This is a genomic window from Mesorhizobium sp. M7D.F.Ca.US.005.01.1.1, assembly GCF_003952545.1.
GTDB classification, from domain to species: domain Bacteria; phylum Pseudomonadota; class Alphaproteobacteria; order Rhizobiales; family Rhizobiaceae; genus Mesorhizobium; species Mesorhizobium loti.
Genome location: NZ_CP034453.1, coordinates 2,707,013 through 3,168,385 on the forward strand (window position 1 = coordinate 2,707,013; position 461,373 = coordinate 3,168,385).

A 461,373-nucleotide genomic window follows, 5' to 3' on the forward strand; every position below is an offset into this window, starting at 1 on the left:
GACGAACCCGGGTTTGTGGATCAGCCAGCCGACGCTCGACAACTATCTGGAGGTCCTGACGCAGACCAGCCGCTTCAACATCTATGCCTATCTGCTAAACAGCACCGTGGCAGCGCTGATCGGAACCGGCCTTGCGATCGTGCTCGCGTTCCCGGCTGCCTATGCGATCGCGCGCAGCGAATCGGGAAAGCGCTTGGTCCTGCCGATCGTCATCAACCTTCGCGCCGTGCCGCTGATCATCTTCGCAATTCCGCTTTACATGATGTACCAATGGCTGGGCCTGCTCGATACGCGGCTCGGGCTTGGACTTATCCTGACGATCGTCAACGCGCCGCTTGCGCTTGTCATCCTCGTGAACGCGATTTCCGATGTGCCGGTCGAACTCGACGAGGCCGCGAAAGTCGATGGCGCAAGCTCCTTGCAGGTGATGATGATGATCGTCCGGCCGGTCATCCGCCCGGCGCTCGTCACAACCTTCATCTTCGGCTTCATCACCGCCTGGAACGAATTCCTCTTCGGCCTCATGCTGACAACCAGTCGTGCCGTCCCGATGACGGTCGGCGCCTCCTTCTTTTTCGCCGCAAGCGGCGGCGGCGTAAAATGGGGAACCGCTTCCGCGGTCATGATGCTGGGCGCCTTGCCGCCGGCCTTGCTGGGTCTTGTGATGTATCGGCAGATATCAGGATCGATGACCGCTGGAGCGGTCAAAGGCTAACTCGGTGGCACCAGGGTTGCCGCGATCCCAACCGATGCCGTAGACAGCGACCGTGGTTGGCGTTTGAAATTGGCGGAGAGAAGCACATGTCAGAACAGATGAAGGTCATCTCCGCTGCCAAGTCGCATGGCGGCGTGCAGGGCGTCTATTCCCATGCTTCGGAGGCCTGCGCCTGCGACATGAATTTTGCCGTTTTCGTGCCGCCGCAGGCCCGTGAAACACCTTGCCCGGTTGTGTGGTACCTCTCTGGTCTCACTTGCACCCATGCGAATGTGATGGACAAGGGCGAGTACAGGCGGATGGCCGCGGAGCTTGGCCTGATCGTCGTCTGTCCCGACACCAGTCCCCGCGGCACCGATATTCCTGACGAGAAGGACAATTGGCAGTTTGGCGGCGGCGCCGGCTTCTACCTCGATGCGACTCAGGCACCTTACGCGAAGAACTATCGCATGTACTCCTATATCACCGAGGAGCTGCCGGCCTTGATTGCGCAGGAGTTTCCGACCGACATGAGGCGTCAGGCAATCTTCGGCCATTCGATGGGTGGCCACGGTGCGCTGACGATTGCGCTGAAAAATCCGGAACGCTTCAAAAGCTGTTCGGCGTTTGCGCCGATCGTGCAGCCAGCCACCGCCGGCTGGTCGAGGCCGGCCTTCGAAAAATATGTCGGCAAGGACGAGGCCTCGTGGCGCAGCTACGACGCCACCTCGCTCATCGAGGATGGACACCGTTTTCCAGAGTTTTTCATCGATCAGGGCAGCTCGGACGGATTTCTCAATGATGGGCTGAGGCCCTGGCTTCTGGAAGCAGCCTGCGCCAAGGCCGGCATTCCGCTGACACTGCGAATGCAGGACGGCTACGATCACTCGTATTTCTTCATTTCGACATTCATGGACGACCATCTGAGATGGCACGCCAAAAGATTGTCTGATGCAAAAGCCGGCGCATAGCCTGGTCGCGCGCCACGCTGTCCATTTCGTCTCGTCGCCTGAGGACGGACAATCTCGGTGGCTCAGTTCGTCTTCAGCTTGCCGACGCGGTTTTCGGCGATCCAGCGGGCGGCGAGCACCAAGGCTCCCATGCTGAAATCCTTGCCATGCTTGGCAACCATTTCTTCCGACAATTTGGCGAGTCGTTCGAAAAACTCGTCCTTGCTCTCGTCTTCGGCGGTGAGTTCGGTCTGCATTTCATCCTCCTGTTTCATGCGGACTGCGTCCGTTATTTGAACATCTGCGCTGGAAAGGTGACGATCGCGGCGCTGCCGTCGACGGCGCCCACCGCCAGATGTCGTCCGTCGCCGGACCAGGCAAGCGCGGTGACCGCGCTGCCCAAAGGCCTGACAAGGAGTTCGTCGCGGGCGCCGATCTGGGCGACGGTGATACGGCCGTTGGCGTAACCGGCCGCAATCAGTTTCTTCTGCGGATGCGCCGCCACCGTTTCGACCAGAACCAGTCCCGTGCGACCCGTCTCGAGCGCGCCGGAGGTTTCGCCGCCAACCGGCGGCGCGGTCATCGACCAGCCGGCGATCCGGAAGGCGCCCGAGGCAAACAGCGCATTCGCCGGCTGGCTCCAGCACACGGTCCGCACCGGCGATGGAAATCCCGCGACGATGTCAGCGCGGCCATCGGCCACGCTGACCAGAGCAAGGCCTCCGGTTTCGAGCCCGCAGGCCAGCCAGGTGCCGTCCCTGCTCCAGCGGATCGACACCGGGCGCGCTGGAAAAGAGACATCGCGTATCAAGGCGGGGTCACCTTCGACAGACCAGATCGATAGTCCCTCATCCAGACCGCAGGCGAGGCGACGCCCGCCAGGTGAGAAAGCAAGGGCGTCCATGGACGATGTCACGGCATGTTTCAGTTGCACTGCGCCGCCTTGGCCGCGCGACAGGAAGACATCATGCCCATTGCTGATGGCCGTCATGTCCGTCCTGGCGCTGTGGTCGATGGCCACGATCGGTCCGTCGATCCTGACTAAGGGGGCCGCTGCTTCACCGTCGGCGGCCAGATGCAGCACATCGCCGCTGGCCGCTCCGACCAGAAAGCCGGAATGCGCATCGGCGGTGATCGGGACATCGCCATCTCCGAATCCCGCTGTTGCGATCAGCGGGACGGGTGGCTTTTCCCTTGGGCGGATCGTCGTCTGCCCGAGATCGTTGCTCACCCTGATCCGCGTTTCCGGCGGCTCGTGATCCGCGACCGTGGCAATGGCGATCGTTCCATCCACGCAGGTGAAGGCAACAGCCGAGCCATCGGTGCTGAAGCGCAGATCGGCGATCGCCGACGGGCGACGCCAGCTCCGCGCCAGAAGGTCGAACAAAGTCAGGTTCTGCATCGTCTGCTGGTTCATGCCGTCTCTCCCGTCAATCCTTGTTCGCCGTTGCGGCCAGCTGGCGATCGACGTCCTCGACATCGCCTTCCGCCGCGACGATGCGGTCCTCGCACGCCGCGCACGCCTGCATGACCGCCGCCGCGCTCTGCTCTGCCTCAAGCAAGTCTCGCACCAGTTGCTCGCTGGCGCCGTTTCTGCCGATTTCCAGCTCGAGGCGCAGCACATCCATCTCGATGCCGGCGCGTTTCTGATTGAGCCGCAGCGCCTCGGCGGTAAGCGCGGAGACATTGGCGACCAGATCGAGCCGGCGGGCGAGCAGCGCGTCACGCCTGGCGATATCGGATCCTCCTGTCATTTCTTGCTCCCCAAAGGCCCGGGTGGCTTTTCGAAGGCCGACAGCAATTTTGGCAACGTGCCGGCCTGCGACTGGAACTGTTTTTCGGCCGTCTCGATGTGGCTCTTGAGCTGATCCCAGATGTCGACGCGGATCATCGATGTCGTGTCGCCGGTGAGGCGCTCGATCTCGTCGACGCGGAACTGGCGCGTCAGCGAAACGCCGGAAAACACGAAGTCCCGCAACAGGATCGCGTGGTTTTCGATGAACAGATGGATCATCGGATGCGTTTCCGTGGTGACGCCGCCGGCGGCAAGCTCGGCCCGGATGAAGTCCTGGAAGTGGCTCTGCAGGCGATGTTGGCTCTCACCCATGAAGCGCATGACAAAGACCAGATCGCGGGGCATCAGCCTGACAAGATCGCCGGTGACGCCATCGGCCTGGCTGGACATTGGCTCGGGCGGCCCCCGACTGTCTCTATCGCTCGGCATTGTCTCTCTCCAGCGCGAGGCCCGTCCATGGGCGTCGCCTTCAAATAGTAGAGAAAGACGTAGAATTGAATAGATGATTTTTGTTTTCGTATTTGCTGCGAGTGCTAACTAAACATATTGCGATTGCGAATAGACGATAAATATTACAGGCGTACGTTACGACTGTAAAAGAACGTTACAGTTGGCCGTATTCTCATGTGTTGTAAGATCAGCGATTTTGTTTTGAGCCCCGGCCATGGGTGCTATTTTCAAATTGGCACGCCGCTTGCTTTGTACCTTTTCACAAGAAGCCCATCGCGCTTTTGACGCGGTGCCAAAAGAACGAAGGAACGGAGGAAGCAGAGACCGCTTCGATACGCCCATCGCACATGCGGTTGGCGCCGCGGGTCTCTGCCAAAACACCTCGAAAACCTTTGCCGCGATCCACTTGAACGGCCGGACCATGAGTCGCGCCTCGATGCGCAACCCTTTGTCGTGCCGCTCGCACTCTCACTGGCGGTGCTGTGTGCCGCTTCATGCCGGGGTCAAGGGACCTGCGGCTCAAACCTGGTGGAGGCTTATGACCATGACGTCTCTGACGCTCAACAAGATTACCTCGCAACGCGGAATCTCCGTCGGCGAGGCGACCAAGAAGATTGCCGATCTCGGCTGGAATCCTTCCTACGTCCAGGAAGCGATGACGTTTCCGACCGACTACAAGATCAACAAGACGCCGCGCGACCCGATGAAGCAGGTTCTGCGGTCGTATTTCCCGATGCAGGAAGAAAAGGACAACCGCGTCTACGGCGCGCTCGATGCGGCATTGCGCGGCGACATGTTCCGCAACGTCGAGCCGCGTTGGGTCGAGTGGATGAAGCTCTTCCTGGCCATCATTCCCTTCCCGGAAATCTCGGCTGCCCGCTCGATGGCGATGGTTGCCCGCATCGCGCCCGGTGAGGAACTCAGAACCGGCTTCACCATGCAGATGATCGACGAGTTTCGTCACTCGACGATCCAGATGAATTTGAAGAAATGGTACATGGAGAACTACATTGATCCGGCCGGCTTCGACATCACCGAGGAAGCCTTCGGAAAATGCTACGCCACCACCATCGGCCGGCAGTTCGCCGAGGGCTTCATCACCGGCGACACGATGACCGCCGCCTGCATGTACCTGACCGTGGTGGCCGAGACCGCCTTCACCAACACGCTGTTCGTCGCCATGCCTTCGGAAGCCGCCCGCAACGGTGACTACGCGCTGCCGACCGTGTTCCTGTCGGTGCAGTCTGACGAAAGCCGGCATATCGGCAATGGCCACTCGCTGCTGATGGCAGCACTCAAGGAGCCAGAGAACCACCTCTTGCTCGAGCGCGACCTGCGCTACGCCTTCTGGCAGAACCACGCCATCGTCGATGCCGCCATCGGCACCTTCATCGAATACGGCACCACCAACCGCGACAAGAACAAGGAGTCCTACGCGGAAATGTGGCACCGCTGGATCTATGAAGACTACTATCGCACCTACATGCTGCCGCTTGAGAAATACGGCATCAAGGTTCATCACGACGACGTCCAGGCGGCATGGGAGCGCATCACCAAGAAGAACTACGTCCACAAGGTCGGGCAGTTCTTCGCGGTCGGCTGGCCAGTCAACTTCTGGCGCATCGAAGCCCAGACCGACAAGGACTTCGAGTGGTTCGAGCACAAATATCCAGGCTGGTACGCCGAGTTCGGCGATTTCTGGAAATGGTATGCCAAGCTAAGCCACAAGGGCGAGAAGGTACTGCTGTTCAACAGCGACGTCGGCTACGTCTACCCGCACCGCTGCTGGTCCTGCCTCGTTCCCTGCCTGATCCGCGAGGACATGGTGGTCGGCGAGATCGACGGCCAGCTCCATACCTTCGCCCACGAACTCGACAAGTGGACCGCAACGGTTGCCTTCGCCGACGAGTATCAGGGCCGGCCGACGCCCGCGATGGGCCGCTTCAGCGGCAAGCGCGAGTGGGAGACGCTCTATGACGGCTGGGATCTGGCCGATGCGATCAAGGACCTGAATTTCGTCCGTTCCGACGGCAAGACGCTGGTTCCGCAGCCGCATCTGCGCTTCGACGACAAGGAGATGTGGACGCTCGACGATGTGCGCGGCAACACGCTCGGATCGCCGCTCAATGCGCTGCGTGCCATGTCGCCCGCGGACCGCGAGAAGCACCTGGCGGAGTACGCCAAGGGCTTCACCATCAACCCCTGCAACTGATCAGGCCAAAGGGGGGCGGGTTCGTTCCGCCCCTTCCTTTCACTGGAGGTCCGTATGTCGGAAACCCACACGGTCAGGCTCAGCCCGGTCGGCGTCGAATTCGACGTCGAGCATGGCGAAACGGTGCTTAACGCCGCGTTCCGCCAAGGCATCGCCCTGCCGCACGGCTGCAAGGAAGGGCAATGCTCGGCCTGCAAAAGCGTGTTGCTCGAAGGCGAAGTCGACATGCTGAAATACTCGACCTTCGCGCTGAACGACATGGAGAAGGAAAGCGGCCACGTGCTGTTGTGCCGCTGCATCGCCTTCTCCGACCTGGAAGTCGAGCTTCTCAACTACGACGAGGAGATTCTGGCGAAAGCGATCGCCGTGAAGACGTACAAGGGCCGGATTGCTCGCATCGAGCAGCTGACCCACGACATTCGCGGCATCGAGATCGAACTCGGCTCCCCAATGAAGTTCTGGGCGGGGCAATATGTCGACATCACGGTTACCACGCAAAAAGGGGAGACGATTACGCGCTCGTTCTCCATGGCAAATACGCCGGACCAAACCGAAAAACTCTCCTTCATCATCAAAAAATACCCTGAGGGAAAGTTCTCGGGAGAACTCGATTCCGGAGGAATCAGGGCCGGAGCCGAAGTCACCGTCGTCGGACCCTACGGGACCTGCTTCCGTCGCGACGAACGGCAAGGACCCCTGATCCTTGTCGGCGCCGGCTCAGGCATGTCGCCGATCTGGTCGATCCTCAACGATCACCTGAAGAGCGGCGAGAAACGTCCGGTCTATTTCTTCTACGGCGCCCGCACCCGCAACGACCTGTTCTATCTCGACAGGATCGCCGAGCTGGTCGGCAATCATTCCGACGTCACCTTTATTCCCGTGCTGTCGCACGCGAACGACGACGCCGAATGGCAAGGCGAACGTGGCTTCGTGCACCAGAGTGTCGACGCCGTGCTCAAGCAACTGGCGGTCGACGGGCAGGGCGATGTCCATGCCTGTGGCCCGCCGCCGATGATCGATGCGCTGCAGCCGGTCCTGTTCATGAACGGCTTCGAAACGGAGCGGATCTTCTTCGACAAGTTCACCACATCGGCAGGTGCAACGCCGGCCCATTGAGGGCGGCCACGCACAGCCAACCACAACTGCAACAAGGGAGAGAGACTATGCCTGCAACCTCGAGTTCAGTCGGATCAGGAGCCGCCGGCGCGGCAATCTTCGCCGACTCCGACAGCCGGAAATACCGGTATTTCGACCCGAAAGGCCAGCGCGCCACTCACTACGAGGACATGACGGTCGACGTCCAGCCCGACCCGGAACGCTACCTGATCCAGGACTGGATCATCTCCTTTGCCGACGGCAAGGGCGCCTATGTCAAGCAGAACACCGCCGCGCAGAGCTCCAACTGGCATGCCTTCCGCGCTCCCGACCAGGAGTGGGAGCGTACGCACTACCAGCGCCAGTCGAAGATCGAGACGATGGTGCAGAGCGTCATCAACAACGCGCGCAAGTCGGGCACCCCGAAGACCTTCGACAAGGCCTGGGTCAAGATCCTGCAGACGCAGCTCGGCGCCTGGAAACACGCCGAATTCGGACTCGGCACCTCGCTGATGCAGGCGCAGCGTTACGGCTACACCCAGATGATCAACAACGCGACGCTGACCAATTCGTCCTACAAGCTGCGGCTTGCCCAGGACATCACGCTCTACCTTGCCGAGATCGGCATGGACCTTCCCGACTGGGACGACGAGCTCGGCAAGAAGGCCTGGCTCGAGGACAAGAACTGGCAAGGCACGCGCGAAGCGGTCGAGACCATCATGGGCGCGACCGACTATCTCGAGCAATACTTCGCCATCAACATCGTCTTCGAGCCGCTGGTGGGCGAAGTGTTCCGCTCCGGCTTCCTGATGCAGATCGCCGCCGCCAACCATGACTTCATCACCCCGGCGGTGATTTCGGCGGCCGAGGCCGACTATGAGCGCAACCTCGCCAACACGATCGACCTCATGCATCTCCTCGCCAATGACGAGAAGCATGGCGCCGCCAACAAGAAGCTCTTCCAGGGCTGGGTCAAGAAGCACGGCGCGCTCGCCGACAAGGCAGCCACAGGCCTGCAGCCGATCTGGTCGATGCCGCATTCCAAGCCGGTCGCCTTCGCCGATGTCCGCGCCAAATCCGAAGAGCGGATTGGCCAGATCCTCGGCGAACTCGGCCTCAAGCGCTGAAACAGGAGAAATCGTCATGTCATTATCAGCACGCGACGCAACGCATTCCAACATCTTCAAGGCGATGAAGGACATCACCTTCGAGCAGACGATTTCGCACCAGTGCGGCGTCACCATGAACGACTCGGTCGAGGCCAGGGCCATCGCCGAATTCATGGGCCTTAAGCCGAACGTAACCGTCACCTACCAACCGGCGATGATCCGCATCGATGGCACCGGCAAGCTGATCTTCAAGATGGACGAGATCAGCGAATATCTCGGCCGCGAGATGACGGCGGAAACCTTTGAGGTGAACAGCTCCACCCACTACGGGCGGATGGTGCGCATCGACGACAACACCGTGATCCTGTTCGGCAACATGGACGAGATGTTCGAATACATCGAATAGGCGCCCCAAAAATCCGGCGCGCCGCTGGGTGCGGGGCGCCGAACCGATCAACGCGATTGCTGCGGAGGCAACCATGTACAGAACACCGGAAGGCAAGGACATTTTCGTGGTCGACGGCCACACCCATTTCTGGGACGGCAGCCCGGAAAACCAGAAGAACATCCACGGCAAGCAGTTCATTGAGTGCTTCTATGCCTATCACACGGGCTTGAGCCCGAAGGACCAGCTGTGGGAGAAGAGCAAGTTCGAGAAATACAGCGCCGACGACCTCTATCGCGACCTGTTCATTGACGGGCCCGATGATGTGGCGATCGTCCAGTCGACCTATCTGAAGGACTTCTACAAGAACGGCTTCAACACGATCGAGCGCAACGCCGAGGTGGCCAAGCGCTATCCGGAGCGGTTCATCGTCAACGGCGCCTTCGATCCGCGCGACGGCGAGAAGGCGCTTGAATACATCCACTTCCTCAAGGAGACCTACGACGTCAAGGGCGTGAAGATGTATACGGCCGAATGGAACGGCGCTTCCAAGGGTTGGAAGCTCACCGATCCCGATGCCTACAAGTGCTTCGAACTCTGCGACAAGCTCGGCATCCGGAACATCCACGTCCACAAGGGCCCGACCATCCTGCCGCTCAGCAAGGATGCGTTCGACGTTCATGACGTCGACCACGCGGCGACGGATTTCCAGGGCCTGAACTGGATCATCGAGCATTGCGGCCTGCCGCGCCTCGACGATTTCTGCTGGATCGCGACGCAGGAAACCAATGTCTATGGCGGCTTGGCGGTGGCACTGCCCTTCATCCACGCGCGGCCGCGCTATTTCGGCGAGGTCATCGCCGAGCTGCTGTTCTGGCTTGGGCCGGAGAAGATCCTGTTCGGCTCCGACTACGCGATCTGGACGCCGCGCTGGCTGGTCGAGAAATTCTGGGCCTATCAGATCCCAGAGGACATCGCCGCCGAGCGGGGTGTGCAGCTGACCGACGAGATCAAGGAGAAGATCCTCGGCCTCAACGCCGCGCGTCTCTACAACATCGACATCGAAGCCAAGAAGAAGGCGCTTGCCAGCTCGCCCTTCAGCATCGCGGCGGAGTAGGAGCCATGGCAACCGCCAATGTTTCCGGCGGCCGCGAGAAGGAACTCTGGCGGCGCCTTGGTGAGGTCAACGATCCGGAACTCGACGAACCCGTCACCGAGATGGGCTTCATCGAGCGGGCGCAGGTGACAGGCGATGGCAGCGTGGAGATCGACTTCCGCCTGCCGACTTACTGGTGCTCACCCAACTTCGCGTTCCTGATGCTGGACGGCGTCCGCAAGGCGCTCGACCAGCTCTCCTGGAAGCCTGCCTATCGCGTCAAGCTGCACGACCACATGTTCGCCGAAGAGGTTAATCGCGGCATGGCAGAGGGCAAAAGTTTCGGCGATATCTTCGCCTTGCTTGCCGAGGATCAGGATCTCGGCGGCTTGCGCGAAACCTTCGCGATGAAGGCCTTCAAGCGGCGCCAGGAGGCAGTCTTGCGCGGCCTGCGGCAGCACGGTCTGACCGATCGGGAAATCCTCGGCATGGACCTGCCGGCATACGACGTCGCGCGGTTCGAACCGGGCGAGGCGGCCAAACAGAAGTCGCGATATCGTGCGGCTCTGCTCGAGCGGTTTCCCGACCGCCGGGCCGACGATCCTGTGTTCATGACTTGGGAAGGACAGAAAATCCCGTCGACCGCACTCAGTGCCCACCTCGCCGAGTTGCGCGGTGTGCGCATCAACATGGAGTTCAACGGCGCGCTGTGCCGGGGGCTCAAGCAGACCCGATACAAGGAACTGGATGTGGTCGACGGCGAACCGACGCTGGTCGATTTCATCATGGATCGCGTGCCGGCACGAACCGCGCCGACCGCCTGAAGCAGAGCCGACAACAACGGCCTCCCCCGCACGAGGCCCCTAACCAACAACCCGCCCGTAAGGCGGAAGGAGGAATCATGCCCAAGATAATGCTTCACAATTCCGAGGCCCGCCGGGCTCTCGCCCGGGGTGTCTTCCGGCTTGCAGCCGCCGTCGAGCCGACGCTCGGCCCCAAAGGCATGAACGCCATGATCGACCGTCCGATCGGCACGCCGATGGTGACCCGCGACGGCGTCAGCATCGCCTCCGAGATCGAACTGCACGACCGTTTCGAAAACATGGGCGCGCAAGTCGTCCGTGAAGTGTCGATGCAGACCAACGAGATTGCCGGCGACGGCACCACGACGGCCATCGTGCTCGCCAACGCGCTCATCCAGGGCGGCGTCGAGGCGAATGAGCGCGGCGTGAAGTCCGTCGATCTCTGCAAAGGCATCGACCTCGCCGTGGCGGCGGTGGTGGCGGCACTCAAGGCTTCGGCCAAGCCCGCCAAGGGCAACGGCATTCTGGCGTCGGTCGCCAACATCGCGGCGACCAACACCAAGCTTGGCGCGCTGGTGGCGGAAGCCCATCAGCGGGTGGGTGCCGAAGGCGTCATCACTACCGACTTCAGCGTCACCACCGAGACCACGCTCGATGTCGTCGAGGGCATGTCCTTCGAACGCGGCTACCTCTCTCATCACATGGTGACCGATCAGGAGAAGATGGAGGCTGTTCTCGAACGGCCCTACATCCTGATGACCGACCTCAAGATCAAGGAACCCGGGCAGCTCGATGCGGTTCGCCGCATCGCCGACGAGGATGGCCGGCCGCTGCTGATCGTGTCCGAAGAAATGTCGCCGGAAGTGGTGGTGACGCTGCTTGGCAAACAGGGACCGGGACGATATCTCGTCGTCCACCCGCCGGAATATGGCCACTGGCGCAAGGCGATGATGGAGGATCTGGCCATCATCACCGGCGGCAAGGTGATCGCGCGCGATCTCGGCGGCCGGCTGGAGGATGTCACCGCAGAGGATCTCGGCACGGCCGACCGGGTGAAGACCAGTTCGTCCTACACCTCGATCATTCGTGGCGGCGGCGACCATGCCGCAATCGCCTCGCGCCGCGCCCAGGTGCAGCGGCAGTATGAAGCCTCGCCGCCCAACATCGACCAGGACAAGCTGCGCGAACGACTGGCCAAGCTCTCCGGCGGCACCGCGATCCTCTATGCCGGCGGCGTCACGCCGGTCGAGCAGAAGCGGACCATCCAGCTGATCGAGGATTCCTTGAACGCGGTGCGAGCCGCGTCCGAGGAGGGCGTGGTCGCCGGCGGCGGCTCGGCGCTCGCCCAGATCGCGCCGCTGCTCGACAAGGTGGCGGCCAGCGTCGACGGCGATGTCGCCGAGGGCGTGCGCCTGGTGCGCTCGGTTCTGTCGCGGCCGCTGTGGCGCATCGCCGCCAATGCCGGCGCCGATCCTGAGGCGGTGGTGACCGAGGTCACCCGCATCAATGGCGGCTACGGCTACAACGCATCAACCGGCGCATACCAGAACATGTTCGAGGCAGGCATCATCGACCCCGTCCGCGTCACCTACACGGCGCTTGCCAACGCGGCTTCGGTGGCGACCCTGATCCTGACCACCGAAACGCTGATTGGCGATCTTGCCGAGGACGAGGATCCGACGGCCGGACCGGCACGTGGCGGCGGCTCTGAAAAACTCGGCCGCGCCTGAGGCGACAATTCCGACGGAACGATTTCGACGTTGAAAGGACACAGCCATGAAAGCTGCCAGACTCTACGAGTACGACCCGAAGATGAACGTCCAGCTCAAGATCGAGGAGGTCAAGGCGCCGACAATCACCGCTCCCGACGAGGTGATCGTGCGGGTGGGTGCCGCCGGCCTCTGCCGCACCGACCTGCACATCATCGAGGGTGTGTGGAAGCCGACCATGGATCCAGAAGGTACGCTGTTGCCTTACATCATGGGCCACGAGAATGCCGGTTGGGTCGAGGAAGTCGGCAGCGGCGTCAAATCGGTCAAGCGCGGCGACGCCGTGATCTGCCATCCCTTCCGCTCATGCGGCATCTGCCTCAACTGTCGCCATGGCGAGGATATGTATTGCGACAACGGCCAATTCCCCGGCCTTGGCATGAATGGTGGCTTCGCCGAGTATTTCATCACCAGCGAACGCTCGCTGATCAAGTTGAACGCCAACATCACGCCGATCGAGGTGGCGCCGCTGGCCGATGCCGGCATCACCGCCTACCGTGCGGCCAAACGCGCCGCCAAGCTGTTGCGGCCAGGCAGCTATTGCGTGTTGCTCGGCATAGGCGGGCTTGGCCATATCGCTCTGCAATCGCTGCATGCGATCTCGGGCTGCCGCATCATCGCCGTCGATCGCGAGCCGGCGGCGCAAGTTCTGGCCAGGGATCTGGGCGCCGACTTCGTGCTCGACGGGGGGCCGAACGTTGTCGAGGAGGTCGCCCAGATCACTGGCGGCGGTGCGCATGTGGTGATCGACTTCGTCGGCGAACTCGGCGTCGAGAACATCTGCTGGAAGATGGTGCGCAAGGGCGGGCAACTGTTCGTCGTCGGCTATGGCGGCAACATAAACGTGCCGACCGCACATCTCGTCATCGAGGAGATCAACATCGGCGGCAGCCTGGTAGGCAATTTCACCGAGCTTGTCGAACTGATGGAGCTCAACGCCGACGGCAAGGTGAAGATGCACTACACCGAATATAATCTCGCCAGCATCAACACCGCCCTCGACGATTTCAAGAACCGTCGGTTCACCGGGCGTGGCGTCATCGTGCCCTGAGGCATCCGGCCGGATTGCGCGTGGAAGCAGGCCAGCAGACTGATCTTATCGGCCACAACTCCCCAACCCATGGCTCAAATGCCATGGGTTCTTTTGTGCCGCGTGTCAGATGAAACCGCGCCGGATGCCGTATTGGCCGAGCTTGCGATAGAGCGTCGGCCGCGAAATGCCGAGTCTGAGCGCAACCTTGCTGAGATTTCCGCTCTCCGCGGTGAGCGCATTCTTGATCGCCTGGCGTTCCGCATCCTCGAATGTACATACGGGCGCTTCGAGCATGGCCGTGGGATGGTCGCCATGCATGGCCATGGTGTTGCGATTGCCCGCACTGATTTCGCCAGGAAGATCCTGCAGTTCGATCGTGTTGCCGCGCGTCAGTATGTGCAGGCGCTCGACCAGGTTCTTCAGTTCACGCACATTTCCTGGCCAGCGATAGGCAAGCAGCGCATCGAGCGCGCCGTTTGAAAACTCCAGCGGATCATTGCCTGCCAACTTCGCGATCTGACGATTGAAATGCTCGATCAGCAACAACACGTCGTCGCCGCGATCGCGCAAAGCCGGGACATGAATCGAGACCGCGCCGATGCGGTAGTAGAGATCGCTGCGGAAGCGCCCGGCCGCGACTTCCTGCTTGAGGTCGCGATTGGTCGAGGCGACCAGCCGCACGTCCACCGGCCGGCCTCTGGAGTCGCCGATGCGGTGGACCACGCGCTCCTCGAGGACACGCAACAGGAAGGGCTGGATTTCGAGCGGCAACTCGCCGATTTCGTCTAGGCTGAGCACGCCGCCATTGGCGAGTTCGAAGATGCCCGGCTTGCCGTCACGCGAAGCGCCGGTGAAGGCGCCGGCGACATGGCCAAACAATTCGCTGCCGAACAGTTCTTTGGTGATTGCACCGCAGTTCATGGCGATGAACGGATCGTTTTCGGTGCGCCGGCTGCCGGCATGGACAAGCCGTGCAAACAGCTCTTTTCCGACACCCGTTTCGCCTTCGATCAGCAACGAGGTGACACCCTTCGACCCGGCCACCCGGGAGGCGACATCGACGGCAGCCAGCAATTTTTCGCTTTCGCCGACGATCATCGCCGCGGCTGTCCGCAGGTGCTTGTTCTCCTCCCGGCGGATCACCGTCATGCTCGAGACGGCCGGCACCGAGGGAAACACCAGAGCCGCGCCACGAAGATCGCCATCAAGCTTCAGCGGCGTGACATGGCAGGATCGCAGATGCGCCGGCAGTGCGTTGGTGAGATCGGTGTCGGAGCCGGAGGCCGGCAGGTTCATCAGCCAGCGACCACGCCCTGGTTCCATCGGGCCGTCCATCATCTCGGTCGTGTCGCCATTGGGTACATTGTTGCAGAAGATCGCGCGGCCACGATGATCGACGATCACCAACCCGTCTTTCCGGCGGTAGCTGGGTGCCGAGGAAATGAAGGCTTCGAGCAGACGCGTGCGCTGCTCCTGCTGTTGTTCGGCGAGTGCCTTTTCAATTTGCCTGGCGGTGGCGGCGACGAGCGCCGTGTTGTGCGGCCGGAAGATCGGCGAATAGCCTGACAGGTCGACAACGCCGATGATCTTGCCGTCCAGGGGATCGCGGATCGGTGCACCGGCGCAGGTCCAGGATTTGATGCCGGCGCAGAAATGTTCGGCGGCGTGCACGAAAATCGGTTCGCCGGTCCACAATGCCGTGCCGATGCCGTTGGTTCCAACGGCGTCCTCATTCCATTTGCCGCCGATACCCAGATGAATATCCATGCCGTCATGCAAGGTCTTCTTGTCGCCAATCGCGTCGATCAGCACGCCATCGCTGTCGGCAAGCACCAGCATTGCTCCCGTCCCTTCCAGCAACTGGCCAAGGGACGCAAACGATCGCCGCGCCGCCGAAAGCAGCTCGGCGTTGGCACGGGTCAGATATTCGATTTCGTCACGATCGCTGCTCAGCGGCGCTTCGATGCCTTGCGCGTTGATGCCGCCGGTGGCGCTGCGATACCAGGAATCGTGGATCAGCGAGCGGACATGGACCGGATCGCGGGCGCATTTCGGCTCGTCGGCCAGAAAACTTTCCCAAGCGCGCATGGTGGCGCGCTCGTCATAGTCGATGTTGTCCAGAACCAATTGTCCGGCGGCCATCGACGCACGCGCCGGAAGAGCATTGGTCTTCATCTGATCAGGGCCGTTCGCGTGTCTCATTCAGTCATCACAGTACCTTTGAGGTATGCCATTTCTGTATGCTGTCGCGGATTGGGCGTGCTCAGCGACGCCCAGTGCCGGGGTCAGTCGATGCCGAGTTTCGCGCCGATGTCGGCGGCAAGCTGTTCTTCGCCATAGGTGGCAGTCAGGCGGGCTCCGTCCAGTTCGGCAAGTGCCTCGGCGACGGTTTCGTCGACCGGTGAGAAAAAGCCGTTCTGCTTAGTTGCCAGGACGAAGATCTGTTCCCCATTCCGGTCGCGGACATCGCCGATATGATGAAGCTGGCGGCCGGTGTTCTGATCCTTGGAGATCACGCGGCCGTTCATGGTGACGCGGATGGAGGGGCTCGCTTCGGCCACGCTTGCCGCGCTGCCGCCAACGTGGATGATCAGGCCTTCCGCCTTGGGTTGCTGGCGTGGCTTCCTGGAAGCCGAATAGCCGCCACCGCTGATTTGGTCGGCAAGGCGAACGATGGTCGCGCGGTTCTGCTCGATCAGTCTTTTGACCTGCATGTCCTCGCGCCGCGGGCCATCCCGCTTGGAGATGATTTCGACCATGAATCCTCCCAGATTCGCTTGGCGCCGTGAGTTCGGCTCAGTTCTTCTTGCTGCGAACCCTACACCGTCCCTGTGAGGTTCGCCATTCACATCAGGTAGCACTAAGATTTGTACAGATGGTAGCAACTGGCTGCTACACGGGGTTCGAGTGAACGCCACCGAGGTCGCCTCTGGATCCTCGTTTCATTCTTTGGCGGCACCGACGCTGGATTGAGGCCTGGCGGGTGCGTCAGATCCAGACAGCCACGCCGGTGCAGTTTGACACTCATTGCGGATGGGTCGGCTCTGAGGTAATTTAGACCCCAATCGGATGGGGAAAGTGCCTGCTGTCGCGACGGTTTTTCTTTTTGTTCCTGTCTCGGCGGATTGTGAGCTCTTTAACAGACCTTGATACCGCAACCTGGGAGCTTGTGGTCATCAGGTAGCGACGGTTGAAACAGTTGCCATGCTCCGACTTTGCGGATTCATCGCGGTCTTCCTCGTAGTGGCCTTTACGACCTTCGATGCGTCGGCCGATCGAAGGGTCGCCCTGGTGATCGGCAATTCTCAGTACCGCGAAATCCCCGCTCTCAAGAATCCTGACAAGGATGCCGAGGACGTATCCAAGACGTTTCGGTTGGCTGGTTTCGAAGTGTTCGTCGCCAAGGATCTCACAAAGCTGCAGTTCGAGGAACAGTTCCGCAACTACCTCGCGGCGGCGGACGGTGCCGATCTGTCCGTCGTCTACTATTCAGGTCACGGCTTCCAGATCGGTGGCGAGAATTTCCTGATCCCGGTGGATGCCTCGCTGAAGAATGCGGCCGACATAGAGGTCCAGGCGGTCAAGCTGGACGATGTCCTCCAGCAGTTGCGCGCGAAATCGAAGATCCAGGTGATCATTCTCGATGCCTGTCGCAACAATCCGTTTCCGCGCAAGGATTATTGGCTAAGGGACCAGTTGATCACGGCGGGTAACACCGGCCTTGCGCAGGTCAAAAGCTCCTTGAACACGCTGATCGCCTTTGCCACCGAGCCAGGAGCGGTCGCCTATGATGGAGCGGGAGACCTCAGCCCGTTTTCATCCGCATTCTCTCGTCGCGCGCTGGCGCCGAACCAGGAGATACGCACGGTCATGGCCGCGGTGCGCCGCGATGTGGTCGAGGCCACTGACGGCAAGCAGGTTCCGTGGGAAAACTCCTCGCTCATCGACGAGGTGGTCCTGATGCGCCGCACCAGCCGGCCTTCATTGCCGCCGGTTCTGGAGAAGGTCGTGCCGTCGGGTGTCGGGCCTGTTGCCCTGGACTTGCCGGAACCGGTCGACGTCGATGGCGGATCAATCACCGTCAGCATCGAAAGGCCGCCTGCGCTCGGACGCCTGCTGCTGGACGGCAAGGCTGTCGCGGTGGGCGAGCAGATCCAGGGCAAGGACCTGCCGCGCCTGAAGCTGGATGTGCCCAAGGGGGCCGGTGCGACGGAAGAGGTGGACATGCTGGCCTACGCCACGCACGACAATTGGGGTGGCGAAGCCCAGGGCATCATGGTGTTCCGTGTCAAGAGCGGCCAGGGCGCCGAGGGCGAACAGATTGTGGCCTCGCTCGAAACCGAGCAGAAACAGCAGGTGCTGGAGCGGGGCATCCACATCACCGGCGCCGCCGAGGCGATCGAAAACCGGCAGATCAGCGTCCCGGTCGGTGTCGGTCCGGTTCCGCTGAAGCTGGACTTCCCGACCAAGGATCCCGCGGTCAGCTTGAAACTCGCGAGCTATCCGGCAACCGGAACGCTGTCCCTGCCGGATCGCGCCCTGGCGCCGGAGTCGAGCCTGATGGCGGATGAGGTCGACAACTTGCGCTATGAACCCCAGATCGGGGCCGCCGAACCGGTCGAGGTCGGCTTTGAAATCCGCGCGGACAGCAGTTCCTCCAAGCCCGCCACCATGAAGCTGTCGCCAAGCGTCGATCCTTGCGACCAGGCCGCAGGCGAACCTCTCGATCTGCAAGGCGTTGTCCCCGGCCTGCTGCCGAATGAAATCGGCGCCGAGGCCGCGAAGGCCTGCGAGGCGGCGGTGAAGGCCTATCCCGATGTCGCCCGCTTCCGTTACGAACTGGGCCGAGCACTGCTGGCGGCCGGCAAGGTCGATCAGGCGAAGAAAGCCATTCAGGAGGCGGCCGACAAGGGCCACGTCCGCGCCGTGTTCGAACTCGGCTACCTCAACGCGACGGGAACGGGAATGCCCGTCGACCGCAAGCGAGCCAACGCCTTCTACGCGGCGGCATCCGACAAGGGCGATCCCTACGGGATGACGTCATGGGGTCGTGCCTTGTTCAATGGTTACGGGGTCGAACGCGACACCGGCAAGGGCCTGGACCTGCTGCTCAAGGGGGCGGCGATGGGGCATACCTATGCCATGAACGATCTCGCCGCGATCTTCACGGAAGGCCGCAACGGCGTGCCCGCCGATCCGGCCCGCGCCGTTGCTTTTTTGAAGGCAGGCGTGGAGCGGCAGGACATGTATTCGATGAACCTGCTCGGCCGCAATTACCTGGCTGGTGTGGGCGTCGAGAAGAATCCCGGGCAAGCGCAAGGGCTTTTCCAGAAGGCTATGGATCTAGGCCAGCCCTACGCGCCGGCCAGCCTTGCGCGCATGTACCGGGACGGCGTTGGTGTAGAGCAAAACCTCGACGAAGCGCAAAGACTGTTCGAGCTGGCCACGGCACGCGGCGATCAGTCCGGCGCATATGATCGCGCAGCGCTCGAAATGCAGAAGGGCGACAAGGCCGACCAGACGACAGCGGTGCGCTATCTGGCCTTCACGGTCGCGCTTGATCTTCGCAAGGAACTGCCGGGCGCCCAGACGGCGCTGACGAAATTCGCAGTGAAGACGAAAACGGCGGCGCTCAAGCAATTGCGCGACGAACTCAAGTCGAAGATCCCGGCGAAGGGCTCGCTTGACGACCAACTGGTCAACGCGGCCAGAGCGGTCTGGGAGCAAGCCAATCCGCGTCGGGACTTGTTTTGATCAATGAGGAGGCAATCGTGGGCAGGGCAGTGAAGCAGGCATTGATCGCCACAGTTCTATCCGGCGCTCTGGCGGGACTAACGGGCTGCATGTCCGTCGCGCCCAAGGCCGAACCGACGGTGACGACGACAAAGCACCGTCCGAAGCTGGTTCGCACCACGAACACGCCAAGGATCAGCCAGAAAAAGATCACCGCCAAGAAAGTGGTCAAGCCGGCTGAGGAAGCCGCTGTTCCCCTGCCTGTCGTTCCTGCCACAAGTGGAGGCGGTGGCGGGAGCGGCGGAGGCAGCAGCGGCGGAGGCTGGGGAGGTTGACCAAGCATCGAGAGGGTCGGCGGTAGCTACGACTGTGTTCGGGTCGTAGCAGAACTGACTTCTTCACCGTTTTTCACAAAGGCATTGGTTTCGGTGCGATTGAGAATAGTGCCCGAATGGGCAGCACCGGTTATTCGCTGATTATCCAGCATTCTCGGGATTTCCGGGAGTTGCTCGCCAACCAGTCGCAAGTGCTCTATGCTCCCGCCAGGTGTCGTGTCGATACGGTGGTCCTGGGCAGGGGCGTTCCATGTTCGAAGTCGTCGCATTCTGGTGGAAGACGAGGCTGAAAGGCCCCGCCGCACGAGGTCTAGGCCTGATCGTCGCGCTTTCCGGCTTGCTGCTGCTCGGATCGCAAGCCGCCAACGCCGCGCCGAACTGGACGCTTGATCCCACAGCTTCAGTCATCACCTACCAGTCGGTGAAGAAGAACACGATCGTCGAGACAAACAAGATCAGGAACATCACCGGCACGCTCAGCTCGGCGGGTGATGCCAAGGTCACCTTCGACCTCAATTCGGTCGATACCGGCGTCGACCTGCGCAACGTCCGCATGCGCTTCCTGTTCTTCGAGACATTCAAGTACCCGACGGCCGAGCTGACGGCCAAGGTGGATCCCGCCGCTTTCGCTGATCTCGCGACAAAGCGCAGGGTGAAGTCGGCGCTGCCTTTCCGTCTCAATCTGCACGGTGTCGACAAGGACCTCGAGGCCAGCATCGTCGTCACCATGATCAGCGACACCATGGTGTCGGTCGCCTCGGAGGCTCCGGTGGCTGTCCATGTCGAGGATTTCGGCCTGCTGCCGAACGTCGACAAACTCCAGCAGGCGGCCAATGTGACCAACATCGTGCCCACCGCGTCGGTGTCGTTCGATTTCGTCTTCACCGCCGACGGCAGCAAGCCAGCCGCCACCCAGACCGCCGCGGCGAGTCCGGCCGATGTAGGCCCCGTTGCCACCGACGCCGCCAAGGCGAACTTCAGCGATGAGGAATGCCTGAACAGGTTTGCCGTGCTGTCACGCACCGGCGCCATCTACTTCCGGCCGGCCAGCGCGCGGCTCGATGCGAAGAGCCGTCCGTTGCTGACGGAGGTCGAAGGTGTCGTCGGCAAATGCCCAAGTCTGAAGGTCGAGGTCTCCGGCTATACCGATTCCGATGGATCGCCGGAGGCGAATAAGCAGCTGTCGGAGCGGCGGGCCCAGGCGGTTGCCGACGCCATTGTTGCCGCGGGCATTCCTCGCACGCAGATCACAGCGACCGGCTACGGCGAGGAGCGGCCGGTTGCCGCCAACGATACGCCCAAGAACAAGGCGCTCAATCGACGGATCGAGTTTTCCGCCACCAAGCTCTGAGGTTCCGGTGAGGTGCGATCTGATTGCCCGTTGCGGTGGCCTCTTTCGCGTCGCTGGGTTTGTGGCGCTCGCCTTGCTTTTGACGTTGACGGCCGCCAGTGCCGAGCGCCGCGTAGCACTTGTCCTCGGCAACTCCCAGTACCAGCACGCGGCGCCGCTCGCCAATCCGGTGCGCGACGCCCAGGCCATCGCCGAGCGCTTGACGAAGCTCGACTTCGAGGTGGTTTCAGGCTTCGATCTGACCAAGCCGCAGACGCAGGCGACGATCACGCAGTTCGCAAAACAGGTGCGCGGTGCCGACATCGCGCTGTTCTTCTACGCCGGCCACGGCTTGCAGGTTTCGGGTAAGAACTACCTGGTTCCGGTCGATGCCGCGCTGGAGGACGAAACCTCCCTCGACGTCGAGGCCGTGTCGGTTGATTTCGTTCTGCGCCAGATGTCGCGGGAGACCAGCATCAGGCTGGTGTTTCTCGACGCTTGCCGTGACAATCCCCTCGCCGAGGTGCTGGCCAAGACCGCGGGCGTCAACGGCGCTAGCGGCGGCCTTGCAGAGATCCCGATAAAGAACGGTGGCGCCGGCACGCTCGTCGCTTTCGCCGCCAGTCCCAATCAACTCGCCTATGACGGGTCGGGCGAACATTCGCCTTTCACCTCGGCGCTCCTCCAGCATATCGGCGAATCCAACGTCTCAATCACCGAGGCCATGAACAGGGTCACCAGCGATGTCTTCAAGGCAACCGCCGGCAAGCAGCGTCCCTGGATCAACGTTTCGCTGACCACGGAGGTCGTTCTGCACAAGGTCGATCTCAATGCGCCGTTGATCGTGGGCGAGGCGAGCGCACCCCCGACCGAAGGCGGCTCCGGCGCAAGCAACACCGGCGCTGCAGGCGCATCGGGCCAAAGTGACGATCAGCTTGCGCTCGATGTGCTGCGTCAGAAGATCCCTAGGTTGGCGTCGGACGCCCCGATCTTTTTCGACCATCCGATCGATTTTGGCGATCCGGCAATCGACGGCAAGAGCATCGCTGAGTTGATTAGAAGCAAGCCCCTGTTCAGCCCGGTGGAGGGATTGGACAAGTCGGTATGGGAGGGCAAGCACTGCGACGGCTGCCATGAATGGGACGAGGCACGGCTGTGCGAGCAGGCGAAAAATTTCGCCACCAACGATGTCTCTGTTTTGCGCCTGCAACATCCGCTGGGAACACGCTTCAAGGTGGCGCTTGCCAAATGGGCTCAAGGTGGCTGCAAGTAAGCATCCGCCGATTGGCGCAACGCCTCGACCTCGGCCATCTGGATGCCCATTTCGACAAACGCGGAAAGAACGGCAAAGCGGTCCGCAAGTGCGACACGCGCCAGCCCGGCCAGGACACCGGCATTGACTGCATGGGCGGCAGGAAACGGCTGCAAGGCCGATGGTGCTTCTGCGCCGGCAACAGATCCGCCGGCAACAGAACCATTGTCACGCCATCCCGCCGCCAGGGCAATCCAGGCGCCCGGCGTTGTCGGCGGCGCTGCCTCTGCCTGGCTCACCGCAGCGCGATGGCGGGGGCTGTCCGGTTCACCGACCCAGTCGCGAACATAGGCGAGCAACTCGTGATCGGTCCCATCGAGCAGCTCGCTCAGATGGCTCAGGCATTCATGCGCCCACCAGACCGCGGCCCGATCGGGAAGCAGGTAGGCACAGAACGTGATCGCCTCCTCGGGAACGCGCCCGGCGAGGAGGCCGCGACAAAACTCGATCGACGGCTGTTCGGTTGGAAGGGTTCTCATGTCCCGGGCAATAGCGGGACAAGCCATGAAGAGATCCCGTGCCGTTTTTAATCGAAGCCCGTTGGCCATGACCGCCACGCTTTCATCGAGGAGCTTTAGCCAATCAAGCCCCAGGCGCGGCGCGGGTCAAGTCTCAACCGGTGACGCTGCAACAACTGCCGGCACCGCCGTATCCCTGGCGTTTATCGACAGACAATTGCCCCGGAGTTTGGTATGATCACGCCCGTCGAAATCGGATGCTCAAGCAGGAGTAACCGCTATGCAGTGGGGCAGTTTAACCTTTGTGTTGGCGGTCGTGTTTTTCTCGACCCACGCTTTCGCCGACCCTGTTCAGAAATCAGAAGACATCGTGAAGTTTTTTGCCGGGGCGGCCGACCTCGGCAAGTCGCGAGGGATTTGTGTCGGCACCGAGGAGGAGTGCAAAAGCAAGAGCAAGGCGAAGGACGCGCCGGGAGAAAAATCCAGCCTCGATATGCTGATCAATTTCGGGTTGGATTCGGCCGAACTCGACACCACTGCGCGCGCTGAACTCGGCGAGTTCGCCAAGGCGCTGAAGGACAGCCGGCTGAGCACGTTCAACTTCGTCGTCGAAGGTTTCACCGACGCCACCGGCACGGTGCACTACAATGAAGGCCTGTCGCAACGGCGGGCGCAATCGGTTGCAGCCTTCCTGACGGCCAGCGGTGTCGAGCCTGCCCGTATCAACGCGATCGGCATGGGCGAAAAGAATCCGCGCAGCCCCAACCCGTACGATCCGGTCAACCGCCGCGTGGAAATGCGGATAAAGACGCAATAGCGCGCAGCTGTCACTACTTGAGCACGCCGCCCACGGCCACACCGGCGCCGAAGATCAGTGCTTTGGCGAGGAAGTCGTTATTGTATCGGCGTGGCGGAGGATCATCCTGCCGCACTAGGATCTCGCGGTTGCGCCACTTCTGAACGGCCTGCTGTTGTTTGCGGGGGTTCCGTGCCACCGGTCTCTGCGTGCGGACCTTCTGTACCATTTGCTTTTTCGGCTGCGTCGCACGGGCCTGATCGGCAGCATATCTGGCGCGCACGGCTTCCATCATCGGATCTGTCTGGATCACGAGGAATGCAAGCTGCTCGCGTGTCAGATAGCTGGTCTGCGGCAGGCCGTTCTTCGCTTGCCAGATACCGATCGCCTGACGGGTCTGTGGGCCCATGTTTCCGTCGACGCGGCCAAGCTCGTTGCCCAATGCTTCGATGCGCAATTGCAGGTCGATGCGACCCTGGCGGTCGAGGCCAATGGCACTTTCCGTCAACTCGGTGCCCGGTGTTTGCTTCACCTCGTCCAGGACGCCGACCGAGGTGCGCACGGCAGAGCCGGAACTGGCGTTCGCCTGGTCCGCATCGAGTGCCGCGACCTGCCGGTTTTGAGCTTTCGGGTCGTTCAATTCGTCGACGTTCAGCCGCGCCATCGTGGCGAAGCGACCGTTCGGAAACTGGTCGAGATAGGCTTGGTAGAACGGAATGGAATTGTGCTTCGAAGCCTCATCCCAAAGACGTTGCTCGACTTCCCACGAAGGCGGATCACTGGCAACGGGGGCAGGAGAGGATGTCGCTGGGGCGCTCGATGCGTCGGCCACGGGATTTGCAGCAGGCGCTGCTGCCGCGACTGGTTTTCCCAGGAAAACCTCGCGTCCCAGCGATGCGTTGTGCCAGGGCCTCTGGCGACCTTGCGTGGTTTCGGTCACTTCGCCGCGCACGCGCGTCAGCGCGCTCTGGATTTCGACGCCGGGTTCGGTCAGGTGCCTGGCCAGCGCTGTTGAGTAAGGACTGTCGACCCCGTTGCCGTCGAAGGCGATGGCGCCGGGATCCGTTGCATAGGCAATCAGGAGGCCGCCGGTGCCGACGCCGTCCGATATTGCTTCGACCGGCGCCAGACCTGTGCCCAGCGAGGTGGAGCGGCTTTTCGGCAGCGAGGCCGCCAGCGTCCTTGCCAGCGGATTGTCGCGGCAGGCATCGAGAATGATGACGCCAATCGCCGGGTCGGGCGGCAGCGCAGCCATGAAGTCGTCGATCTGAATGGTACGGGTCTTGAGATAGGCCGGCGACGTCAATTCGGCGTCGACCGGTATCAGGTAGTTCTTGCCGTCGACCTGCATGCCATGACCGGCATAGAAAATGACCGCGACGTCCGCGTCGTAGGATTGCTCGGTAAACCGGCTGATGAGGCTGTGCATGCCTGCATTGTCCTGGTCGACCCCTTCGATCACCTCGAAGCCGGCATTGCGCAGCGTCGATGCGATGAGGTGGGCATCGTTGGCGGGGTTGGGCAAGGTAACCGCATGGACATAGTTGCTGTTGCCGATCACCAGCGCGACGCGCTTGGCGTCAGGCGCGGCAGCGTGGGCGCCGAGAGCGGCAAGGAAAACCAGGATAATCCCGCTCAGAAAGACCGTGAACGCTTTCATGGACCAGCCCTCTACCCATCAGGGTGCACTGTTGATGTCTACGCATGCTTGATTTCGTCGGCGACTGGGTCGCTTGTGCCAAAATGGCTCCTGAGCGTATGTGGTCTTGACCACAGTTTTGGTTCACAAAGGGCCTGAAAAAAGGTGCCTCGTGGCGCCCATGGTCTGAGCGACCATGCCGTGAAGGCAGGTTCAAAGCGTATTCTGAATCGAGCCTATGACGGCCGTGACGGCTTGCTTGTATTTTTCGAACTCCGGTGATGTCTGGCGGATCTCCGTCGTGCTGGTTGTCTGCTGGCCGGCGTCGGTCGCGACGCGAGCAACCTTCTGGCCCATCTTTCTTTCTGCCCAATCCACGACATAGCCGGCCGTCTTGCCCGTGAGAAAGGGGTTGGCTTGAATGACGGCGGACCCGAGCACGGCACTCAATTGCGCCGAACCCGACGCCGACAGCACCTGATGCGCGCCTTCCATGCCCAGGAAATGGCAGAGATAGAGCCGGCCGGCTGTGATTTGATGGCCGCGTGCCCGAAGATAGGCTTCGCCTTCCCGCGCCAGATTTCGCACCATCTCGCGCGAGATCGTGGCGTCGTAGCGCAGAGCGAGCAGGTCGGCCGTCGACAGCGTTCGTGCAAGTTCGGGGCGATAGGTGTTCATCATCCGGATCCAGGTCTTTGTGATGAACTGGCCAGCGCCGGTTGCTGATGAATTTGGGTTCTTGGCACGGGCGCTGCCACCACTTTCGACATGAACGATACGCTCGGTCAGCGTTTCGACGGCAACATCGCCGGAATTGCCGGAATTGCCAGTATCATAGGTGGCGACCGCGGCGGTCACCGTGCCCAGCGGATCGATCGCCTCGCCATTCTGATAGAGTTCGAAATGCAGATGCGGTCCGGTCGACAGACCGGTGGTGCCAATATAGCCAATGATGTCACCGGCCTTCACCTTTGTGCCGACCCCGCTTGCGATTGCGAATTTCTGCATATGTGCGTAGCGCGTCTCGCGTCCGTTGGGATGTGCAATCTTCACCAGGTTGCCGTAACTGCCGCCGTCGCCCTGGAAGGTGATCTCGCCGTCGAAGGCGGCTGCGATCGGCGTACCCACGGGGGCTGCCCAATCGACGCCCTTGTGGATGCGAACCACGCCCAGAATTGGGTGCTTGCGTGGGCCGAAGGTGGACGTCATGACCCCGTTGACCGGCGTGACCATCCCGTTGGTGACCGTCAGCGAACGAACCTGGTCATCGCCGGTAACGCACGCAAACTGACCGTCGCTCTGCTGGAAGACGAAGCATTCGAGGCTCTTTTCAGTACCCTGTACACCGACATACAGCACGCGTCCGTCGGTCTCGCTCTTGCCGCGCGGCGTTTGCGAATAGATCAGGACAAGGCGCTGGTCCTCGCTGGCGAAGGCGTCCAGATCCTGTCCTCTCGACAGGTACATGATCGCTTCGCCGATCACGCCTGTCGGAACTTTGTTGCGCGCCGCCGTCGAATAGATTGCGTCGAGCAGGCGATACTGCCGCTTGTGCGTGCCTTCCTCCGGTGCGCCCGAATAGTTGAACAGATCTTCGCGGACCCAGGGATCGACACCCGATACGAATGCGCCCGCGGCGTTGCGCGTCAGCGTGCCGACAAAGACGTTCTTAGCGTAGATCGACACCTGCATGAGCGACATTGTCGTCGTCTCGCGCGTCGGCCTGAAACCGCGCATGGCCACGACATAACCGGGTTCCAGGCCTTCCCGGTTGAAAAGCGCCTTCAGGGCTTCGCCCGCCAGCTTGGCGTCCTCGGCGGAGAAATGGGCATCGAGTGCAACACTGTCCAAACTGCGGTCATTGAGGATTTTCACGAACGTGTCTTCGGTCGCCTCGAACCGCTGATACTCATTCGTGACGGTTGCGACACTCGTGTTGTTCTCGATCTGCGTCTTCTGGAATGCGGGGAGGGCTGCCTCGCCTGCATCGATTGTTTCACCCCAGCCGGCTTCGGGATCGTCGGTGCCCATCTGCTGTCCCGCGGCAGCCGGAGCCTCGTTGGCGGCAGGCGAGGGCTGAAGATCGTTCTGCAGATCCCCCGCAGGTGGCTGAAGATCGTCCTGCAGATCGTTGGACGGTGGCGGGGCGGTCTGCCGTTGCGCCTGGAAGAATGCGAAGTCCTCCTGCGTCGACGGTATCGTCGTCATGAATTTTTCGCTGGCGCTGAGCATCACATCCGACAGGATTTCGATCTGCGCAGAAACCCCGGCCTGATCGAGATCCGTCGGCCTTGCGATCAAATGGCCCTTCGACGTGGCGGCGTCGGGGGCAAGGGTAATCCACATCGGGTCCCCGGCAAGGTCTATGATGGCAGGCACATAGACCGATGCATCGGCCGGCACGTCGTCCACCCCTTCGACCGCGTGAAGTTCTTCGTCTTCGTCGCCGAACGACCAATAGTCCGCCGTGAGGTAGAAGCCCACGGCGATCGACGCCATGACAATCGCAGCAAGACCGGCAAGCAGCCGGCGCCAGAGCTTGCGTCTGCGAAGCGCAAGGCGCGCCTCCTTCTTCTGCCTGAAGCTCGTGTCGATACTGTGCGTCACGGGCGACTTCCGGTCAGGAAGAACGTCCATCGCACCTGTTCAAGCGTATCGACTTCGAGAAATTGCGCCGCAATATGGCCGCGCTGCCAGCATTCGTCGATGCCGCGGATCGAGAAACGTCGTCGCTCGATACACATCTCCGTCGATCCGGTGAGGATCGCATGGCCAAACACGTCCGTGGCATAGATGTAGATGTAGCGATTCGTCAGCTCCTCGCGGATGACGTTCACGCATTGATTTGCGCCGATGGTCCACCAGCCATCGGTCTGGTCAGCATTGTCGATCTTCTGGCCGACCGCGAGATTGACGACGTCGAGTGTCTGATTGCAGACCGTGAACTCGGCGCGTGCTTCGCCGGATGACAGCACGGCCAGCAAAGCGGCACCCGAGATCACCGTGAGCTTCATGCGCCCCGTCAGGGCAAGCACGGCTCGAACCGGATCACGCTGCTTTATGGGCAGGTCGTCGGACGAGTGGGGCAAACACGAGCAGCTTTCCATCGGGCGCCCATGCTATCCGCCGAGCCGGAAATACTTGGCAGTGGCTGAAAACTGAAATCCGTCGGTCTCGATTTCCTCGAGAATCTTGGGCAGCAGCACCGAGGCTGGCGTCGGCGTGGAGAACGCAGCCGCCTGAATATCCTGGGGCCCCGTGATCACCATTATGATCTGTGGCACAGCCTTTCCGGCGGCCTTGTCAGCGGCGCCGAGGCCAATCGGGATGCTGAAGGTAGCCTTGTCCGATTGTGCGACGATGCGGTCGTCGAGATTGAACACCATGCCTTTGTGATCGATCAGCAGCACGCTGGAAATGAGCCCGCCACGCGTCACCAGCGTGCCGCTGATCGGCGTACCGTTCGGCACCGATGTCCGGTCGAGAACAAGCTGCGGTTTGTCGGCCGCAGTCTGCTCCAGGAAGCGCAGAAAATTGGTGACTTCGCATTGGCTCGGCTCAATGAGGCGGACGCTGATGTCCGGCTCGACATGGAATTTTGCCTGGAAATCGCCCAGCATCCGTTCGAATGGCTGAACCGCCATTCCAAATCCTTCGATCGCGGCGGCCGTGTCGGTTGACGAATTCATGGTCGCATAGAAACAGTCGCCGCCGCCGAAGTCGCGAACCCAGGAGATTCGTTGCGCGATGTCGTCGACGGCCGGGGGAACCGCTGGTTTGGGCACGTTCAACGCGACGACAGGTTGGTCCGGCTGTTTGGTTGCCGGTGGCACGGTCTTTTGGCTCTCGGCGTTCGCGACATCCGTCTGGCTTGCAGTGGGTTTGGGCGCCGGCGCGGCCACCTTGGGCGCTGCCGGCTGGCTGATCTGCGGTTCGGGCTTTGGGCTCTCCACAACCGCTGGCTCGGCCGGCAGTGTCTTTTCGGACGGCTGCGCGTCCGTTGCCGATGACTTCGGAGGTTCCTCGGTTTGCGCGGCGGGCTTGGCCGGCTCCGGCGTTTGCACTGCCTTGGCATCAGCCTGGCTTGCAGCCGGCGGCGGCCTCACTTCTGTTTGCGCTTGCGCTCCCGTTGCCGGTGGCTTTGCGGGTTCCTCGGTCTGCGAAGGGAGTTCGGCGGGCTTGGACGGCGGCTGCGGCTTTTGAGTCGCCGCCGCTTCTGGCTGGTTTTCAGCCGGCGGTACGCTGGCCTCCGGCTGCGTAGGCGGAACTGGCTTTGCCGGCTCAGGGGCGTTCGCGACTTTGTTCGTGGAAGTCGGCTTTGGCGTTTCCGGTACAGGCTTTGATGGTTCGGGCGGGGAAAGCGATGTCTTGCCGGCAGTCGGCGTCACCGGCGTCATGAAGCCGCTCAGATACAGGCCCGCGCCTGAGGCGATAGCCAGCGTCGCCAAGGCAGCGATCGCGATGGTTCGGGGCTTTGTGGATTTTCCAGCCACATCCGACGTGACCGCGCGTGGCGGGCCGGCGACCGGCGAAGGCCGCGGTTCGGACAAATGCGCGGGCCGGACATGCGGGACGAAGCGCTGCTCGCCCGGGTCTGTTGCCGTCGGCACGTTGTGTCCCGCTACATTGGACGGCTGGGGCTGGCCCTTGGGATCAGGGGCAAGGGTTTGCCCGGCCGGTGGCAAAGCCGGCCGGTTGCGCGGTGTGATCGACGTCGGCGGCGTTGTTCCTTCGTCTTCGCCACGTGTCATCCTGGCGATATCAGCCATGCTGACCGGCCGGTCTTGCGGATCCGGTTGCAGCATGGCTTCGACAATGTCACGAAAATCGTCGTCGATGTCGGAGAGATCAGGCACGGCCCGGCGCTTTTCGATGATCTCGAACTGCGATCCGCTCATGTCGATCGGTTTCCCGCGCAGAGCGGCAGCCAGCACCAGGCCAAGGCTGTAGATGTCGGATTGTTCGCTGACGTCGCCGCTGTACAGCCCGAGCTGTTCGGGCGAAACGTAGTTGTACTTTCCCGCGAACTTTCCGCCGATCAGCGTCTCCCCGCCTACGGTCGCTGATCGCGCTATACCGAAATCGATGATCTTTGCGCGGTCGACCCGGCCCCCTGGCAGGATAATATTGTCCGGCGAGAGGTCGCGATGGATTGCTCCCGCTTGATGCACGGCGCTCAGGCCAGATGCGAGGCGATGGCAGAGCTTGCGCACCTCTTCCGTCGGCATCGGGCCACGTCGCATGATGTCGTACAGCGACTCGCCGTCGACGAATTCCATGGCCAGATAGGGACGGCCGATCCCGGGATCGATGGTGAAGACGTGGTATCGCACAACCGCGTCATGCGACAAATGGTTGAGGATCGAGGCCTCCTTGCGGAACAAGGACAAGATCGTCTGGTCACGGGCAAACTCGGGCAGGACGATCTTGATCGCGACATGGTCTCCGGTCTGGATGTTGTGACCACGGTAGACCTCGCCCATGCCGCCGAATGCGATCCGCTCGTCAAGTTCATAGATGCCGCTGAGTTGCGTGCCTACGGCGGTATTGGCCACCTGCGGCGATATTCGCGTCTTGTCGTCGGCGCTCATCGGCCTCGGCCCTCCGCTCCGGACAAATCAGGGTGGAGCGATTGTCCGTTGCGCCCTTTTCCGATCTTCACCAGCACGATGGTGACATTGTCTGTTCCGCCCCGCGTCAGCACCATTTCCAGCAGATTTTCGCACGCCGCCTGAGGTGTCGCCGATACGACGGCGGCCTCGATCTCCGCGTCGGTGACATGCGCCGTCAGCCCATCGGTGCTCAACACAAAAATGTCCCCCGGCATCAGTTCGCCTTGTTGGAAATCGATGACGAATTCGTCGCTGACGCCGACCGCATGCGTGATGACATTGCGGCGTGGCCAGGTGAGCGCCTCGGCCGCACTGATCATGCCTCGATCGAGGAGTTCCTGCACTTCGGTGTGGTCCTTCGAAATCTGCGAGATCGAGGCGTTGCGGATCAGATAAATGCGGCTATCGCCCGCCCACAGGCAGGCAAACCGCCCGTCCATCGCCAACAGGGCGGCGACCGTGGAACCGATGGTTATGCCGCGAGATTCCGATATGCCGCGGATCTCGGCATTGGCTCGGCTCAGCCTGTCCTCGAAGCGCGCCCGCAGATCCGGCGCGGAGCTTGCGATGCCGATCGTGGCCAGATGGTCGACAATGCTGGCCGAAGCGACCTCTCCGGCTTCATGCCCGCCCATTCCGTCGGCCACCGCCCAAAGACCGGTTCGTGGCTCGAGCAGATAGCTGTCCTCATTGTGGTCGCGGACACAGCCTTTGTGGCTCACGCCGAAGCTCTCGAAGGGAAGGGCGACATCGTTCAATTTGCCACCAAGCGCTTCTCAAGCGCCCTCTGCGGCGCACCGTCAGGCGCCCGCTCGAGCCACTTTGCCACAGGCTCGAACATTAGAGTATCGAAATTAAGGTCCTCGCGCCTGAGGCTCATGCAGGGTGTTACCGCATTGAAAAGCTCGAAGCCCATCTCAAAACGCCTTCGGACAGCTGAATCCGGAAAGTGCGGAAAGGAAGAAGGGGCTGGGGCCTGAACCGGTCTGGATCGTATAGGTGACGTCGCGGCCGCCGATCACGAAGCGCGCTTCGACATTGCTGTCGCTGCCGGTGACGGTCGCCTTGTCCAGCAGCCGCTTCAGCGCCCACGGCCCTTCGAACTTGATGGTGGATTCGCGGCCTGGCATTTCCGGCGTCAGGCTCAGGCTGGCGGACCCGGAGGCTGTGCCGCTCGGCCAGCTCACGGTGCTTGGCGCGTTGCCCGCCTGGTTGCTCTGGACGGTCTGGCCGTCGACATCGAGCACCGCCGCATCGGCATCGCCATGCAGGGAGAACGGCGTGAAGGTCACGCTGACCGAGGGCACCGAACCACCCTGGGGGAAAAAGGCGCTGCGGATTTCGGCCGCCAGCTGGAAGTTTTTCAGCGTCGACTTCGACAGGTCTCGCCCGAAGCGCGCATCCTGTTTCCAGCTCCAGTCCTGACCGGTCATGTCGATCAGCGATGCGAGGTTCTGTGCAAAGAACCGGTCCATCAGCCCGCCCGGAGCGAACAATCTGGCAAAATCCGCCATCGCGATGTCCTCGGTACCATTGCCGGCGAAAGGATAACGGCCGTTGACCGCCGCCTCGCAGGGCTGTGTGACCGTCTGGTCGAGCATCTGGTTCAAATTCGCTACCGAGGTCTCGGTGACGTTGCCTTCAAACTCATCCGCCGTCGCGTTGACCATCCGGCCGAGTTGCTTGGGCAGTCGCGAAACGTTGGCGCGAAGGGTGGCTATCTGAAGCTGCAGGTTTGCGTTGACACGTTCCGTCTGGGAGGGAACGTCGGTCGCCAGTTGCAGGCTCTGGTAGATATCGCGGAAATTCTGGGTCAAGGCATCGATCGGGCGGTGTCCGGCAGGACCGCTCACCAGAGCCTGGAACGACCTGAATTGTGCTTCGATATTGGCGCCTGGATTCTGGTTTTCCGCGTTTGCGGATCCCGTGCCGGCACGGCTTTGCGATTTTCCGGTGGCGATTTGGATGCCGATGCGAGCCAGACCCTTGGCCATGTTCGCGGCGTCCTGTGGCTGGCCTTGAACCGTGCCGCCTTCAACCCCGGTGCCTGAGTCCTTGCCCGAAGCAGCGTCCCGCGTCAGAGCCGTTTCGTCGGCGATCGCCGTAAACAGCTGTTCGATCGGCGAGGTTGGCGAGGCGACGGCGGAAAGCGCGATAAAATGCGGCTTGTCCTTCAGCATCGCTTTGAACTTCAAGCTGTCGAGAACGCTGTTCCAGGCCGTTGCGAACTCCTTCCCATAGCGATCGAGAAGTTCGGGGCCGAGCCTGGGCAACTCCTGATCGATGCCGCCTTGCTCGCCGCCGCCACCGAGGACCCACTGGTCGTCGACGAGCGTCTGGGCAATGCGGGAGAGTTGCCCGAGATAGAAGGTGTTGAAGCCGGCATAGGTATAGATGCCGGGAACACGAAGGCCCGACAGATCGCCGCCATCGACGCGCTCGAACAGCAGCTGCGCCTCCGGGCCGCTTTTCAGGGGAACAGAAAAATCATCCAGTGCTGCCGCGTACACTGCGGATTTGACCAAAGCGGAGGCACGGTCGGCAAGGCTCATGCGCCCGAGCGACCGTTGAGCGGCTTCGACGAGCGGCTGGTTGAGTTGGAAGACCGGATCGTAGGCATCATCCAACGCAAGCATGGCGCGCAGGTGCTTTTCGAGCTGCTCGCGTCCTTCGCGGTTGTTTTCACCTGGATACCGGTTCTGTTCCCAATCCTGCTTCATCCAGGAAACGATCAACGCGTCGTCGACTTTCGGCGCCTTGCCGCCAAGCATCAGATAGATTTTCAACGGCTCGTAGAGCGCGGCGGGATCGGCCATCCTGGCCTGGATCGTCCGCTCGGCCTGGATCAGCAGGCGCGATCGCAACATTCGTTCCAGCGCTTGCCGGTAAGCGGTCTTGGATGCCGAAAGAAGTCTCTCCCGCTGGCTGAGGCCGAATGTCTCCTCGATCGGTGTCGGCACGTCACTGGTTTCGAACCCAGTCGGCAGATCGCGCAGCTGGTCGAGCGGGCCAATGACGTTTTCGAGGTCGACATCGGTGACCTCGGTGCTTTTGAGCAGCGCGCCCGCCGTCGCGCGATACTGGCTCATGGCCTGCGTGGTGGAGGCGATCAGCGACCTGTTGGCTGTGAAGCTCAGGGCCAGGGTGCCGAGGGCGGCCGCCGCGATCAGCGCGATGGCGCCAAGGCCGGCGAATCTGGCGATCGCCGCACGTCTTACGGCTGATTTGTCGTACGAAACCCATCCGGATTCGGCAAAAATGACGTCCGTCAGCAGATCGTGCAAAAAGAAGCTTTTGCCGGTTCCGGAAAGATGGGCGCGGGGGTTGCTGCCGAAATTACGGCCGATCGCGCCCAACACCTGATCGATTGGCGTTCCCTCTTGCGTGCCTGAAGAGAAATAGAGTCCACGCAGGCTGACATTCACCTGGCTGCGGGTCGGGTCGAACAGGCCGGCGATGAAATTCGCAATTCGCTCCTTCAGCGCGCCAAACTGCGCCGGAAAGCCAAAGGCGGATATGCGCGCTACCGGATCAGCCTCTTCCTGGAGGCGGTCAGGCATCTCCTCTGCCAGGCGTCTTGCCAGTGCATCGAATTCCGCTGGAGCCTCGGCGGCCATATTCTTGTTGCGATCCGTCGTCTGGAATGTCGCGCCCCAGACCTTGCGCCGGCGTGGCTCGTCGAAGCCGCCGAAGTAATCCATGAACCCGGAAACCAGGTCGGCCTTGGTGAACAGCAGATACACCGGAAACTGGATTTTCAGCGTCTCGTGGATTTCCCGCAGACGACTGCGTATCTCGACGACGTGAGCGGCAAGCTGCTGATCGTCGAGGCTGATGAGATCGGCAAGGCTGATGGCCAGGATAACGCCATTTATCGGTTGCCGTGTGCGGGCTCTCTTGAGCAGCGACAAGAAGGCGAGCCAGCTCTTCTTGTCGCTCTCGGCATAGGAATCCTGCGTCGTGTAGCGTCCGGCGGTGTCGATCAGGACGGCCTGGTCGGTAAACCACCAGTCACAGGAGCGTGTTCCGCCAACGCCCGCGACTGGCTGGGCATCACCCGAACCGGCCAGCGGAAAATTCAGACCCGAATTGACCAGCGCCGTTGTCTTGCCGGCGCCGGGCGGGCCTATGACGACGTACCAGGGGATCTCATAGAGGAAATTGCGCGTGCCGCTCGACCGCTTGAGCGCCGCCACGGCCTCATTCATGCGGGCTTCGAGCACCCGCGAGTCGTCATCGCGGTCGTCATTGTGTGCGACCGCAGTTTCGAGCTCTTTTTGCGCTTTTCTGGCTCGCCAGAAACGCAGGCCGTAGAAAAGCGCGAGCGCTGCCACGATCACACCGATGATAGTGGCGCGCGGCCAGGCAGGTCCGAGAGGACGGGTATCGGCGAAGCGGATCAAGGGTCCGGCAAACCACACTGCCGCCGCGAAACCGGCCAGCGCGACCATGCTGAATATCCGCAGCAGCCAACGCGTCATGGCTGCTTCCGGCTTGCCGTGCTCACAATGCTTCCTCCTTGGCGATCATCACATCGACACGGCGGTTCTTGGCGCGGCCTTCCGGCGTCGCATTGTCGGCGATGGGCTCGTCCTCGCCCTTGCCGTCGACCGTCAGTCGCGAAGGATCGCTGAACTTCGGTGCCATCATTGTTTCGACAGCCTTCGCCCTGGCGACGGAAAGATCGAAGTTGGACTTGAACGGGCTCGATTTTCGCGGCTTCACATTGTCCGTATGGCCGACGATCCTGATTGGTCCGCGCTCGGGTTCCAGGGCCGCGGCGATATCGGCGGCAATGGGCTGGAACTCCGGCTTCGCCTCGGCCCTGCCGGACTGGAACAGCAGGAGATTGTTGATTTCGACCACGATGAAGTCGCCCTTCGTGCCGATGGTCAGCCCGCCGCCTTCGATTTCCTTGGCCAGTGCCGAACGGATGCGATCGATCTGCGTGGTTGTGGCTGCGGGTGGGGAGACTTTCACCGGTTCGGCCAACGGGGCTACGCTGGCCCGTTCGATGGCGATCGGCGTCGATGGGGTGAGAGCCAGCAATTCACCGGCGGCGGCATCGCCTTCATTGGTGATGAAGACCCGCAGCGCGAAGAATGCAGCAGTCAGCAGCGCCGACGCAGCTGCCGCGACGACCCAGAGCGGCACGCGTGTCGACGATTGCGTCATGGTCGACGCCAAGCCCTGCCAGCGGGGCGAGATGTCGGCGTCCGCGCGTGCCCTGAAGTAGCGAAGCGTTTCGTAAACGTCGCGCCGAACGCGTTCGAGATTGCTGTCTTCGCGCGTCAGGCCCCGGTACTGGCCCTCGAACCCCAGCGACAGGCAGACATGCATCAGTTCGAGCAGATCGTAGTGTGCCTCGGGACTGGCCAGGATCTTGTTCAGCGCTTCGAAGAAGCCTGTGCCGCTGGGCTCGACGTGAAAGAACTGCGACAGCATGCTGTGCTGCGCCCAAGCGTCTTTCTGTGGCCAAGGCAGGTTGCCGATGAGATCGTCGGCGGTTTCGCAGAGGACGAATTTCGCAATCCGCGCATCCTCTTCGGCAACACCTGATTTCTCCAGTGTCCTGTCGAATCTATCAATCGCCGCGGTGACATGTTCGGCCAACGGCCCGGCTTGTCTCTCGATGGCGATAAGCCTGAGTTGGCCGAACAGCATCAGCAACGGTGCGGCCGCGGCAAGGATCGGGTTTGTTGCGGAATATCTGACACTGTCCGTGACGTTGAGCAGGGTCTCCTGCCGTAGAGCCGGCGCCGCCGCGGAAGCGACGCCTCCTGCCGCTCCGGAAGGAGCTCCTTGATAAATCACGGTCCCGGATGTCCAGCCCGGCGGTGCATGCCGGCCGACGCCGGGATCGAACACTGTCGAATCCTTGATCTGCGAGGCTTGCCCGCCATCCGCGACGGGCTCCTGAGGGACTGGCACCGGTTTTCGCTCACGCCGTGGAGGGGCGCGAATGACGGTCTTGCCTGCCGGGCCGAAAGGATCGTCTTTCGAACTCATGGCCGATCGTCCGTGCAGGCGGCGTGCCCGCGACTGGGCGACACAGGCGCAAAACGGTTTCTCGTCAGGTGAAGAAAATGCAACCCCTGCCGACCCTGGCAGTGTCCGGCGAAAGGTCGGCTATATCTTACTATCCCGCCGAAAGATGACATTTGCCGCAGACCCCCCAGGTCGATCAGCCTTACCCGCTTAGCGAAGTGTCGTATGTGATCGTAATCTCAGAAACTCTCTATTGGAACCGGATGCCGCGCACCGAAGAGGTTTTCTTCGTCGACTTCAGCCTCGCATCCCCTTTGGGCCGGTCTATTTTTGCTTGTCGGCCTTGGCATAGGCTTCGCTGAAATAGGCCAGGAATATGTCCAGCATGCCGTTCTCATGGGCCTCCTCCATGGTTCGCCAGGTCGCGACAAAAGCGTCCCAGGCCTGGCTTTTCTTCGACGAGAACGACGTAGGGGGGAGTTTCCTTCCGATCGCCTCGGGCGACAGGTCATCAAGCAGCCGCGATAGCGCAGCCTGCATGGCGGCATAGGTGGCGAATTCGTGCGTCTTGAGATCGCGGAATGCATCTTCGATGCTGCGCCTGGCATCAAGATAGCCGACCCTGCGGCGGGCGAACATGATTTCGAGGATGTCGTCGGTTCCCGGGACGAACTTCAGGGGATTGTTGTCGGCGGCGCTGATCATCGTTCGTTGTGTGCTCTTGGCCAGCATTTTCGCGGCCGCGCGCGCTTTCAAAAGCATGGCCAGCTCCTCGACCACTGTCCGCAGGACCGTGCCGATTTCGGCGGCAACTTCATGCGGATCGCGCGATTGAAGCAATTCCGGCGAGATGCCGGCCGCGATCGCGATTTCCCGCAGGACTTCGTCTCTGGTCGAGGGCAGTGGCGCTTGCGACGAGAACGCCGGAGCCGGAACCCGCTGCCCGGACTGTTGCTCCGGTGGAGTGAAGAACGGCTCGGCGGCGAATTCCAGCGGCCGGCCTGTCGCGGCCGGCATTTCTCGTTGTGTCGAACTGTGGCTGGGATGACCTGTCGTGACGCGCTCGTCGTCGATCGATACGAAGATGACATAGCGGCCGATCAGCATCCGGTCGCCATGGCTCAGCCGATGCGGGCCGGTCATACGCTGGCTCGATCCGTTGATGTAGGTTCCGTTACGCGAGACATCGTGCAACCAGAACGCGCCTGCCTCGTATCGGACCTCGCAGTGCCGACCGGAGATGAACTTGTCCGGGTCCGGCAAGGTCCAGTCACAAGCCTCGCGTCCGATTTCGAAGCCGCGATCACGCGCCGCGTAGCCGGTCGGGATATCAGCGGGCAAGGAGTCGATACTGTTGATTTGCAGACTGATGTACATCCAGGATCGCCGTCGAACGCTGACCGATACTCCACATACTAGCAGTTTGCGCGCACAACAGGACAGTAGCGTTTCGAGCTGATGCATTGACAGGGCAGGGTTCAGTCGCCCCCCGTCCCTTTGGTCTGCTGGACAACATGTGGTAGGCTCAACATGGCCTTGTGCGGCGGATCGAAAAGTTTCTGAGCGTGATCTTGTTAATAGAGCGGGAACTTTAAATCCACCACGCTGGCGGCCGCGTCCAGGAGGGGCACGACCCATGCCGAACGAACGTGCCACGGTTGTGCAGACACCTGTTGGCGCCGAGCTGTTGACCTTCACGCATCTTGTCGGGCGCGATGAGATCAGCCGTTGTTTGGCCTATACGGTAGGGTTCGTCAGCCCCAGCCCCGATATCGATCCGCTGAAGATGCTGGGGGGTGTCGTTTCGGTCGAAGGTGAATCCGATCCGAAACGGTGGTTCAGCGGCCTCGTGTCCGAGTTTCGGCTGACCCGCATCGAAGACCGGCTGGCCTACTACGAAGCAGTCGTCAGGCCATGGCTCTGGTTCCTCGGCAACACCACCGATTGCCGTATTTTCCAGAACAAGAGCGTCGTCGACATCGTCAAGGACGTCTTCAAGAAATACAGCACGGCGGAATTCGATCTGCGTCTGCAGGGATCCTACCCTCCGCGCGAATACTGCGTGCAGTATGACGAGACCGACCTGGATTTCGTCCAGCGACTGCTCGAGCATGAAGGCATCCTGTATTTTTTCGAGCATGACGAGGGCAAACACACGCTTGTCCTGACCGATGCGATGAGCAAGCTGAAGCCAGCGCCGGGCTACGAGAAAGTGCCCTATCATTTTGAAGGGCAGGGCTCCCGGCGCGATGTCGAGTACATCACCGAATGGATACCGGGCAGTTCGGTGCGCCCGGGCGCCTATGCCCACACCGATTATGATTTCAAGAAGCCGGGCGCCGACCTTATGGCCAAGTCGGCCCAGCCGTTCAGTCACAAACTGGCCGCCGGCGAAAACTATCGCCAGCCCGGCGCGCATCTCGAAGTCGGCCGGGGCGACAACCTCGCTGCGATCCGGCGCGAGGAAATCCAGGCCGTCCACCAGCGCATCGCCGCGGTCGGCACTGTCCGCGGCCTTTTTTCGGGCTGCACGTTCAAGCTGGATGGCTTTCCGCGCGAGGACCAGAACCAGGAGTATCTGGTGGTCAGTGCCGAATACAGGCTGTTCGATCCGGGATACAGAAGCCATGCCGACGTCGACAGCGAGAACTTCAAGGTGATCCTCGGCGTAGCGCCGACCGCCTTACCCTATCGTCCGCCGCGCATCACGCCCCGGCCGATCATGCGTGGGCCCCAGACGGCAACGGTTGTCGGCCCGTCGGGCCAGGAGATATTCACCGACAAATACGCCCGGGTGAAGGTGCAGTTCCACTGGGATCGCCTGGGCAAGAAGGACGAGAACAGCTCCTGTTTCGTGCGGGTCTCGCAGACCTGGGCCGGCAGCGGCTGGGGCTTTATCCAGATACCGCGCATTGGCCAGGAGGTGATCGTCGACTTCATTGAAGGCGACCCTGATCTGCCGATCATCACCGGCCGGGTCTACAATGCCTCGCAGATGCCGCCCTATGGGCTGCCGGCGAATGCCACGCAATCCGGCTGGAAGTCGAACTCCTCGCTCGGCGGCGGCGGCTACAACGAACTGATGTTCGAGGACAAGGCCGGCTCCGAACTGGTCAATTTCCAGGCGCAGAAGGATCACAACCTTCTGATCAAGCATGACCGAACCAAGCTGGTGCAGCACGATCAGTCGGACCGCATCGACCACGACGCCAAGCATTCCATCGGCCACAACCTCGACGAGGACGTCGGCAACAACAAGACGGTCAAAGTCGGCGTCGACCAGACCACCAATATCGGCAGCAACGACACCGAGACGGTGGGCAAGAACCGGTCGCTGACGGTCATGGCCAACGAGACGATTCATGTCGTGTCGAACTCGACGGAGAATATCGACGCCAATCATTCGCAGACCGTGGGCCTGGTTCAGACAGTCACCGTTGGCGCGGCTCGCATCGACACCGTCGGTGCCGCGGAGACGAGGACCGTTGGAGCGATGCAGACCAACACCATCGGGGCGACGCGCTCGGTGAGCGTGGGCATCAGCCAGACGCACAGCATAGGGACGAGCGACACCTGGACCATCGGCGCCGATCAGAGCATCAGCATAGGCGCCGGGCAGACCGTCGCCATCGCCGCGTCGCAGGCGACCGATGTAGGCGCCTCACGCATAGCCAACATCAAATCCAACGACAGCACTGACGTCGGCGGCGGGCACATGCTCAAGATCGCCAAAGGCAGCAAGATCGACGTCGGCGAAAGCGGAGTCATCGACGTTGGCAAGAACTTCACGCTCGACGCCAAGGAGTCCATCACGCTGAAGTCCGGAAGCGCGCAGATCGTGATGAAGAAAGACGGCACGATCATCATCGAGGGCAAGGATATTACCGTGAAGGGCTCGGGCACGATCAATATCAAGGCGTCGAGCGATGTGATCATCAAAGGCTCGAAGATCAACGAGAATTGAGGGCGACGATGAGCAAGGTCAGGGACAAGATCGACGGCGTGGTGATCGGCGCCTTCCTGGGATTCGGGGAGGAGTCCCCGTTGGTCGTTTTTCCCGGCAATCCGGAGAAGACGGCGTTGCCAGCGCGCAGCCTGTGCGAGTTGTCGTCGGACATGATCGGCTGCGAGGTGGCCTTGCTGTTTCAGGAAGGTGACCCGCGCCGGCCTCTGATTGTCGGCCGGATCGTCGAGCCCAACCGCCCCAAAGCGACTCCACACGTGATCCGGGATGAACAGCGTGTGCAGATCACCGCCGAGGATCGCCTGGAATTGCGATGCGGCAAGGCGACGATCCTGATGGAGGCAGACGGCCGCATCACCATTCGTGGCGCTCACATCACCAGTCATGCCAGTGGTGCGCAACGCATTCGCGGCGGCTCGATCAACCTGAACTGATGCGAACGTCGTCGAAGGCAGAAGGGGAACGCCCGGTTCGCATCGCGACGGAGGTCGTGCGCCAACATGCGGAACTCGTCGCCTTCCTGTGGGCGCAGCGTGACAGCTGGTCCGCCGAGGATCCGCCCGACGCCAAGGTCATCGCCCAGATCGACGAGCGGCTGGAGACAAACCTCGACGGCCTGCGCATCGCGGGCACTGCTACATGGCCATTTCTGATCGCGCAGCACGAGAATTTTCCGGAGAAAGGCGAGCTGTTCGCCTTCGCTTGGATGGCACTGGAACTGGCTGATGGCGGGAAGGTGGCACAAGCGGTCGAGTTCGGGAGCCTGACGGCCGATGATGCCAAAGGCTTGGTCGGCGCGCTTGCGTGGCACAAGCCGGCGGCGATCGGGCCTTTTGTGCGCGAGTGGATCGGTAGCCAGGATTCCTTCACCCGCTTCCTCGGCGTCTCGTCATGCATTGTGCACAATGTCGACCCGGGCGCGACTTTGGCCCGGCTGGTCAAAGACAACGATTCAAGGGTGCGGGCTGCCGCCTTGCGTCTCGCAGGTCAACTTCGACGTTTCGATCTGGGGCGGGATGTCCAATCTGCGCTGGAACACGGGGATGAACGCGTCCGCCTATGGGCCTCATGGGCACTCGTCGAACTGGGGTCCGGCGATCTTACGCGCCAGGAACTCAGGAAAATCGCAACCGCCGCCGGACCCCACGCCATGGTTGCGATGCGTGCGCTGGTCAAAGCCGGGCCGGACAAGGACATCCGCGCGTGGATGGGCGGGCTGATGAGGACATTACCGACGGCGCCGCTTGCGGTGCGTGGCATCGGTATGCTGGGCGATAGGTCCGTTCTGGCCTGGCTCATCGAGCGTATGCGCGAGCCCGATGTGGCGGTAGCGGCCTGCACGGCGTTTTTGGAGCTTTATCCCGAAGCCAGGGAAGAGACGAAGTTGTTCACCGTCGATCCGATGGAACTGGGATCGGCCTTCGCGAAGCACTTCGAGGATGACGTGGTACGGCTCGCATTGCCGGATAAGGTGAAGACGTGGCTGGCGCAGACCGCCACCACACGATCATGAAGGTGGGATCTGCGAACGCGACTGCAGACGTAGGACACCGCAAGGAAAGTGCAGTGCCTAGCTTGGGATCGGGTAATTGAAAAAGTAACGTTGCCCAACCTGATACTTGTTCAGATCTTCACGATCGAAGAAGCCTTCGAGAACAGCGCTTGCCTGGATGCGCCTTAATCGGCCGAGTTCGTCAAAAAAACCGGAGCAATCAGTGCCAGTCGCTGCCTCGAAAATCATCTTTCCACGAAAGAAGCGCTCCCCGTATTCCGGTTCCGCCTCGATCTGCTCAAGCAGCCTTCGTGCTGTGGCAATGACGCTATAAATCTGCCCCTCGAACACAGGCGGGCGGGAATCGGGCAGTGTTGCAAGAACGGCATCGCGACGTTTGCGAACCACCTGCGAGTAGCGCTCCCTCCCATCCCTGGAGGGCATGTCATCGCCATCGCCGTCATCATCGATCCCGTCGAACACTTCTCCGTTCGTGGGTTCAAGCAGCGAAGAAAGGTCCGCACGGATCTGGTTCAGCGTGTCGAGTTCCTTTGTAGTCATGTAGATGTGGAGCAGTTTGTCCACCGCTCGCAAGTCACAGGACGTGCCAAACAAGACTGCAATGAAGTGGGCGTTCTCCGCTTCACCGCCATTGGCGCTCAGATGTTGGGAAAGATTGACAACGGACTCCCAGGTGCCGGCGTATCCAACGATGTTGATGCACGCACTCCAGAGGAGGTAACCGTCGTTCCTCTGCATGACTTTATGTACGTCCTTGAGGAATTCGAAGTTGCCTTCCCGGCAGGCCAGTATGATCCCCGCGACGACGCTCCAGTCGGACTTGCTGCGGATCAACTCGCGATAATCGAGACTGCCGAGGTCGACGTCCGGCAAATGGAACCCGAGAGCCAGGTCGCTAAGATTCATGGCTTTAGACTCAAGTGAGGAGACTCAAGTGAGGCCAAGGGACTGCTCCACTCTGCTCATTTCGGTCTCGAAGGTGGTCTGAGCGGTCTCGATATCGGCGCACTCTGGCCCACCCATCGCGCTCTCCGGAACAGTGTTTTTAGGGCTGCTGCATCCCCCACCAAATTTCGGGGTTTTGTGGTTGATTTTTTCTTTCTTGCCAAATTTGACATGCTGGTCGGGCGGCTTCCCGGCGTTCAACTTTCCCTCCCAGTATCGCATCGTTTGCTTGCGCTTGGCTTCCCTGAAATTTTCGGAGCACTTCTGTGCTGGTGTCTTGCCCTTGCCGCCCGGGGTCGCCGGCGGATATCTGGTGCCCGCGGGGATATCGCAATACAGGGCGCAGGGGTCGGTTCGCTCGGGATGGACGTTGTTGCAGGCAGCCGCCGGGTTGGCTTTGGCTGCGGCCCTGGCGGCAGCCTTCTTTGCGAGCAGGTCGTTGGCGGCATTCACCAACGCCCCTTTCATGGAACTGGAATCGGGAATTGCGCCCACTCTCTTGCTCAAGAACCGGTCTTCAGTAACGAGTTTAAACATTCCCCCCTTAGGGTCTTTTTGCCATTCGTGGGCTGCTTCATCGCAACAAGGACAAATACCCGAATCAAGCTTCTGCTGAAATACAGTGATGGCCATCATCTCAAGCGATGTAAGCGGCGCCGTCGTCGTTCCGCCCGAGGCGTGGTTGCTGGTGGTGATGTCGAAGTGCCGGCAAACGTTCTTGCCCTCGAACTTCACGTCCATGCACCAGGCCTGGAAGTAGGTCTTGCCGGTGATCTGATGTGTGACGACATTCGCGCCGAAGGTGCGCGTCGCCGCCTCGTCGCCTAGCACAGACTCCTGGTAATACGACTCCTGCGCCAGCGCCGCGCCCTTGCCGCCGATCTTCACCGTGGAAGAGCCGCTCTTCAGATTGTTCGAGAACGACGTATCGGGATAAGGAATCGGGATCGGCCCCGCTGGCGGCGATGGTGGTGACATGCATACGTCCGGAAACCGCGCGATCGACTTGTTCATCCCGTTCTCGGCGGCGATCTCCCACTTTCCGGCAAAGACGTTTTTCGTCATCGTCGCTCCGTTACGCCGAAACCACGGCGGCGGCTCGGCCGCCGAACGCCATCGAACTGCCGTGCAGCGCCGCGAATTCGCCGGGAGCATAGCCGCGCTTGAATGCTTGCTCCGCCCAGGCAAATTGAAGCGGGCCAGCCGCCGCTCCACAATCGCCTATGCAGTCGGCGGCATGCCATACAGGCTGTCCTGGACGCGTCTTGCGCATGTTTCGCATCTGCGCCAGCACGAGCTCCTCGAATGCGTAAGATTCGCCTCCGACGTCGCTGAGGCGGAACGCAATTTCGTGCATCTGCACACCTGCCTCGCCAAGTGCGGCTTTCAATGCCGCGCTGAGGCCATCGGCCCGGAACGGTTCCTCGTTGCTGGCTGTTGCCTTTTCGATGGCCAGGCCCAGCCCTCGCAACCGCAAAGAACCGGCAACGATCGGACGTTTGCTGATGACCAGAATGCAGGCCGCCTCACCGGGGATGAGGCCATCCGTCACTTCGCTCGTCTTCAGTCGCATTTGGCTGTCCAGCCAGCTGAGTGAGCGCGCGTCGATCAGGCTGTCGATCGCCATGATGAGGCAGGCTTCCACCTTGCGCTCATTCAGCAGCTTGCGCGCCTGTTCGATCGCGACGAAAGCCGAGATTTGCCCATGTGTGATATGCGAGGAGCGCTCGCCAGCCAGCGGCGCACCGTTTGGCGCCGTCAGTCCGGCCAGGATGCCGTTGATGCGCGCGCCGGGCATATCGGCGTCGCGTGTGCACAGGAGAAACGGCATCTCGCCCCAAGGGAGCAGGGCGGCGGCATTCGCATCGATATGGTCGACGGCCAGTCGAGCCAGTGCCGCAAGACGGCTCCGGCCACGCGTCTCACGCCGAACAGCCTCAACCCTGGCTCCGCGAAGCGGCTGACCGCCGCTGCCCCGATACGACAACTCCTCGAATACCGAGATGCTCGCCCGCATGGCGGCAGCAGCACTTGCCGGCGTGTAGCCGACAGGGCAGACGAGGCTGATGCAGGAAATAGCGGTCATTTCTTTCTACGCATTCCGGCCAACGCCGCCACAGCCTCCTTCAACCCGGCGTAGTGCGGCTTGCCACTGATCGGCTCTGGCTCCTTCCCCACCTGGACCTGTTGCAGTTTCACAAATTTCCGGGGCAGCTTCGTGCTTACCCGTCCGACCAGAACGATCCTCGCCTCGTGCGGCAGGATGGTCAGGGTATCTGGCGCCACCAGCTTGTGCTCGGTCCTGTCGTCGAACATGAACCGCACCGGAACCGACATCGCCGGTAGCTTCACCTTGAACTTGCCGCTCTCGTTCATGCCCAGGCAGCCGAAGATCATGCCTTCGGAAAGCTTGTCGAGCCACTGATCCGGGGGGGCTGCCTGGAAGTAGCGGTCGTCGAAATCCTGCGGCAACAACGGCAAGACGTTTTCCATCCAATGCTTGTCATAGGTGCCGGCATAGCGCGCCCGTTCCTTGGCAAAGCGTGGCACTGGACCAAAGCCGACCGGGTTGGGCCGGTCGTTCCAGATAGCCATGCGCGATTGCGGATGCTCGACACAGGGCAGCGGTGTGCCGTCAATGTTGCCCTGGCCGACAAGGTAACCGCTTCCGATCGGGTTGACGGCGTCACCGCGATGCTTGGTTGGATCAGGATCGGTTCGGTCGGTGCCGCCGAATGCGAGGTGCCATGCCAGCGGCATTGAGATGAAGGGGTGCGGCCGTGATGCCTGGATGCCGAGCCCACCTCTGAACCAGCGTCTTTGGCCGGTGACCACCGCGCGCTTGTCCAATCCCGGCCCAACCAGGCGCACTTCGATCGCTTCCGCCTGCCTCCCTTTCGGAGCGACCGCCATGGCGTCGAGCAGAACCTCGCATTTCGGTTTGACAGGGGCAAAGTCGGTCTCGACGCGAATGGAGGTGATTTCCGGATCGCCATAATGGGTGTCGGCGTAGACGAAAGGCGACTGCTTCTTGCTGGGCGTGCAGTTGCCGTGTTCATCGACGTCGTACGTCGCCCGGATCACGGCAACACAAAACTTCACGCAATGCTTGTCCTGATAAGGAAAAGTCTCGGCGAGAAACGGTGTCGTGTTCTGGCTGACGAACATCAGATTTGCCCCTGCATCGACCGGGCCTCCCAACTTGCAGTGAGAACTTGTTCCAGCGTCATTTGCGGCGATTGCGGATCGATGTCGAAAATGTCCGAACGGGCCGTCCACATCACCATATCGCTGATGACCTCTTCGCCTGGCTCGACAAGCGGCACCGGCTGTCCGGCGAGCGCGGCATCCAGTTCGTCGGGCGTCAATTCGCCGTTCTGGGCTGCGATGGCCGCCTCTTCGATACTGGAAAACCATGCCTCGGCATCAGCTAGCCCAACGGAAGCTTCAGAAAGCTGGGCGACGATGCTCAAGGGGAATTGCCTGCCGACCCGGTCGGCGCTTTGCACAATGATGCCCGCCGATGCGCCGAAGCAAGCCGGGCCAGCCAGGAAGCGCAGCGCGGTTGTGCTTGGCCAAAATTCCGAGCCGAACAGCGGGACGAGATGCTGCGCCAGCCAGCGGTCCCAGCCGCGAACGAAGTCGCCCGTCAGCCGCCGCGTCACGAAATCGCCGGTGGCGGGCATTTTGCCGTAGAAGCCGGGCAAGGTCATATCTGCGGCGGACATGAGAATTTCTTGAACATCTGGAGGTTGTAGGGGTTTTCGACGCTGGCGGCCTTGAGTTCGAAATCGGCCCACATTCCCTTCGTTCCCAGGCGCAGGCTGTAGACATCGGACAGTGACGTGCCGGCGAAACGGCCGTTGCGTAGCATCCTCAGCCACGCCCAGCTGCCGGTCTCGTTAAGCATGATCTCGGGCGAACCGTCGATGGGCTGGAAGGCGAGCGAGATGACTCCCGTGCCGTCCTTGCCGGGCCAGGTCATCGGTTGCGGCCGTGTCGCGTTGTTGAAATAGACGAGGGTCTGGCCATCGAGATTGAGCGTCACGCGCGTGACGTTCGGAGACAGATCTTTCGGTTCGAGCGTGAAGCTCATCACCGGTCCCGTACCACCGGGAAACAGATCGTCGCGGATATGCCTGGCCTGCTCGAACGCCGCCAGCGCCGAAGCATCGAGGCCGAAATCGGCGCGCCATTTCCATGGCTGGCTGGTCGTGTCGACATAGTTGATCAGGTGGTCATTGATGAAACCGTCGATCAGCCCGGCCGGTCCGAACAGCCTGGCGAAATCACGCACATTGACGTCCACCGCGCTGTCGGCGCTGAATGGATAGCGGTCGTTCAGCGCAGCCTGGCAGAAAGGCAGTATGTCAGCCCGCCAGATGGCGTTGAGCTCCGAAGTGACCGCCTTCTGAGTCAAATTGCTGGTGTCGCCGGCAATCCCGCCCAGCCAGTTGTTGATCGGGTCGGGCAGGATCTGTGCCTGCCTGGCCACCGCACCCGTCAGTTCGGCAAGGCCACCCTGCTTCTTGATGGCATCCTGCGGATTGGGGTTCGCGGTGACCGTCTGCAGGACGTTCGAAAGCGCGGTCAGCGCGACAACGGCGGCATCCAATGCCGGCGGCTGGCCGTCGACCTCGGCAATGGTGCTCTTGAGCGGTTTGAAATGTTCGGCCACCAGATTGCCGGTCAGGTCCACCTCGCTGGCCGACCCGGCGCGGGGAAGCAGTTTCGCACCGCTTGTCGCCAGCTTGCCGAGCTTGCCAAGCTTGCCGAGCAGTTTGGAGGCGCCCTTGGCTGCCGCCTTGTCGTCGGCGGGCGCCTCGTCGGAGCGCGTCAGTTCGGTCTCCTGGACGACCGCCGTAAGCAGCCGCTTCAGGGCTGAATCGGCACTCGAGAGATCCTTCAGATTTTCGCTGGCGACATTGAGATCGGTCAATGGCGCGAGCCGCATGTCGCGCAGGAAGCTATCCCATTGCGCGATGTAGTCGTCATAGTAGAGCTTCAGAATATCCTCGGACAGCGCCGAGACCGAGGTTTCGGAATTTTCCGAGCAGCCGCCGGCGAAAACCGCACGATCGAGCGCAGCCTGTGCGGCGACATCGTCGATGCGGTCGAGAATGGCGTCGTGGAAGCCGGAATAGGTGAATGCTCCGGAAATGCCGACCCGAAGTGTCTTGTCGGAACGCCGCGCAAACACCTTGCCCCCGTTGGGGCCAGCGAAATTGGCCGGGATCCATTCCTTGAGACCGGCCACCTCCGGATCGGCCAGCAACTGCTTGTAGGCGCGCGCCGGCAATGAAATCGTGCACACCGTTTTCAACGCTTCGGCAACCAGGGCCTGGTCGGGCTCGATATAGCTTTCGTCGACCGTCATCCGGCGGATGGCGGCAAGCTGATGCTCTTCGGCGTCGGCCGTTGGAAATGGTGCCGCGGCCGCGAATTCGGGCAGGCTGTTCACCCACCAGTTCTGGGCGAAGTCGGGATCCATCTGCGACAGGCCCGTCATCATCCGATAGGTCTTGAGGGCGCCGAGCATGAAATCCGGATCGCGGATTTGCCGCCACATGGTGGCCTCGAGAAGGGCCACCATGCGCGGCTCGAGCACGTTGCGCAGGGCGTGATCGTAGGTGTCGGTCTGAGCCCGCACCAGTTCCGCCGAGGCCGATGGCCCCAGCAGATCCTGGGCAGCGCCCGGCGGTGCTGTCCGGGCATTTGCGACCGCGTCCATCGCTTCGAGCGCGCTGTCGATGGCGGGCTGCTGCACCGATGCCGGATTTGCGGCAACGGAGGTCAGCGGTGTCTGCAGCGCTTCGAACTGGCTTGCCTGGGCCGAGATCGCATTGCGGTTGTCGTAGTAGGACCAGGCAAACACGGCACTGGCCAACAAGCCTGCTGCCGCACAGGCAGCCGCAGCACCGCGCCAGATCCAGGCCCGGCGGCGTTGCGCCAGCGGGTCGAATGTACCGAGGCCTGCTTCCTTGAAGATGATTTCGGTGAGCAGGTTCTTCAGGAAGAAGCTGCGTTTCTCGACCCTTGGTGCGGGCAGGGCCCGCCGTGGCGGAAGACCGAAGGACGACGACAGCGCCGCGGTCAGCCGGTCGATGGGGGCGCCTTCCTGGGTCGCCGATGTCAGATAGAGGCCGCGCAGCCATGCAGCCTCTTCATACCGGCTTTCGCCGAACATCGCCTCGACCAGCACCTGGATCGGTTCGGACAGGCTTGCCAGTTGGGCGGGAAACCGGAAGATCTCGGCACGGGCGGCGAGTTTTTCCTCATCCTCCAGGCGCGGCACCAGCCGCCGCTCGAGTTCCGTCGCCAGTGTCGAAATTTCTCGTTCGATGGTCTTGGCATCCACGCGCGCATCCAGCGCGAAGGTCGTTCCCCATACCTGCTCGCGCGAGGCGGTGGACAAGCCGCCGAAGAAGGCCTCGAAACCCTTGATCAGATCGGCCTTGGTCAGCATCAGATAGACCGGAAGGCGGATTTCGAGCCGGTCGTTGAGCTCGGCCAACCGGCGGCGGATCTTGCGGCCGTGCGCCTTGATGGCCTCGTCGCCCTCCGAAAGCACGTCGATCGACAGCGCGACGATCACGCCGTTGAGCGCGCGGCGGCCGCGATGCTTCTTCAAAAGGTCGAGGAAGCCCAGCCATTCCGCCGCGTCGACATCGGGCTGGCTCTCCTGCTGGACATAGCGGCCGGCGGTGTCGATCAGAACCGCGTTCTCGGAAAAGAACCAGTCGCAGTTGCGCGTGCCGCCGACCCCCTGCAGGTCGTCCGTGAGGTCGATCGGAAAATTCAGTCCGGACTGCCGCAAGGCCGTGGTCTTGCCGGTGGCCGGCGGCCCGACGATCACATACCAGGGCATCTCGCGCAGAAACTTGCGTCCGCCGAGCTTCCGGCGCTTCAGTTCGGCCATCACCTCGCCGAATTTGGCACCCACGGCAGCGACGTTTTCTTCGCCGGGGCTCAGCGGCTTTTCCACCGCAGGCGCCGCAATCTCCGCGACGAACATGCGGTTGGCGCGGATCGCCCGGCGCTGGGCGACGATCAGCCAGATCAGCCAGAAGATGACCAGCAGCGCGATGATGACGATGCGCACATTTTCAGAGGCGAACGGTTCGTAGGGACCGACCCTGACGATCGGACCGAACACCCAGATAACCAGGGAAAGCAGCGTGATGCCGACTAGCGTCCACAGCCAGCGCGATGTCAGAACCGCCCAGAAGAAGCGCAGGATGAACATCTCACAGCCTCTTTTCGACAAGCACCTCGACGCGGCGGTTCAAGGCTCGCCCCTGGCGCGTGCTGTCGCTGGCCACTGGATCGGTGGCGGCGCGGCCCTCGGAATGGACGCGGTCCCGTGGCACTCCGTTCTGGACCAGCATGTCGGCAATCGTCTGGGCGCGAGCCTCGGACAGTCGCTGGTTGGTCGACAGCGGATTGGTCTTTTGCAGAGGAACGCCGTCCGTATGACCGATCACCGTGATGTTCCCGATCAGCTCCTGATTGGCAAGGATCACCTTGGCGATCGAACCGATCAGGGGCTCGAAGCCTTCGGTCAGTTGTGGCCGCGACGACTGGAACAGTTCGGGGTTGGAGGCCTGGATGATCAGCTTGGCCAGCGAGACGCTCTCGGTGCCGCTAAGGGCGGATCTGAGGTCGGCCGGCGCTCCGGCCTGAAATTCCGGCAACAGCGCAAAATCCACTTTCTCCGGTGGCGGGGCCTCGATCTTGGGCGACGTACGGCTGATGTCGCCGCGTGCAGGCGGCGGCAACGCGCGCACAAGTGCGGAAAGCTCGACTGCCTGGCTGCTCAGTCCCATCGAGAGCCCGATATGGATGGCAGTGGCGACAACCGCGGCACCGAGCGCCATGACCCAGATCGGAACGATGAAGCGCTGCGGCTCGTCGGATGCGATCACGCCCTTCCAGTTTGGCGACAGTGGCGCGCCTTCGGCGTCGGCATCGCGCAGGAAGCGTGCCGCAGCCACGCGAACGGCGTTCAGCGAGCGGTCGCCTGACCGCCCGGGCACGCGATATTTGCCGCGGAAGCCGAGCGCCATGCAATCATACTGCAGCTCCAGCAATTCGCGATCGCGGTTGGGATGGCGTTCCAGTTCGTCGAGACGCGTGAAGAACTGCGTGCCGGCATCGACATCGCCGCGCAGCATGACCACAAGCGGCTGCCGCGGCCAGGCGCTGGGCCCGCCCCATGGCGTGTTCAGAGCCAGATCGTCGAGCAACGCCGCCACCACCCAGGCTGCCTGGTCGGCCCTCTCCATCGAGGACCCCGTCGACATTGCCATGTCGCGTGCCCGAACCAGTTCTTCGAGCAGCCGGGTGCGCAACGCTTCCGGATTCTCCGGCGGCAGCGCACTTTCAAGCTCGGGAGCGAACTCGAGCAAGGGGGCGAATGCGTTGACAAGCGCGTTCGGATGCGTGCGAGACCGCTTCACCACCGCGCCCGGCAACAGTGGCGCCATGGGTCGCGGCATCGGCGCGCCGGTCAATCGTATGCGAGTGCGTTCGCGATCCTCCGACAGTCCGAACGGATCATCGCGGCTCATGATCTCACCTGTTCACCGAATAGCAGTCCACCTGCGGCTCGCTCGGCAACACGCCCGAAACGCCGATGACGAAGCCGGGAGCCTCGAGCAGCGACGCCCAGTGCTCGCTTTTCTGGTCCAGCTCGAGGCATAGCCGATCACCGTCGTAGGGGATTTCGCGCGGCTGGGAGTGAAGCGGTTTCAGCGGAATGCCAGGCAAACGCGATTTCCAAAGGCCCTCGAACTGGTCGGCCGAGCCGACAGTCGCCTGATTGACGAAGATCTTGCGCAGCGCGTCCTCCGACAGCTCCGAACCGACCCGGATGACGATCCGGCTGGCCACCAACAGCTTCGGGTTGTCGATGCGGATTTTCCAGACATTGGTCGAATGTCGCATGACCGGCAGTGCCCGCGATTTCGGCTCGATGTAACGCAGGCTGAGGATGAGCGAGCGCAACGCGTCCGCCAGCGCCGAATAGGCGGGGCCTGGCGCCATGTGATCGTAGGCGGGCAACTCGCCCAGCCGACGCGCGCTCGATCCGTAGGTCGCCATCGAACCGGCGAGCCCGGCAAGCTCCAGGTAGAGCTCGGCCGGATGGAAGACATCCTGCGCCAGCATGTGGGCCAGCCGCGGACGCGCCGCGTTGGCGAGATTGAGCATCAGCAGATCTTCGACGCTGCGCCCAGGCCCGCCCATGACCATCTTGCCATGCGCCTCGGCGATCTGGTCGAGGCCCGTGACAACTTCCAGAAGCAATTGCCGATACCAGGCCACCGCGCCGGTAATCAGTGCCGGCGGCAGGAAAGCCTCGTCCACGGAGACGCCACCATCGGCTCGAACCCCCTTGAGGTCGGCTATCGGCAAGGCTGTGTAGCCACCGACTGACTTGCCGGGTGCAAGCAGCAGCGCCTGTGGACGGGCGATCTCGATTTCCTCAGGGTCTGAACCGCCCTGGACGGCGTCACGCACCGAAACGATCCGCCCGTGATAGCGGGCTCCCGAGGCGGCGGCGTGTGCCGGATCGAAGCCGACACCACCGGGAGGCTCCAGCGGCAAGGCGACCAGCACCGGCCCGGCGCCCGTGTCCGGGGTGACCAGCAGTGGTCGCGGCGCGTCCATCATGTCTGGAATGGAGAAAGGCGTCCCGTCCGGAAAGATACCTCGTGCGGACAGGATCGAGATCTGGCCGGCCTCCAGCAATGGCTGATCCAGCGTCAGCTGCTGAAAGCCGAACGTATGCAACTGCCCGGCCTGCAACGCGCCGCGCACCGTCGCCTCGAAAAAACGATCCTGCTGCTGGAAATGCTGGGTCCGGAGAAACAGACCTTCGGACCACAACACCCTGTTTGCATCGCTCATGCCGCTACTCTCTGCATTGAGCTCCCCTTGCCCTGGCCGCTAGGCGGAAATGCCGCCGCTGCCAAGCGTGACATTGATTGTGAACTTTGATCCCGATGACACTGACTTGGTCGTCCGCCAGTTCCTGCCAGTAGGCTCGCGGATCAGTGCAACGAAGCCCAGCGCCGTCGCATCCGGCTCGACGGTGATGGTCTTGGAGGCGGATTTTCCCGGCCCGACGGCAATCTGGTCGGATCCGATAAGATCGCCTGCCAGCGCGGAGCCGGCGTCCCCCTGCAGGGCAAAGTAGTCGGCGGAATTGAATTTTCCGGTGCTGCGCAGCCGCATCACGAGGACCGTCACCGGCCGGTCGCCGCCGCCTGGTCCGGGGTTCATGCCGGCCCCTCCAGTCACGTTGATGGTGATTACCGATGGTTTTGGCGGGCCGCTCTGGCAAGCCGTAAGCAGCCCGGTTGCGCTCAGGGCGACGATGAATTCGCGTCGATCGATCATGTCTCACTCCTCCTCATATGCATCCCGAAAATCAGCGCCGATTTCACCGAGGAAGCTTTTTTCCGCGCTCTCGGCGATGTCACGGTGGCGTTTCCGGTAAAGCTCCCACAGCCTGGCGCCGCGCCCGCCCGAAAGCAGCGTGCCGATCGCGGAATTCGATTTCAGCTCTTCCTCGATCGCTGCCGGGTCAAAACGGTCAATCATCCGCCGCAAGGCGCCCTGTACGCCGCGCCAGGCGCGCACATGATGTTGGGCGAGATCGCGAACCGCATCCGCGATTGCCGCTTCGCCGGCGAGAAATCCGGGGCTGCGCTCGGCGAGAAGCGTGACGATGGCGTCGTCGACCGTCGGCAGAAACTTGAGCGGGTTGACTTCGGAAGCCCCGACCATGGTCTGGGCGACGCGAGCGTTTCCCTTTTCCTCGGCCCGCTTGCGCAGAAGCTGCATCAGCCCTTCCATCATCAGCCGATATTCGCGGCCAAACTTCTCCATTTCCGCAATGCTGTCGCGCCCGGGGAAATCGGCCTCCTCGACACCCATGCCATGCAGGAATGCGGAGCGAAGCGCCATGTCCCCCAGCTGCGGCGCTGCCGGCAGGCGGGCGGGTTTGGCAGCAGCATCGGTCCGCACTGGAGGCGGGACGTCAGCAGCTTGCGCGGGCAAATCCCAGGGATTGGCGGATTGTGGTCGTTGGGCGACGCGCTGTCCGGCCGAGCCGGTGCCGTTTGCCGAACCGGGCGCGGCGGCTGATCCGAAACCAAAGTCATCATTGAAATCGGACGGCTTTCCATGAGCGCGTTCGGCTCCCCGGCTGGGAGACGGCACGGGGTCGAGACCGAAGGGGTCCGCCTGGTTCGCCGCACCGCCCGGTTCGCGGTAAGGGGCGGCATTTCTCGACACAGGCGTAGAAACCGGATCGAGGCTGAACGGGTCATCGAAAGCAGGCGAGCTGCGCCCGCCGGAGCTGGCACGCTCGAACGCACCCGGAACCGGCTGCTCGAACGGGTTCGGCAGATCCGCCGGGCGTGGCCGTCGCGGCTCTTCTTCGACCGTAGCGGAAAAGAAGTCGTCGCGGCCGATGCTCACCGGCGCCCGGGATGCCGGCGGCAGGCGTTCCGGGGCCGGCTGGCCGGTTGCGGGTGCCTGGGCGGTTGGCGTCTGCAGATCGACATGGACGACGTAGTCGCCAAGCCTTAGCCGCATGCCGCTTTGAAGGCGCGTGGACTTGCCGGCGCCGAGCGGGCTGTCGGAGTCGTTTATGAACAATCCGCTGCTTGACGTATCGGTGACGAAATATCCATCCCGCCCGCCCGAGATCCTGCAATGGGCCCGGGAAACGAACATGTCGGGATCGTCGATCTGCCAGCCTGCGTCCGCGCTGCGGCCGATCACCAGCTCGCCCTCGTCCAGCCGGGTCTGCCGTACCGCCTGGGTGCGTGGCCCTTGCTCCAGCGTCAGCAGCAGGCTCATGCCGCGACCCCCGCCATTTCCGGCCGCCATCCGACGATCGTCCGCAGCCGCAGATCGTCAGCATCGCCCCTTTCAAAGGGCCGCGCAAGCCAGGCGGTCCGGCCAAGCTGGACCGCACCGAGACGGAGCGGCGGCACGGCTTCGCGCGCCAGCACGATGCGCAGATCGACGTCGAGCGATTCCCCGACCATGTCGCAAACGGCTTGCTTGAACAGTTTGAGCCGCTGGCCGCCGGGCAGGAACGCCTTGAAGTCCTCGTACCCCAGCGGGCCGACACGCAGTTCGATCCGGCTTTGGCGGTTGAAAACGCGCGGGCCTATCGTCGCCCCTCGGCCGAGCCCTGCATAGGCTTTTGCAAGGCGGGTCTGGAGGCCGGTTGGGATGGTTATCCAGGCGGCGATGAACTCCTTGATCTGAACCGGCACCTTGAACGCTTCCGCCAGGAACAGCGTCAGCCGTTCCGGGCCGTCAACCTGGTTGGCGAGCGAAGCTGCCTGGCGAAGCTTCACCGTATCGAGTTCGGTGTTCTGGGTGCCGGGAAGCCCGATTCCCGCCATGGCTTCAAGCATGGCGCGAACGCGCCCGCCGACCGCGCGTTCGACCTGTACGGCCGGATGCGCATCCGCCCATGCCCGGTAATACAGGGCGATCATGCGGTGCTGCAGAATGTTGACGAAGTCGACGAATGTCGTGTCGCTGGTTTGCTGGGCATCGGCGCCGGTGAACCAGCGCTGCGACAGACGATCGAGCACCCAGCGTGTCAAATGCAGGGGCAGCGGGCCTTCGGGTCCCATCAGGCCGAGATTTGCGACGGTGACCCTGGCCGGAGCTTTGTCCTTCGCTTCGCTAAATTCAACCACGTCCCTGGCCGAAAAGCTGAGACGTACATGCTGTCCGAGTCTCGCGGGCTCGCGCTCCGGCGAGCCGGAATAGCCGAACAGCCCGCCCCTCCGTTCGAGCCGGCGCAACAGCTCGAAGAAGTCGAACGTCTCCGACAGCGCCTCGGCCTGGTTCGGGTCGACTGTGTCTAGATCAGGTAGCGATTGCCGGGCGTCATCGGCCATGGCACATCCTCCTGCTTCTGCAGCAGCCGCGTGCGGGTTCGCACGAAGCCGTTTATTCCGGCATGACGGGCAAAAAGCCGCGCCAGCAAGGCCGAAAGCAGCAATGTGCTTTGCCCTGCCAGGACTGACTGGTCGACATGCAATGTTACTTCCGTGCCGCGTCCGAAGCACATCGGCCCGTCGATCTGCAGCCGTTCGATGACCGAGCGCGAGTCGATGCGCACGATCGAATGCACGTTGCGGGCGAGGCTCGGATCTCCCCGGTCGGCGTAAAGATCGAGCAGCGCATGCAGCGGATCGACGCCGCGACCTTCCTTGGCAAGGCTGAGAAAATTGAGCGCCAGTTGCGCCACCAGCCGCCAGGCGAGATTGTCGGCGCGGGATTCGCCCGCCGCGCCCATCGGCAGCGCGGCGGGAATGGCCGGGCGAGGCGGACGCAGCGCGCCGAGAAGCCGCACCGTTTCGACCGGGTCGCCGGCCTCCAGCGTCAAGGTGGGATTGTCATCGAGGATCGGCAGATCGCGATTGGTACAAAGCGCCACGATGTCGACACGCTTCAGCGGCCGGTTCGCCGGGCTTTCCACTGGACGTGAAATTGCCAGGAAAACATCGTCCCCTGCGTAGGAGGTGCGGGTCAGCCCGTCGCGTCGCTCGTCTTCAGTGGCGCGACGGGGGCGCCGCTCGGTGGAGTAGACCCAGCCACTGCCGCGATTCTGACCCAGGCTGAAGAGCTCCGGAATTTCGGCATCGCTGCCCCCGGTGTCGGCGTCCTCGACGCGGATGACCCGATAGACTTCGAAGTCGCGCGCCCGCGTTCGGTCGGCATGGAGCACCTGGCGCGTCCTGCGCGGATCAAGCTCGATGACGTTGCACTCACGCTCGAAGAGATTGATGATCGGCGTTGCGAAAAGTTCGAAATCGGCCGGTGTCAAGTCGGCAAGCTCGGGCACTGGACGCCTGAACATGAAGATGATCTCAAGCCCGGCTGTGCATCGGCGCATGACGGGCTGTAGCCCGGAAACCCGCGCATAGTGAAAGCGCTCGGGCATCATGAAGTATTCGCGCAGCAGACGGTACCCCTCGAATGTCGGACGGGTCCGAGGCATCAGGGCTTCTTCGTCGCTGATGCCGATCATTTCAGGTTCCGGCAAGGGCAATAGGGGATTGGTCTTGCCTTCCGCGCGTGCGCCAACGGCCGAGCAAGCGCCGAAAATCGCGTCGAAGAGCAGGGGGGCCTTGGTGCGTCCGGCAAAGTAGAGATCAAGCCGGTCGAGCGACAGTTCGTCGAGCCTGCCTTTTCCGGTCCGGGCGAGCACGATGCGTAGCGCTGCCTCGCCGGCCACACCGCCGATCGGCGCTATTCCCGCCGCCGCCAGTGCACTGCGATCTTGAAAATAGCTGACCGAAGTGACCGCTATCGGCCACAGCGTGACGTCCTGGGCGGTGGTGAAGGTGCAGCGCGTCGAAAGGCCGGGCTGCAGGCCCGAGACCAGCCGGGTGTTGCGCTTGACGACATGGCCGGCAACCATCGTCTGGACCTGCTGGCCGGGTTTCAGCACCACCATCGCCGTTGCCGGCGCGGGCGTCACCAGATCGGGATAGAGGACATCCAGCACGCTGCGTGAAAACCTCGAGCGCTCGGCATCGACTTTCAGCCGGGTGCGCGCCGCCAGGAAAGCGACGCCGTCAAGCAACCGCTCGACATACGGATCCGGACACGGCACCGTGTCGAGCGACAGATTGCGCGCCACCGCCGGATGCAGGTCGGCAAATTCCGCCGCCAGCGCACGGATATGGGTCAGTTCCTCCTCGTAATATTCTACGAAGACCCGATCCATCTCAGGCCTCCCTAAATTCGGTCCGCGCCAAGCCGTTGTCGAGATTGATCGTGGTGCGCAGGCGCATGCGTTCCGGCGTCGGCGTCATGATCAGCACCGCGTCAATCTCGATCTTCAAACCCACGCTCTTGTCGCCAAGCGTCACCGTGACCTTCGTCGTACTTTCCTTGAGGCGTGGCTCGAACGTTGCAAGCACCGAGCGGATCTCGCGCGCCAGCGCCTCGCGATCAAAGTCGCGGGAGGAACGGCCCGAGAAGGAGGGCACGCCGTAGTTGATCACGCTTCGGCGCACCTCCGGAAAATCGGCGAGTGACGGCGGGTTGTCCGCTGCCTGCTCGCTTTCGAGATCGGAAAGAAGCGGAACAGCCTCGAAGCGCTCGGTGTTGAACAGGGCCTCGATATCGCGCCGCACGGCCTCCCGGAGCACGCGGGCCGAAACGACCACGCCGCGGCTTTCCATCTCCACGCGGTGCTGGGTCTGAAATGCCAGGCGGTGCAGACGCCGCTTCTGATCGGCCGTCAACTCCGCATCGGCATCGATGAGCCGCGCGCTGCCCGCAACCAGGCTCTCCAGCCGGTCCGCGCCGAGCTCGTCCTGCAAGGCCTTGCGCAGCCCGTCTATTTCGGAGGTCATGCCTGGCAGGTCGTTTACGAGGCGGTCCCAGAGAGAGGGCTGGACCGCTTCGCGTTTTGCTCGCGAACCAGCGGTAACCTGCAGCTTGTCCGCGTCGGGCCGCCGGCCCTCACTTGCCGACATAGACATCCATTTCGATTTCGTCATTGCCGTCATAGACGAACTTGATCTTCTTGTAGGCGAAGCTGACCTCTTCCTCGATCAGGTCTTCCTCATCCTCGGCCTGCGACATGTCGTATTCCATGATCGAGGCATCGGTGAGCGTGACGACCAGGTAATCCTTGGTCTCGCCATCGATGGTCCGGCGTGCCGAGAACACCACTTCGTCCAGCGCTTTGTTCTCGAACAGTGCCTTCTTCAGATAGGGCGAGGATTTGTCATAGTGCTTGGTGAACTTGATCATGCCCAAGGAAACGCGGCCGCGGCGCGAGAGCGAATTCGGATCGTATGGCGCGACTATCTTGTAATCGACCCCGTGGATTTCGATTTCATCCTCGTGGCCGTCTCGAGCGCTTGGGCCTTTGATATCAGGAACTTTCAGAAAGCCATCAATCTTCGTACCTGTGGGCATTGTCTTTCTCCACCGCTTTCAAAAAACCAAGATGGTGTTGCTGCAAATCAAGTCTTTACGGACGGCAGTTCCGAGACCAGTCGGAGCGAGGCATTGATGCCCTCGAGCTGGTAATGCGGGCGCAGATAGAAGCGGGCGTTGTAATAGCCCGGCCGCCCCTCGACGCTGTCGACTTGAACCTCGGCCGCGGCAAGTGGGCGCTTGGCGCGCGCCTTGTCGTCGGCAAAGGCCGGGTTGGCCAGCACGTATCGGTTGATCCATTCGGTCAGCCAGATCTGCATGTCGGAGCGCTCTTTGAACGAGCCGACCTTGTCGCGCGCAATGGCCTTGAGGTAATGCGCAAAGCGCGAGACTGGGAAGAGATAGGGCAGGTTGGCGCTCAGCCGCTCATTGGACTGCGCGTCGGGGTCGACCAGCCGTCCCGCCCGCGTCTCGTCGTCCTGCAGTGAGTGTGCGCCGATGAAGGCCGCGAGATCGGTATTCTTTCGATGCAGGATCGGCATCAGACCAAGCTTGGCCAGTTCCGCTTCGCGTCGGTCGTCGATGGCGACTTCCGTCGGACATTTCATCGCGATCGACCCGTCGTCGGTCGGGAAGCTGTGCACCGGCAGGTTGAGGACCGTGCCGCCATTCTCCACACCGCGGATCTGCGTGCCCCAGCCATAGAGCTTGTGGCTGCGGTTTATGTTCACGCCCATCGGGAAGGCGGCGTTCATCCAGACATATTTGTTGTGGTCGCCCTGCACCTCTTCCTCGAAGGTGAAGCCCTTCACCGGAACGGTATCCGTGCCATAGGGCAGCCGCGCCAGAACGCGTGGCATGGTCAGGCCGATATAGCGCGCGTCCTCGCTCTCGCGCAGCGACTGCCACGAGGCATAGGCCGGGTTGGAGACGATCTGCTGCAGATCTTGCGGGTTCGGCAATTCCTGCCAGCTGTCCATGCGGAACAGGCGCGGCGAGGCGGCTGCGATAAACGGCGTGTGCGCCGAAGCACAGATGCCGGAGATGTTGCGCAGCAGACCGACGTCGCGCGGGTGGTTCGAGAATTCGTAGGCGCCAATCACGCAGCCGATCGGCTCGCCGCCAAGCATCGAATACTCGTCCGTATAGACTTTCTTGAAGATCGGGCTCTGGTCCCACATCTGGCCTTCATAGTCTTCAAGCGTGTCGGCCAGTTGCTCCTTGGAGATGTTCATCACCCGGATCTTCAGCTTCTGATCCGTCTCGGTGTTGTTGATGAGATACCAGAGGCCGCGCCATGTGCCTTCCATCTCACGCACTTCGGGCGCGTGCAGGATCTCGTTGACCTGTGTCGTCAGCATCTTGTCGATGCCCGCGATCAGCGACTTGATCGACTTGATCGCATTGGACGAGATGGTGGTGGTATCGGAACGGGACTGCGCCGCGAGCGCGAGATTGCGCACGAGTTGCTGCAGCTTCTCGCTGTCGTCCTTCTTGACCTTGAAATCCTTCTCGAGGAGTCCGCTGAATTCTCCAAGGTCTATGGCTTCGGCCTCGGCGGCGACGGCGGCGGTCTTTTGCTGTTCGGCCATGATTTACTCCCCAACCTTGTCGTCGTCAGCCAGCGCCTGGCTGGCGATCTTGCCAAGAAGCGGTTCGTTGTTCAGAAGCTGCGCGATACGTTTTTCGGCGTCGACGCGGCCATCCATGAAGCCAAGCAGCTCCTCGAGCTGGCGACGCATCTTGAGGATCTCGGCCAGTTGCGGAACTTGCTCTGCAATCTTGTCCGGGGCGAAATCGCCCATTCTGGAAAACGTAAGATCGAGCGCCAGTTCCTCGTCCCGCTCGGCGCCCTCAGCCTGCGGCAGCATATTCTTCACGCGGGCCTTTACCCGCGGTCCGAGCGCCTCCATGAACTTGGGGAAGCGGTTCGCGTCGGTCTCGACAAAGGAGCGGTCCAGCACCGACTTTGACGCTTCCTTGGTCTGCGAAGCACCGGAAAGGTCGGCCATCACACCCATGACGAACGGCAGTTCGATCGTCGTCGGGCTACCGTAGGTTTCCACATCGTAGGCGATCTGCACCCGCGGCGCGCGGTTTCGTTCGATGACCTTCGCTTTGCTTTCGGCTGGCATGTGTTATTACCTTTCATCCTTCTGAGCCGTCTTCTTGGCATCGGGAACACCGGCAAGGAGTCGGAATTCCTTCAGACCCGACGGGGCGAGATCTTCCATCAGTTCAACGAAATCCATATGCACCATCCGGCGCACACGCCGCGCCAGGTGCGGTATTGGGCTCGATGGTTCGGTGCGGTCATAGAAGGCGACGACGAGGTCGAGGCATTTCACCACGTCGTCACGTGAGGAAATCCGGTCGGGAAGTCCCGTGCTCGAGTCCGTGTAGCTTGCCGCACTTGCCATAGTATCGGCTCCATGACCGTTTCGAGCAGGCGTTGTCGGTTCTGCCGGCGTGAGCGGCTTGGCCGCGCCATTCGCCACGGCGCCGGCTTTCGAATTTCGTTCGAGGGTCGTCAGCAGACGCTGCAGAAACCGTTTCAATTCCGGAACAGGAGCAGCACCGCCCTCGAGCCGCGCGTTGAGAGCGGTCTCGACCGCATCAAGGGCCGCGATCGCTGCCCTTGCGTCGGCGACGAGCAAGACCATCTCTGCGTTGGCTTGATCCATCTGTGCCGCACATCCGGTACGCACCCGGTTCAACAATTGTCCGTGCGCACTGACCAGTGCGGCCTTTTCTGCCGCATTCAATCCCGAGGCGGCTTCCTGGAGCATGACACGGTCGTCGAGCGCACCTTTTTCCAGATCCTTGCCCTGAATCGGGCCGATTGCACGCGGCGCAAAGAACGTCATTTGCCGCAGGTTCGCCAACAACCCCTCCTGACCATTCTGGAGGTCGAGCAGAGCGTTGATACGGCGCAAGGCGGCATCGCGTGGAGGAGCGTTGGGCCGCAGTGCCGGATGCATGGTTTCCCAATGCTGGTCGAAGGTCTGCGCAATAAGGGTCAGCCCCTGCGCGAGACCGGCCAGTCCTTCTTCATTGGCCAGCGCGCGCGTGACGACGACGAGCAAGCGCAGGTCCCGGCCATGCGCGCGCAATTCCTCCGCCTTGGCCAGAACCGCAGGCCAGTCGACCGGGATGGTGCTTTGCGAGGCGGGTTTGTTTTGGCCGTCGTGGACGACCTTGATCTCGGGTTCCGTCAGGCGCTCCAGCTCATGAAAAGCCGGGTCGTTGCGCAAATCCTCCCCTGACGGATTTTCACCGTCGAGCGGAGCAAGCCAGAGTGCGACATCAATCACACCAACCCCCAGCGATCGGCCCTCAAACCGTATGTGACCCTACGGTATCACACGGTTGTACTTTACCACAATTCAAGCACTGCTCAAAAAATTAACGAAAGCTGACCAGGCCGCGTCTTGGGTGCCGAAACCCTTGGCCAGATTGCCGACCCTGTATGTGAAGTGCGTTACACGGAGGCGGACAATTCCGTGGTTGTTTGCAGCCGATGGTGCAGCACTCTCCACAATTGGAAGGGGCGCTGTCCACCACGCGCTTTGTCAAGTGACGGCTTATGTGGCAGGTTATCGACTGGCAGATTGCAGGAGCACGTTCGATGGAACAGCGCCGGTCATCGCAGACCTTCAAACGCAAGGAACTGGTCGGCAAGCTCAATCCTGTGGGTGTCCGCGCCTTCAAGGCTGCCGCCGACACCGCCAAACTGCGCGGCAATCCTTACGTCGAACTCGTCCACTTCATCGAGCAACTGCTGCTTTCCGACCGTTCGGATGTGCAAATGATAATCGCCGATGCGGGCATGGATGCGAGCCGGCTCACGGCCGATATGACCCGCGCCGTCGACAAGCTGCCTTACGGCGCAACGTCGATCGAGGAATTTTCCGACCATATCTTCCATGCCATCCAGGAAGCCTGGAACCTGGCAACGCTCGAGTTCGGCGTCGAGGAAGTCCGCAGCGCCCATATTCTCCTCGCCTGCCTGAAGACGCCGGTGCTGGAAGGCCTGCTGTCGAAGATCAGCGGCGAGTTCGACAAGATCGACGCCGCCTCGGTCATCGCGCGGTTCGCCGACGTCATGGAGGGCTCACTCGAAGCCGGCGCGGGCATAGCGGTTCCGGCAGCCGAAACGCCGAAGCGGGCTCCGGGCGGGGATTCGGCGCTGGCGAAATACGCCACCGACCTGACCCAGCGCGCCCGAGACGGCAAGATCGATCCGGTCGTCGGCCGCGATCCGGAGATCAGGCAAATCGTCGATATCCTGATGCGACGTCGGCAAAACAACCCGATCCTGACCGGTGAGGCCGGGGTCGGCAAGACCGCGGTCGTCGAGGGCTTTGCCTTGCGTATCGCCGCGGACGACGTGCCGCCCACGCTGCAAGGCGTCAGTGTGCGCATGCTCGATGTCGGATTGATGCAGGCGGGTGCAAGCGTGAAGGGCGAGTTCGAAAAACGGCTGAAGGCGGTCATCGATGAGGTGCAGTCTTCCGAAACGCCGGTCATCCTGTTCATCGATGAGGCCCACACCTTGATTGGCGCAGGCGGCGCGGCTGGAACCGGCGACGCGGCCAATCTGCTGAAGCCGGCGCTGGCGCGCGGCGAACTTCGTACCATCGCGGCAACGACCTGGGCCGAGTACAAGCAGCACATCGAGAAAGACCCGGCACTGACCCGCCGCTTCCAGGTGGTCAAGATCGACGAGCCATCGGAAGCGGTGGCCGTTCTCATGTTGCGCGGTGTGGCCGGCGTTCTGGAGCAGCACCATAAGGTACAGATCCTGGATGAGGCGATCGAGGCGGCGGTCGGCCTCTCGCATCGCTACATCCCGGCGCGGCAATTGCCGGACAAGGCGGTGAGCCTTCTCGACACCGCTTGCGCCCGTGTCGCCATATCGCAGCACGCCACGCCGGCCGAAGTCGAAGATATCATGCGTCGCCGCCAGGCGCTGGAGGTCGAGCGCGGCATCATCGGTCGCGAGGCTGCGATCGGCATCGAGGTGAACGACCGGCAGGCACGGGTCGACACCGGGTTAGCGGAAACCGAAGTCACGCTGGCCGCCGCGCAGGAGCGTTGGGATCGGGAAAAGGCGCTTGTTGCCGAAATACTCGAATTGCGCGCCAGGCTACGCGGCGAAGGTGTCCCGCTCGATGCGGTGGAGACGCCGGAGACCAATGGCGAAACGGCAGGCGTGGGCGCGGCTGAGACTCAGCCGCCCAAGAGCGAAACGCCCAAGGCCAAATCGGCGAAGAACAAGACAGCCAGGACCGATGTGGAGGCACCGGCGCCTCCACCCGATCCGGCCGCCGATCTCGCCCGGTTGCGCGAACTGATGGCCGAGCTGGCCGAGGCACAAGGCGAGACGCCGCTGATCCTGCCGTCGGTCGACCGCAACGCCGTGGCGGCGGTCGTTCAGGACTGGACCGGCATCCCGACGGGGCGGATGCTGTCGAGCCAGACCGAAAAGGCGCTGCGGCTGGCCAGCACTCTGTCCGAACGTGTGGTCGGCCAGGATCACGCCATGGAGATGATCGCCAGGCGTGTGCAGACCAGCCGCGCCGGGCTCGGTGCGCCGGAAAAGCCGGTGGGCGTGTTCCTGCTTTGCGGCCCCTCGGGCGTCGGCAAGACCGAAACCGCATTGGCCCTGGCCGAGACGCTCTACGGCGGCGAGCAGAACCTGATCTCGATCAACATGTCCGAGTTCCAGGAGGCGCACACGGTCTCGACCTTGAAGGGGGCGCCGCCCGGATATGTCGGCTACGGCAAGGGCGGCATCCTGACCGAGGCGGTCCGTCGCAAGCCTTATTCGGTGATCCTGCTCGACGAGGTCGAGAAGGCGCATCCTGACGTGCACGAGATCTTCTTCCAGGTCTTCGACAAGGGGATGATGGACGACAGCGAGGGCCGGCGCATCGATTTCAAGAACACGCTGATCCTGCTCACCTCGAATGTCGGCTCCGAAGTCATCATGGATCGAACCAGGAATGGCACGCTGCGGGCTGGGCTCGACGATCTGGACACCGCGCTGCGCAGCCCGTTGCTGAAGGTCTTCCCCGCGGCCTTCCTCGGCCGGGTGGTGACCATTCCTTATTACCCGCTCTCGGATTCGATGATCGAAGCGATCACCCGCCACCAGTTTGCCAAGATCGCTCGGCGGCTGCGTGCGACCAACGACGCGGAATTGGTGATCGGCGATGGCGTCATGGACTTGGTCAAGGCCCGCTGCACCGAGATCGAATCCGGCGGACGGATGATCGATGCGATCCTGACCAACACGCTTCTGCCGGAATTGAGCCGCGGCGTGCTGAACCGGTCGCTCGAGGGCGAAAAGATGACGAAGGTGACGGTCGGCGCCTCCAAGGAGGGCTTCACCTATTCCTTCGAGTAGCTTCAGGCGAATGTTGATGAAGCATCGGCAACCGAGGCTTGCCAGGGTGCGCAGCGTCTTCTTGCCTCCCAGCCCGAGGCGCACTGCCCAGGAGGTGGACGTCTCGGCGAACCAAGCCGATCTACGGCGCTAGTCGGCCGATTTTAACGATCTAGGTGGGATATTTCGGCGGAAAAAAATTGAACAAAATCAGTTTGTTTTGCGATATATCGACGCTGAAGATGTCAGATATCGGCTGGCATCAATATCATTGTCGCACATATTGACGTTAAATTAACAGCGAGATATGGTTCGTTTGATCCGCAAGGTACCACTGCTTTTGTATCACCGTTGCTCGTCGATCGTCGCTATGTCTGTCACCCTTGCCCCAGCCTGCAGGATTGCCTTGCAGTGCGCATCGCCAGTTGCTGAAAGAGGCGGTGACCATGCCCAGTCTGCTCGGAATCGATAACGGTCTCACTGTCACCAAAGCGGTGATCTTCGATGCCGATGGCACGCAGTTGTCCGTGGCGCGTCGACGGGTTCCGCAGTCGATGCCCTATGCGCGCTGGGTGGAGCGCGACATGGCCGGCCTCTGGCAAGCGACCGCCGATGCAATCAAGGAGGCGATCGCCCTGTCCGGCCGCCTGGCAGGCGACATCAGAGCGGTGGCGGCAACCGCGCATGGCGACGGTCTATATTTGCTCGACAAGGATCGTCGGCCGCTAGGCCCCGGGATTCTTTCGCTCGACAGCCGCGCCGGCGAGATTGTCGAACGATGGTCGGCGGACCGGGTCTTCGAAGACGCGTTGGCGCGCACCGGCCAGGCGCCGCACGTCTCGGCGCCATCGGCGCTGCTGGCCTGGATCAGGAAGAACCAACCCGACCGCTATGGGCGCATCGGGCATATACTGGCCTGCAAGGACTGGCTGCGCTTTTGCCTGTCGGGCACGATCGGCACCGACCGTACCGAGGCCAGCACCTCATTCACGGATTTCCGCACGCAAGCCTTCGCGCCGGACGCGATGCGCATCTTCGGACTGGACGATCTTTTCGATGCGCTGCCGCTGATGGCGCACTCTGCCGAGATCGTCGGGCATGTCACTGCCGAAGCCGCCGAAATGACCGGCCTTCGCAAGGGAACACCGGTGGCGTGCGGACTGCATGACGTGACCGCCTCGGCGCTTGGCATGGGCGGTCACGAGGAGGGCGTGCTTGCCATCGTCGCCGGGACCTATTCCATCAACGAAGTCGTCTCCACGGAACCACGCGTCGATCCGCGTTGGCTTTGCCGCAACGCCATCGACGCTGGCCGCTGGAACAACATGGCGATCTCGCCCGCCTCGACCGCAAACTACGACTGGTTTCTCGACACGTTCTGCCGCTCGGAGCAGGACAAGACAGGTGCCGATGGAGGCTCCATTCACAACTTGCTGGCGGCGGAGATCGACGCGGCGCTGAAGAAGTCCTCAACCATCCTGTTTCACCCCTATCTGTTCGGCTCCCCCTTTGGCGATGTCGCCAGCGGCAGCTTTGTCGGCCTGCATGGCTGGCACAATCGCGGCGATATGCTGAAGGCGGTTCTGGAGGGCATTGCTTTCAATCATCGCACCCATGTCGAAGCCTTGCGCGAGGGCTTTGCTATCAGCGAAATCCGCCTGACCGGCGGCGGCTCGCGCAATCCGGCCTTCGTCCAGATGTTTGCCGATGTGCTGAACGCCCCGGTCATCGTCACCTCGACCGACGAGGCCGCGGCCTTTGGCGCTGCCCTTTGCGCGGGTGCCGCGGTCGGCATCTTCGCGACGCCGCAACAGGGCGCCAGGCAGGTCGGCATGACGGCGCGCCAATACGAGCCTGTGCCGGCCTCAAGTGCTGTGTTCAACGAGCGCTTTTCCCTCTATGGCCGCATAGCCGGTGCGCTCGAACCGCATTGGCCGGAGATCGAGAAGCTGGCGCGGCAAGACACTGGGGGAGGCGCATGATCAAGGCCGACGAACGACGCGAAGAGATCGCCGACTATGTGATCAAGCTCGGCCAGGTGCGCATCGACGATCTCGTCGAGCATTTCGGCGTATCGCGCATGACCATCCACCGGCACATCGATCGGCTGGCGCAGCAGGGCGTGCTGCGCAAGCTGCACGGTGCCGTGACGGTTCAGCCTTCCGGTCTCTACGAAAGCGCCTTCCGCTACCGGGTGACGGTCAACCGGGCCGAGAAGGATGCGCTGGCGCGGGCAGCACTCGACTATGTCGAAGCCGGCCAGGTGGTGATGCTGGACGATTCCTCGACGGCAAACGCCGTCGCGACATTGCTGCCCGACGTCAAGCCGCTGACCGTCATCACCAACTCCGTGGCGACGGCGTCGCTGCTGACCAATGTCGACGAACTCGACTTCATCTGTCTCGGCGGCCAGTACCACAACACCTACAATGCCTATATCGGCATCGTTTGCGAGAACGCTGTGGCGCAGTTGCGCGCCAATGTGCTGATCTGTTCGGCTTCGGCCATCACCGGAACCACGGCCTTCATCCAGGACCCCAATGTTGTGCGGGTCAAGCAGGCGATGATGGCGGCGTCGGTCAAGCGCATCCTTCTGATTGACCATGCCAAGTTCGACAGGATCGCACTGCATGTCTTCGACGATCTGACCAGCTTCGACGTCGTGCTGGCGACCGAAGGCCTGGGCGATGCGCGGGCGCAAGCCCTCGAGCGGGCCGGCGTAAAGCTGCGCATCGTCAAGACGAAAGTGCCATGAGCCCAGCCGAAGGAACACATACGGAAAATCCCGCCGGGCGTTTGGCTGCCATGGCCGGGACCGGCGAGGTCGACGTCGTCATTCTTGGCGCCGGCATCAACGGAGCAGGGCTGTTTCGCGACCTATGCGCGCAAGGCGTCAGCTGCCTGATCGTCGACAAGGCGGATTTCGGCTCCGGCACCAGTGCCGCGCCATCGCGGCTCATTCATGGTGGCTTGAAATATCTAGAAACCGGCGAGTTCGGGCTGGTGGCGCAGTCGACGCTCGAACGCAATTTGCTTTTGAAGAACGCGCCGCATTATGTCAGCCCGCTGCCGACCATCATCCCGATCTTTTCCTGGAGCAAGGGCATTCTGGCGGCGCTGCGGACGCTGTTCGGCTCGACCAGCGCACCGCGCAGCCGCGGTGCCATCCTGATCAAGATCGGCTTGATGATCTATGATTTCTATGGCTCGCGAAACCAGGTCATGCCGCGCCACCGCATGGTCGGGCGGCGCCAGGCGCTTAGCGAGATGCCGGCGCTCAACCCCTCGATCGTCGCCACCGGCACCTATTACGACGCCAAGATAAGCCACCCCGAAAGGCTGGTGCTCGAACTGATCCTCGATGGGCTGCAGGCAAACCCGGCCTCGGCCAGCGCGAACTACACGACGCTGGCGAAGTCCGCCAATGGCGTGCTGACCTTCCAGCCGGAAAACGGCGCGACCTTTTCGGTGCGTCCGAAGCTGGTGGTCAATGCCGCCGGTCCGTGGATCGACGATGTCAACGATCTGCTTGGCGCGCCGTCGAAGATGATCGGCGGCACCAAGGGCTCGCACATCCTGCTGAAGCATGACGAACTGGTCAAAAGCCTGGCCGGGCGCATGCTGTATTTCGAAGCCGATGACGGCCGTATCTGCCTTGTCTACGACTATCTCGGCCTGGCGCTGGTCGGCTCCACCGACATCAAGGCCGACAATCCCGACGAGGTGCGCTGCGAGCCTGACGAAGTCGAATACCTGCTCGACAGCGTACGGACGCTGCTGCCGGGGATGGCGTTCGAGCGCGACCAGATCGTCTATGCCTATAGCGGCATCAGGCCGCTGCCGGCCTCGGATGTATCGCTGCCCGGGTTAATCAGCCGTGACCACTCGGCGCCGGTCGCCGAGCCGGACCGGAACAGACCCTTCGCGGTCATCTCGCTGGTCGGCGGCAAATGGACGACCTTTCGCGGCTTCGCCGAGGAAGTCGCCGACACCGTGCTCGATCGCCTGCAGCGCAGCCGCAAGGTGACGACGCAAGCCATGCCGATCGGCGGCGGCAAGGATTTTCCGGCCAATGCCGCAGCGCGAGCAAGTTGGCTGGCTCTGGTGCACTCGGAGACGGGCGCTGAGGAACGGCGTCTCGATGAACTGTTGTCGCGATATGGCACCAGAGCCACGCAAATCGCCACGCATGGGTCGGGTGATGAGGGTCGGCTGCCGGATTCAGAGAGCTACAGCCGGTCGGAAATTGACTACATCGTCCGCAACGAGTTCGTCGAACATCTGGCCGATATCGTCATGCGCCGCAGCACCCTGGCGATATCAGGTTCGCTGACAGGCCGGGACCTGCAGGAGATTGCGGCGATTGCCGGACGGGCGCTGGGCTGGAGCGCTGGGCGCTTCGCAGAGGAAGTCGAGGCCGCAATCGTGGAGCTCGAGGGCCGGAACCTGATGCGGCTAGGGTGATCACCCCGTCGCCGATGCTCTTCCCAAGGCAATCCGATCGGTTTGCCCATGGATGCGCCGCATCCGCAAATCGCCCAACTCACAGACGGGTTGGGATTTTGCTGCTATCGAATATTATTCATTAAAAACAAATAGTTGATGAAAAATAGGATAGCCAATGGCTGTGCAATCCTGCTGGTCTCGGCAGGAAATAACACAGATTGACGTTAAATTAACATCATCATATGATCGAATAACATGCTTGCCTCCTAATAGGTCGATGTTGCCTGCCGAAACGCTGGCAGACCGGCGTTTTGGGAAGGGGCGAGAGCTGTGAATTCCCCGCGGGCGTATGCACCAAATCCGGCGAGGGATTGACAGCGATGCAGGGATGTGAAAATTTTTGCACACAAAGATAATAATATCATCTCAGGGAGGAGATGGCTTGAAATCCGGCGGAACCGCTAACCGCGACCATGAATCCAGCCTCGCCACGCGCGCGGCCTGGCTTCACTATGCCGGGGGTCTCACGCAGGCCCAGGTGGCCAAGCGGCTCGGCCTGACCAGCCTCAAGGCGCATCGGCTCATCACCCGGGCTACCCAGGACGGCCTTGTCAGGGTGATCATCGACGGCGACGTCGGCGAATGCATCGACCTCGAGCAGCAGCTGATCGATGCTTACGGGCTCGATTACTGCGAGGTCGTTCCTGATCTCGATCAGGACGAATTGCCGTTGAAGGCGCTTGGCATCGCCGGCGCGCAGTTTCTGAAGCGCGAGATCGATCGCGGCGAGGATATGCTGATCGGCGTCGGCCACGGCCGCACCCTAGCGGCAAGCGTCGAATATCTGACGCGCACTGCCGCCGCCCATATCCGTTTCGTCTCGCTGCTTGGCGGTGTGACGCGCAAATTCGCAGCCAACCCGCACGACGTCATGCATCGACTGGCCGAGCGGACCGGCGCGCAGGCCTATGTGATGCCCGTGCCCTTCGTCGCCAACACCGCCGAGGACCGTGAGGTGCTGCTTGGCCAGCGCGGCATCAGCGATGTCTTCGACCTCGCAGGCCGGTCCGACCTGATGTTCGTCGGCATAGGCACCGCCGAGCGGGAAGCCTCGCTGGTGGCTACCGGCATGATCGAACATTCCGAAATCGATGAGGTCAAACGCGATGGCGGCGTCGGCGAGCTGCTCGCCCACTTCTTCGACGACAAGGGACGCCCGGTGGAAACGGCGCTGTCAGAAAGAATCCTGGCGCTTCCGCGAGACCAGTTGAAAGGCCGCCGGATCGTCGCCGTCGCCGGCGGCAAGATCAAAGTACGCGCGATCAAGGCGGTGCTCGAAAGCCGTTATCTGAGCGGCCTGATCACCGACGAGTCCACCGCCCGTGCCCTTGTCGAACAGAACCAATCCAATGGTGCGAAACGCCATGTGAACGGAGGATCGTCAAATGCGTGACAACGGCAGATCTGCCTTGCTGGCGGTTGCGTCATGAGCGCGAAGGCCGCCACCGCATCGACCAGGCCGGCCTCGCCCGGCTTGCGTCGGGCACTTGCCGGCGCCGCGGTTGTCGTCCTGCTCGGCGCCATGGCGCTCGACACCAAGGTGGTCAGGATCGGCTCCGCCGGCGACGTTCGCAGTGCCGTGTTTTCCGCCACTGACTACGGCAAGTCGGAATTTCCCAAGGTGCAGGCCGATGTCGAGGCACGCGCCGCCGACGCGGTGACGGTGGCGACGGCGATCGCCAAGGACAGAGCGACGGCGGAAAAGGAATACGGCGTGCCTGCGGGTGTCGGACCGGTCATCTCGGTCAAGTTCAGCGGAGTCGTCGGCGAAGGAAAATCGGGCATCTACAAGGTCGCCGTCGACGGCGTGCCGGATACGTTGATGATCCGCGTGCAGACCGGGCCGGCGATCAACGGAACGGAACTACGCGACGCCACCGGCAAGATTACATTCGGCCAGTTCACCAACCAGATCGAATACCAGGATGCCGGTTCGGCGCTGAACAACGAGATGAAGAAGGAAGTCCTGGCAAAGCTCGACACTAACGCCTTGACCGGCAAGACCATATCGGTGGTCGGCGCGTTCAAGCTGGTCAACCCGAAGAGTTGGCTCGTCACTCCCGTGAGCTTGGAAGTCAAATGAAACCGGCTGCCGACACCGGATCCGTGAATGGCGACGCCGTGCTTTCGGCGCGCAACATCGTCATGTCGTATGGCGGCGTCCATGCGCTCAAGGGCGTCAATTTCGACATCCATCGCGGCAAGGTCACCACGCTGTTTGGAGAGAATGGCGCCGGCAAGTCGACGCTGATGAAGATTCTGTCCGGCGTGGTCACGCCGACATCCGGCGACATCGTGCTCGACGGCAACCTCGTCAGTTTTTCCTCATCCTCGGACGCGCGCGATCGCGGCATCTCGATCATCCACCAGGAACTCAGCCTGGCGCCGAACCTCAGCGTTCGCGACAACATCTTCATGGGCCGCGAACTGCGCACCAGGACCGGCCTCGACTTCGCCGAGGAGCAGCGCCAGGCGCGCGCGCTGATGGCTGATCTCGAAGAGGACATCGACCCGATGACCCTGGTCGAGGATCTGCGCCTGGGGCAACAGCAGATCGTCGAGATCGCACGGGCACTGTCGGTCGATTCGCGCATCCTGATCATGGACGAACCGACCTCGGCACTCAGCGCAACCGAGGTGGAAGTGCTGTTCAAGGTGATCCGCGATTTGACCAGCCGCGGCGTCTCCATCGTCTACATTTCACATCACCTCGAAGAGGCGTTGCAGATCACCGACTACGCCGTTGTCCTGCGCGACGGCGCGATAACGGCGACGGCCGAGGCCAGGGACATCGACCTCGAGTGGATCGTGCGCAACATGGTCGGCGAGAATTTCGATCTCGGCTCGCCGCCGACCGGCCATGCGTTCGGCGAGGTCGCCTTGTCGATCGAGGATGTCAGCGTCGTCGACACTTCGGGCTCAGGCTATTCCGTCGTCGATCACCTGTCGCTGGATGTCAGGGCCGGCGAGATCATCTGCATCTATGGGCTGATGGGCGCCGGGCGCACGGAACTCCTGGAAGCCGTCGCCGGACGGGTGCCGATGGCGGGCGGCCGCGCGCTTCTGGAAGGCGAGGACGTTTCGGGGCTGAGCATTGCCCAGCGCATCTCCAGAGGTCTTGTGCTCGTCCCCGAGGATCGCCAGCGCGACGGGCTGGTTCAAACGATGACCGTCGGCCGCAATCTCTCGCTTGCCAGCATCGAAGCGTTCGCCAAGGGGCTGTTTCTGTCCCGCTCCAGGGAGCGTGGGTTGGTCGAGGATTCGATCCGCAAGGTGACCATCAAGACCGCCGGCGGCAACGCCATGATCGGATCGCTGTCGGGCGGCAATCAGCAGAAGGTCGTCATCGGCAAGATGCTGACGACCAACCCAAAAGTTATCCTCCTCGACGAGCCGAGCCGCGGCATCGATGTCGGCGCCAAGGCCGAAGTCTTTCGCTTGCTGAGCGAACGCGCCGCGCAGGGCCTTGCCGTCGTCTTCTCGACCTCGGAGGTCAACGAGTGCCTCAGCATTGCGCACCGCATCGTCGTCATGCGCCGGGGCAGGATTTCAGCCGAATTCGGCGCCAACGCCACCAAAGAGCAGATCATGGCCGCCTCCGGCGAAGCCGTGGTCGCCTGATCACCAGAATTTCGGAGCCCAGACCCATGACCGATGTCAGCCAGGCCAGAAAACAGTCCAGTCCGAGCGCAAGCGAAGGTTTCGATCTCGCCAAGCTGCTGCTCGAGGGTCGCGCTTTCTTTGCCCTGATTGTCATCATCGTCGTCTTTTCGATCCTGTCGCCCTATTACCTCTCGGTGGCGAACTTCCTGACCATGGCCTCGCATGTCGCCATCTTCGGAATTCTTGCGGTCGGCATGCTGCTCGTCATCCTCAATGGCGGCATCGACCTGTCTGTGGGGTCGACGCTGGGCTTGGCCGGCGTCGTTGCCGGCTTCCTGATGCAAGGCGTGACGCTGACCTGGCTGGGCGTCGTTCTCTACCCGCCGGTCTGGGTGGTCGCGGTGATTGCCTGCATGCTGGGCGCCAGCGTCGGGCTGATCAACGGTGTGCTCATCGCGCGCTTCAAGGTTCCGGCGTTCGTCGCCACGCTCGGCGTCATGTACATGGCGCGCGGCCTGGCGCTGCTTATGACCAGCGGTCTGACCTACAACAATCTCGGCGGCAAACCAGAGCTTGGAAACACCGGCTTCGATGCGCTTGGCTTCAACCGCCTGTTTGGCGTGCCGACCGGTGTCGTGGTTCTCGTGGTCATCGCGCTCATCGGCAGCATCGTCCTGAACCGCACCGCTTTCGGGCGCTGGCTCTACGCCTCGGGCGGCAATGAGCGCGCGGCCGAACTGTCCGGCGTCCCGGTCAAGACGGTGCAGATTTCCGTCTATGTGCTTTCAGGCATCTGTGCCGCCATTGCCGGCCTGATCCTGTCCTCGCAGCTGACGTCGGCGGGGCCGACCGCTGGCACCACCTACGAACTGACGGCCATCGCGGCCGTCGTCATCGGCGGCGCGGCGTTGACCGGCGGCCGCGGCAACATCCGCGGAACCCTGCTCGGGGCCTTCGTCATCGGCTTCCTGTCCGACGGTCTGGTGATCATCGGCATCTCATCCTACTGGCAGACAGTGTTCACCGGTGCCGTCATCGTGCTCGCCGTGCTCCTCAATGCCGTTCAGTATCGCCGCCGCAGCAAGCTCCCAAGCGCGACAGGTGGCCAACCGACTTCTCAGAAACGGGGGAAGGCCGAAGCGGCCAATCCTGCCCAAGGGAAGACTGCCAGGTGAACTGGCAGCAACACCGCGTAATCATTGGAGGAATGTACATGAGAACCATGCTGAAAAGTCTGCTTGCCGCCGCGATGGTCGTCGGGTTCACGGCCGCCGCGTCGGCCGCGGGCCTGATCTCGATCATCGTCAACGATCCGGCCAACCCCTACTGGCTGACCGAGGGCAACGTCGCCAAGGCCGAGGCCGAGAAGCTCGGCTACACGGCCAATGTCGGCGCCCACAAGGGCGATACCAACACGGAAAGCAACCTGATCGACACCGCCATCACCAACAAGTCGGTGGCGATCATCCTTGACCCGGCCAACGCCGACGGCTCTGTCGGTGCGGTGAAGAAGGCGATTGCCGCCAACATCCCGGTCTTCCTCGTCAATGCGGAAATCAACCAGGAAGGCCTCGCCAAGGGACAGCTCGTGTCCAACAACGCGCAGGGTGCTGCTCTCGGTGCCCAGCAGTGGGTGCAGGCTGTCGGTGAAAAGGGCAAATATGTCGAACTGCTCGGTGCCCCGTCGGACAACAATGCGGCCACGCGCTCGAACGGTTACGCGACCGTGCTGAGCCAGTATCCGGATCTCGAAAAGGCCGCTTCGCAGGTCGCCAACTGGGATCGCACCCAGGGCCACGACAAGATGCAGAGCATGCTGCAGGCCAATCCCGACATCATCGCCGTGATCAGCGGCAATGACGAAATGGCTCTCGGCGCGGTTGCGGCACTGAAGGAAGCCGGCAAGCTGGCTGGCATCAAGGTCGGCGGCTTCGACGGTTCCCCGGACGCGGTTGCGGCGATCAAGTCCGGCGAACTGCAGTACACCGTGCTTCAGCCGGTCGCCATCTTCTCGGCCAAGGCCGTGCAGCAGGCGGACTCGTTTATCAAGACGGGTGCCACCGGTGCGGCGACCGAGAAGCAGCTGTTCGATTGCCTTCTCATCACCAAGGACAATGTCGACAAGTACACCGCACCCTTCGTGCTGTCGGAATGAAAACCTGCACAGGGGGTGTCCTTGCGGACACTCCCTGCCTCTTCTACGAGATGACAAAGACTGGCCTCTTGAACTGCCTTCATAATCAACCGGAATTTGCGTCATGAAAGACCTGCTGATCGGCATCGACGCGGGAACGTCGGTGATCAAATCGGTCGCTTTCGATTTGTCCGGACGGCAGCTCGCCATGACGTCGGTACCCAACAGCTTCGTCACGCTGGAAGGTGGCGGCGCCGAGCAGGACCTCGATCAGACATGGCGCGATATGGCGCAGACCGTTCGCGATCTCACGGCCAAAATCCCTAACCTCGCGCAACGAACCGCGGCGGTTGCCATCACCGGGCAGGGCGACGGAACCTGGCTGATCGACGGCGACGGCTCGCCTGTCTCGCGCGCCTGGCTATGGCTCGACGCTCGCGCCGGACATTTGGTGGACGAGATGCGCGCCGATCCCCGGGATCGCAGGCGGTTCGAGCTGACCGGCACGGGGCTAAATTCCTGTCAGCAGGGTGCCCAGCTTGCCTTCATGAAAAAGAACAATCCGGACCTGCTGGAGCGGGCGGCGACCGCCCTGCATTGCAAGGATTGGCTCTACTTCAAGATGACAGGCGAACGCGCCACGGATCCGTCCGAAGGAACCTTCACCTTCGGCGATTTTCGCTCGCGTACCTATTCCGACGAAGCCCTCGACATCCTGGATCTGACGACGCATCGCCGCCTGTTGCCTCCCATGCTCGAAGGCACCACCGACCATCATCCGCTGTCGCGATCGGCGGCGGCAGAGACTGGCCTGCTCGAAGGCACGCCGGTGGTGCTGGGTTACGTCGATATGGTCATGACGGCTCTCGGAGCCGGCCTCTATGATCCCTCAGGCAATGTCGGCTGCACCGTCATCGGCTCGACCGGCATACACACGCGCTTCGCCGCCACTCCCGACGATGTCGTGCTGAACGGCGATGGCTCCGGTTACACGATCGCCATGCCTGTTCCGGGTGGCTATGCGCAATTGCAGTCCAATATGGCGGCGACGCTCAACATCGACTGGCTGCTTGGCCTTGCGCGCGACGTGCTCGCCACGGCTGGCGGCAAACCTTCTCATGACGAGTTGCTGAAAGCACTCGATGTCTGGGTGGAGGCATCGGAGCCGGGATCGCTGATTTACCAGCCTTATATATCGCTGGCCGGCGAGAGAGGGCCGTTCGTCGACCCTGACGCGCGCGCGGGTTTCATCGGCCTTTCGGTCAAGCATGGCTTTGGCGATCTGGCACGCGCTGTCCTCGAAGGGTTGGCCTTCGCCGCACGCGATTGCTACCAGGCGATGGGCGCCGTGCCGAGCGAGATCCGCCTGTCGGGCGGCGCCGCGCGCAGCCCGTCGCTACGCCGCATCATCGCGGCGGCGACCCGGGCGCAGGTGCGCACCAGCAGCCGCCAGGAAGCCGGCGCTGCAGGCGCCGCGATGATGGCCGCGGTCGGTCTCGGGGTCTATGGCTCCATGGAAGACTGCGCCGCCGAGTGGGTGACGCCGCTTCTCGGCGACTGCGATGCCTATGACGAGGCGCTTTCGCAAACCTACGATGCGCTCTTCCCTTCCTTCGTTTCGGCGCACCGGGCGCTTCGACCGGTGTGGAAGGGCATGGCGCACCGCACAGGAGCAAGATCTTGAGCAATACAACAGATGTCGTCGATCTCTTCGTGATCGGCGGCGGCGTCAATGGGGCCGGCATAGCGCGTGACGCGGCAGGGCGCGGGCTGTCGGTCATCCTGTGCGAAAAGGACGATCTCGCCCAAGGCACCAGCTCGCGCTCCGGCAAGCTGGTGCATGGCGGCCTGCGCTACCTCGAATATTATGAATTCCGGCTGGTTCGCGAAGCGCTGATCGAACGCGAGGTGCTGCTCGAGGCGGCGCCGCACATCATCTGGCCGATGCGCTTCGTTCTGCCGCACAGCCCGCAGGACAGGCCGGCATGGCTGGTCCGGCTCGGGCTGTTTCTCTACGACCACCTTGGCGGTCGCAAGCGGTTACCGGGGACAAGAACGCTGAACCTCAGGACTGCGCCCGAAGGCGCGCCGATCAAGGACGAATTCAAGCGCGGTTTCGAATATTCCGATTGCTGGGTCGACGATGCGCGCCTGGTGCTGCTCAACGCGCTTGACGCCAGGCAGCGCGGCGCAAGGGTACTCACGCGCACGGCTTGTGTCGCGGCGCGCCGCGAAGACGGACTGTGGTCGATCGACATGCAGGACGGCCGCACGGGCGCCGTCACGAAAGTCCGCGCGCGGGCGCTGATCAACGCGGCAGGCCCTTGGGTCAACGACATTGTCAGCCGCGTCGCCGGGCAGAATTCCACCCGCAATGTTCGTCTGGTGAAAGGCAGCCATATCGTCGTGCCCAAATTCTGGGAGGGGCGGCAGGCCTATCTCATTCAGAACAACGACAAGCGGGTGATCTTCGTCAATCCCTATGAGAACGATCTGGCGCTGATCGGTACGACCGATATTCCCTACGAAGGCAGGCCCGAAGAAGTGGCCGCCGAGGCAAGCGAAGTCGACTATCTGATCAAGGTGGTCAATCGCTACTTCAAGCGACAGCTGACAGCGCAGGACGTGGTCTACAGTTTCTCGGGCGTGCGTCCGCTCTATGATGACAATGCCGACAATCCAAGCGCGGTGACGCGCGACTATATTTTCGAGCTCGACGCCTCCAATGGCAACGCGCCGCTGCTTTCAGTATTCGGCGGCAAGATCACCACCTTCCGCAAGCTGTCCGAACATGCGCTGGAAAAGATCCAGCCGTTCTTTCCAACGATGAAGAAAGCGTGGACCGCCAAAATTCCCTTGCCGGGAGGCGACCTTCCCAATGCGGACTTCGAGCAGTTCCTGAGCGACTTGCATGCCGAGTTTTCGTGGCTCAGCCCCTCGCTGGTGAAGCACTACGCCCGAAGCTACGGCACCCGCGCCAGAAAATTGCTCGCCGGCGCGCATGGCGAAGCGGACCTCGGCCGCCGCTTCGGGCCCGATCTGTATGAACGGGAGGCAAGGTTCCTGGCCGAGACCGAATGGGCCGGCACATCAGCCGATGTCCTGGAACGCCGCACCAAACATGGCCTGCATATCGATGCAGCCGAGCGGAAAGCATTCGAAGACTGGTTCGGTAACATCATGGCGGCGGCAGACTGATGGCCTTCACGCTTTCCCTCAACACCAATCCACTGGTCAATCGCTTTGCCGATCCAGACGATTTGATCGACGCGATCGCCTATGGCATCGGCATCCGCGACGTGCAGCTGACGCATGAATTCGTCAATCCGGGCTGGCCGGCAGCGACGATTGCCAAATTCCTGCGCCGGTTCAACAGCGCCTTGGCGCGGACCGGTGTCAGGATCACCTCCGGCATGACGGGGCCTTATGGCCGGCTCAACCATTTCGGCCACCCTGATGCCGATGTCCGGCGCTATTATGTCGACTGGTTCAAGACGTTCGCCGACATTTCCGCAGAACTCGGCGCATCAGGCATGGGCACGCAGTTCGCCATCTTCACCTACAAGGATTTTGACGATCCGCAACGGCGGGCGGCACTGCTCGACATCGCGCTCGAATGCTGGCGCGAGGTGGCTGAACACGCCAAGGCGGCGGGCCTGACCTACCTATTCTGGGAGCCGATGTCGGTCGGCCGCGAGTTCGGCCACACGATCGAAAGCTGCATCACGCTGCAAGGCGCCATCGACGCGGCGAAGCTGCCTATCCCGATGAAGATGATGGTCGACATCGACCATGGCGACGTGACCTCTCCCGATCCCGCCGACACCGATCCCTATGCTTGGGCGAAAGCGTTTCCAATGCAATCGCCGATCATCCACATCAAGCAGTCGTCCATGAACAAGGGTGGGCACTGGCCGTTCACGGCCGCCTACAACAAGGACGGCCGCATAGTTCCGCAAAAGCTGCTGGATGCGGTTCGGCAAGGCGGCGGAACCGACAATGAAATTTGCCTTGAACTTTCCTTCAGGGAGAGGGAACCAGTCGATCATCAGGTTATCGAGATGATCCGCGAGTCGGTGGATTTCTGGGCGCCTTACGTCGACAGTGGTCGCGACAGTCTCAAGCCTCGGGCCTGAGCGAACACGTCGCCCGAAAGCCGGCGCCGATGTCGGCCCGCAAAAAGTATCGAAGGAGAAGAAGAATGGCCCCATATTGGGTCGGCACGAGCTGGAAGATGAACAAGACGCTGTCGGAGGCATTGCGGTTCGCCGATGCGCTGGCGGCCTTCGTGCCGGGTTTCGATCCGGCGATACAGCCTTTCGTCATTCCGCCATTCACCGCAGCGCGCCAGGTCAAGGCGGCGCTGGCCAACACCCGTGTGAAGGTCGGTGCCCAGAACATGCATTGGGCAGACGCCGGCGCCTGGACGGGCGAAGTCTCGCCAGTGATGTTGAAAGACTGCGCGCTGGATGTGATCGAACTCGGCCATAGCGAGCGTCGCGAGCATTTCGGCGAAACGGATGCGACTGTCGGGCTGAAGACGGCGGCCGCAGTCAGGCACGGTTTTGTGCCGTTGATCTGCGTCGGCGAGACATTGGCCGAGCGTGAATCCGGTCGCGCCGAGGCGGTGTTGACGGCACAGGTTCTCGGTGCGCTGCAGGAGCTGAGCGGCGATCAACTGAAGGCAGAAATCCTCTTTGCCTACGAGCCTGTCTGGGCAATCGGCGAGAAGGGCATTCCGGCCAGCGCCGACTATGCCGACAAACAGCAGGCGCTGATCAAGCAGGTTGCCGCCGACCGGCTGCCGATTGCCCCGCCTGTGCTCTACGGCGGCAGCGTCAATCCCGGCAACGCGGCCGAATTGATCGGACAGCCGCATGTCGACGGCCTGTTCATCGGCCGCTCGGCGTGGCGAGCGGAAGGCTATATCGACATTCTGAAAAAGGCGTCGGCCGCCATCGCGCGTTGACTGCTATGACACGAAAGCAAAGGAGTTCATCGTCATGAAGATCGCACTCGGAGCCGACAGTGCCGGCAAGCCGCTGCTCGATGTCATCGCCAAGCATCTCGCCACCAAGCCGGAGCTGCAGGTCGTTGACCTCAGCCAGGCCGGGTTCTACGCCGATATCGCCGCCAAGGTCGGCCACGAAATCCTGGACGGCAACTACGACCGGGCCATCCTGTTCTGCGGCACCGGCATTGGCGTCAGCATCTCCGCCAACAAGGTGCCGGGTATTCGTGCCGCATTGACCCACGATACGTATTCGGCAGAGCGCGCCGCCAAGTCCAACAATGCCCAGATCATCACCATGGGCGCCCGCGTCATCGGTCCCGAATTGGCGAAATCGATCGCCGACGCGTGGCTGGCCTCGGAGTTCGATCCGAACGGCCCCTCCGCCGCAAACGTGCAGGCCGTCGACAAGCTCGACGCCAAGCGCTGAAAGACGCGGCGGGTCCGCTGCTGATCAGTCGGTCAAGGTGACCCGTATCGCCTCGATCACGGTCACGGCCGAAGCGGCGCCCGGGTCCATATGGCCAAGCGAGCGTTCGCCGAGGCGGGAGGCCCGGCCCTTGGTGGCGATCATCGCCTTGGTCGCTTCCGCGCCTGCTTTTGCCGCCTGCGCCGCAGCCTCGAGACTGCCCGCAAGACTCTTGCCGGAGGCCAGCGCTTCGCCCGCCGCTTGTGCTGCCGGCGCCCATGCATCGATCATGGTTTTCTCGCCTGGCTCGGCCTTGCCGCGATCCTGAATGCCCTTCGCCATGGCCTGGAACAGGGCGACCACGTCCGCGTCATCAAGCGTTGTCTTGCCCTTGACGGCTGCCGCGCCGCGCATGAAAGCAGTGGCATAGAGCGGACCCGAGGAGGCGCCGACGGCATTCAGGAACGACTTTGCCGCCGTGTTGAGCAAAGTGGTCGGATCGGTCGCTCCGGTGTCCAGTGCGGCAACCGCATCGCGCGCCGCGGAAAATCCAAGCTCCATCGCAATGCCGTGGTCGGCATCGCCGATAACCCCGTCAAGCGCGCACAGCCGGTCTCTGTCGGCTGACATGGCGGTTGCGATCGTTGCGAACATCGCAACAAGGCGGGCGGTGTCGATTGTCGTCATATCTTTGTCCTTGACGAGGAGCAGGTTCAGCCGGCGCGAAACATGGCGCAGTCGCAAGGGTGGTCCAGCATCGTCTGCAACTCGCCGTCCAGTCGATGCAGAGTGATCGAGGCCCCGGCCATTTCGAGCGAGGTGCAGTAATTGCCGACCCAGCTTGCGTGGATAGACACACCGATGTCGTCGAGCCTCTGCTTCACGCGCCGGTTCATGATGTAGAGTTCCATCAGCGGCGTCGAGCCGAGCGAGTTGACGAGCACCGCGACCTTGTCGCCCCGCGTCGGCGCCATTTCGTCGAGGATCCTGTCCAGCATCTCGTCGGTGATCTCGTCGGCTGTTTTCAACTTTTCGCGCGCGATGCCGGGCTCGCCATGGATGCCCATGCCGATCTCCATCTCGTACGGACCGATCTCGAAATTCGGCCGGCGGGTCTGTGGCAGAGAGCAGGGCGACAGCGCCACGCCCATGGTGAAAGTATGGTCGTTGGCCTTGCCGGCGATACGCTCGCATTCGTCGAAGGACAGCATCCGGTCGCAGGCGGCACCCGCCGCCTTGAAGATGAAGAAATTGCCGGCGACGCCGCGGCGCTTGTGTCTATCGCCAAGGGGCGCCGAGGCGACGTCGTCGGTGCTCAGCACCGTGCGCACCTCGATGTCGTCCATGGCAGCCATCTCGGCGGCCATGTCGAAATTCATCACGTCGCCGGCATAGTTGCCGTACATGAAGAGCACGCCGGCGCCACCGCTGATCGCCTTGGCGCATTCGAGGATCGGGTCTGGCGGCGGCGACGCGAAGACATTGCCGATGGCCGCCGCGTCAGCCAACCCCTTGCCGACGAAGCCGAGAAAGCTAGGCTCATGGCCAGAGCCACCGCCAATCACGAGGCCTACCTTGCCCTGGCGTGGTCCGTCGCGAGCAATGATGGAGCGTGGGCTGCCGTCCACGCTTTTGAGATGACGGGGATGCGCGGCGAGAATGCCTTCCAGCATCTCGTCGACGGCGCGGTTGCCGTCGTTGATGATCTTCTTGGTCTGCACCCGCATCCTCCCGATTTCGGTATTTTCGCAGATACTACCGGGTGTTACCGGGATTTCCACCCGGCAAGGAGCATTTCGTGCCTAGAGGCCGGCACCTGGACGCAGCGTCGGCCGTTTCAATCGCCGAGGCCGTCGCGAATGGCTGAGAAATAGCGATCGGTTCCGACCTGGCCGCCCTTGAGCGCAACCTCCAGTCCGTCGATCGCCTTGACGCGTGAATGGGCAACGCAAAGCGGGGACCCCGGCGAAGCGGGCAGCGGCATGCGAATTGTCAGGGCATCGACACCCATCTCGCCGAGTGCGTGGCTCGACGTGTCGCCGCCGGCAATGACCACGCGCCGCAGGCTCTGTTCGATCGTCAGGCTGCGAAGGATTTCTCCGAGGCCGCGGCCAAGCTTGTGGCGGGCGCCTTCTTGCCGGTCGATTTCGGCGCCCCTGTCGGCAGTGGGGCCAAGCGCGGTGTAGAGGATGACACTGCGCCCGGCTTGCAGACTGGCACGGCCGCTTGCCGTTGCGCGTGCGATCGCCTTCTCCGACGCCTGCGAAACCAGCTCGACAGGGTCAACCTCGATGCCGTCGAAGCCGTCGGTCAGGGCATGCCGGATCTGCCGTTCGGTGGTCGGCGAGCAGCTGCCCGACACGACGGCTATCCGCTCGGCTGTGCCCGGCGGCGTGAAGCCTTGCCCCGCGCTGACGATGCCATTCGACGTCCATTCGGCCAGCAACGCATACTCGACTCCCGACGAGCCGACGACAAAAGAACCGCCCGGCTTGCGAACGCGCCACAGCTCCTTGCCGGCCAGAGCCTGCGTTTCCAGATTGTCGACATCGACAAGCACGATGGCGGTGCCGTTTCCGGTCAGGCGATCGAACGCCGCCGACCGCGATGCGGACTGCAGCGTCGCAAGATCGACCAGCCCGGAACTCAGCGCCGTCTGCCGCGACAGATGGATCAGCAGATCGGACTCATCCATCGGCGTCGTCGGATGGCGGCTCATCACCGGGTGGCGGTCGATGCGAAAATATTGGTCGCGGTAGGCGGCGAACAGATGGCCGAAGGCGGTGTAGCGCTTGAGCTGCGGCGCGCCGACCAGCAGCGGCACGCTGGCTTGTGCGAACACCGAGCGGCCGATCTCGATGGCCCTGCCAATACTGCCGATCGTCGGGCTGGAATCGAAGGTCGAACAGACCTTGTAATGGCAGATCGCGGCGTTGAGCGTCTTCTGCCAGGCGAAGGCTTCGCGCAGATGCGTGTCCATCCACTGTGGCGTCTCGCTGCGGCTGGTGCCGGCGAGGCCAATGGCGCGGCAATGCGCAAATCGCGAAAGCAGTGCCTCGTCCGGCTGGCGCATGAACAGCACGGTCGGCACGCCGCCGAGCTCGAGCGCCTCCATGACATCGGTCGAGCCGGTCAGGTCGTCGCCATAATAGCTGAGAAGCAGGTCTTGCATGGCCTCAGGCTGCCTTGCCGTCGCCGAATTTTTCGATCGACCGCGCCAGTTCGGGATGGCTCAAGGCGAAGTCCGCCAGCGGAATGCCGTCGACCGCCGCTTGCCAGGCCTGCTGGACGGCCCGCACGCCGGCGCCCGGCCCGTCCGGATGGCTGACGATGCCGCCGCCGCAGAGATAGAGAAGATCGACCGTGCGTCCGGTCCGCGCATATGTCTCGGGCGCCTGGCCGCCCCACTGGCCAGAGCCCGCCACCGGCAAGGCGCAGTCCTCGGGCGAGAAGATCGGTGTCGTCACTGCCTTGAACGACTCGACGAAAGAGTCATCCGGCTCCCAGTATTTTGAGGCGATGCCGTTGATCTGGAATTGGTCGACGCCAAGCAGCCGCCAGAACTGCTGCCAGACCTTGAAGTCCATGCCAAGGCTCGGGTGGCGGGTGAGGATGTCCCAGCCGTTGCGGTGAGCATGCAGCACCAGGCGGGAGCGTTTTCTCAGGAACGCCATGCCGCCAAAACCGATGGAATTGATGTTGACAACAGCGCAATTGCCGCCGGCCTTCGCCACCAGATCGTGGTTGCGCATCATCTCGTCCGGGTCGGCATGCGAGATGCCGAAGGCATACATCACTTTCTTGCCGGTCTTCTGCTCATGATCGAGCACGAGGGGCATGATCGCCTTCACCCGTTCCGACAGGGGCGAATAGGCGGGGCTCATCAGCTTTTCATCATCCTTGATGAAATCGACGCCGGCGGCGATCAGTTCCGCCACCATTGCCGCCGTCTCGTGCGGCCTCAGGCCGAGCGCCGGCTTGACGATGGTGCCGATGATCGGGCGGTCCGTCACACCGGTCAGCCGGCGGCTGCCGGCGACACCGAACTGTGGGCCGGGATGCGCGCCGCGAAAATCCTCCGGCAGCTTCATGTCGACGACGCGGATGCCTGTGAGGCCCTTGATCGAATAGGTGCCGCCGACGGCGATCGTCATCAATGCCGAAAGGTCGGTGCCGATGGCATCGAACGGAAAGCCGATATCGACGTCGGCGCGTTTGAACGGCCCGCTACCGTCATCGGGAAGCGACGGCCGCTCGGCATTGGGCAAGTGCCGGATCGCCAGCACGCGCGCCGCCACCCGGGCCTTCAGCTCCTCGGTCTCGCCGGGCAACGCGACGAAGGTGCCGGTCGACTGGTCGCTGGCGATCTTGGCCGCCAGCGCTTCGATGCTTCCAGGCGTTTCGATGCGATAGGTGAGGGTGATCATGGTCTGCTGTCTCAGGCCGAGGCGTTCGAAAAAGGTTCACGGTGTTTTAAATCTGGTATAATGAGTACATAAGTATTGCAAGGCATATCCGGCTGGAAGTTTTAGGCAGGTCGTCAGATGGCAATTTCCAGGAAATGTGGCGGCAGTGTTAGATAGGGCCGGGTCAAGGGAGTGATTCGCGACGATGAACCGTTCGGAACCGATTGTCCGGCGCAAGCTTTCCGACGAGGTCTTCTTGAGGCTGAAGCGGCTGATCACCAGCGGCGAGCTGATGCCGGGCGACGACATGCCGTCGGAGCGCGAACTGATGGAGCGCTTCGAGGTCGGCAGGCCCGCGATCCGCGAGGCGATGCAGGCGCTGAGCAATATGGGCCTTGTCGCGATCTCGCATGGCGAACGCGCCAAGGTGCTGCAGCTCACCGCAAAGTCGATCATCAAGCAGGTCGATGGCGCCGCCAAGATCATCCTGTCGTCATCGAAAGACACGCTGGAGCACCTGAAGACCGCGCGCATCTTCTTCGAGCGCGGCATGGTCAGGGAAGCCGCCGAAAAGGCCACCGCCGAGGATGTGCAGCGGCTCAGGGCAACCGTTGCCGAACAGCGCGGCTTTCGGGGCGACTCCGAAGCCTTCATATCCGCCGACATGAAGTTCCATACCCAGATTGCCGCGATCTCCGGCAACCCGATCTATGTCGCCGTCAGCGAGGCGATGTTGGGCTGGCTGAAGGAGTATCACACCGAAATGCTGATCTGGACCGGCAAGGAACAGTTCACGCTGACCGAGCATGAAGAGATCATCGGCCGCATCGAGAAGATGGATGCGGACGGCGCCGAAAAGGCGATGATCAAGCACCTGGAGCGCTCGCGCGCCCTCTATGTGATGAACTCCGAAAAGTAGCTTCAGCCGAGCCGGGTGATCGCGTAAGGCGTCATCACGAGATGGCCTCGGCCAAAAGACGAAATGTCGACCGGCACGTCGTCCGCCGTCAGGTTCGCCAGCCACACGACCGTCTTGCCCGAGAGAGAACGACCGGCCAGCGCCAGCACTCTGGTCTCATCGCTCGTCCTTGCCGCCACATGCGCAAGGCCGGCCAGTTCGCAAAGCCCCTTGATAGCCCTGAAGAGCGGCCGGGGTGATCCTTCCGCGACGGGTTCTCCGGATGACGCCAGCACGCCGAACGGTCCGGTGAAGCTGGAGAGCGTCAGCATCTCCAATCCGGCAGGCGCGACACGTGCGGCATAGCCGATCGTCCACGCCGCAGCGAACAGGCCGGTATGGCGAGGATCGCTGTCGGCCATGGCGATGCGCTGTCTCCCGGGATTGGGCTTGGCCGCGCCGCCATAGGGGTTCTGCCGCATGGCGATGGTCGATGGTCCGATCCGGTGTGGCTTAGCCCCGAAGATCGCCCGTGCGGATTGGGTGATGAAAGGCAGCGCCTCCAGCGACTGCATGATGCTGAGATCGTCGGCGGCATGCACGATCGGACAGGTGCAATGGGTGACGAAATCGAGCTGGTCTGCCGGCACGCGCTTGCGGTTGAGTTCGGTGAAATAGCTGAACATGCCGCCACCGAGGCGGATATCGGGGAAGGCGCATCGCGCCGCCGCGTAGACCTCTTCGAGCGGCGGGCAGTCCGGCCACGCGCTGCCCGGCGGCGTCGACTGCCGGTCGACCGAAGGCGACACCGCAATGGCCGAGAGTTTCAGCCCGGCCTCGCGTACGAGCCCGGCGACGCCTGACAATTCGGCGTCAAGATCGCCAGCGCAGGCAACAACGCATTCGAGGGACGTTTCAGCTGGGTAGGCATTTGCGAGCCGGGCGAAAGCGCGCAAAGCATCGAGCCCGTGGCCGCGCGTCGGATCGTAGTGAAACAGCAGTTGTTGTGGGCCGAGTGTCGACAACGTGGAAAGGTTCGCCAGTGCCGTCTCGACATCCTCGGGATAGATGACCACGCCGACATCAGGCAGCCGTGGTCCGGCCTCGCCGAGCTCGACGCGGACCGCTTCGCTGGCCACGGCGGCAGCCAGTGCTTTGCCTTCACCTGCGATGCGCAGGCTGATCGTTTGGCGCAGGGGCAGGCCGGCAGGCAGCAGATAGGGCCATGGCAGCGCCAGCGGCCGCACATAGGTCTTGTAGGAGGCGTCGGACCAGTTGCGCTGGTCCTCCATTTCGAAAGTATCGCCTTCCATCCGGCATTCGGCGGTGACGCCAGGCCGAACCTGATGGGTGATGGCGCGGATATCCTTGAAAGGCTGCCAGGGGTCGATCAGTTCGGGAAGCTTTGTCGCCACCATGCTGCCGTCCGTATGCTCGACCGTGACCGGGCTGCCGGCCAGCCCGGCGATCGGGTGCAGGATGCAGAAGCCGCAGCGGTTGGTTTCGAAATCGCTTTCGGGTAGGGCGCTGACGTCGAAGACCAGACGGCCATCGGCGGAGCCTTTGATGGTGGCGCGGAAGCCGAGCCGGCTTCCATCGAGGGCCACACAGCTTGCCGAATAGCTGACTGAAAAAGCGTTGGCACCCTGGTCGATGATAAGGTCCGTCAACGCTGGCTCATAAGTGCCCCAGTCGCGGTCGCGGACGATATAGGCGATGGCGCGCAGCACTTCGGTGCCGTCATGGCGGATGGTACGCAGATTGCCGTTGACGAAGTCCGCGCTGAGCGCGCCTGCGCTGAGCTTGACCGGCTCGGCCTCGACCATACGCGTGCCGTAGAGGAGGAAGGCGTCGGCGGTCATTTCAGCAAGGCGTCGAGTTGCACCGGTTGACGGCTCGCAGCCCCGGCATAGGCGGCCTCGACCAGCGCGAACGTCTTGAGATTGTCGGTGCCCGAGGTCGCCGGCTCGATCCCCTTTGCCAGGCAGTCGACCCAGTGCTGCTGGATGGCGACGACGCTTTCCTGGATGTTGTGCCATGGCCGCGACGCCCAAGGCAGCAGCGGCGGCGAGACGTCGGTAACGGCCGTGCCGTTCTTGCCGGTGACGGTCAGCCCGTATCCCTGCGCCAGCCGGATCGTGCCGTCGCTGCCGTCGATCTCGATCAGCGTCTCGGGAAACGGCTCCGTGGCAAGCTTCGTCGCGTAGCTGCAGTCGACCACCGAGGTGGCGCCGCTCTCATGATCCATCAGCATCGTCGCCACGTCCTCGCCTGATATGCCAGGGTTGATGCGCACCGTTCGCGTCGTGACGACAGACACGTCGCCCAGCAGGAAACGGGCGATGTCGAGGATATGGATGCCGAGGTCCTCGATGATGAAGCGCTCTCCCGTCGCCAGATAGGGCTGGCCGGAAAACACGTCATAGGCGGAGCGGAAGGAGATGCGCCCGAAGAAAGGCGTGCCGATCTCGCCGCTGTCGAGCACGGCGCGCACCGCCTGGATCGGCGACTGCCAGCGAAAATTCTCATGCACCATCAGCGGCACGCCGGCTTGCGCGCATGCCCTGACCATCGCCTTGGCGTCGGCAAGCGTCGGCGCGAACGGCTTTTGGCAGATCACCGGAACGCGATGGGTGGCCGCCATTTCGACAAGCGGGCGATGGCTGGGCGCGGTGGTGGCGATATCGACGAAGTCGAGGCTTTCGCCGGCAAAAAGTTCCGCCGCATCGGTATAGCGCTTTGCAATGCCGAACTGGTCGCCGACGATCTTGAGCCGTTCCGGATCACGGTCGCAGATGGCGGCGATCGCGGCGCCCGCTATGTCGCGCCAGGCATGCATCTGGTTGACGGCAAAGAAGCCGCAGCCGATCAGTGCTCCCCGCAACTCCGCCATGCTCAGCCCGCCTTTGCCATCTGCATCAGCGTGACCCGGCTCTGCAGCCGGCGCTGTGCCTGGTCGACGACGACGGCGACGATGATGACGAGGCCCTTGATCACCATCTGCCAGAACGAACTCACACCCATCATCACCAATCCGTCCGAAAGAATGCCGATGACGAAGGCGCCGACGATGGTGCCGCCGATCGTGCCGCGGCCGCCCGACATCGAGGTGCCGCCGAGCACCGCCGCCGCAATCGCGTTCAGCTCGAAACTCTCGCCCGTTGCCGGATGCGAGGCCATCAGCTCGGACGAGATGATCAGGCCGACGATCGCCGCGCAGAGACCCGAGAACATATAGACGAACATCTTCACCATGTTGACACGGACGCCCGAAATCCGCGACGCTCGTTCATTGCCGCCAACGGCGAAGATGTGGCGGCCGAGCGGCGTGTACTTGGCGAGATAGGCCGCTCCCAGCGCAACGACGATCAGGATCCAGATCGCCACCGGCAGGCCAAGCAGCCGGCCGGCACCGAGGAACCCAAAGCCGGTGGTGCCAAGCTCCGGCTTGCCGACGAGGTTGGGGAAGGTGCGGCCGTCCGACGACAGCAGCGCCAGGCCGCGCGCGACATAGAGCACGCCGAGCGTGGCGATGAACGGCGCGACGTTCAGCCTGGTGATCAGCAATCCGTTGACGGCGCCGATCAATATGCCGACCGCCAGCGTGATCAGCGCGATCTCGAAGACGTTGAAATAGATCGTGTAGCCAATCTGCAGGTCGATGCCGTTGAGCACAAGATAGCCGGCCACCATGCCGCACAGGCCGACGATCGAGCCGACCGAAAGGTCGATGCCGCCGGTGATGATGACGAAGGTCATGCCCATCGCCAGGAACGCGTTCAGGGCCACGTGTTTCGACATCAGGATCAGATTGGCAGTCGACAGGAAATTCGGCGCCGCGATCGAAAAGAAGATCAGGACGGCGATCAGCGCGATGAAGGTCCTGAGCTTCATCAGCGTCAACAGCATGGAGCCGCTGGAAGCGGAGGGAGCGGCCGTCTTGGCTGGGATGTCAGTCATGGGCGGTGCTCTCCATCTGTCGAACCGGTCCGTGGCCAAGCGCCGAGGCAGCGACGAGTGCCGCCTCCGTCGCCTCGGCGCGGTCGAACATGCCGGTCAGTTTTCCGTTGCTCATCACCGCGATGCGGTCGGACAGCGCCATCACCTCGTCGAGATCCGAGGTCGCAAAAAGAATCCCCAAACCGTCACGGGACAGTTTGCGCATGGTGCGGAAGACGTCTGCCTTGGCGCCGACATCGATGCCGCGGCTGGGCTCGTCCATCAGGAGCACCTTGGGTTCAGTCAGCAGCGCCTTGCCGATCACCACCTTCTGCTGGTTGCCACCCGACAGCGACGACACTTCCTGCGCCGGGTCGGTGACCTTGATGGCCAGTTCCCGCACCATCTGTGTCACCGCCTGCCTTTCGTCGGCGCCATGGATATGGAACAGGCGGGCAAATCGCGACAGGCTGGCCAGCGTCAGATTGCTGGCGACCGAGACGATCGACACCAGCCCTTCGCGTTGGCGATCCTCGGGGATCAGCGCCAGCCCGCGGCGGATGCGCCGCGTCGTGTCGCGCTCCTTGACCTTTATGCCGCCAATGAAGATCGCGCCCGTCGAATGGCCGTGGCGACCCATGATGCAATCGAACAATTCGCTGCGCCCGGCGCCCATCAGGCCGTATATGCCGAGGATCTCGCCGGCGCGCAGCGACAGCGAGACATGGTCGACGGCAAGCCCGCCGGTGGCGCGCGGCAGGCAGATGTCCTCGGCGCGGAAGATTTCCTCGCCCGGAAGATGGCCGTCGGCCTTGGCGAAATCCTTTGCGTCGGAGCCGATCATCTGACGAACGATCCACTGCGTGTCGACGTTCTTCATCTCCTCCTGGCCGGTGATGCGGCCATCGCGCAGCACGGTGATGTAGTCGCCGATGCGGATCAGCTCTTCCAGCCGGTGCGAGATGTAGACGATGGCCACACCGCGCGCCTTGAGGTCGGCGATCACCTTGAACAGGATCTCGACTTCCGCCGCGCTCAGCGCCGAGGTCGGCTCGTCCATGATCAGGATGCGCGCGTCGAGCGAAACCGCCTTGGCGATCTCGACCAGTTGCTGCTGGCCGATGCGCAGATCCTCGACCAGCATGTCGGGCCGTATGCCGGCTTGCAGGCGTTCCAGAAATTCCGCCGCGCGGGTTTCCTGTTCCTTGCGGTCGATCTTGCCGAAGCGGTTGGTGATCTCTCGGGTGGCGAAAATGTTCTCGGCGACGCTCATGTTGCCGAACAGGTTCAGCTCTTGGAACACCATGCCGATGCCACGGTTCACCGCATCGCTGGACGAGGAGAAGGAAACCTCTTCGCCCTCCAGCAGAATGCGGCCGGCCGTCGGCCGTTCGACACCGGCGATGATCTTCATCAGCGTCGACTTGCCGGCGCCGTTTTCGCCGACCAGCACGTTGACCGCGCCCTTGCGCACCTCGAAATTGGCGCGCTTGACCGCGACGGTGCCGGAATAGACCTTGGAGACGTCCTCCAGCTTCAGGATGATGTCGCGCTCTGCGATCACGCTCATGGCTTCGGCCCGATCTCTGCCTCCGCCGGCGTCACCAGCGGCAGGTCCTGGCCGCTGCCCAGCGTATAGGCGCCCAGCACCTTGGCGCTGCGGCCTTCCAGTGCTTCGCGCGGCAGCTTGGACAGCATTGTCTTGTCGGCGTAGCTGTTGAACGCCTTGCCGAACTGGGCGAAGTCGATCTGGTTGGTGAAGTCGTTGAACTGGATGAAGTCCAGGCTGTCGCGCAGCGCGGTGCCGCGCACCGCCGGTCCGATCTGTACCCGCGCATCGGCCTTACCATCGCCGTCGACATCGACATCGATCGTCGCCGCGCGGGACTGCGTATTGGCCGCGACGATCTTGCCTTCCAGCCGAACCGCGAAAGTCCACGGCGAGTTCGCCTGCTTGTTCGGATTACCATATTTGGCGCCGGCCGCCGCCGCATCGGTTGTCGCCAGGGTGTGAACCTGCGCAAACGGTCCGGCTTTCTGCTGGAGGTAGGGCACGACCTTCGCTGCCCAGATCTCTTCGACCATCTTGTCCGGATTGAAGGCGGGAGCGTTGTCGCCGTCTGCCGATTTCGTCGGCAGGATCTTGCAGGCGGTCAGGCTGATGCCGATCATCACGGCAAGGATCGGCCAGTTCGGCTTGGTGTTCAGCATGGCGGCCTGTTGTTCAGCATCGTGGGCGACCCACGGAAAATAGCGGCGGGGGGCGAACCGAAATTCGCCCCTCACTATTCAAGTCACGCTGGCTCAGTTCGTCAGCGCGAAGGTTTCCAGCTTGGCGGCATTGTCGCCATTGACCAGGACGCAGTCCATCAATTGCTTTTCCTTGGCCGGCGACTTCTTGTTCTTGATGAAGTCGTTGGCCTGCTCGACCGCCATCTGCGCCTGCGCGAAGGCCGGCTGCAGCACGGTTGCCTTGATGCCGCCCGAGGTGATGGAGTCACGCACGTCGTTCGATCCGTCGAAGCCGACGACGATGACATCCTTGCGGTTCGCCGCGGCAAGTGCCGCATAGGCGCCCATCGCCATCGTATCGTTGCCGGAGATCACGCCCTTGATGTCGGGGTTGGCCTGAAGGATCGATTCCATCTTGGAATAGGCTTCAGTCTGGCTCCAGTTGGCCGACTGCTGGGCGACCATCTTCAGATCCGGATAGTCGTCGATGACGTCGTGATACCCCTTGGAGCGAATGCCGGCATTGGTGTCGGATTCCTTGCCGACCAGCTCGACGAAATTGCCCTTCTCGCCCATCAGCTTGACGAATTCCTGCGCGCCGAGCTGGGCGCCCTGGTAGTTGTTGGAGACGATCTGCGCCACGGCGACGCCGGTGGCGTTGATCTCGCGGTCGATCAGGAAGGATGGAATGCCTGCGTCCTTGGCCTTCTGCACGGCGGCGACGGTGGCGTCGGCGCCGGCATTGTCGAGGATGATCGCCTTGGCGCCGCGGCCGATCGCGGTGTCGATCAGCTCGGACTGCTTGTTGGCGTCGTCGTCATGGACCAGCACCAGCGCCTCGTAGCCGAGTTCCTTGGCCTTGGCTTCCGCGCCGACGGCTTCCGCCTTGAAGAACGGATTGTCGTGCGAGGGCGTGATGATCGCGATGAGATCCGCCGCGTAGGCGGGAACGGCCGTACCAAGCGCCAGCATGCCGGCGAAAGCCGCAAACGTCATTCTGCGTGTGAGTTTCATGAAGTCCTCCCGTTTGAAAAATTGCCTTGGTCAACCAAGGCCTCTGTCGGCATGCGAATTCGTCAGGCAGCGCGGGCGGTGGATCGCTTTCGGGCTAAAGGGCCGTTTGCCGGCTTTCCTCCACGGATCGTTGCTCCCCAGCCATCCCCCATTCGCCCAGGCTTCGAAATCCCTGCGAAACCCTGTCGATCCGAGCCATGAACAGCTAAGCCAACTGGTATGATGAGTCAACCACAAATTCAGGTGATATGTACCTGATGAGCGGCGAAAACCGAGCGTCGGCAACGATACGCCGACGCATCGAGGCGCTGCGGCAAGCGCGCCTGTCCTCTTTCAGGTGATGCGCTGAATGCTGGCGGCGATCTCTTCCGGCTCGAACACGCGTTTCCAGTCGTCACGCATCAGCACCGGCTTGCCGAATTCGATCGCCTTGTTGCAGGCGTCCGAGAAAACGCCCTTGGTCTCGCCGAAGATGACGGCGCCGAGCACGTTCATATGGCCGAGCAGGAAGTCGAGCGCCGCCTGCTTGTCGACGCCGCGTGCCACGACCTCGTCGACGGCTTCCTTCATGACAACCAGCAGCGAGGCGCACACCGTCTCCGAAAGGCCGGGCTCCAGCAGCGCCATCTGTTCGACGGTGACACGGTGTGAACGCATGACCGGCGCCCAGATGATTTTCGCGATCGCCTCGCCCTTGGCGTAATCTTCTTCCGGTCCCTGCATTAGCGCACTGACCATATGCTGCTTGGCCTTGACGCCGCCGAAATAGTCCTTTTTGGCCGCCATGTCTGTTTCGTCGTTGAAGATCGGCGGATGGCAGGGGTGGGTGACGAAATAGGTGAGGTCCGGTCGGTTGGGCAGATGGCCGGCGAAGGGTGCCGCCGCGTCGAGCACCACCACCATCGTGCCTGATACCAGCTTGCTCTCGATGTTGGTCGCCACCTTGCCGATATGCGTGTCCGGAACGGCCAGGATCACCACATCGGCACCCTTGAGCGCCTCGTCGGCGCTGACCGTATCGAAACCCAGTCCGGTCTTCAGCCGTTCGCGGCCGGCATCGCTGACCTCGACATGGCGTATCGTGTAGGGCGATCCGCGAAAATTGGTCGACAGGCGGTAGCCCATTTTTCCGCCGGCACCGAACAGCGCAATCGTTGTCATCTGGTCACTACTCCTGATCTCAGCCGACGGTATCGCCCGTCGTCAACTTATCAACTGGTATAATCACGCTACCAGATTTTGGCAATCCGATAATGGTGAATGCGATGCAGGTCACGACTGCCGGTCTCCCGCCGACATTGCGGCGTCGCCGTCTGTCGGCTCAACCGGCGCTCGCCGCGTCATCGCTTGTCGTCCGGCAAGCGCGAGCACGAAGATGACAACGACGCCCTGCACGATATCCTGGGCGCCCGGAGGCAGGCCGATGATCTGCATCGTTGTGACGATCAGGATCAAAAGGATGCTGGCGAACAAGGTGCCGACGGCGGTTGCCGAGCCGCCAAAGATCAGCGTTCCGCCGAGGACCACCGCAGCGATCGACTGCAACAGGTAGGGCTGGCCCATTTCGAGGAAGGCGCCGCCGATATAGGCGCCAAGCAGCAGCCCGTTGAGCGACGCCAGCACCGACGAGATGATGAAGGCCGATGCGATCACCGGGCCGGTCCTGATGGCGGCGAGCCGAGCTGCAGTGCGGTTCTGGCCGACCGCCGACAACAACTGGCCGAACACAGTGTAGCGCAGCACGAAGGAGGTTGCCGCGACGCCTGATATGGCGATAACGGCCATGATCGGCACTCCGGAAATACGGCCCGATGCCAGGTATTTCAGCGCCGGGCTGACAGCGAAGCCCGAGATCGCCCGGTTCGACAGCAGCGTTGCGGTGGCCAGCACGTAGCCGGTCGCCAGCGTGGCGATGATGGCCGGGATGCCGAGCCCCACGACAAGCAGCGAATTGAGCGCGCCGACGGCAAGGCCGAGCAGGATCGCGGCGGCAACGCCGATGGCGAGATTGGCATCCTGGCCCTTGATGGTGAGCAGCGCGACGAAGGCACTGAGCGTGATCACCGAGGCAACCGAGAGGTCGATGTTGCCGCGCCCGGTCGTCACCACGAACATCTGGCCGATGCCGACGATCGTCAGGAAGGATGCCGACAAGATGATGCCCGACAGGCTGGACAGGCTGAAGCGGTTTGTGACGATCGATAGCACCAGCCACAGAAGCAGCACGCCCATCGCCGCCCAGATCCAGCGGTTTCTCTGCGTCCAGAGGCTGAAGGCGGTCAGAGCGTTCATTGTTCGCTCCTGCGGTCGGCGGTTAGGCTGCGCAGCGTCAAAAGAGCGATCAGGATCAGGCCTTGCGTCGCGGCGTTGAAATCGCTGCTGACGTTCAGCGTGCCGAGCAACGCGCCGATCAGCGACAGCGTCACCGCCCCAGCGACGGCGCCGACCGGCGAGATGATACCGCCCAGCAGCGAGCAGCCGCCCATCACCACGGCGGCGACGCTGAGCAGCGTGAACGAATTGCCGGAGTTGATGTCGCTCGCCGTGTTGATCGCCGTCAGCGACAGGCCGGCTGCACCCGCAAACAGCCCGGCAATGAGATAGCGCACCAGCGCATAGCGCGTCGGCGACCATCCCGAACGGATCATCGCTGTCGGGTTGTTGCCGAAGCCGCGCAGCACCACGCCGAGCGGCAGCCGGTCGATGACGAAGACGATCAGCGCGACGGCTGCGATGAGGATGATGGAGGTGGGCACGAAGCCAAGCGACCAGCTGAAGAGCGCCGACAGCCATTCCGGGCTGGCGCCGCCGGGCGTCGGCTGCAGTGCATAGCCCAGTCCGACCCAGATGAAGGAGGCGCCGAGCGTGACGACGATGGCCGGAATCTTGCGCGCCTGGATCACCCCGCCAAGCCCGGCATAGGCGGCGAGCGCTCCCGCCAGCGCCAGCGCGCCGAGCCATGGTTGGTCGTAAAGCAGCGTGGCGCTGAGCACGCTGACGAGGCCGGCGAAGGCGCCGACACCGAGGTCAATCTCGCTGCCGCCGACAATGAACATCTGTGCGGCCGTCACCAGCACCAGCGACAGCGCCGGCATCAGCAGCAGATCGAGGCCGAAGATCGAGGCTACGGCTGGATTGGCTGAGACCATCACGGCCAGCACGGCGGCAAGCCCGATGAAGGGCGCCGCATCCACCAGCCTGCGGCCAAGCCTTGTCGTTGGCGCATCCTTGTCTCGGGCAGCCGCAAGCCTGTCAGCCGGCTGGGCGAAGGATGCGCCGACGACAGCCGATTCCGTGATCGCGTCACCGGTGAGTTCCCTGACGATCCGTCCGCCGGCAAAGACCAGAACGCGATCGCAGGCGAGCAGTTCGGCATCCTCGGTCGTATGCCAGACCAGTGCGCGGCCGCTGCGCGCAATCTCGTTGCACAGCCGGTAGAAATCCTGCTTGGTGGCGATGTCGACGCCGCGCGTCGGGTCGTCGAGCAGGATGATCGGCGTGTCGGCGACTAGCGCTCGCGCGACCAGCGCCTTTTGCTGATTGCCGCCGCTGAGCTCGGTGATGTTGGACTGGAAGCGGCTGTCGTCCAGCCGCAGTTTGCCGGCGGCACCGGCGGCCATCTCGCGATTGGCGCGATCGGAAACCAGGCCCAGCGCCGGGCGGCGGGCCAGTGCGCCGATGCTGATGTTTCCCAGCACGCTCCACAGCGGGAACACGCCTTCCTTCTGCCGGTCTCCGGCGATGAAGCCTGCCTGCGCATGTCGTGTGACCGCGCTATTCTGCTTGCGGTCGGGGCTGAAGATCCTATGCAGCAGCTCCTTCTGGCCGCTGCCTTCGAGGCCGGCCAACCCGACGATCTCGCCGCGCACGATCTCGATGTCGCGGCCGAGTTCTGATGTCAGCGGGCCGGAGAGCCGCACCAGCACGTCCTGGGCGGAGGCGGCGGAGACGGCGTGCTGATGCACCGGATTGGCATCGCCGCCCATTAGCTGCACCAGCCTGCCGATCGAGGCGTCCGCGACCTGGCCCTGCCACGCCGTGCGGCCGTTGCGCAGCACCACGATCTCGGTGGCGATGTCGATGATCTCCTGCAGCTTGTGGCTGATGAAGATGAAGGCAAGGCCGGCCTTTGCCCGCTCGCGAATGAAGGCTCGCAGCTGTTTGGAGCGGTCGAGATCGAGCGACGAGGTCGGCTCGTCGAGCACGATCAGCCTGACGCCGGGCGTTGCCGCGGCACGCGCGATCTCCACCATCTGCCGTTCGGCGATGGAGAGGTGGCCGACTTCGGCGTCGGCATCGATGCCGTTGCCTGGAAAGACAGCGTCGAGCGCTGCGCGAGCCCGAGCCTTGTAAACCGTTCTCCACCCCGGTCGGTTCGCCGCATCCTGAGGTGTCTCCAGAAAAAAATTCTCGGCGACCGACAGGTTGGCGCAGAGCGAAAGCTCCTGATGCACCATGCGGATGCCTCGCCGCTGCGCCTCGGCGGTGCCGTAGTCGGCGAAGTTCACATGTTCGCCGGCAAAGGAAATCGAGCCCAGCGTAGGCCACATCGCGCCGCACAGGATACGCATCAGCGTCGATTTTCCAGCACCATTGCCACCGACCAGCCCGATCACGTCGCCGGCACCGACGCAGAGGTCGATCCCCGTGTTGGCGAGCGTTGGTCCAAAGCTCTTGGTGATCCCGGTGAGCGAAACGACACTTTGCCCGATTGGTGCGGCAGGCGCCTTGGCGGCGGCTCTGTCCTGATCGGCGACGGCAGACTGGGACATTCGTCCTCCGTTTCTTCGACAGCGACGATCGGGCGGTGCTCCGGCACCGCCCGATCCGGTAGCGCTGGATCGCGTTACTTGCTCAGTAGGTTCTGCTTGACCCAGTCCAGCGAATAGCTTGGGCTGATGATCTGGCCGCCTGGCAGCTTGGCGTATTCCTTGAGGTTGCCGGCATCGACCGTCGCCACCGGCATGATCATCAGCTTGGGCGCCTGGGCACCCTTCAGCAGCGACAGGCCGAGCCAGAAGGCAGCCCCTCCGATGCCTGGCGTGGTGTTCATGGACACCGTTTGATAGCCATTCTTGGCGTTCTCCTCGGCCCACCATTTGACGAAGTCGGTGCCGCCGCCACCCTCGATGATCGGCATCTTGCCGGTGTAGTCGCCGCCATACTGGACGAAGGCCTGCGCGATGCCGACATCGTCGCTGCCACCTTGGCCGAGCACCGCGTCGACATGCGGAAGGCTGGGCAGCACATTGGCGATCGCCGCCTGCGCCACCGAGGCGGTCGCCTGACCATAGACGGTCGCCACCACCTTGATGTCGGGATATTTGGCCAGCACCGACTGCTGCGCATTGAACATGTCGTTGTCGGGCGCCGATCCCTTCACACCGCGCACCTGCAGGACGTTGCCCTTGCCGCCAAGCATCTTGAAGACCGCCTCGGCCTGGGTCGCCTTGTAGCCCTTGAAGTCGAAATTGAGCTGGTAGTTGCAGGGCGCCGAGGCAACCGAATCGAAAGAGATGACGATGATGCCGGCTTTGCAGGCTTTTTCGATGATGCCATTGACCGCCGTTTCCGAGGCGGCGTCGACGGCGAGCACGTCGACCTTCTTCAGGATCAGCTCGGCGATCTGGCTGTTTTGCTGCGCCACCGAGCCATCGCCGTTCATGACGATATAGTCGGCGATCTGACCAGCGGCCTTGGCTTCCTTGGCAGAGGCTTCGAACGCTTCCACCATCTGGTGCCGCCAAGTGTTGCCGTAATAGGCGTTGGCGAGCGCGATGACCGGCGCGTCCTGTGATGCCATTGCCGGCAACACAGCAGCGCCCACCATTGCGGCGCCGGCGAGCGCCGCCACAGTTACAAATCTCATGGTATTTCCTCCCAAAAACACGATCGGCTTGGCTTGCCACACGAGCACAGCGTAACCTCAGGGGACACGCTATGTCAGGTACATATTATACCAGCATACCAAATAGGCAAGCGTCAGCAATGACACTGCTGCGCATCGCCTGTTGTTGCGGCCGCTACCTTGATGGAACGGTAATTCGTGATCGCTTTCTGCGGCGGCTCGCAAGCCGCTCTTTGGACAGAAGCCATGAGACCGGGGTGTTCGGGCGCTACTTCAAAAGATCGACCAGCACGTCGAAAGCGGCGTCGATGTCGGCGCGGACCGCGGCCCTGACGGCTTCCGCGTCCCGGTTTCTCAATGCCGCGAACATCTCCTGATGGTGTTCATTGGCGGTCGAGTAGTTTCCTGAATCGTGCAGCATGTTGAAGTAGGGGCTGATCTGCAGCCAAAGGTTCTCGATGATGTTGAGCATGTTCTCGGAACCGGCCGCCCGATAGATCGAGAAATGAAAGGCGTAGTTGGCGCGCAGATAGGATTTGACGTCGCCGGCGGCATTGGCCTGTTCCAGCGCATCCAGATGCTGGCGCAACTGCGCCACGGCCTGGTCGTCCATGCGCTCCGCAGCCCATGCAGCCGCGATCGCCTCGATCTCGAACCGGACATTCCTAAGGTCGATGAGGCGTGCGCGGCTTAATGCCGGAATGCCGATCGACCGGCCTGAAACCACCATCAGTGCGTTGGCCGCCGTCAGGCGCCTTAGTGCTTCCCTGACCGGCATCGGGCTGACGCCGAAAGCATCGGCAAGGCTCTGAACCGTGACCATCTCGCCCGGCACGATGCTGCCGTCGAGGATCAGTTCGGTGACATGGCGATAGACCCTGTCCTGCAGGGTTTCCCTGGACAGGGGTGTGATCTCGACCCCCGGCTTTTTGTACGCCGATCCAGCCATCTCCCGTCAACCTTCCCGCCCAAGGGCGACGCTACCGCCAGAGCAATTCCAGGAAAAGTGAGAAACGGTTTTCCGTCCGGAATAGCGCCAAAGCAAAGAGGTGGAATGCAAGGTTCAAGGTGCCGCGTCAAGCGCTCACGACTCCCCGGTTTTGATATTAAGCGATTTCATCATTGATCTTTGATCAAATCATGTTACGGTCGCCAGCATCGAATGACAAGGGTTACGTTCGTGCCCTTGGGAGGCATTCGGTCGTTCGGATCGGGAGGAGTTTCATATGGGTATCGGATTGAAAGTCCGGCGGCTCGCGCTGCTGGCCGGCATGGCTGTATGCGCCCTTGGGCTGCCCGGCGCGCAGGCAGCCGAGAAGCACAAGATCTTTCTCAGCATGAGCTACATCGGCAATGATTGGCAGGCGGAGGCGGCCAACATGGTCAAGGCCATGGCCGCTCACAAGAGCCTGGCCGACAAGGTCGACCTGCAGGTCCAGGTCGCCGGCCCTAACGCGCAACGCCAAATTCAGCAGATCAATGCAATGGTGCAAAGCGGCGCCGAGGCGATCATCGTGTACCCGATCTCGCCGACTGCGCTCAATCAGGTCGTCAAGAATGCCTGCGACAAGGGTGTGAAGGTCTTTGCCTACGACGCCGAGATCACCGAGCCTTGTGCCTACAATGTCCACATCGACCAGCTGGAAGCGGGCAGGGTGACCGCCGAATGGCTGGTCAAGAAGCTCAATGGCAAGGGCAACATCATCGCCATCACGGGTGTTCCGGGAACATCCGTCGACGACCAGCGGACAAAGGCCGCCAAGGAAGTCTTCGCCAAGTATCCTGACATCAAGATCGTCGGCGAGGCTGTCGGCATGTGGAGCCAGGCTGTCGCCCGCACCGAGCTTTCGAAGATCCTGGCTACCCGCAATTGGGACGACATCAACGGGCTGTGGATGCAGGTCGGCTGCTTCACCGCCAACTCGATGCAGCTCGAGGCCGGCAAGAAGACCAGCGAACTCCTGCCTTGCGCCGGTGAAGGCTCCAATGGCGGCCGCATCCAGATGCTGCCGGAGGGCACCGAAGTCGAAGGCGCGGCGCCGCCCTATGCACCGGCGGGCGCGCAACGCATTTCCTATGCGTCGCCGCCCTATTCCGGTGCGCTGGCGCTGAAGCTCGCCGTCGAGGCGATCGAAGGCAAGGACGTGCCGAAGACCACCATCCTGCCACTGCCGGTCGTCACCAATGAGACGATCAAGCTGTGCGACGAAGGCACATGGGCGGAGATGAAGGCAGGCTGCAACGCCTTCAAGCCGTCGCTGGTCTCCAATCCCGGCTGGTTTGCCTCGATCTTTTCGGACCAGACGCCCGAGGTCGGCCTAGCCGCTGCCCTCGTTGGACAACCGGAGAACTGAGCCTCCCAAGGCAAATCGCGACGATGTACGGATGTCTTGTCCGTGCATCGTCGATCCGCGCTCATGCGTGGCGTCCCAAAATGCGCAGCCTGCGATCGAGGATATGACAGAACATACCGCGCTCCCCGCCATCGAGATCGACGGCATCAGCAAGGCGTTCGGCCCCACCGTCGCCCTGGACGGCGTGTCATTCCGGATCGCGCCCGGCAGCGTCCATGCACTGCTCGGTGAAAACGGAGCCGGCAAGTCGACGCTGGTGAAACTGCTGTCCGGGCTGGTCCGGCCAAGCGAAGGTCATGTCCGTGTCTTTGGCAAGGAGATCGCTTACGGCGCACCACGCGCAGCACATGCGCTGGGCATGCAGACGGCGTTCCAGGAGATGACCCTGGTGCGCGATCTCTCCGTTCTCGACAACATGCTGCTGCCCTACGCCCCCGTCGGCGTCTCCGGCCTGATCCGGCGCAGCGCTGCCCGCAAGGCTGTCCGCCGCCACATCGACGATCTCGGTTTTTCCGTCGATCTCGACGCGGAGGTGAGCGAGCTCGAGCTTTCGGTGCGCCAGAAGATCGAAATCGCGCGTGCCGTCTATCGCAAGCCGCGCATCCTGCTGCTCGACGAACCGACCTCGACACTCGCGGGCCGCGACGTCGACTGGCTGGGCGATATCATCTCCAGGCTGAAGGCGGCGGGCACCACGATCGTCTTCATCACCCATCGGATGCGCGAGGTCCGCGCCTTTTGCGAGACGCTGACGATCCTGAGAAACGGCCGCCACATCGTCACCGCGCCGGTTGCCGACGTCTCGGACGCGGATGTCATCGAAAAGATCATCGGCCGCAGCATCGAGCAGACCTTTCCGCCCAAGCCCGACAGCGCCCAGGCCTTCGGTCCGCCGGTTCTGGGCGTGCGCGACCTCAAGGTCGGGCGCAAGCTCGACGGCGCCGGCTTCGACCTGCGTAAAGGCGAGATCCTCGGCGTCGCCGGATTGCAGGGCATGGGCCAGCAGGATCTGTTCCTGGCCTGCTTCGGCATGGCCGAAATCACCCGCGGCCACATCCTCGTCGATGGCCGCAAGGTCTGGCTCGGTTCGCCCGCGGATGCCTTGCTGCCCAACATGGCGATCGGCTTGGTGCCGGAGGATCGCAAATCCGAAGGCCTGTTCCTGAAACTGTCGGGCAGCCAGAACGCCACGCTTCCCGTGATATCGCGCTTCACCCGTTTCGGCCTTGTCGACGCGCAAGCCGAGACCCGCTCCGTCGAGGCGGCGTTCGCCACTGTCGAAGTCGACCGCCGCGCGCTGTGGACGCGGGCCGGCGCGTTTTCCGGCGGCAACCAGCAGAAAATCGCCATCGCCAAATGGCTGGTGGCGCAGAGCCGCATCCTGCTTTTGTTCGATCCCACCCGCGGCATCGACGTCGGCACCAAGCACGAGCTTTATGTGATGATGCGAAACTACGTGGCCGCTGGCGGCTCCATCCTGCTGCACTCGACCGAAATCCCCGAACTCGTCCACCAATGCGACCGGGTCCTGGTTCTCTATGACGGGCGCATCGCGGCCGAGCTCGAAGGCGACGCCATCACCGAGCCGGCCATCATGCGCCCGGCGCTCGGCCATGCCGGGGAAGCCGCCGCATGAGCAGCGCAAGCCTTTCATCACCTGGTTCCGGTGGCTTGGGGCTGCGTCGCGCGCTGATGCGCAACCGCGGCGCGCTGATCGCCGCGGCCGTCCTGGCGATCCTGCTTTTCATCGTCGACTGGATCAGCGCCGGGCCGCTCACCTATTTCGATGTGTCGTTCCTGTCGAGCGGCGGCGCGACTTCGGCGCTCGCGGCGATAGGCCAGACCATCGTCATCCTGTCGGGCGGCTTCGACCTGTCCGCCGGCGCGGTAATATCGCTGGTCAATGCCGTGCTGGCATCGAGCATGGACCCGATGGCGCCAGGCGCCAGCATCATCTTGTGGACCGCCGTCGGCATCGGCGTCGGCATGGCCGTGGGTGCCTTCAACGGCTTCTTCATCGCGGTGCTGCGCATGCAGCCCATCGTGGTGACGCTGTCCACCATGTTCATCCTGCAAGGCGTGACGCTGCTGGTGATGGACAAGCCCGGCGGCTTCGTGTCGCCCGATCTCGGCACCTTCTACCTCGGCGACGCGATCACCGGCTGGCTGCCGATGCCGCTGGTGGTGATCGGCGTCGTCCTGCTCGCCTGGTTCTGGCTGAAGGGAACCCGCTTCGGCACAGCACTTTATGCGGTCGGCAGCGATCCGGAGTCGGCCGCTTCCGTCGGCATCAATGTCGTGCTGGTGCGCTTTGCTGTCTATGTCATCGCCGGCGGCTGCTATGGCCTTGCCGGCGTGTTCATCAGCGCCCAGACCGGCAGCGGCGATCCGCTGGTCGGCAATCCGCTGCTTTTGTCGATGTTCGCGGCGGTCGTCGTCGGCGGCACGCGTCTCGGTGGCGGGCAGGGCGGCCCGGTGGGCTCCGTCTTCGGCGCCTTTATCCTGATGATCGTGGTGAACATCCTGCTGGTGCTCAATGTGTCGGCCTATTATGCGACCATCGCCGAAGGCACCATTCTGGTGCTGGCAGCACTTGCCGGCTCCATTTCCCACGCATCGGTTCTTGCCGTGCAATTGCGGGCCGCACGCGCCCGGCTTGCCGCCTGGCGCGCCGGCATATTGCCCTCGCAGCTCGAGCGCGTGGACCGGCGCCTCAAGGTCGCCGAACCATCGCCTGGCCAGCGCGGTCCGGCATCGCCGCGCCCTGCCTTCCATCTGCGCAATGCGGAGACGCTGCGCTATGCGCTGCCGGCCTATGTCTGCCTGCTGGTCATCGTGGTCGTCACGCAGATCTGGCTCGGCCGCGCCATCCTCAATCCGGGCTACTGGAATTCGCTGCTGGTGTTGTCGTCCTTCCTCGCTGTCCTGGCGCTCGGGCAGGGAACCGTCATTCTGACCGGCGGCCTCGATCTCTCCGTGCCGTGGACGATCGGCATTTCCGGCATCATTCTGGCCGGCATGGTCAACGGCTCCGACGCGGCTCTTGTCTACGCCTTGCCGGTCGTATTGTTGATGGCCTGCGTGATCGGCTTCGCCAATGGCTTCGGGATCGTCTATCTCGGCATCTCGCCGATCGTCATGACGCTCGCCACCAACGGCATCCTGCAAGGCTGCGCGCTGCTTTATTCGCAGGGAACGCCGGCCGGCTTTTCCTCGCCGATGCTGCGCTGGGTCATGACGGCCAGGCTCGCCGGCCTGCTGACGCCGATCGTGCTGCTGATGGTCGTCTTTGTCGTGGCGGCGGTGCTGCTGCTCGGGCGCACGCCGTTCGGACGCCGGGTCTACGGCATCGGTAACGGGCTGCGCGCGGCGCGATTGTCGGGCATCGGCGTCGAGCGCACGCTGATCCTGGTCTACATGCTGTCGGCCGTCTGCGCGGCTGTTGTCGGCATCATGCTGACCGGCTTTTCGGGGCAGGCGAGCCTTGGCATGGGCGACGACTATCTGTTGCCGTCGATCGCCGTGGTGGTGGTCGGCGGTGCGCTGATCACCGGCGGCCGCGGCCACTATCTCGGCATGCTCGGTGGCGTGTTGCTGCTGACGGCGCTGCAGATGCTGCTGGCCGGCACCACGCTTCCCTACGCCACAAGGGCAATTCTTTACGGACTGGTCGTTCTGGGCGCCGTCATGGCGCTGCGTGAGCGGCGGCTGCATTGAGAAGGACAGGACGATGAGCACAAGGGCGCCGGTTTCGGCGGAAGACTTTCTGATTGGGCTGAAAGGCCAGCGCGTGCTGGTGACGGCAGGGGCGGGCGGCATCGGTTTTGCCATAGCCGACACGCTGTCACGCCTCGGCGCTCGCATCGTCGTCTGCGATGTTTCCGACGAGGCGCTGGCTGCCGCTCCCGGCAAGATCGACCTCGTCGCCGCGGTCAAGGCCGATGTCTCGCGCGACGAGGACGTCGACCGCCTGTTCGAGGCGGTCGAGAAAAAACTCGGCGGGCTCGATGCGTTGATCAACAATGCCGGCATTGCCGGGCCGACCGGCGGTGTCGACGAGATCGACCCTTCCGATTGGCGGCGCTGTATCGACATCTGCCTGACCGGCCAGTTCCTGTGCGCCCGTCGCGCCGTGCCGCTGATCAAGGCGGCGGGCGGCGGCTCGATCGTCTCGATGTCGTCGGCGGCGGGCCGCCATGGCTACGCTTTCCGCACGCCCTATTCGGCGGCCAAGTTCGGCGTCATCGGTTTTACGCAGAGCCTCGCCAAGGAGCTTGGACCGCATGGCATCAGGGTCAACGCCATCCTGCCCGGCATCATCGAGGGACCGCGCATCGAAGGTGTCATCTCGGCGCGCGCCAAGCAGGTCGGCATCAGCCACGAGGAGATGACCGGGCGCTATCTGCAGAACATCTCGCTGCGCCGCATGACCAGTCCCTATGATGTCGCTGCGATGGTCGCCTTCCTGCTCTCCGATGCGGGCATCAACATTTCGGGCCAGTCGCTCGGCGTAGACGGCAACGTCGAAACACTTTGAGGAACAATCCATGGCCAATGTCGCGATCGTCGGAAGCGGGTTCATCGGCCGGGCCTGGGCGATCAGCTTCGCCCGGGCCGGCCATGATGTGCGGATGTGGGACCAGTCGCCCGCTGCCACAGGCGGCGCCCGCGACTACATTGCCGGCGTGCTTGGCGATCTTGCCGCAAACGACCTGCTGCGAGGACAGGCGATCGACGCCGTGCTTAGCCGGATCACCATTGTCGCCGAGCTGGCAGAGGCGCTGGCTGGTGCGGTCCACGTGCAGGAGAACACGCCTGAAAACCTCGAGGTGAAACGGGAGGTGTTCTCCCTGTTCGACAGGCTTGCCGATCCGCAAACAGTCATCGCCAGCTCTACCTCGGCGCTGTTGCCGTCGAAATTCACCGATCATCTGCAAGGACGGCACCGCTGTCTGGTCGTGCATCCGATCAATCCGCCCTATCTCATTCCGGCAGCCGAAATCGTGCCGGCGCCGTGGACCTCTGCCGAGACGGTCGAGAGAACCCGCGCTTTCCTCATCGACGCCGGTCACGCGCCGCTGGTGATGAAGCGCGAGCTCGACGGCTTCATCATGAACCGCTTGCAAGGGGCGTTGCTGGAGGAGGCTTTCAGGCTTGTCGCCGACGGGTACGCCAGCGTCGAGGATGTCGACATCGGCATCCGTGACGGGCTGGCGCTGCGCTGGTCGTTCATGGGCCCGTTCGAGACCATCGATCTCAATGCGCCAGGCGGCGTGCGCGACTATGTCGAGCGCTATCAGTCGATCTATTCGAACATTTTCCCGCAGATGCTGCGCCGCGTCGACTGGGCGGGCGAGGTGATGAAAACCGTCGAAGCCGACCGCCGCGAACGCCTGCCGCGCGCGAGCCTCGGCGAACGGCAGGTGTGGCGCGACCGCCGGCTGATGGCGCTGGCGGCGCACAAGAAAAAATCGGACCAGGAGTACGGACAATGAGCGAAACGAGCCGCAAGACCGGCGCCACGGCAACCAGGGGCAAGGTCATCATCACCTGCGCGGTGACGGGGGCCATCCACACGCCGACCATGTCGCCCTATCTGCCGATCACGCCCGACCAGATCGCCTCGGAGGCGATCGCCGCAGCGGAGGCCGGTGCCGCGATCCTGCATCTGCACGCCCGCGACCCAGAAACAGGCAAGCCCGACCAGACGCCCGAGGCCTTCGCCCGCTTCTTGCCGCGCGTCAAGCAAGGCACCAACGCCGCCATCAACATCACCACCGGCGGCAGCCCGTACATGAAGGTCGAGGAGCGCGTGCGCCCGGCTGCCCAGTTCAAACCGGAAGTCGCCTCGCTCAACATGGGTTCGATCAATTTCGGCCTCTATCACCTGGCCGACAAATACGAGACCTTCAAGTTCGACTGGGAAAAGCCGCATCTGGAAGCGACGCGCGACCTCGTCTTCCGCAACTCGTTCAAGGACATCGAGTACATTCTGGCGACCTGCTACGACAATGGCACGCGCTTCGAGTTCGAGTGCTACGACATCGCCCATCTCTACAACCTTTCCCACTTTGCCGACCGCGGGCTGGTGAAGCCGCCTTTCTTCGTGCAGTCGGTGTTCGGGCTGCTGGGCGGCATCGGCACGCATCCCGAAGACGTCGCCCATATGAAGCGCACCGCCGACCGGCTGTTCGGCGACCAGTTCCGCTGGTCGGTGCTCGGCGCCGGCGCCAGCCAGCTTCGCATCGCCGCGCAATCGGCGGCGCTTGGCGGCAACATCCGCGTCGGGCTGGAGGACAGTCTGTGGGCGGGCAAGGGCAAGCTTGCCAAATCGAACGCCGAGCAGGTCTTACTGGCCCGCAAGATCATCGAGGGGCTCGGCATGGAAGTGGCGACGCCCGACGAGGCGCGCGAGATCTTGTCATTGAAAGGCGGCGACAAGGTCGCTTTCTGACGCGGCCTGACCAATCGCTGCGTGGCGCCAAATATCGAGGAGGACAGCATGAAGATCGAAGTCGTGGTGGATGTGAAGACCACATTGGGCGAAGGACCGCTGTGGGACGTCGAACAGGAGCGCCTGTACTGGATCGACAGTTTCGACGGACGGGTGTTCCGGGCGACCGCCGACGGTCGCGAGATCCGGTCCTGGGACGTGCCGATGAAGATCGGCTCGATGGCGCTGCGCAAGGACGGCAGCGGCGCGGTGGTGTCGCTGCAACGCGGCTTCCATCTGCTCGATTTCGCCACCGGCGATGTGACCTTGATCCACGACCCGGAGCCGGACAAGCCGATGAACCGGCTCAACGACGGCAAGGCCGACCGGCGCGGCCGCTTCTTCGCCGGCTCCATGGATACAATGGAAGAGGGGCCGTCCGGCGGTCTCTACAGGCTCGATCCGGATTTCTCCGTCACCCGGATCGATTCTGGCATCATCTGTTCCAACGGCCCATGCTGGAGCCCCGACGACCGCACCTTCTATTTCGCCGACACCTGGACCGGCGAGATCTGGGCCTACGACTATGATATCGCCACCGGCGCCGCCACCAACCGGCGCACTTTCGTGCGCGTCGACACCAGCCGGGGTGGTGCGGCTGACGGCTCGACCGTCGATGCCGAGGGCTATTTGTGGAACGCGCTGGTCTATGATGGAAAGCTGGTGCGCTACGCGCTGGATGGCAGCGTCGATCGCATCATCGACATGCCGGTCAAGAAGATCACCAGCGTCATGTTCGGTGGACCGAAGCTCGATATCCTCTACGTGACCTCGATGGCCAAGCCGCCGCTGCCGCGTTTTCCCGGAGACGGCGTCTTGCGCGGCAGCCTGTTTGCCATCACCGGCCTTGGCATCAAGGGCGTCGCGGAACCGCGCTTCGGCGGCTGACGGGAGGAAAATGGATTCATGAGGATGCCCCCTGTACATGCGAGACATAGATGGGGAAGAAAACGGCCTCTCACTCGACACGTTCTTTCACGAAATCGGGATGGGCGCGCGCTGAACGCAAATGCACCTTCAGGCGACGGGAGTTCGGACGCCGATCGCCGCTGACTTTGCCGATCTCCTCTCCATCGGACTGGCAGTCAAAATTTGTTGACTTCCATCGCAGAGGAAATGACTACCGCTTGCCTATTTGTCGGACCATAAGACAGGCCGTGTGATCAGGCCTCGGCTGGCTTGCCGCACACAAGGCAATCTTGCCTTTGAACGCGGATACGCCACCTTGGCTAGAGCATTTAAGCCGCCTGCATGACGGAATCGGCCACAGCATTGGAACAGCCTCAATTTGCCACCGAGCGCGACCCGAGGCTGAGACTGATTATTCCGATCATCGTCGCCATCGCCTTTCTGATGGAGCAGCTCGATTCCACGATCATCACCACCGCGATCCCAGCTATCGCGCGCAGCCTCGACACGACGCCGGTCAGGCTGAACCTGGCGATCACCACCTACATTCTGACGCTGGCCGTGTTCATTCCCGTCAGCGGCTGGTTCGCCGACAGGTTCGGCGCACGAAGAGTGTTCGCGCTGGCACTTTTCACTTTCACCCTTGGTTCGGCGCTTTGCGGCATGGCCAACAGTTTCGGCATGCTGCTGGCGATGCGCGCTTTGCAAGGGCTGGGCGGCGCCATGATGACGCCGGTCGGCCGGCTGATCCTGCTGCGCAGCTTTCCGCGCAGCGGGCTGATCACCGCCATGACCTACATGACCTTGCCCGCCATCATGGGGCCTGTGATCGGGCCGCTGCTTGGTGGCCTGCTGACCACCTATGCGTCGTGGCGCTGGATATTCTATGTCAACGTGCCTTTCGGCTGCCTTGGCATTCTGGCGGCGCTGCGCTTCGTCGACGATTTTCGCGAGGAGGCGGTGCAACGCTTCGACTTCGCCGGGTTCCTGATGGTGGGCTGCGGCGTGGCCCTGCTGCAGTTCGGACTGGAGAGCATCGGCCGGCCGATCGTCCCTATTTCGGCGACACTGCTGGTGCTGGCCGCGGCGATCCTGCTGCTGCTCGCCTTCGGGCGCTATGCACGCCGCGTCGTCGCGCCGGCCGTCGATCTGACGTTGTTTCGATTTCGCTCGTTCTGGGTCGGCACGCTGGCAGGCGGTCTGTGCCGCGTTGGCCTCAACGGCGTGCCTTTCCTGTTGCCGCTGATGCTGCAGGTCGGCTTCGGCATGAGCCCGGTCACATCAGGCTCGCTGACATTCGTCGGCAGCTTCGGCGCCTTGCTCATCCGGCCGCTGCTGTCGCCGCTGTTGCGGCGCTTCGGCTTCAATGTCGTGCTGATCGGCAGCGCGGTGATCGGCTCAGCCGCGGTGGCGGGCTTCGCCTCGATCGAGGCCGATACGCCGCACTGGATGATCGGCCTCTACGTCTTTGTCTTCGGGATCATCCGGTCGGCGCAATTCATGACCTCCAACACACTGTCCTATGCCGACCTGCCGGCCGACAAGCTCAGCCGCGCCACCAGCCTCGGCGGCGTCCTGCAGCAGCTTAGCGTTTCCCTCGGCGTTTCGATCGCCGCCATGGTGCTGGGTCTGGTCGCAGGAGAAACCCACATCGTGACACCGGAACGCTTTCACCAGGTGTTCCTGCTGACCGCGGTCATCCCGCTGCTGTCCATCCCCGGCTTCCTGTATTTGCGTGCCGAGGACGGCGTGCAGGTCAGTGGCCATGTTCGGGCAGGAAATTCTCGCAAATGATGCCGGATGTATACGGGCATACTTATATCCACAAAGGCGGTTTTCCATTAGGCTGGTACCACGTGAATGGGAGCATCGATTGCGAGGATTTGCGGAAAGCGTGATGCAGGGGCCGCGGACCGTGGCCGAGCAGGTCGCGAATGTCCTGCGCGAAGCGATTGCCAATGGAACCATCAAGGCAGGCACGCCGCTGCGCCAGGACGAGCTGGCCGAGCAGTTCGGCTTCAGCCGGATGCCCATTCGGGATGCCCTTCGCCAATTGGAGGCCGAGGGCATTGTTTCCATCCACCCGACCAAGGGCGCGCAGGTCGCCCGGATGGACAGCGCCGAGATCAGCGAAATCTATGCGCTGCGCGAGCTGCTCGAAAGCGAGGCGCTCCGGCTCTCGGTACCCGGCCTTGCCGGCGCGAAGCTCGACGATGCGGAACAGGTGCTCGATCAGATCGACGCCGAGCGCAATGTCGGCCGATGGGGGGCACTGAACCGCGCCTTTCATCTGGCTCTCTACGATGCCTGCGGCAACCATCGATTGCTCGGCCTGATCGAGGCGCACCACAATGCGGTCGATCGCTACGTCCGCATCCTGCTGTCGAACCTGGACTATCGCAACCGCTCGCAGACTGAGCACCGCGACCTGCTGGCCGCCTGCCGGCGGCGCGACGGCGACAAGGCCATAAGCATTCTGAGGCAGCATCTTCGCGAAGGAAGCGAGACGCTGGTCAGCGCGATCAGGGAAGATGGCCTGTCGCGAAAATCCTAGGTCGGCTCATAGGCATTGCGATGGCTTCAGCCCTGCGCCGGCCTGCGATCGACGATGTAGATGTGGTCGGCCACGAGCACCACTTCGCCGCGCTGGTTGATCACCTCGCAGCGCTCGATCACCCGCCCTGAACCCGGCCGCTTAGGATCGTCCTCCTTGGCCGCGATGGTGGTGCGCGTGCGGATCGTGTCGCCGATGAACACCGGCTTGATGAAACGCAGCCGGTCATAGCCGTAGGAAAAGGCGACGGGATTGACGATGGTTGCCGTCAGGCCGATGCCGACCGAGAACACCAGCGTGCCGTGGGCAATGCGCTGGCCGAACGGCGTCGTCTTCATGAATTCGGCGTCCATGTGATGCGGGAAGAAATCGCCGGTATGGCCGGCATGGACGATGAAGTCGGTCTCGGTGATGGTGCGGCCGCTGGTCAGACGCGAAGAGCCGATCTCGTAATCCTCGAAATACTGGATCTGTTCCATCATGGCCTTTCCGCGATCGACGTTGCCGGCGCCGCACTCGATTTATAGGCGGCCTCGACCAGCGCCATCGTGCTCCACGCATCCTCGACCGGACTGATCAGCGTAGCATCTTCTCCGGCTGCAAACCGCTGGACATTGGCCATGCGGCCGACGAAGGCGTCGGGAAACCACTCGCCGGCCAAGGGCACCGCGATCCAGTCCGTCCCGCCTTTCGGATGGATCTCCAGAATATCCGGTTCGCCTGTGGGATAGTCGAGATTGAGACCCAGCTTGAGATAGGCGGCGCCCTCGGTGCCGCAGATGCGGAACTCGCAGGCCTGATGCCGGCGGCCGAACTTGTGGTCGTGATTGATCGACAGTGCGCAGCGCACGGTGTCGCCATAGTCGAGAATGGCGCTGGTGCGCGTCTGCGCCACCGCGTGGCTGGGGTGGCCGAGCGTCTTGGCGTGCACGCCCTTGGGGTCGCCGAGCAACTGCCGGATCAGGTCGAGATAGTGGATCGAATGCATGGCGATCTCGACGCGTGGCGCCTTGAGCAGGAACTCCCACAGCTCCCACGGCGTCGCCAGCGCCAGCCAGGCGTCGAAGTCGACGATCTCGCCGAGCCAGCCCTTGGCGATCGCGTCCTTGAGCGCCAGCATCATCGGCGCGAAGCGCAACTGGAAGTTGACCGCCGCGTGCAGCTTCCTGGCACGGCAGATCTCGAGGATCGTGGTCGCCTCGGCAAGGTTGCTGCCCATCGGTTTCTGGATCAGCGCCACCGCGCTGTCCGGCAGTGCCTTCAGCACATCGGCATGGCGCGACGGCGGCGTCGCGAGGTCGAAGATCGCACCCTCGACGTCAGTCGCTTCCTCAACTGAGCGAAAGGCTGTCACACCCCATTGGTTGGCCAGTTTTTCAGCCCGAGCATGATCCGGATCGTAGAGGCCGGCGACCGGAAAGCCCGCCTTCCGGTAGGCCGGGAAATGCGCGTCGCCGACAATCGATCCCGCGCCGAAGGTGACGATCGGTCGGGGCTTCGAGGGTAGGGGCCAGGACTGGACGAGCAAGGCAGGGTCGAAACCGCCTTCAGTCATGATGGAAGACCTCGTCCATCTCAGCCCACCATTCGCCTTCTTTGCGCGTCGCCAACGGCTCCTGGCACGGCATGCAGACAGCCCACCATTCCTGCGTCTTCGGGTCGGCCGCCATCTTGGCCATATCTGCCACGTAGTCGCTGCCGTGGTATTCGAAGGTGCTGAACAGCAGGTTCTCCGGTCGCTTCAGGTAGATGGAATAGTTCTTGATGTTGCAGGCCGAGATCATGGTCAGCACGTCAGGCCAGACGGCGGCATGCAGGCGCACATACTCCTCGACCTTTTCCGGCTTCAACCCCAGAACCATCCCCATCCGCTGCATATCAGTCTCCTATCTGGTGATCGCCGTGGTGAATTCGGCGATGCTCATGGCCTTGACCGCGTCCCAGTCCCAGTCGATGCCGATGCCCGGTTCGTCTGGCGCCAGCGCCTGGCCATCCTCGATGCGCATATGCTTGCCGGTCAACTGGTCGAGTTGCGGAATGTACTCGACATATCGGCCGTTCTGAACAGCGCAGGTCAGGCTGACATGCAGTTCCATCAGGAAATGCGGGCAGACCGGAATGTCGAAGGCCTCGGCCGCATGCGCAATCTTGAGCCAGGGCGTGATGCCGCCGATGCGGCCGACATCGACCTGCACGATCGAGCAGGCGCCTTTCTGCATATATTCGCGGAAATGGCGGATGGAGTAGAGCGACTCGCCGATGGCAATCGGCGTCGGCGTCGAGTTCGACAATCGCACATGACCGTCAATGTCGTCGGCCGGCAGCGGCTCCTCGATCCAGGCGAGGTCGAGCTCGCGCAGCCTTGCGGCGCGCCGGATCGCCTCGTCGACCGAAAATCCCTGGTTGGCGTCGGTCATGATCTCGTAGCCATCGCCGACCGCCTTGCGCACCGCCGACAGGCGGGCAAGGTCTTCCGAGCCGTGTGGCCTGCCGATCTTCACTTTCGAGCCGCGAAAGCCCTTGGCCTTGGCGGCCAGCGCGTCGTCGACCAGCGCCTGCGTCTCGATGTGCAGCCACCCGCCTTCGGTCGTGTAGAGCGGGCAGCGGTCCTTGGCGCCGCCAGCGAGTTTCCACAATGGCAGACCCTGCTTCTTCGCCCGCAGGTCCCAAAGTGCGGTATCGATCGCGGCGATCGCGATGGCCGTGATCGCGCCGATCGTCGTGGCATGGGTGGCGAATTCGAGATCGTGCCAGATCGCCTCGATCATGTCGGGGTCGCGGCCGATCAGCCGCGGCACCAGATGATCCGAGAGAAGCCGCATCACCGACGAACCGCCGGTGCCGATCGTGTAGCTGTAACCGGTGCCGACCGCGCCGTCGGAATCGGTGATGGTGACGATCGGCGTTTCCTGGCTGACGAAGCTCTGGATCGCGTCGGTGCGCTTGACCTTGGGCACAAGGTCCACCATCCGCAGCTCGACTTTCTCGATTCTGGTCATGCCGATCAGCTCCGCAATGTCTTTCCGGTCTCAGTGGCGAACAGATGCGCCTGCGACATGTCGAGGCTCATGGCGACTCGCTCGCCCGGCCTCAATGGCCTCGGATTCAGCATGCGCGTCACCCAATCCGTGCCGTTGAATTCGACGAATACCAGCGTCTCGTTGCCGAGCGGCTCGGTGACCGTGATCGGCAGTTCGATCTGATGGACATCCGCAGCACCCCCGGAGCTGATGCCATGGCCGGTCGGATAGATGTCGTCCGGCCTCAGCCCGAACACGACTTTGTCGCCGGTGGCGACATTGGCCTTGAACTGGCCGGGCAGCGGCAGTCTTTCGCCGCTGGCGAAAACCATCTGGCCGTCATCGATCGTCGCCTCGTGCAGGTTCATCGGCGGCGAGCCGATGAAGCCGGCAACGAAGCGCGTCGCCGGCCGCCGAAAAACCTCGTCGGGCGTGCCGACCTGTTCGATATGGCCGTCGCGCATGATGACGATGCGGTCGGCAAGCGTCATCGCTTCGACTTGGTCATGGGTGACGTAGATCACCGTCGACTGAACCTTGGCATGCAGCTTCTTGATCTCGGTGCGCATCTGCGTGCGCAATTTGGCGTCGAGGTTGGAAAGCGGCTCGTCGAACAGGAACACGTCCGGGTCGCGCACGATGGCGCGGCCCATGGCGACGCGCTGGCGCTGGCCGCCCGACAGTTGCGACGGACGACGGTCGAGCAGCGTGTCGAGGCCGAGGATGGCCGAGGCCTCGGCAACACGGCGCTCCATGTCTTCCTTGGCAGCACCCGCGATCTTCAGGGAGAAGCCGAGATTCTCGCGCACCGTCATGTGTGGGTAGAGTGCGTAGGACTGGAACACCATCGAGATGTTGCGCGAGCGTGGCGGCAGGTCGTTGACGACGCGCCCGCCGATCTCGATCGAGCCGGCGCTGATCTCTTCCAGCCCGGCGATCATGCGCAGCGTCGTCGACTTGCCGCAGCCGGATGGGCCGACCAGCGCAATGAACTCGCGGTCAGCAATGTCGAGATCGATGCCGTGTACGATCCCGACAGTGCCGTAGCGCTTGGTCAGCTTGGTGAGGGTAACGGTTGCCATTGGATCAGCCTTTCACCGCGCCGGAGGTCAGGCCGCCGACAAGGTGTTTCTGGACGATGTAGGTGAGGGTGAGCGCCGGAATGATCATCACCACGGCGAGCGCGCACATGCCGCGCCAGTCGATGGTGAACTCGGCGGTGTAGTCGAGCAGGCCGACCGGCAGCGTCTTGGCGCTCACCGAGCGGGTCAGTTGCGAGGCCAGCGCGAATTCGTTCCAGCAGGTCAGGAAGGCAAAGATCGCTGCGGAAGCGATGCCCGGCCCGGCAAGCGGGAACTCGACCTGCCAGAACGCCTGCCAGCGCGTGCAGCCGTCGATCTGCGCCGCTTCCGCGAGGTCCTTGGGCACCTGGCGGAAGAAGCCGTCGATCAGCCAGATCGTGAACGGCACGTTGAGCGCGACATAGGCAAGGATCAGTCCGAAATGCGTGTCGATGATGCCGAGCCGCACATAGAGGAAGAACAGCGGCAGCGAGAGCGCAATGCCGGGCACCGTGCGCGTCAGCATCAGGCCAAGGAACACGCTCGACTTGCCGCGGAAGCGGTAGCGCGCGAAGGCATAGCCGCCGGCCATGCCGATGGCCACCGCAATGACCGTCGAGGTCACCGAGATGATCAGCGAGTTGCGGAAGTATTCGATCACCGGGATGCCGCCCTTGCCGATACCGCTGAACATCGCGACATAGGCGTCGAACGAAATCTCCTGCGGGATCCACACCGGCGGCTTGGCCATGATCTCGACCGTCGGCCGCAGCGACGAGATGACGATCCACAGACCCGGCAGGCAGATCGTCAGCATCGCCAGGAACAGGCCGATGCGATAGACGACGCCCAACAGCCGGCGCTTCAGGCGGGCGGAAGAATTCTCGTCCATCTTCACCACTCCGCGCCGATCTGCGTGCGCGCCGCGGCGAGCTTGTTGAAGAAGTAGACCGTGAAGGCGATCGACAGCAGGATCGAGAAATAGGCCATGGCGTTGGCCATGCCCATGCGCCCGTCGCTGTAGGCGGTGCGCGCTACCAGGGTCCAAAGCAGTTCGGTGCGGCCCGCCGGTCCGCCATCGGTCATGATCTTGACGATGTCATAGGCGCGCGCCACGTCGAGCGAACGGATGGTCATGGCGATGTAGGCGAAGGGCATGACGAACGGCCACGTCACATAGCGGAACGTTTGCCACGGCGTGCAGCCGTCGACGCGCGCCGCCTCGATCGGCTCCTTGGGCATGGCGAGCAGACCGGCGAGGATCAGGATGGCGAAGATCGCGGTCGACGACCAGATCTCGGCGATCGAAATGGCGATGAAGGCAAGATGGCCCTCGATCAGCCACGGTATGGCATCCCTGGTGATGCCGAGTGATTGCAGCGCATTGTTCACCAGGCCGATATTGTCGTTGAACATGAACTTGAATTGGAAGCCGACCAGGATCGGCGAGAACATCATCGGAAACATCATCAGCGTGCGCAGGATGCGCTGGCCGCGCGTCGCCTTCTCGACCAGCATGGCGAGGCCAAGGCCAAGCAGCATTTCGAGATTGAGGGCAATGGTCAGCAGCAGCACCGTGCGGCCGAAGGCCCACCAGAAATCGGTGTTGGACAGGATCGAAAGATAGTTCCGGATGCCGATGAAGACGTAGAATGTCTCGGGCTTGGTCAGGCGGAAAGGCGTGAAGCTGGAGTAAAGGGACAACAGCAACGGCACAACGACAACCGCTGCCAGCACGATCATGGCCGGAAGCAGCAGCAGGAATGGCGCGGATGGCTTGAAGCCCTTCATCAGAATCCTTGAGGTGTTTGCATTTGGATGGCGGTGCTTGGGCCGGGGGCGAAGGATTAGCGTAAACCGCTGGCATCCCGCGAAACGCGATCGCCTCCCCCATTGCTGATGGGGGAGGCAGCTCCTTGAGAGCCGTTGCTAGAGCTTGCCGGCGTCCTGGAGGATTTGCGTCGCCTTGGCGGCTGCTTCATCCAGTGCCTGCTTCGACGTCTTGTCGCCGAGGATCGCCGCCTGCAATTCGGGATAGACGGCGTTCGATATCTCGATCCATTCAGGCGTCTGCGGCACGGCAAAGGCGTGCTTGGCCTCTTCCTGGAAGGCGGTAAGAACCTCCTTCTTGTAGGGATCGTTTTCGGCCTGCTTCAGGTCCCAGTCCCAGACCGCGGTGCGGGTTGGCAGCGGACCTGCGGCGGCCTCGAGCTTCTGGCTGTCTTCGTTGGTCAGCCACCACACCAGGGAAGCCGCGGCCTCCTTGTTGGGGCAGTTCTCGGTCACCGAGAAGCCATGGAAACCGGACCAGCCGGTGCGCTTGCCGGACGAGCCCTTCGGCGCGACCTTGACGCCGACATTGCCTGCGACCTTCGACGACTTCGGATCGTTGAAGAAGCCTGCCCAGCCCGGCCAGTCGAGATTGATGGCGACGGTACCCGAAGCAAAGCCCTGGCCGAGATCGTCCCAGAGGTAGTTGGTGGTGCCGGCCGGCACGGCCTTGGCCTTGTAGAGGTTGACGAACCAGTCAAGCGCCCGGATGCCAGCCTCGGAATTGAAGACCGGCTTGCCGTCCTTGTCGAGGTACTCGCCGCCTTCGGCGACGACCATCTCGTAGAAGCGGCCGTTGATCGCCTCTTCCTTGCCGGCGAATTGCGTGCCGTAGAAATTGGGCGGGTTGGCGAAGAACTCGGCCTGGTCGGTGACTTCCTTCCAGGTGTCCGGCGGCACCAGGTCATAGCCGTATTTCGCCTTGAACTTGGTCTTGTTGTCGGCGTTCTCGTACAGGCTCTTCTGGTAGTAGAGCGCCGAAACGTCGAACTGGGCGCGCGGCAGCATCTCCAGCTTGCCGTCGATCGTTGCCGACTTGATGGTCGACGGCACAAAGGCGTCGATCTCTGCCTTGGGCAGCAATTTGCTGAGATCGGTGTAGAGGCCCGTATATTGCGGCGCGAACGACGAATGGTTCCAGCCGACGCACCAGTTGGTGCTGCCCGAGGCGATGTCGGACTTCAGCTCCTTGTCGATGTCGAAGCCGTTCTTCTTGGTCAGGATGTTGACCTTGGCGCCGGTCGCCTTTTCCCATTCGGGAATGCGCTCGTAGAGTTTTTCATATTGCTGGCCGCCGATCAGCTTCACGTCGACGGTCACGCCTTCGAACTTGCCGGGCAGGTCGCCGGCAAGGGCAGCGCCTGCGCCTGACGCAAGCAACAATGCACCGGCGCACACGCCGGAAAGCAGTCTGTTCATTGGTATCCTCCCTTGGTGCGCCTCAGCGGCGACCGCAACTCGTCTGATGACAAGAAGTGCTACATTCATATACAAACAAAACATTCACGGATACGTCAAGGCGAAATTTGTTTCCGCCAGGCGTGTTCCTGCGTATATGAAGGCTGAAATTCACTGGAGGGATGAGCCATGGACGACAGCGAAGACGAGCGCTATCGCGCGCCGGCGCTCGACAAGGGGCTCGACATCCTTGAACTGCTGGCGGGCGTTGACGGTGGTCTGACGCAGGCCGAAATTGCCAAGAAACTCGACCGCAGCCCCAACGAATTCTACCGCATGCTCGACCGGCTGGTGCGGCGCGGCTACGTCACAAGGCTCGACGGCGACCGCTATTCGCTGACGCTCAAGCTGTTCGGCCTGGCGCAGTTGCATGCGCCGGTGCGGCGGCTGGTTTCCTACGCCACGCCGCTGATGCGCGAACTGGCCGAGACCTCGCAACAGGCCAACCAACTCGTTGTGTTTGATCGTGGTTCTGCCGTTGTCATCGGTCAGCAGGAGGCACCGAACTATTGGGGCATATCGATCCGGGTCGGCTCGCACATCAGCCTGTTCGACACCGGTTCGGGGCATGTTCTGCTCGCCTTCCGCTCGCCGGAAGAGCGGCAGATGATGATATCGGAACACGTCCGCAGCACCGACAAGACGGCGCAATCGGCCGAGTTCTTCACCCGTCTCGATCAGATCCGCGACCGCGGCTACGAGATGATGGCTTCGATGCAGACCGCCGGCGTCTTCAACCTCTCCGCCCCGGTGCGCAGTTCCGACGGCAAGGCGATCGCCGCGCTGTCGATTCCCTATATCACCGTCGTCAACGCGCCTTCCGCGCCCGACATCACAAGGACGATCGAACTGCTGCTGGTCACGGCTGAGAAGCTGTCGCACCTCGCCGGCTCTGCAGTCGGCTCATCGGCATAAATTCTTATTTGAATGAAGAATTCCTCCGTGAGATGATTTGAAAAGCCCGGAGGAGGAAGCCAGCCATGATCATCGACACCCATCTGCATCTCATCGATCGCTCGGCCCTGCGCTACCCCTGGCTCGCCGGCGTGCCGTCGCTCAACCGTGATTTCTCCTATGAGGACTACGCCGTGGAGGCGCAGCGTGTCGGCGTCGAGCGCGTGCTGCATATGGAAGTCGATGTCGATCCGGCAGACATCGAGGCCGAGACCGCTCGTGTCGAAGGACTGTCACGGCAGCCTGGCAGCATGCTGGCCGGGGTGATCGCATCCTGCCGGCCGGAAGAGGCCGACTTTCCGGCCTATCTCGAAAGGCAGCGAGCAAACCCATTCGTCAAAGGCTTTCGCCGCGTCCTCCATGTCGTGCCCGACGAGCTTTCGGAAGGCGCACTGTTTCGCGACAACATCAAGCGGCTTGGCGGCACCGACCTGACCTTCGATCTCGTCGTGCTGCCGCACCAGATTCCAAAGGCAATTGCGCTGGCCGATCTGGCGCCCGATGTGCAGTTCGTCCTCGACCATTGCGGCGTCCCCGACATCAAGGGTGGCGCCGAGCATCCGTGGCGCGAACACATGAGCGAGATCGCCCGCCGCCCGAATGTGGTGGCCAAGATTTCCGGTGTCGTCGCCTATGCCGATGCCGGCAGCTGGACGGCCGAGACGCTGCGGCCCTATGTCGAGCACACAATCGGTGCGTTCGGCTGGGACCGCCTTGTCTGGGGCAGCGACTGGCCGGTCTGCACGCTTGGCGGCGGCCTGTCGACCTGGGTGGCGGCGACCCATGCGCTGGTTTCGGGCTGCAGCATTGCGGAACGTGACAGGCTGTTGGCCGGGAATGCCCGCAAGCTGTGGCGGCTTGACTAGCCGGGTTCGCTCACGCCTTGCAGGCAGCGCCGGGCGCAGGGGAACTTTCCCGAAACAGGCGATTGAGATCGGCAACAACCACGGCGGCTTTGTGCCGGGAGGTCATGCCGGAAAGGATGCGGTCGGACGCCGCCTGCTGGAACGCCATGTAGCCGTCATGGCGCGGCCGCACCCATGCGCCCTCCAGAGTCGCGCGCGTATCCCGATAGAAATTGCCGGCCGCCGCATTGACGGCCTGGTCCTCCCAGGCGGCGGCATGGCCGGGCTGGCCACCGGCAGCGGCATAGGCGCCGCGCTGTACGTCGCCGCTGGCGACCCAGTAGGCGAAATCGATCGCCGCATCCCTGGCTTTGGAAAACGCTGAAACAGCTATGCCGGTGCCGCCGAGCGCCGAACCGATCGGGCCGCCGGAACCGATCACCGGAATGTCGGCAAAGGCCAGGCGGTTCGACCGAAACCCGGCCATCGCATAGGAGACATAACCATAGATGAGCGGCGCGCAGACGATCCGGGAATCAGCCTCTGCCATGCGCTCCGAAACGGCGATCGGATCCATCTCGAAACACGCCGGTTCGACCAGCGCCGCAATCTCGCGCATCGTCTCGACAACTTGGCTACCAGCCTCGATATCGATGAGATCGTGGGATGGATCGGTGCCACAGGGATGGCCGAGATTGCCGGCAAGCGTGTAGAACACCATCAGCACATGCGGCGGCCGCAGTGGCAACAGCACGCGGCCCTGCCGGGCGAGGTCGAGCACCTCGCTCCACCGCGCGGGTGGTGCATCGAGCGCATCCGGCCGCCATGCCTGGACTTGTGTCGCCGCATCGATCGGGAACGCCCATTGCCGTCCCTGCCAGTTGTAGCTCGGATAGGATTGGCCGACGCTGCCCGAGGCAAGTGCGGCACGCTCCGCCTCGCGGCCGGCGACATCCAGCGGCGCGATGCAGCGCTCCGCCGTGATCTGGCCGACATGCGGGTGGTCGATGACGATGAGGTCATAGGCGCGCGCCAGCTCTTCGACCGGGAAGGATTCGAAATCCTGCAGCGAGCGCTTGTCCCATTCGACGGCAATGCCGGTCTTCTGCTCCCAGAGAGACGAGCAGGCGACCATCGGATCGTAGCCGCGCGGATGGCTCCAGGCCATGCCCTTGAGCGTGGGCAGGCTCACAGGCCGAACTCCTCGCGGATCGCTGCACTGTGCTCGCCGATGCGCGGTGCTGCCCGATCGACCTTGGCTCTGATACCATCGACCCTGAGCGGCGAACTGGTGGTGAGGATCGACACGTCATCCTCGCGCGTCACCGTCTGCAGCATGTCGAGTGACTGGAACCCTTCGCTCGCCAGCATTTCCGGCCAGGTTAGCACCTTGGCGCACCAGATGTCGGCGGGCTCCAGGATGGCAAGCCATTCGTCGATGGTCTTGGTGGCGATCCTTTGTGCGATGATCGCCTTGATGTCGTCGCGCGCGGTGAACCACGACGCAGGCTTGTCGCGATAGGGTGCGAGTTCGCCGAGTGACAGCAGATCGGCCAGTTTGGGGATCGGCGTCATGGCGATGGCGAGATAACCATCCTTGGCCGGGTAGACACCGTAAGGCGCCGACAGATAGGCATGCGCGCTGCGGAAGCTCGAGCGCTTGGGCAGGCGGCGGCCGTCATTGAGATGCGTGGTCAGCACCTCGAATTGGAAATCGACCAGCGCTTCCAGCAGGCTGGTTTCGATATGGCTGCCCTGACCGGTGATGCCACGCCGCACCAGTGCGGCCAGTATGCCTTGCGCGCAGGCGGCACCCGCCAGCATGTCGCCGATGGCAAGGCCGAACGGCACCGGCCCCTGGCCCTCATCGCCGTTCAGCCACATCACGCCTGAGCGCGACTGTGCCAGCAGGTCCTGGCCCGGACGTTTGACCCACGGACCATCCTCGCCATAGCCGCTGATCGAGGCATAGACCAGCCGTGGGTTGATCTTGCGGACGGCCTTGTAGTCCAAGCCGAGCCGTTCGATGACGCCCGGCCGGAAATTCTGGATCAGCACGTCGGCCTTGGCCAGCAGGCCGCGCAGCACCTTGAGATCCGCCTCGTTCTTGAGGTCTATGGCGAGGCTTTCCTTGGCCCGGTTGATCGCATGGAAGATGGTGGAATCGCCGCCGATCTCGGTGTCGCTGAGATAGAGCCGACGCGACAGGTCGCCGCCATCAGGACGTTCGATCTTGATGACGCGGGCGCCGAGATCGAGCAGCCTGAGCGAGCAATAGGGCCCGGACAGGAACTGGCTCATGTCGACGACGAGGAGACCGGCGAGCGGCAATTCGGCTGCTGCCGGCATGCTATTTCTCCGTCTTGCCGACGAAGTCGGCCGGGTTGCGGTACTTCACCGTCTGCAGGTGCTCGCAATAGAGAACGAGCTCGCCTTCGCCCTTGAACACCTCATAGCTGGCGCGGATCAGCCCCATCTCCTTGTAGCGGGGCTTTTTGTCGAGGTTGGAGCGGATCGAATAGATCGTGTCGCCAATGAAGACAGGTTTTATGAAGCGGAGCTTGTCGTAGCCATAGGAAAAGGCGTTAACGCAATTGGTGGCGACCAGCCCCAGCCCAGCCGAGAAGACGAAGGCGCCGGCAATCAGCCGCTTGCCGAAAATGCCTTCGCTCTCGGCAAACATCTGATCCTGCACGTAAGGGTGGATATCGAGCACCAGCGTGTTGAAAAGGTGGCTGTCGCCCTCGGCCATCGTGCGCCGCAATGAACGGATTTTCTGGCCGACCGGCCAGTCCTCGTAGAACCAGTTTTCGGCGTTCCACACCGGCAGCGCGGCGTGTTCTTCGGGCATGTTTTTTGGGTGCGTCGAGGCGACGCCGACGGTGGGCGCAAAATCGTTCATGGCTGGCTCCGCCAGCTCTGCGTTGAGCACGTCACAGCTGTCGGAAAACGCATCAAAGCGTCGAAATGCAAGACGTTTCCTCCCATCAATCTTCTTTTGTAAATAGTATTTTCACATATGGGGTTGCGTTGCAAGCGTGAACAGGCGAAATTTTGGCTGCTCCCGCGCGCCGAAGCGCTGGCGGGCAGGGAGGAAATCATGCGCAAGGATTGTCAGGTCTTTGTCGGCAGCCTGAACCGGGAAGCGCCGTATTTTCAGGGCGCACGGGGCGTCGGTCTCGGCGTCTACAGCTTTGACGGGACGACGCTGGAAACACGAAAACTGGCCGAGACCAATGACGTCGACAACCCGACCTTCCTGTCGGTGACGCCGGACGGCTCGCATATCTACGCCAATTCGGAAGTGTTCACCTGGCGTGAGGGCACCGTCTCAGCCTACAGCTTCGATCGTGCCTCGGGTGCGCTCACTTACCTGAACAAGCAGCCTTCGCTCGGCAGCATCACCGCCCACAACACCATCACTCGCGATGCGACGAAGCTGCTGGTTGCGAACTACGGCATGGGTGAGGGTGGCCCGGATCGCGCTGTGGCGGTCTATGGCTTCGAGGAGAATGGTGCGTTGTCAGCGCCACTGGCCAGCGTTTCGCATAAGGGCAGCGGCCCGAATGCGGCGCGTCAGGGGCGCTCGCATGCCCACAGCGTCACCGAAACCATCACCGGGGGAACGGCTATCGTCGCTGACCTCGGCATCGACCGGCTGGTGTCCTACCGAATCGAGCGCGGTGGCAATCTGGTCAAGCTCGCCGAATCCGCTTTGCCGCCCGGCGCCGGCCCACGCCATCTCGCTTTGCATCCGAACGGCCGCTTTGTCTTCGTCATGAACGAACTGGATTCGACCATCGTGTCGATGGCGCTGGACGAATCCTCCGGCAAGCTCACTCTCATCGACACCAAGCCGGCGGTGCCAGCCGAGGCGCGCGACAGCAACCACTGCGCCGATATCCAGATCGCGCCGGATGGCCGTTTTGTCTACGGCTCCAACCGTGGCCACGACAGCGTCGTCGTCATGGCGGTCGACCAGAACACCGGCGCGCTGAGCCTTGTCGGCTATGTCCCTTGCGGGGGTGCGACGCCGCGCAACCTGGCGCTGACGCCGTCAGGCGGCCATCTGTTCTCGGCCAACCAGAATGCCGACCGCATCTCGATCTTTGCCCGCGACGCCGATAGCGGCATGCTGACCGACACCGGGCGCGCCATCGAGATCGGCACGCCGATGTGCGTCAAGATCGTGCGCTGAACGACCGCAACCACATCCGCATCGAAGCCTCGGGCAAAATCGGCCGGGCTCAAGCCTGTTGTATTGCCGACAGCTTCCAGTTCGAGCCATTCTCACGCACGAATGTCCACAACTCTGTCGTCTCTGTCGGATGATCCTCGCCGCCTGCGACGACCTTGCCGCTGGTCCGTTCGCGCGTCACGTCACGAGACTCGTAGCGCAATGCGGCCGTGGCGTAGTCGCGGTCATCTTCGCGCCAGCTTTCCGCGACGTCGGCCTGCAGCAAGGTGATGTCCGTAACCTCGTTCCTGAGGCCTTTCTGGGCATTATCGGCCAGCTCTTCGGACAGGTAGGACACCATTTCGGGCGTCGTCGCCCGGCGCATAGCGGCATGGTCTTCGCGTCCGAATGCCTCCTGGACATCAGTCAACAGCTGCTGGAATGCGTCCAGGTCGGTCTGAGCCAGCGTGATCTCCTCAGAGGCGGCGGCCGGAGAGCCTCCGCTTGAACCGCCGCCAAAGCCGGGAATTGTGAAGGAGCCTGCAGTCTGCTGCTGTGCCGTTGAGCGGTTCTCAAATCGCGAAGCCTGGGCATTGCCGGCACCGGCGAGCGCAGGCGCAGGGCCTCGCGCAGATTGCGACCGGAAGAACCTGATAGCCAGCATGATTGCGCCACCGATGAGCAGCGCCTGAAGCACGAAGCCGAACATGCCGGCCAGGCCGCCGAAGCCCTGGCCCACAAGCAGGCCGATCAGGCCGCCGAGCAGCAGGCCGCGCATCATTGTTCCACCGAAGCCACTCATGAATCCGGGCCTCTGCAGGCCGGCCTGCGGCTGCCGGGCCGCGGTGTTCACACCGGTGTTGGGCGTCATCGAACGCTCGACCGGGGCGGTCGGCGCTGGCGCTGTTCTGGTCGGCGGTGCCGATTGGAACGTACGCATGCCGCGACTGCCGAAACTGCCGCCGCGACGAGCCTCGGCATGATCCATCGCGACCATCGAGAATGCCAGGAACAGTCCGGCAAAGAGGGCGGCAAATAGGCTGGTGCGAGACATCATCGGGGATGACCTTTATCGATGTGGTTTTCGGGAATTTTCAGCAAACGCCGGCACGGGTACCGGGCGTTATGCGGTCAATCGAACAACTCTTCGAAGAACGATTTCTTCCGCTTCGGATAGCGGTGGCCCTGCGAGCGAGAATAATCGTCATCGCGACCCTGGCCATGGTGCGGGGAGAATGCCGCCGGTTGTGGCTGTGGCGCGGGCGCCGCTTCCCTGCCGGAACGCTCGATGATCTTGTCGAGTTCGCCTCGATCAAGCCAGACGCCGCGGCACTGCGGACAGTAGTCGATTTCGATACCCTGGCGTTCGCTCATCACGAGAGCGACGCGGCAGGAGGGGCAAGTCATACCGAGGAGAGAAGATGTCATACGGGGCTCCAAACCGAAAGGAATGAGCCCGCTTGACCGAAAGAATGGAAACGGGCCCGTTAAAGCGGTCCGACATCACAATCGCCAAAAGCGACAGTCAGAGGGGCCCGGCCCGCACGAGACAGTTAGGAATGCAGCGCCGCGCCTTCAAGAGCGATATTGCCCGCGAGAATGATTTGTTCGCCATCGCGGGCTTTGATCGCCAGCCCCGCTGCCGCTCTCAGTTGAGGTCGCGCGGATACTCCCTGACCTCGGCACGGTCGACGACCACCTCATCGCCATCATGGGCCGTGATGTGGGTCTCGATCCGCCAGACATCGCGCAGCGCGCGCACCGTCGCCTTTACCGAAAGCCGCGCCTGCCAGTCGCCGCGGCCATAGGACTTGTCCCAGGTGCAGGTACCAACCGCCGAATTCGGATCGTCCGGGTGGATGGTGAACCGGTCGACATGCCTCGCCGAAAGGACCATTCCGGTATGCGGATGCAGCACCGTGCCGCCATCATTGACCACTTGATAGACGGTTTCGCCAGTGACCTGGTCCGTCGACACCGAGCGCTGGAAGCCGTCGCCCTTGGCCAACACCTCTTGCTCCATCGGCGTGGCGCTTTCCGCGCCCAGGAAGGTCCCCAGCGTGTCGTCCAGCGGCTGCGGCTGGCGTACTGGCAGGATCAGCCGGCTGTCGCCGCAATGGATCGACAACGTCGCTTGCTCTGCGGTCGGGAAGACGATCGGCCAGTGCGACGTCGCCAGTGCCAGCCGGATACGCTCGCCAACCTCAAAGCGCTGCCCGCAGCAGCGCAGCTTGACGCGCACCGTTTCCGCCTGGCCCGGCACCATCGGCTCGATGTCCAGATCATCGTTGCGATGGCTCAGGTTGAGGATGCCGTAGCTGACGCGCGAGGCAGCACCTTCGGGGAACACTTGCGACAGGGTGGTGGACAGAAGTGCGACGGGCTTGTCGGAGGAGAGCCTGACCTCGAATTCGGGGAAACCGAGGATCTCGACCGCTTCGGTCAACGGCGCGGTTTCGAAGACCAGGGCATTGCCTTCTTCCATGCGCTGGTCGACCGGCAAGGTCGGCATCACGCCATAGCCGCACCAGGCGCCGGAAGACAGGCCGGCCGTCTGTGGCGACGAAATCTCGAGGATCGCATCTTCGCCCCTGGCCTCGCTCAGCGCATGCGGCGCAAGGTTCAACACCTTTTCGCCGACGCCGGGTCCCGGCCACGACGGCTCCGCCACCCAGCGGCCGGGCCGCTCGTCATAGATCGCCGCCGGCCGTGCGGGATCCTGAATCCAGGCGCGCAGCATCGGCTCGTCGGCGATGCCGGTGTCGATGCCCTTGAGATACTGATCCCACCAGCGCAGGCACTCCTGCAGGAAGCCGATGCGCGGCCCGGGCATGGCGAAATGGGGATATTTGTGGCCCCAGGGTCCGATCAGCCCTTTGCGGGGACCGCTGAGCTTTTCCAGCATCCGGAAGATCGGATTGGGATAGCCGTCGGCCCAGCCGCCCACGGCATAGACCGGGATTTCGACATCGGAATAATCCTCGCAGATCGAACCGTGCTTGTAGAAATCGTCGCGGCGCTGGTGTTCGAACCAGTCCTGCATCCAGATGCCATTGCCGTTCAGCCGTTGCTCCCAAAGATCACGCCAGCGGTCGCCGACAATGAGCGGGTCCGGCGGCGTCATGGCGATCGCCCAGGCGGTGGTTCCCCACATCAGATTGTCGCACATCATGGCACCGCCGAGATAGTGCACGTCGTCGTTGTAGCGGTCGTCGGTCGAGCACAGCGAGACGACGGCTTTCAGCGCCGGCGGCCGGCGGGCAGCGACCTGCAGCCCGTTGAAACCGCCCCAGCTGATGCCGATCATGCCGACGCTTCCCGAGCACCAGGATTGCCGGGCCAACCATTCGATCACCGCCAGGCAGTCATCCTGCTCCTGCTTCAGATATTCGCCCTTGCACAGCCCCTCGCTGTCGCCCGAACCGCGCATGTCGACCCTCACGCCGGCATAGCCGTGACCGGCGAAATAGGGATGCGTCAGCGCATCGCGCTCCACCGTTCCGTCACGCTTGCGATAGGGCAAATATTCGAGGATCGCCGGCACCGGATCGGCCTCCGCGTCTTCCGGCAGCCAGACACGCGCCGCCAGCTTGATGCCGTCAGGCATCGGAATCCACAGGTTCTCGATCTCGCGGATTTTTCGCGGGAAATCGGTGACGACGCGGATATCTTGCATGGCGGCTCCTCTCAACGCCCCGGCCGACACTTGCGCCGGTGACGATCCTTATGTGTTCAACGGGAAATGGCAGGTCAGGCGGCTGTCGCCGACCGCGACCGGGGCAGGGACATCCACCGCGCAACGGCCCTGGGCCTGCGGGCAACGTGTGTGAAATTCGCAACCTGAAGGGCGCGCCAGCAAGGACGGAACGTCAGCCGGCAGCGTGATGCGCTGATGAACCCGATCTGGGTCCGGCTCGGGATTGGCGGACAGAAGCGCTGCCGTATAGGGATGGTGCGGGGCGCGGAAGATCGCCTCGGTTTCGCCCTGCTCGACGAAGCGTCCGAGATACATCACCGCCATGCGATCGGCGATCTGGCGCACGACATGCAGATTGTGGGTGATGATCAGCATCGACAGGCCCATGCGGTCGCGCAAATCGTTGAGCAGGTTCAGCACCTCTCCCTGCACGGAGACGTCGAGGCCAGCGGTCGGCTCGTCGGCGACGACCAGCACGGGGTCCAGCGCGATCGCCCGCGCCACGCCGACGCGGCGCGCCTGGCCGCCGGAAAGCTGGTGCGGGTAACGGTCGGCGAAATCACGCGGCAGCCCGACCAGTGCAAGAAGCCGTGTGACTTCAGCGTTCAGATCGCGATCCGACAAGCCGTGAATGACGAAAGGCTCCGACAGCAGCGACCGCACGCTGAGCCGCGGCGACAGCGATCCGACCGGATCCTGGAACATCATCGGCATGCGCCGCCGCACCGGCTTCAGGGCGGCGTTGGACAGGCCTTGCAGTTCCTGCCCTTCAAACAGGATCGTGCCCGCTCTCACGGGCTGCAGACCGTTGAGCGTGCGCGCCAGCGTCGTTTTGCCCGAGCCGGATTCGCCGACCAGCGCGAAGGTGCTGCCTCGTTGAAGGGTGAAGCTGACGCCGGAGACCGCTTCGATTTCGGTGGCCCGCCCCGCGAGCCTGGCGGACAGGCCGCCGACCCGGAACGAGACGCGCAGATCGCTGACACGGAGCAGGTCTTCGCTCATGCGCTCATCGCCCCCGGGGAAACGTCCGCGTGCCAGCAATGGGCGATATGAGATCCGCCGATAGGGGCGTTGGGAGGCGTCGTCAGGCATTGGGCGTCGGCACGGTCGCAGCGTGGCTGGAAGACGCAGCCGCTTGGCCGGCGGCGCAGGTCCGGCAAGGTCCCGGCGATGGTCGGCAGGCGGGCAACACGCTGCGACAGCCGCGCGGGGTCGCAGGCCAGCAGCTTCTGCGTGTAGGGATGGCGCGCATCGTGGAAGATCTCGCGGGTCGTGCCGCTCTCCACCACTTCGCCGGCATACATCACGATCATCTCGTCGCAGAGTTCGGCGATCACACCCAGATGATGCGAGATGAACAGCACCGAGCAGCCGATGTCGCGCTGCAGATCCTTGAGCAGTTCGATGGTCGCCACCTCCAGCGTCGCGTCGAGCGCCGTGGTCGGTTCGTCCGCGATCAGCAGCGCCGGCTCCATCATCAGCGCCATGGCGATGGCGATGCGCTGCTTCATGCCGCCCGAGAATTCATGCGGAAACTGCGTCAGCCGGCTTTCCGGATCGGGAATGCGCACCTTGCGCAGCATGGCGACGGAGCGTGCATCCTTGTCCCGCTTTGACAGACCCGAGCGATACTGGATGTCGCGCATCTGGCGCCCCACCGACAGCACCGGGTTGAGCGCGCCCATCGGATCCTGGAAGACGGTGGCGATGCTTTGGCCGCGCAGACCACGCATCGCCGTGGGGCCGAGCCGGGCCAGGTCCTGGTCGCCCTCGAAGATGATCTCGCCCGATGTGATTTCGCCATTGTCGGCAAGCAGGCCGAGAATGGCGTTGATGAGCGTCGATTTCCCGCAGCCGGATTCGCCGACCACGCCGACGCTGCGGTTGGCCGGCACGGAAAAACTTACCTGCTTCAGCGCTTCCAGCCTTCCGCTCTCGGTGTGGAAGGCGACGTTCAGATTCTTGACCTCGAGAACCGTCATGAGCGTCCCTTCAGCCGGGGGTCGAAGAGGTCGCGCAGCGTCTCGCCGAAGAAGGTGAAGCCGAGCGTCGTCAGCACGATCGGCAGGCCGCCGGCAATCACGATCCAGTAGGAATCGCGGATGTTGGCGAAGCCGTCATTGAGGATCGCGCCCCAGCTCGGTGTCGGCGGCCGCACGCCGAGCCCGAGGAAGCTCATTCCGGCCTCGATCGCCACCACCACGGGAATGTCCATCGATATCAGGATCAGGATCGGGCCGATGATGTTGGGCAGGATATGGACACGCAGGATGCGGCCCGCACTTGCGCCCATCGAGCGCGCCGCCATGACATGTTCGGCTGACTTCAGCACCAGCGTCTGGGTTCGGATGATGCGGGCATAACCCGGTACGTTGACCAGCATCACCACCAGCACCACCGCGTAGAGGGAGGGGCCGAACAGGGTGACCAGCGTCAGCGCCAGCATGACGGTTGGAAAGCTCTTCACCGCGTCGAAGATCAGCAGCAGCACATTGTCGAGCCAGCGCGGCCCATAGCCGGCGATCAGTCCGAGCACGACGCCGACAACCAGCGACACCGCCGTCGCGCCGAGCGCAATCAAAAGCGCGACGCGTCCGCCGTACAGCACGCGGGTCAGAAGGTCACGGCCGAGATGGTCGGTGCCGAGCAGATGCAGGAGGCTTGGTGAAGCGAAGCGTTCGGCTGGCGATATCTTGCTCGGCGCATAGCTGGTCAAGGCGCTGGCAAACACCGCCGACAGCACCACCACCGTCACCAGCGTCAGGCCGATGGCGCCCAGCGGCTCGCGCATGATGCGGCGCACGGTGCGCCATATCATGCCAGGACGGAAGCTGCGGGATGGCAGCTCAGTTGAAACTTGATCTGACACGGGGATCCAATAGGCCGACCAGGATGTCGGCCGCTACGTTGACGAGGACGAAGAAGACCGTGGTGACCAGCACGGCTCCGGAAACGATCGGGTAGTTGCGCACCGAAATCGCCTCATAGACCAGCTTGCCGATGCCGGGTCGGGCGAAGACGATTTCGGCGAAAACGGAAGACGACAGCATGTGGCCGATGCCGACGCCGAGCAGGGTGATCGTCGGCAGCACGGCGATGCGCAGCGCGTAGGTGTAGACGATCCTGTTTTCGGTCAGGCCGAAAGCGCGCGCCGTGCGGATATGGCTGGCCTCCAGCGTCTCCAGCATCGAGGCGCGCACCATGCGCGAGATGTAGCCGATCCAGCCAAGCCCGACCGCCAGCGACGGCAAGATGAGGTGCTGGAGCCGGCTGGCGAGGTCGCCCGGTTCGCCGGCGCCGATCGCCGGCAGCCATTGCAAGGCGACCGCACACACCAGCAGCGAATAGATGGCGACGACGAAGGACGGCACCGCGATCATCGCCACCGACAGCACCCCGATCACCTGATCGACAAAGCCGCCGCGCCGCACCGCCGCGATGCAGCCAAGCGGGATGCCGAGCGCCACCGACCAGGTGATGCCGCCGACCACCAGCGCCAGCGTGAACGGAAGCTGTTCCATCACCACGTCCAGCACCGGCCGGTTCGACAGCACCTCGGTGCCCAGGTCGCCGCGCAGGACCGATCCGTAAAAGTGCAGGAACTGCCGCCACACCGGCTGGTCGAGGCCCATGCGCACGCGCAGCGCCTCCATCATCTCCGGCGTTGCGCGCGGCCCCAGCGCGACGGAGGCCGGGTCGCCGGGAATGAGGTAAACCATGGCGAACATCATCATCATGGCGACGCTGATGATGATGGCGCCAAGCCACAGACGCTTGAGGGCGTAGCGGATCATTTTCGGTACCTGTCGGACGGTCTTTGGCGGGGACGAGCCCTGCCCGCCGATATCATGCCGGTTTGAAATCGGTGAACACGGGTTCGCCATTCGGCTTCAGGCCGGCCACAAGCGTGTCTCGATTCATGATGCCGGTGACCTCATGCGTCAGGAAAACGTAATTGCCGTTCTCCTCCATCAGGTCCTGCAGCTTCTTGTAGATGACATCGCGTTTCGCCGGATCGAGCTCGACCATGCCTTCGGCATTGAGCTTGTCGAACTCCTCGCTGGAAAAACGCTCCCAGTTCCAGACGCCGATCTGGTCGCGGGTGAACCAGGCGGTCGCCCAGCTCGGATCCGGCTGCATGGAGAAGCGGCTGACGATCATCTGCAGCTTCTTCCAGTAGTCGCCTTCCTTGGCGCCAAGCGTCCAGAAGGTGCCGCTGTCGTTCTGCTTGATCTCCACGGTGAGGCCGACATCCTGCAGGTTCGACTGCACGACCTGGGCTGCGGTCAGGCGCTCGGTCTTGTTGAGAATGTCGAGCGTGATCGTCGTGCCGGCCAGCCCCTCCTTGGCGATCATGTCGCGGGCGCGGTCCGGATCGAAATCGAAAAGGTTCTTCTCACGATGGCCGGGTAGGCCGGGCGCGATGATGCCGGTGGCGGTGGCGGCCGCACCGAAATAGGCAGCGTCGACCACCGCCTTGCGATCCACCGCGTACTGAACCGCGCGGCGCATGTTGGGATTGTTGAAAGGCGCGACATCCTGGTTCATGCCGAGCCAGACAAAGGCCAGCGAAGGCTTCTCCACCACTGTCGTCTTCGGCGGCGGCGTCTGCTTCAGCCGCGAGATGGAGGACACCGCGGTCCAGGTGTAGTCGAGGTCGCCGGCTTCGTAGCCGAGTTCGGCCGTCTTCTCGTCCTCGATCGGATGGATGTGGATTTCCGCGAAGGCGCCTTGCTCGTACTTCCAGTCGGGATTGCGCACCAGCACCGTGCGCTGCTTGGGCAGCCATTCCTTCAGGATGTAGGGGCCTGACTGGGCCACCGGCTTGACGCCCATCTTGCCACCGAGTTCGGTGATGGCACGCTTCGACAGGATGGTGCCGGACGGCGTCGGCAAGGTCGACGTCCACAGCGGTGCGAAGGCCTGCTTCAGGTGGATCAGGCCAGACAGTTTGTCCTTGACCTCGACCTCCTTGAGCGTTGCCCAGTCGCCGGAATAGGGGCTCTTGTTGGCGGGTTCGGCGATGCGTTCGATCGAAAACTTGACGTCTTCGGCCGTCATCTGGCCGTAGCCATCGGTGAAGCCGATATTGTCGCGCAGCTGGAAGGCCACGGTCAGCGGATCGAGCTGCTTGATCGTTTCCGCCGCCATCGGCCGCCAGCCCCAACTGTCGCCCGGCGTGGTGACGACGAGGCCGGCGAAGATGACGCTGGTGATGTCGCCTTCAGGCGCTGCCAGCCGGAAGCAGGGGTCGAGCGTCTGGATGTCGGCATAGGAGCGCACCTTCAGGATCGGACCGTCGCTCGACCAGGAAACCCGTGGATTGACCATTGAGGCGAGACCAAAGGCGCCGGCTCCGGCAAGCAGGCTGCGGCGGGAAACCCTAGTGTCGGCTAGATTGGACATGCTCTACCCCTCTGCTGTTTTTCGTAGTCTTGTTTTTCAGGCCGCTGGCCATTCTCCAAGCCGGGCCGAATGTGTCGTTCGGCTAAAACTGCTAATAATAGACACACATGTCTAGCGAAAATTTTGCCGGCACGTCCGAATCTTGGATACGGACGATCTTGCGGAAAATCTCGATATCTGTTCCGACCCCGCCGGCGCGTCGACTTTGGCAGGCGGGCGGGCGAAATGTGATCGCCCACATGGCGCGGCCTGGCCCGCCATTCGGTGGGACCTGGATCAAGTGCTGAGGCGGAGATGCGCCTCTCCGCCGCCGGTCACTTCCAGATTTCAGCCGCCAGGCGCATGAAATTGCCGCCCAGGACGTCGCGCACGGTCTGCTCGGACTGGCCACGGCGGAGAAGAACCTCGGTCAGTTCGCGCATCTGACCTGGAGCCGAGTAGCTTGTCGCCCCCTCCGGATATTCGCTCTTGGGCCAGAATTGCGGGTTGTCGGAAATGATGCGGTCAATGCCTTTGAAGTCTACCGGAAAGGCGTAGTCCAGTCCGATGCCGACATGATTTGGACCAACCAGATCGACGAGATATTCGATGTGGTCAGCCAGCCTGTCCGAGTCCGTCCGTCCTTCTCCCAGGAAACGATTGAGCCCGACGATCGCGACGATGCCGCCGGTGCGCGCGCAGGCCTTGATCTGCTCGTCGGTGATGTTGCGGCCATGGCCGCACAAGGCCTTGGCGTTAGAGTGCGAGAAGATGACCGGCCTGTTGGAGTATTCCATCACCTCCATCGAGGTGCGGTAGCCGGTGTGGGTGACGTCGACAAACATGCCGAGACGGTTCATCTCGTCGATGACCTGGCGGCCGAACGCCGTCAGGCTGGTCTCGACATCGTGGCAGCCACCGCCGGCGAGGTTGTTCCTGTTGTAGGCAAACAGGATCTGGCGGACGCCCAGATGGTGATAGAACTCCACCATCTCGATGCGGCCGTCGAGCGCGTTCATGCCCTCGATATCGAAGGTGATCGCCAGTTTGCCTTCAAGCTTGGCCTTGCGGATTTCCGCCACGGAGGAGACCAGCGTGTAGTGCTCAGGATTGGCAAGGATCCAGTGGCGGAAATTCGCCAAGGTCCGCACTGTCTGCTCCCAGGGCAACAGGTCGAAGCCGACATCGATCGACAGATAGTTGATGCCGGCGTCACGCCAGATCTGCAGATTGTTCAGGTCCGCGGCCGGGTCCGGCATGAAGCCGGAATGCGCATCCCATATGATTTCACTGTCGAAAATGGCCTTGGCGGCAGTCGAAACGCTCACTTTTCCTCGCTCTCTCGGCAACACCAACACGACGGAAGGCCGGATCAAGCGGCGTTCCGGACGTGCGATTCAGATGCAGTGCGCATCAAGTATCAGGCCACAGACACATGTGTCTAGACAGTCCGGAATGAGCCTGTATGGTCGCCGTCGCTGCCATTTGGACAATGCGGCGTGGCTCCAGCGAATGGATGCGCGACGGGTCCTGAACGCATCCTAGTGAGGGTATTCGATGCAACGGGATTTTCGCTCGTCAGTGGAATTCGAAGCCGTCCACAGGTTCTACAGCGATCTTCTGGGCGCACCCGGACATGTTTTCGGCGGCCGCTCGCTGTGTGGTCATCAGGGTGCCGGACAGCTTTACTTTATCGGCCAGAGTTTCGAAGGACCGATCGAGGGCGGAACCAGCAGCAGGCTCTACCAGGTCGAGCGCGGCAGTGGCGCGATCAAGCGCCTCAGCGACAGGGAAGCGCGTCAGATCCGCTTGTCGCCCGACGGCAGACTGCTGGCATTCGCCTGCCAGGGTGAAGGTCCTGCGACGGACCTGATCGAGACGAGATCAGGCGGCGCCGTTGTCGCGAGCGTCGCCTTGCGTGGGCGCATCGAGCAGATTGACTGGTCGCCGGACGGCAAAAGGCTTCTTCTCGTGGTTGCCGGCGCCGCCGCGGACCTTGCCGGCATCCATGGCGGCTACGCCCAGAAGCAGCCCGCTGAAGCCGAGGCCTGGCTGCCCGAGGTGCGGCTCGGCGAAGGCGAGGATTTGTGGCGCACCCTGTGGATATGGGATCTTGAGGGCGCTGCGCGCCAGCTCACGGCACCGCCGTTGAATGTCTGGGAAGCAAGCTGGTCCGGCAAGGACAGCATCGCGGCACTGGTCAGTGACGATCACAGCGAAGGCAGCTGGTACAGGGCGCGGCTGGCACTGGTCGACGCCGGCTCGGGTGAGGCACGGATCGTTCACACGCCGCGGGACCAGATCGGCTGCGTCAGAGGCAATCCGAGCGGCGACAAGGTCGCGTTCGTGCAGGCCTTCTGCAGCGATCGCGGACTGGTTTCAGGCTTGCTTTCCATTCTCGACGTGACGACGGGCGACGTTGCAACGGCGGACACGCTGGGCATCGATGTGACGTCGATCGAATGGCGCTCGACGACGATGATCCATTTCGCCGGCGCGCGCGGTCCCGAAACGGCAAGCGGAGATTTCTCGCTCGAGCGGTCGGTTGCCACGCAACATTGGGCGTCGCGTAAACTCACCCATGGTGAGTGGGTGCCCGCGTCCAGTCCGATCGGTGACAAGGGCTCGCTGTTCATCGCCGAATCCTGGTCGCGCGCCCCGTTCCTGGCCGAAGAGACCAACGGCACAATTGTCGAACTGGCCTCGCTGGCGGCACAAGGTGAAGCCGGCGCCACAGCACCGTGCGGCACGATCGAGCCGTTCGAATGGACAGCGCCGGACGGGCTGAAGATCCAGGGCTGGCTGGTGCGGCCACAGGCGGTCACCGGCCCGACGCCGCTGTTGGTCGACGTCCATGGCGGCCCGGTCTCCGCGCACCGCAATCGCTGGCTTGCCCGGTCACGCGCCGGCGCCATTCTCGCCAGCCGCGGCTGGACGGTCCTCTTCCCCAACCCCAGGGGCAGCACCGGACGCGGCGACGACTTTGCCCGCGCGGTGAAGGGCGACATGGGCGGCGCCGACGCGCAGGATATCATCTGCGGCGTCGACGCGTTGATCGAGCGGGGCCTGGTGGATACCGCGCGCGTCGCCGTGACGGGTACCAGCTATGGCGGCTTCATGTCGGCATGGCTGCCTTCGCAAACCGGCCGTTTCGCAGCGGCGATACCGATCTCTCCGGTCGGCGACTGGTACAGCCAGCACCGGACATCGCAGATCCCCGAATTCGACGAGATCATGCTGACGACGTCGCCATGGGAATCCGGTGGCGACTATTTTTCGCGAAGCCCTGCCTTCCACAAACAGAAGAAGATCGTGCCGACATTGATCATGGCCGGCGCTATCGACAAGAGCACACCGCCCGGCCAGGCCGAAGAATGCCATTTCGCGGCGCTCAGATCGGGGGCGCCGAGCGCGCTCGTCATCTATCCGAATGCCGGACACAGCCTGCGCGGCTATCCCGAATACATCGATAGCGCCGCCCGCATTCTGTGGTGGCTGGAAAGACATGTCGGTCCAGCCAACGGCACCGGACCATCAGCAAAGGGAGACCAGGGATGAGTTCAAACGGCAGCCATGGCGGAGGCGATAACAGCCATATCGCGGTGATCGGCGGCGGCATCATCGGCTGCAGCGCGGCTTTTCATCTGCTGCGGTCCGGCGTGCGCCAGGTGACGGTCATCGATGCGGGCCAGCCGGGTGCCGCAACCACCAGTGCCGGCGCAGGATTCGTCTCCCATTGGTCCGCCGGCATGATCCCGCTCGGCGAAGAGGGTTTTCAGCTGCAGCAATATGGCCTCGATTTCTATCGCCGGCTGCATGAGGTCGGTGTCGAGATCGGCTATCGGCCGAACGGCACTTTGATCATGGCGCTGACCGAGGACGGGCGCGAACGTTTTGTCCGCCCGGTGCTGGACTCTCCCTATGCGCCGCCGGAAATGCAGGACCTGAACGCCGCGCAGATCGGGCAGAAGATGCAAGGTCTCATCGATCCGGCGCGGGTCCATTCGGCAGCCTACAATCCGCATGGCATCCAGCTCGACACCAAGCTGGCGATGGGTGTGCTGACCGGCCAGATCAGCGAGCTCGGCGGCATTTTCCGCAGCAAGACACGTGTCACAGCCGTCCATGACGCCGGCGACCGGGTGACGATCGAGACCGATCAGGGCAGCCTTGAGGCCGACGGCGTGATCGTTGCCGCCGGCGCCTGGAACAACCAGGTCATATCAGGCCTTGGCTGGCAATTGCCGCTGCTGCGGGTCGTCGCGACGCGCATCGTCGCCGACGAGCGTGGGCTGCCATCGACCATTCCCACCGTCCAGTGCCGTGAATTGCGGCTGTGGTTGCGCGAAACATTCGGCGCCGTCATGTGGGGAACCGGCCGGCACTACAAACCTCTGTACAAGACGAACGACAGCGAAATCGAACCCGGCCAGCCACACAATATGGAACTGATGCAGCAGACCTCCGAGCAGGAGCTTGCCGAGCTGCAGACGGTGTTCCCGCCGCTGCGCGGTTCGACAATCGCGAGCTGGGCGCAAGGCGTGCCGTGCTACACGCCTGACAACGGCCTCATCGTCGGCAAGGTGCCCGGCAGCGACAACGTCGTGGTTGTCGGCGGCGACAACGAGAGCGGCGTCACCCATGGACCAGGTCTTGGTCGGCTCTCCTGCGAACTGGTCCTCGGGCAGACCCCGTTCGTTTCCGCCGAGCGGTTCCGTGTCGATCGCTACGCCTCCGACGCCTTCAAGTCGGAAGCCGAGATCGAAGCCGCCATGCCGGTCTGGGGCGCGCGTCATGAAGCGTCGCGGTTTGGTCGCGAGGCCTGATCGTCAACTGTCGCCGACGCTGGCCAGCAGCGCCTGCGCCACCGCCCTGACCACCGGGCCGGCATTCTTCCTCATGACGATGTGGAAGGAGCCGGCGTGGCGACGCGAGGTCTTCGTCAGCCGGACGAGCTGGCCGCGACGCAGATGCTCGTCGGCGAATCCCGCCCAGGCGAGTGCCGCGCCGCGCCCGGCGATGGTTTCGTGTATCATCGACATGTAGCCGGTGAACCGAGGTCCATCGAGTTTTCGGTCGGTTCCGATCCACGATTGCCAACTGTCGATCGCGCCCGGCGGCGTCACCTGATGCAGCAGCGGCACCGCCATGAAAGCCTCGGGCTCTTCCGAGGCGAGCGCCGGATAACGCGCCAGGAACGCCGGCGCGCAAACCGGGAACCATTCACCGTCGAGCAGTTTTTCGGTCAAGAATTCGGGCCATTGCCCGGCTTCGCCGAAACGGATCGACAATGCCACTTCAGGCTGGTCGAAATCCCTGTAGTCGGTGGATGTCTGCAAAAGCACCCGGCCATCTGCCACCCGCGAGGTGATGAGGTCAAAGCGCGGCATCAGCCATGCCTGCGCGAGGTCGTGGCTGCAGCCGACCACGAATGTATCGCTGTCGTGCGCGGTCAAATCCTCGACCGCTTGCCTGATGGTGCTGAGACCCTCGCGGATCGCTTCGGCCAGCGTGTCGCCGGCCCCGGTGACAGCGACGCGATTGCCTCTGCGCGTGAACAGCTCGACCGATAGCTGGCGCTCGAGATTGGCGACATGCCTGCTGACCGCCGATTGTGCGATGTTGAGCTCCTGCGCGGCTAGCGTCAGCCCGCCATGCCTGGCGGCAGCCTCGAAGACGACCATGGCGTTCAGCAGGGGAAGCGATGTCTTGAGGGTTTTCATCATCCAAACCTGCGTTCATGCCTTTTCGATATGAAGGTCTATCATATCTGTATTTGCTGCAAGCCTTTCCGCATCGCACACTCTATCGAAACATCATCCTAACGCCAGCGAGCAGAAAGGTGTTTGCCGTGCAGGCCTACACATCGAACAGCCAGCCTATCGACAGAAGCGAGACCGTCAGGCTGATCGACCGGCAACGTCCGGACTGGTCGCTGGAACAGGCCTTCTATGCGGATCCGGCGATCTTCGCGTTGGAACGGGACTTGTGGTTTCCGCGCCAATGGATGCTTGTCGCCCATGCCAGCGAGGTCCCCGAAAAGGGCCGCTACATCGTGCGCCAGCTTTTTGACGAGGAGATCATCGTCGTGCGCTTCGGCGACGGCGAGGAGGACATCGCGGCCTACTACAATGTCTGCACCCATCGCGGCTCGCGGCTCTGCGCCAAGGACGGTCGCGGCAAGCTTCTGGTCTGCCCCTATCATGCCTGGTCGTTCAGGCTGACCGGCGAACTGAAGTCACGGCAGGATCTACCGGCAAGCGTCGATCCGGAAGCGCTGGGACTGCACCGCGTGCCCTGCAAGCATTTCGGCGGCCTCGTGTTCTGCGGCCTCGATGCCAATTCGTTGCCCGATATCCAGCCTGTCGCGGACGGGCTGACGGGCGGCTTGCGCGAAAACGGCCTCGACCGTGCACGCATCGTCGCGCGCAAGAATTATCTGACCAAGGCGAACTGGAAGCTGGTGCTCGAGAACTTCCTCGAATGCTATCACTGCCGGCCGGCTCATCCCGAATATTACCGCGTCAACGGCCATGTCAAAGTGACCGCGACCCGCGACGCCGACAAGGCGGTCGAGTGGCAGAACGAAATCGAGGCCTGGCACAGCGTCATCGGCGATGCCGAGTTCCACAAGGGCGCATGGCAGGCCGGCGACCTCGACACGATGCCGTTTGCCATGCACCGCAAGCCGATCGGCTCCGGCCGCAACACGCTGTCCAATACCGGCCAAGCGGTGTCACGCCTGATGGGCGGCCGTCACGCCTATGATGGCGGCGAAAGCGGCTTCCGCCTCGGGCGCCTGTCGTTTGCAAGTGCTGCCAATGACTATGTCACGCTGTTCCAGATGATACCGCGCAGCGCCACGGAAACCGACGTCATCCTGACCTGGCTTGTCGACAGGGATGCCGATGGCGACGTCGACGCCGATGCGATCAGCTGGATGTGGGACGTCACCACGGTGCAGGACAAGAAGATCACCGAGGACAATGCCGACGGCATCATGTCGCGCGCCTACCGGCCGGGTCCCTACACGCCGCTGGAAAGCCAGACCTCGTTCTTCGTGCAGACCTATCTGTCGGAGCTGCGTTCGCTGATCACCGGCACGCGCGGCGCACCGCTCAGCCAGTGGCCCGCGCCGAAGGAGCTTTTCGCGTCGCCGAAAGCGGCGAGCTGCAATACGCGGCTCTGACCTGCGGCTGAAAACGCCTCTTTGAGGCGTCGCATTCCGATGCCATATGAAGGTGGCCGACGGAATGTTGCGGGAGAGGTGGTCATGACCAAAGGTTCGGATCTGTTCGTCGCGGCCCTCGAGAACGAAGGGGTCGAACGGATTTTCGGCATTCCGGGCGAAGAAAATCTCGACATCGTCGAATCGATCCGCCGCTCGTCGATCCAGCTGATCCTGACCCGCCACGAGCAGGCAGCCGCCTTCATGGCCGCCACCTATGGCCGGCTCACCGGCAAGGCAGGCGTCTGCATCACCACGCTTGGCCCCGGCGCGCTCAATCTGACGACCGGCTCGGCCTATGCGCTGCTCGGCGCGATGCCGATGATCATGATCACCGGCCAGAAGGGCATCCTGTCATCCCGGCAGGCTCGCTTCCAGATCGTCGACATCGTCGCGGCGATGAAGCCGCTGACCAAGCTGTCGCGCCAGATCGTCTCACCGAAGATGATCCCCTCGCTGGTGCGCGAAGCTTTTCGCGTCGCCCAGGAAGAGCGTCCCGGCCCCGTGCATCTGGAACTGCCGGAAGATATTGCGGCTGCGGAGTGCGAGCCGATCGCACTGGTGCCGACGCACCCGGTCGAACTGCCGCTGGCCAGCCCGGGCGCGCTTGATCGCGCCGCCCGTATGATCATGGAAGCCGAGCGTCCGCTGTTGATGTTCGGCGCGGCGGCGTCGCGGCCGCGCGTGACCCCCGATGTCGCCCAGTTCGTGCTGCGCACGCAAATTCCCTATTTCACCACGCAGATGGGCAAGGGCACCGTGCCCGGCGGCACCGAGCTCTACATGGGAACGGCAGCCCTTTCGGAGCGCGACTATGTGCACGAGGCCATAGAGCAGGCCGATTTGATCATCACCATCGGCCACGACACGGTCGAGAAACCGCCCTTCATCATGGGCGCCAAGGGGCCTGAAGTCATCCATGTCGGCTATCAGTCCGCGGATGTCGAGCAGGTCTATTTCCCGCAAGCGGAGATTGTCGGCGACCTCGGCCCTTCGCTCAAGCTGCTGGCGGACCGCATCGAGGGCAACATCCCCAACGCGCAGGCTTTGCTGCCGCTGCGTGAAGGTATTTTGAGTCGGATCGCCGCGCGCGCCACCGAAGATCGCTTCACGCCGCAGCGCATCGTGCATGACGTGCGCGCCGTGATGCCGGCCGACGGGATCCTCGCCCTCGACAACGGCATGTACAAGATCTGGTTCGCGCGCAACTACCGGACGCGCATGGCAAACACGATCCTGCTCGACAATGCACTGGCCACCATGGGCGCAGGCTTGCCGTCGGCGATGATGGCGGCACTGCTCTATCCGCAGCGCCGTGTCATGGCCATCTGCGGCGATGGCGGCTTCATGATGAACAGCCAGGAATTGGAGACCGCCGTCAGGCTCAAGCTCAACCTCGTCGTCCTGCTGCTCGAGGACCACGCCTACGGCATGATACGCTGGAAGCAGGCGGTCGACGAGTTTCCGGATTTCGGCATGACCTTCGGCAATCCCGACTTCGTGAAATACGCCGAGGCCTATGGCGCCAAGGGGACCAGAGTTGGCGCGATCGCCGAATTGCGGCCCGCGCTGGAACAGGCCTTCACCGGCGGCGGCGTGCATCTCGTCGTCGTGCCCATCGATTATTCCGAGAACATCAGGGTGCTTGTCGACGAGTTGCGCGAGCGGCTCCCAGCGCCCCAAGCATCCTGATGGCGGCAACAATGCCGCCGTCAGGATTGCCTGGAACTGGTGCCGAAGCGCCTAGACCTTGCAATAAGGCGTTACCGGCGCGATGGTGCCGAAATCCTTGACGATCTCGTAGCTGATGCCGTCGCCCGCCGCCTTGCCGACATAGGAATGGCAGAGCGTGTGGTTGTTGGTGGCGTCGACGCGGATCTTGCCTTGCGGCGCGTCGAACTCGATCGACGGGAGCGCCTTAAGTACATCGTCGTCCTTCAGCGATCCGGCCTTCTCGGCGGCCAGCGCGTAGAGATGCAGGCCGTTGTAGCCGGCTTCGCCGATGCCGTTGACCATCTTTTCCTGGCCGAACTTTTCGCGGAAGCTCGAGATGAACTTCTTGTTGACCGGGTTGTCGAGCGCCATCCAGTAGGGTTGCGGCGCGTAGGTGCCGGCCGCCACGCCGGGCGGCAGTGCGTCCTTGTTGAAGACCTCGTCGAGCGGCGCGATCAGCGGCTGCTTGATGTCGAAGCTGCGATACTGCTTGAGCTGGGTGACGGCGTCGTTGCCGACCACCATCGACCAGACGACATCGGGCTTCAGCGACTTGATCTTCTGGAAGGCCGGGCCGAAATCGGTGGTGCCGAACGGATAGTAGTCGGCACCGATGATCTTGCCGCCAGCCTTTTCATAGGCCGCCGTGATCGCCTCGGTCATCTTCTGCGGCCAGGCATAGTCCGAGGCCATGACATAGATGGTCTTGCCCAGGTTCTCGGCCACCCACGGCATCATCGGATCGACCTGCTGCATCGGGATCGGGCCGGTGGCGACGAAGTAGCGGTTGCATTCGCCGCCTTCGAAATTGGTCGGATAGAAGAACAGCTTCTTGGCCTTTGAGGTGACCGAGAGCGTCGCGCTGCGCTCGGGCGAAATGATCGTGCCCATGATTACGTCGGCCTTGTCTTCGTTGATGAGCTTGCGCGCCTTGTCGATGGAGCCCTTGGTGGTGGTCTGGTTGTCTTCGATGATGAGCTCGACCTGGCGCCCGCCAATACCGTTGGCGGCGTTGAGTTCGGCGGCGGCGAGCTTGTAGCAATTGAGCAGCGTCTCGCCGAGGATCGCCTGCAGCCCGGTGATCGGGATCGACAGGCCGACCTTGACAGTGTCTGCGGCGCGCAGGATTGACGGCGCGCCGACCATGGCAAAGGCGGCCGCGGCGCCGCCGGATTTCAAGACAGTTCTTCTGCTTATCATTGTTGTGTTCCCTTCTAGTCCCAGGCGCGCCCCATGCACGCCTTACAAAGCCAACAGGTCCTTCAGCAGGGTCTCGTCGGCGAACGCCTCCGGCGCGCCTTCATGGACGATCCTGCCCTTCTCCATCACCAGACAGCGGTCCGATGCCTTGAGAACGAGATCGAGATTCTGCTCGACCAGAACGATCGCGATGCCGCGTTCGCGGGCGATGCGCGGCACCAGCTCGGCGATCGACTGCACGATGTTCGGCTGAATGCCTTCCGAGGGCTCGTCGAGCAGCAGCACCGACGGCAGGCCGCACAAGGCGCGGCCGATCGCCAGCATCTGCTGCTGGCCGCCCGAAAGCGTGCCGGCGACCTGCGCTTCGCGTTCGCGCAGGATCGGAAAATAGCCGAAGATGTCGGCCGGAATGCCGTCGTCGCCACGGTCCTTGGCGGCGCGGGTGCCAACTTCCAGGTTTTGCCGCACCGTCAACTGATTGAAGATGCCGCGGCCCTGCGGCACATGCGCGATGCCCGCCCGCGCGCGGCGGAAGGCGGGTGCGTTCGTGAGGTCCTGGTCGCCGAGAACCACCGCACCGCCGCTCGCCCGCAAGCCGCCGGCGATGACGCGCAGCAGCGTCGTCTTGCCGGCGCCGTTGCGGCCGAGCAGGCCGACGACTTCGCCGGGCGCGACCCTGAGATCGATGCCGTTCAGCACTGGGAGCAGGCCGTAGCCGGCCGAAATCGCTAATGTCCGCAGCATGGTCAGCGCCTCCCCAGATAGACGTCGCGGACCATCTCGTCGGCCTCGATGTCGTGGAAAGGACCACTGCGCAGCCGGCGTCCCTGATGCAGCACCAGCGTCTCGCAATTCAGCGCCCGCACGAAACGGATGTCGTGTTCGACCGCGACGATCGAGAATTCGCCCTTCAGCCGCAGCAGCATCTCGGCCGTTGCCAGCGTCTCCTGCGGCGTCATGCCGGCGGTCGGCTCGTCGAGCAGCAGCAGCCGTGGCTCGATCGCCAGCGCCATGCCGATCTCCAGCCATTGCTTCTGGCCATGCGCGAGTTCGCCAGCCAGCGTCGCGGCACGGTTGGTCAGCGCGACCAGTTCCAGCAGTTCGCCAACCGGGCGCACAGGCGAGGGCGCGCCCCACCGAGCGACTTTCAGATTGTCTTCCACCGAGAGGCTCGGGAAGACGGACGGGATCTGGAATTTTCGCGCGATACCGAGCCGGGCGATGCGATGCAGCGGCAAGCCGGCGATGTCGCGGCCGAGGAAGCGCACGCTGCCGCTGGTCGGGCGCAGCGTGCCGGTCAGCACGTTGAGGAAGGTGCTCTTGCCTGCGCCGTTCGGCCCGATGATGCAGCAAAGCTCCTTGTCGTGCACGGTGAGATCGAGCGCCTCCAGCGCCTGAAGTCCGCCAAAGCGGATGCCGACATTCTTGGCCTGGAGCAGGACGTCGCTCATTGCGCGCGCCTCCCGCCTTTGAACAGGCCTTTCAGCCGCGCGTAGATCGACAGGATGCCGTCCGGCAGGACGAAGACGATGATGACGAAGACGCAGCCGAGCAATAGCGGCCACAGGCTTGGGTTGAAGCTGCTGATCGTCTGCTGTGCTCGTTGGATGAAGATGGCGCCTAGCACCGGCCCAAGCAGCGTGCCGCGCCCGCCGACAGCCACCCAGACGATGACTTCCGTCGACAGAAGCAGCCCGGAAAGGTCGGGCGCCACCAGCCCTGCCATGCAGACATAAAGGGCGCCGGCAAGTCCGGCGATCGCCGCTGACAGGACGAAGGTCACGAGCAACCGCAACGGCGCATTGTGGCCGAGCGCTGCTGCCCTGACTTCATTGTCCTGGATGGCGGTGAGCACCGTGCCCCAGCGGCCACGACTGATCGACCACAGCGCCAGCACGGCCACTGCGACGATGGCCGAGACGAAGATATAGGAGGGTAGGTCTTGGCTCAGATCGACATGCAGGCCGCCAAGATCGAACTCGATCGGCGGGATGCCGATCAAGCCGCTGTCGCCGCCGGTGACAGAGCTCCACGAGACCGCGGCCTGCTGGCAGATGACACCCATGGCCAGCGTGACGATGGTGAAATAGCTGCCACGAATGCCGCCGAAGAACAGGAAGTAGCCGATGATGGCGGCGACGAAGGCTGCTCCCGCCACCGCACCGATGATGCCGAGCAGGCTTCCGAAGGGGATGGCGTCATTGAGCGTGACCAGCGCCATGATGTAGCCGCCAATGCCGAAAAAGGCGGCGTGGCCGAAACACAGGATGCCGGTGCGGCCCCAGAAGAAGTCGAGGCTCGCCGCGAACAGGCCGAAGATCAGAGCGTCGCGGATCACCGTCAGCTGATAGCCATCGGCAAAGAGGGGATAGACGACCGCGAGCGCCACGCAGACGGCGAAGATCAGCAGCCAGTTGCGGTCACGGGCGATCATCGCGATGCCCGTTGAACAGGCCGTTGGGCCGCAGACACGACGATGGCCGCCAGCAGCACGATCGCCTGCGCCAGTGACGGCGAGATCTGGTAGTTGAGGACGCTGGTCAGCCCGCCGACAAAGACGCTGCCGGCGACGAGGCCGCCGATCGAGCCGACGCCGCCGACAATGACGACGAAGAACGCGTTGGCGAGATAGTTCACCCCCATCTGCGGCAGCACGATCGCCAGCGGTGCGACCAGCCCGCCAGCGAGGCCGGCGATGGCCGCACCGAAGGTGAAGGCAATAGCGTAGGTGCGCCTTGTGTTGATGCCGACGCCCTCGGCCATCTCGCGATTCTGGATAACGGTGCGGATGTCGAGACCGAAGGACGTGCGGCTGATCAGCAGGATGACGCCGAGCAGGGTCAGCATGGCGATGCCGATCAGGATCAGCCGGTAGGCTGGGTAGACGGTGAAGAAGAGGTCGAGCGTGCCCTCGATCGGCGGCGTCACCGGCTTGGCGCCGAGGCCGAAGGTCAGTTCCAGCCCTTGCTGCAGGATCAGGCTGACGCCCCAGGTGGCAAGCACCGTCGAGACCGGCCGCGAATAGAGGTGGCGGATGATGGCGAATTCGAGGATACAGCCGACCACCGCGCCGGCGATGGGCGCCGCGGCCAATCCCAGCCAGAACGAGCCGCCCATGCTCTGCACGAAATAGACCGCGAAGGCGCCGACGGTGACGAACTCGCCATGCGCCAGGTTGGTCACGTTCATCAGCCCGAAGCTGATCGCCAGCCCGAGCCCGACCAGCATCAGGATGCTGATCAGCGTCAGCGCATTGAGAAGCGTGGTGATGAGAAAATCCATCGCGTCAGGCCGCGCTGGCGAGGCGTTGGCGCAGGCCGGCGAGCAGGGCTTCGGCGGCATCGATCACCGCTGCCTGGTGCGGCTGCAGATCCTGCCCGGCCCATTCGTCGATATGGTCCGACAGCGGGTCGACCACCTCGGTGCGGTGATTGGCCAGCGTCTCGATAACGGCATGGCCGCAGAACGGCACATAGCCTTCCGAATAGCCGCCTTCATGGGTCATGATCAGGCGCCCTTGCGAGGTCTCGGCAGCCAGCGCCACCATCCGCGCGGCGAGCCGCCGGAAGCATTCGCTGTTGAGCATCATGCGGCCGAGCGGATCGAAGCCTGACGCGTCGAAGCCGGAGGCGACGATGACGAGATCCGGTCTGTAGGCGCGCAGCGCCGGGGCGACGACGCGGTCGAAGGTTGCTTCATAGGCGCCGGTACCGCTGCCGGCCGGCAGCGGGATGTTGATGTTGTAGCCTTCGCCAGCATCTTTCCCGTTGTCGGCCAGCGCACCGCGCCCGGTCGGGTAGAGATTGTCCTGATGCAGGGAAATGGTCAGCACCGACGGGTCGGAATAGAACACCGTCTCGGTGCCGTTGCCGTGATGCACATCCCAGTCGACTATCGCCGCGCGGCCGAGCAAGCCTTCATGCTGCAGCCGGCGGACAGCGACGCCGATGTTGGAGAACAGGCAGTTGCCCATCGCCTGGTCGGGTTCGGCATGGTGTCCCGGCGGTCGCGCCAGCGCATAGGCGTTGTCGACGCGGCCGGTCAGCACGGCGCGCATGGCGGCATAGGTGGTGCCGGCCGACAGCAGCGCGATGTCGAAACTGTTGAGACCGATCGGCGCCTGCGGCCCGGCGAAACCGGAGCCGCGCTCACTGAGCATACGGATATCGTCGACATGGCGTTGCGTGTGCACGCGCAGCAGGTCCTCGACCGAGACCGGCTCGGGGATGATCGGCACCAGGTGGCGCGACAGGCCGCTGACCTGGATGAGGTTGTTGAGCCGGCGCTTCGAGCCGGGGGATTCCAGATGGCGGCCGGGTTCCACGAAACGGCCGGGAGGCATCATGTCGGCGCTGGAGCCGGTGTCATGCCACATCAGCTGTTCGTGAAAAACGTAGCCTGTCGCCATCCGCAGCGTCCTCTAAAAACCAGGTGACGCTAGCAGGCTAACGATCATGTGGCCCGACCCGAAAGAGGGGTTGTGCCTGTTATCTATGCCCCTCCTTTCGGAGGGGTATGGGCGCCTGCGGACCCTTGCGCGGCGCGCACAGCCTGGACCCGGTTGGTCACCGCCAGCTTGCCGAAAATGTTCTTCAGATGCCATTTCACCGTGGTTTCGCTCACCGACAACGCAAGGGCGATATCGCGGTTGGACATACCCTCGGCGAGATAGCGCAGCAGTTCGGCCTCGCGCTGGGTGAGCTGTTCCTTCTCAGCGGCTGGTGCGGCCAGCTTGCGCGTCGCCACGGGCATTGTCTGCGCGGCGTCGATGATGCGCGTCGCATAGGCTGACAGCGCGGGATCGGTCTTTGCCTGAGCCGCACGCAGCCGCATCAACCCTTCGACGATTGGCCGTCCTTCGTCGACGAAGGAGCGGATGAAGCCAGAGGGTTGTGCGAGTCGCAGCGCGTCGAGCAGAGTGCGGTCGGCCTCGCGCGGATCGTGGGCGGCGCTGGCCGCCTTGGCGCGCAGGATCAGTGCTAATATATGGCGGCGCATGCGCCCGCTGGTTTTCGTGCGCTCCAGAAGCGCATCGAAAACCCCCGCTGCATCGGCATAGGATTTCTCGGCCGTCAGCAGGCGGCCCTCTGCGAAGAATTCGAACTCGTTGGCGGTGGTGATGACCATCGACGCCTCGGTCTCTTCGCCGCGATGCTCGGTCAGCAGCGCGCGCGCCTCGGTATTGCGGTTCTGGTCGAGCAGCACGCGTATGCGGTCATGCATGATCATCGATGCCAGGCGGCGATACACTGTGCCGTGCACGCGTTGATAGACGCGCTCCAGCATGTCCAGTGCCGCTTCGGTGCGACCGGTCAGCTGCAGCACGCGGGCATAGGTCGGCACGCTGGCCAGGGGATAGACGATGACCGCCGCACCCTCGATCTGCGGTCCTAGATTCTCGACCAGGGTCAGCGCTTCGCTCGACGCATTGGTCTCGTAGGCGAGTTCGGCAAGCAGCGTTCCGGCCAGGGCCTCGGCATAGGAATTAGCACCGATCCGCGCCCTGGCCTCGATGATGGCGTTGCGCAGCAGCCGCTCGGCGGCCGGCAAGCGGCCCGCCGAACGCTCGACGACGGCCATGTAGCAATTGGCAATGGTGACGCCGAGCAGGCTGCCGCTGCGCTCATGCGCTCGTCGCGCCGCATCGATGGCGGCGCGCGCGCCTTCGAGGTCACCTAGCGCATAAAGATTGTAGCCAATGACATTGGCGGTCGCGCCCTCCATGAACCAGGCATCGGGCGCGATGACGCGCAGGGCCGCAAGTGCCGTGTCGCGCGCCTGATCGAACTGCTCCAGCGTGCTGTGGACGGCAGCGGCAAGGACCACCAGCTCGGCCTCGATGGTTGTGCCGGTCATGGTGCCCGGGTCATTGCTGTCAGTCGGTCCGGTCTCGACCAGCTTGCGCGCATTGCTCAGCGTCTGTTGAGCAATCTCGGGCTGGCTGCTGTGCACCGCCAGCCACAGCACCACGAGCTGCAGCCGGATGCGCTGGTCGATCAGCTTCCTCGGCAGAAGTGCCAGTAACTGGCGCACGTAAAGAAGCTGGCATTGGGCGATGAGGTCGAGCGCGTTGTTCTCGACGAACACCGCCGCGCGGGCCTGGTCGCCGGCGGCCAGCGCGTGCCCGATCGCCTCTCTCAGCATCTTGCGCTCGCCGAACCATTCGGCGGCCGCCAGATGCAGCGGCGCGATCATCTCCGGTTCGCGCCGTTCCATTTCGCGGCTGAGGAAATCGCGGAACAGATGATGGTAGCGGAACCAGCGCCGCTCTTCGTCGAGCGGGACGAGGAACAGGTTGCGCGTTTCGATTTCGGTGATCGCCGCCTCTGCATCCGCCGCGCGCATCACCGCCCGGCAGGCTTCGGCGCTGAAGCGTTCGAAGATCGAACTGTAGAGCAGGAACTTCGCGATTGCCGGCGGCAGTTCCAGGAACACTTCCCCCATCAGGAAGTCGGCGACGTTGCGGTTGGCGCCAGTGAAATTGCCGATGACGGTTTCTGGTGCATGCGCGGCACTCAGCGAGAGCGAGGCCAGTTGCAGGCCGGCGGCCCATCCTTCGGTGCGCGAGCACAAGGTCTCCACCGTGCCGCTGCTGACGCTCAGGCCCAGCTTCTCATTGAAGAAGGCTTCGGCCTCGGACGAAGCGAAACGCAGATCGTCGGGGCCGATTTCGAAGACGTCGCCAAGCACCCTGAGCTTGCCAAGCTGCAGGTCTGGAAGGCTGCGCGAGCCGATGACGAAGGCAACATTTGCCGGCGCCTGCCGGGTCAGGCGCTCCATAAACCGCTTCACTGCCGTCGCCTCGATGGCGTGGTAGTCGTCGAAGAATAGTGTGATGTCAGCCTCGCGCGCCGCCAGACCCGCCACAAGTGCTGCGAGCACGACGTCGAGCTGCGGGATCGGGCTCGACTGGAAGGCAAGGTCGAGTTCCGCCGGGCTCTGGACCAGATGGCGCAGCGCGCCCACCAGATGCGACAGGAAGGCACCTTCGTCATTGTCCGTTGCCTCGCAGGACAGCCATGCTGTCAGCCGGCCGTGGCGCGCGACTTCCGCAGCCCATTGCGCCATCGTCGTCGACTTGCCGAAGCCGGCCGGCGCGGCGAACAGCACGATGCGCGTATCGATATGGCGCTCCAGCGTCGACAGAATGGTCTCGCGGCGCACCCATCGGCGATGGTGCGGCGACGCTTGGCTGACAGATTGCGGAGCTGTTCTCATCTAGGCCGCGCAACCTGCCGGCTCTTCGGGGAGGACGAGGCTCCCTTGCCATTGCTGCAGTCGCTCCACTCCGCTTCGATCAGCGGAATCTGCGGCGCGGCATCGCGCGGCAAAGTACCTTTGATCCGGGGATCGTCGACGATTTCAAATCCTGTCGCGAAGGGCACAAATCCGCAGGCGCTGTAGAAACCGATGACGCTGTGATGATCGAAGCTGCTTGTGTGCAGCCAGATACGGTTAGGGTTGAGGCGCCATGCGAGATCCAGTGCGCCGGCCATCAGCCGCTTGCCGAACCCTCGGCCGGTCAAGGACGGAAACAGGCCGAAATAGGTGATCTCGATCTCGCAGCCGTCGGCGACGAAGAGTTCGACCATGCCGAGATGCGCGCCGCTTTCATCGTAGCCGTAGTAGAGATGCTGGCGCGGGTCGGCGAAATGCGCAGCGATCTCGGCGTCGGACATTTCGGAGGCGCGATCCCACAGCCAGGGCGCGCCGATCTCGAGGAAGACCGCCCGATACGAAGCGCAGTCGGGCATGGTGATCCGGGTCATCGCCAGAGGTTGCGCGAGATCGGGCTGCGGGGCGCGCGCCTCCATCCACGTCACCGCATTGGCGAGCTTGCCCGCCGGCAGGCGCCGGTAGCCAATGGCGAGATCGGTGATTTCGGCCGGCATCGTGTCTTCGCTGATCAACGCATTCCCCGTCATGTCTTCCAGACAGCAGTATCGGCTTGCTGCATCCGATGCCAACTCCCCAGCGGCGTGGCGGCATCGAACGGCAAGCTCTGGCCTGACGTTTCGGCCCGTATGCCTCTTGCATTTCACAGAAATGGCATATGAGATATGATACACCATCCAGATGAAAGCGGAATATGATGCCTGAGCGGATTGCGGACGAGGCCATTCTCAGCGCGGTCGATGACGGCTTCGCGCGACAGGTCGCGTTTCTGCAAGACCTCGTGCGCTTTCCCTCTCAACGCGGCGAAGAACATGCCGCACAATCGTTCATGGCGGTTGCCTACGAGGCTGACGGCTATGCAGTCGACATGTGGCGCGTCGATGTCGATGCGATTCGCGATCTGCCCGGTTTTTCACCCGTGGCGGTCTCCTATGACGACGCCTTCAATGTCGTTGCCACCCACACGCCGCGAAACGCGACCGGCCGCTCGCTGATCCTCAACGGCCATATCGATGTCGTGCCGACAGGACCGCTCGACCGCTGGGTGCGCGATCCCTATGATCCTGCGATCGAGGATGGCTGGATGCATGGCCGCGGCGCCGGCGACATGAAGGCCGGCCTGTCCGCCTGCCTCTATGCGCTGACCGCCTTGCGCAGCCTCGGCTATCAGCCGGCCGCGAACGTTTACCTCCAGTCGGTGGTCGAGGAAGAGTGCACCGGCAACGGCGCGCTCGCCTGCCTGCAGCGCGGTTACCGCGCCGACGCCGCCTTCATTCCCGAACCGCTGGAGCCGAGATTGATGCGGGCACAGGTCGGGCCGATCTGGTTCCGGGTCGAGGTCGACGGCGATCCGCAGCATGCGTCGGGTGCATTCTCGGCCGGCGCCAATGCCATCGAAAAGGCCTTCGTCATCATCCAGGCACTGAAGCAGCTCGAAATCGTCTGGAACGCGCGCAAGGTCGACGACAAGCATTTCCACGATCACCCGCACCCGATCCGCTTCAACCTCGGCAAGATCGAAGGCGGCGAGTGGACATCGAGCGTTCCGGCGCGCTGTGTCTTCGAGATGCGCGTCGCCACCTATCCCGGCCAGAGGCTCGAAGACGCCAAGGCCGAGCTTAAAGCCTGCATCGCCGATGCGGCGCGCGCGGACCCGTTCCTGGCCAACCGCCCGCCGAGCCTCACCTACAATGGCTTCATGGCCGAGGGCTATGTGCTGGAGGGCGCCGACGAGATGGAAGCGGTGCTGCGCCGCAGCCATACCGCCGTCTGGGGCGAGCCGCTGACGGAACACGTCACGTCGGCGACGACGGATGCGCGCTTTTTCGGCCTCTATGCCGACACGCCGGCGATCGTCTACGGCCCGATCTGCCGCATGCCGCATGGCTATGACGAGGCCGTCGATCTCGACTCGGTGCGCAAGGTCACACAGACCATTGCGCTGTTCATTGCCGACTGGTGCGGGCTCGAGCCTATCGAGGCTAGGCCATGAATGCGGCCGTGCCAGACGCCTTCGGCGAAACGCTCGCCGAGGACGCGCCTGATGTCTCCACGGCCGACGCGCTCGCCATCCTTCGCCGGCACTACGGGCTCACCGGCACCGCGCGTCCGCTGCCTGGCGAACGTGACCACAACTTCCATGTCCAGACCGACGGCGAGGGCGAGTTCGTCCTCAAGATTTCGCACCCGGCGGAAGAGGCCGGCTTCACCGATTTTCAGAACAAGGCGCTCGACCACATCCTTGCGGTCGACCCAACCTTGCCGGTTCCCTCGGTGCGCAAAAGCCTTGAGGGCGAGGCGCAGTTTGCGATCAGCGTCGCCGGATCGGCGACGCGCATCATCCGGCTGGTCACTTATCTGCCAGGCCAGCTGCTGTCGCGCTCGCCGACTTCTGAGGCGCAGGATCGCAATCTCGGCATCTTCCTCGCCCGCCTCGGCCGGGCGTTGCGCGGATTCTTCCACCCGGCCGCCGGCAGTGACCTGCTCTGGGATATCCGCAAGGTCGCCAAGACACGGCCGATGATGGCGCACATCACCGATCCGAGCCGGAGGGCGATGGTCGAGCGCGCGATCGACTGCTTCGAGGAGCATGCGGCGCCGGTCATCCCGAAACTGCGGGCCCAGATCGTCCACAACGACATGAATTCCTACAATGTGGTGATGGATGCTTCGCGGCCGGAGGTCGTGAGCGGCATTCTCGATTTCGGCGACATGATCCATTCGCCGCTGATCTGCGACCTCGCCATCGGCGCCGTCTACCGCTGGCCGGCTGAAGACCATCCACTGGCGCCGGCCGCGCGCTTCGTCGCCGGCTATCAAGCGGTGCAGCCGCTTGAGGCGGAAGAGATCGGCATCCTCTTCGATCTGATCCGCGCTCGCCTCGCGCTCATCGCCAACATCGCCAGTTGGCAGGCCGAGCGGTTCCCGGCCAAGCGCGACTATGTGCTGCGCCTCATCACCGAGGTGTGGGCTTCGCTCGAACGGCTGGACGGGCTGTCGTCCGCGGATGCCCGCCGCTATTTTCTCGACCATTCCAATCCGGAGTAGATGCTCGTGTCCCAGTCCTCGCCGTACCCTGCAAATGCCGATGCGGCATCGGAGCGCGCGTTGCTTGAACGCCGCGCCAGGCTGCTCGGGCCGACCTACCGCGCCTTCTACCGCAACCCGATCCATCTGGTGCGCGGCAGCGGTGTGTGGCTCTACGACGCCCAGGGCCGCAAATTCCTCGACGCCTACAACAACGTCGCCTCGGTCGGCCACTGCCATCCGCGCGTGGTCGAGGCGCTGTCGGGGCAGGCCGCGACGCTCAACACGCATACGCGCTACCTCAGCGAGATCATCCTCGACTACGCGGAGAAACTCCTAGGCACCGTTCCGGCCTATCTCGGCCATGCCATGTTCACCTGCACCGGCAGCGAGGCCAACGATCTCGCCATTCGCATCGCCCAGCATTCCAGCGGCGGCACCGGGGTAATCATCACCGATTTCGCCTATCACGGCGCCACGATCGCGACGGCGCAACTGTCACCGGCGGCGGTCGGAGCAAAGGGCGTCCCCGCGCAGCATCGCACCGTGGCAGCGCCGGACACGTTCCGCGACCATGGCCGTGCCGTGCATGATTTCGCAAAAAATGTTGCCGCCGCCATCGCGGACATGCGCGCAAAAAATATCCGGCCGGCAGCGCTGCTTCTCGACTCGGCCTTTTCCAGCGACGGTATTTTCTTTCCCGATGCGAAGGTGATGCGCGAGGCGGCGGATCACGTCAGAAAGGTCGGCGGCATTGTCATCGCCGATGAGGTTCAATCCGGCTTCGGAAGACTTGGCCAGGGCATGTGGGGCTTCGCCAATTATGGCATCGAGCCTGATATCGTCACGATGGGCAAACCGATCGGCGACGGGCATCCGATGGGCGCGGTGCTGGTGCGGCCGCAGCTTGTCGCATCCTTCGGTTCGAACACCGGCTACTTCAACACATTCGGCGGCAATCCGGTCGCGGCCGCCGTCGGCATCGCCGTTCTGGAGGTGATCGAAGGCGAAGGACTGATCGAGAATGCCCGCAACGTCGGCGCCTATACGAGTGAACTGCTGCGCGCCCTGCAGAGCCGGCATGGCGCGGTCGCCGATATCAGGCACAACGGCCTTTATTTCGGTGTCGAGCTGACGGCGGACGGCGACGAGGCTCTGGCCGCTACCAAGACATCGGCGGTCGTCGATGCCATGCGCGAGGACGGCGTTCTGATCTCGTCCTGCGGTCCGCGCGGCAATGTGCTGAAGATCAGGCCGCCACTGCCGTTTGCCAGGGACAATGCCGAGCAACTGGCCGAGACGCTCGATCGCGCGCTGTCGAACTGGTGATCGGAGCGGGCCGCGCATGCTGAAGCTCGAACATCAAACCCTGAATGACCGCGCCTATGGCGCGCTCAAGCAGGAGTTGATTTCAGGCGGCTTCAGCCCGGGCCAGACGCTGGTCATCCGCAAGCTCGCCGAGACGTTCGGCATCTCGACGACGCCGATCCGCGAGGCGCTGCAGCGGCTGGTCGCCGAACGGCTGCTCGAAATGCAGAACAACCGCTCGGTCATCGTGCCGTTGCTGTCCGCGCCTGCCTTCGAGGAACTGACGCGCATCCGCATCGCCGTCGAGGGACTGGCGGGCGAGATGGCGGCGACCAGGATGAGCGAAAGCGGGTTGGCTAACATACAGGCGACCCTCGCCGGCATGCAGCGTGCCATCGAGGCCTGCGACGCCCGGGCCTATCTGACGCTGAACGAGGCCTTCCACTTCGCCATCTATCAGCACGCCGGCGCGCCGATCCTGCTCAACATGATCCGCGATCTCTGGGGTCGGGTCGGGCCCTATCTCAAGCTGCTGATGCAGGCCGATCGCTACATCCCGCAGTCGAACGACGCACATCGCAGGATCGTCGCCGCGCTGGAGCAGCGCAGTGGTCCCACTGTGCGGATTTTCATAGAAGAGGATATCGCCGTGGCGGCCGCGGTTCTGTCGACAACCTTGGCAAAGTGAAGTGACTGTCTAGCTCGTCTCGTCCAGCCGATCGCGCAGCATGCTCCAGCCAAGCAGCATGTTGGGCGCATGCCGCAGCAAGGCATGGAACGGGATTGGCGCCGGCGGCGCAAAGGGCAGCGGCAAATCACGCGCCTCGGTTCCGGCGGCCCAGTCCGCCAGCACCTTGCCCATCGCCGTGGTCATGGCGATGCCGCGGCCGTTGCAGGCGCGACCGGCGATCAGCCCTGGCCCAAGGTCCAGGAGATGCGGCAGGAAATCCGGTTCGACCGCTGCCATTCCCGACCAGCTATAGGCAAGCGGCGGCAATTCGGGCAGGCCGAGATGCCGGGCGAGCCGCTGCCAGATCGTCTGCGGTACGCGCGTATCGGCGCCGGCACCAAGAATATGCATGCCGCCGCTGATCAGCCGGTTATCCGCGTCGAAGCGGAAGGTGAAGAGATTGCGCCTGGTGTCGCCGACACCTTGCCCGCCGGGAAGCAACCGGCTGCGCACGTCACGAGGCAGTGGCGCTGTCGCGATCTGAAAAACTTTCAGCGGGAAATAGGTTCGCTGCAATGTTGGATTGAGGGACCAGCCATAGGCGTTGGTGGCGATCAGCACCTTGCCGGCGCGTACCGATCCCGTCGGCGTTTTCAGCATCCAACCATCGGCTATGCGATCAACCGAGGTGACGCGCGTCTGCTCGAATATCTTCGCGCCGGCCTTCTCCGCCGCATCGGCGAGCCCGCGCGCGTAGGTGACTGGATTGAGCACGCCGCCGGAACGATCCATCCAGCCGCCGATATACCCTGGCACGCCCGTCAGGGCTTCGATTTCCTGCCGATCCAATGTGACTGCTGGCCTGCCGCGCTGCGCCCATTGCCCCGCGCGTGACTTGACCTTCTCGAAGGCGGCAGGCGAATGCGCCGGCTGGATCCACCCGTTCGGCACGGCGTCGCAGTCGATGCCATGCTGCCGGATCAGGCGGAAAACCAGGTCGGCGCTGCCGGCGGCGAAATCGATCAGCCTTTCGCCGCGCGAAGGTCCCAGGTGGGCCAGTATGTCGACCGGGTCCATCTTGGCGAAGTTCGGTACGACGAAGCCCGCATTCCTGCCGGTCGCGCCCCAGGCGATGAATTCGGCTTCGAGAACGGCGACGGAAATGCCTTTCCCGGCGGCGTGCAGCGCGGTTGAAAGGCCGGAAAAGCCGCCGCCGACGATGGCCAGGTCGACATCGATCCCGCCTTGCAGCGCTGGCCGCTCGCGCCGGTTGCGGCTGACGGCATGCCACAGCGAAGCGCCTTGTGCCTCCTGCCGGATCACGGCATTCATGAGCCGGAACTGCTCTCGCCCGCAGCGATCTTCGCCCGCTTGCTGAAGCGAGGCCGCCGAGGTCTGTCGCCGAACAGGCCGTTCGGCCGGATCAGCAGGATGACGCAGAGCATGACGCCGATGGCGGCGATCTGCAGCGCGGCGGCGCGCGCCTGCTGTTCGGGCGGGAACAGGATGCTGGTCAGCGTGCCCGATCCGGCCCATATCGCCCAGACCAGGATGCTGCCGATGACAGCGCCCAGATTGCTGCCAGAGCCGCCGACGATCAGCATCACCCAGACCTGGAAGGTCAGGATCGGCAGATAATTGTCCGGCGCGATGAAGCCGGTGAAATGCGCCTGCAGCGCGCCGGCCAGCGCCATGATAGCGCCGCCGACGGCAAAGGCCTGGACGCGATAGAAACGCGCGCTCTTGCCCAGCGATATCGCCGCCCGCTCATCCTCGCGCAGCGCCTTCAAGACACGTCCCCACGGGCTGCGCGACAGATGCTCCAAAGCGAGATAGGCGATCAGCGTGACGACCGAGACCACGGCAAGGTTGGACAGGTTGAACAGCAGCGGCGTCTCGGCAAGGCCGCCAAAGGGGCGCGGGATGAAGCCGATGCCGAACGGTCCGCCGGTCAACCTTTGCGCGTTGAGCGCGACCAGTTGCACGACGACGGCGACGCCGAAGGTGGTGATCGCCAGATAGTCGGATCGCAGCCGCAGCGTAGCCATGCCGGTAAGGGCAGCGGCGATGCCGCCGACGACCATGGCGCCGAGCCAGCCGACAAGGATCGGCAGGCCGAAGCCGCCCAGCCGCGCGGCATCGTCCGGTGTCGTCAGCAGCGCGGAGGTGTAGGCGCCGATGGCGACGAAGCCGGCGAGGCCGACATTGAACAGCCCGGTCAGGCCCCATTGCAAATTGAGCCCCAGCGTGACCAGCGAGAAGATCAGCGCGGTGGTCAGGAAGAAGGCGCCGTAGCCGAGCAGGTCCATCAGCGTTCCCTCACACCAAACAGGCCGATCGGCCGCACGAACAGAACCGCCATCAGGATGATGAAGGAGACGGCGGCGCGCCATTCGGCGCCGATCAATTGCACGGCACCCGCTTCGGCGAGCCCGATGATCAGGCCGCCGAGCACCGCACCGGGGATGCTGCCGATGCCGCCGAGAATGGCGGCGGCAAACATCGGCAACAGCATGTCGAAGCCCATGAACGGGCGGATCTGCACCAGAATGCCGATCATCACGCCGGCCACGCAGGCGAGCGCCCCGCCGATGACCCAGGTGACGCGCACCACGCTGGCGACGTCGATGCCGACGATGCGGGCCAATGCCGCGTTCTGGCTCAGGGCCTGCATCGAGCGGCCGGTTTGCGTGCGCGTCATCAACAGATGCACGCCGAACACCAGCACCGCTGTCAGCAGCAAAAGCGCGATCTGGTCGGGCGTGATGCGGATGCCGAAGCCGACCGGCATGGCGATCTGGATCGCCCGGCTGAAATAGGTCGGCCGCGAGGTGAAGGTGAATTCGAGCAGGCTTCTCAGCGCCATCGAGGCGCCGAAGCTCGCCATCACCACGATGATCGCCTGGCCTTGCGAGCGAAGCCGCGCGAACAGCACTTTGTCGAGCAGCAACGCCAAGAGGGCGGTGAAGGCCATGCCGACGATCAGTGCCACAATCAGCGGCCAGCCGAAGGAGAGGGAACCAATGGGTGCCACCTTGCCGAATGTCGCGCCGATGGCGCTGACGACGGCCAGCGTCGCATAGGTGCCCCAGGCCATGAAGTCGCCATGGGCAAAGTTCGAGAAGCGCAGGATCGAATAGGTGAGCGTCACCCCGATCGCGCCAAGGCCGATCATCGACCCCGTCAGCAGCCCGTCGACGACAAATTGCAGGCTCATGCCGCGCTTCCTCCTTCGGACCGGAGGGGGCGCTGGCCGAGATAGAGTTCAGCGACCACCGGGTCGTTCCACAGTTCGGAGGCGATGCCCTCGTGCCGGTCCTTGCCTTCGACCAGCACATAGGCGCGGTCGCCGATGGCCAGCGCTGCCTTGGCGTTTTGTTCGACCAGCAGGATGGTGACGCCGGACTTACGGATGCCGGCCAGCATCTCGAACACCATCGAGACGAATTTCGGCGACAGGCCGGCCGACGGTTCGTCCAGCACCAGCACCTTGGGGTGGACGATTAGGGCCCGCGCGACGGCGAGCATCTGCCGTTGTCCGCCCGACAGGTTGCCGGCGGCGGTGCGACGCTGGCGGACGAGGTCGGGGAAGGCTGCATACATTTCCTCGATGCGCGCAGGAATCTCGCGCCGTTCGAGGATGCCGCAGGCAACCCTGAGATTGTCCTCGACCGACATCAGCGGGAAGATGTTTTCGGTCTGCGGTACGAAGGCTAGCCCAAGCCGCACCATGGTGTGCGCGGGGGCGGCCGTGATGTCCTTGCCGTCCAGAAACACCGTGCCGCCGGTGATCGGGACGAGGCCGGCGATCGCCTTGATGAAGCTAGACTTGCCGGCGCCGTTGGGGCCTAGCACGACGACGATCTCGCCCTTGGCGACGGTGATCGAAGCGCCGCGCACGATCGGCACGCCGGGCTCGTAGCCGGCTTCGAGATCGCGGACATCGAGGACGGTCTCGCTCATGCCGTGCCTCCGAGATAGGCCTCGATGACGCGCGGGTCGCGCGCGACCTGTTCCGCCGTGCCTTCGCTGAGCAACTGGCCGCTGGCCATGACGAGGACGCGATGGCAGAGCCGCGTCACCATGTCGATGTTGTGCTCGATCAGCAGGAAGGTGATGCCGCGCGCGTTGATGTCGCGGATGCGGTCGATGATGACTTCGAGCAGCGTCGCGTTGACGCCGGCCGCCGGTTCGTCGAGCAGGATGATTGCCGGATCGGCCATCATGACGCGGGCGAGTTCGAGCAGCTTGCGCTGGCCGCCGGAAAGCACACGCGCCGGCTCGTGCGCGAGGTGGGTGAGGGTGACCAGTTCCAGCAGTTCGAGCGCCTTTGTCCTGGCGGCTCTTTCCTGCGCCGCCACCCGCCATGGCGTGACGAAATTGGCGAGCAGCTTTTCGCCGGCCTGGCCCTGTGCCGCCAGCATGATGTTTTCGATGAGCGTCAGATTGGGCAGCGGCCGCGGGATCTGGAAGGTGCGGCCAAGGCCACGGCCGATGCGCAGATGTGCGGCTTCGCCCGAGACAGGCGTGCCGTTGAGAAGGATCTCGCCGCTGGTTGGCAGGATGCTGCCGGCGAGCAGGTCGAACATGGTCGTCTTGCCGGCGCCGTTGGGTCCGATCAGGCCGAGGATTTCTCCCGCTTTGACGTCAAACGAGACGTCGTTGACCGCGACAAGGCCGCCGAACCGCCTGACGACATTCCTTGCCGTCAGAACCGGCGCGCGGGTTTCCCCTTGCCGTTTGGTTGCCTCGCTCATCAAACCCTCTGGCCGAAGACGATCGTTGTCGCCTCCTGATTATGATTTGTGATCACACTTGCTTTGATCACGCTATTCGGCTTTAATTTCATCCGCAAGCCGAAAACCGGCCAAGAACGGAATTCCATGCAAAAGGCTGCCATCGAAAAGAACAACGAGGCGATCGCTGCCCAGCTTGCGCCGGTCGGCCGCGAAACCGTGCAGGACCGTGTCTACTCCGAACTGCGCCGCGCCTTGATTGGCGGCCTGTTCGAGCCGAGCCAGGTGCTGACCATCCGTGGCCTTGCCGATGCGCTGGTCACCTCGACCATGCCGGTGCGCGAGGCACTCGGCCGGCTGATCACGGAAAAGGCGCTGGAGGCGCTGCCCAATCGTTCGGTGCGCGTGCCGCCGATCACGCTGGAACGCCTCGACGATCTCCTGCGTGCCCGCATCCTGATCGAAGGCGAGGCAATCGCACTGGCCGCCGCCCGCATGGGGCCGCGCCAGATCGCTACCATCGAAACCATTCTTGCCGAATGGGACGAAATGCGGGCGTTGAAGCACAAGAAGGACGTCGATCGCGAAGTGACGCTCAACCAGAGCTTTCATTTCGAGATTTATCGTTCCTGCGGCTCGGCCGTGCTGATCCCGATGATCGAGAGCCTGTGGCTGCAATCGGGTCCCTGCATCCGCGTCGCCATCTATGCCTTCTCGGAAGCTGGCGAGGTCGACACCGCCCAGTATCACCGCCGCATCGTCACGGCGCTGTCCACGCAGGATGCGCAGGCCGCGCGTGAATCACTGGTCGCCGACATCAGCCGACCCTTCACCTTCCTGCGCAGCAAGCTGCAGGCCGCCGCCGCGAAAGACCAGACATGACCGCCATCAGGATCACCGAGCCGCGTTCGCAGCTTTCCGTCACGGCATTGTTGCTGCCCGAGAAGGCACCGGAAAACGCTGCCTTCCTCTTGGCCTATCTCGGCACGCCACGCGTCGTCCCGGGCATCCATGCGATGTGGACAGGGCCGGAAATCTCATGTCCGGTTCCATCAGCCGATCTTGAGGGCCAGGCCTATGCCAGGCCGTTGCCGGCCGAGAACGCGACGCTGACGCCGCAGCCGGGCGACATCGTGCTATCCTATGTGCCGCCACACATGTGGGGTGGCAACCCCAATGCGATCTTCGACATCGGCCTCTATTACGGGCAGGGGGCGCGGCTGCTGTTCCCGATCGGCTGGCTGGCCGGCAGCGTGGTGGCGCAGGTGCGTGCCGGGGAGCGCGATCAATTCGCCGCCGCTTGCGGTGTCATCCGCCGCAACGGCGCCTGCGATGTCACCTTCAGTCTGGTGGAGGCTTGACATGACCGACGACAGTTTCGAGCTGTTCGATCTGCGCGTCGAGGCGATCATCCCGAAGGGCAAACCGATCTATTGCGGCGCCAAGGCCGGCGACTATTTCGAGCTCAAGGGCGAGATGCTGTCGATGCCGGCAGGGCAGGGCTTTTCGATCTATTCGCTCGCCGCCGTGTTGCCGCTGCTGGCGGCCAAGCAGCGCCTGACCCACCCGAACGATTGGATGACCTCGGACGCCGAGATCGCTTGTCCCGATCCCAATTGCGCCAGCCGGCTCCGGATCGTCAGGGTGGCCAAGCGGCGGTTCAGCCACGCCGAGACCACGGCGGTGCCGCTGCCGAAAGAGGATGACCTGACATGACCGCCAAGACCTTCGAACTCGGCCCCGGCTACACCATCTCGCGCGTCATTCGCGGCGGCTGGCAGCTGGCCGGTGGCCACGGCGCCATCGACCGCAGCCAAGCGGTTGCCGATCTGATCGCCACTTTCGATGCCGGCATCTGGACCTATGATTGCGCCGATATCTATACCGGCGTCGAGGAACTCATCGGCGCCGCGCGCCTGCGGCTGGCCAGCGAGCGCGGCCTCGACGTTGCGGCCCGGATGAAGGTGCACACCAAGCTGGTGCCCGACCTCGAACGGCTGGCCAGCATCAGCCGCGATTACATCAGGGGCATTGTCGACCAGTCGCTGCGGCGGCTGAAGACCGAGCGGCTCGATCTCGTGCAGTTCCACTGGTGGGACTATGATCAGCCTCGCTATGTCGAGGCGATGGGCTGGCTCGACGAACTTCGGCTGGAAGGCAAGGTGCGCAATCTCGGCACCACCAATTTCGACACGCCGCGGCTTGCCGAAATCCTCGCCGCCGGCATTCCGCTGGTCAGCCAGCAACTGCAATATTCGGTGCTCGACCAGCGGCCTGGCAACAGCCTGGCGGCACTCGCAAAACAGAACGGCGTCAGCTTCCTCTGTTACGGCTCGGTTGCCGGCGGCTTTCTCAGCGACAAATGGCTCGGCGTGGCCGAACCGGTCACGCCGCTCGAAAACCGTTCGCTGGTCAAATACAAGCTGATCATCGATGATTTCGGCGGCTGGGACCTGTTCCAGCAATTGCTTCAGGCACTGAAGGCCGTTGGCGACCGCCATGGCGTCGACATTGCCACCATCGCCAGCGCCTGGGTGCTGGAGCAGCCGCAAGTGGCGGCCGTCATCGTCGGCGCCCGCAACCAGGCGCACGCCATTGCCAATGCGAAAACCATGGACGTTGCGCTCGACGCCGAGGACCGGGCGCAGATAGCGGCCATCATCGCGCAGGGCACCGGCCTCGAGGGTGACGTCTACACGCTGGAGCGCGACCGCCACGGCCGCCACGGTTCGATCATGCATTACAACCTCAATGCGGGGAAGAAATGAGCGGCGAACCCTCCCTGTTTTCACGCGCCAGCGCCGAACTCATCGATCTGCATCGCTTCTTCGTCGACTGGTTCGTCGCCGCGCGAGCCAACACGGTGGACTTCGGCCGCTTCGAACGCGCCATGGGCGAAGACCTCAGCATGGTGGCGCCGGACGGGCAGGTCCTCGATCGCGAAGCGGTCGTCGATCATGTCCGCTCAAGCCGCGCCTCTTGCGACGACGGTTTTGCCATTTCGATCGAGGACATCCGGCCCGGCTGGCAGGACGCCGATACCATCGTCGTCCTTTATGTCGAAGCGCAGCTACGCGCGGGCAAGCACAGCCGTCGCCAGTCGAGCGCCGTCTTCACCACCAGTTCATCGGCGCCCAACGGCGTCGAATGGCGACATCTGCATGAAACCTGGCTGCAGGTGCCGGAACGCTGAAACAGGCTCCAGAGATCAAATACAGTTGAGTAACGAAAGGGGAACAACAATGGCAAAGACGATACTCCAACTCACAACCGCGCTCGCTCTTGTGACGATGGCGGGTGCGGCACAGGCCGCCGATTGCAAGATCACCGTCGGCCTCGTCATGGAACTGACCGGCCCGGCGGGCGAATACGGCCAGGCCGGCGCCAAGTCGGTCGAGATGGCCTTCCGCGACATCAACGCCGCCGGCGGCGTACGCGGCTGCGATCTCATCACCGACACGCGCGACAGCCAGAGCCAGGGCAACATCGCGGTCGACGCCGCCACCCAGCTGGTTCAGGTCAAGAAGGTGCCGGTCATCATCGGCGGCATCATCTCGTCGGTGTCGATCCCGATCCTGACCTCGGTCACCGCACCGGCCAAGATCGTTCAGGTCTCGCCGGCGTCGTCCTCGCCGACGCTGACCGCACTCGGCCGCGACGGCAAGACCAACGGCATCTTCTTCCGCACCATCACCTCGGACGCGCTGCAGGGCGTCGCCGCCGCCAAATATGCCGTCGACAAGGGCTTCAAGAAGCTGTCGATCATCCACGTCAACAACGACTTCGGCGTCAACATGGTGGCCGAATTCTCGCGCGCCTACAAAGCGCTCGGCGGCACCATCGTGTCCGACACGCCTTACAATGAGAAGCAGTCGAGCTATGCATCGGAAGTCACGGCGGCGATGGCCGGCGAACCGGACGGGCTCTATCTCGTCAGCACGCCGGTCGACGGCGCCACGGTTGCCCGCACCTGGATCTCGCAGGGCGGCGTGCAGAAATTCCTGCTCAATGACGGCATGAACAGCCCGGACTTCATTGAATCTGTCGGAGCCGATTATCTGAAGGAAGCCTACGGCACGTCGTCCGGCACCAGCCCGACGGCCTCGACGGAGTATTTCACCAAGAACTACAAGGAATTCTCCGGCATCGAACCGACCAATCCAGCGGCCGACCGTTCCTATGACGCCGGCGCGATTGTTGGTCTCGCCATCGCCATTGCCGGTTCGGAGGATCCGGCCAAGATCAAGGACGCCATGTACAAGGCGGTCGATCCGGCCGGCACGCCGATCTTTGCTGGCAAGGAAGAGTTCGCCAAAGCGCTCGGCCTGATCAAGGACGGCAAGCCGATCCGCTACGAAGGCGTCATCGGCCCGGTCGCCTTCGACAAATATGGCGACATCACCGGCCCCTTCCGCCTGTGGAAGATCGTCGACGGCAAGGTGGCGACCGACGGCGAAATGACCACCGACGACGTCAACGCCCTGCAAGCGAAGCTTCAGTAAAACGACTTGTCGTCCGGCGTCGATCCGATCTCATCGCGATCGATGCCGGACGTCGGCCAGCCCCGCATTGTCACGACCGATCATGCGGCGTTTGCACCGATCAGAGTTTGACCAGAAGCCGATCATGAATAGGATTGGCCGATGTCACCCGAAACACAACAACTTCTATCTGCTCTCGACAGTCGGCTGGGCGCCGGCGGCTTGCTCGCCGGTCCGGAGGTGGACCAGCGCTATCGCGACGATCCCGGCGGCAAGCTCGGCGCGCTTCCCGAAGCGGTGCTGCGCCCGCGTGATACAGAAGGTGTCGCGGCAGCACTTGCCGCATGCAACGATCTCGGTCAGCCAATTGTCGTCCAGGGTGGACGCACCAGCCTGGCAGGCGCCGCGCGTGCGCAGCCGGGTGAGGTGGTGCTGTCGCTGGAGCGCATGACCGGCCTTGATACACCGGATCGCCAGGCTGGCAGCATCGTTTCCGAAGCGGGCGCGACGCTGCAGGCGGTGCAGGAGGCAGCCGACAGCGCCGGGCTGATGTTCGGCGTCGATATCGGCGCACGCGGTTCGGCCACGATCGGCGGCAATGTCGCCACCAACGCCGGCGGCATCCGCGTGCTGCGCTACGGCATGTACCGGGCGCAGGTTCTGGGGCTGGAAGCCGTGCTTGCCGATGGCAGCGTGCTGACTTCGCTCAAGGGCCTGCCCAAGGACAATTCCGGCTACGACCTCAGCCAGCTCTTCATCGGCACGGAAGGAACCCTCGGTGTCGTCACCCGCGCCGCGCTCAGGCTGCATCCCAAGCCGGCGTCCGAGGTCAACGCTTTCTGCGCACTGTCCTCGCTCGATGCGGCAATCGCGCTGCTTGGGCTGCTGCGGCAAAAGCTCGGCCCGTTGTTGTCCGCCTATGAGGTCAACTTCGCACCGCTCTATGACCTCATGGTCGCCAGCATGGCAATGCCGGCGCCGCTGCCGGCGGGCTCGCCCGTCTATGTGCTGGCCGAGATCCAGGGCAACGAGCCGGAACGCGACGGCGAGCGCTTCGCAGAGGTGTTGATGCAGGCGGTCGAGGATGGTGTCATCGACGATGTGGTGGTCTCGCAGTCGCCGCGCGAATTCCGTGCCCTCTGGGACGTGCGGGAGGACGCCAATCGCGTCCTGTTTTCGATCAAGGGTCTGATCGGCGTCGACATCAGCATTTCGCTGGCGCGCATGGGAACGTTCCTGGAAGAGGCGGACGCTGCCATCCATGCCATCGACCCTGGCGCCGACATCTATGTCTTCGGCCATCTCGGCGATGGCAATCTGCACTATCAGGTCCTGACGGTCGATCCGGCGGCGGCCTATGACATCGTCTATCGCGGCGTGGCGGCGGCCGGAGGTGGTGTTTCGGCCGAACATGGTATCGGCCTCGACAAGAAGAAGTGGCTGCATCTGGTGCGCAGCGATGCCGAGATCGCCACCATGCGGCGGCTGAAGGCAGCCCTTGACCCCAGGAACATCCTCAATAGGGGACGGGTCTTCGACCTCGGTCCATCAGCCTTGCCTCGATGATATCTGCCTGCACTCAAGTCCGTTCGATCGCGACTTGCCTGGGGATGAGAAACCGGGCGGCGAGCACGCAGAGCAGCACGGTGAACATCAGGATCAGTGCCACCAGCGCATTGATGTCGGGTGAGAAGCCAAGCCGCATCATCGCCCACAGCCTGACCGGCAGCGTACTCTGGGTGCCGGTGACCAGGATGGTGATCATCGTCTCGTCGAACGACAGCGCGAAGGCCAGGATGGCGCCGCCAACCATGGCGCTCGACAGGTTCGGCAGGATGATGCGCCAGAACGTCTGCCAGCCCGTGGCGCCGAGATCGTAGGACGCTTCGACCAGCGTGCGGCTCATCGACTGCAGCCGCATCAGCACCGTGCGATAGACGATCGCCAGCACAAAGACCGTGTGGCCGATGACGACCGTCAGCAGCGAGCGTTCGAGGCCGATTTCGCGGAAGAAGATCAGCAGCGCCAGGCCGCTGATGATCGGCGGCATCAGGAACGGCAGGAAGATGATGAACTGCAGGAGCGAACGCCCGGAACGCCGGCTGTGATAGTAGAGTGCCAGCAGCGTTCCGCTGACCACGGACAGGACGACGGTGCAGACGCCAACGATCAGCGTGGTACGCAAGGCGGCCAGTATGTCGTGATTTTCGGTCAGCGCGACATAGGTTGCAAGGGTCGGCGACGACCAGTCGACATTGCCATGCGAAATGGTGAAGAACGACGACACGATCGGTACGAACAGCGGGCTGTAGAGCAGCACCGCGACCAGTGTCGTGATCGCGGCCAGAAAGATGGTGGACAGTCGGGGCAGGGCGCTCATACCGAAATCCCCCGGTTGCGCCCGAAGCGTTCGCCGATGAGGATTGCCGCTATCACCACGACGGCCAGCGCCACCGACAGCGCTGCGCCGAAGGGCCAGTTATAGGCCGTGCCGAACTGGCTGTAGAGGATGCGGCCGAAGGTGAAGCCGCTGATCCCGCCGACCATTTGCGGCGTCAGGAAATCGCCGATCGCCAGCACGAAGACGAAGCTCGCCGCCGAAGCGACGCCGGGCAGGCTGAGCGGCAAGGTGATGCGCAGGAAGGTCTGCAAGCCGCTCGCGCCGAGATCGTCCGAGGCGCGCAGCAGCACCTGCGGAATCCGCTCCAGCGACAGGAAGATCGGCAGGACGGCGAAGGGGATCAAGAGCAGGGTCAGTGTCAGCAGGATGGCGTTCATGTTGAACACGAAAAGCGTCGACGGTTCCTGCAGGATACCGAGCGCCACCAGTGCCTTGTTCAGGAAGCCGTTGAGGCCGAGGATACTGCGGATCGCATAGATCTTGATGACGTAGCTCATCAACAGCGGCACCAAGAGCAGCATCAGCAAGGCGTAGCGCCAGCGGCCTTTCAGCGTCGTCAGGAAATAGGCGGCGGGATAGGCAAGCAGGATGCAGATGATGGCCACCGAGACGCACAGCACGATGGTGTTCCAGAACACCGGGAGAAAGACCGGATCGGTGAAGAATCTGACATAGTTGCCCAGTGACAACCCGTAGACGATCGTGCCCTGGTCGACGCTGAAGAAGCTGTAACCGAGGAAGATCGCCAGCGGCACCAGGACAAAGATCACCGGCAAGGCAAACGCCAGTACTGTCACCAGCAGCGACAGTCGTCTTTCCGCAGGCAGCGTCGAGTCGGCTTTGCTCATGCCAGCACCAGATGGCCTTCATGCGGCGCAAACGAAAGCGATACAGCCTCGCCGGATTTGAGCGCGCTGCCGTCGACCCGGCTCGGCACGCGCAGCCGCAAGCGTTGCGCGGCATTGTCGGCGCCAGCCGTGATGGTGGCGACGGTCGATGAGCCGGCAAAGGCCATGTCGGAGATCGTACCGGGAAAGCGGTTGTCGGTGTCCTTTGCATCCGCAAGATGCAAGGCCTCGGGGCGGAATGCAGCGTAGGCGCTGGCGCCATCCGTCGCGGCTTTCAAATGCGGCTGGTTGCTGATCGAGCAGACCAGGCGCCCGAGCGCCGTCTCGATCGATCGCAGCTCGCCCTGGATCGGTCCGAGTTTCCCGGCCACCAGATTGTTCTCGCCGAAGAAGCGCGCGACGAACTCGCAATTCGGCTTGTAGTAGAGGTCGTGCGGCGTGCCGAGCTGGCGGATATGGCCGGCCTCCATGACGCAGATCCGATCGGCCATGCCGATGGCTTCTTCCTGGTCATGGGTGACGAACAGGAAGGTGGTCTTGATTTCGCGCTGGATAGATTTCAGGAAGACTTGCATCTGCCGGCGCAGTTCGAGGTCGAGTGCCGCCAGCGGCTCGTCGAGCAGGATCAGGCGCGGCTGGCAGATCAGCGCACGGGCGAGTGCGACGCGCTGGCGTTGGCCGCCGGAGAGCTGCGCGGGAAAGCGGTCGGCGAAACGCCCGAGCTGGACCAGGTCGAGGGCCTCCGCGACACGGCGCGCGATTTCCTTGCGCTGGATATGGCGAACCGAAAGCCCATAGCCGACATTGCCGGAAACGGTCAGATGTGGAAACAGCGCATAATCCTGGAACACGGTGTTGAACGGCCGTCGGTTGATCGGCATGCGGCTGATGTCCTGGCCGTCCAGCCGGATCTCGCCTGAGGTCAGCGGCTCCAGCCCGCCGATCAGCCGCAGGACCGTGGTCTTGCCGGAGCCCGAAGGCCCGAGCACGGTGAGGAACTCACCGTCCCGGATCGACAGGTCGATGTCGTGCAGCACGGGAACCGTGCCGTAGGATTTCGAGACGGACCGCAGCGTCAGCAGGTCGGTGTTCTGGTTCATGAAATACTCTCGCATACGCTTCGGCGGTCCGGAACCTCCGGACCGCCGGGTCCTTCGAAGGCATAGAACGGAAAGGTCAGGGCGTGGCCTTGACCTCGTTCCACATGTCCGAACGCTTGAGCGGGTCCTCGACATTGTTGAGCCAGACCAGCTTGTCGTTGCCGCCGGCGCTGCTCGACTCGACCACGGTGTTGCCGAAGCCGGTGCGTTCGGAAAGCGCGCCGCTGACCTTCTTGCTCAGCATGAAGTCGATCCACTTCTCGGCCGCCGCATTGTCGCGGACACCCTTGGAAATGACCCAGTTGTCGAGCCAGGCAAGCGCACCCTCGCTTGGATTGACGTAGGCGACATGAGCGCCGATCTTCTGCAGCGCCTTGACCTGCTGCTGGCCGTAATTGGCCCAGATCAGGGCCACATCATTGTTCTGGTAGATCTGCTGCGCCTCGTCGGCGGTGGTGTAGAAGCTCAGCACGTTGCGCTTGAGTTCGACCAGCTTGGCCTTGACCGCCGCCATCTGCTCTTCGTTGAGGTTGAACGGATCCTTGTAGCCGAGCGTCAGTGCGGTGAACGAGAAATTGTGCTCGCCATTGTCGTAGGCCAGAACCTTGCCCTTGTATGCCGGGTCCCACAGAACCGACATCGAGGTCGGCGCCGGCTTGACCTTGTCGGTGTCGTAGATCAGGCCGATGGAGTCGAAGCAGAACGGAATGCCGTAGACCTTGCCGTCCTTGGTGACGCCGCTCACCGCCGCCAGATCACGAAAGCGCGGCAGCACTTCCTTCTGGTTGGCGAGCTTCGTGACGTCGATCGGCGACACCAGGTCGGCCTTGATGTAGCGCTGCAGCTGGGCGGTGTTGACGGCGAAGACGTCGAAGTCCTGGCCTTCGCTGCCCTTGATCTTGGCCCAGATCTCGTCGTCGCTGCCGATGAACACGACATCGACGCCGATGCCTGTTGCAGCGGTGAAGTCCTTGACCCAGTCGGCATCGGCGTAGCCGTCCCAGGCCAGAACCCGCAGGTTCGCGGCGAGCGCCGCCGATGTCATCAGGCCGACGCCGAGCCCGATCGTTGCCATTCTTAGAAACAGTTTTTTCAGTCCCATTTTCAATCTCCCATTGTCATTCTGGTGGACCGCAGTTTCCGGACCTTCGCCGTCACAGCTGGGTGACAGCGACCAGTCCCTCGTCCGGCACCGACACCATCCGGTTGCGCAGTGGCTTGCCGAATGTCTGTGCCTGGATTTCATACTCGTCGCCGGAAGCCGTCTTGACGCCGGAGGCGTAGCTCATCACCGCGGCGCCGAAGAAATAGGCATGCAGGTCGCCCGCCCTGCGGTGCATCGGGTAGCGGAAATGGAAGTGTTCGAGATTGCCGATCGAGTGCGACATGTGCGCTTCGCCCGACAGGAATTCCTGCTCCCAGATGACAGCGCCGTCGCGCAGGATGCGCGAATGGCCGCGCACTTCTTCGGGCAGGTCGCCGATCAGCAGTTCCGGACCGATCGAGCAGGAGCGAAGCTTGGAATGGGCGAGATAGAGGTAGTTCTCGCCCTCCGTCACGTGGTCGGAATATTCGTTTCCGAGCGCATAGCCGATGCGATAGGGATGGCCGTCAGGCCCATTGACATAAAGCCCGACGATCTCGGCTTCCTCTGCACCTGCTTTCGCGAATGCCGGCATCGGCAGCGGCGCGCCGGGCGGCACAACGCAGGTGCCGACACCCTTGAAGAACCACTCCGGCTGGATGCCGATCTTGCCAGCGCCAGGCTTGCCGCCCTCCAGCCCCATGCGGAAGATTTTCAAGGAATCGGATTCGTCGGCACCTTCGCCATGGGTCAGAATATGCATCTGGTTGCGCGCAGCGGCACTTCCCGTATGGGTCAGGCCCGTGCCTGTGACCAGGAAGCGCGCCGGTTCCGGATGGTCGACCGGAGCGAGCACGCGGCCGTCGCGCAACAGCTGGTCGTAGTCGATCGTCGCGGTGCTCGTCCGCTTCTCGACCAGTGCCGCGACGGAGGCGCCTTGGGCGATTGCCGCCTCGGCGAGTTCCAGCACGGAGCTGGTCTTGTCGAGCGGGTGCAGGTGGTTGCCATCATCCGACACACGGCCAACCCGTCTGCTGCCGTCGGCCATTCTGAACTGAACAAGACGCATGAACTAACCTTCTTCCTTTGAAACCGTACGGTCACACCCAGCCCGCATCGACGATGAACTGCTGACTCGTGCACATGCGGCTGTCGTCGGCAGCGAGGAACAGCGCCATGCGCGCGATATCGGAGGGTTGCAGCCGGTCGGGCAGGCACTGCCTTTCCGCGATCTGGCGTTCGCCGGCCGGGTTCAGCCACAGGCGCATCTGGCGCTCGGTCATCACCCAGCCCGGCACCATGCAGTTGACGCGGATCCGTTCGGGGCCAAGTTCGCGGGCCAGCGCCCGTGTCATGCCGTAGACAGCGGCTTTCGCGGTGACATAGGCCGGGCAATCCGGATCGCCGACCATCCAGGTGATGGAGCCGAAATTGATGATCGAGCCGCCGCCCAACGTGCTCATCTGCGGACGCACCGCCTGCGCGGCGAAGAACTGGTGGCGCAGATTGACCGCCATGCGGTCGTCCCAGTAGGCAACCGTCACGTCCTTGGTCTGGTGGCGGTCGTCATTGCCGGCATTGTTGCACAGCGCCTGGATTGGGCCATTGTGCTGCTTCGCCTGCACGGTTGCCGCCTGCAACTCTTCCACGTTGCGCAGGTCGCAGGGAATGAAGAGCGGTGCGGCATGTCCCTCGGCCGCGATCGCGTCGACCAGGCGTTGGGATGGTTCTACGGCCATGTCGACGAAGGCGACACGGCTGCCTTGCGCGCAGAAATGGCGCACCAGGCTTTCGCCGATGCCGCTGCCGCCACCGGTGATGAACACGCTGCGGCCCTTGAGGCTTGGGTAGATGGCGTAGCTGCCGATTTCATCCGTCATCGCGCGCCCCTCTAGTGCGAATGCCGAGGAATGCCGGCATCGCGCCGGCCGACGAGAAAGTCGAAATCGCAGCCCTTGTCGGCCTGCAGAACGCGCTCGACATAGAGGCTCTGGTAGCCGCCTTCCGGTGGCGCCGGCGGCTTCCAGTCACGCCGGCGGATGGCGAGCTCTTCGTCCGACACCAGGAGTTCCAGCCTGCGGCCGGCGACGTCGAGCTCGATGAGGTCACCGTCGCGCACCAGCGCAAGCGCGCCACCTGCGGCTGCTTCCGGCGCCACATGCAGCACCACTGTGCCGTAGGCCGTGCCGCTCATGCGCGCGTCCGAAATGCGCACCATGTCGGAGACGCCTTGCTTCAGCAGTTTCGCCGGCAGCGGCATGTTGCCGACCTCGGCCATTCCAGGATAGCCGCGCGGCCCGCAGTTCTTCAGCACCATCACCGAGGAGGCGTCGATATCCAGCTCCGGATCGTCGATACGGGCGTAGTAGTGCTCGATGTTCTCGAACACCACCGCCTTGCCGCGATGCTGCATCAGTTCGGGCGTTGCCGCCGACGGTTTGATGACCGCCCCGTCAGGCGCCAGATTGCCGCGCAGGATCGAGATGCCGCCTTCCTTGGTCAGCGGCTGGCTCAGCGGGCGGATCACCTCGCTGTTGTAGTTGGGCGCGCCGTTGATCAATTCACCGATGGTCTTGGCGCTGACGGTCATGGCGTCGCGATGAAGAAGCCCCACTTCATCAAGCGACGCCATGACCGCAGCTAGCCCCCCGGCGTAGTAGAAATCTTCCATCAGGAACCGGCCCGACGGCATCAAATCGACAATGGTTGGAACGTCGCGGCCCAGTCGGTCCCAGTCGTCCAGGCTGAGATCGACACCGACCCGGTTGGCGATGGCGATCAGATGCAGCACCGCATTGGTCGAGCCGCCGATCGCGCCGTTGACGCGAATGGCGTTCTCGAACGCTTGCCTGGTGAGGATCTGCGCGATCGTCACGTCCCTGCGCACGAGATCGACGATCTGGCGTCCGGCCATCTGCGCGAGCACGCCACGGCGTGAATCCACAGCCGGGATCGCGGCATTGTCCGGCATGCCGATGCCGAGCGCTTCGACCATGCTGGCCATGGTCGAAGCCGTCCCCATCGTCATGCAGCTGCCCGCCGATCGGCTCTGGCCCTGCTCTGCGGCGAGGAAGTCGGCGACCGGCATGCGACCGGCCTTCACTTCCTCGGCGAATTTCCAGACATGGGTGCCCGAACCGATATCCTGTCCGCGGAACTTGCCGTTGAGCATCGGTCCGCCGGAAACAGCGATGGTCGGCAGATTGCACGACGCAGCCCCCATCAGCAGCGCCGGCGTGGTCTTGTCGCAACCGACCAGCAGGATGACGCCGTCGATCGGATTGCCACGGATGGACTCTTCGACATCCATGCTGACCAGATTGCGAAACAGCATGGCGGTGGGGCGCATGTTGCTCTCGCCCAGCGACATCACCGGGAATTCGAGCGGCAGGCCGCCGGCTTCATAGACGCCGCGTTTGACGTGATCGGCCAGCGCGCGCAGATGGGCATTGCATGGGGTCAGTTCCGACCAGGTGTTGCAGATGCCGATCACCGGGCGGCCGTCGAAAGCGTCGGCGGGAATGCCCTGGTTCTTCATCCAGCTGCGGTGCATGAAGGCGTTCTTGCCCTCGCCGCCGAACCAGGCCTCGGACCGCAGTTTGCGTTTGGTGTCGGTCACGATGTCTGTTCCCGATCCTGGCGGCGCTTGTTGCGGTTTTCGACGCTGCGGCGCACGTCTTCCTCGGCATTGTCGATGAGCACCAGCAATGCCTTTTGCGCGCCGGCCGCGTCGCCGGATGCAATCTTCTCGGCTACTTCCCGATGCAGCGGCAAAGAATGGCGCTGCCCGTCCGGATTGTCGTTGGAGAGGCGAAAGCTCATCACCAATGCGGTTTCGACCAGTGCCGCCAGCGAGCCGATCAGCTCATTGCCGGTCATGCGCAGAATGGTCTGGTGGAACAAAAGGTCAGGCTTGGCGAAGCGATCGCCGTCGTCGACAACGGCTTCCATTTCAGCCAGCGCGGCATTGATCTCGGCAATCTGTGCCGGTGTGGCGCGCTTGGCGGCGAGCGCGGCCGACATCGGCTCGATGGCCCGGCGCAGCTCGAACAGCGCCCGGACATCGTCGGCGCTGACACCGCTGGCGTAGCGCCACGACAGGACGTCCGGATCGAGGAAATTCCAGTCGGAGCGGGGACGCACCCTTGTGCCGGTCTTCGGCCGCGATTCGACAAGCCCCTTGCCGGCCAGAACCTTGATCGCCTCGCGCAGCACCGTGCGGCTGACCCCCAGCATCTCGCTGGAATCGTCGGCATTGGGCAGTGCCTCGCCCGGCAGGAAATCGCCTTGCACGATGCGCAACCCGATCTGCTCGACGACGGTCGCATGCAGAGCGGTGGAGCCGCTGGCGACCGCCACCGCAATCCTCGACGTTCGCGCCGTGCTGAAAGATTTCTTATTCTTCATACTATTCATATGATATGTCTTATAGGCGTGGCGATTGGAGTCAAGGGATGGGGAGTGCCGATGACAAAGAATTCCGCTGCCGTTGCCGAGCAGCACCAAGAGCTGGTCTCGATCAGCGATGGCATTGCGACAGTTGAGATTGCCCCTGCCGCCGGCGGCGCCGTGGCGTCGTATCGCTGGCGGCAAAACGGATCCGTCGTGGATTGGCTGCGCCCTGCGGATCAGGCGGCGATCGACAGCCGCGATGCCGGCGCCATGGCCTGCTTCCCGCTGGTTCCCTATTCCAATCGCATAAGGGGCGGCCGCTTCGCATTCGCCGGCCGCGCCGTCGAACTGCCGACAGGGCCTGATGATCCGCACTATGAGCACGGCCATGGCTGGCGTCGGCCATGGACAATCGTGCGGCACCAAGCCAGCACCACCGTCCTATCCTATCGTCATGCCGCCGATTCCTGGCCGTGGAGCTATGAAGCAAGGCAAGCGATCTCGCTGGTCGATGGCGGGCTGGTCATTGCCCTCTCGCTGCGCAACCTCTCGGACACGCCGATGCCGGCAGGCTTCGGGCTGCATCCCTATTTCCCGTCGACACCGTGGACGCATGTCCAGGCGCGGGTGTCCGGCATGTGGGAGACCGATGCGGAAATCCTGCCCACCCGGCACGTCCTGCCACCCGCTGGCGCCAACCCGACTATGGGCTTCGACGTGTCGGAGACGGACTTCGACACGGTCTTCACCGGATGGGCGCGCCGCGCGCGGATCTCCTGGCCGGAGCATGGACGGCAGCTGGACATCGAGGCCGAGGCGCCGCTCGATTTCCTTGTCCTTTACACGCCGCCCGGTGAGCCGTTCTTCTGCGCCGAGCCGGTCAGCAACATCACCGATGCCTTCAATCGCAGGAGTGACGCGGGCATCGACACCGGCTGCATCGTACTGGCGCGCGGGCAGATGCGATCCGCAAGCGTTCGCTTCACGCCTTCGCAGGCGATCTGATCGCCCAAGTCGAACCGCCCAATGCTGGGCCGGGTCAGAACGGATAATGCTGGCCCGGATCCTCGATCGTCACCCAGCGCAAATCGGTGAACTCGGCGATCGAGGCCTTGCCGCCGAAGCGGCCATAGCCTGAGCCCTTGACGCCGCCGAACGGCATCTGCGCTTCGTCGCCGACGGTCGGGCCGTTGATGTGGCAGATGCCGGCCTCGATGCGCGCGGCGACGGCAAACGCGCGCTTGATGTCGCGGCTGAACACGGCTGACGACAGGCCGTATTCGGTGTCGTTGGCGACACGCACGGCCTCGTCTTCGCCCTTGACGCGGATGATCGGCTTGACCGGCCCGAAGGACTCTTCGGCGTAGACGCGCATCGCCGGCGTGACATGGTCGAGCAATGTCGCCTCCACCACGGTGCCGGTGCGCTTGCCGCCGGCCACCAGCTTGGCACCCTTGGCGACGGCATCGGCGATGAGTTCCTCCATCTTGTCGGCCGCTTGGCTGCTGATCAGCGAACCGAGCACCACATGGCCGCGCGGGTCGCCGGCCGGCAGCTGCGAGGCGCGGCCAGCCAGCTTGGAGACGAACTCGTCGGCGATCTTTTCGTCGACGATCAGGCGCTCGGTCGACATGCAGATCTGGCCCTGGTGCATGAAGGCGCCGAAGGTGGCGGCGTTGACCGCTGCGTCGATGTCGGCATCGTCCAGCACCAGCAGCGGCGCCTTGCCGCCGAGTTCGAGCAGCGCCGGCTTCAGGTGCCGACCGGCGAGTTCGGCGATGATCCTGCCGACCTTGGTCGAGCCCGTGAAGTTGACGCGCTTGACCGAGGGATGCGCGACCAAAGCTTCGACAATGCCGGCGGCATCCCTGGGATCGTTGGTGACGACATTGATGACGCCCTTGGGCAGCCCGGCTTCGACCAGCACCTGGCCGATCAGCCGGTGCGTACCGGGGCACATTTCGGAGGCCTTCAGCACTACGGTGTTGCCGCAGGCGATCGCCATCGCCACGGCGCGGGTGCCGAGAATGACCGGCGCGTTCCACGGCGCGATGCCGAGGCAGACGCCGGCTGGCTGGCGGATTGCCATGGCCAGCGTGCCCGGCTTGTCGGAGGGGATGATCTCGCCCGAGATCTGCGTCGTCATCGCCGCCGCCTCGCGCAGCATGTTGGCTGCCAGCATGACGTTGAAGCCGGCCCAGGGACCGGTGGCACCGGTTTCTTCCATCATCAGCCTGGTGAACTCGCCGACCTTCGAGGCCATCACGTCAGCAGCCTTTGACAGCAAGGCGCGCCGTTCGCCAGGCCCGGTCTTTGACCAGGCCGGGAAGGCCGCCGCGGCGGCTTCTACGGCAGCATTGGCGTCGGCAATGCTGGCTGCTGCGGCGCGCGTCGCCAGTTTGCCGGTGAACGGGTCCATGCGGTCGTAGGAGGCCGAGCCGGATGCGTCCCTTTTGTCGCCGTCGATCAGAAGTCCAATATCCATTGTAGTCTCCATCGCCCCGATTGGAGCTTCGTGATTAGAAGCCGAACATTTCGGCATTGATCGATGCTTCGAGGCCGCCGTCGACCGGCAAATTGGCGCCGTTGATCCAGCGCGCGCCGTCCGAGCACAGGAACAGCACCACCGGTGCGATATCGCCGGACGTGCCGGCCCGCCCGACCCTGGCAATGTCGCTGTCGACACGAGCGTCGCCAAGCACGGTTCGGAACTGTTTCAGGATCGGTGTCTCGACCGGGCCGGGGCTCACCGCATTGACGCGGATGCCACGGCGTTTGAACAGATCCTGATGCGCCGCGCGGAAGGTCCACAGCAAGAGCAGTTCCTTGGAGACGGGATAGCCTTCCTCGTTCCTGACCGCGTGCGTGCAGACCACGTCGGCAACATCGGGGAAACCTTCGATGCTGACCATCGAGGCGGCGCGGTTGAGATTGGCGCGCCAACCATAGCCGGCAATCGACGCAACGTTGACGATCGCGCCGCCTTCACGAAGTCTTGGCGCCAGGCCTTCCGACAGAGCCCGCAGCCCGAAGAAATTGACCGCCAGCGTCGACGCTGCGCCGGTATTGCCGGAGAGCCCGGCGACGTTGCAGAGCGCGTCGAGGCGCTGCGGCAGGCGAGCAATCAGCTCGTCGACACCGGCCTTCGACGAGATATCGGCCTTGACGAAGCTGCCGACCGGAGCAGTCGGCTCACGCACATCGACGCCGATCACGTCTGCGCCAAGCTGAGCGGCGAGTTCCGCCGTGCGCGCGCCGATGCCGGAGGCGACACCGGTGATGAGGATCGTCTTGCCGAAAAGCATGGTCATGCCTTCTCCCGATATGGTGTGGCTTGCTGTGGCGAAAGCATTCCATCGCCATCGGTGGCGGCTGGGAACCTCACGCGGTAACCAACCGGCAGCAGGCGGAACCCAAAACGCTCCTCGATCGTCCCCCACAGGCCGCGCGGCAGGAAAAGCGAGAACAGCACGGCGGTGGCGCCGAGCCCGACCAGATACCAGACACCGGTGCCGCCGAACCACGTCTCGATGAGGAAGAACACCAGCGCGCCCAGAATGGCGCCCTCGAAAGTGCCGATGCCGCCGACCAGCACCATGAAGATCATATAGGCGGTCCACTGGACATTGAAGTAGGTCTTGGGCTGGAAGGTGATCGAGGTCGCCAGCCACAGCGCCCCGGCAATGCCGATGCCGAAGGCGGCAAGCACGAACAGCAGCCGCTTGGTGCCGGTGACGCGCACGCCGACCGAGGCGGCGGCATCCTCATTGTCGCGGATCGCCCGGATCGCAGCACCTGTGCTGCCGCGCAGCAGGCCAAACAGGATGGCGAGCAGGGCGGTCATCGATGCCAGCGCCAGCCAGTAGATCGCTGCCCGCCTAGCGCCGGCGTCGTAGGCGTTGAGCGAGATCAGCGATGTGCCGGTTTCGCCCTGCACCAGCCGGTCGAGATTGACCAGCAGATGCGTCAGCGCCGCGATCACCCACATGCCGATGGCGAACTCGCCGTTCCTCAGCCGCAGCATGAACAGCGAGAGCGGCCAGGAGACGGCGCCAACAATAATTCCGGAGGCGAACAGCGCCAGAAACGGGTTGAGGCCGGCATCGGCCAGCCGGATGGCGAAATAGGCGCCGAGCCCGAAGAACACCTGCTGGCCGACCGAGACCAGGCCGCCGAAGCCGGCCAATGCATTCCACATCGCCGCCAGGATCACATAGACAAACAGGGCGGTCATCCTGTCGACCGCGCCAGCCGACAGGAACTGCGGAGCAATCGCCAGTAGCGCGATGATAACCGCGACCGCAATCGCGGCGATGCGCGACGTCGCCGTGCCGCGCTCGATGACGGGGGATGTCGAAACGGCGCTCACGTCGGCTTCCTCGTGGGCAAGCGCAGCAGGCCGCGCAGGCCGAGGCCCGAAGTGGAGAGCCGAATGAACAACACGATCAGGAACGCGACATGGCCGCCGATCAGAAAACCTTGCGGATGCACTTGCGCGCCCAGTGTCTGCGCGAGCGCCAGCACGATGCCGCCGATCAGCGTTCCCCACAGCGACCCAGCGCCACCGATGACTGCCGCCTCGAAAGCGAACAGCAGTTGCGGCGCGCCGGCATAGGGATCGAAGGTGGCGCGCATGCCGAGAAACGCGCCGGCAAGGCCGACCGTGACCATGGCGATGGCAGCGGCGATCGCATTGGCGCGGCGCGCATCGACGCCGACCAGGCCGGCGGTGTCGGGGTCCTCCGACGTGGCGCGGATCGAGCGGCCAAGCCTTGTGTGGGTGAGGAACAATTGCAGCCCGCCCAGCAGGATCACGGCACTGGCGAACATGATCACAGCGAGCTTGCCGACATAGATGCTGCCTGGCCATTCCCAGGAATCATAGGACAGGCTACCGATATAGGGCGCCAGCGAACGCGTATCGGCGCCGAACTGCTCGAACAGCAGATTGTCGATGACGATGGCCAGGCCGAATGTGGTCAGGATCGGCAGCAGCGCACCGCCGCGTGCGCTGCGTTCAAGTAGGAAGCGCTGCAGCGCCCAGCCGATCGCCGCCATCAGCGGAAGCACGATGAGCAGGCCGACCAAGGGCGAGATGTGGAACCGCGAGGCGAGCCACCACAGCGCAAAGGCGGCGAACACGGCAAGGCTGCCATGGGCGAGGTTGATGATGCGCATTACCGAAAACATGAACGACAGGCCGCAGGCGATCAGCGCGTAGTAGCCGCCGAGAAGGATGCCCTGGATGATCTGGTTGCTCATGCGGGAACGCTCCCGGGGCTTTTCCGGTGCAGGCCGAAATAGGCCTTCGTCACATCCTCGCGCGAAACCGCCTTGCTCGGCCCTTCCAGCGCAACACGCCCTTCGAGCATGCAGATGACCCTGTCGGAGACCGCGAGCGCGCGGTTGAGGTCCTGTTCGACGAGGATGATCGTCGTGCCGGAGGCGATCAGCCCTTGCAGTGCTGCATAGACGCGATCGACGATCAGCGGCGACAGGCCGAGCGAGACCTCGTCGAGCAGCAGCACGTCCGGATTGCTCATCAGCGCGCGGCCGATCGCCGTCGCCTGCTGCTCGCCGCCTGAGAGATGGCCCGTCTTGGCGTGGCGGCGCGGCTTCAGATTGGGGAACATCTCGAGCACCTTGTCGACGCTCCAGTCACCTGGCCGGCCAGCGGTCTTGCCAAGCAGAAGGTTCTCCTCGACCGTCATCTGCACGAACAGTTTTCGCCCCTCAGGCACCAGCGCGATGCCCATGCCGACACGCTTGTGCGATGGCACGTCGGTGAGATCGGCGCCGTCCAGCAGCATGCGGCCAGCCGCCGGCTGGTGCGCGCCGGCGATTGCCCTCAGCAGCGTCGTCTTGCCGGCGCCGTTGGCGCCGACCAGCGCCAGCGTTTCGCCGCGTTCGATGCTGAAGCTGACGCCGCGCACCGCCTGCAGCAAGCCATGCCGGACAACCAGGTCCTCGACCGCAAGCAGGCTCATTTCGGGCCTCCGCCGAGATAGGCACGGACGACCTCGGGGTCGGCCATCACCGTTTGCGGTTCGCCATCGGCGATGATCTTGCCGGCGTCCATGCAGATCAGCCGCTCGGCCACCTGCAAGAGGATGTGGACGATGTGCTCGATCCAGACGATGCCGATCTTGCGGCGGCGCAATTCCTTGATCGTGTCGACGAGTTCGCCGGCTTCGCCATCGGTCAGCCCACCGCCGATCTCGTCCAGCAGAAGCAGCGTCGGTCTGGCCGCGAGTGCGCGTGCCAGTTCCAGCCGCTTGCGGTCGAGCAGGCCCAGCGTTTCGGCGCGCCGATTGGCAACGCTGAGCATACCGCACAGTTTCAGCGAGCCGAGCGCCTCCTCATAGGCCTCGTCGCGGCCAAGGCCTGCGCCATGCGAGGCGGCAACGAAGACATTCTCGAAGGCGGTCATGCCGCTGAACGGTTTCGGCACCTGGTGCGTGCGCACCAGGCCGAGCCGGCAGCGCTGCGTCGCCGCCAGTGGCGTCACGTCGCCGCCCTTGAAGCTGACCGTGCCGGAGCTTGGCGGAAAAGCGCCGGCAAGCACGCTGAGCAGCGTGGTCTTGCCGGCGCCGTTCGGGCCGACGATGCCGACCGCCTCGTCGGCTTCCATGGAGAAGTCCACCGCACCCAGCACCACAAGCGCGCCGAAGCGTTTGTGGATACCGGCGGCAGCGAGGATCGCCTGTTGTTGCGGATGGGTCACCAGGCGATCCTCGTCAGCGGTCCATCAGCCGTTGTAAGGCAGAAGCTTGGCTTCGACAGGCACGTTGGGATCGGTGGCGTTCTCGGTCACGACGTAATCGAGCGGGAACTTGCTGCCTTCCTTGGCGGCCACCCACTGCGTGCCGATAATCGGGCCGGGCGAGACATTGGCCACCGGCCCGCTGGTGAAGTCGACCTTGCCGACCATCGTCTCGGTTTTCAGCGTGCTCAGCGCCTTGGCGACCGCCGCCTTGTCCTTGGCGTCGGTGCTTGCCTTCAGCGCCTCGAAGCCGGCGTCGAGCAGCGACATCGAAGCGCCGAGCTGCTGCGTCCACTGCTTGCCGCTCGCCGCCTCATAGCCGTCGGCCAGCTCGGCGCCCGAAACGCCGGTCAGTGGCGATTTGTAGGGGAATGCCTTGTGCCAGTAGGCGGCGCTCGAAATCTTCATGCCGAGATCGCCGAGCGCCTCGATGTCGGACGGGAACAGTCCGGTCTTGGCGACCTGGCAGATCTTGATCTGCTTGATCAGGCCTTGCTGTGCCGCCTGGCGCCAGAAGGCGGCGAAATCCGGCGGGATCGGGAACGAGTTGAAGATCTCGACGCCTTCCTGCTTGAACAGTGCGATCTGCGCGGAATAATCGGTCGTGCCGGTTTCATAGGCGCCGGGATCGACAATGGTGAAACCCTGCTTGGCCAGCAGCGGCGCCAAATGGGCGCGGATGGCATTGCCGTCGGCATCGTTGGGATACATGACGCCGACCTTCTTGTTGGTCTCGATCAGGTTCCATTGCGAGATATAGGCCTTGAAGAACTCGCCGACGCCGAAGCCGAAATGATAGGTCCATTTGAACGGCGAGGGTTCGCCCGGCTTGGCGCCGCGGCCGAAATACCAGGCCTCCCACGGCATGACCGTCGACAGGCACGGCACGCCGGCGGCCTCGCAGGCGTCGGCCACTGGATTGATCACCTCGGGCGTCGACACCGCCAGCATCAGGTCGATGGCCTGGTTGTTGATCAGGTCCTTGGCCAGCTGGCCCGCGCGCGACGGATCGGATTGCGTGTCCTGGTCGAGAATCTCGACGTTGTATTTCTTGCCGCCTATCTCAATGCCACCGGCCAGCGCCTTGCGGGCCAGATCGAGCACGTAGCCGTCGGTCTGGCCGAACCCGGCGAGCGGCCCGGTGCGCGGGCTGACGAAGCCGACCTTGAGCGTGTCGCCTGCTTGCGCAAAAGCCCTGCCGCCGCCAAGCGCCAGCGCCGTGCCGCCGGCGATGGAGGTCGCAATGAACTGGCGTCGCGAAATGCCTGGATTCGTGGATCTGCTGCCGAGTGCGTGCGTCATATGTTCCTCCCTTTGTGGTCCTCCATCGTCACAGTGCACCAGTGGTTTGGTTCGGTAAAATGATATTTTGCGGTGTTTCGTTAACCCCTGGGTTATGAAATTCGGAACTGACAGCGATCATCTCGTGCCCTAGCTGCCCTGCCTTGCCGCTTCGCGGACGGTCTGCAGCAGGATGGAGAAGGCCGGCGAGGGCGCCGTATCCGTCCGCATCGTCAGGCCGACAGGCCCCTTGGTTTCCTCGGTGTTGACCGGAAGGGCGACGAAGGCGCCGCTGCCAAGTTCGTTGGCAACGACGCCGGCCGAAATGATCCAGACGGCATTGCTCTGCCGCAGGAAGGCGCGGCCGAAGGAGTCCGAAACGGTTTCGATCTCGGTTGCCGGCGCCGTCATGCCGTTGGTGATGAACAGGCGGTCGACGAAAGGGCGAATGACCGATTCCCGTGTCGGCATCAGCATCGGGAATTCGTCGAGCCGTGCGAACACATCCTGTCCCGGATCGAGCAGCGGATGTCCCGCCCGCACCACGAACAGCACCGGTTCGGAATAGAGGTGCTCGAAGAAGAAGCCGGTCATGTTTTCCGGCGCCGCCAACCGTCCGACGACGAGATCGAGCGCGCCGGTGCGCAACTGTTCGAGCAGCACCGCATTCTCGCCGGTGACGATCTTGATCGCCGCACCGGTACCCTCCTTGAGGAACAGGCTTATGGCAAGCGGCATCACCCGCGCCGACACCGTCGGCAGCGCGCCGATGCGGATTGGGTGCCGGTTGACCGCTCCGTCCTGGCGGACGGAATCGACGCCTTGCTTGAGTGCCGTGATCGCCGTGCCGGCATGGCGAAGGAAGATTTCGCCGATGCGCGTCAGCCGGATGCCGCGGCCGTCGCGCTCGACCACCGCCACACCCAGCGCCTCTTCTAACTCACGCAACGTCTTGGTCACCGCCGGTGGGCTGACATGCAGCAAGTCGGCCGCTCGCGCCACGCTTCCCTGCCGCGCAACTTCAAGGAATGCCTGCAGGTGACGGAACCGGATGCGGCTCTCGGACATGAATTTGATAACCCCTGAGTTAATGAAACGGCGCAAAATATCATTTTACCGAACCAAACGCCTTGTGCAATGTGGGGACGGAGGATCGAAATCGTGCCATTCGTCACCATCGGCGGCATCACGCTGCACCATCGCCACATCAAGGCGGCCGGCAATGCGCGCCCTGTCATATTCATCAATTCGCTCGGCACCGACTTCCGGATCTGGGACGATGTTGTCGCCGCACTTGATGGTGAAATGCCGGTGCTGGTCTATGACAAGCGCGGCCACGGACTATCAGATATCGGCGACATCAGGTCGATCGACGATCATGTCGACGACCTCTCGGCGCTCATCGATCATTTCGGGTTGAGCAAGGTCGTGCTGTGCGGCCTGTCGGTCGGCGGCCTGATCGCACAAGGCTTCTATCGCAGGCGCCCGGAAATTGTCGAAGGCCTGATCCTGTGCGACACGGCTCACAAGATCGGCACGACAGACAGCTGGAACACGCGCATCGCGACGGTCGAAAGCAAGGGCATCCAGGCCATTGCCGATGGCGTGCTCAAAGTGTGGTTCACCCCCGCCTTCCACGCGGCGCGTCTGGCCGAGCTGGACGGCTATTGGAACATGATGACGAGGCAAGCACTCGCCGGTTACATCGGGACTTGCGCGGCCGTTCGTGATGCGGATTTCACCGATGCCGCACGCCGCATCGCGGTGCCGACGCTCTGCGTCGCCGGCGACCAGGATGGCTCGACGCCTCCCGATCTCGTCCGCTCGCTGGCAGAGCTGATCCCCGGCGCGCGCTTCGAGATCATCCGCGACGCCGGGCACATTCCTTGCATCGAACAGCCTGAAGCGCTGATCGCCCTGATCCGCGGTTTTATCGCATCGCTTGCCCCTGGAGCAGAAACCCATGGATGAAGTCCCCGGCAACGTAGCCAGATATCGCACCGGCCTCGCGGTGCGGCGCTCCGTGCTCGGCGACCGCCATGTCGACCGGGCCGAGGTCGCGGCCACCGATTTCGACCAGCCTTTCCAGGAGCTGATCACCGAGGCTGCCTGGGGAACCGTGTGGGCGCGGCCGGGCTTCACCAAGCGCGAGCGTTCGATCGTCACGCTGGCGCTGCTGGCCGCACTCGGCCATGATGAGGAGGTTGCGATGCATGTGCGCGCCACCGTTAACACCGGTGCCTCGCGCGACGATATCTGCGAGGCGTTCCTGCATGTCGCCATCTATGCCGGCGTGCCGGCCGCCAACCGCGCCTTCAAGATCGCCAAGGACGTGTTTTCGGAAATGGACGGAAGCCAGAATGCCCGCTAAGTCCGGCTCGAACCGGAGGCCCGAGACCGGCGCCTTCTTCCAGCGCGACCGGACCTGGCATCCGTCTGCTCTGACGCCGAATTACAAGACCTCCGTGCTGCGTTCGCCGCAGAAGGCGCCGTTGTCGTTCGACAACACGCTGTCGGAGATTGCAGGCCCGGTCTTCGGTCACGCCATGCTCGGCGAACTCGACGCCGACCTGATCCACAATTTCGCCAGACCTGGCGAGAGCGCGCTCGGCGAGCGCATCATCGTCTATGGCCGGGTGCTCGACGAACGCGGTGTTGGCGTGCCCGGCGCGCTGCTCGAATTCTGGCAGGCCAATGCCGGTGGCCGCTATCGCCACAAAAGGGACGGCTATCTGGCGCCGCTCGACCCGAACTTCGGCGGCTGCGGCCGCACTATTACAGGCGAGGATGGCGGCTATGCCTTTCGCACCGTCAAGCCAGGTCCCTATCCCTGGCCGAACGGGCCGAACGACTGGCGGCCTTCGCATATCCATTTCTCGGTCTTTGGCCACGGCTTCGCGCAGCGGCTGATCACGCAGATGTATTTCGAGGGCGACCCGCTGATCTGGCAATGCCCGATCGTGCGCGGCATCCCCGACAAGGCGGCCATCGAGACGCTGATCGCTGCGCTCGACATGCAAGCGACGATCCCCTTCGACGCGCGCGCCTACAAGTTCGACATCGTGCTGCGCGGGCGCCGCGCGTCGCTGTTCGAAAACAGGCCGGAGGGCAATTGATGGCTCAATCGCTCGACCGGCTCAGGGAAAGCCCCTCGCAGACCGCCGGACCCTACGTCCATATCGGGCTGACGCCCAATTTCTGCGGCATCGGCGGCGTCTATCCCAGCGATCTCGGCGCCACCATGGTCAACGACAAGACCAAAGGCGAGCGCATCGGCTTGCGCATCCGGGTGCTCGACGGCACCGGCACACCGCTCAAGGACGCGCTGATCGAGATCTGGCAAGCGGATGCCGACGGGCTCTACAATTCGCCGGCCGAATTGCGCGGCGCTGCCGATCCAAATTTCTTCGGCTGGGGCCGTTGCCCGACCGACATGGACACCGGCCTGTGCACGTTCGACACGATCAAGCCGGGCCGCGTGCCTTCGAATGATGGCCGCCTGATGGCCCCGCACATCACCCTCTGGATCGTCGCGCGCGGCATCAATCTCGGCCTGCACACACGGCTGTATTTTTCCGACGAGGAAAAGGCCAATGCCGGGGATTCGATCCTGGCGCGCATCGAGCATCGCGTTCGCGTGCCGACTCTGATCGCCGAGCGCAACGGCGACACCTACGTCTTCGACGTCCATCTCCAGGGGGAGAAGGAAACGGTCTTCTTCGACAGCTGATGCTCAGGAGACGTGCGACATGACCGTATCGCCCTTCGACCATCCACTGCTCTCCGCACTCCTCGGTGACGAGGAAGCGGTGAGGCATTTTTCCGTCGAGGCCGAAATCAAGGCGATGCTGGCCTTCGAACGGGCGCTGGCGCAAGCAGAGGCCGAAACCGGGTTCATCACCAGAGATGCGGCGGCAGCGATCGTGGCCGCACTGGCCACATTCCGGCCCGACACCGCCTTGCTGCGGGCCGGTGTCGCAAAAGACGGCGTCATCGTGCCGGAACTGGTGCGCCAGATCAGGGCGGCGGTCGGCGAACCGCATGGCCAGAAAGTGCATTTCGGCGCGACCAGCCAGGATGTCATCGACACCGGCTTGATGCTTCGGCTGAAATCCGTCGTCGAGCATCTCGATCTGCTGTTGACCGAAACCGTCATGCGCCTCGCTTTGCTCGAAGAGCGTTTTGGCGGCAGGGCGCTGACCGGAATGACGCGCATGCAGAAGGCGATTCCGATCAAAGTTGCGGATCGCGTGACGGCGTGGCGGGCGCCGCTGCAACGGCACCAGGAGAGATTGTCCGAACAGTCGAGACGCCTGCTGGTGGTGCAGTTTGGCGGGGCCGCCGGCACACTGGAGAAGCTAGACGATAAAGGGCCGGCGGTGCGCGCAGCCCTTGCCGCAAAACTCGGCCTTGGCGACGCACCGCAATGGCATAGCCAGCGTGATGCACTCGCCGATTTTGCCGGCCTTATGTCGCTGGTGACCGGCAGCCTCGGCAAGTTCGGCCAGGACATGGCGCTGATGGCGCAAGGTGGAACCGACATCGAACTCTCAGGCGGCGGCGGCTCGTCGGCCATGCCGCACAAGCAGAATCCCGTGAAGGCAGAGGCACTGGTGGCGCTTGCCCGCTTCAACGCCACGCAGCTTTCCGGGATGCATCAGGCGCTCGTGCATGAGCAGGAGCGCTCGGGCGCGGCCTGGACGCTGGAATGGCTGCTGCTGCCGCAAATGGTCGTCGCAACGGCCGCGTCGCTGCGCCTTGCCGCCGAGCTGACCGGACAGATCGAAAGTCTGGGCCACTGATGCGCACACAAATCGTCATCATCGGGTCCGGACCGTCCGGCCTGCTGCTCGGGCAGCTTCTGGCCGGCATCGGCGTCGAGACGGTCATTCTGGAACGGGCGAGCCGCGAGCACGTGCTTGGCCGCGTGCGGGCAGGGGTGCTCGAACAGGGCACGGTCGAACTGCTGGAACAGGCCGGTGCGGCAGCAAGGCTGCATGCCGAAGGGCTGCCGCATTCCGGCATCTCGCTCGCCTTCGACGGACGCCTGCACCGCATCGACCTCGAGGCACTGACCGGCGGCAGGCATGTCACCGTCTACGGCCAGACCGAAGTGACGCACGATTTGATGGACAAGCGCGACGCGGCAGGACTGGCCACGATCTATGAGGCGGCAAATGTCGCTCTGCACGATTTCGATGGCGCCGCACCTTTCGCCACTTATGACCGGGACGGCGTCACGCATCGGATCGATTGCGACTTCATTGCCGGCTGCGACGGCTACCACGGCGTCAGTCGGAAATCGGTGCCTGAGCGTGCGCTGAAAACCTTCGAGCGGCAGTATCCGTTCGGCTGGCTCGGCGTGCTGGCCGAAGTGCCGCCTGCCGATCACGAACTGGTCTATGCCAATCATGAGCGGGGTTTTGCGCTGTGCTCGATGCGCTCGACGCATCGCAGCCGCTACTATGTGCAGTGCCCACAGGACGATCGCGTCGAGGCGTGGTCGGACGATCGCTTTTGGGACGAGTTGCGCCGCCGCTTGCCGGAGCGGACGGCGGCAAATGTCGTCACCGGGCCATCCTTCGAGAAATCGATCGCGCCGCTGCGCTCCTTCGTTGCCGAGCCAATGCGCTTCAGCAAGCTTTTCCTGGTTGGTGACGCCGCCCACATCGTGCCGCCGACCGGCGCCAAGGGCCTCAACCTCGCTGCCAGCGACGTGCGCTATCTCTTCCCAGGTTTTCGCGACTTCTACCGCGACAAAACCATGGCTGGTATTGATTGCTATTCGCAAAAGGCGCTGGCACGGGTCTGGAAGGCCGTGCGCTTTTCCTGGTGGATGACGACGATGCTGCATCGCTTTCCCGACACCGGCGAGTTCGGCCAGCGCATCCAGGAGGCCGAACTCGACTATCTCGTGCAGTCGCGTGCCGCATCGACCGCGCTTGCCGAGAACTATGTCGGCCTGCCCTACTGAAGGCTGCGGATCATCCGGCGCCTTGCTGCCTGGCAAAATCTGACAGCATCGGGCGCTGCCCGTTGAGGATCTTCACTTCGGCCTCGGGCAAGGTGAACCAGCCTGCTCGGTCGACTTCCGGAAACGCCTTCAGGGATCCCGATCTTGGCGGCCATTCCATGGTGAAGCTGTTGCTCTTGATGGTGGTCACGTCGATGTTGATGGTCGCCTCGACAGACCAGGCCGAGACGATCTTGCCGCCCGGTTGCCTGTAGTCGCCGAGCCGCGCGAACGGGCCATCGACCTTGACGCCAAGCTCTTCCTCGGTCTCGCGTTGCGCTGCCGTCAACTCGTCCTCATTCTCGTCGACAAGACCCTTCGGTATCGACCACGCACCATCGTCCTTCTTCGCCCAGAACGGTCCGCCTGGGTGGACCAGCAACACCCTGAGATCGCCGTCGCTGCGGCGATAGATCAGCAATCCCGCGCTGTGTTTTGCCATTTTATACGTCCGTCTGCAAAGCCGGCAGCCTGCCGATGGTCCTTGAATCGTTGACGCGAACCTTGCACCAAGGGATTGCGACGCTATGTCTGGCGCGTCTGCATTGCACCTCACGCGCGAGTCCGGCAATCTGACATCATCGCTTATTTGGCGGCACGAAGGCTAGGTGACGATGCAACTCGGTCTTATTGGCTACTATAGCGACTTCGTGGTGTATCCGCTGGTGATCGCCGTGCTGGCAGTGGCCGGATTGCTCGAGGCCGGCGAAGAGAGTGCGCCAGGCTGGATAGGTACGGTCCTCGCCTGTCTCGGCCTCTGGACGCTGACCGAATACCTCCTGCACAGGTTCGTCCTTCACCACATTCCCTACATCAAGGACCTGCATGATCGTCACCATGTCGAGGAGCGCAGTTCGGTGGGCACGCCGACCTGGCTCAGCCTCGGGGTGCATGCCCTGGTCGCGTTTGTGCCCGTTTGGGTGGTCTCGGACTTCGCAACCGCGAGCGCGGTAAGCTGCGGGCTGATGCTGGGGTACCTCTGGTACATCAGCGTCCACCATATGATTCATCATTGGCATCCCACCCATCCGAGCTACCTCTACACGCTCAAGCGCCGCCACGCCGTGCATCATCACATCGACGAATCGGTTAATTTCGGTGTTACGTCGGCACTTTGGGATCGGGTCTTCGGTACGGCGCGGCTCTGAAGCCAGTTCAGCCTCGGCCGTTCAACGCCTTTTGCCGCGACCCCCGGGTGACTTGGCGCCGCGAGGGCCGCTCTGAACCGGCGTGTTGTTCTGGTTTTCGTCGGACAGTTTGCGCCAACGGGCAAGGCGCTCCGGGTCGAGCGTCCCGGCCTTCAGGGCCGCCTGCACCGCGCAGCCTGGCTCATGCACATGCGTGCAGTCGCGGAACTTGCACAGCGGGGCGAGCTCGGTGATTTCGGCAAACAGCGTGTCGATGCCATAGCCGACATCGCTGACCTGCAGCGTCCGCATGCCCGGCGTGTCGATCACCCAGCCGCCGCCGGCAATGGAATGCAGCGATCGCGACGTGGTGGTGTGGCGTCCCTTGGAATCGTGCTCGCGAATGCCTCCGGTCTGTTGCGGCGATTGCTGCGCCGATCCGGCCAGCGTGTTGACCAACGTAGACTTGCCGACCCCGGAGGAGCCGATCAGCGCCACCGTCTGGCCAGCACCACACCAGGCAGCCAAGACGGTTGCCGCATCCGATGTGCGGGGATTCAGCATCACGACCGGCAATCCACGCTGCAACGCCGCAGCCTGCCTTTCATACGCCTCGGCGTCTTCAGCGGTGTCGGCCTTGGTCAGCAGGATCACCGGCGTCGTTCCGGCCTCATTGGCCAGCGCCAGATAGCGCTCGAGCCGGGCGGGATTGAAGTCGGCATTGCACGAGGTGACGATGAACAGTGTGTCGACATTGGCCGCGGCAAGCTGCGGCACCCTGCCGCCCTGGGTGCGGCGTTCCAGCACCGTCTTGCGGGTCAGGCGGCGCTGGACCAGGTGCTCATGCCCATCGACCAGCACCCAGTCGCCGACGGCATAGTCACCGGTGTTCGCCTGTGCCGGCAGCGTCAGATCGACCGGCCCTGCCTGGGAGAGGCCGGTCAGGCGGTCGCGATGGACCGTGGCGATCCGCGTCGGGACGAAATTGGCGTCGCCGGGTTCGAGCTGGTCGCCGAAAAATTCCGTCCAGCCCAGGCTGGCGAGCGATGGCGTGGAGTGATCCGTCACGGCTTTGACCACGGCGTCGCGGACATTAGACAGTATCCCTGGCAAAATCGAAGGAGAGGCGGACCACGACCTCGGGCGGGCGATTGCCCTGCTGTATGGGCGGCATGACGGCATTTGGCAAGCAGGGCCGTGGTCCGAGCGGCAAGCTTCTGCAGCTTATCCCTTGATCGCGGAGCCGACGATGGAATCGACGAAAAAGCGCTGCAGGAAGACGAACAGCAGCAGCGGCGGCAGTACGGCGAGCGTGGCGCCGGCCATCACCAGGCCGGTGTTGACCGCGCCCCTGTTGTAGCTGAGCAGGCGGCTGAGGCTGATGACGATCGGATAGGCGTCCGCATTGCCCTGCAGCACGGTCAGCGGCCACAAATAGCTGTTCCAGTGATAGACGAAGGCAAACAGCGCCAGTGCCGCGATCGCCGGCGCGACGCTCGGCGCCACAATCTTGAACAGGATCAGCAGCTCCGACGCGCCATCCATGCGCGCGGCGTCGATCAGATCGTCCGGCACGCCAGCGATGAATTGGCGCATCAGGAAGATGCCGAAGGCATTGGCGAGATTGGGTACGATGATGCCTGCCAGGCTGGCGTTGAGCCCGATCGATCCGACGAGGCGGTAGAGCGGGATCAGCGTCACGATCGGCGGCAGGAACATGGTGGCGATCAGCACCGAAAACAGCAGCGACTTGGCGGGGAAGTGGTATTTGGCGAAGGCGTAGCCGGCCATCATGCTGGTGAGGAGGATGCCGGCGGTCGTGATCGAGGCGATGACCAGAGAGTTCCACATCGAGCGGCCGACATTGACCACGCCCGAAACCTTCTCATAGGCGTCGAGGCTCGGCGTGCCGGGGATCCACACCGGTGGCACCTGCATGCTCTCGGCCGGGGTTTTGAGACTCGACAGCACCATCCACAGCAGCGGGAAGGCCGAGGCGACGGCGACGAGCAGCATCAGCGTTGCCAGCAGCGCCTTGCGGCCGGCCGGGCGTCTGCGCTGCAACCAGCTCGACGATCCGGAAAACCCCCGCGCCGTCATTCGTCGTCCTTCCGGTTGACCAGGGCGAACAGCGCGCAGACCACGACGATCAGCGACAGCATCAGCATGACCGCCATCGCTGAGCCCAGCCCGCCCTGGGCGCGCTCGATGCCGACGCGGCGGATGTGGTAGGTCAGCACATTGGTCGAGCCGACCGGCCCGCCCTGGGTGATGAGCGCGACCGGCTCGAACACCTGCACCGCGTTGATGATGGCGATGACGGCGCTGAACAAAAGCGTGCGCCGTAGCAGCGGCAGCGTGATGAACCGGAACTGCTCGCGCCGGTTGGCGCCGTCCAGCTTCGCCGCCTCATAAAGGCTGCCGGGGATCTGCGTCAGCCCGGCGATCGCCAGCACGGTGAAATAGCCCACCTGCTGCCAGACATTGAGGAAGACGATCGAGATCAGCGCCGAGCGCGGCGACGACAGCCACGGCTGCGGGCCGATGCCGACCAGCCCGAGCATCTGGTTGAGCGGCCCTTCGCTCGGCGAATAGAGCTTCGACCAGACCAGCGCCACCGCGATCATCGGCACCATGTAGGTGGCAAACAGCACGGTTCTCAGCGCCGTGCCGCCGGCGACGTCGCGCTGATAGACCATCAGCCCGAACACAACGGAAAGCGGCAGGATCAGGATGACCGACAGCGCCGTGTAGATCGCGGTGTTGGCAAGCGCGCCCTTGAAGTCACGGCCGACCGAGGTCGGGCCAAAAATCTCGCGGAAATTGTCGAGGCCGATGAAGCTTGCACTGGAAAACGGTGTCTGCGTCGACCAGTCCTGGACAGACAGCCAGACGGTGAGCAGCATCGGCAAGAGGACAAAGACGCCGATCAGCGTCACGGCGGGCGCCAGCATGATGCCCGCCGAGGCACGGTACCTGTTGATCATGGCTCCAGTCTACTTGGCGGCGCGCTCCAGGATAGAGGTGGCGTCGGCCTGCGCCGTAGCCTGCGCATCCTTGGCCGAGACCTGGCCATACTGCAACGCTTCGAGCGTCTGCTGCAGGGATTCGCTGAACTCCTGGCCGCCCGGCACCACCGGGAAGGGCTTTGCATCGGCCAGCACGCTGACATAGCCGGACAGGAACTCGGAGCCGAGCTTGTCCTTGTGTGCCTCGATATCGGACAGGCGCGACGGTAGGATGCCCATAGACATCAGGATGTCGGACATCGCCGAGGCGCCGTTCTTGCCAGACTTCGGATTGTTCAGCCAGGCCAGGAAATCCCAGGCCGCCTTCTGCTCGGCCGCGCCGGCATTGGCGTTGACCACGGTCATCCAGGAATAGGAGATCGAATGCGGCTTGTCGCCGCTCGGGCCGACCGGGATCGGCGCAGTGGCGATATCAGCGAACTTGTCGCCCATGCCGCTCTTCAGCGCGCTCTCCCACCAGTTGGCCATGATGATCATGCCGGTCTTGCCGGAGACGAAATTGTCGAGGAACGGGCCGGTTGTGTTGGCGTCGGCCGTCGCCATGGCGGGCACGCTGGCGCCCGACTTGATCAGGTCTTCGTAGAGCTGGAAGGCTTCAGTGGCCTGCGAACTGTCCAGTACCGGCTTGCCGTCCTTGACCAGATCGCCGCCGTTGGACACCAGCAGCGAGGCGAAGGGGTGGACGACGCCCGCCGCCCAGGAATTGATCATGCCAAAACCCTGCTGGCCGGCATCCTTGTTGGTCAGCTTCTTGGCCGCGTCCTTGAACTCGTCCCAGGTCTTCGGGGCAGCAGTGATACCGGCCTGCTTGAACAGCGCCTTGTTGTAATTCAGCGCGTAGACGTCGATCTCGTTGGGAATGCCGTAGAGTTTGCCGCCGACCGAGGCGGCGCTGACGACGCCCGCCGGCCAGGCGTCCTTGACCTCGCCGGCGACCGCGTCGGGGGCAGGCGCGACAAGCTTGTCGCGGGCGAGTTCGGGCAGCCACAGATCATAGATACCGCCGATGGTCGGGCCGTCCGAGCCGCCGCCCTGGGAGCGCAGCGTGGTCAAGAGATCGCCGAACGGAACGGCGCGTACGGTGACGCTGACGTCGGGATTGGTCTTCGCATAGTCCTTGGCCGCCGCTTCCAGCAGCGCGACGGTCTCGGGTGACCAATGCGTCAAATAGGAGATGTTGACCGATTGCGCCCAACTGGTGACGGGCAGGAGCGCCAGGCTCGCGGCCAGGGCCAGTTTCGAAGTCCAGGCAACAGACATTCCTCATCCTCCACTTGGCATATCGATCACGATGACGTTATGACAACATGAGACGATGGCGCAAGTGCCTGTTTGTGAAAAAGCGATGGATGACATCGAGCAGAATTTCCTTGCAGCAGTTTCGGCGGAGAATTTATGTATATTTAACAGTGAATTATGCCGAATTCTTGGGCGAATGAGCCTGCCATCGCCGTTTCGCAGACGCACCAGACCTCTTGCGAATGGCGCTATGTCGTTATAATGACTTTTCCGAGCGATTGACTCTTTCGCGCTGCCGAAGCACCGCGAACGCCAAGGACTGAGAACAATGGGAGACTGGCAATGAGCATGCTTTCGATTCACCGACGCGCCGCACTTGGCCTGATCGGCGGCCTTGCCGCCGCTTGCGCCGGCATCCTTTCCACCGTGCCGGCGAGGGCCGACAGCACCGTGACGCTATGGAGTTGGCGCACCGAGGACGAAGCCGCGATGCGCCGCATCTTCGACGCCTTCGAGGCCAAAAACCCCGACATCAAGGTCAATATCCAGTTCACGCCGGATGCCGATTACCAGAATCGGCTGAGCACGGCGCTACGCGGCGGCCGCGGTCCGGATATCGCCCAGCTCAAGGCCTATGGCGAATTGCAGCCCTTTGTCGATGCCGGCTATCTCGATGCGCTCGACGACAGCGTGCCGGAGCTGAAGAACATGGCGGACGCGGCCCTTGGCGGCGCGCGCGGCCGCACCGACGGCAAGGTTTATGGCGTGCCTTATTCAGTGCCGATGATGGGTGTGTTCTACAACCAGGACATCTTTGCCGCCCAAGGCATCGAGATACCCAAGACCTACAAGGATTTCGTCGCCGCCTGCGACAAGCTGAAGGCGGCCGGCATCACGCCGATCGCCACCGGCGGCGCCAATGGCTCGGCCTGGGAACTGGAGATCGCCGTCGGTGTCGTCGGGCCTACCATCTACGGCCCCGGTTTCTACGACGAGATGATGACCGGCAAGGCGACCTTCGAGGACCCGCGCTATGTCGCGGCGCTGAAGCGTTTCGCCGAGCTGAAGCCTTATTTCCCGGATGGTTTCGCCGGCATCGACTACACCACCGCGACGCAGCAGTTTATCGGCGGCAAGGCGGCGATGTTCCTTGGCGGTTCGTTCGAGAACGGCAGTTTCAAGGCGCAGAACCCGAAGCTGAAATTCTCGATCTTCCCGTTCCCCGCCGATGATGCGGGGGCAAAACTCTACACCTCGGCCTTCTCCGACGGTTCCTATGGCCTCGTTTCCGAAAGCGCCAACAAGGAAGCCGCCACCAAGGTGCTGGGCTTCATGGCCTCGGCCGAATTCGCGCAGATGTTCGCCGATGAGCTCGGCTGGCCGCCGGCCCGCACCGATGTCACGGTGAAGGACCCGGTGCTGGCTGAGATGATGGAGATGTCAAAGAATTCGACGCCCTACCTGACGCTGGTCGGCTTCCGCTGGCAGTCGCCGACGGCCTCCTCGGTGCTGCAGTCGGAGATCATCGACATGGTCGAAGGCAACATCACGCCGGAGAAGCTGGCGGCCGACATGCAGGCCGCTGTCGCCACCTGGTTCAAGCCGAAGCAGTAGGAGTCGGCCGGTCGCATCGCGGCCGGCCTCTCACGGACAAAAAACAGCGCATGAGCAACCTTCGCCGCACCAGCAGCCTTCGCCGCACGCAGCAGCGCATGGCCGTGCTGTTCATCCTGCCGGCGTTGGCGGTCTATGCGCTGTTCGTCCTCTATCCCTTGGCGATGTCGCTATGGGGCAGCTTCTTCATCTGGAAGGGGCTGCGGATGGTCGAGTTCGCCGGCCTGTCGAATTTTTCGCGGCTGTTTATCTTCCCCAGTGGCGCCCGGCTCTACGGCGCGCTGTGGCACAACACCGCCTGGTTCTTCGGCATCATGGTCTTCCAGAACGGCATCGGGCTGTTGTTCGCCTGGCTGCTGTTCCTGCGCGACAGGGGCGCTGCCTTCTTCCAGTCGGTCTTCTTCTTCCCGGCGGTGCTGAGCCCTGTCATCGTCGGCGCGCTGTGGCGCCTATTGCTGGCCCCGGGCGGCGTCGTCGAATGGGCGCTCAACGGGCTTGGCCTGCATCAGGGCAGCCTGACCGTGCTCGGCAACAGCCATACGGCGCTCACTATGCTGATCGCCGTCGACGCCTGGAACTGGATGGGCCTGCCGGTGCTGATCTATACCGCCGGCCTGCGCCAGATTTCCGGCCAGATCTTCGAGGCGGCAAAGCTCGACGGCGCAGGCAATGCGCGCATGCTGTTTTCGATCGCGCTGCCGCTGCTGATGCCGGCCATCGGCACGCTGACGACGCTGTCGTTCATCAACACCTTCAACCAGTTCGACATCGTCTATGTGATGCAGGGCGTGCAGGGCAATCCGAGCTATTCGACCGACACGCTGGTGACCTATTTCTACCGGCTGGCCTTCGGCGCGGAGGGGGCGGTCGGCATCACCGATATCGGCCTGGCTCTGGCGCTGGGCACCATGCTGTTCCTGATCCTCAGCATCGGCACGCTCATGATGCTGCGCTTCTTCGACCGCCGCACGGTGCAGCTATGAGCGCGCTGGCGATTTCGCAAAGGCCCGCCATCTCGCGGCGAATTGCGCGGCTGCCTGGATGGACTGTGCTGGTCGTGTGGGCGGCTGCCGTTCTGCTGCCGCTCTACATTCTCGTTATCTCCTGCTTCAAGACCACGGCCGAGATCTACGACAACCGGCTCGGTCTGCCCAAAAGCTTTGCCTTCGACAATTTCGTCAACGCCTGGACGCGTGCTCACCTCGGCCAGAACTTCGCCAACAGCCTGATCGTCACCGGCGGTGCGGTGGTGCTGACCATCGTCGTCTCGGCCATGGCCGCCTATCCGCTCAGCCGCTACCGGCTGGGCTGGAACGGCCTCATGCTCGGCCTGTTCCTGGCCGGCATCATGCTGCCGATCCGGCTCGCTTCGGTCGAACTGTTCACGCTGATGCGCAATCTCGACCTGCTCGATTCGGTCACCGGCCTGATCCTCGTCTATTCGGCGATCCGCATTCCCTTCGCCGTCTTCATCTTCGCCAACTTCATGCGTGTGCTGCCCTCCGAACTCGACGAAGCGGCGCGCATGGATGGCGCCGGCGAGGTCCGCATCCTGTTCCAGATCATCCTGCCGATGGTGAAGCCGGCGGTGTCGATCGTCGCCATTTTTACCGCGATCGCCGTGTGGAATGACTTCTTCTTCCCGCTGATCTTCATCTTCGACGACCGCTACAAGACCGTGCCGCTGGCGATCAGCGTCTTCGTCGGCCAGTTCCGCACCGACTGGGGCCTGGTGTTTGCCTCGCTGGCGATCTCCATGGCGCCCATCCTGATCATGTATTGTCTGCTGGCCCGCCAGATTCGCGAAGGCGTCGGCGCCGGGGGAGGCATGAAATGATCGAGGACAGGATCTACGCCGCAAGCTCCATCCTGGTGGTGGGCGCGCACGCCTTCGACGCCGAGGTCATCGCAGGCCCGCTGGCGGCCGCTTCCGTCAAGCGCGGTACGACCGTGACCTTCCTGCACCTGACCATGGGCGAACAGGGTCACCCCTGCCTCATCCCCGAGCACTATTGCGTGCAGAAGGAAGAGGAAGCGGGCAGGGCGGCTGCCCGGCTCGGCGTCACCATGCGTAGCCTTGGCCTGCGCGACGCTTTCCTGCCTTCAGACGACCAGACGGCGCTCGAGGTGTGCGATGTCATTCGCGAGTTGAAACCCGAGATCGTCATCACCCATTGGCACGGCAGCTGGCACAAGGACCATCGCGCCGCCGCGCATCTGACGCAGACCGGCATCTTCTTCGCCGCACTGCCGACTGTTGCGAGCGACCATGCGGCGCATACACCGCAATTGCTTTTGTTCGGCGAGAACTGGGAGGACGATGACGGTTTCCGCCCCGAGCATCTCGTCGATGTCAGCGACGGCTTCGAGGCGTGGAGCGAAGCGGTCCAGGAATACGAGCTGGCGCGCGGCCTGAGCAGCTTTCCCTATGTCGACTATTACAGCGCGCTCTACCGGCTGCGCGGCTGCCTGCGCGGCACGCGCCATGCGCAGGCTTTCGCGGCGGCGTCGCATTCGTGGAATGCCGGCAGCGGTCTGTTCTCACCGCCGTTCGGCAAGGGGCCTGGCCGATGACGCGGGTTCTGGCCATCGATCTCGGCGGCACCAATCTGCGCGCCGCCGTCCATACCGGCGATGTGCGCATGCTGGAGGCGCTAAGCCGCGAACCGGCGCCGGCAAACCTCGACGCCTTTGTCATCCGCATCCGCGCGCTGTGCGCCGAGGCGGGTGCGGTGGAGGCGCTGGGCATCGCGGTGCCCGGCCTGGTCGAAGGCTCGATCTGTCGCTGGGTCCCGAACCTGCCCTGGCTCGACAGTGTCGATGTCGCGAGACTGTTTCCGGGCCTGCGCATCGCGCTCGGCAATGACGCGCAGATCGCCATGCTCGCGGAAGCCGTCGAAGGCAGTGCGAAAGGCATGTCCGACGCGATCCTGCTGGCGATCGGCACCGGCATTGGTTCCGCCGTGCTGGCCAACAGCCGCATCGTCGCCGGCGCCCGTGGCGGCGCCTGCTCCTTCGGCTGGGCCTGCGCCGACACAGAGGATCAAGGCGAGGAGCGCAGCGGCTGGCTGGAGCGCGTTGCCTCCGGCCGGGCGCTCGACGCCCTTGCCCAAAAGATCGGCTTGGCGGATGGCGGCAGGCTGATCGACGCCGCCCGGGCCGGCGAGAAGGCGGCACTTGCCGCATTGGAGGCGCCGGCGCATCGGCTCGGTACTGCGCTGGCCGGCGCCGTCGCGCTGCTCGATCCGCAGGCGGTGCTGATTTCCGGCGGCCTGGCGGAGGCGCTGGACATGATCCGGCCGCCGCTGCTTGCCGCGATGCAGCGGCAACTGCCGCCGCATCTCAAGCATATTGTTCTGCGACCCGGTCAATTCGGTTCTCGCGCGGGTCTCGTCGGGGCGGCGTTGGCCGGGCTCGCGGGAAGAGAGTGGAGGCAGGTGCGATGAGCGAAGCAAGCTTTCAGCAACCGGATCGCAGACGACCGGAGCCGCTCTGGTATCAGGTCGAGGAAGCGATCCGCGCCATCGTCAAGAGCGGCGAATGGGCGACGGGCGATCAGATCCCGGCCGAAGACAGGCTGTGCGCCCTGTTCGGGGTCAGCCGCATCACGCTGCGCCACGCCTTGCGCAATCTCGAGGAGGCCGGGCTGCTGCGGCGCGAGCATGGCCGCGGCACCTTCGTGCGCTCGACCACGCTGGTCGCCGGCACCCGCGAGCTGACCAGCTTCACCCAGGAGATGGGCAATATGGGCGTGGTCGCCGGCTCGCGCCTGCTCGATTGCGGCCTGACCACGGCCAATGCCGCGGCGGCCGGTGCGCTGGAGATCGAGGAGGGCGATCCGGTGGTGCGCATCCGGCGCCTGCGACTCGGCAACAGCGAACCGATCGGCATCCAGACGGCGCAGCTCTCGGCCGTGCGCGTGCCGGGTTTCCTCGACGCCGGCCTGCTGCAGGGATCGCTCTACGAGGCGCTGGAGCGCCATTACGGCATCGTGCCGGTGGCGGCGCGCGAGAATTATCGCGTCGGCGCCGTCGGTGCTGCGGATGCCGAATTGCTTGATCTCCCGGTTGGCAGCCCTGCCTTCGTCGTCGAGCGCATCACCACCGACGAGCGCGGTCCGTTCGAATTCACCGTCTCCATCATGCGCGGTGACCGCTACGAAATCCGCTCGACGCTGCGCGCCGGGCGGGCCCCGTCAACCCCAAGAAGCTGATCCATCCCAAGCCGACACTTAAACAGGAGTACCCACGTGTCCGATCTCTACATCCACCGTCTCGCAGCCCTCATCGACCAGGCGGCGAAAACCAACGAAGAAGCCTTTGGCCAGGCCGCCAGCCGCTTTGCCGACACGCTCGAGGGCGGCGGGCTGGTCCATCTTTACGGGTCGGGCCATTCGGTGCTGCCGGTGCAGGAAGTGTTCCCGCGCTACGGCAGCTTTGTCGGCTTCAATCCGCTGACCGACCCGCGCGTGATGTGGCACAACGTGCTCGGCGCCGGCGGCGTGCGCGAATTGCTGTGGCTGGAGCGGACCGAGAAATACGCCGAAAAATTCCTCGACCACCAGCCGCTCAACAAGGGCGATTCGATCATCATCTTCGGTCACAGCGGCCGCAATTCGTCCGGCATCGACACAGCGCTCTATGCCAAGAAGCGCGGCATCTTCGTCGTCGCGGTGACCAGCAAGAACAACCTCGACAAGCCGGCGACGCACTCCTCCGGCAAGCGGCTTGCGGACGCGGCCGACCTCGTCATCGACACCTGTTCGCCGATCGAGGACGCGATCGTGCCGGTCGAAGGCTGGAGCCGTCCGGTCTCGGGTTCGTCGACCGTGCTCGCCATGATCCTGGCGCACGAACTGATCGCCCGCACCGCGGAAGCGCTGTCCAAGCGTGGCATCGAACTGCCGGTCTTCGCCTCGCCGACGATTGCAGGCGTGACGCTGCACGATACCGACGTCATCTACGGCGTCTATCGCGAGCGCATGCTGGAAGCCCAGAAAAAGCACCTGCCGACCTTCCAGGCGACGATGCGCGGCGAATGATATCGGGGATCGGGAGGCGCCGCGTGCGCCTCCCGATTGACTGCTACCGTCTCAGCAGGTTGCGCGCCATTTCACGGCCCAACCACGCCCGCGCACCAGAGAAGCCCGCGCCGCACGGCAACCGCTTCTTCGCGGCGCCGCGCATGCCCGCCCGTTGCGCTGGCTTGAATACCTCGCACTCCTGTCACCCGCCAATCAGCCGATCCCTGGCCTTTGGCGCGATACCCCCTGTCACGATCGCCTAGTGCTTGCATCGATGCGCCTTTTGATTTCAGGGCGTCAATAAATAATTTGACGTACGTAATGTTTTTGCGTTGTATTGGGAACTGTGAAAATTTGACTGAATAAGTTCGGTCGAGCATTGCCGCTCCCGGGCAACGGCCGCATGACTGTGACGGCCGGATCGGTCCGGCAGGCGAATGGGGAAGGGAACTGAAATATCGATGGCGGAGAAGACGCACCGCACGATGGATGACTTCGCCCAGGCATGCGGCGTGTCACGGCCGACGCTGTCCAAATATTTCGACGATCCCGCAAGCGTGAAGCCGGCGACGCGGGCGCGCATCGAAGCCGCCCTGCGTTCCTCGGACTATCAGCCGAACCTTTTCGCCCGCAATCTCAACCGCAAGCGCACCCGCAACATCGGCATCGTCGTCCCGACGATCACCGATCCGTTCTACGCCGAGATGGTCAGCCGTATCGAATTTCGCTGCCGCGACGAGGGCTATTGGCCGATCGTCATCTCCTCGCATGGCTCGCCGAAGCTGGAAGCGGAGTCGGTCAGGACGCTGCTGTCCCTGAAGGTCGCCGGCGCGATCATCGCCCCGCTCGGCCTTGCCTCCGACCGCAGCGTTTTCGACAAGCTCGGGCAGGACATTCCGATCGTCTATTTCGACACCTATATCGAGGGCGATACGCCGTTCGTCGGCAATGACAACCGGCAGAGCGTGTCGACCATCGTCGACTATCTGTGTCGCTCGGGCGAGCCGCCGGCCTATCTCGACATTCCGCATGTCAACCACAACTCCGGCGAACGCCAGGAGAGCTACATCGTTGCGATGGAGACCGCCGGGTTCAAGCCGGTCGTCATCGAGGCCGCACGCGATTACACCTGGGACTTCGAACGCATCGGCTACGAGCAGACGGAAAAAATGCTGGAGGCCGGGACCTTGCCGGGCCGTACCATCCTGTGCGCCAATGATCGTCTCGCCTTTGGCGTGATGGCGGCCGCCTACTCGCGCGGCCTGAAGGTCGGCCGCAGGCCCGACTGCGACCTGCGCGTTGCCGCGCATGACGACCATCCGCTGAGCCGCTACACCTGCCCGGCGCTGACCACCATGGCGCAGGATTTCACCGCCATGGCCGGGCGTAGCGTCGAGATCCTGCTGGCCTTGCTGGACGAGGCCGATCCGCCGAAGCAGGGCCTGGCGCGCACGGTCAAGCTTGGCGCCACCCTGGTGATGCGTCAGTCGGCCTGATCGTCAGCGACCCCTCTCGAATTGGCGCCAGGCAGCCACCGCCTCGGCCACCGCTTGCCGGGCAGCGGGAATGTGGCGCCCCATCGAGATGAAGCCATGTATCTGGCCCGACCACTGCCGCAGGATCACAGGCACGTCCGCGGCTTGCAGGCGCGCCGCATAGGCGGCCCCTTCGTCGGCGAGGATGTCGCAGCCGGCCAGCGCCACGAAGGCCGGCGCGACGCCGGCAAGATCAGGCGCCAGCAAGGGCGAGACGCGCCAGTCCATGATGTCGTCGGGCGTTCGCACATAATGGTCGCGGAACCATGCCATGGTGGTTGCGGTGAGCCCGAAGCCTTCGCCGAAACGCCGGTAGCTGTCCGATGTCTGCCGTGCATCGGTGTTGGGGTAGATCAGGATCTGCGCGGCAAGCGGCGGCGTCAGACCATCGCGGGCGAGCAGCGCCAGCACGGTGGCGAGATTGCCGCCGGCGCTGTCGCCGGCAACGCCGATGCGCGCTTTGTCGATGCCGAGATCGGCGGCGCTCATGCGTCATGAAGCGAAGTGTCGCCAGGCAATCCTCCAGCCCGGCGGGAAATTTGTGTTCCGACGCCAGGCGATAATCGGGGCAGACAATGACGGCGTTGCCGAGATTGGCCATTGAGCGGCAGATCTCGTCATGCGAATCGAGATTGCCGATGACCCAGCCGCCGCCATGCAGATAGAGCAACGCCGGCGCCCCGCTCTGCGGTGCGCCGGTGCCGCGATGGATGCGGACGGTGATGGGGCCGTTCGGCCCGTCGATCTGCCGTTCCAAAGTCGTTGCGACCGGTTCGTGCTCGCCCTGCAGCGTCGGGAACGAGGCGTTGTAAGCGGCGCGTGCTGCCGCCACGCTACCGTTCTCGAACGGCGCGCCGCCGGCCGCGCGACCGATGTCGAGGACGCGCAGCGCATCCGGATCGAGCGTCATGATCATACCCTCAGGCCAGCAGGTCGCTTGCCTCTTCCTCGGTCAGCAGGGCCGGCTGGACGATATCGCCCGAGACGGCGACCGAGCCCCGTGTTTCACCGGAGCGCAGGATCGCCTCCATGATCTCCAGCACATGCAACGCAAGGCTGCCGGAGGCGCGTGGAGTGTTGCCGGTTTGAAGCGAGCGCACCAGATCGGCGACACCGAGCATGCGGTAGTTGGCGCGGTCGGGCGCTGCATAAGGCCAGTTGCGGGCGCCATAGAGCTCGCCCTCGCTGGCAAAATCCTTCCACTCGGTGCCGCGTTCCGACAGCGACACGGTGCCGCCGAACGTGTCGGGGTCGGGCAAGCGCAGCGAGCCCTCCGTGCCGTGCAGCTCGATCGGATGATTGGAGTGGCGAAAGACATCCCACGACGCGCCGAAGGTGACGGTCGCACCAGAGCGGAATTCGAGCAACGACAGCACGTTGGTCGGCGTGCCGACCTTGAATGTGGTGTTCTTGAATGGCCCGTCAGCGGTGATCAGCCGCTCCTCCTGGCCGCGCGTCGCCATCGCCATAACACGCTCGACCGGACCAAGAAGGTTGACCAACATGGTCAGGTAGTAGGGACCCATGTCGAACACCGGGCCGCCGCCCGGCTGGTAGTAGAATTGCGGGTTGGGATGCCAGTGCTCCATGCCGCGGCCCATCATGAAGGCGGTGCCGGTGACCGGGCGGCCGATGGCGCCCTCGTCCATCAGCCGGCGGGCGCGGCGTCCGGCTGCACCGAGAAAAGTGTCGGGCGCCGAGCCGAGCAGCAGGCCGCGTGACCTCGCCTCGTTGACTAGGCGCTGTCCATCGGCGGCCGAGGTGGCGAGCGGCTTTTCGGTGAAGACGTGCTTGCCCGCCGAAAGCGCTGAAAACGAAATGTCGAAATGCGCCGCCGGAATGGTCAGGTTGAGGACAAGATCGATCTCGGGGTCGGCCAGCAACGCATCGACGCCGAGTGCCCGAATGCCATATTCCTTGGCCCGCACCGCCGCCATGTCGGCCGAAATATCGGCGCAGGCGCGCAACTCGATGCCGCCGAAGAGGGCGGCATTGCGCAGATAGGTCATCGAGATGTTGCCGCATCCGATGACGCCGATCCCGAGTTTCGTCTTTGATTTTCCGTGCATTTTCGATCGTACCTCCCAACGCGGTCATCGTCTGTCGAATCCGTCCAGCCGGTAACGGATCGCTTTCGCAAAGGGCTATACAACATTTTAAATATTGACGCGCGTAAAATTTTTATACAACATGCGAAAATGCTGGCGCGATATCGGGAGGCTGCCAGCCCTAGGAGGAGAAAATGACAGACATGAAAAAACGGCCGACCGCCGATGCGGATTCCGTGGGTTGTGAGCGCAATGGATATTTCCGTCACGGCCAGGGACCGCGACGGGGTCAGGCATAGATCACCTTGGCCCCGGTCCTATCAAGCTGGCTGCGTATCGGGCCGGACAGGCCATCGTCGGTGATCACAACATCGACGCTCGACAGGGAAAAGGCCTTGGAGGTCCCGCTGACGCCCCATTTGCTCGAATCCGCAAGGAGGACAACGCGCCGGGCCATGCGCACGAGGTTTCGCTTCGTTCGCGCCATGTCTTCGTTCACGTCGACCACATCCAGTGACGAGTCAATCGCATGCGCTCCAACAAAGACCTGATGCGCTACCAAGCCGCCGAGAGCCGTGTCGGCATCGGTGATCAGCGTGCTCACCGTGTCTGGATAGACCCGGCCACCGATCATGTGAACGTCGAGCCCGGGCCGATGCATCAGGTGCTGCACGATATTCATCGCCGTGGCCGCGACCACGACATTGCTGAGCGGAGGTAACAGCATGGCAACCTGCATCAACGTCGAGCCGCCGTCGAAGATGACCGATTGGTTGTCCTCGAACAGTTCTGCCGCTGCCCGGGCGATGCGTTTCTTTGCATCGAGGTTTGTTTGCATTCGCCGGGCGAACGCGGCCGTGGTCGAATCTGTGGTCCGGGTCACCGCGCCTCCACGGGTCTTGGTCAGCAGTCCCTTGCGGTCCAGTATCTCGAGGTCGGAGCGCACCGTGACTTCCGACACGCCAAAATCGTCTGACAGGTCCTTGATGCGAACCTGTCCGCTGCGTTGCACTTCACCCAGGATCGATTGGCGTCTCTGCTCTGACAACATTGCCCTGTCCTTGCCTCCATGCGCCAAGCGATCGCCCTGGCCTCGGTTCACTCTACCAAAAATATGCGAATTCGAAAGCTTTCGAAAGATTGCATTTATCATTTCTTTCGCAAACACTGGGTCCAGGGTTTTTAAATCAATCGATTGGAGAGTTTTGGACTCATGAGCCTCGGAACCAAGGTGCGCCTGGCGCGCCTCTTCTCACACCCATCGGGAAATCTTTTTGGCGGCGCGGTCGACCACTTTGTCGGCTATGGCGACGTGCGCAAAGGAGGTCTTGCCGACCTGCCGGGCGCGCTTGCACGCGTCATGGTGGGCAAACCCGACTACGTCAGCATCCAGCCTGGCACCGCGCGTCATCTATGGCCGCAATACGCGGGCAAGGCTTCCCTGGTGATCCAGGCCGGCTGCTTCACCCCAGACGATCGCATCAGTGAACTGATTGCAACGCCCGAGGATGCGGTGCGCGCTGGCGCCGATGCGTTGGCCGTGGCCATTCCGGTGCGCGGCGCGACCGAGGGCAAATACATACGCTGGCTGACCGATTCGGTGAATGCGGCGGCCCGTTACGGCATGCCGGTGGTGGCGCATATCTACCCTCGCGATTTCACCGACGGGGCAAAAATCGTCTTCACCCCCGACGAGATCGCCTATGCGGCACGCATCGGCTACGAGTCCGGCGTCGACGTGATCAAGATCGGTTATACCGGCGATTTCGAGTCGTTTCGAGAGACCGTTCGGACCTGCCCGGTGCCGGTTGTGATCGCCGGTGGTCCGAAGACAGACACGCTGCTCGGCGCCCTTCAGCAGACGGCGGACGCCATCCGTGCCGGCGCGCGCGGTGCCGTGGTGGGCCGCAATCTCTGGGGGCATGGCGATCCGGAAAAGGCAGCGATTGCCTTTCGGGGCGTCATCCATGACGGCCTTTCGGCGCAAGACGCCTTGGCGAAGGCGGGTGCCTGAACGATGCCCACCGTCCCTTCAATCCTCGGCTTCGGAGCTATTGCGATCGACGACATCGTCTATGTCGATCAGCCGTTGTCGGCGGGCAAGGGGAAGGTTCTGCAAAGTGCCCGAGCTTTCGGGGGAAATGTCGCGACGGCACTTGCCGCCGTCGCGCGGCTCGGCGGAACCGCCGGGTTCGTCGGATGGCTGGGCAGTGCTGCCGACGACGCCGTGTTGTGCGATCTCGTTGCGAGCGGCGTTGAAACCGCGTTCGCGCCGCGCCACCCGCACGCGCGCCCGGTGCACTCGCGGATCACCGTCGGTTCGGATGGGGAGCGGTTCATCGCGTATGACGACGAAGCGATGCTGGGCACCGCGCCGGACTTTCCGGGCGAGGTTCTCAGCCGCGCGACCGTCCTGATAGTCGATAGCTATGCGATCCGGTCGCTGGATGTCGTGGCTCGGGCTCGCGATCTCGGCCTTGCGATCCTCGGCGATATCGAATGGAGCAGCGGCCCAGCCACGGAGCGGCTGATCGCGCTCTGCGACCATCTCATTCTTCCAATCGGCTTTGCGCGGACCGCCACGGGCTGCCGATTGCCCGCCGAGATGCTCGATGCATTGTGGTCGCCGTCGCGATCCGCCGTCGTTCTGACCGATGGCGGCAGGGGCGTGTACTATCGCGGACGCGACGAGACAGGGCTCTGGCACCTGCCTCCGCACCGGGTTGCAGTCGTCGACTCGACCGGCGCCGGTGACTGCTTTCACGGCGCCTATGCCCTTGCATTGACGCGCGGTGCCGACACCGCAGGCCGGGTCGCATTCGCGGCCGCGGCGGCCGCCCTTTCGATAACGGGGCGGGGCGGGCGCGAGGCGCTTCCGACCGACGACCAGGTCACGGAACTCCTGGCATCGACGAACGCGCCATCGGCAGTCGAACTGAAATATGCGCGGCTCGATACCGGAACATAGCCCGAACTATCCGAGGAAATATTTCGCAGGTGAACATAGGCCGAGGATAATCATAAAAATCAGTGGCTTAGACTTGTGGAGGGAGGAATATGGCAGAAGTCGTTCTTGAGAATATCTGCAAGACATACGGGAACAATTTTCACGCAATCGACCAATTGAACCTGTCGGTCGAGGACGGCGAGTTCTTGATTCTCGTCGGACCTTCCGGCTGTGGCAAATCCACCGCGTTGCGGATGATCGCGGGATTGGAGGACGTCACCAGCGGCAGCCTTCGGATCGGCGGCGTCGACGTCGTCGATATGCCGCCCAAGGACCGCGACATCGCGATGGTCTTCCAGAGCTACGCCCTCTACCCGCATATGACGGTGTTCGAAAACATCGGCTTTTCCATGCGGCTGGCAGGCAAGTCGAAGGCCGAGCGCAAGAAGCGCGTGGATGAGATCGCCAAAACCCTTCAACTGACGTCTCTGCTGGACAGCAAACCTGCGAATCTTTCAGGCGGACAGCGTCAGAGGGTTGCCATGGGCCGCGCCATGGTGCGCGAGCCGGCAGCCTTTCTCATGGACGAACCCCTTTCCAATCTGGACGCGAAACTGCGTGTTCAAATGCGCGCCGAAATCACCAGCCTGCAAAAGCAGCTCGGCGTCACGACCATATATGTGACCCACGACCAAACCGAAGCCATGACGATGGGCGACAGGGTCGCGGTGTTGAAAGGCGGCGTGCTGCAGCAGGTCGACACACCCAAGAGGCTCTATGAATCGCCGGTGAACGCCTTCGTTGCCGGCTTCATCGGGTCTCCTTCGATGAACCTTTTCGAGGCGACCCTGACGGGCGACGAACTGATGTCCGGCGCGTTAGCCATCCGGCTGCAGGATGCAGCCTTCGTGCGCAGGCCGGGCTTGAGGTCGTATGCGGGGCGCAAGGTCGTGTTCGGGATACGACCGGAGGATCTCTACGACAGCAGCCTCGAATCCGGCCGCAAGTATCAGACGATACCGGCAAAGGTGACCTCGATCGAAGAACTTGGATCCGAACAAATCGTCCATCTCAACATCGACGCGGTCCGAGTGGACTCCGGCGACCCGGACGCAGTGCAGGATTTCGGCCTGGCGTCGAACGCGGTGGCGAAATTCGAACCGGTCAGCACAGTCCGCTCCGGCTCGGAAATCCGGTTGGCCCTGGATGACGCCAAGCTCCATTTCTTCGATCCCGAGACGCATCTGGCGATCTGAATATCCGCGACAAGGCCCGCAGGCGAGGGTGAGGCGCCTGCGTAAGAAGACTTCTGAATAACCAGACGATCGTCCGCATTGTGCGGTCGATCCCAAAGAAGGAGGAGAAAATGATGTTTCGTATTAAACCCGCGATGCTGAAAATAGCCGCGGCCGCATGGTTGCTTGGCGCAACCGGCGCCATGGCGGACACGACGCTGGAATTCACCCAATGGTGGGAGCCCGAATTGCCGGCTGGCTCGCTCAGGGCAATCATGGATGACTTCGAGGCCGCAAACCCTGGAGTCAAGGTGACGCTGGTCAGCGGCCCGTACGCGACCACGCGAGACCAGATCTCGGTTGGTGCTGCAACCGGAACGCTCAGCGACGTCGTCGGTCTCGACGGTGCCTGGGTGAACAATCTTAATGCGCAGAACGCACTCGCCGACATGAATCCGATGATGGATGCGAGCGGCTTCGACAAGAGCCAGGTCGCGGACATCATCAAGGTGGACGGCAAGGCGGTGATGTTTCCCGTGGCTTCCTTCGTCTATCCGGTCTTCGTGAATTTGGACCTCGCCGCCCAGGCAGGCGTGACCAAGCTGCCGTCGACCCGTGCGGAGTTTCTCGAAGCCGCCAAGAAGATGACGAAGGCCGACAAGAACCAGTATGGCTGGGTGCTGCCCCTGTCGCTGCAAACGCCATCCGGCGTCCAGAACGACATGATGTCGTGGGTTTGGGCTTCAGGTCAGTCGATGATGGCGAACGGCAAGCCAGACCTTGAGGGCAAACCGGTGGTGGATATGCTCACCTTCGTCAAATCACTCAACGACGCCGGCACCATCTCGCCCGGCATCGCCACCAAGACCGAGCAGGAAAAGGTCGAGGAGTTCGTCAACGACCGCGTTGGGATGATGATCGACTCGCTCGCGCATGTGAACCTCATCCGCAAGCGCAATCCCAAGCTGAACTTCGACCTCATCCCGGTCCCGGTCGTGGAAAACTATACCGGCAAGCGCGGCCTCCCCTATGCCTCCTGGGGCATCGGCATCTCTGCTGCCTCGAAACATCAGGAAGAGGCCTGGAAACTCGTCCAATATCTGATGAGTGAAAAGGTGAACGCCAAGCTCGTGTCGCTTGCAAACGCCTTCCCGGGCAACGTCAACGCCAAGCCCGATTTCGTGACCTCGGACAAGGCTTTCGGCAAGGCTTTTGAAATCTTCAAGACCGGTTATCTCGCCAATGAGTTCACGGGCCTGCCGGTGGCTGAAGACCTGATGACCCAGTTCGACGTGCAAGCCCAGAAGATGCTCGCCGGCGAGCAGTCTCCCGAACAAGCCGCAGCCGCCGCTCAGAAGGGCTGGATGGCGAAATTCTGATCGGCCTGTTTGCTATCTTCGACCGGGTGGCCCGACTTCGGGCAGGCCACCCGGCAACAACGGACCGGCAATTTGAGATGAACCTGTTTTTGAAGCTTACCTTCTCTTGAAGGCGTATCCCAAGGTTGGCACATGACCCGGCAAAAGCGCTCCCACCACAAGCTGAAACGAGCGGTCGCACCCTACCTCTATCTGTCGCCCTCGCTGCTCATCATCGGGCTTCTGATGCTGCTGCCGATGGTGACGGTGATTGCCTACTCGTTCCAGAACAGCGCGGTGCTGCGTCGTGACCCATCCTTTGCCGGACTGAAACACTACCAGGCGATCTTCGACGACCCCGTGTTCTGGGCTTCGCTGTGGCACACGCTCTACTTCACGTGCATGAGTGTCATTTTCCACATGACCATCGGCATGGCCTTCGCGCTCATGCTGAACAGCGACCGCATCAATCCGACGCTGCGCAATATTCTGCGCGTGCTCTACATACTGCCCTGGCTGTTCACCGCGGTGATTATCGCCGTGATCTGGCGCCTCCTGCTTGAGCCGAACGGTGTCGTGAATAGCATTCTCATGCAAATCGGCATCATCGGTTCCAAGGTCGAATGGTTTTCCTCGCCTCAGACCGCGCTGCACGCCGTCACCTTTGCCAATATCTGGGCGGGCTATCCGCTCTTCATGGTCAGCCTGCTCGCGGGTTTGCAGGGCATTCCCAAGGACTTCTACGAGGCCGCCGATATCGATGGGGCGAAAGGCTACCAGAAGCTGATCTTCATCACCATCCCGCAGCTGATGCCGATCATCATCAGCATCTCGCTGCTCGACTTCATCTGGACCATGCAGGTCTTCCCGTTAATCTGGATAACGACGGGCGGTGGCCCGATCTACTCGACCGAGGTCCTCAGCACCTACACGTACAAGCTGGCGTTTTCGAGCTACAACCTGTCACAGGCGTCGGCGAGCGCCGTGGTCATCCTGCTGATCTCTCTCGGCCTGACGCTGTTCTACATCCGTTATCAGAAGGCTCGGTAGTCACCATGAGGAAACGAAACTCTGGCAAAGACAAGCTGATCACCGTCGCGCTGCATGTTGCTCTTGCGGCTGGACTGTTCTTCGCAGCCTTCCCGATCTACTGGATGCTCAGCAGCTCGTTCAAGTCGAACACCGAAATCTTTGCCCTGCCACCGACCATCCTGCCAAAGGCCTTCACGCTGGAAGCGTATGCAGCCATCCTTGGCGACCCGGTAAAGCTGCGTTTCTTCTTCAATAGCTATTTCGTGGCGGGATCGGTGACCGTGCTGACGGTCCTGATCGCCTTGCTGGCGGCCTACGGGTTCAGCCGCTTCAACTTCCGCGGCAAGGGCAGCCTGAACACAATCATCATCAGCACGCAGACGATTCCGCCGATCACACTTTTGATCCCCTTCTTCGGGCTTGTTGTCTCATACGGTATCTTCGATACCTACGTCGCACTGATCCTGACTTACCTGGTGTTTACACTGCCGTACGCGATCCTGCTGATGACGGGATATCTGAACACCTTGCCCCGCGATCTCGATGAAGCCGTGGCTGTCGATGGCGGCAGCAGTTGGACAGCGCTTTGGCGGGTGATCGTCCCGATCTCACTGCCTGGTATCGTGGCGACGTCGGTCTACACCTTCCTGTTGTGCTGGAACGAATTTCTCTTTGCGCTGACGCTGACGAAGTCAACGTCCATGCGCACCGTCCCGATCGGCATCCAGCTGTTGATGGGGCAGCACGCCTTCGAATGGAACCAGATGATGGCGATGAGCGTGCTCGGCTCGCTACCGCTCTTGCTCATCTACCTCGTTGCCCAGAGGTACTTCCTCGCCGGCATGACCGCGGGCTCGGTGAAATAGGATGTCCTTCCCACGGCGACGCAGAGTGGCATCAAGCAATAAGCGGTATCAAGGAATGAAAGTATGAACGTGAAAGACCTCAAAGTCGGCTGCCAGACCTTCACCTGGGAAATGCTCGGCAACCGTTTTACCGGCGGCCCCGACGATCTCTTGAAGGCAATTGCCGACGGCGGCTATTCCGGCATCGAGATCACCGACACCATGATCGGCCGCTATGCCGACAGGCCGTCGCAATTCGCCGCGGCACTGAAGTCATCGGGCCTTACTCTTGTCTCCTTCGCCTTCGGCTCGAAGAGCGGTTTCACCCTCGCAGAGGAGATCGGCGCCGACCTCGAAACCGCCAAGCGCTGGATCGACTTCGCCTCCGCATTTCCTGGCGCGCTGGTGTCGATGGGCTCTGCGACGGTGGTCTCCGACGGTCCGCGCGACGGCAAGTTCGCCATCGCGGCCGAAGTCTACAACAAAGCCGGCGAGCTCGGGCGCAAGGCCGGCGTCCAGGTCGCGGTGCATCCGAGTTCGCACCACAACACGCTGCTGTTCGACCGCGCCGACTACGACACGATCTTCGCCTTGCTCGACCCCGATCTGGTCGGCTGGGTGCCGGATACCGGCCATATATTGCGCGGCCACAAGGATATGGCCGACACGCTGCGCACCCACCGCGACCGCATCCGCTACATCCACTTGAAGGACGTCGATGCCAACGGCATCTGGGCCATGCTCGGCAAGGGCGTCTGCGACACGCCTGCGGTCATCGAGATTGCAGGCACCGCGCCACGCTTCAACGGCTGGCTGGTGCTGGAGGAGGAATCCGAGACGGCCGCCGCCGATCCCGCCGGCGCGGTGAAGACCAACCGCCAGACGATGCGCTCCTACGGCGCCTGAAGAACGAGACGATGATCAAGAAACAGGACAGACGCCTCAGGGTTGGCGTGCTCGGCTGCGGCCCCATCGCGCAGTTCGCGCATCTGGAATCCTGCGTCAAGGCCGGCAATGCCGACCTCTACGCCATCTGCGACGCGGCACCCGACCTGCTCGCCCGCATGGGCGCCACCTACGAGCCGCAGAAGATCTATGCCGACTATGATGCGATGCTCGCCGATCCCGAATTGGAAGCCGTGATCGTCGCCACCTCGGACGCCTATCACGTGCCGATGTCGATCAAGGCGCTCGATGCCGGCAAGCATGTTCTGTGTGAAAAGCCGATCGGCACCTCGGTCGAGGAAGGCGAGGCGCTAGCCGAGGCGGTCAGGCGCTCGGGCAAGGTGTTGCAGGTCGGCCACATGAAACGCTTCGATCCGGCGCTGGAGGCGGCGCGCGACTTCGTCCACGACGAGATCGGTGAGGTGCTGGCGCTGAAGGCCTGGTATTGCGATTCCACCCACCGCTACACCAACACCGATGCCGTGCAGCCGCTGCCCGTCACCAGCAAGCTGGCGAGGAAGCCGGCGGGAAATCCGAAGGCCGATCTCAGGCAGTATTTCATGCTGGCGCACGGCTCGCATCTCGTCGACACGGCGCGTTTCCTGTGCGGTGATATCGTCGCCGTGCGCGCCCGGCTCAATGAGAAATTCGGCGCCTATTGTTGGTTCGTCGAGACCGAGTTCGCCAGCGGCGCGCTCGGCCATCTCGACCTGACCGTCGCCGTTCGCATGGACTGGCACGAAGGCTTTCAGCTCTATGGCGAGAACGGTTCCGTCATCGCCAGGACCTTCAACCCCTGGTACTTCCGCGCCAGCGAGGTCGAGATCTTTCACGAGAAGACCGCCACCGCCCACAAGCCGCTCGGCGCCGACGGCCATTTCTTCCGCCGCCAGCTGGAAGGTCTTGCCCAAACGGTGCTGGAAGGCACGCCGATGCGCGGCGCCAATGTCGAGGACGGCATCGCGTCGATCCGCGCCATGGTCGCCATCGCCCGCTCGGTCGAGACCGGTGAACGGGTCGAACTCGCCTCGGTTTCGGGAGCGGTGTGATGCGTCTCGGCATCTTCGCTAAGACTTTTCCGGGGATTGAGCCAGCTGCGGTGCTCGCGGCCGTCCGGCAGGCGGGCTATGAGACGACGCAGTTCAATCTCGCCTGTGCCGGCCTGCCGTCGATGCCGGATGCGGTGCCGGCGGAAGCTGTCGCTTCCATCCGTGCCGCCGCGCAATCGACCGGTGTTTCCCTTGCGGCACTGTCGGGCACCTACAACATGGCGCATCCCGACAAGGCCGTTCGCGACGACGGCCTCAGGCGCCTGGCCGTCGTCATCGAGGCGGCTGCTGCCTTGGACATCCCGCTGGTCACGCTCTGCACCGGCTCGCGCAACGCCGCCGATCAGTGGGCCTATCACCCCGACAATGCCGCGCCGGCCGCCTGGTTCGACATGGCCGCAGAGATGGCGAAGGCGCTGGCACTGGCCGAAGCCGCCGGCGTCGATCTCGGCATCGAGCCCGAACAGGCCAACATCGTCACCTCGGCCAGGGATGCGACCAGGCTGATCGCCGAGATGGGATCGAAGCATCTGAAGATCGTGCTCGATCCGGCGAACCTGTTCGAGCACGCGACGCCGGACGAGGCGCGCGCCATTGTCGCCGCAGCCATCGACGAGGCCGCCGGCCATATCGCCATGGCGCACGCCAAGGACCGTCATGGTGACGGTCGGTTCGCCACATCAGGGCAAGGCATCGTCGATTTTCCGGATTTTGTTTCACGGCTGAAGGCAGCGGGCTTCGAGGGATCGCTTGTCACCCACGGACTGTCCGCCGACGAAGCCCCCGGCGTCGCCGCCTTTCTACGGAGGCTCCTCTGATGGGCGCCGCGCCAACGATCCTGCTTCGCGACGATGCGGCACTTCGTGTCTTCGACACGGGGCAGGGCAGGCTTCCCGTCGTTTTTCAGCATGGTCTCGGCGGTGACGCAGCGCAGGTCGCGCAGAACTTTCCCGATGGCCCGTCATACCGCCGGCTCACCATCGAATGCCGCGCGCAGGGCGGCTCCGGGGCTGGCAGCAAGCGTTCCTTTTCGATCGGGATGTTCGCCGATGATGTGCTGGCCGCCGCCGATGCGGCCGGGATCGATCGTTTCGTCGCCGGCGGTATTTCGATGGGCGCGGCCATCGCCTTGCGGCTTGCCGCCCGGCACCCGGACCGCATCCTGGGTTTGGTGCTTGTTCGCCCTGCCTGGGCTTTCGATGCGGCGCCGCAAAACATGCTCCCCTACGCGGAAGTGGCGGAGCTTATCCGCAGCCGTCAACTAGATGAAGGGCGGGATATCTTCGCCGCTTCCGCGACTGCCGCACGCTTTCGCACCGAGGCGCCGGACAACCTTGCTTCCCTGCTCGGCTTCTTCGCGCGCGACAACGCCGCCGTTTTCGCCGAGGTGATGCAATCGATCGCAAACGATGGGCCTGGCGTGACACGGGCCGAAGCCGCTGGCTTCAAAACGCCCACGCTCGTCATCGGCACCGGCATCGATCTCGTACATCCGCTGGCGACCGCGCGCAGCCTCGCCGACGCCATCCCCAACGCTGCCTTTGCGGAGGTGACGCCGAAGGCCACCGACAAGGAGCGCCATTTCGCCGAAATCCGCGCCGCCATCGGCAGCTTCCTCGAAGATCGTTTTAACAACCAGGACCAATCATGATCTCGAAACCTCTCTCCGGCCCGGCCGCCATCGCCGCATTGCCACGCGATCGCATGATCGCCGAATTCTCGCTGTGGTCGGCCAATCTCGCCAATTTCGAGAGCGACCTCAGGCGTATCGAGCCCTATGTCGATCTTCACCACATCGATGTGGCGGACGGTCACTTCGCCCCGTCCTTCCTGTTCTTCCCCGACCTCGTCGCCCGCATTGCCGGGCTGACGGCCAAGCCCATCCATGTCCACCTGATGGTCGATGCCGCAATCGTCGAGGCGCAGACGCGCCAGTTCATCGAGTCCGGCGCCGACATGATCAGCGTCCATGCCGAGAATGGCGAAGCGGGGTTGCGCGCCGTGCGACTGGCACGCGAACTCGGCGCCGAGGCGGGCGTCGTGCTCAGGCTGGAGACCCCGGTCGAGACGGTGACGCCTTTCGTTTCCGAGGTCGCTTTCGTCACGCTTCTGGGAACCGCAATCGGCGTCAAGGGCCAGAGCCTATCGGATAAGGCCTGCGACAGGCTGGGCGCTGCCCGCGCCATCTTGAGAAAGGCCGGCCGCGAAGCGGAAGTGGTTCTGGCGGCGGACGGCGGCATCCGCCACGAGACCGTGCCGTTGCTGCGTGCCGCCGGTGCCGAGACGGTGGTTCTCGGTTCGCTCGCCTTCGGCGACAAGGATCTCGCCGGCCGCATCGGCTGGCTGCATGGCTTGAAGGTCGCGGCATGACAACAGAAGCCGCCCTTGCGATCGATCTTGGTGGGACGGAGCTTCGTGCCGCCCTGGTCGACCGCGACGGCAAGATCCTGGCATTCGCTGCGGTGCCGACGCAGGCGCAGGCCGGCCCCGATGTGGTGATCGGCCAGATCGAGGCGCTCGCGGCGACCGTCCATGCCGAGGCGCCAGGGCTCGCCGTGGTCGGCGTCGGCGTCGGTGCGCCGGGACCGCTCGACCCACTGGCCGGCATCGCCGTCGGTCCACCGACGCTCGCCGGCTGGCTGGACGTACCGCTGGCCGACATCCTCGAGCGGCGGCTCGGCCTGCCGGTGCGGCTGGAGAACGATGCCAACGCAGCGGCGCTCGGCGAATGGCGCTTCGGCGCCGGCCATGGCGCTCGCTCGCTGGTCTTCGTCACGGTTTCCACCGGCATCGGCGGCGGTGTCGTCGTCGACGGGCGCATCCTGCACGGGCGCCGTGGCCTTGCCGCCGAGATCGGCCATATGACCATCACCAATGAAGGCGAGCGTTGCGTCTGCGGCGTCGTCGGCTGCTTCGAGGCCATCGCCTCGGGCACCGCGCTCGGCCGCCGCGCCAACGCCGCGACGGCTGTAGGCGACGGCTCGGCCTTGCGGCGGCTGTCGGCGGATGCGGAGGTGACCGGCCGCCATGTCGTCGAGGCGGCACGGCTGCAGGACGCTCTTGCTTTGGCCTTGCTCGAGGAGGAAGCGCGCTGGCTGGGCGTCGGCTTCACCAATCTCCTGCATCTCTATTCGCCCGACGTGCTGGTTGTCGGCGGCGGCATCGCCAATGGCCTCGACCTGATGCATCCGGTCATCGAGGCGACCATCCGGCAACGCGCCATGCGCGCCTATCGCGACGTGCCGGTGGTGCAGGCCCAGCTCGGCCGCCATGCCGGGCTGGTCGGCGCCGCCAGCCTCGTCCTGTTCGATGATGTGGGCACTTTGGTAGCCCGCAGGCCTGTCGGTCCAAGCACATATCCGGACACGCCGCTGACCAAGACCGGCGCCGTCTGACGTTGCGACCTGCATGACAAAGGCCGGAGGCAGCACGCCTCCGGCCTTTTACGCATTGACCGCGCGGATTACTCGGCGGGTACGATATCCGCCGGCAGGCTGTCATCCGCCGTGCCCGCCAGCGCTCTCGCCAGCTTGGCTTCGTCGAGTTCACCTTCCCAACGCGCCACCACCAGCGTGGCGACGGCATTGCCGACGAAGTTGGTCAGCGCCCGGCACTCCGACATGAAGCGGTCGACGCCGAGGATCAGCGCCATGCCGGCGACCGGCACAGCTGGAACCACCGACAGCGTGGCGGCAAGCGTGATGAAGCCGGCCCCGGTGATGCCGGCCGCACCCTTGGACGAGAGCATGGCAACCAGCAGCAGGAGGATCTGGTCGCCGATCGACAGGTGGATGTTGGTCGCCTGCGCGATGAACAGCGCCGCCAGCGTCATGTAGATGTTGGTGCCGTCGAGGTTGAAGGAATAGCCGGTCGGGATGACCAGACCGACCACCGAGCGCTTGGCGCCGGCCTTCTCCATCTTTTCCATCAGCGAGGGCAGGGCGGCTTCAGACGAGGAGGTGCCCAGCACCAGAAGCAGCTCTTCCTTGATGTAGCGGATCAACGACAGGATGGAGAAGCCGTTGTAGCGGCAGACAGCCCCCAGCACGACGAACACGAACAGAAACGACGTCACGTAGAAGGTGCCGACCAGCATGGCGAGGTTGATGACCGCGCCGATGCCGTATTTGCCGATGGTGAAGGCCATGGCGCCGAAGGCACCGATGGGGGCGGCTTTCATCAGTACGCTGACCAGCTTGAAGATCGGCGTCGTCAGTGCCTGCAGGAAGTTGAGGACGGGCGTGCCCTTGTCGCCGACCAGCGCCAGCGCGATGCCGAACAGCACCGAGAAGAACAGCACCTGCAGGATGTCGCCGTCGGCGAAGGCGCCGACGATGGTCGTCGGGATGATGTTCATCAGGAAGCCGGTGACCGACTGGTCGTGCGCCTTGGCGGCGTAGGTGTTGACGGTCGAGGCGTCGAGTGTCGCCGGGTCGATGTTGAAGCCGGCGCCCGGCTGTACGACATTGGCGACGACGAGGCCGATGATCAGCGCCAGCGTCGAGAAGGTAAGGAAATAGAGCATCGCCTTACCGGCGACACGCCCGACCTTCTGCAGGTCGCTCATGCCGGCAATGCCCGTCGTCACGGTCAGGAAGATGACCGGGGCGATGATCATCTTGACCAGCTTGATGAAGGCGTCGCCGAGCGGCTTCATGCTCTCGCCGACGGACGGATAGAAATGGCCGAGCAGGATGCCGACGGTGATCGCGACGAGCACCTGCACGTAGAGTTGGGCATAGAAAGGCTTGCGCTGCGCGGAAGACGCGCCTGATTGGTCTGCGATGTGCATCGAACTCTCCCTGCCGGATGGGGCGGAATGCACCGCCCTGCGTGACTTCTCCCATCGCGGCGCTCCGGTCGCACGCCGCTAGCCAGGACTTTTGCAAGCGTCGTGCCAGATCGGGGAAAGGCCGGAATCCCTGCATTTCCGCCTTTGTCAGAGGTCGCGCGGGCAATGTCTGTGCGGATTTCCGCACAGGCAGCGTTTGCCTGGGCGGATTTTCGCATTACACTGGCCATAAGGCCGCGAGCAAAAAGGGAGAGGGCAGACGCCGCAGGCAGGCACCGATAGCGAATCCCAAGGATTTGCCGGCCATGAGTTGCTGCGCGAGGCGGTGGCCCGGCTGCGCGATGGCCGCTGGCTTGTCGTGGTCGTCGCCCTTGCCCTTCTGGCCGGCGCGATCGCAATCGCCGGGCGCATCGCCTCCGGCCAGGCGGCCGACAATCTGCGCGACACAGCACTTGCCGCTCTGCCGCTGGCGGCGGGAACCCTGACCGGCGAAATCGAAAAGCAGCGCCTGGTTCCATTGGTCCTTGCCCGCGACGATGCGGTGCGCGGCGCCCTGCGCCGGGCCGGAAAGATGGAAGAAAAAGCCCTCAACGACAAACTCAAGGCGATTGCCGGCGATGCTTCGGCGTCCGCCATCTATGTCATCGACACGGCGGGCATCGCCATATCAGCCAGCAATGCCGGCGAGCCGACCAGCTTTGTCGGCATCGACTATAATTTTCGTCACTATTTCAGGGAAGCGATGACTGACGGCGGCGCCAGCCAGTACGGGCTCGGCACGATCAGCGGACGGCCGGGACTCTACCTTTCGAGCCGCGTCGACGATAACGGCAAGCCGCTTGGCGTCGCGGTGTTGAAGGTCGAGCTCGATGGCGTCGAAGCCAATTGGCGCTCCAGCGGGTTCCTTGTTTTCGTCACCGACGAACACGGCGTCGTGCTGGCCACCAGCCAGCCCGAATGGCGGTTTCACGCGCTGGCGCCGCTCTCCGCCGAAGACGCCGCCGCCGCCCATGACCAGCTTCAGCTGGCCGATGCCGGTTTCGAACCCCTGCCGCTGCGACGCGGCGCCGGTGACGGCCTGGCAACGATCGACAGCGCCGGAAAACCACGCCAGTTCGTCGAGGTCGTGCAGGATCTGCCCGGTGCGGTCCCTGGCTGGCGTCTCTGGCTGCTGACGCCTGCCGACGCTGCCCTCTCGTCTGCCGCCAATACGGCACGCCTGACCACACTGCTCGGGCTGCTGCTGACGGGCTTGCTTGCCTACGTGCTCACCCGCCGCCGCCGCACACGCCGGCTGCGGCAGGAGGCGCTGGCGCGGATGAATGTCGAACTGGAGAGCCGCGTGAGCACGCGAACGGCCGAGCTGACGCGCTCCAACACCGCACTTGCAGGCGAAATCGCCGAGCGTGAAAATGCCGAGGCCAGGGTCCGCCGGCTGCGCGACGATCTCGCCCAGGCCAACCGGCTTTCCATTCTCGGCCAGATCGCGGCCGGCGTGGCGCATGAGATCAACCAGCCGGTCGCCGCGATCCGTACCTATGCCGAGAATGCCGGCCGCTTGCTCGACAGTGGCAAGACCGGATCGGCCAGGGGCAATCTGACGTCGATCGTTTCGATGACCGAACGTATCGGCGCGATCACCAGCACCTTGCGCACCTTTGCCCGCCGGCCCGGCACTGCTGCCTCCCCTCTGCCGGTGCGCGAGGCGATCGACGGCGCGCTGTCGCTACTGTCGGGGCGTATCCGCGATTCCGGCGTGACCATCGTCAAGCCGCGCGGCACCGCGTCACCGGTGGTCATGGCGAGCCGCATCCGGTTGGAGCAGATACTGGTCAATCTGTTGCAGAATGCGCTGGACGCGATGAAGGACCAGCCCGATCCCCGCGTCGAGATCGAACTCGCCGAGCGCGACGACAGGGTGCTGATTTCGGTGCGCGACAACGGCCCCGGTCTCAGGCCGGAGGCGGCCGGCAATCTGTTCATGCCGTTCCAGACCACCAAGGAGAAGGGGCTTGGCCTCGGGCTGGTGATCTCGCAGGAGATCGCCCAGGAATTGGGCGGCACCTTGCGGCTCGATCCCGGCAGCGCCAGTGGCGCTTCCTTCACCATCGACCTGAGGCGAATTGAATGATTGAGGGATCAGGACTGGTCGCGCTTGTCGACGACGACGCGGACCTGCTGCACGCCACCACGCAATTGCTCGAGCTTGCCGGCTTCGCGGTGGCCGCGCTCGACGCTGCCGAGGCAGCACTTGCCGTCGTCGACAGGAACTTCGAAGGCGTTGTTGTCAGCGACATCCGCATGCCGGGCATGAATGGGCTGCAGCTGTTCGATCGCATCAAGGCGATCGACCCCGACATACCGGTGATCCTGGTCACCGGGCATGGCGACGTCGATCTTGCGGTGGCGGCGCTCAAGGACGGCGTCTACGATTTCATCCCGAAACCCTATGCCGGCGATCGCCTCGTCGAGGCGCTGAAACGGGCATCGGAGAAACGGCGTCTGGTGATGGAGAACCGCCGCCTGCGCGAAGCCGCGGCACTGGCCGCCGACGGCCTGCCGCTGATCGGCGAGGCGCCGGCCATCCGGCGGCTGCGCGAGACCTTGCGCCAGATTGCCGACATGGATGTCGACGTGCTGGTCGAAGGGGAGACGGGAACCGGCAAGGAAGTGGTGGCGGACCTGCTGCACAGATGGGGCCGGCGCCGCGCAAAACCCTTCGTCGCGCTGAATTGCGGCGCCCTGCCGGAGACCGTCATCGAAAGCGAGTTGTTCGGCCACGAGGCGGGCGCGTTCACCGGCGCGCAGCGGCGACGCATCGGCAGCATCGAGCACGCCAGCGGCGGTACGCTGTTCCTCGACGAGATCGAATCCATGCCGCCGGCCCTCCAGGTCAAGCTGCTGCGGGTGCTCGAAACCCGCAGCGTCACACCGCTTGGCTCGAACGATATCAGGCGCGTCGACCTCAGGGTCGTCGCGGCGACCAAGGTCGATCTCGGCCGGGAGGACGAGCGCGGCGATTTTCGCGAGGATCTCTATTTTCGCCTCAACGTGGTGACGCTGCGCATCCCGCCACTGCGCGAACGGCGCGGCGACATCCCGATGCTGTTCGGGCATTTCCTCGGCAAGGCGGCGGAACGGTTCGGCCGGCCTGTCGCGAAGGTAAACGCCGCGGTCAGCGATCATCTCCAGTCGCACGCCTGGCCGGGCAATGTGCGTGAGCTCGCCCATTTCGCCGACCGCGTCGCGCTCGGTCTCGGACCGGAGGATGAGACGAAGGCGGTTCCCGCACACTTGCCGGAGCCAGAGGCCACACTGCCCGAACGGGTCGGCCACTACGAGGCGCAACTCATCCGCGAAGCGCTGCGTGACCATGGCGGCGATGTGCGCGGCGCCATCGACGCGCTCGGCGTGCCGCGCAAGACCTTCTACGACAAGCTCAAGCGCTACGGCATTGCCGCGTCCGAATTTCGCAATGGCGGCGATGCGGATGCGCACCCTGTTCGGGGACAGGTATAGACATTGCGCAAGCGCGCTGCTCTTCGTAACGCTTGGTTCGTATCCAGTTGCGCATCTCGGAAGAAGCCATGAAAACAGCACTTGAAACGACAGCAAATCCCTTGCCGGAGGAACTCGCCTTTCTCGGCGAACGTCTGACGGCGTTCAACGACGGCGATGTCGGCGCTTCCGAAAGGAAGGCGCTTGCCGTGTTCGTGCGCGATGAGGAGGGCGCGGTGGTCGCTGGGATTTCGGGCTACACCGCCTGGGGCTGGCTTTACGTGCAATGGCTGTGGGTCGATGAGCGGCTGCGCGGCCGGCACATGGCCGGCACAATGCTGGACGCGGCTGAGCAGGAAGCCGTTGCGCGCGGCTGCAACAATGCCTGGATTGATACCTTCAGTCCAAACGCCGCCAAGGTCTATCAGCGCCAGGGCTATCAGCCTTTTGGCGCGCTTGCCGATTTCCCCGCTGGCCGCAGTCGTATTTTCCTGCAGAAGAAACTGCTTGCCTGATCAGCCAGCAAGCTTCCCGCCGCGCATCGGTTGCGGCGCGCCGGTGGTGCTCGGGAAGCTGATCGGCAGGCCGCGCAGCACGCGAACCGCGAGGAAGGCAAAGCACTCAGCCTCGACCGCGTCGCCGCTCCAGCCGAGGCTTTCGGCCTGCACCACCTCGACGCCGGCGCGGCTGGCCAGCATTGCCATCATTGTCGGGTTGTGGCGGCCGCCGCCGCTGACCACCAATTTTCTAGGCCGGTGTGGCAGAAGGTCGAGCGCCTTGCCGACGGCGCCGGCGGTGAAGGCGGTGAGCAGGGCGGCACCGTCCTCGACGTTCAGGCCGTCCGCCATCGCGGCACCGAAGTCGAAACGGTCCAGTGATTTGGGATAGGGCTTGGTCATGTAAGGATGCTGCAGCAGCTTGGCGAGCCGGGCCTCGTCGACCGTTCCCGTGCGGCCAAGTGCGCCGTCGCGGTCCATGTCGCCGAGCCCCTTCGACTTGATGAAATCGTTGAGCGGCGCGTTGGCCGGTCCGGTGTCGAAGGCAATGACATTGTCGGCGCCGTCCCACCAGGTGATGTTGGCGACACCGCCGAGATTGAGCACCGCCACCTCGCCACTGGCGCCGGCGCTGCGCATCAGCGCGGTGTGATAGGCAGCGGCCAGCGGCGCGCCTTGCCCGCCGGCGCGCATGTCGGCCGAACGAAAATCGTAGGCAACCTTGGTGCCCAACAGGGCGTGCATCAGCTCGCCGTCGCCGAGCTGCCGGGTCTGGCCGAGACGTCCGACCTGCGGCGCGCGATGCAGCACGGTCTGGCCGTGAAAACCGACGACGCCGATATCGGCCATCGTCATGCCATAGCTTTCGACCAATTCCTTGACCGCCGCCGACTGGGCACGTGTCAGGGCTTCCTCCGCGGTGCGAAAAATCGTCGGCTCCGGCCCGACGAAATTCCAGGCTCTCGCCGCCGTCAGCGTCTCTTCCAGCAGGGAGCGGATCGACGCGGGATAAGGCATCAGCCGATAGGTGCCGAAATCCTCGATGCGCTCGCCATCGGTCTTGATCAGGGCAACGTCGATGTTGCCGTCGAGCACGGTGCCGGTCATCAGGCCGACGGCCCAGATTGGTTTCATCATTGAGCTCCATTCATGAGATCACCGACCGCTTGCCGAAGCTGAACGATTCCGCTGTCGAAATGACGTGTCGGATGGATCCTGTTGGTGAGCAAGGTCCAGGCCTTGCCTTTGTCGAAGTCGATCCACAGCCCGGTGCCGGTAAAGCCGGTATGGCCAATGGTTCCCGGGCTGCACAACGTCCCGCCGGACCAGCCCTCATAGGGACGCTCCCAGCCATGGGTGCGGGTGGCGGACAAAGGTGCGCGCATCAGTGCGATCGAACCTTCGGATGCGCCGGTGCCGGTCAGCAGCCCTTGCGCGAAATCGAGGACGGAAGCGGCTGTTCCGAACAGGCCGGCATGCCCCGCACCTTGCAGCGCCGAGCAATTGTCGTCGTGGACTTTGCCGGACAACACGCGGTGCCGCCAAGTGCAGTCCTCTGTCGCTGCGGCGACATCGGGCTCCGTTGACCAGGCAAAGCCGGGGCCAGGATCCATGTCGTGGATGGTCTTGCTTGACAGCCGCTCCAGCGCGAAGCCGAGCAGGATGAAGTTGATGTCGGAATAAACGGGATCGCGGGCTCGCCATTCGCGCTGCAGGATGAAGGCGCGCAGCAGCTCGGGATCGCGTCCGTAAGTGTAGATCGGCTCGACCGCCGGAAATGGCGTCTGGTGTCCGAGGCATTGGCGAAACGTCACCTTCCGTTCCCAGGCTTCGGCATCATACTGGCGAAGATCCGGCAGGGCGGAGACCAGCGGCGCATCGAGATCGATGACGCCGTCTTCCCCCAACGCCAGGATGCGCGGCGTGGTGAAGATGACTTTGGTCAGCGATGCCAGGTCGAACCAGGTGTTGTCCTGCATGGGGCGCGGCTTTGGCGCGAGTTGCGCGGAGCCGATTGATCGGATGATACGGCTGCCGCTTTTATCGACAATGCCGAGCACGCCGCCTGGGATTCGCTTGGCGGAAACCGCTGCTGCTAGCGGTTGGAATGCGCGGTCGAAGAGCTGGGCTGCCGCGCTCACGCTTCCGCCCTCGCCATGTGATCCCGCCCAAACTGCTCCCACCTCGCTGGCGCCGGCTCGAACCCCTGTGGGCGCACCAGCGACGGAACCTGGCGCGTGTCGAGTTCGAAATGCTCGTGGCGGCGGTCGATGGTCGGAACGGCGGCGATCAGCTTCTTCGTATAGGAGTGCTTCGGCTTCGACAGCACCGAGGTCGCGTCGCCGATCTCGACGATCTGGCCGGCATAGATGACGGCGATGCGGTGAGCGATCCGCTCGACGACAGCCATGTCGTGCGAAATGAACAGATAGGCGAGGCCGAACTCGCGCTGCAGGTCGACCAGCAGTTCCAGCACCTTGGCCTGCACCGAGACATCGAGTGCCGAAACCGCTTCATCGAGAACGACCACGGAAGGGTTGAGCATCAGCGCGCGGGCGATGCACAGCCTTTGCCGCTGGCCGCCGGAGAATTCGTGGGGGTAGCGTTCCAGACTGTTTTTCGGCAGGCCGACGCGTTCCAGCAGGCTCGCCATCCTGGCCTTCGCTTCAGCATCCACGCGGCCGCCGGTGGCGATCACCGGTTCGGCCAGGATGCTCTCGATGCTGAGCCTCGGGTTGAGCGAGGCATAAGGATTCTGGAACACCATCTGCACGGGCAGGGCGCTCTGCTCGGCGGAAGCCTTTCGGGCGCCGACCGAGAAGCTGCCGCGCGTCGACCGCACCAGGCCCAGCACGGCGCGCGCGGTGGTCGATTTGCCCGAACCGCTCTCGCCGACGATGGCCAGCGTCTCGCCTGGCATCAGGTCGAAATCGACGCCGTCGACGGCGTGCACCGCGCCGGTGGCGCGGCTGAGGAAACTGCTCTTCAGGGGAAATCGCACCACCAGACCGTCGACCTTCAAGGCCGGTTCCGTGCTTGCGCCCTTGTCGCGCCGTCCGTCCGAACGCGTCGTGCTGCCATTGGTGAAGTGCGGCACGTCCTGCAGCAGATGCTGCGTGTAGGGGTGCTGCGCATTGTCGAGGATCTGGTTCAACTCGCCCTGTTCGACGGCCTGCCCGTTCTGCATCACCATCACCTTGTCGGCGATACCGGCGACCAGGCCGATGTCATGCGTGATGAAGATCATCGACATGCCGGTTTCCCGCTTCAGTTCGGCCAGCAATGCCATGATCTGCGCCTGCACTGTGACGTCGAGCGCCGTCGTCGGCTCATCGGCGATGAGCAGGCGCGGATTGCAGGCGAGCGCAATGGCGATCATCACCCGTTGCAGCATGCCGCCGGACAGTTGATTGGGCGTGTATTTCAGCCGCCGCGCGGCATCGGGAATGCGCACGCGGTCGAGCGCATCCTTGGCCGCTGCGGTGGCCTGCCTGCCTGTCAACCCGCGGTGCAGCCGAAACGATTCCTCGATCTGCGAGCCGATGGTCAGCACCGGATTGAGCGAGGTCATCGGCTCCTGGAAGATCATGCCGATCTCGGCGCCGCGAATGCCGGTCAGTTGCGGTTCGGTGGCGGTCATCAGGTCGAAAAGGCTACCGTCGGCGCGCTTCAGTTTCATGGCGCCGCCGGTGATGCGCCCGCCGCCGAAATCGATCAGGCGATTGATCGACAGCGCGGTGACGGACTTGCCCGAACCGCTTTCGCCGACAATGGCAAGTGTTTCGCCATCGGCGAGGTCGAAGCTGACGCCGCGCACCACCTCATTGGCTTGCGGATTGCGGCCGAAGCCGACGCGCAGGTCGCTGACGGACAGCAGCGGGCTCATGCCGGCGCCCTCCGCATCCTCGGGTCGAGGATATCGCGCAAGGCGTCACCAAGCAGGTTGAAGCCGAGGATGCTGATCATGATCGCCAGACCGGGGAAGATCATCAGCCAGGGCGCGGTCTCCATCAGATTGCGGCTGTCGCTCAGCATCAGGCCGAGCGATGCGGAGGGCGGCTGCGTGCCGAGACCCAAGAAGCTGAGGCCGGCTTCGGTCAAAAGCGACCACGCCAGCGCCAGCGTCACCTGAACGGTCAACGGCGCCACCAGATTGAGCAGCAGGTGCCGCGTCACGATGTAGGACGAACTGCTGCCGAAGGTGCGCGCGGCGTCGACGAATTCGCGCGCCTTGAGCGACAGAGCAGGGCCGCGCACCACGCGGGTGAAGATCGGCGTGTAGACGATGCCGATGGCAACGATGCTGGTCCACGTGCCCGGTCCGGCAACGGTGACGATGAGCAGCGCCAAAAGGATGGCAGGGAAGGCCAGCAGCACATCCATGATCCGCATCACGACGCCGTCCCAGCGGCGCCCGAGCCAGGCGGCGGCCAGCCCGAGAACCGTGCCGGCAAGGGTGGCGAAGGCCACCGAGAAGAAGGCAACCGTGAAGGACTGGCCGATGCCCGCCATCAGCCGGCTGGCCACGTCGCGGCCGAACAGGTCGGTGCCCATCCAGTAGGCGCTGTTGGGCGCATGCAGCCGGTCGACCCGGAATTGCGTGATGGGATTGTGCGGCGTCAGCCCCAGCATGCCGAGGACGGCGACCAGCAGATAGACGCCGACGATGACGCCGCCGATGCGGCCGCTGCCGTGGCTGAAGATGGCGCGCAGCATGCGCATCAGGACTCTCCCAGCCGGATGCGCGGATCGAGCGCGACATAGGCGAGGTCGACCAGGAGATTGACGATCATGAAGTTGAAGGCAATGAACAGAACGCTGCCCTGCACCAGCGCATAATCGCGCTGCAGGATCGCGTCGAGCACCATGCGTCCGAGCCCCGGCAGGGCGTAGATCTGCTCGACGATGACGGCGCCGCCCAGGAGGTAGCCGAATTCGATGCCGCTCAGCGTCACCACCGGGATCAGCGCGTTGGGCAGTGCGTGCCGCCAGATGACGCTGCGCGCCGAGGCGCCCTTACTGCGCGCGGTGCGGACATAGTCGTCGCTCAACACGTCGAGCATCGCCGAGCGCGATATGCGGGTGACGGACGCCGCGAAGGCAAAGCCGAGCGTGATTGCAGGCAGGATCAGCTGGCTGAGATTGCGCAAGGGATCCTGCCAGAGCGGCGCGAATTCGCCCATCGCCGGCAGCACGCCGAAGCCGGCCGACAGCGTGTAGATGATCAGCAGGCCGAGCACGAAGCTCGGCGTCGACTGGCCGATCATGGCGACGATGCGCACGCCCAGATCGGACAGTTTCTCATTGTGCGTGGCGGCGAAGATCCCGGCAGGCATGCCGACGACGAGCGCGATGATCATCGACAGGACGGCCAGCTCGAGCGTCAGCGGGAAGCGCTCGATGATGACGTCGAGCACCGGCCTGCCATAGGTGACCGAGATGCCGAGATTGCCGTGCAGGATGCCGCCTATCCAGCGCCAGTACTGGATGAACCAGGGCTGGTCGATGCCGAAATAGGCAGCGAGCGAGTCCCGCTGTGCCGGCGTCAGCAGGCCGGCTTCTGTTCCGAGCATGGCCGTGATCGAATCGCCCGGCACCATCCGGATCGCCACGAAGACCAGGATGGACACGCCAAGCAGGACGAGAGGAAACGTCGCCAGTCGTCGCATCAGATAGTTCACGCGAAGAAGTCCTCTCGTCCAATGCCTGCGGCGGCTACTGCTGGATGGTAACCTTGCTCAGGCTGAACAGCGTGCCCGTCGGCGTCGGCACGAACCCGGCGATGTTCTTCTGTTGGGCCGTATAGCTGTAGGACGTGTAGAGCCAGATCCACGGTGACATTTCGGCGAGGTGCTTCTCGAATTCGGCGAAGATCACCTTGCGCTTCGCCGGATCGGTCTCGGCGCGGCCTTGCTGCATCTGGCTGTCCAGCGTGTCGTCGATGTAGTTCGCCACCTTCTGCAGATTGCCCGCCTTGGTCCAGTAGCGGTTGTACATGGTGTAGGGGTCGGCGCGGCCGCCATTGAGCGCAATCGCCATATCGAAATCGCCCTTCAGCCAGGCGTCGACATAGACGTTGAGCTCCATCATCTTGATGTCGAGCTTGACGCCGATTTCAGCGAGCTGCGACTGGATGACCTGTGCTTCCGCCGCCGCCGTCGGCGGTTCGCCGGTGGCGCCGATCACAGTCGCCGAAAAGCCATCGGCATAGCCGGCCTCTGCCATCAGCTTCTTGGCCTTGTCGACGTCGCGCTTGTAGCAAAACAGCTGGCTGGGCTCGGTCGCGAGCGCCGGGATGGTCAGCGGTCCGGTGACCTTGCCTTCGCCGAGCGAAGCGGTGTCGAGCACTTCCTGCCGGTCGATGGCGCAAGAGATCGCCTGGCGCACCTTCAGCTCGGTCATCGGCTTGCGCGACGGATTGAGCTGCAGCACGTGATAGGCCAGCACCGGCACGCGGTTCAGCTGGAGGCTGGCCTCCTTTGGCACCAGCGTCGCGACCAGCGGATCGTTGAGCAGCGCGAAATCGATCTGCTTGGTGCGCATGGCGGCCAGGATCGCCGCTTCGTCCGGCAGCACGCTGATCTCGATGCCGTCGACGCCGGTAGCGCCGCCGGCCCAGTCCTTGTTGGCGCTCAAGACTTCCTTGGCGTTGGGATCCCATTTGTCGAGCTTGAACGGGCCGGAGCCGACCGCCTTGGTGCCGATCGACCCGGCCTTGATTTCGCTTGCCGGGACGATGGCCGCGTTGACGTCGCTCATCGCCGTCAGGATCGGCGCATCCGGCTGCGACAGATGGAAGACGACGGTCGCTGCATCCGGTGTGTCGATGCTGGCGATCGACAGGAAGTTGGCGCGAGCGGCAGCCCCGGTCTTCTCGTCGAGGATGCGCTCGAACGATGCCTTGACGTCGGCCGAGGTCACGGCGGTGCCGTCCTGGAATTTCGCCTTGGAATCGAGCTTGAAGGTCAGCGCCTTGCCGTCCTTGGAGAATTCCCAGGAGGTGGCGATGGCGGGGATGATCTGCAGGCTGGCATCGACCCGCACCAGCGGCTCATAGATCAGCTCCAGCAGCCGCAGCGATGAAAACGCCGTCTGCTTGTGCGGGTCAAGCCCGGTGGCGTCCTGCGACCAGGCCATATGCAGCGTTGCCGCTTGCGTCGAAACCGTGGCGATACCGAGCATCGCGGCCAGCGTGATACCCGACAGCAGTGTTCTTGTGAGATGCCCTATCATTGTCGTCTCCCATTTTGATTTGACTTGATGCCTTGCAGTTTCCGCCGACCGCTTCCAAGACACACATGGTTTGGAGTATCGGCCCAGTCTATGCGGCTTCACGCCGTCTTGTCTCATGCGCTTCATGCTGTCTCGTTGCTGATTGCCTTTCGCAGGAAGCCTCCGGCCTTGCCGAGCGCCGCGCGCGCCTCTTCGACCCCCATGCCGGTGTTCGTGACCAGGATCGCCAGCTTCACATCATTGCCGGTCTGGGCGAGCACCTGCTTGGCCTGTTGCGCAGCACATCCGGTGGTGTGCATGACGATCCTGATCGCCCTGGCAACCAGCTTCTTGTTGGAGGGGTTAAGGTCGACCATCAGATTCTCATAGCTCTTGCCGATGCGGATCATCGAGGCGGTGGTCAGCATGTTGAGCACCAGCTTCTGCGCGGTTCCCGATTTCAGCCGGGTCGAACCGGTGAGCACTTCCGGACCAACGACCGGCGAGATGGCAATGTCGGCGATGCCGGCAATGGTCGACGCCGGATTGCAGGACAGGGCGACCGTCGTTGCGCCCACCTGCCGGGCATAGTTCAGCCCGCCGATGACATAGGGTGTGCGGCCGCTGACCGCGATGCCGACCACAACATCGTTTGATGTGAGCCCGATCTCCTGCAACGCCCTGGCGCCCATTTTCGGATCGTCCTCGGCGCCTTCCGTCGACCGCACCAGCGCGTCGGGGCCACCGGCGATCAGGCCCACCACCATGCCTTCGGGCACGCCGAAGGTGGGCGGACACTCCGAGGCATCGAGAACGCCGAGCCGGCCGCTGGTGCCGGCACCCATATAGACAAGCCGCGCGCCTTTCTGGAAGGCAAGCACGATCCGATCCACCGCGGCCGCAATCTCGGGCACGACCTTCTCGACCGCCGCCGGAACGACCTTGTCCTCGTCGTTGATCTTGCGCAACACGTCGATGGTCGGCAGCAGGTCGATGTCCATCGTCCTCGGGTTCCGGCCCTCGGAAACCAGCCGGTCCAGTTCGGACATCAACCCTTGCTCGGTCATTAGCTTGCTTTCAAAACCATGCGGCACAGCCGGAACAGCAAGGCCAACCAGCGCCAGCACACACGGACCAAGGTCCGTCGTCGCTGCCCTGTTTTCTTTGTTAACTTTTTAGAATTTTATATTCATACAGTCAACAAAAAATTGGAATATTTTATTCCTTCTCTGGCAAGGCGTTACTGTCCGTCGAGGGACCTTTTGGCAAGGATGATCGCGCCCGACACAGCATCGCCGTCTGCGGGCTTCAGGCGGCGCCGGACATCGGGAGAGAGCCAGGGTTCGAGCGGACTGGAGAGGCCGCCCAGCAAGGTCACGCGCGGCGCGCCTTTTTCGAACAGCACCCGCACCAGCGTATCGATCTGCTCGGCAGCACTTTGCACGATGCGCCGTCCGACCGGATCGCCCTGGTCAGCATGGCGCATCACCATCGGCGCCAGGGCTGCGTAGTCCGTGGCGGTTGCCCGATCCATCCAGGCAACCGCTTCCATCGGGTCGCTATGGAAACGCTGCATCACCTCCGCCAGCAGCGCTGTCGGCTCATGCCTTCCATCATGCGCGCGCAACGCCAGTTGCACAGCCTTCAGGCCAAGGTCGGCACCGCTGCCCTCATCGGAGATCGGAAAGCCGTAGCCACCAACACGCAGGTCGCGTCCCTCGACGAAGCCAAGGCCGATCGAGCCCGTTCCGGCGATGACAATGGCGCCGTCCTGGCCGGAATGCGCGCCCAGGCAGGCGCCGACGCCGTCGCTGACGAAATCGATGCTGGCAAACGGATGCACGATCGCCCGCAACGCCTCCAGCGCACCCTTGCGGCCGATGCCGGCAAGGCCGATGCCGGTGTGTATCCGGGCGATCTCCACTGCACCGAAGCCAGCCTCCTCGATGGCAGTGCCAAAGGCTTTCGCGACCGAGGCCCAGGCCGCATCGATGCCGAGCCGCGTTGTCGCCGGCCCCGACAGGCCTTGCCCCAGCACCGTCCCGTCAGCGTCTTCGATACGGGCGCGGCAACCGGTTCCGCCGCCGTCGACGCCCAGAAAATAGTGTTCCACACCGTTCATGCGCTCAGCCGCTCGATGTCGGCGCCGCACAGGCGCAGCTTGCGGTCCAGTTGTTCATAGCCGCGGTCGAGGTGATAGACGCGGTTGATGGTCGTCTCGCCCTCGGCGACAAGTGCGGCCAGCACCAGCGATACCGATGCGCGCAGATCGGTGGCCATCACAGGCGCGCCATGCAGTTTCTCGCCACCACGCACCAGCGCCGTGGTGCCTTGCAGCTTGATGTTGGCGCCGAGCCGCATCAGTTCGGGAACATGCATGAAGCGGTTCTCGAAGATGGTTTCGCGCAGCAGCGACGCGCCGTCGGCGCAGCACATCAGCGCCATGAACTGCGCCTGGAGATCGGTCGGAAACCCCGGATAGGGTTCAGTCGTCAGGTCGACAGCCCTGAGCGGCCGGTCGCGCGAGACGATGAGCCCGCGGTCGCCGGGCCAGACGCTGACGCCGGTGGCCTCCAGCAGTTGCACCACCGAGGCCATATGCTCGAGCCGGGCGTGCGTCAGTTCGAGCTGGCCGCCGGTGATCGCAGCGGCGATGGCGTAGGTGCCGGCCTCGATCCGGTCCGGGATGATGTCGTGCCTCGCCGCATGCCAACTGGTGTCGCCGGCGATCAGGATGCGGTGCGTGCCGGCGCCCTCGATGCGTGCGCCCATGGCGGTGAGGCAAGCGGCGAGATCCGCCACTTCGGGCTCGCGCGCCGCGTTGAGGATCTCGGTTTCGCCCTTGGCCGTGGTCGCCGCCATCATGGCGGTCTCGGTCGCCCCGACCGATGGCGAGCTCAAGACGATGCGCGTGCCGGTCAGCCCGTTTGGCGCTGAAGCGACGATGGAGCCGTTCTCGATGGCGATCCTGGCGCCCAGTGCCGCGAGTGCCGCGACATGCATGTCGACCGGCCGCGCGCCGATGGCGCAGCCGCCCGGCAGCGAAACCCTGGCATGGCCGAAACGGGCCAGCAGCGGCGCCAGCACGAGCACCGTCGCGCGCATCTTTCGCACCGTATCGTAGGACGTCTCCTTGGAAACGGCGGCACTGGTGTCGATCGTCGCGGCATGCGCCGACCGGGTCACCTCGGCGCCGTGCAGCCGCACCACGCCGAGCATGTTTTCGACGTCGGTCACATCAGGCAGATTGGTCAATTCGAGAGGGTAGGGGCTGAGCAAGGCCGCCGCTATCTGCGGCAGAGCGGCATTCTTGGCGCCGGATATGGTGACCGCGCCTTCCAGTCTTTGTCCGCCGACGATCCGCAATCTGTCCATGGCTGAAACCTTGTGCGACGAAAGCCGGCCACACTCGGGTGGCTCTCCCTGGAGATGCTGCTCCGAATCCCGGATTTCGGCCCGGTCCAGTTCGAGAATTAATTCTACGTTCTTGGCTGTCAATCGGAATTGGAATATTTTATTCCTTGAGCCGGCACCTGAAAGCGCGAGGAAATCCCGTGTCCGTCCTGAACAGGATCAATGTGAAGCTCGACGGCATGGCGCCCGGCGATCGTGAGATCGGCCAGTACATCGTCGACAATCCCGACCAGATGCTGCGCCTGTCGACGGCGGCTCTCGCGGCCGAGATCGGACGCAGCCAGTCGAGCGTCGTCAAGTTCAGCCAAAAACTCGGCTATGCCAGCTACCAGGAGCTGAAGCTCGCCGTCAGCGAGGCCAAGGCGCAGGAATGGCAGGTGCCGGCCGGCATGATCCACGGGTCGATCGAGGTCGGCGACAGCTACCAGGTCATTCTGAAGAAGCTGATCGGCAGCAAGCTTCTGTCGATGCAGCGGACCGCCGAAGCCAACAGCGAGCGCATCATCTCCAGGACGCTGGAACTGCTGGACAAGGCGCGCCGCATCCATCTGGTCGGCGTCGGCGCTTCTTCGCTGGTGGCGCGCGATTTCTCCTACAAGCTGATGAAGCTCGGCCGCAATGTCCTGCACGACAGCGACAGCCACATCCAGATGGCCAATGTCTCGACGCTCGGGCCTGATGATGTGCTGTTCGCGCTGTCCTATTCCGGCGCCAGCATCGAAACCCTGCGCATCGCCGAGCTTGCCCGCAAGCGCGGCACCATGGTGATCGCCGTCACCGGCCTGCACGACAACCCGCTGAGCCGCGTCGCCGACATCTGCCTCTATACCATCGCCGACGAAGAGCGTGCGCGATCCTCCTCTATCACCGCGCGCGACGCGCAGCTGACGCTGACCGACCTCTTGTTCATCCTACTGGTGCAGAAACAGCCGGATGCCAATGAGTATGTCCACAACAGCGAAGCGGCGGTTTCGGTGCTGAAGGCCGAGCGGCCTTCGTAGCGCCACAGGCGATATTGGATTGCACCACCACGACCCTTTGCGGCAATTCAAATGCGATCTTCTTTCTTGAAGCTTATTTCGGCAGGCCCCAGCTATATGATGGGAGATTTTGGTCGGCAGGGATCGACATGAAGGTACTTGGACGCGAAATCTATTGGCCTCCGCTACGACCAGGAGACGCTACTGGCATCCTATTGACGTTGGCGTTGTTGGCAGTCGTAGTTATTGCGTTGTCGATTTTTCCGATGCAAACGCGAGAGATACAGACGCAAGGGAATTTTGGCTTCGGACCGGAATGGGACTGTGCGTGGCCCGGTAAGGGCGGACCAGTGTGCGTCAAATCTTCCAAGACGCAACCGGCGCCGAGAACCCCGGTGCCTTCCACCCACAACCAAAATTCAAACTGAGACACTACCCAGCAATGCCATCTCTTGCCTGTCACCCGCGAAGGCGCGACCCTGTCTGATCTGGCGAAACGCTTCCGCCGAAATCCGCAAGGAGAGAAAAATCATGACATCCGATGTGGCCGTCATTGCAGGCGCAGGCGCTGGTCTGAGCGCCTCGCTGGCGCGCCTTCTCACCCGCGAAGGCTTTCGCGTGGTTCTGGCCGCCCGCAACATTGGGAAGCTGAGGGCTCTGGTCGACGAGACCGGTGCGCTGGCTGTCGAGACGGATGTCGCCGACGCTGCGTCCGTCGCCAGGCTGTTCGACGCCGCCGACAAGGCCGGTCCGCTGGCGCTTGCGGTGTTCAACGCCAGCGCGCGTACGCGCGGCCCGATCGCCGAGCTCGATGCCGAAGCGGTCAAACAGGCATTGCTGGTCGGCGCCTATGGCGGCTTCCTGGTCGGCCAGCAGGCGGCGCGGCGGCTGCTGGCGCGCGGTTCCGGATCGATCCTGTTCACCGGCGCCACTGCCAGTGTGAAGGGGTTTCCCGGCTCGGCGGGCTTTGCCATGCCGAAATTCGGCCTGCGCGGCCTGGCGCAGTCCATGGCCCGCGAACTCGCCCCGCAGAACATCCACGTCGCCCACTTCATCATCGATGGCCAGATCGAGCCGCCCGGACAGGCGGCCGATCCCGACCGGCCGGACCGCCGGCTATCGCCGGACGCCATCGCCGAGGCCTATCTCGCGGCCCATCGCCAGCATCGCAGCACCTGGAGCTCGGAGCTCGAGCTGCGGCCCTGGGTCGAGACGTTTTGACAATCCAGCCGATCGCCTAAGGGCGACCGCGTCGCAAGCCCTTGCTTGCGGCTGCTCGGAGGTTGGCCGGAACGAATGCCGACGCAGTCGGTCAGTCGTGCCTAAACGCTTTCGAGGTATGTCTCGATCTCGAAATCGCTGACATTGAGCGCGAACGTGTTCAGTTCCTGGCGCTTACAGGCCACGAAGGAGTCGCGCAGGATTGCCGGAAAGATCTCCGCCACATGCATCCCGCTTTCGAAGGCGGCGATCGCCGACGCCCAGTCCGGCGGCAGCTTTGCCGGCGGAAGTCCCTGGCCGTCAGTGCCGATCGGATCCCCTGGCGACAACTGTCTTTCGATGCCGGTCAGCGCGGCGCCCAATATGGCTGCAAGCACGAGGTAGGGATTGGCGTCCGCACCCGAAACGCGATGCTCGATACGGCGCGCAGCGGTCGGTCCGCCTGGAATACGGATCGCGACCATGCGGTTCTCGTAACCCCAGGCGACCGCGGTCGGCGCATAGGATCTAGGGCGCAGCCTGCGGTACGAATTGAAGTGCGGCGCGAACACCAGCGTGCTCTCGGCCATTGCCGCAAGCAGGCCGCCGACCGCATGACGCATGATCTCCGAGCCCTGATCTGTGCCGTCGTCGAAGACGTTGCGCCCTTCGCCGTCGACCAGGCTGAAATGGACGTGAAAGCCGTTGCCGGCCCGGTCGCCATAGGGCTTGGCCATGAAGCAGGCGGCAAAGCCGTGCTTGCGGGCAATGCCCTTCACCGTGCGCTTGAACAGCACCGCATCGTCGGCCGCCCGCAAGGCGTCCGCGACATGGTTCAGATTGATCTCGAACTGACCGACGCCGTTTTCGGCGATGGCGGTGTCGACGGGAATGCCTTGCGTCCGGCAGGCTTCATAGACGTCGTGGATGAAGGATTCGAAGTCGTCGATCTCATCGATCGACAGTGCCGCGTCGGAATCGAGACGGCGCCCGGTCACCGGTGAGACAGGTCCGACCGGCCGCTGCGATTGCGGATCGACGAGATAGAATTCGAGTTCCGTTGCCGCGACTGGGGTCAGGCCCAAAGCCTCGTAGCGATCGAGGATGCGGGCCAGCGCCCGTCGCGGGTCGCCGAGATAGGGCGCGCCGCTTTCGTCGGCAAGCCAGAGCGGGACGAGCGCCGTCGGATGCGCGGTCCAGGCCACCGGCAGAATGCCGCGCCCGGTCCACTGGCACAGTCCATCGGCATCGCCGGTCGAGAATACCAGGCTGTTGCCTTCGATATCCTCGCCCCAGACATCGAGCCCGATCAGCGAAAAAGGCATGCGCAGCTTGCCTTCCAGCGCCTTTCTTGCCTGCTCGACCGGAATGCGCTTGCCGCGCATGATGCCGTTGAGATCGCACACCGCCGCCCTCAGGCTCTGGATGTCGGTTCTGCTTTCAAGCCAGTTCAAAACGTCCGCAATTGCATCGCTCAATTTATAACCTCTGGTTTTTGAAGGTGCCGCAGCCTGCTCGGCTGCACTGTCCCTGGTAAAAATAGCTTGTGAGTTTTCGGAAAGCATATCCGGCTACACCGGATATTTTTCCTTATTTTTTCAAGTCACTAGCTGGAATGTCGGGAGGCATTTCAAAACCAATTGCGCGATCTGCGATCGCAACATAGAGGCAAGAAGCCGGAAAGCCAAGGGGCATTCGGGTTGTGATGTCGCCCCACCCCGCTTTTGGGTCCGATGCTTTGTGTTCCCCGGCGAGGAGGTCTTGATGCGTCGCTGCGTTGACCAACCGCAGCCTTGGCGATTGGCGCAAACATCAATCGCTTCGTCATCCACGGGCGGAGCAAGGAGCGTAGCGACGAAGCGCAGACCCGAGGATCCATGCCGGGACTCAAACGCGTCACCACGGTGCGGAATTCTGCTCCGCTGTATTCCTGCGCGAAGGTCGCGGCATGGATCCTCGGGTCTCCGCGACGGAGCTGCGCTCCTGCTTCGCCCGTGGATGACGAAGGTGGCAAGGCTTAGGCCAATCGCGAAAGTCTGCTCCACCGAACCGAACAATGAAATCCTGGCTGCCAAGAGGCCTCCAATCCAACCCGTCAAATCCTCTGCGCTGCGGTTCTAATTCCGCGCCTTCGGAAATCTGGCCTGCTGCAGGATGTGCGCGGCGCCTTCGTCGATGTCACGCACGATCGCTGCGCGGGCGCGCTCCCCGTCCTGAGCCTCGATCGCGGCGACGACTTCTTCGTGAAAGTCGATGTCGAGAATGGAGGCGAGGTCGTCCTCGAACCCCATGGCGAGATTCCTGAGAAACGGGCCGACCTGCATCCATACGGTCTCGATCAGGAAGATCATCTGCTCGTTGCCGCAATGGCGATAGATCGAGAATTTGAAGTCGTGGTTCTTTCGCAGATAATCGTCGATATCGCCTTTGCGGGCGGCCAAGGTCAGGTCGGTGCAGTGACGCCGGATCGTCCGCAGATTGTTGCCGTTGATGCGCTTCGTCGCAAGTTCGGTCGCCGAGCCTTCGAGGATCGTGCGCACGGCGCTCAACTGCGAAAACCGTTCGGCCGAAATGACCGGCACCTCCACGCTGCCGTTCGGCATCGGGCTGAGCGCACGCAGTGCCTGAAGCCGCATGAAGGCGCTGCGCACCGGCATGTCGCTGGTGCCGAGTTCCCTAGCGAGTTTTCGCGACGTCAGCTTCTGGCCCGGCACGAACCGGCCGGACATCAGCGCCCGCACGAGTTCCAGATAGACCTTTTCATGCAAGGGAACGGTGTCGACGGCGGTCAACCCGAATTGTGTTTTGTCGGCCATTGGCGGGGGCGTTGCTTCATTGGTTCCGTGCAGCAGGCTGGTTCGCCGCTGGGATTCTGTGTCGCCGAGCCCGGCGAGAACGCCGAAGTCAGCGATATATCAAGCACATGATAGACGCTTCGGTCGTTGCGCGGCAAGCCAACGCGTCACCTGCCGGCCGTTACACCCAAGGCTGGCGGCTTGATTATTGGCGAGCGGCGTCTGTGCCACGCCGTGCAAAACCGTCATCACAAATCTTGACCTTGCGCGCACTTGCACCTCTGGCCGCTCTCTGGCTTTTTGGGGTACCCATCGCAACGGACTGATTCGCGTCATGCCGCTCGATTGCAATCTGCCCAAAAGCAGTCTGCGGGTGGGTCGTGAAGCGCGCGCAATTGACGAAGGAGAAACAGGCATGGCCGAGTTCAAGAAGCCCGAAATCTCCGAGATGAGACCCAAGATCACCGTGATCGGCGTCGGCGGCGGCGGCGGCAACGCCGTCAATAACATGATCGCCGAGCAGCTTCAGGGCACCGAATTCATCGCCGCCAACACCGACGCCCAGGCGCTGACCATGTCCAAGGCGACGCGGCTGATCCAGCTTGGCGCGCACGTCACCGAAGGACTGGGCGCCGGATCGCTTCCCGAGATCGGCCGCGCCGCGGCCGAGGAATCGCTCGACGAGATCATGGATCATCTGGCCGGCACGCATATGTGTTTCGTCACCGCCGGAATGGGCGGCGGCACGGGAACCGGTGCAGCTCCAATCATCGCCCAGGCGGCGCGCAAGGCCGGCATCCTGACGGTGGGCGTCGTCACCAAGCCTTTCTCCTTCGAGGGCAGGCGCCGCATGCAGATGGCCGAAGAGGGCATCGAGCGGCTGCGCGAGAGCGCCGATACGGTCATCGTCATCCCGAACCAGAACCTGTTCCGGATCGCCGATGCCAAGACCACCTTCGCCGATGCGTTCGTCATCGCCGACCGCGTGCTCTATGCCGGCGTCAGCTGCATCACCGATCTCATCGTCAAGGAAGGCCTGATCAATCTCGACTTCGCCGATGTGAAATCGGTGATGCGCGACATGGGCCGCGCCATGATGGGCACCGGCGAGGCTTCCGGCGAAGGCCGCGCGATGAAGGCGGCCGAAGCCGCGATCGCCAACCCGCTGCTCGACGAAGTGTCGATGAAGGGTGCCAAGGGCGTGCTGGTCTCGATATCGGGCGGCAGGGACATGACCCTGTTCGAGGTCGACGAGGCCGCCACCCGCATCCGCGAAGAGGTCTACGAGGACGCCGACATCATCGTCGGCGCGATCTTCGACAAGAGCATGGAAGGCCGCTTCAGGGTCTCGGTGGTGGCGACGGGCCTCGACCGTGCGTTTGGAGCAGAAGATGCCGATGCCGGCATCGCCCGCGACCACGCCGGCCAGCCGCCGGCGCGCACGCTTCAATAAGGGGGTTCGGCGCATTCCCTTGCCGAGATGTGTTTTTTCGGGGAGACATCGCCAGCGGGGCAGATTGGCCGACGGTCAGCTGTATCGACCTCTGTACCGCTGCTGCTACAAGAATCCGTCATAGACGGCCATCTATACTGGCTACCCGTATCGTTCGAGCGACGAGAGGCGCGGCTTGGAATTTGACTTGAAAACCATCGAAGCGCTTGCGCCCGATCAGGCCTCGTTGAGTGCCGCTTCCAGGCTGACCAAGCAATCGAACTGGCCACGACTCGAGAAGAGCGAACAGCTGGCGCTCCTCTGGGGGGAGTGCCAGGGTTCCGGCTCCAATCCTTATCGCGTGGTGGTCGACACCGGGGACCACGGCTACAAATGCACGTGCCCGTCGCGGAAGTTCCCCTGCAAGCACACCTTGGCGCTGATGTGGATAGCCGCCACCACGCCGGCCAGTTTTGCCGCCGCGGGCTCGACCCCCGAATGGGTGAATGACTGGCTCGGTCGCCGCAGGAAGACCTCGCCGCAGCCGGCGGGGCCGGCGCCCGGTGCGGGAGGCAAGAGTATTGGCGAAATCTCGCTCGACGACGAAAGTACTGTTGTCGAGGACGCCGCTGCGGTCGAGCGCCGCGAGGCAGCGCAGCGAAAGCGGACGCAGGACACGCAATCCGCCGTGTCGGCGGCGCTGGATGAACTGGATCAATGGATCGCTGATCAATTGCGGCTTGGCCTTGCCGGCTTTGTCGACAACAGCAGCGACCGTTGCCGCCGGATTGCGGCACGGCTGGTCGACATGAAAGCAACGGCGCTTGCCGGCCGTATCGACGAGATTCCGTCACGGCTGATGGGGCTGCGCAGCGAGGAGCGCCCGGACGCGGCGATCCGCGAACTCGGCAAGCTTGTGCTACTGGCCAAGGCCTGGCGATCGACACCAGGCGACGCCGAACTGAGGCGCCTTGTGTCGACGTCTGAAAGCCGCGAGCAGGTTCTGGCCAACCCCGATGCCAAACAGGTCGAAAGCGTCTGGGAGGTGCTCGGCGAGAAGATCGAAACCCGCCGTGACGGTCTTGTCAGCCATTCGACCTGGCTGCTCGACCTGAACAGCGCCACCTCGCAATTTGCCCTGCTGCTCGATTATTTTCCGGCTTCGGCTGGTCGCCGGTCGAACGCGTTCACATCAGGCGACCGCTTCGATGCCCGGCTGATCTTCTATCCGGCGCGCCAGCCGCTGCGGGCATTGGTGGCGGATCGCAGGGGTGACGTCCCGTCTGGCGAGTGGCCGGATTTCAGCTTTGGCGCATCCGATCCTCTCGCTGCCCACGTTGCTCGCCAGGACGAAGCGCCTTGGCTCACCGACTGTCCCGTCATGCTGCCGCCCGGCGCGATCCTGCTGGACGATCGCGGTGCCGCCTGGTGGCAGGCAACCGGCGATCCGCATGGTATCGCCTTGCCGATCGCCGACACCGTCAATCCAACGCTGCTTGGGTTGGACCTCAAGGCGACGGCCGCACTTTGGAACGGCAGCCGGCTTGACCTGCTGGCTGCGCAAAGCAGGTTCGGGAGGCTTGATCTGTCGTGAACGAGATCGAGCAGACCGGCCTGGCGACCATGCGCGACAGCTGGATCACCGGCGGGACCAGCTTCGATCTGGCTCCAGCCGCGTGGAAGGAGATTGCCGGTGGCGCAAGCCTCGACGAGCGCGAGCGTCGCCTGTTGGCAATCGCCGCGCAGGCCCTCGACATTGCCTTGCGGCCAGCCGCGCCCAAGACGCTGAAGCGCCGCCCAGTGCTGCCTGAACTTGCCTTGCCGATGCTGCCGGAGCGGCTGCGGCCGCTTTTGCGAGCGGCGCTGAAACACGCCGGCGACACAAGAAGCAAGACGCGTGTGGTGTCGCTCGTCGCCAGCCGCGGCTTCGTGCTGCATCCGATGGACTGGATGCCGGCCGTGTCGGATCAGAACGGCCCGGACGTCTATGCACCCTGGATCGACTGGCAGGCAGGCGCGGACGGCGAAAAACACACCCGCCAGGAAAAGTTGACCGCGGAAAACTGGGATGACTTCTATCCCGCCGCGCGTCGTACGGCGCTCGCGGATATGCGCCGCACCGCGCCGGCATCGGCTCGGCAACTGATCGAGACCAAGGGATCCGGCGAGCCGGCCGAGATCAGGCTTGCACTCATCGAACTCATGCGCTTCGGCCTCGGCGCCGATGACGTGCCGTTCCTGAAGAGCCTCTCCGCCGATCGTTCCGGCAAGGTGCGCGAATTGGCCGGCCGGCTGCTGGCAAGGCTCGGAGAGCATGGCCAGCTTGGCGATGGCGGGCAGGAAGATCCAACAGCAGAACTCGCCGCCTTCATCGCGGAAGGCAAATCCGGCTTCATCCGCCGCCGCACCACCTACACGCCGGCAAAACTCAAATCGCCGGCGCAGGAAAGACGTCGTGCCGAACTGTTCGAGACCTGTAACCTGGTCGACCTCGCCACGCGCTTCGGCACCACCGAATCCGAGTTTATCGGGGCGTGGCAATTCGGCGCCGAGAACGATGCCGATATCCTTGTTGCCCGAATGGTCGCCGCGTCGGGCAGCGAAGCGGCGGTGACGCACATGGCGGATACGCTTGTCGCCGAAGGCGGCAAGCCGGCGCTTTTCGTCCTCCACCTCATGCCGCGTCTGGACAACCGCAGGAAGCGTGTCCTGGTCAGGCTGATCCTGAAAGATACGCAATATCTTGGTGCGCTCAACCTGGCCGAGAGCCTCGAAGCAAGCTGGCTGGAGTGGGCTGACCTGACAAATGGCCAGACCCTGCCAATGCTGCGTTCTGCAGTTGCCGGAAACGATGACGCCGTCAAGCGAGGCGTCGATCAGCTACTGGAAACAATGGGCTTTCTCGCCACGGCGGCGACAGCGGAAAAATTGATCGGGGACGTCGTTGTGGCCGGTATGGCCCCGGCAGCGCCTTCGCTCGGTCTTCTGCGCCTCAACGCATCACTGGCCGAGCCTTGAATCGACACATGATCAATCCGGAGAACAGCTAATGAACGTAGCCATCCGTCTTCCGGTCGAGCAGGCCTATGCCGCCGAGTTGCAGGCGCTCGCACGCAATGACGACCGGCAAAGGCCTGCCGGATGGAGCCTTTCGCCAAAGGCGGTTCTGATCTATCTGCTTGGCGGCAAGGCTGACGACGGCACGCTGATAACGCCCAAATATGTCGGCCGCCGCCGGCTGATGGAAACCGCGGTGGCGACGCTCGCCACCGACCGCGCGCTGCTGCTGCTCGGCGTTCCCGGCACCGCGAAATCCTGGGTGTCGGAGCATCTTGCCGCAGCCATCATGGGCGACTCGACGCTGATCGTGCAATGCACGGCCGGCACCGATGAGAACCAGATCCGCTATGGCTGGAACTACGCGCAGCTGCTGGCCAAGGGCCCAAGCCAGGACGCGCTGGTGCCGACTCCGCTTTACCGCGCCATGCGAGATGGCAAGCTCTGCCGCCTCGAGGAACTGACGCGCATGGGTTCGGACGTGCAGGACACGCTGATCACCGTGCTGTCCGAAAAGATGATGCCGATCCCCGAACTCAACACCTCGATCTATGCGCAGCGCGGTTTCAATATCATCGCCACCGCCAACAACCGCGACAAGGGTGTCAACGAGTTGTCCTCGGCGCTCAAGCGCCGCTTCAACGTCGTCGTGCTGCCCTTGCCTGAAGATATGGCCGAGGAAGTGGCGATCGTCTCTAAGCGCGTCGGCGAGATGGCCGGCGGTCTCGACCTGCCGGTACCGAAGAATGTCGGCGAGGAGATCGCCCGGGTGCTGACCATCTTCCGCGAATTGCGCTCCGGTGCGACATCAGACGGCAAGGTGACGTTGAAGACGCCGTCCGGTTCGCTGTCCACGGCGGAGGCGATCGCAACGGTGGTCGGCGGCCTCAGCCAGGCGGCGTGGTTCGATAGCGGCAAGCTCGGCGCCGAAGGCCTTGCCGCCAGCCTTGTCGGCGCCATCGTGAAAGATCCGGTGCAGGACAAACTGGTGCTGGAGGAATATCTGGAAACCGTGCTCAAGAAGCGGCCCGACTATGCCGGCTACTATGCGGCCCTGAACGCGGCGATCTGACGCCATGGCGCTCAGCGACGTTTCCTATTTTGGCATACGCCATCACGGGCCCGGCTCCGCCGACAGCCTGGTGCAGGCGTTGCAGGATTTGAAACCGGTCGCCGTGCTGATCGAAGGGCCGGCCGACGCCTCGGCGCTGCTGCCGCTGCTTGCCCGCGCCGAAATGCGGCCACCGGTAGCGCTGCTCTGCTATCCCGAAGATGATCCGGCTTCGACCGGTTTCTGGCCCTTCGCTGAGTTCTCGCCGGAGTATCAGGCGACGCTCTGGGCCGTCGCCAACAACGCGACAGTGCGGTTCATCGACCTGCCGTCATCAGCCCGGGCCACACCGATCAACGGCACGGAGGATGCGGATGCGAAGGATGCGGGAGCCGAATCGGACAATGAGGCGGCGCCGCATCTGCGTGACCCGATCGGGACGTTGGCACAAGCTGCCGGCTATGAAGATGGCGAAAGCTGGTGGGCCGATATCATCGAGCAGAACCCTGAGCCCGGCCCCATCTTCGCCGCCATAGCCGACGCGATGACGACGCTGCGGGACGGCGAAGGTCCGCCTGCTGAATTCGAAGCAAAGCGCGAAGCGCATATGCGGCTTGAAATCACCGCCGCGCGCAAGGAATTCGACGGTCCGATCGCTGTCGTTTGCGGAGCCTTCCATGTGCCGGCACTGCAAGCGACGCGGCCACAAAAAGAGGACCAGGCCCTGCTCAAGGGGCTTGCCCGGCGCAAGAGTATGATGACCTGGGCGCCATGGACCGGACCGCGCCTTGCGCTCGGCTTCGGCTATGGCGCCGGCGTCGTCGCACCCGGCTGGTGCAAGCATTTGTGGCAGACGCGTGGACAAGGTGACGCCTCGGTCCTGTGGCTTGCGCGCATCGCGGCAGTGCTGCGGGCCAAGGGGCACATGGTCTCGACCGCCTCGCTGATCGAAGCCGAACGGCTGGCCCGGACGCTGGCTGTGATCCGCGAGCGGCCAAAGCCCGGCTTTGAGGAATTGCGCGACGCCTCGATCGCGGCCCTGTTCAACGGCGAAGCGCTGCTGTGGGCTCTGGTCGAAGCCGAATTGTTGCTGGGCGCGGATGTCGGCGAAATTCCGCCGGACACCCCGCTGGCGCCGCTAATCGAGGATCTGCAACGCAACCAGAAGGCGGCGCGGCTGAAGCCCGAGGCGCTGGAGCGCGAACTGTCGGTCGATTTGCGCAGCGAAAGCGGGCTGTTTCGTTCGACCTTGCTGCACCGGCTGAATGTGCTTGGCGTGCATTGGGGCAAACTGGCCGACAGCGGCCGCAGCCGCGGCACGTTTCGCGAGCGCTGGGCACTCGCCTGGGAGCCGGAATATGCCGTGCGCCTGGTCGAGAATCTGGTCTATGGGCCGACCATCGAAAAGGCCGCCAACGGCCGTCTGATCCAGATGATTGGCGCGGCGACATCTCTCGACGCGCTGGCGGCGCTGGTTCAGGGCGCCATCACGGCAAACCTGTCGGAAGCGTCGACCGCGGGTCTGGCGACACTTGAGGAACGCGCGGCGCGCAGCAGTGAATGCCTGGAAATCCTGGCATCGGTGCCGCCACTCGCCGACATCATCCGCTATGGCGAGGCTCGCAAGACGGAAACCGCCCGCTTGTCCGGCCTTCTGGAGCGGCTGATCATCGAAGGTGGGATCGCACTTGCCTATGCCGCCCGCGACCTCGATACCCAAGCATCCACGACGCTGGTCGGCGCCATGCGCAAGGCCGACGAAGCGATCAGTCTGGTCGAGCCCGGACAGGACGTGCTGGACGCCTGGCGCAATGGACTGGCCGCCGTGCTCGATGGATCGCGATCGACGGCGCTCGTGGCGGGCTGTGCCGCGCATCTGCTTTACGAAGCTGGCCATGTGTCCGCCGACGCCGCGGCGGCTCTGATCGCGAGACGTCTGTCTCCGGGAACGCCGGTCGCCGAGGCTGCAGGGTTCTTCGAGGGTTTCTTCAGCACTGCCGGCCAACGGCTCATTTATGATGAAGGCCTGCGCGGTGCGGTGGATGCCTGGCTCGCATCCCTCGACGAAGACGCCTTCATTGCGCATCTGCCGTTGCTTCGTCGGGTCTTTTCACATCTGGACTCGATGGAGCGGCGGCGGCTGATCGAAGCGGTGCTCGGCCGCGCCGCACGCTTGCCGGCCGGACTGACGCCGGCTCCGGATGGCGGCGAAGCCTGGCGCCGGCACCTGGAACGGCTTGGACCCCTGCTGATGAGCGAGACCGGCAATGGATGACGAAGCCAAGACCAGCGAAACCGAGCCGGCCGGCGACGGACGGGAACGCCGCTGGCGGCTGGCGATCGGTGCCGACGACGAGGCCTCGACAGCGCTTTCCGACAACGACAAGAGGCTCTCGGCGGCTCTCGATGCGCTCTATGGGGATGGCGCAGGCGATGCCGCTGCCGATCCGCGCAAGCGGCGCGGCGGGCTCGGCCGCTCGGCCCCACGGGTGGCGCAGTGGATGGGCGATATCAGGTCGTTCTTTCCCGCGCAGGTCGTCCAGATCGTCCAGAAGGATGCTTTCGAGCGGCTCAACCTGAAGCAGATGCTGATGGAGCCGGAATTCCTCAAGGCGATCGAGGCGGACGTCAATCTCGTCGCCGACCTGATTTCGCTGCGCTCGGTCATGCCGACCAAGACCAAGGATATCGCCCGTACGATCATCGCCGATATCGTCGCCAAGTTGATGCAGCGGTTGGAGCAGAAGACAGCCGAAGCGATACGCGGCGCGGTCGACCGATCGCAACGCACCAACCGCCCACGCCAGCGCGACATCGACTGGCCGCGTACGATCTCGGCCAACCTTCGTCATTACCAGCCCGAGCACAAAACCATCGTGCCGGAGAAGCTGGTCGGCTTCATGCGCAAACAGCGAAGGCTGGTCGACCTGGATGAGGTCGTGCTGTGCGTCGACCAGTCGGGCTCGATGGCAAGCTCGGTGATCTACGCCTCGATATTCGCCGCGGTGATGGCCTCTCTGCCGGTCGTGCGGACCAAGCTTGTCTGCTTCGACACGGCGATCGTCGATCTGACCGAGGAGCTCAGCGATCCTGTTGAAGTCTTGTTCGGCGTGCAGCTTGGCGGCGGCACCGACATCAACCAGGCCGTCGCCTATTGCGCGGACCGCATCGAGCGGCCGACCAAGTCGCATATGGTGCTCATCACCGACCTTTATGAGGGCGGCAACGGTCAGGAACTGCTGCGGCGGCTTGCAGCACTGGTTCGCTCCGGCGTCAATGTCGTGGTGCTTCTTGCGCTGACCGACCAAGGCAGGCCCGGTTATGATCCGAAGATGGCGGGCTCGGTGGCCGCGCTCGGCATTCCGGTCTTTGCCTGCACGCCGGATCTGTTTCCAGACATGATGGCGGCGGCATTGCGACGCGAGGATATCGGCGCATGGGCGGCCGGAGCCGACATCAAGCTCGTTCGTGCCGAGGCCGAGACTCCGGAATGAGACGGCCAGCCCAGAACTGCCGGGTGCTCCTGGCAGTTCTGGGAGAGACAATCGAGCTCAGCCAAACTTCGGGTCGAGACTGCCCGACTTATACCGCTTGGCCATCTCGGCGACGGGCAGCGGCTTGATCTTCTGCGCGTTGCCGGCGGTGCCGAACTGCTCGAAGCGCTCCTTGCAGAGCTTGCGCATGGCGGCCATGGCAGGCGTCAAATATTTGCGCGGGTCGAACTCGCTCGGGTTCTCGGTCAGCACCTTGCGGATCGCGCCGGTCAGCGCCATGCGGTTGTCGGTGTCGATGTTGATCTTGCGCACGCCGTGCTTGATGCCGCGCTGGATTTCCTCGACCGGCACGCCCCAGGTCGGCTTCATCTGGCCGCCATATTTGTTGATGATCTCCTGCAGATCCTCCGGCACCGAGGACGAGCCGTGCATGACCAGATGCATGTTGGGCAGGCGACGGTGGATCTCCTCGATGACGTTCATGGCCAGCACCGCGCCGTCGGGCTTGCGCGAGAATTTGTAGGCGCCATGGCTGGTGCCCATGGCAACCGCCAGCGCATCGACATGGGTATCCTTGACGAATTCCACGGCCTGTTCGGGATCGGTCAGCAACTGGTCGTGGCTGATCGCGCCTTCGACGCCGTGGCCGTCTTCCTGCTCGCCGCCGCCGCTCTCCAGCGAGCCGAGCACGCCGATCTCGCCTTCGACCGACACGCCGCCCCAATGCGCCATGTCGACGACGCGCTTGGTGATGCCGGAATTGTAGGCGTAGTCGGCCGGTGTCTTGCCGTCTTCCTTCAGCGACCCGTCCATCATGACCGAGGTGAAGCCGTACTGGATGGCGGTCACGCAGGTGGCTTCGTTGTTGCCATGGTCGAGATGCATGCAGACCGGAATGTCGGGATGGATTTCGACCAGCGCGTCGATCAGCTTGGCCAGCACGACGTCATTGGCATAGGCGCGCGCGCCGCGGCTTGCCTGCAGGATGACCGGCGACTTGGTCTCCTCGGCGGCCTCCATGATGGCGAGGCCCTGTTCCATGTTGTTCATGTTGAAAGCGGGTACGCCGTAGCCGTATTCGGCGGCGTGGTCGAGCAATTGTCTCAGTGTTATGCGAGCCACCCAATAGTCTCCCGTATCTGGTTTCAAGCGCAACGTCGCGGGCCGGCCGGTCGCCGGTCGGCCCTGGATGCTTCTGGCCGGATTTCGAGCCAATCGCAACCTTCACAGGCCCTGTCGATCGCAATTCTTGTTGCAGCGCTGAAATCCTGCCTGTTTGGTCATCCAGTGCGCGAGCAGGTCGGACTTTGGTCTGAGATATCGCACGCATAGGTCCTGCGCGTTGTCTCAACAGCCTTTCCTGCGCAAGCTCAGGAATATTCGAACATTTGGCTGCGTTGCCTCCAGGTTAGCAACGGAGAATCCAGCCATGCATAAATCGACCTCAAGCCGGTTCATCTGGTTCGCACTGCGCGCCTCGACAGCGTTGGCCCTGACCGTAGCGCCTTATCATCTCAGTCTGGACGCCGCGTCCAAGATCGGACCCGCGGCGGCTTACGCTAAGAGTGGGGATGGCGGTGGTGGTTCCGGCGGCTCGGGTTCCGGTGGCAATTCCGGTTCCGGGGGTGGCGATGACGGCGGTGACCATGACAGTGGCAATTCTGGGCCCGGGGGTGGTGGCGATGATGGCCCAGGTGACGATCACGGCGCAAACGACAGCGGTCACCACGGACACGAGCATGTGAACGCTGCGACTGGCGACAAAGTCGAAGTGGAAGGCAACAAGATCGAGGTCACTCATCCTGACGGGACCAAGGAGGAGATAGAGAACGGTAGGTTTGAGACAAAAGATGCGTCAGGCCGCACCATTGTCGAGCGTCGAGCCACTCCCGCGGATATAGCCCGGCTCAACAGCCTGTAGTTCCGCTGGACCTTTTCAAGCCAGTAAGAGCCTGCTGCCCGAAGGGAGGCAGCAGGCCGATTTAGGGAGCGCGGCGTGCGATCTGCGCGTTACGTCACGCCGCGATCAACTCCCGCGCCGCCAGGATCTGCACGCAGGCATTGGCCGCTTCCTTGCCCTTGACGGTGAAGTGCTCGAAGAAGAAGCGGTGATGCTCGGCGCTGTCGTGGTAGTTGTGCGGGGTGAGCACCGCCGACAGCACCGGCACGCCGGTCGACAGCTGCACGTTCATCATGCCGTCGATCACCGCGCTGGCGACGAATTCGTGCCGGTAGATGCCGCCATTGACGAGAAAGGCGGTGCCGAGGATCGCGGCATAGCGGCCGGTCCCGGCCAGGGTCTTGGCATGCAGGGGGATTTCATAAGCGCCCGGCACGTCGAAGACATCGACGGTGAAGCGGTCGCCTCCGATGTCGGCCAGTTCCGCCTCGAAGGCCTGCACGCATTGGTCGACGATGTCGGCGTGCCAGCGCGCCCTGATAACGGCGACGCGGGTCGTTTCATAGTCTTTATGGGAATGCTGATTCATGGGTCCATCCTTCCGTTTCGAACCAGAATCAGGACGCACGATACGGATTAGGCCCGCGAAAAGCGGGCCGGCTTCCGTTTCGTTCTCTTCCATCCGGACTCTAACCGTCGGCCCCGGAATCACACCGGATCTGCTGACCTTTCCGAAACCGGAAAGCGCTCGCGGGCTCAGGCCGAAGCCTTTACCGCCGGTGGGGACTTTCACCCCGCCCTGAGAACATTAACGGGCTTTGTATGGAAGGGCAGGGCGCCGCTGTCAACCGTGAGAAGGTTGGGCCAAGCACGTTCGACTACCGCGTGCGCCACGCCGCCGCCGATGCGGCAACCAGCATGAGCAGTGCTGCAACCATCGCGCAGACAGCAAAGCCGAAGTTGGAATAAAGCGGTCCGAAGCTGGTGGTGCCGACGAAGACCGCGAGGTAGGTCACAGCGCTGTTCAGGCCCATGATCGTGCCGCGCCGCGACGGATCGAGCCCCGACAGGCGCGTCACCAGGACGTTCAATCCGAAATGATTGGCCAGTCCCCAGATCGCCACCATGGCCAGGATCAGGCTGAAGCTGTTGCTCGCCGCTGCAATCGCGACATAGACGGCGGCGACAAGAAGATAAGCGAACGGCATGACGCGGCGCGCGCCGATCCGGTCGATGACACCGTCGAGAAGTGCTGCCATGCCGAAACCCACGCCATAGGCAAGCGCCGCCAGCCCATTGGCGCTGACCGGCTCTCCCAGTCCGACATGAAGATGGTCGCCGAGATAGCCATAGACACCGTAGAAGGCGGTCATGAAGGCGGCGCAAGCGATTAGAAGCGGCACGATGCCGGGAATGCCGAGCGCTTCCAGCGGGGCAGACGCCGGCCCGGCCTTCCTGATGTCGCTGAGCGACGTCACTGTAAGCCCCACCCATGCAAGGGCCGCAAGCACCGCGACCGCGGCAAAGACCGCGCGCCAGTGTACGCGATCGGCAAGCACGGCCGACAGCGATACGCCGGCCACCATGCTGAGCGTCCAGCCGGTCAGCACGACGCCGATCGTGCCGCTCTCCCTGCCCGGCGGAGCGATGGCCGCGGCGCTGGCATAGATCGCCGGCATGGCGACGCCAGCGGCAATGCCGGCGAGCAGCTGCGCTGCGACCAGCATGATCACCGTGGGTGCCGCGGCACTCGCGACCAGCGCCAGTGCCAGCAGCAATAGCGCGCCCTGCAGCATCCGGCGTGCACCGAGCCGGTCGATGTAGCGAGCCAGGAATAGGGCGCTTGCGGAGGTGCCGAGGCCGAACGCGGCCGCCGCAATCATCACGGCCGGCACGCTGGTACCGAACGACGAAGCGACAGCCGGTGCAATCGGACCCAGCACAAGCGAGTTCGAGCCGATGACCGCGATGCAGCCCGTCAACAGATAGGCAAGCGCCGGAATCGGTGCTCGGGCAGTCAATGGCGCAACTTGATCAATGTTCGACATATCGGCATAATGGCCGTATTCTATTCAGCGGAAAACCAGGAATTTCGCCATGGATGAAGAAACAGATGGCATTCTGCAGAACAGGCCTGCGGCCCGCGACCTCGACGCGATTGACCGAAGAATATTAGGCGTCCTGGTCGATGACGCCACGATCAGCTACGCCGAACTCGGCGATCGCGTGGGCTTGTCGCCACCGGCAGCGCATGAGCGGGTCAAACGGCTCCGGCGCGGCGGCGCCATCCGCAACACAGTCGCCATCATCGATCCCCGGGCGGTGAAAAAGCCTTTGCTTGCCTTTGTCCATATCGACACCAGGGGCTGGGGAAAGACGCCCGAACTGATGGCGGTCTCGCAGTATCCCGAAGTCGAGGAGATCCATACCGTCGCCGGGGATACCTGCATGCTGCTGAAGGTCCGCACGGAAGACACCAGGGCACTCGAGGGCCTTTTGGCGCGCCTGTACGAGACGCCGGGCGTCACGTCGACGCGCAGCTATGTGGTTTTATCGACCTATCTGGAGCGGCCGGTGCAGCCGGGCATTACCGAGACATGGCCGACGCCGAAGCACATGGCCGAACCTCTGTACTAGAAGCGCGGAACTACGCTCGCTCGGGAAACATCGCCTTCAGGCCTTCGCGCGACGCCTTGGCAACGCCGCGCTCGGTGATCAGGCCGGTCACCAGCCGCGCCGGCGTCACGTCGAAGGCCGGGTTGGCCGCGGGCGTCGTCTCGGGCGAAATGCGCACCTGGGCAATCTCGCCGCTGGCGGTCTTGCCCCAGACCAGCGAGACCTCGTCGGCCGAGCGCTGCTCGATCGGGATCTCGGCCAGGCCGTCATGCACCGTCCAGTCGATGGTCGGCGAGGGCAATGCGACATAGAACGGCACGTCATTGTCGGCGGCGGCGAGCGCCTTGAGATAGGTGCCGATCTTGTTGCAGACGTCGCCGTCGGCGGTGGTGCGGTCGGTGCCGACGATGACCATATCGATCTCGCCGCGCTGCATCAGGTGGCCGCCGGCATTGTCGACGATCAGCGTGTGCGGCACGCCGTGCCCGGCCATCTCCCATGCGGTCAGTTGGGCGCCCTGGTTGCGCGGCCGTGTTTCATCGACATAGACATGGACTGGAATGCCGGCCTCCGTCGCCAGATAGATCGGCGCGGTGGCGGTGCCGTAGTCGACTGTGGCCAGCCAGCCGGCATTGCAATGGGTCAGGATATTGACCGGCTCGCCCTTCTGCTTGCGCGCCGCGATCGCCTTGATGATGGCAAGACCGTTCTCGCCGATGGCGCGGTTGAGCTCGACATCCTCGTCGGCGATTTCGCCGGCGCGCCGATAGGCGGCTTCAGCGCGTTGTTCCGTTGGCAGGGGGCGCAGGAAGCGCCGCATTTCGTCCAGCGCCCAGCGCAGATTGATCGCGGTCGGGCGCGTTTCGTGCAGCGTTTCCCAGACTGCATCGAGCGCCGAGTCCGAAGGGTCGTCCGCCATCTGCATGGCGACGCCATAGGCAGCGGTGACGCCGATCAGCGGCGCGCCGCGCACCCACATGTCACGGATGGCGGTGGCGATGCCGGCAACGCTGCCGATATTCTCGATGCGGAAACCATGCGGCAGCCAGCGCTGGTCGATGATCTCCACCGAACGCCCGTCGTCGCTCAGCCAGATGGTGCGATAGTGGCGGTCGCCGACGTTCAAATGCTGCTCTCCTGTTGGATCAGCGCGGCCAGTTGGTTGACCTCGTCGATGCTGTGGATCTGGCGCCGGTTGACGGCGAGATGGCGGCCGAATTTCAGCGCCTTTGCCTCACAACTGGCGCGCAAATCCTCGTCGGCAATGGTCTCGAAATCGGCATTGTGGGCGAGGCCGAGGATACGCCGGTGGACCTCGATGCCGGCAAAGCCGAGCAGGTCGGTCCAGATCTGGTGCAGCACATGGTCGAGCGCCTGCTCGGCGCCGAGCCTGTCGCCCTGATCCTCAAACAGGCTCTTCTGATAGAGCATGCCGGTGCGCTCGGTACGCCACATCAGCGAGAACTCGGCGCGGAACACCGACCAGGTCTCGACCGTCACCTCAAGCAGATAGGCGCGCATGGCGTCGCGCTTTCCCTCCTGTTCGTGGCCACGCTGCGCGAAGAACGACATCCAGAAATTGGCAAGCAGCATGCCGACATCGAAGGCCATCGGGCCGTAGAAAGCGAACTCCGGATCGATCATCCGGGTTTCCGTGTCGGTGACCATGATCGAGCCGGAATGCAAATCGCCATGCAGCAGCGTTTCGGCATTGGCGGCGAAGATGTGCTTCAGCCGCTGCGCCTCGACCTTGAGGTCGCGGTCGGCACGCAGTTCGGCGACGAGGCCGTCGAGCTGCGGTGAGGTATGCCGGTTCATCTTGGCATCGAAATAGGGATCGGAGAACACCAGGCTTTCGGTGATGTCGCAAAGCTCGACATTGTCGGCGAACAGCGCCAGGTCGGCCTTGCGGTCCTTGGCAGCCATGTGCAGGTCGGAGCCGCGAAACAGCGTGCGGGCCATGAACAGGCCGATATCCCGGGCAATGTTCGGCAATTGCCGGCCTTCGATCAGCGCCCGCCGCAGGATGATGTGCGGCGGCGCAAGATATTCCATGATGATCAGCGCCTGGCCTTCATCGAAATAAAGGATCGCCGGCACCGAGCCCGGCGCGCGCGCTTCTTGCCTTGTCAGCGCGTGATATTCGAAGAAGGACCGCTTCAAGGGCAGCGGCCAGCTGTCGCCGACCAAGCGGACATAGGGCAGGGCCTGCTTGACCACCGCCGCACCGCTGGCACCCTCCACGATGAACACCAGGTTGAGATTGCCGTCACCGACCTCGCGGACCTTCCAGTGTGTCGTGTCCTTGCCGATCTTCGCGCATAGCGCCTCGTTGCCGCCAAGGCGGGCAGCCAGGGTCTCTACCGACAGGGCTTCGAACGGCAATTTTTCAGTCATCGTCATCCTCCCGCATATGCGCTCCGAACATAACGGAGGCATGGCGGCCGGGCCAAGCTAGGAAGCGATCTGGCAATTGTCAATCGTGTTGACAATTGCCGATGCAGCCCATAGCGTCATGTCAGGGAGGAACGCATGGTTGGCAATGCCGTGTTCCGCGTAGAGGGACTGAGGAAAGCCTTTGGCCATAACGAGGTGCTTGGCGGCGTCTCGCTGGAACTGCATGCCGGTGAAGTGACCGTGCTGATGGGCGCCAACGGCGCCGGCAAATCCACCCTCGTCAAGATCATCTCTGGCGTCTATGAGCGCGGCGGCGGCACGATGGCGCTCGCCGACCAGGATTTCGCACCGAAAACCCCGGCTGAAGCGATCCGCGCCGGCGTCGTCACCGTGCACCAGAACATCAATGATGGTGTCGTGGCCGATCTCGACGTCGCCACCAACCTGACGCTGGACCGGCTGAGCGGCAGCGGCGCGCCGACCTTGTTCAATCCAATACGCGTACGCCGGGAGGCCAAGGCGGTTGCCGACCGCATGGGGCTGGCCATCGATTTGAAGGCGCGGGTGAGCGATCTTTCGCTGGCCGATCGCCAGATGGTGGCGATTGCCCGCGCGCTGGCGCACCAGCCGAAAGTGCTGATCCTCGACGAGCCGACCTCATCGCTCTCCAGCACCGAGGCTGATCGGCTGTTTGCGCTGATCGACAGGCTGCGCGAGCAAGGCGTGGCGATCCTCTACATCTCGCACCGCATGTCGGACATCAGGCGGTTGGCCGATCGCATCGTCTCGATGCGTGACGGGATCATCTCGGGCATTTTCGACAAGAAACCGCTCGACTATGAGGGCGCGGTCAACGCCATGCTCGGCCGCAAGATCCATCTCGATCAGATCGTTGTCAGGGATTCGGCCCATGCCGTCCTCAAGATAGACGGCCTGCGTATAGCACCAGGCGCCCGGCCGATCTCGCTGACGCTCGGTGACGGCGAGGTCGTTGCCATCACCGGCCTCGTCGGCGTCGGCAAGACGGCGCTTGCCGAGACCCTGTTCGGCGTGCGCAAGCCGCTCGCCGGCACCATGACGATGAACGGCAAGCCTTATGCGCCTGAAACAACCGGCGAGGCGATCGCCGCCGGCGTGTTTCTCGTCGCCAAGGACCGCGGCGAGAATGGCATCGTTGGCGGCTTCAATATCCAGGAAAATATTAGCCTGCCGTTTCACAAGCGCATGTCGCGCTTCGGCATCCTGAGGCGCCGTCTCGAACGCACCACGGCCCGCCGGCAGATCGAGGAACTGGGCATCGTCTGTCGTTCCGAGAAGGACGAGATGTCGGAGCTGTCCGGCGGCAACCAACAGAAGGTGATGGTCGCCCGCTGGATGGTTCAGGATGCAAGACTGTTCATTCTGGATGAGCCGTTTCAGGGCGTCGATATTTCCGCCCGGCGCGACATCGCCGCCAAGCTCAGGGCGAGTGCAAACGGCCGCGCGACGCTGTTGTTCGTCACCGAGCTCGACGAGGCGCTGGAGACCGCCGACCGCATCCTGGTCATGTCGGAGCAGACCATCGTCGGCGAGCACCGCAACGCCGAAGTCGATCTCGATCGTCTGCTGGCCGAGGTCGCCGGCGGACCGTTGCACAGCGCGGCCTGAAGCGCGCGGACAACAGGAATTGGAATGGAGAGAGCATGGGTTCGAGTTGGGTAAAGACGGCAGCGGTGCGAGGGGGCACTGAATGACGCTGCGCGACCACGCCATCCGCTACGGGTTCATTGTGCTCTTGTTCGGGCTCGTCGCTTATTTCTCGATCGCCGCCGACGGTTTCGTTTCGCCGCAAAGTGCCGTTTTCATCTTCCAGTCGGTCGCCATCACCGGCGTGCTGGCGCTCGGCGTCACCGCCACGCTTGTCGTCGGCGGCTTCGATCTGTCGATCGGCTCGGTCGCCACATCGGCCATGATGGCGGCGGCCTATGTCATGGTGGTGCTGGAGCAGAACGCCCTTGTCGCGGTGGTCGTTTGCCTGCTGATCGGCGCCATTGTCGGTCTGATCAACGGCTGGCTGATTGTCTATATGCGCGTGCCCGATCTGCTGGCGACGCTCGGCATGATGTTTCTGCTCGTCGGCCTGCAGCGCATTCCGACCGAAGGCCGTTCGATCGCCACCGGCATGACCATGCCGGACGGTTCGGTCGCCAATGGCAAGTTCAGCGATGCCTTCCTGGCGCTCGGTCGCCACCGCTTCGACTTCTTCATCCCGAACCTCATTCCGGTGTCGGTCGTCGTGCTGCTCGTGCTCGCCGTGCTGATTTGGTTCTTCCTCGAATACACCCGCTTCGGCCGCATGATGTACGCGGTCGGCAGCAATGAGCGCGCCGCCGAACTCGCCGGCGCGCCTGTCAAGGCATACAAGATCTGGGCCTATGTTATTTCAGGAGTTTTTGCCTCGATCGGCGGCATTTTGCTCGCTGCCCGGCTTGGACGCGGCGACATCGCCTCGGGTAATAATCTGCTGCTCGATGCAGTTGCCGCGGCGCTGATCGGCTACGCGGTGCTAGGTGCTGCCAAGCCGAACGCCTTCGGCACCGCCATCGGCGCGCTGTTCGTCGGCATCTTGCTGCAAGGCCTGACGATGATGAACGCGCCTTACTACACGCAGGATTTCGTCAAGGGCGTGGTTCTGGTCGTCGCCCTTGTCTTCACCTTTGCGCTTTCGGGCAGGGGCAGGAGGTAGCTTTCGACCGGAACAGGATTTTGGGTTCAACAAGAGTGGAGGAAAACAAGGTGAGCATTACAAGAAGACTTCTAGGGAAGGTGGCGCTCGGACTGGCCGGCGCAACCATGCTGATGCAGTTCCCGGCTCTTGCCGCGGACAAGCCGGCGCCTTTCGACAAGCCTGGCGTCAAGATCGCGCTGGTGCGTTATCTCTCGACCGGTGACTTCTTCCAGGCCTATCTCTCGGGCGTCGAGGCACAGTCGAAGGCGCTTGGCATCGACCTGCGCGTGCTCGACAGCCGCCAGGATGCCGCCCTTCAGTCTGACATGGTCGACCAGGCCATCGCGCTCGGCGTGCAAGGCATCATCATCCAGCACGGCCTGACGGAATCGATGAAGGACGCCGCGCAGCGCGCGGTCGACGCCGGCATCAAGGTGGTGGCCTTCGACGTCAATGTCGAAAACCCCAAGATCCCGCAGGTCGAACAGTCCGACCGCGACCTTGCGCGCCTGGCGCTCGAGCAGGCGGTTAAGGACAATGGCGAGAGCTGGAATGCGGGCTACGTCTATGTCGCCGGCATCGCGCCGCTCGACCGCCGCAACGAGACCTGGGTCGACGTGAAGAAGAAGTACGCCGGCATCAAGGAAGTCGCGATGTTCGGCACGCTCGACAATCCGATCGCCAACTCCGTCGCCAACCAGGCGCGCTCGGTGCTGTCGGCGCATCCCGACATCAAGGTGATGTTCGCCCCCTATGACGAATTCGCCAAGGGTGTGAAGATCGCTGTCGACGAGGCGGGCTTGAACAAGGGCATCAAGATCTATTCGGCCGACATCTCGACGTCCGATATATCAGCGATGCGCGAGCCCGACAGTGCCTGGGCAGCGACCGCCGCCACCAATCCGGCCGTCGTCGGCCAGGTCTCGGTGCGTGCACTGGCGCAGCTGCTGGCCGGTGAAGATCCCGGCCACAACGTCGTCGTGCCGCCGACGCTGATCACCCAGAAGGACCTCATCGACAAGGACATCAAGAACATGGAGGACCTGTCGGCCAAGCTGCCGCAGTTCGCCCATGCCGATGTGGCGATGCCGGCCTGGATGCCGAACCCGAACGCCAAGTAGGTTTCGCTATCGAAGGCCGCCTGCAGCCGCTTGCTGCAGGCGGCCTTTTTGCCGAATATTTGCAAGGCTGGCTCGCAGGTTCCGGCCCAAGGTTCGGTGCATATGGAAGTCCAGGCGGCAATCGAGGAAAACCTGTCCGGCGCCGTCGCCGGAACATTGTTTCGATGCCCGCACGCCACCACTGGCGTCGTGGTGTTGGGTGGATCGAGTGGCCGCGTCGATGTCGGGCGCGCACGGCTCTTTGCAAACGAGCGCTCGTCGGCCTTGGCCCTGCTGTGGTTTGGCGGCGAGAGGCAGGCTCCCGGAATATGCGAAATTCCCCTCGAAACCTTCTTTGCGGCAACCGACTACCTCCTTGAAACAGGATGCAATCGCATCGTCTATGTCGGCACATCCAAAGGTGCCGAGGCCGCATTGCTCGCGGCGGTCCATGACCCGCGCATCAACGCCGTGGTCGCCATCAGCCCATCGTCGGTGGTTTGGGGAAATATCGGTGCAGGCCGGGACGGCGTCAGTTGGCCCGAACGATCCTCATGGTCGCTCGACGGTACTCCCCTGCCGTTCGTGCCTACGGATCCGAATTGGAGCCGAGAGTCTGTGGATGGCCTGGTGTCCTACCGAGCGCTTTTCGAACATTGTTTGAAAACCTTCGAGCGCGAAGCAAAGGCGGCAACCATCCCCGTCGAGACCGCGTCGGCCGAGATCCTGCTTGTCGCCGGTGGCGACGATGCGCTGTGGCCCTCCCTATGGTTCGCGACAGACATTGTTCGGCGGCGAGACGATACAGGCAAGCTCACACATGTCGTTTCGTCGCCCGATGCGGGTCACCGCATTCTCTTGCCTGGTGAAACCACACCACGCTCGGCATTGCATGCACACGGAGGCAGTGACGAGGCCGATTCAAGACTGGGCAGAATGGCTTGGGAAGGCATCCGAGAATTGCTGTAGCCGCAGATCCCGAATACCTTCGCCCGTTTTGCGTCAGTCTCGGCCGGTTCTGCCTATCGCAAGGCCGCCGCGATATTACCGCCATCGACCGTCGTCACATCGGCGGTGGTGCGATCAGCCATTGCGTGATGCAGGAAGGCTTGCGCGACGTCCTGCGCCGTCACTTCCTGGCCGAGCAGATTGCCGGACATGTAGTCCTTCTCCGACACGCCGCGCGCGCCCGAACGGCTGGCGATCATGGCGTCGGTCAGAAGCCCTGAGCGGATGCGGTCGGCATTGACCGCGTTCGAGCGGATGCCGTGCGCGCCGTAGTCGAGCGCGTATTGCCTGGACAGGAACAACGTTGCCGCCTTCGGCACGCCATAGGCGCCGAACTTCGGCCCTGGGTTGACCGCCTGCTTGGAGGTGTTGAACAGAAGCACACCGCCGGTGCCCTGTTCGAGCATGATGCGCACTGCGTTCTGCGCCACCGACTGGTGGGCGAAGAAGTTGAGCTCGAAACTCTTGCGCAAAAGTGAATCGTCGAGCTCGCCGATACGGCCTTCCCAGGCCGCCCCGGCATTGGACACCAGGATGTCGACACCCCCGAACACGGCGACCGCTTTGTCGAAGGCGGCACGCACCTGTGCCGGGTCGGTGATGTCGGCGGCGACACCGATCGAATTGTTGCCGGCTTTCTTGGCGGCCTCGGCAGCCCTTTCGGCGTCGAGATCGACGACGACGGCATGGGCGCCATTGTCGGCGAACAGTTTTGCCGTCGCCGCGCCAATCGCGCCGGCGCCGCCGGTGATCAGCACCACCTGGCCGGTCAACGGCTTCGGCTTGTTGGAGGCGAGCTTGGCCTGTTCCAGCGACCAGTATTCGAGCGGGAAAAGGTCGGCCTTGGAGAGCGGATGGAAACGGCCAACCGCCTCGGCGCCGCGCACCGCTTCGATCCACATCTCGCCGACATCCGACGCGATCTTCGCGTCCTTCAGCGTGCGGCCATGGCCGAACATGCCAAGGCCCGGCACCAGTGTCAGCCGCGGCATCTGGTCGAGCATGGTGCGTTTGACGTCGTCGAGCGCATCATTGGTCTCGAAATAGGTGCGGTAGTCCTTGGCGAAGGCGTCGACATGGCTCTTGATCACGGCCTTGTAGTCGTCGGCCTTGTCGGCATCGGGCGCCGGCAGCGCCATCGGCCCGGTCTTGATGCGGATCGACAGATCGGGCGTCGACACACCGCGTCCGGCATAGTCGGCAATCCCGGATGAATTGATGAAATCGACGATTGCCGGCGAAGTGCGGAAATCGCTGATCATGCGGGCGAAGCGGCCTTCGCCGCGCGCTACCGCCACCGCGCCGCGCAGCGACGGCGCTATGGACGCGGGTGTCGCGAGCCTTGCCGGCAAGGTTGCCTTTGCGGCCTGAGGCTTGCCGTGCTTGGCAATGTAGTCTTCGGCGACATTCACATAATGGATCATCCGGTCGTAGGCCTGTTTGGCATCGTCGCCGAAGGTAAAGATGCCATGCTTGTCGAGGATCAGGCCCTCGACATCAGGGTCGGCATCAAAAATATCGGCGGCCGCCTTGGCGAGGTCGAAGCCGGGCATGATGTAGGGCACATAACCCATCTTGCTGCCGAACACCGTCTTCACCAGCGGCTTCGAGTCTTCCTGGTCGACGATGGCGAGGATAGCGGTCGAGTGCGTGTGGTCGACGAATCTGTGCGGCAGGAAGGCGTGCAGCAGCGTCTCGACCGAGGGGTTGGGTGACGACGGGTCGATGAGGTTGACGCGCTGCAGCGCGACCATGTCCTCGTCGGCCAATCTGTTCAGCGCGCGCGCCTTGAGCAGCGGCTTGAGCTTGACCGCCGGCAGGCCCTGCGGCTCGATGACGCCCATGTCCCAGCCGCTGCCCTTGACGCACAGCACGTCCCATTGGTCGCCGACAAGATCGGTCGCAGTCGTCTTGCAGGAGGTGTTGCCGCCACCATGCAGGACCAGCCTTGGTTCGCCGCCGAGCAGCCGGGTCGTGTAGACGCGCAGCGCCAGGTCGCGGCCGACACCCTTCTTTGCATAGTCGGCAACGAGCTTTTCGGCTGCATCGTCATTCCACAGATTCTTCATGTTCGCTTCGTCCGGTTGCTGTCTTTGATGGTGAAACAGGAATGCCGCGACGCTTTGATGACAATGCGTCGGCGACGGAGATGGTGGTTTCCTAGGAGGCCTTTTCTGTCGTGGCGGCCGCATGATCCAGAAGCCGCTGCGCCATGCGCGCGCCGACCACCAGATGCGTGCAAAGGCCGCCCGCGATCGCCGCGAGCAGCGGTTCGAACTTGCTGTCCTCCTGCACCACCACCAGCCGCCTGGCGATGGCGCGCAGCGAGGCAAGTTCGGCGGAGATCACACGCCGGTTATAACTGCAGTCGAGCACCTTGCCCTCGGCGTCGATGATCTGCCCGGCAATCACGCCGGCGGCGCCTCGGCTGCGCAGGCCAGCCATTTCGTCAGGAGTGAGCGCGCCGCATTTGACCAGATGGCTGTCGGCGTCAACCGCGCCGACCGAGTACAGCGCCAGGTCGCAGTCGCGCACACCCGACAATTGCTCCCGGATCACCGGCTCGGCACGCAGCGCGCGCGCCAGCTCTTCCGTCGACAGCACCAGCGGCGCGTAGAAGTTGAGCCCCTTGGCGTTGAGACGTCGCGCGATTTCCATGGTGCACTGGTCGGGCCGGTAGGAATAGGGCGCGCCGAGATTGCCGCAGAGCTGCACCACCGTGACATCCTGCAGGTCGGCATAGGACATGATGTCGGCGATCATGTAGACGGTGCGGCCCCAGGCGACGCCGATGCGGTCGCCCTTCTTGACCAGCTCGAGAAAGACGCTTGCCGCCAGCACGGCTATTTCCGCCGACGGGTCGGCGATATGGTCATTTTCCGGCGCGATCCAGACGGCGTCGAGGCCCAACGCATCCTCGAGCTTGCGCGCCAGCACGTCATCGGTGAAAAGCTGGGTCGAGGTCGAGATGTTGACGATGCCGGTTTCGCGCGCCTTGCGCAGATACATGGCGACCGAGGCACGGGAAATGTTAAGCTGGCTCGCCACCTGGTCCTGCCGCAGGCCATGGGCATAATAAAGCCAGGCGGCCTTGTGGATGAGCTGTTCTGCCGGTCGGATCGCCATGCCGTCTCCTCGGCTGACATTATTCACGGCTCTCGACAAAAGTCAAATTGGGCAAAGGTATGCGATGCCCTTTTGCCGGGCGAATCTGGATCATCATTGTTCCAAATGCGCTATAGCGAGGCATCGTTGATGGTGACGCGGCCCCAGCCTGTGATTAGAAGGTCTAAAAGAAAAACGCGGGGAGCATGGGATGGGCAATCCATACGAACAGGATCTCGACAAGAACGCGGCCAACCATCAGCCGTTGACGCCGCTTACCTATCTGGAGCGCGCAGCCAAAACCTATCCCGACCAGATCGCCATCATCCATGGCCGCCAGCGCATCGACTATCGCACCTTCTGGCGCCGGTCGCTGAAGCTTGCCTCGGCGCTCGACAAGCGCGGCATCGGCAAGGGCGACACCGTCACCGTCATGCTGTCCAACACGCCGCCGATGCTGGAGGCGCATTTCGGCGTGCCGATGACCAAGGCGGTGCTGCATTCGCTCAACACGCGCCTTGATGCGGCGGTCATCGCCTTCCAGCTCGACCATGCCGAGACCAAGGTGCTGATCGTCGACCGCGAATTCTCCAGCGTCGTCAAGCAGGCTCTGGAACTGGCCAAGGTCAAGCCGCTGGTCATCGACTATGACGATCCCGAATACGCCGCCGACGCGCCCTATCCGAAAGGCGAGTGGATTGGCACTCTGGACTATGAGGCGTTTGTTGCTGGCGGCGACGAGGACTTCACCTGGTCGATGCCCGACGACGAATGGGATGCCATTTCGCTGAACTATACCTCCGGAACGACAGGCAATCCGAAGGGCGTCGTCTACCATCATCGCGGTGCGGCCTTGATGGCCTACACCAACACCATCCATGCCGGCATGGCCAAGCATGCGGTCTATCTGTGGACGTTGCCGATGTTCCACTGCAACGGCTGGTGTTTTCCCTGGACGCTCGCCGTCCAGGCCGGCACCCATGTCTGCCTGCGCTGGGTGCGGCCGAAGCCGATCTACGATGCGATTGCCGATCAGGGCGTCACCCATCTGTGCGGCGCGCCGGTGGTCATGTCGGTGCTGATCAATGCCAGGGACGAGGACAAGCGCGCATTTCCGCAGACGGTCACCTTCAACACGGCCGCAGCGCCGCCACCGGAAGCGGTACTGTCGGGGATGGCCGATGCCGGCTTTGCCGTCACCCATCTCTACGGCCTGACCGAGACCTATGGCCCGGCGGTCGTCAACGAATGGCATGGCGCCTGGGACGACCTCGAAAAGGGCGAGCGCAGCGCCAAGAAGGCGCGGCAGGGCGTGCGCTATGCAGCGCTCGAAGGCCTGACCGTCATGGATCCCGAAACGATGCAGGCGACACCGGCCGACGGCGAGACCATCGGCGAGGTCATGTTCCGGGGCAACATCGTCATGAAAGGCTATTTGAAGAACGGCAAGGCGAGCGACGAAGCTTTTGCCGGCGGCTGGTTCCATTCCGGCGATCTCGGCGTCATGCACCCCGACGGCTACATCCAGCTCAAGGACCGCTCCAAGGACATCATCATTTCAGGTGGCGAGAACATTTCCTCGATCGAGGTCGAGGACGCGCTCTACAAACACCCGTCCGTTGCCTCTTGCGGCGTCGTCGCCAGGCCTGACGACAAATGGGGCGAGGTGCCTGTAGCCTATGTCGAACTGAAGCCCGGCAAGGCGGCGACCGAGGCCGAGATCATCGAACATTGCCGGGGATTGCTGGCGCGCTTCAAGGTGCCGAAGGCGGTGATCTTCGCCGAAATCCCGAAGACCTCGACCGGCAAGATCCAGAAGTTCCGGCTGCGCGAGATGGCCAAGGTCACCTGAAACGCCGACGGCCTTTCGCGGAAAATATTTTCAGTGGCTCGCATCTTCGGGCCGCTTCGTGACGTCTATTGGATGTCACCATCTGTCACCAATCGTACGCGTACACAGAATCTGCGTTGACAGACCGTCCATTTCGATTTACGAATGACGAAAGTTGAAATTCGTCACTCGTAAATTGACAGAGGATCATGTCCGAAGCCGCCACCATAGTCGCCGACGCCGCCCGACAGGACAATGTGACGCGCATTCTCGACTGCGCCGAGCGCCTGTTCCGGCACTACGGCTACGGCAAGACCAATGTTGCCGACATCGCCCGTGAACTCGGCATGTCGCCGGCCAACATCTATCGTTTCTTCGCCTCCAAGGTCGAAATCCACCAGGCCGTCTGCGGACGGATGCTCGGCGCCAGCTACAAGATGGCCTACGAGATCATGCACCTGCCGGTCAGCGCCGAGGAGCGCCTTAGGCGCTACGTGCATGCGCAATACAAGATGACGATGGAGGTCATGCTTGACGACCAGAAGGTCCACGAGATGGTCATCGTCGCCCTCGAACGCGACTGGGGCGTGATCGACAAGCATGTCGACAGCATTCACGACCTGTTTGCGGAAGTGATCCGCGATGGCATCGAGGCCGGTGAGTTCAGGGAGCAGGATCCCGTGATCGCGTCGCGCTGCTTCGGCGCCGCAACCGTCATCCTGTGCCATCCGCAGATGGTGGCGCAGTGCCTTGCCAAGACCAACCGGGCAATGCCCGACGACCTCATCGATTATGCAATCAAGGCACTGAAATAGCCCCCGCCAGCCGGTGTCGACCATTCATCTCCAGTCGGAGTACCAAGATGTCTTTGTCCAATTCCATCCTCCGTAAGCTGCCAGTTGCCGGCCTGATTGTCGCGGCGCTCGGGCTTGCCGGCTGCAGCCAAGAGAAAGCCGAAGTCAAGGACATCATCCGCCCGGTCAAGGTCGTCGAGATCGCCCAGGCGCATGACACCCGCACGCTCTCCTATTCCGGCTCGGTGCGGGCTCGCACCGAAAGCGCACTGGCTTTCCGCGTCAACGGCAAGATCACCGAGCGCCTCGTCGACATCGGCCAGCATGTGGTTGCGGGCGACGTGCTCGCCCGCATCGATCCCATCGATTACGACCTGTCGGTCAAGAGTGCGCAGGCAGCCCTTGATGCCGCCGATCGGCAGGTCGAGACGTCAGAGCTGTCCCGCAAGCGCGCCGAGCAGCTGTTTGACAAGAAGTTCGCGCCGAAATCGCAACTCGAGCAGGCGACCCTGAGCTACGACCAGGCTGTCGCCACCCGCGATTCCGCTCGCTCGACGCTTGCCCAGGCCAGGAACCAGGTCGGCTATACCGATCTCAAGGCCGACAGGGACGGCATCGTCACCGCGGTCAGCGCCGATGTAGGCCAGGTGGTTGGGTCCGGCGCGCCGGTTGTCACTGTTGCCGTCGACGGCGAAAAGGAAGTGCTGATCGCCGTGCCGGAAATGGAAATCGCCGAATTCAAGCCGGGCAAGATCGTCAAGGCGGGCTTCTGGTCCGACGACGCGCTGGCGCTCGACGGCAAGGTCCGTGAGGTCGCCGGCAGCGCCGATCCGCAATCGCGCACCTTCGCCGTTCGCGTCAGCCTGCCCAACGATCCGCGCGTGCTTCTCGGCATGACCGCCAGCATCGAAGCCTCGGCGGCTAATGAGCGGCAGCTCGTGTCGATCCCGCTGAGCGCACTGGCCGAGCAAGGCAGCCAGTCGATCGTCTGGACCGTCGATCGCGGCGCCGACACCGTTCACGCCCGTCCGGTCAAGGTCGCCGCGTTCGCCGCCGGTGGCGTGCGTGTTGCCGAGGGACTGAAGCCCGGCGACGTCGTGGTCGCTGCCGGCACGCAGTTCATGACCGAGAACCTCAAGGTGAAACTCGCCGGCGATGCGGCACTGCAGTCCGCATCTGCGGCTGACGGCGACGCCAAGCAGGTGCGCTAACGACAGACAACCGGCTGCGCGTTCCCGCAGCCGCTGGTTTCCGGGCGGCAAGCGCTCGAACCGAGGCGCTCGATTGATGTAACCCCCACATCGATTTTCGCGTCCCACCGCGATGAGCGTTTCTCCGCTCGGAGAGCGTTGCCGCCCGGAAGCCACTACCAAGCATTCGATCTTGTTGCTTTGAAAAGATGGACCAGCATCGATGACCAATTCCACGGAAGAGAAGCGGCCCTTCAACCTGTCGCGCTGGGCAATCGGCCATCCGTCCATTGCACGGTTCCTGTTCGGCCTGATCATCATTTCCGGTGCGCTCGGCCTGATGCGCATGGGCCAGAAGGAAGATCCCGATTTCACCTTCCGGGTCATGGTCGTCCAGGCGATCTGGCCGGGCTCCTCGATCAAGGAGATGGAAGACCAGGTCGTCAACAAGATCGAGCGCAAGCTGCAGGAGACGCCGCATCTCGATTTCGTGCGCTCCTTCACCCGCGCCGGCAGCGCCATCATCACGGTGCAGATCAAGGGCGACACCAACGCCGCCGAAGTCACGGACGCCTTCTACCAGGTGCGCAAGAAGGTCGGCGATATCCAGGGCGATCTGCCGCAAGGCCTGCTCGGCCCATATTTCAACGACGAGTTCGGCGACACCTTCATCACCCTGCATTCGATCAGCGGCGATGGCTTCAGCTATCCCGAACTGAAGAAATTCGCCATCCAGGCACGCGACATGCTTTTGACGACGCCCGGCGTCGAGAAGGCCGTCATCATTGGCGACCAGCCGGAAAAGCTCTATATCGACGTCTCGTCCAAGGCGCTCGCCGAACGCGGCCTGACGCTGACCGATCTGCAGAACGCGATCAAGGGACAGAACAATGTCGACCCGGCCGGCTCCGTCGACACCGGCACCAATTCGGTGCGCATTTCCGTCGAGGGCGATGTCAGCAAGGTCGAGGACATCAGGAACCTGCGCCTGCGCGCCGGCGGCCAGGTCACGAGGCTCGGCGACATCGCCACGGTGACGTCGGGGCTCGAAGATCCGTTCCAGCGCAAATACCGCTTCAATGGCCATGATAGCGTGCAACTTGGCGTCGTCATGGCCAAGGGCTTCAAGGTCACCGATGTCGGCAAGGATGTCGAGGCTACCTACAAGCGCTTCGAGGAGGCGCTGCCCTACGGCGTTTCGGTCGACCAGATTTCCGACCAGCCGGGCGTCGTCACGGATGCGGTGGCCGAATTCATGCATGCGCTTGGCGAAGCGCTGCTGATTGTGCTGGTCGTTTCTTTCCTGTCAATCGGCTGGCGCTCGGGCCTGGTCATCGCTATCGCCATTCCGCTGGTGCTCGCCGCCACCTTCGCCATCATGTACGAACTCGGCATCGACCTGCAGCGCATCTCGCTCGGCGCGCTGATCATCGCGCTCGGCCTGCTTGTCGACGACGCCATGATCGTCGTCGAGATGATGGAGCGAAAGCTGGAGGAGGGGCTGGTCAAGATCGAGGCGGCGAGCTTCGCCTATTCCTCGACCGCCTTCCCGATGCTGACCGGCACGCTGATCACCACCGCCGGCTTCATCCCGGTCGGCTTCGCGGCTTCCACGGCTGGCGAATATGTCCGCACGCTGTTCTATGTCGTCGGCATCGCGCTGATCGTGTCCTGGTTCGTCGCGGTCTATTTCACGCCGTGGCTCGGCAACATGATCCTCAAGCAGCGCAAGCATGCCGGCAGCCATCACGATGTCTTCGACACGCGCTTCTACCGCCGGCTTCGCGCTACGGTGGGCTGGGCGGTGCGCCATCGCATCATCGTCCTGGTGATGACGCTGGTGACCTTCGGCACTAGCCTGTGGGCGTTCCAGTTCATTCCGCAGAACTTCTTCCCGCAATCGTCGCGGCCGGAAATCCTCGTCGACCTCTGGCTGCCGGAAGGCACCAGCATCAAGGAAGTCGAGGCGCAGGCCAAGGCGCTCGAAAGCAAGATGATGGACGACAAGGACAAGCGTTTCATCGCCACCTATATCGGCGAAGGCGCGCCGCGCTTCTTCCTGCCGCTCGACCAGCAACTGCGCAATCCCAACTTCGCCCAACTGCTCGTCATGGCCAATGACGAACCGGCCCGCGAACGGCTGATCGTCAAGTTGCGCACCGTCCTGGCGCAAGACTTCCCGTCCATCCGCGCCAAGGTCGACCGCCTTTTCCTCGGTCCGCCGACCGGCTGGCCGGTGCAGATGCGCGTCATGGGGCCGGATCGGCAGGAGGTGCGCCGCATCGCCGACCAGGTGAAGGCGAAGTTCCGCGAGGATCCGCTGCTTGGCGCCGTGCACGACGATTGGTTGGAGCCGGTGCCGGCGATGAAGCTGGTCATCGACCAGGATCGTGCCCGCGCGCTCGGCGTCACCTCGCAGCGCATCCGCCAGATGCTGCAGGCATCGATGTCCGGCGCGCCGCTCGACGATTTCCGCGACGGCGAGGAGACGGTGTCCATCGTCGCCCGCGAGCCGGATGCCAGCCGCAGCCTGCTGTCCTCGGTCGACTCCGTCTATATCCCGACCGATTTCGGCGGCTTCGTGCCGCTGTCGCAGGTGGCCAAGGTTGTCCCGGTGCTGGAGCAAGGCATCGAATGGCGCCGCGACCGCCTGCCGACCATCAGCGTGCGGGCAACGCTGCCCGACGGCGTGCAGTCCAACGACGTCGTCACCAAGCTCTACAAGGACATGCAGGGCCTGCGTGACGGTCTGGCTCCCGGCTATAAGATCGAGATCCAGGGCGGTGCCGAGGATTCGGCGGAAAGCCAGGCCTCGATCGCCGCCAAGGCACCGATCATGCTGGCCATCATCGTCGTGCTCTTGATGATCCAGCTGCAGAATTTCGGCAAGGCGATGCTGGTGCTGGCGACCGGTCCGCTCGGCATCATCGGTGCTGCCGCCGCCCTTTTGATCAGCGGTGCGCCGTTCGGCTTCGTCGCCATCCTCGGGGTCATCGCGCTGCTCGGCATCATCATGCGCAACTCGATCATCCTGGTCGACCAGATCGACCAGGACATTGCCAAGGGCATGGAACGCTCCGAAGCGATCATCGGCTCGGCTGTACGCCGGTTCCGGCCGATCGTGCTGACGGCGATGACGGCCGTGCTGGCGCTGATCCCGATCTCGCGCGCCGTGTTCTGGGGGCCGCTCGCCTACGCCATGATGGGCGGCATCGTCGTCGCCACCGTGCTGACCATCCTGGTGCTGCCGGCGGGCTATGCCCTGTTCTTCGGCCGCGAGCCCAAGAAGCGCGGTGCCGCGGAGCCGACCGACGATCTGGAGCTGAGCCAAAAGGCCGACAAGCCGCAACTGGCGCTGGCCGCCGAATAAAGATCGCAGGCCGGGCGATACCGTCCGGCCGGCAAGGTTTGCTTCCACCATCCAACGCCACGATCTCTCGCTGGTCCGCCCGAACGGCGCAGAGCTTAAACGGCATTCGGCGCCAAAAAGCGCGCGGCGGGATTGCGCCTTAAATCGCCTTGTTGTACGAACGTTCAACAAGGCGATTTAACGAGTGCCTGCCGTGGTACGGACCGAGTTTCCCTTTGCCGTCGAAACCGTCGATCCGCTCTGGATCACGCTGGCCGACGGCACGCGCATCGCCGCCACTTTGTGGCGCCCGCGCACCAATACCAAGGTGCCTGTCGTCGTCGAGATGGTGCCCTATCGCCGGCGCGACGGCACCGTGGCCCGCGACATCGATATCCACCCCTGGCTTGCCGGCCACGGCATCGCCTGCGCCCGCATCGATATCAGGGGCTCGGGCGATTCCGACGGCGATCTGGCCGATGAATATCTGCCGCGCGAGCAGGAGGACGCCTGCGAGATCATCGCCCATCTCGCCGCACAACCCTGGTGCAACGGCAATGTCGGCATGACCGGCATTTCCTGGGGCGGCTTCAACGCGCTGCAGGTGGCGGCGCGCCGGCCGCCGGCTCTGAAGGCCATCATCACCAACTGCGCCACCGACGACCGCTACGCCGACGACATCCACTATATGGGCGGCGCGCTGCTGACCGAGCAGGAGATGTGGTCGAACTTCATGCTGGTAAAGAAGGCGATGGCGCCCGACCCGCAGATCGTCGGCGATGCCTGGCGCGCCATGTGGGCCGACCGCCTTGCGGCGACAAGCTCACTGTCGGAAATATGGCTCGCGCATCAGCGCCGCGACGACTACTGGCGGCAGGGCTCGGTCTGCGAAGACCACGCGGCGATCGAATGCGCGGTCATGGCCGTCTGCGGCTGGGAGGACAGCTACTCCAACTTCGTGCCGCGCCTGCTCGAACATCTGCCGGGGCCGAAGCTCGGCATCGTTGGCCCCTGGTCGCATGCCTATCCCTGTCGCGGTGCGCCTGGGCCGCTGATCGGCTATCTGCAGGAGGCGATGCGCTGGTGGCGCCATTGGCTCTGCGGCGAAGACACCGGCATCATGAACGAGCCACTCTATCGCGTCTGGATCACCGGCGAAGAACGGCCACAACCTTTTTATCTCCCCGATCATGCCGGCAGTTGGGCCGCCGAGGACCAGTGGCCGTCGCCGCGCATCGAACGCCGCGCCTTGCATCTGAACGCCACTGGGCTTGGCAGCGAACCCGCACCGGGTGCCGTGCTTTCCGTGCGCTCGCCGGCCACCGCCGGGCGAGACTGCGGCCGCTGGGGCGGTTATGGCGGCTCCTGCCCGGATATGCCCATCGACCAGCGTCGTGAGGACGGGCTGGCGTTGTGCTTCGACACGCCCCCGCTCGACAGCGACCTGACCTTGCTCGGCGCGCCGGAACTCGATCTGCTCGTCATTGTCGACCAGCCGCATGTCAACCTCGCCGCCCGGCTGTGCGATGTCTATCCCGACGGCACCTCGGCGCTGATGACCTATGGCGTGCTCAACCTCAGCCACAGAGACAGCCACGAGCATCCAGAGCCGTGTCCGGTCGGAACACCGTTCCGCGTGCGGCTGAAGCTCAATGATTTCGCTCGCACGGTGCCCAAGGGCCACCGCATCCGGCTGGCGCTGGCCAACCAGCATTGGCCGATCCTGTGGCCGCAGCCGAAACTGTCGACGCTGTCGATGGCGAGCGGCGACAGCACGGTGATGCTGCCGGTGCGGCCGCCGTCGGCTCGCGACAGCGACGTGCGCTTTGAACCCGCCGAAACGGCGCCGCCGGTCCCGACCACGACGTTTGACGACGGCTTCGACCGTCGCATCGTCACCGACGATGTCGGCTCGGGCGTGCAGACCATCGCGCTGAGTTCCGACCATGGACGCCGGCGCTATGACGATCGCGCTATCACCGTGTTCTCGGCCAACAGCGATACGATGAGCATCCGTGCCGACGATCCGCTGTCGGCCAAGCTCGTCACCGAATACTGCTGGGCGATTGCCAGCGGCGATGCCGACATCGAAGCCATGGCAGTCACCGAACTGACATCGGACGAAACCCATTTCAACCTGAGCTGGCGGCTCGAGGCCCGAGAACGGGGCACGCTCGTCCACAGCGCCTCGGCGACGCGGCGCATCAGGCGCGATTTCGCCTGACAGGAGCGGAGAGGAGACCATGCTTGCATATGCAGTGAAGCGCATCGGTCTCGGCCTCCTGATCCTCGTGCTTGTCATGATCGCCATGTATGCGGCCGTTTTCCTGGTTCCGGGCGATCCTGCAACCGTGGCGCTTGGTCCACGCGCCACGCCGGAACTGAAGCGGCTGCTGATCGAGCGCATGGGCCTCGACCAGCCGGTCTGGTGGCAGATCGTCGAATTCTTCCGCAACGCGCTGACCGGCAATCTCGGCTACGACGTCTGGTCGAACCGGCCTGTCTCGACCCTGGTCCTTGAGGCGCTGCCGAACACGCTGATCCTCGGGCTGACCGCGCTCACCGTCGCGCTTCTCATCGGCGTTCCGCTCGGCTGCCTGTCTGTGATGCGGCGCGGCACAACAGCCGATGCCATCATCGGTGTGCTCTCGGTCGGCGTCATCGCCGTGCCGTCCTTCGTCGTTGCCATCTATTCGCTGCTGCTTTTTGCCGTGACGCTGCGCTGGCTGCCGGCCATCGGCGCCGGCGAGGCCGGTGACTTCGTCAGCCAGGCCAAGGCGCTGATCATGCCGGCGGCAGCCATAGCGCTCGGCTGGATCGGCTACATCGCCCGCATGGTGCGCGCCTCGATGATGGAGGTGATGGGCGAACCGCACATCCGCACCGCGCGCTCGTTTGGTTTGCCTGAATGGAAGATCGTCTCCAAATACGCGCTGCGCATCGCCATCATCCCGACCATCTCGCTGGTCGCCGTCGGCCTCGGCAGCATCCTGTCCAGCGCCGTCTTCGTCGAGGCGGTGTTCGCTCGACCCGGCATCGGCAAGCTCATCACCGACGCCGTCAACACCCGCAACTATCCGGTCGTCATGGGCACGGTGCTGATCATGACCGCCATCTACGTCTCCATCACCATCGCCGCCGATCTGTTGATTGCGCGGCTCGACCCGAGGGTGCGCGATGTCTTCCGTGGCTGACGCCTCGCTCTCCCTTCCGGACCGACAAAGGCTGCCGCTGCTGCGGGCGCTGCTTGCCGATCCGTTCACTTGCGTGGCGCTGATCCTGGTCACCGGCTTCCTCATCACCGCAATCTTCGCGCCATGGCTGGCGCCCTATTCGCCGATCAAGATCGATGTGCTGCACAAGCTGCAGCCGCCATCGCTCGCGCACTGGTTCGGAACCGATCATCTCGGCCGGGATCTCCTGTCGCGCGTCATTTTTGGCGCGCGCACGGCGCTGACCATCGCCATGGTCTCGGTGGCCATCGCCGGCGCCATCGGCCTGCTGCTCGGCCTGATCGCCGGCTACGGGCCGCGCTGGCTCGACGCCATCCTGGTGCTGAGCTTCGACAGCTTGAACTCGCTCCCGATGATCATGTTCGCGCTCGCCATCATCACCGTGCTCGGCGCCGGCACCGGCACGCTGATCATCGTCATCGCCGCGACCTCGTTCCCGAGCTATGCCAGGCTGATCCGGGCGCAGACGCTGGCGCTGAAGAACAGCGACTATATCCTCGCCGAGCGCCTGCTCGACGCCAGTGCAGCGCGCATCATCTTCATCCACCTCCTGCCCAATGTCGTCGGCCCGCTGATCATCCTTCTGTCGATGGACATTCCGGTCGTCATCATGGTCGAGGCCGGCCTTAGCTTCCTCGGCCTTGGTGTGCGGCCGCCGACACCGTCCTGGGGCTCGATCCTCTATGATGGCTACACCTCGATCCGCTCGGCACCGTTCATGGTCATCTTCGGCGGGCTGCCGCTGGTGCTCGCAACGCTCGGCTTCACTTTCCTCGGCGAGGGCCTGCGCGACTATCTCGACCCGCGCCTGCAATTGCGGAGGCCGGCATGACCGGCTCGCTTTCCGCCATCGATCTCAGCGTCCGCTATGAGACGCCGCATGGCGTAGTGCATGCCTTGCGTCATGTCGACATCGAAGCGCATCCCGGCGAGGTGATCGGCATTGTCGGTGAGAGCGGCTGCGGCAAGTCCACGCTGGTCACCGCATTGGCCAACCTGTTGCCGGCCAATGCCCGCATCGACGGATCGATCAGCTACAACGGCGTCGACCTGGCAAAGCTCGACGCGCACCATCAGCGCCTGCTGCGTGGTGACGAGATCGCGCTGGTCAGCCAGGATCCGATGACCGCCTTCAACCCGGTGCTGACCATCGGCGACCAGCTCGTCGACTTCCAGCACCACCGCAAGGATCTCGGCCGTGCGCAGAAGCGGGCGCGCATCGCCGCCATGCTCGGCCGCGTCGGCATTGCGGATGCCGAACGGCGGATGAACAGCTATCCGCACGAACTGTCCGGCGGCATGCGCCAGCGCGTGGCGATTGCCGCCTCCCTGTTGACCGATCCCGGCCTGCTCATCGCCGACGAGCCGACGACGGCGCTCGACGTGACCATGGAGGCGCAGATCATCCATCTGCTGCGCGAACTCCGGCGCGACTACAACGGCATCATCATTGTTGTCTCGCACCATCTCGGCGTCATCGCCGAGCTCTGCGACCGCGTCTATGTCATGTATGCCGGCGAGGTGGTGGAGGGCGGCGAGGTCGACGCCATCTTCCACGATGCGCGGCATCCCTATACGCAAGCGCTGCTCGCCTGCGATCCTGCCCGCTTCCACGAGCGACTGGACAGGCTGCCGACCATTCCCGGCTCGCTTCCCAATCTGACCCAACCGCCAATGGGATGCGTCTACGCGCCGCGCTGCGATCGTGCGTTCGCGCCATGCGGTTCGGTCGCGCCACCACTCGTGAAACTGTCCGCCTCGCATGTCGCGCGCTGCCATGCGGTGACGCCATGAGCCCACTGCTCGCCATCAATGATCTGTCGGTGACCTTCGCACCTAAGAGTTTGCTCAGCCGCCTGATCAATCCGTTCCCCTTGCCGAGCTTCAATGTCATCGACGGCGTGACGCTGTCGCTGATGCCGGGCGAGACGCTTGGGCTGGTCGGCGAGTCCGGTTCCGGCAAGACGACGCTTGCCCGCACCATTCTTGGCCTTGTGCGCGCCGCTGCCGGCCGCATCACCTTCGAGGGCAGGGACGTGGCGACGCCGGCCGATTTCCGCGCCATGCGAAGGCGCTCGGCGATGATGTTCCAGGACCCTGTTGCCTCGCTCAGCCCGCGCCTGCGCATCGGCACACTGCTGACCGAGCCGCAGATCATTCAAGGCGTGCCGATGCCGGATCGCCGCGCCGCGGCAAAAGCGCTGCTGGCGCTGGTCGGCCTGCCGGCCTCCTTCGTCGACCGCTTTCCACATGAGCTGTCGGGCGGGCAGGCGCGCCGCATCGGCGTCGCCCGCGCGCTGGCGATGAAGCCGCATCTGCTGCTCGCCGACGAACCGACCGCCGGCCTCGATGTCTCGGTGCAGGGCGACGTGCTCAACCTGATCGGCGAGCTGAAACGCGAGCTTGGTTTCGCCGCCATGATCGTCACCCACAATCTGGCAATGATCCGCCATGTCAGCGATCGGCTGGCCATCATGTATCTCGGCCGGCTGGTCGAGACTGGTCCGACGCGGGATGTGTTTTCGGCGCCGCTGCATCCCTACACGGCGACGCTGATCCGGTCCGAGCCGATACCCGACCCACGCCGGCGCAGCCAGAACCCCGCCGTCACTGGCGAGATCCCAAGTGTATTCCGGCGGCCATCTGGCTGCGAATTCCACACACGCTGCCCGATCGCGCGCGATCGCTGCAAGACCGAGGCACCGGCCTATCGACCGATGGGCACCGATCGGATGGTGCGCTGCCATTTCCCGCTGGTGACAGGCGGGCAAGAACGGGAAGCCTTCTCACGCGCTTCCGCAAACCACAGGGGAAACTGACATGACACAATGGAACATGGACAGACGTGCATTCCTGAAAGCAGCGGGCGCGCTGGGTGTCGGCCTGACGATGAAGCCGGGCTTCGCCTGGTCGGCCGCCGGCGACACTTTGCGCATCCGCATGGAGGGCGATCTGCAATGCCTCGATCCTGCCTTCATGAATGGCGGCATCGAGGATGTCATGATGCGCGGTATCTATGTCTCGCTCAACCATTTCGACGATATCAGGAAAGGCTCGCCCTGGTCGTTGTGGGGCGCCGAAAAGCTCGAACAGAAAGATCCGAAGACCATCGCCTTCACCTTGATCGACGGGCTGAAATGGTCAAATGGCTTTGGCGCGGTCACCGCTGATGACGTGAAGTTCTCGTTCGAGCGCATCGCCGACAAGGCCCTGTCGTCGCCCTGGGCCTATCAGTTCGAAAAACTCGACCGCGTCGAGGTCGTCGATGCGCGCAACGGCATCATCCACCTGAAAGAGCCCTACCAGCCGATCTTCGTCACCAGCCTGCCTTACTATGGCGGACACATCATCAGCCGCGCCGGCACCGAGAAGGCGGGCGGCAAGTTCACCACCGAGCCGTCGGCAACATGCGGTCCCTACCTCTTCTCCGACTGGCAGCAGAAGCAGAAGGTGACACTGACCGCCAACCCTGACTGGCCGGGGCCGAAGCCGGATTTCGGCAAGGTCGAGATCTATGTCGTCGCCGACGATCAGGCAGCCCAGCTGGCCTATGAGGCCGACGCCTTCGACTACACCAAGATCGCCATTTCAGCGACCAAGACGGTCAAGGCCAGCCCACCCGCCGACACGAACCTGGTCGAGGCGCAGTCGACCCGTTATGTCTGGCTGACCATCAACATGCTGAGCCCACGTCTCAAGGATCTGAAAGTCCGCCAGGCCGTACAGAATGGCGTCGATGTCGGGCAGATACTCACCGGCGTCTATGACGATCTCACCAAGCGTTCCACCGGTGTCGTCCAGCCCGGCACCAAGTTCGCGCGCGCCAGCAATCTGATCGCCGCACCGGACTATGAGAAGTCCGCAGCACTTCTGACTGAAGCCGGCGTCAGCGACCTATCGCTGACCTTGACGGTGATGAACGATTCCATCCGCACCGCGACCGCGCAGATCGTCCAGGCCAGTCTCGAACAGGCCGGCATCAAGGTCGAGATCCAGCCCTATGACGAGGCCGCCTTCTGGGGCGTCGGTGACAAGACGCAAGGTGAGGGCTACAAGAACATCGATCTAGCGCTGATGGATTTCGCCGGCGGCATCGATCCTTCCGAAAACCTGGTCTGGTTCCGCCCCGACCAGATCGGCGCCTACAATTGGTCCGGCTTCGACAGTGCTGAGTTCGAAACCAGCTATCAGCAGCTGGTGGCGGAAAGCGACGAGGCCAAGCGTATCGCATTGTCCAACCGCATGGAGGACCTGATGGAGCAGTCCGGTGGGTTCGTCTTCATCTGCCACCAGCCGCTGGTCGTCATCCACAAGACCAGTTTCGAGCCCGTTATTTATCCGGACGGTCACCCCAATCCGGTGCTGTTCAAGAAGAAGGCATGATCGCTTCCGTGGACAGCAAAGATGTGATCGTTTAGCTGGGGTCATGACGGAAGCAGGACCAGCACCCGAAAAACGCAAGCGCGGCGCCAAGAAATCGCCGCCGCGCTTCAGCCGCGAGCAGGCGGATGTCCGCCGTTCCATGTTGGTCGAGGCGGCGACGCGATGCCTGTCCGTCGGCGGCATCGGCGCCTTCACCATCGATCGCATCTGCAAGGAGGCCGGCGTTTCGCGCGGCCTCATCAACCATCACTTCGAAAGCCTCGATGGCTTGCTGGTCGAGGTCTACAAATCCTCGCTCTATGCCAGCGTCAACAACCAGATCGCCGAAGCCAAGCGCCGCCGCGCCGAGACATCAGATTGGTCGCCGCAGGCCGCACTTGCCGCCCTGGTGCACTCGAATTTTTCGCCCGATTATTTCAGCCGTGACAATCTGCTGATCTGGCTGTCGCTGTGGGGCGAGATCGCCGTCAACCCTCGGCTGAAGGCGGCGCATCGCGAACTCTACGACGCCTATCGGGCCGAACTCGCCGAGGACATAGCCGCGGTCGCCGTGCCGCGCGGCAGGGATGTCGACGCTCCGACGCTGGCGCGCAATTTCATCGCCCTGGTCGACGGGCTCTGGCTCGAATGGTGCCTCGACGAAAGCGTGGTGACGCCGCAGGCCGCCGAAGCTGCGGGGTTTGAGATGCTCGAGGGGCAGGTGGGGCCGCTGCGAGGCTGATAACGATTTCAAGCTGGCGCTATTACCCCCCTCTGTCCGGCAGGACAGAGGGGGGTGCCCTGGCGCAACCTCAGATCAGCTCGCGCTCCTCAATTCAGCGGCGAACCGCCCTCGCGCTTGCGGCGCTCCATATAGTCGCGCAGCGCCTCATCGATGCCGGGATCGATCGGCGGCTGCTCATATTCGGCGACCATCCGCTTCCAGACCACATTGGCCCGTTCGCGCGCGGTGATCTGGCCGCGCTCCATCCAGGTGTCGTAGTTGTCCCAGTTGGAGACCAGCGGCGAATAAAACGCGCGTTCGTAGCGCTGCATCGTGTGCGCGGCGCCGAAGAAGTGCCCGGCCGGCCCGACCTCGCGCACGGCTTCCAGCGCCAGCGTGTCGATATCGACCACCGGCGGGTCGAAATAGGCGCACATCATCTGCAGCATCTCGGCGTCGATGATCAGTTTCTCGAACGATGCCGTCAGCCCGCCGCCGAGCCAGCCGGCCGCATGCAGCACCAGATTGGCGCCGCCCATCAGGCAGCCCCATAGCGACATGGCGCTCTCATAGGCCGCCTGCGCATCGACCGAATTGGCGGCGGTGACATTGCTGGAGCGGAACGGCACGCCGATCAGCCGGCAGAGCTGGCCGGTGATCTGCGCGGCCTGCGTGTATTCCGGCGTGCCGAAGGCCGGCGCGCCGGTCTTCATATCGACATTGGAGGTGAAGCCGCCATACATCACCGGTACGCCGGGGCGCACGATCTGCGTCAGCACGATGCCGGCCAGCGCCTCGGCATGCTGCTGCGACAGCGCTCCGGCGAGCGTCACCGGGCTCATCGCACCGGCCAGTGTGAACGGCGTGATGACATTGACCTGGCCATGTTCGGCCAGCGCGATCAGGCCTTCCGCCATCGGCTCGTCGAGCTGCAGCGGCGAGTTGGTGTTGATGATGCCGGTGAACACTGGCATCTCCTGCGCGAGATTCTCACGCGTCGTGCCCAGCGAAATCGCCACCATCTCCAGCGCGTCGATGGCGCGCCCGCGGCCGAGCGCCTGCGGTTGCCAGTTCTTGTCGAGCAGCGTGATCTCCGCATAGTAGAGGTCGAGATGGCGCGTGTTCTGGTGCAGGTCGAGCGGCTCGAACGGCCCGCCGCCTTCCTGATGCAGCACGTTGAACGACTGGATCAGCTTGAGATAATCGCACATCTCGGCATAGGTGCCCGGACGGCGGCCACGATCATTGTCCATCACATAGGCCGGCCCACCGACCGACGACAGGATGCAGTGCCGCCCACCGACCTTGACGTTCTTCGCCGGATTGCGGGCACGCAACTCGAACGACGATGGCGCCATGGCGACGCGCTCCATCACCATGGCGCGGTCGAAACGCACCCGCATCTCGCCTTCGTCGACATCGCAGCCGGCCGAGCGGTAGAATTGCCGCGCCTGCGGCTGCAGCACCCGCATGCCGATCTCTTCGAGGATGGTAAGGCCCATTTCGTGGATCGTCTGCACCTGATCGGCCGACAGGATCTCGATCGGCGCATAGGGCCGCGTCAGCTGCTTCCACGGCCGCTGCTCGATGCCGCCGATCTCGCGCTGCGGGCGGCCGGGCCTGCGACGTGCCGTGATGCGCTCCATGGCTCTCTTGAACTCCCTGTTTGTCGCAATTCCGGACGGAAAACCGCTTCACACTTTTCCTGGAATTGCTCTATTCTGCAGCTGTGCGCATGTCGAAATCCGCCACCGCATCGAGATCGGCGTGTCGCGGCGGTAGGGTTGCCAGCGGGTTTTTGCACCGATCTCCTGAGCGAGCTTGTGGCCGCTGTGCACGGCATGAGCGATGGCGCCCGGAGCCAGCGTGTCGCCGATACGATCGAGGCTGCGGATGCCGGCGGCGGCAAGCGCGTCCGCCCGTTGCGTCAGCGCCTCGAACAGCTCGCCACGCGGCAACCTCAGCCCGACGATCAGCACCGAGCGGCAGGCCACGAGGGTTTCCTCGCCGGTGAACAGATGCGCCAGCGTCGCCGTCTCGCCGTCGAAGGATTTCAGGAGATGGAGTGTCGTCACCGGCACCTTGCGCCGCGCCAGCGCGCGATGCACCAGCGGCAGTTCGTTGGTCATGATCGTCCAGGCGGACGCCTGACCCGCGGGGGTCACATAGCTGACCGGAATGCCCTGTGCCGCCAGATGTTCGGTGAGGACGCCGCCCATATAGTAGTTGTCGAAATCGAAGACGAGCGTCGGCCCCTTGGGAAGCCGGCCGGCGGCGATATCGTCCGGGGTGAGCACATCGGGATGATCGAGCCTGCCGACCGGGATCTCCAGCGAGGAATAGAGCATGTTGGTCCAGCGCGCGCCGGTCGCCAGCACCACGCGATCCGGCGCCAGCTCAATGATCTCGTCCACGCCCAGCGCACTCTCGGGATAGAGCGAGACGTTGCCCATCTCGCCGAGACGCCCGAGCCGGTAGTCGACGACACGATTCCAGGCCGAAAGGCCGGGCAGGGTCTTCTCGAAGGTCAGTCGCCCGCCGAAGGTGCGGTTGCCGTCGGCGAGCATCACCTCATGGCCGCGACGACCGAGCGTCAGCGCGCATTCGAGCCCGGCCGGTCCGCCGCCGACAATCAGGATCCGCTCAGGCGCATCGGTGCGCTCGACACGTTCGGGGTGCCAGCCGCGCCGCCACTCTTCGCCGGCGGTCGGGTTCTGGGTGCAGCGTACCGGCACGCCGTCATGCCAGCTCGAAATGCAGATGTTGCAGCCAATGCATTCGCGGATCTCGGCCTCGCGGCCCTCGCGGATCTTGTTGGGCAGGAAGGGATCGGCGATCGAAGGCCGCGCGCCGCCGATGAGGTCCAGCACGCCACGCCTAATCTGCGAGACCATGGTGTCGGGCGAGGTGAAGCGCCCGACGCCGACCACCGGCTTCGTGGTCAGCGATTTGACGAAGTCGATCACCGGCTCATGGCTGCCTTCGCCGGTGAAGCGCGACGCCGAACAATCGGTCGGACTGGAATCCATCTTGACGTCGAACAGGTCCGGCAGCTCGGCCAGCAGTTCGATCAGCTCGTGCGCTTCCGAAGGCTGGTTGCGGCCGGGCCTGCCGCGCAGTTCCTCGAGGCTGACGCGCAAGGCGACGCCGCAATCCTTGCCGACCGCATCCTTGGTGACCTCGATCATCTCGCGCACGAAGCGCACCCGGTTCTCGATCGATCCGCCGTACTCGTCGACGCGATGATTGTATTCCGGCAGCAGGAACTCGTAGCCGAGATAACCCATGCCAGCATAGACATAGACGATGTCGAAACCGGCCGTACGCGCCTTGCGCGCCGCCTCGGCCTGGCACCTCAAGACCTCGCGTATGTCGGCCTTGTCCATGGTCTTCGGCCGCAAATTGCCCATGAAGCCGACATGCGTCGCCATCCATGGAATTCCCGACGGCGACAACGGCGGCAGGCGGCTTGTCCTGTTCATCACCGACGCGCCGCCGTGCCACAATTCCACGCCGGCAAGCGCGCCATGGCGGTGCACCGCTTCCGTCATCAGCGCATGCGCGCGGATGTCGTTGTCGTCCCACATCGTGGCGAAAGGCAGCGGCGCGTCGTCCGAACTGGGGTCGATCGAACAGGCGCCGGTGCAGATCACCCCCCAGCCACCCTCGGCCTTGGCTTCGCGAAAGGCGGCGCGCACCCGTGGCAAGGCGTTGGTCATGCCGCTGGCGTGCGGCACTTGATAGAAGCGGTTCGGCGCGGTGACAGGCCCGATCCGCATCGGCTCGAACAGGATTTCGTAGCGAGGATTGCAGGTCATCGGAGCTTTACGAATATGCTTGTTGAACGATCGTACAACAAGCATATTCGCACGACTGACGGAACGCAATGGCCTGTGCGGCCACACGGAATTTGACCATCACCGGCCGCAACGAAAAAGCCCACCCCGATAGTATCGGAGTGGGCTTCAGCCGGGAGGCTCGGGTCGAGCGCGATACGTGCTCGGCCCCTTCAGTTTACCGTCAGATGACGAAGAACCAGTTGGCGAGCAGCATTACCACCACGCCGGCGACCAGCGTCAGATAGGGCAGCATGCCCGCTTTTTTGACCGAAAGGTCGGCCCCCGTCATGCCGAGGTCGGCCAGCATGTGGTCGGGGAACTTGCCCTTGTCCTGGATATAGTGGCGGAAGCAGAAAACCGGGATGATCAGCGCGGCGGTGATCAGTCCGGCCCACAGTGCCATCGGGTTCCACACCTTGGCGCCGGCGCCCATGAAGATGGCGTTGACATAGGCGAAGATCGCCCCGATCCCGAGCAGCCAGCTCGGTGCTTTCCAAGGCCGGGCGATATGGCCGTTGTCGATGCGGTGGATCCATCCGGCGTTGAGGTTGAGGAAGTTGAAGATGATGTAGCCGCAGTTCGACACGGCGAGGATGAAGAAGAAGCTCGTCGCGTCGGCCGAGGCGATGGCCAGCACGATCAGGTTGAAGACGAGGTCGGTCCACATCGCCCGCGTCGGTGCGCCATGCTCGTTGACATGGCTGAGATAGCGCGGCAGCCAGCCATCGACCGAGCCCTGGTAGAGCGTGCGCGAGGAGCCCGCCATGGCGGTCATGATGCACAGCACCAAGGCCAGGATCATCAGCATCACCAAGAGACTGTGGATCAGCGCACCGCCGCCGACCATGCCGGCCAAGGCATCGGCGACGCCGGAGCCGTCGACGATCGGCGTCGCCAGCATGCCGTTCAGGCCAAGCACACCCTGGAAGGTGAACGGCACCAGGATGAACAGCAGCATGCACAGAAGGCCGGAATAGAAGATGGCCTTGAAGGTGTCGGTGCCGGGGTTCTTGAACTCGGACGTATAGCAGACGGCGGTCTCAAAACCGTAGGTCGACCATGCGGCGATGAACATGCCGCCAAGCACCAGTGTCCAGCCGGCGATGTTCCAGGCGCCGGGTTCAGGCGCATAGGCGGCCGCCAGCGGCACCAGTGGCGAGAAATTCGCCCAGTTGATCTGGCCGGTGATGATCGGCACGACGCCTACGATCAGCATCGGGATGATGACCAGCAGGCCGATATATTTCTGCACGTTGGCCGTGCCGAGGATGCCTCGATGCTGGATGGCGAAGATGATCAGCATCAGCACCGCGCCGATGAAGAAGGTCGCGTTGAACGTGAACGAGACCGGTCCCAGCGTGTGGCTGTAAAGCGTCCAGTTGCGGATCGCAGGCGTTGCCGCGGCCGTCACCGCCGTGATGGCGTCGGCAGCGCTGGTTCCGGCATGTGCGGCGATGTAGGCGACGACATCGGGCGAGGCATCGGTGAATAGCGGCACCGGCGCCAGCGCGTTGAGGATGTAGGCGGCGGCGATCGAGCAGCCGAGCGACAGCACCGGCGACCAGGCAAACCAGTTGCACCAGACCGACAGCGGCGCGATGAACTTGGAATAGCGCAGCCAGGCGGTGGCGCCGTAGATCGAGGCGCCGCCCGACTTGTTCGGGAACAGGCCGGCGATCTCGGCGTAGGTGAAGGATTGCAGGAAGCCCATGATCATGGAGAAGATCCAGATCGCGAAGGCCAGCGTGCCGGTCGTGCCGGCAATGCCGCCGATCGAAAACAGGACGAGGGCCGGAACGCCGCTCGCCACCCAGAAGGCGCCGCGCCAGTCGATATTCCGGTGCAGCTTGCTTTCCGCAGGCTGATCCAGGGCAGTCGCTATTGTGCTCATGTTTCTTTGTTCCCCATTTTGATGTTCCCCGTTCGTGACGGCCGCGACTTCGCGTGGCTTCATCATCGACGCATGCTTTGGGCCACTGCCCGTGTTTCCACTCAGTCGTATTTTTTTCTTAACAGTGAAGATTGATCCGGCGCGCTTTCAGGTCAAGCGTTTTGTGGCGCCATGCACATCACGCTTGTGAGCGCACAGACTCAAACTCCCGGTGACATCGCCAGCCGGTCGGCTTGTCAGCTGCGAAAGCGGCTTTCAGGAGCGCGGTTTGGCCTTCTGCGGATCGTAATGCGCAAAGGCAACGACGCGCGCCGGCAGCCGCTTGGCATGGCCGTCGAGCTTGCCGATCTCGACCTCGGTGCCAATGGCCGAATGGGTGACGTCGAGCCTCGCCAGCGCGATGGTCTTGTTCAGCACCGGCGAGCGCATGCCTGACGTGACCACGCCGATCTGGGCGCGGCCGACATGCACGCAGTCGCCATGGCCGACGGCGACATTGGCATCGATGTCGAGGCCGACCAGCTTCGTCTGCGGGTGCTCCTTGCGCCGGATCAGCGCCTCGCGGCCGATGAAATCGTCGGTCTTGGTCTTCAGCGGCACGGTGAAGCCGATGCCGGCCTCAAACGGGTCGGTCTGGTCGGAGAATTCGTAACCGGCGAAGATCAGCCCGGCCTCGATGCGCACCATGTCGAGCGCCTGCAGTCCCATCGGCTTCAGCCCATGCGGCTGGCCGGCTTCCCAGATGGCGTCGAACATTTTTTCGGCGTCGCGCGGATGGCACCAGATCTCGTAGCCGAGTTCGCCGGTATAGCCGGTGCGGGAGACGACCACCGGAATGCCGTTGCCGCCACCGATGCGGGCCACCGCAAAGCGGAACCATTCGAGCTCGTCGATCGACGGCTGTAGCGGCGAGGTCCAGATGACTTCTCGCAGGATGTCGCGGCTCTTCGGTCCCTGCACGGCGACATTGTGCATCTGATCGGTGGAGGAACGCACGAGCACGTTGAGGCCGAGTTTCGCTGCCGTCTCGCGCAGCCACTCGCCGGACAGATCATCGCCGCCGACCCAGCGGAAATTGTCCTTGCCGAGGCGCAGCAGCGTGCCGTCGTCGATCATGCCGCCATGCTCGTAGCACATGGCCGAATAGACCACCTGGCCGATGCCAAGCTTCTTGACGTCGCGGGTCAGCGTGTACTGCAGCAGCGCCTCCGAATCCGGGCCGGTGACCTCGAATTTGCGCAGCGGCGACAGGTCCATGATCACGGCGTCCTGCCGGCAGGCCCAGTATTCGGCGATCGGCCCGTCCTTGGCGAAGGAATTGGCGAGCCAGTAGCCTCGGTACTCGGCGAAGTTGCGGGTATGCTTGGCAAAGCTCGAATGAAATGAAGTCTCGCGGGTCATTTTCGGTTCCGAATCAGGCGTCATGCGTCTGGCGATCGCTCGCGAGAATTTGTGCTGGCCGGAATAGGTTCGCACATGGATGTCGGTCGGGTTCCAGCCATTGGCCGGCGTCGTGTCGTCGGGGCAGGCGGAGGAAACGCAGACGATGTCGGTCAGCGCGCGCAACAGGACATAGTCGCCCGGCCGTGACCATGGCTCGTCGGATACCATGACGCCATGCGCGTCGATCGCCGTGTTGAAGAAGAAGTTGATCGCCATCCAGCCGGCGCGGGGCGTCACGCCCTTGTCAGCCAGCGCGCGATTGAAGTTCTCCGAGCAGTTGGTGTGGCCGGGATAGCCGATGTCGTCGTAATATTTTGCGGCGCAAGCGAGCGCGAATGCGTCGTGCCGTCCGCATGTGTCCTGCACCACCTCGACCAGCGGCTCCATGTCCTGGTCGTAATATTTCGAATGCAGGCCTGGCATCGGGTAGCTCGCACCCATCAGCGTGCGCGTCGTCGTCACGTCGAGCGGATGGTCAAGGCCCCTGTCCAGCTTGCGCGCCGAGAAGCACTGGAAATCGGTGCACTGGCGGCCGTCGACATCGATGATCTGCAGATAGTCGCCGGCCTTGACGAAATAGGATTGCGCCGTCGCCGAATGGACGCGCAGGTCGAGCACCGGATCGGCAAGCGGATCGGCCAGCTGCGATTTCGCCGCCGGACGGATCGTGGCGCGGCGAACGATGACGGTGAGGGGCGTCGCCGTGTCGTGGCCATCGACCAGCATCGGCCCGCCGGGGGCGGCGATGACCATCGCGCCGTCGCGCGCAATCGTGAAGGCCTGTTCGGTGCCGGCCGGTGTGGCACCGCCGAAGACGCGCACCGCCTTGGCCTGATCGAGTTGCACCTGACGGTGCGCGAGCCCGCCCCGCAGGGAAGCGAGGCTGTCGTCGCCTTCCGCCAGCAAGGCCTTGATGCCGGCTGCATTGCTATTCGATGTTTCCCCAAAAATGCCTGGATCGGTCGCGCCGCTCTTGTGCCAGGCCAGAAGTTCGCAGGCCTGGCCACCCTCGACATTGCGCACGGTGATCGTGTCGCCGGCTTCGATCTCGATCAGAACCGCGCCGTTGCCCTGGATCGTATAACGCTCCATGCCGGGCGGCAGCGCGATCTGGCCGGGCCTCAGGATGAGGCTGGGCTTGGGCGGTCCGGCTGCAATTGCAGGGTAGGGCGACTGGCTCATCTCGGCCTTGCGGTTAGAGAAACAAGTTTGCCTGTACGTGAAATTATTTTAGCAGCAAGAATAGCAGTGCGGGTGCGTTTGGCAAGGCGAAGCGCCCAGACGCGCTACGCCAATTCCTCGGAATGATTGACCGCCACACGATACTCAGCGGCCGAGTCAAGAATCATGTGCCACAGGCTTTCGGCGAAGGTCGCAAACACCAGAAGGTTGAACACCGCCAATCCATCTCGATTATTCCCACGCCAGAGCGTAACGCTGGTGTGATCCATCGAGGTCGCAGCAGCCGCGCCTATCCCGAACGCATCGGCATGCAGATCGATCGATGACAGCTTGGCCAGCATGGCACGCGCCTTGGTTCCGGAAATGCTGATCAGGGCGCGCGCATGCGACTGGTCCGACAGCGAAGCGGGACCGGACAATGCCGGCGCCAACGTCTGCATCGTGTGCTTGCCGCTCTTCGACAGCACGAAGAACTGATCCGGTCCCGACCAGATCAGCATCGCATCCGCCGCGCCGACTGCCTTCGGTGTTTCCGGAGCAGCAATACCGAACCTGCCCTTGGCCGCCTTGCTCATCTCAGCCGCTTTGCCGCGCCGCGCCATCACTTGGATCAGGTCGAAGTTGCGAATCTCGGTCAGCGAGACGCCGGCCTCTATGCCGCGCGCGCCGTGCGCGCCTGTGACCAGTGCCTTTTCAAGCGAGCTACGAGGAGCCCAGGAAAACTCAGCCACGCTGGCGTCCTCCATCCGGATCGTAGAAGACGGGATTGCAGAGTTCGACGTCATAGTCCTCGCCGCGCAATGGATCATGCGCATGAACGATCTCGCCGATGCGTTCGCGGCCGTGTTCGACCAGCCCCAACCCGATCCACTGATCCAACGTCGGCGAGAAGCAGACCGAGGTGACATAGCCCTGGTCGTTACCCGGTCCGGGCGTCTGGCCCTTCGGGATGATGTGTGCGCCGGAGCGCAGGCGGCGGCCCTTCTCCGTCGGTTTGATGCCGACCACGACCTGCCGATCGGGCGCGACCAGCGCCTCGCGCCCGGCCATGACGCGGCCGATATAATCCTTCTTGGTCGACATCATCTTGCCGAGCCCAAGATCGGCCGCCGTCGTCGTGCCGCTCAATTCCGGTCCGGCGATGTGCCCTTTTTCGACGCGCATGACCCCAAGCGCCTCGGTGCCATAAGGGGTTACGCCGAATGGCGCGCCGGCCAGCATCAGATTGCGTGCCATGGCATCGCCGAAGCGTGCCGGCACCGAAATCTCGAACGCCATCTCGCCAGAAAACGAGATGCGGAACAGCCGCACCTTGAGGCCGCCGCGCAACGTCACTTCGCGTGCGCCCATGAACGGAAAACCTTCGTTCGAGAGGTCCTCCGCCGGATCGACGATTTCCCTGAGCAGGTCTCGCGTTTTCGGGCCGGCTATCGAGAATTGCGCCCACTGATCCGAGACCGAGGTCAGCTGCACGTCGAGCTCCGGGAACAACACTTGCCGGCAGAATTCGAGGTGCTGCATCACCAGGCCGGCCTTGGCGGTGGTGGTGGTCAGGAAATAATGATCCTCGGCCAGCCGCGACGTGGTGCCATCGTCATAGACGATGCCGTCCTCGCGCAGCATCAGCCCATAGCGCGCCTTGCCGACGGCGAGGTTGGAGAAGGTGTTGATGTAGACGCGGTCGAGGAAGGCGCCGGCATCCGGGCCGTGCACGTCGATCTTGCCGAGCGTCGAGACATCGCAGAAGCCCACGCCGCCGCGCACCGCCTTGACCTCGCGGGTCACCGATTCCAGCCAGTCCCTCTCGCCGGCACGCGGATACCATTGCGCGCGCTTCCAAAGCCCGGTGTCGACGAAGATCGCACCCTGTTCCACGGCCCAGTGGTGCGACGGCGTCAGCCGCGTCGCATGGAAAGTCTCATCGCGATGATGGCCGGCGAAGGCGCCGATGGCGACGGGCACATAGGGAGGCCGGTAGATCGTCGTGCCGGTCTCAGGGATCGAACGGCCGCTGACAGCCGCCATGATGGCGAGGCCAGCGACATTCGAGGTCTTGCCCTGGTCGGTCGCCATGCCGAGCGTCGTGTAGCGTTTCAGGTGTTCGACCGATTCAAAACCTTCGCGCTGCGCTAGTTCGATGTCGGAAGCGGTGACATCGTGCTGGTAATCGACAAAGGCCTTGCCTTTGCCGGCGACGTGCCAGAGCGGGGTCAGCGAAAAGGCCTCGTCATCGGCGACAGGCGCGGCGCCCGCCGTACCATTGTGCCCCGCGTCACGCGCCGCTGCCGCGCCGGCGGCAAATCCCTGGCTCAGGCAGGCGCCGAGCCCGAAATCGCCGTTGGCGGCACCGGCGGCAGTCATTCCGGGAGGCGCGCCATCGGGCACGAAGGCGGAGATGTCGTCATTCCATGTCGGTCGGCCGCGATGGAAGGAGGTCAATCCGACCGCCGGATTCCAGCCACCGGAAACGGCAAGCCCGTCGGCTTCGACTTCGGCGCGCGCACCACCGGTAAGCGACACCGCGATTTTCCTGACACCATCCTTGCCTCCGTCGACGCCGCTGACGGAGCCGTGCAGCACCGGGAAGCCGCCCTTGGAGGCCAGCGAACGATGCGCCGGAGACACGTCAGGTCGCGCGTCGACGACCGCTGCGATCTGCAATCCGGCGCTGAGTGCGGTCTCGACCGTGTGCCAGCCATCCTCATTGTTGGTGAACAGCGCGATACGTTTTGCCGGCGCTGCGGCGTAGCGCGCGACATAGGTCCGCACCGCCGAAGCCATCATCACGCCGGGCGTGTCATTGCCGGCAAAGACGATAGGCCGTTCTATGGCACCGGCCGCAACGACACAGCGCTTCGCCACGATCCGCCACAGCCGCTGGCGCACCTGGTGCTCGGGCGGCGAGGGCAGGTGGTCGTTGACCCGCTCGATGGCGCCATAGGTGCCGCCATCGTAGACGCCAAACAATGTCGTGCGGGTCATGATGCCGACGTCGGGCATGTCAGCCAGTTCAGCCAGCGTCCGCGACAGCCACTCGGCTGCCGGAACACCATCGATCGTGCCGCCATCCGACAGCAGGCGGCCACCGAGCGTGAAATCTTCCTCGCACAGGATGACGCGGGCGCCTGCGCGGCCGGCGGCAAGTGCGGCCGCCAGCCCGGCCGGGCCTGAACCGGCGATCAGCACATCGCAATGCGCCCATGCCTTGTCGTAATGATCGGGATCGGCGATGCCGGCGGCGCGGCCAAGGCCGGCGGCACGGCGGATCGCCGGCTCGTAGATCGCTTCCCAGAATTTCGCCGGCCACATGAAGGTCTTGTAGTAGAAGCCGGCGACGAAGATCGGCGCGAACAACTGGTTGACCGACATCACGTCATGGCGCAGCGACGGCCAACGGTTCTGGCTGGCGGCCTCGAGCCCTTCATAGAGCTCCGCCGTCGTCGCCTTGGTGTTCGGTTCGCGCCTTGCGCCGCTGCGCAACTCGACCAGCGCGTTGGGTTCTTCCGAACCAGCGGTCAGAATGCCGCGCGGGCGATGGTATTTGAACGAGCGGCCGACCAGCTTGACACCATTGGCGATCAGCGCCGAGGCCAGCGTGTCGCCCTGGAAGCCGGAGAAAGCCTTGCCGTCGAAACGGAAGTTCAGCGGTGCCGAGCGGTCGACAAGGCCGCCATTGCCGAGCCGGTGTGTCTGCGGGCCGGCCATCACGCGTCAACCTTCGCAGCGCCGGCGCCCGCCGCTGGTTCGATTGAAGAGATCTCGTGCGTCAGCGTGTTGCGGGTGACCTTCAGCCAGGCCCGGCAACCACCGCCATGGTACCAGTATTCGCTGGTCTCGCCGGCAACGTTGTCGCGCAGATAGATATAGTCGAAGACCTCGTCTTCGGAGGCGCCGGCCTCGGGTCGCACCGGCTTGGCATCGCCGAGATAGGTGAACTCGCCGAGTTCGCGGTCGCCGCAGAAGGGACAGACAATGCGCATTTTCTTCTAAACCGCCTTCAATGCAGGTTCGGTTGGGCGCCCTGGCCCTTTTCGTCGATCATGGCGCCAGTCCGGAACCGGTCGAGGCGGAACCGTGCCGCCTCCTTGTGGGATTCGTCACGGGCCAGCAGATGGGCAAAGACGAAGCCCGAGCCCGGCGTCGCCTTGAAGCCGCCATAGCACCAGCCGGCGTTGATATAGAGCCCGTCGACCGGCGTCTTGTCGATGATCGGCGAGCCGTCCATCGACATGTCCATGATGCCGCCCCACTGGCGCAGCAGGCGCACGCGGCCGATCATCGGCATCAGCGCCATACCGCCCTCGCAGACGTCCTCCATGACAGGCATGTTGCCGCGCTGGGCGTAGGAATTGTAGCCGTCTATGTCGCCGCCGAAGACCAGCCCGCCCTTGTCGGACTGGCTGACATAGAAATGGCCGGCGCCGAAGGTCATGACGCCGGGGATAAGCGGCTTGATCGCCTCGGAGACAAAGGCCTGCAGCACATGGCTTTCGATCGGCAGGCGCAGACCGGCCATCGCCGCGACGCGCGACGAGGAGCCGGCGACAGCCATGCCGACCTTGCCGCCGCCGATCTTGCCGCGGGATGTCTCGACGCCGGTCACCTTGCCATTGGCGTCCCTGACGAAGCCGGTGACTTCGCAATTCTGGATGATATCGACGCCGAGCGCGCTCGCCGCGTGCGCGTAGCCCCAGACCACCGCATCGTGACGCGCCGTGCCGCCGCGCCGCTGCAAGAGCCCGCCTTGCACCGGGAAGCGCGCATTGTCGAAGTTCAGGAACGGTATCATCTTCTTGACCGCGGCGAGATCGAGCAGTTCGGCGTCGATGCCGTTGATGCGCATGGTGTTGCCGCGCCGGGCATAGGCGTCTCGCTGCGCGTCGGAGTGGTAGAGATTGATGACGCCGCGCTGGCTGACCATCGTGTTGTAATTGAGATCCTGCTCCATCCGCTCCCACAGCTTCATCGACAATTCGTAGAAGCCAGTATTGCCGGGCAAGCCGTAATTGGAGCGGATGATGGTGGTGTTGCGGCCGGCATTGCCGGAGCCGATCCAGCCTTTTTCGAGCACGGCGACATTCTTGATGCCGTACTCGCTGGCCAGGAACCAGGCGGTGGCCAGGCCATGGCCGCCGCCGCCGATGATCACCACGTCGTAGCGATCCTTCGGCGTGGCGTCGCGCCAGGTGCGCTGCCAGTTCTTGTGGCCGGACAGGGCGGCGCGAGCGAGCGAGAAGATCGAATATTTCATCAGTTCATTCCGAGGTCGCTCGCATCGCGCTGGCGGTCAGATATCCAGCGTGTGGTCGCGCTCCCATTGCGTGAAGTGCGAAGCATAGGAATTCCATTCCTGGTGCTTCAGCTTTAGGTAGGCCGACGAGAATTCCTCACCCAGCGCCGCCTTGAGCGATTTGTCCTTGTCGAACTCGCGCAGCGCATCGAGCAGGTTGAGCGGCAGCTTCGGCGCGCCCTTCACCGTATGGCCGTGCTGGTACATGTCGATGTCGTAGCGCTTGCCGGGATCGGCCTTGGAGCGGATGCCGTCGAGGCCGGCGGCGATGATGACGGCCTGCAAGAGATAGGGGTTGGCCGCCCCATCCGGCAGCCGCAGTTCGAAGCGCCCCGGGCCGGGCACACGCACCATATGGGTGCGGTTGTTGCCGGTCCAGGTCACTGTGTTCGGCGCCCAGGTTGCGCCCGAAATGGTGCGCGGCGCGTTGATGCGCTTGTAGGAGTTCACGGTCGGGTTGGTGATGGCGGCAAGGGCCGAGGCATGCTTCATAATGCCGCCGAGGAAATTCCTGCCCTTGGCCGAGAGGCCGAGCTCCATCGCATTGTCGGCGAAGACGTTGGTCTTGCCGGCCTTGTCCCACACCGAGATATGGGCATGGCAGCCATTGCCGGTCAGCCCCTGGAAGGGCTTCGGCATGAAGGTGGCGCGCAGGCCATGCTTTTCCGCGATCGACTTGACCATGAACTTGAAGAACGAATGCTTGTCGGCGGTCGCCAGCGCGTCGTCGAAGGCCCAGTTCATCTCGAACTGGCCGTTGGCGTCCTCGTGGTCGTTCTGATAGGCACCCCAGCCGAGCGCCAGCATGTGGTCGCAGATCTCGGCGATGACGTCGTAGCGCCGCATCACCGCTTGCTGGTCGTAGCAGGGCTTTGAGGCCGTGTCGTATTCGTCGGAAATCGTCTTGCCGTCTGGCGAGATCAGGAAGAACTCGGCCTCGACGCCGGTCTTGACGTGCATGCCGTCACTGGCGGCCTCGGCAATCAGCCGCTTCAGCGTGTTGCGCGGCGCCTGGTCGACCTCCTTGTCGTCCATGATGCAATTGGCGGCCACCCAGGCCACTTCCGGCTTCCACGGCAGCTGGATCACCGAGTCCGGATCCGGCACCGCCAGCATGTCGGGATGTGCCGGCGTGAGATCAAGCCAGGTGGCGAACCCGGCAAAGCCGGCGCCGTCCTTCTGCATGTCGGCGATTGCCTGCGCCGGCACCAGCTTGGCACGCTGGCCACTGAACAGGTCAGTGTAGGAAATCATGAAATATTTGACGTTTTTCGCCCTTGCGAATTCTGCAAGATCAGCTGTCACGGAAGTTCCCCATTTTTTGTCGATTGTTGGCCCCAGAGCGTGTGGGCTTCGGCCTTTCGTTGATTAGAAGCCGTTCTTCCCCGGTATCCAGTTGGTGCCGGCCAGCGGCACGCCGGCCATGGCGGCTGCCTCGATCGTCAGGGCGACGAGGTCCTCGGGTTCCAGATTGTGCAGGCTGTTCTTGCCGCACGCGCGGGCGATCGTTTGAGCCTCAAGCGTCATCACCTTGAGGAAGTTCGCCAGCCGGCGTCCGGCGGCCACCGGATCGACCCGCTTCATCAATTCGGGGTCCTGCGTGGTGATGCCGGCCGGGTCGCGGCCCTCGTGCCAGTCGTCATAGGCGCCGGCCGTGGTGCCGAGCTCGTTATACTCCGCCTCCCAGCGCGGATCGTTGTCACCGAGCGCGACAAGGGCAGCCGTGCCGATCGAGACCGCGTCGACGCCGAGCGCCAGCGCCTTGGCGACATCGGCGCCGTTGCGGATGCCGCCGGAGACGATCAGTTGCACCTTGCGGTGCATGCCCAAGTCTTGCAGCGCCTGCACCGCCGGCCTGATGCAGGCAAGCGTCGGCATACCGACATTTTCGATGAACACTTCCTGTGTGGCGGCGGTGCCGCCCTGCATGCCGTCGACGACGACGACATCGGCGCCCGCCTTCACCGCAAGCGCCGTGTCATAATAGGGCCGGGCGCCGCCGACCTTGACGTAGATCGGCTTTTCCCAGTCGGTGATTTCGCGCAGTTCGAGGATCTTGATCTCGAGATCGTCGGGTCCGGTCCAGTCGGGATGGCGCGAGGCCGAGCGCTGGTCGATGCCTTTCGGCAACGTGCGCATTTCGGCGACACGGTCGGAAATCTTCTGGCCAAGCAGCATGCCGCCGCCACCCGGCTTGGCGCCCTGGCCGACGACGACTTCGATCGCATCGGCGCGGCGCAAATCGCGTGGATTCATGCCATAGCGCGAGGGCAAATATTGATAGACCAGTTGCTTGGAATGGCCGCGCTCTTCCTCGGTCATGCCGCCGTCGCCGGTGGTGGTCGAGGTGCCCGACAAGGTCGCGCCACGTCCGAGGGCTTCCTTGGCGGGGCCTGACAGCGAGCCAAAACTCATGCCGGCAATGGTGATCGGGATCTTCAGCTCGATCGGCTTCTTGGCATGGCGGGAGCCCAGCACGACACTGGTGTCGCAGCGTTCGCGATAGCCTTCGAGCGGATAGCGCGAGATCGAGGCGCCGAGGAACAAGAGGTCATCGAAATGCGGCAGCTTGCGCTTGGCACCGGCGCCACGGATGTCATAGATGCCGGTCGCCGCGGCACGGCGGATTTCGGAAAGCGTATAGTCGTCGAAGGTCGCGGATTTGCGCGGCGTCGTCGGCGGGTTTCTGTAGGTCATGCTGCCTCAATACGCGTCGGCGTTGTCGATATTGAAATTGTAGAGCGTACGCGCCGAGCCGTAGCGCTTGAATTCCGCCGGCTTGACGCCGGTGACGCCGGCGCGGTCGAGCAGGCCTTGCAGCAATTCCAGATGCTCGGTCCGCATCTCCTTGGCGATGCAGTCGGCACCGAGGCTGTCGACCTTGCCGCGCACGAAAAGCCGCGCCTCGTAGATGGAATCGCCCAGCGCATCGCCGGCATCGCCCAGCACCACCAGATTGCCCGATTGCGCCATGAAGGCCGACATGTGGCCGATATTGCCGTGCACGACGATGTCGATGCCCTTCATCGAAATGCCGCAACGTGACGAGGCGTTGCCTTCGATGACCAGCAGGCCGCCCTTGCCGGTGGCGCCGGCATATTGGCTGGCGTCGCCCTTGATGGTGATCGAGCCCGACATCATGTTCTCGCCGACGCCGGGGCCTGCCGAACCATGCACGGTGATGGTGCTGCCGGAATTCATGCCGCCGCAGTAATAGCCGACGCTGCCGCGCACATCGATGGCAACAGGCTGGTCGACGCCGACGGCGACCGAATGGCTGCCCTTCGGGTTCAGCACTTCCCATGCCGTTTCGTTCGAGCCGGGAGCCAGATTGTGAAGCGCCTGGTTGAGTTCGCGCAGCGACAGTTGGTCGAGATCGAAGACCCGAGGGTCGTGCGCCGCAGTCTTTGAAAGCGTGGTTGCCGGCATGAACTCAATGCTCCCAGAAATAGACGGTTGCGGGCTCGGGTTCCCAGACCCTCGCATTGTCTATGCCGGGCAGTTTGGTCAGCGCGCGATATTCCGAGCCGAAGGCGACATACTGGTCGGTTTCGGCCATCACGGCGGGCTTGCAGGCGATCGGATCGCGCACCACGCCGAAGCCGTTCTTGGTGCCGACGACGAAGGTGAAGAAGCCGTCGAGATCGGAGAGCGTGCCTTCCAGCGCCTCGCCGAGATTCTTGCCGTGCGCCATCTGCGAGGAGAGATAGGCGGCCGCGACCTCGGTGTCGTTTTCGGTCTCGAATTTCATGCCTTCGCGGATCAGCTCGCGGCGGACATTGTTGTGGTTCGACAGCGAGCCATTGTGCACGAGACACTGGTCGGCGCCGGTCGAGAACGGATGTGCACCCATCGTCGTGACCGCCGATTCCGTTGCCATGCGGGTATGGCCGATGCCATGCGTGCCGGTCATCCCACGGACATCGAAGCGATCGACGACAGCCTCGGGCAGGCCGACTTCCTTGTAGATCTCGACAACGTCGCCGGCGCCCATGATGCGGATGTCGGGGCGCAGCGCCAGGATGGTTTCGCGCGCTTCATCGATCTTGGCGGGCGTGGTCCTGACGACGGCATGGGTCGACTTCACCGCGATCGTCACCGGCGTGCCGATGGCCTTGGCGAGCTCCGCCTCGAGACCGCGGAAATCGCGGTCGGGCTTGGCCGACTGGATGGTGATCTTGGCCTCATTTTTGGAAGGCGCGCCGTAGATGGCGATGCCGGCGCTGTCCGGACCGCGATCGCTGAGCGAGATCAGCATCTGCGACAGCATCGCACCAAGCTGGGGTTCCAGCGCCTTGTCCTTCAAAAACAGTCCGACAATTCCACACATGTCAGCCTCCCGGTGGTTTGTAGCTAAGAGATCGTTTGTAGCTAAGAGATGATGTATCGAATGAGTCCCATAAATTCAATCATATGAAAAAAATTTTCCTCTAGTTACGTATGCGGCCCAATGCCGCTCTGTGCATTGTCGCCGTCTCGCCGGGCACTGTGAACCCATTTGGCGGTGCGGATGCGGGCGATCTTGTAGGCGTCGAGGATCGACAAGGCATAGATTAGAAAGCCGCCGGCATGACGACCGACAAAGCTGGCGTCTGGCGGCGCGATCTTGGCGGTGACCCATGCCAGGATCACCATGAAGAAGAGGAACTGAAGGCCGCGCACGGGCACGCCCAGAATGACGTGCCCGCTTGCCGGCAGCACGATTGCGGCGCCGAGAACCAGATAGGGGTTGGTGGGCGCAGTGATGGAACTGGTCATGCGGCCTGCCGTTCGCTTTTGTTGATGGCGTCGCGAAGCGCCGACACCGACACCAGCAATCTTTCGATCAGTGCGGGATCGAGTGTGGCGCCGCTAAATTCGGCCTGCCGGAAAACGCCATAGCGTGCCCGTTCGGCCTCCGCCAGCAGCCAGACGATGCGTATACCCTTGGGCGTGATCAGCAGTTCCTTGGCGCGCCCTTCGGCAAAGATCTCGATATGGCTGGCGATGAGGCCTTGTGGGAAGCGCGCCGCCCTGCGGTCGGTGCGCAGCACCGCCTCGGCAGGAAATCCGGGAGCCTTGGGCAGTGTGTGCTCAAGATGATCGAAATTGGAGAAGGTCGTCGGCGAGCCCGGCCGCATCATCATGTCGAACGTAGCTGGCACCGCGACCTCTTCGGTGATCGAAACACTGAGCCAGCGCGCAGGCAGTTTCCGCGTCGCCAGCGTATCGACGATGGTGCGCACCTGGACACGTTTGCTGTTCCACGATCCTTCCCAGGTGATGACGCCGACGGTGCCGTCCGAAACATTGGCTGCGTCGGCGATGACTGTGCGGATGCGGTCCTGCTCGACGGCGAGCGCCGTCGACGCCCTGCTGCGGCTGGCACGCGCCTGCCAGGCAAGGTGGAGGACGACAGCCAGGACAATGGCCCCGGCAAGCAGTGCTGATGTCACCTCGGACATTTTCTCATGCCAGGCCCGCCCAGGATCCGGACGGGCCTACTCCCATCAATAACCCTGCGGCTTTGGCCACGGCATGGTGAACTGATCGCCGCGCCGCACGAATTTGTAGCGATAGAAATGGAACCACAGCGAGATCAGGAAGTAGAAGGCGACCATCGCGATCAGCTGCGAGCCGAAGCCGAGGAAGATGGCGAAGAAGGTCACCACGCACAGGCAAAACAGCACGATGGCTGGGATCGGATGGAAGGGGTGCGTATAGCCGCGGCGGATCGAGCCGAGTGGCCACTTCTTGCGGAACATGATGATGTTGATGCTCATGAAGGTGTATTGCAGCACGCCTGACAGGATCGAGAAGGTGATCGCCTGGTTGAGGTCGGCGATGAAGGCGAAGGCCAGCGCGATCGGCAGCAGGAACAGGATCGAGCGATAGGGCGTGCGATATTTCGGATGCACGGCCGAGAACCAGGTCGGCAGATAGCGGTCACGGCCGAGCGAGAACCAGGCGCGCGCTGCATCGTTGATGCAGCCATTGGCGGAGGCCATCGCGGCAAGCAGCGTGGCGACAAACAACAGGTTCTCGAGCAGTGGACTGCCGGTCAGCTTGCCCGCGTCCCATAGTGGATAATAGGTGATGCCCAGATATTCCCATGGCATCATCGAGGCGCAGACATACCAGGTCATGGCGGCGGCGATCAAAAGCGTGATCATGCCGGCCATGGTGCCATAAGGCAGCGAGCGGGCGGGCGAGCGCACTTCCTCGGCGGCCTGCGTGGTGCCCTCGATGCCGAGATAGTACCAGATGCCGAACTGGAAGGCGGCGATGACGCCGATCCAGCCATACGGCAGGGCATTGCCGGGAGTGACCAGTTCGTTGAGCTTCAGCACCGCGCCTTGCGTCCACGGGCTGACCGAAAAGAACAGGATGACGATCGAGATATAGGCGATTGCGGTGATGACGAAGTTGACGTTGAGCGTCATCAGCACGCCGCGATAGTTCAGCCACGCCAGTACGACGATGGTCGCTGCGATGAAGGAATTGTGGGTGAGGCCTTCGACCCCCGCCTTGGCGACGATGGTATCGCCGAGCAGGATGGCGTCGGACACTTCGAGCATGGTGTAGGCAAAGACCAGGAACAGCGCGACATTGAACGCCATCAGCGGTCCGACGATGTGCTTGGCCTGCGCATATTGACCGCCGGCGGCGGCGACGGTCGATGTGACCTCGGAATCGATCATCGCGACCGAGGTGTAGAGCAATCCGACGACCCAGCAGACGATCAGTGCTGCCAGCGCGCCGCCCTTGTCGGCGGCAAAATTCCAGCCGGTGAATTCGCCGACCAGAACGATGCCGACGCCGAGTGCCCAGACATGGGCGGGGCCAAGCACGCGGAGCAGTGAAACCCTGTCCCCGTGAATTGCCGGTTCAAGTGTGATCGTCATTGTTCAATCCCCACTCAGATCCGGTGTTTTTCGGAAACGGCTTCAAGCTCGCCTTCGCGCGATGAGGTCAGCACCTCCTCGGAGAAGGTCGTGTCGACCTTGAACCAGTCGTAGAGCATCCAAAGGGCAAGTACGATCGAGATGCCCCAGCATGCATAGGAGAGTACCGTCCACATGTTGCGTCCCTCGATTATTTGTCGTCGAATTTTTCGTTGATGACGTCGCGATATTCGCGGTCGGATGCGCGAAACAGGAAGACGAAATAGCCGACCAGCACCGCGGCCATGATGATCAGCGTCGGCCAGTCGATGACATAGTGGAAGCGGTTCTGGATGATGTCGTGCGCGGTCTCGGGCGTGTAGCCGAGCTTTTCCCAGATCGAGGCCATGGTCGGGTTCTGGCCAAGCGCTTCCCACGTCTTGGCGTCGAGCGCATCGATGGATTTCGCCGCGCCGGCAAGGCCCAGCTTGAGCGGCAGCCACAGCGCCACGAAAATGGCCACCACGACGACGGCGATGTCGAAAACTTGCCCGGCCTTGCTTTGCTCCGGTGGCGTGTAACGGGACATCTCTTCTACCCCTCAGGACTTGCGGTTGCGGAACGCGTCGGCGTTCTTGATATCGAGCCCGTAGATGAAATCCTTGTCTTCCTTGTAGTGCTTGACCATCGCCAGGATCGCGGCCGTGTTAAAGATCAGCACGGCGGCGGCGGCGATCGCGACCACGGCCTTGATGCCGCCATGCGGGATGTAGGGCCACGTCATGAGGAGGACGAAGAGGATCGTCGCCCACAGGCAGACGATCAGGAGCGCAGATCCGCGCACGTCGGAACGGTACAGCGCTTCGATGCGCTGCTGCATGTCTGACATCGGTTTTCCCCTTTTTCCAACGCCAGACCCCGAATTGGTTTCGCGTTGCCCTCTTTCAAGAGAGTGAAATTTTTTTCATAAGTTCAGTCCGAATTCCGCAATTGTCAAGCGCGATTTACGTTGAGTTAACTGTTTGCTTCGCGCGGCGGATTTTGCCTGACAATGAAATTAATTGCTTATGGGTATTGCGGCGCCCGGAGGTTTGCGGTCAATATTCGGCCAAAGCTCCCGCCGCTGCGCAGGGGGCAGGGAACAGCAGAGATTTTTCGAAACGGAGGACGAGCGGATGACGGCATCCTGGAGATTTTCGACCCTGGCGGATCGCCATCGCGCGCTCGGTTCGAAGCTCGAAGACTGGAGCGGGATGGGAACCGCCTGGACCTACGACAAGGATGCCGACGAGGAGTACATCGCCATCCGCACCAAGGCCGGTCTGATGGATGTCTCCGGCCTCAAGAAGGTCCACATCACCGGGCCGCATGCTTCACACCTGATCGACCTGGCGACGACCCGCGATGTCGAAAAGATCTACCCAGGCAAGTCGGCCTATGCCTGCATGCTGAACGAGGCGGGAAAATTCACCGACGATTGCATCCTCTACCGAACTGGACCGAATGCATGGATGGTCGTGCACGGTTCGGGCACCGGCCATGAGGAGTTGCAGCGTGCTTCGGTAGGACGCGACGTCTCGCTGCGCTTCGACGACAATCTGCACGATTTGTCACTGCAGGGTCCGACATCAGTCGACTATCTGGCCAAGCACGTGCCGGGTATCCGCGACCTCAACTATTTCCATCACATGCAGACGCAGCTGTTCGGCCTTCCGGTGATGATCTCGCGCACCGGCTATACCGGCGAGCGCGGCTACGAGATCTTCTGCCGCGGCCAGGATGCCGGCACGATCTGGGACAGGATCCTCGACGAGGGCAAGAGCGCCGGCATCATTCCATGCCGCTTTACCACGCTCGACATGCTGCGCGTCGAAAGTTATCTGCTCTTCTATCCCTACGACAATTCCCAAAAATATCCGTTCGACAATGAAGGCCCCGGCGACACGCTGTGGGAACTCGGCCTCGATTTCACCGTCAGTCCTGGCAAGACCGGCTTCCGCGGCGCCGAGGAGCATTACCGCCTGAAAGGCAAGGAACGCTTCAAGATCTATGGCGTTCTGCTCGACGGCAAGGAGCCGGCCGATGAAGGCGCGCCGATCTATCGCGACGGCAAGAAGGTCGGCGTGGTGACTTGCGCCATGTATTCGCCGCTGGTCAAGAAATCGATGGGCATCGCCCGCCTCGACGTCGACTGCGCGGTCAAGGATACCAAGCTCGAAATCCGCAACAAGAGCGGTGCCATCAAGGCCACCGCCCAGCCATTGCCATTCGACGATCCCAAGAAGACCAAGCGCACGGCGAAAGGTTGAGGCATAGTCAACGGCGAGGGGTTCGAGGCACGAAGACTTAAATGGCAGCCAAAAGTATCATCAGCCGACCCGTTTACGGAACCTTGTCTCCGCAGCCCGGCAAGCATCATCTTTTCATCGCGGATGCGGAAGGGGCGCTGGCGATAGCGGAGATGGCCGAGAGGGCGCCGCCCGGGTTTTTCGACGACGCCGAAATCGTCTTCATTCCTGGGCCTGACGGCAACCACATCGCCGCGCTCGACGCGCTGAAACCGGCACAGTTTCATCAGGCGCCGTCCTTCGCCAGCCTGCTGCCACGGCTCAGGCAGACACTCGCCAATGCGCATATGGGCCTGCGCCTTTACCTCTCGGGGACCGAAGGCCTGATCGGCCAGGCGATGCAGGTAGCGCTCGAGGCCGGCATCGACCACACCTCGATCCAGACCGAGCACCGCGGCTCGCTGGCGCGGCGCATGCAGTGCGTGCACTGCAAGGGCATCACCGAGAATGTGACCACGCAGCCGGCGACCTGCGCGCATTGCGGCCTGCTGCTTCTGGTGCGCGATCACTATTCCAGGCGCATCGCCGCCTTCCAGGGCGTCTGCATCAATGCGGAAGATCGCTCAGAGATTCCTCCGATGGAGGAGATTTTTCGATGAGCACCGGAACAACAAAACTCGATGTCGTGGTCAGCGATGTCGTCCCGGTCAACGATCTGGTCACCCGCTTCCATTTCCGCCGGCGCGACGGCGAGCTTTTGCCGACCTTTTCCGGCGGTGCTCATGTCGTGGTCGAGATGCGCGATGGCGAGCGGACCAGGCTCAATCCCTATTCGTTGATGGGCTCGCCGCTCGACACGCGCGAGTACACGATCTCCGTGCGCCGCGACGATGTCGGCCGTGGCGGCTCGCTGTTCATGCACCGGAATGTCCGGCCCGGCATGGAGATGGTGGTCAGCTATCCGGTCAATCTGTTCTCGCTCGACCTGCGCGCCAAAAAGCATCTGATGCTGGCCGGCGGCATCGGCATCACGCCATTCATGGCGCAGACCGCGCAACTGGCGGCGGAAGGCGGCAATTTCGAACTGCACTACACCTGCCGCACCGCATCGCTCGGCACCTACGCCGATGTGCTGCGCGAGCGCTACGACCGCCGGGTCAGGCTCTATCATGACGACCTTGACGAGCGCATCGAACTCGACCGGTTGCTGTCGACGCAGCCGCTCGGTACGCATCTCTATGTCTGCGGTCCGGCGGGGATGATCAACTGGGTGCGTGACCGCGCGGCAAGCTTCGGCTGGCCATCGGAGACCGTGCATTTCGAGCATTTCGCGGCACCCCAGCCCGGGCTGCCGTTCGACGTGACGCTTGCCGTAAGCGGCAAGACGATCCGCGTCGATGAACAGCAGAGCCTGCTCGAGGCGATCGAGGCGGCCGGCGTCGATCCGCCCTATCTCTGCCGCGGCGGCGTCTGCGGCCAGTGCGAAACCAACGTCATCTCTTCGGACGGCAAGTTCATCCACAACGACCACTGGCTAAGCGAGGAAGAGCACCGTTCGGGCAAGAAGATCATGCCGTGCGTATCGCGCTTCGAGGGTCGGTCGCTGGTGTTGGAAAGATAGGAGGCGAGCTTGGGAATCACCTTTCGCAAGGAAACGTTCCGCGACGACTTCACCTTCAAGAACAGCCCTGAGCACATCAGGCGGTTCCCGTTTCCGTTCCACGAAGACGCCTACATGTATGCGGTCAACATCGAGCCGCATGTCGTCGGGCCGAAGGGCAGCGTGCTGGAAAACCTGATCGACGTCGACGAGCACTATGTCGCCGAGATGCAGGACCGGGCGCTGGTGCTGGCCGAGGATCCGTTGCGTTGCCAGTCGCTGCCGCACATGACGCTGGCCGGCTGGGACCTGCTCGAGCTTTTGATGGAGCAGCAGGCACTGGGCTATCCCGAGCATTTCACGCTGACCCGCGACGGCGACCGCTGGCGCTGGATCAACCGGCCGCTCGGCATCGACGACACCTTCACCTTCGGCGACACCTCGACGCTGCCCTACGGGCCGATGGAATACATCACCCGGCAGAGTCAGGGCGATTTCTGCATCCTCGACCAGCGCGACGGAAATTTATGGATGGATGCCGGAATGGTCACCACCCAGGCCGACTGGTCGCTCGATTTCGACATCGGCATGAACTTCTTCGAATGGCACGCGCCGGTGCCGCTGGCGCATGAGAAGGGGATTTTCGTCAGGGCGCTGAAGTTCCTCACCAACATCCAGCAGGGCAAGCCGGCGCGGCGCCTGAATTGGACGATGACGATCAATCCACGCCTCGACACCAGCCCGGAAAATTACCACAAATGGGGACCGGACCGGGCGACGGTGACGCCGGAGAATGTCGGCGACAAGGTGCATCTGCGGGTCGAACTGCAGAGCTTCTGGCGCCTGCCGCGCTCGAACGGCATCGTCTTCCCGATCCGCTGCTATCTGATCAAGATGGACGAATTGGTGACGCAGCCGAAATGGGCACGGCGCCTGCACCGCGTCATCCGCGACCTGCCCGACGAACTCGCCAACTACAAGGGCCTGACGCGCTATCGCCCGGCGCTGGTCGAATGGCTGTCGAAGCACGACGACGGCAGTGCGACCAGTTCGGGGTTTGGGCCGGATTGAGCAAGGCCCCCTCATCCGGCCGCTATGCGGCCACCTTCTCCCTGAGGGGAGAAGAGATCGCCAACGCTGGCGCCAGCCTCCTCTCCCCTCGGGGAGAGGTCGGATTGCCCCGAATTGCCCTTCGCAATTCGGTTGGCAATCCGGTTGAGGGGGCTGCTTGCGTCCCGCTTAGCCCGCGCTCTGCGGATAGCAGATGATCGACAGATAGCGCATCGGCAGCTTCGTCAGTTGCTCCGGCCCGTGCGGCGCGTCGGCGTCGAAGAACAGGCTGTCGCCGGGCTTCATCGGGTAGAGGTTGCTGCCGTGCCGGTAAACGACTTCGCCTTCGAGCATGTAGAGGAACTCCATGCCCTCATGCTGGAAGGTCGGGAACACGTCGGAATCCTCTGTCAGCGTGATCAGATAGGGTTCGACGACGACGCCGCTGGTGTTCGAGCCGATATGGCCGAGCAGATTGTACTGGTGGCCGGCACGGGTGCCCCGGCGCTCAACATCGAGCCCTTGGCCGGCCTTGACGAAGACGGCGCTGCGCTCTTCCTCGAAGCGGCGGAAAAAGGCAGTGACCGGAACGCCGAGCGCCCGCGACAGCGCCTGCAAGGTGGTCAGGGAGGGCGAGGTGATGCCGTTCTCGATCTTCGACAGCATGCCCAGCGAGATGTCGGTGGCGACCGCGAGATCAGCGACAGTGATGCCGAGCTTCTTGCGGAAGGCGCGCACCTCGCGGCCGATCGCGACCTCCAGCACTTTCTCGCGGGTGTCGCGAATGGCATGCGGGTTCTGCGTCAGCGGCGCGCGGATGGTTTTCCCGTCGGCCGAGACCTTTGGCAGCGGTTTGGCTTTCGCGGCCGCAGGACCAGCCTTGGTATCGGAAACTGTCTTCGCCATGTCGCCCCCGGCACTCTGCGGATTTATTTCACTCTAGGTGAACATGTCAGGTGCCGATACAGCAGCGCAACTGCGACGGCAAGTCGCCTGAAAGCGCATGCGCACGATCCGGCGTTTGGCCGCGTCTGTTTTTTCGCAGGAAATCCACCGCGGCGGAACCCAGTTTCAGCACCGGACTGTTGACAGTACGAAAGGGCGAATTACTGTCCCTGTGAGTGAAATTTGTTTCGTAAGAGCAATTCAGATCGGGAGGCCTGCCATGAAAAGTCGCGTTGCCGTCATCGGAGCCGGCCCGTCCGGCCTGGCACAGCTCAGGGCCTTTAAGTCGGCGGCTGACAAGGGCGCCGACATTCCAGAGATCGTCTGCTTCGAAAAACAGTCGGACTGGGGCGGCCTGTGGAACTACACCTGGCGCACCGGCCTCGACGAGCATGGCGACCCGGTGCACGGCTCAATGTACCGCTACCTCTGGTCGAACGGACCGAAGGAGTGCCTGGAATTCGCCGACTACACCTTCGAGGAGCATTTCGGCCGGCCGATCGGCTCCTACCCGCCGCGCGCCGTGCTGTGGGACTACATCAAGGGCCGCGTCGAAAAATCCGGCCTGCGAAAATGGGTGCGCTTCAACAGCCCGGTGCGCATGGTGACGTTTTCGGACGAGACGAAGAAGTTCACAGTCACCGCGCATGACCGCACCAATGACGTCACCTATTCGGAAGAGTTCGACAATGTCGTCGTCGCCTCCGGCCATTTCTCTGTGCCCAACGTACCCTATTTCGAGGGTTTTTCGACCTTTAACGGCCGCATCCTGCACAGCCATGATTTCCGCGACGCGATGGAATTCAAGGGCAAGGATATCCTGATCATCGGCCGCTCCTATTCGGCCGAGGACATCGGCTCGCAATGCTACAAATACGGCGCCAAATCGATCACCTCCAGCTACCGCTCGAAGCCGATGGGCTTCAAATGGCCTGACAATTGGAAAGAGGTGCCGCTGCTGCAGAAGGTTGTCGGCAAGACCGCGCATTTCAAGGATGGCACCACCAAGGATGTCGACGCCATCATCCTGTGCACCGGCTATCTGCATTCCTTCCCCTTCCTCACCGACGACCTCAAGCTCAAGACCGCCAACCGCATGTGGCCGCTTGACCTCTATGAAGGCGTCGTCTGGGAAAAGAACCCGCAGCTCTCCTATATCGGCATGCAGGACCAGTTCTACACCTTCAACATGTTCGACGCGCAGGCCTGGTTCGCCCGCGACGTCATCATGGGCCGCATCAAATTGCCGTCGGCCGAGGCGATGGCGGAGCATGGCGCGAAGTGGCGCGCGCGCGAGGAAACGCTCGAAGACGCAGAGCAGATGATCTGGTTCCAGGGCGACTACACCAAGGAATTGATGGACCAGACCGACTATCCCGGCTTCGACGTCGAGGCGGTCAACCAGACCTTCATGGAGTGGGAGCACCACAAGGGCGAAGACATCATGAGCTTCCGCGACCACGCCTATCGCTCGCTGATGACCGGCACCATGGCGCCGCTGCACCACACGCCATGGCTGCAGGCGCTGGACGATTCGATGGAGAGCTATCTCGAGGTGAAGGGCGTGGCGGCGGAGTAGGGCGGCGCGCCTCGGCTACCCCAGCCTTGCCCTGGCCTTTGCAGTCCAGGCGCTGAACAGCCGGTCGGCGACGATGCCGATGAAGGCGATGGCGAGACCCGCGACGATGCCGCGGCCGGAATCGGCCTTGGACAGCGCGATGAACACTTCCTGGCCGAGATCGCGGGTGCCGACCATGGCGCAGATGATGATCATCGCCAGCGCCATCAGGATCGTCTGGTTGACGCCCAGCATGATCTCCGGCAGCGCCAGCGGCAATTGCACGCGAAAGAAGGTCTGGCGCGGCGTGCAGCCCGAAACCTTGGCCGCTTCGATCAGCGCCGGCGGCACCTGCCTGATGCCATGATTGGTGTAACGGATCGCCGGCACCACGGCGAAGGCTATCGTTGCGATCATCGCGGTGACGTCGCCGACCCTGAACAGCATCACCACCGGAATGATGAAGCAGAAGGACGGCAACACCTGCAGCGTGTCGATGACCGGTGTGACGATCTTCTCGAAGCGGTCGCTGCGCGACGCCATCAGGCCGATGGGGATGCCGATCAGGCAGGCGATGAAGGCCGAGATGCCGCAGAGATAGACGGTCGCCATGGTCTTTTCCCACAGCCCTGTGACGGCGCAGAAGGCGGTCAGTGCTGCGACCAATACGGCCAGGCGGAAGCCGCTGAGCTGATAGCCGGCAAGGCCGAGCAGGAACACCGCACCCAGCCACGGAAACCCTTCGCAGAAGGCGCGCAGCGGGTTCAGCAGGTTCAGGATGAGCGCCACGCGAAACGCTTCGATCGTGTCGAAGAAATTGATCGTCACCCAGTTCACCGCCGCCTTCCACAGCGGGGCCGTGGTGAAGGTGATCGCTTTCGGCACCGCCGCGAAGGCGGGAACGAACAGGCCGAGCAGCGTTGTCACGACAAGGATGGCGATGGCCAGCGTCAGGTTAGGGTGGCGCCGCCAGAGGCTCGGGCTCATCTCCTGATGGACATGGCCCTTTGCCTGCTTGTGCGCGATGGCCTGGCTCAGCCGGTCGAGTGCGATCGCGAGCGCCACGATGGCAAGGCCCGCTTCCATCGCCTCGCCGACCTTCAGCGCGCGCAGTGCGAGAAGCACGTCGTAGCCGAGACCACCGGCGCCGATCATCGAGGCGATGATGACCATGTTCAGCGCCAGCATGATCACCTGGTTGACGCCGATCATCAGCGTCGGCCGCGCCGACGGCAGCAGCACTCGCCACAGTTTCTGCCGCGCCGTGCAGCCGGCCATCTCGCTGAAATCGTCGATCTCTGACGGCACCCGCGACAGGCCCAGCATCGTCGCCCGCACCATCGGCGGGGTGGCAAAGATGGCGGTCGCGATCATCGCCGAGACCGGGCTGTTGCCGAACAGCAGCAGCATCGGGATCAGGTAGGCGAAGGTCGGGATCGTCTGCATCAGGTCAAGGGCAGGGGAGACAATGAGCCTTTCGGCCCATGGCTTGCGCCACGCCCAGATACCGGCGAACAGCCCGGTGACGATGCAGAACGGCACAGCGATGGAGATCAGCCCGAGTGTCAGCATGGCACTGGTCCATTGGCCGAACAGCGCGATGTAGAGGAAGCAGCCACCAACCAGCAGGCTGAGTTTTCTGCCGCCAACGGCATGTCCGGCGAGGAAGGCGGCAGCGCAGACGCCGACCCAGGACAGGCGCGGCAGGACATAGGCATCAGCGCCGTGACCGATCTTGAAATTCTTGGCCAGCAGATTGAGCGCGAAATCGAGTGGCACGCCGAGCACCGCGGTGATCGAGCGGGTCAGCCACGACAAGTTGGACTTGATCCAGCGCATCAGCGCGCTGACCCAGTCGGCGACAGGCACGACGGCACTTGCCGGGTAGTTGACGGCCCAGGGCAACCTGTCCTGCAGCAGGAAAACGACAAGCACGGCGGCAAGCGCTGCCGCCCAGACCAGCAGCCAGACCTGAACCGGCCGCGACCGCGTCTCGCTGGCGCTCGCGGTCACCGTCATGCGCCGGCCCTTGAACGATCAATGCCGGCCAGCAGATCGATTACCGCTTGCGGCGTCACTTCGCCGATGGGCTTGCCAGTGCCGTTGATCACCGCGAACGGCTTGTTGGCGGCTACGATACCGGCCGAGAAGCTGGCGATCTTGGCATCTGGGGCAATGGTGCCGCCATGCTCCGAGCCGTCGCAGGCGCGCATCAGGCTGCGTGCCGAAATCACCTTGGCGCGGTCGACGTCGCGGGTGAACTCGGCGACATAATTGGTGGCCGGATTGACCACCAGCTCTTCCGGCGTGCCGACCTGGATGACCTCGCCATCCTTCATGATGGCGATGCGGTCGGCCAGTCGTATGGCCTCGTCGAAATCATGGGTGATGAAGACGATGGTCTTGTGCAGCATGGTCTGCAGCCGCATCAGCTCGTCCTGCATTTCGCGGCGGATCAGCGGATCGAGCGCCGAGAACGGCTCGTCGAGGAACCAGATTTCCGGTTTTGTCGCCAGGCTGCGGGCGATGCCGACACGCTGCTGCTGGCCGCCGGACAGCTCGCGCGGATAGAAATGCTCGCGACCCCTTAAGCCGACAAGCTCGATGACCTCGCGCGCCCTTGCTTCGCGTGTCGCCCGGTCCTGCCCCTGGATGCTGAGCGGAAAGGCGATGTTTTCCAGCACGTTGAGATGCGGCAGCAGGGCAAAGTTCTGGAACACCATGCCCATCCGGTGTCGCCGCAATTCGATGAGTGCTGCATCCGAGATCTTCAGCAGGTCCTTGCCCTCGAATTCGACCTTGCCGTGGGTCGGCTCGACCAGCCGCGACATGCAGCGCACCAGCGTCGACTTGCCGGAGCCCGACAGGCCCATGATGATGAAGATCTCGCCCTGGCGGATTTCGAGGTCGACGGCGCGCACCGCGCCGACCAGCCCGGCAGCGGTGACATCGGCCATGCTGGCCTTGCCGTCGCGTTCGCGGATGAAACTGGTCGCATTCGATCCGAACAGCTTCCAGACATTGCGGCAGGCAAGCTTTATCGGACGGACATCTTTTGGCGTGCCCGCCACGATTGGCTCCTGTTCAGTCTTGTCCGACATTCAAACGTCCTTCTGGAACATCAAGAAGTGAGGCCCGGCTGATCAGGCAGCCGGGTCTCATTTTTCCAGTCGGAACGATCACTGCGCCCAGGCTTTCCAGTCTTTCTCATGAGCGGCGATCCAGGCCGCGGCGACGTCTTCCGGCGTCTTGCCGCCGAGATCGATCTCGCCGCTCATCTTGTTGAGCTCGTCGGTGTCGATCGTGTAGGCCTTTGCCACCTTGTAGGCGACCGGCCATTTGTCCTTCATGCCGGACCAGGAGTACTTCCAGATCTCGCCATGCGGCTTGCCGCAGTCATATTTGGCGTCGGGGTTCACGCCCCATTTCGGGTCGTTGTAGCACTCGGGCGTGTATTCGGGGAATTCAACCCACTCGCCCTTGTACTTGGCCGGCGCCCAATGCGGCGAATAGATCCACAGCATGATCGGCGCCTTGCGCTGATAGGCCGAGTCCAGTTCGGCGAACATCGCCGCGTCGGTGCCTGCATGGATGACGGTGAAGGGCAGTTTCAGTGCCTCGACGCGTTCGTCGTCAAAGCCTTCCCATGTCACCGGGCCGCCGAGATAGCGCCCCTTCGGCGCGGTCTCCGCCGTCGAGAAGGCTTCGGCGCATTTCGGATCCTTCAGCGCTTCCCAATTGGGCAGGCCGGGGCATTTCTCCTTCATGTATTCGGGAAACCACCATTCTTCCTTGGCCTTCGGTCCAAGCTTGCCCAGCCGCTCGGTTTGGCCGGTGGCATCGGAGGCTTTCATGGCCTCGCCGGCGGTCGTGTCCCAGAATTCCAGGCCGACATCGAGATCGCCGTTGGTGAGGCCTGTGGTCAGGCTGGAGAGGTAGTCGGCTGTCGGATATTCGACGGTGTAGCCGAGCTTTTCGAGGATACCGCCGAGGATCTTGGCGTTGAGATTGACGCTGGTCCAGTCGAACAGCGCGATCTTGATCGGGTCATTGGATTCGGGTGCGGCGGCTTGGGCGGAAGGTGTCAGTGCACTCGCCGCGGCGAGTGCGAAGGCTCCCATTGTTAAGTTCGAAATCACACTGCGAAGTGACATGCTTGTTCTCCTTCAAGCTGTGAAAATTATCGTTCGTTCCCTTCTTGCGGCTTTTCTTGATTGTGTTGGAAAGGCTGGTCTTTGCGCAAGGCCGTCGGCGCCAAATTGTTGCCCCGGCTTTGGCCAGCGCAGGCAAGATGGTGCTCAATCTCGGTGATGATGGAACAGGACTCGAGTGTCGGCGTCATGACTGCCGACGGATCGCTGCGGGAGCGGTCATCTGCGGATCGATTGCCAGTCTTGCGGCGCCCTGCAAGGTGCGAGCCATCAAGGTCCCATGTTCTCGGCTGTCGACCCGGCAAGCCCCATCTCGCCAAGGCCGTTTCATAGGATGAAATTATATATACCAAGGTTCATGTCGCGCAACGACTAACACCTCGCGAGGCGTATAAATTCAGACTGCAGGCGAAGTCGAACCCTTACCAGCAGACGTAGCCGCCATCGACAATCAGGTCGAGGCCGGTGACGAAGCTTGCGGCGCGACTGGCAAGGAACACCGTCGGTCCGACCATCTCCTCCGGCGCCGCCATGCGTCCCATCGGCGTGTCGCGCTTGAAGATCTTCACTTCTTCCGCCACCTCAGGCCGTTTGTTCATCGGCGTCAGCGTGTAACCCGGGCTGATGACATTGACGCGCAGTCCGCGGTCGGCCCACTCCATGGCGAGGCTCTTCGACATGTGGATGACGGCGGCTTTCGAGGAATTGTAGTGCGCTTGCGTCAGCCCCCGGTTGACGATGGTGCCTGACATCGAGGCGATGTTGATGATCGAGCCCTTGCGTCGCGCCAGCATCTTGCGCGCTTCGGCCTGACAGGACAGGAAGACGCCGGCGACATTGACCTCATGCACCCTCTGCCAGGTCTCCAGCGGCATCGTCTCGGCAGGTTCAGAGCCGGCAATGCCGGCATTGTTGACGGCGACGGTCAGCGCGCCGAGTTCGGCCTCGATGCGATCGATCGCCGCCGCGAGATCACTCTGCGACGTCACCGTGCCTGTCAGCACCAGCGCCTTGCGGCCGAGCGCCGTGATCCGGTGGGCCGTTTCGTCCAGCCCACCTTTTGATGCATGGCCAAAACAGGCGACTTCGGCGCCTGCCTCGGCCAGTCCGATCGCGATCGCCTGGCCGATGCCGCTACCGGCGCCAGTAACCAGCGCGACATCGCCGTCCAGCTTGAAAAGATCCATCGATAGCCCTCCCTGTCTCAGGGAGCGTATGCGCTGAGCCGTGCTTCGATCAAGCGCCCGCACGCAAGCGGCTTCGATGCTCAGAAATAACCGCTCGACGCGGCCGTGGCTTCCTTCGGGATTTCGACGCCATCGACCAGGATCTTGTCGACCAGTTCGTGGTGGAAGCAGACCAGCCCCTTGATGCGCTCCGCCTCGTGCACCGGCTCGGGATAATACCAGACGAGGTTCTCGTGGCGCTTGGCCTTGGTCGTCACGTGATAATAGTTGGAGATGCCCTTGTAGGGACAGCGCGAGATGTAGCGGCTGGGCGCAAACATATCGAGCCGCGTGTCGGCGATCGGCAGATAGTGGCGCACCGGATGGCCGGTCTCGAACAGAAACACGCCGCGGCGTGAATCAGCGACCTGTTCGCCGTCGAGGATGACCTGCACGCGCCGCGAGGACGGCAGGCAGTCGACCCGGCGGAACGGATCGCGGGCGTGGACGAAGATTTCTTCGTCCTCCTCGAACCAGTGGCCCATCTTGCTCCAGGTGAACGACATGTAGTCCGATATCGGCGGACAGCCCTTGACCGGATCGAGGTAGCGCCAGGCCGCGTCCTCGACCAGCGTGATGCCGGTGTTGAGCGAATAGTGGGTGGCTATGCCCTTGAAGGGGTCCTCTGTCGTCGTCTTGCTCGGCAGCAGGAACTCCTCGCGAACGTCGCCGATCGGGAAGTAGTAGACCGGCAGGTGATCGGATTCGTAGAACACCAAGGCGTTGGTCGTATCGGCGACGGTCATTGACCCCACCTGCACACGCAGGCGCTTCTGCGTGGGCATGGTGAAGGCTATATAGCCCGGCTCGAATTCGTACTGCACGATGGTGTCGAGTAAGGGAAAATGCGGCCCACGGCCGCGCAGATGGGGCTTGCGAATGGTAGTCTCCCGTTTCTTTTCTTTTGTCATCGAGCGTTGCCGCAAAGCGAGATAAGCCTGTATCGGGCCGTTAAGTCGAAGAGGGCTTCGGGCGGCGAGTTTCTCCGGCATCGAGCGGCTCGAACGATGGCCCCCCATCGTTCTTCGCAGTCTTGCCGCGAAATAGTCTCACCGCCCGAAAAGCGGAATTGTCCAATCAGCCCTATCCCAGGGACACGCGATCGAGCAGCAGCCCGGCGGCGATCGGCGGCAGGCCGCTGACATTCTTGCGCACCGGTACCAACAGATCGGGGAAATAGCTGAAGATGACAGGCGTCTCGTCGAGCAGCAGTTTCTGGATGTCGGAGGCGGCACTGCGCTGCGCGCCGACATCGAGCGCCTTGAGATAGCTGGTGACCATGCCGTCATAGGCCGGGTTCTTGAAATGCGCCGCGTTCCACGGGCCGTCGCTGACCAGCGGGCTCTTGAGGAACACGTTCGGCACGCTGCGATGCGCGTAGTCGGTGATGCCGAGCGGGCTGTCCAGCCAGTCCGACTGGCCGAACACTGCCTTGCCGTAATATTTGTCCTGGTCCTCGATGTTGAGCGCGATGCGCGCGCCGATCTCCTTGGCGAAATTCTGGAACAATTGCGCGTAGCCCGGAATGTCGGAATAGCGCAGCGTCGTCAGCGTGATATCGAAGCCGCTCGCCAATCCTGCCGCTTCAAGCAATTGCTTTGCTTTGGCGATATCCTGGACGCGCTGCGGCACCGTCTTGTCAGTGGCGGGAAAGGCCGGCGCGAACGGGCTGTCATTGCCGGTCGCCGCCATGCCACGGCACAGGCCGTCGACCAGCTTCGAACGATCGATGCACAGTGCCAGCGCCTGGCGCACGCGCTTGTCGGTGAAGGGACCGGTGTCGCAGCGCATATGCAATTGGCGGTGCGCGGTCGAAGCGACACGCAGCACGGTGATGTCGGGGCTGTTGAGCACCACCTGGCTGACATCGAGCGGAACCGCGTCGAGAATGTCGACCTCGCCGGCCTGCAGCGCCAGGATGCGCGGCTGCACGTCGCCGTAGAACTTGAATTCGAGCCGGTCGGGCAGCGCCTTCTCACCCCAATAGTCGGGGTTGCGGATGAAGGTCGCGCCGACTTTCGGCGTGTAGCTCTCCAGCCGGAACGGCCCGGTGCCCTCAAAGGTCTTTTCGTAGTCGCCCTTGTAGCTCGCCGGCAGGATGACGGCGTTGTAATTGTCGATCGACACCGAATAGGGAAAGCTGCCATTCGGCGCGTCGAGATGGAAGGCGACAGTGTGGTCGTCGACCTTCTGGGTGCCGCCCTTCGACAACAGGCCTTTGAATACCGATAGCGCGTTGGAAGCGCCGTTGGGATCGGCCAGCCGGTCGAAGGTCGCGACGACGTCGTCGGCCTTGAAGTCTTCGCCATTGTGGAATTTCACACCCTTGCGCAGCTTGAAGGTCCACACGCTGCCGTCCTCGTTCGGCGCCCAGCTCTCGGCCAGCACCGGTCTCAGGGTGAGGTCCGGCTGGGTGACGCAGAGAAACTCGGCGGTCTGGAAAACCAGCTGGTAGCTGCCGCTGTCATAGTAGGTGACGGGATCGATAGCGCCGCCCGGCGTCGCTACGCCGGCGCGCACCGTGCCACCCGGCTTGCCCTCGGCGCGTGCTTGCGGCGTGCCGAGGCCGGCGGCCGCGACAAGGCTGCCCAGGAACGGCAGGGAGAGGCCAAGCACGCTGCCATGGCGCAGGAAATCGCGGCGGCCCATCCTGCCGGCAAGCAATTCGTCAACAGCGGAATTTTCGATTGCGGTGAGCGTTCTGCGAGCGTTGTCGATCATCCGGAAATGCTTGGGCATGGCTGGATTCCTCGCTTGCCTTGGGGCTCGGCCATCTAGTTCATTGTTGACTGTCGCCGGAAAGCGATATTTTTTGATAGGGGTCATCGAAATTTTCGATGCAAGAGGTGGGCATGGACACGGAAAATCTGCGCAGCTTTCTCGAAGTCGCCGCCCATGGCAGCTTCACCGTCGCGGCCAGTCGGCTCAACCTCGCCCAGTCCACCGTCAGCGCGCGAATCAGGGGGCTGGAAGATCAGTTGGGCCGCCGGCTTTTCGTGCGCGACCGCGATGGCGTCACGCTGACGCCGGCCGGCCGGCAGTTCCTGCCGCATGCCTCTTCCATCACCCGCACATGGGAGCAATCGAGACAGGACATCGCCGTTCCCGATGGCTATGAGACTTTGCTGCGGCTAACCGCGCCTGCCTATCTGTGGGACCGCATCACCTCGCCATGGGTCGAGTGGATGCGCACCAGGCGGCCGAATGTGGCGCTGCGGCTTGAAGGCAGTTTCCCGGATCTGGCGATCGACCAACTGGCGGAAGGCTTGCTCGACATCTGCATCCTCTATCTGCCGCGGCCGCATCCCGGCATCGTCTACGAAACGCTGGCCGTCGATCAGGTCGTACTTGTCCAGCATGCCGCGCAGACGAAGCCGTGGACCGAAAACTACATTCTGATGGATTGGGGGCTGGAATTCCGCATCGAGCACGACCGCGCCTTTGCCGGCATGGTGAAGCCGGCCATATCGGCCGGACTGGTCTTTATTGGCCTGCAGCACGTGCTGTCACAGCAGGCGGCCGCCTATCTGCCGCTCAGCGCCGTCAGCGGTCATATCGAGCGTGGCGAGATGCGGCGCATCGACAACGCCCCAGTGTTCCAGCGGCCGATCTACCTCGCCTATCCTTCGAACCCCCTCTCTTCGGATGTTCTGGATGTCGCGCTCACCGGCCTGCGCATGCTGGCCAGGGACTGGGCCGAAGGGCAGGGCTTTTCGGAAGGGGATCGTTCCCTTAGCATGGCAGGCCAGATCTGACTGCCAAGTCACGGGAGCGGCAGCGCTATGCCGGCTCGGTCACGACCGCCTTCTGCAGCCTTGCCAGTTCGGCGTAAGGAATGTGGCAGCGGATCGAATGGCCGGGCTGGGCCTCGCTGAGTGGCGGCTCCTGCTGCTCGCAGATCGGGCCTATCTTGCGCGGGCAGCGCGTGTGGAAGACACAGCCCGACGGCGGGTTGGTGGCGCTGGGGATTTCGCCGTCGAGACGAATGCGTGCCGTCTCGGTCTGGTCGAGTTTGGGCACGGCCGACAGCAGCGCTTCGGTATAGGGGTGATGCGGACCGGAAAAGACGTCTTCCGACGGTCCGAGTTCCATGATGCGGCCGAGATAGAGCACGGCGATCTTGTCGGAGAGGTAACGCACCACGGCCAAATCATGCGAGATGAAGATGTAGCTGACGTCTTCCTTCGACTGCAGGTCGGCGAGCAGGTTGAGGATGGCCGCCTGCACCGAGACGTCGAGCGCCGAGGTCGGCTCGTCGCACACGACGATGCGCGGGTCGCCGGCGAAGGCGCGCGCGATGGCGACGCGCTGCTTCAGGCCACCGGAGAGCTGGCGTGGCTTGACCGCGAGATGGCGGTCGGTGAGCCGCACCGAGCGGACGAGGTCGTTGAGACGCGCCTCCAGCGCCTTACCGGAGAGGCCCGCCAGCCGCTTCAGCGCGCGGCCGATCAGGTGGCGAATCGAATGTGAGCGGTTGAGTGCGGAGTCCGGGTTCTGGAAGACGATCTGCATCGCCTTGATCTGGTCGTCGCTGCGGTTCTCCAGCCGCGGCGCCAGCGCCTTGCCCTCCAGCTCGATGGTGCCACCCTCGTCCGGTGGCACCAGGCCGAGCAGCAGCCTGGCGAAGGTCGTTTTGCCGCTGCCGGACTCGCCGACCAGCCCGAGCGTTTCGCCGGGCCGTAGGTCGAGCGAGACATCCTTGACGGCGCGCAGCGCGTGGCCATGGCTGGCATAGGTCTTGTTCAGCCCCGCGACCCGCAGCACTGGTGCGGCTGCCGCCTTTGGTGCAGCCGCCACATCGCTCGGTGTCGCGCGCGGCAGCGCCTGTGCCTTGTCGTGATGGAAGCAGCGCGACAGCCGGCCGCCCAGATCATAGAGCGGCGGCAATTCGCTGCGGCAGCGGTCATCGGCGAGCGCGCAGCGGTCGGCGAAAGCGCAGCCCTTGATGTCAGTTCCAATGCCGGGCAGGAAGCCCGGAATGGTATCGAGGCGGCCCTGATCCTTGCGTTGGCCACCGCGCGGCAGGCAGCGCAGCAAGGCTACGGTGTAGGGATGGCGCGGATCGTTGAACACGACCTCCGTCGGCCCTTCTTCGACCAGCATGCCGGCATAGAGCACGCCGACCCGGTCGCACATGTTGGAGACGACAGCGAGGTTGTGGCTGATGAACAGGATCGAGGCCGACAGTTCTTGCCTGAGCTGCGCGATCAAGTCGAGCACTTCGGCTTCCACCGTCGCATCGAGGCCGGTGGTCGGCTCGTCGAGGATCAGCATCGAGGGATCGTTGGCCAGCGCCATGGCGATAGCCACGCGCTGCTGCATGCCGCCGGAAAGCTGGTGCGGATAGCGCTGCATGACGCTGACGGGATCGGAGATGCGCACGCGGTTCAACATGGCGATCGCCTTGTCGATGGGCGCCTGACCCGTTATGCCGCCGAGTTCAAAAATCTCGGTCAGTTGCCGGCCGACGCGGATCGACGGGTTCAGCGCCTTGCCGGGGTCCTGGTAGACCATGGAGACGCTTTCGGCGCGAGCCCGCCTGAGCGCTTCGGCATCCAGCTTCATGACGTCCTGGCCGTCGAGCGAGATGGCGCCGCCAGTGATCGAGCCGTTGCGCGGCAGATAGCGCACGACGGTGAGCGCCACGGTGGATTTGCCGCAGCCGGATTCGCCGACCAGCCCATAAGCCTCGCCCTGGCCGATGGTGAGGCTGAGGTTGCGCAGCACCGCTCGGTTGCGGCCGGCGACGCGGTAGGCAACCGACAGATCGGTGAGTTCGAGTGCGTTTTTGGCCTTGGCGGACTTAGTCATTGAGCGCTCCGTGAACGCCGTCGGCCGCCAGATTGACGCCGATCACCAGGGAGGCGATGGCGAGCGCGTCGAACAGCACCGTCCACCAGAAGCCGCCGCCGATCATGCCGTAATTGTTGGAGATCGAGAGCCCCCAGTCGGGAGAGGGCGGCTGGATGCCGAAGCCCATGAAGGAGAGCGTGGCGACCGCGAAAATGGCATAGCCGAGCCGCACGGTGGTCTCGACCAGGATCGGCGGGATGACGTTGGGCAGGATCTCGACGAACATCGTATGCAATGCGCTTTCATGTCGAAGCTGCGCGGCGGCGACATAGTCGAGTTCACGCTCGGCGAGCACCGCGGACCGCACGGTGCGCGCGATGATCGGCGCGAAGCTCAGGCCGATGACGACGATGACCGTCGTCTTCGACGTGCCGAGCGCAACGATTGCCAGCAACGCGACGATGACCACCGGGATCGCCATGAAGGCTTCGAGGATACGGCTGACGACATCGTCGACGAGGCCACGAAAATAGCCGGTGATAAGGCCAAGCGCTGTGCCGGCCACCGTCGCCAGCAAGGTCGCCAGCGGGGCAACGGTGAGGATGTCGCGCGAACCGACGATGACGCGCGAGAAGACGTCACGGCCGATCTGGTCGGTACCGAACCAGTGTTCGGAAGAAGGTGGTGCGAGCGCATTGATGATGTCGTCGGCGAGCGGATCGTAAGGCGCGAAATGCTCGCCGAACAGCGCGCAGGCAACCCAGAACAGCACGATGGCGAGACCAACGAGGAAGGTTCGCGAGCGCAGCAGGGAGTAAAAGACCTCGGCCAGCGGGCCGCGCCGGCGCGTGTCGTCGGGAACGGGGGAAGTGCTTTGGACGGCGCTCATTGATCTGACCCCAGCCGGATGCGCGGATTGAGCATGGAATAGAGGAAGTCGGCGATCAGTGTCGCCACGGCATAGACGATGCCGATGGTGAGAATGCCGGATTCCAGCATCGGGAAATCCTTGCCGCGCGCGGCGGTGAAGATCAGCGATCCGATGCCCTGGTAGCGAAACAGCGTTTCGATGACCACGAGGCCGCCGATGAGATAACCGGTCTGCGTTGCGATGACGGTGATGGTCGGCAACAGCGCGTTGCGCAGCACATGCCGCCAGATCACCGTCCGCCACGGCAGGCCCTTCAGCACGGCCGTTCGTGTGTAGTCGGAATCAAGCGCTTCGATCATGCCGGAGCGCGCCATGCGGGCGATGTAGCCGAACAGCACCAGGAACAGCGGCAGCGAAGGGAGGATCAGGTAATAGAGCTGGGTGAAGAAGCCGGCATTGCGCGGCCATGCTGCCGATATCGGCAGCCAGCGCAGCCAGACACCGAAGATCAGAATCAGGATGATGCCGGTGACGAACTCCGGCAGCACCGTCACCGACAGGCCGCCGAGGCTGATGATGCGGTCGAGCGGGCGGTTGAGATTGAGTGCGGCAACGACCCCGCCGAGGATGCCGATCGGCACCACCAGCACGAAGGCGACCGCCGCAAGCTTCATCGAATTGCCCAGCGCATCGATGACGAAGGGCGCGACCGGCGAGCGGAAGATGTATGACGTGCCCATGTCGCCCTGGACGAAGTTGGAGATCCAGCCCCAGTACTGGGTCAGCAGCGGGCGGTCGACGCCGAGCGTGTGATTGAGCGCATCAACCGCGCGCTGGTCGGCGAACGGACCCAATATGGCGCGCCCGACATTGCCGGGCAGCACCTGGCCGCCCAGAAACACCATGATGCTGAGCAGGAACAGCGTCACCAGCGACAGCGACACACGCCGGGCAAGGAAGGAGAGAATGGCTAAGACTCCTTGTGGAGCCAGCCCCCATGCGGGAGCTGGCTGTTAGAGGATTGGCTTTCCCTTCTGAGCATGATCCCGAAAAGTGGGTACCGGTTTTCTCGGACAAACGGGAACCGTTTTGTCCGGAGATCATGCTCCAACAACGAGTTTGTTCAGGCTTTCGATGCCTTGTCGAGGAACAGCTGCGACATCGCGGTCGGCTGCACGCCGGCCACGCCTTTCGCCGTCGCCGTCAGATAGTCGTAGAAGTAGCCAAAGATGACCGGCGTTTCCTCGAGCAGCAGCTTCTGGATCTTGCCTGCTGTCGCCTTTTGCGCCTCGAGGTCGAGTGCGGCGATATAGCTGGTCGCCAGCGCGTCATAGTCCTTGTTCTTGAAGTGCGCCGCGTTCCAGGTGCCTTCACTCTTCAGCGGTGCCGCTAGGTAGACGTTGGGCACGCCGCGGTGGCCGTAGTCGGTGATGCCCATCACCGAATCCAGCCAGTTCGATTTGCCGAACACCGCGTCTCCGTAATAGCCGCCCTGGTCGAGGATGTTGAGGTCGAGCTCGACGCCGATCTCCTTGACCCAGTTCTGGATGAGCTGGGCGTATTCAGGGATTTCCAGATAGCGTTCGGTGGTCAGCGTTATCTTGAAGCCCTGGCCAAGGCCGGCTGCTTCCATGAGCTGCTTGGCTTGCGCGATATCCTGCTTGCGTTGCGGCACGCTCGTATCGGTCGAAGGGTAGACGGCGGCGAACGGGCTGTCATTGCCCAGTGCGGAGCGTCCCTTCATCAGGCCGGCGGCCAGCTTGTCGCGATCGAGGCAGAGTGCAATGGCACGACGCACGCGCGCATCCTTCAACGGGCCCTCGTCGCAGCGCATGTGCAGCTGCTGATGGGCCGAAGACTTCAGGCTGATGATGTCGATGTTCGGATCGTTGAGCAGTGCGACGCCGGCCAGCACCGGCAGCTGGTTGATGATGTCGACCTGTCCGCCCTGCAGCGCCAGAATCTGCGGCTGCGTGTCGGTGAAGAAGGTGAATTCGGTGCGCTCGGGCAATGCCTTCGGCCCCCAATAGTCCTCATTGCGGACGAAGGATGCACCGACCTTTGCCGTATACTTCTCGATCTTGAACGGCCCGGTGCCGTCGAAGCTCTTCTCGTAGTCGCCCTTGTAGCTCGCCGGGATGATGACGGCGTTGTAATTGTCGGACGACAGCATGTAGGGGAAATTGCCGTTCGGCGCGTCGAGGTGGAATTCCACCGTGTAGTCGTCGACCTTCTTTGAGGCGCCCTTCTGCAGGATGCCGTTGAATACCGACAGTGCGTTGGACGAATTGGCCGGGTCGGCAAGGCGGTCGATGCTGGCCACGACGTCGTCAGCCTTCATCTCGCCGCCGCTATGGAATTTTACGCCCTTGCGCAGTTTGAAGGTCCACACCGTGCCGTTGTCGTTCGGCTTCCAGCTCTCGGCCAGCGCCGGCTGCAGCACCAGGTCGGGGCCGTCGACGCACAGGAACTCGGCAACCTGCTGCATGACCAGCAGGCCGCCGGCGTCCGCAATGGTGACCGGGTCGATCGTCGCTGCCGGCACGCTGCTGGCAACGCGGATGGTGGCGCCAGGCGCGCCTTGGGCGCGCGCCAGCGACGGCATGCCGCCGAGGCCGGCTGCCATGCCGATACGGCCGAGCAGCGGCAGCGACAGGCCAAGCAGGCTGCCGTGGCGGACGAAGTCGCGGCGGCTGACCCTGCCGTCGACGAGGCCGTCGATCAGGTGATTTTCAAGCGGCGAGCGATTGCGCCGGATCAGGTCGAGAATGCTGTAATTCTTGCTCATGGGTTTTTACCCTTTCCCCTATTTCTTATGGTTGACGAAATTTCGTGGACTGCTCCGTTTTTCGGCCGCCAGAGAGGTCTGTCGACCGGAACTTTAGCATGTGGTTTTGTCCGGTCCATCCAGTCGTGGCGTGGACGTGCCGGATTCTTGGCTGCACTTGCTTCCACCGTCTTGTCCGACCTTCCCGACCGAAGTCGCGGCGGCTGGCTTCTCGTCTCTTGGTCACTGGTCTTGGCCGCTGCCGTCATCTAGTTCAGAGGCAAACGGCGATAGGTCCCAGGCTTTGCCGGGTCATGATACTTGTTGCACGGTCCTTTCTCGGTAAAGTCTCTGTGACAGGCAGCGAGGTGTTCCCGCGACAGGGTGACGCCAAGGCCGGGACCTTCCGGCACGCGCACGACGTTGTTCTTTGGGGAGAATGGTCCTTCCTCGGTGACATCCATCGGCAGCATGCGAAACAGCGACTGGTTTGGCTCCCTGATCCAGCCAAGTGCCGCGCACAGATGCAGATAGGCAGCGCTGCCGATGCCGCTGTCGCCGCTGTAGCACCAGAAATCGATGCCGGCATGCTCGCAAGCGCCGACGAAGCGCAGCAGGCGGCCAATGCCGCCATGCGTCGTCGGGTTGCCGACGATGGCGTCCGGCACTTTGGTTTCCATGGCGCGCGCAATGTCGATGTTATGGGTCGAGAACGGGATCGAGCAATGGCGCCGCAATTCGCGCATCTCCTCGATGGTCGCCACCGGATCCTCCCAATTGCGCACCCCGAGCTCTTCCAACGGCCGCGCCAGCCGACGCGCGGTGCTGAGCGAATAGGCCTGGTTGGAATCGATGCGGATCATCGCATCGTCGCCAAGTTTGCGGCGGATCAGTTCGACCATCTTGAGCGAGACTTTCGGATCCTCGGTCGAGAATTTACCTTCGAAGAAGGTCGTTCCATGTGTCTCGTGCAGTTCGACGCAATAATCGGCGACCTCTTCCGGCGTCGTCTCCCCCTTCACCTCTTGCCCATCGCCGCGCAGCGAGAAATAGTCGGTGAACGGGATGTCCTTGCGCACGGCGCCGCCAAGCAGCTGGTAGAGTGGCTGGTTCCACGCCTTGCCGCGCAGATCCCATAACGCCATCTCGATGGCGCCGAAAGCCATGATGCGGGTACGGTCGTTGATCGACTGCACGCCGGTCCAGTAGGGCAGGCAGACATGCTCGGCGCCGGCAATGTCGAAGGCATCGCGGCCGATCAGGCGCTGGGCAAGACCGTCATTGATGATTGCGGCCGCCGCCGGCGTCGGCGCTTCGCCAAGGCCGATCAAGCCATCCTCGGTCTCGACCTCGACAATGGTCGGCGAAAACCCGTCGAGCTCGCCGAACACCCAAGCGTAAGGCGCTTCGAGGCGCAGATTGATCGGCGTGGCTTTGATGCTGCGGATTTTCATCTCAGCGGCCGATCACGAAGAAAGGCTTACCCAGCAGGTCAGGAACGACATCGATGCCAAGGCCTGGCCCGTCCGGAATGCCCATGCGGCTGCCGGTGACCGGCGGCATGTTCGACGCCGTGCGCACCGTCACCCATTCATGGAAGGCGATGGCGTGCAGCCGGCGCTCCTCCGGCGTCGACAGCGACAGGTGCGCCATAGCCGCCGTATCGATCTCGGCACCGCCGGTGTCCTCGACCGTGATCATGAAGCCCAAATCGACAGCAACATCGCGGATTTGCCGGGTCTTGGTCACGCCGCCCAGCCGCGAGATCTTCAGCGTCAGCCCGTCGGCCGCGCCCCGGCGATGGATCTCCAGCATCTCTTCGAGGGAGGTGACGGATTCGTCGAGCACCATGGGCTTGTCGAGCATGCGGCGCACGGACATGTTCTCATCGATCGTCGTGCAGGGCTGCTCGAACGTGTAGTCGATGCTGCGCGTGGCGTCGGCAAACTGGCGCGCCTGATAGGGTGTCCAGCCGGCATTGGCGTCACAGAAGATGACTGTGCCTTTCGGCACCGAGGCGGCGACCGCGGTGACGCGTTCGATGTCGTCATGGACATTGCCGCCGACCTTGACCTGCAGCCGGTGAAAGCCGTCCTTGACGATGCGCTTGGCCAGCGCGGCCATGGCGTCGACGCTGCCATGGGTGACGACCTTGTAGAGTTCGGCCGTCTCGCTCTCCCGGCCGCCGAGCAGCGTGACCAGCGGCACGTCGGCAGCGCGCGCGGCGAGATCCCAGCAGGCCATGTCGAGTGCCGACTTGATGTAGGGATGACCCTTGAACACCGTGTCCATCAGCCGCCCGATGCTGGCCAGCCCGCGGGGATCGTGGCCGATCAGATGCGGCGCGATCTCGACCACGCCGGCGCGGACGCCGGCGGCGAAGGCGGGCGAATAAAAGTTGCCGAGCGGCGCCATCTCGCCCCAGCCGGTGATGCCGCTGTCTGATGTAATGGACACGATCACCGCGTCGAAGGCGTCGGCCTCGCGCCCCTTCGACATGCGATAGGGCCCGTCCACGAAGGGCTGCACGACATGGTAGGCTTTGATAGTTTCGATCTGCACGTGTCTTGTCCGTTGTCAGCGATGATGGGGACGGGTCAGGCGCCCCTGGACGGGCGTTGTTCGAGGCCGCGCGCGTAGGAAAGCAGCTCCTCGAAATCGAGATCGATGTGCTCCCTGGCATGGCGCTGGGCTGTACGCATGTCCTTGCCCTTCAGCAACCGCACATAGGTTTCGTGGACGTCTTCGTCCGGCACCGGCTCATTGCGGGCATGCTGGTGGAGCGCAAAATACATCTGCAGCCGGCTGGTCAGCCGTTGCCAGGTTTCCAGCAGCACCGAATTGTCGGCCCATTCGTAGATCAGGCCATGCAGTTGCAGCGCGGTTTCGATTTGGCGCGTCGTGTCCAACTCACGGGTCGCCTGCTTGACAGTTTCGTGGCGCCGGTCGAGCTCGTCGAAGAAGCGCTGGTCGCGCAGCGGCCACGCCCGCTCGATGGCCAGCTCGTCCATCACCTTGTTGAACGAATAGGCATCGTCGATGTCCTTGGCTGTGACCTCGATGACGAAGGTGCCGGCATAGGGAATGCTGGTCAGGATGCCTTCCTGGACCAACTCGCGCATCGCCTCGCGCAGCGGCGCGCGGCTGACGCGCATTTGTTCGGAGATACGGAGCTCGTTGAGCTTCTGGCCGGGTTCGAGTTGGCCGGTCAGGATCGCGCGCCGCAGCAACGCGACGATCTCGGCGCGGCGCGTGGTGTCCGCGATCGGACTGAAATCCGCTTTCCCCATTCGGCTGCTTCTCCCAAGGAAACCGAAAGTAAGACAAGCAGATTGTCGACAATCTAACAAGAGGTCATCTTCGGATTCTTTGGGACCGCTGGCTGTCTCTTCAGCCTCAGGCTGCGCGGCCGTAGAAGCCGACCCGCTCCTCGGCGCTGAACATCACACCAGGCTTCTCATAGTAGGAAAACACCGCGATCATGCGCTCACGCTCGCCTTCGACTGTGGTGACGCGATGCGCGGTGTTCTTGCCGCGAAAGACATTCAGCGTGCCAGGCTTCATGCGCAGGATTTTTGCATCGGGGTCACGCCCTTCGAGCAATCTGGCGACGCCATCATAGTCCGGATTGTCGTCAGATCGCAGATCAGTGCGGTATTCGAGGTCGCCGCCACGCTCCGCTGCCTGCAACAACAGCGTCGTCGTGAATTCCGAACGATCGAAATGCCAGTTCAGGGCCTCGCCGGCGCGATAGGCCATGACGTTGGTTCGCGCCAGCGGATCCTGCATGACATGCAGTTTGGTCTTGCCCATCGTTGCGGCCAGGAAGCGCAGCAATGGCTCATATTCGTAGATAGCGAGCACGACGCTGCCCGGAATCTGGTCGGCACAGACGGTATGGCTTATGGTCTCGACCTTGCGCAGCGCCGGGTGATCGGGCCCTAGCTCGGGAATGTCAGGCTTGAAGTAGATGTTGTGCATGCGCTTGTGCACATGCGATCGCGCGGCCATCACCGGCTCGATTTCGCGCACGGCTTTTTCAGCCACGCCCGGGCGCAAAAACCCTTCCAGATTGAACATGCCGTCGGCTTCGAGCGCGGCGATGGATTGTTCGACAAGGCGCTGCCATTCGGCGCTGCCTTCGCGGTCGAGCGGATAGCGGTCGAGATCGAGGATGTCTTTCATCGTCATGGGCTCCGAGGTTTCGAGCCTATGAGACGGCAAAAAAATCTTTCTCTCAACGCGGAAAATAGTTAGGATTGGGCAAGAAAAACTTTTGGAAGCCCGTGTGGAACGGTTGCCCCCGCTGAATGCGATCAAGGCCTTCGAAGTCGCCGCCCGCGCCGGCAGCTTCACCTTGGCCGCCTCTGAACTCGGCGTGTCCTCGGCGGCGGTCAGCCAGCAGATACGCAATCTCGAGAGCTGGTTCGGCAAGCAGTTGTTCGTGCGCAGCGGCAACCGCATCGCGCTCACCGACGCCGGCCACGCCATCTATCCGCAGACGGCGAAGGCTTTGGGCGACATCGCGGCGATCGGCCGGCGCATGCTGGAGGGCGGCTTGCGGACGCGTCTGGTCGTCAGCGTGCCGTTCTCGCTGGCCGAACTGTGGCTGGCGCCGAGGCTGGCGGTACTTCTCGATGCCTTTCCGCAGATGGCGATCGACGTCCGGGTCGAGGACGATCCGGTCGATCTGATGCGCCAGAACATCGATCTGCGCATCAGCTATGGCGATTATCACTATCCCGGATTGAAACTTGTTCGTCTCGTTCACGACGACGTCCTGCCGGTCTGCGCGCCGGAGTTCTGGCACCGGCACGGCGATGGCGATCCCAGTCTGGCCGATCTGCACGAGAGCCAGTTCATTCACACCAATTGGGGGCCGAACTATGCCTCGCATCCGACCTGGGCGGATTGGTTCGCGGCCTCCGGCGGCAGCCGCTCACCCGACCCGTCGCACGGGCGGCGGGTCGGCCTGTCCAGCCTGGCGATTGCCTCGGCGAGGCTGGGGCTGGGCATCGCCCTTGGTCAGCGGGTCATGGCACGCGCCGATCTGGAGGCCGGGCGGCTGATCGCGCTGTCCTCCGTCTCGGTCCGCCTCGGGCATCCCTACTGCGCGTTCATGCCGCCGGCAAAGGCCGACCGCGCCGATGTCGCCGGCCTGGTCGAGCTGCTCACGAAAACGGCGCCCGCGACCTGTGGGAAGGTCGGGGCGCCGCGCTGAAGCCGGTCCTGACGGGGGTGTTCAGGTGGCCGGCTTTTCCGGCATCGGCGATACAGGCGCTCCGGGTCCGATCTTCTGCAGATTGCCCGTGATCACCTGATCGCCCTCGGCGACGCCGCTCAGGATGGCGACCTGATCGCCGCTCGTCGGGCCGAGCGAGACCAGCCGCTGATCGACCGTGTTGCCCTTGCCGACGACGTAGAGATATTTACCGAGCTGGCTCGAGCCCAGCGCCGTTTGCGGCACCATCAGCGCGTCGGCCTGCTGCCTCACATGCAGCCGGACCCGAACATACTGGCCCGGCAGCAGCGTGAACTTGCCGTTGCCGATCGTCGCGCGTGCCGTGATCGTGCCGGTCGAGCGGTCGACCGAATTGTCGATGAAGGTGAGTTCGCCCTTCTGGCTGGCCTCGGCCTGGCCGGGAAGCAGCACCTCGACCTCGATCGGGCCGTTCGCACGGGCCTGCTCGATCTCGGCCAGATCCGTCTCGCTCGGATTGAAGGTGACGTAGATCGGATCGAGCTGCACCAGCGTGTTAAGCACGGTGCCGGCGACGCTGACCAGCGTTCCGACCGAGGCCTGGTTGCGGCCCAGGCGTCCGCCGAACGGCGCCCGGATTTCGGCATAGCTCAAATTGAGCTCTGCCGTGCGGACCGCCGCCTGGTTGAGCGCCAGCGATGCCTGTGCCTCGCGCAAGGTGCTGGTGCGCTGGTCGAAGCCGTCCTTGGCAAGGTAACCGCTCTTGGCAAGCTCGGTGCCGCGGCCAAGGTTCGAGCGGGCATAGTCGAGCGTCGCCGTGTCGCGCTGCACCTGGGCTTTGGCCTGGTCAAGAGCCGCCTGGAAGTCGTCAGGTGAGATCTTGTAGAGGAGATCGCCCTGCCGGACATCGACACCGTCAGCTGCGGTCTGCTCCTGCAGGTAGCCTGGAATCCTGGCCTGCAAGGTGATGTTGCGGATCGGCTCCGTCCGCGCGGCGTAGTCGAGGTAGATCGGGATCGTCTTCTTGACGACACTGACCACCGGCACTGGCATGACGAACGCCGCTGGAGCAGGCGCCGCGCCTGCCGTGCCGGCATTGAGGCTGAGATTGCCCATGTCGAGCAGATGGACGCTGGCCACCGAGATCGCTCCCAGCGCGACAGCCGTTCCCAACGCGATTTTCCATTTACGCATGATTAGTCTCCAATCTTATTCGGCCGCTTCCGCCAGGGGAGGGAAGGCGGGTTCGGCAGTTGGTTCATTGTCTTGAGAGGCGGGCTCGTCATGGCCGCGGCGTTCGCGCAGCTGTTCGATGACCGCGTAGAAGACCGGCACGAACACCAGCGACAGGATGGTCGCCGCGACCATGCCGCCGAACACGGTGGTGCCGATCGACTGACGGCTGGCGGCACCGGCGCCGGTCGCAAACATGAGCGGCAGCACGCCGAGGATGAAGGCGAAAGCCGTCATCAGGATCGGCCGCAGCCGCAGACGTGCCGCTTCCATCGCCGCGTCAACGATGCTGAGGCCTTCCTCGCGCCGTCGCCGGGCGAATTCGACGATCAGGATCGCATTCTTCGCCGCCAGGCCGATCAGCATGACGAAGCCGATCTGCGAGTAGACGTCGATCTGCATGCCGCGCAGCAACAAAGCCACGAAGGCGCCGAACAAGGCCAGTGGCACCGCCAGCAGCACCATGAACGGCATCGCCCAGCTCTCATACTGCATCGCCAGGATCAGGAAGACGAAGACGATGGCGAGGCCGAAGACGACCGACGCGATCGAGCCTGCCTTGAGCTCCTGGAAGGTGATGCCGGTCCATTCAAAACCGAAATCCCTGGGCAGTGCGGTGGCGGCCGCCCGTTCCATCGCGGCAACCGCCTGGCCCGAGGAGAAGCCGGGTGCGGCACCGCCATTGATCGAGGCCGAGGCGTTGTTGTTGTAATGCGGCACGGTTTCCGGGCCGACGAAGGGTACGAGTTTGCCCAGAGTGCTGAGCGGCACCATGCCGCCGGAGGCATTGCGCACATAGAGCCGCGAAATGTCGGCTGCACCCGCGCGTGCATCCTTGTCGGCCTGAATGGTCACCCGGAAGGTGCGGCCAAACAGGTTGAAGTCGTTCACGTAAAGCGAGCCGAGATAGATCTGCAGCGTGTTGAAGACGTCAGGCAGGTTGAGGCCGAGCAGTTTCGCCTTGCTGCGGTCGAGGTCGTAGTTGAACTGCGGCGTCGAGGTCGAGAACGGCGAGAACAGCTGTTGCGGATTGATCTCCGGCTGCTTGCGCGCCTCGGCGATCACGGCTTGCGTGGCATCGTTGAGGGCTGAACTGCCGCGGCCGGTGAGATCCTCGACGACGAATTCAAAGCCGCCCGTGGTGCCGATACCAGGGATCGACGGCGGATCGAAGCTCAGCGCAAAAGCTTCCGGGATCTGCATCAGCTTGCTGCGCACGTCGGCGACGAGCTTCGAGGCATTCTGGTCGGGACCGCGTTCCTCCCATGGCTTCAGGATGGCGAATTCGACCGCCGAATTCGACTGCGCGGCACTGGTCAGGAAATTTAGGCCGCTGATCGAACCGACAATGTCGACGCCGGGTGTCGCCTGCAGGATGTCGCGCGCCTTTTGCGCCACCGCGTCGGTGCGTTCCAGCGACGCGCCGTCGGGCAATTGGATGACGACGAAGAAATAGCCCTGGTCCTCGACCGGAAGGAAGGTCGAGGGCAGCCGCTGCCAGACGAAATAGGTGGCGACCAGTCCGGCCGCGAACAGGCCGAGCATGATCCAGCGCAAGCGAATGAGGATGCGCACACCATTGGCATAGGCGTGCGACAGCCTGTCGAAGCCGGTGTTGAACCAGCGGAACGGGGCGAACTGCGTCTCGCCGCGATGCCGCAGGAAGGCAGCACTGAGCGCGGGGCTCAGCGTCAGCGAATTGAAGGCGGAGATGCCGACGGAAATCGCCACCGTCAGCGCGAACTGGTTGTAGAGCTTGCCGGAGACGCCGGGAATGAAAGCGACCGGCACGAACACCGCCATCAGCACGGCGGTGGTGGCGATGATCGGACCGGTGACCTCGGCCATAGCGGCCTTGGTCGCCGCAAGCGGCTTGAGCCCGGCCTCCAGCTGTCGTTCGACATTCTCGACCACGACGATGGCGTCGTCGACGACGAGGCCGATCGCCAGCACCATGCCGAGCAAAGAGAGCATGTTGAGCGAGAAACCGAGCATCTCCATGACCACCAGCGTCGCCACCAGCGACACCGGAATGGCGATGGTCGGGATGATCGTCGTGCGCCAGCTCTGCAGGAAGAGGAACACCACGGCGACGACCAGCACCAGCGCTTCGCCGAGCGTGATCAGCACGTCATGCATCGAGGCCGAGACGAAGCGGGTCGTGTCGTAGTGCATCGCATAGGAGACGCCCTTAGGGAACCGGCCCGAAAGCTCCTGCATCTTGTCCTTGACGCGCTGCTGAAGATCGAGCGCGTTGGAGCCGGGCATTTGATAGACGGCAAGCACCACGGTCGGATCCTTGCCGAAGAAGGCCGACGACGAATATTGCAGTGCGCCGAGCTCGATGCGGGCGACGTCGCGCAGCCTGACCAGCGAACCGGTGTCCGTGTTGGCGCGCACGACGATGTCGCCGAACTCCTTAGGGTCACTGAGGCGGCCGACGGCATTGACCTGCATCTCGAAGGCGGTGCCGGCCGGCGCCGGCGACTGGCCGATCTTGCCGGCCGCCACCTGGACGTTCTGCTCGGCGATGGCGTTTTGCACGTCGACGGCGGTGATGCCGAGGTTGGCGAGCTTGTCGGGATCGAGCCAGACGCGCATCGAATAGCGCCGCTCGCCGAAGATCTGCACGTCGCCGACGCCGGGCAACCGCTTCAGCGGATCGACCACCTGCAGATAGGCAAGGTTGCTCAGCGCCACCGGATCGACCGAACTGTCGGGCGAGGTCAGGTTGACGATGAGGACGAAATTCGGGTTCTGCTTCTTGATCGTCACGCCGCCCTGGTTGACGATCGCCGGCAGCGACGAGGCGGCCTGCGAGACGCGGTTCTGCACGTCGACGGCGGCGGTGCTGAGCGAATAACCGACATCGAAGGTGATGGTGATGGTCGAGGAGCCATCATTCGAGCTCGTCGACGACATGTAGGTCATGCCTTGCACGCCGTTGATCTGCTGCTCGAGCGGGGTCGTCACCGTGTCGGCCACCACTTGCGCGCTGGCGCCCGGATAGTGGGCGCTGACCACGACCTGCGGCGGTGTGATGTCGGGAAACTGCGAGACGGGCAGCAGAAAATAGCAAATCGTCCCGGCGAGCACCATGATGATGGCGATCGCCGAGGCGAAGATCGGACGGTGGATGAAAAAGTTTACCACGACACGCAAGCCTCCCCGGCTGCTCTTGCCCGCCCGAAGGCGCTGGCAACCCTGGACAGCCCTTGACGGCGCCCGTCGCCGGGCTCGTCCAGCGGACGCAGCAACGGCACCTCATGGCGTTGCGCATCGGCAAGCGAGCGCAGCATCTTTTCAAAGGCGCGCGGGTCGACGCCATCTGCTTGCATGACCAGCCGGATCATCGGATCCCGGACGGCTTCATCTATGGTAAGATCGCGGCGCTGTGGCATTGGCCGGCTCCTTGTCTGTCGATTCGCAGCCCATGCTCACGAACCGTTTTTCATCTCTTCACCGGCCGAGGCCGCATGAACCGCAGTTTTTCGCCCATTCCGATCTGGCAGGACCAGTTCACGGCCTTGTTATTGACGGGAGGCGACATAGGTGTTACCAGTAAGTAACATTTGCATAGTTACAGACCGGTAACACCCTAGTCAAGAGGTGGCCGTGGTTTTTAGGAAACGAAAGGAGATCATGATGACAGACGGCGTCGTGGAGCGCTCACGTCCCCGGGATCGAATTCTGGAGACGGCGCGTGACATGTTCCACAAGCACGGCATCAAGGGCGTCGGCGTCGACGCCATCACCGAGGCTGCCGGCACGAACAAGATGACGCTCTATCGTCACTTCGAATCCAAGGACGAGCTGATCGTTGAATGCCTGCGCGCCAATGCGGCCAAGGCTGGCGCCATGTGGGATGCATTCGAGGCCGAATTTCCTGGTGACAAGCTTGCGCAGCTGCACGCCTGGGTTCGCAAGGCGGCTGCCATGCTCAATGCTGACGGCCGTGGCTGTGACATGGCCAATGCCGCCGCTGAGCTGACCGAGCCCGACCATCCGGCCAGGCTGGTGATCAGGGAGCTCAAGGAAGTCCAGCGCCAGCGCCTTGTGACGCTATGTCGAGATGCCGGCATTGGTCAGGCCGAACTGCTCGCCGATACGCTGTCGCTGCTGTTCGAGGGCGCGCGTGTCAGTGTGCAGACCGTGGGTGCCGAAGGTCCGAGCACGCAGTTCGTGCGCATGGCCGAAGGGTTGATCGTTTCCTTCCGGGGTACCGCCGCCGGTTGAAATCCGCCGCGACTGTTGGCGATTTGCCGATCTGCGACCGAGGGATGCCTAACGCCCTTTGGCGCGGGCGGCACAGGAATTTCCGACGGCTGAACGAAAAAAGCCCGCTGCCGGGAGGAGGTGGCAGCGGGCTCGATTTCGAATGTGGCGCGGGAGGAGGTGCACCCCATTCAGCGTCGGCATCGCATCTGGGAGGAGTAGATGGCCGACAACCAGAAACTACGAATTGCCCAATGATTCGGCAACAATGAATTGTGCATAGCTGCTGTGCAGATTTGCCGTATCAATTATCCTACAAATCCGGAAACAGACTTTGCCAGGCCACTCCGCCTTACTGCACCGGAACGTTTTCTCTGAAGATCAAGCGCGGCTCGATGAACTTCCGCGTCAGATAGGGCGCCGAGGATGCGATCGAGCCAAGCAGGCGAATGACCGATTGCTCGGCGATCAGCCTGGCATTCTGGTCGATGACGACATCGAGCAGGTCGTCGACGAGATGGCCCCGCGTGTCCTTGGTCAGGTCATGGCAGATGAACACCGGCTTGCGGTTCGGCCTGGCTTCCCGGATCGCCTTTGCAACGCCCGAGTGTCCGGCTCCGACGCAATAGATGCCGAGCAGCTCCGGCTCGTTGTGCAGCGCCTTCATGGTCTCGGTGTAGCTGACATCAGGCTCGTCGTTGATCTCGACGGCGCTGCTGACCGTCAGATTAGGGAACTCTTCATTGAGCACCGAGCGGAAACCCATTTCGCGTTCCTCGTGGCCGCGATAGGAGCGCGAGCCGACGACCATTGCCAGATGGCCGGTGCGACCGCCAAGGAAGCGTCCCATCAGCAGCGCCGCCGTTCGTCCCGCCACCCGGTTGTCGATGCCGACATAGGCCGAGCGCGGTGCCGCCGGAACGTCGGACACCAGCGTCACCAAGCGCATGCCGGCGTCGACGATGTCGCGCAGGATGTTGCGCGTGCGCGGATGGTCGACGGCGATGACACCGACGCCATTGGCCCTGAGCGACAGGTTTTCGACGGCTGTCTGCAGCGCGCTCGGCGAGATGCCGGCAAGGTTGTGGATCCGGCACGAGGCGACAAGTGGCAGACGCGCGGCATAATCCTCGATATGCCCGGCGAGATCGCGCATGAAGGCGTTGCTGCCGATCGGCAGCAGGAATTCGAGATGGGCGGGCCGCGAGGGCAGCGTCACCTGATCGGCGACCGGCAGATAGCCGAGCTGCTTGGCCGCCTCCAAGACGCGCTGCCGGTTGGCGGCACTCGCACCTGGCCGGTTGTTGAGCACTCTGTCGACCGTTGCGGTCGACAGCCCGCAGCTGCGAGCGATATCCGAGACGGTGGCTTTCATGCCGCAACCCACAGCCCGCAATTTCGGGCAATATCTGAGACGGTAGCTTTCATGGCGCAACCCACGGCCCGCAATTGCGGGCAATATCCGAGACGGTGGCTTTCATGGCGCAACCCACGGCCCGCAATTGCGGGCAATATCCGAGACGGTGGCTTTCATGGCGCAACCCACGGCCCGCAATTGCGGGCAATATCCGAGACGGTGGCTTTCATGGCGCAACCCACGGCCCGCAATTGCGGGCAATATCCGAGACGGTGGCTTTCATGGCGCAACCCACGGCCCGCAATTGCGGGCAATATCCGAGACGGTGGCTTTCATGGCGCAACCCACGGCCCGCAATTGCGGGCAATATCCGAGACGGTGGCTTTCATGGCGCAACCCACGGCCCGCAATTGCGGGCAATATCCGAGACGGTGGCTTTCATGGCGCAACCCACGGCCCGCAATTGCGGGCAATATCCGAGACGGTGGCTTTCATGGCGCAACCCACGGCCCGCAATTGCGGGCAATATCCGAGACGGTGGCTTTCATGGCGCAACCCACGGCCCGCAATTGCGGGCAATATCCGAGACGGTGGCTTTCATGGCGCAACCCACGGCCCGCAATTGCGGGCAATATCCGAGACGGTGGCTTTCATGGCGCAACCCTATGCGCCGATGCGATGCTGCGCCAGACGAGCGATGCGTTTTGAGGTGACGGATGATTGCCACCCATCACCCGATAGTCAGTGCGATGGCTTGCCATCGGCGATGGCATCGCGGATTTCCTTGTCCGACATGCCGGTGATGATCCGTTCGACCTCCGCCACGCTGGTTTTCTTCGGGTCGATGTCGTCGGCGACCACCTTGCCCCGGCGCATGACGACGATGCGGTCGACCACCTGGAATACATGGTGGATGTTATGGGCGATGAAAATGCAGGAGTGGCCGGAATCGCGGGCGCTGCGCACGAAACTCAGCACGCCCTGCGTCTCGGCGACGCCGAGATTGTTGGTCGGCTCGTCCAAGATGATCAGGTCGCTGTCGAAATGCATGGCGCGCGCGATCGCCACTGCCTGGCGCTCGCCGCCTGACAGCGAGCCGATCGGCGTCGTCGGCGGGATATTCTTCGAGATGCCGACCTGCTTGAGCAGGTCGCGGGCGACATTGTTCATGGCGTCCTGGTCCATCCGGTTGAGGAAGCGCGGTGGCTTGATCGGTTCGCGCCCGAGGAACAGATTGCGGGCGATCGACAGTTGCGTGACCAGTGCCGAGTCCTGGTAGATCGTCTCGATGCCGTGGGCGATGGCGTCGCTGGTGCTGCGCAAGGTCACCTTCTTGCCGCGGATGAAGATGTCGCCGCTGGTCAGCGGCACGGCGCCCGAAAGCACCTTGATCAGCGTCGACTTGCCGGCGCCATTGTCGCCGAGCAGGCCGACGATCTCCTGTTCATTGACGTGGAAATTGGCATCCTCCAGCGCCTGCACGCGGCCATAGGACTTGCGGATGTTCTGCATGCGGATCAGCGGCTCGGCCATGGTTCAAGTCCCCGCCTGATGCCGGCGTTCCAGCCATGAATGCAGCGCCATCATGCCAAGGATGATCGCGCCGATGAAGATGTTGTAGGCAAGGCCGGGCACGCCGATCAGCACGATGCCGTTGCGCATGACGCGCAGGATCAGGATGCCGAGCACGGTGCCGATGATCGTGCCGCGCCCGCCGGTAAGTGCTGTACCGCCGATCACCACCATGGCGATGACTTCGAGCTCATAGCCGGTGCCGCTGTTGGGGTTGGCTGCCGACGTGCGCAGCGAGGAGATGACGCCGGCGAGCGAGGCCATGACCGACGACAGCACGAACAGACCGATCTTGACGCCGCTGACATTGACGCCGCGCGCGCGCGCAGCACTGGGGTTGCCTCCGGCCGCCTGGATCCAGTTGCCGGTGCGGCTTTGCGTCAGCACATAGCCGAGCGCGATCGCCGCGGCGATGAACCAGAACAGCGACATGTAGATGCGGAACGGCCCGATGAAGAAGTCGCCGACCAGTATGTTGGCGAGCCAGCTGCCCTCGGCGCTCCAGGTGCGCTGCGGAAAACCGTCGGTGACGAAGAGGGCAGTGCCGCGCACCACCAGCAGCATGCCGAGCGTCACCAGGAAGGACGGGATCTTGAGCTGCGTCACGAACCAGCCATTGACCAGCCCGATGAGGGCGGCAACCAGCAGCGCGGCGACAAAGCCAACCTCAAGCGAAGTGAGGCCGCTGTTGAACAGCGTCCACATCAGCACCGGCGAGAAGCCGAACAGCGAGCCGACGGAAAGGTCGAATTCGCCTGACGTCATCAAAAGCGTCATCGCCAGCGCGATCAGGCCGAGCTCGACGGTGAAGGCCAGCGTGTTGGAGATGTTCTGCGGCGACAGGAAGTCGTGATTGAAGCTCCAGAAGACGGCGATCTCGACGACGAGCAGTACGAAGGGGCCGAACTCGGGCCGCGCGATCAGGCGTTGGATGAGGGAATGGTTTTCCACTGATAACCCGCGACATGATGGGGATTGGCTGACACCTGCACATAGGCGTGCGAAAGGCTCGGCGAATGGAGAAGCCAGTCGCGACCGCCAGGGCGATCGCGACTGCTTGGGTTTGGATCTTACTTGCCGGACAGGATCTTGTCGTAGACCGCGGCCGTGTCCTTTTCGTAGAGCGCGCCGGTGATCACGTTGAAGCCCGGAGGAATGCCGCTGGCCGCCATGTTGGCCAGCGAAAGCGCGACATAGCTGGTCGCCTGCGGGTCCTGCCACTGGCCGGCATTGACATAGCCGTTCAGCACTTCCTGGGTGGTGTCGAGCGAGTTGCCCCAACCGACGACCGGAATTTCGCCCGGCTTGACGCCGACCTGGTCGAACACCCGCTTGATCGAGCCGGTGACGAGGTCGCCGAGACCGATGATCGCCTTGACCTTGGCCTTGTTGGCGGTGAGGTAGTCGACCATGCGGTTGATCACTTCGGCCTGGTCGAGCGTCGCTTCGGTGATTTCATAGGTGATGCCGAGCGGACCGAAGACGCTCTTGATGCCTTCCTCTTCCTGGACGCCATAGGTGGCGCCGGGGATCTCGACCGGCATCCAGACGAAGTCGCCCTTCTTCACCAGGCCCTTGTCGACCAGATACTGCGCCCAGTGCTTGCCGAAGGTGATGTTGTCGCCGCCGACATAGGCGTTGAAATTGGCTTTCGGGTCAGGCGTGTTGAAGTTGATGATCGGAATGTTGGCCGCACGCGCTTCCTTGACGATCTCGACAAGGCTGCCCGGGTCGGGGCTCGTGGTGACGATGCCATCGGCCTTGGCGGAGAGGGCGGCGCGAACCGCCTCCTGTTGCGAGGCCACATCGCCATTGTGGAACGAGGTGTTGACGGTGTTGCCGGTGTCCTTGGCCCATTGCTTGGCGCCGGCCAGGAAGTAGGTCCAGACCGGGTCGGCCGGGCCGCCATGCGAAATCCAGTAGAACGTCTTGGCCTGTGCCGCTGCTGGTATCACCATCAGCGCCACCAACAGGCCGTATAGAACGAGTCTTAGCCGTGTCAGCATTTGATTTCCTCCCGTTTGTAGATGGTCAGTTCCGAATCCGTCCCTTGTGTTCCGGCGACCGCCGGATTGCGTCTTTTGCCAGCGCCGGTTGAATGCGTCAGAGCATTCCCTTTTTCTGCGGATGGCAAGCCTCCATCTGCAGATGTAGTTGTCGTCTGACGAGGCGCCATCAATGCTCCCATCAGATTGCATCAGTTCAGGTGATTTTCCGACTGTCGGATAATTGGTGTCGAGGCTCAGCCGAGCAGATTGTCTTCACCGTGTCCGGCGCGCCGGTTGCGCCAGAGATTGACCAGCCTGTCGATCGCGAGGGCAAGCACAATCAGGGCACCGGTGGCGAAGGCGGCCCAGATGGCATCCACGCCAAGCAAGGTCATGGCGCTCAGTATTGCCTGCAGGACCAGCATGCCGATCACGGCACCGATGACGCTGCCGTTGCCGCCCGAAAGCGATGTGCCGCCAATGATTGCCGCCGTGATCGCCAGCAGTGCGAAAGTGCCGCCGTCGCCGGGGGCAATGGCGCCCTGGGCGCCGAGATGGATCACGCCGGCAAGCCCAGCCATCGCACCCATCAGCACCAGCGTCAGCACCCTGACCTTGTCTGTTGGAATGCCGGCATAGGCGGCAGCCCGCGGATTGCTGCCCACGGCCTGGACCCGGTAGCCGAAGCGGGTGCGGTGAAGCACGACATGCATTGCCATCGCCAGCACGACAAAGACGATGCCTGTCACCGGCACAATGACAAACGCCTTGCCCGACAGCGTGGCCAAGACACTCCCATCCGCGCCCGGCGGCGCGATTGTCTGTCCCTTGCCGATGACCAGTGACAGGCCCTGGATCATCCACCACGTGCCGAGCGTCACCAGCAGAGCTGGCAGGCGCAGCGCGATCACCAGAAGGCCGTTGATCAGGCCGAGCCCGGCGCCGGCCGCGATACCCGCCAGGGCGGCGAGCCAGGGGTTCATTCCGGCAACCACGAGCAGGGCTGTGAAGGTTGCCGTGAGATGGAACACCGCACCGGCCGAGAGGTCGATCTCGCGCATGGTGAGCACGAACACCATGCCGATCGCCAGCAGGCCGGGCAGGGCGGCTTGCTCCAGCAGTGACGACAGATTGGCCGCATCGACGGAGGAAGGCTGGAGCCAGCCGAGCAGCCCGAGCATGGCGGCGAGCCCGACGGCGGCACCGGTCTCAGCCGGTAGCCGAATGCGGCGCCCCGGCCTACGGTTCGCCGATCCGGCCAAAGGCGGTGCGGTATCGGTTCTGGTCATGCAACGCTCTCCAGCTTGATCTGTCGGCCTTCGCCCTCTGCCTCGCCCGCCGCGATCAGCTGCAGCAGCCGCCCGCCATCCATGTCGGCGCCGGCGATCTCGCCCGCGAGCCGGCCCTGGTGGAAGGCAAGGATGCGATCGCTCAAGCCGGTCAATTCGGACAACTCCCTCGAATGCAGCAGCACGATGCAGCCGCTGGCCGCCATCTGCCGGATCAACGCGTAGATTTCCTGTTTGCTGCCGATATCGATGCCGCGCGCCGGCTCGTCGAGCAGCACCACTTGCGGGCCGATTTCCAGCCATTTGGCGATGATCACCTTCTGCTGGCCGCCGGCCGACAGCGAGCCCACCGGCTCCTCCGGAGCGGACCTGATGCGCAGCGCCTCGATCTGCCGCGCGGCACGGCCGAGCGCCATCACGGGTGAATACCAGCGTGACCCCCAGTCGCGTGCACCGACGACGACGTTCGCCAGGTTGAAGGCGATGGACTTGTCTTGCATCAGCCCGTTGCCGCGCTCGCCTGAAATCATGCAGATGTTGCGCCGCGCCGCTTCCGTGCGGGTCTTCGGCAAGCCGTCCCCGTCCGGGAAGCGCACTCTGCCCGCGCGCGCCTTGTGCTGTCCGAACAACAGGGCAAGCAGGTCCGACACGCCGGAGCCGGCAAGCCCGGCAAGGCCGACGATCTCGCCCGCGCGCGCCGTGAAGCTGATATCCGACAACCTGCCGCCGCCAAGCCCCGAAACCGCGAGCTGCGGCCGCAGCGTGCCGGCAAGCGTCGGCATGGCCTTGAGCGGCAGCGGAAACAACGACTGGCGCAACTGGCCGATCATCGCTTCCTCCGATGTCGTCAGCTCCTGCCGCGCCTTTGATAGCACGTCGCGGCCGCTACGGATGACCGTCAGTTGGTCGGCAATGGCCAGCGCATCCTCCAGCCGGTTCGAGGCGTAGAGCATGCTCATGCCCTTGGCCTTCAGCCCTCGCAGCACCGCGAACAGCCGATCTGTCCCGCGCCGGTCGAGCGCCGAATGAGGATCGTCGAGGATGAGCAGTCTCGGGTTTTCCAGAAGCGCGCGGGCGATCGCGATCAGTTGCCGCTCACCTGGCCCGAGATCGCCGAGCGGGGCGCGAACATCGACGGCGAGGCCAAGCTGGCGAAGCAGGTCACGGCTGCGCGCCTCCATTTCGCGCCGCGAGATCAGTCCATTGTGCAGCGGTTCGCGATTGACGAACAGATTGGCGAGCACCGGGCGCTCCGGAAACAGCCCGGGCTGCTGCAGGACGACGCCGATGCCGAGCTTTCGCGCCGCATTGGGGCTGCTGATCGTCGCCTTCTTGCCGTCAAACTCGATGGTGCCGCTATCCGGCCGGACGATGCCTGCCAGCACCTTGATCAGCGTCGATTTGCCGGCGCCGCTTTCGCCGACCACCGCGTGGATCGAGCCGCGCTCGACCGCAAGGTTCATGTCTTCGAGCACGACCGTGCCGCCAAAGCGCCTGGCAACGTTGTGCACCAACAGTATCGGCGAATCGGACATACGGACGGCCCCCCGACCGCGCCGCGATCTTGGAGCGGATTGCGTCCTTAGTCATCCGGATTCCGCATAAAATTGTGTTGATGGCGATCCGGGGCGAAAGCCGGCTTAGATCAGATCGGCCTTCGCCAGCTCCCGCATCAGATGGCTGGCGCCGTAGGTCCAGTGCGGGCAGTCGGGCGACAGCCGCACCCGGTTGACCAGCGCACCGAATTTTTCCGACGAGATGGTGACGATGTCGCCGACCCTGTGGGTGAAGCCCTTGCCTTTCTCGCCGCGATCCTTGGAAGGCACGAACATGGTGCCGAGATAGAGCGCCAGCCCGTCCGGATACTGGTGGTGCGAGCCCATGGCGGCGGCAACCAGTTCTTCCGGCGAGCGGCTGATCTCGGCCATCGAGCTTGCGCCCTCCAGCGAAAACCCGTCCTCGCCCTCGACCTTCAGGCGTACGACGGCCCGCTTCACGTCATCGATCGAGAACGTGTCGTCGAACAGCCGGATGAAGGGACCGAGAGCGGCCGAGGCATTGTTGTCCTTGGCCTTGCCGAGCAGCAGCGCCGAACGCCCTTCGACGTCGCGCAGATTGACGTCATTGCCGATTGTGGCGCCGACGATCCTGCCGCTCGAGGCGGCGATCATGGCGATCTCGGGCTCCGGATTGTTCCAGGTCGACACCGGGTGCAGGCCGACATCGGCGCCGAAGCCGACCGAGGCCATCGGCTGGCACTTGGTGAAGATCTCGGCATCGGGGCCGATGCCCACTTCCAGATATTGCGACCAGGCGCCGCGCGCGATGAGCTTGGCCTTGATCTCCATCGCTTCGGGCGAACCGGGCTTCAGCTTCGACAGATCGTGGCCGATCAGTCCGGCAATGTCGGCGCGGATGGCGTCGGCTTTTTCAGCCGAACCGCGCGCCTGTTCCTCGATCACCCGTTCCAGCAGGCTGACGACGAAGGTGACGCCCGAGGCCTTGACCGCCTGCAGGTCGACCGGGGAGAGCAGATACGGTTTTGCCGGATCGCGCTTGGCCTCAAAACTGTTGGCGGCGATGTCATCGAGCGATCCGATCGGTCTGCCCTTGGCCGATAGCACATGGCCGGCAGGATCCGGCATCTCGCAGATGTCACGCACAGTCGGTGCCGCACGCGACGTGATGTCGAAAACCGTGCCTTCGCGGACCGTGACCACCAGGGGATGGGGCGCGGCCGGTGATCGAGCGCGGCCGAGAAAGACACCATCGTCATCAGGCAGAAAGATCATGTTCGTCACTACTCTCTCGTCACAGGGCAGGATGTTTCAACATTGTGGAGTGCCATGGTCTCTTCTTCAAGTCGGACAGGCCATGTCCCTGCGCCGAAGAACGCCGCCTAGCAACTCTCGATTCGGCGCTACAGTCCATCCCAGCGTAGACGCAAATGCGCGCTTGTCGATCTGCCCTGTTCCAGCGCGGTCAGGCCGCTGCCGTGATGGGCGTCCACGACATGTGAAACCGGTTCGAAACAGAAGAAATCGGCATCTCGTGCCGGCGAATAAAGGACGAAGACGTTCAGCGTCGACGATGCCTCGACCGTGACAATGATGGCGTCATCCGGCTGGGCGATCGACGCACGGCCGTCCCAGCCTTCGAACGCATTGTTGACCCAGGTGTCGGGAAGGGGCACAGCTTGCGAGAAATCCCAGTCCGGGCGGGATGCGAGCGGCACAACCGCCGTCGGCAGATGGCGTTCGTCCTCCAGCCAGACCCTTGTCGCCGATGCCTGGAGCGAGGTGTGCGGGCTGCGCGGAAACCAGGGATGGAAGCCGAGCCCGTAGGGCAAGCACATGGCGGCGCGGTTCTCGACGGTCAGGGCCGCGGCCAGCGCGCCATCCTCCAGCGCGTAGCGGACACTTGCATGGTAGCGATAGGGCCCGATTGCACCGTTTTCCAAAACCAGCTCCATTTCAGTGCCGGTTCGTCGTGTCAGCCGCCACGGCCTTTGAAAACCGTCGCCATGGAGCGGGAACGGCTCGCCTTCGACATTGGGTTCGATCGCATGGTAGCGCCCTTCGAACTCGAAGCCCCCGCCGGAAATACGGTTCGACCATGGAATCAACAGTTGGGACCCGAACTTCAGCAGGCCCGTCGATGGCTTGATAACAGGCGTGGGCACCCGGCCGGGGCGCAGCGCGTCGTAGCGCAGGATGGCGGCGCCCTGGCGAGGGCTCACCACTAGGCTTGCGCGCCCGTCGGCAAGCTCGACCGCATCACTGTTTGTCATCGACGGAAAGCCACTTCTACCAGCCACCATCGACGCTGATGTTCTGGCCGCTGATCATGTCCGAGGCCGGGGAAACAAGGAACAGCACGAGATCGGCGACGTGCCGCGGCTCGATGCGATGCTTCAAGCTCTGGTTGGTCAGAATCCAGTCGTTGTATTCCTGGAGCCGTTCCCCGAAAACGCGCTCCTCCGCCTCGGAAACGACAGCGCCCGGCGACACTGCGTTCACGGTAATGCCGTGCGGTCCCAATTCCCGCGCCAGCGACTTCGTGAGACCCAGCATGGCGCCCTTCGAGGCTACATAAGGCACGTAACCTTCCCAGCGGCCGTTCAGCGTCACCGAACAGAAATTGACGATCCTCCCGTGGCCCTTCTTCTTCATGCCAGGAGCGCAGGCGCGCGCCAGCGCGAAGGCAGCCGAGGAATTCACGCGGATCTGGTCCTCATATTCGGTAAGTGAAAAGTCCTCGAAGGGACGGTTGATGATAAGCGCCGCGTTGTTGATCAAAATGTCGATCGCGCCTTCTTCGTCGGCGAGCGCCCTGACCACCGCTTCGGCTTCGGCCAACTGGTTCAAGTCGCAGCCGATATAGACGATCGCACCCTTGCTTGCCGACGCCAATTCAGCTGCGATCCCAGGGCCTTCGACGGTCTCAGGACGGTCAAGCAAAAGCACGCGAGCGCCGGCGCGAGCGAGTGCGGCAGCCTGGGCACGGCCGAGCGAACCCAGACCGCCCGTCAGCAGCGCAACTTTGCCGGAAAGGTTCGTCATCGCCATTCCCCGCTTCTCAAAGCACGTTGTGGACTTCGTCGATGGAGGTTTCCTCGATGCGCTTGTCGAGCACGACCTCGCCGCGCGCCATCGCGACCACACGATCACAGCAGTCAAAAACGTGATGCATGTTGTGGCTGATGAAGACGCCGGTGACACCCTGCTCCTTCAAGCCGCGAACAAAGCCGATCACCTTCTGCGTTTCCTTGACCGACAGATGGTTGGTCGGCTCGTCGAGGATCATCACCTTCGACTTGAAATGCATGGCGCGCGCGATGGCGACGCCCTGCCGCTGGCCCCCCGATAGTTCACCGACCAGCGCATCGGGCGAGCGCAGATGCAGATCGACATTGGCGATCGCCTTGATGCTTTCGCTGCCCATCTTCTTCTGGTCGAGGATGCCCACGCCGAACACGGAAAACCGCGTCGGTTCCCGCCCGATAAACAGGTTCCTGGCAATCGACATGGTGGGAACCATGGAATTGTATTGGTAGATGGTCTCGATACCGAGGTTCATCGCATCGCGCGGCCTGGCGATCCGCACCAGCTTGCCGTCGACCAGGATTTCGCCCTCATCGGCTGTTTGGACGCCGGATAGAATGTTGATGAGCGTAGACTTGCCGGCGCCATTGTCGCCAATCAGACCGAGCGCCTCGCCCCGCTTGAAGTCGAGGCTCACGCCTTTCAGCGCATGGACGCCCGAGTACCATTTGTGAAGATTGCGGACGGAGATGATCGCGTCGTCCATATCTCAATTCTCCATCTTGATCGCCTTGGCACGCTTGCGCATCCAGGCATTGGCGACGACGGCGAAGATGGTCAGGAAGCCGATCGCGAATTTGAACCAGTTCGCGTCGACTTGCGAGAGCACAAGCCCATTGTCGATAATGCGGATCAGGATCGTGCCGATGATGCCGCCTGCGACCGTACCGATGCCGCCTGCCAGCGAAGCGCCGCCGATGACCGCCGAGGCGACTGCTTGGAGTTCCAGACCCTCGCCGATGGAAGGCAGAGGAGAGCCGAGTCTCAGCACCTGCAACATGCCGGCGAAACCGGACAGCATCGAGCAAAGCATGAAGCATGCGAGTTTCACCCTTGCGGTCGGAATGCCCATCGAGGCGGCAGCGGGATGGAAGCCACCGGTGGCCTTTATCCAGTTGCCGAAATTGGTTCGGGAAAGCATCAGCGACGTCAGCACGGCAATTCCCACAAACCACAGGAACGACATGCGGAACATGTGGCCGGGACCGACAAACGAGGTGAACAGCCAGTTCGGCAGATCAGCGGGAAGCAGCGGTGGAAACCCGCCCGAAACGACGATCGTCAGCGACCGGGCGATGAACAGCATGCCAAGCGTGGTGATGAAGCTCGGGATCTCGAACCGGATCGTCACATAGCCGTTGATGAAGCCGATGACCGCGCAAACGCCAAGGCCGGCCAGCAACGCGAGCGGGAAAGGCACACCCTCGACCATGAGGACGGCCATGGACATCGGCATCAGCGCAAACACCGATCCAACCGACAGGTCGAACTCGCCGCTGATCATCAGGATCGTGACGCCGATGGCGACGAGGCCCGTTTCCGGCAGAATGCCGAGTATGCCACGAAGGTTGTCCTGGTTGAGGAACACGCCATCCGAGCGGATCTCGAAAATCACCACCAGAAGCACCAGGAGGATCAGTCCAGCCAGTTCCGGTTTTTCCAGATAGGTCTTGAAGAGGCGTTTCAAGGCAGGCTCCAGGAATTGAGGCGAGGGACCACCCGACGGCGCGGGCGCCGCCGGGTGAACACATGGCGCGTGTGGGCCTAGCGCAGACCTTGCGCGGAAAGCGCCATGATCGCATCAGCCTGGTCCGGGCGTACGATGCCCTGGCCCGTATCGATGTCGGAGGGTGCCAGACCTACCTTCTTGTTCAGGTAGGCTTCCATCACTGGCATGAAGCCTTGCATGTAGGGTTGCTGGTCCACCAGGGCCTGCACATAGCCCTTCTGCATCTGCTGCAGGACTTCCGGCACCAGATCGAAGCCGCCAAGGAGGACCTTACCGGGCGCGACACCGCGGTCCTGCAGGGACCGCGCAACGCCCGCGCACCAGAAGCCGGTGTCGAAATAGGCTGTGGTGTCGGGATGCGCGTTGAGATAGGCGCCGACACGATCGGACGTGACCGCAAGGTCCGTTCCGCTGTCGATCCGCTCCCATGAGACCTGGCGGTCGGGATGGGCGGCCTTGTACTCTTCCAGGAACTGCATCACGCCTGCGCCGCGACTTTCCGACCAGTTCTGGCCGGGTGCGGAAATGCCGACCAGAACCTTGATCGGCCCTTCTTTCGGGAAGCTCTCGGAAATCGCCTTGCCGAGCGAATAGCCCGCCGGCTTGAAACCTTGCCCTATGAAGGCCTGCCGGGCATTGCCCTTGGCGCCTTCCGTGTCATCGACATTGACCGCAATCACCAGGACGCCGGCGTCTCGCGCTTCCTTGATGACGTCGTCGAAAGCCTTGTTGTCGACGATCGAGGTCAGCAAGGCATCCGGCTTGGCGGCAAGTGCTGCGCGCATGTTGGCGAGCTGCTGCTCGACCGAACCCTCGGTCTGGGTGAAGATCATATTGCACTTGGCCTCGACCTTGCCGCAGGCATCGTCATAGCCCTTCTTCACCGCCTGCCAGAATGTGTTCGAGGCCGACGAATGGTGCGTAAAGACGATGTTGAGCCCGTCAGCGCTGGCGATGGAAGGCCCGGCGAACAGCGTCGTAGCGAGCAAAAGCGTTGCAGTCAGTCGTTTCATTACTATTCCTCCCGTTGAGTGTACTTCAGATGTCCGCCTTGTCGGAGACGCGGCGATGGACGGTGTAGGCCCGACCGAGGTCGGGATTGAGTTCCAGCCCGAGGCCCGGGCCGGGCGGCACGGTGATCATGCCGTCCTTGACTTCCGGCAGCGCGGTCACAAGGTCGCGATACCAGGTCCGGTAGAATGCCCTCACACTCTCCTGTACGAGTGCGTTGGGCGCGTTGAGAGACAAATGTGTGGACGCCGCCAGAACCACGGGCCCGGTGCAGTCGTGCGGGGCGACCGGCAGGTGCCAGGCCTCCGCCATCGCGGCGATCTTGCGTGCTTCCGAAAGTCCGCCGCACCAGGAAATGTCCAACATCACGATGCCTGCAGCGCCGGTCTCCAGCAGATCCCGGAATGCCCAGCGACTGCCCAAGGTTTCTGACGCCGAGATCGGCGCCGGGCTCGCTGCCTCATAGCGCTTGAGATCGCCGAGGCTGTCCATGCGGATCGGATCCTCGTGCCAGTATGTGCCATAAGGTGCGAGCGCCTTTGCGATCTTGATCGCGGGCAGGAGCTGCCACATCGAATGGAACTCGACCATGATGTCGATCCTGTCGCCGACGGCCCTGCGGATCTTCTCGAAAGGCTGCAACGCGGCTTTGAGGTCGGCGGCGCTGATATCCTGCCCCCTGCTTTTCTCGGCGGCATGGTCGAAGGGCCAGATCTTCATGGCCGTGATACCGTCTTCAAGGAGCTCCGCCGCCAATTCGTCGGCGCGGTGGAGAAACCCGTTCAGGTCGTCGTAGCCTTGCTTTGTGCCGAGACCATAGTTTGCGGTGGTCTGTCCCTTGCCGTCCTTGATGTATTCGGTGCCGGCGCAAGTGTTGTAGGTGCGGATGGACTGCCGTGAAAAGCCTCCAAGAAGCTGCGCTATTGGCTGGTTTGTCGCCTTGCCGAAAATGTCCCAGAGCGCGATGTCGAAGGCGGAATTGCCGCGAACCTCGACGCCACTTGAGCGGAAACCGAGATAGCCAACCAGATCCGCGGAAAGCAGATCGATCTGCAAGGGATCGCGGCCGATGACGCGTGGCGCAACATATTCGTGCAGGTATTCCGCGACCGTGCGCGCCATGAAGAATGTTTCGCCAAGGCCGGTGATGCCTTCGTCGGTGTGCACCTCGACCCAGAGCAGATTGGGTCGCTCTTCGATGCGAATGGTCTCGATCGCGCGGATTTTCATGCGATCCCCGCGTCGGTCAGCGCCTTGACGCTTTTGTCGAAATGCGCGGCCATGTGTTCGGCGGCAAGTTGCGGATTTCCCGCGATGATCGCCCGGGCAATATCTGCGTGCCCCTCGATCATCTTGATCTGATCTTCCACGGAGGCGCGTGTACGCCAGCCGATCACCCAGGTGCGTCGCGTGACCCCGCTGAAGGCGGTGATGATCAACGAGAACACCGGGTTGTGAGAGGCCCGCGCGATCGCCTCATGGAATGCGATGTCGTGCTCCATGACGATCTCGGGCGCATGATAGTTCTCGCGCATCAGTCGCGCGTATTCTTGTATTTCAGCCGCCTCGGCATCACTCCGCCGGAGTGCGGCGAGCGCCACCGTGCGCATTTCGATGGTGCGGCGAACATCATAAACCTGGTGGACGCTGATCTGTTCGGTGGTGACGCCGTGCTCGATCACCATCGACATGGCACCGATGTCGAGCTTGGCGACGCTGGCGCGCCGACCGGCGCTCATATCGATGAGGCGCATCGCCGACAGCGATCGAAACGCCTCCCGCACCACTGTCCGCGAGACGCTGAGCCTGCGGGTCATATCGGCTTCGCTGGGCAAGAGGTCGCCAGGGCCGAGGCCTTCAACGCGGATGTATTGGGTGATGGCCTGGATAGCGGCGCTGACCAGCCCGGGATTGGTCTCGTCCGGCATCATGCTACGATTGGCCACCATTTGCCCTCAACCTGTATGACATGTTTTCTTGAAATGCCTATATCTTTGTGAAATGCTGTCTGTCAAGTGAAGTCAACAAGCGCGACAAACGAGGCAATGCATGGATAGCGGAGAGATGCAGGCGATTTTCGTGTTCGATGCCCGGGATGTCGTCGGGGAGAGCCTGATCTGGGACGAAAACAGGAAAACACTGATCTGGGTGGATATTATCGGGCGGCGTATCCACCAGCTCGATCCGGACACTCTCGATCACCGGAACTGGCAAGCACCGGACCTCGCAACCTCGATCGGCCTGTGCCGGAACGGTGGCGCAATCGTCGGGCTACGAAAAGATGTGGCGCTGTGGGATTTCGGGGAAACCTTCAGGACCATCGCGACGATCGAACCGGATAGCCCGGACACACGGTTGAATGAGGGCGTGGTCGCCCCAGACGGCTCATTGTGGGTCGGAACCATGGAAAACAATATCGGCCCGGACGATCTTCCGCGCGATATCTCGCGAGATGCGGGGCGGATCTATCGCGTCGACACGACCGGCATTGTGGAGGCGCTCAGCGCCGATCGTTTCGGCATCACCAACACCATGATCTGGACGGCGGATGATACTTTCATCACGGCGGATACGACGAAGAACCAGATATTCCGCTATCGCTGGGATAGGGTGCAATCGCGAATAACCGACAGGCGACTTTTCTTCTCAGGTTTTCCGCGCGGTCTGCCAGATGGGTCGTGCATGGATGCGGAGGGCTATGTCTGGAATTGCCGCGTTGCGGGCGGCGGCTGCCTCGTCCGCATTTCTCCGGGTGGAGTTCTCGACAAGGTCGTGGACCTGCCCTGCAGCTGGCCTACGAGTTGCGCTTTTGGTGGCGAGAATTTCGATACTCTCTTCGTCACGTCGGCGCGATTTACCATGAGCAGGGGACACTTGCAGGCAAATCCGCAAGAGGGCGGATTGTTCGCGGTGCGGACAGGCGTTCGGGGCATGCCGACCAACCGGTTCGGATGAGATAGCTCTACCCAACTATCCCAAGACGGCAACTTGCCGGATCCTGCGGCGGCAATCTCCACAATTCCGGGCAAGGACTCGCGCGTCCATACGGCAGGAGGAGCGTTGTTTTATCCGACGCTACTCGCTGTGCCGGGAAACCCTCGGGCTCCGATCTGTGAGCCGCCGGATCAAAACCCACTTTCAAAACAGTGAAATCACATCTAGGATTTTCATTTTGCCAATGAATCCCAGGTGACCCTTGCCCGCACCATTCTCCGATCCGATCTGGCACAAGCCGCAGGCGACTTCCAAGTTTCAATCGCTTTTTCCCAGCGGCGAAAAGGCCGATGTCGTCATTGTCGGCGGCGGCATTATGGGCCTGTCGACGGCTTTGCATGCCGCCGGGCTTGGCATGTCGGTGCAGGTGCTGGAGGGTGGCGAGATCGGCCAGGGCGCATCAGGCCTCAATGGCGGCCAGGTCATTCCCGGCCTGAAATATGATCCGGAATGGCTGCTGGAGCATTTTGGTCCGGAGCGCGGCGAGGCGCTCGTCAATTTCGCGGCGTCGACGGCCGATGCGGTGTTCGAACTGATCCGCGACGAGAAGCTGGCGGTGCCGTTCGTTCGCAATGGCTGGATCCAGGCGGCGCACACCGAGGTTGCGCTGAAGGCGGCGGCGAACCGCGACCGGCAATGGCGGGCGCGCGGCGCCGATGTCCAGCTTCTGAGCGCGGCTGAGATCGCAGCCAGGACCGGTGCACAGGGTTATCTCGGCGGCTGGCTAGACCGTCGCGCCGGTGTCATCGATCCGCTCGCCTACACGTCGGAACTCGCCCGGATCGCGACCGTGGCTGGAGTGAGGATAGCCGAGCGCCAAAAAGTCGTGCGGCTCGCCAATGCCGCCGGCATTTGGCGTATTTCGACCGAAAACGGTGCTGAATTGCAGGCAAAGGCGGTCGTGCTGGCGACCAATGCCTATACGGATGGTCTGATCCCCGGTCTCGCCCAGACGATCGTGCCGCTGCATTCCTTTCAGATCGCCACGGAGCCGCTGTCGCCCAATCTGGCGGCCACGATCCTGCCGGAAGGGCAGGCGGTGTCGGATTCCCGTCGCATCCTCGTCTACTACCGCAAGAGCGCCGACGGCCGGCTGGTGCTTGGCGGACGGGGCCGCATGGCGCTGCCGACGAGCGCTGGCGACTGGGCGCATCTCGAGCGTGCACTGGTACGGCTCTATCCCATGCTGTCCGGCGTCCCCATCGAGAGGCGCTGGTTCGGCCGGGTGGCGATGACGCCGGACCACCTGCCGCACATCCATGAGCCCGAGCAGGGCCTGCTCGCCGTGGTCGGCTGCCAGGGCCGCGGTGTCGGCCTGATGACCGCGCTTGGCGAGCGCATCGCCGGCTATCTCCAAAGTGGCGACGCCAGGCAATTGCCCTTCCCGGTCTCGCCAATCCGGCCGATCCCGTTTCACACCTTCCGCCAGGTCGGCGTCGCCGCGACCATCGCCTGGTATCGCCTGCTCGATGCGCTGGAGCGCTGACCAGGGCGCTTCCCGTCAGTGGGAATCCGCTTGACAGTTTCATGAATATGAAAAACTCTAGGCTAATTTCAAAATTCCGATAGGCAGGTCGATGTCGACCCTAGTTGCAACACCAGTGCCAGAGCCCCGGTCTTCTCAGGGCTTCCGGTTCGCCATGCTGCTGCCGGGCGCGCTGGTCACTTTCCTGCTGATCCTGTTTGCCCTCGGCCTCGTGCTTTTCCTCGCCTTCCGCACCAATGACGGTTCGCTGCTCGGCGCCGGTTTCACCGTGGCGAATTTTGTCACGGTCGTGTCCGATCCGCTGTACTGGACGGTGACGCTGCGCTCGCTGGTCATTGCCGCCCTGGTCACGCTGGCGACCGTCGTTACTGCCTATCCCGTCGCCTACTACCTTGCCTTCCACGCCGGCCGGCGGCGCGGGCTATTGCTGTTCCTGGTGACGCTGCCGTTCTGGACCAGCTATCTCCTGCGCGTTTTCGCCTGGAAGATCGTGCTCGCCTACAATGGCGTGCTGAACTCGGCGCTGATCGAAAGCGGCATCTGGTCCGAGCCGACATTGGCTTTTCTCAACACGCCGGCCGCCGTTGTCGTCACGCTGGCGCACGCCTACGCGCCGTTTGCCATCCTGCCGATCTATGTGGCGCTGGACACCATACCGAAATCGCTGGTCGAGGCCGCTTCCGATCTTGGCGCGCGGCCATTCACCTCTTTCCGCCGTGTCGTGCTGCCCAATTCGATGCCGGGCGTGCTGGCGGCAGCCCTCGTCGTCTTCGTGCCGACGGTCGGCGATTATGTCACGCCGGCTCTCGTCGGCGGTCCGGCCAGCACTATGATCGGCACATTGATCCAGGCTGAGTTCGGCAAGGCCAATGACTGGCCGTTTGGCGCAGCACTCTCCGTCGCCGTTATGCTGGTCATCCTGTGCGTGGTGCTGGTCGCGCGCTTCGCCGACCGCAGATTCGGCAGCCGCACATGAGCGAGGGGCGGCACACACAGCGAGGCGGCGGCTGGCTTGGCGCTTACGTCATAGCCTACCTGGTCTTTCTCTATCTGCCGGTCCTGCTGATCCCGCTGTTTTCCTTCAACAACTCGATCCAGGCAGCGTTTCCGCTGCAAGGCTTTACCGTGCAATGGTACGCGACTTTGTTCGGCAATTCGGCGCTGACCAATGCGCTCTTGAACAGCCTCGTCATCGGCGCCATTGCCGCCACAGGTGCTACGCTCTGCGGCATCACCGTGTCCTACATGGACCTCTATGGCCGCTCGCCGCTGGCCGCCACCATCAGCGCCATCGCCCGGCTGCCGATCCTGATCCCGGGCGTCATCGTCGGCATATCGCTGCTGATCCTTATCAACCTCATCGGTCTGGGGCCATCGCGCATCGCCATCGTTCTCGGCCACATATTGGTGGCGCTGCCGACGACAGTGGTGATCATGCGCAGCCGCTTCGCCGCCATCCCGAAAACCATCCGCGAGGCGGCTCTCGATCTCGGTGCTTCCGACTGGACGACCTTCCGGCGGGTCATGCTGCCGCTCAGCCTGCCGGCCATCGTTTCGGCCTTCATGCTGGCCTTCCTGATCTCCTTCGACGAATTCATCGTCGTCTTCTTCCTGGCCGGCACCGAGCCGACGCTGCCGCTCTACATCTGGAGCCAGCTGCGTTTTCCAAGGTCGCTGCCGACGGTCATGGCGCTGGGCACGTCGATACTGGCGGTGTCCTTCGTCATCGCCGCGGCAGCCGAAATCCTGCGCCATCGCGGCCTGTCCGCCACGGCGCCAAGACCCGCGAATCCATCACAACCAAAACAAACCAAGAGAGGAGAACTGCAATGGCATTCGACCTGAAATCTGGCGACCTGATATCCGGAAAAATGGCCCGGGCCGGACTGGCCGCCCTGGCATTGGCGCTGTCGTCGACCGTCGCTTTCGCCGGCGACAAGCTGCAATATTTCACCTGGTCGGGCTATGAACTGCCCGATTTCAACAAGAGCTTCCTCGCCGCGCACCCCGATGGCGTCGAGGCCTCGATCTTCGGCGACGACGATGACGCCTTCACCAAGGTCAAGGCCGGCTTCCGCCCCGACATTGCGCATCCCTGCTATGACAAGGTGGCGCGCTGGAACAAGGAAGGCCTGCTGCAGCCGATCGACACCAAGCGCATCAAGAACTGGGATTCGATCTTCCCTGTGTTCAAGAACCTGCCCGACCTGCAGGCCGGCGACGGCAAGGTCTGGATGGTGCCGTGGGACTGGGGCAACACCTCGATCCTCTACCGCACCGATCTGGTGAAGAACCCGGAAGCGAGCTGGAACCTTTTGTGGGACAAGCAGTATGCCGGCCGCATGGCGACCATCGACGCGGTACATGACACGCCGATCGTTGCCGCGCTTCTGGCCGGCGTCAATCCGTTCGACATGACGCCGGAGCAAATGGACAAGGTGGCCGAGAAGCTGCGCGAGCAGCGCCCGCTGCTCTCCAACTACACCACCGACATGACCTCGGTCGAACAGGCGCTGGCCAGCGGCCAATTGGTCGCCGCCATGACCTGGAACGCGTCGGCCACCTCGCTCAAGAAGCAGGGCGTGCCGGTAGAGTTCATGAAGCCGAAGGAAGGCATGCTGACCTGGGCCTGCGGCTTCGTCATGCTCAAGGACGCCAAGAATGTCGATCTCGCCTATGACTTCATCAACAGCCGGCTGGACGCCGACTCCGGCAAATACCTGATCGAGGCCTATGGTTATGGCAGCTCGCTGAGTTCCGCCTTTGCCACGGTTCCGAAGGAGGAGCTGGAGAAATTGCAGCTGCCGTCCGATCCGGAGGTGATGCTGAAGACCACCATCTTCACCGGACCGATGAAACAGAATGACGACCTCGCCAAGATGTTCGAAAAGGTCAAGGCAGGCGGATAAAGCTCCCCCTTCTCCCCTTGTGGGAGAAGGTGTCGCCGTAGGCGACGGATGAGGGGTGCTCCAGGGAACACCGGCGTCTCACTCCGCTGGAACACCCCTCATCCGTCTCGGCGCTGCGCGCCGATCCACCTTCTCCCACAAGGGGAGAAGGTAAAACACGAGGACGAACGGATGGACATGCTGGACGAAGCGGCTGGGAAGCCGAAGGACGATGCCGATGTGCGGGTCGGCCGGCGCGTGCGGGCGCTGCGGCTCGAGCGCAACCTGTCGCTGGCCGATCTTGCCGCAAAAGCCGGGGTGTCTATCGGGGCATTGAGCCAGATCGAGCGCGGCATGTCCTCGCTGCGCGTCAAGGTGATCTGGCCGCTCGCCGCCGCCCTCGACATCGAGCCATCGGCGCTGATCGCCGACGGCAACGATGCGGCCAACGATCTCTATTGCGTGCGTGCCGACAAGCGGCGGCAAATCCCGGTGAAGTCGGAAGGCATCGCCAAGGCGCTGTTGTCGCCGCCGGGCGCGACGCTGACCGGCATGCTGGTGACGGTGGAAGCCCGCGGCGGCACCGCCGAGGCCTATGCGCATGCCGGCCATGAATTCGGCTTCGTGCTGGCCGGCGAGGTCGAACTGGTGGTGGATTCGACAAAATATGTGCTGAAGGCCGGCGACAGTTTTGCGTTCAAGAGCACGCTTTTGCATGCCTTCCGCAATCCGGGCGCAGAGCGCTGCCAGATCCTCTGGGTCAACACCACGAAGCCGTCCGAGGTTCGCGATGGCGCCTGATTCCCTTGTGCGGCTGCAGGCGGTGTCGAAGATTTTTCCCGGCGGCATCGTCGGGCTCGACGCTGTCGATCTCGACATTATCAGCGGTGAATTCATCACGCTGCTCGGGCCCTCCGGGTGCGGCAAGACCACCAGCCTGCGCGTCATTGCCGGCTTCGAAAGCCCGTCGAGCGGCAAGGTGTTGCTCGACGGTCGCGACATCACGGCCCTTCGGCCCTTCGACCGGCCGGTCAACACTGTGTTCCAGGACTACGCGCTGTTTCCGCATATGAATGTCGCCGAAAATGTCGGCTTCGGCCTGTCGCTGCGCAAGCTTTCCGGCAGCGAGCAGGCAAAGCGCACCGGCGAAGCCCTCGACATGGTCGGTCTCGCGGACAAGCTTGGCGCCCGCGTCTCCGAGCTGTCGGGCGGCCAGCGCCAGCGTGTCGCGCTAGCGCGCGCAATCGTCTGCGAGCCACGCGTGCTCCTGCTCGACGAGCCACTGTCGGCGCTCGATGCGCATCTGCGCGAACAGATGCAGGTTGAACTGAAGCGGTTGCAGTCGCGGCTCGGCACCACATTCGTCATGGTCACCCATGACCAGACCGAAGCGCTGTCGATCTCCGACCGTATCGTCGTCATGAACAAGGGACGCATCGAGCAGATCGCGCCGCCGGCGACGCTCTACGACCGGCCCGCCACGAAGTTTGTGGCGAGCTTCATCGGCACCATGAATCTCCTGCAATCACGGTTTATCGGCCGCGACGGCGATCGCCTGCGTTTCACTGCCGGCACCCTGCCGCTGGAGGCCGTCGCTGAAACCGGCCAGTCACCCGGGCAAGGCGAGATGCAGACCATTGGTGTGCGCCCGGAGGATTTGCTGGCGATGACCGAAGCAGCGCCCGGCACCGCGCCGGCGCGCGTCAACAGCATCGTCTTTCACGGACGCACGCTGCGCCTCCATGCCGAGCTCGAGCAAGGCGCAGCTGTTGTCATCGATGCACCGCGCCAGGCCGAGGGTTTTCAATTCAGCGCCGGCGACGTGGCGCATATCAGCCTGCGCCGTGGCGCCAACTGCCCCATCCTGCCAGGTTAGTTCATCGATACCTGAAACGGAGCACACGTCGCACGGCGGCTACAAGCAGTCGGGCAACGGTCGCGAATATGCCGACTGGGCGACCCACGATTTTCTCGAGGTCAAGGGCATCATCGGCTACGGGGCGTAGGCTTCAAGTCCAACTCAGCTTCTTCAACCGTTGAACTCGCGGGCGCTGATGCGGAAAGCACCAACGCTCGCTTCGTTTTTGCTTTATTTGTTCCCTTTTTGTTCTAAAATTTCCAGCTTGGCGGAGGTGGGTGGCGCAAAGGAGGAATGACATGAATGAACTGCCCACATTCAACACAGCTGAAAACGGTCAAACATCTTTCAATTGGCAGGAGCGGAACAGGCGTCGTCGCACTGATCGGTTGTTCTTCTGTCACCTGATGGAAGGCACCATCGCCGACCCTGTCGCTCTACAAGCGACCGCTTGGCGCCAGGAACTCGGGCTGAAAGGGAAAATAATTGCCAATCACATCTCGCTTGTTGGACTCGGCGACCATGACGGACTGCCGGACGGCTTGGTCGAACTCGCTCACCACATCGGCTCGATGATTGTCGCAAAACCATTCGACGTTTCTTTTGATCGTTTGTGCGCTTTTGGCGGTGGCGCGCTTGTTTTACGCAGCAGCGACGGCAATCCTTCGCTGCAAGAGTTCTGGCGAAACCTCACGGCAGTGATTTCGGATAGCCCGTTAAAGTTCTTTCTCACAAAGTCCATTGAACCGCATATCACGCTGCTTCGCGACAAAGTGGGAGTGCCCAAAATTCGCGAAAGGGCGATTAACCCCATCAGTTGGACAGTGCGGGGTTTTGCGCTCGTCCATAGCTTCATCCAGGAAGGTCGGTACGATGTGCCTCACCATTGGCCATTGACGGGCCAGGACGATGCCCGGCCCGCGATGTAAACGCCTTAAATCATCGTCACATGGTCCGCGCGACCATCATCCTGACACGACTTGTCAGCTACCGCGCGGACTGACGATGGCCGGCCAGCAAATCGTTCCCTATTTGCAGTGCGTCTGAACAGGAGGAACACAAATGACCATCGCGGAAATTGCCAAGGATTTCACCGAGCTGCTCCAGCAGGGCGATCATGTCGGTGCTGCCGAGAAGTACAATGCCGATGATATCGTCAGCCTCGAAGCCATGGAAGGGCCAATGGCCATCGCCCGTGGCAAGGAGGCGCTCAGGCAGAAGGGCCAATGGTGGCAGGAGAACAACGAAGTGCATGGCGGCTCGGTCGAGGGCCCCTATGTCAACGGCGACCAGTTCGCGGTGCGCTTCAAGTTCGACATAACGCCCAAGGCCACTGGCGAGCGTGTCACCATGGATGAAGTTGGCCTCTACACGGTCAAGAACGGCAAGATCACCGAAGAGCGCTTCTACTATTGAGGCGGAAATACCACCGGCTTTAGGGAGCCCGCTCTCTCTGCTGCTGGATTGGAAACAAGCATGACGGCCAGGACAACGTCCTGGCCGTCATGTGAGAAGATCAGATCGTCTTCACATACTGCGCAAGCTGATCGGCCACCGTGCCCCAACCGTCGAAGAAACCCATCTCTTCGTGGTTGTTGCGGGTCGCCTCGTCGCGGTGGATGGCGGTGGCGCTGTAGCGCGTGCCCCGGCCATCCGGTTGGAGGGAAATGACTGCGGTGATGAACGGCTCTCCAGACGGCCGGTAGCCCGGCAGCAGTGCGTCCGTCCAAACCAGCCGCTCGTTCGGCGCGATTTCGAGATAGCAGCAATGGCGGTCGTTGACCTCGTTGCCGTCAGGCGACTGCATGCGCGTCCGGAACAGCCCGCCCGGCCTGAGGTCGATCTCGCAGTCGGTGATCATCCACGGCTTCGGCGTGAACCACTGTTTGACATGCTCCGGCGTCGTCAAGGCGCGCCACAGCAATTCGCGCGGCGCGTCGATGACGCGCTCCAGCACGAGGTCCAGTCTGGGATCCGGCTTGAAGAGATAGCTCATTCTTCTTTCTCCTTGAGGGTCATCACATAGGCGTCGAACTGGTCGAGGCGGCGCTCCCACAGCGTGCGCTGTTCGGCCAGCCAGTTTTCGGCGAGCTTCAATGGCTCGGCTGCCAATTGATAGGTCCTGACCCGGCCGGTCTTTTGCGAGCGCACCAGTCCGCAGATCTCAAGCACCTTGAGATGCTCGATGAAGGACGGCAGCGCCATCTCGAAAGGCTCTGCGAGTTCGCTGACCGAGGCTGGACTGCGGTTCAGTCGCTCCACAACGCGTCGCCGCGTCGGGTCGGCAAGAGCGCGAAAGATGCCGTCGATCGTTGGAGGGCCGGGAGTTGCGGTCTGAAGGCTTGTCATGGTCGGTGTCGAGGCGCTGTCAAAAGGGGCCCGATATACTTAGGAAAAATCCTTAGTATTGGCAAGGGCAAAACCAAAGGCACGCCGCAGAGCGCTGGCAAAGCGCGCAGAGCGTCCTTAATCTGCGATCAGATTCGAAATCCGAAGGGCCACTGTTTTGACGATCACGATGTACGGCATCACCACCTGCGACACGGTCAAAAAGGCGCGCGTCTGGCTGGAGGGCCATGACGTGGCGTACCGGTTTCACGATTTCAGGGCCGAGGGGCTGGACGCCAAGCGTCTGGATGGCTGGGTCGGAAAGGCCGGCTGGGAAAGGCTGCTCAACAAGGCGAGCACGACGTTCCGCGAGTTGCCGGACAAGGACAAGCAGGGCCTCGACGAAAAGAAGGCCAAAGCGCTGATGCTGGCTAAGCCGACCATGATCAAGCGACCGGTGCTGGAGGTCGGGGATCGGGTTCTGGTTGGATTCAAGGCTGATGTTTATGAAGCGGCAGTGAAGTAGCGTAGCGAGACGGCGACGCTGCCAATCTCCCCCGCAAGGGTGGAGATCAGATGTAGCCACGGCTTTCGCCGATGGCCGGCGTCGCAGACGTAGGCGCCTCAGCCCGTGCGCAAATACCCTGCCAGCGCCACCGCATTGTTGTGGGCTTCGTCATGCGCGCCATAGAGCAGCGTCACCTTGCCGTGGCGAAGCAGGCCAAGCAATTCACCCACCGCCTCGCCATTTCCATCCAGCTCAGCGCCATAACGCTCCTGAAACTCCGCCCAGCGCGCCGGCTCGTGGCCGAACCATTTGCGCAACTCGTCGCTCGGCGCGATGTCCTTCAACCATAATGCCAGCGCGGCGTCCTTCTTGCTGACACCGCGCGGCCAGATCCGGTCGACCAGAACCCGCTGCCCGTCATCGGGAGCGGGTGGCTCGTAGATACGCTTGACCGCCAGGTCGAAGGTCATCGGCCCCTCCGCAAGTGGTCAGGCCCACTCGCCCTTGCGCATCACTGGCACCTTGCGGCCGTCCTTGTGAACGCCGTCAATGTCGATCTTGTCCGAACCGATCATCCAGTCGATGTGGATGAAGCTCTTGTTGCCGCCGCGCGCCGCGATCTCGTCCTGGCTGAGCGAGGCGCCGTCGACGAAGCACTTCGAATAGCACTGGCCGAGCGCGATGTGGCAGGCGGCGTTCTCGTCGAACAGCGTGTTGAAGAACAACAGCCCGCTCGCCGAGATCGGCGAGGAATGCGGCACCAGCGCCACCTCGCCGAGGCGGCGCGCGCCCTCGTCGGTGTCGAGCACTTTCCTCAGCACGTCCTCGCCTTTCGATGCCTTGGCCTCGACGATCCTGCCCGCCTCGAAACGCACCGAGATCTCGTCGATCAGCGTGCCCTGGTAGGAGAGCGGCTTGGTCGAGGAAACATGGCCCTCGACGCGCTTTGCATGCGGCGTGGTGAAGACCTCTTCGGTCGGGATGTTGGGATTGCAGGTGATGCCGTTCTTGGCGGTCGAGGCGCCGCCCATCCATTCATGGCCGTCCGCCAGTCCGACGGTCAGGTCGGTGCCCGGTCCGGTGAAGTGCAGCGCGTGGAAACTATGGCCGTTGAGCCATTCGGTGCGGCCGCGAAGCGCTGCATTATGCGCCGTCCAATTGCCGATCGGGTCCTCCACATCGACCCGCGAGGCAGCGAAGATGGCGTCGGCAAGCTTGGCTACAGCTACGTCGTCGCTGTCTTCCGGAAAAACCTGCCTGGCCCAGGCGAGGTCCGGATAGGCGACGATGTTCCAGTTGATGTCGAAGCCGGTGATCTTTTCCAGCGCCGGCTGGTAGGCCATCGAATTGGCCTTGTTGGCACGTGCCACTTTCGCCGGATCCTGCGCCGACAGCAGCGACGGATCCTCGCCGCGTACGGCCAGCCTTGCCGCATTGTTGGAAAAGGCCTTCGCCATGCCTTCATAAAGCCAGCCGGCGGCGCGGTCGAAGCTCGCATCGGCGCCGAAGCGGTAGCGCGCCAGCGTCATCTCGTCATCGTTGAAGATCGGCGTCACCAGCCCGGCACCGGCCTTGTAGGCGTGCTCGACGATCCGCCTGGTTAGCGGCAGCGCCGCGATGGACGACGTCAGCACCAGATCCTGTCCTGGCTGCAATTGCAGCCCGACCTTGATGGCAACTTCCGCCAGCCTGTCGAGCTTCACCGGGTCGATCGATGCGGAAACGCCGCGCGTATGTGTGGTCATGATCCTGCCTGCCGTAATGTTTTGATATGGTCTTACATAGACCGCAGTCCGCATCCTTTCCACCGCGATTGCGCTGGGCCAGACCTAGGCCGCGCTTTCAAGCGACCTGAACTGCGCCATCGTCGCCTCGATCTCCTCGCGGACCCAGACCTTGAAATCCCTGACCTTGCGGCTTTCAGACCGGGTGGCGGAGGTCACCAGCCAATAGCCGAGCCCACTCTGAGCGCGGATTCCGAAAGGCGCCACGAGCCGCCCATCGGCCAGCGCATCCGCGGTGAGCAATTGCCAGCCCAGCATCACGCCATGGCCGGCAATCGCCGATTCCAGGCAAAGCATCGGGTCGGTGAAACGCGCCCCCTTCAGGAAGGTGACCGGTGGAACACCAGCCGCCTCGAACCAGCTTTCCCAGTTGATCATCGCCCGCTCGTCGGTGATCGCGCAGGTCTGGGCAAGGTCCTCGATCGATTTCAGTTTCCTGGCTATCACCGGTGCGCAAACGGGGAAGACTTCCTGCGTCAGGAGCAGTTCCGCCCGCCCGCCAGGCCATTTGCCGTCGCCAAGCCGGATGGCGATGTCGATGTCGGAGTGATCGAGATCGGCCAGCCGCACCGACGCGTCGATGCGCAGCAGCACGTTGGGATGCCGCGCGAAGTGACGCGACAGCCTGGGCAGCAGCGATTTCGAGGCAAAGGCCGGCGCCACTGAAACCACCAAGGTGCATTGCGTCGCCTCGTCGGCCAGCGCCACGGCCTGGGCAAGCTCGCGAAACCCCGCGCCGAGGCGGGCCGCGAAGATGGCGCCGAATTCGGTCAGTACGAGACCGCTCGCCGTCCGCTCGAACAGCGCCTGGCCGAGCTGCTTTTCGGTGCGGCTTATCTGCTGGCTGACGGCGCTGACGGAAACGGTGAGTTCGCCGGCCGCCGCGGCAAGGGAGCCGAGACGGGCAACGGTTTCGACGGCGCGAAGGCCGTTGAGATGGACGCGATTGAGCATGGCCATTTGAGTTTTTCTAAACCGATCCGGCTGAAATCTCAATTGAAAGACATATCGAAACGGCAGACTTTATTGACGGGAGACAGGCCCACGGAGCCGGAAATGCTGAGGATATTGTCGTCGCTGAAGGTCTTGTTCGCCGCGAATACGCCGTATGAGCCGTGCCGTGAAGGCGAGACTCAGGGATGGCTGATCGATCCGCTTTCGCACCCAGTGCTGAACACCATGTCGGAGCGCGAACTTGGTGATGTGCCGTTCAGGCTGACGGCGCGGCGGACCGTGCACGAAACGACTTCATTGCGTGCCGCTCCCGGTGGACGCTGCTGAGCGGACGCCAAGGGTTCCGGCTTAAGCAGAAGTCGAGGCGATCGCGCCGCCTCGCGGTTGCGCTGGCCCAACAAAAGGCGGATTGTTTCACCGGCTCGCGCACTTATTGTGCGCTGCAATGATATCGCCCACCTCGACAGCGCTGCGCTACGCTTTCGCCGGCATGATTGCCCTGGCCGTCGCCATGGGCATCGGCCGCTTTGTCTATACGCCGATCCTGCCTGGCATGATGGAGGAGCTCCACCTGTCGCCGGCCGATGCCGGCTGGATCGCCTCTGCCAACTATCTCGGCTATCTCGTCGGCGCGCTGGCGGCGGCGGGCGGCTGGGCGCATGGGCGCGAGCGCCTGCTGATGCTGTCGGGTCTCGGTGCCAGCACTGTCCTAGCCGCACTGATGGGCCTGACTGACGCGATGGTCGCCTTTCTCATCATCCGCTTTCTTGCCGGTCTGGCCAGTGCCTTTGTCATGGTGTTCATGGCCAGCATCGTTTTCAGCCATATCGCCGCTGTCGGTCGAGGTGACTTGCAGGCCTGGCACTTCGGCGGCGTTGGCCTCGGCATCGCGGTGTCCGCGGCGATGATGGCTGTCCTGGTCACCGAACATGCCGGCTGGGCAGCAGGTTGGCTGTGGTCGGCGGCAATTTCGGCTTGCGGTTTCGTGGTCGTGGCGCTGCTGGTGGACGAGGGTCCGCTCGCCAATGGCGAACCTGGCCCTGAGCCGGCATTGCCGAAAGACCGGTCGCTGCTGAAGATCATCATTGCCTACGGCCTGTTTGGGTTTGGCTATGTGGTGACGGCGACATTCCTGGTCGCCATCGTCCGGCAAGGCGGCGGTAGCCGCGTCTTCGAGGCTGTTGTGTGGATGGTCGCCGGCCTTGCCGGATTTCCCTCGACCTGGCTCTGGCAGAAGATCGCCGTACGGATCGGACTCTATGTCGCCTATGCGCTGGCGTGTTTCATCGAAGTTGTCGGCGTCACGGCAAGCGTCGCCATCGGCGGACGCACCGGGCCGCTGCTTGGCGGCCTGCTGCTCGGCGTCACCTTCATTGCCATCACCGCGCTTGGTCTGCAGGCCGCACGGCAGCTGGCGCCAATGGCGCCACGCCGGATCTTTGCCGTGATGACGGCCTCATTCGGACTTGGCCAGATCATCGGTCCGGTTGCCGCTGGGTTTCTGGCGCAGGCGTCAGGTGATTTCTTCCTCGCCTCGATTGTCGCGGCCGGCGCTCTTGTCGTTTCCGGCGCCATCACATGGTCGGCTGCGCCAAAATCGCCATGATTGTGGGCTTGCTGTGCCGGGCATCGGGCACGGGCATTTTCTTTCCCACTAATGTGTGACTTTATGCCCGCCGTAGTCAGCTGATTTGCGCCTAGATCGAGGAATTCGCCACAGTGTTCGTATCCTTTTTCCCGCAGCCGAAGCTCTTCTTCACTTCGGCCGCCGTCTGGAGCCTTGCGGCGATCCTGTTCTGGTTTTTCGGTGGTGAGCAGTTGGGCGCGGTTTTCGGGCTGCCGCCAGCGGCAGCAGGCGCGCCGCCCATCATTGGCATCGCCATCCTCGTATCGAAGCCGTTCCTCTGGTTCTATCTCTACTTCGCGTTCTGCGTGCTCGTCTTCTACGCATTCTGGAGCTGGTATTCGCCGCATCCGTGGCAGCGCTGGTCGATCCTGATGACCGCGGTCATCCTGTTCTTCATCTATTTCAATGTGCAGGTCAGTGTCGCCGTCAACGCCTGGTACGGGGGCCGTTCTTCGACTATGTGCAGGGACTGATGTCGGGGACTGGGAAGTCGACCAACGGCGAATTTTACATCGGATTGGCCGATTTTTCGTGGCTAGCTCTGGTCGGCATGAATGTGCAGGTGGTCAATGCCTTCATCGTCAGCCACTGGATCTTCCGCTGGCGCACGGCGATGAACAACTACTTCGTCGAGAATTGGGGCAGGCTGCGCCATATCGAGGGTGCCTCGCAGCGTATCCAGGAAGACACGATGCGGTTCTCGCAGATCATGGAAGATCTAGGTTCCAGCTTCGTCCAGTCGATCATGACCTTGATCGCATTCCTGCCGGTCATGATCCAGTTGCAGGCCCATATCACCGAGTTGCCGATTATCGGTGCAATCCCGCAGCCATTGGTGGTCGCAGCCCTTGCCTGGTGTCTGTTCGGGACGATCTCGGTCATGATTGCCGGCCTGAAACTTCCAGGGCTGCAATTCCGCAACCAGCGTGTCGAAGCCGCCTATCGCAAGGAACTCGTCTACGGCGAGGATCACGCGGACCGAGCCCAGCCAGCCACCACTGCCGAACTGTTTTCGAATGTTCGTCACAATTATTTCAGGCTCTATTTCCACTACATCTATTTCAACGTCGTCCGTTACACCTACCTGCAGGCCGACAACATTTTCTCGCTGCTGATCCTGGGTCCGTCGCTGGTGGCGCACAAGATAACGTTCGGCGCGCTGAACCAGATTTCGAACGCGTTCGGCAAGGTGACGGGGTCGCTGCAGTTTCTGCTCACCTCTTGGTCGACCATCGTCGAACTGCAATCGGTCCACAAACGCCTGCGCGCCTTCGAGGCGACGCTGCAAGGCGAGCCGTTGCCCGATATCGACCAGCGCTATCTGGCAAGACAAGGCGCCGAGGATCCGGCCTAAAGACCGGGTTTTTGGAAATCGAACCGGGTTGGCGGCTCAGCCGCCGACCGAAGCCTGCTTCTGGGCAGCATCCTGGCGCGATATGTAGTCGCGAAAACTGATGCACTCGACATCCTGCTTGACGCAGACCTCGCCGGCAAAATGCTCCAGCGCGTTCCAGTAGGCGCCGTCATTCATCAGCGCGAAGTGGAAGCCGAGTTCCAGCGGAATGCGCTTGCCCGCATACTGCTTGTCGAAGGCGGCGCGGAAGGCGTCATAGGTCCGGTTGGCGAACTCGTCCGCCTTGCTTGGCCGCTCGAAGCCGCCGGAATGTCTGACATAGAGATTGTAATCCATGGCGATCACCGGCCTTGATTTCGGTCCTTCCGGAATCTGCGGTAGCGAAAAGTGCATGATGCCGTTGCTGGCCGCCGGCCGGGCAGGGCCCTGTGAGACGCCGCTCGCGTCGAACTGATAGCCGGCCGCCGGCAGCGCTTCATAAAGCGCCTTGCCAGTCGACAGATACGGCGCGCGAAAGCCGACAACCGCATGCCGCGCGAAATCGCGCCAGCCCTCGGGTTCGGGCGCAATGCCGTTGATCGCATAGGCGTTCTCGAGAATGTGCTCGAACGAACTGAACTCTTTCAGCCAGTCTGCCTTGCTCCAGTCCTTGCCGTCGAAATGGCCGCAGCCATGGCTGGCGATATCGTGGCCTTCATGCACGGCAAGGTCGATCTGCTCGAGCCGTTCGGTGACTTCCTGCTTCGAGGCGGCGAAGCCGATGTTGGATTTGCCGGCGCTTTTGCCGGGTGCGGTGTACTCCTTGCGTGTCTCCGGCGACAGCAGGAAGACGCAGGAGAGAAAATAGGTGAAATGCGCCCCGGTGCGCTGCGCCAGCGCCCGGCTGCGCTTCCACTGCGAAATGTCGCGGGCGCTGTCGAACGAGATGATGATGACCTGTTTCGGCTTTGCCGGCGCTGGTGGCGCGGGCGGATCGGCCAAAGCCGCACCGGCAGTGGCGAGCGCGGCGAGGGAAAACGCAACAACGCGGAACGGACGGTACATCGGAATCTGATCTTCACTCTGGGAACGTCTGCAAGCCGGCTATCGCCCAAATGTGGCGTGGGTGCGATTGGCCTTTTCGGCTGCTTGCCCGGGGCAAACATCCGTTTGCCCTCGCGAATAGGCGATTTTCCGGTTGAACCCCTTCCATGCCGACAAAATTTCGCTAAAACGCGGGCTGACAAAGGCCCGACCGGGCAGGAATGGTTTGATTGATGTCCGACGACAGTTTTATCCGTGAAGTCAACGACGAGATCCGTCGCGAACAGGCGCAGGCGCTGTGGGACCGTTTCGGCCCCGCCCTGATTGTCATTGCGATTCTCGTGGTGCTCGGCACCGCCGCCTTCGTTGGCTATCGCTATTGGGACGAGACGCGCGCCAACCGCTCGGGCGATGCGTTCTCGCAGGCGCTGAAGCTTGCCAATGACGGCAAGAACGACGAAGCGCTGACCGCACTCGATCAGTTGGAGAAGGATGGCTACGGCGCCTATCCGTTGCTCGCCCGCATGCGCGGCGCGACCGTCAAGGCCAACAAGGGCGACATCGACGCCGCCGTCAAGGATTTCGACGAAGTCGCCGCCGACACGGCTATTCCCCAGGGCATTCGCGACATGGCGCGGCTGCGGGCAGCACTTCTGCTTGTCGACCATGGCTCCTTTGCCGATGTCTCCAGCCGTGTCGAGGCGCTCACATCCGACACCAACACGCTGCGCCATACGGCGCGCGAGGCACTCGGCCTTTCCGCCTGGAAGGAAGGCAAGACCCAGGATGCGCTGAAACTGTTCGACCAGATCGCCGCCGATGACGGCGCCCCGCGCAACACCCGCGAGCGCGCAACGTTGATGTCCGAACTGATCCGCGGGTCGGGCAGTGCGTCGTGACCTTCAAAGTCGCCATCATCGGCAGACCTAACGTCGGCAAATCGACTCTTTTCAATCGGCTGGTAGGAAGGAAGCTGGCGCTTGTCGACGACACGCCGGGCGTCACCCGCGACCGTCGCGTCCATGCCGCCAAGCTTTACGACCTGCATTTCGATGTCATCGACACCGCCGGCTTCGAGGACGCGGGCGCCTCGACCTTGCCCGGCCGCATGCGTGCGCAGACCGAGATCGCCATCCGCGAGGCCGACCTGATCTTCTTCACTATCGATGCCAAGTCAGGACTGTTGCCTGACGACAGGACCTTTGCCGAGATCGTGCGCAAGTCCGGCAAGCCGGTCGTGCTGGTCGCCAACAAGGCCGAGGCGAAGGGCGCCCAGGGCGGCATGCTGGAGGCCTGGGAACTCGGCCTTGGCGAACCGATCCCGGTTTCGGCCGAGCATGGCCAGGGCATGCCCGACCTGCGCGACGCCGTGATCGGCGCGCTCGGCGAAGCGCGTGCTTTCGGCGAAGAAGATGGCGAAGACGAAGAAGTCGCTGCTGGCGAGGTTCTGATCGGCGAGGATATCGCCGACCCGGATGCCGAGCACACCTATGACGACACCAAGCCGATGCGCATCGCTGTCGTCGGCCGTCCCAATGCCGGCAAGTCAACGCTGATCAACGCGCTGATCGGCGAAGAACGGCTGCTCACCGGACCGGAAGCCGGCATCACGCGTGATTCGATCTCCGTCGACTGGGACTGGCATGGCCGCCGCCTGAAACTGTTCGATACGGCCGGCATGCGCCGCAAGGCCAGGATCCACGAAAAGCTGGAAGTGATGTCGGTGCAGGACGGCCTGCGCGCTATCCGCTTCGCCGAGATCGTCATCATCGTCCTCGACGCCACCATTCCCTTCGAGAAGCAGGATCTGCAGATCGCCGACCTGATCATCAGGGAAGGCCGAGCGCCGGTGATCGCCTTCAACAAATGGGATCTGATCGACCATCCCCAGGAGCTTCTGGCCGAACTGCGCGAGAAGACGGAACGTCTTCTTCCCCAGGCGCGCGGCCTCCAGGCCGTACCGGTCTCCGGCGAGACCGGGCGCGGTCTCGACAAGCTGATGGATGCCGTCATCAGGACCCACAAGGTGTGGAACAGCCGCGTCTCGACCGGCAAGCTCAACCGCTGGCTGGAAGGCATCCTGGCGCACCACCCGCCGCCTGCCGTGGCCGGGCGCCGGCTGAAGGTCAAATACGTCACCCAGGCCAAGACCCGGCCGCCGGGTTTCGTCGTCCAGTGCTCGCGGCCCGACGCGATGCCGCAATCCTATGTCCGCTATCTCTCCAACAGCCTGCGCGAAGCCTTCGACATGCCAGGCGTGCCGATCCGCATCGCGCTGCGCACGTCGGACAATCCCTTCGCAGGCAGGTCCAACAAGAAGCGAAGCTGATTGTCATCGGCGCCCCCTTGGTGCGCCATGATCACGCCACGCTGCGCAGGTCGCTGGCCCGCGTATTCTCAGGCAGCGCTTGCCGCGCGGCGTCCAGCAGGATGTCGGCGAGGCGGGCCGCCACCGGCTCGGCCTCGGCGTCCTTGCGATGCAGGAACAAGGACATCTTGGGCAGCGCCGGCAATCCGGCGATCTCAGGCGTCATCGCGCTGACGCTGGCCGGCAGGCCGATGTCGGTCCGGATCGTCAGCCCCAGCCCCGCCGCAACCGCTGCCCAGATGCCGCCAAGGCTCGGGCTGGAAAAGGCCATCCGCCACGACAGGCCGGCGCGGTCGAGCGTTTCGGTTGCCACCGTGCGCAACAGGCATGGCGCTTCGAGCGCCACCAGCGGCAGTGGCTCACTGTGGCGCAGGCTGGTCTCGATGCGCTTGGTCGGGCCGATCCAGCGCATCTGCACATCGGCGACGTGCTCGCTGTAAGGCAGCGTCTCGCCGCGGTGCCAGGCGAGCGCGATGTCGAGACTGCCTGACACGATTCGCTCGGCGAGTTCATGGCTGCGCGCGATCCTGGCTTCGATCTTGACCTTGGGATGCGCCCGGGCGAAGCGGCCGAGCACGTCCGGCAGCACCGCCTCGCCGAAATCCTCCTGCAGGCCGAGCCTTACCCAGCCCTCAAGCTCGACGTCATGGATGGCGGATGCCGCCTCGTCATTCAGTTCGATCAGCCGGCGTGCATAGCCGAGCATGGTTTCGCCCGCCTCGGTCAAGGCAAGGCCGCGTCCCGACTTGCGGAAAATCGGCGTCGCCGCCTGTTCTTCCAGTTTCTTCAATTGCGCACTGACCGCCGACGTCGACCGGCCAAGCCGGTCAGCCGCCTTGGCAAAGCTGCCCAACTCCATGCCGGTGACGAAACTGCGGAGGACGTCGAGGTCGAATGTCACGCGTCGCATATTGTTAGTCCTGCTTTTCAGGATGGTAAGTTTAAAAATTACTGATTTTAAGGATGAAACTACGGCGCTAGAAACAGACCGTCAAGGCCAGACCACTGGCCAGCACGGGAATGAAATCATGTCCGCCATTGTCAATTGCACTGACCGACAGAAGCCGGAACTTCTGGAAGATACCGGCTTCACCGGAAGAGCATTCAAGCCCGGCCATCGCTGGAAGGTCCTGGGCATCGGCGTTGCCGCCAATGCCAGCTTCTCCGCCACTTTCTCCGGCATACCGGCAACGGCGGTCGTGCTTCGTCAGGGCTATCATCTGGGCAATGCCGAGCTCGGCCTGGCACTCGGCCTTCTCGGGCTGGGGGTCGCGCTCAGCGAACTGCCCTGGGGCTTGCTCACCGACCGCTGGGGCGATCGCCGCGTGCTTTTGATCGGGCTCGGTGCGACGGCGGCGTGGCTCCTGGTCATGGCGATGCTGGTTGTCCCGACAAGGAGCGGCATTCCCGATGTCACGCTGCTCTCGGCGAGCCTGCTTATCACCGGACTGCTCGGCGGCAGCGTCAACGGTTCGAGCGGCCGCGCCATCATGGGCTGGTTCCGCGAAAACGAGCGCGGCTTTGCCATGAGCATCAGGCAGACGGCGGTGCCGCTCGGTGGCGGACTTGGCGCGCTTGTCCTGCCCTCGCTTGCCCTGGCTTTCGGCTTTGGCGCGGTGTTTGGGGTTCTGGCGGGCGCATCCGCTCTCTCTGCCCTGTTCGCCTGGCGCTGGCTGCACGAGCCGCCGACGGCGGGCGAGGGCCATCTCGCTTCGGCAACTGTGGCCGGACCGGCGCCGCTGCGCAATCCGGACGTCTGGCGTATCGCGACCGCCATCGGCCTGCTCTGCTTTCCGCAAGTGGCAGTGCTCACCTTCGCCTCCGTGTTCCTGCATGACTTTGTCGGACTGGGAACGGCAGCGATCAGCGGGAGCCTCGCCGCCGTGCAGATCGGCGCCATGGTCATGCGCATCTGGAGCGGCCGCTTCACCGACCGCCACGGCAACCGCCGCCAGTTTCTTCGCTTGTGCAGTGCGCTCAGCGCGCTTGCCTTCTTGGTGCTTTGGCTGCTGGTTCTGGCCGGTCCCGCCATGCCGGGCGGACGGTTCTTCCTGATGGCTGTCCTTCCCGTCGTGCTGATTGTCGCGGGCATCTCGGTCTCCGCATGGCACGGCGTCGCCTATACCGAGCTTGCCACGCTTGCCGGTGCCGGCCATGTCGGAACCGCGCTCAGCCTTGCCAACAGCTTCGTTTTCGTCGGCTTCTTCCTGGTGCCGGTGGCCATTCCGGGGCTCTTGCACCTCTGGTCATGGTCCGGCGTCTGGCTGTCGGCCGCCATCTGCGCACTGCTCGCCTGGCCGATCTTCCTGCGCCCGGCCTGAGTTCGCATGCCGGCCGCAAAACCGCCCGACTTCGGAACCACCACCTCCAGCCGATCAGGAAAACCCGATCGAACCCGTTAACGTCCCATCAAGGTTAATGCATCATTTTGCTCTCCAGTGGGGTCTGTAGCGTTCCTGGAGAGAGTTCCGTGCATCGACGTGTGTTGAAGCGGCTTGTTGCCGCCGCCGGTGAGAGAAGACGTGGCTTTCTGACCCCGTTCGTCATCGGTCTCGGCATCTGGATCGGCTTTCCGACCGTCGCCGCCTACCAGGACATGACGAGCCTCGTCTCCGGCCTCGAAGCATCGAGCACGCGCTGGAATTCCTATGTCGAGAAATCCGTCGCCGGCTCGACCCATGCGGCCGAGATGCCTTTTGTCGATTCCGACATCACCGGCTCCATCTCCGGATCGGGCGTCCATCTGGCCGGCGTCGGCAACGTGTCGTTTCGCGGCAAGGGCGGCAAGGTCAGCGGCACGCCCGACGAGGATCGCGTCGTGCGCGCCGAGAAGAAAGGGCGCATCGTCCAGATGTCTCCCGTGGCGCCGCCGAAGAACTTCAATGCCGGCTCGATCTTCGAGCGCACCTCTTCCTTGCTGCGGCCCAGCATGGACAGCGGCCTGAAGATGGCCTTCGCCAAGCCGCAGATCAAAGGCAAGGAAATCCAGATTGCCGCGGCATTCCATGCACGCGAGGACAAGAAGCCGGATCCCGGCGTGCCGGCCATGCTGGCAGCCCTGGTCAACAATGACCATCCGGACGTGCTGGCGACCGCCTATGCGCAGTCCGAGCCCGACTATGCCAAGGCATCGCCCTTCGAAGCCCTGCTTCAGGACGAGCAGCCCAACGACGGCCGTTTCATTCCGCCGATGACCAAGGGCGATCATTCTTGGATCCAGAACCCGCTGCCCGCCAGTGTCTTCTCCAAGAAGGAGCAGGCATGCCTTGCCAACGGCATCTATTTCGAGGCGAGGAGCGAGTCCGTGCGCGGTCAGGCCGCTGTCGCCCAGGTCATCCTCAATCGCGTCCGCAACCCGGCCTATCCGAATTCGATCTGCGGCGTCGTCTACCAGAACGACAGCTGGTTCAACCGTTGCCAGTTCTCCTTCGCCTGCGACGGCAGGAAGAAGCGCATCGACAGCCCTGTCGCCTACAAGACTGCCCAGGATATTGCCATGGCCGTCACCGCCGGCAAGATCTTCATCCCGGAGGTCGGATCGTCGACCCACTACTACGCCCAATATGTCCATCCCGTCTGGGCGCGCACGATGCAGAAGATGACCAAGATCGGTCTGCATATCTTCTATCGGACCTATGGTGGCGGCTGGAGCTGAGCGCGCAACAGCCGCTGATCTTTGGCGCGCCGCGCAGTCGATCGAAGAGCCATTGCCCGGGGGATTCGCGCCATGCATCCCCATCATCGCGGCGGGCACGATGTCGCACCTTTATAACTATTTGATTTTGTTGCCTAAAATACATGGCAATGAACTTCCGCCCGTGGCTTGACGGGCGCAAACCCTCTAACTATGTTGCCGGCGACTTTAGAAGCGGACGGACGGTGACGGTCTGACCGGGCAGGGGGGTTGCGATGGCCGACAAGAATGGGCCAGACGGAACCGGAGAAACCGGCCGCGGCAAGCAGCATGAGCCCGACATCCGCGATGACGATCTTGAGCGCCGCCGGCGTGACCTTGAAGCTTCGCTTGCGACAAGGCGGCCGGACCGGCTCGAGGGGAAAGACGACGCGAAAGCGGGCAGTGCGGCCGGTTATGGCCAGGCGGTCAAACTCTCCAGCGAATTTATCGCTGGCGTGGTGGTGGGCGCCGGCATCGGTTGGATCATCGACCGTATGGCGGGGACATCGCCGTTGGGTCTGATCGTTTTCCTGCTGCTTGGTTTTGGCGCCGGCGTGCTCAATGTCATGCGTTCCGCGGGCGTTGTGGCAGAATTCGGGCAGGGCGACAAATCGCGCCGTGACCAAGACGACGAGAAATGACCGCGCTTCATGTGCGGTAATGCTAACGAGGCCGTACGCGGCATTGACGGGGTTTGAACGTGGCAGCTGACAAGGTCGATCCGATCCACCAGTTCCATATCAACAAGCTGATTCCGATCGACATCGGCGGCTACGACCTGTCTTTCACCAATTCGGCGCTGTTCATGGTCACAACCGTGGTCGTCGCGGCTGCGTTTCTGTTTCTCACGACCTCGAGCCGCAGCCTGGTTCCCGGCCGACTTCAGTCGGTCTCCGAGATGGCCTATGAGTTCGTCGGCAACATGTTGCGCGACGCCGCGGGCACGCAAGGCATGAAGTTCTTCCCGCTTGTGTTCTCGCTGTTCATGTTCGTGCTCGTCGCCAACCTGCTCGGCCTGTTCCCGTATTTCTTCACCATCACCAGCCACATCATCGTCACCTTCGGCCTTGCCGTACTGGTGATCGCAACCGTGGTCATCTACGGCTTCATGAAGCATGGTTTTGGTTTCCTGAAGCTGTTCGTACCGCATGGCGTGCCGGTCTTCCTGCTGCCGCTGGTGGTGCTGATCGAGGTGATCTCCTTCGTGTCGCGCCCGGTCAGCCTCTCGGTTCGTCTGTTCGCCAACATGCTCGCCGGCCACATCACGCTGAAGGTGTTCTCCGGCTTCGTCGTCAGCCTGAGCGCGCTCGGCGCGGTCGGCGTCGCTGGTTCGATCCTGCCGCTGGCCATGGCGGTGGCGCTGACGGCACTGGAACTGCTGGTCGCCTTCCTGCAGGCTTACGTCTTTGCCGTGTTGACCTGCATGTATCTCAACGACGCCCTGCACCCCGGGCACTGACCAAGAGTTTCCGGCCCAAGAGTTTTCCAACATTGGCGCCGGATGGAATCGCAACGGAATTTTAGATCCAAAGGAGTTGAACAAATGGACGCAGAAGCAGCAAAGTACATCGGCGCCGGCATCGCTTGCCTGGGCATGGGTGGCGCGGGCATTGGCCTCGGCAACATCTTCGGCAGCTACCTGGCGGGCGCGCTGCGCAACCCGTCGGCTGCTGATGGCCAGTTCGGCCGTCTGATCTTCGGCTTTGCCGTGACCGAAGCTCTGGGCATCTTCTCGCTTCTCATCGCGCTTCTGGCCCTGTTCGGCTGAGCATTGAGAGCATTGGACAGGCCGGCCGCGCAAGCGGCGGGCCTGAATTTCGGGGATAGTCCATGTTCGTGACATCTGCCTTCGCGCAAGAGTCCGCGCCATCAGCCGATACCAGCCATGCTGCGACGGAAGGCGACACGCATTCCGGCACCAGCGTGCCTGCTGAAGCGCATGGCACGTTTCCGCCATTCGATCCGGCGACGTTCCCGTCGCAGCTTCTGTGGCTGGCGATCACCTTCGGGCTGTTCTACCTCTTCCTGAAGCGGGTTGTGATGCCGCGCGTCGGGGGCATCATCGATGTCCGCAACGATCGCATCACGCAGGACCTCGACCAGGCAGCCAAGTTGAAGGGCGAGGCCGACGCCGCCGTTGCTGCTTACGAGCAGGAACTGGCGGAAGCCAAGACCAAGGCCAACGCGATCGGCCAGCAGGCTAACGATGCGGCCAAGGCCGAGGCCGAGACCGCACGCAAGAAGGTTGAGGCCGCGCTCGACGCGAAGCTTGGCGAGGCCGAAGCCCGCATTTCTTCCATCAAGGCCAATGCCATGAAGGAAGTCGGCAGCATCGCCGAGGATACCGCTTCGGCGATCGTCGAGGCCCTGGTCGGCGGCAAGGCCAGCAAGGCCGAGATCGCGGCCGCGGTCAAATCCGTGGCCCGGTGAGGAGCGCATCATGGATTACACATCTCTCGCGACGCTCTGGGCCACAATAGCCCTCATCATTTTCCTGGGCGTTGCCGTCTATATCAAGGTGCCTGGCATGATCGCCAAGGCGCTCGACGCCCGCGCCGCCAGGATCAGCAATGAGCTGGACGAAGCGCGCCGCCTGCGCGAGGAGGCCCAGCAGCTGCTCGGTCAGTATCAGCGCAAGCGCAAGGAAGCCGAGCAGGAGGCCGCCGACATCGTCGCCGCCGCCAAGCGCGAGGCCGATATGCTTGCCGCCGACGCGCACAAGAAGACCGAGGACTATGTCGTCAGGCGCACAGCGCTTGCCGAACAGAAGATCGGCCAGGCCGAGCGTGACGCCATCAGCGAAGTCCGCGCCAGCGCCGTCGATATCGCCGTCGAGGCAGCGCGCACGCTGCTCGCCGGCAAGATCGACGCCAAGGCCGGTGCCGACCTGTTCAAGGCTTCGCTCGCGGACGTGAAGTCGAAGCTGAACTGAGCGGTTCTCAAGCCGCCGACATGGAGCCGCCCGGGCAACCTGGCGGCTTTTTTGTTTGTCTGCGCGGATAATCTCCCCCCTCGAGGGAGAGATGTCGCCGAAGGCGACAGAGGGGGTCGCTTCGACTGGGCGCGACGCCATCTCGCAGACAAGAAGGGCGCCAGCGCTTCACGCGCGACGACCCCCTCTGGCCTGCCGGCCATCTCCCCCTCGAGGGGGGAGATTAGCTGCCATCGCCGTCGGCTCACTCCAGTCCGACGAAGCTCTCTTCGTCATTGACCTCAGCCCCGCCCAATCTGAACGGCGCAAACGACACGCGGTGCAGCCGCGCCACCGGGCCATGCGCCTCGATTGCCGTGCGATGGCGGACCGTGGCGTAGCCCATGTGGACTTCGAAGCCGTAGCGGTCGTGATGGTTGCCGCAGCCGCACATCATGCGGTCGCGCATCACCTTGGCGACGATCGAGGCGGCGGCGATCGACTGCGAACGCTGGTCGCCCTTGATCAGCGCGCGCCCTTCACAAGGCAGCCCCGGCGGCACGTCGCGTCCGTCGGCAAGGGCGAGCTTCGGTTGAACCGACAGCCCAACCAGCGCGCGGCGCATGGCTTCGAGACTTGCCTTGAGGATGTTGCTGCCGTCGATGCCCTCGGCGCTGATGGAGGCCATGGAAATCGCCTGCGCGGAGCCGAGAATGCGCAGGAACAGCGCTTCGCGCTGCAAATGGCTGAGCCGCTTGGAATCGTCGAGACCGTCCGGAATGTTGGCGGGGTCGAGCACCACCGCCGCCGCGACCACCGGCCCGGCGAGCGGCCCACGGCCGGCCTCATCCATCCCGGCGACTGGCCACAGCCCGTCCACCATCGCCTTCGTCTCGAAGGAGAAGTCAGGTTTCTCGATGATCTCAAAGAGAAGCGGAGAATCGGAACGCGCGCGAGCCATGTTGCGGCGAGGTTCGCATCGGCTCCGATTCTCCGCAAGTCCCTCCGGGTCGGGTGGGGCGCCGGACCGGGAGGGCACCGTCTGCAGGCCGGGGCAGGCCGGACGGGATTCTTGCGCTCTGCGACAGATCAGACCGCCGCGGTGAAGTGCATTCTCAAAGCAGCGTCAGCTGCAATTGATCCTTGGCAGCGGCAACGAACTGGTCGGTCCGCAGCGTGCGCCGTTCGGCATTGAGGCCGAGCCGCTTGGCGGTGATCTCGAAGCGCCGGCCGATCTGCCAAGCATAGGGACCGGCGCCCTTCATGCGCTTGCCCCATTCCGAATCGTAGTCCTTGCCGTCGCGCATCGAACGGATCAGCGACATCACGTGGCGGTAGCGATCAGGATAATGACGCAGCAGCCAGTCCTTGAAGATCGGGCTGACTTCCAGGGGCAGGCGCAGCACGACATAGCCTGCCTCACGGGCGCCGGCGGCACGTGCCGAATCGAGGATGCGTTCCATCTCCTGGTCGGTCAGGCCGGGGATGATCGGCGCCACCATGACCGAAGCCGGAATGCCGGCATCCGAAAGCTGCCGGATCGCCTCCAGCCGCTTGGTCGGCGTCGATGCGCGCGGCTCCATCGTTCTGGCCAGCATCCGGTCCAATGTCGTCACCGACAACGCCACCTTGGCGAGCCCCCGTTCGGCCATGCGCGACAGGATATCGATGTCGCGCGTCACCAAAGCGGATTTTGTCACGATGCCGACCGGATGGCCGCGCGCCTCCAGCACTTCGAGGATCTCGCGCATGATCCGGTATTGCTTCTCGATCGGCTGGTAGGGGTCGGTGTTGGTGCCGATGGCGATGGTGCGCGGCTGGTAGCCCTCCTTCGACAGCTCCTTGTCGAGCAAGCGCGCCGCATCCGGCTTGGCGAACAGCTTGGATTCGAAATCGAGGCCCGGCGACAGTCCCATGAAGGAGTGCGTCGGCCGGGCAAAGCAGTAGACACAACCATGTTCGCAGCCGCGATAGGGGTTGATCGAACGGTCGAAGGAGATGTCAGGCGATTCGTTGCGGGTGATGATGGTGCGCGGCTTCTCGACCTGCACTTCGGTCTTGAAGGGCGGCAGTTCTTCCAGCGAGTTCCAACCATCGTCGAAAACATGCCGGCTCACCGGCTCGAATCGCCCGGACGGATTGATGCCCGCCGACCGGCCGCGGTTGCGATCCGGACGGACACGCACGCCACTCTGCTCGATCATCGCATTGGCCATCTCGGCTCTTCCTGCTCCGAAAGCTGCAATGTCGGCGCGCACGATCTGTTCCATCTTCGCCCGCTCCCAGGGACTGTCCATGTTGTGTCGAATCGCTCTGTTCATGAAATTATTCCTATTTTGTCGAAGAGAACAAAGCAAGAACTTTTTATGGTGCGCTGCAATAACTGGCGCTGTGTCGCGCTTTCCGCTATTCGGCTAATGATGCTCAGTGTTCTCATCGAAACCCGCAATGACGAGGAAGGCCTTACCCGTACGCTCGCCTCGCTGATTGGCGGCGCGGTCGAGGGCGTCGTGCGTGAAGTCATCGTCTGTGACACGGGCTCCACCGACCAGACACATCGTGTGGCCGAACATGCCGGCTGTCAGTACGTGACTGGTGGCGTCGCTGTCGGCATCCGCCAGGCCAAGGGGGACTGGCTGCTGCTACTGGAGCCTGGCGCGCGGCTGGTGGAGGGCTGGATCGACGTGGTCGTCGACCACACAGCCAGGCAAACCATGGCGGCACGGTTTTCGCGGGCGCGCGGCAGCCGCACGCCGTTCCTGGCGCGCGTCTTTTCGGGAAACCGTGCCTTGGCCGACGGATTGCTGATCAGCAAGCGTCAGGTCGCGGCCTCGGCCAAGAGTGCCGGCAGCGCCGAGGCCATTGCTCGCGGCCTCGCGACAAAGCGGCTCGACGCCGAAATCTGGGTGGCGCCGGTAAAGCAGAAGCATCGCTCCCCGACATGATTTTTTGCAGCTGCTCTCTCCATTGTGCATTGCACAAAATCTGGCGCGGGGTTAGTTTCCATCCCAAGCGGTGAATTGGGTTTGGGTCATGCCGAGTGGTGAACACCGATGCGGCATCGGTGACGCTCTCATAGCCGAGGACCCGATGAACCTTTCACCCCCCGACAATTCCGGTGCGGCCAGTCTCGAGGCCATTGCGCGCAACGGCAGCCTGCTGCGGCGTATCGCGGTGCGCATTCCGACCTATCTCAAGGATCTTCGCGAAAACCCAGCCTGGCTGCCGATGTTCATGCTGGCGCGCACCATGCCTGGACGCCGCATGCATTGGCTGGGCGCAAAACGCGCTCAGCCGGTCGTCAATGCGGTGGACACGATGTTTGCCGGCGCCGAACGGGAAGCCGTGGTCGAAGCGCTGCGCTCCGACGGGCTGTTTTCGGGCCTGGTCCTACCGCCTGATATCCATGAGGAGATCGCAGACTTCGCCGGGCGCACGCCTTGCTTCGGCAATTTCGACCGCCGTCTCGAATTCATGCCGGGCGAACATGCCGAGGCTGAAAAGCGCTTCGGCCGCTCGCTGCTCAGTGGGCATTTTTTCGAGCGCATACTCGACTGCCAGGCGGCACTCGCCATCCAGCGCGATCCGCTGCTTCTGGACATTGCCGCGCACTATCTCGGCGGCCAGGCCAAACTGATCACGACGCGGGTGTGGTGGAGTTTCCCGACGGGCGCCGCTTCGGATGCCGACAAGAATCTCGCCTCGCTCGGCAAGTATCATTTCGACCTCGACGACTGGCGCATGCTGAAATTCTTTTTCTATCTCAAGCCGGTCGATGCGGACACCGGCCCGCATGTCTATGTCAAAGGCAGTCACAAGCGCCGCAGCCTCAAGCATCAGCTCACCCTCTTGGTCGGCCATCCCGCGCAAGAGGTTCTGGATGTCTATGGCGAGCAGAGCCCGGTGACATTGACTGGAGAAGCAGGCCTCGGCTTCGTCGAGGATCCGTTCGGCTTCCACATGGGCACCGTGCCGGCGCGCACGCCGCGGCTGATGATGGAGGTCGGCTTCGGCGTATCGCCGCCGTCGCGCCGGCGATTCCATGGCGAGCCGGTCATCCGCTGAAGGAACTATCCGAAGCTCAACTCGACAGGCATCCAGCGAGCGCGACGCCTGGCTTGGCGCTGCGCTTTGCTTTCGGCATCGAAGTCGACACGAACCGGCTCCCGATTGAACCGCTCGCGGTCGTCCAGGGCGTTGATGATGACGATCGCCCTAGCGTCGTCTACCTCTCCAGCGATTGCGGCGACATAGACGCCACACTCCCGGCAGATCAGATAGTCGGCCGTCCTCAGCCCGAACTGATATCTCTGCAATCGCGCCTCGTCCTTGACCGAGATGATCAGTTTGCCGGCTGCATCGGCGATGGCGCGCGAACCATATCTGACACAGAACGAACATTGGCAGGCGCGAACTTCGATTTGCTGCGGGTCGAGTTCGGTTGAGAATCCAAGGCGTATGTTGCCGCAATGGCATCCGCCGGTATGCACGGTCATCGTATCTGCCTTGTCGTGACGGCGATGATCGCCTTCAAGCAGGTTAGTTTTCCGAGATCAGGTATGGAATGGGGTTTCGAAGGCGTAGGTGCTGTTCTGCTTGGCAAACGCGGCGTGGAACCGGCGCTTTGCCTCGGCTTTTATGGAGCCGATTTGCCGCGCCGCAGATGCTCGTCCAGGCGCGGCATGATCTCGACGAAATTGCACGGCATGTGCCGGTAGTCGAGCTGCGCCTTCAGGATGCCGTCCCACGCGTCCTTGCAGGCGCCTGGCGAACCTGGCAGCACGAAGACGAAGGTGGCGTTGACGACGCCGCCGGTCGCCCGGCTCTGGATCGTCGAGGTGCCGATCTTGTCGTAGGAGATACGGTGGAACACTTCCGAAAAGCCGTCCATGCGCTTTTCGAAGATCGGCTCCAGCGCGTCCGGCGTCACGTCACGGCCGGTGAAGCCGGTGCCGCCGGTGGTGATCACGACATCGATATCCTTGTCCCGTGACCACGCCAGAACCGTGTCGCGGATTTTCTCACGGTCGTCGGTGACGATATCGCGGGCGGCCAGGATGTGGCCCGCCTCGGTGATGCGATCGGCCAGCGTCTGGCCGGATTTGTCGTCGGCGAGGCTGCGTGTGTCCGAAACGGTCAGCACCGCGATGCGCACGGGGATGAAGGAACGGCTTTCGTCAATTGTGGCCATCAGCGCCCTCCGATGCGATGCTGCGCGTCGCGGCGACGAACCAGTCGGGCTGGCGGCCGCGGATCTCGGCAGCGGCCCGCTTGGCGACATTGCCGGTCTCGAACAGGCCGAAGCAGGTGGCGCCGGACCCGGACATCCGTGAAAAACCCGATCCAGCCTTGTTCAGCCACGAAAGCGCCCTGCCGATGGCGGGCTGCATCGCCAGCGCTGCTGGCTCGAGATCGTTGCGGGTGATCTCCAGCCAGTTGCGCAGGCTGTGAAAATCGATGCTGCGCGGCAGCGGCGGCAGTGCTGCGTTGTCGCGATGGGCAAGCGCTGCAAACACCTCGGCCGTCAAGACCGGCGTGCCTGGATTGACCAGCACCAATCCAAGCGTCGAAAAATCCGGCACCATCGACAGCTCGTCCCCAATGCCGCGCGCGACCAGAGGCCTGGCCGCCAGGCACATCGGCACATCGGCGCCAAGCGAGAGGCCGATCCGCTCCAGCTTGGTGCCATCGATGTCCAGGGCCCATGTCTCCACCAGTCCGCGCAGCACGGTCGCCGCGTCGCTCGAACCGCCGCCGACGCCGGAGGCGACCGGCAGGTTCTTTTCGAGCCGAATGGCGACCGGCGGTGTTCTCTCGTGCCTGACCGCTTGTCGCAGGGCATCGCGCGCCCTGAGCACCAGATTGCTGGCGTCGACAGGAACGGCCGGGGCGTAACGGCCAGACACGGTGAACTCATCGCTGTCGGCGAGCACGATTTCGACCCTGTCGCCAAACCGTGTGAACACCGCCAGGCTCTCGATCAGATGATAGCCGTCGGGGCGCCTGCCGGTAACATGCAGCGCAAGATTGATCTTGGCGTGCGCGTGCCAGCTACGCGACCCGATGTCGGTGTCCACAATGGTATGCGAAATGATGCTCAGTCCTTGGCCAGCCGGTATTCGCCGGTCTTCGGATCCTTGACCAGCGTTCCGATCGCGCCGTTGGCCGCCTGCTTTTCGGTGCGCCGCACCTTGGCGGTCACGCGCTCAGCTTCCCTAATGAAGGTGCGGTAGCCGAAATAGGCGGCGACGCCAACGACGGTGAAGAAAATGATCTGCGGCATACCAAAACTCCTCCCACGTGGGCCGGCGAAGGCGGCCGGTCGGGTCGGTTGATGCATGTCGTCCAAAAGTGGATCCGGTTTGGGTAACGACATGCATGAGATTTCTAACTCTCATGCTAGACGGTTTTGCCGGGTTTTCAAAGCCCGAAGCGTGCCCACAACGCGCGCTCTTCCGCCGCATCGATCACGCCGCTAGCGGCAGCGGCTGCGATATCGGGCACCGAGAAGCCCTTGCTCGAACCGAACAGGCCGAAGCGGCTGAGGAAACCGCGCGGCGCCGTGATCAGCCTAAGCTGGGTTTTTGCCCCGAAACGGGTCTTCAGCACCGTGCGCATATCGCCGAGCGCATCGACCAGGCCGAGTTCGAGGCCCTTGATACCGGTCCAGAACAGGCCGGTGAACAGGTCCGGATCATCTTTCAGTTTCGTGCCGCGCCGCTCCTTGACGAGATCGATGAACGTGCCGTGCACCTCAAGCTGCAGTGCCTTCAGGCGTTCGACGTCTTCCTTCTTCTCGGGCTTGAAGGGATCGAGCACCGCCTTGTTCTGGCCGGCAGTGTGGACACGGCGCTCGACACCGATCTTCTTCATCAGTTCCGGAAAGCCGAACGAGGCCGACACCACGCCGATCGAACCGACGATGGAGGACGGATCGGCAAAAATCTCGTCGCCGGCGACCGCGATCATGTAGCCGCCCGATGCCGCGACGTCCTCGACGAAGACCAGGACCTTTTTGTTCTTTTCCATCGCCAGGTCGCGGATGCGCTTGAAGATCAGCCGCGACTGCACCGGCGAGCCGCCCGGCGAATTGATCGAGATGGCAACCGCCGGCGAGTCGTAGGAGAACGCCTTCTCGATGAGGCCAGCGGTGGAGGCCAGCGACAGGCTCGGTCGGAACTGGCCACCGCCGGCCATGATGGTGCCGTGCAGCCGGATGACCGGAATGGTGACGACGGTGGAGCGCCAGGATTTCGGCAGCAGGCGGTTGATAAGTCGTTTCACGAGGGCGCGGTCTCCGGTCGATGGGTTGCAGGCATGTAGGGATTTCCCGGCCAACGGCAATGTGGCCGGGCAGAATAGCTCAATCTCCAAACAGCGAGGCGAGGCCGTTGGTGATCATTTCGCTGCGCTCATCGGGGCGGTGGCCTGACTGCGCGTGCAGCATCAGGGGCGGGCGGATGGCAAGCTTTCCCCGCGCCCCGAGCACTGCCCTGACGACAATGCGGATTGCCACCGCGTCTGGGCGAGGATGGACGGCGAGCATCTCGGCATCGCCGAAGCGCCCTGCGATCGCATCGAGAATGGCGCCGAGCTGTTCGGGGCGGGCGATCACGGCAAGCCCGCCGCGCGGCCTGACGACCGCTGCCGCACTGCGGATCCAGCTCTCGAACAGCCCGTCCTCCATGACATGGGCTTCTTTTCTGAGGCGATCGGGGGTGGCGCGGTCCCGTGCGGGGTTGAAAGGCGGGTTCATGATGACGAAGTCGAAGTCGTTGTCGGCGAGGCCGGCGGCCGCCCGCGCCCGGCCCGATACGGTGACATCGGCGACCAGCACCGATGCCCGATCGCTGAGATGGGCATTGCCGGGGTGGGCAAGGGTGGCCGCCGCGAAGGCCGCCATTTCCGGCGCGCGTTCGACAAGCACCGCCTCGGCGGCCGGGCAGCGTGACAGCACCGCCAGTCCGGCGGCCCCGGCGCCGGCACCGAAATCGGCGAGACGCCCGGCAAAGGCGGATGGCACGGACGCCGCCAGCATCATCGCATCCATGCCGGCGCGATGGCCGCCTTGCTTGGGCTGCACCAGCCAGAACCGGCCGCGATGGAAAGCGTCGACCGTATGGGCCGGCGTGTCCGGGACGAGGGTGGCCGGCGCGGCGGACATTATTTTCCGCGAATCTCGTTGGCGATGCCGGCATCCGTCAGGATGCGCCGTGCCGCGTCGGCCTGGTCGGCGTCGACCATGACGCGCCGCGGCAGGATGCCGAGCGAGCCGTCGAGCACGCTCATGTTCTGGTCGGCGACGAAGCAGCCGATGCCGGCATCGCGCATCAGCGATTCGACAAAGGAGATGATGACGGCGTCGTTGGTGCGAATGAGCTCAATCATCGGGCGAAACTCTCAGTTTGCAGCGCTGATGTAAACGGGCAGGCGGATTCCCGTGGCAAAGTAGAACTCCCTTTCGGCGTCGGTTGACATTCCGTCATCGCCGCCGCGCCAATTCGCCACTTGCCGTGGCCATGTCCGCCGCCCTAGAGTCCATGCAGGGACTAAGGGTGCCGTCGCACGCGTTATACCAAGACGGGAGTGATTGTCGTGGGTGTCGTTCTCAACATCGAAAACGGGAAGCGGGAGCCTGCCTCCATCAAGGATCTGATCGATCTGACTGCCGCCGATATGGGGCGCGTCAATGAATTGATCCTGTCCAAGGCCGGCTCCGACGTCGAGATGATCCCGGAAGTCGCCAATCATCTGATCTCGTCCGGCGGCAAACGGCTGCGGCCGATGCTGACACTCGCTGCCGCGCAGATGTTCGGCTATGTCGGCGAGGGCCACGTCAAGCTCGCCACCTCGGTCGAATTCATGCACACCGCGACGCTGCTGCACGACGACGTCGTCGACGAGAGCGGCATGCGCCGCGGCAAGAAGACCGCCCGCATGATCTGGGGCAACCAGGCAAGCGTACTGGTCGGCGACTTCCTGCTCGGCCAGGCCTTCCGCATGATGGTCGATGTCGGCTCGCTCGAAGCACTCGACATCCTGTCGAGTGCGGCCTCGATCATCGCCGAGGGCGAGGTGATGCAGCTTGCCGCCGCCAAGAACCTCGAAACCACCGAGGACGAGCATTTCGCGGTGATCAAGGCCAAGACCGCGGCGCTGTTTTCGGCTGCTGCCGAGGTCGGTCCCGTCATCGCCCAGGCGACGCGCAATGATCGTGCCGCGCTGCGCTCTTACGGCATGAATCTCGGCCTTGCCTTCCAGCTAATCGACGATGCGCTGGATTATGGCGGCACCAGCAAGGATCTGGGCAAGAACGTCGGCGACGATTTCCGCGAAGGCAAGGTGACCTTGCCGGTCATCCTTGCCTACCGGCGCGGCTCCAAGGCCGAGCGCACCTTCTGGAAGCGCGCCATCGAGGACAATGTCACCGATGACGCCGGTCTGGAAAAGGCGACCGGCCTGATGACCCGCCACGGCGCCATTGCCGACACGATCGGGCGCGCCCGCCATTTCGGCGAGATCGCCCGCGATGCGCTGGCGCCGCTGGAAGCGACGCCGCAGAAATCGGCGCTGATCGACGTCATCGATTTCTGCATCAGCCGGGTGAACTGAGAAACGTTGCCGCGCCTCTCCGGCACGGCTGACGAGGACGCCCGCACAAGAGGCAACCCACCGAATCCTGGTGTTGCCGTCTCGACAAGCTGCCCCGCCGCAAATTATCTATAAAACATGGCAAAGGGCACAGACGACACCATCGCGGTGCGCATCAGCAAGGTGCTGGCGGACCGCATCATCTCGGGCGCGATCGAGCCGGGGGCCAGGCTTCGGCAGGATCATATCGCCGAGGAATTCCACACCAGTCATGTTCCCGTGCGCGAGGCCTTTCGCCGCCTCGAGGCGCAAGGGCTGGCCATCGGTGAGCCGCGCCGAGGCGTGCGAGTGGCGTCGTTCGATCTGGGCGAGGTCAAGGAAGTCGCCGAAATGCGGGCGGCACTCGAAGTGCTGGCGCTGCGCCACGCCGCGCCACACCTGACATCAGCCATTCTCGATCTCGCCGAAGAGGCAACCAAGGCCGGCGACAAGTCCCGCGACGTCAGGTCATGGGAGGAAGCCAATCGCGCCTTCCACCGGCTGATCCTGGCGCCATGCGGCATGCCGCGCCTGCTCGCCACCATCGACGATCTGCACGCGGCGAGTGCCCGCTTCCTGTTTGCGGCATGGCGCTCGGAGTGGGAGACACGCACCGATCAGGATCATCGCGCGATACTCACCGCCTTGCGGCAGGGGAACACCGAATCGGCGGCCGTGACGCTGGGGCGGCATGTCCAGTGGATTGGCCGCAAGCCGGTCAGGACGGCCTCCGGGACGACGCGCGAAGCCTTTGCCATCGTCGGCTAGGACGACCCTTTGCACAGCCAGGGCTTGCTATCTCACCGGAATTGTGGATTCGATAATAGATCGAAAACAGAAATTATCTATAATTTGCAATCGATCGAAGGAATCCCAATGGCAGACATCGCATTCTTGTCCAGCAAGCCCTCGTTCAGCCCGCTCCGGCTCCAGGATCGCTCCCTCGGCTGGCAGGCCGGAGCTGTCGTGCTCGGCACGCTGTTCCTGGCACTGTCGTCCTACATCGAAGTGCCAATGGTGCCGGTTCCAGTGACCATGCAGACCTTCGCCGTGACCTTGATCGGCGCGCTCTATGGCTGGCGGCTTGGCGCTGTGACCATCGCCGCTTGGCTGGTCGAAGGCGCGGTGGGCTTTCCAGTCCTGGCCGGAGGCGCCGCCGGCGTACAGCATTTCGTCGGGCCGACGGGCGGCTATCTCTTCGCCTTCCCGATCACCGGCGCGCTTGTCGGCTGGCTGGCCGAACGCGGCTGGAACGGCAACAGGGTGGTGCTCGCCTTCGCCGCCATGCTGCTCGGTAACCTTGCCTGCCTGGTTCTCGGCACCATGTGGCTCGCTGTCATGATCGGCACTGAGAAGGCCATCACCTTTGGCTTCCTGCCTTTTCTCGTCGGCGGGTTGCTCAAGTCGGCGCTGGGTGCTGCGACACTCAAGCTGTTTTCGGGCTACAAACCCGAGCCGACCGACCTCAGGCCACAAGAATAAATGACGATCAGGCTACGCGCCCATCACCTCCTTTGCCTGCTCACCTATGTGGGCAAGGGATACAGCCCCGCCTTCACCGCCAATTATGATCGCGTCGCGGAGCGCCTGAGCCGGGGCGAGGACGTCCTCCTCGTTTCCGGCCCCGACGATGTCTGCGCTCCCTTGCTCGACGAGCCGGAACCGCATTGTCTCAACGAGAGCGTCGTCGAGCGGGACCGGCTCGCTGCACAGGACGTGGAGGAATTGCTGGCGCAATCAATCCGCGTCGGCGCCAGTCTCGATCTCGATGCGGCAATCCTGGCTCGGATGCGGCAGGCGTTTTCGGCGGGCCGCGTGCGCAAGGCTTGCGGCGGCTGTGAGTGGAATGAGCTGTGCAGCACGACAGCGGCCGGCGGATATAGCGACACGCTGGTGCACCGGTCCGCCTCGCCAGGCAAGGGCTGATATTGGCGCTGACCTCAATGGTCGAATCTGTGATATAGTCGGCGCCGCGCAGGGCCATGGCCGAAATTCAAGATCGGAAACTGGTGCCTGTCGCCATGGTTTGTTAATCGGGTGCCCGGATTGTGAATTCGAGGCGGATTGAAGCGTGACCCCAAAAAGGCCATGCTTTGCCTGGAAAGATCGAGTCTACGCCGATCCCGCTGACGCGGAGATGGCGCCTGGCTGAAAGGGATACGATGCGGCAAGGACGTGCGCGCTGGCTGACAAGGCTGGCAATTGTTACAGGCATGGCGATCTCGACTTTGCCGGCCTATGCCAAGCAAACCACCGAACCGGTCAAGATCACGTCGTTTTCGGGCGCCTATCTGGCAGCTCGGATCGCCGAAGGCGACAACGACCTCGACAGTGCCATAGCCTACTACAAGCAGGCATTGGCCTTCGACCCGAGCGACACCGGCCTGCAGCAGAGCCTGATGCTGTCGCTGATCGCGCAGGGCCGCTTCGACGAATCCCTCGTCTATGCCGACAAGCTCAAGGAAGTTCCAGATGTCGAGCGCTTTTCGCGCCTGGCACTCGCCGTTGATTCCTTCCACAAGAAGGATTTCACCAAGGCGCAGTACTGGCTCAAGCTGTCGCTGGAATCCGATCTCGACCGGCTGATCTCCGGGGTGATGTCCGGCTGGGCCCAACAGGGCGCCGGCGAGGCCTCCGATGCGATGACCTCCATCGACAAGCTGCAGGGGCCGGATTGGTTCGGCCTGTTCAAGTCGTTCCACCGCGCGCTGATCGCCGATGCGTCCGGTATGCCCGAGAAGGCCGAAGCGATCTACGCCGCGACCATGCAGAACACCGCCGCCGGCGGCGCCGCTCCCGAAACCTGGATGCGCAACGCCCAGGCCTACGCGTCGTTCCTGGCCCGCAAGGGCGACAAGGCCAAGGCGCTGTCGGTGCTCGACCAGGCCGAGGCGTTTTCGCCGGGCAAGCTGGAGATCGTCGCCTTGCGCGACAGGATCGCCAAGGGCGACAAGATTGCGCCCTTCGCTGCTGGCCCGTCGGACGGTGCCTCCGAGATTTTGCTCGACCTTGCCACCGCGCTCAACCGTGGCGGCGGCGAGCCGTTCGTCCGCCTCTATCTGCAATATGCGCTTGCCCTGAAGCCTGACAGCGACGCCGCCCTGGTGCAACTCGCTGCTGTATCCGAGCAGCTGAAGGACGGCGAGGGCGCCATTGCGCTCTATCGGCGGATCCCTGCCACTTCGCCGCTGAAGGAGCTTTCGGATCTGCAGCTCGGCCTCAACCTTGCCGATCTCGACCGTCACGAAGAAGCGATCACCCATCTGAAGGCCTTCGTCGACGCCCATCCCGACGACATGCGCGCCTATCTGGCGCTCGGCGGCGTCTATTCCTCGAAGGATGATTTCCGCTCGGCCGCCAATCTCTACGACAAGGCTGTCGATGTGCTGAAGACGCCGACTGCAGCCAACTGGAATATCTTCTACCAGCGCGGCATCGCATATGAGCGCCTGAAGGAATGGCCCAAGGCCGAGCCGAACTTCCGCAAGGCGCTGGAGCTGTTCCCCGACCAGCCGCAGGTGCTGAACTATCTCGGCTATTCCTGGGTCGACATGAACACCAACCTCAAGGAAGGCCTGGCGATGATCCAGAAGGCCGTCGACCTCAGGCCGAGCGACGGTTACATCGTCGATTCGCTGGGTTGGGCCTATTTCCGCCTCGGCAGGTTCGATGACGCCGTGCGCGAAATGGAACGCGCCGTGTCGCTGAAGCCGGAAGATCCGGTTCTGAACGATCACCTCGGCGATGCCTACTGGCGCGTCGGCCGCAAGCTGGAAGCAACTTTCCAGTGGAACCAGGCTCGCGACCTGAAGCCGGATCCCGATGTGCTGGCCACCTTGCAGCAGAAGCTGATGAAGGGCCTGCCGCCGATCGAATCCAACACGGCGCAGGAAACCCCGAAGGTCAAGCCAGAGCCGGTGCCCGCCCCGAAGGGGTGAAGTCGACTATTTTGAATACGAACGGGGCTCTTTTCGGAGCCCCGTTTTCGTTTGGGCCACATGCGCCCGCCCAGACGCTCGCCGGTTTGCGGAGACGGCCTCAGAACATCTTCCGGTAGACGACAAACCCGGAGCGTTCGCCGACCTTGTCATAGAGCTTCATCGCCGTGTGATTGGTTTCATGCGTCAGCCAGTACACCCGACCTGAGCCGGCGGCCCAGGCACGCTCATAGACGCCCTCGATCAGCGCCCGGCCGATGCCTTTGCCACGCGAGGCCTGTGTGGTGAAAAGGTCCTGCAGGTAGCAATTCGGTGCGATCGACGTGGTGCTGCGATGGAAGAGATAGTGCACGAGGCCGAGAAGCTGTCCCTCGCTCTCGGCAACCAGCGCATGGACCGGCTCGTAGGCATCGAAGAAACGCGACCATGTCATCTGGGTGATCTCGCCCGGCAGGGCCGTTTCACCCGAGCGGCCATAAAATGCGTTGTAGCCGTCCCACAGCGGCAGCCATTGCTCGAAATCCTGGCGCACAACGGGACGGATGACGATCGGGCTGGGCATGGCTGGACCTGTTGTCATTGACATGGACGACGCATCGAACAGACCTCAGGCTGCCATGACCGGCAATGGGCCACGCCCTCGCAATGCTTTCAACATCGTCCCGCACGCTTCCGGCGATCCGCGCCGGCGCGCCTTGCTTGACGCTTTGCCGCCGTGTCTCTAGGACGTGCCGGCAAGCTAGCCCGTGCTGTCGAGGCCCCCGTGACAATTGAAATCCCGACTATTGAAATCCCCGCCCATATGCATCCCAGCCGCTCGTTCCAGGGGCTGATCCTGACCTTGCACAATTACTGGGCGGCCTATGGTTGCGTCATCTTGCAGCCCTACGACATGGAGGTCGGCGCCGGCACGTTTCATCCGGCAACGACGCTGCGCGCGCTTGGGCCAAAACGCTGGAATGCCGCCTATGTCCAGCCTTCGCGCCGTCCCAAGGATGGCCGCTACGGCGAGAACCCGAACCGGCTGCAGCATTATTACCAGTATCAGGTGATCCTGAAGCCCAACCCGCCCAACCTGCAGGAGCTCTATCTCGGTTCGCTGGCAGCGATCGGCGTCGACCCGTTGCTGCACGACATCCGCTTTGTCGAGGACGATTGGGAAAGCCCGACGCTGGGCGCCTGGGGCCTCGGCTGGGAGTGCTGGTGCGACGGCATGGAAGTGTCGCAATTCACCTATTTCCAGCAGGTCTGCGGAATCGAATGCGCGCCGGTGGCCGGCGAGCTGACCTACGGGCTGGAGCGGCTGGCCATGTATGTGCAGGGCGTCGACAATGTCTACGACCTCAACTTCAACGGCCGCGAAGGCGCCGACAAGGTCGCCTATGGCGATGTCTTCCTGCAGGCCGAGCAGGAATATTCGCGCCACAATTTCGAATACGCCAACACGGCGATGCTGCTGCGCCACTTCGAGGACGCCGAGGCCGAGTGCAAAGCGTTGCTCGATGCCGGCGCGCCGGCGTCTAACGACAATCTGCCGATGCATCGCATGGTTTTCCCGGCCTATGATCAGTGCATCAAGGCCAGCCATGTCTTCAACCTGCTCGACGCACGCGGTGTGATTTCGGTCACCGAACGGCAGAGCTACATCCTGCGGGTGCGCAATCTGGCGAAGGCCTGCGGCGAGGCATTTTTGAAGACGCAGGCGGGTGGCTTGGCAGCCTGAGTTTCAGACCCGTTTCATCATCTCGAAGGAAATGTTGATCGGCAGGACGTTCTGAGTGCCGGTACCGTCGATCGTGCGCAATGCCTGCCGCACGCCCGGCATCGAGAAGGCGCCATGGGCCTGCGCGGTGAAGCAGGCGCTGAGCGCGAGGATCTGTAGAAGTCTGGATGCCGTTTTCATGGTCGTTGAGCCAATAGTTCCCTGCCTGAGCGTGGGTCGCTTCAGCGCTGCGTTCGGTTCATGGAAATCTTTGATCCAAGGACGAGCGGGATCGTCTCGTCCCGACAGGGCGGCCAAAATTTCTGGAAATGGGCGCAAATCGGCGATCGCCGCGCGGAAAGGGTGACAGCGGCCAGCCGAGTTGCTATGCCCCGCCCGGACCATTTTGCCGCGTGAGCCCCATCCATGCCTGACCTGCTTCTAGAACTCCGCTCGGAAGAGATTCCTGCCCAGCCGCGCGACCGCAGCGCCGGAGGCGCGAGGACGCGCAAACAGGAAAATGGCATGCGGGCGGAGACACTCTGATGCCGGATTTGTTGCTCGAACTTCGTTCCGAGGAAATCCCTGCCCGCATGCAGCGCAAGGCGGCGGGTGATCTCAGGAAGATGCTGACCGACGGTCTGGTCGAGGCGGGACTGACCTATGAGGCGGCGCGCGAGTACTGGACGCCGCGGCGGCTGACGCTCGATATCAGGGGCCTGACCGCGCGCTCGAAGGATGTAAGCGAAGAGATCAAAGGACCTTCGACATCAGCGCCTGAACAGGCGATCCAGGGGTTCCTGCGCAAGGCCGGACTTGCTTCGATCGCCGAGGCGCATGTCCATTCCGATCCGAAGAAGGGTGACTTCTACGTCGCCCATATTTCGAAGCCGGGCAGGGCGGCCGAAAAGATTATCGCCGAGCTGGTGCCGGGCATCGTCCGCAATTTTCCGTGGCCGAAATCGATGCGCTGGGGGCCGGCCTCGGCCAAGCCCGGCTCGCTGCGCTGGGTGCGGCCGCTGCAATCGATCCTGTGCACCTTCGGCCCGGAGACCGAGGAGCCTGTCGTGGTCGATTTCGAGATCGACGGCATCCGCTCGGGCAACGTCACCTATGGCCACCGCTTCCACGCGCCTGATGCCATTACGGTGCGCCGCTTCGACGACTATGTTTCCAAGCTGGAAGCGGCGAAGGTCGTGCTCGATGCCGACCGGCGCAAGGAGATCATCCTTGCCGACGCCCGCAATCTCGCTTTCGCCAACGGGCTCGACCTGGTTGAGGACGACGGGCTGCTGGAAGAGGTGTCCGGGCTGGTCGAATGGCCGGTCGTGCTGATGGGCGAGTTCGAGGAGGCTTTCCTGGCCATTCCGGCCGAGGTGATCCGGCTGACCATCCGCGCCAACCAGAAGTGCTTTGTCACGCGGCCGCAGGGTGTCGATGATGCGCTTTCCAACCGCTTCATCCTCACCGCCAACATCGAGGCCAAGGATGGCGGCAAGGAGATCGCCCACGGCAACGGCAAGGTGGTGCGCGCCCGTCTGTCCGACGCGCTTTATTTCTGGACGACCGATCAGGGCGATTTGCCTGATCTTGACCAGCTTGAAGCATCGGCGGAAAAATTCGGGCTCGATCTGAAGAAACCGCTCGACCAGCGCATGGCCCGCCTCGACCATCTCGCCGTCACCTTTCACGCCAAGCTCGGCACGCAGGGCGAGCGGGTGGAGCGGATTGCCCGGCTTGCCGAGGAACTGGCGCCGATCGTCGGCGCCGATCCCGCACTGGCGCGCCGTGCGGCTGTCTTAGCCAAGGCCGATCTCACCACTGAAGTCGTCGGCGAGTTCCCCGAGCTGCAAGGCGCAATAGGGCGCAAATATGCGTTGCTGCAGGGCGAGCATGCTTCGGTCGCGGCAGCCATTGAGGAACACTACAAGCCACAAGGCCCATCCGATCGCGTACCGAGCGATCCGGTTTCGATCACCGTGGCACTTGCCGACAAGCTCGACACGCTGGCCGGCTTCTGGGCCATCGACGAAAAGCCGACCGGGTCGAAGGACCCCTATGCTTTGCGTCGAGCGGCGCTGGGTGTGGTGAGGATCATACTGGAAAACAGGATCAGGCTTTCCCTGGGTGTCGCCATTGCAGCGACGGTGGCCTCGGCGCTCGCCGCATATGAACGGTTCGGTGAGGGGGTTGAGAGCCGTGGTGTGGTCACGATGCTCGATTTCCGCATTCGCGAGTACAAGGGGGCAAGCCAGTTGCTGTCGGAAGCCGGCTTGATCTCCAGATTGTTGAAGGGCGGCTTGGCCAACGCAAATTCGGAAACCTTCGGCTCCGCCGATCAGGAACGAGAGTTCTTCGATGGCCAGCGTATGATGGAGTTGGAAGCATCGCTTTCGCCATTCGTCGCCGATCTCGTCGCCTTCTTCCACGACCGCCTGAAGGTCTACCTCCGTGACCAGGGTGCACGCCACGATCTGATTGATGCGGTCATCACACCGCAGTCCGATGACCTGCTGCAGATCGTGCGCCGCGTCGAGGCGCTGGGCTCCTTCCTCGATACAGAGGACGGCAAAAACCTGCTCGCCGGCACCAAACGTGCGGCCAACATCCTGGCCGCCGAGGAGAAGAAGAAAACGGCGGTCGCCGAAACCGTTGAGCCGGCGCTGTTTCGCGAGGATACCGAGAAATTGCTGTTTGCGGCGGTGAATCAGGCTGAGAAGCAAGCCGGCGAAGCGATTCAAAACGATGACTTTTCCGGCGCCCTGTTGGCGCTTAGCGTTTTGCGTGAACCGGTTGATTCATTCTTTGAGCATGTCCTCGTAAATGACGAGGACTTGTCCGTGCGCGCCAATCGCTTGGCGCTGCTCGCCCGCATCCGCGCGGCGACCGGTCAGGTCGCGGATTTCTCGAAGATAGCTGGTTGAGAAGCTAAGAAAAAATCTTCCGGTCGGCCGTTCGAGCCGGCTTACAGTCATATGACGATGATCTCTCCGTGGCAAAAGGGACATGTTCCCCAACCCCACGGAGGCTTCCATGAATTCCGATCACGACATCGAAGTGACTGAAGAAACCCCGGCTCCCGCCGAGGCGCTTGAATCCGCTTCCGAAACCATCCTCGATCATGCCGCTGCCGCCGCGGTCGAAGCCGCTGACCTGTCGGATGACGACGAAGACGGCGACGATGAAGAAGGCGAAGAGTCCGACGACGCCGAAGCTGCCACGCTCTCGGATGACGACGAAGATGAAGAAGACGAAGATGAGGACGAAGACGACGCCGAGGACAGCGTGAAGGCTGAAGGCGACGACGAAAAGTCCGAAGAAGAAGCTGAAGACGGCGAGTCCGAAGAGGACGACGACAAGGAAGAAGCAGCCTGATTTTTTCAGCTGCCGGTTCTATCGATGGCAGGGCGGCGCTGACGCGCCGCCCTTTTCTGTCAGTCGTCCCGGATGCTGACCCGGTCAGTTCTCAAGAATGCTGACGCGCACGCTGTTTTCGTAGACGTCGACCTGGATCAGCGGTTCGCCATTGACGATGGCGCGCTTGGTCGAGGAACTCATCGCGCCGCCACGCTCCAGCATGCGTTGCAGATCGGCGCGCTGGTCGTTGGTCCTGAACCAGCCATCGCCCTCATCGTCGCTGTCGCGGCGGTGGAATTTGTGCCAGTTGGCGCGGTCCTGCCGCACCATCTGAGCGGCATTGTCCAGCGCATAGCCGTCACTCGCCTGATGATCGCGATCGGAAATGCGCGCGACATAGGATCCCAGCATATCGTCGGCATGAGCCGCGACGACGCCAAGCAGTGACGCCAGCAGAAGGCCTGCCGCGGTTACGATTCCAGATTTTCTCATGATTACCCCCCTTTACCCCTAGCGATAATATCCCGTCTGCCAGGGCCGCTTGCCGAACTCAGGCGATGGCGTCCCGCGGCTGACATAAACTGAAACGGCGTTTGCCTGGCAATGGTGCGCCGGGCGCCAGACCGCCGTCAAGTCACGCCATCAATGTCAGGCTGTCTTTGAGCCGGGGCTACTTGGTGTAGCCGTTCGGAGGCATCCGCTGACCTGCTGCCGGCGCCGGGGCGCTCGGCGGGGCGGGTTGGTTCTCGGCGTTCCCTGAGGGGGCTGCGGAGGCGGTGGCCGTTGCCGGCGCAGTGCCTGCCGCCGGCGCGGTGCCTGTGGCCGGCGCGGCACCTGTCGCTGGCGCGGCGGTTGGCGCCGGTGCTGGGAAGTCGGGACCGGTAACGCCGCCACGAATGACCATCGGGCCTGGCTGGAAGCCATGCCTGGCCTCTGGCTTGTCCGGTATGGCCGCCACTTTTTCATAGGTGACGTCGGGCTCTGCTGCGCCAAGTGCCAGCACCGACGGCGCATGCTTGGGTTTCGCTGCTTCGGCGGTTTTAGGCTGGTCGGGGATACCGACCCTGACAATCGACGGTGTCGAGGACGGCGCACTGGGAAAAACCAGCGACGATGCCTGAGCCCCACCGCTCGCCACAGCCAGAACGATCCCCATCAGTATGCGCACGGACACTGATATAGCTCCCCTTTTGCCCAGAAGCTGCTCAATAGCAGGCCGTGATTGACGTGGGCTTTCGCCGAAACGTAGCATTTTAGGAATTGATAAATCACCAATGCCCGTGTTGCCACAGTCGCCTTGCCCAACAGCCGGCTTGCCCAACGGCCGCCATCGTACTACGCACCCCGGCATCTGTGAGGTGACGAGAGTGGCTGAAATACTTGCCGTCGGCGAGGCGCTGGAGCGGGCGCTGGCGCTGCTCAGGGGTGGCGATGTCGTCGCCATCCCGACGGAAACCGTCTACGGGCTTGCCGGCGACGCCACCAACGGCATCGGTGTGGCGCGCATCTTTGAAGCCAAGGGGCGGCCGCGCTTCAACCCGCTGATCGCCCATGTCGCCGACATGGCGATGGCCGAGCGCCTCGCGCTGTTCGATCCGCTGTCGAAGAAACTGGCGCTGGCATTCTGGCCCGGTCCGCTGACGCTGGTGCTGCCGCAACGGCCCGGCAACAGCATCCATCCGCTGGTCACGGCCGGGCTCGATACGATTGCCATGCGCATGCCGAGGGGCTTTGGCGGCGACCTGATCGCCAGGCTCGGCCGCCCGCTTGCAGCACCCAGCGCCAATTCATCCGGCAAGATCAGTGCAACGACCGCGCAAGCGGTGGCGGCCGATCTCGGTGCGCGGATCAAGCTGGTGGTCGATGGCGGCGCGACCCCCGTCGGGCTGGAGTCGACCATCGTCAAGGCCGAGGGGGACACAATGCGGCTGCTGAGGCCCGGCGGCATTGCCGCCGAGGAGATCGAGGCGGCCATCGGCATGGAATTGTTGCGCGGCGGTGCAGCCGGCGTCGAGGCGCCCGGCATGCTTGCCTCGCACTATGCGCCGGGCGCCGCGATGCGGCTCAACGCCGGGACGATCGGCGAGGGCGAGGCCCTGCTCGGCTTCGGCGGCCAGCGGGCGGAAGGCTGGCGCCGCGCCGCTGCTTTTCTCAATTTATCCGAGACCGGGGACCTGCGCGAAGCGGCGAGCAATCTGTTCGCCTACATGCAGGAACTCGACCGCAGCGGTGCGCCGACCATCGCCGTCGAGCCGGTTCCTTTTGATGGTCTCGGAGAGGCGATCAACGATCGTCTCTCGCGTGCCGCCGCCCCTCGTGACAACACGCAAGCCTCAACATAGTTTTCCCCCCATGACCGAAATTTCAGACAAACTCGACCCTGCTCTCATCGATCGCTTCGCGGCGATCGTCGGCGACAAATATGCACTGCGCGACGAGCAGGACATCGCGCCTTACCTCATTGAGCGGCGTGGGCTCTGGCATGGCGCGACATCGCTGGTGCTGCGGCCGGGCAGCGTCGACGAGGTCAGCCGGATCATGCGGCTGGCGACCGAGACGGGAACGCCGATCGTGCCGCAAAGCGGTAACACCGGGCTGGTCGGCGCCCAAGTGCCAGACACCTCCGGGCGCGAGATCATCCTGTCGCTGTCGCGGCTCAACCGCATTCGCGAGATCGATGTCCTGTCCAACACGGTGACGGCCGAGGCCGGTGTCATCCTGCAGACGCTGCAGGAGGCGGCGGACGCCGCCGACCGGCTGTTTCCGCTGTCGCTGGCCGCGCAAGGCTCCTGCCAGATCGGCGGCAACCTGTCGTCCAATGCCGGCGGCACCGGCGTGCTTGCCTACGGCAATGCGCGCGAACTCTGCCTCGGTGTCGAGGTGGTGCTGCCGACCGGCGAGGTGTTCGACGATCTGCGCAAGCTGAAGAAGGACAACACCGGCTACGATTTGAAAAACCTGTTCGTCGGCGCCGAAGGCACGCTCGGCGTCATCACCGCCGCCGTGCTCAAGCTGTTTCCGAAGCCGAAGGGGCGCGAGGTCGCATTCGTCGGCCTGTCGTCGCCTGAGGCCGCGCTTTCCCTGTTCAGCCTGGCCATGGACCGCGCCGGGGCCGCGCTGACCGCCTTCGAACTGATCGGCAAGCGGCCATATGATTTCACGCTGGCGCATGCACAGGGCGTGGTGCGGCCCTTGGTCGACGACTGGCCGTGGTATGTGCTGATGCAGATTTCGTCCGGCCGTTCATCGGAGGATTCGCGAGCGTTGATCGAGGACGTGCTCTCGGCCGGCCTCGAACATGAATTCGTCGGCGACGCCGTCATCGCCGCAAGCCTCGGGCAGGGGGATGCCTTCTGGAATTTCCGCGAGCTGCTGCCCGAGGCGCAAAAGCCGGAGGGTGCCTCGATCAGCACGACATCGGTGCCTGTGGCAATGATCCCGCGCTTCATCGCAGAGGCCGCCGGCGCCGTGGCGTCGGTGAGTGCCGGCGCCCGCGTGGTCTGCTTCGGCCATATGGGCGACGGCAACCTCCACTATAACATCTCGCGGCCCGTCGATGGCGATGACGAGGGATTTCTCGCCCTCTATCATCCCATGAACAAGGCGGTGCACGACGTCGTGCGCAGCCTGCACGGTTCGATCTCGGCAGAGCATGGTATCGGCCAGTTGAAGCGCGACGAACTGATTGCCACCGCGCCGCCGATGGCGATCGATCTGATGCGAAGGGTAAAGGCGGCCTTCGACCCGGCCGGCATCATGAATCCGGGTAAGGTTATCTGATCCTTTCGACATCTTGTGGTTGGTGGGATTCCGATAACCATCCCTAAGATCAGCAAAATTTAACCGACTTTCTTAAGCGGGGCGGTAAGGAGCCCGCGCTACTGTCTCCATACAAACGAGGCTGGAAAAACCGGCCCGGAGAGAACCGGACACCGGCTCTCAGGAGACAGACAGGAAGGCACTCTATGAACACCGGACTGAAGCCAGTCTGGGCGGGACGCAACATGCGTCTCGACCCATTTCGCCTGCCGCAAGTGGTGAGCTACGCGACACGCGACGACTACGGCGATGTGACCTTTACCATCGACCAGCGTGGCGCCGTGATCCGCCGCCTGCTCGAGATGAGCGGCCTGCCGGCGATCATCGTTCTGCCCGCCAATGCGTTCCGCGGCGTTGCCGCCCGCGCCATGGAGGACCCTGACGGCAATGTCACGGTGACCCTGGAACTCCTGCACAACGACCCGATGCTGTCGGTGCCGTTGCTGGTCGCCGACGATCTCGACGATGTCGCCGCCGACTGGCGCGCGTGGGCCGACGCCTACCGTCTGCCGATGCTGCTGATCGAATCGGACGGCGTCGCCCGCACTCTGGAAGAATCGCTCGGCGCCGCCATCAAGACGCTGCCGCCGCAGGATCGCCGCAAGGGCCGTGTGTCCAACACCCGACGCCCGCGTTTTCTCGCTCGCCGCAGGGCCGGCGACCTCGGTCTCAGGCTGGTCATCGACGGCCAGGAGATCATCTCGCGCGAGTGAGCATGATCCCGAGAGGGAACATGCAGGAAAAGCGAAGCCGCTAAACCAGCGGCTTCAGTGCTACCCACACAGCGCCGCCGATCAGGCCCAGGAAGATCAGCCAGCCGACCTGGTTGTTCGATCTGAATAGACGCAGGCATTGGTCCGGGTTGTCGATATCCAACACGGCAATTTGCCTGGCCATATGGGCGCCGGCAGCGATCAGTCCTGCCAGTGCCACCACCGGAGCCTGCGCCGACGCGAAGGCGATGGCAAAACAGATCAGCGCGCCACCATAGAGCCCTGCCAGCCACGATTTGGTGTTGTCGCCGAACAGGCGTGCCGTCGAGCGCACGCCGACAATGGCGTCGTCTTCCTTGTCCTGATGCGCGTAGATCGTGTCGTAGCCGATCACCCACAGGATCGAGCCGATATAGAGCATGATTGCAGGTCCATCGAGATCGCCGAACTCGACCGCCCATCCCATCAGCGCGCCCCAGGAAAAGGCAAGGCCAAGCACCAGTTGCGGCCAGTTGGTTATCCGCTTCATGAACGGATAGATGGCTATGATCGCCAGCGAGCAGATGCCGAGCAGCATGGCGAAGCTGTTGAACTGGATGAGCACCACGAGGCCGACCAGGGCCTGCAGGGCAATAAAAAACCATGCCCGCCGGCGCGTGGCCTTGCCGGACGGCAGCGGCCGCGAGCGCGTGCGCTCGACCTGATTGTCGATGTCCTCGTCGACGAGGTCGTTGTAGGTGCAGCCTGCGCCGCGCATGGCGATGGCGCCGGCCAGGAACAGCACGAGATACCAGGGCGCCGGCAGCAGCGAGAGCAGCGGGTCGCCGGGACGCGGATAGGCGCTCGCCGCAAGGGCAGCCGACCACCAGCAGGGCCACAGCAGCAACTGCCAGCCGATCGGCCTGTCCCACCGGGCGAGCTGCGCATAGGGCCATACCGAGCGCGGCAGCACGCGATAGACCCAGTGGCCGTTCGGCGCATCGGCGACACGGCCCTGGGCCGCTTTCGATTGGATAGGTTCCATGTCCATGGAGTGGCAGCAGCGGCGGAAACCGTCAAGCGGCAAGAGGAGAAGCGGCGACCGTCAGCCTTTCACGAGGCAAAGATGTCGCGGGTGGCGAACCAACCCTTGGCCACGTCGATGAAGGACAGTGCCGCATTCGACACACGCTGATGCGTGTCGTAGGTGAGCAAGATCCGCTGCATGGGCAGCGGATCCGACAGGGGCTTGCAGATGAGCGGCAGGCCGTCATAGCTGCGGTCACCGTGCGGGCGGGTATAGCTGACCGCGACGCCGAAACCGTTGGCGACCATGCTGCGCTGCAGTTCGAACGAGCTTGTCGTCGTATCAGCCACTGGCGACAGGCCGCGGCCGCGGAACAGGTCGAGCATGTGCTGCCAGCTGTGCGGCTGGTCCGTGGTGATCAGTGGATAGGCGGCCAGATCGGCAAGGCTGACCGTTGGCCGGTCCGCCAGGGCATGGCCTGCCGGCAACAGCGCATGCGGGCGAAGTTCGCGCAGCAGGATGCGAGCGAAATGCGTCGGCAGGCTGAGATCATAGGTGAGGCCGAGATCGATGGCCGCGTCGCCGAGCCGCCGCCCAAGCGTCTCGAACGTCTCGTCGCGAACGACGACCTTGACGGCTGGATAGCGTTCGGAGAAGGCGCGCAGCAGCGCCGGCGCGAAGAACGGTGCCAGGTCCTCGAAGCATCCCAACACCAGCTCTCCGCTGACAGCCGATTTACTTGAGCCCAGGTCGATGAGTTCGTCCGTTTCGGTGAGAACCTGCCTTGCCTTGGCCACGACGGCGCGGCCGAACGATGTCGGCGACACGCCGCTTCCCCGCTGGCGGACGAACAGCTTCTGGCCAAAATTCTTTTCGACGGCGTCGATGGCCACCGAAATCGACGGCTGCGAAACGTTCAGCACCTTCGCCGCCCCGGTGACGCTGCCGTGACGCGCCACGGCGACAAGATAACGCAATTGGGTGAGGGTCACATTCATAGGGCCGTCCTATGTACCAAATGGAAAGTTATTATTTTACTGAATGAAAGAGGGTTGCGATAGTCGGTTCATTCCAAGAGGAGAACGCCATGGGTTCCCAAGCTGCCACCCACACCCCCGACGCCTCCGCCATCGATGCGGGCGTGATTGCCGACTATCAGCGTGACGGTGCTGTCTGCATTCGCGGCGCCTTCAAGGGCTGGGTCGACACGATTGCCGCCGGCATCGAACGCAACATTCAGAACCGCAGCGCCACCGCATCCGACATCGCCAACGGTCGCGGCAGTTTCTTCGACGACTACTGCAACTGGGAGCGCATTCCCGAATTCGTCAGCGTGGTGCGGGACTCGCCCGCCGCCGAACTGGCGGCGGCGGTGATGCAGTCGCGCACCGCGCAGTTCTTCCACGATCATGTGCTGGTCAAGGAACCCGGCACGCAAAAGCCGACGCCCTGGCATCAGGACATTCCGTATTACTTCGTCGATGGCCAGCAGACCGTGAGCTTCTGGATACCCATCGACCCGGTGAAGGAAGCGACGCTGCGGCTGATCGCTGGTTCGCACAAATGGGACAAGATGATCCTGCCGGTGCGCTGGCTCGACGACAGCAATTTCTATGCCGGCGAGGGCGACTATCTGCCGGTGCCCGATCCCGACAACGATCCGTCGCTGAAAGTGCTCGAATGGGAAATGGAGCCGGGCGACGCCATTCTGTTCGACTTCAGGACCGCGCATGGCGCGCGTGGCAACCTGACCGCGGCGCGACGCCGGGCGCTGTCGCTGCGCTGGGTCGGTGACGATGCCCGCTATGTCGAGCGGCCGGGGCGTACCTCACCGCCCTATCACGGCCATGGCATGCAGCCGGGCGAGAGGCTGCGCGAGGACTGGTTTCCAGTGGTCTACCAGGGCTGAGCGGGAGCCAGAAAATGGGCGCCGGTATTCGGCGCCCATTTTCGGCCGGGGATAACGTTCCCGTGCGCAATTCGGCTCAAAACGCCCTGATGTCTTGACCCATCGTCCAGAGAGCAATAGCGGGTGCTCTAAGGGATAGTCGGCATCAAGAGGTGGCCATGAACGTTCTTCTTCTCGGCTCCGGCGGCCGCGAACATGCGCTCGCCTGGAAGATCGCCGCATCGCCGCTGCTGACCAGGCTCTATGCCGCTCCCGGCAATCCTGGCATCGGCAGCGAAGCGGAACTGGTGAAATTGGATATAGCCGACCATGCCGCTGTAGCCGCGTTCTGCCGGGAGAAAGAAATCGACCTCGTCGTCGTCGGCCCGGAAGGGCCGCTGGTCGCCGGCATTGCCGACGATCTGCGAGCGCAGGACATCCGCGTTTTCGGACCCTCAAAGGCTGCGGCACAGCTGGAGGGTTCGAAAGGTTTCACCAAGGATCTCTGCGCCCGCTCCAACATCCCGACCGCCGCCTATGGCCGGTTCAGTGATCTGGCCTCCGCCAAAGCCTATCTCGAAAAGACCGGCGCGCCGATTGTCATCAAGGCCGATGGCCTCGCCGCTGGCAAGGGCGTGACCGTCGCCATGACACTGGACGAGGCGCGGGCAGCACTTGATGCCTGTTTCGACGGTTCCTTCGGCGCGGCCGGCGCGGAAGTTGTGGTCGAGGAGTTCATGACCGGCGAGGAGGCGAGTTTCTTCTGCCTCTGCGACGGCACCACCGCGCTGCCCTTCGGCACCGCGCAGGACCACAAGCGGGTCGGCGATGGCGACACCGGCCCCAACACCGGCGGCATGGGCGCCTATTCGCCGGCCCCGGTGATGACGCCGGAACTGGTCGAGCGCACCATGCGCGAGATCATCGAGCCAACCATGCGCGGCATGGCGGAACTTGGCGCGCCTTTCTCCGGCGTGCTGTTCGCCGGGCTGATGATCACGGACAAAGGCCCGAAGCTGATCGAATACAACACCCGTTTCGGCGACCCGGAATGCCAGGTGCTGGTGATGCGGCTGAAGGACGATCTGCTGGTCCTGCTCAACGCCGCCGTGGACGGTCAGCTGGCGCACACTTCCATACGCTGGCGCGACGAGGCCGCACTGACCGTGGTGATGGCGGCGAGGGGCTATCCCGGCACGCCGGAAAAAGGCTCCGTGATCCGTGGCGTCGAGCAGGCGGCGAGCGATGGCGTCCAGATCTTCCACGCCGGCACCGCCATCAATGGCGGCGCGCTGGTCGCCAATGGCGGCCGCGTCCTCAACGTCACGGCATCAGGCGCCACGGTCGGCGAGGCGCAGGCGCGGGCCTATGCCGCGCTCGACCTCATCGACTGGCCGGACGGGTTCTGCCGCCGTGACATCGGCTGGCAGGCCGTGGCACGCGAACAGGGAAACTGAAGTTCCGTATTGGCTTACCGCAAACCGCGATCGATCTCGGTCGAAGCGGTGCTGAGCGGATCGGCGGCGGCAAAGGCGGCGTCGAGTTGCGCGGGCGAACGCTGCTCGGTCCGCTTCCAGGCGACATATTGGACAATGCCGAAGCCCGGCCGTCGCGGCACCGTCTTCACCACTGGCATGCGGAAGCCGTCGCGGAAACGCGACCAGCGTGTGCCCAGCGCTGCAACCATCTCCTCGAAAGTCGGCGGTGCGGCCACAGACGCGTAGGTGATGGTGACATTGCCGGCGAGGCCGGCCTCGCGTGAGACCGGCAGCGGTATCGAGGCGAGATAGTCGGGCGGCACATCGATGAGCCCACCGAACGGCCATTGCGCTCGCAGTGTGGCGGCGTCTGTCGGCGCGACATTCACGTCGATGTCGTTAGGCGTGCCGGCAACCCTGTAAGGGCAGCGGAAACGGCCGCAATTGGCTTGCGCCGAAAACTGCCACAGTGCGTAGCCTTGCCAGTTGCCCATCGGAAAATGCACGTCGATGTCGGACTTGTAGCGCGCATACCAGAGCGGCAACCGCGACAGGAGCCGGTATCGGTAGCTGTTGTCGGCAATGTACTGGGCCGTCTTGCCGTTGGTGTAGAGCACCGGGAAACGTCCGATACGCCGATGCACCTGGCGCACGAACTCCTCGGCATCGTCGAGCGACATCCATTGCGAGGGATCATTGCCTTCGATGTCGAGAGCCATGAGATCGTCCGGTGCGGGCTCGGCGAAATCGAGGAAATTATTGGCCTGCTCGACCGGATTGCCGGGACGGGCAAGGTGATAGGCTCCCCATTTCATTCCGAGCGCCTTGGCAACCACCCGGCGCGTCTGGAACAGTTCGCGCGTCACCGCATGGCGTTTCCATAGCGCCTTGCAGAGCTTCACCTCAGTGTCGTCACCCAAACAGAAATAGGGCGGCGGCATGCCGTCGGACGCCTTGTTGATGAAGCCGACGACCCGCTTGTCGGTGGCGAGCTGGTCCCAGTCGATGGAATTGTATTCATAGGCATCGACGATGAGGGCGCGGTCAGCGTTCTTCCACGGCTCGGAAAAATCCGAGGCCTTTGCCGCCGTCGACAGCGCCATCGTCGCCGCGAGTGCGAGAAGCGCTGTGCGGCGAAGGAGCCGCGCCGTCCTTTTCAAACAGGGAATCCCCGTTGATCAAAGGTAGATGCTGAACCGCTATGGTTAAGGATTTGCTTTCGGGGGCCGGCGTCAGGAAAGCTGGCGTCGCATCAGCGGCTAGAATTCAAACGGGTCCGGCGCAGGCTCCTGCCGCAGCGTGCCTTCGGCGGCGCGTTTACGGTGGTGGGCGAGGGAGCATTGCGGTGAACACAATATGCCGCGATCCGACCAGTAGGCGGCACCGTGTTCCAGTCTGCCCTCATGGTAGCAGAACCCTTCCGCTCGATAGGGCAGGCCGCATTCGATGCAGCGATAGGTGTCGGGTCTGGCAAGCATGGCACGGGTTCCGGTCTGCTGGTTCTGATCTGTCACCGGTTGATTTGATCCGGCGTCGATTGAATTTAATACGTGCCGCCGCGATTGCAAAATCCGCGTGACAAAATTTGACGTTTACGTAAAAAGAAGATGGGAGACCCCAAAAGGGCGGATGGTTTTGCAGCGGCACTAACTCTAGGGTTGGCAGGGCCGATGCATCAGGAGGAGTGAGCGGCATGTATCGGGCACCGGTCGAGGATATCGCGTTCACGCTCAAGCACGTGGCCGGCATGAAGTCGGCGCTTGATGCCGGCAGGTTCGGCGATCTAGGTGAGGATCTGGTCGATGCCGTTCTGGGCGAGGCCGGCCGCTTCGCCACCGAAGAGGTCGCACCGCTCTACAAGATCGGCGATCAGCAAGGTGCTGTGCTGAAGGACGCCGCCGTCACCACACCGCCCGGCTGGAAGGAACTCTATCGCCGCTGGATCGACGGCGGCTGGAACGCGCTGTCCGGGCCTGAAGCCTATGGCGGCCAGGCGCTGCCGACCATGCTCGGCGTTGCCGCGCTCGAAATGTGGAACTCCGCCGCCATGGCCTTCGGCATCGGCCCGACGCTGACCATGGGCGCGGTCGAAGCGCTCGACAAACACGCCTCCGAAAACCTCAAGGCGAAATATCTCGAAAAGCTCGTGTCGGGCGAATGGATGGGCACGATGAACCTGACCGAGCCGCAGGCCGGTTCGGACCTCGCCGCCTTGCGCGCCCGCGCCGAGCCGGCCGGTGACGGCAGCTACCGCATCTTCGGCCAGAAAATCTTCATCACCTATGGCGAGCACGATTTTACCGACAACATCATCCATCTGGTTCTGGCGCGACTGCCCGATGCACCTGTCGGCACGCGCGGCATCTCGCTGTTCCTGGTGCCGAAATTCCTGGTCGGCGACGATGGCTCGCTGGGGGCGCGCAACGACGTCTTCTGTTCCGGCCTCGAGCACAAGCTCGGCATCCATGCCTCACCGACCTGCACCATGATCTATGGCGATGGTTTCCAGGGCGCCAAGCCGGGCGCCGTCGGCTGGCTGATCGGCGAGGAGAACAAGGGCCTCGCCTGCATGTTCACGATGATGAACAATGCGCGGCTTTGTGTCGGCATGCAGGGGGTCGCGGTCGCCGAGGCCGCGACGCAGAAGGCAATCGCCTATGCCAATGAGCGCCGGCAAGGCAAGGCGGCAAGCTACGCTGGTGCCGGCATGGCGCCCATCGTCCATCACCCCGACGTGCAGCGCAATCTCCTGACCATGAAGGCGCTGACGCAGATCGCGCGGGCGATCAGCTATTCTTGTGCCCACGCCATCGACCTGGCGCGCGTCTCGGACGGCGATGAGGCGGCGCACTGGCGCGACCGTGCCAATCTGCTGACGCCGCTGGCCAAGGCTTTCTCGACCGACGTCGGTGTCGACGTTGCTTCGCTCGGGGTCCAGGTGCATGGCGGCATGGGCTTTATCGAAGAGACGGGCGCGGCCGCCTTCTATCGCGACGCGCGCATCGCGCCGATCTACGAAGGCACCAACGGCATCCAGGCGGTCGATCTGGTGATGCGCAAGCTGCCGCTCGGCGGCGGCGACCATGTGCATGGCTATATCGCCGAACTTGCTGTGGTCGCCAATGCCGTACGGACATCGAATCTCGAGGGTTTCGGCCGTACTGCCGATGCTCTCGACGCAGTGTTTGGCGATCTGACGCAAGCGACCCGTTTCCTGCAGAAACTGGCGGCCGACGGCCGGCCGGACGAGGCGCTGGCGGGTGCGACGCCCTATCTCAGGCTGATCTCGCTTGCCGCCGGCGGCGCCTATCTGGCGCAGGGCGCGCTTGCCGATCACAACCGCATCGCGCTTTGCCGCTTCTTCGCCGAAAACCTGCTCGGCGAGGTCAGTGCCTTGAAGGAGCGCGTTGTCGATGGCGCCGAGAGTCTTGCCGTTGCCGGCAAAACGCTGATTTCAGCCTGACGTTCACAAGGAAAAGACCGTGACAGACCACATCCTCGTCGAGCGCCAGGGCGCCATCCAGATCATCCGTATGAACCGGCCGGACAAGAAGAACGCGCTGACGCGCGCCATGTATGCGAAAATGTCGGCTGCTCTTGCCGAAGGTGACGCCGATCCTGCGATCCGCGTCCATGTGTTCCTTGGTGTGTCCGGCGCCTTCTCCTCCGGCAACGACCTTGCCGATTTCATGGTTGTCGCCACCGGCGGCGATGGCGGCACCGAGGTCTGGGATTTCCTGATGGCGCTGGCCAGGGTCGAAAAACCCATCGTGTCCGGCGTCGATGGCATCGCGGTCGGCATCGGCACGACGCTCAACCTGCATTGCGACCTGACTTTCGCCACGCAGCGCACCGTCTTCAGGACGCCGTTCGTCGATCTCGGCCTGGTGCCCGAGGCGGGATCGAGCCTTCTGGCGCCGCGGATCCTGGGACAGCAAGCTGCTTTCGCGCTGCTCGGTCTCGGCGAGGGCTTATCGGCCGAGCGCGCGAAGGCTGCCGGCTTGATCTACGAGGTGGTCGAGGAAGCAGCGCTTGAAGCCTCGGTCTTGGCGGCTGCCGGCCAGATCGCGGCCAAGCCGCCGCAAGCGCTGAAGATCGCCCGCGACCTGATGCGCGGCTCGCGCGACGACCTCGTCGCCCGCATCGGCGAGGAAAGCGAGCATTTCCGTGAGCGGCTGAAATCCGATGAGGCGCGCGCAGCACTCACGGCGTTCATGACGAGAAAAAAGGCCTGAGCCTTTCCTTCAGGGATAAAGCCTCGTCTTGTCCCAGCCGCCTTTCGCATCGCGGGAAAAGACGACACGGTCATGCAGCCGGAACGGCCTGTCGTGCCAGAATTCGATCGTCTGCGGCACGATGCGGAAGCCCGACCAGTGCTTTGGCCGCGGGATCTCGCCGATCGCGTGGCGTGCGGTGTATTCGGCCACCGCCTTTTCCAGCGCAAAGCGGCTTTCCAGCGGGCGCGACTGTTTCGAGGCCCAGGCGCCGATGCGGCTGCCGCGCGGCCGCGTCGCATAGTAGGCATCGGCTTCGGCGTCGCTGACGATCTCCACCGGGCCGCGAATGCGCACTTGCCGGCGCAGCGATTTCCAATGGAAGCACATCGCCGCCTTCATGCTGCCAAGAATCTCCTGGCCCTTGGCGCTCTCGAAATTCGTGTAGAAGACAAACCCGCCTTCATCGAAGCCCTTGAGCAACACCATACGCACATCCGGCATGCCGTCGGCATCGACGGTCGCCAGCGCCACGCCGTTGGGGTCGTTCGGCTCGCTTTTCGTGGCGTCGTCCAGCCATGCGGCAAAGAGACGAAACGGCTCGGCTGCCTCGGTAAAGTCACTGCTTGTTAACTCTGTGTCACTCATAGTTTTTCTCAAATTGTCACGGGAGCAGGGGAGGTTGCCGATTGTCGCGTATCGCGCAAGCTTTTGACAGCAGGCAATGGGGCGTTATCGCTTCGGCCAGCACGAAAGCCGTGATCGTGGCAGTCGCCTTGCCGCTTGCCGCCTGCGGCGCCGGTGGCTTCAGCCTGGAAAAGGCCGAAGTCGACCGCTCGATCCTGACCAGCAGCACATCGGTCTCGGCGACACCGGCCAGTTCGGATCGCGACTCCGACCAGACGACGATCGGCAACGCCGTGTCCTCGGTCGACATCGAGCAACTCGGCGGACAGGCCGTGCCGTGGGCCAATGCCGGTACGGGGTCACGCGGCTCCATCACCGGGCTGGCGGAATTGAAGGACAACGGCCAGACATGCCGTCGCTTCAAGGCCTCGCGCGAAAGCTTTGATGGCGTTGCCATGTTCGAAGGCGAGCTGTGCTTGGCCAGCGCCGGCGGCTGGCGCATGCAGGACTTCAAGGCGCTCTGAGCCTGATCCGAAAGTCGATCGGGTCGGCTCGGCGGGTCCTTTCGCCGCCGGGTACGTCGCCAACCTTGCCGACATCCCGGCTGCGATCGGCTTCTTCCGGCTCGACAAAAATCCCTCACCAATCCTCAGCCGCCGACTTTCGGATCAGGCGCTGATTTTCCGCCTTTGATATGCTGCTCCAGCACTGGAATTTCTTCCTATGCGAGCGCATATAGGAGGCAACCAGAGACTCAACTCTTCTCCAGGGCAGTAAGCATGCGCGACCCCTATGAGGTGCTGGGCGTTGCCAAGAACGCATCGGCCAAGGACATAAAATCGGCATACCGGAAACTCGCCAAGAAGCATCATCCGGACCAAAATCCGAATGATCCCAAGGCGAAGGACCGTTTTGCCGCGGCCAACCAGGCCTACGAGATCGTCGGCGACGAGAAGAATCGTGCCGCTTTCGATCGCGGCGAGATCGACGCCGACGGCAAGCCGCGATTCCAGGGCTTTGAGGGCGCAGCCGGTGGCGGCGATCCCTTCGGCGGGTTCCGCCGGCAGCAAGGTCCGGGCGGTTCGCGATTCGAATTCCGCTCAGGGCGTCCCGGCGGCGATCCGTTCGACGGCAACAGCGACATCTTCAGCCAGATTTTCGGCGATGCCTTTTCGGGCGCGCGCGGGCCAGGCGCGGGCGACCGCCGCCAGCCGGCGACATCAGCCGATCTGAACGTGACGCTCGACGTCACCATCGAGGAAGCGGCGACCGCCGAAAAGGTGACGGCGATGTTCCCCGACGGTCGCAAGGTGGCGGTCAAGCTGCCGGCCTATGTCGAGGATGGCCAGACCATCCGGCTGAAGGGTCAAGGCGAGCAAGGGCCGGGCCAGCCGGGCGACGCGCTGGTCAAGATCCATCTTCGCCGCCATCCGCGCTACCGCATCGAGGGCCGCGACCTGCACGCCGATCTGCCGGTGGCGCTGGCGGATGCGGTGCTCGGCGCCAAGGTGCCGGTCGATACGCCGACCGGCAGGCTTGCAGTCAACATTCCGGCCTGGTCGAGCTCGGACAAGGTCCTGCGGCTGAAGGGCAGGGGCCTGCCAGAAAAGGCCGGCGGCCACGGCGATCTCTACGCCCATGTGCGGATCATGCTGCCGGAAGGCGGCGATAGCGCGCTCGAAGCGCTGTTGCGCGGCCAAAAAGACTGATCGACGGCTTTTGTCCCCCGAACTGTCCGGTTTGAACGCTTGAAGGGGCTCTGTGCCTGTGCGATAGGGCACTCCACAAAGCAGAAATCTTGCGGAGAGCGCTCACATGGCGGGTGGACAGGGCCTAATGGCCGGCAAGCGCGGCCTTATTCTTGGCGTCGCCAACAACAGATCGATCGCCTATGGCATCGCCAAGTCGTGCGTCGACCATGGTGCCGAGATCGCGCTGACCTATCAGGGCGAGGCGTTCAAGAAGCGCGTCGAGCCGCTGGCGGCGGAACTGGGCGCCTTTGTTGCCGGCCATTGCGACGTCACCGACCCGGCGAGCCTGGACGAGGTTTTCGCCAATGTCGCCAGCCACTGGGGCAAGCTTGATTTCCTCGTCCACGCCATTGCCTTCTCCGACAAGGACGAGCTGACCGGCCGTTATGTCGAGACGACGCGCGACAATTTCCTGCGCACCATGGACATTTCGGTCTATTCCTTCACCACCATTGCCAAGCGGGCCGAGGCGCTGATGACCAATGGCGGCTCGTTGCTGACGCTGACCTATTACGGCGCCGAAAAGGTGATGCCGCACTACAACGTCATGGGTGTCGCCAAGGCGGCGCTCGAGGCCAGCGTGCGCTATCTGGCGGTCGACCTCGGCGCCAAGAAGATCCGCGTCAACGCCATCTCGGCTGGCCCGATCAAGACGCTGGCCGCTTCCGGCATCGGCGATTTCCGCTACATCCTGAAGTGGAACGAGTACAATTCGCCGCTGAAGCAGACGGTGACGCAGGAGGAAGTCGGCGATTCCGGCGTCTATTTCCTGTCCGACCTGTCGCGCGGCGTCACCGGTGAAGTGCATCACGTCGATTCGGGCTACCACGTCGTCGGCATGAAGGCGGTCGATGCGCCCGATATTTCGACGGTCAAGGACTAGCACCCGCCAACCGTCGTCCGTCCCGATCCCGCACCGGAAGACCTGATGTACCCGCTGGTTTATATCGCGCGCCACGGCCAGACCGCGTGGAACGCCGAATTCCGGCTTCAGGGGCAGGCCGACACCGATCTCAACGCTCTCGGCCGCGAACAGGCGTCCGGAAACGGGCTTCGGCTGGCCGAGCTGGTCCACAATCCCTGGGAATTCGACTTCGTCGCCAGCCCGATGAAACGGACGCGCGAAACGATGCAGCGCATTCGCGTCGCCATGAAGCTCGATCCGGGTGCCTATCGAACCGATCCGCGCCTCGTTGAAGTCAATTTCGGCGATTGGCAGGGATTTACCTTCCCCGAACTCGAGACACGGTATCCCGGAGCAAGCAGGACGCGAGCGCTGGACAAATGGAACTTTCAGCCGCCTGGTGAAGGCGCGGAGAGTTACCAGATGCTGCTCGAACGGGTGAGGCCATGCTTCGACGCGATCGAACGCCAGACCATCTGCGTGACCCATGGCGGCGTCATGCGCACCTTGTTTCGCTTCGTTCTGGGATTGGCTGAGGACGAGGCAGCGAACCTGGAAATCCCGCAGGATCGCCTGCTCAAGCTTGACGGCAAAAGTCTGGAGTGGCTTTAGACCGTAAAGACCATTGGTCAGTGCCGCTCAGCGAAAACTGAACGGCAAACACTGCATTCAATTGAGGTTGGAAGCTCTAATTGGCTGAGCTGTCCGGCAGTTCCATGTCGGTGACGACGTTTTCGCCATTGGTCACATCGTAGGCGATGACGATGTCCATGCCCGGCTTCAGCGCGTCGAGATCGGTCTCGGCGTTCAGCTTGTAGGACTTGCCGTCATCCAGCGTCAGCGTCGCCGTGTCCTTGTCGATCTTCTTGATCAGGCCTTCGGTCTGGCCGGCGAAAGCGGCGGTGGAAAGCAGCAGTGTGGCGGCAACGGCGCCAATCAGGGTACGCATAATCGTTCCTCTTTATCATTGCACCGGCATGGCGGCGGGCGTTCAACGGCGGATGGAGCAGAGCAGAAACCAACCGAATGTGTCAAAACTAAATCCGCCAGATCACAGTTTGACCCCTGTGAAAAACGCCAATAGAAGGCAACCTTGAGCCGGCTCCGCTGCCGGGCAGGGTCATTTCATGTCTCACAACACGTTCGGCCACCTTTTCCGCGTCACCACCTGGGGCGAAAGCCATGGCCCGTCGCTTGGCTGCGTGGTCGACGGCTGTCCGCCCGGCATCCGCTTTACTCAGCGAGACATCCAGGCTGAGCTCGACAAGCGCCGGCCGGGACAGTCACGTTTCGTGACGCAGCGTCGCGAACCTGACGAGGTCAAGATCCTGTCCGGTTTTATCCTCGATGAGGATGGCGAGACGATGATCACCACCGGCACGCCGGTGTCGATGCTGATCGAGAATGTCGACCAGCGCTCGAAGGATTATGGCGAGATCGCCCGCCAATACCGGCCCGGCCATGCCGATTACACCTATGACGTCAAATACGGCGTCCGCGATTATCGCGGCGGCGGCCGCTCCTCGGCTCGCGAGACGGCAGCTAGAGTGGCAGCCGGTGCCCTGGCGCGCAAGGTGGTGCCCGGCGTTGTGGTGCGCGGCGCGCTGGTGTCGATGGGCGAAAAATCCATCGACCGCGCCAACTGGAACTGGAATTTCATCGGCGACGCGGAAAATCCGTTCTTCACCCCCGATCCGGCTTCCGTTCCCGTCTTCACGCAGTATCTCGACGGCATCCGCAAGGCGGGATCCTCGGTCGGTGCGGTGATCGAAATCGTCGCCGACGGTGTTCCAGCCGGTCTCGGCGCACCGATATATGCCAAGCTCGACCAGGACATCGCGTCGGGCCTGATGTCGATCAATGCCGTCAAGGGCGTCGAGATCGGCAACGGCTTCGAGGCCGCCCGCATCACCGGCGAGCAGAATGCCGACGAGATGCGCATGGGCAATGACGGCAAGCCGGTGTTCCTGTCCAACAATGCCGGCGGCATCCTGGGCGGCATCTCGACCGGCCAGGCAATCGTCGCCCGTTTCGCCGTCAAGCCGACCTCGTCGATCCTGACGCCGCGAAAGTCGATCGACAAGGACGGCAAGGACGTCGAGATCATGACCAAGGGCCGCCACGACCCATGCGTCGGCATCCGCGCCGTGCCGATCGGCGAAGCGATGGTTGCCTGCGCGATTGCTGATCACTATCTGCGTCATAGGGGGCAAACAGGAAAGGGAGTAGGGCAGTAAGGCAGTAAGGCGGTATGTTACACCGTCCGCCGAAACAGCCAAATCTTCCTTTTCCCTACTGCCTTACTGCCCTATTCCCCTACTGCCCTGCGAGCGAAGCGAGCGTTCATGCCTTACGACCAGAAGAAAATCGTCGAAGCCCTGCGCGCTTTCGAACGCGGCGAGATCGTCGTCGTCATGGATGATGACGGGCGCGAGAACGAGGGCGACCTGATCGTCGCTGCCGTCCACTGCACGCCTGAAAAGATGGCGTTCATCGTTCGCCACACCTCCGGCATCGTCTGCACGCCGATGCCGCGCGAGGAGGCCAAGCGGCTGAACCTTGCGCCGATGGTCGCCGACAACGACTCCGCGCATACCACCGCCTTCACCGTTAGCGTCGATTTCAAGCATGGCACCACCACCGGCATTTCGGCCGAGGACCGCACGCTGACCGTTCGCAATCTTGCCAACGGCAATGTCGGCGGTTCGGATTTCGTCCGGCCTGGCCACATCTTCCCGCTGATTGCGCGCGAGGGCGGCGTGCTGATGCGCTCTGGCCATACCGAGGCCGCGGTCGATTTGTGCAAGCTCGCCGGCCTGCCGCCGGTCGGCGTCATTTCCGAGCTGGTCAACGACGACGGCACGGTCAAGCGCGGTCCGCAGGTGCAGGCTTTCGCCGAAGAGCATGGCCTGAAGCAGGTTTCTGTGGCCGACCTCATCGCCTACCGGCAACGCAAGGAAACGCTGGTCGAGCGCGTCGCCTGCTCCGAAATCGACACGCTCGGCGGCAAGGCGCAGGTCTTCACCTACACGCTGCCCTGGGACTCCATGCATCACGTCGCCATCGTCTTCGGCGACATTCGCGACGGCGAGGACGTGCCGGTGCGTCTGCATTCCGAGGATGTGGTGACCGATGTCTTTGGCACCAGCCACCGGCTCGACGGCATCATGAAGTCGATGGGCGAGCGCAGGCGCGGCGTCATCGTCTATCTCAGAGAAGGCTCCGTCGGCGTCGCCCATCAGGAGCGCAAACGGCCGGCGAGCGGCGACCGCGAGGATCACGAAGAGGCCCGCCGCCGCGAAAACGAGTGGCGCGAGATCGGGCTCGGCGCGCAGATCCTCAAGGATCTCGGCATCTCCTCGATCAATCTGATCGCCTCGCGCGAACGCCACTATGTCGGCCTGGAAGGTTTTGGCATCCATATCGCCAAGACCGAGATTCTATAGGGCATGTCGATATTCAGGTAAGGCCAGCCTGACCTGGGCCTCAACATACCCTGGCTATCACTCGGCCGGGATTGCTGCTTCGCATCCATCCAGTTCGCATTCGTGCGTGGCAAGGCTGCGCTGGCCAAGCAACACTGTGGCCAGGGCGATGGTGCCTGAAGCCACCGAGACCCAGAACCCGCTCTGGGCGCCGAACGCATCCACCACCGCACCGGCGGCAAACGAGCCGAGCGCCATGCCGATGCCGATGCCGGTCATGACCCAGGTGATGCCTTCGGTCAGCATCGCCTCCGGCACGTGCCGCTCGATCAGGCCGAAGGCGGTGATGAAGGTCGGCGAGATCGCCACGCCGCTGATGAACACGGTCAGCGCCAGCAGTGGCACGGTGTCGGCGGTGAGCGGCAGCAGCGTGCCGAGCGCGACGAGGGCGACTGCGATGGCCAACTGGCGTTGCAGTGGCGCTTTCAGGCTAAGCGCGCCGACGACGAGGCCGAGCACGAACGATCCCAGCGCATAAACCCCGATGACAAGGCTGGCGGCGCCCGGCTCGCCGAGGTCCTTGGTGATTGCCACCGTGCTCACTTCCGTCGTCGCGAAGGTCGCGCCGATGAAGATCAGGGCAAAGGTGATGATCTGCACCGGCCGCAGGCGGATTGCCGAGCCGCTCGAGACATGATTGACCGGCCGGACTTGCGGTTCGGTTGAACGCTGTAGGATAAAGGCCGCCGAGCCAAGGGCGAGGAACAGCGTGCTGACCAGGACACCAGCCTCCGGGAACAGCGCCGCACTCAAACCCACCGAAAGCGACGCACCGGCAATATAGACCAGCTCGTCCGCAGCCGACTCGAAGGCGAAAGCGGTGTTCATCTGCGGCCGCCCGCGGAAAATCTCGGTCCAGCGCGCGCGCACCATTGCCGGCATGCTGGGCATGGCGGCGGCCAGCAACGCCGACACAAACAACGTCCATACCGGCCAGTCTTGGTTGGCCGCCGCAATCAGGACGGCGAAAGCCAGCACGGAGATGATGGTGGTGGGCACCACGATCCGTGTCTGGCCCAAGCGATCCACCAGCCTTGATATCTGCGGCGCAACGAAAGCGTTGGCCAGCGCGTATGTCGCGGAGACGGCACCCGCCAGCCAGTATTCGCCGCGCGTCTGCGACAGCATCGCCACGATGCCGATCGGCGCCATGGCGATCGGCAGGCGCGCCATGAAGCCGGCGGCTGCAAAGCCCTTGGCTCCGGGGGCACGAAAGATTTCCGAATAGGGATTTTGCATGGGTGGTTCCTCGACAAAGGACGATTCGACAATTACATACGAAGCGTATGACTGTTAAATAGAGCATACGTCGCGTATGTCAATTGGCATACGTAACGTATGTGAATGGGTCCAGAAGCCATGCATAAGCCCCGCAAGGAGATGATCGCCGAGACGCGCGCCAAGCTGATCGCGGCCGCCCGCCATGCCTTCGGCACAACAGGCTATGCCGAAGCCTCGATGGATGATTTCACTGCATCGGCCGGGCTGACGCGCGGCGCGCTCTATCATCATTTTGGCGACAAGAAGGGATTGCTGCAGGCAGTCATCGCAGAAATCGACGGCGAGATGGCGGCGCGCGTGAACGAAGTGGCGGCGAGGGCCCCGACCCGCTGGCAGCATTTCGTCGACGAATGCACAACCTATATCGAGATGGCGCTGGAGCCGGAAATCCAGCGCATCATGTTCCGGGATGGTCCGGCCGTGCTGGGGGATCCGGCACAATGGCCGAATGCCAATGCGTGCATCGCGTCAATGGCCGGCCATCTGACGACGCTGCAGGAGGAGGGGGTTGTCGTCTCCAGCCTCGACCCCGAGACGGCCTCGCGGCTGATCAACGGTGCGAGCAGTCAGGCGGCGCAACGGATCGCCAATTCGAACGACCCCGAAGCGACTTCGAAGAAGGTGGTGACGGCGTTCAAGCAACTGCTCGAAGGCCTGCTCAAAAGGCCAGATACGCAACCGAACTGAAGTCCCGGCCGTGACCCGAGGCCACGGCTGGCAATTGACAATCGCCTGGTTGAGTTCATCCTCTGCCACCATCTCTGAAGGGAGATTCGGGGCATGTGGGATTTCGATATCGGCAGGTCGGTGTCCATCATGATGCGGACCTGGCCGTTCATTGTCTTTCGCATGATCGTCTATTTCGGCATCACGCTGGCCTACATCATGGCGACCGGTACCGGCGCCTCCGTCGGCTATGGCGTCGGCCATATCTCCACCGATCCCGACGGGCCGCTGTCCTTTGCCTTGTGGGGCGGGGTGGTCGGTTTCGGCATCGTCTCGATCGCCGTCTACTGGATCCGCGAATATATCCTCTATGTCGTCAAGGCCGGCCACATCGCCGTCATGGTCCATCTGGTCGACGGCCGTGACATTCCCGGCGGCCAGGACCAGATCGCCTACGCCAAGGACATCGTGACCCAGCGTTTTGCCGAGGCCAACATCCTTTTCGTCGTCGACCAACTGGTCAAGGGCGCCATCCGCGCCATCACCGGCCTGCTCGGCGGCATCGCCGCCTTCTTGCCGATTCCGGGCCTGAGCGGCCTGGTCTCCTTCATCAACACGGTGATCCGCCTGTCGCTGACCTATGTCGACGAGATCATCCTCGGCTACAACATCCGCATCAATTCAGCCTCGCCGTTCGAGACGGCGCGCCAAGGCGTGGTGCTCTATGCCCAGAACGGCAAGGTCATGGTCAAGAACGCCGTCTGGCTGGCGGTCATCATGTGGGGCGTGTCCTTCGTTATCTTCCTGCTGATGCTGGCGCCCGCCGGCGCCATTCTTTTCCTGATGCCTGGGCAACTCGCAGGCTGGGCCTTCGTGCTCGCCATCGTCTTCGCTTGGGCCTTCAAGGCGGCGTTCATCGAGCCTTTCGCCATCGCTTGCCTGATGCAGGTCTATTTCAAGACCATAGAGGGCCAGGTGCCTGATCCGGCCTGGGACGCCCGGCTGGCCGAGGCGTCGTCGAAGTTCAGGGAGCTTAAGGACAAGGCGCTGGCCTCCTTCGGCGGCTCGCGCTGGGGTACAGCCGGCGCGACACGCTGATCCGGAGCGGCATCGACGGCGTTGAGGCGCGCCACGGTTGACTTCAGCGGCACCTCACCCTGGCCGCAAAAAATCTCGCTCATGATCAGCTCGGGCAGCGGCAGCCGCCGTCCCCAGCCATGCGTTTCGAGGTCCGGCTTTGGCGCGAACTCGGAAACACGGCCGACGCAGAGATAGGCGACCGGCGTCACATGCTCGGGAATCGACAGCAGGCTTTTCAGCGCCTGCGCCTCGATGATGCTGACCCAGCCGACACCGACGCCTTCGGCGCGCGCCGCCAGCCAGAAATTCTGGACCGCGCAGACGGTGCTGTAGAGGTCCATCTCCGGATTGTGCCAGCGTCCCAGCGGCGAACCCTTCGAACGCTGCCGGTCGCAGGTGATACAGATGTTGAGCGCGCTTTCGCAGATGCCTTCCAGCTTGAGCTTGCGGTAGAGCGCCTGCCGCTCTTCGTCGATCGCCGGCAGTTCCTGTTCGCGTGCTGCCAGGAACAGGTCGCGCACCTTTTCCCGCCGCCCGGCGTCGCGAATGACGATGAAGTTCCAAGGCTGCATGAAGCCGACCGACGGCGCGTGATGAGCCGCAAGCAGCAGCCGCGCCAGCACCTCATCGTCGAGCGCGGTGGGCAGGAAATGGCTGCGCACGTCACGCCGTGTGAACATGGCGCGATAGACCGCATCGCGCGCGTTCTGGTCAAATCCGTCGCCGACAGGAGCAGTCATGTGTTCCGGCATCGCTTGTCCCCTTGCGATTGCAATCAATGTCGTCCGCCTGACCATGCGGATGACGATGCCTGCCAGGCCGGTCTTCTGGCTCGGGATCAACCCGCGTCCGGTGCCTTCCCGTCATCGACAGTGGCATTTACCGGCGCGGTCCCCCTTACAGCGTTGGGCACGCCACGGAGTTCAACCGTGTTCCCGATTCTCCCGCTTGCGGCGGGCACCAGGCAGTGGCGGTGACCTTACGCCGAAGCGCTGAGGACGCCAATGCCCGCAGCGACACGAATGGACGCAGGCGTGATTTTCCCCAGCCATCGGCCGCCCGCGCATGGCCTTTGTCGATCCGGGTCACTAGATTAGGACGATGACCACTCGTCTCTACACCCATCCGATCTTCCTTGAGCACCTCACGCCGCCCGGCCATCCCGAGCGGCCGGACCGCTTGCGCGCCATCGAGCGCGTGCTCGATGACGAGGCGTTTGTCGGGCTCGATCGCGTCCAGGCGCCGGAAGGCGACGAGGCCACCATCCTCTATGCGCATCCCGCCGATTTTATCGCCCGCGTCCGCGCCGCCATTCCCGACGAAGGGATCGCGCGCATCGACGCCGACACCACTGCCAGCCCGAAGAGCTGGCAGGCGGCGATCACCGCGATCGGTGCCGCCAACGCTGCCGTCGACGATGTCTTCACAGGTCGCGCCGACAATGTCTTCGTCGCCGCCCGGCCGCCCGGCCACCATGCCGAAAAGACCACGGCGATGGGCTTCTGCCTGTTCAACACCGCAGCGATCGCGGCACGTTACGCGCAGAAGAAACACGGTGTAGAGCGCGTTGCCGTCGTCGACTGGGACGTGCATCACGGCAACGGCACGCAGGATATTTTCTGGGACGATCCAACGGTGCTCTATTGCTCGACGCATCAGATGCCGCTTTATCCCGGCACCGGAGCAAAAAGCGAAACCGGCACCGGCAACATCGTCAATGCGCCGCTGGCGCCGCAGACTGGCAGCGAGGTCTTTCGCGATGCCTTCCTTTCGCGCGTGCTGCCGGCGCTCGATAATTTCGCGCCCGACCTGATCATCATTTCGGCCGGGTTCGACGCACACCATCGCGATCCGCTGGCCGAGATCAACCTGACCGAGGACGATTTCGACTGGGCGACCGGCCAGCTGATGCAGCGTGCGGCGCGCCACAGCGGCAACCGGCTCGTCAGCCTGCTCGAGGGTGGCTACGATCTGCAAGGATTGGCATTTTCGGTCGCCGCCCATGTCGGGCGACTGATGAAAGGATGAATGATGGCTGGTGAGACCAACGAAGACGTCAAGGCGATGAGCTTCGAACAGGCACTCGACGCGCTGGAGAAGATCGTCGATGATCTGGAGCGTGGCGACGTGCCGCTCGACCAGTCGATCAGGATCTATGAGCGCGGCGAGGCGCTGAAGGCACATTGCGACCGGCTGCTGAAGGCAGCTGAAGACAAGGTCGAGAAGATCAGGCTGTCGCGCGACGGCAAGCCGGTTGGAACGGAGCCGCTTGACGCGGACTGAGGCCGCAGCCGTCTCACCGACTTTTGGACACGATCATGACTGAGGATAGAGTTCGTCCCGATTGAAAGCGCTCCAGGACAAGAGGAGATACGGAAGCGATGTGCAGAAACATCAAGACCCTGTTCAATTTTGACCCGCCCGCAACCAACGACGAAGTCCTCGACGCCGCACTTCAATTTGTCCGCAAATTGAGCGGAACGACGCGGCCCTCGAAGCAGAACCAGCATGCTTTCGACCACGCCGTCGAAGCCATCGCCGCCTCGGCGCGCGAATTGCTCGATTCCTTGGAAACCCATCAGCATCCTCGCAATCGCGAACAGGTGGCGGCCAAATTACGAGCAAAGTCGGCGATCCGCTTTGCTTGATGCGCCCAGGCGGCCTTTGACCGCTGACAAGGAGATCATCTCGTGAGCTTCTTCCCCGGAAACGACCCACAGGCCGGCGATGCCTTCGCCAGCGACCAGATCGAATTGATGGTCATCCCCAACGCCAAGGATATTGGTGGTTTCCAGGTGCGCCGCGCTCTGCCGACCGCCAAGAGGCGGCTGGTCGGGCCTTTCATCTTCTTCGACCGCATGGGCCCGGCGATCCTGCGCGCCGGCCAGGCGCTCGATGTCCGTCCGCATCCGCATATAGGCCTGTCGACGGTCACCTATCTGTTCGACGGCAAGATCAGGCATCGCGATTCACTCGGCACCGAAATGGTCATCCAGCCGGGCGACGTGAATTTGATGACCGCCGGCCGCGGCATCGTCCATTCGGAGCGCACGCCCGAAGAGTTGCGTGGCGCGCCGATGTCGATCTCCGGCCTGCAGACATGGCTGGCGCTGCCGGACGGCAAGGAAGAAGTGGCGCCGGTGTTCGAGAACACCGCAGCACTACAGCTGCCCGAGATCGACGCCGAGGGCGTCAGCGGGCGCGTCGTGATTGGTGATTTCCAGGGGTTGCGATCCCCGGTCAGGGCCGACTCCGAGACGCTCTATGCCGACCTGCGTCTGGCGCCCGGCGCCAGCGTGAAAATCCCGGCCGATGCCGAGGAGCGCGCCATCTACACCTTGGAAGGCGAGGTCTCGATATCAGGTGACGTCTTTCCGGCGGAACGGCTGCTGGTGTTTCGGCCAGGCGACGAGATCGTCGTGTCGTCGGACACCGGCGCGCATTTCATGCTGTTTGGCGGCGCCTCTCTCGGCTCGCAGCGTTACATCTGGTGGAATTTCGTCTCATCGTCGAAGGAGCGCATCGAACAGGCCAAGCAGGAATGGAAGACAGGCCGCTTCGATATCGTTCCTGGAGATGAGGAGGAGTTTATTCCGCTGCCGGAAAGCTGAGGAAAATCGGTGAGGGGACCTGATCGTCCGCGTCACTGGCACGCATTTACTTTCACCGTCTGGCGGCCTATCCCGCCGATGAACAGAAAGCCTGAGCACCCGTGAACGCAACGCCGCATACGCCGCTTCTCGACAAGGTCCGCATTCCGGCCGACCTGCGCACGCTTGCCGAGAGCGAGCTGCCGCAATTGGCATCCGAGCTTCGCGCCGAGCTGATCGACGCCGTCTCCCGCACCGGCGGCCACCTTGGCGCCGGCCTTGGCGTGGTCGAGCTGACGGTGGCGCTGCACTATGTCTTCAACACCCCCGATGACCGGCTGATCTGGGATGTCGGCCACCAGGCCTATCCGCACAAAATCCTGACCGGCCGCCGCGACCGCATCCACACACTGCGCCAGGAAGGCGGCCTGTCCGGCTTCACCCGCCGCGCCGAGAGCGAGTACGATCCCTTCGGCGCAGCCCACTCCTCGACATCGATCTCGGCCGGCCTCGGCATGGCCGCTGCTCGTGACCTCTCCGGCGGCCGCAACAATGTCATCGCCGTCATCGGCGACGGCGCCATGTCTGCCGGCATGGCCTATGAGGCGATGAACAATGCCGGCGCGCTCGATGCACGGCTGATCGTCATCCTCAATGACAACGATATGTCGATCGCCCCGCCGACCGGCGCGATGAGTGCCTATCTGGCGCGTCTGGCCTCGGGCAAGGCCTATATCGGCCTGCGCGATTTCGGCAAGAAACTGACGTCCTACCTCGGCAAGCGGGCGGATCGTGCGATCACAAGGGCGGTCGAGCATGCACGCGGCTACGTCACCGGCGGCACGCTGTTCGAGGAGCTCGGTTTCTATCACATCGGCCCGATCGACGGCCACAATCTCGAGCATCTGATCCCGGTTCTGAAAAATGTCCGCGACAATGGCGAAGGCCCGGTGCTGATCCATGTCGTGACCCAGAAGGGCAAGGGCTACGCGCCGGCGGAAGCCGCCGCCGACAAATATCATGGCGTCAACAAGTTCGACGTCATCACCGGCGCGCAGGCCAAGGCGCCGGCCAACGCACCGGCCTACACCAAGGTGTTCGCCGAAAGCCTGGTTCAGGAAGGCCGTGAGGACGACCGCATCGTCGCCGTCACCGCCGCCATGCCGAGCGGCACCGGCCTCGACCTGTTCGGCGAAGCGTTTCCGTCGCGGATATTCGATGTCGGCATCGCCGAACAGCACGCTGTGACCTTCGCCGCCGGCCTTGCCACCGAAGGCTACAAGCCGTTCGCGGCGATCTATTCGACCTTCCTGCAGCGCGCCTACGACCAGGTCGTCCACGATGTCGCCATCCAGAAATTGCCGGTGCGCTTTCCCATCGACCGGGCCGGCTTCGTCGGTGCCGATGGCGCGACCCATTGCGGCGCCTTCGACACCACCTTCCTGGCGACCTTGCCGGGTTTCGTCGTCATGGCGGCGGCCGACGAGGCGGAGCTGCGCCACATGGTGCGCACCGCGGCGAGCTATGATGAGGGCCCGATCGCCTTCCGCTATCCGCGCGGCAATGGCGTCGGCGTCGACATGCCGGAACGCGGCTCGGTTCTCGAAATCGGCAAGGGCCGCATCGTCAAGGAAGGCACCAAGGTCGCGCTGCTGTCGTTTGGCACGCGGCTGCAGGATTGTCTGATCGCCGCCGAGGAGCTGGGTGCTGCCGGGCTCTCCACCACGGTTGCCGATGCCCGTTTCGCCAAGCCGCTCGACGAGGATTTGATCCGCCGGCTGGCCCGCTCGCATGAGGTTCTGGTGACGGTGGAGGAGGGCGCCGTCGGCGGCTTCGCCAGCCATGTGCTGCAGTTCCTCGCCCACGAAGGCCTGCTGGAAAGCGGCCTGAAGGTGCGCCCGCTGGTGTTGCCCGACGCGTTCACCGACCACGCCAAGCCCGAGAAGATGTATGCCGATGCCGGGCTCGACGCAGCCGGCATCGTGCGCACGGTCTTCGTCGCGCTCGGGCACAGCACCCGCGCCCAGCGCGCCTGAATCAAAGTCTCAAAGACTTGAATCAGTTTGCCGGCCAACGATCTTAAGGCATTGTTTACGCTGACGTTTGGCTTTTCGCTTACCGTGTCTCTTGGCCTTTTTTCAACGGCGCCCTGCTAGATCATTGGCCAGGCAGGGAGACAACAACAATGAAAGCGCTTCTGTGCGGCGTAGCGCTTTGCGCCGTCCTCGTCGCGCCGGCCGTCGCCGAAACGCGCTATGATCGCAGCCTCGAAAAGGCGGCGGTGGGCATCGTCGCCGGCAAGATGGGCGACATCCGCGGCGGTTTTTCCTACAAGCAGGTGCCGCAATTGGTGGTCCTGCCGGACCCTGTCTCCGCGCCTGCGGTTGCGACCGAGCCTTCACGTGAGCAAGCTTCTGGGGATCGTGACGACGGGTTGTCCCCGGCCGTCGAGCGCCAGGTTTCGCGAACCATTTTCTAGATTAGAGGCCAGTAGGCCTAAGGCAGCTTAAGAGGGTATGATCGGATCGGTTTGCGCCCGACCTTTTCATTGTGCTCGCCGTCATGCAGGCGATGGCAATCTTACTCCTCCGCCAGCTCCGCATGTTTCGATGGTTTCTCGGAGCGCCAGGATTTCGTGGCATGGCGGGCGCGGTCGGCCAAGGCGGCGAGGCGTCCGGGCAGGCTTCGCCCACCCATCACCGACGATAAGGTCACCGAATGCGTCGCAAAGCGGCGCTTGAAATCTTCGCCACCGCAGAGAAAGTCGACCGTGGTCAAGCCCCGGTCAAGCGACCACTGGATGTAATCCATCATCAGGACCATGCCCGGCGAGGCACGCTCGAAGGCCGGGTCATAGGTTGTGACGAAAGCCATCATCGTTCCATGCTGCTCGAAATTGATCGAGATGGCGATGATCTCGTTTTCGCGTTCGAGCACGAAGATGCGCAGCAATCCGAGCCCGGCCAGCACGGACACCAGTGCTGCCAGAGCGGTGGAGCCTTCGTCGAAGAGGTCCGAAACGCGGCCGTGCTTTGCCAACCATAGCCGCTTCAGCGCCGCGACGCGCTCAAGCACCGGCTCGCGGGCTTCGTGCGCTTCCATCAGGCGGAAGCGCAGCGCGCCGCCTTCCTCCATGAATTTGCGGCCACGGCGATAGTTTTGCCGGGCTTTTTTCGATTGGCTTTCGAACCATTGCGCGCCGCCTTGCCAGGCGCCAGCGACACGATAGCTGACCTCGCTGCGGTGATTTGGCTGCAAGATCGTACCGCGGCCTGGGGCGGCGGGACCGAGCAGGGCCGGCAATCGGGCATCGGGCAAAAGACGATTCAGATAGACAAGGTCGAAGCCGCCATCGTCGAGGATGCGTTGCCAGAGCTGCCGCAGGATCTGCGGGTCGCAATCGGGGGCAAGCAGGACATCGCCATAATCGCAGTGGTCCTTCGCCGCCCATTCCAGGACGCGGATACCCGAGCGTCTGAAGGTCGCGAGCGCAATGACGGCCACGAGCCGCTCGTCGCTCCAGACCAACCCGATCCTGAGGCCACGCCGATCCTGATGCGGCGTCGTGCGCCACCACGCCGAGATCCAGTCCGGATGCTGGAAAACGAGGCCGCCGGCGCGTTGCCAGAGCGCCGCCCAGGCGGGCGCGATTTCTGCCACGCGTGCATCCGAAGTTGCGACTTCGATCCGGTGCGTTCGCGGCAGCCGGCACACGACAGGCCCGTTCAAGGCTTGGCCCTTTGCGATGATTGCTGTGGCTCGGGCTTGCCGGTTCGGAAGTGTCTGGCGATCTGCCACCACATCCGCTTCAGCGGCATGATATAGAGCCCTGCGAGCGACTGATAGTCGCGCACGTTGCGTTCGATCAACCCGAATTTGAAGTCCTCGTCGGGTCTGGGAACGCATAGAGTTCCGAAGAGCCGATCCCAGAACGAGAAGAGCAGCCCGAAGTTCTTGTCGTAGTGGCGCGGGTCCGTGCTGTGGTGCAACTGATGCCAGTGCGGGCACAGGATCAGGTTGTTCAGCGGCCCGAACGAGATCTTGAAATGCGTGTGCCTGACGAAATCCATCATCAGGATGTTGCGTATGATGTAAACGTTGACGCCGAAGACCGTCAGTTCAACGAGGTTCAGCGACACCAGCGACCAGATGCCAAAGCAGATGCCGGGAATGACACCGTCCCAAGCGCGGTTCATCAATTCGTCGAGCGGGTGGACGCGATCCTTGGTGATGCCGACCATCACCTCAGCCGAATGGTGCACCTTGTGCAGTTCCCAGAGCACCGGATAGCGGTGCTGGGCGACGTGATAGAGATAGTACGAAATGTCGTAGGCGAGCAGCATGGTGATGGTGAAGATCGTCACCGTCACCGGGCCTGCCGGGCCCTCGATCAGGGGCGGCTGGATCGCCAGGAGCGTCGAGAGCAGCCAGTTCGTCGCATAGCCGACGGCGCTGACGAAGACGATGCCGGCAGGCAGCATGAGGAATGGCATGAGGGCCTTCCTCGTCACCCAGAACAAAAGATCGGCCCTTGCCGAGGGATGAGTGATCACCTCGTGCGGGATCGCGAACTCGAAGAATTCCTTCCAGCTCTTTTTCTCGACCGTGCGCCAATAGGCGACGAGGGCGCTGACCAAAGCGGTCAGCAACAGAAGTCCGGTCGCCAGCAGGCCGGCGCCGGAAATCCGGTCAAGCACCTTGTAGACGATATCGCTGGCCATTTCCAAGGTTGACGCCTCTTCACCCTGTTTTGCGGGCTGTCGCAGTCATAACATTTAGTCCTCAAGCAAATGCGACGAAAATAGGTTAACGATCCATGAGATTTCTGGAATTCGGGACAGTGGTCTGCAAACGGCTACGCCTCGTGCTTCGGCAACCACCCGTTTCAACGAGTGTAGCGCACGGATTTTCAAAGGATGGAAGCGTGACAGAACTAACCGCCATCGTCTCAAAGCCCAATATTGCTGGGATGATGGTTGGAGTGGGTAACGAATGCCTCCCTCAATGCCCGGTTGGCGCCCTTGCCATCGTCGTCGGCTTTCGCCATGAAGGCCGATGAATTCGCCTCTGCCAGCCAGCACCCGCCAGCGGCTCGACGACCTGCTCGTCCAGCGCGGGCTGTTTGTCAGCCGCTCACGTGCCCGCGACGCGGTCGAACGCGGCACGGTGACGGTCGACGGTGTCCTCGCCCGCAAGCCCGGCCAGAGTGTTTTGCCGCAATGCCTTGTTACCATCGACGATCCGGCGCAAGGCTATGTGTCGCGCGCGGCACTCAAGCTGATCGGTGGGCTCGACCATTTCGGCCTTGATCCTGCCGGCTGCGAGGCGCTCGACGTCGGCGCCTCGACCGGCGGCTTCACCCAGGTTCTGCTGGAGCGTGGCGCTGCTCATGTCACCGCGATCGATGTGGGGCATGGTCAGCTGCACCCTGATGTCGGAGGAGATCCGCGTGTAACGGTGATCGAGGGTCTGAACGCCCGCGATCTCACAGCCGCCGATCTTGGCGGTCGTATTCCGGATTTCATCGTGTCCGATGTCAGCTTCATTTCGCTGAAACTGGCGATGCCACCGGCGCTTGGCCTTGCGAAGGCTGGCGCCAAGGCCATGTTTCTGGTCAAGCCGCAATTCGAGGCTGGTCGCGAGGCGATCGGCAAGGGTGGTCTGTTGAAGGATCCCTACGACGCCTCCCGTGTCGCCGGCCTGCTGCAGGATTGGCTGGACGCCGTTCCCGGCTGGCGCTCGCTCGGGCTGCATTTGTCGCCGATCGAGGGCGGCGACGGCAATCGCGAATTCCTGCTCGGTGGGATCAAGGACCGATGAGCGCGCGCTTCAGCATCAGGAAACTCGGCGCCCAGGGCGACGGCATCGCCGAGACCGAGACAGGCGATCTGTTCATTCCTTTTACATTGCCCGGCGAAACGGTCACCGCCGCGCGCGAAAGGGATCGCGCCATGCTGATGGCGGTGCTGGAAGCCTCGCCGCTGCGCATCGATCCCGCCTGCCGCCACTTCACCGGATGCGGCGGTTGCGTGCTCCAGCATTTCGAAGCCGAAGCCTATCGCCAGTGGAAACGCGAAAAGGTGGCGCACACCCTGAAGGGCAAAGGCATCGATTGCGAGATTGGCGAACTGGTCGCTTGCGCGCCGCACACGCGCCGCCGTGTCGTGCTTGCCGCCCGGCGCACCGATACAGGCATGCTACTCGGCTTCCATCGCCATCTGTCGCCGGAGATCATCTCGATCGAGGAATGCCCGATCTCGCTGCCGGAGATCGTCGCCGCGCTCGATCGCCTGAAGGCACTCGCCGAATTGGTCTGCGCCACCACCAAATCGTTCCGCATGGCGGTCACCGTGACCGGTTCGGGGCTCGATGTCGCGGTCTATGAGTCAGGCAAGTTGGGCGAGAACCAGCGTCGGGTCGCCTCCAACTTCGTCATGGCCCAGGGATTTGCCCGGCTTTCAATCGACGACGAGATCGTCATCGAACCCAAAAAGCCGGTGGTCACGTTCGGCGGCGTGGCCGTTGCCATTCCGCCGGGCGCCTTCTTGCAGGCAACCGAGGCTGCAGAACAGGCGATGGCCGATATTGTCGGCGGACATCTGAAGCGTGCCAAGAAGGTGGCGGATCTTTTCGCCGGTTGCGGCAGCTTTGCCTTGCGGCTGGCAATGAAATCGGAAGTCCATGCGGTGGAGGGTGATGCGGCAGCCCTTTCGGCGCTCGACCGGGGATCACGCTTCGCCACTGGCCTGAAGCGGGTGACGGGCGAGCGCCGCGACCTGTTCCGCCGGCCACTGACGTTCAAGGAATTGAATGCCTTCGACGGTGTGGTCTTCGACCCACCGCGCGCGGGCGCCGAAGACCAGTCGAAGCAGATCGCCCGCTCGGATGTGCCGTATGTTGCCGCGGTGTCCTGCAATCCGGTGACGCTGGCTCGCGACCTGCGCATCCTCATCGACGGCGGTTACACCTTGAAAAGCGTGACACCGATCGACCAGTTCCTGTGGTCGCCGCATGTCGAGGCGGTGGCGCTGCTGGAGAAGCCGAAGCGGCGACGGTAGCCGGAGGCTTCGACTCCTACGAGCTTGGTGACAGTCGTTTCGACGTGCCGCCCCGTTGGTTGATCGACACCCACGTGTTTGGGTTCTGCTGCGACTGGCGTTTCAGGAAGTAATAGCCCGTCGCGTTCCAAGGCCTGACCTCATTGACCAGATTGTCCAGGACAAGATCGCCCTTGTCGGTTTTCACCGTCAGAATGGTGTGGCCTTCATTGTCCAGGTCGCGCACCACGGTCATCAGCAGCGCCTGCCGGGGGAATCCCGCTTCCAAAAGAAGCTTGCGCTTGTAGAGCGCGTAGATCTTGCAGTCGCCCTTGCCGTCCACGGGGTAATCCCAGTGGTCCGCCATCGTGCCCCAGTGATCGAAATTGCTGACGGGCTTGATGGAGCTGTTCGCCTTCTGATTTATCCGCTTGAGGATGCGCAGATTCTGCGCGGTCAGCTTAACATTCGCGGCCGGCAGAGCGGGCACCTTGCACTCTTTTGGCCGGCGATGGCAGAAATCGATCCAACCGTAAGGGACGCTGGTGCTTCCGCCAACGGCGGCAGAGCGCAGCCCATTCACGGAAGATTGCGTCGATCGCGACTTGAACAATGTCGACTGTGCCGCCGCCGGGCTGGCTTGCAGCGATGTCGCACCAATCAACGAAACAAAGCCAAGCAGCAAAGACGAAGTCAGGACGGGGGAATGCCGCATTGCCAAAACCACGATCGCAACGAGGAAGCTGGTGCTGCGTTCGTGCGCAAAAGGCAGCCCAGGCACTTAAACACTTAATAATTTCCTAACGTGGATTGTGTTCACTTCAAGGTACCGACAGGGATTCAGGCTTAAAAGCGCAAGCATGAGCCCATCCCGACAAAATACGCTCCAAGACGCGCTCAAACCCTCGTGCCGCCCACCGTCATCTGGTTCATGCGCAAATGCGGCTGGCCGACGCCGACCGGCACGCCCTGTCCGGCCTTGCCGCACATGCCGATGCCGGTGTCGAGCTTCATGTCGTTGCCGATCATCGAAACGCGGTGCATGGCGTCCGGTCCGTTGCCGATCAGCATCGCGCCCTTGATCGGCTGCGTCACCTTGCCGTTCTCGATCATGTAGGCCTCGGTGCAGCCGAAGACGAATTTGCCCGAGGTGATGTCGACCTGGCCGCCGCCGAAGGAGACGGCATAGATGCCGTTCTTGACCGAGGCGATGATCTCGTCCGGCTCCATGTCGCCTGATGTCATGTAGGTGTTGGTCATGCGCGGCATCGGCTGATGCGCGTAGCCTTCGCGCCTGCCGTTGCCGGTCGCCTTCATGCCCATCAGCCGGGCGTTCTGCCGATCCTGCATGTAGCCGACCAGCTTGCCGTCCTCGATCAGCACATTGCGGGCCGAAGGCGTTCCTTCGTCGTCGACGGTGAGCGAGCCGCGCCGCTCGGGCATGGTGCCGTCGTCAACGACGGTGACCCCCTTGGCGGCGACCTGCTGGCCCAGCAGGCCGGCGAAGGCCGAAGTCTTCTTGCGGTTGAAATCGCCTTCCAGCCCATGGCCGACGGCCTCGTGCAGCATGACGCCCGGCCAGCCGCTCGACAGCACGATGTCGAAGGTGCCGGCCGGCGCCGGTATCGCCTCCAGATTGACCAGGGCTTGCCGGAGCGCCTCCTTGGCGGCGTGCTTCCAGCTGTCTTCGACCAGGAACTCGCCAAACGCCTTGCGGCCACCCATGCCGTAGGAACCGCTCTCCTGGCGGTCGCCATTGCCGACCACGACGGAGACGTTGATGCGGACCAGCGGGCGGATGTCGCGCACCACCTGGCCGTCGGCGCGCACGATCTCGACATGCTGCCAGGAGGCGGCAAGCGACGCCGAAACCTGGCGAACGCGCGGATCCTCGGCGCGCAGCCAGGCGTCGATTTCCTGCAAAAGCTTTGCCTTGGCTTCGAAGGAAGGCGAGGGGATCGGATTCTCGTCGCCATAGAGATGGCGGTTGGTGCGGGCGGGCGCCGCGGCAAGCGTGCCGGAATAACCACCCTTGACGGTTGAGACGGCGTCGGCGGCGCGCAGCAGCGAGGCCTCGGAGAGATCGCTGGAATGGGCGTAGCCGCTGGCTTCGCCGGCCACGGCACGCAGGCCAAACCCCTGGTCGGTGTTGAAGTTGGCGGTCTTCAGCCGGCCATTGTCGAACATCAGCGCTTCGCTTTCGCTGTATTCGAGGAACAGCTCGCCGTCGTCGGCGCCTTTGATGGTCTCAGCGACGATCTGCTTGATGCGATCGTCTGAAATGTCGAATTGGCCGATCAGGCTGTTCATGGCGCATCCGTTCACAGGAGGAATGGGTCTTTGCCACGATGTAGGCGCGAAGGCGCGTCGAGACAATCGTCCAGCCGCGTTGTGATGACAAATGCGGTTCGCCGACAGGTCGCCGACGCAAGGCTAGGGCGTCAGGGCAGGGCGGCGAAACCGTCGGCAAAACCCTTGAGATCGACCGGGATGCCGATGCCTTCTTCCGGCGTCTGGAAGACGATGAAGGTGGCCGACGTGCCGGTCTTCAGCGTGTCTAGCAGCGGCTTTTCGAGAATGACTTCGGCATAGCAGCCGTCCTGGAAGCAGCGCACGAAATAGGCGCGGCCGATATCCTTGCCATCGACATTGAGACCGAGTCCGTTGGGCAAAAGCACGCCGAGCGGCGCCAGCACGCGCAGGATCTCCGCCTTGTTGTCGGCGGTACGCAGCACGACGACCGACAGCCCCATCTCAGGACGGTCCTCGGCGACGACGTTCTGCATCATCACGCATTGTTCGGACGTGGCGCCGGCCGGCGTGTCGCAGATGATCGACCACGCGCCATGCGTCGAGCGCACCGTGCCGCTCGGCTGCGCGGCGTTGGCCATGCCGGACAAGACGATACCAGACAGGGCGGCGAGAAAGACGACTTTCGCCCAGTTTCTCGAAAACCGAGTGTTTCTCGAAAGCCAAGGGATCATGACGGCTCCATTGCGAATCACGGCACTTTAAGCCGCGCCAAAGCCAAGTAAAGGACGAGACCGCAGCCGGTCTGCCCCGAAAAAGCCAATACGGCGCTTTTCCCTGCCAATTTCGCCCGAATTGCGACGTTCGGCACGCGCGGCCCGCAGGAATGTCACCGTTGGCCCAGCATAGGCGATTCGGGGCCGCCGCCGCTGCCTTCAAAGGCACATCCGGGCTTGCGCGCAAAAATGCCGCACGGTTTCGTCCGCTCCTTTCTTGCGGAGGGAAAAAGAGTATGGTTTGAACCACCTTGAGACTGTCGGGATTCCCGTCCCGGCATTGTTCGTTATTCTTGTGGTACAGCCGCGAGGAACTGGGAGACGATGAGGGCGATGAGAAATTTCCTGGCAAACGCCAAGGTTCCAGCAAGTGCCAAGTTTCTAAGTGCTTGTGCCGCTATCACGTTTTTCGCCGGCACATCTGCCCATGCCGACCAGCCCAAGGACTGGGAGACAACCTTCCAGGCGCCGGCGACCGACATGATGCGGCAGATCGAGTGGTTCGGAAACTACACGATGTGGTTCATCGTCCCGATCACCATCCTGGTGCTGCTTCTTCTCGCCTATTGCATCGTCAGATTCCGCGCGAGTGCGAACCCGGTTCCGTCCAAGACCAGCCACAACACGCTGATCGAGGTGATCTGGACTGTCGGCCCGGTGGTCATCCTGCTTTGCCTCGCAATTCCCTCGTTCCAGCTGCTGACCGCGCAGTACACGCCGCCGGAAGAAGCAAAGCTGACCGTCAAGGCGACCGGCAACCAGTGGAACTGGGACTACGAGTACCAGACCGAGAACACGCTCTCGTTCAACTCCGCGATCCTCCAGGACACCGAACGCGCCGCCGCCGGCAAGGAGGACCGCAAGGTCTATCCGCGCCTGCTCGCCGTCGACAACGAGCTGGTGGTGCCGGTCAACACCATGACCCGCGTGCTCGTCACCGCAACCGACGTGATCCACTCCTTTGCCATGCCGTCGTTCGGCATCAAGATCGACGCCGTTCCGGGCCGCACCAACGAGACCTGGTTCAAGGCGGAGAAGGAAGGCCTCTATTACGGTCAGTGCTCGCAGCTCTGCGGCAAGGACCATGCCTTCATGCCGATAGCCATCCGTGTCGTCTCCGACGCGCAGTTCAAGACCTGGCTGGCGGCAGCCAAGACCGATCTGCCCGGCGCCAACAAGACGCTGATGGCCGCGGTCGACGGCCAGAACAAGGTAGCGGCCGCCGGCAACTAATGCCGCGGGTTAGCAAGATTTAGGGAACGGAGCGGAACATGGCAGACGCTACAGCTCACGACGGGCACGACCACAAGCCTTATCACGGCTGGGTGCGCTGGGTTTATTCGACCAACCACAAGGACATCGGCACGCTCTACCTGATCTTCGCGATCATGGCCGGCATCATCGGCGGTGCCTTGTCGGTCGCCATCCGCATGGAGCTGCAGGAGCCTGGCATCCAGATATTCAGCGGTCTGGCGCAGATGGTCTACGGCATGAACGGTGACGCCGCGATCGACGGCGGCAAGAGCATGTACAATGCCTTCGCCACCGCGCACGCCCTGATCATGATCTTCTTCATGGTCATGCCGGCGCTGATCGGCGGTTTTGCCAACTGGATGGTTCCGATCATGATCGGCGCGCCCGACATGGCATTCCCGCGCATGAACAACATCTCCTTCTGGCTGCTGCCGCCGGCCTTCATCCTGCTGCTCACCTCGATGTTCATGCCGAGCGCGCCGGGCGCGTATGGCGTCGGCGGCGGCTGGACGCTTTATCCGCCGCTTTCGACCTCGGGGCAGCCCGGACCGGCGATGGATCTGGCGATCCTGTCGATCCACATTGCCGGTGCGTCGTCGATCCTTGGCGCCATCAACTTCATCACCACCATCTTCAACATGCGCGCGCCTGGCATGACGCTGCACAAGATGCCGCTGTTTGCCTGGTCGGTGCTGGTCACCGCCTTCCTGCTGCTGCTGTCGTTGCCGGTTCTGGCCGGCGGCATCACCATGCTGCTGACCGACCGCAATTTCGGCACCACCTTCTTTGCTCCCGATGGCGGCGGCGACCCGATCTTGTTCCAGCACCTGTTCTGGTTCTTCGGTCACCCGGAAGTGTACATCCTGATCCTGCCGGGCTTCGGCATCATCAGTCACGTCATCTCGACCTTTTCGAAGAAGCCGGTGTTCGGTTATCTCGGCATGGCCTACGCCATGGTGGCGATCGGCGCCGTCGGCTTCATCGTCTGGGCGCACCACATGTATACGACCGGTCTATCGCTCGACACACAGCGCTATTTCGTCTTCGCCACGATGGTGATCGCGGTGCCGACAGGCGTGAAGATCTTCTCCTGGATCGCGACGATGTGGGGCGGGTCGATCTCGTTCAAGACGCCGATGCTGTGGGCGCTGGGCTTCATCTTCCTGTTCACCATCGGTGGTGTCACCGGCGTCCAGCTGGCCAATGCCGGCCTCGACCGTTCGCTGCATGACACCTATTTCGTGATCGCGCACTTCCACTACGTGCTGTCGCTGGGCGCGGTGTTCGCCATCTTCGCCGGCTGGTACTACTGGTTCCCGAAGATGACCGGCTACATGTATTCGCCCGTCATCGCCAACACCCACTTCTGGGTTACCTTCGTCGGCGTGAACCTGATCTTCTTCCCGCAGCACTTCCTCGGCCTCGCCGGCATGCCGCGCCGCACCATTGACTATCCGGATGCATTTGCCGGCTGGAACTATGTGTCGTCCATTGGCTCCTATATCTCGTCCGTCGGCGTACTGATCTTCCTCTACTGCGTGTTCGAAGCCTTCCAGAAGAAGCGGGTTGCCGGTGCCAACCCGTGGGGCGAGGGCGCAACGACGCTCGAATGGCAGCTGCCTTCGCCGCCGCCTTTCCACCAGTGGGAACAGCTGCCGAAGATCAAGTAAGGCGGCTGCCCTCTCGAATACGAAACCGCCGGTCCGCCGGCGGTTTTGGCCAACGGAATGATGGACTTGAGTACGCATGGCCCTTGTCGACGACCCATTGATTGACGAAGCGGGCTTTCGCATGTCGGAAGCGACGGCGGGCGATTTCTTCGCCCTGCTGAAGCCGCGCGTCATGTCGCTGGTGGTGTTCACCGCCTTTGTCGGTCTCGTCGCCGCACCGGTGACCATCAACCCGCTGCTGGCGGTGATCGCCATCCTGGCTATTGCTATAGGTGCTGGCGCCTCCGGCGCGCTCAACATGTGGTACGACGCCGATATCGACGCGGTGATGACCAGGACCGCCAGCCGTCCGGTCCCGGCCGGCCGCATCCAGCCGCACGAGGCGCTGAGCTTCGGGCTGGTGCTGTCCGTGCTGTCGGTGATGACGCTCGGCGTGCTGGTCAACTGGCTGTCGGCGACGCTGCTGGCCTTCACCATCTTCTTCTATGCCGTCGTCTACACGATGTGGCTGAAGCGCTGGACGCCGCAGAACATAGTCATCGGCGGTGCTGCAGGTGCCATTCCGCCAGTCATCGGCTGGGCCGCGGTGACCGGAACGGTCAGCCTCGAAAGCCTGATCCTGTTCCTGATCATCTTCCTGTGGACGCCGCCGCATTTCTGGGCGCTGGCGCTGTTCAAGTCCGAGGACTACGCCAAGGCCGGTATCCCGATGATGCCGAATGTCGCCGGACACGCCTCGACGCGCCGTCAGATTTTCGCCTACGCGCTGGTGCTGGCCCCGGTCGGGGTGGCGCCGTGGCTGCTTGGCTACACCACGCCGATCTATGGCGTGGCCGCCGTGCTGCTCGGGGTCGGTTTTGTCTGGTACGCATGGAAAGTGCTTGGCATGGCCGACGACGACCGCGTGATGAAACCGGCTAAGGCCTTGTTCGCCTATTCGCTGCTTTATCTCTTCGCCATCTTCGCTGCCTATCTGGCCGACAGCGTTGTCGAACGCGCGCTTGCCATGGGTGGAGCATGACTATGATCGAAGAAAAGCTCGAGACTATCACGTTGACCGAGCGTCAGAAGAAGGCCCAGCGTAGCCGTTCCATCGCCATTGGCGTGGCGCTCGCGTTGCTGGTCGTCATTTTCTACATCGCAACCATCGTGAAGTTCGGCCACAATCTGGGCACGATGTGATGAGCGTCGAGACGTCCAAAAAAGCGACAGGCAAGAACAGCAACGTCATTGTCGCGGCGGTCTGTCTTGCCTTCTTCACCGGCATGATCGGCATGGCCTATGCCGCGGTGCCGCTCTACAAGATGTTCTGCCAGGCGACAGGCTATGGCGGCACGACACAGCGTGCCGAGAAGCAGTATGCCGGCCGCGTGCTCGACCGTGAGATCACCGTTCGCTTCGACGCCAACATCGCCGGCGTGCCGTGGGAGTTCCAACCGGTCCAGCGCTCGATGACCATGAAGATCGGCGAGACGGTGCAGGCGCACTACAAGGCCACCAACAAGTTCGATCGCCCCGTGACCGGCCGTGCCACCTTCAATGTGCAGCCGGAACTGGCGGGTCCCTACTTCAACAAGGTCGAGTGTTTCTGTTTCACCGACACGACGCTGAAGCCCGGCGAGACGCTGGACATGCCGGTCCTGTTCTATGTGGACCCCGATATTGTCAACGTGCCGGAACTGAAGGACGTGAAGACGATAACCCTGTCCTACACGATGTTCCCGGTCGAGAAGACCAAGCCGGTCGCCTCCTCGGAGCCGGCACAGGGCAATAGCAAGACAATTTCCAATACCGAAGCAAATCTCGGGGGTTGATATGGCAGACGCGCACGCACACGCAAAACCACAGCATGACTATCATCTCGTCGACCCGAGCCCATGGCCTTTCCTGGGTTCGATAGGGGCGCTCGTCATGGCCTTTGGCGGCGTCTGCCTGATGGAGTACCTGAAGGGCGGCAGCTTCCCGATCTTCGGCTTCAACATCGCCAATCCGTGGCTGTTCTTCATCGGCATCGTGATCGTCCTCTACACCATGTTTGCCTGGTGGTCGGACACGATCAAGGAAGCGCATGAGGGCCATCACACGCGGGTCGTGTCGCTGCATCTGCGCTATGGCATGATCATGTTCATCGCCTCGGAGGTGATGTTCTTTGTTGCCTGGTTCTGGGCCTATTTCGATGCCAGCCTTTTTGCCGGCGAGGCACAGAACTACGCGCGCCACACATTTACCGGTGGCGTCTGGCCGCCGAAGGGCATGGAAGTTCTCGATCCCTTCCATTTGCCCCTCTACAACACCATCATCCTGCTGCTGTCGGGCACAACGGTCACCTGGGCGCACCATTCGCTCATCCATGGCGATCGAAAGGGGCTGATCAACGGCCTGGTGCTGACCGTCGGCCTGGGCATGCTGTTCACCATGGTGCAGGCCTATGAGTACATGCACGCTCCGTTCGGTTTCAAGGATTCCATCTACGGCGCCACCTTCTTCATGGCGACCGGCTTCCACGGTTTCCATGTCATCATCGGCACCATTTTCCTGTTGGTTTGCCTGATCCGGGCGATGAAGGGCGACTTCACCCCCAAGCAGCATTTCGGCTTCGAGGCGGCCGCCTGGTACTGGCACTTCGTCGACGTGGTCTGGCTGTTCCTGTTCGCCTCGATCTACGTCTGGGGATCGGTCGGCGCGGTGATCGAAGGCCACTGATCTAGCATCTGGGATTTCCATTTCGAAAAGGCGGCCACGGCAACGTGGCCGCCTTCTTCTTTTCGGCGCAATGATCGCTGATCGATAGCTCATGCGGCTGACAATTCCGTGGGCGATTTGCGCATTCACGATCACGGCATTCCCGACCCTTGCCGCGGAAAGGGTCGATCTGGTGCGTGTCGACAAGTCGGAACGGCGGCTGGAACTGATCGGCGACGGCAAGGTCCTGCGAAGCTACGGCATCGCGCTCGGCGGCGATCCTGTCGGGCACAAGCACCAAGAGGGCGATCAACGCACGCCCGAGGGGAGCTATGTCCTCGACTGGCGCAACCCGAACAGTATCGCGCATAAGTCGATCCATATTTCATATCCCAATACCGACGATCTGGCGGGCGCGAAGGCGCGCAATGTCGACGCGGGCGGCATGATCATGATCCACGGCCAGCCAAACGGTTATGGCTGGTGGGGCTGGCTGCTTCAATTGGTCGACTGGACCGATGGCTGCATTGCGGTTACGGACTCCGACATGGACGAAATCTGGGCACTGGTGGCCGATGGCACACCGATCGAGATCGAGCGGTAAGCAATGAGCGACGACGCTTCCATGAGTGAAGATAGGGCGATCTGGCCTCCGATCGACCCGATTTCGGCAGGCCTGCACGGCCGCTGTCCGCGCTGCGGCGAGGGGCGGCTGTTTGCCGGTTTCCTCACTGTCGGCAAGCGCTGCGTCAATTGCGGCCTCGATTATTCCTACGCCGATGCCGGCGACGGGCCGGCGGTCTTCGTCATCCTGATCATAGGCTTCCTCATTGTCGGTCTGGCGCTCTGGGTTGAAGTCACGCTGAGCCCGCCGCTCTGGCTGCATCTGCTGGTCTGGATCCCGCTGGCTGTCGTGCTGTGCCTGACGGCGCTGCGGCTGATCAAGGGCGTGCTGCTCACCCTGCAATACCGCAACAAGGCGGCCGAGGGCCGGCTGGATCGCGGCGAATGAGCGAGGCGTCCGTCAAAGCCGGTGGCCGTTCGCGGCCACGGATGGCATTGCTGTTCAGCCTTGGCCTGGGGCTGTTCGCGATCCTGTTGGCGCTCGGCACCTGGCAGGTCCAACGCCTGTACTGGAAGGAAGGTCTTCTTGAGACCATCGACCAGCGCACCCATTCGGTGCCACGGCCGCTGGCCGAGGTTGAGAAAGAATTCGCCGCCACTGGGGACGTCGACTACACGCCGGTCACCGTCACCGGCACCTTCCTGCATCAGGGCGAACGGCATTTCTACGCGACCTGGGAAGGCGATGCCGGCTTCAACGTATACACGCCGCTGGCGCTCGACGATGGTCGCGTCGTCCTGATCAATCGCGGCTTCGTGCCTTACGATCTGAAGGATGCCGCCAAGCGCGCCAAGGGACAGGTGACAGGCAAGGTGACTGTCACCGGGCTCGCCCGCAATCCGCTGCCGGCAAAGCCGTCGATGATGCTCCCCGACAACGATGTGGCGAAAAACATCTTCTATTGGAAGGACCGCGACGTGATGGCGGCGAGCGCCGGGCTGCCGGCGGGTGCTGCGCTGGTGCCGATCTTCATCGACGCCGACAAGACGCCAAATCCAGGCGGATTGCCGGTTGGCGGCGTCACCATCATCGACCTGCCGAACAGCCATCTGCAATATGCGATGACCTGGTATGGGCTTGCCGCGGCGCTCGCCGCCGTGCTCATCCTGCGGCTTCGCCGTCCCGCGAAAGAGGAATGAGCGCGACCGACACCCTTGACAGGGCCATCGCCCTTGACAGGACGGGGGTAGGCACCTCATTTCGGCGCTGACGAACCGGCCAGGATTTAATGCTCCAGACAACCACCAAGCCTCCCTTGACGATCCGGCTCTGCCAGCCGCGTGGTTTTTGCGCTGGTGTGGACCGTGCCATCCAGATCGTCGTGCTGGCGCTGAAGAAATATGGCGCGCCGGTCTATGTCCGTCATGAGATCGTGCACAACCGCTACGTCGTCGAGGGGCTGCAAAGCCTTGGCGCCGTCTTCATTGAGGAACTCTCCGAGATCCCGGCCGAACACCGCCAGAGCCCGGTCGTGTTCTCGGCGCATGGCGTGCCGAAGTCGGTGCCGGCGGATGCCCAGGCGCGCAATCTCTTCTATCTCGATGCCACTTGCCCGCTGGTATCGAAGGTCCACAAGCAGGCGATGCGCCATCAGCGGCTGGGCCGCCATGTGCTTTTGATTGGTCACGCCGGACATCCCGAGGTGATCGGCACCATGGGCCAGCTGCCGGACGGAGCGGTGACGCTGATTGAGACCGAAGCCGATGCCGCCAAGCTTGCGCCTGCCGACCCGCAGGCGCTCGGCTTCGTCACCCAGACCACTTTGTCGGTCGAGGACACCGCCGGCATCATCCGCGCCTTGCAGGATCGCTTTCCAGCCCTGCAGGCGCCGGCGGCAGAATCGATCTGCTACGCCACCACCAACCGCCAGGAGGCGGTCAAGGAGACCGCCGCCGGCGCCGATCTCTATCTGATCGTCGGCGCGCCCAATTCCTCCAATTCGCGGCGCCTTGTCGAAGTGGCGGAACGTGCCGGCGCCTCGATGTCGCTTCTCGTGCAGCGCGCCGCCGAGATTCCGTGGAACGACATCGGCAACATCTCGACGCTCGGCCTGTCGGCCGGCGCGTCGGCGCCCGAAATCATCGTCGACGAGATCATCGATGCCTTCCGGCAGCGCTTCGATGTCACGATCGACCTGGCCATCACGGCCACGGAAACGGAGGATTTTCCGGTCATGCGGGTACTGCGCGATGTCGAACTGACGCGGGCCGACATGGCCTTCGTCAATGGAGCCGCGTAAGGCACATGGCGGTCTACACCGACGTTGCGGAAGGCGAACTCGGCGCGTTCCTGAAGCATTATCCGGTCGGCGATCTCCTGTCCTACAAGGGCATCGCCGAAGGCACCGAGAACTCGAACTTCCTGCTGCACACCTCCAGCGGCGCCTACATCCTGACGCTCTATGAAAAGCGGGTCGAGAAGGCGGATCTGCCGTTTTTCCTCGGCCTGATGGGCCATCTTGCCAACAAGGGCGTGTCCTGCCCGCTGCCGGTGACCGCGCATGACGGCAGCGTCATCGGCACGCTCGCCGGCCGACCGGCGGTCATCATCACCTTTCTCGAAGGGCTTTCATTGCGCCGGCCGACGGCAACGCATTGCGCCGAGGTCGGCAGGGCGTTGGCGCAGTTGCATCTGGCCGGCGCCGATTTTTCGATGACTCGCCCCAATGCACTGGCCATCGACGGCTGGCGCAAGCTCTGGAACGCAGCGCGCGACCGCGCCGACGAGGTCGAGCCGGGCCTAGCGGCCGAGGTCGATGCCGACTTCGCCGATTTCGAGCGGAACTGGCCGAAAGAGCTGCCGCAAGGCATCATCCATGCCGATCTTTTCCCCGACAATGTCTTCTTCCTCGGCGAAAAGCTGTCCGGCCTGATCGATTTCTATTTCGCCTGCGACGACCTCTACGCCTATGACGTCGCCACCTGTCTCAACGCGTGGTGCTTCGAGAAGGATTTTTCCTTCAATCTCACCAAGGGCAAGGCGCTGCTTGCCGGCTATCAAAACGTGCGTCCCCTGAGCGATCTGGAGAAGGCGGCGCTGCCGATGCTGGCGCGCGGTTCGGCGCTGCGCTTCATGCTGACCCGGCTGTACGACTGGCTGACTGTTCCCAATGGTGGGCTGGTGATGAAACGCGATCCGACCGAGTATATCCGCAGGATGCGGTTCCACCGGGCGATCAGATCTCCTTCGGAATATGGATTGGCCTGATATGGGGTATCATGAGCAAACAGGTTGAAATCTTCACCGACGGCGCCTGTTCGGGCAATCCCGGCCCCGGCGGCTGGGGCGCGATCCTGCGCTTCAATGGCACCACCAAGGAGCTTTCCGGCGGTGAGGCCGAGACGACCAACAACCGCATGGAACTTCTCGCTGCCATCTCGGCGCTGAACGCGCTGAAGGAACCGTGCACGGTCGAGCTTCACACCGACAGCAAATATGTCATGGACGGCATCTCCAAGTGGATCCATGGCTGGAAGAAGAACGGCTGGAAGACCGCCGACAAGAAGCCGGTCAAAAACGGTGAACTCTGGCAGGCACTCGATGAGGCCAACAGGCGCCACAAGGTCACCTGGAACTGGGTCAAGGGCCATGCCGGCCATACCGAGAACGAGCGCGCCGACGAACTCGCGCGCGAGGGCATGGCACCGTTTAAGAAAGGCCCGTTCAAGCCTGCTGCTGCACCAAAGCCGGCTGCGCAAGCAAAACAGCCGACGGTCGCGAAAGCGCGGCGCTCAACCCAGAGCTATTAATTTCGGGCGCCGGACGGATCTCAGGCAGGGAATTTCCATCGTGCCGATCCTCTACTACGTCACGCATCCCCAGGTTCAGGTCGATGCCAGCGTTCCCGTGCCGGAATGGGGGCTATCCGACATCGGACGCGCGAGAGCATTTGCAATGCTCGACCGGCCCTGGATCGGGTCGATCCGGCGTATCGTGTCGTCGGCTGAACGCAAGGCGATGGAAACCGCCGAGATCCTCGCAACGCATCTGCGTCTTGTCATCGAGGTGAGGGAACGGATGCATGAGAACGATCGATCGGCAACGGGTTTCCTGCCGCCGCCGGAGTTCGAAACGGTCGCGGACCAGTTCTTTGCCAATCCACACGAAAGCGTTCGCGGATGGGAAAGAGCTATCGATGCGCAGCATCGTATCGTGAGCGAGGTCGACACCGTGCTCGGTACCAACGGTGACGACGACATTGCCTTCATCGGCCACGGAGGCGTGGGAACGCTGTTGCTCTTGTCTCTCAGTGGTCGCGAGATCAGCCGCGAAGCGGATCAGCCAGCCGGTGGCGGCAACTGCTTCGCGTATGATATCGGCGCGCGTCGCGTTGTCCACGGATGGCAGCCGATCGACAGGCTGGGGGAGCCGTAAACGCTCAGCGGATCAGCAGCGCCGTGCCGTATAGCCCGAGCGCGAACACCGTGTGCGACACTAGGTTGAGGGCACGGATCTGCATCGGGTTGGGGCGCTTCGAGGCGGCCCAGCCGGCGCCCATGCCGGGCGCCAGCAGGAACCAGCCGGCGCCGACGGTGACAATGCCGAGGATGAAGGCCGGCAGGAATGTCGGCGCGGCAAGCCAACCCGCTCCGGCCAGCACCACCAGGATGATGCCGTAGACGATGCCGACAAAATAATGAAAGGCCCAACCCAGCGCCTTTTCACGCGCGTAAGGCGCTGCATCGCCGATATCGTCGTGGAAGACCTTGCCGCGGAGATGCCAGACCCAGCGACCGACCGGCCCCCAGTTCGGCCGTGGCTGGCCGAACGCCTTGTGCAGGAAGATGGCCCAGAGATCCATCAGCACGGTGGCGCCGATGCCGATCACGATAGCGCGCCAGAAGATGTCAAACATCGCAAGGGTCCTCCAAAGCAGGCCCTGGACTGCAGCGCGATCGTCGTTGCGGTCCCGGCCTGACGCCTCGCTGAAGTTCAGAGCTGTCCCAGAATATGAGCCGCGCCGGACTCGTCGACACCGGGCTTGGTCTCGACATTGAGCGCGGTGACCTTGCCGTCGTCGACGACCATCGAAAACCGCTTCGAACGCAGCCCCATGCCGCCGGCGGAAAGGTCATTGTCGAGGCCCACCGCCTTGGCGAAATCGCCACTGCCGTCGGCGAGGAACAGGATCTTGCCCTCACCGCCGGTGAAGCGCGCCCAGGCGCCCATGACGTGGACGTCATTGACCGAAACGACGGCGATGGTGTCGACGCCACGCGCCAGGATGGCGTCATGGTTCTCGAGATAGCCGGGCAAATGGTTGTTGCTGCAGGTCGGTGTGAAGGCTCCGGGAACCCCAAACAGCACCACCTTCTTTCCAGAAAAGATCTCAGCCCCGGTGATTGGCTTGGCGCCATCGGCGGTCATCGTCTTGAAGGTCACGTCAGGCAGCTTGTCGCCAACGGAAATGGTCATGGATTCCTCGCTTGGGAAAAATGGGGAAGGACGTGTCTTTGCGTAGCGAACTCAACGGCTTCCTGCAACCGTTCGGGTGGGCTGGATCAAGGGAAAGGCAGAAGCCCTTCGACCGCGCCCGCCGAACTCGTCAGCGTATAGTGAAGCCCGCCATCCGTCGGCGTCGTCGACGGGCGATCGAGGATCGGCACGGTGAAGATCAGCTTGCCGTCCTTTTCGCTGCGGGCAGGGCTGCCGAACATGTAATCGTGCTCGCCGGCAACGAAGAAATCCGCCGCCTCCGGATCGCCGGGAAAGCTCGCCTCGACAATCAGCGTCTCATGGTCACCCGGCAGGACATTGACGCCGAAATCGGATCTCGCGGGCGCCGGCAATGCCGTGAAACTTGCCTTCACCAGCGCCGCGTCCTCGGCATTGTCCGGATCGGAGGCGGGATCGACGGTCAGCCGCGTCTGCACTGGAATGCAGATCGTTTCGCAGATGCCGAGAAAGATGTCGGCATCGATGACCGCCGGTTGGTTCGGCGCCGCCAGCGTGAATGTTACCGGCAGCGAAACCGGATAATTGTAGCCTGCCCATTTGCCGTAGCCGTCGTCATGGCGCTGCGGGGCAGGAAACGCCAGAGCGGCGTCGGTTATGTTGGTACTGGCTGAAATGTCGAGCTGCGGCGGCACGCCTGCGTCGCCCGGATCGCGCCAGTAGGTCTTCCAGCCGGGCTTGAGCGCTATGTCGAGAACGCCCTGGATGCGGCCGGCATCATCGGCTTTGCCCGACGTCACCAGCCGGACCTTGCCCCCTTCGCTGTTGTACCAGGCCGATGAAGAGGCGGCGGCGGGAAGAGCGGTTGCCGATCCGATGGCGGCGCCGAGCAGCAGGATTTTCAAGCTTTGCATGGCGGTGATTTGATCGTCCGTTCATGGCCGCGCAATGATTTCATGGCTTTGGCGGTATCATATTTGCGTGACCTCGAGGGAGAAGAATGCTCGAGCCGGCGGCATAGGCTTTGGTCGAATCCCGCACGGCGCATCTTTTCGGCGCTTTGGAAACGCGTTACGCTCCCTTTCATGGACTTGTTGCGCCACAAGAAGACGGTCGCCAGCCGCGGCTTTCTCGACGATCAGTTCCTGATTGCCATGCCCGGCATGAAGGACGACCGTTTCACGCGCTCGGTCATCTATGTCTGCGCGCACTCGGATGAAGGCGCCATGGGCCTGATCATCAACCAGACACAGCAGATGCTGTTTCCGGACCTGCTCGTGCAACTCGGCATCATGAACGAACAGGAGGCGATCCGCTTGCCGGCGCAGGCGCGCGATTTCGTCGTGCGCAATGGCGGGCCTGTGGATCGCAGCCGGGGCTTTGTCCTGCATTCGGGTGACTACCGGGTGGAATCGTCGCTGACTGTTTCGGACGACATCTGCCTGACCGCGACCGTCGACATCTTGCGCGCCATATCGTCCGGCCGCGGGCCCCGTCACGCGCTGATGGCGCTCGGCTATTCCGGCTGGGGAGCCGGCCAGTTGGAGACCGAGATCGCCGAGAATGGCTGGCTGACCTGTCCGGCCAATGCCGAGCTTCTGTTCGACACCGACATCGAGCGCAAATACGACCGGATCCTCGCCTCGATCGGCATAGACCTCGCGCATCTCAGCCTCGCGGCCGGACACGCCTAGAGCGTCGCAATCGGATTCAATCTGGGGCTACTCAGGCTTGGCTGTGCTCGATGTGCCTTTCTGGTCGCGTCAAGGCCTTGGATGTCATTCGTCGTCCGCCGGTAGCTCCAGCGTCCGGCCGGCATAGAGAATCCCACCGTGTCCTGCCGCACGGTGAAGGCAATGGTGGCTCGGCGACGCCAGCCGACGGTGCGCAGCCCCTTCGCCACGTCGTCGTGGCGCATACCGCGCTCAGGGAACGTCGAGAATCCCAGGCGGTAGTCTACGATGCGGTCGACAAACCGGTTGGCGACAGTAGCACCGGCCTCCTGCGCAAGATGCGTTAGCAGATCGTCGAGGTCCCGTTCGGCTGCCGGATGGAACTTGACCGTATAGTTCATGCACTGCGGGATGACTTGGCCGTCAACGCTGAGACCCGCGCCTTGAGGCGGCCACGGACGTCTTCGGGGTCACCAAGGTTTTCAGGGTGGGCGTCGAAATCCTTCAAGGTCGGCACGACTTCCTCGACGAGCCAGCGTTCCAGAGCCTTGTCACGCGCCGCCAAAGCCCTCAGGCCATCGCGGATGACCTCGCTCTCGGTGGCGTACTCCCCCGAGGCGACTTTGGTCTTGACCATCTGCGCCATCTCGGGCGGCAGGGTGATGCTCATCTGTTGCGTCGTGCGCATTATGGAAATCCTCTGATTGTCTCCCTATAGCACGGTGTAGGATTAAATCCTACACTTTCGACATCCTTCCAGGTCGATGAGCTAGTTCGGCTAAAATGAAACACCGTCGCGGAGACCCTTGGTGCGCTCGAGCGACGCACGCGAAATCCTGTCAGGCCTGCGTGAGCGGATACTGCTCTTTCAGCTGCTTCAGCACCTGATCGCCCGGCATCGGCGCGCCGAACATGAAGCTCTGGACATATTCGCAGCCCATCTGTCGCAATTCCAGCGCATCGCTTTCATCCGAAATGCCCTCGGCGACGACAGACAGGCCGAGCTCATGCGCCATGTTGACCATCGATTTGAGCAGCACCGCGCGCTTCGGCGTGTTGTCGTCGACGAAGCTCTTGTCGATCTTGATGGTGTCGAAGGGGAAACGCGTCAGATAGGCCAATGAGGAGTAGCCGGTGCCGAAGTCGTCCAGCGACAGGCCGATGCCGAGCTGCTTCAGCTTGGTCAGCACATGGGCGGTCTGCTCGGGATTGTCCATGACCAGCGATTCGGTGAGCTCGAGCCGGAAGCAGCGCGGCTTGAGGTTAGCTCGCGCGATGACGGAGCGGACATCGCTGACTAGGTCGCGGCGGATCAACTGACGGCTGGACAAATTGACCGAGACCGACAGCGGCGCGTCGCCGATCTGTTTTTGCCAGCTGGCGAGGTCTTCCGCCGCCTGCTGCATGGCAAACAGGCCGAGCTGTACGATCAGCCCGCAGCTTTCGGCGACCGGGATGAAATCCGCCGGCGGGATCATGCCACGGCGCGGGTGATCCCAGCGCAACAGGGCTTCGAAGCCGGCGACGCTGCCGTCCTCGAGCCGCACGATTGGCTGGTAGGCAAGGGTGAATTCGCGTCGCTCGATGGCGCGGCGCAGGTCGGATTCGAACTGCAGCCTGTCGGTGCCGACGGTGCGGAAAGCCGGACGGAACGGCTCGATCCTGTCGCCGCCGAAGCGCTTGGCCTGATGCATGGCAAGCTCGGCATCCTTGACCATGTCCTCGGCCGACATCTGCGGCGAATTCCAGGTGATCAGTCCGATCGAGGCGGTCAGCACGATCTCGCGCTTGGCGAAGGTGATCGGGTTGTTGATGGCATGCTTGATGGCATCCGCCACGGCGGCGATGCGGGCCGGGTCCTGTTCGGACAGCAGCATCAGCGCGAACTGGTCGCCGGCAAAGCGCGACAGCGAATCCTTCGGCTTGAGCAGCCGGTGCAGGCGGCGCGCGATGGTCAACAGGATGGTGTCGCCGGCCGAGATGCCGAGCCCGTCATTGACCTGCTTGAAACGGTCGATGTCGATGACGAAAACGGTTGGCCGCACCTTCTCTTCGGTGCGCGCGATCGAGATGATCGCTTCCAGCCGGTTCATCAACAATTCGCGGTTCGGCAGGCCGGTCAGATTGTCATGCACGGCGTCGTGCAGCAGCCTTTCCTCGGACTTTTTCTGCTCGGTCACGTCGACCATGGTGCCGACGCAGCGAATCACTTCGCCGTCCGATCCGATCACCGGCCGTGCCCTGAGCGAGAACCAGTGATAGTGCCCATCGGCGCCGCGCAGGCGAAAATTCTGCGATACCCGGCCGCGCCGGTGTTCGAGCACGACGTCGAGTGTCGTGCGGAACGTGTCGCGGTCGTCGGCATGCAGCACGGGCAACCAGTTGCGCGCCGCACCGCCGAGGCTGTTCGGCGCCAGTCCTAGCTGGATGCTGACATCGGGCTTGGTGACGACGCGGTCGCGCAGCACGTCCCAGTCCCACACCGTGTCGCCCGATCCAGCCACCGCCAATGCCTGCCGCTCGAGGTCGGAGAACAGGCCCTGATGCAGCGCGCCGCCGGCAAAGGCATGCTGCATTACGGTGAAGCCGATCAGAAGGATGATCAGGATCAACCCGCCGCCCAGGGCCGGCTGGGCGATATCGTTGTCGAGCATGCCGGTGATCGCCATCCACGACCCGCATAGCCACAACAGCACCATGACCCAACTGGGCACCAGCATGATGGCGCGGTCGTAGCCGCGTATGCCGAGGAAGATGATCAGGCCGAGCCCGGTCAGCGCGGTGGCGGCGAAGGACAATCTGGCGATGCCGGCGGCGACCGCCGGATCGACGATGGCGACGCCGGCGATCAGCACCAGTCCGAGGATCCAGACCAGCGCGCCATAGCTGAAATGGCCGTGCCATCGGTTGAGATTGAGATAGGCGAACAGGAACACCACGAAGGTTCCCGCCAGCGCCACCTCCGTTCCCGCTCGCCACATCTGCTCATTGCCGGGCGAGATCTCGATGACCTTGTTGAGGAATCCGAAATCGACGCAGATATAGGCGAGAACCGCCCAGGCAAGTGCGGCGGTCGCCGGGAACATCGAGGTTCCCTTGACCACGAAAAGGATGGTCAGGAACAGCGCCAGAAGGCCGGCAATGCCGATGACGATGCCGCGAAACAGCGTGTAGGAATTGACCGAGTCCTTGTAGGATTCCGGATCCCACAGGTAGACCTGCGGCAACTTCGGCGAGGCGAGTTCGGCGATGAAGGTGATCACCGTGCCGGGGTTCAGCGTCACCCGGAATACGTCGGCGTCGGGGCTGGTCTGGCGGTCGAGCGCGAAGCCCTCGCTTGGCGTGATGGCGGCGATGCGGGTCGAGCCGAGATCCGGCCAGAAGATACCGGAATTCACCAGGCGGAAATGCGGTGCGACGATCAGCCTGTCGAGCTGCTGGTCGGTGGTGTTGGCGAGCGCGAACACCGCCCAGTCGCCGGTCGAACGCGCATCATTGGCCTCGACCTCGATGCGCCGCACGATGCCGTCCGGTCCCGGCGCGGTCGACACCTGGAAATTCTCGCCCTGGTTCCGATAGATCTCGACGGCGCCGGAAAGGTCGAGCGCGACGTCGTCACGGGCAATCTTGATCGGTTCGACGGCGAAGGCCGACGATGCCGCGCACAGCGTCAGGATTGTCGCGAGGACAAAGGCGAACAGCGGCCCATTGCGCAGGAATTTCGTCAAAAATCAGTCCTTCGTTCCAACGCCCGGCGGATCGTCCGCGATCCGGGCGTAGAGGTAGTGGTCCTGCCAGATGCCGTTGATCCTGAGATAGGATCGCAGAAGTCCTTCGCGCCGGAATCCGGCTTTTTCAAGCACGCGGATCGACCGGATATTGTCGGGAATACAGGCCGCTTCGATCCGGTGCAACCTCAGCGTATCGAAGGCGAAGCGCGCCACCACCTTGACCGCGTCGGTCATCAGGCCGCGGCCGCCAAAGCGTTCGCCGATCCAGTAGCCGACATGGCCGCTTTGCGAGACGCCGTGGCGTATGTTGCCGAGCGTGATACCGCCCGCCAGTTTGCCGCTGCTCCTCTCGAAGATGAAGAAGGCGATCGCAGTCCCTTGCGCATAGTCTTCGCGGTAGCGGCTGATGCGCAGCCGCCATGCGGTGCGGTCGAGTTCATCCGGCGTCCAGCGCGGCTCCCATGGTTCGAGGAAGGCCCGGCTTTCGCCACGCACCGTCGCCCACTCGCGGTAGTCGTTGGTGAACGGCACGCGCAGCGTGACGCGGTCGCCTTTCAGTGCCGGCAGGTCACGGCGAAAGAAAGGGAGCGCGAACACGGCGCTTTGAGGGGCTTAGACGGCGAGCTTGCGGGCCGTGGTCTGCGTGCCAGCGAGCGATTCGAGGATCGCTTCGTATGGCGCCAGCGTACCCACAGGCCCGACAGCGGTAAGCGTCGGCTTGGTCGAGAACAGCCGCGACGACAGATCGGTCAGCCGCTCGATCGTCAGCGCCGACAGCCGTTCCATCAGTTCCTCCTTGGCGATCGGCCGGCCGAACAGAAGCAGTTGCCGAGCGATCTGCGAAGCCCGGCTGGCCGGGCTTTCGGCGGACATGATCAAGCCGGCGCGATATTGGGCGCGCGCGCGGTCGAGTTCTTCCTGCAGGATTTTCTCGCCGGCCTTCTGCAGTTCGTCGATGATGACAGGCACCAGTTCGGCGATGTCGCTCTGGCCGGTCGCGGCATGGACGCCGAAGACGCCGGTGTCGGAAAATCCCCAATGGAAGGCATAGACCGAATAACACAGGCCGCGCTTCTCGCGGACCTCCTGGAACAGACGCGACGACATGCCGCCGCCGAGGATCATTGACAGCACCTGCGAGGCATAGAAATCGCGCACATGATAGGCGCGGCCTTCGAATCCCAGGACGATCTGCGCGTCCATCAGGTCGCGGTCCTCGCGGAAGTCGCCGCCGACATATTGCGCATATTGCGGGATGGTGCTGTCAGCCTTGCTGCGGAAGCCGCCGAGCTGCTTTTCGACCTCACGCACGAAATTGTCGTGCTTGATGTCGCCGGCAGCGACGATCACCATGCGTTCGGCGCCATATTGCCGTTCGATGAAATCGTGCAACTGCTTCGAGGTGAAGGATTTGACGGTTTCCGGCGTGCCCAGGATCGAGCGGCCGATGGTCTGGTGGCGAAACGCCGTCTCGGTGAAGCGGTCGAAGACGATGTCGTCGGGCGTGTCGTGCGCGGCGCCGATCTCCTGCAGGATCACATGCTGCTCGCGTTCGAGTTCCTGCGGGTCGAATTCGGATTCCTGCAGGATGTCGGCAAGAATGTCGACGGCCAGCGGCACATCGTCGGAGAGCACCCTGGCATAGTAGGAGGTGGTCTCGACGCTGGTGGCGGCGTTGATCTCGCCGCCGACGTCCTCGATTTCCGAGGCGATTTCGAAGGCGCTTCGCCGTTTCGTGCCCTTGAACGCCATGTGCTCGAGCAGATGGGCCATGCCATGCTCGTCGTCGCGTTCATTGCGGGCACCCGACTTGACCCAGGCACCAAGGGCAACCGATTCGATGCTTTGAAGGGTTTCGGTGGCGACTGTCAGGCCGTTCGACAGACGGCTTACCTCAACACCCATATGGCTACTACTCCCTAACGCGCCGCCCGCGCGCGGCGGCCGACGTAATCTTCCACCATTTTCAGGTCGGATGGAAGTACCGTGTATTTTTCCTCCGATGTCATCAACCCACCTAGCCATGCGGGCAGTGCGGGGAAGACGCCGCTGGCGGCTTCGACGGCGGCCGGGAATTTTGCCGGGTGGGCGGTGCCCAACACCACCATCGGCACGGCGCCTGCCGCCTTGCCTGCCGCGACATGTACAGCCGCCGCTGTGTGCGGATCGAGCAGATAGTTGCTGGCCGCGAGCGTCGCGCGGATGGTGGCGGCGACCTCGTCCATATCAGCCCGGCCGGCGTCGAATTCGGACCGCATGCTAGCGATTTGCTGGGTTTCGATGGTGAAAGCGCCGGATTGCTTCAGGCTGTCCATGTAGCGTCGCACGGTCGCGGCGTCACGGCCGGAGGCCTCGAACAGCAAGCGTTCGAAATTGGACGACACCTGGATATCCATCGACGGCGACGTGGTCGCAAAGACGCCCTTGGTGCGGTATTCGCCGGTCGCGAAGGTCCGCGCCAGGATGTCGTTGTCGTTGGTGGCGATGACCAGCCGCTCGATCGGCAGGCCCATCTTCTTGGCCGCGTAGCCGGCGAAGATATCGCCGAAATTGCCGGTCGGCACCGTGAAGGAGACCGGCCTGTCCGGCGCGCCGAGCGACAGCGCCGAGGAGAAATAATAGACGATCTGGGCCATGATGCGGGCCCAGTTGATCGAATTGACGCCTGAAAGCGCAACCCGGTCGCGGAAGCTGTGATCGTTGAACATGTCCTTGAGCAGGCCCTGGCAATCGTCGAAATTGCCTTCGATCGCCAGCGCATGGACGTTTTCAGCCGTCGACGTCGTCATCTGCCGCTGCTGCACCGGCGAGACGCGGCCGTGCGGGAACAGGATGAAGATGTCGGTGCGGCTGCGCCCGGCAAAGGCATCGATTGCCGCCCCGCCAGTATCGCCAGAGGTGGCGCCGACGATGGTGGCGTGCTGATCACGTTCGGTAAGCACATGGTCCATCAGCCGGGCGAGAAGCTGCATCGCCACGTCCTTGAAGGCGAGCGTCGGCCCGTGGAAGAGTTCCAGGATGAAGGTGTTGGGGCCGGTCTGCACCAGAGGACAGACGGCCTCGTGACGGAAGGTGGCATAGGCTTCGCGCACCAGCCGTTCAAAGACGGGCGCCGGGATTTCGCCGCCAAGGAACGGCGACAGCACGCGGATGGCAAGATCGGGATAGGCAAGGCCGCGCATGGCGCGGATCTCGGCCGCGGAAAACTGCGGCCACTCACGCGGCACATAAAGCCCGCCGTCGCGCGCCAGCCCAGCCAGCACGGCGTCGGAAAATCCAAGAACGGGGGCTTCCCCGCGGGTACTCACATATTGCATGTCACAAATCCGTTACTGCTTGGCTTTTCCGTCCACCGCAAGGTGGTTAATTTCTGCGCTGGCTCAGTCGCATTTTTGCCGCGCGGTTGATATACGTCACCAGCTTTGCGAGAGGGAAGTGCAGTTTCATGGCGTTTCGTACATTCAGTGGTCGCTTTTTGGCGGGTCTTGCGCTCACCGGCTTTATGCTTGCCGCCGCCGGCTGCCAATCGGGCGACAATGGCATCCTGAACCTCGGCATCGGCAAGAAGGATCCGACGGTTCCACCGCCGCCTCAGGATCCCAAGATCCTGGCCAGCCAGTTGCAGGCCTATTGCCCCCGGGTGACAGTGCGCGACGGCACGGCCTTCTTCAACACCTACGCCAAGGGCGTCCAGAAGCCCAAGCCCAAGCTCAAGAAGACCGGCGACGCCGCGCAGGATGCCGCGGCCCAGGCTGAGGCCGACGCCGCCGCTGCAACTCCGCCCGACGAGTCGGCGAACATCATCTACCAGGCATCGGTCAGCGACGTGACACGCGACTGCAGCCGTGCCAACGGCCAGCTGACGATGAAGATCGCGGTCGCCGGCAAGATCGTGCCGGGACCGAAGTTCTCGCCCGGCACCATCACCATGCCGATCCGCACCGCGGTGATGCATGGCACCGACGTGCTTTACTCGCAGATTCACCAGTATCAGGTCCAGGTCACCGACCCCTCGGTCGCCACACAGTTCGTCTTCACCGATTCCAATATTGTCGTGCCCGAGCCGACGGCGCAGGACTATCAGGCCTTTGCCGGCTATGATGAAAACGCGCCGAAGGCGACGACGGACAAGCCGAAGAGGACCCACCGCAAGAGAACTGCCGCGACGAACTAGAGCGCGGCAGTTGCACGAGGCGTGCGTCGCTGCGCACGCTTCTCAGGCGTCAGACCACTCCGACAGCGCCGCGATCACGCTTTTCAGCTCCGCCCAGCGGCGGATCACCGTCTCGGCGCCGGCCTCGGTCAATGCGTCGGCATGGCCGGGATAGCTGTGGGCCGCGCCGGTGAAGCCGATCACGCGCATGCCTGCCGCCCTGGCGCCGTGGACGCCGTGCACGGAATCCTCGATGACGAACGTGTTCGCTGGGTTGGCGTTGAGTGTCTCCGCCGCGAACAGGAACACGTCAGGCGCCGGCTTGGTCTTCTTGCTTGGTATTTCCAGCGCCGAAAAAATCCGGCCGGCGAAAAACGGCAGCAGGTGCACCTTCTCCAGCATGAATTCGATCCGCTCCGAGCGCGAATTCGAGCAGACGCAGCGCGGCGCCGTTACTGCGGCGACCGCCTCGCGCACGCCGTCTATGGCGCGCACGTCGCTGCGCAATTTGCGGTCGACCAGGTCTTCGGCGCGGTCGATCAGTGAGGCCTGGAATGGAATGCTGGATTTCTCCTCGACCCGCATCATGATGTCCTTGAAGGTCAGTCCGGCATAGGTCTCGGAAATCTCCTCAGCCGATATTTCGTACCCGGCCAGGGTCAGCAGTTCCGCCTCCACGCGGGCGGCGATGATTTCGGAATCGACGAGCACGCCGTCGCAATCGAAGATGACAAGGTCTGGCTGGGGCATGGTGATCCGGACAATGGGAGGATGAAGGGGCCTCGGGAGGCTCAGGCGGCGCGGCATACACCAACAGGGCCACCTTCGCAAATTCGGCAGTCTTCACCGAATATTTACGCTGATCGGTAACCATAACAGAGAGTAAAACAGTAACGCGTGCCTTGGGTGTCAGAATGTCTGCCGTGCGTCTTCTCGACGAGCTATCCCACGCTCCCCAGCAATCCGAATGGCTGGATACGATCCTCAAGGGCGACTGCGTCGCCGCACTCGACCGGCTGCCCGAAAAGTCGATCGATGTCATCTTCGCCGATCCACCCTACAATCTGCAGCTCGACGGCGACCTGCACCGGCCCGATCAGTCCAAGGTCGACGCCGTCGACGACGACTGGGACCAGTTCGAGAGTTTTGAAGCTTACGACGCCTTCACGCGTGCCTGGCTTCTGGCGGCGCGCCGGGTGCTGAAGCCCAACGGCACCATCTGGGTCATCGGCTCATATCACAACATCTTCCGGGTCGGCGCCAAGATGCAGGATCTAGGCTTCTGGATCCTCAACGACGTCGTCTGGCGCAAGACCAACCCGATGCCGAATTTCCGCGGCCGCCGCTTCCAGAACGCGCATGAGACGATGATCTGGGCTTCGCGCGACCAGAAGGGCAAGGGCTATACCTTCAACTACGAAGCGATGAAGGCGTCCAACGACGACATCCAGATGCGCTCCGACTGGCTGTTCCCGATCTGCACCGGCGGCGAGCGGCTGAAGAACGACAATGGCGACAAGCTGCACCCGACGCAGAAGCCGGAAGCGCTGCTTGCCCGCATCATGATGGCCTCGACCAAACCGGGCGACATCGTGCTCGATCCCTTCTTCGGCTCCGGCACCACCGGCGCGGTGGCCAAACGCCTCGGCCGCCATTTCGTCGGCATCGAACGCGAGCAGGCCTATATCGACGCCGCCAACGAGCGCATCGACGCAGTGCGGCCGCTGGATGGTGCTGACTTGACCGTGCTTACCGGCAAGCGCGCCGAGCCGCGCGTTGCCTTCGTCAGCCTCATCGACACCGGGCTGATGATGCCGGGTGCGACGCTCTACGACGCCAAGAAGCGCTGGGCGGCCAAGGTGCGCGCCGACGGCACGGTGGCGATCGGCGACAGCGCCGGCTCGATCCACAAGATCGGCGCCGAAGTGCAGGGCCTGGATGCCTGCAACGGCTGGACCTTCTGGCACTATGAGCGCAGCGGCGGCCTGACCCCGATTGACGAGCTTCGCCGCATTGCACGGCTTGGCATGGAGCGGGCAGGGGCCTGAGCCCCTGCCAATTGCGTCGAATTCCGTTGATTCAAAGTCGCAACGGATCGCGCGAAGCGATTCAAATCACGCCTTGATTCCGTGACGTTCAAGGTCTGCTTGAAGCGTTTTCGCATCGGTGAACAGCACCGACTGCCAGCCCGCCGCCTTGGCGCCGTCGACATTCTTCTGGCTATCATCGATGAACAGCGTCGCCGCCGGTTCGAGGCCGAAGGCAGCGACGTGATGATCGTAAATGCCGCGATCCGGCTTGATCAGGCCGATCTCACCGGAGATCGTGACGCCACGCGGCCGTTCGAGAAAATCGAAGCGCTCGCGGGCCTCGGCCAGCGTGTCGCTGGCAAAATTGGTCAGCATGGTCACGTCGTGGCCGCTCTCGATCAGGCCGACCATGATGGCGACGCTGTCGTCATAGGCATGCGGCACCATCTCGTGCCAGTGGCGGCGGAAACTGCGGATGTTTTCCGCGTGATCGGGATGGTCCGCGATCAGCAGCGCCTCGGCCTCTTCCCAGGTCCGTCCGCGGTCCTGCTCGATGTTCCAGTCATGCGTGCAGACATTGTCGAAGAACCACTTTCTCTCTTCGGCATCCGGAATGAGGCGGCTGAACGGAATGTTGGGATCGTAGTGGATCAGCACTCTACCGATGTCGAAAACGATGTGGAGTATTTCAGTCATGGGGCCTCTTTGCACTGTGCGGCGACGGCTTTTTCGTCGCGTCGGGTATCGCCGCTTCAATTGCCTTTTTCATGACGGTCGGCAGTGCTTCCCCGGAAATTTCATGGGCCAGCGACCAGAAATGTCCCGCCGGCACATCACCTTTGATGTGGGCGTGAAAGACTTCGAGTTCGAGAGCGAAATGCGTGAAGACATGTGCAATGCGGCCTGCATGCCGCCAGTCGGCGGGGAAGGGCGCTGCCGCCTCCGTGGTGTCGCCATCGATCCGCGCGGTCCAGCCAGTCGTCGGTACCTCGGTCATGCCGCCAAGCAGGCCTTTCTCCGCCCGCTTACGCAGAAGGATAGCGCCGTCGCTTCTGACCGCGACGAAGGCCGCGCCGCGCCGCAGGGGCTTGTCGGCCTTTGGCAGGCGCACCGGAAAGTGTTCAGGATCGCCTGAAAGGACGGCGCTGCAGTCTTCGCGCAGCGGGCACAGCATGCAGCGCGGCCGCCGTGGGGTGCAGATGGTGGCGCCGAGATCCATCATCGCCTGAGCGAAGTCGCCAGGCCTTGCCCCGGGCACCATGCGCTCGACATGGGCGCGGATCTCGGGCTTGGCCTCGCTCAACGGCGCTGTGATCGAAAACAACCGGGAGATGACGCGTTCGACATTGCCGTCGACAACGGCGGCGGGGCGGTCGAAGGCGATCGCCGTAATCGCCGCCGACGTATAGGCGCCGATGCCAGGCAATTCTCTCAAAGCAGTCTCCGTGTCGGGAAACCGGCCGCCACGTTGAGCCACCAGATCGGCACAGGCCTTGAGATTGCGGGCGCGGGAATAGTAGCCGAGCCCGGCCCAGGCCTTCATCACGTCTTCGGTCGGTGCTGCGGCCAGTGCCTCGACATCGGGCCATTTCTCGACGAAAACCCGGAAATAGGCCTTCACCGCTTCGACGGTGGTCTGCTGCAGCATGACCTCGGACAGCCAGATACGGTAGGGATCGGGCCTTGCGCCTTGCGCATGCTCACGTGGCGTGATCCGCCATGGCAACTCACGGTGGTGCACATCGTACCAGTCGAGCAGGCGGGATGCGATATCCCCGGATGTGGCTTTACCACTATCCCCGGATGCGGTCTTGCGGGTCTGGTCTGCTGATGCCATTGATCTTGTATTGGCCTGGCCGGTATCTGCTGGGTCGTGGCTGGAGAACGTACATGGCAGGGAGAACGCCCTACGGCAATCCCGTCCCGGTCAGTGATCTCGCGACCAAGATCCTCGATCCGGTGCTGCGAAAGCGGGCCGGCATTTCGATCGGCCTCGTCCAGTCATGGGAAGAGATTGCCGGTCCACGGCTGGCCAGCCACTCGCGCCCCGAAAAGATCCAGTGGCCGCGCCGCATGCATGAGGACGATCCGTTCGAGCCGGCGGTGCTGGTCATCGCCTGCGAAGGCATGGCGGCACTTCATCTGCAGCACGAGACCGGCGAGATCATCAACCGGGTCAACGCCTTCCTCGGTTTCACCGCCATCAGCCGCATCAGGATCCTGCAGAAGCCGGTGACAACTGATAAAGGACGGCGCAAGCCGGCCCTCAGGCCGCTGACGGCTGCCGAGAAGATGAAATTGTCGGGAACCGTCGGCCTGGTCGACAATGATGCGTTGCGCGCCTCTCTGGAAAAACTTGGCGCGACCATTATTGGGGAGAGAAAGTCATAGGCCTCTCGAAGAAAGTCGTGGATTTGTCGTCAATATCTCGCATTCGTGATCGCCCCTGTCAGGTTTCGCGATTGGATTGGGGATCGAGATGCCTTAATTCGCGCCAACTCTCGCCTTTTCGTGCCTTTGCATTGCAAAATCCAACCCTTGTCAGGTGATTCGTATGAACCGTCCCCCGTTCGGCCAAAGCTTGTCTCGCAGAAACGTCCTGTCTTCGCTGGCCGCCATTCCGGCGGTCGCCCTGCTCGCCGCCTGCAGCGACTCTGGCGAGGAAGCGAAGGCCGCGGATGTGAAGCCCGCCGATCCTGCCGCTCCCGCAAAGCCGGCCACGCCGGCCGCCGCTACCGCGCCGGAAGCCCAGGGCACCGTGGATATGGTGGAACTGATGAAGCCGGGTGCACTGCCTGACAAGCAGCTTGGCAAGGACGACGCCAAGGTCACCATCGTCGAATACGCCTCGATGACCTGCCCGCACTGCGCGCATTTCGCCGAAACCACCTTTCCGGATCTGAAGACCAAGTACATCGACACCGGCAAGGCGCGCTACATCCTGCGCGAATTCCCGTTCGATCCGAGCGCCGAAGCCGGATTCATGCTGGCGCGCTGCGCCAAGGATAACTATTTCCCGATGGTCGACGTCCTGTTCCGGCAGCAGGCGAACTGGGTTGGCGTCCAGAATACCAAGGATGCGCTGCTGCAAATCTCGAAGCTTGCCGGTTTTACACAGGAGTCCTTCGAGGCCTGCTTGACGGACCAGAAACTTCTGGACGATGTGAGATCGGTCCAGAAGCGCGGCGCCAATGAATTCAAGGTCGACTCGACACCGACCTTCTTCATCAACGGTAAGACCTACAAAGGGGCGATGTCGATTGAGGAAATGTCGGCCATCATCGACCCTCTGCTCTGACGTTCAGTCAGCCCTGAGGCGGCGGCGCTTCGGCGTGCGCGGCTTCTTGTCGTGCCGCGAATTCTCATCGCCAAACCACGGAAATCCGCTTAGTGGGCGGCGCGAATGAAGTTTTCGCGCCTTCGCCTCCTCGGTTTCAAGTCCTTCGTTGAGCCCGGCGAGTTCGTCATCGAACGCGGACTGACCGGCATTGTCGGGCCAAATGGCTGCGGCAAGTCGAACCTTGTCGAGGCGCTGCGCTGGGTGATGGGCGAAAGCTCCTACAAGAATATGCGCGCGTCCGGCATGGACGACGTGATCTTTTCCGGCTCGGGCACTCGGCCCGCACGCAACACCGCCGAAGTCACGCTTTTCCTCGACAACAGTGATCGCTCCGCGCCTGCCGCCTTCAACGATGCCGATGAATTGCAGGTGTCGCGCCGCATCGAGCGTGAGGCCGGCTCGCTCTACCGCATCAACGGCAAGGAGGCCCGCGCCAAGGACGTGCAGCTTCTGTTCGCCGACCAGTCGACCGGCGCGCGTTCGCCGTCCATGGTCGGCCAGGGCCGCATCGGCGAGCTGATCCAGGCCAAGCCGCAGGCGCGCCGCGCCCTGCTCGAAGAGGCGGCCGGCATTTCCGGCCTGCACACCCGCCGCCACGAGGCAGAACTGCGGCTGAAGGCGGCCGAGCAGAACTTGGAAAGGCTGGACGACGTCGTCGGCGAGCTGGAAAGCCAGATCGAAAGCCTGAAGCGCCAGGCGCGCCAGGCGTCCCGCTTCAAGAACCTGTCCGCCGATATCCGCAAGGCCGAAGCAACACTCTTGCATCTGCGCTGGACGCTGGCCAAGACCCAGGAAGGCGAGGCGCGCTCGGCGCTGGCGGTTGCGACAGCCCTTGTCGGCGACCGCGCCGCCGCCCAGATGGCCGCCGCCAGGGAGCAAGGCATCGGCGCTCATCGCTTGCCGGACCTGCGCGACGCGGAAGCCGCCGCTGCCGCCGCCTTCCAGCGCCTGTCGATCGCCAAGTCGCAGATCGAGGAGGAAGCCGGCCGCATCCGCGCCCGTCAGACCGAACTCGAGCGCCGGTTGCAGCAACTCGACGGCGATATCGCCCGCGAGGAGCGCATGGTCCGCGACAATGCGGACATTCTTGAGCGCCTTCGCGCCGAGGAAGCCGCGCTCAATTCCGAAAATGCCGGTGCCGCCGAGCGCGAGGCCAGCACCCGGGCCGCCTTCGAGCAGGCAGCGTCAACGCTTTCACAAAGTGAAGCCAAGCTCGCCGCGCTGACCGCCGAGCGGGCAGAGGCTGCCGCCTCGCGCAACCAGATCGAGCGGACGCTGCGCGACACCGCCGAGCGCCGCGACCGTTTCGCCCGTCAGCTTGCCGATGTCGACCGCGAATTGTCTGAGATACTCTCCAAGGTCGCCGGCCTGCCGGATCCGGCCGAGAAGCGCGTGCTGGTCGAACAGGCCATGGCGCTGCTGGAGGAATCCGAGGCTGCCGTATCGGATGCGGAGCAGTCGGTCATCGATGCCCGCGCCACGGAAAGCGCTGCCCGGCCACCGCTTCAGGATGCCAGGGCCGAGCTGGCGCGGATCGAGACGGAAGCGCGCACGCTGGCCAAGATACTCAATGCCGCCAGCGGCGATCTCTTCCCGGCCGTGCTGGAACAGATCAGCGTCGATCGCGGTTTCGAGACGGCGCTGGGGGCGGCACTTGGCGAAGACCTCGACGTACCGCTCGACCGCAGCGCGCCGGTGCATTGGGGCGAAAGCGCGATCCAGCCCGGCGACGCGGCTCTGCCGGAAGGCATCAAGAGCCTGGCCAGCGTGGTCCATGCACCGGCACAGCTCGCCCGCCGTCTGGCGCAGACCGGCATCGTAGACGCCGGCGATGGCCGCCGGCTGCAGGCGCTTCTTGCTCCCGGCCAGCGGCTGGTCAGCCGCGAGGGCGCGCTCTGGCGCTGGGATGGCTTTACCGCCAGTGCCGATGCGCCGACCGCCGCAGCACAACGGCTGGCGCAGAAGAACCGGCTGGCCGAGCTCGATGCCGAGGCGATACAGGCGACGCTCATCCTGCGCCAGGCCGAAGAGGCGCTGGGAGAGGCCGAACAGGCGCTTCGCCTCACAAGCGAGGCCGAGCGCAACGCGCGCCAGGCCGGCCGTGACGCCCAGCATCGGCTGGACGCTGCCCGCAATGCGCTGGCCGAGGCCGAAAGGGCCGGCGGCGAATTGCAGAGCCGGCGCGCCGCACTCGATGAGGCGCGCGCCCGCATCGTCGACAGCCATGAGGAGATTTCGGCCGCCTTCGCCGAGGCGGAAATGCTGCTGCACGACGCGCCAGATCTCGGCGATCTGCAATTGCAGCTCGAACAGTCCTCGGCCAATGTCGCCCGCGACCGCGCCACGCTTGCCGATGCGCGTGCCGTGCATGAGGGGCTGCGCCGCGAAGCCGAGGCGCGTGCGCGCCGGCTCGATGCCATTGGCGCCGAGCGCAGCAATTGGCTGGAGCGGGCCGAAAACGCCTCGACGCAGATCGCATCGCTCGGCGAACGCAAGGCTGAGGCCGAGGCCGAACGCGAGCGGCTGGCCGATGCTCCCGATGAAATCGACGCCAAGCGGCGCGCGCTGCTGTCGCAGCTCACCGAGGCCGAGACCTTGCGCAAGGCGGCGGCCGACCGTTTGCAGGAAGCGGAGAACCGGCAATCCGAAATGGACAAGGCCGCCACCGGCGCCATCCAGTTCCTGGCCGAGGCGCGCGAGACCCGCGTTCGCGCCGAAGAGCGGCTGACGGCGGCCGACGAACGCCGGCTGGAGGTCGAAGCGCGTATCCAGGAGACGCTGAACACGCCGCCGCATCTGGTCATCCGCCATACCGGTCTGGAGGCTGACAGCCCGATGCCGGAAATGGCCGAGATCGAGCGTCAGCTCGACCGGCTGAAGATCGAGCGCGAACGGCTCGGCGCCGTCAACCTGCGCGCCGAGGAGGAACAGAAGGAGCTTTCCGACCGGCTGGAGGCGATCGTCTCCGAGCGCGAGGACATCATCGAGGCGATCCGCAAGCTCAGGCAGGCGATCCAGAGCCTCAATCGCGAAGGCCGTGAACGGCTGCTGGCCGCCTTCGACGTCGTCAACGGCCATTTCCAGCGGCTGTTCTCGCATCTGTTCGGCGGCGGCACGGCGGAATTGCAGCTGATCGAATCCGACGATCCGCTCGAGGCCGGGCTTGAAATCCTGGCCCGCCCGCCTGGCAAGAAGCCGCAGACCATGACGTTGCTGTCCGGCGGCGAACAGGCGCTGACGGCGATGTCGCTGATCTTCGCGGTGTTCCTGACCAATCCGGCGCCGATCTGCGTGCTCGATGAAGTCGATGCGCCGCTCGACGACCACAATGTCGAGCGCTTCTGCAATCTCATGGACGAAATGGCTGCCACCACCGAGACTCGTTTCGTCATCATCACCCACAATCCAATCACCATGGCGCGCATGAACCGGCTGTTCGGCGTGACCATGGCCGAGCAGGGCGTCAGCCAGTTGGTCTCGGTCGACCTGCAGGCGGCTGAAGCGATGCGCGAGGCAAGCTGATCCAGGTCGCGCTGCCTGCGAATGGGCCGCGCCGGAGCATTTCCAGAAAAGTGTAAACGGCTTTCCGCCCGGCAAAACAAACAGTCAGAGGGGCGGACTGTGTTTGTGCGAATGATGTTTGGCCGAGGACCAGACGAAATAGAGTGATCCCAATTTCAGCACAGGCACTCTGCGATCCCGCTCGCGATCACGCAGTTCGCGGTAGGTCTTCACCTTCAGCGTGCCCGGACTCGAGGACAAGCTCAGCCTTTGCGCCGCGAGATCCAGTGCACACAGATCACGGCCACGAGGCCGCATGCCATGCCGATGCAATCGGCGACCCAGTCGAACACATCCAGGTCGCGCGCTATCAGCGCCGTGCCCTGGAGGACCTCGATCGCTGCTCCGACCAGGGCGAGGAAGATGATCACCAGCACTTTGCGATCGGGCCAGCCAAGCCCTCCAAGGAAGGTCAGGACGGCAAAGGCGCTGGCGTGGTTCAGCTTGTCGTAGTGGAAGCCGACGTCGATGCCGAATTCCTTGAGACGGGGTACCGGCAGCAGCGCAAGCACAAGAACAGCGATGAGCGTAACGAGAAAAGCGACCCGTTCGGCGACTGAATAAAATCTCATCCTGCTCCAACAACACTCTGTGCACGACTGCCGGGAAGGCCGAACCGGCTTGGTGCGAAAGCCGGCCCTAAAAATAGGTTCGCGGCGCGACAAGGTTCTTCTGCTGGCGAATATAAAAACAATAGAAGCCAAACGCTGCAGCGAACCACATGAAAGCCTCACCCATAGCCAGCCGGTTGTTTGAATTGGTAAGGATGGTTATGGCGAAGAAGACCAGTGTTGAGATGTAGCAGGACCAAGCGGCCGGAGCGATAAGCTTGGCCCGCATGGCCATCAGAACCTGCCGGGACGACCAGGTGTAGAGAAAGGCAAAGAACGCCAGTCCGACCACACCATAGCGCACGGCAATCTCCAGATAACCGTTGTGGAAGACGTTGAAGATCATGGGATGATAGGTTCTGTGCTCCCATTCGGTCAGCCAGCTCGAACTGGCTCCGAAGATCGGGTGGCGTTTCCAGATCTCGATCGCATCCGCCCACAGCATCAGCCGTTCCTTGGCTGCAAGCGGAACCGTATCGCTCGCGATGGCGCGGTCGAAGGCCGGGAGGACGCCATGCCTCAAGACATCCGGAACCAAGGCCTTGACGAAGATCATGGTGTCGCTGGCGGTGGACGAGAAGACGTTGTGTGTTGCGACGATGCCGGCCGCCACGATGGCCAGTACGCCACCCGAAACCAGCAGTTCGCGGCGATGGCCTCTCGCCAGGGTCATGATCGCCAACAAGAGCAGGGCGAGCGCAAGCGCAAGCCAGACACCCTTTGACCGCATCTCAATGATGTTGACGAAGGCAAACAGCAGGACGGCTGCCGACAGCGCCCAATGCAGGTTCTTGGTTGCTGTCCTCAGATCCGTTCTTTGGGCCGTGTATGCCATGAATTGCAGCGCGCAAAGGAAGATGAAACCTGCCGCCACCGACGCGTGGATGGGATTGTTGAAAAGCCACGGGGTCGGTTGGATGCCCTGAAACATGTCCGAATAGAAGGTGTCCGCCGCCAGGAAGACAAGACTGAGGATCATGAACCAGAGCACGAGCCGCGCGGGCTGCCTGACAAACAGCAGAAACGCGAAGCCGGTCGTCGCGTAGAACAACGGAAACATGTAAATGCCTTCGGAGCCACCCAGCTGGTGGGTACCGAAATAGACGATCGCCAGTCGGATGAAGACATAGAGCGACCAACCCATGCACAGACCGCCGACCCAACCGATCAGCGGTTTGCTGTAGGTCCATAAATCCACCCTGAACCAGCGGACGACTGCGACCAAGGCCAGCGCCAGGCCCGCATAGCGGTAGGTGTCGGCCTCGCGCCAGACCGAGGAGACCAAAGCGAGAATGGCGAATGACGCCAGCAACAGAAGCAGGGTGTTGCGCGGCGCGTCGTCCTTGGCGTAGTCCGGGATTTCTCGCGGTAAAGGGGGCCGCAGCAGGACGTGATGCAGGCGGCGCAGCTCGTCGCTGGCCCGCAACACCCCGGCACTTAGCCGGCTCGGCCCGCCAAACCTTGCGGATTTGTAGCTCCCCGAGGGGCCGGCTATGCCGGAAATCTTGCTGCTGGCGGCGAAGCCAAGCACGTTTTGGCGAACCGAATAGACCTTCAGGCCGGTATCCCAAAAGCGTTCGAGTGCGACGTCCCATGGCATCTTCATTACGGCGAGCGCCGACAACAGCCCCTGCGCCCCCTCCCGCGTCACAAGATAGGCGGCGGCCGAGCCTTGCGGGCCATGCAGTGCGCGACCGATCTCGTCGCCTTCCGTCGTCTCGACGGCACGCATGAAGAAGCTCATGCGATGGTTGGTCAGCTTGATGACGTCGAAATCCGGCACCGCCGCGATGATGGCCTCGATGCGTCGCATGGTGTTTTCGCTGAAGAGGACGTCGTCCTCGACAATCAGGCCATGGGCGCTGCCACCGGCCAGGAACGTTTCCAGCGCCTGGATATGGCTGCGATAACAGGCATATTCGCCGGGCAGAATGTCACGCCCGCTCAGCTTGCGCGCGGCTGGAAGATCGATCTCCGTCCAGTCCTTTTTGGCGAGGGCGTGGCCGTCGACGGCGGCAATGCGCTGCAAGGTGAGGCCCGCCGCTTCGGCGCTGGCGAGCAATTCGCTCCAGCGACCGGTCTCGCGATCGAGGTTGATGGCGAAGATAGGAAGGTTCATCGAAGGTCCATGTTGAGCCGCCACCCACCGGTCGACCTATGTATGGAAAGAGAGAGATGTTCAAGGTGACACTGTCCAGATCACGCAAGTGGTGACCGAATTTGCCGCGACGGCGTTGGCAGTCGAATTATTAGCCG

The 461,373-nt window shown here is 63.2% G+C and carries 417 protein-coding genes, 3 pseudogenes and 2 riboswitches (1 of these 422 running past the window's edge); of the genes and pseudogenes, 198 read left to right on the plus strand and 222 right to left on the minus strand.

All coding sequences use genetic code 11. The annotated features are described in order from the left end of the window. Positions 1-715 carry the 3' portion of a carbohydrate ABC transporter permease gene (locus EJ076_RS13030; RefSeq protein WP_126068110.1) on the plus strand. The gene continues 107 nt to the left of window position 1, outside the view, so only the last 715 of its 822 coding nucleotides appear in the window; its start codon lies off the left edge, out of view; the stop codon is at positions 713-715. An 86-nt stretch (positions 716-801) separates the two neighbouring features. Next, positions 802-1,665: an S-formylglutathione hydrolase gene (fghA, locus tag EJ076_RS13035; RefSeq protein ID WP_126068111.1), complete on the plus strand. Its 864-nt coding sequence runs from the start codon at positions 802-804 to the stop codon at positions 1,663-1,665. A 62-nt stretch (positions 1,666-1,727) separates the two neighbouring features. Here fghA and EJ076_RS35200 read toward each other — a convergent pair whose 3' ends face one another. The 4 genes from EJ076_RS35200 to EJ076_RS13045 are packed head-to-tail and all read right to left on the minus strand — an operon-like array spanning position 1,728 to position 3,868. Next, positions 1,728-1,901, minus strand: coding sequence for a hypothetical protein (locus EJ076_RS35200; RefSeq protein WP_164548627.1), 174 nt, complete (start codon positions 1,899-1,901; stop codon positions 1,728-1,730). 32 nt (positions 1,902-1,933) lie between these two features. Continuing rightward, positions 1,934-3,061 (minus strand): WD40 repeat domain-containing protein, encoded by a 1,128-nt coding sequence (locus tag EJ076_RS13040; RefSeq protein WP_164548628.1) that lies wholly within the window; start codon positions 3,059-3,061, stop codon positions 1,934-1,936. A 13-nt stretch (positions 3,062-3,074) separates the two neighbouring features. Continuing rightward, on the minus strand, positions 3,075-3,398 hold the full coding sequence (locus EJ076_RS35205; protein WP_164548629.1) for a hypothetical protein: 324 nt from the start codon (positions 3,396-3,398) through the stop codon (positions 3,075-3,077). Beyond that, entirely contained in the window at positions 3,395-3,868 is a 474-nt protein-coding gene (locus EJ076_RS13045; protein WP_126068113.1) for a hypothetical protein, read from the minus strand. Before EJ076_RS13045 ends, EJ076_RS35205 begins: the two co-directional genes overlap by 4 nt. 565 nt (positions 3,869-4,433) lie before the next feature. On the opposite strand from EJ076_RS13045, the gene EJ076_RS13050 reads away from it, so the two are divergent. The 8 genes from EJ076_RS13050 (at position 4,434) to EJ076_RS13085 (ending at position 13,409) form a co-directional block, all read left to right on the plus strand. Beyond that, a complete protein-coding gene (locus EJ076_RS13050) occupies positions 4,434-6,101 on the plus strand; it encodes an aromatic/alkene/methane monooxygenase hydroxylase/oxygenase subunit alpha (RefSeq protein ID WP_091583952.1) in 1,668 nt (555 codons plus the stop codon). Positions 6,102-6,155: 54 nt separating this feature from the next. Further along, positions 6,156-7,217 carry a 2Fe-2S iron-sulfur cluster binding domain-containing protein gene (locus tag EJ076_RS13055; RefSeq protein WP_126068114.1) on the plus strand — a complete coding sequence of 354 codons (1,062 nt, stop codon included), beginning with the start codon at positions 6,156-6,158 and terminating at the stop codon, positions 7,215-7,217. 47 nt (positions 7,218-7,264) lie between these two features. Then, positions 7,265-8,323 carry an aromatic/alkene monooxygenase hydroxylase subunit beta gene (locus EJ076_RS13060; RefSeq protein WP_126068115.1) on the plus strand — a complete coding sequence of 353 codons (1,059 nt, stop codon included), beginning with the start codon at positions 7,265-7,267 and terminating at the stop codon, positions 8,321-8,323. A gap of 16 nt (positions 8,324-8,339) precedes the next feature. Further along, positions 8,340-8,711, plus strand: coding sequence for an MmoB/DmpM family protein (locus tag EJ076_RS13065; RefSeq protein ID WP_109661584.1), 372 nt, complete (start codon positions 8,340-8,342; stop codon positions 8,709-8,711). 73 nt (positions 8,712-8,784) lie between these two features. Then, positions 8,785-9,807: an amidohydrolase family protein gene (locus EJ076_RS13070; RefSeq protein WP_126068116.1), complete on the plus strand. Its 1,023-nt coding sequence runs from the start codon at positions 8,785-8,787 to the stop codon at positions 9,805-9,807. Between the two features lie 5 nt (positions 9,808-9,812). Beyond that, positions 9,813-10,610 (plus strand): iron-sulfur cluster assembly protein, encoded by a 798-nt coding sequence (locus EJ076_RS13075; RefSeq protein WP_126068117.1) that lies wholly within the window; start codon positions 9,813-9,815, stop codon positions 10,608-10,610. 77 nt (positions 10,611-10,687) lie between these two features. Next, the gene (locus EJ076_RS13080) at positions 10,688-12,319 is read left to right on the plus strand and encodes a molecular chaperone GroEL (protein WP_126068118.1); all 1,632 of its coding nucleotides are present in this window, start codon (positions 10,688-10,690) and stop codon (positions 12,317-12,319) included. A 46-nt stretch (positions 12,320-12,365) separates the two neighbouring features. Continuing rightward, on the plus strand, positions 12,366-13,409 hold the full coding sequence (locus tag EJ076_RS13085; protein WP_109661589.1) for an NAD(P)-dependent alcohol dehydrogenase: 1,044 nt from the start codon (positions 12,366-12,368) through the stop codon (positions 13,407-13,409). 105 nt (positions 13,410-13,514) lie between these two features. On the opposite strand, the gene EJ076_RS13090 is transcribed toward EJ076_RS13085, so the two are convergent. Both EJ076_RS13090 and EJ076_RS13095 read right to left on the minus strand, forming a co-directional pair. Then, positions 13,515-15,593, minus strand: coding sequence for a sigma-54-dependent Fis family transcriptional regulator (locus EJ076_RS13090; RefSeq protein ID WP_126068119.1), 2,079 nt, complete (start codon positions 15,591-15,593; stop codon positions 13,515-13,517). Between the two features lie 83 nt (positions 15,594-15,676). Beyond that, a complete protein-coding gene (locus tag EJ076_RS13095; RefSeq protein WP_109661591.1) occupies positions 15,677-16,150 on the minus strand; it encodes a hypothetical protein in 474 nt (157 codons plus the stop codon). A 445-nt stretch (positions 16,151-16,595) separates the two neighbouring features. Here EJ076_RS13095 and EJ076_RS13100 point away from each other — a divergent pair, with 445 nt between their 5' ends. From EJ076_RS13100 to EJ076_RS13115, 4 genes are all read left to right on the plus strand, one after another. Then, positions 16,596-19,145 carry a caspase family protein gene (locus EJ076_RS13100; protein ID WP_126068120.1) on the plus strand — a complete coding sequence of 850 codons (2,550 nt, stop codon included), beginning with the start codon at positions 16,596-16,598 and terminating at the stop codon, positions 19,143-19,145. 17 nt (positions 19,146-19,162) lie between these two features. Next, positions 19,163-19,459, plus strand: a complete 297-nt coding sequence (locus EJ076_RS13105) for a hypothetical protein (RefSeq protein ID WP_245463040.1) — start codon at positions 19,163-19,165, stop codon at positions 19,457-19,459. A 250-nt stretch (positions 19,460-19,709) separates the two neighbouring features. Beyond that, the gene (locus EJ076_RS13110) at positions 19,710-20,810 is read left to right on the plus strand and encodes an OmpA family protein (RefSeq protein ID WP_126068121.1); all 1,101 of its coding nucleotides are present in this window, start codon (positions 19,710-19,712) and stop codon (positions 20,808-20,810) included. A gap of 73 nt (positions 20,811-20,883) precedes the next feature. Further along, complete coding sequence (locus EJ076_RS13115) at positions 20,884-22,062, plus strand: caspase domain-containing protein (protein ID WP_245463041.1); 1,179 nt, start codon at positions 20,884-20,886, stop codon at positions 22,060-22,062. On the opposite strand, the gene EJ076_RS13120 is transcribed toward EJ076_RS13115, so the two are convergent. Beyond that, the gene (locus tag EJ076_RS13120; RefSeq protein WP_206438795.1) at positions 22,044-22,649 is read right to left on the minus strand and encodes a hypothetical protein; all 606 of its coding nucleotides are present in this window, start codon (positions 22,647-22,649) and stop codon (positions 22,044-22,046) included. The two genes, EJ076_RS13115 and EJ076_RS13120, sit on opposite strands and share 19 nt — an antisense overlap. A 190-nt stretch (positions 22,650-22,839) precedes the next feature. On the opposite strand from EJ076_RS13120, the gene EJ076_RS13125 reads away from it, so the two are divergent. Next, entirely contained in the window at positions 22,840-23,376 is a 537-nt protein-coding gene (locus EJ076_RS13125) for an OmpA family protein (protein ID WP_126068124.1), read from the plus strand. Between the two features lie 13 nt (positions 23,377-23,389). Here the strand turns inward: EJ076_RS13125 and EJ076_RS13130 are convergent, their stop codons facing one another. The 8 genes from EJ076_RS13130 to tagH (EJ076_RS13165) all read right to left on the minus strand — a co-directional run bounded on the left by EJ076_RS13130 (position 23,390) and on the right by tagH (EJ076_RS13165) (position 38,250). Beyond that, entirely contained in the window at positions 23,390-25,015 is a 1,626-nt protein-coding gene (locus EJ076_RS13130) for a caspase family protein (RefSeq protein ID WP_126068125.1), read from the minus strand. Positions 25,016-25,207: 192 nt separating this feature from the next. Beyond that, positions 25,208-27,601 carry a M23 family metallopeptidase gene (locus EJ076_RS13135; protein ID WP_126068126.1) on the minus strand — a complete coding sequence of 798 codons (2,394 nt, stop codon included), beginning with the start codon at positions 27,599-27,601 and terminating at the stop codon, positions 25,208-25,210. Next, positions 27,598-28,008, minus strand: coding sequence for a DUF1036 domain-containing protein (locus EJ076_RS13140; protein WP_164548841.1), 411 nt, complete (start codon positions 28,006-28,008; stop codon positions 27,598-27,600). The genes EJ076_RS13135 and EJ076_RS13140 overlap by 4 nt, the downstream gene beginning before the upstream one ends. Before the next feature lie 105 nt (positions 28,009-28,113). Then, complete coding sequence (locus tag EJ076_RS13145) at positions 28,114-30,585, minus strand: serine/threonine-protein kinase (protein ID WP_126068127.1); 2,472 nt, start codon at positions 30,583-30,585, stop codon at positions 28,114-28,116. Continuing rightward, entirely contained in the window at positions 30,582-31,364 is a 783-nt protein-coding gene (locus tag EJ076_RS13150) for a PP2C family serine/threonine-protein phosphatase (protein WP_126068128.1), read from the minus strand. The genes EJ076_RS13145 and EJ076_RS13150 overlap by 4 nt, the downstream gene beginning before the upstream one ends. Positions 31,365-31,523: 159 nt before the next feature. After that, a complete protein-coding gene (gene tssM / locus EJ076_RS13155) occupies positions 31,524-35,087 on the minus strand; it encodes a type VI secretion system membrane subunit TssM (protein WP_126068129.1) in 3,564 nt (1,187 codons plus the stop codon). A 22-nt stretch (positions 35,088-35,109) separates the two neighbouring features. Continuing rightward, entirely contained in the window at positions 35,110-36,615 is a 1,506-nt protein-coding gene (gene tssL, locus EJ076_RS13160; protein ID WP_126068130.1) for a type VI secretion system protein TssL, long form, read from the minus strand. Positions 36,616-36,918: 303 nt separating this feature from the next. After that, positions 36,919-38,250 carry a type VI secretion system-associated FHA domain protein TagH gene (gene tagH, locus EJ076_RS13165; RefSeq protein ID WP_348639817.1) on the minus strand — a complete coding sequence of 444 codons (1,332 nt, stop codon included), beginning with the start codon at positions 38,248-38,250 and terminating at the stop codon, positions 36,919-36,921. On the opposite strand from tagH (EJ076_RS13165), the gene tssI reads away from it, so the two are divergent. The 3 genes from tssI to EJ076_RS13180 are packed head-to-tail and all read left to right on the plus strand — an operon-like array spanning position 38,231 to position 42,071. Then, positions 38,231-40,558: a type VI secretion system tip protein TssI/VgrG gene (gene tssI / locus EJ076_RS13170; RefSeq protein WP_126068131.1), complete on the plus strand. Its 2,328-nt coding sequence runs from the start codon at positions 38,231-38,233 to the stop codon at positions 40,556-40,558. The genes tagH (EJ076_RS13165) and tssI overlap by 20 nt on opposite strands. 8 nt (positions 40,559-40,566) lie before the next feature. Continuing rightward, entirely contained in the window at positions 40,567-40,992 is a 426-nt protein-coding gene (locus tag EJ076_RS13175) for a DUF6484 domain-containing protein (protein ID WP_109661603.1), read from the plus strand. Then, positions 40,992-42,071: a HEAT repeat domain-containing protein gene (locus tag EJ076_RS13180; RefSeq protein WP_126068132.1), complete on the plus strand. Its 1,080-nt coding sequence runs from the start codon at positions 40,992-40,994 to the stop codon at positions 42,069-42,071. The genes EJ076_RS13175 and EJ076_RS13180 overlap by 1 nt, the downstream gene beginning before the upstream one ends. A gap of 57 nt (positions 42,072-42,128) precedes the next feature. On the opposite strand, the gene EJ076_RS13185 is transcribed toward EJ076_RS13180, so the two are convergent. From EJ076_RS13185 to tssA, 17 genes are all read right to left on the minus strand, one after another. After that, on the minus strand, positions 42,129-42,977 hold the full coding sequence (locus EJ076_RS13185) for a hypothetical protein (protein ID WP_126068133.1): 849 nt from the start codon (positions 42,975-42,977) through the stop codon (positions 42,129-42,131). A gap of 24 nt (positions 42,978-43,001) precedes the next feature. After that, complete coding sequence (locus tag EJ076_RS13190; RefSeq protein WP_126068134.1) at positions 43,002-44,081, minus strand: PAAR-like domain-containing protein; 1,080 nt, start codon at positions 44,079-44,081, stop codon at positions 43,002-43,004. 10 nt (positions 44,082-44,091) lie between these two features. After that, complete coding sequence (locus tag EJ076_RS13195; protein ID WP_126068135.1) at positions 44,092-45,033, minus strand: hypothetical protein; 942 nt, start codon at positions 45,031-45,033, stop codon at positions 44,092-44,094. A 65-nt stretch (positions 45,034-45,098) separates the two neighbouring features. After that, complete coding sequence (locus EJ076_RS13200) at positions 45,099-46,295, minus strand: DUF2169 domain-containing protein (protein WP_126068136.1); 1,197 nt, start codon at positions 46,293-46,295, stop codon at positions 45,099-45,101. Next, a complete protein-coding gene (gene tagF / locus EJ076_RS13205; protein ID WP_126068137.1) occupies positions 46,184-46,729 on the minus strand; it encodes a type VI secretion system-associated protein TagF in 546 nt (181 codons plus the stop codon). Before tagF ends, EJ076_RS13200 begins: the two co-directional genes overlap by 112 nt. Next, complete coding sequence (gene tssM / locus EJ076_RS13210) at positions 46,726-50,262, minus strand: type VI secretion system membrane subunit TssM (protein ID WP_126068138.1); 3,537 nt, start codon at positions 50,260-50,262, stop codon at positions 46,726-46,728. The genes tagF and tssM (EJ076_RS13210) overlap by 4 nt, the downstream gene beginning before the upstream one ends. Position 50,263: 1 nt before the next feature. Next, positions 50,264-51,586 carry a type IVB secretion system protein IcmH/DotU gene (icmH, locus tag EJ076_RS13215; protein ID WP_126068139.1) on the minus strand — a complete coding sequence of 441 codons (1,323 nt, stop codon included), beginning with the start codon at positions 51,584-51,586 and terminating at the stop codon, positions 50,264-50,266. 4 nt (positions 51,587-51,590) lie between these two features. After that, positions 51,591-52,925, minus strand: a complete 1,335-nt coding sequence (gene tssK / locus EJ076_RS13220; protein WP_126068140.1) for a type VI secretion system baseplate subunit TssK — start codon at positions 52,923-52,925, stop codon at positions 51,591-51,593. A 39-nt stretch (positions 52,926-52,964) separates the two neighbouring features. Further along, positions 52,965-53,417: a type VI secretion system lipoprotein TssJ gene (gene tssJ / locus EJ076_RS13225; RefSeq protein WP_126068141.1), complete on the minus strand. Its 453-nt coding sequence runs from the start codon at positions 53,415-53,417 to the stop codon at positions 52,965-52,967. A 3-nt stretch (positions 53,418-53,420) separates the two neighbouring features. Next, positions 53,421-54,887: a type VI secretion system-associated FHA domain protein TagH gene (gene tagH, locus EJ076_RS13230; protein ID WP_126068142.1), complete on the minus strand. Its 1,467-nt coding sequence runs from the start codon at positions 54,885-54,887 to the stop codon at positions 53,421-53,423. Next, on the minus strand, positions 54,884-55,951 hold the full coding sequence (gene tssG / locus EJ076_RS13235) for a type VI secretion system baseplate subunit TssG (RefSeq protein ID WP_126068143.1): 1,068 nt from the start codon (positions 55,949-55,951) through the stop codon (positions 54,884-54,886). The genes tagH (EJ076_RS13230) and tssG overlap by 4 nt, the downstream gene beginning before the upstream one ends. Continuing rightward, positions 55,915-57,789, minus strand: a complete 1,875-nt coding sequence (tssF, locus tag EJ076_RS13240) for a type VI secretion system baseplate subunit TssF (protein ID WP_126068144.1) — start codon at positions 57,787-57,789, stop codon at positions 55,915-55,917. Before tssF ends, tssG begins: the two co-directional genes overlap by 37 nt. 1 nt (position 57,790) lies before the next feature. Next, on the minus strand, positions 57,791-58,546 hold the full coding sequence (tssE, locus tag EJ076_RS13245; RefSeq protein ID WP_109661616.1) for a type VI secretion system baseplate subunit TssE: 756 nt from the start codon (positions 58,544-58,546) through the stop codon (positions 57,791-57,793). Beyond that, positions 58,533-58,994 (minus strand): type VI secretion system tube protein TssD, encoded by a 462-nt coding sequence (gene tssD, locus EJ076_RS13250; RefSeq protein WP_109661618.1) that lies wholly within the window; start codon positions 58,992-58,994, stop codon positions 58,533-58,535. The genes tssE and tssD overlap by 14 nt, the downstream gene beginning before the upstream one ends. 47 nt (positions 58,995-59,041) lie before the next feature. Beyond that, on the minus strand, positions 59,042-60,547 hold the full coding sequence (tssC, locus tag EJ076_RS13255) for a type VI secretion system contractile sheath large subunit (protein WP_027035515.1): 1,506 nt from the start codon (positions 60,545-60,547) through the stop codon (positions 59,042-59,044). A 3-nt stretch (positions 60,548-60,550) separates the two neighbouring features. Then, a complete protein-coding gene (tssB, locus tag EJ076_RS13260; RefSeq protein WP_126068145.1) occupies positions 60,551-61,090 on the minus strand; it encodes a type VI secretion system contractile sheath small subunit in 540 nt (179 codons plus the stop codon). Positions 61,091-61,096: 6 nt separating this feature from the next. After that, positions 61,097-62,269, minus strand: coding sequence for a type VI secretion system protein TssA (gene tssA / locus EJ076_RS13265; RefSeq protein WP_126068146.1), 1,173 nt, complete (start codon positions 62,267-62,269; stop codon positions 61,097-61,099). 314 nt (positions 62,270-62,583) lie between these two features. Here tssA and tssH point away from each other — a divergent pair, with 314 nt between their 5' ends. The 14 genes from tssH to EJ076_RS13335 all read left to right on the plus strand — a co-directional run bounded on the left by tssH (position 62,584) and on the right by EJ076_RS13335 (position 81,030). Beyond that, positions 62,584-65,367 carry a type VI secretion system ATPase TssH gene (gene tssH, locus EJ076_RS13270; RefSeq protein ID WP_126068147.1) on the plus strand — a complete coding sequence of 928 codons (2,784 nt, stop codon included), beginning with the start codon at positions 62,584-62,586 and terminating at the stop codon, positions 65,365-65,367. Between the two features lie 425 nt (positions 65,368-65,792). Continuing rightward, the gene (locus EJ076_RS13275) at positions 65,793-67,328 is read left to right on the plus strand and encodes an FGGY-family carbohydrate kinase (RefSeq protein WP_109663219.1); all 1,536 of its coding nucleotides are present in this window, start codon (positions 65,793-65,795) and stop codon (positions 67,326-67,328) included. Further along, a complete protein-coding gene (locus EJ076_RS13280) occupies positions 67,325-68,101 on the plus strand; it encodes a DeoR/GlpR family DNA-binding transcription regulator (RefSeq protein WP_126068148.1) in 777 nt (258 codons plus the stop codon). Before EJ076_RS13275 ends, EJ076_RS13280 begins: the two co-directional genes overlap by 4 nt. A 50-nt stretch (positions 68,102-68,151) precedes the next feature. Then, on the plus strand, positions 68,152-69,810 hold the full coding sequence (locus tag EJ076_RS13285) for a glycerol-3-phosphate dehydrogenase/oxidase (protein WP_164548842.1): 1,659 nt from the start codon (positions 68,152-68,154) through the stop codon (positions 69,808-69,810). A gap of 424 nt (positions 69,811-70,234) precedes the next feature. Next, a complete protein-coding gene (locus EJ076_RS13290; protein WP_109661626.1) occupies positions 70,235-71,245 on the plus strand; it encodes a sugar-binding transcriptional regulator in 1,011 nt (336 codons plus the stop codon). Positions 71,246-71,278: 33 nt separating this feature from the next. Then, positions 71,279-71,935, plus strand: a complete 657-nt coding sequence (locus EJ076_RS13295) for a DUF2291 domain-containing protein (RefSeq protein ID WP_126068150.1) — start codon at positions 71,279-71,281, stop codon at positions 71,933-71,935. Further along, the gene (locus tag EJ076_RS13300) at positions 71,932-73,473 is read left to right on the plus strand and encodes a sugar ABC transporter ATP-binding protein (protein ID WP_126068151.1); all 1,542 of its coding nucleotides are present in this window, start codon (positions 71,932-71,934) and stop codon (positions 73,471-73,473) included. The genes EJ076_RS13295 and EJ076_RS13300 overlap by 4 nt, the downstream gene beginning before the upstream one ends. A gap of 26 nt (positions 73,474-73,499) precedes the next feature. Beyond that, positions 73,500-74,630 (plus strand): ABC transporter permease, encoded by a 1,131-nt coding sequence (locus EJ076_RS13305; protein ID WP_126068152.1) that lies wholly within the window; start codon positions 73,500-73,502, stop codon positions 74,628-74,630. Between the two features lie 32 nt (positions 74,631-74,662). Next, on the plus strand, positions 74,663-75,610 hold the full coding sequence (locus EJ076_RS13310) for a D-ribose ABC transporter substrate-binding protein (RefSeq protein ID WP_164548630.1): 948 nt from the start codon (positions 74,663-74,665) through the stop codon (positions 75,608-75,610). Between the two features lie 103 nt (positions 75,611-75,713). Next, on the plus strand, positions 75,714-77,273 hold the full coding sequence (locus EJ076_RS13315) for an FGGY-family carbohydrate kinase (protein ID WP_126068154.1): 1,560 nt from the start codon (positions 75,714-75,716) through the stop codon (positions 77,271-77,273). Continuing rightward, complete coding sequence (locus EJ076_RS13320; RefSeq protein ID WP_126068155.1) at positions 77,270-78,787, plus strand: glycerol-3-phosphate dehydrogenase; 1,518 nt, start codon at positions 77,270-77,272, stop codon at positions 78,785-78,787. The genes EJ076_RS13315 and EJ076_RS13320 overlap by 4 nt, the downstream gene beginning before the upstream one ends. Further along, positions 78,787-79,725, plus strand: a complete 939-nt coding sequence (locus tag EJ076_RS13325; protein WP_126068156.1) for a TIM barrel protein — start codon at positions 78,787-78,789, stop codon at positions 79,723-79,725. The genes EJ076_RS13320 and EJ076_RS13325 overlap by 1 nt, the downstream gene beginning before the upstream one ends. Positions 79,726-79,790: 65 nt before the next feature. Further along, complete coding sequence (locus EJ076_RS13330; RefSeq protein WP_126068157.1) at positions 79,791-80,558, plus strand: triose-phosphate isomerase; 768 nt, start codon at positions 79,791-79,793, stop codon at positions 80,556-80,558. A 34-nt stretch (positions 80,559-80,592) separates the two neighbouring features. Then, entirely contained in the window at positions 80,593-81,030 is a 438-nt protein-coding gene (locus tag EJ076_RS13335; RefSeq protein ID WP_126068158.1) for an RpiB/LacA/LacB family sugar-phosphate isomerase, read from the plus strand. A gap of 24 nt (positions 81,031-81,054) precedes the next feature. Here the strand turns inward: EJ076_RS13335 and dhaL are convergent, their stop codons facing one another. From dhaL to oiaX, 4 genes are all read right to left on the minus strand, one after another. Continuing rightward, positions 81,055-81,696, minus strand: coding sequence for a dihydroxyacetone kinase subunit DhaL (gene dhaL / locus EJ076_RS13340; RefSeq protein ID WP_126068159.1), 642 nt, complete (start codon positions 81,694-81,696; stop codon positions 81,055-81,057). A 26-nt stretch (positions 81,697-81,722) separates the two neighbouring features. Continuing rightward, positions 81,723-82,730 (minus strand): dihydroxyacetone kinase subunit DhaK, encoded by a 1,008-nt coding sequence (locus EJ076_RS13345; RefSeq protein WP_126068160.1) that lies wholly within the window; start codon positions 82,728-82,730, stop codon positions 81,723-81,725. A 116-nt stretch (positions 82,731-82,846) separates the two neighbouring features. Then, positions 82,847-84,181 carry a four-carbon acid sugar kinase family protein gene (locus EJ076_RS13350; protein WP_126068161.1) on the minus strand — a complete coding sequence of 445 codons (1,335 nt, stop codon included), beginning with the start codon at positions 84,179-84,181 and terminating at the stop codon, positions 82,847-82,849. A 4-nt stretch (positions 84,182-84,185) separates the two neighbouring features. Further along, complete coding sequence (gene oiaX, locus EJ076_RS13355; protein WP_126068162.1) at positions 84,186-85,436, minus strand: 3-oxo-isoapionate-4-phosphate decarboxylase OiaX; 1,251 nt, start codon at positions 85,434-85,436, stop codon at positions 84,186-84,188. Between the two features lie 184 nt (positions 85,437-85,620). Here oiaX and EJ076_RS13360 point away from each other — a divergent pair, with 184 nt between their 5' ends. After that, entirely contained in the window at positions 85,621-86,334 is a 714-nt protein-coding gene (locus EJ076_RS13360) for a transcriptional regulator NanR (protein WP_126068163.1), read from the plus strand. Positions 86,335-86,336: 2 nt separating this feature from the next. Here EJ076_RS13360 and EJ076_RS13365 read toward each other — a convergent pair whose 3' ends face one another. The 11 genes from EJ076_RS13365 to EJ076_RS13415 all read right to left on the minus strand — a co-directional run bounded on the left by EJ076_RS13365 (position 86,337) and on the right by EJ076_RS13415 (position 100,295). Next, positions 86,337-88,175: a hypothetical protein gene (locus EJ076_RS13365; protein WP_126068164.1), complete on the minus strand. Its 1,839-nt coding sequence runs from the start codon at positions 88,173-88,175 to the stop codon at positions 86,337-86,339. Next, on the minus strand, positions 88,172-89,206 hold the full coding sequence (locus EJ076_RS13370; RefSeq protein WP_126068165.1) for a Gfo/Idh/MocA family oxidoreductase: 1,035 nt from the start codon (positions 89,204-89,206) through the stop codon (positions 88,172-88,174). The genes EJ076_RS13365 and EJ076_RS13370 overlap by 4 nt, the downstream gene beginning before the upstream one ends. A 2-nt stretch (positions 89,207-89,208) precedes the next feature. Then, entirely contained in the window at positions 89,209-90,273 is a 1,065-nt protein-coding gene (locus EJ076_RS13375; RefSeq protein ID WP_126068166.1) for an ABC transporter permease, read from the minus strand. Further along, on the minus strand, positions 90,266-91,822 hold the full coding sequence (locus tag EJ076_RS13380) for a sugar ABC transporter ATP-binding protein (RefSeq protein ID WP_126068167.1): 1,557 nt from the start codon (positions 91,820-91,822) through the stop codon (positions 90,266-90,268). The genes EJ076_RS13375 and EJ076_RS13380 overlap by 8 nt, the downstream gene beginning before the upstream one ends. Beyond that, complete coding sequence (locus EJ076_RS13385; protein ID WP_126068168.1) at positions 91,819-92,463, minus strand: DUF2291 family protein; 645 nt, start codon at positions 92,461-92,463, stop codon at positions 91,819-91,821. Before EJ076_RS13385 ends, EJ076_RS13380 begins: the two co-directional genes overlap by 4 nt. A gap of 93 nt (positions 92,464-92,556) precedes the next feature. After that, the gene (locus EJ076_RS13390; RefSeq protein WP_126068169.1) at positions 92,557-93,498 is read right to left on the minus strand and encodes a D-ribose ABC transporter substrate-binding protein; all 942 of its coding nucleotides are present in this window, start codon (positions 93,496-93,498) and stop codon (positions 92,557-92,559) included. Between the two features lie 333 nt (positions 93,499-93,831). Further along, on the minus strand, positions 93,832-94,659 hold the full coding sequence (locus tag EJ076_RS13395; RefSeq protein ID WP_126068170.1) for a phosphogluconate dehydrogenase C-terminal domain-containing protein: 828 nt from the start codon (positions 94,657-94,659) through the stop codon (positions 93,832-93,834). Between the two features lie 111 nt (positions 94,660-94,770). Next, the gene (locus tag EJ076_RS13400) at positions 94,771-95,790 is read right to left on the minus strand and encodes an ABC transporter permease (RefSeq protein WP_126068171.1); all 1,020 of its coding nucleotides are present in this window, start codon (positions 95,788-95,790) and stop codon (positions 94,771-94,773) included. Continuing rightward, on the minus strand, positions 95,787-98,270 hold the full coding sequence (locus EJ076_RS13405) for an ATP-binding cassette domain-containing protein (protein WP_126068172.1): 2,484 nt from the start codon (positions 98,268-98,270) through the stop codon (positions 95,787-95,789). The genes EJ076_RS13400 and EJ076_RS13405 overlap by 4 nt, the downstream gene beginning before the upstream one ends. Positions 98,271-98,344: 74 nt before the next feature. Further along, on the minus strand, positions 98,345-99,367 hold the full coding sequence (locus EJ076_RS13410) for an ABC transporter substrate-binding protein (protein WP_126068173.1): 1,023 nt from the start codon (positions 99,365-99,367) through the stop codon (positions 98,345-98,347). Positions 99,368-99,614: 247 nt separating this feature from the next. Then, the gene (locus tag EJ076_RS13415) at positions 99,615-100,295 is read right to left on the minus strand and encodes a GntR family transcriptional regulator (protein ID WP_126068174.1); all 681 of its coding nucleotides are present in this window, start codon (positions 100,293-100,295) and stop codon (positions 99,615-99,617) included. Between the two features lie 277 nt (positions 100,296-100,572). Between EJ076_RS13415 and EJ076_RS13420 the strand changes: the two genes are divergently transcribed. The 9 genes from EJ076_RS13420 to EJ076_RS13460 all read left to right on the plus strand — a co-directional run bounded on the left by EJ076_RS13420 (position 100,573) and on the right by EJ076_RS13460 (position 111,656). Continuing rightward, on the plus strand, positions 100,573-101,700 hold the full coding sequence (locus EJ076_RS13420) for a sugar ABC transporter substrate-binding protein (protein ID WP_126068175.1): 1,128 nt from the start codon (positions 100,573-100,575) through the stop codon (positions 101,698-101,700). Positions 101,701-101,803: 103 nt separating this feature from the next. Beyond that, positions 101,804-103,336: a sugar ABC transporter ATP-binding protein gene (locus tag EJ076_RS13425; RefSeq protein ID WP_126068176.1), complete on the plus strand. Its 1,533-nt coding sequence runs from the start codon at positions 101,804-101,806 to the stop codon at positions 103,334-103,336. Further along, on the plus strand, positions 103,333-105,417 hold the full coding sequence (locus EJ076_RS13430) for an ABC transporter permease (RefSeq protein ID WP_126068177.1): 2,085 nt from the start codon (positions 103,333-103,335) through the stop codon (positions 105,415-105,417). Before EJ076_RS13425 ends, EJ076_RS13430 begins: the two co-directional genes overlap by 4 nt. A 13-nt stretch (positions 105,418-105,430) precedes the next feature. Next, a complete protein-coding gene (locus EJ076_RS13435) occupies positions 105,431-106,237 on the plus strand; it encodes an SDR family oxidoreductase (RefSeq protein WP_126068178.1) in 807 nt (268 codons plus the stop codon). 10 nt (positions 106,238-106,247) lie between these two features. Then, a complete protein-coding gene (locus EJ076_RS13440; RefSeq protein WP_126068179.1) occupies positions 106,248-107,195 on the plus strand; it encodes a 3-hydroxyacyl-CoA dehydrogenase in 948 nt (315 codons plus the stop codon). Next, positions 107,192-108,154 carry a 3-keto-5-aminohexanoate cleavage protein gene (locus EJ076_RS13445; protein WP_126068180.1) on the plus strand — a complete coding sequence of 321 codons (963 nt, stop codon included), beginning with the start codon at positions 107,192-107,194 and terminating at the stop codon, positions 108,152-108,154. Before EJ076_RS13440 ends, EJ076_RS13445 begins: the two co-directional genes overlap by 4 nt. A gap of 48 nt (positions 108,155-108,202) precedes the next feature. Continuing rightward, positions 108,203-109,081, plus strand: a complete 879-nt coding sequence (locus tag EJ076_RS13450) for an SMP-30/gluconolactonase/LRE family protein (protein ID WP_126068181.1) — start codon at positions 108,203-108,205, stop codon at positions 109,079-109,081. A 384-nt stretch (positions 109,082-109,465) separates the two neighbouring features. Next, positions 109,466-110,896, plus strand: a complete 1,431-nt coding sequence (locus tag EJ076_RS13455; protein WP_245463043.1) for a DHA2 family efflux MFS transporter permease subunit — start codon at positions 109,466-109,468, stop codon at positions 110,894-110,896. A 103-nt stretch (positions 110,897-110,999) separates the two neighbouring features. Continuing rightward, entirely contained in the window at positions 111,000-111,656 is a 657-nt protein-coding gene (locus EJ076_RS13460) for a GntR family transcriptional regulator (protein ID WP_126071047.1), read from the plus strand. Between the two features lie 26 nt (positions 111,657-111,682). Here the strand turns inward: EJ076_RS13460 and EJ076_RS13465 are convergent, their stop codons facing one another. The 8 genes from EJ076_RS13465 to EJ076_RS13500 form a co-directional block, all read right to left on the minus strand. Next, positions 111,683-112,138, minus strand: a complete 456-nt coding sequence (locus EJ076_RS13465) for a MaoC/PaaZ C-terminal domain-containing protein (RefSeq protein ID WP_164548631.1) — start codon at positions 112,136-112,138, stop codon at positions 111,683-111,685. After that, positions 112,135-113,211, minus strand: a complete 1,077-nt coding sequence (locus EJ076_RS13470) for a Gfo/Idh/MocA family oxidoreductase (protein ID WP_126068183.1) — start codon at positions 113,209-113,211, stop codon at positions 112,135-112,137. Before EJ076_RS13470 ends, EJ076_RS13465 begins: the two co-directional genes overlap by 4 nt. Continuing rightward, positions 113,204-113,533 carry an L-rhamnose mutarotase gene (locus tag EJ076_RS13475; protein WP_126068184.1) on the minus strand — a complete coding sequence of 110 codons (330 nt, stop codon included), beginning with the start codon at positions 113,531-113,533 and terminating at the stop codon, positions 113,204-113,206. Before EJ076_RS13475 ends, EJ076_RS13470 begins: the two co-directional genes overlap by 8 nt. Before the next feature lie 9 nt (positions 113,534-113,542). Then, on the minus strand, positions 113,543-114,655 hold the full coding sequence (locus EJ076_RS13480) for a mandelate racemase/muconate lactonizing enzyme family protein (RefSeq protein WP_126068185.1): 1,113 nt from the start codon (positions 114,653-114,655) through the stop codon (positions 113,543-113,545). A 5-nt stretch (positions 114,656-114,660) separates the two neighbouring features. Continuing rightward, entirely contained in the window at positions 114,661-115,758 is a 1,098-nt protein-coding gene (gene ugpC / locus EJ076_RS13485) for a sn-glycerol-3-phosphate ABC transporter ATP-binding protein UgpC (protein WP_109661705.1), read from the minus strand. A gap of 4 nt (positions 115,759-115,762) precedes the next feature. Next, positions 115,763-116,629 (minus strand): carbohydrate ABC transporter permease, encoded by an 867-nt coding sequence (locus EJ076_RS13490; RefSeq protein WP_107648637.1) that lies wholly within the window; start codon positions 116,627-116,629, stop codon positions 115,763-115,765. A gap of 2 nt (positions 116,630-116,631) precedes the next feature. After that, a complete protein-coding gene (locus EJ076_RS13495) occupies positions 116,632-117,528 on the minus strand; it encodes a sugar ABC transporter permease (protein ID WP_126068186.1) in 897 nt (298 codons plus the stop codon). Between the two features lie 138 nt (positions 117,529-117,666). Continuing rightward, positions 117,667-118,986: a sugar ABC transporter substrate-binding protein gene (locus EJ076_RS13500; RefSeq protein WP_109661709.1), complete on the minus strand. Its 1,320-nt coding sequence runs from the start codon at positions 118,984-118,986 to the stop codon at positions 117,667-117,669. Positions 118,987-119,154: 168 nt separating this feature from the next. Between EJ076_RS13500 and EJ076_RS13505 the strand changes: the two genes are divergently transcribed. Continuing rightward, positions 119,155-119,940, plus strand: a complete 786-nt coding sequence (locus EJ076_RS13505; protein ID WP_109661711.1) for an IclR family transcriptional regulator — start codon at positions 119,155-119,157, stop codon at positions 119,938-119,940. A gap of 65 nt (positions 119,941-120,005) precedes the next feature. After that, positions 120,006-120,845 carry an amidohydrolase gene (locus tag EJ076_RS13510; RefSeq protein WP_126068187.1) on the plus strand — a complete coding sequence of 280 codons (840 nt, stop codon included), beginning with the start codon at positions 120,006-120,008 and terminating at the stop codon, positions 120,843-120,845. A 10-nt stretch (positions 120,846-120,855) separates the two neighbouring features. Here EJ076_RS13510 and EJ076_RS13515 read toward each other — a convergent pair whose 3' ends face one another. From EJ076_RS13515 to EJ076_RS13525, 3 genes are read right to left on the minus strand one after another with little or no spacing between them, the layout of a single operon-like run. Then, complete coding sequence (locus EJ076_RS13515; RefSeq protein ID WP_126068188.1) at positions 120,856-122,016, minus strand: extracellular solute-binding protein; 1,161 nt, start codon at positions 122,014-122,016, stop codon at positions 120,856-120,858. After that, the gene (locus tag EJ076_RS13520; RefSeq protein ID WP_126068189.1) at positions 122,013-123,173 is read right to left on the minus strand and encodes a CaiB/BaiF CoA-transferase family protein; all 1,161 of its coding nucleotides are present in this window, start codon (positions 123,171-123,173) and stop codon (positions 122,013-122,015) included. The genes EJ076_RS13515 and EJ076_RS13520 overlap by 4 nt, the downstream gene beginning before the upstream one ends. Before the next feature lies 1 nt (position 123,174). Further along, positions 123,175-123,726 (minus strand): MaoC family dehydratase, encoded by a 552-nt coding sequence (locus EJ076_RS13525; protein WP_109663227.1) that lies wholly within the window; start codon positions 123,724-123,726, stop codon positions 123,175-123,177. Positions 123,727-123,924: 198 nt separating this feature from the next. On the opposite strand from EJ076_RS13525, the gene EJ076_RS13530 reads away from it, so the two are divergent. Beyond that, positions 123,925-125,022, plus strand: a complete 1,098-nt coding sequence (locus EJ076_RS13530) for a lactonase family protein (RefSeq protein ID WP_126068190.1) — start codon at positions 123,925-123,927, stop codon at positions 125,020-125,022. A gap of 49 nt (positions 125,023-125,071) precedes the next feature. On the opposite strand, the gene EJ076_RS13535 is transcribed toward EJ076_RS13530, so the two are convergent. The 9 genes from EJ076_RS13535 to EJ076_RS13575 form a co-directional block, all read right to left on the minus strand. Continuing rightward, positions 125,072-126,058, minus strand: a complete 987-nt coding sequence (locus EJ076_RS13535) for a Tim44 domain-containing protein (protein WP_126068191.1) — start codon at positions 126,056-126,058, stop codon at positions 125,072-125,074. Positions 126,059-126,132: 74 nt separating this feature from the next. Continuing rightward, a complete protein-coding gene (locus EJ076_RS13540; RefSeq protein ID WP_126068192.1) occupies positions 126,133-126,429 on the minus strand; it encodes a zf-TFIIB domain-containing protein in 297 nt (98 codons plus the stop codon). A gap of 220 nt (positions 126,430-126,649) precedes the next feature. Continuing rightward, positions 126,650-128,677, minus strand: a complete 2,028-nt coding sequence (locus tag EJ076_RS13545; protein ID WP_126068193.1) for a CocE/NonD family hydrolase — start codon at positions 128,675-128,677, stop codon at positions 126,650-126,652. A 48-nt stretch (positions 128,678-128,725) separates the two neighbouring features. After that, positions 128,726-129,700 carry an ABC transporter ATP-binding protein gene (locus EJ076_RS13550; RefSeq protein WP_126068194.1) on the minus strand — a complete coding sequence of 325 codons (975 nt, stop codon included), beginning with the start codon at positions 129,698-129,700 and terminating at the stop codon, positions 128,726-128,728. Then, positions 129,697-130,680: an ABC transporter ATP-binding protein gene (locus EJ076_RS13555; protein ID WP_126068195.1), complete on the minus strand. Its 984-nt coding sequence runs from the start codon at positions 130,678-130,680 to the stop codon at positions 129,697-129,699. The genes EJ076_RS13550 and EJ076_RS13555 overlap by 4 nt, the downstream gene beginning before the upstream one ends. After that, the gene (locus EJ076_RS13560) at positions 130,677-131,516 is read right to left on the minus strand and encodes an ABC transporter permease (protein WP_126068196.1); all 840 of its coding nucleotides are present in this window, start codon (positions 131,514-131,516) and stop codon (positions 130,677-130,679) included. The genes EJ076_RS13555 and EJ076_RS13560 overlap by 4 nt, the downstream gene beginning before the upstream one ends. A 28-nt stretch (positions 131,517-131,544) precedes the next feature. Further along, the gene (locus EJ076_RS13565; RefSeq protein WP_126068197.1) at positions 131,545-132,492 is read right to left on the minus strand and encodes an ABC transporter permease; all 948 of its coding nucleotides are present in this window, start codon (positions 132,490-132,492) and stop codon (positions 131,545-131,547) included. Positions 132,493-132,544: 52 nt separating this feature from the next. Then, a complete protein-coding gene (locus tag EJ076_RS13570) occupies positions 132,545-134,104 on the minus strand; it encodes an ABC transporter substrate-binding protein (RefSeq protein ID WP_126068198.1) in 1,560 nt (519 codons plus the stop codon). Positions 134,105-134,418: 314 nt separating this feature from the next. Beyond that, on the minus strand, positions 134,419-135,411 hold the full coding sequence (locus EJ076_RS13575) for a membrane dipeptidase (protein WP_126068199.1): 993 nt from the start codon (positions 135,409-135,411) through the stop codon (positions 134,419-134,421). A gap of 229 nt (positions 135,412-135,640) precedes the next feature. Between EJ076_RS13575 and EJ076_RS13580 the strand changes: the two genes are divergently transcribed. Both EJ076_RS13580 and EJ076_RS13585 read left to right on the plus strand, forming a co-directional pair. Next, positions 135,641-137,641, plus strand: a complete 2,001-nt coding sequence (locus tag EJ076_RS13580; RefSeq protein ID WP_126068200.1) for a S9 family peptidase — start codon at positions 135,641-135,643, stop codon at positions 137,639-137,641. Then, on the plus strand, positions 137,638-138,909 hold the full coding sequence (locus EJ076_RS13585) for an FAD-binding oxidoreductase (RefSeq protein ID WP_126068201.1): 1,272 nt from the start codon (positions 137,638-137,640) through the stop codon (positions 138,907-138,909). The genes EJ076_RS13580 and EJ076_RS13585 overlap by 4 nt, the downstream gene beginning before the upstream one ends. Before the next feature lie 3 nt (positions 138,910-138,912). On the opposite strand, the gene EJ076_RS13590 is transcribed toward EJ076_RS13585, so the two are convergent. After that, positions 138,913-139,809 carry a LysR family transcriptional regulator gene (locus EJ076_RS13590; protein WP_164548632.1) on the minus strand — a complete coding sequence of 299 codons (897 nt, stop codon included), beginning with the start codon at positions 139,807-139,809 and terminating at the stop codon, positions 138,913-138,915. Positions 139,810-139,934: 125 nt separating this feature from the next. Here EJ076_RS13590 and EJ076_RS13595 point away from each other — a divergent pair, with 125 nt between their 5' ends. Both EJ076_RS13595 and EJ076_RS13600 read left to right on the plus strand, forming a co-directional pair. Then, the gene (locus tag EJ076_RS13595; protein ID WP_164548633.1) at positions 139,935-141,272 is read left to right on the plus strand and encodes an aromatic ring-hydroxylating dioxygenase subunit alpha; all 1,338 of its coding nucleotides are present in this window, start codon (positions 139,935-139,937) and stop codon (positions 141,270-141,272) included. 84 nt (positions 141,273-141,356) lie between these two features. Next, positions 141,357-143,003, plus strand: a complete 1,647-nt coding sequence (locus EJ076_RS13600; RefSeq protein WP_126068203.1) for an acetolactate synthase large subunit — start codon at positions 141,357-141,359, stop codon at positions 143,001-143,003. 51 nt (positions 143,004-143,054) lie between these two features. On the opposite strand, the gene EJ076_RS13605 is transcribed toward EJ076_RS13600, so the two are convergent. From EJ076_RS13605 to EJ076_RS13640, 8 genes are all read right to left on the minus strand, one after another. Continuing rightward, positions 143,055-144,224 (minus strand): substrate-binding protein, encoded by a 1,170-nt coding sequence (locus EJ076_RS13605; RefSeq protein ID WP_126068204.1) that lies wholly within the window; start codon positions 144,222-144,224, stop codon positions 143,055-143,057. Between the two features lie 42 nt (positions 144,225-144,266). Then, positions 144,267-144,968, minus strand: coding sequence for an ABC transporter ATP-binding protein (locus tag EJ076_RS13610; protein ID WP_126068205.1), 702 nt, complete (start codon positions 144,966-144,968; stop codon positions 144,267-144,269). 2 nt (positions 144,969-144,970) lie between these two features. Then, positions 144,971-145,675 carry an ATP-binding cassette domain-containing protein gene (locus tag EJ076_RS13615; protein WP_126068206.1) on the minus strand — a complete coding sequence of 235 codons (705 nt, stop codon included), beginning with the start codon at positions 145,673-145,675 and terminating at the stop codon, positions 144,971-144,973. Then, the gene (locus EJ076_RS13620; protein WP_126068207.1) at positions 145,672-146,658 is read right to left on the minus strand and encodes a branched-chain amino acid ABC transporter permease; all 987 of its coding nucleotides are present in this window, start codon (positions 146,656-146,658) and stop codon (positions 145,672-145,674) included. The genes EJ076_RS13615 and EJ076_RS13620 overlap by 4 nt, the downstream gene beginning before the upstream one ends. Then, positions 146,655-147,506, minus strand: a complete 852-nt coding sequence (locus EJ076_RS13625; protein ID WP_245463044.1) for a branched-chain amino acid ABC transporter permease — start codon at positions 147,504-147,506, stop codon at positions 146,655-146,657. The genes EJ076_RS13620 and EJ076_RS13625 overlap by 4 nt, the downstream gene beginning before the upstream one ends. A 4-nt stretch (positions 147,507-147,510) precedes the next feature. Next, positions 147,511-148,632, minus strand: coding sequence for a class II histone deacetylase (locus EJ076_RS13630; RefSeq protein ID WP_126068208.1), 1,122 nt, complete (start codon positions 148,630-148,632; stop codon positions 147,511-147,513). 83 nt (positions 148,633-148,715) lie between these two features. Further along, positions 148,716-151,442, minus strand: a complete 2,727-nt coding sequence (locus EJ076_RS13635) for a LuxR C-terminal-related transcriptional regulator (protein ID WP_126068209.1) — start codon at positions 151,440-151,442, stop codon at positions 148,716-148,718. After that, positions 151,439-152,134 (minus strand): GNAT family N-acetyltransferase, encoded by a 696-nt coding sequence (locus tag EJ076_RS13640; RefSeq protein WP_245463045.1) that lies wholly within the window; start codon positions 152,132-152,134, stop codon positions 151,439-151,441. The genes EJ076_RS13635 and EJ076_RS13640 overlap by 4 nt, the downstream gene beginning before the upstream one ends. Before the next feature lie 182 nt (positions 152,135-152,316). On the opposite strand from EJ076_RS13640, the gene EJ076_RS13645 reads away from it, so the two are divergent. The 4 genes from EJ076_RS13645 to EJ076_RS13660 are packed head-to-tail and all read left to right on the plus strand — an operon-like array spanning position 152,317 to position 156,642. Beyond that, positions 152,317-153,612, plus strand: a complete 1,296-nt coding sequence (locus EJ076_RS13645; RefSeq protein ID WP_164548843.1) for an ArgE/DapE family deacylase — start codon at positions 152,317-152,319, stop codon at positions 153,610-153,612. Continuing rightward, positions 153,609-154,667, plus strand: coding sequence for a phosphotransferase (locus tag EJ076_RS13650; RefSeq protein ID WP_126068211.1), 1,059 nt, complete (start codon positions 153,609-153,611; stop codon positions 154,665-154,667). Before EJ076_RS13645 ends, EJ076_RS13650 begins: the two co-directional genes overlap by 4 nt. Then, entirely contained in the window at positions 154,668-155,975 is a 1,308-nt protein-coding gene (locus EJ076_RS13655; protein WP_164548634.1) for an aspartate aminotransferase family protein, read from the plus strand. Positions 155,976-155,991: 16 nt separating this feature from the next. Beyond that, positions 155,992-156,642 carry a GntR family transcriptional regulator gene (locus EJ076_RS13660; RefSeq protein ID WP_126068213.1) on the plus strand — a complete coding sequence of 217 codons (651 nt, stop codon included), beginning with the start codon at positions 155,992-155,994 and terminating at the stop codon, positions 156,640-156,642. A gap of 9 nt (positions 156,643-156,651) precedes the next feature. Here the strand turns inward: EJ076_RS13660 and EJ076_RS13665 are convergent, their stop codons facing one another. From EJ076_RS13665 to EJ076_RS13685, 5 genes are read right to left on the minus strand one after another with little or no spacing between them, the layout of a single operon-like run. Then, complete coding sequence (locus EJ076_RS13665; protein WP_126068214.1) at positions 156,652-157,956, minus strand: FAD-dependent oxidoreductase; 1,305 nt, start codon at positions 157,954-157,956, stop codon at positions 156,652-156,654. Then, positions 157,953-158,936, minus strand: coding sequence for a branched-chain amino acid ABC transporter permease (locus tag EJ076_RS13670; RefSeq protein ID WP_164548844.1), 984 nt, complete (start codon positions 158,934-158,936; stop codon positions 157,953-157,955). The genes EJ076_RS13665 and EJ076_RS13670 overlap by 4 nt, the downstream gene beginning before the upstream one ends. Continuing rightward, positions 158,933-159,841 carry a branched-chain amino acid ABC transporter permease gene (locus EJ076_RS13675; RefSeq protein WP_126068216.1) on the minus strand — a complete coding sequence of 303 codons (909 nt, stop codon included), beginning with the start codon at positions 159,839-159,841 and terminating at the stop codon, positions 158,933-158,935. The genes EJ076_RS13670 and EJ076_RS13675 overlap by 4 nt, the downstream gene beginning before the upstream one ends. After that, on the minus strand, positions 159,838-160,587 hold the full coding sequence (locus EJ076_RS13680; RefSeq protein ID WP_126068217.1) for an ABC transporter ATP-binding protein: 750 nt from the start codon (positions 160,585-160,587) through the stop codon (positions 159,838-159,840). Before EJ076_RS13680 ends, EJ076_RS13675 begins: the two co-directional genes overlap by 4 nt. Next, positions 160,584-161,381 (minus strand): ABC transporter ATP-binding protein, encoded by a 798-nt coding sequence (locus EJ076_RS13685; RefSeq protein WP_126068218.1) that lies wholly within the window; start codon positions 161,379-161,381, stop codon positions 160,584-160,586. Before EJ076_RS13685 ends, EJ076_RS13680 begins: the two co-directional genes overlap by 4 nt. A gap of 126 nt (positions 161,382-161,507) precedes the next feature. Between EJ076_RS13685 and EJ076_RS13690 the strand changes: the two genes are divergently transcribed. From EJ076_RS13690 to EJ076_RS13720, 7 genes are all read left to right on the plus strand, one after another. Next, on the plus strand, positions 161,508-162,242 hold the full coding sequence (locus tag EJ076_RS13690; RefSeq protein WP_013532980.1) for a GntR family transcriptional regulator: 735 nt from the start codon (positions 161,508-161,510) through the stop codon (positions 162,240-162,242). Further along, positions 162,239-162,721, plus strand: coding sequence for a DUF3830 family protein (locus EJ076_RS13695; RefSeq protein WP_109661775.1), 483 nt, complete (start codon positions 162,239-162,241; stop codon positions 162,719-162,721). The genes EJ076_RS13690 and EJ076_RS13695 overlap by 4 nt, the downstream gene beginning before the upstream one ends. 1 nt (position 162,722) lies before the next feature. Further along, positions 162,723-163,076: a TIGR04076 family protein gene (locus EJ076_RS13700; protein ID WP_126068219.1), complete on the plus strand. Its 354-nt coding sequence runs from the start codon at positions 162,723-162,725 to the stop codon at positions 163,074-163,076. Then, a complete protein-coding gene (locus EJ076_RS13705; protein ID WP_126068220.1) occupies positions 163,073-164,128 on the plus strand; it encodes an aldo/keto reductase in 1,056 nt (351 codons plus the stop codon). Before EJ076_RS13700 ends, EJ076_RS13705 begins: the two co-directional genes overlap by 4 nt. Continuing rightward, positions 164,125-164,553: a DUF4440 domain-containing protein gene (locus EJ076_RS13710; protein ID WP_126068221.1), complete on the plus strand. Its 429-nt coding sequence runs from the start codon at positions 164,125-164,127 to the stop codon at positions 164,551-164,553. Before EJ076_RS13705 ends, EJ076_RS13710 begins: the two co-directional genes overlap by 4 nt. 49 nt (positions 164,554-164,602) lie before the next feature. Further along, entirely contained in the window at positions 164,603-165,862 is a 1,260-nt protein-coding gene (locus tag EJ076_RS13715) for an ABC transporter substrate-binding protein (protein ID WP_109661782.1), read from the plus strand. A gap of 141 nt (positions 165,863-166,003) precedes the next feature. Continuing rightward, positions 166,004-167,407, plus strand: a complete 1,404-nt coding sequence (locus tag EJ076_RS13720; RefSeq protein WP_126068222.1) for an FAD-binding oxidoreductase — start codon at positions 166,004-166,006, stop codon at positions 167,405-167,407. A gap of 13 nt (positions 167,408-167,420) precedes the next feature. Here EJ076_RS13720 and EJ076_RS13725 read toward each other — a convergent pair whose 3' ends face one another. From EJ076_RS13725 to EJ076_RS13760, 8 genes are all read right to left on the minus strand, one after another. Continuing rightward, positions 167,421-168,221 carry an ABC transporter permease gene (locus EJ076_RS13725; protein ID WP_126068223.1) on the minus strand — a complete coding sequence of 267 codons (801 nt, stop codon included), beginning with the start codon at positions 168,219-168,221 and terminating at the stop codon, positions 167,421-167,423. Continuing rightward, positions 168,218-169,090: an ABC transporter permease gene (locus EJ076_RS13730; RefSeq protein WP_126068224.1), complete on the minus strand. Its 873-nt coding sequence runs from the start codon at positions 169,088-169,090 to the stop codon at positions 168,218-168,220. The genes EJ076_RS13725 and EJ076_RS13730 overlap by 4 nt, the downstream gene beginning before the upstream one ends. Next, on the minus strand, positions 169,087-170,190 hold the full coding sequence (locus EJ076_RS13735; protein ID WP_109661790.1) for an ABC transporter ATP-binding protein: 1,104 nt from the start codon (positions 170,188-170,190) through the stop codon (positions 169,087-169,089). Before EJ076_RS13735 ends, EJ076_RS13730 begins: the two co-directional genes overlap by 4 nt. A 76-nt stretch (positions 170,191-170,266) precedes the next feature. Then, positions 170,267-171,292, minus strand: coding sequence for an ABC transporter substrate-binding protein (locus tag EJ076_RS13740; protein ID WP_126068225.1), 1,026 nt, complete (start codon positions 171,290-171,292; stop codon positions 170,267-170,269). Positions 171,293-171,344: 52 nt separating this feature from the next. Continuing rightward, entirely contained in the window at positions 171,345-172,343 is a 999-nt protein-coding gene (gene araD1, locus EJ076_RS13745) for an AraD1 family protein (RefSeq protein WP_126068226.1), read from the minus strand. Positions 172,344-172,374: 31 nt separating this feature from the next. Continuing rightward, positions 172,375-173,154 carry an SDR family oxidoreductase gene (locus EJ076_RS13750; RefSeq protein ID WP_126068227.1) on the minus strand — a complete coding sequence of 260 codons (780 nt, stop codon included), beginning with the start codon at positions 173,152-173,154 and terminating at the stop codon, positions 172,375-172,377. A gap of 11 nt (positions 173,155-173,165) precedes the next feature. Continuing rightward, positions 173,166-174,893 carry an IlvD/Edd family dehydratase gene (locus EJ076_RS13755; RefSeq protein ID WP_126068228.1) on the minus strand — a complete coding sequence of 576 codons (1,728 nt, stop codon included), beginning with the start codon at positions 174,891-174,893 and terminating at the stop codon, positions 173,166-173,168. Further along, entirely contained in the window at positions 174,890-175,681 is a 792-nt protein-coding gene (locus tag EJ076_RS13760) for a FadR/GntR family transcriptional regulator (protein WP_164548635.1), read from the minus strand. Before EJ076_RS13760 ends, EJ076_RS13755 begins: the two co-directional genes overlap by 4 nt. Positions 175,682-175,741: 60 nt before the next feature. Here EJ076_RS13760 and EJ076_RS13765 point away from each other — a divergent pair, with 60 nt between their 5' ends. Further along, positions 175,742-176,671, plus strand: coding sequence for an aldose 1-epimerase (locus EJ076_RS13765; RefSeq protein ID WP_126068229.1), 930 nt, complete (start codon positions 175,742-175,744; stop codon positions 176,669-176,671). A gap of 34 nt (positions 176,672-176,705) precedes the next feature. On the opposite strand, the gene EJ076_RS13770 is transcribed toward EJ076_RS13765, so the two are convergent. The 8 genes from EJ076_RS13770 to pcaQ all read right to left on the minus strand — a co-directional run bounded on the left by EJ076_RS13770 (position 176,706) and on the right by pcaQ (position 184,778). Continuing rightward, positions 176,706-178,151, minus strand: coding sequence for an aldehyde dehydrogenase (locus EJ076_RS13770; protein WP_126068230.1), 1,446 nt, complete (start codon positions 178,149-178,151; stop codon positions 176,706-176,708). A gap of 34 nt (positions 178,152-178,185) precedes the next feature. Further along, on the minus strand, positions 178,186-178,971 hold the full coding sequence (locus EJ076_RS13775) for a coniferyl-alcohol dehydrogenase (protein ID WP_126071051.1): 786 nt from the start codon (positions 178,969-178,971) through the stop codon (positions 178,186-178,188). A gap of 2 nt (positions 178,972-178,973) precedes the next feature. Then, the gene (locus EJ076_RS13780; RefSeq protein WP_126068231.1) at positions 178,974-180,035 is read right to left on the minus strand and encodes a branched-chain amino acid ABC transporter permease; all 1,062 of its coding nucleotides are present in this window, start codon (positions 180,033-180,035) and stop codon (positions 178,974-178,976) included. Further along, a complete protein-coding gene (locus EJ076_RS13785; protein WP_126068232.1) occupies positions 180,032-180,928 on the minus strand; it encodes a branched-chain amino acid ABC transporter permease in 897 nt (298 codons plus the stop codon). Before EJ076_RS13785 ends, EJ076_RS13780 begins: the two co-directional genes overlap by 4 nt. Next, entirely contained in the window at positions 180,925-181,653 is a 729-nt protein-coding gene (locus EJ076_RS13790) for an ABC transporter ATP-binding protein (protein WP_126068233.1), read from the minus strand. The genes EJ076_RS13785 and EJ076_RS13790 overlap by 4 nt, the downstream gene beginning before the upstream one ends. Continuing rightward, positions 181,650-182,393, minus strand: coding sequence for an ABC transporter ATP-binding protein (locus EJ076_RS13795; RefSeq protein WP_126068234.1), 744 nt, complete (start codon positions 182,391-182,393; stop codon positions 181,650-181,652). Before EJ076_RS13795 ends, EJ076_RS13790 begins: the two co-directional genes overlap by 4 nt. A 21-nt stretch (positions 182,394-182,414) precedes the next feature. Next, positions 182,415-183,731 carry an ABC transporter substrate-binding protein gene (locus EJ076_RS13800; RefSeq protein WP_126068235.1) on the minus strand — a complete coding sequence of 439 codons (1,317 nt, stop codon included), beginning with the start codon at positions 183,729-183,731 and terminating at the stop codon, positions 182,415-182,417. Between the two features lie 129 nt (positions 183,732-183,860). Further along, positions 183,861-184,778: a pca operon transcription factor PcaQ gene (pcaQ, locus tag EJ076_RS13805; protein ID WP_126068236.1), complete on the minus strand. Its 918-nt coding sequence runs from the start codon at positions 184,776-184,778 to the stop codon at positions 183,861-183,863. A gap of 93 nt (positions 184,779-184,871) precedes the next feature. Here pcaQ and pcaD point away from each other — a divergent pair, with 93 nt between their 5' ends. The 6 genes from pcaD to pobA are packed head-to-tail and all read left to right on the plus strand — an operon-like array spanning position 184,872 to position 189,684. After that, positions 184,872-185,681, plus strand: a complete 810-nt coding sequence (gene pcaD / locus EJ076_RS13810) for a 3-oxoadipate enol-lactonase (protein WP_126068237.1) — start codon at positions 184,872-184,874, stop codon at positions 185,679-185,681. After that, complete coding sequence (gene pcaC, locus EJ076_RS13815; RefSeq protein ID WP_126068238.1) at positions 185,674-186,081, plus strand: 4-carboxymuconolactone decarboxylase; 408 nt, start codon at positions 185,674-185,676, stop codon at positions 186,079-186,081. Before pcaD ends, pcaC begins: the two co-directional genes overlap by 8 nt. After that, entirely contained in the window at positions 186,071-186,826 is a 756-nt protein-coding gene (pcaH, locus tag EJ076_RS13820; RefSeq protein WP_126068239.1) for a protocatechuate 3,4-dioxygenase subunit beta, read from the plus strand. The genes pcaC and pcaH overlap by 11 nt, the downstream gene beginning before the upstream one ends. Continuing rightward, positions 186,826-187,440 (plus strand): protocatechuate 3,4-dioxygenase subunit alpha, encoded by a 615-nt coding sequence (pcaG, locus tag EJ076_RS13825; protein ID WP_126068240.1) that lies wholly within the window; start codon positions 186,826-186,828, stop codon positions 187,438-187,440. The genes pcaH and pcaG overlap by 1 nt, the downstream gene beginning before the upstream one ends. A gap of 19 nt (positions 187,441-187,459) precedes the next feature. After that, complete coding sequence (locus EJ076_RS13830) at positions 187,460-188,512, plus strand: 3-carboxy-cis,cis-muconate cycloisomerase (protein ID WP_126068241.1); 1,053 nt, start codon at positions 187,460-187,462, stop codon at positions 188,510-188,512. After that, a complete protein-coding gene (gene pobA / locus EJ076_RS13835; RefSeq protein ID WP_126068242.1) occupies positions 188,512-189,684 on the plus strand; it encodes a 4-hydroxybenzoate 3-monooxygenase in 1,173 nt (390 codons plus the stop codon). Before EJ076_RS13830 ends, pobA begins: the two co-directional genes overlap by 1 nt. Positions 189,685-189,694: 10 nt before the next feature. On the opposite strand, the gene EJ076_RS13840 is transcribed toward pobA, so the two are convergent. Next, positions 189,695-190,165 (minus strand): NUDIX domain-containing protein, encoded by a 471-nt coding sequence (locus EJ076_RS13840; protein WP_126068243.1) that lies wholly within the window; start codon positions 190,163-190,165, stop codon positions 189,695-189,697. A gap of 172 nt (positions 190,166-190,337) precedes the next feature. On the opposite strand from EJ076_RS13840, the gene EJ076_RS13845 reads away from it, so the two are divergent. After that, a complete protein-coding gene (locus EJ076_RS13845) occupies positions 190,338-190,871 on the plus strand; it encodes a sterol desaturase family protein (protein ID WP_109661826.1) in 534 nt (177 codons plus the stop codon). Positions 190,872-190,892: 21 nt separating this feature from the next. Here EJ076_RS13845 and rsgA read toward each other — a convergent pair whose 3' ends face one another. The 4 genes from rsgA to EJ076_RS13865 form a co-directional block, all read right to left on the minus strand. Further along, positions 190,893-191,930: a ribosome small subunit-dependent GTPase A gene (gene rsgA / locus EJ076_RS13850; protein WP_109661829.1), complete on the minus strand. Its 1,038-nt coding sequence runs from the start codon at positions 191,928-191,930 to the stop codon at positions 190,893-190,895. A gap of 144 nt (positions 191,931-192,074) precedes the next feature. Beyond that, complete coding sequence (locus EJ076_RS13855; protein ID WP_126068244.1) at positions 192,075-192,950, minus strand: carbohydrate ABC transporter permease; 876 nt, start codon at positions 192,948-192,950, stop codon at positions 192,075-192,077. Continuing rightward, complete coding sequence (locus EJ076_RS13860) at positions 192,947-193,837, minus strand: sugar ABC transporter permease (protein WP_126068245.1); 891 nt, start codon at positions 193,835-193,837, stop codon at positions 192,947-192,949. Before EJ076_RS13860 ends, EJ076_RS13855 begins: the two co-directional genes overlap by 4 nt. A gap of 9 nt (positions 193,838-193,846) precedes the next feature. Next, positions 193,847-195,139 (minus strand): extracellular solute-binding protein, encoded by a 1,293-nt coding sequence (locus tag EJ076_RS13865; protein WP_109661835.1) that lies wholly within the window; start codon positions 195,137-195,139, stop codon positions 193,847-193,849. 321 nt (positions 195,140-195,460) lie between these two features. On the opposite strand from EJ076_RS13865, the gene EJ076_RS13870 reads away from it, so the two are divergent. Genes EJ076_RS13870 through EJ076_RS13900 form a run of 7 tightly spaced genes read left to right on the plus strand, consistent with a single transcriptional unit; the run spans position 195,461 to position 201,773 of the window. Further along, positions 195,461-196,732 carry an extracellular solute-binding protein gene (locus tag EJ076_RS13870; RefSeq protein ID WP_126068246.1) on the plus strand — a complete coding sequence of 424 codons (1,272 nt, stop codon included), beginning with the start codon at positions 195,461-195,463 and terminating at the stop codon, positions 196,730-196,732. 50 nt (positions 196,733-196,782) lie between these two features. Then, entirely contained in the window at positions 196,783-197,715 is a 933-nt protein-coding gene (locus EJ076_RS13875) for a sugar ABC transporter permease (RefSeq protein WP_109661839.1), read from the plus strand. After that, positions 197,712-198,569 (plus strand): carbohydrate ABC transporter permease, encoded by an 858-nt coding sequence (locus EJ076_RS13880; protein ID WP_126068247.1) that lies wholly within the window; start codon positions 197,712-197,714, stop codon positions 198,567-198,569. Before EJ076_RS13875 ends, EJ076_RS13880 begins: the two co-directional genes overlap by 4 nt. Then, complete coding sequence (locus tag EJ076_RS13885; RefSeq protein WP_126068248.1) at positions 198,566-199,306, plus strand: PIG-L family deacetylase; 741 nt, start codon at positions 198,566-198,568, stop codon at positions 199,304-199,306. The genes EJ076_RS13880 and EJ076_RS13885 overlap by 4 nt, the downstream gene beginning before the upstream one ends. Then, complete coding sequence (locus EJ076_RS13890) at positions 199,303-200,178, plus strand: ROK family protein (RefSeq protein WP_126068249.1); 876 nt, start codon at positions 199,303-199,305, stop codon at positions 200,176-200,178. Before EJ076_RS13885 ends, EJ076_RS13890 begins: the two co-directional genes overlap by 4 nt. Further along, on the plus strand, positions 200,175-200,945 hold the full coding sequence (locus EJ076_RS13895) for a GntR family transcriptional regulator (protein WP_126068250.1): 771 nt from the start codon (positions 200,175-200,177) through the stop codon (positions 200,943-200,945). The genes EJ076_RS13890 and EJ076_RS13895 overlap by 4 nt, the downstream gene beginning before the upstream one ends. Positions 200,946-200,981: 36 nt before the next feature. Beyond that, positions 200,982-201,773: an SIS domain-containing protein gene (locus EJ076_RS13900; protein ID WP_109661851.1), complete on the plus strand. Its 792-nt coding sequence runs from the start codon at positions 200,982-200,984 to the stop codon at positions 201,771-201,773. A gap of 71 nt (positions 201,774-201,844) precedes the next feature. On the opposite strand, the gene EJ076_RS13905 is transcribed toward EJ076_RS13900, so the two are convergent. Continuing rightward, a complete protein-coding gene (locus tag EJ076_RS13905; RefSeq protein ID WP_126068251.1) occupies positions 201,845-202,135 on the minus strand; it encodes a hypothetical protein in 291 nt (96 codons plus the stop codon). Positions 202,136-202,216: 81 nt separating this feature from the next. Here EJ076_RS13905 and EJ076_RS13910 point away from each other — a divergent pair, with 81 nt between their 5' ends. Further along, a complete protein-coding gene (locus EJ076_RS13910) occupies positions 202,217-203,251 on the plus strand; it encodes a LacI family DNA-binding transcriptional regulator (protein ID WP_126068252.1) in 1,035 nt (344 codons plus the stop codon). A gap of 3 nt (positions 203,252-203,254) precedes the next feature. Here the strand turns inward: EJ076_RS13910 and EJ076_RS13915 are convergent. The 3 genes and pseudogenes from EJ076_RS13915 to EJ076_RS13925 form a co-directional block, all read right to left on the minus strand. Further along, a pseudogene (locus EJ076_RS13915) lies at positions 203,255-204,200 on the minus strand (alpha/beta hydrolase). A gap of 10 nt (positions 204,201-204,210) precedes the next feature. Further along, a complete protein-coding gene (locus EJ076_RS13920) occupies positions 204,211-205,359 on the minus strand; it encodes a Gfo/Idh/MocA family oxidoreductase (protein WP_126068253.1) in 1,149 nt (382 codons plus the stop codon). A gap of 268 nt (positions 205,360-205,627) precedes the next feature. Beyond that, entirely contained in the window at positions 205,628-206,389 is a 762-nt protein-coding gene (locus tag EJ076_RS13925) for a DeoR/GlpR family DNA-binding transcription regulator (RefSeq protein ID WP_126068254.1), read from the minus strand. Positions 206,390-206,551: 162 nt separating this feature from the next. On the opposite strand from EJ076_RS13925, the gene EJ076_RS13930 reads away from it, so the two are divergent. The 12 genes from EJ076_RS13930 to EJ076_RS13985 all read left to right on the plus strand — a co-directional run bounded on the left by EJ076_RS13930 (position 206,552) and on the right by EJ076_RS13985 (position 218,144). Then, entirely contained in the window at positions 206,552-207,352 is an 801-nt protein-coding gene (locus tag EJ076_RS13930; RefSeq protein ID WP_023756676.1) for a class I fructose-bisphosphate aldolase, read from the plus strand. A gap of 3 nt (positions 207,353-207,355) precedes the next feature. Further along, the gene (locus tag EJ076_RS13935) at positions 207,356-208,306 is read left to right on the plus strand and encodes a PfkB family carbohydrate kinase (RefSeq protein ID WP_126068255.1); all 951 of its coding nucleotides are present in this window, start codon (positions 207,356-207,358) and stop codon (positions 208,304-208,306) included. An 89-nt stretch (positions 208,307-208,395) separates the two neighbouring features. After that, on the plus strand, positions 208,396-209,541 hold the full coding sequence (locus EJ076_RS13940) for an ABC transporter ATP-binding protein (RefSeq protein WP_109661864.1): 1,146 nt from the start codon (positions 208,396-208,398) through the stop codon (positions 209,539-209,541). A 110-nt stretch (positions 209,542-209,651) separates the two neighbouring features. Then, a complete protein-coding gene (locus EJ076_RS13945) occupies positions 209,652-210,899 on the plus strand; it encodes a sugar ABC transporter substrate-binding protein (RefSeq protein ID WP_109661866.1) in 1,248 nt (415 codons plus the stop codon). A 132-nt stretch (positions 210,900-211,031) separates the two neighbouring features. After that, complete coding sequence (locus EJ076_RS13950) at positions 211,032-211,928, plus strand: sugar ABC transporter permease (protein WP_126068256.1); 897 nt, start codon at positions 211,032-211,034, stop codon at positions 211,926-211,928. A gap of 5 nt (positions 211,929-211,933) precedes the next feature. Then, complete coding sequence (locus EJ076_RS13955) at positions 211,934-212,776, plus strand: carbohydrate ABC transporter permease (protein ID WP_126068257.1); 843 nt, start codon at positions 211,934-211,936, stop codon at positions 212,774-212,776. Between the two features lie 63 nt (positions 212,777-212,839). Next, positions 212,840-213,661, plus strand: a complete 822-nt coding sequence (locus tag EJ076_RS13960; protein ID WP_126068258.1) for a sugar phosphate isomerase/epimerase — start codon at positions 212,840-212,842, stop codon at positions 213,659-213,661. A gap of 11 nt (positions 213,662-213,672) precedes the next feature. Further along, the gene (locus EJ076_RS13965) at positions 213,673-214,749 is read left to right on the plus strand and encodes a Gfo/Idh/MocA family oxidoreductase (RefSeq protein ID WP_126068259.1); all 1,077 of its coding nucleotides are present in this window, start codon (positions 213,673-213,675) and stop codon (positions 214,747-214,749) included. Beyond that, positions 214,749-215,567, plus strand: a complete 819-nt coding sequence (locus tag EJ076_RS13970; RefSeq protein ID WP_126068260.1) for a sugar phosphate isomerase/epimerase — start codon at positions 214,749-214,751, stop codon at positions 215,565-215,567. The genes EJ076_RS13965 and EJ076_RS13970 overlap by 1 nt, the downstream gene beginning before the upstream one ends. Then, positions 215,567-216,400: an alpha/beta hydrolase gene (locus tag EJ076_RS13975; RefSeq protein ID WP_126068261.1), complete on the plus strand. Its 834-nt coding sequence runs from the start codon at positions 215,567-215,569 to the stop codon at positions 216,398-216,400. Before EJ076_RS13970 ends, EJ076_RS13975 begins: the two co-directional genes overlap by 1 nt. Next, the gene (locus EJ076_RS13980; protein ID WP_126068262.1) at positions 216,397-217,119 is read left to right on the plus strand and encodes a ribulose-phosphate 3-epimerase; all 723 of its coding nucleotides are present in this window, start codon (positions 216,397-216,399) and stop codon (positions 217,117-217,119) included. Before EJ076_RS13975 ends, EJ076_RS13980 begins: the two co-directional genes overlap by 4 nt. Beyond that, positions 217,116-218,144: an ROK family protein gene (locus EJ076_RS13985; protein WP_126068263.1), complete on the plus strand. Its 1,029-nt coding sequence runs from the start codon at positions 217,116-217,118 to the stop codon at positions 218,142-218,144. Before EJ076_RS13980 ends, EJ076_RS13985 begins: the two co-directional genes overlap by 4 nt. Before the next feature lie 68 nt (positions 218,145-218,212). Here the strand turns inward: EJ076_RS13985 and EJ076_RS13990 are convergent, their stop codons facing one another. Further along, entirely contained in the window at positions 218,213-219,541 is a 1,329-nt protein-coding gene (locus EJ076_RS13990; protein WP_109661885.1) for a dicarboxylate/amino acid:cation symporter, read from the minus strand. A 310-nt stretch (positions 219,542-219,851) separates the two neighbouring features. On the opposite strand from EJ076_RS13990, the gene EJ076_RS13995 reads away from it, so the two are divergent. The 3 genes from EJ076_RS13995 to EJ076_RS14005 all read left to right on the plus strand — a co-directional run bounded on the left by EJ076_RS13995 (position 219,852) and on the right by EJ076_RS14005 (position 223,554). Further along, positions 219,852-221,672, plus strand: coding sequence for a sensor histidine kinase (locus tag EJ076_RS13995; RefSeq protein WP_126068264.1), 1,821 nt, complete (start codon positions 219,852-219,854; stop codon positions 221,670-221,672). After that, positions 221,669-223,060 (plus strand): sigma-54 dependent transcriptional regulator, encoded by a 1,392-nt coding sequence (locus tag EJ076_RS14000; protein ID WP_126068265.1) that lies wholly within the window; start codon positions 221,669-221,671, stop codon positions 223,058-223,060. Before EJ076_RS13995 ends, EJ076_RS14000 begins: the two co-directional genes overlap by 4 nt. Positions 223,061-223,128: 68 nt before the next feature. Further along, positions 223,129-223,554, plus strand: coding sequence for a GNAT family N-acetyltransferase (locus EJ076_RS14005; protein ID WP_109663250.1), 426 nt, complete (start codon positions 223,129-223,131; stop codon positions 223,552-223,554). Here EJ076_RS14005 and EJ076_RS14010 read toward each other — a convergent pair whose 3' ends face one another. From EJ076_RS14010 to murA, 9 genes are all read right to left on the minus strand, one after another. After that, entirely contained in the window at positions 223,555-224,670 is a 1,116-nt protein-coding gene (locus EJ076_RS14010) for an anhydro-N-acetylmuramic acid kinase (protein ID WP_126068266.1), read from the minus strand. Next, positions 224,670-225,677 (minus strand): serine hydrolase, encoded by a 1,008-nt coding sequence (locus tag EJ076_RS14015; protein ID WP_126068267.1) that lies wholly within the window; start codon positions 225,675-225,677, stop codon positions 224,670-224,672. The genes EJ076_RS14010 and EJ076_RS14015 overlap by 1 nt, the downstream gene beginning before the upstream one ends. Next, positions 225,674-227,422: an ABC transporter ATP-binding protein gene (locus tag EJ076_RS14020; RefSeq protein ID WP_126068268.1), complete on the minus strand. Its 1,749-nt coding sequence runs from the start codon at positions 227,420-227,422 to the stop codon at positions 225,674-225,676. The genes EJ076_RS14015 and EJ076_RS14020 overlap by 4 nt, the downstream gene beginning before the upstream one ends. Then, complete coding sequence (locus EJ076_RS14025; protein ID WP_126068269.1) at positions 227,419-228,258, minus strand: ABC transporter permease; 840 nt, start codon at positions 228,256-228,258, stop codon at positions 227,419-227,421. Before EJ076_RS14025 ends, EJ076_RS14020 begins: the two co-directional genes overlap by 4 nt. Further along, positions 228,258-229,217, minus strand: coding sequence for an ABC transporter permease (locus EJ076_RS14030; RefSeq protein WP_126068270.1), 960 nt, complete (start codon positions 229,215-229,217; stop codon positions 228,258-228,260). The genes EJ076_RS14025 and EJ076_RS14030 overlap by 1 nt, the downstream gene beginning before the upstream one ends. A gap of 34 nt (positions 229,218-229,251) precedes the next feature. Then, positions 229,252-230,769: an ABC transporter substrate-binding protein gene (locus EJ076_RS14035; RefSeq protein ID WP_126068271.1), complete on the minus strand. Its 1,518-nt coding sequence runs from the start codon at positions 230,767-230,769 to the stop codon at positions 229,252-229,254. Between the two features lie 122 nt (positions 230,770-230,891). After that, positions 230,892-231,815: an N-acetylmuramic acid 6-phosphate etherase gene (gene murQ / locus EJ076_RS14040; protein ID WP_126068272.1), complete on the minus strand. Its 924-nt coding sequence runs from the start codon at positions 231,813-231,815 to the stop codon at positions 230,892-230,894. Between the two features lie 173 nt (positions 231,816-231,988). Continuing rightward, positions 231,989-232,870 (minus strand): N-acetylglucosamine kinase, encoded by an 882-nt coding sequence (locus EJ076_RS14045; RefSeq protein ID WP_109661903.1) that lies wholly within the window; start codon positions 232,868-232,870, stop codon positions 231,989-231,991. After that, positions 232,867-234,123 (minus strand): UDP-N-acetylglucosamine 1-carboxyvinyltransferase, encoded by a 1,257-nt coding sequence (gene murA, locus EJ076_RS14050; protein ID WP_126068273.1) that lies wholly within the window; start codon positions 234,121-234,123, stop codon positions 232,867-232,869. The genes EJ076_RS14045 and murA overlap by 4 nt, the downstream gene beginning before the upstream one ends. Before the next feature lie 179 nt (positions 234,124-234,302). On the opposite strand from murA, the gene EJ076_RS14055 reads away from it, so the two are divergent. After that, entirely contained in the window at positions 234,303-235,163 is an 861-nt protein-coding gene (locus EJ076_RS14055) for a MurR/RpiR family transcriptional regulator (RefSeq protein ID WP_126068274.1), read from the plus strand. 510 nt (positions 235,164-235,673) lie between these two features. Next, the gene (locus EJ076_RS14060; RefSeq protein ID WP_126068275.1) at positions 235,674-236,363 is read left to right on the plus strand and encodes an SDR family NAD(P)-dependent oxidoreductase; all 690 of its coding nucleotides are present in this window, start codon (positions 235,674-235,676) and stop codon (positions 236,361-236,363) included. A 101-nt stretch (positions 236,364-236,464) separates the two neighbouring features. On the opposite strand, the gene EJ076_RS14065 is transcribed toward EJ076_RS14060, so the two are convergent. Together EJ076_RS14065 and EJ076_RS14070 are read right to left on the minus strand one after the other, a co-directional pair. After that, the gene (locus EJ076_RS14065) at positions 236,465-237,820 is read right to left on the minus strand and encodes a glutamine synthetase family protein (RefSeq protein WP_126068276.1); all 1,356 of its coding nucleotides are present in this window, start codon (positions 237,818-237,820) and stop codon (positions 236,465-236,467) included. A gap of 639 nt (positions 237,821-238,459) precedes the next feature. Next, positions 238,460-239,158, minus strand: coding sequence for a GntR family transcriptional regulator (locus tag EJ076_RS14070; protein WP_126068277.1), 699 nt, complete (start codon positions 239,156-239,158; stop codon positions 238,460-238,462). A 394-nt stretch (positions 239,159-239,552) separates the two neighbouring features. Between EJ076_RS14070 and ftsZ the strand changes: the two genes are divergently transcribed. The 6 genes from ftsZ to EJ076_RS14100 all read left to right on the plus strand — a co-directional run bounded on the left by ftsZ (position 239,553) and on the right by EJ076_RS14100 (position 248,171). Further along, positions 239,553-240,590: a cell division protein FtsZ gene (ftsZ, locus tag EJ076_RS14075; protein ID WP_126068278.1), complete on the plus strand. Its 1,038-nt coding sequence runs from the start codon at positions 239,553-239,555 to the stop codon at positions 240,588-240,590. Positions 240,591-240,777: 187 nt separating this feature from the next. Beyond that, positions 240,778-242,163 (plus strand): SWIM zinc finger family protein, encoded by a 1,386-nt coding sequence (locus tag EJ076_RS14080; protein ID WP_245463046.1) that lies wholly within the window; start codon positions 240,778-240,780, stop codon positions 242,161-242,163. Beyond that, positions 242,160-243,587, plus strand: a complete 1,428-nt coding sequence (locus tag EJ076_RS14085) for a DUF5691 domain-containing protein (RefSeq protein WP_126068280.1) — start codon at positions 242,160-242,162, stop codon at positions 243,585-243,587. The genes EJ076_RS14080 and EJ076_RS14085 overlap by 4 nt, the downstream gene beginning before the upstream one ends. Positions 243,588-243,618: 31 nt before the next feature. After that, the gene (locus EJ076_RS14090; RefSeq protein WP_126068281.1) at positions 243,619-244,698 is read left to right on the plus strand and encodes an AAA family ATPase; all 1,080 of its coding nucleotides are present in this window, start codon (positions 243,619-243,621) and stop codon (positions 244,696-244,698) included. Between the two features lie 4 nt (positions 244,699-244,702). After that, positions 244,703-246,952 (plus strand): DUF5682 family protein, encoded by a 2,250-nt coding sequence (locus EJ076_RS14095; protein ID WP_126068282.1) that lies wholly within the window; start codon positions 244,703-244,705, stop codon positions 246,950-246,952. Beyond that, entirely contained in the window at positions 246,945-248,171 is a 1,227-nt protein-coding gene (locus tag EJ076_RS14100) for a VWA domain-containing protein (protein ID WP_126068283.1), read from the plus strand. The genes EJ076_RS14095 and EJ076_RS14100 overlap by 8 nt, the downstream gene beginning before the upstream one ends. Before the next feature lie 57 nt (positions 248,172-248,228). On the opposite strand, the gene fba is transcribed toward EJ076_RS14100, so the two are convergent. After that, positions 248,229-249,293 carry a class II fructose-bisphosphate aldolase gene (gene fba / locus EJ076_RS14105; protein WP_013532928.1) on the minus strand — a complete coding sequence of 355 codons (1,065 nt, stop codon included), beginning with the start codon at positions 249,291-249,293 and terminating at the stop codon, positions 248,229-248,231. 307 nt (positions 249,294-249,600) lie between these two features. Between fba and EJ076_RS14110 the strand changes: the two genes are divergently transcribed. Beyond that, positions 249,601-250,092, plus strand: coding sequence for a hypothetical protein (locus EJ076_RS14110; protein ID WP_126068284.1), 492 nt, complete (start codon positions 249,601-249,603; stop codon positions 250,090-250,092). 94 nt (positions 250,093-250,186) lie between these two features. Here the strand turns inward: EJ076_RS14110 and EJ076_RS14115 are convergent, their stop codons facing one another. Then, the gene (locus EJ076_RS14115; RefSeq protein WP_126068285.1) at positions 250,187-250,660 is read right to left on the minus strand and encodes a 6,7-dimethyl-8-ribityllumazine synthase; all 474 of its coding nucleotides are present in this window, start codon (positions 250,658-250,660) and stop codon (positions 250,187-250,189) included. A gap of 77 nt (positions 250,661-250,737) precedes the next feature. Beyond that, a riboswitch (FMN riboswitch) is annotated at positions 250,738-250,882 on the minus strand. 67 nt (positions 250,883-250,949) lie between these two features. Then, on the minus strand, positions 250,950-252,119 hold the full coding sequence (locus EJ076_RS14120) for an MFS transporter (RefSeq protein ID WP_126068286.1): 1,170 nt from the start codon (positions 252,117-252,119) through the stop codon (positions 250,950-250,952). Positions 252,120-252,168: 49 nt separating this feature from the next. Between EJ076_RS14120 and EJ076_RS14125 the strand changes: the two genes are divergently transcribed. After that, positions 252,169-252,708 (plus strand): Lrp/AsnC family transcriptional regulator, encoded by a 540-nt coding sequence (locus EJ076_RS14125; RefSeq protein WP_126068287.1) that lies wholly within the window; start codon positions 252,169-252,171, stop codon positions 252,706-252,708. A gap of 10 nt (positions 252,709-252,718) precedes the next feature. Here EJ076_RS14125 and mtnA read toward each other — a convergent pair whose 3' ends face one another. Together mtnA and mtnK are read right to left on the minus strand one after the other, a co-directional pair. After that, entirely contained in the window at positions 252,719-253,813 is a 1,095-nt protein-coding gene (gene mtnA / locus EJ076_RS14130; RefSeq protein WP_126068288.1) for an S-methyl-5-thioribose-1-phosphate isomerase, read from the minus strand. Continuing rightward, complete coding sequence (mtnK, locus tag EJ076_RS14135; protein ID WP_126068289.1) at positions 253,810-255,084, minus strand: S-methyl-5-thioribose kinase; 1,275 nt, start codon at positions 255,082-255,084, stop codon at positions 253,810-253,812. Before mtnK ends, mtnA begins: the two co-directional genes overlap by 4 nt. Before the next feature lie 135 nt (positions 255,085-255,219). On the opposite strand from mtnK, the gene EJ076_RS14140 reads away from it, so the two are divergent. The 4 genes from EJ076_RS14140 (at position 255,220) to EJ076_RS14155 (ending at position 259,860) form a co-directional block, all read left to right on the plus strand. After that, on the plus strand, positions 255,220-256,731 hold the full coding sequence (locus EJ076_RS14140; RefSeq protein ID WP_126068290.1) for a sugar ABC transporter ATP-binding protein: 1,512 nt from the start codon (positions 255,220-255,222) through the stop codon (positions 256,729-256,731). 82 nt (positions 256,732-256,813) lie between these two features. Then, complete coding sequence (locus EJ076_RS14145) at positions 256,814-257,809, plus strand: ABC transporter permease (protein ID WP_023808756.1); 996 nt, start codon at positions 256,814-256,816, stop codon at positions 257,807-257,809. Positions 257,810-257,859: 50 nt separating this feature from the next. Further along, complete coding sequence (locus tag EJ076_RS14150) at positions 257,860-258,912, plus strand: substrate-binding domain-containing protein (protein ID WP_126068291.1); 1,053 nt, start codon at positions 257,860-257,862, stop codon at positions 258,910-258,912. Positions 258,913-259,014: 102 nt separating this feature from the next. Beyond that, positions 259,015-259,860 (plus strand): acyl-CoA thioester hydrolase/BAAT C-terminal domain-containing protein, encoded by an 846-nt coding sequence (locus EJ076_RS14155; protein ID WP_126071052.1) that lies wholly within the window; start codon positions 259,015-259,017, stop codon positions 259,858-259,860. A gap of 53 nt (positions 259,861-259,913) precedes the next feature. Here EJ076_RS14155 and EJ076_RS14160 read toward each other — a convergent pair whose 3' ends face one another. Next, positions 259,914-261,968 (minus strand): bifunctional aldolase/short-chain dehydrogenase, encoded by a 2,055-nt coding sequence (locus EJ076_RS14160; RefSeq protein ID WP_126068292.1) that lies wholly within the window; start codon positions 261,966-261,968, stop codon positions 259,914-259,916. Between the two features lie 91 nt (positions 261,969-262,059). After that, on the minus strand, positions 262,060-263,025 hold the full coding sequence (locus EJ076_RS14165) for a sugar-binding transcriptional regulator (protein ID WP_126068293.1): 966 nt from the start codon (positions 263,023-263,025) through the stop codon (positions 262,060-262,062). Positions 263,026-263,215: 190 nt separating this feature from the next. On the opposite strand from EJ076_RS14165, the gene EJ076_RS14170 reads away from it, so the two are divergent. From EJ076_RS14170 to EJ076_RS14220, 11 genes are all read left to right on the plus strand, one after another. Further along, positions 263,216-264,856: an acyl-CoA synthetase gene (locus EJ076_RS14170; protein WP_126068294.1), complete on the plus strand. Its 1,641-nt coding sequence runs from the start codon at positions 263,216-263,218 to the stop codon at positions 264,854-264,856. A 188-nt stretch (positions 264,857-265,044) separates the two neighbouring features. Then, positions 265,045-265,650, plus strand: coding sequence for a TetR family transcriptional regulator (locus EJ076_RS14175; RefSeq protein ID WP_126068295.1), 606 nt, complete (start codon positions 265,045-265,047; stop codon positions 265,648-265,650). 47 nt (positions 265,651-265,697) lie between these two features. Then, on the plus strand, positions 265,698-266,840 hold the full coding sequence (locus EJ076_RS14180) for an efflux RND transporter periplasmic adaptor subunit (protein WP_109661945.1): 1,143 nt from the start codon (positions 265,698-265,700) through the stop codon (positions 266,838-266,840). Positions 266,841-267,042: 202 nt separating this feature from the next. Next, entirely contained in the window at positions 267,043-270,189 is a 3,147-nt protein-coding gene (locus tag EJ076_RS14185; protein WP_126068296.1) for an efflux RND transporter permease subunit, read from the plus strand. A gap of 193 nt (positions 270,190-270,382) precedes the next feature. Then, positions 270,383-272,392: a CocE/NonD family hydrolase gene (locus EJ076_RS14190; protein ID WP_126068297.1), complete on the plus strand. Its 2,010-nt coding sequence runs from the start codon at positions 270,383-270,385 to the stop codon at positions 272,390-272,392. Positions 272,393-272,411: 19 nt separating this feature from the next. Then, complete coding sequence (locus tag EJ076_RS14195) at positions 272,412-273,362, plus strand: ABC transporter permease (protein ID WP_109661951.1); 951 nt, start codon at positions 272,412-272,414, stop codon at positions 273,360-273,362. Continuing rightward, positions 273,346-274,233 carry an ABC transporter permease gene (locus EJ076_RS14200; protein ID WP_164548636.1) on the plus strand — a complete coding sequence of 296 codons (888 nt, stop codon included), beginning with the start codon at positions 273,346-273,348 and terminating at the stop codon, positions 274,231-274,233. Before EJ076_RS14195 ends, EJ076_RS14200 begins: the two co-directional genes overlap by 17 nt. Beyond that, a complete protein-coding gene (locus tag EJ076_RS14205) occupies positions 274,230-275,195 on the plus strand; it encodes an ABC transporter ATP-binding protein (protein ID WP_126068298.1) in 966 nt (321 codons plus the stop codon). The genes EJ076_RS14200 and EJ076_RS14205 overlap by 4 nt, the downstream gene beginning before the upstream one ends. After that, positions 275,192-276,220 (plus strand): ABC transporter ATP-binding protein, encoded by a 1,029-nt coding sequence (locus EJ076_RS14210; protein WP_126068299.1) that lies wholly within the window; start codon positions 275,192-275,194, stop codon positions 276,218-276,220. The genes EJ076_RS14205 and EJ076_RS14210 overlap by 4 nt, the downstream gene beginning before the upstream one ends. 1 nt (position 276,221) lies before the next feature. After that, entirely contained in the window at positions 276,222-277,784 is a 1,563-nt protein-coding gene (locus tag EJ076_RS14215; RefSeq protein WP_126068300.1) for an ABC transporter substrate-binding protein, read from the plus strand. 43 nt (positions 277,785-277,827) lie between these two features. After that, positions 277,828-278,505: a TetR family transcriptional regulator C-terminal domain-containing protein gene (locus EJ076_RS14220; protein ID WP_126068301.1), complete on the plus strand. Its 678-nt coding sequence runs from the start codon at positions 277,828-277,830 to the stop codon at positions 278,503-278,505. Between the two features lie 89 nt (positions 278,506-278,594). Here the strand turns inward: EJ076_RS14220 and EJ076_RS14225 are convergent, their stop codons facing one another. The 18 genes from EJ076_RS14225 to EJ076_RS14310 all read right to left on the minus strand — a co-directional run bounded on the left by EJ076_RS14225 (position 278,595) and on the right by EJ076_RS14310 (position 299,884). Continuing rightward, a complete protein-coding gene (locus tag EJ076_RS14225) occupies positions 278,595-280,133 on the minus strand; it encodes a trimethylamine methyltransferase family protein (protein ID WP_126068302.1) in 1,539 nt (512 codons plus the stop codon). Between the two features lie 48 nt (positions 280,134-280,181). Beyond that, positions 280,182-282,305: an FAD-dependent oxidoreductase gene (locus EJ076_RS14230; protein ID WP_245463047.1), complete on the minus strand. Its 2,124-nt coding sequence runs from the start codon at positions 282,303-282,305 to the stop codon at positions 280,182-280,184. 202 nt (positions 282,306-282,507) lie between these two features. Next, positions 282,508-284,217, minus strand: a complete 1,710-nt coding sequence (locus EJ076_RS14235; RefSeq protein WP_126068303.1) for an APC family permease — start codon at positions 284,215-284,217, stop codon at positions 282,508-282,510. 255 nt (positions 284,218-284,472) lie between these two features. Continuing rightward, on the minus strand, positions 284,473-286,842 hold the full coding sequence (locus EJ076_RS14240; RefSeq protein ID WP_126068304.1) for an aminomethyltransferase family protein: 2,370 nt from the start codon (positions 286,840-286,842) through the stop codon (positions 284,473-284,475). A 104-nt stretch (positions 286,843-286,946) separates the two neighbouring features. Continuing rightward, complete coding sequence (locus tag EJ076_RS14245) at positions 286,947-287,573, minus strand: sarcosine oxidase subunit gamma family protein (protein WP_126068305.1); 627 nt, start codon at positions 287,571-287,573, stop codon at positions 286,947-286,949. Next, positions 287,566-290,547 (minus strand): sarcosine oxidase subunit alpha, encoded by a 2,982-nt coding sequence (locus EJ076_RS14250; RefSeq protein WP_126068306.1) that lies wholly within the window; start codon positions 290,545-290,547, stop codon positions 287,566-287,568. Before EJ076_RS14250 ends, EJ076_RS14245 begins: the two co-directional genes overlap by 8 nt. Then, on the minus strand, positions 290,547-290,822 hold the full coding sequence (locus EJ076_RS14255) for a sarcosine oxidase subunit delta (RefSeq protein ID WP_126068307.1): 276 nt from the start codon (positions 290,820-290,822) through the stop codon (positions 290,547-290,549). Before EJ076_RS14255 ends, EJ076_RS14250 begins: the two co-directional genes overlap by 1 nt. 17 nt (positions 290,823-290,839) lie before the next feature. Then, on the minus strand, positions 290,840-292,093 hold the full coding sequence (locus EJ076_RS14260; RefSeq protein ID WP_126068308.1) for a sarcosine oxidase subunit beta family protein: 1,254 nt from the start codon (positions 292,091-292,093) through the stop codon (positions 290,840-290,842). Between the two features lie 36 nt (positions 292,094-292,129). After that, complete coding sequence (gene glnT, locus EJ076_RS14265; protein WP_126068309.1) at positions 292,130-293,437, minus strand: type III glutamate--ammonia ligase; 1,308 nt, start codon at positions 293,435-293,437, stop codon at positions 292,130-292,132. A 63-nt stretch (positions 293,438-293,500) separates the two neighbouring features. Then, positions 293,501-294,829: an FMN-binding glutamate synthase family protein gene (locus EJ076_RS14270; protein WP_109661976.1), complete on the minus strand. Its 1,329-nt coding sequence runs from the start codon at positions 294,827-294,829 to the stop codon at positions 293,501-293,503. 6 nt (positions 294,830-294,835) lie between these two features. Next, the gene (locus EJ076_RS14275) at positions 294,836-295,561 is read right to left on the minus strand and encodes a GXGXG domain-containing protein (protein ID WP_126068310.1); all 726 of its coding nucleotides are present in this window, start codon (positions 295,559-295,561) and stop codon (positions 294,836-294,838) included. Positions 295,562-295,565: 4 nt separating this feature from the next. Continuing rightward, the gene (locus EJ076_RS14280) at positions 295,566-296,462 is read right to left on the minus strand and encodes a glutamine amidotransferase family protein (protein ID WP_126068311.1); all 897 of its coding nucleotides are present in this window, start codon (positions 296,460-296,462) and stop codon (positions 295,566-295,568) included. 104 nt (positions 296,463-296,566) lie between these two features. Beyond that, entirely contained in the window at positions 296,567-296,890 is a 324-nt protein-coding gene (locus tag EJ076_RS14285) for a hypothetical protein (RefSeq protein WP_126068312.1), read from the minus strand. Next, positions 296,887-297,576, minus strand: coding sequence for a hypothetical protein (locus EJ076_RS14290; RefSeq protein WP_164548637.1), 690 nt, complete (start codon positions 297,574-297,576; stop codon positions 296,887-296,889). The genes EJ076_RS14285 and EJ076_RS14290 overlap by 4 nt, the downstream gene beginning before the upstream one ends. Before the next feature lie 45 nt (positions 297,577-297,621). Beyond that, positions 297,622-299,016 carry an amino acid permease gene (locus EJ076_RS14295; protein ID WP_126068313.1) on the minus strand — a complete coding sequence of 465 codons (1,395 nt, stop codon included), beginning with the start codon at positions 299,014-299,016 and terminating at the stop codon, positions 297,622-297,624. 14 nt (positions 299,017-299,030) lie between these two features. Beyond that, positions 299,031-299,192 (minus strand): hypothetical protein, encoded by a 162-nt coding sequence (locus EJ076_RS14300; protein WP_023759014.1) that lies wholly within the window; start codon positions 299,190-299,192, stop codon positions 299,031-299,033. Between the two features lie 14 nt (positions 299,193-299,206). After that, positions 299,207-299,584, minus strand: a complete 378-nt coding sequence (locus tag EJ076_RS14305; RefSeq protein ID WP_109661986.1) for a hypothetical protein — start codon at positions 299,582-299,584, stop codon at positions 299,207-299,209. Between the two features lie 12 nt (positions 299,585-299,596). Further along, positions 299,597-299,884, minus strand: coding sequence for a hypothetical protein (locus EJ076_RS14310; protein WP_109661989.1), 288 nt, complete (start codon positions 299,882-299,884; stop codon positions 299,597-299,599). A 286-nt stretch (positions 299,885-300,170) separates the two neighbouring features. Here EJ076_RS14310 and EJ076_RS14315 point away from each other — a divergent pair, with 286 nt between their 5' ends. From EJ076_RS14315 to EJ076_RS14330, 4 genes are read left to right on the plus strand one after another with little or no spacing between them, the layout of a single operon-like run. Then, on the plus strand, positions 300,171-301,304 hold the full coding sequence (locus EJ076_RS14315) for an aminomethyltransferase family protein (protein ID WP_109661990.1): 1,134 nt from the start codon (positions 300,171-300,173) through the stop codon (positions 301,302-301,304). 41 nt (positions 301,305-301,345) lie between these two features. Next, entirely contained in the window at positions 301,346-301,942 is a 597-nt protein-coding gene (locus EJ076_RS14320; protein WP_109661992.1) for a dimethylamine monooxygenase subunit DmmA family protein, read from the plus strand. Next, the gene (locus tag EJ076_RS14325) at positions 301,939-302,904 is read left to right on the plus strand and encodes a PDR/VanB family oxidoreductase (RefSeq protein ID WP_126068314.1); all 966 of its coding nucleotides are present in this window, start codon (positions 301,939-301,941) and stop codon (positions 302,902-302,904) included. Before EJ076_RS14320 ends, EJ076_RS14325 begins: the two co-directional genes overlap by 4 nt. A gap of 9 nt (positions 302,905-302,913) precedes the next feature. After that, positions 302,914-303,954, plus strand: coding sequence for a DUF3445 domain-containing protein (locus EJ076_RS14330; protein ID WP_126068315.1), 1,041 nt, complete (start codon positions 302,914-302,916; stop codon positions 303,952-303,954). Between the two features lie 168 nt (positions 303,955-304,122). Here EJ076_RS14330 and EJ076_RS14335 read toward each other — a convergent pair whose 3' ends face one another. Continuing rightward, complete coding sequence (locus EJ076_RS14335) at positions 304,123-304,839, minus strand: XRE family transcriptional regulator (RefSeq protein WP_109661999.1); 717 nt, start codon at positions 304,837-304,839, stop codon at positions 304,123-304,125. Positions 304,840-305,098: 259 nt separating this feature from the next. On the opposite strand from EJ076_RS14335, the gene EJ076_RS14340 reads away from it, so the two are divergent. Then, complete coding sequence (locus tag EJ076_RS14340) at positions 305,099-306,457, plus strand: NAD(P)/FAD-dependent oxidoreductase (protein ID WP_109662001.1); 1,359 nt, start codon at positions 305,099-305,101, stop codon at positions 306,455-306,457. Between the two features lie 15 nt (positions 306,458-306,472). Here the strand turns inward: EJ076_RS14340 and EJ076_RS14345 are convergent, their stop codons facing one another. From EJ076_RS14345 to EJ076_RS14370, 6 genes are all read right to left on the minus strand, one after another. Next, entirely contained in the window at positions 306,473-308,455 is a 1,983-nt protein-coding gene (locus EJ076_RS14345; protein ID WP_126068316.1) for an ABC transporter permease subunit, read from the minus strand. Next, positions 308,452-309,537, minus strand: coding sequence for a glycine betaine/L-proline ABC transporter ATP-binding protein (locus tag EJ076_RS14350; protein ID WP_126068317.1), 1,086 nt, complete (start codon positions 309,535-309,537; stop codon positions 308,452-308,454). Before EJ076_RS14350 ends, EJ076_RS14345 begins: the two co-directional genes overlap by 4 nt. A gap of 78 nt (positions 309,538-309,615) precedes the next feature. Continuing rightward, the gene (locus tag EJ076_RS14355; protein ID WP_109662009.1) at positions 309,616-310,590 is read right to left on the minus strand and encodes an ABC transporter substrate-binding protein; all 975 of its coding nucleotides are present in this window, start codon (positions 310,588-310,590) and stop codon (positions 309,616-309,618) included. A 419-nt stretch (positions 310,591-311,009) separates the two neighbouring features. Then, complete coding sequence (locus tag EJ076_RS14360; protein ID WP_126068318.1) at positions 311,010-311,774, minus strand: SDR family oxidoreductase; 765 nt, start codon at positions 311,772-311,774, stop codon at positions 311,010-311,012. Between the two features lie 80 nt (positions 311,775-311,854). Further along, the gene (locus tag EJ076_RS14365) at positions 311,855-312,724 is read right to left on the minus strand and encodes a DUF427 domain-containing protein (RefSeq protein ID WP_126068319.1); all 870 of its coding nucleotides are present in this window, start codon (positions 312,722-312,724) and stop codon (positions 311,855-311,857) included. 172 nt (positions 312,725-312,896) lie between these two features. Then, entirely contained in the window at positions 312,897-314,552 is a 1,656-nt protein-coding gene (locus EJ076_RS14370; RefSeq protein ID WP_109662016.1) for an ABC transporter substrate-binding protein, read from the minus strand. 113 nt (positions 314,553-314,665) lie between these two features. On the opposite strand from EJ076_RS14370, the gene EJ076_RS14375 reads away from it, so the two are divergent. Then, a complete protein-coding gene (locus EJ076_RS14375) occupies positions 314,666-315,568 on the plus strand; it encodes a LysR family transcriptional regulator (protein ID WP_109662018.1) in 903 nt (300 codons plus the stop codon). 25 nt (positions 315,569-315,593) lie between these two features. On the opposite strand, the gene EJ076_RS14380 is transcribed toward EJ076_RS14375, so the two are convergent. From EJ076_RS14380 to EJ076_RS14415, 8 genes are all read right to left on the minus strand, one after another. Then, positions 315,594-317,624, minus strand: a complete 2,031-nt coding sequence (locus EJ076_RS14380; RefSeq protein WP_126068320.1) for an ABC transporter ATP-binding protein — start codon at positions 317,622-317,624, stop codon at positions 315,594-315,596. Beyond that, a complete protein-coding gene (locus EJ076_RS14385) occupies positions 317,617-318,495 on the minus strand; it encodes an ABC transporter permease (RefSeq protein ID WP_109662023.1) in 879 nt (292 codons plus the stop codon). The genes EJ076_RS14380 and EJ076_RS14385 overlap by 8 nt, the downstream gene beginning before the upstream one ends. Beyond that, positions 318,492-319,445, minus strand: coding sequence for an ABC transporter permease (locus EJ076_RS14390; RefSeq protein ID WP_126068321.1), 954 nt, complete (start codon positions 319,443-319,445; stop codon positions 318,492-318,494). The genes EJ076_RS14385 and EJ076_RS14390 overlap by 4 nt, the downstream gene beginning before the upstream one ends. A 155-nt stretch (positions 319,446-319,600) precedes the next feature. Continuing rightward, the gene (locus tag EJ076_RS14395) at positions 319,601-321,265 is read right to left on the minus strand and encodes an ABC transporter substrate-binding protein (RefSeq protein WP_126068322.1); all 1,665 of its coding nucleotides are present in this window, start codon (positions 321,263-321,265) and stop codon (positions 319,601-319,603) included. A 248-nt stretch (positions 321,266-321,513) separates the two neighbouring features. Continuing rightward, a complete protein-coding gene (locus tag EJ076_RS14400; protein ID WP_126068323.1) occupies positions 321,514-322,698 on the minus strand; it encodes a mandelate racemase/muconate lactonizing enzyme family protein in 1,185 nt (394 codons plus the stop codon). A 1-nt stretch (position 322,699) separates the two neighbouring features. Then, complete coding sequence (locus EJ076_RS14405) at positions 322,700-323,806, minus strand: mandelate racemase/muconate lactonizing enzyme family protein (protein ID WP_126068324.1); 1,107 nt, start codon at positions 323,804-323,806, stop codon at positions 322,700-322,702. Between the two features lie 35 nt (positions 323,807-323,841). After that, positions 323,842-324,534, minus strand: coding sequence for a GntR family transcriptional regulator (locus tag EJ076_RS14410; RefSeq protein WP_126068325.1), 693 nt, complete (start codon positions 324,532-324,534; stop codon positions 323,842-323,844). 106 nt (positions 324,535-324,640) lie between these two features. Continuing rightward, positions 324,641-325,429, minus strand: coding sequence for a 2OG-Fe(II) oxygenase (locus EJ076_RS14415; protein ID WP_126068326.1), 789 nt, complete (start codon positions 325,427-325,429; stop codon positions 324,641-324,643). 103 nt (positions 325,430-325,532) lie between these two features. Between EJ076_RS14415 and EJ076_RS14420 the strand changes: the two genes are divergently transcribed. After that, positions 325,533-326,465: a LysR substrate-binding domain-containing protein gene (locus tag EJ076_RS14420; protein WP_126068327.1), complete on the plus strand. Its 933-nt coding sequence runs from the start codon at positions 325,533-325,535 to the stop codon at positions 326,463-326,465. 21 nt (positions 326,466-326,486) lie between these two features. Here EJ076_RS14420 and EJ076_RS14425 read toward each other — a convergent pair whose 3' ends face one another. From EJ076_RS14425 to EJ076_RS14435, 3 genes are read right to left on the minus strand one after another with little or no spacing between them, the layout of a single operon-like run. After that, entirely contained in the window at positions 326,487-327,638 is a 1,152-nt protein-coding gene (locus tag EJ076_RS14425; protein ID WP_126068328.1) for an efflux RND transporter periplasmic adaptor subunit, read from the minus strand. A gap of 15 nt (positions 327,639-327,653) precedes the next feature. After that, positions 327,654-330,830 carry a multidrug efflux RND transporter permease subunit gene (locus EJ076_RS14430; protein WP_126068329.1) on the minus strand — a complete coding sequence of 1,059 codons (3,177 nt, stop codon included), beginning with the start codon at positions 330,828-330,830 and terminating at the stop codon, positions 327,654-327,656. Next, entirely contained in the window at positions 330,824-331,078 is a 255-nt protein-coding gene (locus EJ076_RS14435) for a hypothetical protein (protein ID WP_126068330.1), read from the minus strand. The genes EJ076_RS14430 and EJ076_RS14435 overlap by 7 nt, the downstream gene beginning before the upstream one ends. Before the next feature lie 244 nt (positions 331,079-331,322). Between EJ076_RS14435 and EJ076_RS14440 the strand changes: the two genes are divergently transcribed. After that, positions 331,323-331,913 (plus strand): TetR/AcrR family transcriptional regulator, encoded by a 591-nt coding sequence (locus EJ076_RS14440; protein WP_109663284.1) that lies wholly within the window; start codon positions 331,323-331,325, stop codon positions 331,911-331,913. A 331-nt stretch (positions 331,914-332,244) separates the two neighbouring features. Here EJ076_RS14440 and EJ076_RS14445 read toward each other — a convergent pair whose 3' ends face one another. The 14 genes from EJ076_RS14445 to EJ076_RS14510 form a co-directional block, all read right to left on the minus strand. Beyond that, positions 332,245-333,267: a LacI family DNA-binding transcriptional regulator gene (locus tag EJ076_RS14445; RefSeq protein ID WP_126068331.1), complete on the minus strand. Its 1,023-nt coding sequence runs from the start codon at positions 333,265-333,267 to the stop codon at positions 332,245-332,247. A 723-nt stretch (positions 333,268-333,990) separates the two neighbouring features. After that, positions 333,991-334,782: an ATP-binding cassette domain-containing protein gene (locus tag EJ076_RS14450; protein WP_126068332.1), complete on the minus strand. Its 792-nt coding sequence runs from the start codon at positions 334,780-334,782 to the stop codon at positions 333,991-333,993. A gap of 3 nt (positions 334,783-334,785) precedes the next feature. Next, entirely contained in the window at positions 334,786-335,772 is a 987-nt protein-coding gene (locus EJ076_RS14455) for an ABC transporter permease (protein WP_109662047.1), read from the minus strand. 119 nt (positions 335,773-335,891) lie between these two features. Further along, positions 335,892-336,827 carry a substrate-binding domain-containing protein gene (locus EJ076_RS14460; RefSeq protein WP_126068333.1) on the minus strand — a complete coding sequence of 312 codons (936 nt, stop codon included), beginning with the start codon at positions 336,825-336,827 and terminating at the stop codon, positions 335,892-335,894. Positions 336,828-337,063: 236 nt separating this feature from the next. Next, positions 337,064-338,098, minus strand: a complete 1,035-nt coding sequence (locus EJ076_RS14465) for an ABC transporter permease (protein WP_164548639.1) — start codon at positions 338,096-338,098, stop codon at positions 337,064-337,066. Next, positions 338,095-339,633 (minus strand): sugar ABC transporter ATP-binding protein, encoded by a 1,539-nt coding sequence (locus tag EJ076_RS14470; RefSeq protein WP_126068335.1) that lies wholly within the window; start codon positions 339,631-339,633, stop codon positions 338,095-338,097. Before EJ076_RS14470 ends, EJ076_RS14465 begins: the two co-directional genes overlap by 4 nt. A 105-nt stretch (positions 339,634-339,738) precedes the next feature. After that, complete coding sequence (locus tag EJ076_RS14475) at positions 339,739-340,899, minus strand: fumarylacetoacetate hydrolase family protein (protein ID WP_126068336.1); 1,161 nt, start codon at positions 340,897-340,899, stop codon at positions 339,739-339,741. A 119-nt stretch (positions 340,900-341,018) separates the two neighbouring features. Beyond that, positions 341,019-341,888: an aldose 1-epimerase gene (locus EJ076_RS14480; RefSeq protein ID WP_126068337.1), complete on the minus strand. Its 870-nt coding sequence runs from the start codon at positions 341,886-341,888 to the stop codon at positions 341,019-341,021. Positions 341,889-341,904: 16 nt separating this feature from the next. Further along, the gene (locus EJ076_RS14485) at positions 341,905-342,660 is read right to left on the minus strand and encodes an SDR family oxidoreductase (protein ID WP_126068338.1); all 756 of its coding nucleotides are present in this window, start codon (positions 342,658-342,660) and stop codon (positions 341,905-341,907) included. Positions 342,661-342,676: 16 nt separating this feature from the next. Beyond that, positions 342,677-343,408, minus strand: coding sequence for an ATP-binding cassette domain-containing protein (locus EJ076_RS14490; protein ID WP_109662060.1), 732 nt, complete (start codon positions 343,406-343,408; stop codon positions 342,677-342,679). Positions 343,409-343,411: 3 nt separating this feature from the next. Then, positions 343,412-344,389 (minus strand): ABC transporter permease, encoded by a 978-nt coding sequence (locus EJ076_RS14495; RefSeq protein WP_126068339.1) that lies wholly within the window; start codon positions 344,387-344,389, stop codon positions 343,412-343,414. A gap of 77 nt (positions 344,390-344,466) precedes the next feature. Further along, positions 344,467-345,444 carry a sugar ABC transporter substrate-binding protein gene (locus EJ076_RS14500; RefSeq protein ID WP_109662062.1) on the minus strand — a complete coding sequence of 326 codons (978 nt, stop codon included), beginning with the start codon at positions 345,442-345,444 and terminating at the stop codon, positions 344,467-344,469. A 25-nt stretch (positions 345,445-345,469) separates the two neighbouring features. Further along, positions 345,470-346,672, minus strand: coding sequence for a mandelate racemase/muconate lactonizing enzyme family protein (locus EJ076_RS14505; protein WP_109662065.1), 1,203 nt, complete (start codon positions 346,670-346,672; stop codon positions 345,470-345,472). Next, positions 346,669-347,391 carry a FadR/GntR family transcriptional regulator gene (locus EJ076_RS14510; protein WP_109662067.1) on the minus strand — a complete coding sequence of 241 codons (723 nt, stop codon included), beginning with the start codon at positions 347,389-347,391 and terminating at the stop codon, positions 346,669-346,671. Before EJ076_RS14510 ends, EJ076_RS14505 begins: the two co-directional genes overlap by 4 nt. A gap of 100 nt (positions 347,392-347,491) precedes the next feature. Here EJ076_RS14510 and EJ076_RS14515 point away from each other — a divergent pair, with 100 nt between their 5' ends. The 9 genes from EJ076_RS14515 (at position 347,492) to EJ076_RS14555 (ending at position 356,084) form a co-directional block, all read left to right on the plus strand. Further along, positions 347,492-348,397, plus strand: a complete 906-nt coding sequence (locus tag EJ076_RS14515) for an SMP-30/gluconolactonase/LRE family protein (RefSeq protein WP_126068340.1) — start codon at positions 347,492-347,494, stop codon at positions 348,395-348,397. A gap of 241 nt (positions 348,398-348,638) precedes the next feature. Beyond that, positions 348,639-349,922 (plus strand): FAD-dependent oxidoreductase, encoded by a 1,284-nt coding sequence (locus tag EJ076_RS14520; RefSeq protein ID WP_126068341.1) that lies wholly within the window; start codon positions 348,639-348,641, stop codon positions 349,920-349,922. A gap of 91 nt (positions 349,923-350,013) precedes the next feature. Further along, complete coding sequence (locus EJ076_RS14525) at positions 350,014-350,898, plus strand: ABC transporter permease (protein WP_126068342.1); 885 nt, start codon at positions 350,014-350,016, stop codon at positions 350,896-350,898. Next, on the plus strand, positions 350,895-351,767 hold the full coding sequence (locus EJ076_RS14530) for an ABC transporter permease (RefSeq protein ID WP_126068343.1): 873 nt from the start codon (positions 350,895-350,897) through the stop codon (positions 351,765-351,767). Before EJ076_RS14525 ends, EJ076_RS14530 begins: the two co-directional genes overlap by 4 nt. Beyond that, positions 351,752-352,831, plus strand: a complete 1,080-nt coding sequence (locus EJ076_RS14535; RefSeq protein ID WP_126068344.1) for an ABC transporter substrate-binding protein — start codon at positions 351,752-351,754, stop codon at positions 352,829-352,831. The genes EJ076_RS14530 and EJ076_RS14535 overlap by 16 nt, the downstream gene beginning before the upstream one ends. 171 nt (positions 352,832-353,002) lie before the next feature. After that, a complete protein-coding gene (locus EJ076_RS14540; protein ID WP_126068345.1) occupies positions 353,003-353,611 on the plus strand; it encodes a cupin domain-containing protein in 609 nt (202 codons plus the stop codon). Beyond that, positions 353,601-354,686 carry an ABC transporter ATP-binding protein gene (locus tag EJ076_RS14545; protein WP_126068346.1) on the plus strand — a complete coding sequence of 362 codons (1,086 nt, stop codon included), beginning with the start codon at positions 353,601-353,603 and terminating at the stop codon, positions 354,684-354,686. The genes EJ076_RS14540 and EJ076_RS14545 overlap by 11 nt, the downstream gene beginning before the upstream one ends. Before the next feature lie 281 nt (positions 354,687-354,967). Beyond that, a complete protein-coding gene (locus EJ076_RS14550; protein WP_126068347.1) occupies positions 354,968-355,597 on the plus strand; it encodes a 2'-5' RNA ligase family protein in 630 nt (209 codons plus the stop codon). A gap of 133 nt (positions 355,598-355,730) precedes the next feature. Further along, positions 355,731-356,084 (plus strand): nuclear transport factor 2 family protein, encoded by a 354-nt coding sequence (locus EJ076_RS14555; RefSeq protein ID WP_109662086.1) that lies wholly within the window; start codon positions 355,731-355,733, stop codon positions 356,082-356,084. A gap of 100 nt (positions 356,085-356,184) precedes the next feature. On the opposite strand, the gene EJ076_RS14560 is transcribed toward EJ076_RS14555, so the two are convergent. Next, positions 356,185-356,664: an SRPBCC family protein gene (locus EJ076_RS14560; protein WP_109662088.1), complete on the minus strand. Its 480-nt coding sequence runs from the start codon at positions 356,662-356,664 to the stop codon at positions 356,185-356,187. Continuing rightward, positions 356,661-357,017 (minus strand): metalloregulator ArsR/SmtB family transcription factor, encoded by a 357-nt coding sequence (locus tag EJ076_RS14565; RefSeq protein ID WP_126068348.1) that lies wholly within the window; start codon positions 357,015-357,017, stop codon positions 356,661-356,663. Before EJ076_RS14565 ends, EJ076_RS14560 begins: the two co-directional genes overlap by 4 nt. Before the next feature lie 169 nt (positions 357,018-357,186). Between EJ076_RS14565 and EJ076_RS14570 the strand changes: the two genes are divergently transcribed. Beyond that, complete coding sequence (locus tag EJ076_RS14570; protein WP_245463049.1) at positions 357,187-357,522, plus strand: ArsC family reductase; 336 nt, start codon at positions 357,187-357,189, stop codon at positions 357,520-357,522. A 98-nt stretch (positions 357,523-357,620) separates the two neighbouring features. On the opposite strand, the gene EJ076_RS14575 is transcribed toward EJ076_RS14570, so the two are convergent. The 3 genes from EJ076_RS14575 to EJ076_RS14585 all read right to left on the minus strand — a co-directional run bounded on the left by EJ076_RS14575 (position 357,621) and on the right by EJ076_RS14585 (position 360,248). Then, positions 357,621-357,974 (minus strand): DUF488 domain-containing protein, encoded by a 354-nt coding sequence (locus EJ076_RS14575; RefSeq protein ID WP_109662096.1) that lies wholly within the window; start codon positions 357,972-357,974, stop codon positions 357,621-357,623. 18 nt (positions 357,975-357,992) lie between these two features. Continuing rightward, positions 357,993-359,249, minus strand: coding sequence for an aminopeptidase (locus tag EJ076_RS14580; RefSeq protein WP_126068349.1), 1,257 nt, complete (start codon positions 359,247-359,249; stop codon positions 357,993-357,995). An 84-nt stretch (positions 359,250-359,333) separates the two neighbouring features. Continuing rightward, positions 359,334-360,248, minus strand: coding sequence for a LysR substrate-binding domain-containing protein (locus EJ076_RS14585; RefSeq protein WP_126068350.1), 915 nt, complete (start codon positions 360,246-360,248; stop codon positions 359,334-359,336). Between EJ076_RS14585 and EJ076_RS14590 the strand changes: the two genes are divergently transcribed. From EJ076_RS14590 to sbmA, 3 genes and pseudogenes are all read left to right on the plus strand, one after another. Beyond that, positions 360,225-360,569, plus strand: a complete 345-nt coding sequence (locus EJ076_RS14590) for a hypothetical protein (protein WP_348639819.1) — start codon at positions 360,225-360,227, stop codon at positions 360,567-360,569. The genes EJ076_RS14585 and EJ076_RS14590 overlap by 24 nt on opposite strands. Positions 360,570-360,687: 118 nt before the next feature. Beyond that, complete coding sequence (locus EJ076_RS14595; RefSeq protein ID WP_126068351.1) at positions 360,688-361,848, plus strand: YbfB/YjiJ family MFS transporter; 1,161 nt, start codon at positions 360,688-360,690, stop codon at positions 361,846-361,848. Between the two features lie 113 nt (positions 361,849-361,961). Continuing rightward, positions 361,962-363,223 (plus strand): annotated as a pseudogene (sbmA, locus tag EJ076_RS14600) (peptide antibiotic transporter SbmA). A 36-nt stretch (positions 363,224-363,259) separates the two neighbouring features. Here sbmA and EJ076_RS14605 read toward each other — a convergent pair. Then, positions 363,260-364,267, minus strand: a complete 1,008-nt coding sequence (locus EJ076_RS14605) for a polysaccharide deacetylase (RefSeq protein ID WP_126068352.1) — start codon at positions 364,265-364,267, stop codon at positions 363,260-363,262. 212 nt (positions 364,268-364,479) lie between these two features. Between EJ076_RS14605 and EJ076_RS14610 the strand changes: the two genes are divergently transcribed. Then, on the plus strand, positions 364,480-365,145 hold the full coding sequence (locus tag EJ076_RS14610; protein WP_126068353.1) for a tetratricopeptide repeat protein: 666 nt from the start codon (positions 364,480-364,482) through the stop codon (positions 365,143-365,145). Further along, the gene (gene der / locus EJ076_RS14615) at positions 365,142-366,575 is read left to right on the plus strand and encodes a ribosome biogenesis GTPase Der (RefSeq protein ID WP_126068354.1); all 1,434 of its coding nucleotides are present in this window, start codon (positions 365,142-365,144) and stop codon (positions 366,573-366,575) included. The genes EJ076_RS14610 and der overlap by 4 nt, the downstream gene beginning before the upstream one ends. A 31-nt stretch (positions 366,576-366,606) precedes the next feature. On the opposite strand, the gene EJ076_RS14620 is transcribed toward der, so the two are convergent. Then, on the minus strand, positions 366,607-367,524 hold the full coding sequence (locus tag EJ076_RS14620; RefSeq protein ID WP_126068355.1) for a LysR substrate-binding domain-containing protein: 918 nt from the start codon (positions 367,522-367,524) through the stop codon (positions 366,607-366,609). A gap of 118 nt (positions 367,525-367,642) precedes the next feature. Here EJ076_RS14620 and EJ076_RS14625 point away from each other — a divergent pair, with 118 nt between their 5' ends. The 7 genes from EJ076_RS14625 to EJ076_RS14655 all read left to right on the plus strand — a co-directional run bounded on the left by EJ076_RS14625 (position 367,643) and on the right by EJ076_RS14655 (position 373,222). Continuing rightward, positions 367,643-368,935: an MFS transporter gene (locus EJ076_RS14625; RefSeq protein ID WP_126068356.1), complete on the plus strand. Its 1,293-nt coding sequence runs from the start codon at positions 367,643-367,645 to the stop codon at positions 368,933-368,935. Between the two features lie 149 nt (positions 368,936-369,084). After that, entirely contained in the window at positions 369,085-370,269 is a 1,185-nt protein-coding gene (locus EJ076_RS14630; protein WP_126068357.1) for a cell wall hydrolase, read from the plus strand. Between the two features lie 254 nt (positions 370,270-370,523). Then, the gene (locus tag EJ076_RS14635; protein WP_126068358.1) at positions 370,524-370,931 is read left to right on the plus strand and encodes an AtpZ/AtpI family protein; all 408 of its coding nucleotides are present in this window, start codon (positions 370,524-370,526) and stop codon (positions 370,929-370,931) included. 59 nt (positions 370,932-370,990) lie between these two features. Continuing rightward, positions 370,991-371,749, plus strand: coding sequence for a F0F1 ATP synthase subunit A (locus EJ076_RS14640; RefSeq protein ID WP_126068359.1), 759 nt, complete (start codon positions 370,991-370,993; stop codon positions 371,747-371,749). Positions 371,750-371,833: 84 nt separating this feature from the next. Further along, positions 371,834-372,058, plus strand: coding sequence for a F0F1 ATP synthase subunit C (locus EJ076_RS14645; protein ID WP_006206606.1), 225 nt, complete (start codon positions 371,834-371,836; stop codon positions 372,056-372,058). Between the two features lie 62 nt (positions 372,059-372,120). After that, complete coding sequence (locus tag EJ076_RS14650) at positions 372,121-372,720, plus strand: F0F1 ATP synthase subunit B (RefSeq protein ID WP_126068360.1); 600 nt, start codon at positions 372,121-372,123, stop codon at positions 372,718-372,720. Positions 372,721-372,730: 10 nt separating this feature from the next. Next, a complete protein-coding gene (locus EJ076_RS14655) occupies positions 372,731-373,222 on the plus strand; it encodes a F0F1 ATP synthase subunit B (RefSeq protein WP_126068361.1) in 492 nt (163 codons plus the stop codon). A 244-nt stretch (positions 373,223-373,466) separates the two neighbouring features. Here EJ076_RS14655 and EJ076_RS14660 read toward each other — a convergent pair whose 3' ends face one another. Together EJ076_RS14660 and EJ076_RS14665 are read right to left on the minus strand one after the other, a co-directional pair. Beyond that, positions 373,467-374,162 carry a ribonuclease HII gene (locus EJ076_RS14660; protein ID WP_126068362.1) on the minus strand — a complete coding sequence of 232 codons (696 nt, stop codon included), beginning with the start codon at positions 374,160-374,162 and terminating at the stop codon, positions 373,467-373,469. A 154-nt stretch (positions 374,163-374,316) separates the two neighbouring features. Next, complete coding sequence (locus EJ076_RS14665) at positions 374,317-375,471, minus strand: PA0069 family radical SAM protein (protein WP_126071055.1); 1,155 nt, start codon at positions 375,469-375,471, stop codon at positions 374,317-374,319. 150 nt (positions 375,472-375,621) lie between these two features. Here EJ076_RS14665 and EJ076_RS14670 point away from each other — a divergent pair, with 150 nt between their 5' ends. Together EJ076_RS14670 and EJ076_RS14675 are read left to right on the plus strand one after the other, a co-directional pair. Then, a complete protein-coding gene (locus tag EJ076_RS14670; protein ID WP_126071056.1) occupies positions 375,622-376,146 on the plus strand; it encodes a glycosyltransferase in 525 nt (174 codons plus the stop codon). A gap of 145 nt (positions 376,147-376,291) precedes the next feature. Next, positions 376,292-377,266: a hypothetical protein gene (locus EJ076_RS14675; RefSeq protein WP_126068363.1), complete on the plus strand. Its 975-nt coding sequence runs from the start codon at positions 376,292-376,294 to the stop codon at positions 377,264-377,266. A gap of 5 nt (positions 377,267-377,271) precedes the next feature. Here the strand turns inward: EJ076_RS14675 and EJ076_RS14680 are convergent, their stop codons facing one another. The 7 genes from EJ076_RS14680 to EJ076_RS14710 all read right to left on the minus strand — a co-directional run bounded on the left by EJ076_RS14680 (position 377,272) and on the right by EJ076_RS14710 (position 381,589). Next, a complete protein-coding gene (locus tag EJ076_RS14680) occupies positions 377,272-377,697 on the minus strand; it encodes an aldehyde-activating protein (protein WP_126068364.1) in 426 nt (141 codons plus the stop codon). Between the two features lie 140 nt (positions 377,698-377,837). Then, the gene (gene moaB / locus EJ076_RS14685; protein WP_126068365.1) at positions 377,838-378,392 is read right to left on the minus strand and encodes a molybdenum cofactor biosynthesis protein B; all 555 of its coding nucleotides are present in this window, start codon (positions 378,390-378,392) and stop codon (positions 377,838-377,840) included. Further along, a complete protein-coding gene (locus EJ076_RS14690) occupies positions 378,379-379,278 on the minus strand; it encodes a 4-(cytidine 5'-diphospho)-2-C-methyl-D-erythritol kinase (RefSeq protein WP_126068366.1) in 900 nt (299 codons plus the stop codon). Before EJ076_RS14690 ends, moaB begins: the two co-directional genes overlap by 14 nt. Before the next feature lie 20 nt (positions 379,279-379,298). Then, positions 379,299-379,484, minus strand: coding sequence for a hypothetical protein (locus EJ076_RS14695; protein ID WP_056581167.1), 186 nt, complete (start codon positions 379,482-379,484; stop codon positions 379,299-379,301). A 137-nt stretch (positions 379,485-379,621) separates the two neighbouring features. Beyond that, positions 379,622-380,485, minus strand: coding sequence for a S49 family peptidase (locus tag EJ076_RS14700; RefSeq protein WP_126068367.1), 864 nt, complete (start codon positions 380,483-380,485; stop codon positions 379,622-379,624). A 79-nt stretch (positions 380,486-380,564) separates the two neighbouring features. Then, positions 380,565-381,365, minus strand: coding sequence for a methyltransferase (locus tag EJ076_RS14705; protein ID WP_126068368.1), 801 nt, complete (start codon positions 381,363-381,365; stop codon positions 380,565-380,567). Continuing rightward, a complete protein-coding gene (locus EJ076_RS14710; protein ID WP_015318845.1) occupies positions 381,365-381,589 on the minus strand; it encodes a DUF2007 domain-containing protein in 225 nt (74 codons plus the stop codon). The genes EJ076_RS14705 and EJ076_RS14710 overlap by 1 nt, the downstream gene beginning before the upstream one ends. A 207-nt stretch (positions 381,590-381,796) precedes the next feature. Between EJ076_RS14710 and EJ076_RS14715 the strand changes: the two genes are divergently transcribed. From EJ076_RS14715 to EJ076_RS14735, 5 genes are all read left to right on the plus strand, one after another. Then, positions 381,797-382,813, plus strand: a complete 1,017-nt coding sequence (locus tag EJ076_RS14715) for a polyprenyl synthetase family protein (protein WP_109662154.1) — start codon at positions 381,797-381,799, stop codon at positions 382,811-382,813. A 117-nt stretch (positions 382,814-382,930) separates the two neighbouring features. Beyond that, entirely contained in the window at positions 382,931-383,599 is a 669-nt protein-coding gene (locus tag EJ076_RS14720) for a GntR family transcriptional regulator (RefSeq protein WP_057145533.1), read from the plus strand. A gap of 108 nt (positions 383,600-383,707) precedes the next feature. After that, on the plus strand, positions 383,708-384,313 hold the full coding sequence (locus EJ076_RS14725; protein WP_126068369.1) for a biotin transporter BioY: 606 nt from the start codon (positions 383,708-383,710) through the stop codon (positions 384,311-384,313). After that, positions 384,314-384,757, plus strand: a complete 444-nt coding sequence (locus tag EJ076_RS14730; RefSeq protein WP_126068370.1) for a DUF1284 domain-containing protein — start codon at positions 384,314-384,316, stop codon at positions 384,755-384,757. It begins immediately after the preceding gene. Between the two features lie 236 nt (positions 384,758-384,993). After that, on the plus strand, positions 384,994-386,769 hold the full coding sequence (locus EJ076_RS14735) for a tetratricopeptide repeat protein (RefSeq protein WP_126068371.1): 1,776 nt from the start codon (positions 384,994-384,996) through the stop codon (positions 386,767-386,769). Between the two features lie 100 nt (positions 386,770-386,869). Here the strand turns inward: EJ076_RS14735 and EJ076_RS14740 are convergent, their stop codons facing one another. After that, complete coding sequence (locus tag EJ076_RS14740; RefSeq protein ID WP_126071057.1) at positions 386,870-387,331, minus strand: GNAT family N-acetyltransferase; 462 nt, start codon at positions 387,329-387,331, stop codon at positions 386,870-386,872. 240 nt (positions 387,332-387,571) lie between these two features. Between EJ076_RS14740 and EJ076_RS14745 the strand changes: the two genes are divergently transcribed. Continuing rightward, the gene (locus tag EJ076_RS14745; protein ID WP_126071058.1) at positions 387,572-388,492 is read left to right on the plus strand and encodes a glycine--tRNA ligase subunit alpha; all 921 of its coding nucleotides are present in this window, start codon (positions 387,572-387,574) and stop codon (positions 388,490-388,492) included. 3 nt (positions 388,493-388,495) lie between these two features. On the opposite strand, the gene EJ076_RS35210 is transcribed toward EJ076_RS14745, so the two are convergent. Continuing rightward, on the minus strand, positions 388,496-388,672 hold the full coding sequence (locus EJ076_RS35210; RefSeq protein ID WP_164548640.1) for a hypothetical protein: 177 nt from the start codon (positions 388,670-388,672) through the stop codon (positions 388,496-388,498). A 344-nt stretch (positions 388,673-389,016) separates the two neighbouring features. Here EJ076_RS35210 and glyS point away from each other — a divergent pair, with 344 nt between their 5' ends. Both glyS and EJ076_RS14755 read left to right on the plus strand, forming a co-directional pair. After that, complete coding sequence (glyS, locus tag EJ076_RS14750; RefSeq protein WP_126068372.1) at positions 389,017-391,395, plus strand: glycine--tRNA ligase subunit beta; 2,379 nt, start codon at positions 389,017-389,019, stop codon at positions 391,393-391,395. 109 nt (positions 391,396-391,504) lie between these two features. After that, positions 391,505-391,846 carry an ATPase gene (locus EJ076_RS14755; protein ID WP_126068373.1) on the plus strand — a complete coding sequence of 114 codons (342 nt, stop codon included), beginning with the start codon at positions 391,505-391,507 and terminating at the stop codon, positions 391,844-391,846. Between the two features lie 84 nt (positions 391,847-391,930). Here the strand turns inward: EJ076_RS14755 and EJ076_RS14760 are convergent, their stop codons facing one another. Together EJ076_RS14760 and EJ076_RS14765 are read right to left on the minus strand one after the other, a co-directional pair. Continuing rightward, entirely contained in the window at positions 391,931-392,320 is a 390-nt protein-coding gene (locus tag EJ076_RS14760; protein ID WP_109662176.1) for a hypothetical protein, read from the minus strand. A 178-nt stretch (positions 392,321-392,498) separates the two neighbouring features. Then, complete coding sequence (locus tag EJ076_RS14765; protein ID WP_126068374.1) at positions 392,499-393,002, minus strand: hypothetical protein; 504 nt, start codon at positions 393,000-393,002, stop codon at positions 392,499-392,501. Positions 393,003-393,195: 193 nt separating this feature from the next. Here EJ076_RS14765 and EJ076_RS14770 point away from each other — a divergent pair, with 193 nt between their 5' ends. From EJ076_RS14770 to EJ076_RS14780, 3 genes are all read left to right on the plus strand, one after another. After that, positions 393,196-394,170: an L-threonylcarbamoyladenylate synthase gene (locus tag EJ076_RS14770; RefSeq protein ID WP_126068375.1), complete on the plus strand. Its 975-nt coding sequence runs from the start codon at positions 393,196-393,198 to the stop codon at positions 394,168-394,170. Between the two features lie 10 nt (positions 394,171-394,180). After that, positions 394,181-395,608 carry an FAD-binding oxidoreductase gene (locus tag EJ076_RS14775; RefSeq protein WP_126068376.1) on the plus strand — a complete coding sequence of 476 codons (1,428 nt, stop codon included), beginning with the start codon at positions 394,181-394,183 and terminating at the stop codon, positions 395,606-395,608. 185 nt (positions 395,609-395,793) lie between these two features. Continuing rightward, a complete protein-coding gene (locus EJ076_RS14780) occupies positions 395,794-396,360 on the plus strand; it encodes a DUF6101 family protein (RefSeq protein WP_126068377.1) in 567 nt (188 codons plus the stop codon). Between the two features lie 40 nt (positions 396,361-396,400). Here EJ076_RS14780 and ubiA read toward each other — a convergent pair whose 3' ends face one another. Both ubiA and EJ076_RS14790 read right to left on the minus strand, forming a co-directional pair. Next, positions 396,401-397,384 carry a 4-hydroxybenzoate octaprenyltransferase gene (ubiA, locus tag EJ076_RS14785; protein WP_164548848.1) on the minus strand — a complete coding sequence of 328 codons (984 nt, stop codon included), beginning with the start codon at positions 397,382-397,384 and terminating at the stop codon, positions 396,401-396,403. Between the two features lie 68 nt (positions 397,385-397,452). Beyond that, complete coding sequence (locus tag EJ076_RS14790) at positions 397,453-398,364, minus strand: LysR family transcriptional regulator (protein ID WP_126068379.1); 912 nt, start codon at positions 398,362-398,364, stop codon at positions 397,453-397,455. A gap of 89 nt (positions 398,365-398,453) precedes the next feature. On the opposite strand from EJ076_RS14790, the gene EJ076_RS14795 reads away from it, so the two are divergent. Both EJ076_RS14795 and purD read left to right on the plus strand, forming a co-directional pair. Beyond that, a complete protein-coding gene (locus tag EJ076_RS14795) occupies positions 398,454-399,275 on the plus strand; it encodes a phytanoyl-CoA dioxygenase family protein (protein ID WP_126068380.1) in 822 nt (273 codons plus the stop codon). 158 nt (positions 399,276-399,433) lie between these two features. Then, positions 399,434-400,711 carry a phosphoribosylamine--glycine ligase gene (purD, locus tag EJ076_RS14800; RefSeq protein WP_126068381.1) on the plus strand — a complete coding sequence of 426 codons (1,278 nt, stop codon included), beginning with the start codon at positions 399,434-399,436 and terminating at the stop codon, positions 400,709-400,711. Positions 400,712-400,725: 14 nt separating this feature from the next. Here purD and EJ076_RS14805 read toward each other — a convergent pair whose 3' ends face one another. Then, the gene (locus EJ076_RS14805; protein WP_126071059.1) at positions 400,726-401,835 is read right to left on the minus strand and encodes a glycoside hydrolase family 25 protein; all 1,110 of its coding nucleotides are present in this window, start codon (positions 401,833-401,835) and stop codon (positions 400,726-400,728) included. A gap of 156 nt (positions 401,836-401,991) precedes the next feature. Next, positions 401,992-402,210, minus strand: a complete 219-nt coding sequence (locus tag EJ076_RS14810) for a hypothetical protein (protein WP_126071060.1) — start codon at positions 402,208-402,210, stop codon at positions 401,992-401,994. Between the two features lie 215 nt (positions 402,211-402,425). Between EJ076_RS14810 and EJ076_RS14815 the strand changes: the two genes are divergently transcribed. After that, a complete protein-coding gene (locus EJ076_RS14815; RefSeq protein ID WP_126068382.1) occupies positions 402,426-404,195 on the plus strand; it encodes an acyl-CoA dehydrogenase in 1,770 nt (589 codons plus the stop codon). Between the two features lie 19 nt (positions 404,196-404,214). Next, entirely contained in the window at positions 404,215-404,967 is a 753-nt protein-coding gene (locus EJ076_RS14820) for a crotonase/enoyl-CoA hydratase family protein (RefSeq protein WP_126068383.1), read from the plus strand. A 9-nt stretch (positions 404,968-404,976) separates the two neighbouring features. On the opposite strand, the gene pdxH is transcribed toward EJ076_RS14820, so the two are convergent. After that, positions 404,977-405,594 carry a pyridoxamine 5'-phosphate oxidase gene (gene pdxH / locus EJ076_RS14825; RefSeq protein WP_109662205.1) on the minus strand — a complete coding sequence of 206 codons (618 nt, stop codon included), beginning with the start codon at positions 405,592-405,594 and terminating at the stop codon, positions 404,977-404,979. Positions 405,595-405,635: 41 nt separating this feature from the next. Here pdxH and EJ076_RS14830 point away from each other — a divergent pair, with 41 nt between their 5' ends. The 4 genes from EJ076_RS14830 to EJ076_RS14845 all read left to right on the plus strand — a co-directional run bounded on the left by EJ076_RS14830 (position 405,636) and on the right by EJ076_RS14845 (position 408,840). After that, positions 405,636-406,097 carry an RT0821/Lpp0805 family surface protein gene (locus tag EJ076_RS14830; RefSeq protein ID WP_126068384.1) on the plus strand — a complete coding sequence of 154 codons (462 nt, stop codon included), beginning with the start codon at positions 405,636-405,638 and terminating at the stop codon, positions 406,095-406,097. A gap of 255 nt (positions 406,098-406,352) precedes the next feature. Further along, positions 406,353-407,282 carry a J domain-containing protein gene (locus EJ076_RS14835; protein WP_126068385.1) on the plus strand — a complete coding sequence of 310 codons (930 nt, stop codon included), beginning with the start codon at positions 406,353-406,355 and terminating at the stop codon, positions 407,280-407,282. 106 nt (positions 407,283-407,388) lie between these two features. After that, on the plus strand, positions 407,389-408,207 hold the full coding sequence (gene fabI / locus EJ076_RS14840; protein ID WP_109662211.1) for an enoyl-ACP reductase FabI: 819 nt from the start codon (positions 407,389-407,391) through the stop codon (positions 408,205-408,207). Positions 408,208-408,252: 45 nt separating this feature from the next. Further along, positions 408,253-408,840, plus strand: coding sequence for a histidine phosphatase family protein (locus tag EJ076_RS14845; protein ID WP_109662213.1), 588 nt, complete (start codon positions 408,253-408,255; stop codon positions 408,838-408,840). 76 nt (positions 408,841-408,916) lie between these two features. Here the strand turns inward: EJ076_RS14845 and EJ076_RS14850 are convergent, their stop codons facing one another. Further along, positions 408,917-409,177, minus strand: a complete 261-nt coding sequence (locus EJ076_RS14850; protein WP_109662215.1) for a DUF1344 domain-containing protein — start codon at positions 409,175-409,177, stop codon at positions 408,917-408,919. Positions 409,178-409,355: 178 nt separating this feature from the next. Between EJ076_RS14850 and aroC the strand changes: the two genes are divergently transcribed. Both aroC and ribB read left to right on the plus strand, forming a co-directional pair. After that, positions 409,356-410,465: a chorismate synthase gene (aroC, locus tag EJ076_RS14855; RefSeq protein ID WP_109662217.1), complete on the plus strand. Its 1,110-nt coding sequence runs from the start codon at positions 409,356-409,358 to the stop codon at positions 410,463-410,465. Positions 410,466-410,573: 108 nt separating this feature from the next. After that, entirely contained in the window at positions 410,574-411,674 is a 1,101-nt protein-coding gene (ribB, locus tag EJ076_RS14860) for a 3,4-dihydroxy-2-butanone-4-phosphate synthase (protein WP_109662220.1), read from the plus strand. 57 nt (positions 411,675-411,731) lie between these two features. Here the strand turns inward: ribB and EJ076_RS14865 are convergent, their stop codons facing one another. Beyond that, positions 411,732-412,952 carry an MFS transporter gene (locus EJ076_RS14865; RefSeq protein WP_126068386.1) on the minus strand — a complete coding sequence of 407 codons (1,221 nt, stop codon included), beginning with the start codon at positions 412,950-412,952 and terminating at the stop codon, positions 411,732-411,734. Positions 412,953-413,072: 120 nt separating this feature from the next. On the opposite strand from EJ076_RS14865, the gene EJ076_RS14870 reads away from it, so the two are divergent. After that, positions 413,073-413,681: a TetR/AcrR family transcriptional regulator gene (locus tag EJ076_RS14870; protein ID WP_126068387.1), complete on the plus strand. Its 609-nt coding sequence runs from the start codon at positions 413,073-413,075 to the stop codon at positions 413,679-413,681. Between the two features lie 93 nt (positions 413,682-413,774). After that, positions 413,775-414,758 carry a hypothetical protein gene (locus tag EJ076_RS14875; RefSeq protein ID WP_245463050.1) on the plus strand — a complete coding sequence of 328 codons (984 nt, stop codon included), beginning with the start codon at positions 413,775-413,777 and terminating at the stop codon, positions 414,756-414,758. A 104-nt stretch (positions 414,759-414,862) separates the two neighbouring features. Here the strand turns inward: EJ076_RS14875 and bluB are convergent. Continuing rightward, positions 414,863-415,537: pseudogene (bluB, locus tag EJ076_RS35780) on the minus strand (5,6-dimethylbenzimidazole synthase); the annotation flags it as partial. A 2-nt stretch (positions 415,538-415,539) separates the two neighbouring features. After that, positions 415,540-415,720, minus strand: a riboswitch (cobalamin riboswitch). 121 nt (positions 415,721-415,841) lie between these two features. Between bluB and EJ076_RS14885 the strand changes: the two are divergent. The 6 genes from EJ076_RS14885 (at position 415,842) to EJ076_RS14910 (ending at position 420,809) form a co-directional block, all read left to right on the plus strand. Then, positions 415,842-416,768, plus strand: coding sequence for a histone deacetylase family protein (locus EJ076_RS14885; protein WP_109662226.1), 927 nt, complete (start codon positions 415,842-415,844; stop codon positions 416,766-416,768). A 3-nt stretch (positions 416,769-416,771) separates the two neighbouring features. Next, complete coding sequence (locus EJ076_RS14890; protein ID WP_013532792.1) at positions 416,772-417,023, plus strand: exodeoxyribonuclease VII small subunit; 252 nt, start codon at positions 416,772-416,774, stop codon at positions 417,021-417,023. 98 nt (positions 417,024-417,121) lie between these two features. After that, complete coding sequence (locus EJ076_RS14895; protein ID WP_126068389.1) at positions 417,122-417,388, plus strand: DUF2277 domain-containing protein; 267 nt, start codon at positions 417,122-417,124, stop codon at positions 417,386-417,388. 42 nt (positions 417,389-417,430) lie between these two features. Then, on the plus strand, positions 417,431-418,351 hold the full coding sequence (locus EJ076_RS14900) for a pirin family protein (protein WP_126068390.1): 921 nt from the start codon (positions 417,431-417,433) through the stop codon (positions 418,349-418,351). A gap of 101 nt (positions 418,352-418,452) precedes the next feature. After that, positions 418,453-420,366 carry a 1-deoxy-D-xylulose-5-phosphate synthase gene (dxs, locus tag EJ076_RS14905; protein ID WP_126068391.1) on the plus strand — a complete coding sequence of 638 codons (1,914 nt, stop codon included), beginning with the start codon at positions 418,453-418,455 and terminating at the stop codon, positions 420,364-420,366. A 149-nt stretch (positions 420,367-420,515) separates the two neighbouring features. After that, on the plus strand, positions 420,516-420,809 hold the full coding sequence (locus EJ076_RS14910; protein WP_126068392.1) for a hypothetical protein: 294 nt from the start codon (positions 420,516-420,518) through the stop codon (positions 420,807-420,809). 101 nt (positions 420,810-420,910) lie between these two features. On the opposite strand, the gene EJ076_RS14915 is transcribed toward EJ076_RS14910, so the two are convergent. Next, positions 420,911-421,990 (minus strand): GNAT family N-acetyltransferase, encoded by a 1,080-nt coding sequence (locus EJ076_RS14915; RefSeq protein WP_245463051.1) that lies wholly within the window; start codon positions 421,988-421,990, stop codon positions 420,911-420,913. A gap of 65 nt (positions 421,991-422,055) precedes the next feature. Beyond that, on the minus strand, positions 422,056-423,051 hold the full coding sequence (locus EJ076_RS14920) for a sterol desaturase family protein (protein ID WP_164548641.1): 996 nt from the start codon (positions 423,049-423,051) through the stop codon (positions 422,056-422,058). A gap of 334 nt (positions 423,052-423,385) precedes the next feature. Between EJ076_RS14920 and EJ076_RS14925 the strand changes: the two genes are divergently transcribed. Both EJ076_RS14925 and EJ076_RS14930 read left to right on the plus strand, forming a co-directional pair. Continuing rightward, complete coding sequence (locus EJ076_RS14925) at positions 423,386-424,150, plus strand: TlyA family RNA methyltransferase (protein WP_126068395.1); 765 nt, start codon at positions 423,386-423,388, stop codon at positions 424,148-424,150. Further along, positions 424,147-425,388, plus strand: a complete 1,242-nt coding sequence (locus EJ076_RS14930; protein ID WP_126068396.1) for a class I SAM-dependent RNA methyltransferase — start codon at positions 424,147-424,149, stop codon at positions 425,386-425,388. The genes EJ076_RS14925 and EJ076_RS14930 overlap by 4 nt, the downstream gene beginning before the upstream one ends. 16 nt (positions 425,389-425,404) lie before the next feature. Here EJ076_RS14930 and EJ076_RS14935 read toward each other — a convergent pair whose 3' ends face one another. The 3 genes from EJ076_RS14935 to EJ076_RS14945 form a co-directional block, all read right to left on the minus strand. Continuing rightward, complete coding sequence (locus tag EJ076_RS14935; protein ID WP_164548849.1) at positions 425,405-426,082, minus strand: transglutaminase-like cysteine peptidase; 678 nt, start codon at positions 426,080-426,082, stop codon at positions 425,405-425,407. 182 nt (positions 426,083-426,264) lie between these two features. Beyond that, the gene (gene tldD / locus EJ076_RS14940) at positions 426,265-427,677 is read right to left on the minus strand and encodes a metalloprotease TldD (protein ID WP_126068397.1); all 1,413 of its coding nucleotides are present in this window, start codon (positions 427,675-427,677) and stop codon (positions 426,265-426,267) included. Between the two features lie 131 nt (positions 427,678-427,808). After that, on the minus strand, positions 427,809-428,351 hold the full coding sequence (locus EJ076_RS14945; protein ID WP_126068398.1) for an invasion associated locus B family protein: 543 nt from the start codon (positions 428,349-428,351) through the stop codon (positions 427,809-427,811). A gap of 375 nt (positions 428,352-428,726) precedes the next feature. Here EJ076_RS14945 and coxB point away from each other — a divergent pair, with 375 nt between their 5' ends. The 13 genes from coxB to EJ076_RS15010 all read left to right on the plus strand — a co-directional run bounded on the left by coxB (position 428,727) and on the right by EJ076_RS15010 (position 438,998). Beyond that, positions 428,727-429,626 carry a cytochrome c oxidase subunit II gene (gene coxB, locus EJ076_RS14950; RefSeq protein WP_126068399.1) on the plus strand — a complete coding sequence of 300 codons (900 nt, stop codon included), beginning with the start codon at positions 428,727-428,729 and terminating at the stop codon, positions 429,624-429,626. A 38-nt stretch (positions 429,627-429,664) separates the two neighbouring features. Next, positions 429,665-431,317 (plus strand): cytochrome c oxidase subunit I, encoded by a 1,653-nt coding sequence (gene ctaD, locus EJ076_RS14955; RefSeq protein ID WP_126068400.1) that lies wholly within the window; start codon positions 429,665-429,667, stop codon positions 431,315-431,317. A 76-nt stretch (positions 431,318-431,393) separates the two neighbouring features. Continuing rightward, positions 431,394-432,338, plus strand: a complete 945-nt coding sequence (locus EJ076_RS14960) for a heme o synthase (protein ID WP_109662255.1) — start codon at positions 431,394-431,396, stop codon at positions 432,336-432,338. Positions 432,339-432,340: 2 nt separating this feature from the next. Next, a complete protein-coding gene (locus tag EJ076_RS14965) occupies positions 432,341-432,499 on the plus strand; it encodes a hypothetical protein (protein WP_109662257.1) in 159 nt (52 codons plus the stop codon). After that, positions 432,499-433,131, plus strand: coding sequence for a cytochrome c oxidase assembly protein (locus EJ076_RS14970; RefSeq protein WP_126068401.1), 633 nt, complete (start codon positions 432,499-432,501; stop codon positions 433,129-433,131). The genes EJ076_RS14965 and EJ076_RS14970 overlap by 1 nt, the downstream gene beginning before the upstream one ends. A gap of 1 nt (position 433,132) precedes the next feature. Beyond that, positions 433,133-434,020, plus strand: a complete 888-nt coding sequence (locus EJ076_RS14975; protein ID WP_109662262.1) for a cytochrome c oxidase subunit 3 — start codon at positions 433,133-433,135, stop codon at positions 434,018-434,020. Positions 434,021-434,111: 91 nt separating this feature from the next. Continuing rightward, positions 434,112-434,603 carry a L,D-transpeptidase family protein gene (locus EJ076_RS14980; RefSeq protein WP_126068402.1) on the plus strand — a complete coding sequence of 164 codons (492 nt, stop codon included), beginning with the start codon at positions 434,112-434,114 and terminating at the stop codon, positions 434,601-434,603. Positions 434,604-434,624: 21 nt separating this feature from the next. Next, the gene (locus tag EJ076_RS14985) at positions 434,625-435,011 is read left to right on the plus strand and encodes a DUF983 domain-containing protein (RefSeq protein ID WP_164548642.1); all 387 of its coding nucleotides are present in this window, start codon (positions 434,625-434,627) and stop codon (positions 435,009-435,011) included. Beyond that, on the plus strand, positions 435,008-435,763 hold the full coding sequence (locus EJ076_RS14990) for an SURF1 family protein (RefSeq protein WP_164548643.1): 756 nt from the start codon (positions 435,008-435,010) through the stop codon (positions 435,761-435,763). The genes EJ076_RS14985 and EJ076_RS14990 overlap by 4 nt, the downstream gene beginning before the upstream one ends. 89 nt (positions 435,764-435,852) lie before the next feature. Continuing rightward, entirely contained in the window at positions 435,853-436,863 is a 1,011-nt protein-coding gene (ispH, locus tag EJ076_RS14995; RefSeq protein ID WP_109662268.1) for a 4-hydroxy-3-methylbut-2-enyl diphosphate reductase, read from the plus strand. A gap of 5 nt (positions 436,864-436,868) precedes the next feature. Next, positions 436,869-437,831: a homoserine kinase gene (locus EJ076_RS15000; RefSeq protein ID WP_126068403.1), complete on the plus strand. Its 963-nt coding sequence runs from the start codon at positions 436,869-436,871 to the stop codon at positions 437,829-437,831. Between the two features lie 11 nt (positions 437,832-437,842). Further along, entirely contained in the window at positions 437,843-438,373 is a 531-nt protein-coding gene (rnhA, locus tag EJ076_RS15005; protein ID WP_126068404.1) for a ribonuclease HI, read from the plus strand. A 40-nt stretch (positions 438,374-438,413) separates the two neighbouring features. Continuing rightward, positions 438,414-438,998: a histidine phosphatase family protein gene (locus EJ076_RS15010; RefSeq protein WP_126068405.1), complete on the plus strand. Its 585-nt coding sequence runs from the start codon at positions 438,414-438,416 to the stop codon at positions 438,996-438,998. A gap of 4 nt (positions 438,999-439,002) precedes the next feature. Here the strand turns inward: EJ076_RS15010 and EJ076_RS15015 are convergent, their stop codons facing one another. The 3 genes from EJ076_RS15015 to EJ076_RS15025 all read right to left on the minus strand — a co-directional run bounded on the left by EJ076_RS15015 (position 439,003) and on the right by EJ076_RS15025 (position 440,932). Next, positions 439,003-439,479 carry a DUF2938 domain-containing protein gene (locus tag EJ076_RS15015; RefSeq protein WP_126068406.1) on the minus strand — a complete coding sequence of 159 codons (477 nt, stop codon included), beginning with the start codon at positions 439,477-439,479 and terminating at the stop codon, positions 439,003-439,005. Positions 439,480-439,556: 77 nt separating this feature from the next. Then, positions 439,557-440,039: a peroxiredoxin gene (locus EJ076_RS15020; RefSeq protein ID WP_109662278.1), complete on the minus strand. Its 483-nt coding sequence runs from the start codon at positions 440,037-440,039 to the stop codon at positions 439,557-439,559. 86 nt (positions 440,040-440,125) lie between these two features. Then, entirely contained in the window at positions 440,126-440,932 is an 807-nt protein-coding gene (locus EJ076_RS15025) for a protein-disulfide reductase DsbD domain-containing protein (protein WP_109662280.1), read from the minus strand. 171 nt (positions 440,933-441,103) lie between these two features. Between EJ076_RS15025 and EJ076_RS15030 the strand changes: the two genes are divergently transcribed. Beyond that, positions 441,104-441,712 carry a YqgE/AlgH family protein gene (locus tag EJ076_RS15030; protein ID WP_023808594.1) on the plus strand — a complete coding sequence of 203 codons (609 nt, stop codon included), beginning with the start codon at positions 441,104-441,106 and terminating at the stop codon, positions 441,710-441,712. Here the strand turns inward: EJ076_RS15030 and EJ076_RS15035 are convergent. The 6 genes from EJ076_RS15035 to thrC form a co-directional block, all read right to left on the minus strand. Continuing rightward, positions 441,709-442,092, minus strand: a complete 384-nt coding sequence (locus tag EJ076_RS15035; RefSeq protein WP_109662283.1) for a type II toxin-antitoxin system RelE/ParE family toxin — start codon at positions 442,090-442,092, stop codon at positions 441,709-441,711. The genes EJ076_RS15030 and EJ076_RS15035 overlap by 4 nt on opposite strands. Then, a complete protein-coding gene (locus EJ076_RS15040; protein WP_126068407.1) occupies positions 442,089-442,379 on the minus strand; it encodes a type II toxin-antitoxin system ParD family antitoxin in 291 nt (96 codons plus the stop codon). Before EJ076_RS15040 ends, EJ076_RS15035 begins: the two co-directional genes overlap by 4 nt. A gap of 151 nt (positions 442,380-442,530) precedes the next feature. Continuing rightward, a complete protein-coding gene (locus EJ076_RS15045) occupies positions 442,531-445,419 on the minus strand; it encodes an EAL domain-containing protein (protein WP_126068408.1) in 2,889 nt (962 codons plus the stop codon). A 3-nt stretch (positions 445,420-445,422) separates the two neighbouring features. After that, positions 445,423-446,019, minus strand: coding sequence for a GNAT family protein (locus EJ076_RS15050; protein WP_126068409.1), 597 nt, complete (start codon positions 446,017-446,019; stop codon positions 445,423-445,425). Between the two features lie 15 nt (positions 446,020-446,034). After that, positions 446,035-447,327: a pitrilysin family protein gene (locus tag EJ076_RS15055; protein WP_126068410.1), complete on the minus strand. Its 1,293-nt coding sequence runs from the start codon at positions 447,325-447,327 to the stop codon at positions 446,035-446,037. Positions 447,328-447,341: 14 nt separating this feature from the next. After that, a complete protein-coding gene (thrC, locus tag EJ076_RS15060; RefSeq protein ID WP_126068411.1) occupies positions 447,342-448,739 on the minus strand; it encodes a threonine synthase in 1,398 nt (465 codons plus the stop codon). 128 nt (positions 448,740-448,867) lie between these two features. On the opposite strand from thrC, the gene EJ076_RS15065 reads away from it, so the two are divergent. Continuing rightward, the gene (locus EJ076_RS15065; RefSeq protein WP_109662294.1) at positions 448,868-449,596 is read left to right on the plus strand and encodes a hypothetical protein; all 729 of its coding nucleotides are present in this window, start codon (positions 448,868-448,870) and stop codon (positions 449,594-449,596) included. 42 nt (positions 449,597-449,638) lie between these two features. Here the strand turns inward: EJ076_RS15065 and EJ076_RS15070 are convergent, their stop codons facing one another. Then, on the minus strand, positions 449,639-450,325 hold the full coding sequence (locus EJ076_RS15070; protein ID WP_024503624.1) for an HAD family hydrolase: 687 nt from the start codon (positions 450,323-450,325) through the stop codon (positions 449,639-449,641). Between the two features lie 164 nt (positions 450,326-450,489). On the opposite strand from EJ076_RS15070, the gene EJ076_RS15075 reads away from it, so the two are divergent. Beyond that, positions 450,490-451,623 (plus strand): site-specific DNA-methyltransferase, encoded by a 1,134-nt coding sequence (locus EJ076_RS15075; protein WP_126068412.1) that lies wholly within the window; start codon positions 450,490-450,492, stop codon positions 451,621-451,623. A gap of 66 nt (positions 451,624-451,689) precedes the next feature. On the opposite strand, the gene EJ076_RS15080 is transcribed toward EJ076_RS15075, so the two are convergent. Together EJ076_RS15080 and mutY are read right to left on the minus strand one after the other, a co-directional pair. Continuing rightward, the gene (locus EJ076_RS15080; RefSeq protein WP_126068413.1) at positions 451,690-452,301 is read right to left on the minus strand and encodes an HAD family phosphatase; all 612 of its coding nucleotides are present in this window, start codon (positions 452,299-452,301) and stop codon (positions 451,690-451,692) included. Next, positions 452,294-453,442 carry an A/G-specific adenine glycosylase gene (mutY, locus tag EJ076_RS15085; protein ID WP_126068414.1) on the minus strand — a complete coding sequence of 383 codons (1,149 nt, stop codon included), beginning with the start codon at positions 453,440-453,442 and terminating at the stop codon, positions 452,294-452,296. The genes EJ076_RS15080 and mutY overlap by 8 nt, the downstream gene beginning before the upstream one ends. Positions 453,443-453,495: 53 nt before the next feature. Between mutY and EJ076_RS15090 the strand changes: the two genes are divergently transcribed. From EJ076_RS15090 to smc, 3 genes are all read left to right on the plus strand, one after another. Beyond that, complete coding sequence (locus EJ076_RS15090; RefSeq protein ID WP_109662303.1) at positions 453,496-453,996, plus strand: DUF721 domain-containing protein; 501 nt, start codon at positions 453,496-453,498, stop codon at positions 453,994-453,996. Between the two features lie 163 nt (positions 453,997-454,159). Beyond that, on the plus strand, positions 454,160-454,903 hold the full coding sequence (locus tag EJ076_RS15095) for a DsbA family protein (RefSeq protein ID WP_109662306.1): 744 nt from the start codon (positions 454,160-454,162) through the stop codon (positions 454,901-454,903). 105 nt (positions 454,904-455,008) lie between these two features. Continuing rightward, on the plus strand, positions 455,009-458,467 hold the full coding sequence (smc, locus tag EJ076_RS15100; protein WP_126068415.1) for a chromosome segregation protein SMC: 3,459 nt from the start codon (positions 455,009-455,011) through the stop codon (positions 458,465-458,467). A 242-nt stretch (positions 458,468-458,709) separates the two neighbouring features. Here the strand turns inward: smc and EJ076_RS15110 are convergent, their stop codons facing one another. Beyond that, a complete protein-coding gene (locus EJ076_RS15110; RefSeq protein WP_126068416.1) occupies positions 458,710-459,078 on the minus strand; it encodes a hypothetical protein in 369 nt (122 codons plus the stop codon). A 67-nt stretch (positions 459,079-459,145) separates the two neighbouring features. After that, positions 459,146-461,236, minus strand: coding sequence for an O-antigen ligase family protein (locus EJ076_RS15115; protein WP_126068417.1), 2,091 nt, complete (start codon positions 461,234-461,236; stop codon positions 459,146-459,148). Positions 461,237-461,373 lie beyond the last annotated feature (137 nt).

Excerpts from the sequence above, each read along its gene's own strand:
- EJ076_RS14165 (WP_126068293.1), bottom strand. The coding sequence starts at position 263,025 with ATGGCGATCCGACCGGCAGAACAGCTCATCCACAAGGCCGCCTGGCTT.
- EJ076_RS13390 (WP_126068169.1), bottom strand. The coding sequence starts at position 93,498 with ATGAAACTCACACGCAGAATGACGTTTGCGGCTTTCGCCGGCATGCTG.
- EJ076_RS13460 (WP_126071047.1), top strand. The coding sequence starts at position 111,000 with ATGCAGGGGCCGCGGACCGTGGCCGAGCAGGTCGCGAATGTCCTGCGC.
- EJ076_RS13740 (WP_126068225.1), bottom strand. The coding sequence starts at position 171,292 with ATGGGACTGAAAAAACTGTTTCTAAGAATGGCAACGATCGGGCTCGGC.
- EJ076_RS14270 (WP_109661976.1), bottom strand. The coding sequence starts at position 294,829 with ATGACCTACAGAAACCCGCCGACGACGCCGCGCAAATCCGCGACCTTC.
- EJ076_RS13365 (WP_126068164.1), bottom strand. The coding sequence starts at position 88,175 with ATGACCGCCGACGCCTTCCTCCTCTACGGCACGCGTATGGTCGAGGCC.
- EJ076_RS14375 (WP_109662018.1), top strand. The coding sequence starts at position 314,666 with ATGGACACGGAAAATCTGCGCAGCTTTCTCGAAGTCGCCGCCCATGGC.
- EJ076_RS13420 (WP_126068175.1), top strand. The coding sequence starts at position 100,573 with ATGGGTATCGGATTGAAAGTCCGGCGGCTCGCGCTGCTGGCCGGCATG.
- EJ076_RS14890 (WP_013532792.1), top strand. The coding sequence starts at position 416,772 with ATGGCTGGTGAGACCAACGAAGACGTCAAGGCGATGAGCTTCGAACAG.
- EJ076_RS13635 (WP_126068209.1), bottom strand. The coding sequence starts at position 151,442 with ATGAGAACAGCTCCGCAATCTGTCAGCCAAGCGTCGCCGCACCATCGC.
- EJ076_RS14665 (WP_126071055.1), bottom strand. The coding sequence starts at position 375,471 with ATGGAACAGATCGTGCGCGCCGACATTGCAGCTTTCGGAGCAGGAAGA.
- tssF (WP_126068144.1), bottom strand. The coding sequence starts at position 57,789 with ATGGATCGGGTCTTCGTAGAATATTACGAGGAGGAACTGACCCATATC.
- EJ076_RS13325 (WP_126068156.1), top strand. The coding sequence starts at position 78,787 with ATGGCCTTCACGCTTTCCCTCAACACCAATCCACTGGTCAATCGCTTT.
- EJ076_RS13565 (WP_126068197.1), bottom strand. The coding sequence starts at position 132,492 with ATGATCCGCTACGCCCTCAAGCGTCTGTGGCTTGGCGCCATCATCATC.
- EJ076_RS14620 (WP_126068355.1), bottom strand. The coding sequence starts at position 367,524 with ATGCGACGCGTGACATTCGACCTCGACGTCCTCCGCAGTTTCGTCACC.
- EJ076_RS14745 (WP_126071058.1), top strand. The coding sequence starts at position 387,572 with ATGCATCCCAGCCGCTCGTTCCAGGGGCTGATCCTGACCTTGCACAAT.
- mtnK (WP_126068289.1), bottom strand. The coding sequence starts at position 255,084 with ATGACTGAAAAATTGCCGTTCGAAGCCCTGTCGGTAGAGACCCTGGCT.
- EJ076_RS14170 (WP_126068294.1), top strand. The coding sequence starts at position 263,216 with ATGGGCAATCCATACGAACAGGATCTCGACAAGAACGCGGCCAACCAT.
- EJ076_RS13710 (WP_126068221.1), top strand. The coding sequence starts at position 164,125 with ATGAGCGGCGAACCCTCCCTGTTTTCACGCGCCAGCGCCGAACTCATC.
- tssM (WP_126068138.1), bottom strand. The coding sequence starts at position 50,262 with ATGTTCATCCTGCGCTTCTTCTGGGCGGTTCTGACATCGCGCTGGCTG.
- EJ076_RS15030 (WP_023808594.1), top strand. The coding sequence starts at position 441,104 with ATGGACTTGTTGCGCCACAAGAAGACGGTCGCCAGCCGCGGCTTTCTC.
- EJ076_RS13695 (WP_109661775.1), top strand. The coding sequence starts at position 162,239 with ATGACCGCCATCAGGATCACCGAGCCGCGTTCGCAGCTTTCCGTCACG.
- EJ076_RS14120 (WP_126068286.1), bottom strand. The coding sequence starts at position 252,119 with ATGTCGAACATTGATCAAGTTGCGCCATTGACTGCCCGAGCACCGATT.
- EJ076_RS14945 (WP_126068398.1), bottom strand. The coding sequence starts at position 428,351 with ATGATCCCTTGGCTTTCGAGAAACACTCGGTTTTCGAGAAACTGGGCG.
- EJ076_RS13040 (WP_164548628.1), bottom strand. The coding sequence starts at position 3,061 with ATGAACCAGCAGACGATGCAGAACCTGACTTTGTTCGACCTTCTGGCG.
- murA (WP_126068273.1), bottom strand. The coding sequence starts at position 234,123 with ATGGACAGATTGCGGATCGTCGGCGGACAAAGACTGGAAGGCGCGGTC.
- EJ076_RS14780 (WP_126068377.1), top strand. The coding sequence starts at position 395,794 with ATGAACACCGGACTGAAGCCAGTCTGGGCGGGACGCAACATGCGTCTC.
- EJ076_RS14515 (WP_126068340.1), top strand. The coding sequence starts at position 347,492 with ATGGATAGCGGAGAGATGCAGGCGATTTTCGTGTTCGATGCCCGGGAT.
- EJ076_RS14370 (WP_109662016.1), bottom strand. The coding sequence starts at position 314,552 with ATGCCCAAGCATTTCCGGATGATCGACAACGCTCGCAGAACGCTCACC.
- tagF (WP_126068137.1), bottom strand. The coding sequence starts at position 46,729 with ATGACCTTGCCCGGCTTCTACGGCAAAATGCCCGCCACCGGCGATTTC.
- EJ076_RS13605 (WP_126068204.1), bottom strand. The coding sequence starts at position 144,224 with ATGATAAGCAGAAGAACTGTCTTGAAATCCGGCGGCGCCGCGGCCGCC.
- EJ076_RS14020 (WP_126068268.1), bottom strand. The coding sequence starts at position 227,422 with ATGAGCCCGCTGCTGTCCGTCAGCGACCTGCGCGTCGGCTTCGGCCGC.
- EJ076_RS13615 (WP_126068206.1), bottom strand. The coding sequence starts at position 145,675 with ATGAGCGACGTCCTGCTCCAGGCCAAGAATGTCGGCATCCGCTTTGGC.
- icmH (WP_126068139.1), bottom strand. The coding sequence starts at position 51,586 with ATGAGCCGCGATGATCCGTTCGGACTGTCGGAGGATCGCGAACGCACT.
- EJ076_RS13895 (WP_126068250.1), top strand. The coding sequence starts at position 200,175 with ATGAGCGAAGCAAGCTTTCAGCAACCGGATCGCAGACGACCGGAGCCG.
- EJ076_RS13425 (WP_126068176.1), top strand. The coding sequence starts at position 101,804 with ATGACAGAACATACCGCGCTCCCCGCCATCGAGATCGACGGCATCAGC.
- EJ076_RS13180 (WP_126068132.1), top strand. The coding sequence starts at position 40,992 with ATGCGAACGTCGTCGAAGGCAGAAGGGGAACGCCCGGTTCGCATCGCG.
- EJ076_RS13705 (WP_126068220.1), top strand. The coding sequence starts at position 163,073 with ATGACCGCCAAGACCTTCGAACTCGGCCCCGGCTACACCATCTCGCGC.
- EJ076_RS14595 (WP_126068351.1), top strand. The coding sequence starts at position 360,688 with ATGATATCGCCCACCTCGACAGCGCTGCGCTACGCTTTCGCCGGCATG.
- EJ076_RS13405 (WP_126068172.1), bottom strand. The coding sequence starts at position 98,270 with ATGTCCCAGTCTGCCGTCGCCGATCAGGACAGAGCCGCCGCCAAGGCG.
- EJ076_RS13435 (WP_126068178.1), top strand. The coding sequence starts at position 105,431 with ATGAGCACAAGGGCGCCGGTTTCGGCGGAAGACTTTCTGATTGGGCTG.
- EJ076_RS13185 (WP_126068133.1), bottom strand. The coding sequence starts at position 42,977 with ATGAATCTTAGCGACCTGGCTCTCGGGTTCCATTTGCCGGACGTCGAC.
- EJ076_RS13610 (WP_126068205.1), bottom strand. The coding sequence starts at position 144,968 with ATGCTGCGGACATTAGCGATTTCGGCCGGCTACGGCCTGCTCCCAGTG.
- EJ076_RS14035 (WP_126068271.1), bottom strand. The coding sequence starts at position 230,769 with ATGATAGGGCATCTCACAAGAACACTGCTGTCGGGTATCACGCTGGCC.
- EJ076_RS14285 (WP_126068312.1), bottom strand. The coding sequence starts at position 296,890 with ATGACCAGTTCCATCACTGCGCCCACCAACCCCTATCTGGTTCTCGGC.
- EJ076_RS14320 (WP_109661992.1), top strand. The coding sequence starts at position 301,346 with ATGGCAGCCAAAAGTATCATCAGCCGACCCGTTTACGGAACCTTGTCT.
- EJ076_RS14410 (WP_126068325.1), bottom strand. The coding sequence starts at position 324,534 with ATGGGGAAAGCGGATTTCAGTCCGATCGCGGACACCACGCGCCGCGCC.
- EJ076_RS15055 (WP_126068410.1), bottom strand. The coding sequence starts at position 447,327 with ATGGGTGTTGAGGTAAGCCGTCTGTCGAACGGCCTGACAGTCGCCACC.
- EJ076_RS14845 (WP_109662213.1), top strand. The coding sequence starts at position 408,253 with ATGTACCCGCTGGTTTATATCGCGCGCCACGGCCAGACCGCGTGGAAC.
- araD1 (WP_126068226.1), bottom strand. The coding sequence starts at position 172,343 with ATGCGTCTTGTTCAGTTCAGAATGGCCGACGGCAGCAGACGGGTTGGC.
- EJ076_RS14935 (WP_164548849.1), bottom strand. The coding sequence starts at position 426,082 with ATGCGGCATTCCCCCGTCCTGACTTCGTCTTTGCTGCTTGGCTTTGTT.
- EJ076_RS14305 (WP_109661986.1), bottom strand. The coding sequence starts at position 299,584 with ATGTCCCGTTACACGCCACCGGAGCAAAGCAAGGCCGGGCAAGTTTTC.
- EJ076_RS13500 (WP_109661709.1), bottom strand. The coding sequence starts at position 118,986 with ATGAACAGACTGCTTTCCGGCGTGTGCGCCGGTGCATTGTTGCTTGCG.
- EJ076_RS13480 (WP_126068185.1), bottom strand. The coding sequence starts at position 114,655 with ATGACCAGAATCGAGAAAGTCGAGCTGCGGATGGTGGACCTTGTGCCC.
- EJ076_RS13395 (WP_126068170.1), bottom strand. The coding sequence starts at position 94,659 with ATGACAACGATTGCGCTGTTCGGTGCCGGCGGAAAAATGGGCTACCGC.
- EJ076_RS35200 (WP_164548627.1), bottom strand. The coding sequence starts at position 1,901 with ATGCAGACCGAACTCACCGCCGAAGACGAGAGCAAGGACGAGTTTTTC.
- EJ076_RS13175 (WP_109661603.1), top strand. The coding sequence starts at position 40,567 with ATGAGCAAGGTCAGGGACAAGATCGACGGCGTGGTGATCGGCGCCTTC.
- EJ076_RS13140 (WP_164548841.1), bottom strand. The coding sequence starts at position 28,008 with ATGAAGCTCACGGTGATCTCGGGTGCCGCTTTGCTGGCCGTGCTGTCA.
- EJ076_RS13430 (WP_126068177.1), top strand. The coding sequence starts at position 103,333 with ATGAGCAGCGCAAGCCTTTCATCACCTGGTTCCGGTGGCTTGGGGCTG.
- ubiA (WP_164548848.1), bottom strand. The coding sequence starts at position 397,384 with ATGGAACCTATCCAATCGAAAGCGGCCCAGGGCCGTGTCGCCGATGCG.
- EJ076_RS14730 (WP_126068370.1), top strand. The coding sequence starts at position 384,314 with ATGACGATCAGGCTACGCGCCCATCACCTCCTTTGCCTGCTCACCTAT.
- EJ076_RS15065 (WP_109662294.1), top strand. The coding sequence starts at position 448,868 with ATGGCGTTTCGTACATTCAGTGGTCGCTTTTTGGCGGGTCTTGCGCTC.
- EJ076_RS13975 (WP_126068261.1), top strand. The coding sequence starts at position 215,567 with ATGGGCGCCGCGCCAACGATCCTGCTTCGCGACGATGCGGCACTTCGT.
- EJ076_RS15040 (WP_126068407.1), bottom strand. The coding sequence starts at position 442,379 with ATGCGCACGACGCAACAGATGAGCATCACCCTGCCGCCCGAGATGGCG.
- EJ076_RS14240 (WP_126068304.1), bottom strand. The coding sequence starts at position 286,842 with ATGAGCCAGTCGCCCTACCCTGCAATTGCAGCCGGACCGCCCAAGCCC.
- tssJ (WP_126068141.1), bottom strand. The coding sequence starts at position 53,417 with ATGATCGATCGACGCGAATTCATCGTCGCCCTGAGCGCAACCGGGCTG.
- tssE (WP_109661616.1), bottom strand. The coding sequence starts at position 58,546 with ATGTCGGCAAGTGAGGGCCGGCGGCCCGACGCGGACAAGCTGCAGGTT.
- EJ076_RS13590 (WP_164548632.1), bottom strand. The coding sequence starts at position 139,809 with ATGATGAAAACCCTCAAGACATCGCTTCCCCTGCTGAACGCCATGGTC.
- EJ076_RS14500 (WP_109662062.1), bottom strand. The coding sequence starts at position 345,444 with ATGAAACGACTGACTGCAACGCTTTTGCTCGCTACGACGCTGTTCGCC.
- EJ076_RS14525 (WP_126068342.1), top strand. The coding sequence starts at position 350,014 with ATGTCGACCCTAGTTGCAACACCAGTGCCAGAGCCCCGGTCTTCTCAG.
- EJ076_RS14965 (WP_109662257.1), top strand. The coding sequence starts at position 432,341 with ATGATCGAAGAAAAGCTCGAGACTATCACGTTGACCGAGCGTCAGAAG.
- tagH (WP_126068142.1), bottom strand. The coding sequence starts at position 54,887 with ATGAGCCTGCTGCTGACGCTGGAGCAAGGGCCACGCACCCAGGCGGTA.
- EJ076_RS13305 (WP_126068152.1), top strand. The coding sequence starts at position 73,500 with ATGACCGATGTCAGCCAGGCCAGAAAACAGTCCAGTCCGAGCGCAAGC.
- EJ076_RS14350 (WP_126068317.1), bottom strand. The coding sequence starts at position 309,537 with ATGTCGGACAAGACTGAACAGGAGCCAATCGTGGCGGGCACGCCAAAA.
- EJ076_RS14395 (WP_126068322.1), bottom strand. The coding sequence starts at position 321,265 with ATGAGCAAGAATTACAGCATTCTCGACCTGATCCGGCGCAATCGCTCG.
- EJ076_RS13950 (WP_126068256.1), top strand. The coding sequence starts at position 211,032 with ATGACCCGGCAAAAGCGCTCCCACCACAAGCTGAAACGAGCGGTCGCA.
- EJ076_RS13920 (WP_126068253.1), bottom strand. The coding sequence starts at position 205,359 with ATGCACGGAAAATCAAAGACGAAACTCGGGATCGGCGTCATCGGATGC.
- EJ076_RS14985 (WP_164548642.1), top strand. The coding sequence starts at position 434,625 with ATGAGTGAAGATAGGGCGATCTGGCCTCCGATCGACCCGATTTCGGCA.
- tssM (WP_126068129.1), bottom strand. The coding sequence starts at position 35,087 with ATGACGCGTTGGCTGCTGCGGATATTCAGCATGGTCGCGCTGGCCGGT.
- tssI (WP_126068131.1), top strand. The coding sequence starts at position 38,231 with ATGCCGAACGAACGTGCCACGGTTGTGCAGACACCTGTTGGCGCCGAG.
- EJ076_RS14675 (WP_126068363.1), top strand. The coding sequence starts at position 376,292 with ATGAACCTTTCACCCCCCGACAATTCCGGTGCGGCCAGTCTCGAGGCC.
- EJ076_RS14460 (WP_126068333.1), bottom strand. The coding sequence starts at position 336,827 with ATGCTGACACGGCTAAGACTCGTTCTATACGGCCTGTTGGTGGCGCTG.
- EJ076_RS14710 (WP_015318845.1), bottom strand. The coding sequence starts at position 381,589 with ATGATTGAGCTCATTCGCACCAACGACGCCGTCATCATCTCCTTTGTC.
- EJ076_RS14365 (WP_126068319.1), bottom strand. The coding sequence starts at position 312,724 with ATGACAAAAGAAAAGAAACGGGAGACTACCATTCGCAAGCCCCATCTG.
- EJ076_RS14790 (WP_126068379.1), bottom strand. The coding sequence starts at position 398,364 with ATGAATGTGACCCTCACCCAATTGCGTTATCTTGTCGCCGTGGCGCGT.
- EJ076_RS13350 (WP_126068161.1), bottom strand. The coding sequence starts at position 84,181 with ATGCAAGACCTGCTTCTCAGCTATTATGGCGACGACCTGACCGGCTCG.
- EJ076_RS14210 (WP_126068299.1), top strand. The coding sequence starts at position 275,192 with ATGAGCCCACTGCTCGCCATCAATGATCTGTCGGTGACCTTCGCACCT.
- EJ076_RS13045 (WP_126068113.1), bottom strand. The coding sequence starts at position 3,868 with ATGCCGAGCGATAGAGACAGTCGGGGGCCGCCCGAGCCAATGTCCAGC.
- EJ076_RS14530 (WP_126068343.1), top strand. The coding sequence starts at position 350,895 with ATGAGCGAGGGGCGGCACACACAGCGAGGCGGCGGCTGGCTTGGCGCT.
- EJ076_RS13555 (WP_126068195.1), bottom strand. The coding sequence starts at position 130,680 with ATGACGGTTCTCGAGGTCAAGAATCTGAACGTCGCCTTCCACACCGAG.
- EJ076_RS13865 (WP_109661835.1), bottom strand. The coding sequence starts at position 195,139 with ATGTCTGTTGCCTGGACTTCGAAACTGGCCCTGGCCGCGAGCCTGGCG.
- thrC (WP_126068411.1), bottom strand. The coding sequence starts at position 448,739 with ATGCAATATGTGAGTACCCGCGGGGAAGCCCCCGTTCTTGGATTTTCC.
- EJ076_RS13505 (WP_109661711.1), top strand. The coding sequence starts at position 119,155 with ATGGACGACAGCGAAGACGAGCGCTATCGCGCGCCGGCGCTCGACAAG.
- EJ076_RS13440 (WP_126068179.1), top strand. The coding sequence starts at position 106,248 with ATGGCCAATGTCGCGATCGTCGGAAGCGGGTTCATCGGCCGGGCCTGG.
- EJ076_RS14260 (WP_126068308.1), bottom strand. The coding sequence starts at position 292,093 with ATGAAATATTCGATCTTCTCGCTCGCTCGCGCCGCCCTGTCCGGCCAC.
- EJ076_RS14960 (WP_109662255.1), top strand. The coding sequence starts at position 431,394 with ATGGCCCTTGTCGACGACCCATTGATTGACGAAGCGGGCTTTCGCATG.
- EJ076_RS13145 (WP_126068127.1), bottom strand. The coding sequence starts at position 30,585 with ATGAGCGCCGACGACAAGACGCGAATATCGCCGCAGGTGGCCAATACC.
- EJ076_RS14450 (WP_126068332.1), bottom strand. The coding sequence starts at position 334,782 with ATGGCCGAGCCGCTGATCCGCATGCAGAACATCCGCAAGTCCTATGGC.
- EJ076_RS14570 (WP_245463049.1), top strand. The coding sequence starts at position 357,187 with ATGTACGGCATCACCACCTGCGACACGGTCAAAAAGGCGCGCGTCTGG.
- tssD (WP_109661618.1), bottom strand. The coding sequence starts at position 58,994 with ATGCCCACAGGTACGAAGATTGATGGCTTTCTGAAAGTTCCTGATATC.
- EJ076_RS13765 (WP_126068229.1), top strand. The coding sequence starts at position 175,742 with ATGACAAAGAATTCCGCTGCCGTTGCCGAGCAGCACCAAGAGCTGGTC.
- EJ076_RS14470 (WP_126068335.1), bottom strand. The coding sequence starts at position 339,633 with ATGTCCGATTCGCCGATACTGTTGGTGCACAACGTTGCCAGGCGCTTT.
- EJ076_RS13775 (WP_126071051.1), bottom strand. The coding sequence starts at position 178,971 with ATGCTTTTCGGCAAGACGATCCTCATCACCGGTGTCGCCTCCGGCATC.
- EJ076_RS14110 (WP_126068284.1), top strand. The coding sequence starts at position 249,601 with ATGCATAAATCGACCTCAAGCCGGTTCATCTGGTTCGCACTGCGCGCC.
- EJ076_RS13955 (WP_126068257.1), top strand. The coding sequence starts at position 211,934 with ATGAGGAAACGAAACTCTGGCAAAGACAAGCTGATCACCGTCGCGCTG.
- EJ076_RS14155 (WP_126071052.1), top strand. The coding sequence starts at position 259,015 with ATGGAAGTCCAGGCGGCAATCGAGGAAAACCTGTCCGGCGCCGTCGCC.
- EJ076_RS14550 (WP_126068347.1), top strand. The coding sequence starts at position 354,968 with ATGAATGAACTGCCCACATTCAACACAGCTGAAAACGGTCAAACATCT.
- EJ076_RS13570 (WP_126068198.1), bottom strand. The coding sequence starts at position 134,104 with ATGTCCAATCTAGCCGACACTAGGGTTTCCCGCCGCAGCCTGCTTGCC.
- EJ076_RS13725 (WP_126068223.1), bottom strand. The coding sequence starts at position 168,221 with ATGAGCGCCCTGCCCCGACTGTCCACCATCTTTCTGGCCGCGATCACG.
- EJ076_RS13905 (WP_126068251.1), bottom strand. The coding sequence starts at position 202,135 with ATGCTCGACCGAACTTATTCAGTCAAATTTTCACAGTTCCCAATACAA.
- EJ076_RS13620 (WP_126068207.1), bottom strand. The coding sequence starts at position 146,658 with ATGATCGCCCGTGACCGCAACTGGCTGCTGATCTTCGCCGTCTGCGTG.
- EJ076_RS14125 (WP_126068287.1), top strand. The coding sequence starts at position 252,169 with ATGGATGAAGAAACAGATGGCATTCTGCAGAACAGGCCTGCGGCCCGC.
- EJ076_RS13885 (WP_126068248.1), top strand. The coding sequence starts at position 198,566 with ATGATCGAGGACAGGATCTACGCCGCAAGCTCCATCCTGGTGGTGGGC.
- EJ076_RS14295 (WP_126068313.1), bottom strand. The coding sequence starts at position 299,016 with ATGACGATCACACTTGAACCGGCAATTCACGGGGACAGGGTTTCACTG.
- EJ076_RS13990 (WP_109661885.1), bottom strand. The coding sequence starts at position 219,541 with ATGCACATCGCAGACCAATCAGGCGCGTCTTCCGCGCAGCGCAAGCCT.
- ugpC (WP_109661705.1), bottom strand. The coding sequence starts at position 115,758 with ATGGCAACCGTTACCCTCACCAAGCTGACCAAGCGCTACGGCACTGTC.
- EJ076_RS14990 (WP_164548643.1), top strand. The coding sequence starts at position 435,008 with ATGAGCGAGGCGTCCGTCAAAGCCGGTGGCCGTTCGCGGCCACGGATG.
- EJ076_RS14310 (WP_109661989.1), bottom strand. The coding sequence starts at position 299,884 with ATGTCAGACATGCAGCAGCGCATCGAAGCGCTGTACCGTTCCGACGTG.
- pcaG (WP_126068240.1), top strand. The coding sequence starts at position 186,826 with ATGGCTCAATCGCTCGACCGGCTCAGGGAAAGCCCCTCGCAGACCGCC.
- EJ076_RS15020 (WP_109662278.1), bottom strand. The coding sequence starts at position 440,039 with ATGACCATTTCCGTTGGCGACAAGCTGCCTGACGTGACCTTCAAGACG.
- EJ076_RS14195 (WP_109661951.1), top strand. The coding sequence starts at position 272,412 with ATGCTTGCATATGCAGTGAAGCGCATCGGTCTCGGCCTCCTGATCCTC.
- EJ076_RS13315 (WP_126068154.1), top strand. The coding sequence starts at position 75,714 with ATGAAAGACCTGCTGATCGGCATCGACGCGGGAACGTCGGTGATCAAA.
- EJ076_RS14090 (WP_126068281.1), top strand. The coding sequence starts at position 243,619 with ATGAACGTAGCCATCCGTCTTCCGGTCGAGCAGGCCTATGCCGCCGAG.
- oiaX (WP_126068162.1), bottom strand. The coding sequence starts at position 85,436 with ATGATCACCCTCACCTATCGCATCGAAACGCCTGGAAGCATCGAAGCG.
- EJ076_RS13840 (WP_126068243.1), bottom strand. The coding sequence starts at position 190,165 with ATGGCAAAACACAGCGCGGGATTGCTGATCTATCGCCGCAGCGACGGC.
- EJ076_RS14095 (WP_126068282.1), top strand. The coding sequence starts at position 244,703 with ATGGCGCTCAGCGACGTTTCCTATTTTGGCATACGCCATCACGGGCCC.
- EJ076_RS14920 (WP_164548641.1), bottom strand. The coding sequence starts at position 423,051 with ATGGCCAGCGATATCGTCTACAAGGTGCTTGACCGGATTTCCGGCGCC.
- EJ076_RS14255 (WP_126068307.1), bottom strand. The coding sequence starts at position 290,822 with ATGCGCATTGTCTGTCCCTTCTGCGGCGACCGCGAACTCGGCGAGTTC.
- EJ076_RS13520 (WP_126068189.1), bottom strand. The coding sequence starts at position 123,173 with ATGCCGGCAGCAGCCGAATTGCCGCTCGCCGGTCTCCTCGTCGTCGAC.
- EJ076_RS13760 (WP_164548635.1), bottom strand. The coding sequence starts at position 175,681 with ATGAAGAATAAGAAATCTTTCAGCACGGCGCGAACGTCGAGGATTGCG.
- EJ076_RS14300 (WP_023759014.1), bottom strand. The coding sequence starts at position 299,192 with ATGTGGACGGTACTCTCCTATGCATGCTGGGGCATCTCGATCGTACTT.
- EJ076_RS13685 (WP_126068218.1), bottom strand. The coding sequence starts at position 161,381 with ATGAGCGAGGCAACCAAACGGCAAGGGGAAACCCGCGCGCCGGTTCTG.
- EJ076_RS14535 (WP_126068344.1), top strand. The coding sequence starts at position 351,752 with ATGGCATTCGACCTGAAATCTGGCGACCTGATATCCGGAAAAATGGCC.
- EJ076_RS13060 (WP_126068115.1), top strand. The coding sequence starts at position 7,265 with ATGCCTGCAACCTCGAGTTCAGTCGGATCAGGAGCCGCCGGCGCGGCA.
- fghA (WP_126068111.1), top strand. The coding sequence starts at position 802 with ATGTCAGAACAGATGAAGGTCATCTCCGCTGCCAAGTCGCATGGCGGC.
- EJ076_RS14760 (WP_109662176.1), bottom strand. The coding sequence starts at position 392,320 with ATGAGAAAATCTGGAATCGTAACCGCGGCAGGCCTTCTGCTGGCGTCA.
- fabI (WP_109662211.1), top strand. The coding sequence starts at position 407,389 with ATGGCGGGTGGACAGGGCCTAATGGCCGGCAAGCGCGGCCTTATTCTT.
- EJ076_RS13700 (WP_126068219.1), top strand. The coding sequence starts at position 162,723 with ATGACCGACGACAGTTTCGAGCTGTTCGATCTGCGCGTCGAGGCGATC.
- EJ076_RS13050 (WP_091583952.1), top strand. The coding sequence starts at position 4,434 with ATGACGTCTCTGACGCTCAACAAGATTACCTCGCAACGCGGAATCTCC.
- EJ076_RS13285 (WP_164548842.1), top strand. The coding sequence starts at position 68,152 with ATGGCCGGGACCGGCGAGGTCGACGTCGTCATTCTTGGCGCCGGCATC.
- EJ076_RS14575 (WP_109662096.1), bottom strand. The coding sequence starts at position 357,974 with ATGACCTTCGACCTGGCGGTCAAGCGTATCTACGAGCCACCCGCTCCC.
- EJ076_RS14925 (WP_126068395.1), top strand. The coding sequence starts at position 423,386 with ATGAATTCGCCTCTGCCAGCCAGCACCCGCCAGCGGCTCGACGACCTG.
- EJ076_RS13650 (WP_126068211.1), top strand. The coding sequence starts at position 153,609 with ATGAATGCGGCCGTGCCAGACGCCTTCGGCGAAACGCTCGCCGAGGAC.
- EJ076_RS13800 (WP_126068235.1), bottom strand. The coding sequence starts at position 183,731 with ATGACGCACGCACTCGGCAGCAGATCCACGAATCCAGGCATTTCGCGA.
- EJ076_RS13380 (WP_126068167.1), bottom strand. The coding sequence starts at position 91,822 with ATGAGCGTGATCGCAGAGCGCGACATCATCCTGAAGCTGGAGGACGTC.
- EJ076_RS13665 (WP_126068214.1), bottom strand. The coding sequence starts at position 157,956 with ATGAATGCCGTGATCCGGCAGGAGGCACAAGGCGCTTCGCTGTGGCAT.
- EJ076_RS13890 (WP_126068249.1), top strand. The coding sequence starts at position 199,303 with ATGACGCGGGTTCTGGCCATCGATCTCGGCGGCACCAATCTGCGCGCC.
- EJ076_RS14805 (WP_126071059.1), bottom strand. The coding sequence starts at position 401,835 with ATGGCGCTGTCGACGGCGGCAAAGGCCTCGGATTTTTCCGAGCCGTGG.
- EJ076_RS14425 (WP_126068328.1), bottom strand. The coding sequence starts at position 327,638 with ATGCGTAAATGGAAAATCGCGTTGGGAACGGCTGTCGCGCTGGGAGCG.
- EJ076_RS13965 (WP_126068259.1), top strand. The coding sequence starts at position 213,673 with ATGATCAAGAAACAGGACAGACGCCTCAGGGTTGGCGTGCTCGGCTGC.
- EJ076_RS14060 (WP_126068275.1), top strand. The coding sequence starts at position 235,674 with ATGACATCCGATGTGGCCGTCATTGCAGGCGCAGGCGCTGGTCTGAGC.
- tssL (WP_126068130.1), bottom strand. The coding sequence starts at position 36,615 with ATGAGTTCGAAAGACGATCCTTTCGGCCCGGCAGGCAAGACCGTCATT.
- EJ076_RS13545 (WP_126068193.1), bottom strand. The coding sequence starts at position 128,677 with ATGCAAGATATCCGCGTCGTCACCGATTTCCCGCGAAAAATCCGCGAG.
- EJ076_RS13680 (WP_126068217.1), bottom strand. The coding sequence starts at position 160,587 with ATGAGCGAGACCGTCCTCGATGTCCGCGATCTCGAAGCCGGCTACGAG.
- EJ076_RS14465 (WP_164548639.1), bottom strand. The coding sequence starts at position 338,098 with ATGACCAGAACCGATACCGCACCGCCTTTGGCCGGATCGGCGAACCGT.
- ribB (WP_109662220.1), top strand. The coding sequence starts at position 410,574 with ATGCCTTACGACCAGAAGAAAATCGTCGAAGCCCTGCGCGCTTTCGAA.
- EJ076_RS13860 (WP_126068245.1), bottom strand. The coding sequence starts at position 193,837 with ATGATCAACAGGTACCGTGCCTCGGCGGGCATCATGCTGGCGCCCGCC.
- tldD (WP_126068397.1), bottom strand. The coding sequence starts at position 427,677 with ATGAACAGCCTGATCGGCCAATTCGACATTTCAGACGATCGCATCAAG.
- tssH (WP_126068147.1), top strand. The coding sequence starts at position 62,584 with ATGGAACAGCGCCGGTCATCGCAGACCTTCAAACGCAAGGAACTGGTC.
- EJ076_RS14205 (WP_126068298.1), top strand. The coding sequence starts at position 274,230 with ATGACCGGCTCGCTTTCCGCCATCGATCTCAGCGTCCGCTATGAGACG.
- EJ076_RS13085 (WP_109661589.1), top strand. The coding sequence starts at position 12,366 with ATGAAAGCTGCCAGACTCTACGAGTACGACCCGAAGATGAACGTCCAG.
- EJ076_RS13090 (WP_126068119.1), bottom strand. The coding sequence starts at position 15,593 with ATGAGACACGCGAACGGCCCTGATCAGATGAAGACCAATGCTCTTCCG.
- EJ076_RS14875 (WP_245463050.1), top strand. The coding sequence starts at position 413,775 with ATGTGGGATTTCGATATCGGCAGGTCGGTGTCCATCATGATGCGGACC.
- pcaQ (WP_126068236.1), bottom strand. The coding sequence starts at position 184,778 with ATGTCCGAGAGCCGCATCCGGTTCCGTCACCTGCAGGCATTCCTTGAA.
- EJ076_RS14440 (WP_109663284.1), top strand. The coding sequence starts at position 331,323 with ATGACAGACGGCGTCGTGGAGCGCTCACGTCCCCGGGATCGAATTCTG.
- EJ076_RS13845 (WP_109661826.1), top strand. The coding sequence starts at position 190,338 with ATGCAACTCGGTCTTATTGGCTACTATAGCGACTTCGTGGTGTATCCG.
- EJ076_RS14895 (WP_126068389.1), top strand. The coding sequence starts at position 417,122 with ATGTGCAGAAACATCAAGACCCTGTTCAATTTTGACCCGCCCGCAACC.
- EJ076_RS13535 (WP_126068191.1), bottom strand. The coding sequence starts at position 126,058 with ATGATGTCTCGCACCAGCCTATTTGCCGCCCTCTTTGCCGGACTGTTC.
- EJ076_RS14605 (WP_126068352.1), bottom strand. The coding sequence starts at position 364,267 with ATGTACCGTCCGTTCCGCGTTGTTGCGTTTTCCCTCGCCGCGCTCGCC.
- EJ076_RS14645 (WP_006206606.1), top strand. The coding sequence starts at position 371,834 with ATGGACGCAGAAGCAGCAAAGTACATCGGCGCCGGCATCGCTTGCCTG.
- EJ076_RS14695 (WP_056581167.1), bottom strand. The coding sequence starts at position 379,484 with ATGCCGCAGATCATTTTCTTCACCGTCGTTGGCGTCGCCGCCTATTTC.
- EJ076_RS14970 (WP_126068401.1), top strand. The coding sequence starts at position 432,499 with ATGAGCGTCGAGACGTCCAAAAAAGCGACAGGCAAGAACAGCAACGTC.
- pcaC (WP_126068238.1), top strand. The coding sequence starts at position 185,674 with ATGGATGAAGTCCCCGGCAACGTAGCCAGATATCGCACCGGCCTCGCG.
- EJ076_RS14415 (WP_126068326.1), bottom strand. The coding sequence starts at position 325,429 with ATGAAAGACATCCTCGATCTCGACCGCTATCCGCTCGACCGCGAAGGC.
- EJ076_RS13970 (WP_126068260.1), top strand. The coding sequence starts at position 214,749 with ATGCGTCTCGGCATCTTCGCTAAGACTTTTCCGGGGATTGAGCCAGCT.
- EJ076_RS13525 (WP_109663227.1), bottom strand. The coding sequence starts at position 123,726 with ATGAACGATTTTGCGCCCACCGTCGGCGTCGCCTCGACGCACCCAAAA.
- EJ076_RS14910 (WP_126068392.1), top strand. The coding sequence starts at position 420,516 with ATGAAAGCGCTTCTGTGCGGCGTAGCGCTTTGCGCCGTCCTCGTCGCG.
- EJ076_RS13655 (WP_164548634.1), top strand. The coding sequence starts at position 154,668 with ATGCTCGTGTCCCAGTCCTCGCCGTACCCTGCAAATGCCGATGCGGCA.
- EJ076_RS13490 (WP_107648637.1), bottom strand. The coding sequence starts at position 116,629 with ATGGACGAGAATTCTTCCGCCCGCCTGAAGCGCCGGCTGTTGGGCGTC.
- EJ076_RS13935 (WP_126068255.1), top strand. The coding sequence starts at position 207,356 with ATGCCCACCGTCCCTTCAATCCTCGGCTTCGGAGCTATTGCGATCGAC.
- EJ076_RS13985 (WP_126068263.1), top strand. The coding sequence starts at position 217,116 with ATGACAACAGAAGCCGCCCTTGCGATCGATCTTGGTGGGACGGAGCTT.
- EJ076_RS15095 (WP_109662306.1), top strand. The coding sequence starts at position 454,160 with ATGAACCGTCCCCCGTTCGGCCAAAGCTTGTCTCGCAGAAACGTCCTG.
- EJ076_RS14070 (WP_126068277.1), bottom strand. The coding sequence starts at position 239,158 with ATGGCCGACAAAACACAATTCGGGTTGACCGCCGTCGACACCGTTCCC.
- EJ076_RS13730 (WP_126068224.1), bottom strand. The coding sequence starts at position 169,090 with ATGAGCAAAGCCGACTCGACGCTGCCTGCGGAAAGACGACTGTCGCTG.
- EJ076_RS13540 (WP_126068192.1), bottom strand. The coding sequence starts at position 126,429 with ATGACATCTTCTCTCCTCGGTATGACTTGCCCCTCCTGCCGCGTCGCT.
- EJ076_RS14175 (WP_126068295.1), top strand. The coding sequence starts at position 265,045 with ATGTCCGAAGCCGCCACCATAGTCGCCGACGCCGCCCGACAGGACAAT.
- EJ076_RS13735 (WP_109661790.1), bottom strand. The coding sequence starts at position 170,190 with ATGAACCAGAACACCGACCTGCTGACGCTGCGGTCCGTCTCGAAATCC.
- EJ076_RS13295 (WP_126068150.1), top strand. The coding sequence starts at position 71,279 with ATGAGCGCGAAGGCCGCCACCGCATCGACCAGGCCGGCCTCGCCCGGC.
- EJ076_RS13940 (WP_109661864.1), top strand. The coding sequence starts at position 208,396 with ATGGCAGAAGTCGTTCTTGAGAATATCTGCAAGACATACGGGAACAAT.
- EJ076_RS14885 (WP_109662226.1), top strand. The coding sequence starts at position 415,842 with ATGACCACTCGTCTCTACACCCATCCGATCTTCCTTGAGCACCTCACG.
- EJ076_RS13870 (WP_126068246.1), top strand. The coding sequence starts at position 195,461 with ATGAGCATGCTTTCGATTCACCGACGCGCCGCACTTGGCCTGATCGGC.
- EJ076_RS13070 (WP_126068116.1), top strand. The coding sequence starts at position 8,785 with ATGTACAGAACACCGGAAGGCAAGGACATTTTCGTGGTCGACGGCCAC.
- EJ076_RS14485 (WP_126068338.1), bottom strand. The coding sequence starts at position 342,660 with ATGACGAACCTTTCCGGCAAAGTTGCGCTGCTGACGGGCGGTCTGGGT.
- EJ076_RS13980 (WP_126068262.1), top strand. The coding sequence starts at position 216,397 with ATGATCTCGAAACCTCTCTCCGGCCCGGCCGCCATCGCCGCATTGCCA.
- EJ076_RS13630 (WP_126068208.1), bottom strand. The coding sequence starts at position 148,632 with ATGGCGACAGGCTACGTTTTTCACGAACAGCTGATGTGGCATGACACC.
- EJ076_RS14650 (WP_126068360.1), top strand. The coding sequence starts at position 372,121 with ATGTTCGTGACATCTGCCTTCGCGCAAGAGTCCGCGCCATCAGCCGAT.
- pobA (WP_126068242.1), top strand. The coding sequence starts at position 188,512 with ATGCGCACACAAATCGTCATCATCGGGTCCGGACCGTCCGGCCTGCTG.
- EJ076_RS14725 (WP_126068369.1), top strand. The coding sequence starts at position 383,708 with ATGGCAGACATCGCATTCTTGTCCAGCAAGCCCTCGTTCAGCCCGCTC.
- EJ076_RS14140 (WP_126068290.1), top strand. The coding sequence starts at position 255,220 with ATGGTTGGCAATGCCGTGTTCCGCGTAGAGGGACTGAGGAAAGCCTTT.
- EJ076_RS13470 (WP_126068183.1), bottom strand. The coding sequence starts at position 113,211 with ATGACTGAAGGCGGTTTCGACCCTGCCTTGCTCGTCCAGTCCTGGCCC.
- EJ076_RS13910 (WP_126068252.1), top strand. The coding sequence starts at position 202,217 with ATGGCGGAGAAGACGCACCGCACGATGGATGACTTCGCCCAGGCATGC.
- EJ076_RS13585 (WP_126068201.1), top strand. The coding sequence starts at position 137,638 with ATGAGTTCAAACGGCAGCCATGGCGGAGGCGATAACAGCCATATCGCG.
- EJ076_RS14045 (WP_109661903.1), bottom strand. The coding sequence starts at position 232,870 with ATGAACGGTGTGGAACACTATTTTCTGGGCGTCGACGGCGGCGGAACC.
- EJ076_RS13055 (WP_126068114.1), top strand. The coding sequence starts at position 6,156 with ATGTCGGAAACCCACACGGTCAGGCTCAGCCCGGTCGGCGTCGAATTC.
- EJ076_RS14735 (WP_126068371.1), top strand. The coding sequence starts at position 384,994 with ATGCGGCAAGGACGTGCGCGCTGGCTGACAAGGCTGGCAATTGTTACA.
- tssB (WP_126068145.1), bottom strand. The coding sequence starts at position 61,090 with ATGCCAGCCGAAAGCAAAGCGAAGGTCATCGAACGAAACCGCGCGCCG.
- EJ076_RS14145 (WP_023808756.1), top strand. The coding sequence starts at position 256,814 with ATGACGCTGCGCGACCACGCCATCCGCTACGGGTTCATTGTGCTCTTG.
- EJ076_RS13300 (WP_126068151.1), top strand. The coding sequence starts at position 71,932 with ATGAAACCGGCTGCCGACACCGGATCCGTGAATGGCGACGCCGTGCTT.
- EJ076_RS13450 (WP_126068181.1), top strand. The coding sequence starts at position 108,203 with ATGAAGATCGAAGTCGTGGTGGATGTGAAGACCACATTGGGCGAAGGA.
- EJ076_RS13875 (WP_109661839.1), top strand. The coding sequence starts at position 196,783 with ATGAGCAACCTTCGCCGCACCAGCAGCCTTCGCCGCACGCAGCAGCGC.
- EJ076_RS13925 (WP_126068254.1), bottom strand. The coding sequence starts at position 206,389 with ATGTTGTCAGAGCAGAGACGCCAATCGATCCTGGGTGAAGTGCAACGC.
- EJ076_RS14215 (WP_126068300.1), top strand. The coding sequence starts at position 276,222 with ATGACACAATGGAACATGGACAGACGTGCATTCCTGAAAGCAGCGGGC.
- EJ076_RS14540 (WP_126068345.1), top strand. The coding sequence starts at position 353,003 with ATGGACATGCTGGACGAAGCGGCTGGGAAGCCGAAGGACGATGCCGAT.
- EJ076_RS14490 (WP_109662060.1), bottom strand. The coding sequence starts at position 343,408 with ATGGACGACGCGATCATCTCCGTCCGCAATCTTCACAAATGGTACTCG.
- EJ076_RS13830 (WP_126068241.1), top strand. The coding sequence starts at position 187,460 with ATGACCGTATCGCCCTTCGACCATCCACTGCTCTCCGCACTCCTCGGT.
- EJ076_RS13100 (WP_126068120.1), top strand. The coding sequence starts at position 16,596 with ATGCTCCGACTTTGCGGATTCATCGCGGTCTTCCTCGTAGTGGCCTTT.
- EJ076_RS14360 (WP_126068318.1), bottom strand. The coding sequence starts at position 311,774 with ATGGATCTTTTCAAGCTGGACGGCGATGTCGCGCTGGTTACTGGCGCC.
- EJ076_RS15110 (WP_126068416.1), bottom strand. The coding sequence starts at position 459,078 with ATGAGATTTTATTCAGTCGCCGAACGGGTCGCTTTTCTCGTTACGCTC.
- EJ076_RS14400 (WP_126068323.1), bottom strand. The coding sequence starts at position 322,698 with ATGAAAATCCGCAGCATCAAAGCCACGCCGATCAATCTGCGCCTCGAA.
- EJ076_RS15015 (WP_126068406.1), bottom strand. The coding sequence starts at position 439,479 with ATGTTTGACATCTTCTGGCGCGCTATCGTGATCGGCATCGGCGCCACC.
- EJ076_RS15115 (WP_126068417.1), bottom strand. The coding sequence starts at position 461,236 with ATGAACCTTCCTATCTTCGCCATCAACCTCGATCGCGAGACCGGTCGC.
- EJ076_RS14590 (WP_348639819.1), top strand. The coding sequence starts at position 360,225 with ATGGACGCGATTGAGCATGGCCATTTGAGTTTTTCTAAACCGATCCGG.
- EJ076_RS13075 (WP_126068117.1), top strand. The coding sequence starts at position 9,813 with ATGGCAACCGCCAATGTTTCCGGCGGCCGCGAGAAGGAACTCTGGCGG.
- EJ076_RS14250 (WP_126068306.1), bottom strand. The coding sequence starts at position 290,547 with ATGGCCGGCCCGCAGACACACCGGCTCGGCAATGGCGGCCTTGTCGAC.
- EJ076_RS14740 (WP_126071057.1), bottom strand. The coding sequence starts at position 387,331 with ATGCCCAGCCCGATCGTCATCCGTCCCGTTGTGCGCCAGGATTTCGAG.
- ctaD (WP_126068400.1), top strand. The coding sequence starts at position 429,665 with ATGGCAGACGCTACAGCTCACGACGGGCACGACCACAAGCCTTATCAC.
- EJ076_RS13375 (WP_126068166.1), bottom strand. The coding sequence starts at position 90,273 with ATGACTGACATCCCAGCCAAGACGGCCGCTCCCTCCGCTTCCAGCGGC.
- EJ076_RS13330 (WP_126068157.1), top strand. The coding sequence starts at position 79,791 with ATGGCCCCATATTGGGTCGGCACGAGCTGGAAGATGAACAAGACGCTG.
- EJ076_RS14580 (WP_126068349.1), bottom strand. The coding sequence starts at position 359,249 with ATGACCACACATACGCGCGGCGTTTCCGCATCGATCGACCCGGTGAAG.
- EJ076_RS15090 (WP_109662303.1), top strand. The coding sequence starts at position 453,496 with ATGGCAGGGAGAACGCCCTACGGCAATCCCGTCCCGGTCAGTGATCTC.
- EJ076_RS13530 (WP_126068190.1), top strand. The coding sequence starts at position 123,925 with ATGCGCAAGGATTGTCAGGTCTTTGTCGGCAGCCTGAACCGGGAAGCG.
- EJ076_RS14850 (WP_109662215.1), bottom strand. The coding sequence starts at position 409,177 with ATGCGTACCCTGATTGGCGCCGTTGCCGCCACACTGCTGCTTTCCACC.
- EJ076_RS13785 (WP_126068232.1), bottom strand. The coding sequence starts at position 180,928 with ATGAGCAACCAGATCATCCAGGGCATCCTTCTCGGCGGCTACTACGCG.
- EJ076_RS13335 (WP_126068158.1), top strand. The coding sequence starts at position 80,593 with ATGAAGATCGCACTCGGAGCCGACAGTGCCGGCAAGCCGCTGCTCGAT.
- EJ076_RS14680 (WP_126068364.1), bottom strand. The coding sequence starts at position 377,697 with ATGACCGTGCATACCGGCGGATGCCATTGCGGCAACATACGCCTTGGA.
- EJ076_RS14340 (WP_109662001.1), top strand. The coding sequence starts at position 305,099 with ATGAAAAGTCGCGTTGCCGTCATCGGAGCCGGCCCGTCCGGCCTGGCA.
- EJ076_RS13675 (WP_126068216.1), bottom strand. The coding sequence starts at position 159,841 with ATGAGCCTGCAATTTGTCGTCGACGGGCTGCTGACGGGGTCGATGATC.
- EJ076_RS14325 (WP_126068314.1), top strand. The coding sequence starts at position 301,939 with ATGAGCACCGGAACAACAAAACTCGATGTCGTGGTCAGCGATGTCGTC.
- EJ076_RS13310 (WP_164548630.1), top strand. The coding sequence starts at position 74,663 with ATGTACATGAGAACCATGCTGAAAAGTCTGCTTGCCGCCGCGATGGTC.
- EJ076_RS14755 (WP_126068373.1), top strand. The coding sequence starts at position 391,505 with ATGAATTCCGATCACGACATCGAAGTGACTGAAGAAACCCCGGCTCCC.
- EJ076_RS14345 (WP_126068316.1), bottom strand. The coding sequence starts at position 308,455 with ATGACGGTGACCGCGAGCGCCAGCGAGACGCGGTCGCGGCCGGTTCAG.
- EJ076_RS13475 (WP_126068184.1), bottom strand. The coding sequence starts at position 113,533 with ATGCAGCGGATGGGGATGGTTCTGGGGTTGAAGCCGGAAAAGGTCGAG.
- rnhA (WP_126068404.1), top strand. The coding sequence starts at position 437,843 with ATGAGCAAACAGGTTGAAATCTTCACCGACGGCGCCTGTTCGGGCAAT.
- EJ076_RS14720 (WP_057145533.1), top strand. The coding sequence starts at position 382,931 with ATGGCAAAGGGCACAGACGACACCATCGCGGTGCGCATCAGCAAGGTG.
- EJ076_RS14545 (WP_126068346.1), top strand. The coding sequence starts at position 353,601 with ATGGCGCCTGATTCCCTTGTGCGGCTGCAGGCGGTGTCGAAGATTTTT.
- EJ076_RS14010 (WP_126068266.1), bottom strand. The coding sequence starts at position 224,670 with ATGAAACCAATCTGGGCCGTCGGCCTGATGACCGGCACCGTGCTCGAC.
- EJ076_RS13495 (WP_126068186.1), bottom strand. The coding sequence starts at position 117,528 with ATGAAGGGCTTCAAGCCATCCGCGCCATTCCTGCTGCTGCTTCCGGCC.
- purD (WP_126068381.1), top strand. The coding sequence starts at position 399,434 with ATGAACGTTCTTCTTCTCGGCTCCGGCGGCCGCGAACATGCGCTCGCC.
- EJ076_RS14670 (WP_126071056.1), top strand. The coding sequence starts at position 375,622 with ATGCTCAGTGTTCTCATCGAAACCCGCAATGACGAGGAAGGCCTTACC.
- EJ076_RS14200 (WP_164548636.1), top strand. The coding sequence starts at position 273,346 with ATGTCTTCCGTGGCTGACGCCTCGCTCTCCCTTCCGGACCGACAAAGG.
- murQ (WP_126068272.1), bottom strand. The coding sequence starts at position 231,815 with ATGACCGAGCAAGGGTTGATGTCCGAACTGGACCGGCTGGTTTCCGAG.
- EJ076_RS14000 (WP_126068265.1), top strand. The coding sequence starts at position 221,669 with ATGATTGAGGGATCAGGACTGGTCGCGCTTGTCGACGACGACGCGGAC.
- EJ076_RS14480 (WP_126068337.1), bottom strand. The coding sequence starts at position 341,888 with ATGACAAACAGTGATGCGGTCGAGCTTGCCGACGGGCGCGCAAGCCTA.
- glyS (WP_126068372.1), top strand. The coding sequence starts at position 389,017 with ATGCCGGATTTGTTGCTCGAACTTCGTTCCGAGGAAATCCCTGCCCGC.
- EJ076_RS14355 (WP_109662009.1), bottom strand. The coding sequence starts at position 310,590 with ATGTCACTTCGCAGTGTGATTTCGAACTTAACAATGGGAGCCTTCGCA.
- EJ076_RS14635 (WP_126068358.1), top strand. The coding sequence starts at position 370,524 with ATGGCCGACAAGAATGGGCCAGACGGAACCGGAGAAACCGGCCGCGGC.
- EJ076_RS14100 (WP_126068283.1), top strand. The coding sequence starts at position 246,945 with ATGGATGACGAAGCCAAGACCAGCGAAACCGAGCCGGCCGGCGACGGA.
- EJ076_RS14225 (WP_126068302.1), bottom strand. The coding sequence starts at position 280,133 with ATGGAGCGCATCACGGCACGTCGCAGGCCCGGCCGCCCGCAGCGCGAG.
- EJ076_RS14290 (WP_164548637.1), bottom strand. The coding sequence starts at position 297,576 with ATGTCCGAGGTGACATCAGCACTGCTTGCCGGGGCCATTGTCCTGGCT.
- EJ076_RS13275 (WP_109663219.1), top strand. The coding sequence starts at position 65,793 with ATGCCCAGTCTGCTCGGAATCGATAACGGTCTCACTGTCACCAAAGCG.
- EJ076_RS13750 (WP_126068227.1), bottom strand. The coding sequence starts at position 173,154 with ATGACGGATGAAATCGGCAGCTACGCCATCTACCCAAGCCTCAAGGGC.
- EJ076_RS13095 (WP_109661591.1), bottom strand. The coding sequence starts at position 16,150 with ATGGTCGAAATCATCTCCAAGCGGGATGGCCCGCGGCGCGAGGACATG.
- EJ076_RS15080 (WP_126068413.1), bottom strand. The coding sequence starts at position 452,301 with ATGACTGAAATACTCCACATCGTTTTCGACATCGGTAGAGTGCTGATC.
- EJ076_RS13400 (WP_126068171.1), bottom strand. The coding sequence starts at position 95,790 with ATGAACGCTCTGACCGCCTTCAGCCTCTGGACGCAGAGAAACCGCTGG.
- EJ076_RS13930 (WP_023756676.1), top strand. The coding sequence starts at position 206,552 with ATGAGCCTCGGAACCAAGGTGCGCCTGGCGCGCCTCTTCTCACACCCA.
- EJ076_RS14005 (WP_109663250.1), top strand. The coding sequence starts at position 223,129 with ATGAAAACAGCACTTGAAACGACAGCAAATCCCTTGCCGGAGGAACTC.
- EJ076_RS14380 (WP_126068320.1), bottom strand. The coding sequence starts at position 317,624 with ATGACTAAGTCCGCCAAGGCCAAAAACGCACTCGAACTCACCGATCTG.
- EJ076_RS14435 (WP_126068330.1), bottom strand. The coding sequence starts at position 331,078 with ATGCCACAGCGCCGCGATCTTACCATAGATGAAGCCGTCCGGGATCCG.
- EJ076_RS13510 (WP_126068187.1), top strand. The coding sequence starts at position 120,006 with ATGATCATCGACACCCATCTGCATCTCATCGATCGCTCGGCCCTGCGC.
- EJ076_RS13660 (WP_126068213.1), top strand. The coding sequence starts at position 155,992 with ATGCTGAAGCTCGAACATCAAACCCTGAATGACCGCGCCTATGGCGCG.
- EJ076_RS13280 (WP_126068148.1), top strand. The coding sequence starts at position 67,325 with ATGATCAAGGCCGACGAACGACGCGAAGAGATCGCCGACTATGTGATC.
- ispH (WP_109662268.1), top strand. The coding sequence starts at position 435,853 with ATGCTCCAGACAACCACCAAGCCTCCCTTGACGATCCGGCTCTGCCAG.
- EJ076_RS13410 (WP_126068173.1), bottom strand. The coding sequence starts at position 99,367 with ATGAGATTTGTAACTGTGGCGGCGCTCGCCGGCGCCGCAATGGTGGGC.
- EJ076_RS14610 (WP_126068353.1), top strand. The coding sequence starts at position 364,480 with ATGTCCGACGACAGTTTTATCCGTGAAGTCAACGACGAGATCCGTCGC.
- smc (WP_126068415.1), top strand. The coding sequence starts at position 455,009 with ATGAAGTTTTCGCGCCTTCGCCTCCTCGGTTTCAAGTCCTTCGTTGAG.
- EJ076_RS13550 (WP_126068194.1), bottom strand. The coding sequence starts at position 129,700 with ATGAGCGAAGACCTGCTCCGTGTCAGCGATCTGCGCGTCTCGTTCCGG.
- EJ076_RS14235 (WP_126068303.1), bottom strand. The coding sequence starts at position 284,217 with ATGAGCACAATAGCGACTGCCCTGGATCAGCCTGCGGAAAGCAAGCTG.
- EJ076_RS35210 (WP_164548640.1), bottom strand. The coding sequence starts at position 388,672 with ATGAAAACGGCATCCAGACTTCTACAGATCCTCGCGCTCAGCGCCTGC.
- EJ076_RS13360 (WP_126068163.1), top strand. The coding sequence starts at position 85,621 with ATGAACCGTTCGGAACCGATTGTCCGGCGCAAGCTTTCCGACGAGGTC.
- EJ076_RS14810 (WP_126071060.1), bottom strand. The coding sequence starts at position 402,210 with ATGCTTGCCAGACCCGACACCTATCGCTGCATCGAATGCGGCCTGCCC.
- EJ076_RS15025 (WP_109662280.1), bottom strand. The coding sequence starts at position 440,932 with ATGCAAAGCTTGAAAATCCTGCTGCTCGGCGCCGCCATCGGATCGGCA.
- EJ076_RS14975 (WP_109662262.1), top strand. The coding sequence starts at position 433,133 with ATGGCAGACGCGCACGCACACGCAAAACCACAGCATGACTATCATCTC.
- tssG (WP_126068143.1), bottom strand. The coding sequence starts at position 55,951 with ATGGCCGATGACGCCCGGCAATCGCTACCTGATCTAGACACAGTCGAC.
- EJ076_RS13465 (WP_164548631.1), bottom strand. The coding sequence starts at position 112,138 with ATGATGGAACAGATCCAGTATTTCGAGGATTACGAGATCGGCTCTTCG.
- EJ076_RS13080 (WP_126068118.1), top strand. The coding sequence starts at position 10,688 with ATGCCCAAGATAATGCTTCACAATTCCGAGGCCCGCCGGGCTCTCGCC.
- EJ076_RS14385 (WP_109662023.1), bottom strand. The coding sequence starts at position 318,495 with ATGAGCGCCGTCCAAAGCACTTCCCCCGTTCCCGACGACACGCGCCGG.
- EJ076_RS14160 (WP_126068292.1), bottom strand. The coding sequence starts at position 261,968 with ATGAAGAATCTGTGGAATGACGATGCAGCCGAAAAGCTCGTTGCCGAC.
- EJ076_RS15075 (WP_126068412.1), top strand. The coding sequence starts at position 450,490 with ATGTCTGCCGTGCGTCTTCTCGACGAGCTATCCCACGCTCCCCAGCAA.
- ftsZ (WP_126068278.1), top strand. The coding sequence starts at position 239,553 with ATGGCCGAGTTCAAGAAGCCCGAAATCTCCGAGATGAGACCCAAGATC.
- EJ076_RS13195 (WP_126068135.1), bottom strand. The coding sequence starts at position 45,033 with ATGCGGGCGAGCATCTCGGTATTCGAGGAGTTGTCGTATCGGGGCAGC.
- EJ076_RS13190 (WP_126068134.1), bottom strand. The coding sequence starts at position 44,081 with ATGACGAAAAACGTCTTTGCCGGAAAGTGGGAGATCGCCGCCGAGAAC.
- EJ076_RS14930 (WP_126068396.1), top strand. The coding sequence starts at position 424,147 with ATGAGCGCGCGCTTCAGCATCAGGAAACTCGGCGCCCAGGGCGACGGC.
- EJ076_RS13370 (WP_126068165.1), bottom strand. The coding sequence starts at position 89,206 with ATGGCGGAGTTGCGGGGAGCACTGATCGGCTGCGGCTTCTTTGCCGTC.
- EJ076_RS13855 (WP_126068244.1), bottom strand. The coding sequence starts at position 192,950 with ATGACGGCGCGGGGGTTTTCCGGATCGTCGAGCTGGTTGCAGCGCAGA.
- EJ076_RS13645 (WP_164548843.1), top strand. The coding sequence starts at position 152,317 with ATGCCTGAGCGGATTGCGGACGAGGCCATTCTCAGCGCGGTCGATGAC.
- tssK (WP_126068140.1), bottom strand. The coding sequence starts at position 52,925 with ATGAGCGATGCAAACAGGGTGTTGTGGTCCGAAGGTCTGTTTCTCCGG.
- EJ076_RS13960 (WP_126068258.1), top strand. The coding sequence starts at position 212,840 with ATGAACGTGAAAGACCTCAAAGTCGGCTGCCAGACCTTCACCTGGGAA.
- coxB (WP_126068399.1), top strand. The coding sequence starts at position 428,727 with ATGAGAAATTTCCTGGCAAACGCCAAGGTTCCAGCAAGTGCCAAGTTT.
- EJ076_RS14980 (WP_126068402.1), top strand. The coding sequence starts at position 434,112 with ATGCGGCTGACAATTCCGTGGGCGATTTGCGCATTCACGATCACGGCA.
- EJ076_RS14025 (WP_126068269.1), bottom strand. The coding sequence starts at position 228,258 with ATGCGCATGCTGCGCGCCATCTTCAGCCACGGCAGCGGCCGCATCGGC.
- EJ076_RS13110 (WP_126068121.1), top strand. The coding sequence starts at position 19,710 with ATGTTCGAAGTCGTCGCATTCTGGTGGAAGACGAGGCTGAAAGGCCCC.
- EJ076_RS15035 (WP_109662283.1), bottom strand. The coding sequence starts at position 442,092 with ATGAACTATACGGTCAAGTTCCATCCGGCAGCCGAACGGGACCTCGAC.
- EJ076_RS13120 (WP_206438795.1), bottom strand. The coding sequence starts at position 22,649 with ATGGCCAACGGGCTTCGATTAAAAACGGCACGGGATCTCTTCATGGCT.
- EJ076_RS14445 (WP_126068331.1), bottom strand. The coding sequence starts at position 333,267 with ATGAAAGCCACCGTCTCGGATATCGCTCGCAGCTGCGGGCTGTCGACC.
- EJ076_RS14115 (WP_126068285.1), bottom strand. The coding sequence starts at position 250,660 with ATGAATCAGCATTCCCATAAAGACTATGAAACGACCCGCGTCGCCGTT.
- EJ076_RS14185 (WP_126068296.1), top strand. The coding sequence starts at position 267,043 with ATGACCAATTCCACGGAAGAGAAGCGGCCCTTCAACCTGTCGCGCTGG.
- EJ076_RS14835 (WP_126068385.1), top strand. The coding sequence starts at position 406,353 with ATGCGCGACCCCTATGAGGTGCTGGGCGTTGCCAAGAACGCATCGGCC.
- EJ076_RS14505 (WP_109662065.1), bottom strand. The coding sequence starts at position 346,672 with ATGAAAATCCGCGCGATCGAGACCATTCGCATCGAAGAGCGACCCAAT.
- EJ076_RS13560 (WP_126068196.1), bottom strand. The coding sequence starts at position 131,516 with ATGATATGGCGCACCGTGCGCCGCATCATGCGCGAGCCGCTGGGCGCC.
- EJ076_RS14815 (WP_126068382.1), top strand. The coding sequence starts at position 402,426 with ATGTATCGGGCACCGGTCGAGGATATCGCGTTCACGCTCAAGCACGTG.
- pcaH (WP_126068239.1), top strand. The coding sequence starts at position 186,071 with ATGCCCGCTAAGTCCGGCTCGAACCGGAGGCCCGAGACCGGCGCCTTC.
- EJ076_RS13600 (WP_126068203.1), top strand. The coding sequence starts at position 141,357 with ATGACCAAAGGTTCGGATCTGTTCGTCGCGGCCCTCGAGAACGAAGGG.
- EJ076_RS14565 (WP_126068348.1), bottom strand. The coding sequence starts at position 357,017 with ATGACAAGCCTTCAGACCGCAACTCCCGGCCCTCCAACGATCGACGGC.
- EJ076_RS13125 (WP_126068124.1), top strand. The coding sequence starts at position 22,840 with ATGCAGTGGGGCAGTTTAACCTTTGTGTTGGCGGTCGTGTTTTTCTCG.
- EJ076_RS14335 (WP_109661999.1), bottom strand. The coding sequence starts at position 304,839 with ATGGCGAAGACAGTTTCCGATACCAAGGCTGGTCCTGCGGCCGCGAAA.
- EJ076_RS14275 (WP_126068310.1), bottom strand. The coding sequence starts at position 295,561 with ATGCCGGCAACCACGCTTTCAAAGACTGCGGCGCACGACCCTCGGGTC.
- EJ076_RS14180 (WP_109661945.1), top strand. The coding sequence starts at position 265,698 with ATGTCTTTGTCCAATTCCATCCTCCGTAAGCTGCCAGTTGCCGGCCTG.
- EJ076_RS35205 (WP_164548629.1), bottom strand. The coding sequence starts at position 3,398 with ATGACAGGAGGATCCGATATCGCCAGGCGTGACGCGCTGCTCGCCCGC.
- tssC (WP_027035515.1), bottom strand. The coding sequence starts at position 60,547 with ATGGCCGAACAGCAAAAGACCGCCGCCGTCGCCGCCGAGGCCGAAGCC.
- EJ076_RS14660 (WP_126068362.1), bottom strand. The coding sequence starts at position 374,162 with ATGGCTCGCGCGCGTTCCGATTCTCCGCTTCTCTTTGAGATCATCGAG.
- EJ076_RS14625 (WP_126068356.1), top strand. The coding sequence starts at position 367,643 with ATGTCCGCCATTGTCAATTGCACTGACCGACAGAAGCCGGAACTTCTG.
- EJ076_RS13065 (WP_109661584.1), top strand. The coding sequence starts at position 8,340 with ATGTCATTATCAGCACGCGACGCAACGCATTCCAACATCTTCAAGGCG.
- pdxH (WP_109662205.1), bottom strand. The coding sequence starts at position 405,594 with ATGAGTGACACAGAGTTAACAAGCAGTGACTTTACCGAGGCAGCCGAG.
- EJ076_RS13580 (WP_126068200.1), top strand. The coding sequence starts at position 135,641 with ATGCAACGGGATTTTCGCTCGTCAGTGGAATTCGAAGCCGTCCACAGG.
- EJ076_RS13415 (WP_126068174.1), bottom strand. The coding sequence starts at position 100,295 with ATGGCTGGATCGGCGTACAAAAAGCCGGGGGTCGAGATCACACCCCTG.
- EJ076_RS14315 (WP_109661990.1), top strand. The coding sequence starts at position 300,171 with ATGACGGCATCCTGGAGATTTTCGACCCTGGCGGATCGCCATCGCGCG.
- EJ076_RS15000 (WP_126068403.1), top strand. The coding sequence starts at position 436,869 with ATGGCGGTCTACACCGACGTTGCGGAAGGCGAACTCGGCGCGTTCCTG.
- EJ076_RS13945 (WP_109661866.1), top strand. The coding sequence starts at position 209,652 with ATGATGTTTCGTATTAAACCCGCGATGCTGAAAATAGCCGCGGCCGCA.
- EJ076_RS15070 (WP_024503624.1), bottom strand. The coding sequence starts at position 450,325 with ATGCCCCAGCCAGACCTTGTCATCTTCGATTGCGACGGCGTGCTCGTC.
- EJ076_RS13385 (WP_126068168.1), bottom strand. The coding sequence starts at position 92,463 with ATGCTGAACACCAAGCCGAACTGGCCGATCCTTGCCGTGATGATCGGC.
- EJ076_RS13130 (WP_126068125.1), bottom strand. The coding sequence starts at position 25,015 with ATGAAAGCGTTCACGGTCTTTCTGAGCGGGATTATCCTGGTTTTCCTT.
- EJ076_RS13880 (WP_126068247.1), top strand. The coding sequence starts at position 197,712 with ATGAGCGCGCTGGCGATTTCGCAAAGGCCCGCCATCTCGCGGCGAATT.
- EJ076_RS13625 (WP_245463044.1), bottom strand. The coding sequence starts at position 147,506 with ATGGATTTTCTCATCACCACGCTTCTCAATGCGCTGACGCTGATCAGC.
- EJ076_RS14775 (WP_126068376.1), top strand. The coding sequence starts at position 394,181 with ATGACCGAAATTTCAGACAAACTCGACCCTGCTCTCATCGATCGCTTC.
- aroC (WP_109662217.1), top strand. The coding sequence starts at position 409,356 with ATGTCTCACAACACGTTCGGCCACCTTTTCCGCGTCACCACCTGGGGC.
- EJ076_RS13690 (WP_013532980.1), top strand. The coding sequence starts at position 161,508 with ATGCAAAAGGCTGCCATCGAAAAGAACAACGAGGCGATCGCTGCCCAG.
- EJ076_RS14230 (WP_245463047.1), bottom strand. The coding sequence starts at position 282,305 with ATGACCTGCAATCCTCGCTACGAAATCCTGTTCGAGCCGATGCGGATC.
- EJ076_RS14585 (WP_126068350.1), bottom strand. The coding sequence starts at position 360,248 with ATGGCCATGCTCAATCGCGTCCATCTCAACGGCCTTCGCGCCGTCGAA.
- EJ076_RS14705 (WP_126068368.1), bottom strand. The coding sequence starts at position 381,365 with ATGTCCGCCGCGCCGGCCACCCTCGTCCCGGACACGCCGGCCCATACG.
- EJ076_RS13720 (WP_126068222.1), top strand. The coding sequence starts at position 166,004 with ATGTCACCCGAAACACAACAACTTCTATCTGCTCTCGACAGTCGGCTG.
- EJ076_RS13445 (WP_126068180.1), top strand. The coding sequence starts at position 107,192 with ATGAGCGAAACGAGCCGCAAGACCGGCGCCACGGCAACCAGGGGCAAG.
- EJ076_RS14280 (WP_126068311.1), bottom strand. The coding sequence starts at position 296,462 with ATGTGTGGAATTGTCGGACTGTTTTTGAAGGACAAGGCGCTGGAACCC.
- EJ076_RS14560 (WP_109662088.1), bottom strand. The coding sequence starts at position 356,664 with ATGAGCTATCTCTTCAAGCCGGATCCCAGACTGGACCTCGTGCTGGAG.
- moaB (WP_126068365.1), bottom strand. The coding sequence starts at position 378,392 with ATGGCCACAATTGACGAAAGCCGTTCCTTCATCCCCGTGCGCATCGCG.
- dhaL (WP_126068159.1), bottom strand. The coding sequence starts at position 81,696 with ATGACGACAATCGACACCGCCCGCCTTGTTGCGATGTTCGCAACGATC.
- EJ076_RS14795 (WP_126068380.1), top strand. The coding sequence starts at position 398,454 with ATGGGTTCCCAAGCTGCCACCCACACCCCCGACGCCTCCGCCATCGAT.
- mutY (WP_126068414.1), bottom strand. The coding sequence starts at position 453,442 with ATGGCATCAGCAGACCAGACCCGCAAGACCGCATCCGGGGATAGTGGT.
- EJ076_RS13790 (WP_126068233.1), bottom strand. The coding sequence starts at position 181,653 with ATGAGCCTGCTTGCGGTCGAGGACCTGGTTGTCCGGCATGGCTTGCTG.
- EJ076_RS14655 (WP_126068361.1), top strand. The coding sequence starts at position 372,731 with ATGGATTACACATCTCTCGCGACGCTCTGGGCCACAATAGCCCTCATC.
- EJ076_RS13770 (WP_126068230.1), bottom strand. The coding sequence starts at position 178,151 with ATGGATATTGGACTTCTGATCGACGGCGACAAAAGGGACGCATCCGGC.
- EJ076_RS14865 (WP_126068386.1), bottom strand. The coding sequence starts at position 412,952 with ATGCAAAATCCCTATTCGGAAATCTTTCGTGCCCCCGGAGCCAAGGGC.
- EJ076_RS13715 (WP_109661782.1), top strand. The coding sequence starts at position 164,603 with ATGGCAAAGACGATACTCCAACTCACAACCGCGCTCGCTCTTGTGACG.
- EJ076_RS14220 (WP_126068301.1), top strand. The coding sequence starts at position 277,828 with ATGACGGAAGCAGGACCAGCACCCGAAAAACGCAAGCGCGGCGCCAAG.
- EJ076_RS14510 (WP_109662067.1), bottom strand. The coding sequence starts at position 347,391 with ATGGTGGCCAATCGTAGCATGATGCCGGACGAGACCAATCCCGGGCTG.
- EJ076_RS14870 (WP_126068387.1), top strand. The coding sequence starts at position 413,073 with ATGCATAAGCCCCGCAAGGAGATGATCGCCGAGACGCGCGCCAAGCTG.
- EJ076_RS14555 (WP_109662086.1), top strand. The coding sequence starts at position 355,731 with ATGACCATCGCGGAAATTGCCAAGGATTTCACCGAGCTGCTCCAGCAG.